Source organism: Luteibacter sp. PvP120 (assembly GCF_054055715.1).
This window is the reverse complement of the sequence record NZ_JBSRXP010000002.1, coordinates 340,262-783,295: the sequence shown is the minus strand read 5'-3', so window position 1 is coordinate 783,295 and position 443,034 is coordinate 340,262. Positions and strand designations below refer to the sequence as shown.

At 66.8% G+C, this 443,034-nt stretch carries 378 protein-coding genes, 2 tRNA genes and 5 pseudogenes (1 of these 385 running past the window's edge); 213 read left to right on the top strand and 172 right to left on the bottom strand.

Annotation, left to right across the window (positions count from 1 at the left end):
- Positions 1-210: 210 nt before the first annotated feature.
- The 5 genes from ACVKN3_RS07345 to ACVKN3_RS07325 form a co-directional block, all read right to left on the bottom strand.
- Positions 211-1,737: a DHA2 family efflux MFS transporter permease subunit gene (locus ACVKN3_RS07345; RefSeq protein WP_354515581.1), complete on the bottom strand. Its 1,527-nt coding sequence runs from the start codon at positions 1,735-1,737 to the stop codon at positions 211-213.
- 12 nt (positions 1,738-1,749) lie between these two features.
- Positions 1,750-2,961, bottom strand: a complete 1,212-nt coding sequence (locus tag ACVKN3_RS07340; RefSeq protein WP_354515583.1) for an efflux RND transporter periplasmic adaptor subunit — start codon at positions 2,959-2,961, stop codon at positions 1,750-1,752.
- A gap of 24 nt (positions 2,962-2,985) precedes the next feature.
- Positions 2,986-4,449 (bottom strand): efflux transporter outer membrane subunit, encoded by a 1,464-nt coding sequence (locus tag ACVKN3_RS07335; protein ID WP_285403364.1) that lies wholly within the window; start codon positions 4,447-4,449, stop codon positions 2,986-2,988.
- A 23-nt stretch (positions 4,450-4,472) separates the two neighbouring features.
- On the bottom strand, positions 4,473-4,931 hold the full coding sequence (locus ACVKN3_RS07330; protein WP_285403365.1) for a MarR family winged helix-turn-helix transcriptional regulator: 459 nt from the start codon (positions 4,929-4,931) through the stop codon (positions 4,473-4,475).
- A gap of 77 nt (positions 4,932-5,008) precedes the next feature.
- Positions 5,009-5,251, bottom strand: a complete 243-nt coding sequence (locus tag ACVKN3_RS07325; RefSeq protein ID WP_285403366.1) for a hypothetical protein — start codon at positions 5,249-5,251, stop codon at positions 5,009-5,011.
- A gap of 143 nt (positions 5,252-5,394) precedes the next feature.
- On the opposite strand from ACVKN3_RS07325, the gene ACVKN3_RS07320 reads away from it, so the two are divergent.
- Complete coding sequence (locus ACVKN3_RS07320; protein ID WP_285403367.1) at positions 5,395-6,201, top strand: AraC family transcriptional regulator; 807 nt, start codon at positions 5,395-5,397, stop codon at positions 6,199-6,201.
- Positions 6,202-6,237: 36 nt separating this feature from the next.
- On the opposite strand, the gene ACVKN3_RS07315 is transcribed toward ACVKN3_RS07320, so the two are convergent.
- The 8 genes from ACVKN3_RS07315 to kdpF all read right to left on the bottom strand — a co-directional run bounded on the left by ACVKN3_RS07315 (position 6,238) and on the right by kdpF (position 15,829).
- Entirely contained in the window at positions 6,238-6,942 is a 705-nt protein-coding gene (locus ACVKN3_RS07315; protein ID WP_285403368.1) for a response regulator, read from the bottom strand.
- A complete protein-coding gene (locus tag ACVKN3_RS07310; RefSeq protein WP_285403369.1) occupies positions 6,939-9,599 on the bottom strand; it encodes a sensor histidine kinase in 2,661 nt (886 codons plus the stop codon). The genes ACVKN3_RS07315 and ACVKN3_RS07310 overlap by 4 nt, the downstream gene beginning before the upstream one ends.
- A gap of 42 nt (positions 9,600-9,641) precedes the next feature.
- The gene (kdpC, locus tag ACVKN3_RS07305; protein WP_354515587.1) at positions 9,642-10,217 is read right to left on the bottom strand and encodes a potassium-transporting ATPase subunit KdpC; all 576 of its coding nucleotides are present in this window, start codon (positions 10,215-10,217) and stop codon (positions 9,642-9,644) included.
- 11 nt (positions 10,218-10,228) lie between these two features.
- Positions 10,229-11,647, bottom strand: coding sequence for an outer membrane beta-barrel protein (locus ACVKN3_RS07300; protein ID WP_354515589.1), 1,419 nt, complete (start codon positions 11,645-11,647; stop codon positions 10,229-10,231).
- 64 nt (positions 11,648-11,711) lie between these two features.
- Positions 11,712-11,918: a hypothetical protein gene (locus tag ACVKN3_RS07295; RefSeq protein ID WP_285403372.1), complete on the bottom strand. Its 207-nt coding sequence runs from the start codon at positions 11,916-11,918 to the stop codon at positions 11,712-11,714.
- Between the two features lie 18 nt (positions 11,919-11,936).
- Positions 11,937-14,015, bottom strand: a complete 2,079-nt coding sequence (gene kdpB, locus ACVKN3_RS07290) for a potassium-transporting ATPase subunit KdpB (RefSeq protein ID WP_285403373.1) — start codon at positions 14,013-14,015, stop codon at positions 11,937-11,939.
- A gap of 3 nt (positions 14,016-14,018) precedes the next feature.
- On the bottom strand, positions 14,019-15,740 hold the full coding sequence (gene kdpA / locus ACVKN3_RS07285; protein WP_285403374.1) for a potassium-transporting ATPase subunit KdpA: 1,722 nt from the start codon (positions 15,738-15,740) through the stop codon (positions 14,019-14,021).
- Positions 15,737-15,829, bottom strand: a complete 93-nt coding sequence (gene kdpF / locus ACVKN3_RS07280; RefSeq protein WP_081908594.1) for a K(+)-transporting ATPase subunit F — start codon at positions 15,827-15,829, stop codon at positions 15,737-15,739. Before kdpF ends, kdpA begins: the two co-directional genes overlap by 4 nt.
- A gap of 449 nt (positions 15,830-16,278) precedes the next feature.
- Here kdpF and ACVKN3_RS07275 point away from each other — a divergent pair, with 449 nt between their 5' ends.
- The 3 genes from ACVKN3_RS07275 to ACVKN3_RS07265 all read left to right on the top strand — a co-directional run bounded on the left by ACVKN3_RS07275 (position 16,279) and on the right by ACVKN3_RS07265 (position 20,085).
- Entirely contained in the window at positions 16,279-18,393 is a 2,115-nt protein-coding gene (locus ACVKN3_RS07275; protein ID WP_285403375.1) for a prolyl oligopeptidase family serine peptidase, read from the top strand.
- A 163-nt stretch (positions 18,394-18,556) separates the two neighbouring features.
- Positions 18,557-19,102 (top strand): RNA polymerase sigma factor, encoded by a 546-nt coding sequence (locus tag ACVKN3_RS07270; RefSeq protein ID WP_285403376.1) that lies wholly within the window; start codon positions 18,557-18,559, stop codon positions 19,100-19,102.
- The gene (locus ACVKN3_RS07265; protein ID WP_285403377.1) at positions 19,099-20,085 is read left to right on the top strand and encodes a FecR family protein; all 987 of its coding nucleotides are present in this window, start codon (positions 19,099-19,101) and stop codon (positions 20,083-20,085) included. The genes ACVKN3_RS07270 and ACVKN3_RS07265 overlap by 4 nt, the downstream gene beginning before the upstream one ends.
- Before the next feature lie 21 nt (positions 20,086-20,106).
- On the opposite strand, the gene ACVKN3_RS07260 is transcribed toward ACVKN3_RS07265, so the two are convergent.
- Both ACVKN3_RS07260 and ACVKN3_RS07255 read right to left on the bottom strand, forming a co-directional pair.
- A complete protein-coding gene (locus ACVKN3_RS07260) occupies positions 20,107-22,941 on the bottom strand; it encodes a TonB-dependent receptor (protein ID WP_354515593.1) in 2,835 nt (944 codons plus the stop codon).
- Between the two features lie 129 nt (positions 22,942-23,070).
- Positions 23,071-24,153 carry a hypothetical protein gene (locus ACVKN3_RS07255; protein WP_285403379.1) on the bottom strand — a complete coding sequence of 361 codons (1,083 nt, stop codon included), beginning with the start codon at positions 24,151-24,153 and terminating at the stop codon, positions 23,071-23,073.
- A gap of 175 nt (positions 24,154-24,328) precedes the next feature.
- Between ACVKN3_RS07255 and ACVKN3_RS07250 the strand changes: the two genes are divergently transcribed.
- On the top strand, positions 24,329-24,994 hold the full coding sequence (locus ACVKN3_RS07250) for an alpha/beta hydrolase (RefSeq protein WP_354515595.1): 666 nt from the start codon (positions 24,329-24,331) through the stop codon (positions 24,992-24,994).
- Between the two features lie 40 nt (positions 24,995-25,034).
- Positions 25,035-26,117, top strand: coding sequence for a sensor histidine kinase (locus ACVKN3_RS07245; RefSeq protein ID WP_285403381.1), 1,083 nt, complete (start codon positions 25,035-25,037; stop codon positions 26,115-26,117).
- Here the strand turns inward: ACVKN3_RS07245 and ACVKN3_RS07240 are convergent.
- Entirely contained in the window at positions 26,101-27,162 is a 1,062-nt protein-coding gene (locus tag ACVKN3_RS07240) for a hypothetical protein (protein ID WP_285403382.1), read from the bottom strand. The genes ACVKN3_RS07245 and ACVKN3_RS07240 overlap by 17 nt on opposite strands.
- 74 nt (positions 27,163-27,236) lie before the next feature.
- Positions 27,237-28,301 (bottom strand): hypothetical protein, encoded by a 1,065-nt coding sequence (locus ACVKN3_RS07235; RefSeq protein ID WP_354515597.1) that lies wholly within the window; start codon positions 28,299-28,301, stop codon positions 27,237-27,239.
- A 166-nt stretch (positions 28,302-28,467) separates the two neighbouring features.
- Between ACVKN3_RS07235 and ACVKN3_RS07230 the strand changes: the two genes are divergently transcribed.
- Together ACVKN3_RS07230 and hemC are read left to right on the top strand one after the other, a co-directional pair.
- Entirely contained in the window at positions 28,468-29,184 is a 717-nt protein-coding gene (locus tag ACVKN3_RS07230; RefSeq protein ID WP_354515599.1) for a LytR/AlgR family response regulator transcription factor, read from the top strand.
- An 86-nt stretch (positions 29,185-29,270) separates the two neighbouring features.
- Complete coding sequence (gene hemC, locus ACVKN3_RS07225) at positions 29,271-30,191, top strand: hydroxymethylbilane synthase (RefSeq protein WP_285403385.1); 921 nt, start codon at positions 29,271-29,273, stop codon at positions 30,189-30,191.
- 28 nt (positions 30,192-30,219) lie between these two features.
- Here hemC and ACVKN3_RS07220 read toward each other — a convergent pair whose 3' ends face one another.
- Positions 30,220-31,098, bottom strand: a complete 879-nt coding sequence (locus ACVKN3_RS07220) for a DUF481 domain-containing protein (protein WP_285403386.1) — start codon at positions 31,096-31,098, stop codon at positions 30,220-30,222.
- A gap of 85 nt (positions 31,099-31,183) precedes the next feature.
- A complete protein-coding gene (locus ACVKN3_RS07215) occupies positions 31,184-32,110 on the bottom strand; it encodes a hypothetical protein (protein ID WP_285403387.1) in 927 nt (308 codons plus the stop codon).
- A 194-nt stretch (positions 32,111-32,304) separates the two neighbouring features.
- Between ACVKN3_RS07215 and ACVKN3_RS07210 the strand changes: the two genes are divergently transcribed.
- Positions 32,305-33,297, top strand: a complete 993-nt coding sequence (locus ACVKN3_RS07210; RefSeq protein WP_036138794.1) for a helix-turn-helix transcriptional regulator — start codon at positions 32,305-32,307, stop codon at positions 33,295-33,297.
- Positions 33,298-33,310: 13 nt separating this feature from the next.
- Positions 33,311-34,270, top strand: coding sequence for a patatin-like phospholipase family protein (locus ACVKN3_RS07205; protein WP_285403388.1), 960 nt, complete (start codon positions 33,311-33,313; stop codon positions 34,268-34,270).
- A 331-nt stretch (positions 34,271-34,601) separates the two neighbouring features.
- On the opposite strand, the gene ACVKN3_RS07200 is transcribed toward ACVKN3_RS07205, so the two are convergent.
- The 9 genes from ACVKN3_RS07200 to ACVKN3_RS07160 all read right to left on the bottom strand — a co-directional run bounded on the left by ACVKN3_RS07200 (position 34,602) and on the right by ACVKN3_RS07160 (position 43,305).
- On the bottom strand, positions 34,602-35,318 hold the full coding sequence (locus ACVKN3_RS07200) for a glycosyltransferase (RefSeq protein ID WP_354515603.1): 717 nt from the start codon (positions 35,316-35,318) through the stop codon (positions 34,602-34,604).
- 81 nt (positions 35,319-35,399) lie between these two features.
- Positions 35,400-36,137, bottom strand: coding sequence for a DUF3379 family protein (locus ACVKN3_RS07195; RefSeq protein WP_354515605.1), 738 nt, complete (start codon positions 36,135-36,137; stop codon positions 35,400-35,402).
- Positions 36,134-36,667: a sigma-70 family RNA polymerase sigma factor gene (locus ACVKN3_RS07190; RefSeq protein WP_354515607.1), complete on the bottom strand. Its 534-nt coding sequence runs from the start codon at positions 36,665-36,667 to the stop codon at positions 36,134-36,136. The genes ACVKN3_RS07195 and ACVKN3_RS07190 overlap by 4 nt, the downstream gene beginning before the upstream one ends.
- A gap of 24 nt (positions 36,668-36,691) precedes the next feature.
- Positions 36,692-37,564: a ParB/RepB/Spo0J family partition protein gene (locus ACVKN3_RS07185; RefSeq protein WP_354515609.1), complete on the bottom strand. Its 873-nt coding sequence runs from the start codon at positions 37,562-37,564 to the stop codon at positions 36,692-36,694.
- 9 nt (positions 37,565-37,573) lie between these two features.
- Complete coding sequence (locus ACVKN3_RS07180; RefSeq protein ID WP_036138789.1) at positions 37,574-38,416, bottom strand: ParA family protein; 843 nt, start codon at positions 38,414-38,416, stop codon at positions 37,574-37,576.
- 72 nt (positions 38,417-38,488) lie between these two features.
- Entirely contained in the window at positions 38,489-39,118 is a 630-nt protein-coding gene (gene rsmG, locus ACVKN3_RS07175; protein WP_354515611.1) for a 16S rRNA (guanine(527)-N(7))-methyltransferase RsmG, read from the bottom strand.
- Between the two features lie 348 nt (positions 39,119-39,466).
- Positions 39,467-41,872 (bottom strand): S8 family peptidase, encoded by a 2,406-nt coding sequence (locus ACVKN3_RS07170; RefSeq protein ID WP_456991448.1) that lies wholly within the window; start codon positions 41,870-41,872, stop codon positions 39,467-39,469.
- 91 nt (positions 41,873-41,963) lie between these two features.
- Positions 41,964-42,995, bottom strand: coding sequence for an AAA family ATPase (locus tag ACVKN3_RS07165; RefSeq protein ID WP_354515613.1), 1,032 nt, complete (start codon positions 42,993-42,995; stop codon positions 41,964-41,966).
- The gene (locus ACVKN3_RS07160) at positions 42,988-43,305 is read right to left on the bottom strand and encodes a helix-turn-helix domain-containing protein (RefSeq protein WP_354515615.1); all 318 of its coding nucleotides are present in this window, start codon (positions 43,303-43,305) and stop codon (positions 42,988-42,990) included. Before ACVKN3_RS07160 ends, ACVKN3_RS07165 begins: the two co-directional genes overlap by 8 nt.
- A gap of 323 nt (positions 43,306-43,628) precedes the next feature.
- Here ACVKN3_RS07160 and ACVKN3_RS07155 point away from each other — a divergent pair, with 323 nt between their 5' ends.
- A complete protein-coding gene (locus ACVKN3_RS07155; protein ID WP_354515617.1) occupies positions 43,629-43,796 on the top strand; it encodes a hypothetical protein in 168 nt (55 codons plus the stop codon).
- Between the two features lie 7 nt (positions 43,797-43,803).
- Here ACVKN3_RS07155 and ACVKN3_RS07150 read toward each other — a convergent pair whose 3' ends face one another.
- Entirely contained in the window at positions 43,804-44,238 is a 435-nt protein-coding gene (locus ACVKN3_RS07150; RefSeq protein WP_285403395.1) for a hypothetical protein, read from the bottom strand.
- 368 nt (positions 44,239-44,606) lie between these two features.
- Here ACVKN3_RS07150 and ACVKN3_RS07145 point away from each other — a divergent pair, with 368 nt between their 5' ends.
- The 10 genes from ACVKN3_RS07145 (at position 44,607) to ACVKN3_RS07100 (ending at position 58,782) form a co-directional block, all read left to right on the top strand.
- Positions 44,607-44,876: a hypothetical protein gene (locus ACVKN3_RS07145; protein WP_036138783.1), complete on the top strand. Its 270-nt coding sequence runs from the start codon at positions 44,607-44,609 to the stop codon at positions 44,874-44,876.
- On the top strand, positions 44,876-45,139 hold the full coding sequence (locus tag ACVKN3_RS07140; protein WP_036138780.1) for a hypothetical protein: 264 nt from the start codon (positions 44,876-44,878) through the stop codon (positions 45,137-45,139). The genes ACVKN3_RS07145 and ACVKN3_RS07140 overlap by 1 nt, the downstream gene beginning before the upstream one ends.
- 4 nt (positions 45,140-45,143) lie before the next feature.
- Positions 45,144-46,703, top strand: a complete 1,560-nt coding sequence (locus tag ACVKN3_RS07135; RefSeq protein WP_354515620.1) for a PepSY-associated TM helix domain-containing protein — start codon at positions 45,144-45,146, stop codon at positions 46,701-46,703.
- Positions 46,704-46,971: 268 nt separating this feature from the next.
- Positions 46,972-47,991 (top strand): LacI family DNA-binding transcriptional regulator, encoded by a 1,020-nt coding sequence (locus ACVKN3_RS07130; RefSeq protein WP_285403399.1) that lies wholly within the window; start codon positions 46,972-46,974, stop codon positions 47,989-47,991.
- A gap of 242 nt (positions 47,992-48,233) precedes the next feature.
- Positions 48,234-51,269, top strand: coding sequence for a TonB-dependent receptor (locus tag ACVKN3_RS07125; protein ID WP_285403400.1), 3,036 nt, complete (start codon positions 48,234-48,236; stop codon positions 51,267-51,269).
- A gap of 234 nt (positions 51,270-51,503) precedes the next feature.
- A complete protein-coding gene (locus tag ACVKN3_RS07120) occupies positions 51,504-52,988 on the top strand; it encodes a glucoamylase family protein (RefSeq protein WP_354515622.1) in 1,485 nt (494 codons plus the stop codon).
- 5 nt (positions 52,989-52,993) lie between these two features.
- Complete coding sequence (locus ACVKN3_RS07115) at positions 52,994-54,274, top strand: sugar ABC transporter substrate-binding protein (RefSeq protein ID WP_354515624.1); 1,281 nt, start codon at positions 52,994-52,996, stop codon at positions 54,272-54,274.
- Positions 54,271-55,149, top strand: a complete 879-nt coding sequence (locus tag ACVKN3_RS07110; RefSeq protein ID WP_036138770.1) for a carbohydrate ABC transporter permease — start codon at positions 54,271-54,273, stop codon at positions 55,147-55,149. The genes ACVKN3_RS07115 and ACVKN3_RS07110 overlap by 4 nt, the downstream gene beginning before the upstream one ends.
- The gene (locus ACVKN3_RS07105) at positions 55,146-55,967 is read left to right on the top strand and encodes a carbohydrate ABC transporter permease (protein WP_036138768.1); all 822 of its coding nucleotides are present in this window, start codon (positions 55,146-55,148) and stop codon (positions 55,965-55,967) included. The genes ACVKN3_RS07110 and ACVKN3_RS07105 overlap by 4 nt, the downstream gene beginning before the upstream one ends.
- Positions 55,968-55,971: 4 nt before the next feature.
- The gene (locus tag ACVKN3_RS07100) at positions 55,972-58,782 is read left to right on the top strand and encodes a discoidin domain-containing protein (protein ID WP_354515626.1); all 2,811 of its coding nucleotides are present in this window, start codon (positions 55,972-55,974) and stop codon (positions 58,780-58,782) included.
- Here ACVKN3_RS07100 and ACVKN3_RS07095 read toward each other — a convergent pair.
- From ACVKN3_RS07095 to ACVKN3_RS07040, 12 genes are all read right to left on the bottom strand, one after another.
- On the bottom strand, positions 58,779-59,147 hold the full coding sequence (locus ACVKN3_RS07095) for a hypothetical protein (protein ID WP_354515628.1): 369 nt from the start codon (positions 59,145-59,147) through the stop codon (positions 58,779-58,781). The genes ACVKN3_RS07100 and ACVKN3_RS07095 overlap by 4 nt on opposite strands.
- A 113-nt stretch (positions 59,148-59,260) precedes the next feature.
- Positions 59,261-60,091: a pirin family protein gene (locus ACVKN3_RS07090; protein ID WP_285403405.1), complete on the bottom strand. Its 831-nt coding sequence runs from the start codon at positions 60,089-60,091 to the stop codon at positions 59,261-59,263.
- A gap of 92 nt (positions 60,092-60,183) precedes the next feature.
- On the bottom strand, positions 60,184-60,855 hold the full coding sequence (locus ACVKN3_RS07085) for a YecA/YgfB family protein (RefSeq protein ID WP_036138760.1): 672 nt from the start codon (positions 60,853-60,855) through the stop codon (positions 60,184-60,186).
- A complete protein-coding gene (gene xth / locus ACVKN3_RS07080; RefSeq protein WP_354515630.1) occupies positions 60,852-61,619 on the bottom strand; it encodes an exodeoxyribonuclease III in 768 nt (255 codons plus the stop codon). The genes ACVKN3_RS07085 and xth overlap by 4 nt, the downstream gene beginning before the upstream one ends.
- Before the next feature lie 56 nt (positions 61,620-61,675).
- Entirely contained in the window at positions 61,676-63,721 is a 2,046-nt protein-coding gene (locus ACVKN3_RS07075) for a M3 family metallopeptidase (RefSeq protein WP_354515632.1), read from the bottom strand.
- A gap of 92 nt (positions 63,722-63,813) precedes the next feature.
- Positions 63,814-64,347 carry a gamma carbonic anhydrase family protein gene (locus ACVKN3_RS07070; RefSeq protein ID WP_354515634.1) on the bottom strand — a complete coding sequence of 178 codons (534 nt, stop codon included), beginning with the start codon at positions 64,345-64,347 and terminating at the stop codon, positions 63,814-63,816.
- A 205-nt stretch (positions 64,348-64,552) separates the two neighbouring features.
- Entirely contained in the window at positions 64,553-64,879 is a 327-nt protein-coding gene (locus tag ACVKN3_RS07065) for a hypothetical protein (protein WP_354515636.1), read from the bottom strand.
- 99 nt (positions 64,880-64,978) lie between these two features.
- Complete coding sequence (locus tag ACVKN3_RS07060) at positions 64,979-65,506, bottom strand: energy transducer TonB (RefSeq protein ID WP_354515638.1); 528 nt, start codon at positions 65,504-65,506, stop codon at positions 64,979-64,981.
- 118 nt (positions 65,507-65,624) lie between these two features.
- Positions 65,625-67,925 carry a TonB-dependent receptor family protein gene (locus ACVKN3_RS07055; protein WP_285403410.1) on the bottom strand — a complete coding sequence of 767 codons (2,301 nt, stop codon included), beginning with the start codon at positions 67,923-67,925 and terminating at the stop codon, positions 65,625-65,627.
- Between the two features lie 192 nt (positions 67,926-68,117).
- Positions 68,118-68,381, bottom strand: a complete 264-nt coding sequence (locus ACVKN3_RS07050) for a YkgJ family cysteine cluster protein (protein WP_354515755.1) — start codon at positions 68,379-68,381, stop codon at positions 68,118-68,120.
- Positions 68,378-69,208, bottom strand: coding sequence for a shikimate dehydrogenase (gene aroE / locus ACVKN3_RS07045; protein WP_354515640.1), 831 nt, complete (start codon positions 69,206-69,208; stop codon positions 68,378-68,380). The genes ACVKN3_RS07050 and aroE overlap by 4 nt, the downstream gene beginning before the upstream one ends.
- A gap of 77 nt (positions 69,209-69,285) precedes the next feature.
- The gene (locus ACVKN3_RS07040) at positions 69,286-69,834 is read right to left on the bottom strand and encodes a lipocalin family protein (RefSeq protein ID WP_354515642.1); all 549 of its coding nucleotides are present in this window, start codon (positions 69,832-69,834) and stop codon (positions 69,286-69,288) included.
- Between the two features lie 108 nt (positions 69,835-69,942).
- Between ACVKN3_RS07040 and ACVKN3_RS07035 the strand changes: the two genes are divergently transcribed.
- Positions 69,943-70,161 (top strand): hypothetical protein, encoded by a 219-nt coding sequence (locus ACVKN3_RS07035; protein WP_285403413.1) that lies wholly within the window; start codon positions 69,943-69,945, stop codon positions 70,159-70,161.
- Between the two features lie 8 nt (positions 70,162-70,169).
- On the opposite strand, the gene ACVKN3_RS07030 is transcribed toward ACVKN3_RS07035, so the two are convergent.
- Entirely contained in the window at positions 70,170-71,654 is a 1,485-nt protein-coding gene (locus tag ACVKN3_RS07030) for a RimK family protein (protein ID WP_354515644.1), read from the bottom strand.
- 239 nt (positions 71,655-71,893) lie between these two features.
- On the opposite strand from ACVKN3_RS07030, the gene ACVKN3_RS07025 reads away from it, so the two are divergent.
- The 14 genes from ACVKN3_RS07025 (at position 71,894) to rbsB (ending at position 83,070) form a co-directional block, all read left to right on the top strand.
- A complete protein-coding gene (locus ACVKN3_RS07025) occupies positions 71,894-72,364 on the top strand; it encodes a GNAT family N-acetyltransferase (protein ID WP_354515646.1) in 471 nt (156 codons plus the stop codon).
- A gap of 44 nt (positions 72,365-72,408) precedes the next feature.
- Positions 72,409-72,630, top strand: coding sequence for an LPS translocon maturation chaperone LptM (lptM, locus tag ACVKN3_RS07020; RefSeq protein ID WP_285403415.1), 222 nt, complete (start codon positions 72,409-72,411; stop codon positions 72,628-72,630).
- A gap of 7 nt (positions 72,631-72,637) precedes the next feature.
- Complete coding sequence (dapF, locus tag ACVKN3_RS07015; RefSeq protein WP_354515649.1) at positions 72,638-73,465, top strand: diaminopimelate epimerase; 828 nt, start codon at positions 72,638-72,640, stop codon at positions 73,463-73,465.
- 82 nt (positions 73,466-73,547) lie between these two features.
- A complete protein-coding gene (locus ACVKN3_RS07010) occupies positions 73,548-74,234 on the top strand; it encodes a DUF484 family protein (protein ID WP_285403417.1) in 687 nt (228 codons plus the stop codon).
- The gene (locus tag ACVKN3_RS07005) at positions 74,231-75,145 is read left to right on the top strand and encodes a tyrosine recombinase XerC (RefSeq protein ID WP_354515651.1); all 915 of its coding nucleotides are present in this window, start codon (positions 74,231-74,233) and stop codon (positions 75,143-75,145) included. The genes ACVKN3_RS07010 and ACVKN3_RS07005 overlap by 4 nt, the downstream gene beginning before the upstream one ends.
- A 91-nt stretch (positions 75,146-75,236) precedes the next feature.
- The gene (hslV, locus tag ACVKN3_RS07000) at positions 75,237-75,770 is read left to right on the top strand and encodes an ATP-dependent protease subunit HslV (RefSeq protein WP_285403419.1); all 534 of its coding nucleotides are present in this window, start codon (positions 75,237-75,239) and stop codon (positions 75,768-75,770) included.
- A 4-nt stretch (positions 75,771-75,774) separates the two neighbouring features.
- Positions 75,775-77,115 (top strand): ATP-dependent protease ATPase subunit HslU, encoded by a 1,341-nt coding sequence (gene hslU / locus ACVKN3_RS06995; protein ID WP_285403420.1) that lies wholly within the window; start codon positions 75,775-75,777, stop codon positions 77,113-77,115.
- Between the two features lie 39 nt (positions 77,116-77,154).
- A complete protein-coding gene (locus ACVKN3_RS06990) occupies positions 77,155-77,772 on the top strand; it encodes a hypothetical protein (protein ID WP_354515654.1) in 618 nt (205 codons plus the stop codon).
- A gap of 152 nt (positions 77,773-77,924) precedes the next feature.
- Positions 77,925-78,278: a DUF971 domain-containing protein gene (locus ACVKN3_RS06985; RefSeq protein ID WP_285403422.1), complete on the top strand. Its 354-nt coding sequence runs from the start codon at positions 77,925-77,927 to the stop codon at positions 78,276-78,278.
- 111 nt (positions 78,279-78,389) lie between these two features.
- Entirely contained in the window at positions 78,390-79,286 is an 897-nt protein-coding gene (gene rbsK, locus ACVKN3_RS06980; protein ID WP_354515656.1) for a ribokinase, read from the top strand.
- A complete protein-coding gene (rbsD, locus tag ACVKN3_RS06975; RefSeq protein WP_285403424.1) occupies positions 79,283-79,681 on the top strand; it encodes a D-ribose pyranase in 399 nt (132 codons plus the stop codon). Before rbsK ends, rbsD begins: the two co-directional genes overlap by 4 nt.
- The gene (locus ACVKN3_RS06970; protein WP_354515658.1) at positions 79,681-81,168 is read left to right on the top strand and encodes a sugar ABC transporter ATP-binding protein; all 1,488 of its coding nucleotides are present in this window, start codon (positions 79,681-79,683) and stop codon (positions 81,166-81,168) included. The genes rbsD and ACVKN3_RS06970 overlap by 1 nt, the downstream gene beginning before the upstream one ends.
- 1 nt (position 81,169) lies before the next feature.
- The gene (locus ACVKN3_RS06965; protein WP_285403426.1) at positions 81,170-82,114 is read left to right on the top strand and encodes an ABC transporter permease subunit; all 945 of its coding nucleotides are present in this window, start codon (positions 81,170-81,172) and stop codon (positions 82,112-82,114) included.
- A 20-nt stretch (positions 82,115-82,134) separates the two neighbouring features.
- Positions 82,135-83,070 carry a ribose ABC transporter substrate-binding protein RbsB gene (gene rbsB, locus ACVKN3_RS06960; RefSeq protein WP_285403427.1) on the top strand — a complete coding sequence of 312 codons (936 nt, stop codon included), beginning with the start codon at positions 82,135-82,137 and terminating at the stop codon, positions 83,068-83,070.
- Between the two features lie 163 nt (positions 83,071-83,233).
- Here rbsB and ACVKN3_RS06955 read toward each other — a convergent pair whose 3' ends face one another.
- The 3 genes from ACVKN3_RS06955 to ACVKN3_RS06945 all read right to left on the bottom strand — a co-directional run bounded on the left by ACVKN3_RS06955 (position 83,234) and on the right by ACVKN3_RS06945 (position 87,428).
- Positions 83,234-83,602 carry a DUF4279 domain-containing protein gene (locus ACVKN3_RS06955; protein ID WP_185754227.1) on the bottom strand — a complete coding sequence of 123 codons (369 nt, stop codon included), beginning with the start codon at positions 83,600-83,602 and terminating at the stop codon, positions 83,234-83,236.
- A 40-nt stretch (positions 83,603-83,642) separates the two neighbouring features.
- Entirely contained in the window at positions 83,643-84,449 is an 807-nt protein-coding gene (locus tag ACVKN3_RS06950) for an RHS repeat-associated core domain-containing protein (RefSeq protein WP_285403428.1), read from the bottom strand.
- A gap of 252 nt (positions 84,450-84,701) precedes the next feature.
- Positions 84,702-87,428 carry a DNA translocase FtsK gene (locus ACVKN3_RS06945; protein WP_354515661.1) on the bottom strand — a complete coding sequence of 909 codons (2,727 nt, stop codon included), beginning with the start codon at positions 87,426-87,428 and terminating at the stop codon, positions 84,702-84,704.
- Positions 87,429-87,653: 225 nt separating this feature from the next.
- On the opposite strand from ACVKN3_RS06945, the gene ACVKN3_RS06940 reads away from it, so the two are divergent.
- On the top strand, positions 87,654-88,898 hold the full coding sequence (locus tag ACVKN3_RS06940) for a PQQ-dependent sugar dehydrogenase (protein ID WP_354515663.1): 1,245 nt from the start codon (positions 87,654-87,656) through the stop codon (positions 88,896-88,898).
- Positions 88,899-88,952: 54 nt separating this feature from the next.
- Here ACVKN3_RS06940 and ACVKN3_RS06935 read toward each other — a convergent pair whose 3' ends face one another.
- Positions 88,953-89,747: an SDR family NAD(P)-dependent oxidoreductase gene (locus tag ACVKN3_RS06935; protein ID WP_354515665.1), complete on the bottom strand. Its 795-nt coding sequence runs from the start codon at positions 89,745-89,747 to the stop codon at positions 88,953-88,955.
- Positions 89,748-89,824: 77 nt separating this feature from the next.
- Between ACVKN3_RS06935 and ACVKN3_RS06930 the strand changes: the two genes are divergently transcribed.
- The 3 genes from ACVKN3_RS06930 to ACVKN3_RS06920 all read left to right on the top strand — a co-directional run bounded on the left by ACVKN3_RS06930 (position 89,825) and on the right by ACVKN3_RS06920 (position 91,992).
- Positions 89,825-90,265: a winged helix-turn-helix transcriptional regulator gene (locus ACVKN3_RS06930; RefSeq protein ID WP_456991431.1), complete on the top strand. Its 441-nt coding sequence runs from the start codon at positions 89,825-89,827 to the stop codon at positions 90,263-90,265.
- A 127-nt stretch (positions 90,266-90,392) separates the two neighbouring features.
- Entirely contained in the window at positions 90,393-90,719 is a 327-nt protein-coding gene (locus tag ACVKN3_RS06925) for a helix-turn-helix domain-containing protein (protein ID WP_354515669.1), read from the top strand.
- Position 90,720: 1 nt separating this feature from the next.
- On the top strand, positions 90,721-91,992 hold the full coding sequence (locus ACVKN3_RS06920) for a type II toxin-antitoxin system HipA family toxin (protein WP_354515671.1): 1,272 nt from the start codon (positions 90,721-90,723) through the stop codon (positions 91,990-91,992).
- Between the two features lie 33 nt (positions 91,993-92,025).
- Here ACVKN3_RS06920 and rtcA read toward each other — a convergent pair whose 3' ends face one another.
- Positions 92,026-93,039, bottom strand: a complete 1,014-nt coding sequence (gene rtcA / locus ACVKN3_RS06915) for an RNA 3'-terminal phosphate cyclase (RefSeq protein WP_354515673.1) — start codon at positions 93,037-93,039, stop codon at positions 92,026-92,028.
- A 46-nt stretch (positions 93,040-93,085) separates the two neighbouring features.
- Positions 93,086-94,306: an RtcB family protein gene (locus ACVKN3_RS06910; protein WP_354515675.1), complete on the bottom strand. Its 1,221-nt coding sequence runs from the start codon at positions 94,304-94,306 to the stop codon at positions 93,086-93,088.
- Positions 94,307-94,599: 293 nt separating this feature from the next.
- Between ACVKN3_RS06910 and rtcR the strand changes: the two genes are divergently transcribed.
- Entirely contained in the window at positions 94,600-96,189 is a 1,590-nt protein-coding gene (gene rtcR, locus ACVKN3_RS06905) for an RNA repair transcriptional activator RtcR (protein WP_354515677.1), read from the top strand.
- 43 nt (positions 96,190-96,232) lie between these two features.
- Here rtcR and ACVKN3_RS06900 read toward each other — a convergent pair whose 3' ends face one another.
- Both ACVKN3_RS06900 and ACVKN3_RS06895 read right to left on the bottom strand, forming a co-directional pair.
- The gene (locus tag ACVKN3_RS06900; RefSeq protein WP_354515679.1) at positions 96,233-97,414 is read right to left on the bottom strand and encodes an MBL fold metallo-hydrolase; all 1,182 of its coding nucleotides are present in this window, start codon (positions 97,412-97,414) and stop codon (positions 96,233-96,235) included.
- 116 nt (positions 97,415-97,530) lie between these two features.
- Positions 97,531-98,580, bottom strand: coding sequence for an NAD(P)-dependent alcohol dehydrogenase (locus tag ACVKN3_RS06895; protein WP_354515681.1), 1,050 nt, complete (start codon positions 98,578-98,580; stop codon positions 97,531-97,533).
- 106 nt (positions 98,581-98,686) lie between these two features.
- On the opposite strand from ACVKN3_RS06895, the gene ACVKN3_RS06890 reads away from it, so the two are divergent.
- Entirely contained in the window at positions 98,687-99,595 is a 909-nt protein-coding gene (locus ACVKN3_RS06890) for a LysR family transcriptional regulator (protein ID WP_036138689.1), read from the top strand.
- A gap of 108 nt (positions 99,596-99,703) precedes the next feature.
- Positions 99,704-100,930, top strand: a complete 1,227-nt coding sequence (locus ACVKN3_RS06885) for an MFS transporter (RefSeq protein WP_354515683.1) — start codon at positions 99,704-99,706, stop codon at positions 100,928-100,930.
- Between the two features lie 18 nt (positions 100,931-100,948).
- On the opposite strand, the gene ACVKN3_RS06880 is transcribed toward ACVKN3_RS06885, so the two are convergent.
- The 5 genes from ACVKN3_RS06880 to rpmH form a co-directional block, all read right to left on the bottom strand.
- The gene (locus ACVKN3_RS06880; RefSeq protein WP_354515685.1) at positions 100,949-101,983 is read right to left on the bottom strand and encodes a virulence RhuM family protein; all 1,035 of its coding nucleotides are present in this window, start codon (positions 101,981-101,983) and stop codon (positions 100,949-100,951) included.
- Between the two features lie 113 nt (positions 101,984-102,096).
- Positions 102,097-103,440, bottom strand: coding sequence for a tRNA uridine-5-carboxymethylaminomethyl(34) synthesis GTPase MnmE (gene mnmE / locus ACVKN3_RS06875; protein ID WP_354515687.1), 1,344 nt, complete (start codon positions 103,438-103,440; stop codon positions 102,097-102,099).
- A gap of 52 nt (positions 103,441-103,492) precedes the next feature.
- Complete coding sequence (gene yidC / locus ACVKN3_RS06870) at positions 103,493-105,196, bottom strand: membrane protein insertase YidC (protein WP_354515689.1); 1,704 nt, start codon at positions 105,194-105,196, stop codon at positions 103,493-103,495.
- A 67-nt stretch (positions 105,197-105,263) separates the two neighbouring features.
- Complete coding sequence (rnpA, locus tag ACVKN3_RS06865; protein ID WP_051938536.1) at positions 105,264-105,644, bottom strand: ribonuclease P protein component; 381 nt, start codon at positions 105,642-105,644, stop codon at positions 105,264-105,266.
- A gap of 14 nt (positions 105,645-105,658) precedes the next feature.
- Positions 105,659-105,793 (bottom strand): 50S ribosomal protein L34, encoded by a 135-nt coding sequence (gene rpmH / locus ACVKN3_RS06860; protein WP_036109021.1) that lies wholly within the window; start codon positions 105,791-105,793, stop codon positions 105,659-105,661.
- 190 nt (positions 105,794-105,983) lie between these two features.
- Between rpmH and dnaA the strand changes: the two genes are divergently transcribed.
- The 9 genes from dnaA (at position 105,984) to ACVKN3_RS06815 (ending at position 116,450) form a co-directional block, all read left to right on the top strand.
- The gene (dnaA, locus tag ACVKN3_RS06855; protein WP_285403442.1) at positions 105,984-107,342 is read left to right on the top strand and encodes a chromosomal replication initiator protein DnaA; all 1,359 of its coding nucleotides are present in this window, start codon (positions 105,984-105,986) and stop codon (positions 107,340-107,342) included.
- A 214-nt stretch (positions 107,343-107,556) separates the two neighbouring features.
- On the top strand, positions 107,557-108,657 hold the full coding sequence (dnaN, locus tag ACVKN3_RS06850) for a DNA polymerase III subunit beta (RefSeq protein WP_354515692.1): 1,101 nt from the start codon (positions 107,557-107,559) through the stop codon (positions 108,655-108,657).
- A gap of 94 nt (positions 108,658-108,751) precedes the next feature.
- Positions 108,752-109,834, top strand: coding sequence for a DNA replication/repair protein RecF (gene recF / locus ACVKN3_RS06845; RefSeq protein WP_354515694.1), 1,083 nt, complete (start codon positions 108,752-108,754; stop codon positions 109,832-109,834).
- 66 nt (positions 109,835-109,900) lie between these two features.
- Complete coding sequence (gyrB, locus tag ACVKN3_RS06840; RefSeq protein WP_036138674.1) at positions 109,901-112,345, top strand: DNA topoisomerase (ATP-hydrolyzing) subunit B; 2,445 nt, start codon at positions 109,901-109,903, stop codon at positions 112,343-112,345.
- Between the two features lie 282 nt (positions 112,346-112,627).
- On the top strand, positions 112,628-113,929 hold the full coding sequence (locus ACVKN3_RS06835) for a tetratricopeptide repeat protein (RefSeq protein ID WP_285403446.1): 1,302 nt from the start codon (positions 112,628-112,630) through the stop codon (positions 113,927-113,929).
- A 199-nt stretch (positions 113,930-114,128) separates the two neighbouring features.
- Positions 114,129-114,791 carry an energy transducer TonB gene (locus tag ACVKN3_RS06830; RefSeq protein ID WP_036138669.1) on the top strand — a complete coding sequence of 221 codons (663 nt, stop codon included), beginning with the start codon at positions 114,129-114,131 and terminating at the stop codon, positions 114,789-114,791.
- A gap of 53 nt (positions 114,792-114,844) precedes the next feature.
- The gene (locus tag ACVKN3_RS06825; RefSeq protein ID WP_036138666.1) at positions 114,845-115,612 is read left to right on the top strand and encodes a MotA/TolQ/ExbB proton channel family protein; all 768 of its coding nucleotides are present in this window, start codon (positions 114,845-114,847) and stop codon (positions 115,610-115,612) included.
- A gap of 11 nt (positions 115,613-115,623) precedes the next feature.
- The gene (locus ACVKN3_RS06820; protein ID WP_036138663.1) at positions 115,624-116,037 is read left to right on the top strand and encodes an ExbD/TolR family protein; all 414 of its coding nucleotides are present in this window, start codon (positions 115,624-115,626) and stop codon (positions 116,035-116,037) included.
- A 5-nt stretch (positions 116,038-116,042) separates the two neighbouring features.
- Positions 116,043-116,450: an ExbD/TolR family protein gene (locus ACVKN3_RS06815; protein ID WP_036138661.1), complete on the top strand. Its 408-nt coding sequence runs from the start codon at positions 116,043-116,045 to the stop codon at positions 116,448-116,450.
- Positions 116,451-116,501: 51 nt separating this feature from the next.
- Here the strand turns inward: ACVKN3_RS06815 and ACVKN3_RS06810 are convergent, their stop codons facing one another.
- Both ACVKN3_RS06810 and ACVKN3_RS06805 read right to left on the bottom strand, forming a co-directional pair.
- Entirely contained in the window at positions 116,502-117,245 is a 744-nt protein-coding gene (locus ACVKN3_RS06810; protein ID WP_354515697.1) for a pyridoxine 5'-phosphate synthase, read from the bottom strand.
- Between the two features lie 138 nt (positions 117,246-117,383).
- Positions 117,384-118,010, bottom strand: a complete 627-nt coding sequence (locus ACVKN3_RS06805; protein ID WP_354515699.1) for a 4'-phosphopantetheinyl transferase family protein — start codon at positions 118,008-118,010, stop codon at positions 117,384-117,386.
- Positions 118,011-118,099: 89 nt separating this feature from the next.
- Between ACVKN3_RS06805 and ACVKN3_RS06800 the strand changes: the two genes are divergently transcribed.
- Positions 118,100-121,588, top strand: a complete 3,489-nt coding sequence (locus tag ACVKN3_RS06800) for a hybrid sensor histidine kinase/response regulator (RefSeq protein WP_354515701.1) — start codon at positions 118,100-118,102, stop codon at positions 121,586-121,588.
- Between the two features lie 36 nt (positions 121,589-121,624).
- Here ACVKN3_RS06800 and ACVKN3_RS06795 read toward each other — a convergent pair whose 3' ends face one another.
- Both ACVKN3_RS06795 and acs read right to left on the bottom strand, forming a co-directional pair.
- Positions 121,625-122,293: a response regulator transcription factor gene (locus ACVKN3_RS06795; RefSeq protein ID WP_036138653.1), complete on the bottom strand. Its 669-nt coding sequence runs from the start codon at positions 122,291-122,293 to the stop codon at positions 121,625-121,627.
- 31 nt (positions 122,294-122,324) lie between these two features.
- Complete coding sequence (gene acs, locus ACVKN3_RS06790; protein ID WP_354515704.1) at positions 122,325-124,265, bottom strand: acetate--CoA ligase; 1,941 nt, start codon at positions 124,263-124,265, stop codon at positions 122,325-122,327.
- A 165-nt stretch (positions 124,266-124,430) separates the two neighbouring features.
- Here acs and ACVKN3_RS06785 point away from each other — a divergent pair, with 165 nt between their 5' ends.
- The 6 genes and pseudogenes from ACVKN3_RS06785 to ACVKN3_RS06760 all read left to right on the top strand — a co-directional run.
- Entirely contained in the window at positions 124,431-125,921 is a 1,491-nt protein-coding gene (locus tag ACVKN3_RS06785; RefSeq protein ID WP_285403451.1) for a hypothetical protein, read from the top strand.
- 10 nt (positions 125,922-125,931) lie between these two features.
- The gene (locus tag ACVKN3_RS06780) at positions 125,932-127,596 is read left to right on the top strand and encodes an MFS transporter (RefSeq protein ID WP_354515706.1); all 1,665 of its coding nucleotides are present in this window, start codon (positions 125,932-125,934) and stop codon (positions 127,594-127,596) included.
- A gap of 108 nt (positions 127,597-127,704) precedes the next feature.
- On the top strand, positions 127,705-128,787 hold the full coding sequence (locus ACVKN3_RS06775; protein WP_354515708.1) for a PA0069 family radical SAM protein: 1,083 nt from the start codon (positions 127,705-127,707) through the stop codon (positions 128,785-128,787).
- A gap of 451 nt (positions 128,788-129,238) precedes the next feature.
- Positions 129,239-130,312, top strand: a complete 1,074-nt coding sequence (locus ACVKN3_RS06770) for a hypothetical protein (RefSeq protein ID WP_354515710.1) — start codon at positions 129,239-129,241, stop codon at positions 130,310-130,312.
- Between the two features lie 115 nt (positions 130,313-130,427).
- Complete coding sequence (locus ACVKN3_RS06765) at positions 130,428-130,982, top strand: hypothetical protein (protein WP_354515712.1); 555 nt, start codon at positions 130,428-130,430, stop codon at positions 130,980-130,982.
- Positions 130,983-131,013: 31 nt separating this feature from the next.
- Positions 131,014-131,226, top strand: a pseudogene (locus ACVKN3_RS06760) (PA0069 family radical SAM protein); the annotation flags it as partial.
- A 4-nt stretch (positions 131,227-131,230) separates the two neighbouring features.
- Here the strand turns inward: ACVKN3_RS06760 and ACVKN3_RS06755 are convergent.
- The gene (locus tag ACVKN3_RS06755) at positions 131,231-131,611 is read right to left on the bottom strand and encodes a VOC family protein (RefSeq protein WP_354515714.1); all 381 of its coding nucleotides are present in this window, start codon (positions 131,609-131,611) and stop codon (positions 131,231-131,233) included.
- 49 nt (positions 131,612-131,660) lie between these two features.
- Positions 131,661-132,788 carry an FAD-dependent monooxygenase gene (locus tag ACVKN3_RS06750; RefSeq protein ID WP_354515716.1) on the bottom strand — a complete coding sequence of 376 codons (1,128 nt, stop codon included), beginning with the start codon at positions 132,786-132,788 and terminating at the stop codon, positions 131,661-131,663.
- Positions 132,789-133,074: 286 nt separating this feature from the next.
- Here ACVKN3_RS06750 and ACVKN3_RS06745 point away from each other — a divergent pair.
- The 3 genes and pseudogenes from ACVKN3_RS06745 to ACVKN3_RS06735 all read left to right on the top strand — a co-directional run.
- A pseudogene (locus tag ACVKN3_RS06745) lies at positions 133,075-134,742 on the top strand (methyl-accepting chemotaxis protein); the annotation flags it as partial.
- A gap of 84 nt (positions 134,743-134,826) precedes the next feature.
- Positions 134,827-135,591 (top strand): SDR family NAD(P)-dependent oxidoreductase, encoded by a 765-nt coding sequence (locus ACVKN3_RS06740; protein WP_354515720.1) that lies wholly within the window; start codon positions 134,827-134,829, stop codon positions 135,589-135,591.
- Positions 135,592-135,745: 154 nt separating this feature from the next.
- Entirely contained in the window at positions 135,746-137,572 is a 1,827-nt protein-coding gene (locus ACVKN3_RS06735; protein ID WP_354515722.1) for a M61 family metallopeptidase, read from the top strand.
- Positions 137,573-137,629: 57 nt separating this feature from the next.
- Here ACVKN3_RS06735 and ACVKN3_RS06730 read toward each other — a convergent pair whose 3' ends face one another.
- Together ACVKN3_RS06730 and ACVKN3_RS06725 are read right to left on the bottom strand one after the other, a co-directional pair.
- On the bottom strand, positions 137,630-139,342 hold the full coding sequence (locus ACVKN3_RS06730) for a methyl-accepting chemotaxis protein (protein WP_354515724.1): 1,713 nt from the start codon (positions 139,340-139,342) through the stop codon (positions 137,630-137,632).
- 350 nt (positions 139,343-139,692) lie between these two features.
- Positions 139,693-140,460 carry a hypothetical protein gene (locus ACVKN3_RS06725; RefSeq protein ID WP_354515726.1) on the bottom strand — a complete coding sequence of 256 codons (768 nt, stop codon included), beginning with the start codon at positions 140,458-140,460 and terminating at the stop codon, positions 139,693-139,695.
- 120 nt (positions 140,461-140,580) lie between these two features.
- Between ACVKN3_RS06725 and ACVKN3_RS06720 the strand changes: the two genes are divergently transcribed.
- Entirely contained in the window at positions 140,581-141,231 is a 651-nt protein-coding gene (locus ACVKN3_RS06720) for an SDR family oxidoreductase (protein ID WP_354515728.1), read from the top strand.
- Positions 141,232-141,281: 50 nt separating this feature from the next.
- Here the strand turns inward: ACVKN3_RS06720 and ACVKN3_RS06715 are convergent, their stop codons facing one another.
- Both ACVKN3_RS06715 and ACVKN3_RS06710 read right to left on the bottom strand, forming a co-directional pair.
- The gene (locus ACVKN3_RS06715) at positions 141,282-142,523 is read right to left on the bottom strand and encodes a flavin monoamine oxidase family protein (protein ID WP_354515730.1); all 1,242 of its coding nucleotides are present in this window, start codon (positions 142,521-142,523) and stop codon (positions 141,282-141,284) included.
- 80 nt (positions 142,524-142,603) lie between these two features.
- The gene (locus ACVKN3_RS06710) at positions 142,604-143,086 is read right to left on the bottom strand and encodes a MarR family winged helix-turn-helix transcriptional regulator (protein ID WP_036138629.1); all 483 of its coding nucleotides are present in this window, start codon (positions 143,084-143,086) and stop codon (positions 142,604-142,606) included.
- A gap of 64 nt (positions 143,087-143,150) precedes the next feature.
- Between ACVKN3_RS06710 and ACVKN3_RS06705 the strand changes: the two genes are divergently transcribed.
- Complete coding sequence (locus ACVKN3_RS06705; protein WP_354515733.1) at positions 143,151-144,644, top strand: FAD-dependent monooxygenase; 1,494 nt, start codon at positions 143,151-143,153, stop codon at positions 144,642-144,644.
- 201 nt (positions 144,645-144,845) lie between these two features.
- Here the strand turns inward: ACVKN3_RS06705 and ACVKN3_RS06700 are convergent, their stop codons facing one another.
- Positions 144,846-145,145, bottom strand: coding sequence for a hypothetical protein (locus ACVKN3_RS06700; RefSeq protein WP_354515734.1), 300 nt, complete (start codon positions 145,143-145,145; stop codon positions 144,846-144,848).
- On the opposite strand from ACVKN3_RS06700, the gene ACVKN3_RS06695 reads away from it, so the two are divergent.
- The 6 genes from ACVKN3_RS06695 (at position 145,144) to ACVKN3_RS06670 (ending at position 158,789) form a co-directional block, all read left to right on the top strand.
- Complete coding sequence (locus ACVKN3_RS06695; RefSeq protein ID WP_354515736.1) at positions 145,144-154,374, top strand: autotransporter-associated beta strand repeat-containing protein; 9,231 nt, start codon at positions 145,144-145,146, stop codon at positions 154,372-154,374. The genes ACVKN3_RS06700 and ACVKN3_RS06695 overlap by 2 nt on opposite strands.
- Before the next feature lie 215 nt (positions 154,375-154,589).
- On the top strand, positions 154,590-155,948 hold the full coding sequence (locus ACVKN3_RS06690) for a TolC family outer membrane protein (RefSeq protein ID WP_354515738.1): 1,359 nt from the start codon (positions 154,590-154,592) through the stop codon (positions 155,946-155,948).
- A 318-nt stretch (positions 155,949-156,266) separates the two neighbouring features.
- Positions 156,267-156,551, top strand: a complete 285-nt coding sequence (locus ACVKN3_RS06685) for a hypothetical protein (protein WP_285404997.1) — start codon at positions 156,267-156,269, stop codon at positions 156,549-156,551.
- 21 nt (positions 156,552-156,572) lie between these two features.
- Positions 156,573-157,646 carry an NAD(P)H-dependent flavin oxidoreductase gene (locus ACVKN3_RS06680; RefSeq protein ID WP_285404999.1) on the top strand — a complete coding sequence of 358 codons (1,074 nt, stop codon included), beginning with the start codon at positions 156,573-156,575 and terminating at the stop codon, positions 157,644-157,646.
- Positions 157,647-157,681: 35 nt separating this feature from the next.
- Positions 157,682-158,104, top strand: a complete 423-nt coding sequence (locus ACVKN3_RS06675; RefSeq protein ID WP_354515740.1) for a hypothetical protein — start codon at positions 157,682-157,684, stop codon at positions 158,102-158,104.
- Positions 158,105-158,129: 25 nt separating this feature from the next.
- A complete protein-coding gene (locus tag ACVKN3_RS06670) occupies positions 158,130-158,789 on the top strand; it encodes a M24 family metallopeptidase (RefSeq protein WP_354515742.1) in 660 nt (219 codons plus the stop codon).
- A gap of 1 nt (position 158,790) precedes the next feature.
- On the opposite strand, the gene ACVKN3_RS06665 is transcribed toward ACVKN3_RS06670, so the two are convergent.
- Genes ACVKN3_RS06665 through ACVKN3_RS06655 form a run of 3 tightly spaced genes read right to left on the bottom strand, consistent with a single transcriptional unit; the run spans position 158,791 to position 160,930 of the window.
- Positions 158,791-159,063: a DUF3325 domain-containing protein gene (locus ACVKN3_RS06665; RefSeq protein ID WP_354515744.1), complete on the bottom strand. Its 273-nt coding sequence runs from the start codon at positions 159,061-159,063 to the stop codon at positions 158,791-158,793.
- A complete protein-coding gene (locus tag ACVKN3_RS06660) occupies positions 159,060-160,625 on the bottom strand; it encodes a PepSY-associated TM helix domain-containing protein (RefSeq protein WP_285405005.1) in 1,566 nt (521 codons plus the stop codon). Before ACVKN3_RS06660 ends, ACVKN3_RS06665 begins: the two co-directional genes overlap by 4 nt.
- Positions 160,622-160,930 (bottom strand): DUF3649 domain-containing protein, encoded by a 309-nt coding sequence (locus ACVKN3_RS06655; protein ID WP_354515746.1) that lies wholly within the window; start codon positions 160,928-160,930, stop codon positions 160,622-160,624. Before ACVKN3_RS06655 ends, ACVKN3_RS06660 begins: the two co-directional genes overlap by 4 nt.
- Before the next feature lie 173 nt (positions 160,931-161,103).
- Between ACVKN3_RS06655 and ACVKN3_RS06650 the strand changes: the two genes are divergently transcribed.
- A complete protein-coding gene (locus tag ACVKN3_RS06650; RefSeq protein ID WP_354515748.1) occupies positions 161,104-163,197 on the top strand; it encodes a TonB-dependent siderophore receptor in 2,094 nt (697 codons plus the stop codon).
- Positions 163,198-163,266: 69 nt separating this feature from the next.
- Positions 163,267-164,253 carry a glycoside hydrolase family 43 protein gene (locus ACVKN3_RS06645; protein ID WP_354515750.1) on the top strand — a complete coding sequence of 329 codons (987 nt, stop codon included), beginning with the start codon at positions 163,267-163,269 and terminating at the stop codon, positions 164,251-164,253.
- Between the two features lie 980 nt (positions 164,254-165,233).
- Here ACVKN3_RS06645 and ACVKN3_RS06640 read toward each other — a convergent pair.
- The 3 genes from ACVKN3_RS06640 to ACVKN3_RS06630 form a co-directional block, all read right to left on the bottom strand.
- Entirely contained in the window at positions 165,234-166,679 is a 1,446-nt protein-coding gene (locus tag ACVKN3_RS06640; RefSeq protein WP_354513412.1) for a glycoside hydrolase family 19 protein, read from the bottom strand.
- A 104-nt stretch (positions 166,680-166,783) separates the two neighbouring features.
- Entirely contained in the window at positions 166,784-167,707 is a 924-nt protein-coding gene (locus ACVKN3_RS06635) for a patatin-like phospholipase family protein (protein WP_354513414.1), read from the bottom strand.
- Positions 167,708-167,808: 101 nt separating this feature from the next.
- A complete protein-coding gene (locus ACVKN3_RS06630; RefSeq protein ID WP_285403761.1) occupies positions 167,809-168,834 on the bottom strand; it encodes a class 1 fructose-bisphosphatase in 1,026 nt (341 codons plus the stop codon).
- A 137-nt stretch (positions 168,835-168,971) separates the two neighbouring features.
- Between ACVKN3_RS06630 and ACVKN3_RS06625 the strand changes: the two genes are divergently transcribed.
- From ACVKN3_RS06625 to ACVKN3_RS06600, 6 genes are all read left to right on the top strand, one after another.
- Positions 168,972-169,610 carry a glutathione S-transferase family protein gene (locus ACVKN3_RS06625; protein ID WP_036138593.1) on the top strand — a complete coding sequence of 213 codons (639 nt, stop codon included), beginning with the start codon at positions 168,972-168,974 and terminating at the stop codon, positions 169,608-169,610.
- A 21-nt stretch (positions 169,611-169,631) separates the two neighbouring features.
- Positions 169,632-170,336, top strand: coding sequence for a helix-turn-helix transcriptional regulator (locus ACVKN3_RS06620; RefSeq protein WP_354513416.1), 705 nt, complete (start codon positions 169,632-169,634; stop codon positions 170,334-170,336).
- A gap of 35 nt (positions 170,337-170,371) precedes the next feature.
- Entirely contained in the window at positions 170,372-172,141 is a 1,770-nt protein-coding gene (locus ACVKN3_RS06615) for a DUF885 domain-containing protein (protein ID WP_456991411.1), read from the top strand.
- A gap of 94 nt (positions 172,142-172,235) precedes the next feature.
- Positions 172,236-172,637, top strand: coding sequence for an MbcA/ParS/Xre antitoxin family protein (locus ACVKN3_RS06610; protein WP_285403768.1), 402 nt, complete (start codon positions 172,236-172,238; stop codon positions 172,635-172,637).
- Positions 172,634-173,335: an RES family NAD+ phosphorylase gene (locus ACVKN3_RS06605; protein ID WP_285403770.1), complete on the top strand. Its 702-nt coding sequence runs from the start codon at positions 172,634-172,636 to the stop codon at positions 173,333-173,335. Before ACVKN3_RS06610 ends, ACVKN3_RS06605 begins: the two co-directional genes overlap by 4 nt.
- Before the next feature lie 18 nt (positions 173,336-173,353).
- Entirely contained in the window at positions 173,354-174,061 is a 708-nt protein-coding gene (locus ACVKN3_RS06600; protein WP_354513419.1) for an SGNH/GDSL hydrolase family protein, read from the top strand.
- A gap of 560 nt (positions 174,062-174,621) precedes the next feature.
- Here ACVKN3_RS06600 and ACVKN3_RS06595 read toward each other — a convergent pair.
- Positions 174,622-174,867 (bottom strand): hypothetical protein, encoded by a 246-nt coding sequence (locus ACVKN3_RS06595; protein WP_036138582.1) that lies wholly within the window; start codon positions 174,865-174,867, stop codon positions 174,622-174,624.
- 70 nt (positions 174,868-174,937) lie between these two features.
- Positions 174,938-175,825: a phenylalanine 4-monooxygenase gene (gene phhA, locus ACVKN3_RS06590; RefSeq protein ID WP_285403776.1), complete on the bottom strand. Its 888-nt coding sequence runs from the start codon at positions 175,823-175,825 to the stop codon at positions 174,938-174,940.
- A gap of 133 nt (positions 175,826-175,958) precedes the next feature.
- Between phhA and ACVKN3_RS06585 the strand changes: the two genes are divergently transcribed.
- The 9 genes from ACVKN3_RS06585 to ACVKN3_RS06545 all read left to right on the top strand — a co-directional run bounded on the left by ACVKN3_RS06585 (position 175,959) and on the right by ACVKN3_RS06545 (position 181,795).
- Positions 175,959-176,444 carry an Lrp/AsnC family transcriptional regulator gene (locus ACVKN3_RS06585; protein ID WP_285403975.1) on the top strand — a complete coding sequence of 162 codons (486 nt, stop codon included), beginning with the start codon at positions 175,959-175,961 and terminating at the stop codon, positions 176,442-176,444.
- Positions 176,445-176,527: 83 nt separating this feature from the next.
- Complete coding sequence (locus tag ACVKN3_RS06580) at positions 176,528-177,328, top strand: lysophospholipid acyltransferase family protein (RefSeq protein ID WP_285403779.1); 801 nt, start codon at positions 176,528-176,530, stop codon at positions 177,326-177,328.
- Positions 177,325-178,326: a YheT family hydrolase gene (locus ACVKN3_RS06575; RefSeq protein WP_285403781.1), complete on the top strand. Its 1,002-nt coding sequence runs from the start codon at positions 177,325-177,327 to the stop codon at positions 178,324-178,326. Before ACVKN3_RS06580 ends, ACVKN3_RS06575 begins: the two co-directional genes overlap by 4 nt.
- Positions 178,327-178,395: 69 nt before the next feature.
- Complete coding sequence (locus tag ACVKN3_RS06570) at positions 178,396-179,019, top strand: YbhB/YbcL family Raf kinase inhibitor-like protein (RefSeq protein WP_354513421.1); 624 nt, start codon at positions 178,396-178,398, stop codon at positions 179,017-179,019.
- A 126-nt stretch (positions 179,020-179,145) separates the two neighbouring features.
- A complete protein-coding gene (locus ACVKN3_RS06565) occupies positions 179,146-179,304 on the top strand; it encodes a DUF1328 domain-containing protein (protein WP_036143663.1) in 159 nt (52 codons plus the stop codon).
- 103 nt (positions 179,305-179,407) lie between these two features.
- Positions 179,408-179,797, top strand: coding sequence for a DUF883 family protein (locus tag ACVKN3_RS06560; protein WP_285403786.1), 390 nt, complete (start codon positions 179,408-179,410; stop codon positions 179,795-179,797).
- Positions 179,798-179,822: 25 nt separating this feature from the next.
- On the top strand, positions 179,823-180,305 hold the full coding sequence (locus tag ACVKN3_RS06555; RefSeq protein WP_354513423.1) for an ABC transporter ATP-binding protein: 483 nt from the start codon (positions 179,823-179,825) through the stop codon (positions 180,303-180,305).
- A gap of 3 nt (positions 180,306-180,308) precedes the next feature.
- Positions 180,309-180,635, top strand: a complete 327-nt coding sequence (locus ACVKN3_RS06550; protein WP_354513425.1) for a hypothetical protein — start codon at positions 180,309-180,311, stop codon at positions 180,633-180,635.
- Complete coding sequence (locus tag ACVKN3_RS06545) at positions 180,632-181,795, top strand: AI-2E family transporter (protein WP_354513427.1); 1,164 nt, start codon at positions 180,632-180,634, stop codon at positions 181,793-181,795. The genes ACVKN3_RS06550 and ACVKN3_RS06545 overlap by 4 nt, the downstream gene beginning before the upstream one ends.
- A 19-nt stretch (positions 181,796-181,814) precedes the next feature.
- On the opposite strand, the gene ACVKN3_RS06540 is transcribed toward ACVKN3_RS06545, so the two are convergent.
- From ACVKN3_RS06540 to ACVKN3_RS06525, 4 genes are read right to left on the bottom strand one after another with little or no spacing between them, the layout of a single operon-like run.
- Complete coding sequence (locus ACVKN3_RS06540; RefSeq protein ID WP_354513429.1) at positions 181,815-182,588, bottom strand: SDR family NAD(P)-dependent oxidoreductase; 774 nt, start codon at positions 182,586-182,588, stop codon at positions 181,815-181,817.
- Complete coding sequence (locus ACVKN3_RS06535) at positions 182,585-184,018, bottom strand: TolC family protein (RefSeq protein ID WP_354513431.1); 1,434 nt, start codon at positions 184,016-184,018, stop codon at positions 182,585-182,587. The genes ACVKN3_RS06540 and ACVKN3_RS06535 overlap by 4 nt, the downstream gene beginning before the upstream one ends.
- A gap of 3 nt (positions 184,019-184,021) precedes the next feature.
- Positions 184,022-187,213, bottom strand: a complete 3,192-nt coding sequence (locus tag ACVKN3_RS06530) for an efflux RND transporter permease subunit (RefSeq protein ID WP_354513432.1) — start codon at positions 187,211-187,213, stop codon at positions 184,022-184,024.
- A gap of 3 nt (positions 187,214-187,216) precedes the next feature.
- Entirely contained in the window at positions 187,217-188,398 is a 1,182-nt protein-coding gene (locus tag ACVKN3_RS06525) for an efflux RND transporter periplasmic adaptor subunit (RefSeq protein WP_354513434.1), read from the bottom strand.
- A 194-nt stretch (positions 188,399-188,592) separates the two neighbouring features.
- Here ACVKN3_RS06525 and ACVKN3_RS06520 point away from each other — a divergent pair, with 194 nt between their 5' ends.
- The gene (locus tag ACVKN3_RS06520; protein ID WP_354513436.1) at positions 188,593-189,585 is read left to right on the top strand and encodes a LysR family transcriptional regulator; all 993 of its coding nucleotides are present in this window, start codon (positions 188,593-188,595) and stop codon (positions 189,583-189,585) included.
- Between the two features lie 31 nt (positions 189,586-189,616).
- Here the strand turns inward: ACVKN3_RS06520 and ACVKN3_RS06515 are convergent, their stop codons facing one another.
- The gene (locus ACVKN3_RS06515; RefSeq protein ID WP_036138550.1) at positions 189,617-190,411 is read right to left on the bottom strand and encodes an undecaprenyl-diphosphate phosphatase; all 795 of its coding nucleotides are present in this window, start codon (positions 190,409-190,411) and stop codon (positions 189,617-189,619) included.
- Positions 190,412-190,589: 178 nt separating this feature from the next.
- Here ACVKN3_RS06515 and ACVKN3_RS06510 point away from each other — a divergent pair, with 178 nt between their 5' ends.
- The 3 genes from ACVKN3_RS06510 to ACVKN3_RS06500 are packed head-to-tail and all read left to right on the top strand — an operon-like array spanning position 190,590 to position 195,103.
- Complete coding sequence (locus ACVKN3_RS06510; RefSeq protein WP_354513438.1) at positions 190,590-192,104, top strand: efflux transporter outer membrane subunit; 1,515 nt, start codon at positions 190,590-190,592, stop codon at positions 192,102-192,104.
- Complete coding sequence (locus ACVKN3_RS06505) at positions 192,101-193,549, top strand: HlyD family secretion protein (protein WP_285403823.1); 1,449 nt, start codon at positions 192,101-192,103, stop codon at positions 193,547-193,549. Before ACVKN3_RS06510 ends, ACVKN3_RS06505 begins: the two co-directional genes overlap by 4 nt.
- Positions 193,550-193,552: 3 nt before the next feature.
- Positions 193,553-195,103, top strand: coding sequence for a DHA2 family efflux MFS transporter permease subunit (locus tag ACVKN3_RS06500; RefSeq protein ID WP_285403825.1), 1,551 nt, complete (start codon positions 193,553-193,555; stop codon positions 195,101-195,103).
- A 385-nt stretch (positions 195,104-195,488) separates the two neighbouring features.
- Here the strand turns inward: ACVKN3_RS06500 and ACVKN3_RS06495 are convergent, their stop codons facing one another.
- The gene (locus ACVKN3_RS06495; RefSeq protein WP_285403827.1) at positions 195,489-197,123 is read right to left on the bottom strand and encodes an alpha/beta fold hydrolase; all 1,635 of its coding nucleotides are present in this window, start codon (positions 197,121-197,123) and stop codon (positions 195,489-195,491) included.
- 125 nt (positions 197,124-197,248) lie between these two features.
- The gene (acpA, locus tag ACVKN3_RS06490; protein WP_285403828.1) at positions 197,249-198,919 is read right to left on the bottom strand and encodes an acid phosphatase; all 1,671 of its coding nucleotides are present in this window, start codon (positions 198,917-198,919) and stop codon (positions 197,249-197,251) included.
- 235 nt (positions 198,920-199,154) lie between these two features.
- On the opposite strand from acpA, the gene glnA reads away from it, so the two are divergent.
- The 3 genes from glnA to ACVKN3_RS06475 all read left to right on the top strand — a co-directional run bounded on the left by glnA (position 199,155) and on the right by ACVKN3_RS06475 (position 202,715).
- Complete coding sequence (gene glnA, locus ACVKN3_RS06485) at positions 199,155-200,567, top strand: type I glutamate--ammonia ligase (RefSeq protein ID WP_285403830.1); 1,413 nt, start codon at positions 199,155-199,157, stop codon at positions 200,565-200,567.
- Between the two features lie 73 nt (positions 200,568-200,640).
- Complete coding sequence (locus ACVKN3_RS06480) at positions 200,641-201,417, top strand: glutaminyl-peptide cyclotransferase (RefSeq protein ID WP_354513441.1); 777 nt, start codon at positions 200,641-200,643, stop codon at positions 201,415-201,417.
- Between the two features lie 134 nt (positions 201,418-201,551).
- Entirely contained in the window at positions 201,552-202,715 is a 1,164-nt protein-coding gene (locus tag ACVKN3_RS06475) for an OprO/OprP family phosphate-selective porin (RefSeq protein ID WP_354514003.1), read from the top strand.
- Positions 202,716-202,730: 15 nt separating this feature from the next.
- Here ACVKN3_RS06475 and ACVKN3_RS06470 read toward each other — a convergent pair whose 3' ends face one another.
- From ACVKN3_RS06470 to ACVKN3_RS06450, 5 genes are all read right to left on the bottom strand, one after another.
- Positions 202,731-204,392, bottom strand: a complete 1,662-nt coding sequence (locus tag ACVKN3_RS06470) for an alpha/beta hydrolase (RefSeq protein ID WP_354513443.1) — start codon at positions 204,390-204,392, stop codon at positions 202,731-202,733.
- The gene (locus ACVKN3_RS06465) at positions 204,389-206,110 is read right to left on the bottom strand and encodes an alpha/beta fold hydrolase (RefSeq protein WP_354513445.1); all 1,722 of its coding nucleotides are present in this window, start codon (positions 206,108-206,110) and stop codon (positions 204,389-204,391) included. The genes ACVKN3_RS06470 and ACVKN3_RS06465 overlap by 4 nt, the downstream gene beginning before the upstream one ends.
- Before the next feature lie 173 nt (positions 206,111-206,283).
- On the bottom strand, positions 206,284-207,060 hold the full coding sequence (locus ACVKN3_RS06460) for a 3-hydroxybutyrate dehydrogenase (protein ID WP_354513447.1): 777 nt from the start codon (positions 207,058-207,060) through the stop codon (positions 206,284-206,286).
- Between the two features lie 2 nt (positions 207,061-207,062).
- Entirely contained in the window at positions 207,063-209,240 is a 2,178-nt protein-coding gene (bglX, locus tag ACVKN3_RS06455; RefSeq protein ID WP_354513449.1) for a beta-glucosidase BglX, read from the bottom strand.
- 150 nt (positions 209,241-209,390) lie between these two features.
- Complete coding sequence (locus ACVKN3_RS06450) at positions 209,391-211,916, bottom strand: response regulator (protein WP_354513451.1); 2,526 nt, start codon at positions 211,914-211,916, stop codon at positions 209,391-209,393.
- A 201-nt stretch (positions 211,917-212,117) separates the two neighbouring features.
- Here ACVKN3_RS06450 and ACVKN3_RS06445 point away from each other — a divergent pair, with 201 nt between their 5' ends.
- From ACVKN3_RS06445 to lanKC, 6 genes are all read left to right on the top strand, one after another.
- The gene (locus ACVKN3_RS06445; RefSeq protein ID WP_285403844.1) at positions 212,118-212,882 is read left to right on the top strand and encodes an ABC transporter ATP-binding protein; all 765 of its coding nucleotides are present in this window, start codon (positions 212,118-212,120) and stop codon (positions 212,880-212,882) included.
- A complete protein-coding gene (locus ACVKN3_RS06440; protein ID WP_354513453.1) occupies positions 212,879-215,254 on the top strand; it encodes an ABC transporter permease in 2,376 nt (791 codons plus the stop codon). The genes ACVKN3_RS06445 and ACVKN3_RS06440 overlap by 4 nt, the downstream gene beginning before the upstream one ends.
- 16 nt (positions 215,255-215,270) lie before the next feature.
- Positions 215,271-216,650, top strand: a complete 1,380-nt coding sequence (locus tag ACVKN3_RS06435) for a sigma-54-dependent transcriptional regulator (protein WP_354513455.1) — start codon at positions 215,271-215,273, stop codon at positions 216,648-216,650.
- A gap of 5 nt (positions 216,651-216,655) precedes the next feature.
- Entirely contained in the window at positions 216,656-218,002 is a 1,347-nt protein-coding gene (locus tag ACVKN3_RS06430; protein ID WP_285403848.1) for a sensor histidine kinase, read from the top strand.
- A gap of 211 nt (positions 218,003-218,213) precedes the next feature.
- The gene (locus tag ACVKN3_RS06425; protein ID WP_285403850.1) at positions 218,214-218,345 is read left to right on the top strand and encodes a hypothetical protein; all 132 of its coding nucleotides are present in this window, start codon (positions 218,214-218,216) and stop codon (positions 218,343-218,345) included.
- Between the two features lie 125 nt (positions 218,346-218,470).
- Positions 218,471-221,161 carry a class III lanthionine synthetase LanKC gene (gene lanKC / locus ACVKN3_RS06420; RefSeq protein WP_354513457.1) on the top strand — a complete coding sequence of 897 codons (2,691 nt, stop codon included), beginning with the start codon at positions 218,471-218,473 and terminating at the stop codon, positions 221,159-221,161.
- Here the strand turns inward: lanKC and ACVKN3_RS06415 are convergent.
- Both ACVKN3_RS06415 and ACVKN3_RS06410 read right to left on the bottom strand, forming a co-directional pair.
- Positions 221,158-223,461: a TonB-dependent receptor gene (locus ACVKN3_RS06415; protein WP_354513459.1), complete on the bottom strand. Its 2,304-nt coding sequence runs from the start codon at positions 223,459-223,461 to the stop codon at positions 221,158-221,160. The two genes, lanKC and ACVKN3_RS06415, sit on opposite strands and share 4 nt — an antisense overlap.
- Positions 223,462-223,506: 45 nt before the next feature.
- Positions 223,507-223,860 carry a DUF2946 domain-containing protein gene (locus ACVKN3_RS06410; RefSeq protein ID WP_354513461.1) on the bottom strand — a complete coding sequence of 118 codons (354 nt, stop codon included), beginning with the start codon at positions 223,858-223,860 and terminating at the stop codon, positions 223,507-223,509.
- A 203-nt stretch (positions 223,861-224,063) separates the two neighbouring features.
- Here ACVKN3_RS06410 and glgX point away from each other — a divergent pair, with 203 nt between their 5' ends.
- From glgX to ACVKN3_RS06375, 7 genes are read left to right on the top strand one after another with little or no spacing between them, the layout of a single operon-like run.
- Complete coding sequence (glgX, locus tag ACVKN3_RS06405; RefSeq protein ID WP_354513463.1) at positions 224,064-226,166, top strand: glycogen debranching protein GlgX; 2,103 nt, start codon at positions 224,064-224,066, stop codon at positions 226,164-226,166.
- A gap of 14 nt (positions 226,167-226,180) precedes the next feature.
- The gene (gene modA / locus ACVKN3_RS06400; protein WP_354513465.1) at positions 226,181-226,927 is read left to right on the top strand and encodes a molybdate ABC transporter substrate-binding protein; all 747 of its coding nucleotides are present in this window, start codon (positions 226,181-226,183) and stop codon (positions 226,925-226,927) included.
- A gap of 6 nt (positions 226,928-226,933) precedes the next feature.
- Positions 226,934-227,608, top strand: a complete 675-nt coding sequence (gene modB / locus ACVKN3_RS06395) for a molybdate ABC transporter permease subunit (RefSeq protein ID WP_285403861.1) — start codon at positions 226,934-226,936, stop codon at positions 227,606-227,608.
- Positions 227,605-228,336, top strand: coding sequence for an ABC transporter ATP-binding protein (locus tag ACVKN3_RS06390; protein WP_354513467.1), 732 nt, complete (start codon positions 227,605-227,607; stop codon positions 228,334-228,336). Before modB ends, ACVKN3_RS06390 begins: the two co-directional genes overlap by 4 nt.
- Before the next feature lie 4 nt (positions 228,337-228,340).
- The gene (locus tag ACVKN3_RS06385) at positions 228,341-229,288 is read left to right on the top strand and encodes a lysylphosphatidylglycerol synthase transmembrane domain-containing protein (RefSeq protein ID WP_456991394.1); all 948 of its coding nucleotides are present in this window, start codon (positions 228,341-228,343) and stop codon (positions 229,286-229,288) included.
- Positions 229,285-230,436 carry a serine hydrolase domain-containing protein gene (locus tag ACVKN3_RS06380; RefSeq protein ID WP_354513471.1) on the top strand — a complete coding sequence of 384 codons (1,152 nt, stop codon included), beginning with the start codon at positions 229,285-229,287 and terminating at the stop codon, positions 230,434-230,436. Before ACVKN3_RS06385 ends, ACVKN3_RS06380 begins: the two co-directional genes overlap by 4 nt.
- 55 nt (positions 230,437-230,491) lie before the next feature.
- Positions 230,492-230,968, top strand: a complete 477-nt coding sequence (locus ACVKN3_RS06375; protein WP_285403869.1) for a T6SS immunity protein Tdi1 domain-containing protein — start codon at positions 230,492-230,494, stop codon at positions 230,966-230,968.
- Here ACVKN3_RS06375 and ACVKN3_RS06370 read toward each other — a convergent pair.
- Positions 230,958-231,953 (bottom strand): sensor histidine kinase, encoded by a 996-nt coding sequence (locus ACVKN3_RS06370; protein WP_354513473.1) that lies wholly within the window; start codon positions 231,951-231,953, stop codon positions 230,958-230,960. The two genes, ACVKN3_RS06375 and ACVKN3_RS06370, sit on opposite strands and share 11 nt — an antisense overlap.
- A gap of 434 nt (positions 231,954-232,387) precedes the next feature.
- Here ACVKN3_RS06370 and ACVKN3_RS06365 point away from each other — a divergent pair, with 434 nt between their 5' ends.
- From ACVKN3_RS06365 to ACVKN3_RS06350, 4 genes and pseudogenes are all read left to right on the top strand, one after another.
- Positions 232,388-238,420, top strand: coding sequence for an alpha-2-macroglobulin family protein (locus tag ACVKN3_RS06365; protein ID WP_354513475.1), 6,033 nt, complete (start codon positions 232,388-232,390; stop codon positions 238,418-238,420).
- Positions 238,421-238,467: 47 nt separating this feature from the next.
- Positions 238,468-240,834 carry a penicillin-binding protein 1C gene (gene pbpC, locus ACVKN3_RS06360; RefSeq protein WP_285403874.1) on the top strand — a complete coding sequence of 789 codons (2,367 nt, stop codon included), beginning with the start codon at positions 238,468-238,470 and terminating at the stop codon, positions 240,832-240,834.
- Positions 240,835-240,999: 165 nt separating this feature from the next.
- A pseudogene (locus ACVKN3_RS06355) lies at positions 241,000-241,719 on the top strand (PAS domain-containing protein); the annotation flags it as partial.
- Positions 241,699-242,262 carry a methyl-accepting chemotaxis protein gene (locus ACVKN3_RS06350; RefSeq protein WP_255349644.1) on the top strand — a complete coding sequence of 188 codons (564 nt, stop codon included), beginning with the start codon at positions 241,699-241,701 and terminating at the stop codon, positions 242,260-242,262. The pseudogene ACVKN3_RS06355 and the gene ACVKN3_RS06350, both read left to right, overlap by 21 nt.
- Before the next feature lie 19 nt (positions 242,263-242,281).
- On the opposite strand, the gene ACVKN3_RS06345 is transcribed toward ACVKN3_RS06350, so the two are convergent.
- Positions 242,282-243,106, bottom strand: coding sequence for a helix-turn-helix domain-containing protein (locus ACVKN3_RS06345; protein WP_285403878.1), 825 nt, complete (start codon positions 243,104-243,106; stop codon positions 242,282-242,284).
- Between the two features lie 346 nt (positions 243,107-243,452).
- On the opposite strand from ACVKN3_RS06345, the gene ACVKN3_RS06340 reads away from it, so the two are divergent.
- The 15 genes and pseudogenes from ACVKN3_RS06340 (at position 243,453) to ACVKN3_RS06270 (ending at position 258,474) form a co-directional block, all read left to right on the top strand.
- Positions 243,453-243,998 carry a fimbrial protein gene (locus tag ACVKN3_RS06340; protein WP_285403880.1) on the top strand — a complete coding sequence of 182 codons (546 nt, stop codon included), beginning with the start codon at positions 243,453-243,455 and terminating at the stop codon, positions 243,996-243,998.
- A 63-nt stretch (positions 243,999-244,061) separates the two neighbouring features.
- Positions 244,062-244,799, top strand: coding sequence for a fimbrial biogenesis chaperone (locus ACVKN3_RS06335; protein WP_354513480.1), 738 nt, complete (start codon positions 244,062-244,064; stop codon positions 244,797-244,799).
- On the top strand, positions 244,796-247,402 hold the full coding sequence (locus ACVKN3_RS06330) for a fimbria/pilus outer membrane usher protein (RefSeq protein ID WP_354513482.1): 2,607 nt from the start codon (positions 244,796-244,798) through the stop codon (positions 247,400-247,402). The genes ACVKN3_RS06335 and ACVKN3_RS06330 overlap by 4 nt, the downstream gene beginning before the upstream one ends.
- Positions 247,402-248,370 (top strand): P-type conjugative transfer ATPase TrbB, encoded by a 969-nt coding sequence (gene trbB / locus ACVKN3_RS06325; protein ID WP_354513484.1) that lies wholly within the window; start codon positions 247,402-247,404, stop codon positions 248,368-248,370. The genes ACVKN3_RS06330 and trbB overlap by 1 nt, the downstream gene beginning before the upstream one ends.
- A 15-nt stretch (positions 248,371-248,385) precedes the next feature.
- Positions 248,386-248,784: a TrbC/VirB2 family protein gene (locus ACVKN3_RS06320; RefSeq protein ID WP_354513486.1), complete on the top strand. Its 399-nt coding sequence runs from the start codon at positions 248,386-248,388 to the stop codon at positions 248,782-248,784.
- Positions 248,784-249,095 carry a conjugal transfer protein TrbD gene (locus ACVKN3_RS06315; protein WP_285403890.1) on the top strand — a complete coding sequence of 104 codons (312 nt, stop codon included), beginning with the start codon at positions 248,784-248,786 and terminating at the stop codon, positions 249,093-249,095. Before ACVKN3_RS06320 ends, ACVKN3_RS06315 begins: the two co-directional genes overlap by 1 nt.
- Positions 249,092-251,629 (top strand): VirB4 family type IV secretion/conjugal transfer ATPase, encoded by a 2,538-nt coding sequence (locus ACVKN3_RS06310; RefSeq protein ID WP_354513488.1) that lies wholly within the window; start codon positions 249,092-249,094, stop codon positions 251,627-251,629. The genes ACVKN3_RS06315 and ACVKN3_RS06310 overlap by 4 nt, the downstream gene beginning before the upstream one ends.
- Positions 251,626-252,342: a VirB8/TrbF family protein gene (locus tag ACVKN3_RS06305; protein WP_354513490.1), complete on the top strand. Its 717-nt coding sequence runs from the start codon at positions 251,626-251,628 to the stop codon at positions 252,340-252,342. Before ACVKN3_RS06310 ends, ACVKN3_RS06305 begins: the two co-directional genes overlap by 4 nt.
- A gap of 10 nt (positions 252,343-252,352) precedes the next feature.
- Positions 252,353-253,246, top strand: coding sequence for a P-type conjugative transfer protein TrbG (trbG, locus tag ACVKN3_RS06300; protein WP_285403896.1), 894 nt, complete (start codon positions 252,353-252,355; stop codon positions 253,244-253,246).
- A complete protein-coding gene (locus ACVKN3_RS06295) occupies positions 253,243-254,436 on the top strand; it encodes a TrbI/VirB10 family protein (RefSeq protein WP_354513493.1) in 1,194 nt (397 codons plus the stop codon). The genes trbG and ACVKN3_RS06295 overlap by 4 nt, the downstream gene beginning before the upstream one ends.
- 19 nt (positions 254,437-254,455) lie before the next feature.
- Positions 254,456-255,307 (top strand): hypothetical protein, encoded by an 852-nt coding sequence (locus ACVKN3_RS06290; RefSeq protein ID WP_354513495.1) that lies wholly within the window; start codon positions 254,456-254,458, stop codon positions 255,305-255,307.
- A gap of 7 nt (positions 255,308-255,314) precedes the next feature.
- Complete coding sequence (gene trbL, locus ACVKN3_RS06285) at positions 255,315-256,352, top strand: P-type conjugative transfer protein TrbL (protein WP_354513497.1); 1,038 nt, start codon at positions 255,315-255,317, stop codon at positions 256,350-256,352.
- Positions 256,353-256,387: 35 nt separating this feature from the next.
- A pseudogene (locus tag ACVKN3_RS06280) lies at positions 256,388-256,849 on the top strand (conjugal transfer protein TrbN); the annotation flags it as partial.
- Positions 256,850-256,866: 17 nt separating this feature from the next.
- The gene (locus ACVKN3_RS06275; RefSeq protein WP_354513499.1) at positions 256,867-257,847 is read left to right on the top strand and encodes a fimbrial protein; all 981 of its coding nucleotides are present in this window, start codon (positions 256,867-256,869) and stop codon (positions 257,845-257,847) included.
- A gap of 81 nt (positions 257,848-257,928) precedes the next feature.
- Positions 257,929-258,474 carry a DUF2058 domain-containing protein gene (locus tag ACVKN3_RS06270; protein WP_285403903.1) on the top strand — a complete coding sequence of 182 codons (546 nt, stop codon included), beginning with the start codon at positions 257,929-257,931 and terminating at the stop codon, positions 258,472-258,474.
- Here the strand turns inward: ACVKN3_RS06270 and ACVKN3_RS06265 are convergent.
- Together ACVKN3_RS06265 and ACVKN3_RS06260 are read right to left on the bottom strand one after the other, a co-directional pair.
- On the bottom strand, positions 258,464-259,525 hold the full coding sequence (locus tag ACVKN3_RS06265) for a bifunctional transcriptional activator/DNA repair enzyme AdaA (protein WP_354513501.1): 1,062 nt from the start codon (positions 259,523-259,525) through the stop codon (positions 258,464-258,466). The two genes, ACVKN3_RS06270 and ACVKN3_RS06265, sit on opposite strands and share 11 nt — an antisense overlap.
- A gap of 65 nt (positions 259,526-259,590) precedes the next feature.
- On the bottom strand, positions 259,591-260,934 hold the full coding sequence (locus tag ACVKN3_RS06260; protein ID WP_036138490.1) for an MFS transporter: 1,344 nt from the start codon (positions 260,932-260,934) through the stop codon (positions 259,591-259,593).
- A gap of 180 nt (positions 260,935-261,114) precedes the next feature.
- Between ACVKN3_RS06260 and cyoA the strand changes: the two genes are divergently transcribed.
- The 6 genes from cyoA (at position 261,115) to ACVKN3_RS06230 (ending at position 267,040) form a co-directional block, all read left to right on the top strand.
- Entirely contained in the window at positions 261,115-262,176 is a 1,062-nt protein-coding gene (cyoA, locus tag ACVKN3_RS06255; RefSeq protein WP_354513503.1) for a ubiquinol oxidase subunit II, read from the top strand.
- Between the two features lie 70 nt (positions 262,177-262,246).
- Positions 262,247-264,220, top strand: a complete 1,974-nt coding sequence (gene cyoB / locus ACVKN3_RS06250; protein WP_285403977.1) for a cytochrome o ubiquinol oxidase subunit I — start codon at positions 262,247-262,249, stop codon at positions 264,218-264,220.
- Between the two features lies 1 nt (position 264,221).
- Entirely contained in the window at positions 264,222-264,848 is a 627-nt protein-coding gene (cyoC, locus tag ACVKN3_RS06245) for a cytochrome o ubiquinol oxidase subunit III (protein WP_221174353.1), read from the top strand.
- A complete protein-coding gene (cyoD, locus tag ACVKN3_RS06240) occupies positions 264,845-265,243 on the top strand; it encodes a cytochrome o ubiquinol oxidase subunit IV (RefSeq protein ID WP_285403908.1) in 399 nt (132 codons plus the stop codon). The genes cyoC and cyoD overlap by 4 nt, the downstream gene beginning before the upstream one ends.
- A gap of 2 nt (positions 265,244-265,245) precedes the next feature.
- Positions 265,246-266,022, top strand: a complete 777-nt coding sequence (locus ACVKN3_RS06235; protein ID WP_354514006.1) for an SURF1 family protein — start codon at positions 265,246-265,248, stop codon at positions 266,020-266,022.
- 85 nt (positions 266,023-266,107) lie between these two features.
- Positions 266,108-267,040 carry a DUF535 family protein gene (locus ACVKN3_RS06230; protein ID WP_354513505.1) on the top strand — a complete coding sequence of 311 codons (933 nt, stop codon included), beginning with the start codon at positions 266,108-266,110 and terminating at the stop codon, positions 267,038-267,040.
- Here the strand turns inward: ACVKN3_RS06230 and ACVKN3_RS06225 are convergent.
- The 3 genes from ACVKN3_RS06225 to ACVKN3_RS06215 are packed head-to-tail and all read right to left on the bottom strand — an operon-like array spanning position 267,037 to position 271,099.
- Entirely contained in the window at positions 267,037-269,490 is a 2,454-nt protein-coding gene (locus ACVKN3_RS06225; protein WP_354513507.1) for a TonB-dependent siderophore receptor, read from the bottom strand. The genes ACVKN3_RS06230 and ACVKN3_RS06225 overlap by 4 nt on opposite strands.
- Before the next feature lie 53 nt (positions 269,491-269,543).
- A complete protein-coding gene (locus tag ACVKN3_RS06220) occupies positions 269,544-270,560 on the bottom strand; it encodes a FecR family protein (protein WP_285403914.1) in 1,017 nt (338 codons plus the stop codon).
- Entirely contained in the window at positions 270,557-271,099 is a 543-nt protein-coding gene (locus ACVKN3_RS06215) for an RNA polymerase sigma factor (protein ID WP_285403916.1), read from the bottom strand. Before ACVKN3_RS06215 ends, ACVKN3_RS06220 begins: the two co-directional genes overlap by 4 nt.
- Positions 271,100-271,293: 194 nt before the next feature.
- Here ACVKN3_RS06215 and ACVKN3_RS06210 point away from each other — a divergent pair, with 194 nt between their 5' ends.
- The gene (locus ACVKN3_RS06210; RefSeq protein WP_354513509.1) at positions 271,294-273,006 is read left to right on the top strand and encodes an ArnT family glycosyltransferase; all 1,713 of its coding nucleotides are present in this window, start codon (positions 271,294-271,296) and stop codon (positions 273,004-273,006) included.
- Between the two features lie 36 nt (positions 273,007-273,042).
- Here ACVKN3_RS06210 and ACVKN3_RS06205 read toward each other — a convergent pair whose 3' ends face one another.
- Complete coding sequence (locus ACVKN3_RS06205; RefSeq protein ID WP_354513511.1) at positions 273,043-273,666, bottom strand: YrbL family protein; 624 nt, start codon at positions 273,664-273,666, stop codon at positions 273,043-273,045.
- Positions 273,667-273,800: 134 nt separating this feature from the next.
- Between ACVKN3_RS06205 and ACVKN3_RS06200 the strand changes: the two genes are divergently transcribed.
- Positions 273,801-275,717 carry an LTA synthase family protein gene (locus ACVKN3_RS06200; RefSeq protein WP_285403922.1) on the top strand — a complete coding sequence of 639 codons (1,917 nt, stop codon included), beginning with the start codon at positions 273,801-273,803 and terminating at the stop codon, positions 275,715-275,717.
- 21 nt (positions 275,718-275,738) lie between these two features.
- On the opposite strand, the gene ACVKN3_RS06195 is transcribed toward ACVKN3_RS06200, so the two are convergent.
- The 4 genes from ACVKN3_RS06195 to ACVKN3_RS06180 all read right to left on the bottom strand — a co-directional run bounded on the left by ACVKN3_RS06195 (position 275,739) and on the right by ACVKN3_RS06180 (position 280,715).
- Positions 275,739-277,970, bottom strand: a complete 2,232-nt coding sequence (locus ACVKN3_RS06195) for a response regulator (protein ID WP_354513513.1) — start codon at positions 277,968-277,970, stop codon at positions 275,739-275,741.
- An 86-nt stretch (positions 277,971-278,056) separates the two neighbouring features.
- A complete protein-coding gene (locus tag ACVKN3_RS06190; RefSeq protein ID WP_354513515.1) occupies positions 278,057-278,923 on the bottom strand; it encodes a cobalamin-binding protein in 867 nt (288 codons plus the stop codon).
- Entirely contained in the window at positions 278,920-279,708 is a 789-nt protein-coding gene (locus tag ACVKN3_RS06185; protein ID WP_051938510.1) for an ABC transporter ATP-binding protein, read from the bottom strand. Before ACVKN3_RS06185 ends, ACVKN3_RS06190 begins: the two co-directional genes overlap by 4 nt.
- Positions 279,705-280,715 (bottom strand): FecCD family ABC transporter permease, encoded by a 1,011-nt coding sequence (locus tag ACVKN3_RS06180; RefSeq protein ID WP_354513517.1) that lies wholly within the window; start codon positions 280,713-280,715, stop codon positions 279,705-279,707. The genes ACVKN3_RS06185 and ACVKN3_RS06180 overlap by 4 nt, the downstream gene beginning before the upstream one ends.
- A 121-nt stretch (positions 280,716-280,836) precedes the next feature.
- Between ACVKN3_RS06180 and mgrA the strand changes: the two genes are divergently transcribed.
- Entirely contained in the window at positions 280,837-281,868 is a 1,032-nt protein-coding gene (mgrA, locus tag ACVKN3_RS06175; RefSeq protein ID WP_285403931.1) for an L-glyceraldehyde 3-phosphate reductase, read from the top strand.
- A gap of 22 nt (positions 281,869-281,890) precedes the next feature.
- Here mgrA and ACVKN3_RS06170 read toward each other — a convergent pair whose 3' ends face one another.
- On the bottom strand, positions 281,891-283,645 hold the full coding sequence (locus ACVKN3_RS06170) for an alpha-glucosidase (protein WP_354513519.1): 1,755 nt from the start codon (positions 283,643-283,645) through the stop codon (positions 281,891-281,893).
- A 91-nt stretch (positions 283,646-283,736) separates the two neighbouring features.
- On the opposite strand from ACVKN3_RS06170, the gene ACVKN3_RS06165 reads away from it, so the two are divergent.
- From ACVKN3_RS06165 to ACVKN3_RS06140, 6 genes are all read left to right on the top strand, one after another.
- Complete coding sequence (locus tag ACVKN3_RS06165) at positions 283,737-284,432, top strand: DUF3348 domain-containing protein (protein WP_354513521.1); 696 nt, start codon at positions 283,737-283,739, stop codon at positions 284,430-284,432.
- Between the two features lie 10 nt (positions 284,433-284,442).
- On the top strand, positions 284,443-286,416 hold the full coding sequence (locus ACVKN3_RS06160; RefSeq protein WP_354513523.1) for a DUF802 domain-containing protein: 1,974 nt from the start codon (positions 284,443-284,445) through the stop codon (positions 286,414-286,416).
- Entirely contained in the window at positions 286,413-287,057 is a 645-nt protein-coding gene (locus ACVKN3_RS06155; RefSeq protein WP_036138457.1) for an OmpA family protein, read from the top strand. Before ACVKN3_RS06160 ends, ACVKN3_RS06155 begins: the two co-directional genes overlap by 4 nt.
- Complete coding sequence (locus ACVKN3_RS06150) at positions 287,054-287,446, top strand: DUF2894 domain-containing protein (protein WP_456991380.1); 393 nt, start codon at positions 287,054-287,056, stop codon at positions 287,444-287,446. The genes ACVKN3_RS06155 and ACVKN3_RS06150 overlap by 4 nt, the downstream gene beginning before the upstream one ends.
- A gap of 48 nt (positions 287,447-287,494) precedes the next feature.
- Positions 287,495-288,016 (top strand): DUF2127 domain-containing protein, encoded by a 522-nt coding sequence (locus ACVKN3_RS06145; RefSeq protein ID WP_354513525.1) that lies wholly within the window; start codon positions 287,495-287,497, stop codon positions 288,014-288,016.
- A 309-nt stretch (positions 288,017-288,325) separates the two neighbouring features.
- On the top strand, positions 288,326-290,638 hold the full coding sequence (locus ACVKN3_RS06140) for a hypothetical protein (RefSeq protein ID WP_354513527.1): 2,313 nt from the start codon (positions 288,326-288,328) through the stop codon (positions 290,636-290,638).
- A 241-nt stretch (positions 290,639-290,879) separates the two neighbouring features.
- On the opposite strand, the gene ACVKN3_RS06135 is transcribed toward ACVKN3_RS06140, so the two are convergent.
- Positions 290,880-291,776 carry an SDR family oxidoreductase gene (locus ACVKN3_RS06135; protein WP_354513529.1) on the bottom strand — a complete coding sequence of 299 codons (897 nt, stop codon included), beginning with the start codon at positions 291,774-291,776 and terminating at the stop codon, positions 290,880-290,882.
- Positions 291,777-291,874: 98 nt separating this feature from the next.
- Here ACVKN3_RS06135 and ACVKN3_RS06130 point away from each other — a divergent pair, with 98 nt between their 5' ends.
- The 5 genes from ACVKN3_RS06130 (at position 291,875) to ACVKN3_RS06110 (ending at position 297,280) form a co-directional block, all read left to right on the top strand.
- Entirely contained in the window at positions 291,875-292,726 is an 852-nt protein-coding gene (locus ACVKN3_RS06130) for a helix-turn-helix transcriptional regulator (RefSeq protein WP_354513531.1), read from the top strand.
- Between the two features lie 21 nt (positions 292,727-292,747).
- Positions 292,748-294,316, top strand: a complete 1,569-nt coding sequence (locus tag ACVKN3_RS06125) for a glycoside hydrolase family 30 protein (protein ID WP_354513533.1) — start codon at positions 292,748-292,750, stop codon at positions 294,314-294,316.
- Between the two features lie 89 nt (positions 294,317-294,405).
- On the top strand, positions 294,406-295,524 hold the full coding sequence (locus ACVKN3_RS06120) for a J domain-containing protein (RefSeq protein WP_354513535.1): 1,119 nt from the start codon (positions 294,406-294,408) through the stop codon (positions 295,522-295,524).
- A gap of 382 nt (positions 295,525-295,906) precedes the next feature.
- The gene (locus tag ACVKN3_RS06115; protein ID WP_354513537.1) at positions 295,907-296,851 is read left to right on the top strand and encodes a hypothetical protein; all 945 of its coding nucleotides are present in this window, start codon (positions 295,907-295,909) and stop codon (positions 296,849-296,851) included.
- Positions 296,852-296,899: 48 nt separating this feature from the next.
- A complete protein-coding gene (locus ACVKN3_RS06110) occupies positions 296,900-297,280 on the top strand; it encodes a VOC family protein (protein WP_354513539.1) in 381 nt (126 codons plus the stop codon).
- A gap of 279 nt (positions 297,281-297,559) precedes the next feature.
- Here the strand turns inward: ACVKN3_RS06110 and ACVKN3_RS06105 are convergent, their stop codons facing one another.
- The 5 genes from ACVKN3_RS06105 to ACVKN3_RS06085 all read right to left on the bottom strand — a co-directional run bounded on the left by ACVKN3_RS06105 (position 297,560) and on the right by ACVKN3_RS06085 (position 304,162).
- The gene (locus ACVKN3_RS06105) at positions 297,560-297,988 is read right to left on the bottom strand and encodes a DUF3617 domain-containing protein (RefSeq protein ID WP_354513540.1); all 429 of its coding nucleotides are present in this window, start codon (positions 297,986-297,988) and stop codon (positions 297,560-297,562) included.
- A gap of 114 nt (positions 297,989-298,102) precedes the next feature.
- A complete protein-coding gene (locus tag ACVKN3_RS06100) occupies positions 298,103-300,139 on the bottom strand; it encodes an alkaline phosphatase family protein (RefSeq protein ID WP_354513542.1) in 2,037 nt (678 codons plus the stop codon).
- A gap of 207 nt (positions 300,140-300,346) precedes the next feature.
- A complete protein-coding gene (locus ACVKN3_RS06095) occupies positions 300,347-301,990 on the bottom strand; it encodes a multicopper oxidase family protein (protein WP_354513544.1) in 1,644 nt (547 codons plus the stop codon).
- Between the two features lie 163 nt (positions 301,991-302,153).
- Positions 302,154-303,473: a glycosyl hydrolase family 28-related protein gene (locus ACVKN3_RS06090; protein WP_354513546.1), complete on the bottom strand. Its 1,320-nt coding sequence runs from the start codon at positions 303,471-303,473 to the stop codon at positions 302,154-302,156.
- Between the two features lie 473 nt (positions 303,474-303,946).
- Positions 303,947-304,162: a hypothetical protein gene (locus ACVKN3_RS06085; protein ID WP_354513548.1), complete on the bottom strand. Its 216-nt coding sequence runs from the start codon at positions 304,160-304,162 to the stop codon at positions 303,947-303,949.
- 283 nt (positions 304,163-304,445) lie between these two features.
- Here ACVKN3_RS06085 and ACVKN3_RS06080 point away from each other — a divergent pair, with 283 nt between their 5' ends.
- Positions 304,446-304,856 (top strand): YybH family protein, encoded by a 411-nt coding sequence (locus tag ACVKN3_RS06080; protein WP_354513550.1) that lies wholly within the window; start codon positions 304,446-304,448, stop codon positions 304,854-304,856.
- Positions 304,857-305,159: 303 nt separating this feature from the next.
- On the opposite strand, the gene ACVKN3_RS06075 is transcribed toward ACVKN3_RS06080, so the two are convergent.
- Positions 305,160-306,089, bottom strand: a complete 930-nt coding sequence (locus ACVKN3_RS06075; protein ID WP_354513552.1) for an AraC family transcriptional regulator — start codon at positions 306,087-306,089, stop codon at positions 305,160-305,162.
- A 91-nt stretch (positions 306,090-306,180) separates the two neighbouring features.
- Between ACVKN3_RS06075 and ACVKN3_RS06070 the strand changes: the two genes are divergently transcribed.
- Complete coding sequence (locus ACVKN3_RS06070) at positions 306,181-307,248, top strand: aldo/keto reductase (protein WP_354513554.1); 1,068 nt, start codon at positions 306,181-306,183, stop codon at positions 307,246-307,248.
- A gap of 35 nt (positions 307,249-307,283) precedes the next feature.
- Here the strand turns inward: ACVKN3_RS06070 and ACVKN3_RS06065 are convergent.
- The 5 genes from ACVKN3_RS06065 to dtd all read right to left on the bottom strand — a co-directional run bounded on the left by ACVKN3_RS06065 (position 307,284) and on the right by dtd (position 311,202).
- Positions 307,284-307,359 (bottom strand) — tRNA-Ile (locus ACVKN3_RS06065).
- A gap of 64 nt (positions 307,360-307,423) precedes the next feature.
- Positions 307,424-307,966, bottom strand: a complete 543-nt coding sequence (locus ACVKN3_RS06060) for a hypothetical protein (RefSeq protein WP_354513556.1) — start codon at positions 307,964-307,966, stop codon at positions 307,424-307,426.
- Between the two features lie 95 nt (positions 307,967-308,061).
- A complete protein-coding gene (locus ACVKN3_RS06055) occupies positions 308,062-308,592 on the bottom strand; it encodes a hypothetical protein (protein WP_285403952.1) in 531 nt (176 codons plus the stop codon).
- 124 nt (positions 308,593-308,716) lie between these two features.
- Positions 308,717-310,579: an RNA polymerase sigma factor RpoD gene (gene rpoD, locus ACVKN3_RS06050; RefSeq protein WP_036138422.1), complete on the bottom strand. Its 1,863-nt coding sequence runs from the start codon at positions 310,577-310,579 to the stop codon at positions 308,717-308,719.
- Positions 310,580-310,761: 182 nt separating this feature from the next.
- A complete protein-coding gene (dtd, locus tag ACVKN3_RS06045; protein WP_354513558.1) occupies positions 310,762-311,202 on the bottom strand; it encodes a D-aminoacyl-tRNA deacylase in 441 nt (146 codons plus the stop codon).
- A 94-nt stretch (positions 311,203-311,296) separates the two neighbouring features.
- Between dtd and ACVKN3_RS06040 the strand changes: the two genes are divergently transcribed.
- Positions 311,297-312,202 (top strand): LpxL/LpxP family acyltransferase, encoded by a 906-nt coding sequence (locus ACVKN3_RS06040; protein ID WP_354513560.1) that lies wholly within the window; start codon positions 311,297-311,299, stop codon positions 312,200-312,202.
- Here the strand turns inward: ACVKN3_RS06040 and ACVKN3_RS06035 are convergent.
- From ACVKN3_RS06035 to ACVKN3_RS06020, 4 genes are read right to left on the bottom strand one after another with little or no spacing between them, the layout of a single operon-like run.
- On the bottom strand, positions 312,177-312,503 hold the full coding sequence (locus ACVKN3_RS06035) for a hypothetical protein (RefSeq protein WP_285403954.1): 327 nt from the start codon (positions 312,501-312,503) through the stop codon (positions 312,177-312,179). The genes ACVKN3_RS06040 and ACVKN3_RS06035 overlap by 26 nt on opposite strands.
- Positions 312,500-314,440, bottom strand: coding sequence for an ArnT family glycosyltransferase (locus tag ACVKN3_RS06030; RefSeq protein WP_354514008.1), 1,941 nt, complete (start codon positions 314,438-314,440; stop codon positions 312,500-312,502). Before ACVKN3_RS06030 ends, ACVKN3_RS06035 begins: the two co-directional genes overlap by 4 nt.
- Before the next feature lie 31 nt (positions 314,441-314,471).
- Positions 314,472-315,482, bottom strand: coding sequence for a glycosyltransferase (locus ACVKN3_RS06025; protein ID WP_354513562.1), 1,011 nt, complete (start codon positions 315,480-315,482; stop codon positions 314,472-314,474).
- Position 315,483: 1 nt separating this feature from the next.
- Positions 315,484-316,740 (bottom strand): O-antigen ligase family protein, encoded by a 1,257-nt coding sequence (locus tag ACVKN3_RS06020; protein WP_051938503.1) that lies wholly within the window; start codon positions 316,738-316,740, stop codon positions 315,484-315,486.
- A 162-nt stretch (positions 316,741-316,902) separates the two neighbouring features.
- Between ACVKN3_RS06020 and ACVKN3_RS06015 the strand changes: the two genes are divergently transcribed.
- Positions 316,903-318,057, top strand: a complete 1,155-nt coding sequence (locus ACVKN3_RS06015; protein ID WP_354513564.1) for a glycosyltransferase — start codon at positions 316,903-316,905, stop codon at positions 318,055-318,057.
- A gap of 15 nt (positions 318,058-318,072) precedes the next feature.
- Here ACVKN3_RS06015 and rsmB read toward each other — a convergent pair whose 3' ends face one another.
- From rsmB to def, 3 genes are read right to left on the bottom strand one after another with little or no spacing between them, the layout of a single operon-like run.
- The gene (gene rsmB / locus ACVKN3_RS06010) at positions 318,073-319,380 is read right to left on the bottom strand and encodes a 16S rRNA (cytosine(967)-C(5))-methyltransferase RsmB (protein WP_354513566.1); all 1,308 of its coding nucleotides are present in this window, start codon (positions 319,378-319,380) and stop codon (positions 318,073-318,075) included.
- Entirely contained in the window at positions 319,377-320,315 is a 939-nt protein-coding gene (gene fmt, locus ACVKN3_RS06005; protein ID WP_456991470.1) for a methionyl-tRNA formyltransferase, read from the bottom strand. Before fmt ends, rsmB begins: the two co-directional genes overlap by 4 nt.
- A gap of 8 nt (positions 320,316-320,323) precedes the next feature.
- Entirely contained in the window at positions 320,324-320,827 is a 504-nt protein-coding gene (gene def, locus ACVKN3_RS06000) for a peptide deformylase (protein ID WP_354513570.1), read from the bottom strand.
- A gap of 207 nt (positions 320,828-321,034) precedes the next feature.
- Here def and ACVKN3_RS05995 point away from each other — a divergent pair, with 207 nt between their 5' ends.
- From ACVKN3_RS05995 to ACVKN3_RS05965, 7 genes are all read left to right on the top strand, one after another.
- Entirely contained in the window at positions 321,035-322,195 is a 1,161-nt protein-coding gene (locus ACVKN3_RS05995) for a LysM peptidoglycan-binding domain-containing protein (RefSeq protein ID WP_354513571.1), read from the top strand.
- A gap of 61 nt (positions 322,196-322,256) precedes the next feature.
- A complete protein-coding gene (gene dprA, locus ACVKN3_RS05990) occupies positions 322,257-323,399 on the top strand; it encodes a DNA-processing protein DprA (RefSeq protein WP_285403962.1) in 1,143 nt (380 codons plus the stop codon).
- A gap of 100 nt (positions 323,400-323,499) precedes the next feature.
- Complete coding sequence (locus ACVKN3_RS05985; protein ID WP_354513573.1) at positions 323,500-326,058, top strand: DNA topoisomerase I; 2,559 nt, start codon at positions 323,500-323,502, stop codon at positions 326,056-326,058.
- Between the two features lies 1 nt (position 326,059).
- Entirely contained in the window at positions 326,060-326,629 is a 570-nt protein-coding gene (locus ACVKN3_RS05980; RefSeq protein ID WP_354513575.1) for an L-threonylcarbamoyladenylate synthase, read from the top strand.
- 16 nt (positions 326,630-326,645) lie between these two features.
- Positions 326,646-328,010 (top strand): AMP-binding protein, encoded by a 1,365-nt coding sequence (locus ACVKN3_RS05975; protein ID WP_354513577.1) that lies wholly within the window; start codon positions 326,646-326,648, stop codon positions 328,008-328,010.
- A 33-nt stretch (positions 328,011-328,043) separates the two neighbouring features.
- Positions 328,044-329,324 (top strand): phosphoribosylamine--glycine ligase, encoded by a 1,281-nt coding sequence (gene purD, locus ACVKN3_RS05970; protein WP_354513578.1) that lies wholly within the window; start codon positions 328,044-328,046, stop codon positions 329,322-329,324.
- 97 nt (positions 329,325-329,421) lie between these two features.
- Entirely contained in the window at positions 329,422-331,296 is a 1,875-nt protein-coding gene (locus ACVKN3_RS05965; RefSeq protein ID WP_354513580.1) for an MFS transporter, read from the top strand.
- Between the two features lie 60 nt (positions 331,297-331,356).
- On the opposite strand, the gene ACVKN3_RS05960 is transcribed toward ACVKN3_RS05965, so the two are convergent.
- The 9 genes from ACVKN3_RS05960 to ACVKN3_RS05920 form a co-directional block, all read right to left on the bottom strand.
- Entirely contained in the window at positions 331,357-333,285 is a 1,929-nt protein-coding gene (locus ACVKN3_RS05960; protein ID WP_354513582.1) for an RICIN domain-containing protein, read from the bottom strand.
- 100 nt (positions 333,286-333,385) lie between these two features.
- The gene (locus ACVKN3_RS05955) at positions 333,386-334,252 is read right to left on the bottom strand and encodes a beta-lactamase induction protein (protein WP_285403971.1); all 867 of its coding nucleotides are present in this window, start codon (positions 334,250-334,252) and stop codon (positions 333,386-333,388) included.
- 46 nt (positions 334,253-334,298) lie between these two features.
- Positions 334,299-335,240 (bottom strand): NAD(+) diphosphatase, encoded by a 942-nt coding sequence (gene nudC, locus ACVKN3_RS05950; RefSeq protein ID WP_354513584.1) that lies wholly within the window; start codon positions 335,238-335,240, stop codon positions 334,299-334,301.
- A 13-nt stretch (positions 335,241-335,253) separates the two neighbouring features.
- Positions 335,254-335,640: an iron-sulfur cluster insertion protein ErpA gene (gene erpA, locus ACVKN3_RS05945; RefSeq protein WP_081916807.1), complete on the bottom strand. Its 387-nt coding sequence runs from the start codon at positions 335,638-335,640 to the stop codon at positions 335,254-335,256.
- A gap of 31 nt (positions 335,641-335,671) precedes the next feature.
- Positions 335,672-336,106, bottom strand: coding sequence for a bactofilin family protein (locus tag ACVKN3_RS05940; RefSeq protein ID WP_285403973.1), 435 nt, complete (start codon positions 336,104-336,106; stop codon positions 335,672-335,674).
- A complete protein-coding gene (locus ACVKN3_RS05935; protein WP_354513586.1) occupies positions 336,093-336,845 on the bottom strand; it encodes a DUF6776 family protein in 753 nt (250 codons plus the stop codon). The genes ACVKN3_RS05940 and ACVKN3_RS05935 overlap by 14 nt, the downstream gene beginning before the upstream one ends.
- A gap of 495 nt (positions 336,846-337,340) precedes the next feature.
- Positions 337,341-337,823 (bottom strand): bacterioferritin, encoded by a 483-nt coding sequence (bfr, locus tag ACVKN3_RS05930; protein ID WP_036109515.1) that lies wholly within the window; start codon positions 337,821-337,823, stop codon positions 337,341-337,343.
- Between the two features lie 105 nt (positions 337,824-337,928).
- Positions 337,929-338,117, bottom strand: coding sequence for a (2Fe-2S)-binding protein (locus ACVKN3_RS05925; RefSeq protein WP_441295031.1), 189 nt, complete (start codon positions 338,115-338,117; stop codon positions 337,929-337,931).
- Between the two features lie 82 nt (positions 338,118-338,199).
- Complete coding sequence (locus ACVKN3_RS05920) at positions 338,200-338,742, bottom strand: RNA pyrophosphohydrolase (RefSeq protein WP_285401853.1); 543 nt, start codon at positions 338,740-338,742, stop codon at positions 338,200-338,202.
- Positions 338,743-338,884: 142 nt separating this feature from the next.
- Here ACVKN3_RS05920 and ACVKN3_RS05915 point away from each other — a divergent pair.
- Positions 338,885-338,961 (top strand) — tRNA-Met (locus ACVKN3_RS05915).
- 64 nt (positions 338,962-339,025) lie between these two features.
- Here ACVKN3_RS05915 and ACVKN3_RS05910 read toward each other — a convergent pair.
- Positions 339,026-339,661 (bottom strand): LuxR C-terminal-related transcriptional regulator, encoded by a 636-nt coding sequence (locus ACVKN3_RS05910; RefSeq protein WP_354513588.1) that lies wholly within the window; start codon positions 339,659-339,661, stop codon positions 339,026-339,028.
- 210 nt (positions 339,662-339,871) lie between these two features.
- Between ACVKN3_RS05910 and queD the strand changes: the two genes are divergently transcribed.
- From queD to glmU, 13 genes are all read left to right on the top strand, one after another.
- On the top strand, positions 339,872-340,228 hold the full coding sequence (queD, locus tag ACVKN3_RS05905) for a 6-carboxytetrahydropterin synthase QueD (protein WP_354513590.1): 357 nt from the start codon (positions 339,872-339,874) through the stop codon (positions 340,226-340,228).
- Between the two features lie 92 nt (positions 340,229-340,320).
- A complete protein-coding gene (locus ACVKN3_RS05900; protein ID WP_354513592.1) occupies positions 340,321-340,647 on the top strand; it encodes a hypothetical protein in 327 nt (108 codons plus the stop codon).
- A gap of 168 nt (positions 340,648-340,815) precedes the next feature.
- A complete protein-coding gene (locus tag ACVKN3_RS05895; RefSeq protein WP_036138367.1) occupies positions 340,816-341,181 on the top strand; it encodes an ATP synthase subunit I in 366 nt (121 codons plus the stop codon).
- Between the two features lie 3 nt (positions 341,182-341,184).
- On the top strand, positions 341,185-342,024 hold the full coding sequence (gene atpB / locus ACVKN3_RS05890) for a F0F1 ATP synthase subunit A (RefSeq protein ID WP_354513594.1): 840 nt from the start codon (positions 341,185-341,187) through the stop codon (positions 342,022-342,024).
- An 85-nt stretch (positions 342,025-342,109) separates the two neighbouring features.
- Positions 342,110-342,397, top strand: a complete 288-nt coding sequence (atpE, locus tag ACVKN3_RS05885) for a F0F1 ATP synthase subunit C (protein WP_036109522.1) — start codon at positions 342,110-342,112, stop codon at positions 342,395-342,397.
- An 83-nt stretch (positions 342,398-342,480) separates the two neighbouring features.
- Positions 342,481-342,951 (top strand): F0F1 ATP synthase subunit B, encoded by a 471-nt coding sequence (locus ACVKN3_RS05880; protein ID WP_036109523.1) that lies wholly within the window; start codon positions 342,481-342,483, stop codon positions 342,949-342,951.
- A 2-nt stretch (positions 342,952-342,953) separates the two neighbouring features.
- Positions 342,954-343,487: a F0F1 ATP synthase subunit delta gene (locus tag ACVKN3_RS05875; RefSeq protein ID WP_285401867.1), complete on the top strand. Its 534-nt coding sequence runs from the start codon at positions 342,954-342,956 to the stop codon at positions 343,485-343,487.
- A gap of 57 nt (positions 343,488-343,544) precedes the next feature.
- Positions 343,545-345,095: a F0F1 ATP synthase subunit alpha gene (gene atpA / locus ACVKN3_RS05870; RefSeq protein ID WP_036138359.1), complete on the top strand. Its 1,551-nt coding sequence runs from the start codon at positions 343,545-343,547 to the stop codon at positions 345,093-345,095.
- 125 nt (positions 345,096-345,220) lie between these two features.
- Entirely contained in the window at positions 345,221-346,129 is a 909-nt protein-coding gene (gene atpG, locus ACVKN3_RS05865; protein WP_285401870.1) for a F0F1 ATP synthase subunit gamma, read from the top strand.
- Between the two features lie 77 nt (positions 346,130-346,206).
- A complete protein-coding gene (gene atpD / locus ACVKN3_RS05860) occupies positions 346,207-347,619 on the top strand; it encodes a F0F1 ATP synthase subunit beta (RefSeq protein WP_354513597.1) in 1,413 nt (470 codons plus the stop codon).
- A 42-nt stretch (positions 347,620-347,661) separates the two neighbouring features.
- Positions 347,662-348,087: a F0F1 ATP synthase subunit epsilon gene (locus tag ACVKN3_RS05855; protein ID WP_036138353.1), complete on the top strand. Its 426-nt coding sequence runs from the start codon at positions 347,662-347,664 to the stop codon at positions 348,085-348,087.
- Positions 348,088-348,399: 312 nt separating this feature from the next.
- A complete protein-coding gene (locus ACVKN3_RS05850) occupies positions 348,400-349,476 on the top strand; it encodes an AsmA family protein (RefSeq protein ID WP_285404339.1) in 1,077 nt (358 codons plus the stop codon).
- Positions 349,477-349,543: 67 nt separating this feature from the next.
- Positions 349,544-350,923: a bifunctional UDP-N-acetylglucosamine diphosphorylase/glucosamine-1-phosphate N-acetyltransferase GlmU gene (glmU, locus tag ACVKN3_RS05845; protein ID WP_354513599.1), complete on the top strand. Its 1,380-nt coding sequence runs from the start codon at positions 349,544-349,546 to the stop codon at positions 350,921-350,923.
- 35 nt (positions 350,924-350,958) lie between these two features.
- On the opposite strand, the gene ACVKN3_RS05840 is transcribed toward glmU, so the two are convergent.
- Positions 350,959-351,948 carry a chorismate transformation enzyme, FkbO/Hyg5 family gene (locus ACVKN3_RS05840; protein ID WP_285404337.1) on the bottom strand — a complete coding sequence of 330 codons (990 nt, stop codon included), beginning with the start codon at positions 351,946-351,948 and terminating at the stop codon, positions 350,959-350,961.
- 164 nt (positions 351,949-352,112) lie between these two features.
- Here ACVKN3_RS05840 and ACVKN3_RS05835 point away from each other — a divergent pair, with 164 nt between their 5' ends.
- From ACVKN3_RS05835 to ACVKN3_RS05820, 4 genes are all read left to right on the top strand, one after another.
- Positions 352,113-352,400, top strand: coding sequence for a phosphopantetheine-binding protein (locus tag ACVKN3_RS05835; RefSeq protein ID WP_285404353.1), 288 nt, complete (start codon positions 352,113-352,115; stop codon positions 352,398-352,400).
- Between the two features lie 61 nt (positions 352,401-352,461).
- Positions 352,462-352,776 carry a hydroxymyristoyl-ACP dehydratase gene (locus tag ACVKN3_RS05830; protein WP_285404336.1) on the top strand — a complete coding sequence of 105 codons (315 nt, stop codon included), beginning with the start codon at positions 352,462-352,464 and terminating at the stop codon, positions 352,774-352,776.
- Entirely contained in the window at positions 352,773-353,804 is a 1,032-nt protein-coding gene (locus ACVKN3_RS05825; RefSeq protein WP_354513603.1) for an LpxL/LpxP family acyltransferase, read from the top strand. The genes ACVKN3_RS05830 and ACVKN3_RS05825 overlap by 4 nt, the downstream gene beginning before the upstream one ends.
- Positions 353,805-353,809: 5 nt before the next feature.
- Positions 353,810-354,244: an ApeP family dehydratase gene (locus ACVKN3_RS05820; protein WP_354514010.1), complete on the top strand. Its 435-nt coding sequence runs from the start codon at positions 353,810-353,812 to the stop codon at positions 354,242-354,244.
- A gap of 182 nt (positions 354,245-354,426) precedes the next feature.
- Here ACVKN3_RS05820 and ACVKN3_RS05815 read toward each other — a convergent pair whose 3' ends face one another.
- The 4 genes from ACVKN3_RS05815 to ACVKN3_RS05800 are packed head-to-tail and all read right to left on the bottom strand — an operon-like array spanning position 354,427 to position 358,826.
- Positions 354,427-356,031 carry an NAD(P)/FAD-dependent oxidoreductase gene (locus tag ACVKN3_RS05815; protein ID WP_354513605.1) on the bottom strand — a complete coding sequence of 535 codons (1,605 nt, stop codon included), beginning with the start codon at positions 356,029-356,031 and terminating at the stop codon, positions 354,427-354,429.
- Positions 356,032-356,068: 37 nt separating this feature from the next.
- Positions 356,069-356,839, bottom strand: a complete 771-nt coding sequence (locus ACVKN3_RS05810; protein ID WP_036138337.1) for a glycosyltransferase family 2 protein — start codon at positions 356,837-356,839, stop codon at positions 356,069-356,071.
- Positions 356,836-357,639: a beta-ketoacyl synthase chain length factor gene (locus tag ACVKN3_RS05805; protein WP_285404333.1), complete on the bottom strand. Its 804-nt coding sequence runs from the start codon at positions 357,637-357,639 to the stop codon at positions 356,836-356,838. Before ACVKN3_RS05805 ends, ACVKN3_RS05810 begins: the two co-directional genes overlap by 4 nt.
- Positions 357,636-358,826: a beta-ketoacyl-[acyl-carrier-protein] synthase family protein gene (locus ACVKN3_RS05800; RefSeq protein ID WP_036138332.1), complete on the bottom strand. Its 1,191-nt coding sequence runs from the start codon at positions 358,824-358,826 to the stop codon at positions 357,636-357,638. The genes ACVKN3_RS05805 and ACVKN3_RS05800 overlap by 4 nt, the downstream gene beginning before the upstream one ends.
- 115 nt (positions 358,827-358,941) lie before the next feature.
- On the opposite strand from ACVKN3_RS05800, the gene ACVKN3_RS05795 reads away from it, so the two are divergent.
- Together ACVKN3_RS05795 and hemF are read left to right on the top strand one after the other, a co-directional pair.
- A complete protein-coding gene (locus tag ACVKN3_RS05795; RefSeq protein WP_354513607.1) occupies positions 358,942-359,649 on the top strand; it encodes a YdcF family protein in 708 nt (235 codons plus the stop codon).
- Positions 359,650-359,741: 92 nt separating this feature from the next.
- The gene (hemF, locus tag ACVKN3_RS05790) at positions 359,742-360,644 is read left to right on the top strand and encodes an oxygen-dependent coproporphyrinogen oxidase (protein WP_354513609.1); all 903 of its coding nucleotides are present in this window, start codon (positions 359,742-359,744) and stop codon (positions 360,642-360,644) included.
- Positions 360,645-360,658: 14 nt separating this feature from the next.
- Here the strand turns inward: hemF and ACVKN3_RS05785 are convergent, their stop codons facing one another.
- Entirely contained in the window at positions 360,659-361,315 is a 657-nt protein-coding gene (locus tag ACVKN3_RS05785; protein ID WP_354513611.1) for a DUF4097 family beta strand repeat-containing protein, read from the bottom strand.
- Positions 361,316-361,471: 156 nt separating this feature from the next.
- On the opposite strand from ACVKN3_RS05785, the gene gpmA reads away from it, so the two are divergent.
- Together gpmA and ACVKN3_RS05775 are read left to right on the top strand one after the other, a co-directional pair.
- Positions 361,472-362,206: a 2,3-diphosphoglycerate-dependent phosphoglycerate mutase gene (gene gpmA / locus ACVKN3_RS05780; protein WP_036138325.1), complete on the top strand. Its 735-nt coding sequence runs from the start codon at positions 361,472-361,474 to the stop codon at positions 362,204-362,206.
- A gap of 111 nt (positions 362,207-362,317) precedes the next feature.
- The gene (locus ACVKN3_RS05775) at positions 362,318-362,845 is read left to right on the top strand and encodes a DUF1453 domain-containing protein (RefSeq protein ID WP_285404327.1); all 528 of its coding nucleotides are present in this window, start codon (positions 362,318-362,320) and stop codon (positions 362,843-362,845) included.
- Positions 362,846-362,860: 15 nt separating this feature from the next.
- Here the strand turns inward: ACVKN3_RS05775 and glnK are convergent, their stop codons facing one another.
- Complete coding sequence (glnK, locus tag ACVKN3_RS05770) at positions 362,861-363,199, bottom strand: P-II family nitrogen regulator (protein WP_036138319.1); 339 nt, start codon at positions 363,197-363,199, stop codon at positions 362,861-362,863.
- 182 nt (positions 363,200-363,381) lie between these two features.
- On the opposite strand from glnK, the gene ubiK reads away from it, so the two are divergent.
- The 5 genes from ubiK to ACVKN3_RS05745 all read left to right on the top strand — a co-directional run bounded on the left by ubiK (position 363,382) and on the right by ACVKN3_RS05745 (position 369,605).
- On the top strand, positions 363,382-363,648 hold the full coding sequence (gene ubiK / locus ACVKN3_RS05765; RefSeq protein WP_081916803.1) for a ubiquinone biosynthesis accessory factor UbiK: 267 nt from the start codon (positions 363,382-363,384) through the stop codon (positions 363,646-363,648).
- 165 nt (positions 363,649-363,813) lie between these two features.
- Positions 363,814-365,313, top strand: coding sequence for a YifB family Mg chelatase-like AAA ATPase (locus ACVKN3_RS05760; RefSeq protein WP_354513614.1), 1,500 nt, complete (start codon positions 363,814-363,816; stop codon positions 365,311-365,313).
- A gap of 134 nt (positions 365,314-365,447) precedes the next feature.
- Positions 365,448-366,113: a lysozyme inhibitor LprI family protein gene (locus ACVKN3_RS05755; RefSeq protein WP_354513616.1), complete on the top strand. Its 666-nt coding sequence runs from the start codon at positions 365,448-365,450 to the stop codon at positions 366,111-366,113.
- Between the two features lie 47 nt (positions 366,114-366,160).
- Positions 366,161-367,573, top strand: coding sequence for a peptidoglycan-binding domain-containing protein (locus ACVKN3_RS05750; RefSeq protein ID WP_354513618.1), 1,413 nt, complete (start codon positions 366,161-366,163; stop codon positions 367,571-367,573).
- 244 nt (positions 367,574-367,817) lie between these two features.
- Positions 367,818-369,605, top strand: a complete 1,788-nt coding sequence (locus ACVKN3_RS05745) for a cation:proton antiporter (protein WP_354513620.1) — start codon at positions 367,818-367,820, stop codon at positions 369,603-369,605.
- A gap of 26 nt (positions 369,606-369,631) precedes the next feature.
- On the opposite strand, the gene aceA is transcribed toward ACVKN3_RS05745, so the two are convergent.
- Complete coding sequence (aceA, locus tag ACVKN3_RS05740) at positions 369,632-370,927, bottom strand: isocitrate lyase (protein ID WP_354513622.1); 1,296 nt, start codon at positions 370,925-370,927, stop codon at positions 369,632-369,634.
- Positions 370,928-370,950: 23 nt separating this feature from the next.
- Positions 370,951-372,549, bottom strand: coding sequence for a malate synthase A (gene aceB / locus ACVKN3_RS05735; protein WP_354513624.1), 1,599 nt, complete (start codon positions 372,547-372,549; stop codon positions 370,951-370,953).
- 134 nt (positions 372,550-372,683) lie between these two features.
- Here aceB and ACVKN3_RS05730 point away from each other — a divergent pair, with 134 nt between their 5' ends.
- Complete coding sequence (locus tag ACVKN3_RS05730; RefSeq protein ID WP_354513626.1) at positions 372,684-373,712, top strand: LysR family transcriptional regulator; 1,029 nt, start codon at positions 372,684-372,686, stop codon at positions 373,710-373,712.
- Here the strand turns inward: ACVKN3_RS05730 and ACVKN3_RS05725 are convergent, their stop codons facing one another.
- The 12 genes from ACVKN3_RS05725 to ACVKN3_RS05670 form a co-directional block, all read right to left on the bottom strand.
- Entirely contained in the window at positions 373,713-374,000 is a 288-nt protein-coding gene (locus ACVKN3_RS05725) for a hypothetical protein (protein ID WP_354513628.1), read from the bottom strand.
- Positions 374,001-375,097: 1,097 nt separating this feature from the next.
- Complete coding sequence (locus tag ACVKN3_RS05720; RefSeq protein ID WP_354513630.1) at positions 375,098-375,961, bottom strand: SIR2 family protein; 864 nt, start codon at positions 375,959-375,961, stop codon at positions 375,098-375,100.
- Complete coding sequence (locus tag ACVKN3_RS05715; RefSeq protein ID WP_354513632.1) at positions 375,958-376,995, bottom strand: ParA family protein; 1,038 nt, start codon at positions 376,993-376,995, stop codon at positions 375,958-375,960. Before ACVKN3_RS05715 ends, ACVKN3_RS05720 begins: the two co-directional genes overlap by 4 nt.
- A 669-nt stretch (positions 376,996-377,664) precedes the next feature.
- Entirely contained in the window at positions 377,665-377,997 is a 333-nt protein-coding gene (locus ACVKN3_RS05710; RefSeq protein ID WP_354513634.1) for a hypothetical protein, read from the bottom strand.
- A 38-nt stretch (positions 377,998-378,035) separates the two neighbouring features.
- On the bottom strand, positions 378,036-378,635 hold the full coding sequence (locus ACVKN3_RS05705) for a 1-acyl-sn-glycerol-3-phosphate acyltransferase (protein WP_354513636.1): 600 nt from the start codon (positions 378,633-378,635) through the stop codon (positions 378,036-378,038).
- Positions 378,632-379,054: an alternative ribosome rescue aminoacyl-tRNA hydrolase ArfB gene (gene arfB / locus ACVKN3_RS05700; RefSeq protein WP_036138296.1), complete on the bottom strand. Its 423-nt coding sequence runs from the start codon at positions 379,052-379,054 to the stop codon at positions 378,632-378,634. The genes ACVKN3_RS05705 and arfB overlap by 4 nt, the downstream gene beginning before the upstream one ends.
- 14 nt (positions 379,055-379,068) lie before the next feature.
- Complete coding sequence (locus ACVKN3_RS05695) at positions 379,069-379,812, bottom strand: pseudouridine synthase (protein ID WP_354513638.1); 744 nt, start codon at positions 379,810-379,812, stop codon at positions 379,069-379,071.
- Positions 379,813-379,817: 5 nt separating this feature from the next.
- The gene (gene ubiB, locus ACVKN3_RS05690) at positions 379,818-381,467 is read right to left on the bottom strand and encodes a ubiquinone biosynthesis regulatory protein kinase UbiB (protein WP_285404305.1); all 1,650 of its coding nucleotides are present in this window, start codon (positions 381,465-381,467) and stop codon (positions 379,818-379,820) included.
- Positions 381,464-382,132 (bottom strand): ubiquinone biosynthesis accessory factor UbiJ, encoded by a 669-nt coding sequence (locus ACVKN3_RS05685; protein WP_051938497.1) that lies wholly within the window; start codon positions 382,130-382,132, stop codon positions 381,464-381,466. The genes ubiB and ACVKN3_RS05685 overlap by 4 nt, the downstream gene beginning before the upstream one ends.
- A gap of 23 nt (positions 382,133-382,155) precedes the next feature.
- On the bottom strand, positions 382,156-382,620 hold the full coding sequence (locus ACVKN3_RS05680; protein WP_285404301.1) for a tRNA (cytidine(34)-2'-O)-methyltransferase: 465 nt from the start codon (positions 382,618-382,620) through the stop codon (positions 382,156-382,158).
- A gap of 7 nt (positions 382,621-382,627) precedes the next feature.
- Positions 382,628-382,822, bottom strand: coding sequence for a hypothetical protein (locus ACVKN3_RS05675; protein ID WP_285404300.1), 195 nt, complete (start codon positions 382,820-382,822; stop codon positions 382,628-382,630).
- Between the two features lie 31 nt (positions 382,823-382,853).
- A complete protein-coding gene (locus ACVKN3_RS05670) occupies positions 382,854-382,985 on the bottom strand; it encodes a hypothetical protein (protein ID WP_285404298.1) in 132 nt (43 codons plus the stop codon).
- A gap of 217 nt (positions 382,986-383,202) precedes the next feature.
- Between ACVKN3_RS05670 and ACVKN3_RS05665 the strand changes: the two genes are divergently transcribed.
- Together ACVKN3_RS05665 and ACVKN3_RS05660 are read left to right on the top strand one after the other, a co-directional pair.
- Positions 383,203-386,112, top strand: a complete 2,910-nt coding sequence (locus ACVKN3_RS05665) for a M16 family metallopeptidase (RefSeq protein WP_354513641.1) — start codon at positions 383,203-383,205, stop codon at positions 386,110-386,112.
- Positions 386,113-386,201: 89 nt separating this feature from the next.
- Positions 386,202-386,618, top strand: a complete 417-nt coding sequence (locus ACVKN3_RS05660) for a DUF4156 domain-containing protein (protein WP_285404292.1) — start codon at positions 386,202-386,204, stop codon at positions 386,616-386,618.
- 68 nt (positions 386,619-386,686) lie between these two features.
- Here the strand turns inward: ACVKN3_RS05660 and ACVKN3_RS05655 are convergent, their stop codons facing one another.
- Positions 386,687-387,160, bottom strand: a complete 474-nt coding sequence (locus ACVKN3_RS05655; RefSeq protein ID WP_354513643.1) for a hypothetical protein — start codon at positions 387,158-387,160, stop codon at positions 386,687-386,689.
- Positions 387,161-387,352: 192 nt separating this feature from the next.
- Here ACVKN3_RS05655 and ACVKN3_RS05650 point away from each other — a divergent pair, with 192 nt between their 5' ends.
- Genes ACVKN3_RS05650 through ACVKN3_RS05635 form a run of 4 tightly spaced genes read left to right on the top strand, consistent with a single transcriptional unit; the run spans position 387,353 to position 391,200 of the window.
- Positions 387,353-387,844, top strand: a complete 492-nt coding sequence (locus tag ACVKN3_RS05650) for a MarR family winged helix-turn-helix transcriptional regulator (protein ID WP_285404278.1) — start codon at positions 387,353-387,355, stop codon at positions 387,842-387,844.
- Positions 387,845-387,855: 11 nt separating this feature from the next.
- The gene (locus ACVKN3_RS05645) at positions 387,856-389,982 is read left to right on the top strand and encodes an FUSC family protein (protein ID WP_354513645.1); all 2,127 of its coding nucleotides are present in this window, start codon (positions 387,856-387,858) and stop codon (positions 389,980-389,982) included.
- Positions 389,972-390,169: a DUF1656 domain-containing protein gene (locus tag ACVKN3_RS05640; protein ID WP_285404274.1), complete on the top strand. Its 198-nt coding sequence runs from the start codon at positions 389,972-389,974 to the stop codon at positions 390,167-390,169. Before ACVKN3_RS05645 ends, ACVKN3_RS05640 begins: the two co-directional genes overlap by 11 nt.
- Positions 390,170-390,180: 11 nt before the next feature.
- Positions 390,181-391,200, top strand: coding sequence for an efflux RND transporter periplasmic adaptor subunit (locus ACVKN3_RS05635; protein ID WP_285404272.1), 1,020 nt, complete (start codon positions 390,181-390,183; stop codon positions 391,198-391,200).
- 50 nt (positions 391,201-391,250) lie between these two features.
- On the opposite strand, the gene ACVKN3_RS05630 is transcribed toward ACVKN3_RS05635, so the two are convergent.
- Together ACVKN3_RS05630 and ACVKN3_RS05625 are read right to left on the bottom strand one after the other, a co-directional pair.
- Complete coding sequence (locus tag ACVKN3_RS05630) at positions 391,251-391,856, bottom strand: GNAT family N-acetyltransferase (RefSeq protein ID WP_285404270.1); 606 nt, start codon at positions 391,854-391,856, stop codon at positions 391,251-391,253.
- The gene (locus tag ACVKN3_RS05625) at positions 391,857-392,063 is read right to left on the bottom strand and encodes a YdcH family protein (protein ID WP_285404268.1); all 207 of its coding nucleotides are present in this window, start codon (positions 392,061-392,063) and stop codon (positions 391,857-391,859) included.
- Positions 392,064-392,166: 103 nt separating this feature from the next.
- On the opposite strand from ACVKN3_RS05625, the gene ttcA reads away from it, so the two are divergent.
- The 4 genes from ttcA to ACVKN3_RS05605 all read left to right on the top strand — a co-directional run bounded on the left by ttcA (position 392,167) and on the right by ACVKN3_RS05605 (position 396,087).
- On the top strand, positions 392,167-393,039 hold the full coding sequence (gene ttcA / locus ACVKN3_RS05620; protein WP_285404266.1) for a tRNA 2-thiocytidine(32) synthetase TtcA: 873 nt from the start codon (positions 392,167-392,169) through the stop codon (positions 393,037-393,039).
- A gap of 34 nt (positions 393,040-393,073) precedes the next feature.
- Positions 393,074-394,261, top strand: a complete 1,188-nt coding sequence (locus ACVKN3_RS05615) for an amino acid aminotransferase (protein ID WP_285404264.1) — start codon at positions 393,074-393,076, stop codon at positions 394,259-394,261.
- A gap of 77 nt (positions 394,262-394,338) precedes the next feature.
- The gene (locus tag ACVKN3_RS05610) at positions 394,339-395,247 is read left to right on the top strand and encodes a recombination-associated protein RdgC (protein ID WP_285404262.1); all 909 of its coding nucleotides are present in this window, start codon (positions 394,339-394,341) and stop codon (positions 395,245-395,247) included.
- A 72-nt stretch (positions 395,248-395,319) separates the two neighbouring features.
- Positions 395,320-396,087: a M48 family metallopeptidase gene (locus tag ACVKN3_RS05605; RefSeq protein ID WP_285404260.1), complete on the top strand. Its 768-nt coding sequence runs from the start codon at positions 395,320-395,322 to the stop codon at positions 396,085-396,087.
- On the opposite strand, the gene ACVKN3_RS05600 is transcribed toward ACVKN3_RS05605, so the two are convergent.
- The 9 genes from ACVKN3_RS05600 to ACVKN3_RS05560 all read right to left on the bottom strand — a co-directional run bounded on the left by ACVKN3_RS05600 (position 396,084) and on the right by ACVKN3_RS05560 (position 414,784).
- Positions 396,084-399,272 (bottom strand): hypothetical protein, encoded by a 3,189-nt coding sequence (locus ACVKN3_RS05600; RefSeq protein ID WP_354513649.1) that lies wholly within the window; start codon positions 399,270-399,272, stop codon positions 396,084-396,086. The two genes, ACVKN3_RS05605 and ACVKN3_RS05600, sit on opposite strands and share 4 nt — an antisense overlap.
- Positions 399,273-399,403: 131 nt before the next feature.
- Complete coding sequence (locus ACVKN3_RS05595; RefSeq protein WP_081916328.1) at positions 399,404-400,402, bottom strand: alpha/beta fold hydrolase; 999 nt, start codon at positions 400,400-400,402, stop codon at positions 399,404-399,406.
- Positions 400,403-400,473: 71 nt separating this feature from the next.
- Positions 400,474-402,321 carry a M1 family metallopeptidase gene (locus ACVKN3_RS05590; RefSeq protein WP_354513652.1) on the bottom strand — a complete coding sequence of 616 codons (1,848 nt, stop codon included), beginning with the start codon at positions 402,319-402,321 and terminating at the stop codon, positions 400,474-400,476.
- A 70-nt stretch (positions 402,322-402,391) separates the two neighbouring features.
- Positions 402,392-405,802 carry a dermonecrotic toxin domain-containing protein gene (locus tag ACVKN3_RS05585; protein WP_354513655.1) on the bottom strand — a complete coding sequence of 1,137 codons (3,411 nt, stop codon included), beginning with the start codon at positions 405,800-405,802 and terminating at the stop codon, positions 402,392-402,394.
- Positions 405,803-405,922: 120 nt separating this feature from the next.
- Positions 405,923-406,672, bottom strand: a complete 750-nt coding sequence (gene ubiE, locus ACVKN3_RS05580) for a bifunctional demethylmenaquinone methyltransferase/2-methoxy-6-polyprenyl-1,4-benzoquinol methylase UbiE (protein WP_036138249.1) — start codon at positions 406,670-406,672, stop codon at positions 405,923-405,925.
- Between the two features lie 73 nt (positions 406,673-406,745).
- Positions 406,746-409,901: a dermonecrotic toxin domain-containing protein gene (locus ACVKN3_RS05575; protein WP_354513657.1), complete on the bottom strand. Its 3,156-nt coding sequence runs from the start codon at positions 409,899-409,901 to the stop codon at positions 406,746-406,748.
- Positions 409,902-410,042: 141 nt separating this feature from the next.
- Positions 410,043-412,643: a glycerol-3-phosphate 1-O-acyltransferase PlsB gene (gene plsB / locus ACVKN3_RS05570; protein ID WP_285404248.1), complete on the bottom strand. Its 2,601-nt coding sequence runs from the start codon at positions 412,641-412,643 to the stop codon at positions 410,043-410,045.
- 32 nt (positions 412,644-412,675) lie between these two features.
- A complete protein-coding gene (locus ACVKN3_RS05565) occupies positions 412,676-413,647 on the bottom strand; it encodes a hypothetical protein (RefSeq protein WP_354513659.1) in 972 nt (323 codons plus the stop codon).
- 213 nt (positions 413,648-413,860) lie between these two features.
- Complete coding sequence (locus ACVKN3_RS05560; RefSeq protein WP_354513661.1) at positions 413,861-414,784, bottom strand: 5'-nucleotidase, lipoprotein e(P4) family; 924 nt, start codon at positions 414,782-414,784, stop codon at positions 413,861-413,863.
- Between the two features lie 145 nt (positions 414,785-414,929).
- Here ACVKN3_RS05560 and ACVKN3_RS05555 point away from each other — a divergent pair, with 145 nt between their 5' ends.
- A complete protein-coding gene (locus ACVKN3_RS05555; RefSeq protein WP_354513663.1) occupies positions 414,930-415,949 on the top strand; it encodes an AI-2E family transporter in 1,020 nt (339 codons plus the stop codon).
- Positions 415,950-415,996: 47 nt separating this feature from the next.
- The gene (locus ACVKN3_RS05550) at positions 415,997-417,016 is read left to right on the top strand and encodes an AI-2E family transporter (protein ID WP_285404240.1); all 1,020 of its coding nucleotides are present in this window, start codon (positions 415,997-415,999) and stop codon (positions 417,014-417,016) included.
- Positions 417,017-417,020: 4 nt separating this feature from the next.
- Here the strand turns inward: ACVKN3_RS05550 and ACVKN3_RS05545 are convergent, their stop codons facing one another.
- Positions 417,021-419,015, bottom strand: coding sequence for a UvrD-helicase domain-containing protein (locus tag ACVKN3_RS05545; protein ID WP_285404238.1), 1,995 nt, complete (start codon positions 419,013-419,015; stop codon positions 417,021-417,023).
- A gap of 156 nt (positions 419,016-419,171) precedes the next feature.
- Here ACVKN3_RS05545 and ACVKN3_RS05540 point away from each other — a divergent pair, with 156 nt between their 5' ends.
- Together ACVKN3_RS05540 and ACVKN3_RS05535 are read left to right on the top strand one after the other, a co-directional pair.
- Positions 419,172-419,825 carry a thymidine kinase gene (locus tag ACVKN3_RS05540; protein WP_036138231.1) on the top strand — a complete coding sequence of 218 codons (654 nt, stop codon included), beginning with the start codon at positions 419,172-419,174 and terminating at the stop codon, positions 419,823-419,825.
- Complete coding sequence (locus ACVKN3_RS05535) at positions 419,822-420,595, top strand: hypothetical protein (RefSeq protein WP_285404235.1); 774 nt, start codon at positions 419,822-419,824, stop codon at positions 420,593-420,595. Before ACVKN3_RS05540 ends, ACVKN3_RS05535 begins: the two co-directional genes overlap by 4 nt.
- Here the strand turns inward: ACVKN3_RS05535 and mutM are convergent, their stop codons facing one another.
- Genes mutM through ACVKN3_RS05510 form a run of 5 tightly spaced genes read right to left on the bottom strand, consistent with a single transcriptional unit; the run spans position 420,596 to position 424,783 of the window.
- Complete coding sequence (mutM, locus tag ACVKN3_RS05530) at positions 420,596-421,408, bottom strand: bifunctional DNA-formamidopyrimidine glycosylase/DNA-(apurinic or apyrimidinic site) lyase (protein ID WP_354513666.1); 813 nt, start codon at positions 421,406-421,408, stop codon at positions 420,596-420,598.
- A gap of 55 nt (positions 421,409-421,463) precedes the next feature.
- Positions 421,464-421,958, bottom strand: a complete 495-nt coding sequence (locus ACVKN3_RS05525) for a hypothetical protein (protein ID WP_285404230.1) — start codon at positions 421,956-421,958, stop codon at positions 421,464-421,466.
- Position 421,959: 1 nt separating this feature from the next.
- Positions 421,960-423,306 (bottom strand): GldG family protein, encoded by a 1,347-nt coding sequence (locus tag ACVKN3_RS05520; RefSeq protein WP_354513668.1) that lies wholly within the window; start codon positions 423,304-423,306, stop codon positions 421,960-421,962.
- Entirely contained in the window at positions 423,306-424,061 is a 756-nt protein-coding gene (locus ACVKN3_RS05515; protein WP_354513670.1) for an ABC transporter permease, read from the bottom strand. The genes ACVKN3_RS05520 and ACVKN3_RS05515 overlap by 1 nt, the downstream gene beginning before the upstream one ends.
- Complete coding sequence (locus tag ACVKN3_RS05510) at positions 424,058-424,783, bottom strand: ABC transporter ATP-binding protein (protein WP_354513672.1); 726 nt, start codon at positions 424,781-424,783, stop codon at positions 424,058-424,060. The genes ACVKN3_RS05515 and ACVKN3_RS05510 overlap by 4 nt, the downstream gene beginning before the upstream one ends.
- Positions 424,784-425,024: 241 nt before the next feature.
- On the opposite strand from ACVKN3_RS05510, the gene ACVKN3_RS05505 reads away from it, so the two are divergent.
- Positions 425,025-426,218 carry a DesA family fatty acid desaturase gene (locus tag ACVKN3_RS05505; protein WP_285404222.1) on the top strand — a complete coding sequence of 398 codons (1,194 nt, stop codon included), beginning with the start codon at positions 425,025-425,027 and terminating at the stop codon, positions 426,216-426,218.
- Positions 426,219-426,425: 207 nt separating this feature from the next.
- Here ACVKN3_RS05505 and rpmG read toward each other — a convergent pair whose 3' ends face one another.
- Together rpmG and rpmB are read right to left on the bottom strand one after the other, a co-directional pair.
- Entirely contained in the window at positions 426,426-426,590 is a 165-nt protein-coding gene (gene rpmG / locus ACVKN3_RS05500) for a 50S ribosomal protein L33 (protein WP_036109728.1), read from the bottom strand.
- A gap of 11 nt (positions 426,591-426,601) precedes the next feature.
- A complete protein-coding gene (gene rpmB / locus ACVKN3_RS05495; RefSeq protein WP_036109731.1) occupies positions 426,602-426,838 on the bottom strand; it encodes a 50S ribosomal protein L28 in 237 nt (78 codons plus the stop codon).
- Between the two features lie 304 nt (positions 426,839-427,142).
- Between rpmB and secB the strand changes: the two genes are divergently transcribed.
- The 5 genes and pseudogenes from secB (at position 427,143) to ACVKN3_RS05470 (ending at position 432,498) form a co-directional block, all read left to right on the top strand.
- Positions 427,143-427,634: a protein-export chaperone SecB gene (secB, locus tag ACVKN3_RS05490; protein WP_036138212.1), complete on the top strand. Its 492-nt coding sequence runs from the start codon at positions 427,143-427,145 to the stop codon at positions 427,632-427,634.
- A gap of 3 nt (positions 427,635-427,637) precedes the next feature.
- Positions 427,638-428,681, top strand: coding sequence for an NAD(P)H-dependent glycerol-3-phosphate dehydrogenase (locus ACVKN3_RS05485; protein WP_285404217.1), 1,044 nt, complete (start codon positions 427,638-427,640; stop codon positions 428,679-428,681).
- A gap of 115 nt (positions 428,682-428,796) precedes the next feature.
- Complete coding sequence (locus tag ACVKN3_RS05480; protein ID WP_456991336.1) at positions 428,797-431,808, top strand: DEAD/DEAH box helicase; 3,012 nt, start codon at positions 428,797-428,799, stop codon at positions 431,806-431,808.
- A gap of 106 nt (positions 431,809-431,914) precedes the next feature.
- Positions 431,915-432,190 (top strand): annotated as a pseudogene (locus tag ACVKN3_RS05475) (type II toxin-antitoxin system RelE/ParE family toxin); the annotation flags it as partial.
- Between the two features lie 23 nt (positions 432,191-432,213).
- Entirely contained in the window at positions 432,214-432,498 is a 285-nt protein-coding gene (locus ACVKN3_RS05470; RefSeq protein WP_354513677.1) for an addiction module antidote protein, read from the top strand.
- Between the two features lie 24 nt (positions 432,499-432,522).
- Here the strand turns inward: ACVKN3_RS05470 and glk are convergent, their stop codons facing one another.
- Positions 432,523-433,563, bottom strand: a complete 1,041-nt coding sequence (gene glk / locus ACVKN3_RS05465) for a glucokinase (RefSeq protein ID WP_285404209.1) — start codon at positions 433,561-433,563, stop codon at positions 432,523-432,525.
- Positions 433,564-433,790: 227 nt separating this feature from the next.
- Between glk and ACVKN3_RS05460 the strand changes: the two genes are divergently transcribed.
- The 8 genes from ACVKN3_RS05460 to ACVKN3_RS05425 all read left to right on the top strand — a co-directional run.
- On the top strand, positions 433,791-434,885 hold the full coding sequence (locus tag ACVKN3_RS05460) for an ABC transporter ATP-binding protein (RefSeq protein WP_285404208.1): 1,095 nt from the start codon (positions 433,791-433,793) through the stop codon (positions 434,883-434,885).
- Positions 434,886-435,058: 173 nt separating this feature from the next.
- Positions 435,059-437,377 carry a TonB-dependent hemoglobin/transferrin/lactoferrin family receptor gene (locus ACVKN3_RS05455; protein WP_354513680.1) on the top strand — a complete coding sequence of 773 codons (2,319 nt, stop codon included), beginning with the start codon at positions 435,059-435,061 and terminating at the stop codon, positions 437,375-437,377.
- Positions 437,378-437,387: 10 nt separating this feature from the next.
- Complete coding sequence (locus ACVKN3_RS05450) at positions 437,388-438,461, top strand: hemin-degrading factor (protein WP_354513682.1); 1,074 nt, start codon at positions 437,388-437,390, stop codon at positions 438,459-438,461.
- The gene (locus tag ACVKN3_RS05445; RefSeq protein WP_354513684.1) at positions 438,458-439,306 is read left to right on the top strand and encodes a heme/hemin ABC transporter substrate-binding protein; all 849 of its coding nucleotides are present in this window, start codon (positions 438,458-438,460) and stop codon (positions 439,304-439,306) included. Before ACVKN3_RS05450 ends, ACVKN3_RS05445 begins: the two co-directional genes overlap by 4 nt.
- Positions 439,303-440,337, top strand: coding sequence for a FecCD family ABC transporter permease (locus ACVKN3_RS05440; protein WP_354513686.1), 1,035 nt, complete (start codon positions 439,303-439,305; stop codon positions 440,335-440,337). Before ACVKN3_RS05445 ends, ACVKN3_RS05440 begins: the two co-directional genes overlap by 4 nt.
- Complete coding sequence (locus ACVKN3_RS05435) at positions 440,334-441,107, top strand: heme ABC transporter ATP-binding protein (RefSeq protein WP_354513688.1); 774 nt, start codon at positions 440,334-440,336, stop codon at positions 441,105-441,107. Before ACVKN3_RS05440 ends, ACVKN3_RS05435 begins: the two co-directional genes overlap by 4 nt.
- 79 nt (positions 441,108-441,186) lie before the next feature.
- Positions 441,187-442,176 (top strand): porphobilinogen synthase, encoded by a 990-nt coding sequence (gene hemB / locus ACVKN3_RS05430; RefSeq protein ID WP_285404197.1) that lies wholly within the window; start codon positions 441,187-441,189, stop codon positions 442,174-442,176.
- 80 nt (positions 442,177-442,256) lie between these two features.
- A protein-coding gene (locus tag ACVKN3_RS05425) for a monovalent cation:proton antiporter-2 (CPA2) family protein (RefSeq protein WP_285404195.1) crosses the window boundary here: on the top strand, positions 442,257-443,034 show its 5' portion. 1,025 nt of this gene lie beyond the right edge of the window; 778 of the gene's 1,803 nt are visible here — the first part of the coding sequence; its start codon is at positions 442,257-442,259; its stop codon lies off the right edge, out of view.

Genomic DNA, 443,034 nt, shown 5'->3' with positions numbered 1-443,034 from the left:
GAAAATCCCCGTTCGAAGCCCGACCCGGGCCCGTAGGGCAATCAATAAACGGCCGCGCACGCGGCCCTTCATTGACGGGTCGCCGCAGGCGTGGCACCGAGGGGGCTACCCGCCGGCTCTTGCTCCACGACACCACGACACCACGGCTTCAAGGCTTCAAGGCTTCAAGGCTTCAACGCCAAACGCAAAGCCGAAGGCGAGCCGCCCCCCTCAATGCCCAGAAGCCGCCGGTCCCGCCTTGGCCGCGAACGGCGGCTTGGCCAGCCAGACCACGAAGATCAGCGCGACGAAGACGAAACCCAGCAGGTAGAACACCTCGTTGAACGAGATCTGGTACGCCTGGTTGGTGATCATCGCGTTGACCGACGAAGCGGCGTACTGCGGATCGCCGCCCCCTATCTGGGCCATGGCCTGCGTGGTGTTGGGATTGAACGGGGTGAAGTTCTCCGCCAGGCGCTCGTGGTGCACGATGGCCCGACGATCCCACAGGAACGTAGTGAGCGACGCGGCGAAGCTGCCGCCCAGCGTACGCAGGAAGGTCGCCAGGCCGGAGCCCGCGGCGATTTCCCGGGGTTGCAGGTCCGACAGCAGGATGCTCAGCACCGGCATGAAGAACAACGCCACGCCCAGGCCCTGGATCAGCTGGACCATCGCCACGCTGTAGAAGTCCACCTGCAGGTAGAAGTCCGAGCGCATGAAGCAGGTCGCGCCCATGACCAGGAACGCGCCCGAGGCCAGGACGCGCAGGTCGAACTTGTGCGCATACTTACCCACGAACGGCGTGAGGATCACTGGAATGATGCCCAGCGGCGCCGCCGCCAGGCCTGCCCAGGTCGAGGTATAACCCACGTTCCGTTGCAACCACTGCGGCACCAGCAGGCCGATGGCGAAGAACGCCGCATAGGCCAGCACCAGGCACAGGGTGCCCATGGCGAAGTTGCGATGGCGGAACAGCTTCAGGTTGACGATCGGGTCCTTGTCGGTCAGTTCCCAGATCAGGAACACGGCCAGGCCGATGGCGGCGACGATCGCGGTCACCACGATGAAGGGCGAGTTGAACCAGTCCTCGTCGTTACCCTTGTCGAGCACCACCTGCAAGGCACCCACACCGATGATGAGCGTGATCAGGCCCACGTAGTCGACCTTAGGCTTCTCGGTCACTTCCGGCCGGCCCTTCATCTGGTTGGCCACCACGAAGCTGGCGAACATGCCGATGGGCACGTTGATGAAGAAGATCCACGGCCAGGTGTAGTTGTCGGTGATCCAGCCGCCGAGGATCGGCCCGGCGATGGGCGCCACCACGGTGACCATTGCCAGCAGCGCGAGCGCCATGCCGCGTTTGGCCGGTGGATAGATCGAGATCAGCAGGCTCTGCGTGATCGGGTACATCGGGCCGGCCACCGCACCCTGGATGGCGCGGAACACGATCAGCATCGTCATGCTCTGCGCGATGCCGCACAGGAACGACGCCAGCGAGAACAGCAGCGTGGCCCACACGAACAGCTTGGTCTCACCGAAGCGACGGGTGAGGAAGCCGGTGAGCGGCAGCGCGATGGCGTTGCTCACCGCGAACGAGGTGATCACCCACGTGCTCTGGTTGGAGCTGACGCCCAGGTTGCCCGCAATCGTGGGCAGCGACACGTTGGCGATCGTCGTATCGAGCACCTGCATGAAGGTCGCGAGCGATAGCCCGACCGTGGACAGCGCCAGGTTGGGCGGTCGAAATTCGGTGCTCATGAGCCCTCTCCCTTACTTCGGGGCCTGCTGCTCGGCGCCTTCACCCGCGGACGTGTTCTCGTGGATCACGCGCGCGATGTCCTTGTCGGCATCGGCCAGCTGCTTGTCGTAGATCGGCGTGCTGAACTCGGGCTGCGTGGGCGACTGCTTCGCCAGCAACGCGCCGCCCTGGTCGTGCAGCGACACCGTGACCTTGGTCGACAGGCCCAGGCGCAGCGGCTTGTCGTCCAGCTGCTTGGGATCGGTGAACACCACGCGCACCGGTACGCGCTGCACGATCTTGATCCAGTTACCCGTGGCGTTCTGCGCCGGCAGGATGGAGAACGCGCTGCCGCTGCCGACGCCCAGGCTGCGGATCTTCGCCTTGTACACGGTGTCGCCGCCGTACACGTCGGCCGTGACGTCCACCGGCTGGCCGATGCGCATGTGGGTCAGCTGGGTTTCCTTGAAGTTGGCGTCGATCCACACCTCGTGCAACGGCACCACGGCCATCAGGGCCGCGCCCGGCTGCACGCGCTGGCCGACCTGCACGCTGCGCTTGGCAACGTAACCATCCACCGGGGCGACCAGGGTCGCGCGCACGAAGTCGAGGTAGGCCGAACGCAGCTTCGCGGCGGCGGCACGCACATCCGGATGGGACGAGACGACGGTGTCGTCGACCAGCACCTTGTTGCTGCTGTAGGACTGTTTCGCGGAGGCCAGGCTGCTTTCCGCGGAGGTCAGCGTGTCGGCGGCGTGCGAGAGTTCCTCGGCGGAGATGGCCCCTGTCTTGGCGAGGTCGCGGCGGCGGTTGTAGTCCTGCCGCGCACGGTCCACCGCGGTCTGGCGTACCGCGACATCGGCCTGCGCCGAGGTCACGTTGTTGTACAGGCCACGCACGCGACGCACGGTGTTGGCCAGGTTGGCACGCGCGCTCTCGAGCGCGACCTCGGCGTCGCTGGGATCGAGCTTGACCAGCACGTCGCCCTGGTGGACCAGGTCGCCGTCGTCGGCACCGATCGAGGTGACCGTGCCGGCGATCTGCGGGGTGATCTGCACCACGTTGCCGTTGACGTAGGCGTCGTCGGTATCTTCATACCAGCGACCGTCCACGAAGTACCAGATCACCCAGCCGATGAGGGCGAGGACGACCACGAGCAACAGCAGTTTGAGGAAGAACCCGCGACGGCTCTTCGGGGGCGGCGCGACGACGGCGCCGGCGGGGGCGGTGGTTTCTTGTGACATCGGAAGCGGCCTCGGGACGATTTCTTAAGGGGTTGCCGGCGTGCTGGCGGTCGCGACGGATGCGTCGTCGGCCGAGGGGCGGAACCCGCCACCCAGCGCCTGGATCAGTTGGACGGAGGTATCGACCTGCTGTGCTTTCAGCGACGCCGTGCGCTGCTCGGCCTCGAGCAGCTGCTGGCGTACCACCAGCGACTCCAGGTAGCTGCCGACGCCGGCCTTGTAGCGCTGCTGCGACAGGTCGTACGCCTGCTGCGCCGCGTCCTGCGCCCGCTGCTGGGCCTGGATCTGCGTCGCCAGGGAGTCGAGCGCGGAAAGTTCGTCCTGCACTTCGTTGAGCGCACGCACCAGGGTGGTGTTGTATTGCGCGACGGCCAGGTCGTAGTCCGCATCCTTGCCGGCCAGGTTGGCGCGCAGGCGGCCACCGTCGAAGATGGGCAGCGAGAACGCGGGCAGCACCTGCCAGAAGCGCGCCTGCGAGGCGAACAGGTTTTCCGATCCGCCGGCCAGCTGCGCCGCGAGCACGCCCAGCGTCACGTTGGGCAGGAAGCGCGCCTTGGCCGAGACGATGTCCTTCGAGGCGGCTTCGACGCGCCAGCGCGCGGCGACCAGGTCGGCACGGTGGCCGAGCAGGTCGGCCGGCAGGTTGGCCGGGATGGCGACGGCGGCCGGGCTCAAGGCGGCGGGACGCACGATGTCCAGGCCACGATCGGGGCCCTTGCCCAGCAGCACGCTGAGCGAGCTGCGCGCGCTGTCGATGGCACGCTGCGCCACCGCCACCTCGCGCTCGGCCGACGCCACTTCGCTGTCCGCCTGCTTGACCTGCATCTGGTTGTCGACGCCCGCGGCGACGCGCTGCACGGTCAGCTTCTGCGACGCATGGGTGCGGTCCAGCTCGGCGTGGGCCACGTCCAGCTGGGTGAAGCCGTAGCCGAGTTGCACGTAGGCGCGGGCGACGTTGGTCGAGATCTCGATGCGCGCGGCGCGCATGTCCACCTCGGCCGCGCGCTGCGAGCCCACGGCCGCCTCGAAGGCGGCGCGACGGCCGCCCCACAGGTCCAGGTCCCAGTTGAAGTTGCCGTAGCCGTACTTGGTCCACGAGAAGTGGTTGCCCGGCGGGTCGGGCAGCAACGAACCCGGCAGGTGTGCGCCGGCCACGCCGCCGCCCACGCTGAGCGTGGGACTGCGCGTGGCATCGGCCGAACCGGCCTGCGCCTGCGCCTGGCGCACACGGGCGCTGGCCGTGGCCAGGTCGGGGTTCTCCTTCAGGGCTTCCTCGATCAGCGAGGTGAGCTGGCTATCGCCCAGTCCGGTCCACCAGTCGGCCGCCGGCCAGCCGGCCGGGGAGACGGGAACCTTCGCCAGGCTGCGGCCGGCGTGAAGTGTGGACGGATCGGTCAGCGTGCCTTGCGGATCCAGGCCACGGCTGGTGACGCAGCCGGAGAGGATCAACGCGGCCCCGACGGCCGCCACGAGTGTGTGCAGACGCATTGCGTTTTGCCTCGGACGTAAGTTCAGTTCTTTTCGCGAAGCGCGTTGAGCACGCGCCCCAGGTAGTCGTGCAGCTGGTCGCGCTCGTCCTGGGTCAGCGTTTTCTGGGCGCGTTCCAGGGTGGCGAGGTTGCTTTCATGCAAGTGTTTCCACAGCGCCACGCCGGCCTCGGTAAGGTCGATGCGCAGCGCGCGGCGGTCCTGCTCGTGCGGCTGGCGGCGCAGGTATCCCTTGGTTTCCAGCTGGTCCAGCTGGCGTGTCATGGCGCCGCCGTCCAGGTCCACGGCACGCGCCAGTTCCGTGGCGGTCATCGGACCGGCGGTGGCCAGGCGCTTGAGCACGTGGAACTGCGTGAACTTCAGGTCCGTGCCCTGGGCGGCCAGGTCGGACTCGATCGCCCGGACAATTTCGCTGCGCACCATGCCGATCAGGGCACCGAGGCTGTCGGGCGTGTCGCAGATCGGGAAAGACGGCATGGCCATGCCACGCATTCTATTGCCCCGAATATAGTTGTCAAGGCAAATATGCGTTCGGCATATATTACCGTGACGGTTTTACCTCATGCCTCATCGGCCAGAAGGGCCGCCAGGGCCGGGTCGCGCACCTCGAACAGGTCGAAGACGCCCAGCGCCCTCAGGGTGGGCAACTGGGCCAGCAGCCTCGGTTCCAGGCGCCTGACCTGGTCCTCCGGCGTACCGTGGTCGAGCATGGCGTGGGCGCAGGCAACGAAGGTCACCAGGGCTTCGCCGGCTTCCTGGCCTTCGCCGGCCTCGCTGAAATCACTTGTGACGAGACGGATCATGGGTGTCTCCTTCGTCGGGTATCCCGCCTGGGGCCGCAGGTTTCGGCGGCAGACGTACAGATACTTGAGTAGGCAGATATTAGCCATGACGGGTATAGGCCTGATATCGTTACTCGGCCAATTTATAGCGAGGATCGGCCAACATGCATTCCAGCCGGGACCACGAGGTGATCCACGCCCTGCTCGAACGAGCCGACGGCCCGCCGTTGGTCGCCTACGAGGCACGCGGCGCGTTGCCGCTGATGGAGGTCGACTGGCACAGCCATGTGCGCGGCCAGTTCTTCTACGTGGAAGAAGGCTTCGTCACCAATCGCACGGAGCATGGCTCCTACCTGCTGCCGCCGCACCGCGCCGGCTGGATGCCGCCCGGCACGATGCACACGGTGAGCATGACCGGCCCGACCCATGCCTGGGGCGTCTTCATCGCGCCCTGCGCGGCGGTCGGCCTGCCGGACCGCCCCTGCGTGGTCGGCGTCAACGACCTGGTCCGCTCCATCATCAAGCGCGCGGCCACCTGGCCGGTCGAGATCTTCGCGCCCGATCCGGCGCGGGAGCGCCTGTTTGCGGTGTTGCTGGACGAATTGCAGCGTGCGCCGGTGGAGTCGCTGCACCTGCCCATGCCGATCGACCGCCGCCTGCGCCGCGTGGCCGTCGCCATGTTCGAACACCCCGAGGACACCCGCAGCATCGAGGAGTGGGCGGCCTGGGCCGGCATGTCCACACGCACGCTGACGCGCATCTTCCGCCAGGAAACCCAGTGCAGCGTGGCGCAGTGGCGCCAGCAGGCGCGCCTGACCCGCGCGCTGGAACGGCTGGCCACGGGCGAGCCGGTGGCCGTGGTGTCCGATGCGCTGGGCTACGCGACGCCGAGCGCATTCGTGGCGATGTTCCGCAAGGCGTTCGGCGATTCCCCGGGGCGCTACCTCGCCAGGCAGGCGGCCGGCGCCTGAGTCGGGCGGTGCCCCGGTGGGTCCGCTGCGGTCGGCTCAGCTGGCCGGAAAACGGTAGCCCACGCCGGGTTCGGTTTTCAGCCAGCGCGGCGCGGCCGGGTCGTCGCCCAGTTTCTGCCGCAGCTTGCCCATCACGATGCGCAGGTAATGCGTGTCCTGGGTATGGGTAGGCCCCCACACGTCACGCAGGATCTGCTGCTGGCTGACCACCCGACCCGGATGCCGCACCAGCAGCGACAGCACGGCGAATTCCTTGCGCGTGAGCGCTACGACCGTGCCGTCGAGCAGCACCTCGCGCCGGGCCAGGTCCACGGCGAGGCGACCGTCGTCGTAGCGCACGGCGGCTTCGGCCTCGCCGCCGCGGGCCGCCTGGCGCAGCAGCACGCGCAGGCGCGCCATCAGCTCCTGGATGCCGAACGGCTTGGTCACGTAATCGTTGGCACCGCCATCCAGCGCGCGGACCTTCTCGGCCTCGGTGTCGCGCACCGACAGCATCAACACGGGTACCTGGCTCCACTGGCGGATCTCGCGCAGCACGTCGTGGCCTTCCAGGTCGGGCAGGCCGATATCGAGCACCACCACATCGGGCGACTGCGTGGCCGCCAGGCCCAGGCCCTCCTGGCCGGTGGCGGCCAGCAGTACCTGGTAGCCCTCGGCGCGCAGGCCGATGTCCAGGAAGCGGCGGATCTGCGCCTCGTCGTCGATCACCAGGACACGGGGAGCCGAGGGAGTCGGAGTCATGCGGTCTCGTCGGGGGGCGGCGGCAGGGGCAGCGAGACCCGGATGGTCGTACCTCCGCCGACGTGGGGCAAGGCCTCCACGCTGCCACCGTGCGCACCGATCATCCCGCGGCAGATCGCCAGGCCCAGCCCGGTGCCCTTGCCGCCGCGATCGCCCCGCGAGACCGAATAGAACATGTCGAAGATCCGCGCGCGCTCGTCCTCCGGAATACCCGGGCCCCGGTCGGCTACGTCGACGCGCAGGCGACCGACCTCGCTGCTGACCGTGACCCGCACCGGCTCGCCGGGCGGCGTGAAGCGGCCGGCGTTCTCCAGGATGTTGAACAGCGCCTGTTCGACCAGGGCCGGATGCACGTGCAGCAGGATCGTATCGCGCGGCAGGTGCACGTCGACGCGCACCTCGGGAAACAGCTTGCGCATGCGCGACACCGCGGCGGCGACGATCTCGCCCGCATCCACCCAGTCTCGCGTGAGCTTGAGCGTGCCGTGGCCGAGGCGGGTCATGTCCAGCAGGTTCTGGATGTAGCGATCCAGTCGCTGGCCCTCGCCGAGGATGGCCTGCAACAGTTCGTGACGCTCACTGGCCGGAAGCTGGTCCTCGTAGCTGAGCAGCGTGCCGGCAGAACCGATCATGGACGCCAGCGGGGAGCGCAGGTCGTGCGAGACCGACGACAGCAGCGCGTTGCGCAGGCGCTCGGTCTCGCCCTGCACGCGCGCGCTTTCCAGCTCGCTGGCCAGGCGCGCGCGGTCCAGCGCCTGCCCGATATCCTGGATCATCGCCAGCGCCAGGCCACGGCGATCGGCATCCGGCTCGCGGGTGCCCTGCGGGAAACGAAGCGCCGCCACGCCGCCGCGCTGCTGCTCGCTGCCCAGCGGCAGCACCCAGCACGACGCACCGTGCAGCGTGTCGGTATAGCGACCCGCGGGCTCGGCATGGCTTTCGCACCAGTCCGCCGCGGCCATGTCCTGGGCCGATAGCGGAAACGGTGCGGGCGCGGCACTGGCGACCGCCAGGGCCCCCGAGGCATCGCGGGCCAGGAGGGCGACATCGATGTCCAGCGCACGGGCCAGCGCCTGCGCGCCTGCGACGCGCACGGCGTCGGCATCCGCGCTGGTGGCCAGCTGCTGGCCCAGCGCCACCAGTGCCCGGCCACGCACCTGCGCTGCACGCAGCGAGGTCACCTGCCCGGCCAACCGGGTAGCCAGGCGGCTGCAGACCAGCGCCGCGACAAGGAACAGGGTGACCGCCAGCACGTCGTCCGCGTTGGCGATGGCCAGCGTGTAGCGCGGCGGCGCGAAGAAGAAGTTGTAACCGAGGAAACTGAGCAGTGCGGCATAGACCGCGACGGCCATGCGCGTGCGCACCGCCACGATCAGCACCGCCGTGAGGAAGATCAGCGAGAGGTTGGCCACCGAGAGGAAGCGGTCGGCGATGAACGACAACGCCATCGCCACCGCGATGGTGGCCGTGGCGAAGCCGTAGTCGCGGCGCGACCCCGCATCCTCCACGCGCAGCCGCCGCCGCGACTGCGCGCGCTGCGTCGGCGTGGCCACGATGGTCAGTTCCAGGTGCGCGCCGCGCGTGAGCAACTGCTGCGTGAGCGAATAGCCCAGCCGGCGCGCGATGGGCCGTTCGCGCGTGCGGCCGACGATGATCTGGCCGACGCCTTCGCGGTCGGCCCAGGCCATCAGTTCGTCGGCCACGGCATGGCCGCGCAGGATCACCGCTTCGCCGCCGAGGCGGCGGGCCAGGCGCATCGCCGCATCCACGCGCTCGCGGCGCGCGCCGTCCATGCCGCCGCCACGATCGACGAACAGCACGCTCCACGGGGCCCCGCGGCGCTCGGCGATGCGGCGCGTGATCCGCACCAGGTATTCGCTCTGCCCGTGCCCGTCGATGGCCGCCATGACCCGCCGGCGCACCGGCATCGCATCGCCGCGCGCCAGCATGTGCTCGCGCAGGTCGCTGTCCACGTGCGAGGCCACCGTCTCCACCGCCAGCTCGCGCAGGGCGGCCAGGTTGGTCGGCGAGAAGAAGGCATCCAGCGCCACGGCGGCGGTTTCCGGCACGTACACCTTGCCCTGCTTCAACCGGGCGATCAGTTCGCGCGGCGGCAGGTCGATCAGCACGATGTCGCGCGCGCGGTCGAGGAACGCGTCGGGCACCGTCTCGCGCACCGCCACGTTGGTGATCCGGCGCACCTGGTCGTTGAGGCTTTCCACATGCTGCACGTTGAGTGCGGTGTAGACCTCCAGGCCGGCATCGAGCAGTTCGGCGATGTCCTGCCAACGCCGCGCGTGGCGACCGCCGGGCAGGTTGGTGTGGGCCAGTTCGTCGACGAGTATCACCGCCGGCTTGCGCGCCAGCGCGGCCTCCAGGTCGAACTCACGGAACTCGCGACCGGCATAGCGCACCGGCCGCGTCGGCAGTACCTCGATGCCCTCCAGCAGGGCCGCCGTCTCGCTGCGGCCATGCGTCTCCACCAGGCCCACCACCACGTCGATGCCCTGGCGCTTCAGGTCCCGCGCCGCCGAGAGCATGGCGAAGGTCTTGCCCACGCCGGGCGCGGCACCGAGGAAGATCTTCAGCCGCTGGCCGTCCTCCTCGTTCACCGCGTTGAGCAGCGCGTCGGCGCGGGCGTCTCGCACATCGTTCATGGGGTGTGGCCGGGAGGAGTGGGACAAGAGTAGCGGAACCGGTCAGCGCGTCGCGGCATCCAGCGCCAGGTTGAGCGCCAGCACGTTGACCCGAGGCTCGCCGAGCAGGCCGAACTGGCGACCCTGAGTGTTCTCGGCGATCAACCGGCGCACGGTGTCCACGGGCAGCTGCCGCGCACGGGCGACACGGTTGGCCTGGAACGTGGCTGCGGCCGGGCTGATCTCCGGATCCAGTCCGCTGGCCGAGGCCGTGACCAGATCCACCGGCACCGGCGCATCGTTGCCCGGATCGGCGGCGCGCAGCGCGGCAATCCGTTGTTTCACCGCATCGGCCAGCGCCGGGTTGCTCGGCCCCAGGTTCGAACCGGTGGACGCGGCGGCGTTGTTCGGTACGGGCGTCGTGGCCGACGGGCGGCCCCAGATGTAACGCGGTGCGGTGAACGACTGGCCGATCAGCGCGGAGCCGACCGGCACGTGGTCACGCTCGACCAGGCTGCCCGCGGCCTGGGCCGGGAACAGCACCGCGGCGAGGCCACCGACCACGGCCGGATAGGCGACGCCGGTGACCGCGGTCATCAGCAGGAGCAGGACGATGGCATTGCGCAGCAGGGTGGTCATGACGTGTTTCCTCAGTAGTGCCAGATCGCGTCGACGAGCGCGGTCACCTGGTTGTCCTTGCGCCCGCCGTCATACGCGTCGACGTCGTACGACTTCTCGTAGCGCAGCTCGGGGCGGATCTCCAGGTCCTGGGTCACCCAGTGCGTCATGCCCAGCGTGTGGCTGGTGTAACGCGTGGGGAAGCCGGTGCGCTGGCCCTTCTGGTCGTTGTAGAACTCGTTGCGGAACGAGATCATGTTCTTCGGATCGATCGCCACGTTGAGGTAGTTGACGATGCCGTACTCCGCGGCCTTGCCCGGCAGCGGCGACGAACCGGCCACCTGGTTGTCGAAGCCCGGGCCATAACCCGGAATCTGCCGGCCGTACATGTAGTACGCCTCGGTGAGGATGTGCACGCTGTCGCTGAAGCGGTGGCCCCAGGTGGTGACGTACATCTGCACGTTGTTGTAGTTGTAGTCGGAACCGTTGACGCTGTTCGCGCAGGGATAAATCATGTCGTTGTTATCCGCCGACACCCAGCGCACGCAGGCCTGCAGCGTGGGGCGCGCCTGGTGGTTCCACACCGCCGTATCGTTGCCGCCGTTGATGCCCACCTGCACGGTCCACTGCGCGTTGAGGCGCGTCGTGGTCATCACGCCCATCTGCGTATACGGGTCCACCGTGTAGAGGATGGAATGCGTCACCAGGTAGTTGTTGGGCGAGAACTGCGCCTCGATGTCCGGCAGCGACAGCCAGCGACCGATGCGCACCACCATGCCCTCGGCGATATGCGGCAGGTAGATGTCCCCGTAGAACAGCATCGGGTCGTAGCCGTTGATCTTGCCGTTGAGCGGCTGGTCGGGCTTGGGATTGTTCAGCAACTGGTTGCTGAGCACGCCTTTCATCGTGGTGAAGTGGTAGTCGTAGCCGTAGAGGTTATCCAGGTGGAAGCCCCAGTCCACATGATCGGTCTGCACGGTGTCCGGCAACCGCTCGATGCGCAGCAGCGCCTGGTTGAATTCCACGCGGTTCGGGCGCACGGCGTACGACAACGGGTAGTTCGTGTGCGACGAGCTGCTCAGGTTGGCGGACGCGTTGAGCCAGCCGTACACCTCGATACGGTTGTCCTTCATCCAGCGGCCCACGCGGTTGCAGGCCATGGCCTTTTCCAGCGGATACTGCGAATTCAGGTTGGGCACGCCGATCGGGTAGGCCACGCCGCCCAGCTGCCATTCGGCGGACGGAAACGGCGGCGAGGGCAGCGGCGAATCCAGGCCGCGCCGGGCCGGCGCGGGTGCGTTCGGGTCGGCCGGCTGGGCATCTTCGCGGTAGGCCGCGGCGAAGCGGGCGCCGAAGCCCTGGGAACAGTCGTCGCTGCCAGCGGCCATGGCCCGGGTGACGGGCGCGAGGGCGAGCAGGGCAGCGAGAAAAGCGTAACGAGTGGTGCGCATGGCGTGTTTTACCGATCCCTTTCGGGACCCCTTGTCGGTGGTGGTGGGAGGGTGAAGCGGTGATTCAGATGCCGGCGTAGCCGCCGAGGGCGTAATCGTCTTCGTCGCGGCGCGGCGGTGGCGACGGCACGGCAGCGGTACGCACGAGGCCGATCGGTGTCACTGCCGTGGCGCGAGCCATCGGCGCAGGCGTGTCCGGGGCGACGACGCGTACTTCCATGTCCAGGTCGGCGCTGTCTTCGATGAGTACGGTGAGCTTCACGCAATGCATGGCAGTGGGCCTCGGGGGTTACGCCAGTCCGACCAGGACCAGCAACATGTCGATCAGCTTGATGCCGATGAAGGGCACGATCACGCCGCCCAGCCCGTACACCAGCAGGTTGCGACGCAGCAGCGCGGCGGCGCCGAGCGCGCGATAGGCCACGCCCTTGAGCGCCAGCGGAATCAGGAAAACGATGATCAGCGCATTGAAGATCACCGCCGACAGGATCGCGCTCTGCGGCGTGGCCAGGTGCATCACGTTCAGCGTGTTGAGCGCGGGATACGTGGTGGCGAACGCGGCGGGAATGATCGCGAAGTACTTCGCGATGTCGTTGGCGATGGAGAAGGTGGTCAGCGCGCCGCGGGTGATCAGCATCTGCTTGCCGATGCCCACCACCTCGATCAGCTTGGTCGGGTTGGAATCCAGATCGACCATGTTGCCGGCTTCCTTGGCCGCCTGCGTGCCGCTGTTCATGGCCACCGCGACGTCCGCCTGCGCCAGCGCCGGCGCGTCGTTGGTGCCGTCGCCGCACATGGCGACCAGGCGGTTCTCGGCCTGGATGTCGCGGATCAGCTTCAGCTTCGCTTCCGGTGTCGCCTCGGCGAGGAAGTCGTCCACGCCGGCCTCGGCCGCAATGGCTGCGGCGGTCAGCGGGTTGTCGCCGGTGACCATCACCGTGCGGATGCCCATGCGGCGCATCTCGGCGAAGCGCTCCTTGATGCCTTCCTTGACGATATCCTTCAGTTCCACGACACCGAGGGTGAGCGCGCCGTCGACCACGATCAGCGGCGTGGCGCCACGACGGGCAACGTCCTCGGCCATGCGGCGGACCAGCGGCGGCATGTGGCTGTCCTGCGAATCCAGGTAGCGTTCCACGGCATCCATGGCGCCCTTGCGGACATGGCGCGTGCCCACATCGACGCCGCTCATGCGGGTCTGCGCGGTAAAGGGCACGAACACCGCATCGCGATCGTTGGCAGGGCGGGCGGTGGACATCGCCACGAAACGTGCGGCGAGGGTGACGATGCTGCGGCCTTCCGGCGTTTCGTCGGCACGCGAAGCGAGTTCCGCGGCTTCCGCCAGTTCGCGCTCCTCGATGCCCGGTGCCGGGTGGAAGGCCACGGCCTGGCGGTTGCCCAGCGTGATCGTGCCGGTCTTGTCCAGCAGCAGCACGTCCACATCGCCCGCGGCTTCCACCGCACGTCCGGACGTGGCGATGACGTTGGCGCGGATCATCCGGTCCATGCCGGCGATGCCGATGGCCGAGAGCAGGGCGCCGATGGTGGTGGGAATCAGGCACACGAGCAGGGCGATCAGCACGGTGAGCGTGATCGGACTGCCCACGCCGGCCGCCTGCACGCTGTAGATCGAGTACGGCAGCAGCGTGGCGCAGGCCAGCAGGAAGATCAGCGTGAACTTGGCCAGCAGGATGGTCAGCGCGATCTCGTTGGGCGTCTTGCGCCGCGAGGCGCCTTCCACCATCGAGATCATGCGGTCGAGGAAGCTCTCGCCCGGGTTGCTGGTGATGCGCACCACCAGCCAGTCGGAGAGCACGCGGGTACCGCCGGTCACCGCGCTGCGGTCGCCACCGGATTCGCGGATCACGGGCGCGGATTCGCCGGTGATCGCGCTCTCGTCCACGCTGGCCGCGCCGACCACTACTTCACCGTCGCCCGGCACGGTATCGCCGGCGTCGACCAGTACGAAGTGGCCGGTGCGCAGCTCGCTCGACGGCGTGAAAGTGATCGCCGCCTCGCGATCGGCGGAGGCGAGCTTCTTCGCGGAGACATCGCGGCGCGAACCGCGCAACGCGTCGGCCTGGGCCTTGCCGCGGCCTTCGGCCAGCGCCTCGGCGAAGTTGGCGAACAACAGGGTGAACCACAGCCACAGCGCCACCCAGAACACGAAGGTGGCGGAGGCTTCGCCGTGGCCGGCCAGTGCCTGCACCCACAAAAGGGTGGTCAGCACGCTGCAGACGAAGACGACGAACATCACCGGGTTGCGGAACTGCAGGCGCGGCGAGAGCTTGCGGAAGGCGTCACCGAGGGCGCGGGTCACCAGCGCGCGGTCGAAACCGCGCGGTGTGTCGTGGGCTTGCGTAGTCATGGATCAGTGGCCCGTGGCGGACATCAGTTGTTCGGCGATGGGCCCGAGGGCCAGTGCCGGAAGGAAGGTAAGCGCGCCGACGACGATGACGACGCAGGCCAGCAGCGCGACGAACAGCGGCGTGTGCGTCGGCAGGGTTCCGCTGGACGCGGGAACGTGGCGCTTGGCGGCGAGCGACCCGGCCATGGCCAGCATGGCGATGGCCAGCGGGAAGCGCGCCAGGAACATGCAGATTCCGAGCAGCACGTTCCAGAAGGGCGTGTTGGCCGAGAGTCCACCGAAGGCGCTGCCGTTGTTGTTCGACGCCGAGCTGACCGCATAGAGCATTTCGCTGAAACCGTGCGCGCCCGGGTTGGACACGCCGGCCACACCGGCGGGTGACATCACCGCGACGGCGGTGCCGATCACCACCAGGGCGCAGGGCAACAGCACGGCCAGGCTGGCCATCTTCATCTCGTAGGCCTCGATCTTCTTGCCGAGGTATTCCGGCGTGCGACCGACCATCAGCCCGGCGATGAACACGGCGACCACCGCGAAGGCCAGCATGCCGTACAGGCCGGAGCCGACGCCGCCGAAGATCACCTCACCCAGCTGCATCAGCCACATCGGCACCAGGCCGCCCAGCGGGGTGAGCGAATCGTGCATCGCATTGACCGCGCCGCACGACGCGGCCGTGGTGATTGCCGCGAACAGGCCGGAGCCGGCGATGCCGAAGCGGGTTTCCTTGCCTTCCATGTTGCCGCCGGCCTGGGTGGCCGAGGCCTGCGCGTCGATGGCCAGGCCGTGCAGTACCGGGTTGCCGGCCTGTTCCGCAGCCACCAGGCCCACGGCCAGCGGCACGAAGATGAGCAGCATGGTGGCCAGGATGGCCCAGCCCTGGCGACGATCGCCGACCATGCGGCCGAAGGTGTAGCAGAGCGATGCGGGGATCAGGAAGATCGACAGCATCTGCAGGAAGTTGGAGAACGGCGTGGGGTTCTCGAACGGGTGCGCCGAGTTGGCGTTGAAGAAACCGCCACCGTTGGTGCCGAGCATCTTGATGGCGATCTGCGAGGCGGCCGGACCCATCGGCAGGGTCTGCGTGCCGTGCTGCAGCGTGGTGACATCCACGTAGGTGGCCAGGTTCTGCACCACGCCCTGCGATACCAGCAGCAGCGCCAGCAGCAGCGAGAACGGCAGCAGCACGTAGAGGGTGGCCCGGGTCACATCGACCCAGAAGTTGCCCACGGCCGCGGCGGCGCGGCGGCTGAAGCCACGGACCACGGCGATGAGCACGGCGATACCGGTGGCCGCCGAGAGGAAGTTCTGCACCGACAGGCCGAGCGCCTGGGTGAGGTAGCTCATGGTCGACTCGCCGGCGTAGCCCTGCCAGTTGGTGTTGCTGGCGAAGCTGATGGCGGTGTTCATCGCCGAATCGGGCGCGACGGCCGCGAAGTGCTGCGGGTTCAGCGGCAACCACTGCTGCGTGCGCTGCAGCAGGTAGACGATGGCCAGGCCCGCCACGTTGAACACCAGCATGGCGATGGCGTAGCGCGTCCAGCGCATGTCCTCGTCGGCACGGATGCCGGCCAGGCGATACAGGAAACGCTCGATGCCGCCGCCGAAACGGGTGACCCGGTTCGGCTCGTCGGAGAAGACCAGGGCCATGTACTGGCCCACCGGCTTGACCAGGGCGAGCAGCACGGCGAAGAAAAGACCCATCTGGAGCATGCCGTTGGCGGTCATTCGAACCACTCCGGCTTGAGCAGGGCCACGCACAGGTAGCCGGTCAGGGCGACCGCGATGGCCGTGGCCACGATGTAGACGAGGGACATAGGGGATTCCTCAGCGCCGGCCAAGCCGGTCGCAGATCATGAGGAAGCCGATCGTCAGCGCGCACAGCACGATGACGAGAAGGACGTACAGAAGTTCCACGGGTGCGTTCCGGCGGAGAGGACGGAGCGCATTGTTCGTCTTACGCAATATTTACGGTGTATCGCGCCGGCATGGGGGCGTAACGTCTTCGTAAAATCTGGCGTCTGGCGTACCCTGAGGCCCGGTCCCGTACGGTCGACTCCTGCATGCGGTCCGGCCCCATGTAGGAGCGCGCGATGCGCGCGACATGTTTTGAGGCCATGCCCCGGAGCTGGCGCGCCAGCCCCGAGGTGTCGCGAAAACATGTCGCGCGCATCGCGCGCTCCTACACGGCATGATTGACGCAGCGTTTTCGTTTCACGCATCGTGTGCCGTTCGCATTTCCCTTCCGTTCCGGAGTAGAGAGTCCATGCGCGCCTTCGTTCCCCGTCTGCTTGCCGTCAGCCTCTTCGTCGCCTACGGCGCCCACGCAGCCACCGCGGCGACCACCCCTCCGCCGCCGGCCACGCCGAAGCACATGGTCTCGGAGACCCTGGCGGGGCAGGCGATCAACGATCCGTACCGCTGGCTGGAAAACCCCGATGCGCCGGACGTGAAGCAGTGGATCGACGCGCAGAACGCCTACACCGAAGCCACCATCGGCGCGATGCCGCTGGCCAAGGCCCTCAGCGCACGGGTGCGCGAACTGGCCATCACGTCCACCACGCGCAGTTCGCCGACCCTGGCCGGCGGCACGCTGTTCTATTTCGAGAACACGCCGCCGCAGGCGCAGCCGCTGCTGGTGGCCAAGGCCTGGCCGGATGGCCCGACCCGCACGCTGGTCGATCCCAACCAGAGCGATGGCAACACCGCCATCACCGAGTACTGGCCCTCGCCGAGCGGCCGTTACCTGGCCTACGGTACGGCCGAGGGCGGTAGCGAGCTGACCACCATCCATGTACTGGACACCACGACCGGCAAGGCGCTGCCCGACCTACTGCCGCTGGCCGGCGGCGGCACCACCCCGCAGGCGCTGGCCTGGGATGCCGACGAGAAGGGTGTCACCTACGCGCGCTTCGAGGCCCCCGCCAAGGGGCAACCGCTGCGCGAGTTCGACGCCGTGCTGGCGCATCACACGCTCGGCCAGCCCGCCACCGCCGACCGTGTGGTCTTCGGCAAGGGCTATTCGCACGTGGCCGAATACATCCTGCTGGAAGGCAAGGGCGGCGCCTCGACCGCGTTGCTCGCCAACGAAGGCGACGGCGGGCCCGCCGAGGTCTACCTGCGCCGGGGCACCGGCACGTTCCAGCGCGTTCTCGGCCGCGACGCCGACGCGCGCTCGGCCGCCTGGGTAGGCGATCGCCTGGTCGTCGCCAGCTTTGCCGGCGCGCCGCGCGGCAAGCTGGTGGCCATCGGCACGGACGGCAAGGCCACCGACCTGCTCGCCCAGGGCGAAGGCGCCATCCAGCATGTCTCCGCGCTGGGCAACGGCTTCCTGGTGGTCCGCAGTGTCGGGCCGGACTGGTGGGCCGACCAGTACGACGGCAAGGCCGGTTTCGTGCGCCGCGTGCCCCTGCCGGCCAGCGGCATCACCATCGGCGGCGTGGCCTCCGAGGCCGGCCAGGACAAAGCCCTGCTCAGTTATGCCGGATGGACCACGCCCACGCACTGGGTGGAATACGACGGCGCCAGCGGTGCCCTGAAGACCGTCTTCGAGGTGAAGGCGGCGGCCGACTACTCGAAGGTGAAGGTGTCGCGCATCGACGGCGTGTCGAAGGATGGCACGAAGATCCCCGTGACCGTCATTGCCATGGAAGGCACCACGCCCAACGGCAAGCGTCCGACCATCCTCTACAGCTACGGCGGTTTCGGGCTGCCGGTGACGCCGGTGTTCGTCGGCGCCAACCTCGCCTGGCTGGAGCGCGGCGGCGTGCTGGCCTATGCGAACATCCGCGGCGGCAACGAGTTCGGCGAGGCCTGGCACGCGCAGGGCCAGAAGCAGAACAAGCAGAACGTGTTCGACGACTTCTATGCCGCATCGCAGGCGCTGCTGGACACGAAGTGGACCGATCGCGCGCACCTGGGCATCCTGGGCGGCAGCAACGGCGGCCTGCTGATGGGTGCGGCCCTGACGCAGCACCCGGAGCAGTACCGTGCCGTGGTGGGCGCCGTGGGCATCTACGATGTGCCGCGCCACATGACCGCCTTCGCCAACGGCCCCTACAACGTCAGCGAGTACGGCAGCACGACGGACCCTGCCGTCGCCCGGGCCATGCTGGCCTATTCCCCGCTGCACAACGTCAAGCCGGGCACGAAGTATCCGGCCGTGCTGCTGGCCACCGGCGCCAACGACCCGCGCGTGGCGCCGTGGCAATCGCGCAAGTTCGCGGCCGCATTGCAGGATGCCACGACCTCGGGCCAGCCGGTGCTGCTGCTGACCCGCATGAACGCCGGCCACGGCATCGGGGCGCCCTTCAGCCAGCGTGTCGGCAACGCCGCGTTGCAGCTGACGTTCTTCGCCACCGAGCTGGGCCTGGGCGAATAAGCCCGGGCCGAACCGAAGGCCGCCATCCCCACCGCGAGGTAGGGGGATGGCGTGCCGGCTGCGTTATAGCTTCCGGTGATGTCATGTCGGGTGAGGTGCGAGCGCGTCGATGCATAAGCTGTGCGTGGTCCCGGGCAGGGCGTCCTGCTGACAGGTGGTGCGGGTGACCGCTGAGGAACGCCAGGCCGGGATGGCCTTCGACCAGTTCGTGCGCGAACAGCGTGCGCCGCTGGCGGGATTCCTGCGCCATCGCGTCGCCACCGAGGACGAAGCCCAGGAAGTGGCCCAGGAAAGTTTCGTGCGCCTGATCCGCTACCGGGACGAACCGCCGGAGTCGTGGCCGGCGCTGCTGTATCGCATCGCCGTCAACGTCATGACCGATCGCGCGCGGCGGGCGCAGTCGCACCATGCCGCGCACCATGTGGATGTGGATATCTACGCCGAGGCCATCGCGGCCCCGGGGCCCGACCCGGGTCAGGCCCTGGATACGCTGCGTGCACTGGAGGAGGTGCAGCGCGCCCTGTTGTGCCTGCCGTCGCGCTGCCGAGACATCTACCTGCTCAACCGCATCGAGGGCATGAGTTATACGGAAGTGGCGGTGCATTGCGGCATCTCCGTCAAGGCCGTCGAAAAGCACATCGGCAAGGCCCTGGGCCTTCTTCGTAAACAGGTCGGGCATCACCTCTCATCCGTGGTTTCGCAAGCATGACACCCTCAGACAAAGCGGATAGTCCCGACACGGCCGAAGGCTGGGTAGCCCGGCTGGACGCGCCGCACGCGGGTCCGGCGGAAGCCGCGGCGTTCGACGCCTGGTGCGCGCGAGACCCGGCCCACCGGCCGGCCTACCGTGCCGCGCGCCAGCTGCACGACATGGCGCGTCGCCTGCGCGACAACGACATGCTTCGCGCGGCCTCGCGCAAGGCCCTGCGCGACACGGCCCGGCGGCGGACGGCGCGCCGCTGGTGGTTCGGCGGCGCGGCCGTGGCCGCTGCGTTGCTGGTCGCCCTGCCCGCCGTGTGGTGGTACCTGCGCACGCCGCTGGTATCCGCCGAATACGCCACGCAAACCCGCATTGCCGCGGTGACGCTACCCGACGGCACCCGCATGGTGATGGACGCGGGCACGCAGGCCGCCATCCGGTTCGACGGACAGTCGCGCCAGGTGCTGCTGGAGCGGGGGCGCGCCCAGTTCCAGGTCGGCAGGGCCGAGGCGCCGTTCGAGGTACGGGCGGGCGACGTGCGCGTGCACGACATCGGCACCACGTTCCAGGTGGACCGGAGCGATGTCGGCACCCGTGTCGCGCTGCTGGAGGGTCAGGTAACGGTGTCCGATGCGCGGCTGCCGGCCACGCGTACGCTCGCCCGCGGCCAGTCGGTGCGCGTGGCCGCGGACGGCCAGCTCGAGCCGACGCGTCCCCTGGACACGGCCGAAGCCGAAGGCTGGACCAACGGCCGGCTGGTCTTCCGCGGCGAACGACTGGCCGACCTGCTGGCCACGATGAACCGTTACGCGTCGCGCCGGATCACCCTGGCCAATGCCGGCATGGGCGAACTGCGTGTCAGCGGCAGTTTTCATGCCGGCGACCAGGATGCCCTGGTCAGCGCGCTGGTGGCGGGCTGGCAGTTGCGGCCCGAGCGACTCGGCGACGGCACGGTGGTGCTGCACGATGGCGCCCCCGCGGTGCTGCGCTGAGCGGCACAGGGGGGTGGGCGCTCACAGCCGGAACGACACTGTCCCCAACCAGGCCCGGCCGATGACGTCGTCGAACAACGGGTTGTACGCGATGCCGGGGGAGCCGTAGTACACGGGGGCGTGGTCGAACACGTTGTGCAGGTTGAGCGCGAAGGTCCAACGCGGTACGCCGCGATAGGCCAGGCCGGCATCCACGAGGATGAAATCCGGCGTGGAACAGTGCACGGCGGTGCCGCCGTCCGTTTCGCAACCCAGCGGGTCGATCGACGACTGCGCATTGCGATAGCGGCCCGTGTAACGCGCGTTGGCGGACACGGTCCAGTCGCCCGTGTGCAGCACGACCTCGGCCAGGCCGGTCCAGCGCGGTTGCGAGGCGTAGCCGGCACCCTGGGCGACGGGCGTGCCATCGAAGGTCTGCCGGTCCAGCTGCCACAGGTAGCTGCCCGTGACTTTCAGGTCCACGCCCCAGGCCGGCCGGTCGACCAGTCGGAACTCGCCGTCCACATCGAGGGTGCGGGCGCTGGTGTGACCCAGGTTCACCCATTGTTGCCGTAGCCCGGTCAGTTCACCGGACGCATCACGTGCGAAGGCTTGCGGGTACGCCTCCGGATGGGTGAGGGCGTACGACAACGGCAGGCTGTCGATCTCGTGGTCGCGACGCAGTGCGAAATAGTCCAGCGCGAGACTGGCCGCCGGCGACGGGGCCCATACCAGGCCGAGCGTGTGGCTGTGCGAGGTTTCCGGCCGCAGGTCCCGGTTACGTACCGTGGACATCGTCAGGTAGCAGGTGTTGGCGTCGGTGGCGGGCACCGCCAGCACCCGGCACGGCAGCAGGCTGTCCGGTACGTCAAGCAGGAAGCCGTTCGGGTAGCTGGGCGACGCACGACTGAGGTCCAGGGTGGCGGGCGCACGGTAGCCGCGAGCCCATGTCGCGCGCGCCGTGAGTGTCCCGGTCACGTTCCAGCGTAGCGTCGCCTTGGGCGAAAACGCGTTGCCGTAGCCCTCGGACCGGTCGACCCGCCACGCCAGGCCGACCTCCAGCCGCGACGTCAGCGGTGCATTGGCTTCCGCATAAGCCGATGTGGTCCAGCGGCTGGCCGAGCGATCGCTTGGACTGACGAACTGGAACACCCGGCCGGAGGTCAGCAGCGCATCCGGTCGGTCGTCGAGGCGATCGCTGGCGACTTCCGCACCGGCCGTGACCACGAGCGGGCCGCCCGCCAGGGTCGCCAGCGGGTGGGTCGTCTGGAAACGCAGGGCATCGCGCGCGCTGCGTGCATGCCGGTTCGCCGTGGGTGACAGGGTGGTGAGCAGGGACGGGGCGTTGCGTCGCTTCAGCTGGTAGCTGCCATCGTCCAGCGCACGGGTCAGGCTGTCGGACGGCAAGAGGCCGCCGAGATAGTCGTCGTAGCTGCCGCGTTGCCCGTCCACATCGACGTGCCAGTCGCCGTCACCCCATGGCCCATGCAAGCCGGCGGTGAACACGTACGTGTCCGACGTGGTGACATCGCGCACGGGCCCCACGTCGTCGAAGCGATAGCCATAGAAAATGCGCGAGGCGTCATCCGGATTGTCCGACGTGCCGGCGGGAAGCACCACGTTGTACTTCAGCGGCGCGGTCTGCTGGCGCTGCTTCTGCGACGTCCAGCGAAGATCCGCATAGGCCTGCACCTCACCGATCGTCCGGTCCGCATGCAGGTACATCGCGTGGCTACGCATGCCGGTCTGCACCGTGGTCTGCGCGGACGATGCATCGACGCAGCGGCTATCGCCCGTCGGGATGGGTCCCGTGCAGTCGGCCGCCTGCGAGCGCAGCTGCGCTCCCTGCAGGTAGAAGTCGTCGGCCGCCTCGGGGCCGTTCGACGCCGTCGCCGCCTGCGCCGGGCGGCTCCATGCACGGTCACGACCCAGCGTGGGTGCCCGGTCGAGGCTGTCCACCATCAGCAGGAGGTTGCCATGCTCGCCGAGGCGACCGCCCAGGCTGGCCGAGACGCGACGCTGCAAGGCGTCACCGCGCGTGGAAAGACCCGTGGCCAACGAGGCGCGCACGCCGTCCAGCTTCTTGCGCAGCACGATGTTGATGACGCCGGCCATGGCGTCGGAGCCGTAGATGGCCGAGGCGCCGTCGCGCAGGATGTCCACGTGATCCACCATGGCCAGCGGTATGCCGTTGAGGTCGGTGACCGTACCCAGGTCGTCCTGCGCCAGTCCGTAACCTGCCAGCCGGTGCCCGTCCACCAGCACCAGCGTGGCGTACGAGCCCAGGCCACGCAGGTCCACGGACGACGCGCCGGTGGCGCCGGCCAGTCCGTTGTTCTGGAACAGCGCGACGTTGGACACGCCCACGCCCGCGTTCACCACGCGCAGACCGGGCTGCGCGCGAAGCAGGTCGTAGAGGGTTTCGTAGCCGCCGCGATCGATCTGCTCGCGGCTGATCACCGTGACGGGCGACGCCGTTTCCATCTCGGTGCGACGGATATGGGTGCCGGTAACCTCCACCGGTTCCAGCGGTACGGCGACGGGCGCCTTGCTCGGGGCTCGCGCACCGGGCGGATGGATACCGAGCGGACTGGCGCGCAGGACGAAGGCCCGTTCGCCCGCGGGAACCACGGCCAGGCCGGTACCGCGGAGCAGGCGATCCAAGGCGTCGCGATCGGTGGTGACGGCGGTGACGCCCGGGCTGTCCAGGGTATGCACCGTGTCGGCGGGATACAGCAACTCGATGCCGCTGTCGCGAGTGAACGCCTGTAGCACATCGTCCAGTTTGCCCGCGGCGATATGGAAGGCGCGCGGCGGGGACGATTCCCCGGCGACCGCGGAACACGGGGCAGCCGCCATGGTCACGACCAGGGCCATGCGGCAAAACGGACGTCCCCTGGGTCGCAACGGCATGCGTGTGGCATCCCCTCCGTGGACCCCGTATTCAGCGCGGGTCGCGCGAGGCTGTCAACCTCGGCGCGACCCGCCCTGTTTACGCATGCGGCTTTAGTTGGATTCGCTGAACTGGATCGCCGGCGACGAGCCGCCGGAGGCCGTGCAGGAACCGAGTGCCAGGTTGTTCTGCTCGAACGTCGTACCGGCGCCCGACAGGCAGGTGGGCGCGCTGGTGCTTCCGTCCGTCACGCCGACACGCACGTTCAACTTCGAGCCACGGTTGAATGACACCAGGGGCTGCGACGAATCGTTACCGAAAATATTGAACTCGGACTGCTTCCAGATCTTGCCGATGTTAAGCGTGGTGGCCGATTCGGACACCGTGTGGGCCGTGCCGTTGATGGTGAAGGTCACGCTGTCCTTGCCGCTCTGGTTGGCCGCACCGGTCAGTCGGATGCTGGCGAGGTTGGCAAGCGGCACGTAGCTCACCGACACGGCGTTGCTGTTCCTGTAGCAGGCGTCCTGGTCCGGGTAGGCGTTCCAGCCCGACGGGCAACCCTGGCTGTTGTATTCGGAATCGCTACCGGCGAAGAACCAGTTCTGGATGAACGCGACGGGGCCGTTGCCATCGTCGGTGGCATAGATGAACTGCTCCCAGGTCTGGCAGCTGCTGTAGCCGAACTGGCTGCAGGTGGTCGGGTTGCTGCCGATGTCGGTGTTGATCTGCAACGAATAGTTCTGCGAGCCGCCACTGTTGACGCCGGTCACCGTCGGGAACGTACCCACCGCGGTTTTCGTGAAGCCGCCGGTCTTCGCGGCGTAGTCGTTGCCGTTGCCGGTGGTGAGGGTACCGCTCGTCGCGGCCTGCGGGGTGACACGACCCTTGTGCGCCGCGACGGCCGCCTTCGTGGCAGCGGTCAGGATGGCGGCCGACATGAGCTTCGGCGGCGGCGCGCACTGTTCGGCCGTCCACGTGTTGCTGGGGAACGAGGCGCGGTAGCAGCCAGTGCTGGGCGCGCCCTGCGCGGTGAGGTTGTCGTGCCAGCCGGCGACGGCCTGGGCATGGGCCTGCGCGGCCATCTGGTCGGTAGCCGGCTGCGCGAACGCGGCAGCGCCGGGAAGGCCGGCAACGATGGCGGCCAGCAGCGCACGGCGGATGAACGGCGTCGCACAGAAGCGATTGCTCGAAAGCATGGTGAGTCCTCACTAGCGAATAAAAGGTTGCCCTGGTCTTTCCCCTTCTCCTGAAACGGGAGCCGGAGGCGTCCACCCCGTGAACTGCGTCACACTTTCGTGCGTGCCGGGCAGCGCATGTCCTGCCCCGGAGGCGACTGGTAGCATCGGGGGTCTTCGAATCCGGAAAAACGCCATGCTCCCCACTGTCGAGAAGGAAACCGGCCCGTCGCCCACCTGGACGGTCCTCTGGCTGCACGGGCTCGGCGCCGATGGCAACGACTTCGCGCCCATCGTGCCCGAGCTGGTCGATCCGTCCTGGCCCCCCATCCGCTTCGTCTTCCCGCACGCGCCGGTGCGCCCGGTCACGGTGAACAACGGCGTGCCGATGCGGGCGTGGTACGACATCAAGGGCGTGTCCATCGCGGATAAACAGGATGCCGAGGGCATCCATGCGTCGATCCACGAGGTGGAGACGCTGATCGCACGTGAGGTCGACCGCGGGGTGCCGGCCGACCACATCATCCTCGCCGGTTTCTCGCAGGGCGGCGCCATGACCCTCTGCGCCGGCCTGCGCCACAGAGAGGCGCTGGCCGGCCTGCTCGTTCTGTCGGCCTATCTGCCCCTGGCGGATACGCTGGAAGCGGAACGCAGCGACGCGAACCGCTCCACGCCCCTTTTCTGGGGCCACGGCAGCGCCGACCCCGTCGTGCCGATGGCACTGGCCGAGCACTCGCGACAGGCGCTCGAAGCGCTGGGCCACCACGTGGACTGGCACAGCTACCCCATGGCCCACCAGGTCAGCCTGCCGGAGATCGCGGACATCCGTGCCTGGCTGGGGCACCGCTTCACCGACCGCTGAAGCCGCGCGAGGTCAGCGGGCCTTCCGGCATACTCCCGCCATGCCCGCCGCTCCCGACGACACCGCCCCGGTTCCGCGCCCGCCCTCGGCGCCGCTGCCCGATTTCTGCAGCCTGCCGGTGCTGTTCGCGTTACTGGTGGTCGGCGCGCTCACCGTCACGCTGATGTGGCTGGCGCCCGGCAGCCGGGGCGACCTCGGCGATTACGGCACGGCGGTGCTTTTCACCAGCTGGCTGGCGGTGCTGCTGACCGTGGCCCTGTGCAAGCTGACCCCCTGGATGCAACGGCTGCCCGGCCTGCTGCCGTATGCCGCCGTGTGGCTGCTGCTGGTGCTGCTCGTCGGCGTGAGCGCCGCGGTGATCGGCTGGGTGGACCACAGCATCCACACCGGCATGACCCCGGTCTCCCGCGTGCGCTTCGTCCGTGATGCCAGCATCGCCACCGGCCTGCTCGGAGCGGGGCTGCTTCGTTATTTCTACGTGGTGGCGCAGTGGCAGGTGCGCGTGGCGACCGCCGCGCAGGCGCAGGTGGCGGCCTTGCAGGCGCGCATCCGGCCCCATTTCCTGTTCAACAGCATGAACGCGGTGGCCGCCCTGATCCGGGTCGATCCGGATGCCGCCGAGCGCACCGTGGAAAACCTGGCCGAGCTGTTCCGCGCGGCACTGGGCACCGATCACGAGTCCCTCGGTACGCTGGGCGAGGAGTGGATGCTGGTGGATCGCTACCTGGATATCGAAGCGCTGCGCCTGGGCGACCGCCTGCACGTCGAACGCGCCATCGACGTCCCGGTCGACCTGCCGCTGCCACGCCTGTTGCTGCAACCGCTGGTGGAAAATGCGGTCCGCCACGGTATCCAGCCCAGCCGCCATGGCGGGCGCATCCGCCTCGCCGGGCATCGCGTGCCCGGCGGGGTGGAAATCGTCATCGAAAACACGCTGCCCGGGTCATCCGCCAACCCCGGCACGGGGCACGGGTTGCGCAACGTCCGCGAGCGCGTCGCCTACCATTTCGGACAACGCGCCAGCGTACGCACGGAACGCCATGACGACAGGTTCGTCGTCACGGTGTTCCTCCCGGAGCCCGGTCAGCGGTTGCTTCCCCGCCGCGCTAGTTGGACTCGCTGAACTGGATATTCGGTGACGTGCCGCCGGCGGCGGTGCACGGACCGAGGTTGAGGTTGTTCGTTTCCGCCGTCGTGCCGGCGTTGGCCAGGCAGGCCGGCGCATTGGTGGTGCCGTCGACCACGTCGAGGCGCACGTTCACGTGGGATCCCGAGTTGAACGACACGGCGGGAGGCGTTCCCCCGATGACGTTGAACTCCGTCTCTTTCCAGATCTTGCCGATGTTGAGCGTGCTGGCGGGCTGGGACACGGCATGCACGGTGCCGTTGACGGTGAACGTCACCACGTCCTTGCCGTTCTGGTTGGCGGCGCCGGCCAGGCGTACGCTGCCGAGGCTGGACAGGGGCACGTAGGCCAGCGCCACTTCCTTGCTGTTGCGATAGCACGCTTGCTGTTCCGCGTAGGCACCCCAGCCATCCGGGCACCCCTTGCTCTTGTACTCCGATGCGCTGCCGACGTAGAACCAGTCCTGCATGTAGATGCCGATGCCGGTGGCGCTGCCGTCGTTGGTGTCGTAGATGAACTGCTGCCAGGTCTCGCAGGTGGAAAAGCCGTATTGCGTGCATGCACCCGGATTGCTTGCGGAGGTGGTGTTCATCTGCAAGGTGTAGGTCTGCGAGCCGCCGCTGTCGACGCCGCTCACCTTCGGAAAACTGCCCACGGCGCTGCGCGTCAGGCCGGTGGTCTGTGCGGCATAGTCGACGCCGTTGCCTGCGTCCAGCGGTTGGACGGCCGCCTGAGTCACCTGCCCGGCCCGCGTGTCGCGTGTCGTTCTGTGACCCGACGGAAACATGCGCTTCGGCGGCGGGGCGCACGTTTCGGCGGTCCATGCATAGCTGGGAAACGAGGCGCGATAGCAGCCGGTACTCGGCGGCCCCTGGGCGATCAGCGTGTCATGCCAGTGCGTCATGGCCTGTGCCCGGGCTTCGACGGCCACGGTATCGACGGGCACCTGCGCCATGGCGGCGAAGGGGGAGCCGCTGATGATGGCGATCAACAGGGCCCGACGAACGGTCGGCGCAGCGTGGTGGTTCTTACTCGAGATCATGGCGGTTCCTCAGGAAGTGGTATGGCGTGATGGCACCGCCCCTGCGCAGGCAGGAACGGTGACTGACCCTGTCGTTAGTTGGACTCGCTGAACTGGATGCCCGGAGACGTGCCGCCCGAAGCCGTGCAGCTACCCAGCGTGAGGTTGTTCTGCTCGAAGGTCGTACCGGCGTTCTGCAGGCAGCTCGGTGCGTTGGTGCTACCGTCGACGACGTTCAGGCGCACGTTCACCGTGGAGCCCGGATTGAACGTCACCAGCGGTTTGTCCCCGCCGTAGCCGAAGACGTTGAACTCCGACTGCTTCCAGATCCTGGCGATGTCGAGGGTGGTGGCCGGCTGCGAGGCCGTGAATGACTTTCCGTTTACCGTCAGCGTTACGACATCCCTGCCGTTCTGGTTGGCAACACCGCTGAGACGCATGCTGCCCAGGCTGGCGAGCGGGAAGTAGCCGACGGAGATCGCATCGCTGTTGCGATAGCAGGCCTGATCGTCCGCGTAAGGCGTCCAGTCCGCCGGGCAACCCTTGCTGGCGTACTCGGAGGCACTGCCCACGTAGAGCCAGTCCTGGATATAGACCGAAGCGCCTTCGCCATCGCCGGTGTCATAGAGGAACTGCTGCCAGGTACTGCACGATGAGTAACCGTACTGGGGACACGCGGCCGGATTGCTGCCCGTGGTCGTGTTGATCTGCAGCGTGTAGGGCTGCGTACCGCCGGCGTTAACGCCCGTGACCGCCGGGAAACTACCCACGGCGCTGCGGGTAAGACCGTTCGTCTGCGCGGCGTAATCGTTGCCGTTGCCGGTGGTCGGTGCGACGGCCTGCAGGGTGACCCGGCCCGTACGGGAGTCCACGACCTTATGGACGGGCGGCGACACGTGCTTCGGTGGCGGCGCGCACCGTTCAGGCGTCCATATGGCACTGGGGAACAACGCGCTGTAGCAGCCCGCGTCAGGAGGACCCTGGACGGTAAGCGTATCGTGCCAGCGGGCGGACGCCTGGGCCTGGGCCTGCGCCGGGATGGAAGGCATGCCCGCTTGCGCTTGCACTGTCGCCGCGGCGACAGCAAGCACGCCGACGGTGGCCAGCGATACGGCACGACAGGCCGATCGCGCGGAAGGACTACGCTTGCTCGATATCATGATGAATCCTCGGATAGGTAGCGTGATGTGTCCCCTCTCCAGGAGAACAACGCGGGCCGGGCCTGCCCACACCGTGACCCGCGTCTCACTCCCGCACCCGCCTGCCGGTCACGTGCGTCGCCGGCGACGCTGATAGCATCGACGCTTTCCACCCGGAGCCCGGCGCATGCGCGTCCTGATCGCCGATGACGAGCCGCTGGCCCGTGCGCGCCTGAGGGTGCTGCTGGCGGCGCGTGGCGAGGTCGAGATCGTCGGCGAGTCCGCCGACGGCGACGCCACGCTCGACGCCTGCCTGGCGCTGCGGCCCGACGTGGTGCTGCTGGACGTGGAGATGCCCGGCCTGTCCGGCACGGCCGTGGCCCGGCAGCTGGCGGCCATGGCGGAACGGCCGCAGGTGATCTTCTGCACCGCCTACGAACAGCACGCCGTGAGCGCCTTCGACCTCGGCGCCACCGACTACCTGCTCAAGCCGGTGCGCGCCGAACGACTGGGCGACGCGCTGGACCGCGCCGCCGCGCGCCGCCCCCAGGCATCGCTACCCACGCGCGGGGCCTGGCTGCGCGCGCGCAGCGGCAACGATGAGGTACGGGTGGCACTGGGCGATGTGCTGTACCTGCTCGCCGACGACAAATACGTCGAGGTACACCACGCGGCCGGCATGTGGCTGATCGACGAGTCGCTGCGCCAGCTGGAGACCGCGCATCCCGACCGCCTGGTTCGCCTGCACCGCAACTGCCTGGTGCCGCGCACGCGCCTGCTGGGCCTGAAGTCGCTGGCCGACGGGCGCGTGCTGGCGCGCCTGGCAGGCACGGAGGTGACCCCGGAAGTCAGCCGGCGCAACCTGCCCGCCGTGCGCCAGCTGCTGCGAGCCGAAGGCGGCTGAATGCCCCGCGCGACACCCCGTCGCGCTGCACGCGATGGCGGTTTGCGGGACAATCACCGTTTCGCCCGAGCCGCCGCCAGGATCCCATGACCCCACCGCTTCGTATCGCCACGCGCAAGAGCGCGCTGGCCCTGTGGCAGGCCGAGCACGTGGCCGTCCTCCTGCGCCAGGCGCATCCGGGACTCGTGGTGGAGCTGGTGCCGCTGTCCACGCGCGGCGACGAGATCCTCGACCGCTCGCTGGCCACCATCGGCGGCAAGGGCCTGTTCCTCAAGGAGCTGGAAGTGGCGATGCAGGACGGCCGCGCGGACATCGCGGTGCACTCGCTCAAGGATGTGCCGGCCGCGCTGGAGCCGGGCTTCGAGTTGTCGGCCATCCTGCCGCGCGCGGACGCGGCCGACGCCTTCATCAGCAACCACTACGCGACGCTGGCCGACCTGCCCAACGGCGCGCGCGTGGGCACCTCGTCGCTGCGCCGGCAGGCCCAGCTGCGCGCGGTACGGGGCGACCTGCAACTGCTCGACCTTCGCGGCAACGTCAACACGCGGCTGGCGAAACTGGACGAAGGCCACTACGACGCGATCATCCTGGCCTGCGCGGGCGTGGAGCGCCTGGGTATGGCCCATCGCATCACCACGCGGCTGGCCAGCCCCGACTGGCTGCCCGCCCCCGGGCAGGGCGCCATCGCCGTGGAATCGCGCCTGGGCGATGCACGGGTGGCCGGACTGCTGGGCGCCCTGACCGACCCCGACACCTTGCTGGCGGTGAACGCCGAGCGCGCCATGAACGAGCGCCTGGGTGGCAGCTGTGCCGTCGCCATCGGCGCGTGGTGCGTCGTGGCCGAGTACGGCCTGACCCTGCATGGCATGGTGGGCGACGCGCTGACCGGCGAACTGCTGCACGCCCAGGCCGACAGCACCACCGACGATCCCGTGACCCTGGGTCACCAGGTGGCCGCCATGCTGCTCGACCAGGGCGCTGCCGCCCTGCTTCAGCCGCAGCGGTAGGAGCGCGGCAGGCCGCGCTCCGGCGCCGTCAGAAGTTGTAGACGAGGTTGGTCGTGGTCAGCTTGTCGGTGCTGACCGTGCCGGGCAGCGTGTCGCTGTTGTAGCGAATCTGGTAACCGATCTTCAGCGCCAGCTTCTTGGTCATGCTGACCGAGAGGCCGATGTCGTTCTGGTAGTACTGGTTCTTCGAGCCCGCTTCCACCAGCAGCGTGTCTTCCACCGCCGTGTTGTCGGTAATGCGGTACTTGGCGTTGATCAGGCTGCGGCCGACCACTTCGCTTTCGGCATCGGGCTTGTAGGTTTCTTCCAGGGGCACGACGCCGCCGGGCTCGAAAGCCGGCGTGCCGTCCGGGTTGGTCGCCTGCCGGGTGGTCTTCGCGGGCTGGTAGCGCTTGAAACCGGGACCGATTTCGAAGGAGAGCTCCGCACGCTCGTTCTTCAGGGCGATGTAGCCGTAGCCCACCGAGATGATGCCCTGCCACAGGTTGGCGCCGAAATCGTCGTGCTCGTAGCGGGCGGCCGTGACCACGTAGCTGCGCGGGTCGAACTTGTAGCCCACCGAGGCGCCGGTGTCGTAGCGGTTGGCGGTGGTGCTGAACTTGTCGATGGGGTTGCCGTTCTGGTCGTCCACCGTGACCTCACCCTTGGAGCGCAGGCCGTTGAGGTAGAAGTTGTTCTTCCACAGCTCGTTTTCCTGGTTGAAACCGAGCTTGGCGTTGGCGTTTTCCGACCGCGAGTTGCCGCGCGAGGACGCGAAGCCGAATTCGCCGGAGCCGGTCCAGCCACCGTTCTTCGAGGCATCGGCATTCTGGTCCGGCGTCGAGGTGGGGTTGGCAGTGGCGTCCTGGGCCGACGCGGCGAGCGGCAGCGCGGCAAGGACGAGCGTGGCGAGAAGGAGTTGTTTCATCGTCGACCCGTAGATGGAATGGAAAACCGAAGGAACCGCGGCCGTCTGGATGGCCAGGCCGGGTGGAACGCGCCTCGCTGCGAGGTCAGTCGTTCACCCAGTAAACATAGGCCCGCCCGTACAGCCGCTGTTCGAGACATTGACCGATAACGCAGCTTAACGCGGCCAGACCCGCCGCGACGGGCAACAGGTGTCCGGCCGGGTGCGATACCAGCAACACGCACGGCAACCCCACTGACAGCGCCGCCACGGCGAAGCGCCAGGCCAGCAGGGAGACCGCGGTGCGCCCGGTTTCAAGGCGGTGCACGGCACCGCGCTCCTCCGCCAGTTGCCGCAGCGCGCGCCAACGCATGCCCTCCACGACACCCAGCGCCAGCGCCACGGCAAGCAGGGCGAGTCGCCAGGGGTTGAGCGGATTGATCGGCATCTCGGTCTGCAGCGCCACACACAGCCAGAACCACAACCCACCGGCGAACAAGGCGGAGACGGTACGGCCCAGCGGCAGCGCATTGGCCACGGAGGCCACCGACGGCGGCAGGTGACGCGACACGCTGCGGGCCGTGTAGACCAGGGTGGCCAGGCTGCAGAGCATGAGGGCCGCTCCGGCGAGGCGGGTGGCCCAGAAGTCGTTGCCGCCCCGGGCCAGGCCGGCCAGCGCGAGCATCGGCAGGTAGTTGGCCATCGCCACCATGCCCTCGGGCGTGGGCATCATCCGCTTCACCGGATTCCATCCGTGCCACTCGGGGGCGAAGGGCAGCCGCAGGCAGGTGGACACCAGGCCCAGGCTGACCAGCACCAGGCCGATCGACAGCGGCACCAGGACCTCGCCGCGGCCGTCGGGGTACAAACCCAGCGCCAGGGCGGTGCCGAGCACCATCCACAGGCCATAGCCCGCCGCCGTGCAGGCCTGGATCACCACCACGGAGGTAGAGAACAGGCTGCGCGCGGGCGTGGTTTCGTCATGCCGGCCCAGAGGGTCCAGCGCGACGGCGGCGTCGTTGGGTTCCGCCATGGTCGAAAAAGGCCTTCGGCGAATCGCAAAGGCACATTTTTGCGCCTTATCGTCCCGGGCGCAAACCCACGGTCGCGCGGCGGGCGAGACTCCCTTGCGGACGGCGCCGGGCGCCGCCATGCTTGGCCTGCGTAGATACGGGCGTCACGCCTGCGCGGACACACTTCCCCACGCTCCTCCTGCCGGCGACACCCATGGACCGCTACGAGCGCATTCTTACCCTGCACCGCCTGCTGAAGTCCGCGCATTACCCGGTGCCCCTGTCCCGGTTGATGGACGAACTGGAGTGCTCGCGCGCCACCCTCTATCGAGATGTGGCCTTCTTGCGCGATGCCCTGGGTGCCCCGGTGCAAAGCGTCGCCGGCGACCAGGCTTCCTTCCGTTACGAGGCGGACGAAGGCGATTCCTTCGAACTACCCGGCCTGTGGCTGACCAGCGACGAGCTGGCGGCGCTGATGGCGTTGAACGAGTTGATCGGCCGTTCCGATCCGGGCGTGCTCGCCGGTGCGCTGGCCCCGTTCAAGGCCCGCATCGAGCGCCTGCTGTCCGACCACGGCAGCGGCAAGGCACTGCCGGTGGATCGCATCCGGGTGATCTCCTGGGGCGCGCGCACGATGGACCAGCAGGTATTCCGGATCGTCGCCGGTGCCACGCTGGAGCGGCGCCAGGTCAGCTTCCGCTACCGCGCGCGCACCACCAATTCCGACACCAAGCGGACCGTCTCGCCCCAGCGCCTCACCCATTACCGCGACAACTGGTACCTGGACGTCTGGGACCACGATCGCGAGGCCCTGCGCAGCTTCGCCGTGGATCGCATCGCCGAGCCGCAGGCGCTGGATGCCCCGGCCAGGGACGTGGAGGACGCCGAACTCAACGACCTGCTCGCCTCCAGCTACGGCATCTTCGCCGGCAAGCCCAAGGCCTGGGCCACCATCCGTTTCTCGTCGCACGCCGCGCGCTGGGTCGCCGACGAACACTGGCACTCCCAGCAGAAGGGCGAGTGGCTGGGCGATGGCCGCTACGAGCTCAAGGTGCCTTACTCCAACTCGCGCGAGTTGCTGATGGACGTGCTGAAGTACGGCCCCGACGCCGAAATCGTCGCGCCGCTGCCACTGCGCGAGGAAATGAAGATCCTGCTGCAACTGGCGCTGTCCGGTTACCAGAACGGTTCGAACCACTCCCACTGAGCGCGCGCGGTCCATGAGCGATTTCGATATTGCCGAGACCGGCGCACTGCCCGCCACGCTCGCTGAACCGCGCAAGCCGCGCGTCGCCCTGGCCCTGGGGGCGGGGGCGGCCAAGGGACTCGCCCACATCGGCGCCATCGAGGTGCTGGAGGAACGGGGTTTCGAGATCGTCGCCATCGCCGGCACGTCGATGGGCGCGCTGATCGGCGGCATCTACGGCATGGGCAAGCTGGATATCTACCGCGACTGGGTCTCGACGCTGGCGCGTTTCGACGTGCTGCGCCTGGTCGACTGGAGCTTTTCCGGTGGTGGTTTCATCAAGGGCGACCGGATCATGGCCGCGCTGCGCGAGCTGATCGGCGAGGTCAACATCGAGGAACTGCCGATCGCCTATACGGCCGTGGCCACGGACATCGACCGTGAGCGCGAGGTCTGGCTGACCCGGGGGCCACTGTTCGACGCGATCCGTGCCTCTATCGCCATCCCCACCCTGTTCCGTCCCTATACCCACGAAGGCCGGCGCCTGGTGGACGGCGCGCTGCTCAACCCGCTGCCGGTGCTGCCGCTGATGCGCGAGGACGTCGATTACGTCATCGCGGTAAGCGTGGACGGCGCGGCCGAGATGCAGCAGCCACCGGAGAAGAACGTGACGGCCGGGGCCGACGACGGTTACAGCGCGAGGCTGGGCCGACTGTTCGGTCGCCGTGGGCTGCCGGTCGGCGAAGGCAAGCCCAAGCTCAAGGACCCCGGTGCCTTCGACCTGATGACCCAGTCGATGGACCTGATGCAGGCCAACCTGTCGCGCCTGCGCCTGGCCGCGTACCCGCCCGACCTGCTCATCGAGATACCGCGCAACGTCTCCACGGTGTACGAGTTCTACCGCGCCCGCGAGCTGATCGAGCTGGGCCGCGTGCGCACCCAACAGATGCTGGACACCTGGCAACCCCGCCAACCGCTGATAAAACCGTTGTAGGAGCGCACGTACGTGCGCGATCCCTCTATGTAGGGAACGGCGAGGGAAGCCATACGCCACAAAGACGAAGGCGTTTCCGTACCCCACATCCTCGGCTCTTTTACACCCGCGAACGCCCGCGCACCTATAAGGCGGGCAGCGTTCTTTTTGACGTTAGGAAACGCCTACATCGTTGTGAGGCACGGCTGTGCTTCGATTGACGCTCGGAAACGCCCGTACGTTTGCAACACACGGCTGTGCTTCGTTTGACGCTCGGAAACGCCTGCGCTTTTGTGGCGCATGGCTTCCTTCGTCGGTGCCTACGTAGACGGTTCGCGCACATCGTGCGCTCCTACACCTCTTGTGTGCGGGTGACTTTGGCGCGGCGCATGAGCCAGGCCACGCCGCGGAGGTCGGCCAGGCCGACCCAGAGGCGGTCCAGCATGCCGTACTTCGAGGTGCCGGCGGTGCGTGGACGGTGGCCCACCGGCACGCTCTGGCTGGCGAAGCCGGCGCGCTTGACCAGCGCCGGCAGGTAACGGTGCATGTGGTCGAAGTAGGGCAGGCGCATGAAGGTCTCGCGTTCGAACAGCTTCAGGCCGCAGCCGGTATCCGGGGTGCTGTCCTGGAGCATGCGCGAGCGTACCGCGTTGGCCACCTTCGACGAGATGCGCTTGTTGAAGCTGTCGCGGCGGGTGACACGCCAACCGGCGAACAGTTTGAGTTCCGGACCGGCGTCGGCACGCGCGGCCAGCAGCTTGGGGATATCGGCCGGATCGTTCTGGCCGTCGCCGTCCAGCGTGGCGATCCACGGTGCGCGCGCGGCGCGGACACCGTTCCATACCGCGGTGCTCTGACCGCTGCGGGTCAGGTGGCGGATGATCCGCAGTTCGGGATACTGCGCACGCGCGGCGGTGAGCACGGCGACGCTGTCGTCGGTGCTGTCGTCGTCGACGTAGATGATCTCGAAGTCGACCCGGCCGCGCAGCGCCGAAGCGATCTCGGCGAGGAGGGGCGGGATGTTGTCGCGCTCGTTGAAGACGGGCACGACCACGGCGAGGTCGGTCATCGCGTTTCCGTGGGCTGGTGGATTCGGGGCGGCATTATCGCGCAACGGGCGCCGCATAGGGCCGCAAGGGCGGCCGTTCGTTCAGATCTGTCCGACGACCGAGGCAGCCGGACCCTCGATAGCCTGCTGCCAGCTGCGTGCCACGGCGTCCATGGTGCCGCGGCTGGCGCCCTGCGCCATGACCACCAGTGTGCCGCCGGCCAGGGCGATCTGGCGACCGTCCCAGCCGTCGCGGTGGAAGTCGTGTTCGGTATCCGTCTTCATGGCCGGCATGTACAGGGCGACGACCGGCTCGTCGTTCATCCGGGTAACCATGTGCACGGCCGGATACGGGCCCACCGTGCAGTCGTGCACGTAGGTGACGCCGGCGGGTGCCGGCCCCCTGAGCCGCGTGGCGCGCCCGATGAAGCCGGCTTCGACCTGGGCATCGGTGATCGGCCGGGTCATCGCCAGCGCAGCCATCTCACCCGGCATGTGCGCGACCGCCAGGGCGGGCAACGAGTGGGCATCCGTGTAACGCCAGAGCAGGCCCACGCCACCGAAGGCGATCAGCACGGAGGCGGCCATGGCCATCCAGGCACGGCGATGACTCACCTGGCGACGCCGCTCCTGCGTGGCATGGACGAGCAGGATGCGGTCGGCCAGCCCCTCGGGCACGGGGATCGCGGACAAGGCGGTTTCCATGTCGTCCTCGAAGCGCTGCGCGCGCTGCCAGAACGGTGCGCAGCCCTCCTGGCAGGCATCCCTGTGCGCCAGCAGGGCGGCGTCGCGTGAGCGCGGCTCGGCGGTGATCCGGCGGCGGAACTCCAGGCAATTCATGCGCGACCTCCGTCGGCGGCGGCACGTCCGCCCAGCATCGCCTTCAGCCGCTGGCGCGCACGGAACAGCTGCGTCATCACGGCGCCGGGCTGCTGGTGGGTCGCCTCGGCAATTTCCTCGCAACTCATGCCGCCCAGCACCTGCATGGCCAGCGGTTCACGGTATTTCTCGGGCAGTTTCAGCATGGCATCGCGGACCTGGGCGGCATCGCCACTGCGTTCGGGGCTGGCGAAGGGGGCATCCTCGGCAACGCTGTCGTCGAGCTCCACCGTGTCGAAGCGTTTGCGCTCGTACAACCGCGCATGCTCGCGGCGCAGGATGGTGATCAGCCACGGCTTGGCGGACTCGGCATCGCGCAGGGCGTCGAGGTTTTTCCAGGCGCGCAGGAAAGTTTCCTGGACGAGGTCCTGGGCGACGGTTTCGGAGCGCGACAGCCAGAAGGCGAACCGGTAAAGGTCGGCCGACAGGGCGCGCACCATGGCTTCGTACTGGCGCTGCTTCGGGTTCACGTCCTTATGGACCGGCGGCATGCGTACTTCCTTTCAAAGGTCCGCTCAGCGGACCTTGCTCAGGATGCCGTCCAGCTCGTCCAGGCTGTGGTAGTGGATCACCAGCTTGCCCTTGCCCCCGCGCCCCTGGGCCAGTTCCACCCGCGTGGCGAAGCGCTCGGCCAGTTCACGCTCCAGGTTGGCGACGTTCGGGTCCACCGCGGCTGTCTTGGCCTTGCCCTTGGGTGCCAGCTGGGCCCGGCGCGCGGCTTCTTCCAGTTCGCGCACGGTCCACCGGCGACGGGCCGCTTCCAGCGCCAGCGGCTCGGCCACGGTGGCCGGCAGGGTGAGCAGGGCACGGGCATGGCCCATTTCCAGCTTGCCCTCGTCCAGCAGCTGCTTGATCGATTCGGGCAGCTCGGTCAGGCGCAACAGGTTGGACACGGCGGCACGCGAGCGGCCGACCGCATCGGCGGCCTGCTGGTGGGTGAGGTCGAATTCGTCGATCAGCCGCTGCAGGGCCTGGGCTTCCTCCAGCGGGGTCAGTTCCTGGCGCTGGATGTTTTCGATCAGCGCCATGGCCAGCACGGACTGCTCGGGCACGTCCTTGACCAGCGCGGGAATCTCGCTCATGGAGGCGCGCTGGGCCGCGCGCCAGCGCCGCTCACCCGCGATCAACTCATAGCTGTTCTTGCCGATGGCGCGGACGACCACCGGCTGGATCAGGCCCTGGGCCTTGATCGAGGCGGCCAGTTCGTCCAGGGCTTCATCGTTCCAGTGCCTGCGCGGCTGGTACTTGCCGGCCTGGATCTGCTGGATGGGCAGAAGGCGCAGCTCGCCTTCCTGCTCGATCACGGAGGGCGCGGCGTCCGGACCGCCACCGCCACCGAGCAGGGCATCCAGGCCACGGCCCAGACCACGTTTCTTAGCTGCTGCCATGGGTCGTCCTCAAGAAGTGGTCGTGGCGGCATCGGGCGCCGCTTCGTCGCCCGGCTCCACGGCCGTGTCGCCACTCGCGGCAGCGGCGCGGGCCCGGTCGCGGCGGATGATCTCGCCGGCCAGGCCGATATACGCGATGGCGCCCCGCGAGCCGCGATCGTACAGGTGGATCGGCTGGCCGTGGCTGGGAGCCTCGGCCAGGCGCACGTTACGCGGGATGATCGAGCGCAGCACCTGGTCGCCGAAATGCTGGGTGAGCTGGGCCGAGACCTCGTTGCCGAGGTTGTTGCGTACGTCGTACATGGTACGCAGCAGGCCTTCGACCTCCAGCTGCGGATTGAGGCGCTGGCGCACGGCCGAGATGGTATCGAGCAGGCTCGACAGCCCTTCCAGCGCGAAATACTCGCACTGCACCGGAATCAGCACGCCATCGGCCGCGGTCAGCGCATTCAGCGTGAGCAGGTGCAGGGACGGCGGGCAGTCGATGATGATGCTGTCATAGCGGTCGGCCACCTTGGCCAGCTGATCCTTCAGGCGGTGCTCGCGCGCCATGCCGTCCATCAGCTTCAGCTCGGCGGCGGTGAGGTCGCCATTACCCGGCAACAGGTCGAACGCCGCCTCGGTACGGACCAGCACGTCGGCGATGGGCGCCTCGTCGAGCAGCACCTCGCAGCCGTTGGGCTTCGTGTTGTACTTGTCCACGCCCGAAGCCATGGTCGCGTTGCCCTGCGGGTCCAGGTCGACGAGCAGCACCTTGCGCTTCGCGGCGGCCAGGGCCGCGGCGAGATTGACGGAAGTGGTGGTCTTGCCAACGCCGCCCTTCTGGTTGGCGACTGCGATAATGCGGGCCATGGGCTGTCGTTTGCTGCCGTGCGCGGAAAGGGCGTTAGCGTAGCATCGACGGGCGGTTCGCCCTAGGTGAGGTCACCCGCGTCTTATAACGACCAGGTGCCGCTCACCCTCGACATCGGGCACGCTCAGGGCATGGATGGCCTCCACGGTGAACCCCGCCGGCACGCCGGCCAGCTCGTCCCCCGGGTGCTTGCCCTTCATCGCCAGCCATATCCCGCCGGGCGCCAGCAGGTGACCGCCCCAGCCGAGCATGTCGGCCAGACTGGCGAAGGCGCGTGCCGTGATGCATTCGAAGCTGCCTTCCACGTCCTCGACACGGCTCTGCAGGGCGCGACCGTTGCCGAGCTTGAGCGAGCGGATCGCTTCGCGCAGGAAGCGGACCTTCTTGCCGTTGGAGTCCACCATCAGCACCTCGCGAGCCGGCTCGGCGATGGCCAGGGGAATGCCGGGCAACCCCGGCCCGGTGCCCAGATCGGCCAGGGTGCGACCCTGCACGAAAGGCACCACGGCCAGCGAGTCGAGCAGGTGGCGCGTCACCATCTCGTCCGCGTCGCGCACGGCGGTGAGGTTATAGGCCGTGTTCCAGCGTTCGAGCAGTTCCCGATAGTCCAGCAGGCGGCCGACCGCGTCGTCGGGCAGCGCGATGCCCAGGGCGGCGATGCCGCGTTCGAGTCGGGATTGCAGGGCTTCGCGGGTGGTCATGCGGCACCGGGACGTCAGGAAACCGCAAGTATGGAAGGCATGGCGCTTGCCCGCCAGCGTTCTCAAGGCAGAGCCGTCCGACTTATCATCCGCGTCGAAACGGCAGGGAGCGACGATGAAGCGCACAGGGGAAGCCGCATGATGGCGTCCTGGTTTCCCGAATTGGCCCTGATCGACGGTGCCGCGTTTGGGCACATGTGGGGCGCCGCTCCTGCCGCGCCGTCGGTGGCGTCGCTACCCAGAGGGGTTGCCATGATGATGCTGGCGGAGGCACCTGCGGCTGCCGCGCCTGCAGCCCCATCGTTACCAAACCGTACAAGGGCACAACGGCCGCTTGCCGCCGACGCCTTATGGCCCGACGATGACCGGATTGGGCACCGGGATCTTTTGGAACACGGCGGCGTAAAGATCAACGTTCGTCTGCTGCGTCTGGATGGACACCAACAAGCTGTACCGCGCAGGAAGGCCGTAGCGTTCCAAGGCCGGCCGCGTACGCCACCATCCGGCAGACGGATAGACAGCGATGAATCCGCGGCTGGCCAGTTCGGCGGCCGTGCCCCGCCAGACGTCCTGATGCAGCGATCCACGATGCCGTTGACGCTCGCCAAGCAACCAGTTGGGGTCGGACGGGTTCACCGCATCGCCCTCATCCTCACGCTGGGCAGCCGCGTTCACCCGAGCGATGAACTGCTCGGTGGAGGCATCCAGTGGCCGCTGCACATCGAATCGCAAACGATGCGATGGGTAGTGATACTTCGAGACCACGCCTCGCGCCGAGGGATTGGGCTCAATGAAGTAGGACAAGGTGACCCGCATTTCAACGGGCGCATCCTGCAAGGCTTCCAGTTCTTCCTTCGGCCAGGGCAGGGCATGCAGATTCATATCCTGCGTAACGATGCCCTTGCCTTGGACCTTCGCATACGGGTGCACTAAGTCCTCGACCAACAAGGTCAGCGAATCGCTCGCACTCCACAAGGCACGGCTGAGGTCCGGTGCGCCCCAACCGCAGTGGCGAACCAGGTGAACATAATCTTCCTTGGTTGGCGCGCTATCACTAGGCAGGAACATCGCGCACATGTCGTCGGTCCATTGCGCCGAGTGGACTAGCAAAGCTCGTACGGACTCGGCGCGAAGTTGCGGGTAGGCCGCCATAATCTGCGCCGCCATCCCCGCGCAAAGGGCCGATGCGGCGCTGGTGGCATTGCTAGTCGTGAAAAGTCGCTCGACTGGCTGATGGTGGGTCGTCAGCAGGTTCAGGCTGGCCATGCCCACTGCCCCCAGTTCGTCCTTGGCGGCGTTGCCACCTTCTAGCACCACCTCCGGTTTCAGGGGCCATGCCCGATCCCATGTCCGGGTCGTCGTCGTGAACGGGCTCAACCCTCCCGCATGGGCCAGCGGCTTCAAGGAGGGATGGCCCTGCGTGTCGATCTTGTCCGTGTAGGCGCCCACCGTGATGGCATTCCAGGCTTGGCCGGGGTCATGCACGAGATTGGTGGAGAGGCTATCTGGGTAGTCGGCCCACGCCTGCGCCTCCCGCGTGTTGCCGGCCGACAGCACGAACAAGCGCGGATTGTCACCGGCGCCATCGGTATTGGCGGCCAAACCATCGACGGCGGCGGACCACGAAGAGGGGCGCCCGCGATCCCGGTAGTCCGAGGCTGTCACTGCTGACGTGAACACACGTGAGCGCTCCGGCGCGGCGATTTCAGGCCGCGCGACACCCTCCATGAACAGGTAGGCATGATGCCGCGCGTCGCCTTCGTTCGCACCTTCTGCCGGGATCAGCTTGACAGATTCCAGCCGATGCGGGATCTGAACCGGGTCAGCGGAAGCCAGGGCCTGCGCGAGGTCGCCATAGGCGGCCAGACCCGCAAGTCCCGTGCCGTGATCGGCCTCATCCTCTACGCCCCAGGCAGGTTCCACAGTGTGCAGGTCGTCCGCCTGCATGAGCGGCTCCAGGAGCGGATGGGCTCGCGTGACCCCAGAGTCCAGCAGGCAGACCCGTGGCACGGCCTCATTCGGCGGCTGCAACTGGGCCCGGGCCAGCAATTCTGCCGACCAGTCATGTTGCTCATCGACGTCCATGCCGTCAAAGAACTCGGCCGTCTCCTTGGCGTAACGGAGTTCGGCCACGCAGTTCAATGCCATCACCGAGCGGGAAAGCTGCTGCTCAGATCCGTACATCAGCAGTACCGTGCGCTCGGGAAAGTTGACCTGCTGATCGCTAACGACGCATTCGGCCAGGCGGGCCAGCTTCTTGAAGTCCTCCACAACGGTCTGTCGCTGGCCCTGACCACGGACTGGCAGCCACACTTCCCACCAGAAGGCCTGCGCCACGTCGAGGGGCAGCAGGTCTAGATCATCGGTCCACAAGGCCCGAACCTCCGCTGCGCGGATGGAGGCGATGGCATCCAACAGCTTGCGATGGTCACGCGCTTGGCCGCGCCGGTCCTTTTTTTCCTCCAGGTAGTCAGCCACATACTTCTCGAAATGCGCTAGGCCGCCATCGGGGACAAAGACATTCGCATACGTCTGATTACCCTCGCGCCGAACGCTGAGCAGCTCGATTTTTTTGGTGTCGTTTGCCAGGCTTTCGAACGCCAGTTCGACGTCGGGCTGACCGGTGAACTGGATCTGCAGGCCAAGACCGCTTTCAAGTTGCAGGTCCTTCTGGGCCTGTACGGCCGCTGCCGCGATGGGCTTCAGGTGCTCGATCTGGCCGCGAAGCGAGGCGCCATGCTGCTGACGGGGCAATGCCGGCACCTCGCGAGTCGATCGTCCGCCGGCACTGTGCGCCTTAAACTCGACCGCTCGGGATGTGTCTTGAAGAATGAAATGAGGACGTTTAGCTGTCGGTTGATCCGGCATGGTTCGGTGCGACCTTGGTGTGATTCATCCTGAGGCTATACTTGCGGCGCTCGTCGAACGCACGCGCAAGCGCATCGGCCTTGATTCTTTGCTCGTCGTGCATCACCGCTTCCTTGATGGATTCGTCCACAGCGCGCTTAATTTCCGCATAGCTCAAGCCTTCCGCCTTGGCGGTGACGGACTTGATCGGAAAAGGTTTGGGCGCGAAGGTTCCGAGCCGTGACTGGATCAACCGGGTGGCCTGCGCCGGAGCGGGCAAGCGGTATTCGATCACATCATCGAAGCGACGGAATAGGGCGTAGTCAAGAATCTCCGCGTGGTTGGTCGCGGCGACGATCAGGCTGTGCGACTGGTCGTGCTCGATCATTTGCAGGAAGCTATTAAGTACCCGCCGAATCTCGCCGACGTCGTTAGCCAGTCCGCGCTGAGAGCCGATTGCATCGAATTCATCGAAGAAATACACCCCGCGCACATCGTTGATGGCGTCGAATATCTGGCGCAGCTTGGAAGCGGTCTCACCCATGAACTTGGTGATCAGGGCATCCAACCGAACAGAAAACAGTGGGATACCAAGCTCCCCGGCTAGCACCGAAGCCGTCATCGTCTTGCCTGTACCCGGCGGACCGACCAGCAGCAGTTTGCGTCGCGGCGACAAACCGTGCTCGCGGATGCGTGAGTGGTGCCGCTGCTCCTTCATGATGCGGCCCAATTGCAGCACCATGTCCGCATCAAGCACCATGTCCGCAAAGCGGTTTTTGGGGTAAGAGACAGTCAAGAGATTCGCCAGCTCGCCACGCGGACGCGCCAAGGGCACCAGCTTGCCAGCGCTTTGGTCCGGAGCGACCCGAGCTTTAGCCGCGTCGATCATGTCGCGCAGTTCTTCGGCGAGCTTGCCGTGGCCGACCTTCGCTTCACGAGCCGCAACTTGCATGGCGACGGAATAGAAGTGCCGATCATCGCGCTCGATATGCGATTTCACCAACGCCTTAAGTTGTTCAGCATTAGCCATGGTGTTCGCCCGTCCGCGCTGCCATATGGGTGGGAGGCTCCAGCGATGCTCGCGCAGATTGCATCAACTGTTCGGCCATACGCCCATCCATGGCGCCCAAGTCATTGCGGTCTGCCGCCAGAACGAACAACACGCCGATGGGCACATGCAACGCCTCGGCGATCTTCTTCACAGTCGAAAGCGTCGGATCGCGCTTGTTGTTCTCAAGCATCGACAGATAAGACACCGAGCACTGGGCCCGTATAGCAATGGCATTCTGCGATGCGCCCCGTTGCCGTCGGCACATTCGAATGGCTTGGCCTACGTTCATAGCGCACGTTCTCCCAGGACGCGGGGCAAACCGATATGAATCGATTTTACCACCAGTGAACCCCACAACTCCAGGTACGACACGCTCTATCTGCCCTGGTCCGGTCCAGCCCAGTGACGGGACGAAGGCAATCTGGAGAAAAAACACGGTGCGTTTACTGGACAGCAGAAGTGAGCTTTCAGCAAGTAGCCGCTATCAGTACGAAGGCCTTCCCTGCCGCGTGCCCAAGCCGTGCTACGGCGACCGACGTCCCACCTCTGGCAAAGGTTGGGACGGGGATCGACTCCACGCCAGTGTCACCTGTGGTTTACCGATCCGGCAACATGAGTGAAGAAGAGTACGCCGCGTGGAAACATCGCCGGGCACAAGGCAACGACGCCTCCGATAACGGGATCACCCCGCCGGCAGACCCGGTCAACGCAGTGCATGACGCACGCCGTGACGTATCGCCCGAGGCGATGAAGGTCATCCTGAGGACCAACCGGCCCTGACCGAGGATCAGGCCGCGTCCAGCTCCACGCGGGTCACCAGCATGCCGCGCGAGCGCAGCGAACCGTTGACGGCATGCTTGAGCTGGGTGCCGAAGGCGCGGCGGTCGGCCTGGTGCGCCGTGGCGGAATCGCGCAGGGCGGCCACGACGTTGCTGCGGATCAGTTCCGGGGCTTCCTCGATCACTTCGTCCGCGGCTTCCGGCTCCAGCACCTGCCAGTACACCGTGCCGCCGTCGAACTGCAGGACTTGGCCACCCAGGTCGATCTTGTGCGACACGCGATCGATCATCGGCAGGACGACATGGGTGCCGGCCGTGAGCAGCGAGGGCGCGCGGCCCAGGCGACGCACGCTGTAGACCTGGCCCTCGGGAATACGCCTGACCGACGCCGCTGCAAAAGCGAAGGCAATCAAAGTCGTGGCGATGAGGGTCGTGGTCAACATGATATTTACATCAATGGCTTATCGGCTTTTCCTGTCTCATCGCGTAAGCACATGGGCCAGGGCGATGATCGGTAGGGCGTTAATTCTAATTTAACGGGTCGGGTTAACGCTAGTTTCACCAAACACCCATGTTCAGTTAGCGGACGGTTTGGTCAAAACTTGAGCACTGGTCGAAACGTGACCATGGGGTCGGCATCGGGGCACGGGCGAGGTCGCCGCCGTCGACACCCCTTTGAGATGTTTCCTACGGGCGGACGCCCGGCGGATTTGCGCCCCGTACCGCACGGCGCGGCAATCGCCGGTCGCGTTGACCGCCCACACTCAAATGATAATAATTATCAGTCAGTAAGTTGCCCGGTGTCCGTTTCATGAATCTCCTCGGTTGCCTGGCGGCGCTGCTCGCCATGGCCTTCGCCTATCTGTGCTCGCGCAACCAGCGCCTGCTGACCCGTCCCCTCGGCCGGGCCGCCCGCGTAGCCGGATGGGCATTCGCCGCCCTGGCGCTCATGGCCTGGATCGGCTCGGAGACCTCGTTGCCGGGCGTCTTCTCCGCCTTGACCGCGCTCATGCTTGGCGCGGTGGCGTGGCCGTACATCACCTGGATGCTGCGCCCGGCCGCTCCCCGGAAGCCGCGCTGATGCTCGCCAAGACATTCGCCGGCATCCTGCTGGGCCTGACACTGTCGATGGCAGTCATCGCCCTGGTCATCTGGGTATGGCCTGGCTCCAGCGAAGCGGTGACGCTGCCCGTGATGATGGCTTTCTTCCCGCTGTGGATCGGGATCATGGCCGCCACCTATCTGTTCCGCAGCGGCCGACATGCCTGGGGCTGGCTGGCGATCGCCAACCTGGTCGCCTTCGGCGCGCTGTGGGCGGCCAAGCACACGTTGCCGGGGCTCTGAGACGATGAAAGCCAACACGCTCCGCACCTTTACCCTCGTGCACACCTGGACTGGCCTGCTGGCGGGCTTCGCACTGTTCATCGCGTTCTACGCGGGCGCGCTGACCATGTTCCACGACGAGATCGACACCTGGGCCATGCCCCGTGCCGAGATGGCCCGCGCGGACACCATGGACCGGGCCCACCGCATGCTGGACGACATCGTCGCGAAACACCCGGCGGCACGCGCAAGCATCGGCGTCACCTATCCGGCGGACCATCCGTCGCACGAGGTGGCCGCTTACTGGATGGAGAAGGACGGCAGCTGGCATACGCAATCGCTGGACGACAGCGTCGCGCGCGACGCCGAAGACCACGAGCACGGCCTGGCCGACTTCATCTACGAGCTGCATTACGACCTGGGTATCCCGAAGATCGGCATCTACCTGATGGGCGTGGTCAGCGTCATCTACGGCCTGGCCCTGCTCACGGGCGTGCTGATCCACCTGCCCAACCTGGTTCGCGAGCTGTTCGCCTTGCGCCCCGGGCACAACCTGAAGCGGCTCTGGCAGGACGCGCACAACGTCATCGGCATCCTCAGCCTGCCCTTCCACATCATCTTCGCCATCACCGGGGCGCTTTTGTGCCTCACCCTGGTGATGCTGGTGGCCTTCAACACCGTGGCCTTCGACGGCAAGCTGATGGGCGCATTCGAGCGCATGACCAGCGCGCTGCCCGAGACCCGGGACGGCGGTGGCAGCGCCGTCATGCTGACCCCGGCGGAACTCGGCGCGCGCGCCCGCCAGGCAGCCCTGGCGGCCGGCGCCGCAGATTTCGAGCCCGACTACATGCGCTACGTGCATTACGGGCACACGGGTGCGGCCGCCGAGGTGCGTGGCACCTCCACGAAAACGCTGGGCGAGTACGGCATGGTGTCGCTGGATGCCGCGGACGGAAGGGTGCTCAAGGTCCAGGTCAGTGGCGCACGCGATGCCAATCACGCCACCTATGCCGCCATCTTCGGCCTGCACTTCGGCACGTTCGGTTCGCTGTCGCTGCGCTGGCTGTATTTCCTGCTCGGACTGGCCGGTGCCTTCCTCTTCTATTCCGGCAACCTGCTGTACATCGAGACCCGCCGCAAGCGGCGCCAGGCCGACCAGCCGTTGAAGGTGCGCGCCATGGCGACCGCCACGGTCGGGGTGTGCATCGGCGCGTGCTTCGCGATTTCCTGCACGTTCCTCGGCAACCTGCTTGGCTCGGTATGGGGCGCCGAAGGGGCCGATATCGTCCAGCCCGTGTGCTTCGGGACGTTCGCGCTGGCGCTCCTGTGGACGTTCTGGCGCCGGCCCGCCAGGGCGGCGGTCGAGTTGCTGGCGGCTACCGCAGCCGTCAGCATCGCGGTGGGCGCACTGGACATGGTGCTCCACGGGGAGCGGCTGCTGCGCACACTGGCCGAGGGACGCTATGCCGTGCTCGGCCTGGACATCGTCTCTATCGCCATGGGCGTGGGCTTCGCCTGGCTCGCTTTGGCGACCCGTCAGCGCGCGGTAAAGGGTGATCCTTGCAGCGTGTGGGCATCGACGTAACGCGCGTTACTAAACTCGACAGTTATTAACAATCGCCGTGCTCGGCCGGCATCCCCATGTTGCAACGCCGCAATGCCTTGCGTACCAGTCAAGCACTTGTCTTGACGGGATTTTCTGACCACCTTCACATAGTGGTATTGCTAACGTAATCGTTTCCTGTCGCACCGCAGCAAGCAGTTGATTTCTCAGGCTTTACAAGGTGCTATGAAAACGTTTACGTTCCGCGCCGTCAGCCCCTCAAGGGGCAGGGGTAGAGGGTAGGAACGACGTGAGTGTGACGATCAAAGACGTCGCGAGGATGGCCAACGTATCGGTGGCATCGGTTTCGCGCGCGCTCAATGGACACAGTGGCGTCACGGCGGAAACGCAAAAGCGTATCCGTGACGTGGCCGCTCGCCTGCGCTATGTCCCGCATAGCGGTGCCCGCAGCCTGATCACCCGTCGCACGCAGACCATCGGTGCCCTGTTGCCCGACCTGCACGGCGCGTTCTGGTCCGAACTGATCCGTGGCATCGACCTGGCCGCGCGTGCCCGTGGCCTCTACCTGCTGGTGTCCAGTTCCCACGGCGACGCCACCGAGGCGGCCATCGCCCTGCGCTCCATGCAAGGCCGCGTGGACGGCCTGCTGGTGATGTCGCCGCATGCGGACGAGGCGTTCCTGGAAGAAAACCTGCCCGTCGTGGTCCCCACCGTTCTCATCAACAGCCATGTCCGCTCCCAGCGGCAGGCCTCGCTGGACGTGGACGACTTCGGCGGCGCGAAGGCGATGGTCGAGCACCTGCTCGGCCTGGGCCGGAAGCGCATCGTGTTCATCGCCGGCCCGGAGGTGAACCACGACGTGCAGGAGCGCTGCCGTGGCTACCGCACCGCGCTGGCGGCAGCAGGCCTGGGCGACCGGGCCGCCATCCTGCCGGGCGACTTCACCGAGGAATCCGGCTACCGCGCCGGCAAGCAGGCGCTGGCCATGGTGCCGCGCCCGGATGCGATCTTCGCCGCCAACGACATGATGGCCATCGGCTGCCTGTCCGCCCTGGCCGAGGCCCGGGTGCGCACGCCCGAGGACATCGCCGTGGCCGGCTTCGACGATATCCCCATGGCGCGTTACGTCTCGCCGCCGCTGACCACCGTGCGCATCCGTATCGCCGAGCTGGGCGAAGCGGCGCTTGCACGCCTCGCCGGCATGATCGAAGCACCCGACGATGCCACGCCCGAGCCGCGTGTCGTCGGTACCGAACTGGTCGTACGTGCCTCTTGCGGCGGTAACGACGCGCTAAGACGAAGGGCCTGACCGGCCCATCGCTACACGGCTTGCCGGGCCGTGGCTGGATGTATCAGGACGGCGACACAGCAGGACTCACAGCACGATTGCCGGTCCGCCTTGCGGCACCGGCGCCTTACACGGGGGCAGAACGCTCTCAACGAAGAAAAGTGGCACGCCCACCGCGTCACGACATCAACGTCGACCACCGTGAAGGGCGCCCGGCTGGGCCGGACAACACACACAAGAAGATTTGGGAGAGGGGAAAACAAATGAAAGCGTCGATGCACCTCAAGAAGAAGCTGCTGGTCAGCGTGATTGCCGCCGCCGTTGCCACGGCGATCGCACCGGGCATGGTCATGGCGCAGAGCGCCAACGCCACGCTGCGCGGTAAAGCCACGCCGGGCGCCAACGTCACGGTGTTCAACCCGCAGACCGGCCTGACCCGCCACGCCACGGCCGGCCAGGACGGCTCGTATGTCATCAACGGCCTGCCGCCCGCCTCGTACAAGGTGGATGCCGGTCCGGGTACCGAACAGAACATCACCCTGACCGTGGCCTCGACGGCGACGGTCAACCTTGCCGCGCCCGCGCAGGGCGCGACGGCGACCGCGGCCAACGCTACCAGCATGGAAGGCGTGTCGGTTTCCGCGACGACGGTGCAGGAAGTGAAGACGCCCGAAGTGGGCCAGACGATCTCGCTGCACCAGATCGCCACCATTCCGCAGGTCTCGCGTAACTTCCTCGAGTTCGCCGACACCGTGCCGGGCATGGTCTTCAACGTGGATGCCAAGGGCAACACGTCGCTGCGCGGCGGCGCGATGAACACCAGCTCGACCAACGTCTACATCGACGGCGTGAGCCAGAAGAGCTACGTGAAGGAAGGCGGTGTCTCGGGCCAGAACGGCAGCCAGGGCAACCCGTTCCCGCAGCTGGCCATCGGCGAATACAAGGTCATCACCAACAACTACAAGGCCGAGTACGACCAGGTCTCGTCCGCGGCGATCACCGCCGAGACGAAATCGGGTACGAACGAGTTTCACGGTGAGGTATTCGGCACCTACACGAACGATGCGTTCCGTAACCGCACGCCGATCGAGAAGACCAACGGCAAGGTCGATTCGGAATCCAAGGAATACGGTTTCGCTCTCGGCGGTCCGATCATCAAGGACAAGATGCATTTCTTCATCGCCTATGAGCAGAAGAAATTCAACACGCCGATCTCCGTCACGCCCAATGCGGTCGGCGTCGCGAACATCGAGAACGACCTGCCGGCAAACGTCCAGTCGCAGCTTGGCTCCTCGAACCTCACGTTCGACGAGAAGCTGTACTTCGGCAAGATCGACTGGGAACTGACCGACCGCGATCGTATCGAGGTGAGCACGCAGGTGCGCCGCGAGACGCAGCTCGGCGGCACCGGTACCGGCACGGCCGCGTCCGCCGGTACGCAAGGTGAGAACCACGATACGCGTGGCACCTTCAAGTGGGCCCACAGCGGTGACAGCTGGTACAACGAGCTGATCCTCGCTTACGAGAACGCATACGTCGCCGCCAACCCGCTGCAGATCGGCAACGGCTACACGTATTCGTATCCGCAGGACATCGCGAACAACCAGAACCCGACGATCATCACGACCGGCGCCGCCGATCCCCGCGCGACCCAGAACAAGAGCCAGGAAGGTCCGAGCATCTCGGATACCTTCACGTTCAACAATCTGGAGTGGCAGGGCGACCACGTCGTCAAGCTCGGCTACAAGTTCAAGTCGGTCGAACTGAAGGCATCGGACGTGGCCGCGCAGAACCCGCAGTTCTTCTACGACGTGCGCCCGGGCCAGGGCACCTCGGCGGAGCCGTGGCAGGTGTTCTACGCATCCGCTCTTCCGGGCCAGGATGGCGTGGCGAAGACGACGGCTCGCCAGTACGGCGTGTTTGCCCAGGACGACTGGTCCGTCAACGACAAGCTCACGCTGAACCTCGGTGTGCGCTGGGACTACGAGGCCAACCCCTCCTACACCAACTTCGTCACATCGCAGCGCGTGCTCGATGCGATCAATGCGCAGAACCCGTATGCGGGCGCCGCGCCGGGTGAGACCTATGGCGACGCACTCGCCGCGGGCGGCGTGAACATCGGCGACTACACCAGCAATGGTCACAACCGGAAGAACTTCCGCGGCGCCTGGCAGCCGCGCCTCGGCTTCTCCTACGACCTGTTCGGTGACGAAGCCCACGTGTTCCACGGCGGCGCCGGTCGCGCGTACGACCGTAACCTCTTCGACTACCTGCAGACGGAAGTGACCAAGCAGGCCTTGCCGCAGACCACGCTGCGCTTCAACGTGCCGGGCCATCCGTGCGACACGACCTCGTCGACCTGCGTCCCCTTCAACCCGGCCTTCCTGGGTGGTCAGGGCGTACTGCAGAACTATCTGGTCGGTGGCAACTCCGGCCAGGAAGTCGACATGCTCAACAACAAGCTGAAGGCGCCTTACAGCGACCAGTTCAGCCTGGGCATGTCGAACACGATCGGCGACTGGCAGACCGATGCCACGGTGACGCGCGTGCTCAGCCGCGACGGTTTCGCGTTCACCCTCGGCAACCGCCTGCCGAACGGCAGCTACTTCGCCACGCCGGGCGGCGCCAGCGCGGGTGACCAGCCCATCCCGAACGTGGGTGGTCTGATCCTCGGCGACAACGGTATCGCCACGCGTACCACCCAGGTCCTGCTGTCGGCCCAGAAGCCGTACACGAAGGAGTCCGGCTGGAGCACCAGCTTCGCCTACACCTTCTCGCACGCCAAGCAGAATCGCGATATCAACGAGCATTACTCGTTCGATTATCCGACGCTCAACGACTATCCGTTCATCACGTCCAACGCCGTGTCGAAGCATCGCTTCGTGGCCACGGGCGCTTTGGATCTGCCGTGGGGCATCAGTGGCTCGATCAAGCTGACGCTGGCCACACCGCTGCCGAAGAACGACGTTGCCTGCTACGGCGCCACGTTTGCCGATGGGTCGACCTGCGTACCGGTTTCGGCGACGCCGAGCGGTTCGAAGTTCCTGGTCGGCGGCAACATCTGGGGCTACCGCGACATCGACCTGCAGCTCACCAAGGACTTCATCCTCGGCGAGAACACGAAGATCTATGCGCGCTTCGACATCCTGAATCTGTTCAACTGGCAGAACTTCGCCGACTACAACACGAACTGGGGTTCGAACGGCGAGCTCAACAGCCAGCCGGTGGCCTACAACAAGAAGGGCAACATCGTCTTCGTGCCACGTACCGCCCGCTTCACCGTCGGCCTGAAGTTCTGATCCAACCGGCGCATCCGGTTCACCGGATGCGCCATACTTTGGCGCCCGCGAGTCTCCCCGCGGGCGCTTCTTTTATGGGGAGACCCGGTCCTTCGGGACTTTTATTTTCCCTGTAGCCGTAAACGTTTACGCGCGCAAGCCAGGATCGCCTGCGCTCCCTCACGAGGAAGGCACCCACGACGACGACGGCCCCCACCGTGCGTTCCGTGCCTCGCAAGCGCCAGGATTCACGTCATGCAAGTCAACACGATCAAGCGTCTTTCCCTCACCATGGGCGCCCTCCTCGCCTGCGCCGTCCCGCTGGCGATGGCACAGAAGGCACCGGCCATGACCAAGCACGCGCCATCCGTGGCAACCCTGAAAGACCTGCACCCCGTTCCCCCCATGATCGCCGACCTGGAAAAACGCACCTTCCAGTGGTTCTGGGACAGCGGCAACCCGGTCAACGGCCTGGTGCCCGACCACTACCCGACACAGTCATTCGCTTCCATCGCCTCGGTGGGCTTCGGCCTCACCGCCTATGGGGTGGGCGTGGAGCGCGGCTACATCACGCGTGAGCAGGCGGTGGACCGCACGCTGGCCACGCTGCGGTTCTTCCGCGACGCGCCGCAGAACGATTCCGAGGACGACGCCACCGGCTTCAACGGGTTCTTCTACCACTTCCTGGACATGCAGACCGGCAAGCGCGAGGCGCGCTGGGTCGAGGTGTCCACGGTGGATACCTCGTTGCTCCTGGGCGGTGTGCTGTTCGCGCAGAGCTACTACGACCGCGACGATGCGAAGGAAAAGGAAATCCGCGATATCGCCGACCAGATCTACCGCCGGGTGGACTGGCCATGGGCGCAGAACAACGCGCCGTTGATCAGCATGGGCTGGACGCCGGGCGGCAAGATGATTCCGCACGACTGGGCCGGCTACAACGAAGGCATGCTGGTCTACATCCTGGCGCTGGGCTCACCCACCCACCCGGTCGGCGAGGACGCCTGGCAGGCCTGGACCAAGACCTACGACAAGACCTGGGGCGAGTTCCACGGGCAGACCTTCCTCAATTTCGCACCGCTGTTCGGGCACCAGTACAGCCACACGTGGGTCGACTTCCGGGGCATCCGCGATGCGTGGGGCCGGGCGCACGACATGGACTACTTCGAGAACAGCCGCCGCGCCACCTATTCGCAGCAAGCCTATGCGATCGCCAACCCGGGCGGCTGGAACGGCTACGGCAAGAACGTCTGGGGCCTCACCGCCAGCAACGGCCCCGGCGGCCTGATCGTCAAGCAGGGCGACCGCGAGCGCACCTACCAGGGCTACACGGCGCGCGGCGCCGGCCTGGACTACATCTCCGACGACGGCACCCTGGTGCCGACGGCCGCTGGCGGCTCCATCGCGTTCGCGCCGGAGATCGTCATCCCGGCGCTGGAGGAGATGAAGAAGAAGTACGGTAAGAACATCTACACGAAGTACGGCTTCGTGGATGCGTTCAACCTCACCTTCGATACCCACACGGAAGTGCGTACGGGCCGGATCATCCCGGGCTTCGGCTGGGCCGATACCGTGCACCTGGGCATCGACCAGGGCCCGATCGTGCTGATGATCGAGAACTACCGCAGCGACTTCGTGTGGAGCGTGATGAAAAAGAACCCGTACATTCGCAAGGGACTGCAGCGCGCCGGCTTCTCGGGCGGCTGGCTGGACGCCGAAACGGCCGCCGACCTGTGGTGAAGCGCGTGACCCGTTACCTGCGCCATGCGGCGGCATGCGTGGCCGTGGCCGTCGCGCTGGTCGCGTGTGCCAAGCCGCCAGCCGGCACCCGCACGCTGCAGTTCTGGACCATCGGGCGCGAAGGCGAGGCCGTGGCCAAGCTGCTACCCGAGTTCGAGCGCGAGCACCCCGGGCTGCACGTGGAAGTGCAGCAGCTGCCGCTCACCGCCGCGCACCAGAAGCTGTTGACGGCCTATGCCGGCGACTCCACGCCGGACCTCACCCAAGTAGGCAACACGTGGGTGCCGGAGATGGTGGCGCTGGAGGCGATCGAACCGCTGGATGCGCGCGTCGCTGCGTCGAAGGTGGTCGATCCGACCGATTATTTCCCCGCGATCTGGTCGACCAACGTCATCGACGGCCACCTCTACGGCGTGCCCTGGTACGTGGACACGCGCCTGCTGTTCTATCGCAAAGACCTGCTGGCCAGGGTGGGCTACGACCACCCGCCACGCGACTGGGCCGAGTGGCAGGCGATGATGGTCAAGCTGGCGCAGCCGCGCGGCACCACCTACGGCGTGCTGCTGCCCACGAACGAGTTCGAGCAGTTGCTGGCACTGGCCTTGCAGCAGGACGATCCGCTGCTGCGCGACGGCGGACGCTACGGTAATTTCCGCAGCGCGGGGTTCAAGAAGGCGCTGGCGTTCTACGTGTCCATCTTCAAGGACCAGCAGGCGCCGATGATGACCAACGTCGGCGTGGGCAATCCGTGGGCCGCGTTTGGCCAGGGTTTCTATGCGTTCTACCTGTCCGGTCCGTGGAACATCGGCGAGTTCCGCCACCGCCTGCCGCCGGCGCAGCAAGGCGACTGGGGTACGGTGGCGCTGCCGGGCCCCAACGGTCCGGGCGCGTCCAACGCGGGTGGCTCCAGCCTGGTGATCTTCCGCCGCTCGCAACACAAGGACGATGCCTGGGCGCTGATCGAGTTCCTGTCGCGCCCGGCCATCCAGGAGCGGTTCTACCAGATCCTCGGCGACATGCCGCCGCGACGCTCCTCATGGGAGGCCCCGGCGCTGAAGGATGACGACAAGGCCACGGCTTTCCGCGACCAGTTGGACCGCGCCAAGCCGACCCCGCCCGTGGCGGAGTGGGAACGCATCGTCACCGAGATGCAGCTCGTCGCCGCGCAGGCTGCGCATGGCGACCTCACGGTGGACGAGGCCGCGGCCGAGATGGATCGCCGTGCCGACCGCCTCCTGGAAAAACGCCGCTGGATGCTCGACCACGGACACAAGGCAAGCCCATGACTACGTCCCGCGCCGCCTGGCTGTTCATCGCACCCGCGATGATCGTCCTCGGATTGTTCTTCCTGCTGCCGGTGATCGCGGCGCTGGTGCTCTCGGTCACCGATTACGACCTCTACGCACTGGCGGACATCCGCAACCTGCGCTTCGTCGCCCTGCAGAACTACTGGTCGCTGTTGCAGCGACCGTTGTTCTGGTCGGCGCTGGGCCACACCGTGTACTTCGTGGTGGTGGGCGTACCGCTGTCGCTCATGGCCTCGCTGGGTGCGGCCATGTTGCTGAACTCGCCCATGGCGCGGTTCAAGCCGTTCTTCCGCACCGCGCTGTTCGCGCCCGTCGTCACCACCGTGGTGGCGGTGGCCGTGATCTGGCGCTACCTGTTCAACACCAAGTACGGCCTGATCAACTACGTGCTGGATAACCTGGGCGTGCCCACGGTGGACTGGCTGGGCGATCCGCACTGGGCCATGCCCACGATCATCCTGTTCGCGGTGTGGAAGAACTTCGGCTACAACATGATCATCTTCATGGCGGGCCTGCAGGCCATTCCGGGCGACCTGTACGAGGCCGCGCGCATCGACGGCGCCTCGGCCATGGCGCAGTTCCGCCACATCACCCTGCCGATGCTCAAGCCCACGATGGTGATGGTGAGCATCCTCACGGTGTCCGGGTATTTCCAGTTGTTCGCCGAGCCGTATGTCATGACCGAAGGCGGCCCGCTGCAGAGCACCACCTCGGTGCTGTACCTGATGTACGAAGAGGGCTTCAAGTGGTGGAACCTGGGTTCCGCCTCCGCGGTGGCCTTCATCCTGTTCGTCATCATGTTCGCCGTTACCGCCGCCATGCTCCGCTTGTCGAAGCAGGGAGAGCCCGCATGAGTCCGCGCATCGCCAAGGCCCTCATCAACGGGCTGCTGATCGGCGCGGCCGGCATCGCGCTGGCGCCGCTGCTGTACATGCTGTCGGTGTCGTTCATGACACCCGGCGAGGCCAGCGCCCTGCCGCCGCCCGTGCTGCCGACCCACTGGACGCTGGGCAACTACCGCCAGCTGTTCCTCAACGCGGGCATGGGTCGTTACCTGCTCAACAGCCTGTTGATTTCCACGGCGATCACCGTGGTCTCACTGGCGTTCAACCTGATGGCCGGTTATGCCTTCGCCAAGCTGGAGTTCAAGGGACGCCAGCGCCTCTTCCAGTTGCTGCTGGGCGCGCTGGTGATTCCCGCGCAGGTGGCCATGCTGCCGTTGTTCCTGCTGCTGAAGTACATGGGCCTGGTCAACACCTACGGTGCCGTGATCGTGCCCGCGCTGGCCACCATCTTCGGCATCTTCCTGGTCCGGCAGTACGCCAGCGGCATCCCGAACGACCTGATGGAAGCGGCGCGCATTGATGGCGCCGGTGAGTTCCGCATCTTCGCCACCATCGTCATGCCGCTGTTGAAGCCGATCATGGTAACGCTGGCGATCTTCACCTTCCTGGCCGCGTGGAACGACTTCATGTGGCCGCTGATCGCGCTGACCGGGCAGGAGCACTACACGCTGCCCATCGCCCTGGCCTCGCTGTCGCGCGAGCACGTGCAGGACAGCGAACTGATGATGGCTGGCTCCGTCGTCACCATCCTGCCGGTGCTGGTGCTGTTCCTCGCCTTGCAGCGTTATTACCTCGAAGGCCTTCTGATGGGCAGCGTCAAGGGATAGGACCATGTCACGCCTTGCCTCGCTTTCGCTGCTGCTGTCGGCGGCCGTCGTCACCCTGCCTGCGCAGGGCAAGGATGCGCCCCGCCTGCTCGATGGTTTCGACACCACTGCGGGCTGGGCGGCAACGCATACCGACGATGTATCCGCCTCGTTGCGGCTCGTGGAAGGCAACACCGGGCGGGCGATCTGCCTGGACTATGACTTCAACGGCGTGTCCGGCGCGGCGTCGATCCGCAAGACGCTGCCTCTGGATTTCCCCACGGGTTTCGCGCTGGGCTTCGACGTGCGCGGCAGCATGCCGCCCAACACGCTGCAGCTGAAACTGATCGACGACAGCGGCGACAATGTGTGGTGGTTCCAGCAGCCCGGCTTCGTCCCGACCGATGCCTGGCAGTCCGTGCAGGCGACCAGTCGCCAGGTGTCCTTCGCCTGGGGTCCGGTGAAGGACCGCACGCTGCGGCACACGCGCGAGGTGGAGTTCGTCGTCTACAAGGAGGCACAGGGCCCGGCCCGGGTACCGGGCGGGCGCGACGCTGTGCCCGCGGCCGCGAATCGCGGCTCGGTGTGCTTCGACAACCTCACCCTGACCGCGCGGCCTCCCGAAGCCGTGCCCACGCCTGCGCCTACCGCCAACGCGATTTTTGAGGAGCGGGCGAAACACGTGCGTCGTGGCCTCTATCCCCGTGGCTTCTCGGGCGAGCAGTCGTACTGGACGATCGTCGGTGTGGATGGCGGCAGCCGCGATTCCGCGCTCATCTCCGAGGACGGCGCGGTGGAAGTCACCCGCGGCGGCTTCTCCCTCGAACCGTTCCTGATCGATCGCGGCGCGCTGGTCACATGGGCCGACGTCACCACCACGCAGTCGCTGCGTGACCGCTACCTGCCGCTGCCGTCCGTGCAGTGGACGAAGGGCGACCTTGCGCTCACCACCACCGCCTTCGCGCAGGGCGCCGCCGGTGCCTCGCAGCTGGTGGTCGGCTATCGCGTGGACAATGCGGGAGACACCGCGCGTGACATCACGCTCGCCCTGGCCGCGAGGCCCTTCCAGGTCAACCCGCCCACGCAGTTCCTCAATGCGCCGGGCGGCACCAGCCCGATCCACGACCTCGCCTGGGATGGCCATGCGCTGGTGGTGAACGGCACGCGCAAGGTCGTGCCGTTGCAGGCGACGACGGCCTTCGTCGCCAGCGGCAACACGCCAAAGATGCTCAGCGAGCGACTCGATGCGGGCGAGCGCCCGGCGACACGCTCGCTACACGCCGACGACGGCTTCGGCCAGGGCGCACTGCTGTACGACGTGCATGTGCCGGCCCACGGCCATGTCGACCTGGGCCTGGTGATTCCCGTGAAGCAGGACGACGACGTCCCGCTGCCGGCGGACGCCGGCCACTGGCTGGCCAGCCATGCCGATGCCGTGGCGGCGCTATGGCGCGACAAGCTGGATCGTGTGGCGATACGCGTGCCGGCGCAGGCCCAGCCGCTGGTCGACACGATGCGCAGCGGTGTCGCGCAGATCCTCATCTCGCGTGACGGCCCCGCGTTGCAGCCGGGTACCCGCTCGTATTCGCGCACCTGGGTGCGCGATGGCGCGATGATGCTGGAGGGCCTGCTGCGTACCGGCCACGAAGACGTCGCGGGCGAGTTCATTCGCTGGTATGCACCACACCAGTTCGCCAACGGCAAGGTGCCGTGCTGCGTCGACGCGCGTGGGTCGGATCCTGTACCCGAGAACGACAGCCAGGGCGAACTGATCTTCAGCGTGGCCGAGCTATGGCGCTACACGCACGATCGCGCCACGCTGGAAAGCCTGTGGCCGCACGTGGTGCGCGCCGTCGACTACATGGAAACGCTACGCACCGGCGAGCGGCAGGCCGGGCGGTTGCAGGGTCCCGACCGATCGCTGTACGGCCTGATGCCGGCGTCGATCAGCCACGAAGGCTATTCGACCAAGCCGATGCATTCGTACTGGGACGATTTCTGGGCGCTCAAGGGCTACGACGATGCGGTGGCGCTGGCCGGCGTGCTCGGGCAGACCGATCGGCAGACGGCGTTCCGTGCCTCGCGCGACCAGTTCCGCGACGACCTGCATGCGTCCATCGCCGCGGCGGTCCGCGAGAAAGGCATCGACTTCATTCCCGGCTCGGCCGAACTGGGCGACTTCGACGCCACCTCCACCACCATTGCCCTGTCGCCGGGTGGCGAGCAGGCACGGTTGCCCAAGGCCCTGGTGGACGCCACATTCGAGAAATACTGGCGGGCCTTCGTGGCGCGACGCGACGGCAGCATGGCCTGGAAGGACTACACGCCCTACGAGCTGCGCACGATCGCCAGCTTCGTCCGCCTCGGCTGGCGGGACCGCGTGGGCGACCTGATCGCCTTCTTCTTCGCCGACCGGCGACCGCAGGCCTGGAACCAGTGGGCCGAGGTGGTCGGGCGGGACCCGCGCGAGCCGCGCTTCGTCGGCGACATGCCGCACGCGTGGATCGCCTCGGACTATGTCCGTTCCGCACTCGACCTGTTCGCCTACGATCGCGCATCCGACGAGTCGATGGTGCTCGCGGCGGGGGTGCAGCCGGCGTGGCTGGCCGGCGACGGCATCGCGCTGCGCGACCTGCGCACGCCCTACGGACGTCTCGGCTATACGTTGAAGGCCACCGGCGGAAAGGCCACGCTGACGCTGACCCAACCGATAGACCCTCCCGGCGGCCTGGTGCTCTCGTTGCCGTCGGGCGAGGTGAAGCTGCGGCGGGGCGTCACGACGTACACCGTGCCGATGGAAGCCACCGGCACGGCCACGAAGCCGCCGCGCTCCTAGTGCGTGGCGACCCGGGTGCGCAGCAAGGCATCCACCGCCTGCTGCCACTCGAGTGACCCGGGCGCCGACTGCGGCGCCTCCTGGCCCAGCTTCGCGTTCACGGCCTGGTTCCAGGCCGGCGTATCCGGTCGCGGGCCATGGCCGTCGTCACTGACCGCCAGGGTCTTGTCCACCCAGGCGTACCACCCGGGCGAACCCAGGGCGGGGTTGGCCGGCGCATTCTTGCCGGGTGCCGGCGTGGCATCGGCAGCGGCCGACGACGCCGCAGGCGGCGCGGCGGCGGAGCCCGCGTCAGGCGACGAGGGCGAGCAGGCGGCGATGATGAGCGCCGCGGTAATGGGTACGACCGTGAGCAAAAAGCGCATGGGCAATGAATTCCTCGCGAATGCGTAGGAGGCCGATGCTAGCGATGGCATCCGGTCTGAAGGCTAAACGGCCCGGGGAACTTAACCGGGCCGTTCAGTTTCAGCCGAGGCGATCAGAATTTCCCTGCACGGAAATCGGCGATCGCCTCGTGGATCTGCGCCTGCGTATTCATGACGAACGGGCCGTAGCGCGCCACCGGTTCGCGCAGCGGACGACCTGCCACGACCAGGACGCGGGTGGCCTCGGCGGCCGCAAGGCTCAAGGTGTCACCCTCGCTGAGCACCGCCAGTTCGCTGCGTGCCAGCGACTCGCCGGCCACCCGGGCGTCGGTGCCGTCGAACACATAGGCGAACGCGCTGTGCCCGGCGGGCAGGCCCAGGTCGTAGTGCGCGCCAGCGTCCAGCGCGATGTCCAGGTACACCGGCTGCGTGGCGATACCGGCCACGGGGCCGCTGACGCCTTCCAGCTCACCGGCAATCACGCGTACGGTCACGCCGGGCGCCGGCTGCACCACCGGGATGTCGCCCGGCGGGATGTCCTGGTAACGCGGCGCGGTCATCTTGTCCGCGGCCGGCAGGTTCACCCACAGCTGGAAGCCCCACATCAACCCGGCCTCCTGCTGCGGCATTTCCGAATGGACCAGGCCGCTGCCCGCGGTCATCCACTGCACGCTGCCGGGACCCAGGTCGCCGCGATTGCCCTGGTTGTCGCCGTGTTGCATGCGCCCGGCGAGCATGTAGGTCACGGTTTCGAAGCCGCGGTGGGGATGATCGGGAAAGCCTTCGATATAGTCCCCGGCCTGGTCGGAACGGAATTCGTCCAGCAGCAGGAACGGGTCCAGCATGTCCAGCGCCGGCTGGCCGATCACACGCTTGAGCTTCACGCCGGCGCCGTCGGCGGTGTCCATGCCGCGAATGCGGCGCGCGATGGTTCGTTGGGTCATGACGGTACTCCGGTGTCGATGCCCACCAAGATGCCGGTTGTCGGGCACCAGACCAAGCCTCGTGGGGCGAACGATCCGTTTCGCCCGTGTGGTCAGTGCACCCAGTGGCCGGAACGCTGGCGGGGTGGGCCGTCTTCGGCCTCGCTGCGCGGGCGGGTCATCGCCTTGAGCTCGTCTTCCGTGGGGCCGTTGGTGCGCCAGTATTCGCCCACCGCATTGAGCACCTCGGGCAGCTGGCCCAGGCACTCGTCGTATTCCTCGTCGGTGAGTTTCTCGAACTCCGCATCGGCCTGCAGCACGCCTTCGTCGACCGCCAGCGCCATGATGGGGCCGAGCAGCTGCATCAGGGTGGGGTCTTCGGCCAGCCGCGTTTCCCACAGCTGCGCACGCATGTCGATGCCACGGCTGAAGCCTTCGCACCAGCCGCCCGCCGACAGCATGGGGCCTTCGTCGGTGTCGATCTCGCCGAGGATCGGCTCGTAGGCGTCGACGTCCAGTTCCGCGCTGATGGAATCGTTGAGCTGGGCCAGCAACGCCAGCACGGCGTTGCCTTCGTCTTCATCCTCGAAGGCGTCGTGCAGCACCTCGTGCAGCCATTCTTCCGGCTTCACTTCGAGCGGCCCGATGGCGATGGCCGAGAGCAGGCCATGCACGCCGTCGAGCATCAGGTCGCCGTCGTTGCCGTGGGCGCGCAGGTAGATGTCGAGTTTTTCGAGTTCGGCGTCGTCCAGTGAACGCGGCCATTCGGATTTGGGGGTATTCAAAGCTGCAGCTCCAGCACGACGGGCGCGTGGTCGGACGGTTGTTCCCACTTCCGCGGCGCCTTGTCGACGATCGACGAGGTGGCCAGGGATTTCAGCGCATCGCTGATCAAGATGAGGTCGATCCGCAGGCCCATGTTGCGGCGGAAAGCCGCCTGCCGGTAGTCCCACCAGCTGAAAAGGCCGGCGTCCTCGTTGAAGAGACGGAAGCTGTCATGCAGGCCGATATCGAGCAGGTCCTGCAGGGCGGCGCGTTCCGGCGGCGAGCAGAAGATGTCCTCACCCCAGGCCACCGGGTCGTACACGTCGCGGTCGTCCCGGCAGATGTTGAAGTCGCCCAGGACCACCAGTTTCTCGTGGCGGGCACGCTCGCCTTCGAGGAAGTCGCGAACCCGCGCCAGCCATTCGAGCTTGTAGGTGTATTTTTCGTCGCCCAGCGCCTTGCCGTTCACCACGTACAGATCGACCACGCGGATATCGCCGACCGTGGCGGCCAGGATGCGGCGCTGGGGATCGTCCAGGCCCGGGATATCGGTGACGACATCGGCCAGTTCGCCCCGCGCGAGGAGGGCGACGCCGTTATAGGTTTTCTGCCCGGAGAACACCGAGCGGTAGCCCATCGCGGCGATCTCGTCGACGGGGAATTTATCGTCGGTGAGCTTGGTTTCCTGCAGCGCGACGATATCCGGCTGCACCTCGGCCAGCCATTGCTGGAGGTGGGGCAGGCGAACCTTGAGCGAATTGACGTTCCACGAAGCGATCTTCATGGCGCCATTGTAAAGGAAAGCCGCGCGGCGCCATGACGCCGCGCGGGGCCGTGCGATCAGGCCAGGCCGTAGCTGCGAAGCAGGGCGTCCGGCCGCGGCTCGCGACCACGGAAGGCCACGAAGGAGGCCAGGGCCGGCCGCGTGGAGCCGACCGCCAGCACTTCCTTGCGGAAGCGCTCGCCCGTGGCCCGGTCCAGCACGCCGGCCTGTTCGAAGGGTTCGAACGAGTCCGCGGACAGCACTTCGGCCCACAGGTAGCTGTAATAGCCGGCCGAATAGCCACCCGCGAAGACATGGGTGAAGGCGTGCGGGAAACGCTGCCATGCCGGCGGATGCAGCACGGCCACTTCATGGCGCACCTTCTCCAGGACATCCAGGGGGCGCGCGCCCACCGCCGGGTCGTAGTCCCGGTGCAACAGGAAATCGAACAGGCCGAATTCCAGCTGGCGGACGAGGAACAGGCCGGCATGGAAGTGCCGCGCGTCGAGCATCCGCTGGTACAGATCGTCCGGCAGCGGCTCGCCGGTCTGGTAATGCCGGGCGAATTCGCGCAGGGCGTTGCGATCCCAGGCGAAATTCTCCATGAACTGGCTGGGCAGCTCCACGGCATCCCACTCCACGCCCTCGATGCCGCTGATCGAGGGAATATCCACCTCGGTTAGCATGTGGTGCAGCCCGTGGCCGAATTCGTGGAACAGCGTGAGCACGTCGTCGTGGGTAAGCAGGGCCGGCGCGCCGTCGGTGGGCGGCGGGAAGTTGCAGGTGAGGTACGCCACCGGCAGCTGCAGTTTGTCACCGTCGCGGAAGCGCGACACGGCCACGTCCATCCAGGCACCGCCGCGCTTGCCCGAGCGGGCATACATGTCGAGGTAGGCCCCGGCGAACACCGTGCCGTCGGCGTTCACCACGTCGTAGTACTTCACGTCCTTGTTCCAGGTATCCACGTCATCGCGCGGCGTGAAGCGCACGCCATAAAGGCGCTCCACCACCATGAACAGGCCGTCGATGGCGGCCGAGGCCGGGAAATACGGTTTGATCTGTTCCTCGTCCAGCGCATAGCGCTGCTGGCGCAGGCGCTCGGCGGCGAAGCCCACATCCCAGGGCTCGAGGTTGTCGATCTTCAGTTCGTCGGTGGCGAAGCGGCGCAGTTCGTCCAGTTCCTTCTTCGCCACCGGCTTGGCACGGGCCGCGAGGTCGCGCAGGAAGGTCAGCACCGCCTCGGTCGAGGTGGCCATCTTGGTCGCCAGCGACTCTTCGGCCGCATTGGCGAAGCCGAGCAGTTGCGCGGCCTCGTGCCGTAGCGCGACGATTTTCTCGATGCGCACGGAGTTGTCGAACTTGCCCTTGTCCGGCCCCTGGTCCGACGCGCGGGTCTGGTAGGCGTAGTACACGGCCTCGCGCAGGTCGCGGTTCTCGGCGTAGGTGAGCACCGCCTGCACGCTGGGTTGCTTCAACGTGACCAGGTAACCGTCGAGTTTTTCCTCGCGGGCGTATTCACGCAGCACGGCGCGTCCGGAAGCGGGAATGCCCGCCAGGTCGCGCTCGTCGGTGATGTGCTTGTGCCAGGCCTCGGACGCATCCAGCACGGCGTTGGAGAACTCGGTGGTGAGGCGGGACAGCTCCACGCCGATCTCGCGGAAGCGCGTGCGCGCCGGTTCTTCCAGCGCCACACCCGACAGGCGGAAGTCCCGCAGGGCGTGCTCGACCGCCGCACGCGCGGCGACCGGCAGGCCGGCGAAATCGGGCCGGTCGGCCACGGCCTGCACGGCGGCGTAGAGGTCGCGGTTCTGGCCCACTTCCATGCCGTGCTCGGTGAGTTTTTCTTCCGCGGCGCCGTGCGCCTTGCGCAGGGCCTCCGAGTCGGCCACGGAGTGCAGGTGGCTTACCGGCGACCAAGCCCGCGACATGGCCTGGTCCAGGCGTTCCTGGGCCAGGATCACGTGCTCGAAGTCGCGCGGCGCGTCGGCAGCCGCAATGGCATCGATGGCGGCGCGCTCGGCGGCGATGAGGCTGTCGATGGCGGGCTCGACGTGCTCGGGGCGAATGGCCGAGAACATCGGCAGGGCCTGCGGGTCGAGCAGCGGGTTGGTGCGGGTATCCATGGGTTCGTCTCCTCTCTGGCGCCCAGCGTGGAGCCCGCGCGGAGGCAAATCAAGCGGCAACACGTGGGGCCCGCCCCGGCATTCAGGGGCGATCAGGCCAGGTAGTCGTCCTTGAGGCGCACGTAATTGGCCGCCGAGTAATACAACTGCTCTACCTGCCGATCGCTCAGCACGCGCACCAGCTTGCCGGGATTGCCCAGCCAGAGCTCGCGCTCGCCCACCACCTTGCCCGGCGGGATCACCGTGCCCGCGCCGACGAAGCCGTGTTTCTTCACGACCGCGCCGTCGAGCACCGTGGCATGCATGCCGATCAGGCAGGCGTCCTCGAGGGTGCAGGCGTGGATGACCGCGCCGTGGCCGATGGTGACGTCCTCGCCGATGATGGTCGGGAAGCCACCCGGGCTGTACGGACCATCGTGGGTAACGTGGATGATCGCGCCGTCCTGGAGGTTGCTGCGGGCACCGATACGGATGTGGTGCACGTCGCCGCGCGCCACCGCGCCCGGCCAGACCGACACATCGTCGGCGAGCTCGACATCGCCGATGACGGTGGACGCCGGGTCGACGTACACGCGGGCGCCGAGGCGGGGATGGATGCCCTTGAAGGGCCGTATCGAAGTGGACATGCGACGATTCTAAACCTCGCGCGCATCTGCCGCACCGTTACATGAACGAACCGCCGGTGATACGCCCGTCGGCGTCCCTTTGGGGGACGTAGCGGCTGTTGTTCTGCCGCATCTCCCGCGTCGACATCATCTCCGGGGTCACGAGGGTGACATCGGGATAGGCGGCGCGGACAGGAGGCGCCGCCCGAGGCGACGCCTCCATGGATCAGCGGAACGAGCCGCCGACGATACGACCGTACTGATCGAGCTGTGGGAAATACCGGCTATTGTCGGCGCGCATTTCCATCGTGGTCACGGAATCGGGCATGACGAGCTGGATGCATGAAAGGCGCGCGCGGAATTCCACCGGCGTCGGCTTGGTGGCGATGAAGCGGTCGAACGCGTTCGTGTCGAGCACGCCGCAACGCACCGATGCCTTTGCGTCGGTAGCGCCCTCGGGACGAGGCGCATTGCCACCATGCACCTGAGCCATGGCGGCCAGCGGGGCCATGGCGAGCAGGGCGACGAACAACGGCGAAATGGTCTTCTTCATAAGGTGGCTCCTTGCCTGTGTAAGGGTTTTTATCAGGCGCCCCCGGATGGGACGCCTGGCAACAATGACCCCCCGGGCCTATCGCGAAGATGAATGCGGCTAGCCGTTTCGCCGACGGATCGTGTCAGCTTTTGCCTCATCATTTGCCACCACGACCTGCTGCTGGGCGTCGAGCTTGGCCCCGAGAATGATCAGTGTGTAGTTGGTGGCGTCGTAATCTCGCAGCAAGGCGATCTCGCGGCGCGCGTCCTCCAGCTCGCGCCGGTTGATCTGACGTTCGATCTCCTGCGCGGCGAACGGGAGCGTTTCGCGAAGAGCGTCATGCGCCGTCGCATTGCCTGCGTCGAGCTGCAGCACACTCAGATAGAACTCGTAGGCGTTGTTCCCTTGCGGGGCGATGAGACGGCCTTCACGCGTGGCCTCTCGCGCAAGCTCCAGCAGGAGATCGACGTCCGATCGGTGGGCGCCGCCCACCAGGGCGGAGGGCGTCACGTCCGCGAGGCTCGTCGCGGACGCGTGCGAGCGCTGGAGCAAGGTGAACGCCGACGCAGCTGCCATGGCGACCACGGCAATGGCGACGGTGATGATCGCGCGGCGGGGCACCGCGACGATGGACGACTTAGACATGGGGATATCCGGGGGAACGGCGCCCGCAACCAGGCCGTCCCCCTGTGGACGGCCCCCGCGGGCCACACATGTTCCCGCCGCACTGTTGCAATACCGCGACGATGGATCGCGGTCGACCTCAGAAGCGCGCGTTGAGGTTGACGAAGTACTGCCGCGGCGCGCTCGCCATCAAGGTCTGGTTGTAACCCTGCGCGTCGTACGCCTGGTAACCGTTGGTGCCCGTCGACGCGAAGTAGTGCTTGTTGAACAGGTTGGTCACGTTGGCCCCGATGCTCAGTGCCTTGAACACCGACACGACGCCGAAGTCGTAGGCGATGCCGGCGTTGGCTACCCAGTAGGACGGTACCGCTGAATCGTTGGTGTAGGTGATGTAGCGACGGCCCGTGTACTTGGCCTCGAGGTTGGCGCGCCAGCCCGAGAACGCGTAGTTGATCGAGCTGGAGAACATGGTCTTCGGCACGCCGACCACGTACTTGTCGGCGGTGGGGACCGTGCCGGAGCTCTGGTAGTCGTCCTGGTACTTCGAGTCGTTGTACGAGAACGAGTTGAGCCAGCTGAGGCCGTCGACCGGCTTCCACAGGAAGGCCAGATCCGCGCCCTTGCTCTTCACGTCACCGACGTTGTTGAGCGAGGAGGCGCAGGTGACCACGGCCACGCACGGCGTGGTCACGAGAAGTCGGTTCGCGAAGCGCGTGTAGAACACGCCCACCGACGCCTCGAAGGTGTCGCCATGGGCGCGGTAGCCGGCCTGCCAGGTCTGCGACTCCTCGGGCTTCAGCTGGCTCTTGGCCGCATCGAACGACGCCTGGGAGGTACCGAACGGCGTGAACCCGTAGGCCGCGATGTTCTTCGCATACGAGCCGTAGACGTCCTGGTTGGCGTCGAGCTTGTAGTCGATACCGGCCTGCGGGAGGAAGCCCTTGCTCGCCTTCATCTGGCCCTGCGCGAAGGCCGTGGTCGGCACCAGTGAGGTCGCATCCGTGGTCACGCTCAGCGACTTCGCACCGAAGTTGATGGTGAGCGCATCGTCCATCAGGTGAACGGTATCCTCCGCGTAGCCCATGCGGGTGCGGGTTTCATAATGCTGCAGGAACCCGCGCAGGAACGGCGCCTGGTCGTTGTAGAAGGTGTACAGCGCCGTGTACGGGCCGGTCAGCGTGAAGAAGTTGCGCTCCTGGTTGGTGTTGGCGTCCTCTCCCCACACGCCCACTTCCAGATCGTGGTGGCCCAGCGTGAACTTCAGCGCCGAGGTCACGCCGTAGCGGTCCAGGCCATAGTCCGTGGTACGCATGGACAGCGGCACGGTGGGCGACGATGCCTGGTAGGGCGTGGCCCACTGACCCTCGCCGCGGTCGGCATGGTAATAGCCCGTGGTATCGAGCGTGGCGCCGCCGAGGTTGAACGAACCCGACAAGCCGGCCAGCGTGTCGCGACGGATGCCGCCGCCCGCGTAATACGTGGCGTCGCCCTTGTCGTAATCGGCCGGCAGGCCGTTCATCGAGGCGGGGTAGGCACCGTTGCCGTTCAGCGCATTGGCGATGCCCACAGCCGTGTTCCAGTCCGGCTGCAAATAGTCCCAGTTCCAGCCCAGCGCCTTCTGGCTGGTCAGGGACAGATCCATGTAGTCGTATTCCTTGCGCTTGCTGCTGTCCACGAACAGGCTGACGCGGTTGCCGTCACCCCACTGGTACAGCGCCTTGAGGTTGGCCTGGTTGGACTTCTGGTCGCCGTAGCCCTTCCACTTGTCGGTGTCGGCATGGTCGAACGACACGTACATCGAGAAACCGCCGTGGTCGCCGCTGTCCGCGCGCACGAAGGTGCGCTTCGTGGCGTCGGAACCGATCACCTGGTTGAAGCGCACGCCCGGGGTCATGTCCGGATCGGCCGAGTAGAACTGCACCGTGCCGCCCAGGTTGGTGCTGGACGCGGTACCGAGCGCGCCGGCGCCCTGCGCCAGCTCCACGGTGGCGAGGTTGTCCGAGGTAATCGCACGGGTCACCTGCAAGCCGTTGCTGACGCCGTAGCTCATCGTGCCCAGCGGGATGCCGTCGAGGGTGAAGCCCAGGCGCGACTGGTCGAAGCCGTGCAGCGTGATCTGCGTCGACCACTCGTAGGCGCCCCACGGGTCGGCCGACTGGAACTGCACACCCGGCAGCTTGTCCAGCGCCTTCAACGCGCTGCTACCCGGCGTCTGCTGGCGAAGGATCTCGTCCGTGCCGATGCTCTGCACCTGGCGGGTTTCGCCGGGAGCGATCACGGAGACGGCGTCCAGTTGCTTCGCATCCTTGCTGGTGGTGGCGACATCCGCGGCCGGAGCCGCCTTGTCGTCATCGGCGGCCTGGGCCAGGCCAGCATGCAGGGACAGGGCCAGCGCCGTGGCGAGAGCGGTACGGCGAAGCGAGGCACGTGCGAACGACATCGGGTCGATCCCCTTTGGGAGTAAACCCGTGAGACTCACGGTTGCGCATGTACGCCGCTTTACCCGCAGATGACGGCTGGTTGACGACGCAAGATCGCAAGATCCTGCACCCGATCACACCGATTCACGTAGGAGCGGACGATGTCCGCGATCAACGCGTAGCGGCATCGTAGGAGCGGACGATGTCCGCGATCAGCAGGTGGCAGCCTCGAGCTCCCCCAACCACCACAGCGCATGCTGCCGGTCACCACCGCACATCGACGCCTCAGGCCGCAACCCACCACACACCTTCGGCCGCTCCGGCCGCCCGAAGATAGCGCAGCGATTGTCTTCGGTCAGCTGGATGCAACGCACACCCGCCGGCTTGCCGTGAGGCATTCCGGGGATGGCAGAACTGATGGAGGGCGCGATGCAGCACGCACCGCACCCGGCGCGGCACGACAGCGCCACGGTCAGAAGCGCTGGCGCAGCATGGCGTACACCGGGTCCGTATCCGGCCGCTGCCCGTGCCAGCGCTCGAACGCATCGGCGGCTTGCTCCACCAGCATGCCCAGGCCGTCGCAGAAGTAGCGCGTGCCGGCCGCGGTGGCCCAGCCCTTGAAGCTGGCGGAGGCGGTGCCGTAGCAGAGGTCGTAGCAGGTGCCGTGGTCCTGCAGGATCGACATCGGCAGGTCGAAGCTGCCGCCGGTGACGCCGATGGACGTGGCATTGACCACGAGGTCGAAGCACTCACCGTCCAGGCCATCCCAGTAACGCGTGTGGCATCGCGCCGGATCGCCGATGGCGTCGGCCAGCGCGTCGGCTCGCTCCGGCGTGCGGTTGACGATGGTCAGCGTCTTCACGCCGGCATCCAGCAGGGCCCAGGCCACTGCCTTGGCCGCGCCGCCGGCACCAAGGAGGAGGGCGTCGTGGCCACGCAGGTCGAGCGAATGGCGTTCGGTGATGTCGCGCACGAAACCGCTGCCGTCGGTGTTGTGGGCCTGGATCCGGCCGCCGACCAGCGAGGTAAGTGTATTGGCCGCGCCGACACGCGAGGCGTCCTCGGTGTGCTCCTGGGCCAACGCGAACGCGGATTCCTTATGGGGCAAAGTGACATTGGCGCCCAGGCCGCCGTCGTCGAAGAAACGGCGTACGGCGTCCGCGAACCCGGACGGCGCCACATCGATGGTTTCATAGCCAAGCCGGATACCCAGTTGCTCGGCGAAAGCCGCATGGATCTGCGGGGAAAGCGAATGCGCGATCGGCTGACCGAACACGGCGTAACGATGCGCTTCAGCGCTCATGGAGGCTCCTGGGCTCTCGATCCGGACTCACGCGTCCGTGGGGGCGCAGTCTAGCAATCGTTACCGTCTGGCAACCGTCACTGGAATCCCGGCTTGCCGGCATCCTCGGCGCGCTGGGGCACCTTGCGCATCTGCTCCACCGGGAAACCCTGTTGGCGGGCCTGGTTGATCAGCCGCTGGTAGGCACCGTCATCCAGCGTCCTGTCCTTGGACATGATCCAGAGCAGCTTCCGGGAGGGCAGGCCGACCATGGTCACGCGGTACGCCGGATCCAGCGCGAGGATGATGTAGTCGGAGCGGAAGGGCCACAGCAGCTGGACCTTCCAGCGGGCCGTATCCTTCGGATCGGGTAGCCAGGCCTTGCCGTTCCAGGTCTTCTCCGGCTTATCGAAGCCCTTCCGGTAGTGATAGATGTTCTCGATGGTGCCGTCGGGCTTCAGGCGATATTCGTCCGCCGTGGCGACCTTGCCCTTCTCGAACATGTTCGGGATGGCGCCGATCACGTACCAGGTGCCCATGTAGCGCGGGAGGTCGACGTGGTCCACTGCCTTGAGCGGCGCGTCCGTCGCGCACGAAGCCGTGGCCATGCCGGCCGCCATGAGTAACGCCATCGGGATTCTGTTCATGGGGCCAGCTTCCGCCCGAGGGGATCAAAAGCGGGTCAACGCGTCGCGGTCCGTGAGACGGGCGGCACCTAGCCTGTCCCTCGACACCTCGTCCTCCGGAAGCCCGCCATGAACGACACGCTCTCGCCCCGCCGTATCCGTGCACTGATCGCCATGGCCTGGATGGGCCTGGGCGCCCTGGTCCTGCTGGTCACACCGTTGTCCGCGCACAGCGAGGCCCTGGGCTGGACCCCGGCGTTCTGGCTGCTGCTGGCACCGGCCAGCGTGCTGGTGGCGATGAAACCGGGCCTGCCGCTGCAACTGCTGGCCTCACTGTTCCGTCGGTAGTCCCCGGATCAGGCGTGGATGCCCAGCCGCTTGCGCTCCAGGCGGCGAAGGAACTCCTGCATGATCCGCAGATACAGGTCTTCGCCCAGGTAGGCGTCCTCCACCCCGGCATCGATCGACGGGTTGTCGTTGACCTCGATCACCACCGGGCGGTCGCCGACCTGTTTCAGGTCCACGCCGTACAGGCCGTCGCCGATGGTCTGGGTCGCCTTCAGCGCCAGCTTCACGACCTCGGACGGTGCCTCGCGCACGGGCACGGTGCGGAAACCACCGGACTTGGCCGTGCCTTTCGCGCCGTGGTTGTAGATCTGCCAGTGGCCCCGCGACATGAAGTACTGGCAGGCGTACAGCGCCTCGTGGTTGAGCACGCCGATCCGCCAGTCGTATTCCGTGTAGAGGTATTCCTGCGCGATCAGCAGCGCGCTGTGCGAGAACAGTTCGCCAGCGGCCTTCTGCAACGCCTCGCGCGTTTCCACCTTCACCACGCCGCGAGAGAACGAGCCATCCGGAATTTTCAACACGATGGGCAGGCCCAGTCGGTCGGGCAGTTCGCGCAGGCGCCGCGGGTCGTCGCGGTAAATGATCTCGGTGATCGGCGTGGCCAGCTTGCGCGCGACCATCAGGTCGTTCAGGAAGATCTTGTTCGTGCAGCGCAGGATGGATGTCGGGTCGTCCATCACCACCATGCCTTCCTTCTCGGCACGGTGGGCGAAACGATAGGTGTGGTTGTCGCTGGCGGTGGTCTCGCGGATGAACAGGCCGTCGTACTCGGCCAGCCGCTGGTAGTCGTTCTTGCCGATCGGGTCCACTTCGATACCGAGGTGCTTGCCGGCCTCGATGAATTGCTTCAGCGCCTTCTTGTTGGATGGCGGCATCGCCTCGTCCGGGTCCACCAGCATCGCGATGTCGTATCGGTAGCGACGCCGTGCGCGCGGCTTGCGCCACAGCTTCTTGGAGAACTTGTCCAGCGCCTGGGCAAACGCGTCTTCCTGCGCGTCGTCCAGCGTATGCAGGCCCACCGGCTTGATCGCCGCCACCTGCCACATGCGCTCGCGATGGAACTCGATGCGCATCAACGGGCAGGGGAATATCTCGAACAGCTGCCTCGCAAGATCCTGCAGGTCCGGGTAGGCGGTCTCGCCGAAGTACACCAGCACGCCGAAGTCGGTGGTGTCGCGTCCGCCGGCGGGCAGGAAATTGGCCAGCTTCTGGTTGAGGTCGTCGATGTCCAGGCCGTAGAGCGAGCGGCGACGAAGATCGTTCACCGTGCGCACCGACGGAATGACCTTGTGGCCGCGCGCCTCGGCAAGCAGCGACACGTAATAGCCCGTGCCCAGGTACTTGTAGCTGCGGCAGAGGTTGATGACATGCGCGCGCTCGTCGTCGCTGCCGACCGGCTCACGCAGGTAGTCCATGGCACTGACGACATTCGCGGACGGGTAGTACGAGCCCCAGTCGGAGGCTTTTTCCACGACGATGACGAGCCGGCTCATGTGACCTCGATGGACGGCGAAGGCTTCGTACAGGCTCCACCGGGAGCCGCGCGTTTCACCGGTGGCGCAGTGTGTGCCGCGCTGCCGCCCCGCACAAGCGGCGCACGCGCGTTCGCCCGATCGAATTCATGAAAAAGTCATTGATCCGCCGCAGCCCGAGGTCTACAGTGCCGCGCTTGCCGTATCCCCGCACGGCCGCCAGCCGTTCCCCTCCCTCCAGCGCCGGAGCCCCCAAGCGCATGCGTCCACCCCCGGTTACCGCCGCGGTGCGCGTTCGACGCGCCGAAGTCAGCGATCTCGACGATCTCGTCGCACTCGAGGCATCCAGTTTCGCGCAGGACCGGCTCAGCCGTGCCCAGTACCGCAAGCACCTGGACTCGCAGACCGCGCTGGTGCTGGTGGCCAGTGCCAACCACCGGCGTTTCCTGGGAACCGCCGTGGTGTTCTTCCGCAAGGCCACCACGGTGGCACGTCTGTATTCGCTGGCGACCACGCCCCAGGCGCGGGGCAAGGGCGTGGGGTCGGCGCTGATCCACGCCGTCGAAGACACCGCACGCTCACGCGGCTGCCGGGTGCTGCGGCTGGAAGTCCGCACGGACAACACCGTGGCCATCGACCTGTACGAGCACCTCGGCTACGAACGGATCGGGGCGTACACGGCCTACTATGCCGACGGCACGGACGCGCTGCGCTTCGAAAAGGCGCTTTGACCGGGCCAGGGCTATACTGGCCGCCGTTTCCGGGAAAGAAGCCCATGCGCCGACTGATCCTGCCCGTCGCCTTCGCCGCCACGCTTGCCGCCGGCCTGTCCGGCTGTGGCCAGAAGGGCAACCTCTACTTCCCGCCACCGCCCGCGCCCGCCGGGGCGGTGACGCCGCAAGCCGGTGCGCAGCCCGCCCATGCGACCACCACCGCCGGGTCGCCGGCACCGGCCAGCACGGCACGCACACCGTTTAACTCCTCCGTCCAGCCGTAATCCCGCCATGCCGTCGCGCTTCACCAAGATGCATGGGATCGGCAACGATTTCGTGATCGTCGACTGGCGCGAGGATGCGGGACGCGTGCCCGCGCCCTCGCGCATCGCCGCCCTGGCCGATCGCCACACCGGCATCGGCTTCGACCAGCTGATCAGCATCGAGCCACCGCGCGACGCGTCCTGCACGTTCTACTACGGCATATGGAATGCCGACGGCAGCCCGTCCGGCCAGTGCGGCAACGGCGTGCGCTGCGTCGCCGCGTGGCTCTACCGCGACGGGGCGATCGAGCGCGACACCGATATCCGGCTGGAAAGCCCATCCGGTCCGGTCACGGTACGCGTGCTGGCGACAGGGCATGTTCGCGTCGACATGGGCGAGCCGGACTTCCTGCCCGCCGCCGTGCCGCTCGACCGTCCCGCGCAGGCCACCTACACCGTGGCCATCGACGGCGAGGACATCAGCTTTGCCGCGGTGTCGATGGGCAACCCCCACGCTGTGGTGTTCGTCGACGATGTCGACGATCCCCGCGTGGATCGCCTGGGCCCGCAGCTCACTGCCCATGCCGTATTCCCACAGGGTGCCAACGTCGGTTTCGCTCAGCGTTCGGGCCCGGGACGCCTCCGGCTGCGCGTGCACGAGCGCGGCAGTGGCTGGACCCGGGCCTGCGGCACGGGGGCCTGTGCCGCCGCGGCCACGGCGCACGCGCTCGGCTTGGCCGGGCCCGTCGTCGAAGTGGAGCTGCCCGGCGGCTCGCTCGCCGTCGAGTGGCAAGGCCCCGGCCATACGCTGTGGATGACCGGCCCCGCCGCCTTCGTCTTCGAAGGCGAGGTGTGACGCCCGCGCCATAACGCGGCACACTGCTTCCATCCCGGGTCGGTTCCTGTCGACCCGCACGCATGCGACCGAGGAAACACCCATGACCGATACCGCGATCGACGGCGACATCAAGCCAACCACCGTCGCGTCCTACCTGCGGCGGCATCCGGACTTCCTGGCCGATTATCCGGACCTGGCCAACGCCCTGACGCTGCCCAGCAGCAACGGACCCGCCGCGTCGCTGGCCGTCCATCAGCTGCGCGGGCTGCGCGAGAAGAACGCCGAGCTGGAGCGCCGCCTGAAGGAGCTCACCGGTATCGCCGGCGACAACGAGACCCTGATGCGCCGTGTGCACGGGCTGATGCTGGCCCTGCTCAGCGCGCGCGATGTCGAGGAAACGGTGCGCAACGTCGTTCACCGGCTGAAGGAAGATTTCCAGTCGGAGCGGATCAGCCTCGTGTTCTTCGGCAACCTGGCCGGCCTGCCCGACGAGCCCTGGCTGCTGCGCGAGCCGCGCGGCTCCGCCGGCCTGCCGGAGTTTGCCTCGTTCCTCGAGCACGGTGACCCGGTGGCCGGGCGCCTTGCGCCGGAAAAACTGCAGCGGCTGTTCGGCGACGACGCCCCCGAGGTGCGCTCGGCCGCACTCATGCGCGTGGGCTCCGATGCGATCCTGGCGATCGGCAGCGCCGACGCGGATCGTTTCCACCCCGGCATGGGCACGTTGTTCCTCAACATGATCTCGACCACGGTCGGCTCGGCCATCGAACGGGCGCGGAAAGCCGCGTGACCCCCCGCGAAGCGGTGGAAGCGTTCCTGCGCCACTTCGCGGCCGAACGGGCGCCGTCGCCGCACACCCTGGCCGCCTACCGGCGCGACCTCGACAAGCTGGTTGCGTACATGGAGGCCGAGCGCCTCGTATCGTTCGACGAGTTAACCCCCGACCGGCTGCGCTCCCTGACCGCCCGCCTGCACCGGCCGCCGCCGGACAAGGACGGCAAGCGGCCGAAGGGGCTGGAGCCCACCAGCCTGCAACGGTTGCTGTCCGCGTTCCGCACGCTGTTCCGTTACCTCACGCGCGAGGGTCAGCTCGCCCACGACCCCACGGCCGGCGTTCGCGGCCCCAAGGTGCGGCGGAAGCTGCCCGTGGTGCTGGACGCGGACGAGGCCAAGGAACTGGTCGAGACCACGCTCGGCGGTTCGCTCGCGCCGCGCGACTCGGCCATGCTGGAACTGTTCTATTCCAGCGGGCTGCGCCTGTCCGAGCTGTGTGGCCTGCGCTGGGGCGACCTCGACCTGGACGACGGCCAGGTACGCGTACTGGGCAAGGGCAACAAGACACGCATCCTGCCGGTGGGACGTTTCGCGGTGACCGCGCTGCGCGCTCTGGCCGCCCTGGGCGAGGCCGGACCGGAACAGCCGGTGTTCAAGGGCCGGGGCGGCGGGCCGATCGGGCCGCGCGCGGTGCAGCTGCGCATGGTCAAGCTGTCCAGCGGGCAGGCCAAGCGCGTGCACCCGCACATGCTCCGGCATACCTTCGCCAGCCACATGCTGGAATCCTCCGGCGACCTGCGTTCGGTGCAGGAATTGCTCGGCCACGCCGATATCGCCACCACCCAGATCTACACGCATCTCGATTTCCAACACCTGGCCCGGGTCTACGACGCGGCGCACCCGCGCGCCAAGCGCAAGCACGACTAGTCAGGCGCCGACTCGCATCGTCCGCGAGGGCCGACCTTGCACCCCTCCCGCGCCATCCCCACCTCTAGCCGACTCCCCCAAGGAACGCGCTATGGACCCGATGCACGCAACGACCATCGTCTGCGTCCGCCGCGACGGCAAGGTCGTCATCGGCAGTGACGGACAGGTCACCCTCGGCAACACCGTGATGAAAGCCAACGCACGCAAGGTGCGGCGCCTGGGCAAGGGCGACGTGCTGGCCGGGTTCGCCGGCGCCACCGCCGACGCCTTCACCCTGTTCGAGCTGTTCGAGGAGAAGCTGGTCAAGCACGGCGGCAATCTCACGCGCTCCGCGGTGGAGATGGCCAAGGAATGGCGGACCGACCGCCGCCTGGGCCGCCTGGAAGCCATGTTGGCCGTGGCCGACAAGGAAGCCTCGCTGCTGATCTCCGGCAACGGCGACGTGCTGGAGCCCGAGCACGGCCTGATCGCCATCGGCTCCGGCGGCCCCTACGCCCAGTCGGCGGCCCTGGCCCTGATGGAAAACACGGCACTGGACGCACGCACCATCGTCGAGAAAGCGCTCAAGATCGCCGGCGACATCTGCATCTACACCAATCACAACACCTCGATCGAAGAGCTCTGAACCCATGTCCGAACTCACCCCCCGCGAGATCGTCAACGAGCTGGACCGCTTCATCATCGGCCAGAACGATGCCAAGCGAGCCGTCGCCATCGCGCTGCGCAACCGCTGGCGGCGCATGCAGCTGGAGCCGGGCATGCGCGAGGAAGTCACGCCGAAGAACATCCTGATGATCGGGCCCACGGGCGTCGGCAAGACCGAGATCGCGCGCCGCCTGGCCACGCTGGCCAACGCGCCGTTCGTGAAGGTCGAGGCCACCAAGTTCACCGAGGTGGGCTACGTCGGCAAGGATGTGGAATCGATCATCCGCGACCTGGCCGACGTGTCCTACAAGCTGGTGCGCGACCAGGCCAAGACGCGCGTGCGCAGCCAGGCCGAGGACGCCGCCGAGGATCGCCTGCTGGACGCCCTGCTGCCTCGGCGCCAGGCGGCCACCGGCTGGGACGACACCGGTTCCAACGTCACCGCCATCGACAGCGACACCCGCCAGAAGCTGCGCAAGCAGCTGCGCGAGGGCGCACTGGACGACCGCGAGATCGAACTGGATTTCGCGGTGAACGTGGGCGTGGAGATCATGACCCCGCCCGGCATGGAGGAAATGAGCCAGCAGCTGGGCAAGATGTTCCAGAACATGGGCGGCGCCAAGTCGCAGAAGCGCAAGCTGACCATCCGCGCGGCACGGCCGCTGCTGGTGGAGGAAGAAGCCGGCAAGCTGCTCAACGACGAGGAACTTCGCAGCCGCGCCGTGGATATCGCCGAGCAGAACGGCATCGTCTTCATCGATGAGATCGACAAGGTCGCGCAGCGTTCGGAATGGGGCGGGGCGGGCGTGAGCCGCGAAGGCGTGCAGCGCGACCTGCTGCCGCTGGTCGAAGGCTCCACCGTGTCGACCAAGTACGGCTCGATCAAGACCGACCATATCCTGTTCATCGCCTCGGGCGCGTTCTCGCTGGCCAAGCCGTCCGACCTGATCCCCGAACTGCAAGGCCGCCTGCCGATCCGCGTGGAACTGAGCGCGCTGTCGGTGGACGACTTCAAGCGCATCCTGCGTGAGCCGAACAACGCGCTGACCAAGCAGTATGTTGCGCTGCTGCAAACCGAGGGCGTCACCCTGGAGTTCACCGATACCGGCGTGGACCGCCTGGCGGATGTGGCATTCCAGGTGAACGAGCGGACCGAGAACATCGGCGCCCGCCGCCTGCATACGGTGATGGAGCGGCTGCTTGAGCGCATCTCTTTCGAAGCTGCGGATAAGTCCGGCGAAAATTACCTGATCGACGCCGAATATGTCGATAAAAACCTGGCTTCGCTAGTCAAGGACGAGGATTTGAGCCGTTACATCCTCTAAACATCGAGCGGCGCCCCATCTGCTAAACTGTTGACGTATATGGGCAAGGTTATTCAACTCAAAACGAACGGCCAGCGAGCCAGCCTGCGTGAAGCGCAGGACAGTGGGCAGCTGGTGCGTCTGTGGCGCGGCGATCTCGAGCATGGCAGCTTCTGCGGCTATGTCGGCGGGGTCGGCCGCGAGTTCTTCCTGTTGTGGGTCATCGGCGACGGTGTCAGCTACGACGGCATGTACATCATGCGGCACCGCGACATCTCCGAATTCGAGGCGCCGGACAAGCACGCCGGCTTCCTCGAGAAGGCCCTGGCGCTCAAGGGCATCAAGCCCACGCCGCCGGCAGACTTCCCCCTCGACGACATCTCGCAGGTCATCCAGGCCGCCGCGGTGCATGCGCCGGTCATCGGCGTGCATGTCGACAGCGAGGACGAATCGGAGGTCTGCTACATCGGCCGTCTGGTCAGCGTGGAAGACGAAGGCTTCAACATGCAGGAGATCACCCCCGACGCGGAGTGGCTGCGTGAGCCGTCGTTCTTCTCGTGGGATGAAGTCTCCACCGTCAGCATGGAAGACGCCTACGCCACCTCCCTGCTCGCCGTGGCCGGCACCCCGCCCTCGCTGGAGCAAGGCACCGGCGACGGCTTCGGTCGCGCGCCCTGATTAGGTAATGTAGGAGCGCACGATGTGCGCGATAAGATGTGCGCGATAAACCGTCCGTAATCAACGTATGCGTGACGTGCCGGCCGTCTGTCTATCGGACACGGTGATTCGCGCACATCGTGCGCTCCTACACGGCTTTTCATATCCTGCCCATGTCCCGTCCGCGCCCTCTCGACATCATCCTGCACGCGGCGTCGCGCCGGCTCGACGTGGTCTTCGACAATGGTGAGCGCTTCGAGCTGCCCTGCGAATACCTGCGCGTGAACTCCCCCAGCGCCGAGGTCCAGGGTCACGGCCCGGGCCAGAAGGTGCTGGTGCACGGCAAGCGCGAGGTAGGGATCACGGCGCTGGAGCCCACCGGCCATTACGGCGTGCTGATCCGCTTCGACGATGGCCACGCCAGTGGCATCTTCGGTTGGGACACCCTCTACGACCTCGGCCGCGCCTACGAAACATCGTGGCCCGCCTACCTCGCCGAACTGGACGCCAGGGGCCTGTCGCGCTGACGACGGCGCGCGTGTGAAAGCCAACACACGCGCAAAGGCGTATATTTGCGCGCCACCCCACCCGGCGACAGCACGGACGTTGCGCGGTCACTTCCCGGAGCACCTTCAGGCATGACGCGAATCGTTGTCGTCGGCAGTATCAACATGGACCTGGTCACGCTCGCACCGCGCTTTCCCGCGCCGGGTGAAACGCTGACCGGCGAACGCTTCCTCACCATTCCCGGCGGCAAGGGTGCCAACCAGGCGGTCGCCGCGGCGCGGCTGGGCGCATCGGTGAGCATGGTGGGCTGCGTGGGCGACGATGCTTTCGGCACGCAGCTCTACGACGGCCTGGTCGCGGAAGGCATCGATGTCACCCACGTCACCCGCGTGGCCGGCATCGGCAGTGGCACCGCCTCCATCACCGTGGCCGATGGCGAGAACCAGATCGTGGTGGTACCCGCCGCGAACGGCCGGGTCACCCCGGCCCACGTGGAAGCTGCCCGAGAGACTCTCCGTGGTGCCGACGCGGTGCTGGTGCAGCTGGAAATTCCGCTGGACGCCGTGGAGGCCACGCTGCGCATCGCGCACGACGAGGGCGTGCCGGTCATCCTCAACCCCGCACCCGCCCAACCGCTGCCGCGCGAATGGCTGGCGCAGGTGCGCTTCCTCACGCCCAACCAGCACGAGCTGGCCACGGTGCTGGGCCAGCCCGGCGACACCGATTTCCGCGAACTCATGCGCCTGGCGCCGTGCCCGGTGGTGCTGACCCGGGGCGCCGAGGGCGCCTGGTTCCGCGATGCCGACGACGCGCCGCGTCACCAGGCCGGCTTTCCGGTCGACGCGGTGGACAGCACGGGTGCCGGCGACACCTTCAATGCCGCGCTCGCGGTGTTCCTTGCCGAAGGGCTGGCCGAGGCGGTGCGCAAGGCTTGCGCCACCGCTGCCATCGCCGTGTCGCGGCTAGGCGCCCAGGGTGGCATGCCACGCGCCGACGAAGTCGCGGCCTTCCTGGAGACCCATCGATGAGACGTCACGGCCTGCTGCATGCCGAACTCAACCGCGTCATCGCGGCCATGGGGCACACCGATACGCTGGTGATCGCCGACGTCGGCCTGCCGGTGCCGCCGGGCGTGCGCTGCATCGACCTGGCGGTGCTGCCGGGCGTGCCGAGCTTCATGGACGTGTTCGAGGCGGTCTACACGGAGCTGGCGGTGGAGGCCTTCACCCTGGCGGCCGAGATCCATGAGCGCAACCCGGCCATGGTCGCGCTGGCCGATCGGCTGTCGCAGGAAGGGCTGGAGCGTTCCGAGGTCAGCCACGAGGATTTCAAGCGGCTGTGCAGTCGCGCGGTCGCCGTGGTGCGCACGGGCGAAACCGCGCCGTACGCCAACATCATCCTGCATGCCGGCGTGACCTTCTGATGAGCGCATCCGCACCACTGGTAAGGATGCAGGACATCCACAAGGCGTTCGGCCCGGTGAAGGTGCTGGAAGGCGTGGCCTTCGAACTCGTCCGCGGCGAAGTTCACGCGTTGATGGGCGAGAACGGCGCGGGCAAATCCACCCTGATGAAGATCCTCACGGGGATCTACGCGCCGGACCAGGGCACCATCGAGGTGGACGGCCAGCCAGTGACGATCGCCTCGCCCGCCGATGCCGAGAAGCACGGCATCGCCATCATCCACCAGGAACTGAATCTCATCCCGTCGCTCAGCATCGCGGACAACCTGTTCCTGGGTCGCGAGCTGCAACGGTTCGGCCTGCTCGACCGCAAGGCGATGACGCGCACCGCGCTGGCCTGGCTGGCGCGCGTCGGCATGCCACGGCTCGATCCGGATACGCGGGTCGAACGCCTCTCGGTCGGCCAGCAGCAGATGGTGGAGATCGCCCGTGCACTCGGCCAGAACGCGCGCGTGCTGATCATGGACGAACCGACCGCCGCGCTGACCGAAAGCGAAACCGGCACGCTGTTCAACCTGATCCGCGAATTGCGCGCGCAGGGCACCGGCATCGTCTACGTGTCGCACCGCATGGAAGAGATCTTCGCGCTGTGCGATCGCATCTCCATCCTGCGCGACGGCCACTTCGTCGGCACGCGCGATGTCGAGGGCCTGGCCTTCGACGAGGTGGTGAAGATGATGGTCGGGCGCACGCTGGATGCGCGCTTTCCCACCCGCAGCGCGTCCGTCGGCGCGGTTCGGCTGAAGGTCGAGCACCTCACCGGCGGCATGGTGAAGGACGTGAGCTTCGACCTGCATGCGGGCGAGGTGCTGGGCGTGGCCGGCCTGCTCGGCGCGGGCCGCACCGAACTGGCCCGCCTGTTGTTCGGCCTGGACCGGACCGAGACGGGCAGGGTATCGCTGGACGGCGTGGCGGTGACCCCGAAGACGCCCACCGAAGCGATCCACGCCGGCTTCGGTTTCGTCACCGAGGATCGCAAGGCCCAGGGCCTGGTGCTGGACATGAGCCTGCGCGAGAACGTCAGCCTGCCGCGCGTGCCGTCGCATGCCGGCCTGGTCGACCGACCGGGCGAGAAGAAACAGACGCGCGGCCTCATCGACGCCCTGAAGATTCGCACCCGCGACATGGAACTGGATGTCCGCGCGCTCTCCGGTGGCAACCAGCAGAAGGTGGTCCTGGCCAAGTGGCTGGCGTTGAAGCCGAGCGTGCTCATCCTGGATGAACCCACGCGCGGCGTCGACGTCGGCGGCAAGGCCGAGATCTACAACATCATCAACCAACTCGCGGAACAGGGCGTGGCCATTCTCATGATCTCCTCGGAACTTCCGGAAGTGCTCGCCATGAGCGATCGCATCCTGGTCATGCACGAAGGTCGTGCAACGGCCTTGCTCGATGCCCACGGCGCCACCCAGGAAGCCGTGATGACCGCCGCGACCGGAGGCAAGTGACATGACCCACCCCCTCGACTGGAGCCGCGCCGCCACGCTCATGCAGCGCCTCGGCTCGGTGATCGGCCTGATCCTGCTCTTCATCGTCCTCTCGATCATGAGCCCGGATTTCCTCTCCACGGGCAATCTGCTGACGGTGCTGCGGCAGGTGTCGATCAATGCGCTGATCGCCTTCGGCATGACCTTCGTGATCCTGGCTGGCGGCATCGATCTTTCGGTCGGCGCCATCCTCGCCCTCACCGGCGCGGTCACGGCTGGCCTGATGGCGGCGGGCCACGGCATGGTGCTGTCCGTGGGTGCCGGCCTGGGCTTGGGCCTGCTGTTGGGCATCGTCAACGGCGTGCTGGTGTCGTGGGGCAAGGTGGCGCCCTTCATCGCCACGCTGGGCACCATGACCCTGCTGCGCGGCGTCACGCTGTCGTACACGCAAGGCAGCCCCATCCCCGTCACCAATCCTGGTTTTGCGCTGCTGGGCGGTGGCTATGTCGCCAACCTGGTGCCCTTGCCGGTGATCTGGATGTTCGTCGCCTTCGTCGTCTGCGCGTTCCTGCTGCGCGGCACGGTGTTCGGCCGCCACGTGGTGGCCATCGGCGGCAACGAAGAAGCCGCGCGCTTGTCCGGCGTGCGCATCTCGCCGATGAAACTGGCGATCTACGGTTTGTCCGGTCTCCTCTCCGCGTTTGCCGGTGTGGTGCTCACCTCGCGCCTGTATTCGGCGCAGGCCACCGCCGGTTCCGGTTACGAGCTGGACGCGATCGCCGCCGTGGTACTCGGCGGCACCAGCCTGTCCGGCGGCCGCGGCTGGCTGTTCGGCACGCTGGTGGGTGCCCTGCTGATCGGCTTCCTCAATAACGGTCTCAACCTGCTCGGCGTCAGCTCCTTCTACCAGCAGGTGGTGAAGGGCATCGTCATCCTGATCGCCGTCCTGCTCGACAGGCGGCAGTAACCCCCACGAGGACACACACCATGCGCAAGCTCACTTTCTTCGCAGCGGCCGCGGCCACGCTGCTCGCCGCCTGCTCCCAGCAAGGTCCCGGTGAATCCGCACCCGCCGCGGCGTCCACGGCCGGCGGTGCCGCGCCTTCGGGCACGCCCGTGGTCGGCCTCGCGTTGTCGACGCAGAACAACCCGTTCTTCGTCGAACTGAAGAACGGCGCCGAGAAAGCCGCCAAGGACGCCGGCGTGCAGCTGGTGGTCGTCGACGCGCAGGACGATCCGGCCCGGCAGATCTCGTCGGTGGAAGACCTGATCCAGAAGCGCGTCTCGGTCATCCTGCTCAACCCGACCGATTCCTCCGCACTGGCCGGTGCCGTGCAGTCCGCACAGCGCGCCAACATCCCGGTGGTGACGCTGGACCGTGGCGTCGACGGCGCCGAAGTCGCGTCGCACATCGCGTCCGACAACATCGCTGGCGGCAAGATGGCGGCCGACTACCTGGCCAAGGCGCTGAACGGCAAGGGCAACATCATCGAACTGCAGGGCGTGGCCGGCACCTCGGCGGCACGTGAACGCGGCAAGGGCTTCGACGACGAGGTGGCCACCACGGGCATGAAGATCGTCGCGCAGCAGCCGGCCAACTTCGACCGTGCGCAGGGCCTCTCGGTCAGCGAGAACCTCCTGCAGGGCAACAGCGACGTCCAGGCGATCTTCGCCCAGAACGACGAGATGGCCCTCGGCGCGGTGCAGGCGCTGGCCGGCAAGAACAAGAAGGTGCTGGTGGTCGGCTTCGACGGCACGCCGGACGGCAAGACCGCCGTGCAGAACGGCAGCATGGCCGCCACGGTGGCGCAGCAGCCGGAAGAGATCGGCAAGCTCGGCGTGGAAACCGCGAAGAAGCTCATCGACAAGCAGTCGGTGGAGAAGTCCATCGCGGTGCCGCTGAAGCTCCTCACCAAGGAATAAGCGCAACGAGCACGTGACATAAAAAGGCCGGGCCATCCCAAGATGCCCGGCCTTTTTCATGTAGGAGCCCACGATGTGGGCGATCCACATAACGTCATGGATGAAATGTTATCGCAGTTTTATCGGTTCCTCTTTTGCTCCGCAACTATGATCCGTTACACCACTACGGCTCTACGTTGCACATGGAAAAGCGCACGGGAGCGCCAAGCCTGGACAGGGCATCAAGTGCCTCGGGCGACAGCTCGCATTCGATGGATGAACCCAACGTTCCGTTTGCGACCGTCTGGGCCATAAACACGTCGACGAATGCCTCGTCCACATTTTTCAGCTCGCCGGGACGTACATTGCTCTTAATTTGCTGAAGCAAGGCAAGGAGCTCATTACTCACGTCAGCATGACGAGACTTTCGAGCCAACTGCCACGTTGTAGTGTTGTAAACAGGCGCATCGGGAGCACGTGTCCGCGGTGTGCCACGCAGGGTTGCTTTAGACGCGGCTGCCCCTAATGCAAGCGATACGTCGTCGATGCTCATCGTTCTTCCGCTTATGTACAACGACACCTCGAGCAAGACTTCAGTCGCCAAGGTTTCCATAGACCTCTCCTTCAGGATCGTAGACCTCGCCAGTATCTGGATTGACACCCCAGTCGGCTTTACCTCCACCGTGTGTACCGTCGCTCTGCTTTATTCCATGAAAACGACGACGCCCTTCAGCCGTACCTAGCCCACTACGTCGACCCCATTCCTCGGCACCCTTGTCCGCAGGCCAGACGCCCGGAGGCAGGTTAAATACAAGCGGAGAAACACTTGTACCGCAGCTGATTGATCCGTAGCAGCTATGGTGATCGAAGGCCCATTCGTTAAACGTGTTCGAGTCGACGAAGAACAACCCAGCTACGGCAACTTGAGCAACAATCATTGGTACGGGTATCACGGGTGCTCGCGGAACTGTCCTCGTAGCCCTAGGAAGGGTAACTGTTACTGGGACTACCGGAAGCTGAGTCACGCTTTTAGGAGCAGATGGCGAATCGCTTCCGCTAGGTGGCGATGTGTCTGAGCATTTCGAGTCGCCATTCTGACCCTGTGCCGTACAGTCATCCTTGCCATCCGGATCAACGTTGCTGATCGGGTTGTTAGATGCGTATGCAAAACGATTAAACGAAAATATATCGCCAGGTGTTGGCTTGAAAGGATCTACGCTAACGAAGCGTCCAACGACGACATCGTCGTATCGAGCCTGCATATACGACAAACCAGTATCGTAATCAGAAAAGTGACCCGCGAAGCCAACACCTTTTAGTACGTCTTCCGCTTTAGCCGATTGTCCGTAGGGTCGATAATCTGACCACGTCAGGATATTGCCGTGCTCATCGGTAGTCATAAGCACGTTACCGTTAGGATCAGTAAAATAATATGTGATTACGGGTTCCGCAGCGATACAAATTGAGCTAACCAGATGGGTGGAAAAAATGAGTAGCAGCGCCCGTGCCAGACGCACGGTACGCCCCGCCAGTGGCTCTCTCTTTTTCAAGGCAATCCCCCTAAGCCGCAAACCGCAGCTAATCGGATTCAGCCATCAAGTCTTGATCGTGTCAACACCATAAAAAGCACGAAGACCAGGGTCAACCTTTTATCATTCCTGCGGCACGGGAGCGATCACCTCGCGCTGGCCGTTGATGCCCATCGATGAAACCAGTCCGGCGGCTTCCATCGCTTCAACCAGTCGCGCCGCGCGGTTGTAGCCGATGCGGAACTGGCGCTGCACGAACGAGATCGACGCGCGGCGTGAGCGCAGCACGAAGGCGGCGGCTTCGTCGTAGAGCGGGTCCAGTTCGGCATCGATGCCGTCGTCGCCGGGCTCGCCCTCGATCGCTTCGCTGGGCGGACCGGCGAGGATTTCGTCCTTGTAGTCGGGCTCACCGAACTGCTTCAGCCAGGCCACGATGCGATGCACTTCCTCGTCGGCGACGAAGGCGCCGTGGATGCGCTGCGGATATCCCGACCCCGGCGGCAGGAACAGCATGTCGCCGGCACCGAGCAGGCTTTCGGCACCCATCTGGTCGAGGATGGTGCGCGAGTCGATTTTCGACGACACCTGGAAGGCGACGCGCGTTGGGATGTTCGCCTTGATAAGGCCCGTGATGACATCCACCGACGGACGCTGCGTGGCGAGGATCAGGTGGATACCGGCGGCGCGCGCCTTCTGCGCCAGGCGCGCAATCAGTTCCTCGATCTTCTTGCCGGCCACCATCATCAGGTCGGCCAGCTCGTCGATGACGACGACGATCATCGGCATCGTGTCGAGATGCTCGGGCACTTCCGGATGCGCCGGGAACGGATTGAACAGCGGCTTGCCGGCCGCACGCGCTTCGCGGACCTTCTGGTTGAAGCCGGCCAGGTTGCGCACGCGGAGGTCGGACATCACCTTGTAGCGGTTTTCCATCTCGGCCACGCACCAGTTCAACGCGTTGGCGGCCAGCTTCATGTCGGTGACCACGGGCGCCAGCAGATGCGGGATACCTTCGTACACCGACAGCTCGAGCATCTTCGGGTCGATCATGATCATGCGGACGTCTTCGGGCGTGGCCTTGTAAAGCATCGACAGGATCATGGCGTTGACCGCCACCGACTTGCCCGAGCCCGTGGTGCCCGCGACGAGCATGTGCGGCGCCTTGGCCAGGTCCGCCACCACCGGCTCGCCGGTGATGCCCTTGCCCATCGCCAGCGTCAGCAGCGAATCCGAGTCGCGGTATTCGCGGGAATCCAGGATCTCGGACAGCGCGATCATCTGGCGCTGCTCGTTCGGCAGCTCCAGGCCCATGCAGGTCTTGCCGGGGATGGTCTCGACCACGCGGATGGTGGTGCGACCCAGGCCACGCGCGAGGTCTTTCATCAACGCGACGATCTGGTTGCCACGCACGCCGACGGCGGGCTCCACTTCGTAACGCGTGATGACAGGCCCCGCCGAAGCACCGACCACCTGCACCGGCACCTTGAATTCGCGCAGGCGTTGCTCGATCAGGTCACCCGTATCGGTCAGTTCCTGCTCGGACACCGACAACACGTCGTGCGCGGCGGCGGCGAGCAGGGTCAATGGCGGAATGCCTACCGCGCTTGCCTGGGCGGCGGCACGCAGCGGCTTCACCGGCGAGAGGGTGACCGTGGTGACATGGGCAGGCTCGGCCGGCACTTCGTCGTTCGCCGCGATGGCGAAGCGGGACACCGGTGCCACGGAGGTCGGAACCGGGGACGCGTTCGCGGGTGTCCGTTCGGTGATCGGAGGCTCGGCGGGAGCTGGCGCGGCGACGACCGGCTCGACGATGGCCGACGCGTACTCGTCGGCGGGCGGCGCATCCGGGACGTCGAAGGGGTCGGTGGTGGTGGCCTCATGCAGGCGTTGCCTGCCGGGTGCCGTGCGCTGCGACGGCGGCAGGAAGGCCTGGCTTTCCATCGGTCGACGGCGGCCGATCAGGGCAGGTATCGTGACGGTCACGGCGTCCGGCGCGATGTCGGGCGCAGGCAAGGGGGTGGGCGTCGGGAGGGGAGCGAGCGAGGGTACCTGGGCCGGGACAGCGGTCGAATCACGTGCAAGGGTCGAGGCGGGCGTCGCCGAGGGCATCGGTGACGATGGCGGTTCGACGCTGCTTTCTGCGGCAGCATGGGCGCGAGGCGCCAGCCAGGGCTCGCTGATGACGGTGTCGGGGCGCATCCGGTGACGCGGCGGCACGGGCGTGGTGGTGGACGACCGCACGCGGGAGGCACGCAACGGCTCGCCGCGGACGGTGCCGGTGGTCACGTCCGATGCCACGGGCGCGGTCGACGTCGAGGGTTTGGCGACAGGCGCACGCGAGGGAGCCGCCGCCGCGCGACGGCGTGCCGGTGCCCGATCCGCGCGGCGTACGGCCGCGGCGGGACGTCGACCGGTGGCCCGCGCCGCCGAACGGGTGAACAGGCGGCGGGAGCCCTCGATCGCCAGCGCGCCGACGGGCTCGATCAGGCCGTTCATGCGGGCGAGTGCAGCCGACCAACCGACACCCAGGTACCACGGCAAGGCCACGATCATCACGGCCAGGGCGATGGCCGCCGCGAGCGCGCCGCCCGGGAACGTGCCGAACGCGGCACCCATCCAGCGACACACGGCGCCACCGACAGTCGGATCGTCGGTGTAGTGGGCGATGACGATGCCCTCCAGCGTGGTGCTGGCCAGGAGGACAAGGATGAAGCCGGTCCAGAAGCGGATTGCCCCGGGCCCGGTGGTGGGCGGCGTGCGCCGCCGGATCAGCGCCGCGGCGACGCGCCAGAGCAGGGGAAGCAGCCAGAGGGTGGACAGCCCGAAGGCGCCGAACACGAGAGAAAGCATGCCTAACCGCAAAGATACCGAGCGAGCCCCGTAGTTTAGCCGGCATTCGTGTGAAAACACGCGCAAACGTCGCGTAAGCCGCTGGCAGCATTCACAAGCAGGGTCGGACGCGATGGGAATATGCGAAGCAGTCGCGACTTCCGGCAACCGGGCCGGTTTTGGGCCGTCGTGGGCGTAGCGCCGGGCGTAGCTTCTTGCGACCACTCCCCCACGAGGTTCCCCGTCATGCGTCGTTCGCCCTTGCTGACCGTCCTGCTTGCAGGGACATGCATCGCCCCGTGTGCCTTCGCCCAGACCTCCACGTCGTACAACGCCCGCGTGTCCGGTGCGCAGACCGAACCCCCCGCGCCGTTCGTCATCAGGGATATCGCCCCGTTCGACAATCCCTGGGGACTCGACTTCCTTCCGGACGGGCGCGTCGTCGTCACCGAGAAGAGCGACCACCTGTATATCGTGGACGCCAGCGGTGCCAAGCGGGCCGTGACCGGCGTACCCGCGTCCGTCGGCGCGAACGGCGGCGGCGGACAGAGCGGCTTCCACGACGTGGCCGTGCCGGCGACCTATGCCTCGGACCACGTGTTGTGGTTCAGCTATGTCGCGAGGGCGGCAGACGGTCGCAACCACCTCACCCTGGCCAAGGCCCGGGTCGTCGAGTCGGGCACCACGGCCCAGCTCGCCGACGTCACGACGGTATGGCAGGAACCCTCCAGCTACTCCGTGCGTGGCCAGCCGGGAGCCCGCATCGCCTTCGCGCCGGACGGGCAGCATGTGTTCCTCTCCGTCGGCGACGGTGACGTGCCCGACCAGAACCAGGATCGGGGCTTCACCGCGCAGCTGCCGGACAGCGGCCTGGGCAAGATCATCCGCCTGAACCTGGACGGCAGCACGCCCGCCGACAACCCGCATGCCGCTCAGGGCGGCGTGGCCGGACAGATCTGGGCGAGCGGCTTCCGCAATCCCTACGGCCTGGCTTTCAGCGAGGACGGCAAGCTGTGGGAAACCGAGATGGGCCCGTCGTCCGGTGACGAGTTCAACCAGATCGTGAAGGGCGGCAACTACGGCTGGCCGCTGGTGAGCAACGGCAACCACTACGGCAGCGACGCGTACATGCCGGGTCAGCCTTACCCCCGGCACGATACGGCGCCGCAGTTCGTGCGGCCAGCCGCGTACTGGGGCTGGTTCCCGACCACGAACTCGATGTCGCCCTCGGGCCTGGCCTTCTACAAGGGCGCACTGTTCCCGCAGTGGCAGGGCTCGGCGTTGCTCGGGTCCACGTCGTCGATCGCGCTCTACCGGGTGATCCTGGACAGCACCAGCAACGTGATGGGCGTGGAGCGCTACGGACGCGACGCGGCGGGCGTGTATACCGGCAGCGTGCGCGCGCTCAAGGTGAACCCGGCCGACGGCAGCATCTGGTACGTCCGCGGCGGTGGGGATGGCATGCTGCGGAAGATCATTCCGAAGCCGTAACCCATCATGGCCGGTACAGGCACGCGCAACTGGCGCGCGCCTGTACCGATGCGATCACGCGCGGTAGCGCGGCGCCACATCCTTGCGTGACAGGTTCGGGGCCATGGCAGCGCGAGCAGCCTCGAAAGCCTGATACAGGCCCTCGTCGTGCAGCGGCGGGATGGTCACCACCTCGCCACGGTCGTAGCCCTGCAGCGCGGCGTCGACCAGGTCGGCCGTGTCCATCACCATGCCCGGCATCAACGCGTCGATATCCTTGCCGGCGTTTTCCCAGATCTCGGAGCGGGTGGCGCCCGGAAGTACAGCTTGCACGCGCACGCCGCGATCCTTCAACTGCACGGCAAGGCTCCGGCTGATGTTCAGCAGGTGGGCCTTGGAGCCGCTGTAGATGCCGTCGAACATTTCTGGCGCGAAGGCGAGCACCGAAGCGACGTTGACGATGCCGGCGTTCGTGCGCGCGACGAAGGCCTTGGCAGCCGCCGCAGCGAGCAGGGTGGGCGCGGTGATGTTGATGGCGATCAGCTTTGCGATGGCCTCGCTGTCGTTGTCGAGGAAGCTGCCGTCCAGCGAGATGCCGGCGTTGTTCACCAGCAGGGTGATCGAGGCATCGTCGGTCAGTCGCTTCTCGACCCTGGCGACGTCGGTGCGATCGCCCAGGTCGGCCTTGAGGGTCTCAACTCGGCGGCCGGTGGCGGCGGTGATTTTCGACGCCAGTGCATCGAGGCGGTCGAGCCGACGGGCGACGAGCAGGAGATCGTAGCCTCGCGCGGCAAGCCGCTCCGCGTACACCTCGCCGATGCCCGACGATGCGCCGGTGACCAGCGCCGTGCCTTTGTTTTCGTGACTCATGGAGAACTCCGTACGGTAGATTGCAATACGATAGTGACTGCGTTGCCGTACGATAGTGACGTTGGTATCATAATGCAATGGACATCGACAGACTTTCTTCAGGGCCGTGCGCCATCGCTCGCGGACTCGCTCTCGTGGGCGATACGTGGAGCGTGCTTATCCTGCGCGACGCCAGCCGCGGCATGACCCAGTTCGACCAGTTCCGCACCAGCCTGGGCATTGCGCCGAACATCCTTTCGCGCCGCCTGAAAGCGCTGACCGAGGCCGGTGTGCTGGAAAAGCGCCGCTACAACGAGCGTCCGCCGCGGGACGAGTACGTGCTGACGCGGGCTGGTCGCGAGTTCCTGCCGATCATGGCGGTGCTAGGTGAGTGGGGGCGGCGCCACAATGGGGGCGGCGCGACGATGTCCCATCTGGTCGATGACGAGACGGGAGAGCCGATAAGGGCGCTGGTGGTGGATGAGGCGAGCGGGAGGCCGTTGGACCAGGTGCCGATGCGTCTGGTCATGCCGGGTTGAGGCGCTTTGGGCGGCGAAAATTTCTTAAATGATAGATTAAGGCGCTTACTACAAAGAGTAAGAAATCTCCCATCGGTTATTTCTTAGATGATAGATTGATGCCACTTTTCTAAAGAATTAGAAATTTATGCGTCGCGACGAAGAGCTGTTTGCCCTGCCTCAGGTGATCGGAGTCGGCTCGCATCTGGCAGGTCTGGTAAAAACAGCCCGGCTTGCCCGGGGCTGGTCACAGGTCGAGCTTGCGGAGCGGGCTCGCATCAGTGCCCCGACCATGACCCGCCTCGAAAAAGGGGCGGTCAGCGCATCGCTGGGTACCTGGCTGAGCGTCTTCGACGCCTTGGGTCTGTTGCGATTGTTCGAGCGTCTCGAAGATCGAGCATCCGACGCTCTTCTGGACGAAACAAGAGCCAAACGCCCCGTCCGCCCATCGACGCGCGACGACCTGGACTTCTGACGTGATCGACCGGACCGTATTCATCCATTTGCCTGGAACGGTTTCTGCCGTACCCGCGGGCAGACTTTCCATGATCGAAGACGGCATCGAGGTAAGTGCCTCGCGCTTTGCCTATGGCAGACGTTACGTCCAGCGTCGGAACGCGTTGCCTGTCGATCCGATCAGCATGCCCCTCGGCGCCGGGGAGGACAGGGACTTTGTTCCCGTCAACGGTCTTGCCCTGTTCGGGGCCATTCGCGACGCCACGCCGGATGCGTGGGGACGACGCGTGATCGAAAACAAGCTGCGTGCACCGCCGAACGGTTTACCCGAGTGGCGCTACATGGACGAAGCAGGGCCTTATCGCGCGGGTGCCCTGGATATTCGATCCCGCCCCGAGGACGATGCGGCGCCGGGCCTGCTGCCAGGGATTCTCGACCTTCAATACCTTCAGGAGGCGGCCGATCGGATCGCCGACGGAGAACCGGTCCCGCTCAGACTCGCCGCCTTCTTCGAGGGCGGCCCCTCCGTGGGTGGCGCACGGCCCAAGGCTGTCATCCACGTCGATCGGCATGAATGGATCGCCAAATTCCCAGCGAAGGACGACCGTTTCGATATTCCCCTCGTCGAATTTGCCACCCTTGAACTTGCGAGGGATGCAGGGCTCAACGTGCCGCCGACCCGACTGGAGAGGCTTCCGGACGGCCGGCGCATCATGCTCATCCGGCGGTTCGATCGGGAAGCCAGCGACGCCGGGATGACAAGGAAACACATGGTCAGTGCGCTGACCATGCTTGGCCTGCACGAGCGTGAGTCGCCCGACGCAACCTACGGCGCCATCGCGGACGTGCTAAGCAGGCATGGTGTCGGGGGAGAGCTGGCGGCAGATCGGGAAGAGCTCTTCGGACGCATGGTTTTCAACATCCTCGTCTCCAATGACGACGATCACCTCCGAAATCATGCCTTTCTCCACGAGGCACGTGGATGGCGGCTCAGTCCGCTCTACGACGTCGTGCCCAAACCCCAGGTAGCCAGGGAACGCAGCCTTCACCTCGGTGTCGGCCGCTACGGGCGGAGCGCCACGCTGGATAACGCCATGAGCGCCGCCGGCCTGTTCGGTCTGTTGCCTCCCGACGCGGCAACCATCGTCGACAGGATCGTTCGGGTGGTGAGGGAGTGGCGTGGCACGTTCGAAGCCGCCGGCGCCACGCCCAGGCAATGCGACGATATCGCTACGGCCTTCAGGCGCGCGGGCGACATCGGTGGACACGAGGTGGATCGTCTTCTGCCATGACCGCATCGGCTATATGGCTTCCCCGGTTGGCAACTAACGGGATACGGCCACCAGCCAGCGACCACGCCCTTCCTCCTGGAAGCTGAACTCCACCGGCAGGAATTTCTCGATCAGCGCGGCATTGCTTCGCGTGTGGTCGGAGGGGAGCGTGGTGCTGAAGCTGCCTTCGCCGGCCAGCGCCATCGGTAGCAACAGCTGGTCGGCGAGGTGCTCGTCGATCGCCACGTCCGTACTGAGCCACTCGTGCGCGGCGTTGCTGGCCAATTCGGCCACGCGCTCGGCGCTGACCCGTTTGACCCCGAAGCCGGTGAACACGGCGATACTGTGCTCTGCGCGCAAACGGATGCTGAGCGCGTTACCTGGGCCGACCGGCGGCTTGATCTGGCGCACCGAGGTCTCGTCCTCCGTCAATCCCAGGCGGCGACGTGCGACCTCCAACTCGCGCTGCGCCACGCCCGGCGATATCGCAGAAAGAATCGCGCGCGCATGGCGCTCCACCAACGCGCCACGCTGCGGCAGGTGTAACGCCGATGGCTTTGCGCTCGGGCGCAGGTCGAACGAGATGCTGCCGCCGCCGGCCGGATAGAACCCGTGTCCATCCAGGACGAAGTCGCCATCGAGGCCCATCCGCGCCAATAACGGCAGGAAAGCCTCATCGATGAAGTCGGCCGTCGGCGCCTGGGGATTGTGCGTGCCGCCTTCGATCGTCAGGCGCGCGGCCACGCCGTGCATCCACAAGGCAGGCAGCACGGTTTGCAGCACCAGCGTGGTCGAGCCCGCCGTGCCGATGGACCAGCGGTGTTCGCCGGCACGGACGCCGTTCGGGGTGAAACGCAGTTCGGTCGATCCGATAGCCGCGCCGTCGACCCGCGCTTCGCCCACCGCACGCGCGGCTTCCACGGCGGTCAGGTGTTGACGCAGCAGACCCGGACGCTCGCGCCGGGCACGGATACCGGTCATGGCAAATGCCTCGCCGGTGCACAAGCTGAGCGCCAGCGCGGTGCGCAGCAATTGGCCGCCACCGGCCTGGCCGTCTATCTCGATCATGTCCTTTTCCCATTCATGGCCCCACCCGCGGGTGGGGCGTCTTCCTTCAGCCCTTGACGCAAACGACCTGGCGCAGGGTGTGGACGATCTCGACCAGATCCTCCTGCGCCGACATCACCGCCTCGATCGACTTGTAAGCCGCCGGCGATTCGTCGATCACGTCCGCGTCCTTGCGGCACTCTACATGCGCGGTCGCCTTGCGGTGTTCCTCGAGGGTGATCTGCTTCTTCGCCTGCGTACGGCTCATGATGCGTCCCGCACCGTGGCTGCAACTGTGGAAACTTTCCTCGTTGCCGAGACCGCGAACGATGAAGCTCTTGGCGCCCATGCTGCCCGGGATGATCCCGAGCTCGCCCTTGCGGGCGCTCACCGCACCCTTACGGGTCACCAGCACATCCTTGCCCAGGTGGCGCTCGCGGCTCACGTAGTTGTGGTGGCAGTTGACCGCCTCCGACCACGCCTCGAACGGTTTGGTGATCACCTTGCGCGCGGCGTCGACGACGTGACGCATCATGATCGCGCGGTTGGTGCGGGCGAAACGCTGTGCCCAGTCCACCGCGAACACGTAGTCGCCGAAGTGCTCGCTGCCTTCCGGCAGGTATGCCAGGTCCTGGTCCGGCAGGTTGATCATCCAGCGCCGCATGTCCTGCTTGGCCAGCTCGATGAAATGGTTGCCGATGGCGTTACCGACACCACGCGATCCCGAGTGCAGCATGAACCACACGCGCTGTTCCTCATCGAGGCAGATCTCGACGAAGTGGTTGCCCGTGCCGAGCGTGCCGAGATGGTGCAGGTTGTTGGTTCGTGCCAGTTTCGGATACTTCGCCGTGATCAGCGCGAAGTCCTGCGCGAGCTCGCCCCAGCCGTCCTCGGTGGCCTTCGGCGGCGTGGCCCAGGCACCCTTGTCGCGCTTGCCGACCGTACGACCGTGCGGCACGGCCGCTTCGATCCCGTGACGCAGGTCGCGCAGGTCGTCCGGCAGGTCCGATGCCGTGAGCGTGGTACGCGTGGCGATCATGCCGCAGCCGATATCGACGCCCACCGCTGCCGGCACGATGGCACCGATGGTCGGCACGACGGAGCCGACGGTGGCGCCCTTGCCCAGGTGGACGTCGGGCATCACCGCCAGCCAGCCGTGCACGAACGGCAGCTTCGCGATATTGATCAGCTGCTGGCGTGCCTCGTCTTCCAGCGGCACGCCTCGGGTCCACAGCTTGATCGGCACGGCGCCCGGCTCGTTGATGACTTCGTAAGCGGTGGTACTCATTTCAATGCTTCCTTATGAACAAAGATGGCGACAGGTCCACGTGCACTCGCTTCCTGCCCCGCCCCGACGGGCCCATTCCCGTCGGGGTAAATCCTGGGGACCGGGCAAGATCAGCTCGACCCGGTCGATCTCCTGGGAACAACTGGAATAGAGCATTAGCCGTGCCAACGAAGCCAAGACGTCGATATGTTATTGATTATGCTAGGTACCTTTACCTAGCTGCATGGACGTAGCTCACCTACTGTCAATTCGTTACGATATTTAAATATCGTTTTTTATCCGATGGGATCAACATGAAGACCAAGGTAGTGATCGGCTTCCTGGGCACCCAACTCGATGCAGGCGACGGCCCGGCACGCTGGGAGCGCTGGCGCCCCACGGTGTCGCTTGGCCTACACGAGGACTTCCTCATTGGGCGAATGGAGTTGCTCGTGGACGCGCGGCGCAATGCGCAGACCAGCCGCCTTGTCCGTGACGACCTCGGCCAGGTCTCGCCGGAGACCGAGGTCCGCATCCATGACACCTACATCGCCAACCCCTGGGATTTCGAATCCGTCTACGAGACGCTGTACGCGTTCGCGCGCAGCTATCCCTTCGACCCGGAGAACGAGGATTACTACATCCACATCACCACCGGCACCCACGTCGCGCAGATCTGCCTGTTCCTGCTGACGGAGAGTCGCCACCTGCCCGGCCGGTTGCTGCAGGCCTCGCCGCCGCGCAAGCAAGGCGTCTCAGCCAGTGCAGGCGAGTTGAGCGTCATCGACCTCGACCTGTCGCGCTACGACCGCCTGGCCCAGCGTTTCGAGAGTGAGCAACAGGAAGATCGCAGTTACCTCAAGAGCGGCATCGCCACCCGCAATGCGTCGTTCAACCGGATGATCGAGCAGATCGAGACCGTGGGTAGCCGATCGGTAGCACCGATCCTCCTGATGGGGCCGACCGGCGCAGGTAAGAGCCAGCTGGCGCGTCGCCTGTTCGAACTCAAGAAGGCGCGGCGCGAAGTCACCGGCCGCTTCGTCGAGGTGAACTGCGCCACCTTGCGCGGCGACGGCTCCATGAGCGCATTGTTCGGCCATGTGAAGGGGGCCTACACCGGCGCGGTCAGCGAACGCGCAGGCTTGCTGCGCAGCGCGGACAAGGGCTTGCTGTTCCTCGACGAGATCGGCGAACTCGGCGCCGACGAGCAGGCGATGCTGCTGCGCGCGCTGGAGGACAAACGTTTTCTTCCCGTTGGCAGCGATCGGGAAGTGGCGAGCGACTTCCAGCTGATTGCCGGCACGAATCGTGACCTTGGCAGGCGTGTCGCCGAAGGCCGCTTTCGCGACGATCTGTATGCGCGACTCAACATCTGGTCGTTCCATCTGCCCAGCCTCGCCGAGCGCCTGGAGGACATCGAGCCGAACCTGGATTATGAGCTGGAGCGATATGCGAAGGAGGAGAACCGTCGTGTCACGTTCAACAAGGAAGCACGGCAAAGCTATCTTTCGTTCGCCACATCGGGCGACGCACCATGGTCGGGTAACTTTCGCGACCTCGGCGCATCGGTCACGCGCATGGCCACGCTAGCGCCAGCCGGACGCATCAATCGTGATTGCGTCGATGAGGAGATTGGTCGCCTGCGTCGACTTTGGCACCAGGACGGCGCAGGCGACGCATTGCGTGAGTTGCTTGGCGACGCGGTCGACGACCTCGACCTGTTCGACCGCTTGCAGCTGCGCGAAGTGATCACCGTGTGCCGGCACTGCCGCAGTTTGTCGGAAGCCGGCCGGCAATTGTTCGCCGCGTCACGCAGCAAGCGCGCCAGCACCAACGACGCCGACCGCCTGCGCAAGTACCTCGCCCGTTACGATCTCAACTGGGACGCGATCGCTAGCGGGTAGTCGCCTCGGCAAGGGCTCAGGCCGCGGATCATGGGAGTTGGCGTTACGGGCAAACCGGTATGTCGAACTTATGGTTGGGATTGCCATCGCGCGACGCGACGATCGGATGCTGCGACGCCGTGAACCAGGGCTGCTTCGGCCACCAGCGAGGGATCGTCGGGTGCGTCGTCGGTTCCACCGCCTGGCCCGGCTCGGGGATGAGTACCTCCGCCTTGCTGCAACGCGCCGCCGCGAGTATCCGTTCCACCGGTTCGGTCCAGCCGTGGTGTGCGAGCTTGACGAGGCCCCAATGGACCGGGATCAGGACTTTGCCGCGGACGTCCCGGTGCACCTGCATGGCCTGTTCGGGGCCAAGGTGCCAGTCGGGCCACTGCGCGTCGTACTGGCCGTCCTCGATCATGGTGACGTCGAAAGGGCCGAACCTGGTGCCGACATCGGCGAACGTGGCATTCATGCCCGTGTCGCCGGAGTAGAACGCACGATGCGTGGGGCCGATCAGGGCGTAACCGGTCCACAGCGTCGCATCGCTACGTGCGGACAGGCGCCCGGACGCATGACGCGACGGCGTAGACACGATGCGCAATGCACCCACCGTCGCTTCCTGCCACCAGTCGAGTTCCGTGATCCGATCGTTGGGCACGCCCCAGTCCCGCAGATGCGCACCGATGCCCAGGGGCACGACGAAACGGACACCGCGTGCGTTGAATGCCTGCACGGAGGCGCGATCGAGGTGGTCGTAGTGATCGTGGGAGACGATCACGACATCGACGTGTGGCAGATGATCGATCGATACCGGGGGTTCGTACCAGCGCTTCGGGCCCAGCCACGGGAAGGGTGACGCGCGTTCGCTCCAGAACGGATCGACGACGACGTTCACTCCGTCGATCTCTACCAGCATGGAGGAATGGCCGAACCAGGTGACGCGCAAGCCACTCACCGGGGGCTTGGCGTAGAGCGCCGAGGAATCCTTCGTCGGCACAGGGGCATCGGGTTCCTCGCCGGGCTTCGACTGCAGGATTTGCCAAATGCCACCCTTGAGGTTCATGTACATCGGGTCGGGATTGGCAAAGCGTTGCCCGTGCCATTGCGGCGATGTCGTGTCGGCCTGTGTCGGTGTGTCCTTCGGCCACGCGCCGATATTGGGCCACGCGGTGACGGCCACGAAGGCCAGGAACGCGATGACCAGTGCAACGAATAGACCGAGGTAGCGGAGCAATCGCTTCAAGCCGGTTCCTTCGGTCTGGGCGGCGAAAATAAGCCAAGTATCGCCCACATCGTGGGCTCCTACCGAGCGATTCGCTCCGCTTGGTAGGAGCCCACGATGTGGGCGATAGGCTTACCTCACGCCGGCATGGTCGCCATGTCGATCACGAAGCGATAGCGCACGTCGTTCTTCGCCAAGCGCACATAGGTCTCGTTGATCGAGGCCATGTCGACCACCTCGATGTCGGACACGATGTTGTGCTCGGCGCAGAAATCCATCATCTCCTGCGTTTCGGCCATGCCGCCGATCGCGGAACCGGCGATGGTGCGGCGGGGCAGCATGAGGCTGCCACCGACCACGCCTTCCAGCGGGGTCAGCGCCCCCACCAGCACCATGGTGCCGTCGAGCCGCAGCAGGCTGGTGTACGGGTTGATGTCGTGCGACACCGGCACCGTATTGAGCAGGAAATCGAAGCTGGCGGCCTGCGCCGTCATGGCGTCGGCGTCGGTGGAGAGCAGCACTGCATCCGCACCGAGGCGCTTGGCATCCTCGCCCTTGGAGGCCGAGGTGGTGATCATGGTGACGTGCGCACCCAGCGCCTTGGCGAACTTCACGCCCATGTGGCCGAGGCCGCCGAGGCCGATCACGCCAACCTTCTGGCCCGGGCCGACGTTCCAGTGGCGCAACGGCGAATAGGTGGTGATGCCGGCGCACAGCAGCGGCGCGGTGGCCTTCAGGTCGAGCTTTTCGGAGATCTTCACCACGAAGCGCTCTTCGGTGACGATCTCGGTGGAATAGCCACCCTGGGTCGGCGTGGTCCGGTCCTGCTCGGTGCCGTTGTAGGTGAAGCTGGTGTGGTTCAGGCAGTACTGCTCGAGGCTCTTCTCGCAGGAATCGCATTCACGGCAGGAATCGACCATGCAGCCCACGCCGGCGAAGTCGCCCACCTTGAATTTCTTCACGGCCGAACCGACGGCGACGACACGCCCGACGATTTCATGGCCCGGGACCATCGGGAACACGGAGTTGCCCCAGTCGCCCTTGGCCTGGTGAAGGTCCGAATGGCAGACGCCGCTGTAGAGGATTTCGATGCGAACGTCGTGGTCGCCCGGCTCGCGGCGCTGGAAGGTAAAGGGAACGAGGGGCGTGGTTGCGCTCTTGGCGGCATATCCGCGGACATCGATCATGGGGTCATCCTCATTCAGTGGAAAAAGCTGCGCAACGATAAACCCTCAACAATGAGCCCCGCCAGCGGGATTATCGGCATGTATCGTTGAGGTATCCTTGATAATCATGCGTCCCGATAACCTTTCCCACCTTGCCGCGTTTGCCGCAGTCGCCCGCCACGCCAGCTTCCGCAAGGCCGGCGCGGAGCTGACCCTGTCGACGTCCGCCATCAGCTACGCGATACGGGGGCTGGAGGAGCGGCTCGGCGTGGTGCTGTTCCACCGCACCACGCGGAGCGTCTCCCTGACAGAAGCCGGCCAGCGCCTGCTGGAACGGCTGGAGCCGGCCCTGATGGGCGTCAACGACGCGCTGGAGGAGATGAACAACTTTCGGGCGGCGCCCGCGGGCACCTTGCGGATCAACATGCCCCGGGTCACGGCGCAGCTGCTGCTGCCGCCCCTGTTGCCACGGTTCCTGGCCACCTATCCGGATATCCATTTCGAGGCCGTCGAGAACGATGGCCTGATCGATATCGTTGCGTCGGGTTTCGACGCAGGCATCCGCTTTTTCGAGCAGGTGCCCGAGGACATGATCGCGGTGCCGATCAGCGGTGTGCAGCGCGGCGCGGTGGTGGCCTCGCCGGACTATCTGGCCCGCCGCGGCACGCCGCTGGTGCCCGACGATCTTTTCCAGCACGACTGCATCCGTTTTCGTTTTCCCAGCGGGCGCATCTACAAGTGGGAGCTGGAGCAGGGCTCGACCAAGCTCGAACTGGATGTCCGCGGACGGGTCACGTTCGGCGATTTTCGCATCGCCCTGGACGCCGCGGTCGCTGGCATCGGGCTGACGCTGGTGCTGGACGACCAGGTGAAAGACCTGGTGGCCGACGGCCTGCTGGTGCGCGTGCTCGAGGACTGGTGTCCGCCGTATCCCGGCTTCATGCTGTATTACCCCCGCCAGCGGCGAGTCACCTCGGCACTGCGCGCGTTCATCGAGTTCATCCGCGATCACCCGCTTCCCGACACGGCGGCGTGAAGGGCGACGGCTCGATCCACGGTTTCACCGTTCCGGCCACGGGCGTATTCTAGACGCATGCTGCGCCGCATCATGCCGGGCGCGCCTCTCCTGTCGCCGAGTCCTTCCATGTCTGCTTCTGCTCCCCTCCCCGAGCCGGGCGCACCGCCCGTCCGTGTCGCCCATGTCGGCCTGGTGATCCTTGCCCTGGCCGTCGGTGGTTTCGCCATCGGCACCACCGAGTTCGCCTCGATGAGCATGCTCCCCCTGTTCGCGCAGGGCCTGGGCATCGATGCACCCACCGCCGGACATGCGATCAGCGCCTATGCGCTGGGTGTCGTGGTGGGCGCGCCGGTCATGACGGTGCTGGGCGCACGCGTGCCACGACGCCGCCTTTTGCTGATCCTCATGGCGATGTTCACGGTATTCAACGGGCTGACCGGCCTGTCGCCCGGGTATCACTGGATGCTGGTGTTCCGTTTCCTCGCCGGTCTGCCGCACGGAGCGTATTTCGGCGTCGCCGCGCTGGTCGCCTCGTCCCTGGTGCCGGCCAACCGCCGTACACGCGCGGTAGGGCAGATGTTCCTCGGCCTGACCTGCGCCACCATCGTGGGCGTGCCGATGGCGAGCTGGCTCGGCCAGGCCGTCGGCTGGCGCTGGGCGTTTGCGCTGGTCGCGGTGCTCGGCCTGCTCACCATGATCGCCGTCGCCATCTTCGCCCCGAACACGCCGGCGGATGCCAAGGCCAGTCCGCTGCGTGAACTCAGCGCGTTGAAGCGTCCGCAGGTCTGGTACACGCTGGCGATCGGCGCCATCGGCTTCGGCGGCATGTTTGCCGTCTATACCTACCTGGCCGACATCCTCATCAACGTCACCCACATGCCGCTGTCCAGCGTGCCGTGGGTGATGGCGGTGTTCGGCATCGGCATGACCATCGGCAACATGGTGGTGCCGGTGTTCGCCGATCGCGCACTGATGCGCACGGCGGGTGTGCTGCTGCTGTGGAGCCTGGTGATCCTGGCGATCTTCCCGTTTACCGCGGGCAATGTCTGGCTGCTCAGCCTGGATGTGTTCTTCATCGGTATCGGCGGGGCACTGGGCACCGTGTTGCAGACGCGGCTGATGGACGTGGCGGGCGATGCGCAGGGTCTGGCGGCATCGCTCAATCATTCGGCGTTCAATACGGCGAATGCGTTGGGTCCTTACCTGGGTGGGCTTGCCATCGCCGGGGGTTACGGATGGACGTCGCCGGGTTGGGTGGGAAGTTTGCTGGCGCTGGCCGGCATCGGGGTGTGGGCGGCGTCGGTGATGGCTGAGAAGCGGACAGCGAGTCGAGCAACCGCGCAGAAATGTTGAGCGGCTTAGATGTCAACTTTAGTTCTCAGCCGACGATTCATCCGTTGCTAATTTCTTCACCACCTTGTCGAAATCACTTTCGAACAAGCGATCTTGAATCATCCTGTACTTTTCAAACTCGCTCTCCGCATGCGCTTGTGCAATCTTCGCGGAGATAGTTCCACTGTTCTGTAATACTTCTCGGTCGTCGAATTCCAAGAAGGCATCCAGTCTCTTGGACCAGTCTTCCATGCTCATGGGTATCTTGCGGATAGCACGATCCTCAGCCAGTTCAAGGTAAGCGTTAACGACACGAGCTAACGAGTCCAACTCGTCTTTAGCCAAGTAATTTTTGGCTACCGCTACATCTGTTTTTAAAATCTTGCCGTCTGGAGCGCTAGCCCAAGAGGTCAGCCCCATATGCTGCTTGCTGCTATCGGCTCGCTTGCAGATCAACTCGGCTGCGGTATGGCCGTGGATGGCGTAATGCAGTTTGTTCTGTACCTTGGCGAAGAATGCCTTGGTCGTGGGTGCGTCCTTGTGGTAATCGACGCTGGTGGAGTAGATGTCAGTGATCTTCTGGTAGAAGCGTCGCTCGCTGAGACGAATCTCACGAATTTCCGCCAGCAGCCGTTCGAAATAGTCCTCGCCTAGAAAGCTACCGTTTTCCATGCGCTGGCGATCCAACACATAGCCCTTGATGGCAAACTCACGCAGGACGCTGGTCGCCCATTGGCGGAACTGCGTTGCGCGGATGGAGTTGACCCGATAGCCAACGGAAATAATGGCGTCAAGGTTGTAGAAATCCACCGCCCTGGACACCTCCCGCTGACCCTCCTGCTGAACTATCCGGAATTTCCGGACAGTTGCCTCAGGCACCAGTTCATTGCTGACAAATATGTTTTTTAGGTGCTCGCTGACGGTGCGCACGTCTATTCCGAAAAGCTCGGCCATTAACTTCTGGGATAGCCATAGAGTCTCATCTTCGTAGCGCGCTTCGATGCTCTGCTCTCCCGCCTGGGCGGTGAAAATCAGGAATTCGGCAGTGCTGTTACGGATTGATGTGTGCTTCATGGCCAAAACCTTCGAAACTCGGCAAGTTCCAAATCAGAAAATAGATACTGTCGTGCTACAGGAAGCAGGTTACAGCTACGTCGACTGACCTCATTAGACATACCTTATCCACCTTACTTTCCTATACAAAACGACCCGAATATCTCACCCAGAAGATCATCGGACGAATAGGCGCCCGTCACCTCGCCCAGAGCCTGCTGCGCATGCCGCAGCTCTTCCGCCGCAATCTCCCCAGCGTGGTAGCCATGCAACGCACCGTTCGCGCGAGCGAGATGATCGCGCACTGCCTCCAGGGCGACCACATGGCGACGGCGCGCACTGAATGCACCGTCACCGGAACCCGCGATGGCCAATTCCCTCAACATGCTGCGCAACGCATCCATACCCAGACCGGTGTACGCGGACAACCACAACATGTCGTAGCCGTCACACCGCTCGATACCTGCGGCCGTGTTGGTCAGGTCGATCTTGTTGACGATGACGATACGCGTCGCATGGTCGGGTGCGCCTTCGAAGAACGGCAGGTCGTCGCGTGCATGCGTCTCGTCCGTCACCAGCAGCGCGACATCGCATCGCTCCAGCTGTGCACGCGCACGACGAATGCCTTCGCGCTCCACGATGTCGTCCGATTCGCGCAGTCCCGCCGTATCGGCCAGCTCCAGTGACGCGCCGTCGATGCTGACCGAGGCGCGCAACACATCGCGCGTGGTGCCGGCGATATCGGTGACGATCGCACAGTCTTCGCCTGCCAGCGCGTTCAGCAGGCTCGACTTGCCCGCGTTGGGTCGGCCGACGATCGCCACGACGATACCGTCGTTGAGCCTGACCCCACGACGTGTTTCGACCAGCAAGTCATCCAGATGCGTGCGCAACGTGCCCAGCTTTTCGCCGATGAGCGGATCGGCAAGGAAGTCGATCTCTTCCTCGGGAAAATCGATGGCCGCCTCGATGTGCACGCGCAAGGCGATCAACTCGGCGAGCAACGCATCCACGCGCGCGGAGAACACGCCTTCCATCGAGCGCAGTGCCGCACGCGCGCCCGCTTCCGAAGTGGCGGCAACGACATCGGCCACCGCTTCGGCCTGGGCGAGGTCGAGCTTGCCGTTGAGAAAGGCGCGCTCGGTGAACTCACCGGGTCGTGCCAGCCGTGCACCCAACTGGATGCAGCGGCGGAGCAGGGCGTCCATCAGCACGGCACTGCCGTGGCCCTGCAATTCGAGCACGTGCTCACCGGTGTAGGAGGCCGGCGCGGGAAAGGACAGCAGCAGGCCGCGATCGATCAGTTCGCCGTCGGCGTCGCGAAACGCGGCGAAATGGGCGTGGCGTGGTGTTGGTTCGCGACCCAGCAAGGTCGCGGCGATGACCGGTGCACGCGGCCCGGAGACGCGAACGGCGCCGACACCGGCCGCGCCGGCGCCGGTGGCGATGGCTGCAATGGTGTCGTCGCCGTGATTCATCGCTTACCCGCGTATGGCGAAGCGGCGCGTCTTTCGACGCGCCGCCTTGAGGTTATGCCTTGGTGATCTTCGCTACCGCGTCGGCGCGTTCCACGCTGCGGTTGATCCACCACTGCTGGAGCAGGCTGGTCGCGCCGTTCACCGTCCAGTACAGCACCAGGCCCGAGGGGAAGAAGGCGAAGAAGACGCCGAAGATCAGCGGCATCACCTTCATCATCTTGGCCTGGGTCGGGTCCATGCCGGCGGTCGGCATCATGCGCTGCGTGAGCAGCGTGACCAGGAAGTACAGCACCGGCAGCACGTAGAACGGATCGGGCGCCGACAGGTCGTGGATCCAGCCAAAGAACGGCGCATGGCGCAGTTCGATCGATTCGGACAGCACGCGCAGCAGGCCGATGAAGATCGGGAAGGTGATCAGGATGGGCAGGCAGCCTGCCATCGGGTTGATCTTCTCCTTCTTGTACAGCTCCATGGTGGCCTGCTGCATCTTCATCCGGTCGTCGCCGTAGCGCTCCTTCAGCGCGGCGATGCGCGGCTGCAGCTTGCGCATGCGTGCACCCGAGCGGAACTGCGCGTCGGTGAGCTTGAACAGGGCGGCCTTGATCAGCAGCACCAGCAGGATGATGGCTACGCCCCAGTTGCCGCTGATGGCGTGCAGCTGCGACAGCAGCCAATGCAGCGGCTGCGCGATGATGGTGAACCAGCCGTAGTTGCTGGTCAGTTCCAGGCCCGGGGCGATGGCGTCCAGCGTGCCCTGCAGCTTGGGCCCGATGTAAAGGCGCGCGACGCTGTCGACCGACTGGCCCGGGGCCACCTGCATGGCCGGACCGAACGCACGCACCAGGTAGCGCGGCGTGGCCGAGTTGGGATCGACCACGGCGCTGCTATAGGTGACGCTCTGCTCCGCCGGCGGAATCCACGCGACGAAGAAGTAATGCTGGAGCATGCTGACCCAGCCGCCGGTGATCGCGCGGTTGAGCGGTTTCTTGGCGAAGTCCACCAGCGGCAGCGTCTCGAACTTGGTATCCGGGCTGTACCACGCGGCACCGAAGAAGCTGTGCTGCGCCGGGTCGGTATACGCCTTGAACCAGTTGACCTTCTCGTTGGCGACGCGCTGCAGCTGGTGATAGGCGTTACCCGTCCAGACCGCCGTGGAACCGTTCTCGACGCGCTGGTCGAGATCCACCACGTAGTCCATGCGCTTGAGCGTGTAACGCTTCACCACCTTCACGCCGGACGGATCGGTCCAGGTGAGGTCGAGGCTGACCGACTTCTGGCCATCGGCCAGGGTCGTCTCCGTTTTGTCGGCATGGAACAGGGCGCGGTGGTCCGGCGCCGCACCGTTGCTGCTGACCAGGCCATCCTGGGCGGCGAAGAAGTGCGCGCCCTCGTCGTCCAGCAGGCGCACCGGCGGCGAGACCGGATCTTTCCTGGTGACCGGGTTGGTCGGGTAGTAGAGGAGTTCCGAGCGGACGATGCTGCCGCCGCGGGTATCGATCGTCAGGCGCAGCACGTCGTTGGACAGCGTGACCAGCTCCGCCTTGCCTTCGGCGGGCGGGGCGTTCTCGTTTGGTACGGCGGCCGGCGCGGTGGAACCTGGAATGCTGGCATCGGCGCCGGGCTTGCCGGCGGCATCGACCTGGGCGGCCGGCGCAGCGGGGGCCGGCGGATGGACGTAGTCCTTCTCCCACTCGGTCCACAAGAGATACGCCACGAACATGAGCGCGAAGAAGAGAAGCGTGCGCGTTTGATTCATTGCAGGGCCAGATCCGAATGACGCCGCGGCCGAGGGGCCGGGAAGGGCGGGGGTGACTTAAGAAAGATCAACGCGCGATTGTGCCGTCCGCACCCTCGCGCTTCAACGGCCGGATGCGACGCAACAGGGTTTCCAACTCGGCAAGCAGTGCTGCGCCTGTCTCCTGCACGGCGATGTCTTTGGCCATGACCAGGATGTCGACAGGCGGAAGATCGGGGCGGGCGCGGCGGAACGCCTCGCGTGCCAGGCGCTTGATCCGGTTACGGTCGACCGCGCGCTTGGAACAGCGCTTGGAGATGGCCAGGCCGAGCCGGGCGGTGTCGACGTCGTTGTTTCCGAAGCGCAAAAGAAAACAGCGGCCGCCGAGGCGACCGCTGACTGTTCGCAACGCGGCGAAGTCGGCGGCGCGGCGTAACCGCGCTTCGCGCGGCATGGCGGCGGCACGCACGACCGTATCGCCGATTACGGGATCAGACGCTTGCGACCCTTGGCACGACGGGCGTTGATGATCTTGCGGCCGTCGGCGGTCGCCATGCGTGCGCGGAAGCCGTGGGTACGGGCGCGCTTGAGCAAGCTGGGCTGGAAAGTACGCTTCATGGCGAAGACATCCGGGTGAAGATTGAATATGGCCGGCAAGTATGTCCGACAATCCCGATTACTGTCAACCGGTTGGACACGTGCCCGTCACGAGGCTGCCGCCGATCGGACACCGGACGGGGGGCGGAACGCTGGTAGACTTTGCCGTCCACCCCGCGCGCAAGCGCCCCTTCTGTGGCAAGAATACCCGATGAGTGATCTTTGGAGGCGCTGTCTCGAGCGTCTTGAAGGCGAATTGACCGCCGAGGAAGTCCATACCTGGCTCATGCCGCTGCAGGCCCGGGAAGACGCGTCCGGCCTGCACCTGTATGCCCCGAACCCGTACTCGCTGGATACCATCCGCGAGCAGTACCTGGAAAAGATCCAGAGTATCTCCGGACACCTGATCGGCCATCCCGTCACGGTACGCCTGGAAGTGGGCTCGTCCGGCGGCAGGGCCGTGCCGGTGCGCGTAAGCAGCGCCACGCCGTCCCCGTCCCCCTCGCAGCAGGCGCCTCGGGCGCCCGAGGCGCCGCCGGAACCGCCCCATGTCCACAACCTGGACATGCACTACACCTTCGAGACCTTCGTCGAGGGCAAGTCGAACCAGCTGGGCAAGGCGGCGGCGATGCAGGTCGCGATGAATCCGGGCAGGGCCTATAACCCGCTGCTGCTCTACGGTGGCACCGGCCTGGGCAAGACCCACCTGATGCACGCCGCCGGCAACATGCTGCTGCAGAACAATCCCGGCGCAAAGGTGCTCTACCTGCGTTCGGAACAGTTCGTCAGTGGCATGGTCAAGGCGCTGCAGCAAAAGAACATGGACGAGTTCAAGCGCCGCTTCCGCACGGTGGACGCGCTGCTGATCGACGATATCCAGTTCTTCGCCGGCAAGGACACCACGCAGGAAGAGTTCTTCCATACCTTCAATGCGTTGTTCGAGGCGAAGCAGCAGATCATCCTCACCTGCGACCGCTATCCCAAGGAACTGGACAAGCTGGAGCCGCGGCTGAAGTCGCGTCTGGGGTGGGGGCTGTCGGTGGCGATCGAGCCGCCCGACTTCGAGACGCGGGCAGCCATCCTGCTTTCGAAGGCCGCGGAGAAGGACATGGAAGTGTCCGAGGACGTGGCCATGCTGCTGGCCAAGCGCATCCGCTCCAACGTGCGCGACCTCGAGGGCGCCCTGAATACGCTGGCGGCCCGGGCCAACTTCTACCGCAAGCCGATCACTACGGACTTCGCCGAAGAAACCCTGCGCGACCTGCTGAATACCCATGCGCAGGCCGTGACGGTGCCCAACATCCAGAAGACGGTGGCCGATTACTACCAGGTCCGCCTTTCCGATCTGCTCTCCAAGCGCCGCGTGCGCTCCCTGGCGCGGCCCCGGCAGGTCGCCATGGCCCTGTCCAAGGAACTGACCGAGCACAGCCTTCCCGAGATCGGTGAAGCGTTTGGTGGCCGTGATCACACCACGGTGCTGCATGCCTGCCGGACCATCCGCGGTTTCTGCGAGAAGGACGTACGCATGCGCCAGGACTGGGAGCAGCTGATCCGTATATTGACGGGCTGAGAACCTGTGGATAATAGGTGGATGGACAGAGGATGGATTTGGGCCTCGAAGTTATCCACAAGACACCCACATAGCTTCACCGGTTAGACGCGATGGATATGAAAATACAACTTGCTGAAATTCAATAGAAATTCAGGCTTGTCAACTTATCCACCGCCCTAACAACAACCACTATATAAATCTTAAAAACATTAAAAGCAGGAGTAGGGGTCGCATGCAATTCAGCATCCAGAGGGAAGTTCTGCTCAAACCCCTGCAGCAAGTGGTGGGCGTCGTCGAACGCCGACAGACGCTGCCCGTCCTCGCCAACCTCCTGGTTCGCGCTACCGGACAGGAGGTCTCGTTCACCGGTACCGACCTTGAAGTGGAGATGGTCGCTACCACCGCTGCCGATGCCGTGCAGGAAGGCGAGATCACGATTCCTGCGCGCAAGCTGTTCGATATCGTCCGTGCGCTGCCCGATGGCGCAAAGATCGACATCAAGCTCAACGGCGAGCGCATCGCCCTGAATGCAGGCCGCAGCCGGTTCACCCTGGCCACCTTGCCGTCCAGCGAGTTCCCGACCGTCGATGAAATCGAACTGGTCGAGCGGGTCACGTTGCCGGAAGAGGTGCTGCGCGACCTGATGGACCGCACGGCCTTCGCCATGGCCAACCAGGATGTCCGTTATTACCTCAACGGCATGCTGCTGGATCTGCAAGAACACACGCTGCGTTGCGTGGCCACCGACGGCCACCGCCTCGCGCTGAAGGAAACCAAGCTGCAGAGTTCGGTATCGGCACGGCGCCAGATCATCATTCCGCGCAAAGGCGTCAACGAACTGATCGGTCTGCTGGAAGCGGGCGAGGGTTCGGTGGAACTGGAGTTCGGCCGTAATCACCTGCGCGTGCGGCGCGGGGGCGTCATGTTCACGTCGAAGCTCATCGACGGACGCTTCCCAGACTATGAGGCCGTCATCCCGCTCGGTGCCGACAAGTCCGCGACCATCGAGCGCGATGTGCTGCGCAGTGCACTGCAGCGCGCGGCCATCCTCTCGAACGAGAAATACCGCGGCGTCAAGCTGGAACTCACGCCAGGTCGCATCAAGATCGTCGCGCACAACCCGGAGCAGGAAGAAGCCCAGGAAGAAGTCGAAGCAGAGACCGTTGTCGACGACCTCGCCGTGGGCTTCAATGTCGGCTACCTGTTGGATGCGCTCGGCGCGTTGCGTGGCGAGAAGGTGCGCATCAACCTGCGTGATGCGCAGTCGAGCTGCCTGCTCCAGGAAGAGGGCAACGAAGAAGCGCGTCATGTCGTGATGCCGCTTCGCCTCTGATCGGCTTCCACGCTAAAGTTCGGCTGATGACGCCGGGGTTGTCTTCGACACCCCGGCGTTTTTCGTTTCGTCGTTCCGGTCACCACAGGGCGCCATGAAGTTCGAATCACTAAGGATCGCCGGGTTGCGCAACCTCGACAGCGTTTCGCTGTCTCCGGCTGCGGGGATCAACGTGTTCGTGGGTCCCAACGGTGCCGGGAAGACCAGCATCCTCGAAGCGGCCTACCTGCTGTCCCACGGGCGCTCGTTCCGTGCGGGATCGCGTGATGTCCTGTTGCAGCGCGGGGCGGCGTCCTTGTCCGTATTCGCGGAAGTGCGTGGGAAAGACGAGCGTGCACGCCGCCTTGGCTTGGGCCGCGAAGGTAGCCGTTGGCAAGCGCGGGTGGACGGTGACACGGCGGCATCGCTGGGCGCGCTGGTGCAGGAGTGTGCCGTGGTCTGCTTCGAGCCGGGATCACATGATCTCATCGCCGGCGCTTCGGATGAACGCCGGCGCTTCGTGGACTGGGGTTTGTTCCACGTGGAACACGACTTCATCGGACAGTGGCGCCGATACCAACGTGCCCTCAAGCAGCGAAACGCGCTGTTACGGGGCGGTGGGCCGATCGAAGCGTCATGGATCGAGCCGTGGGAAGCGGAATTGGCCTCTACCGGCGAAGCGATGACCGCACATCGCAGGGCTTACCTGGCCCGACTGCTGCCCTACATCCGAGAGTTCACCGCCAACGTCCTTCCCGAACTGGGCGCGTTCGACCTGCGCTATCGCCCCGGTTGGGAGGAGGGTGAGCCATTGCTGGGCGTTTTGGCCGCACGACGCATCCGTGATCTCGCACGCGGCCACACAACCGTCGGCCCCCATCGCGCTGATTTCGCCATCAGCTTCGAACAGGCTCCCCTGCGGGAGCACCTTTCACGTGGCCAGGAAAAACTGACCGCGCTGGCCTGCCTGCTTGGGCAGGCGGCGCTTCACGCCGAGATCAAGGGAGAGTGGCCCGTGATATGTCTCGACGATCTTGCGTCGGAGCTGGACCGCACCCATCAAGAGTGGGTCGTGGCCCAGCTTCTCGGTCGCGACGCGCAGGTCCTGGTCACCGGAACGGACATTCCGGACGCACTTTCTAGCCAACCGGTCACTGTGTTCCACGTGGAACAGGGTGCCGTCGCGGCTTTGCTATAATCGACCGACTATGCCGGCGCACCTGCGCCGCATCGGGCCGCACCCCGCGCCACCACCAGGCATCGCATGAACGAACCTCTCGATCCGAACCAGTCCAACGCCTACGATTCCGGCAGCATCAAGGTCCTCAAGGGCCTGGACGCGGTGCGCAAGCGCCCCGGTATGTACATCGGTGACACCGACGACGGCACCGGTCTCCACCACATGGTGTTCGAGGTCGTCGATAACGCGATCGATGAAGCCCTGGCTGGCTACTGCGACTACGTCACGGTCGTGATCGGGCAAGACGGGTCCGTCGGTGTTTCGGACAACGGACGCGGCATCCCGGTCGAGATCCACCCGGAAGAGGGCATTTCCACGGCGGAAGTGGTCATGACCGTGCTGCATGCCGGTGGCAAGTTCGACGCCAACTCGTACAAGGTATCCGGTGGCCTGCATGGCGTGGGCGTTTCCGTCGTCAATGCGCTGAGCGAGCGTTTGTGGCTGACCATCTGGCGTGACGGCAAGGAATACCGTCAGGAATACGCACACGGCGTGGCCCAGGCCCCCATCGGCCCCGTGGGCGACACCACGCGGCGCGGCACCATGGTGCGGTTCCTGCCCAGCCCGGCCACGTTCACCAACAACATCGAGTTCCACTACGACATCCTGGCGAAGCGCCTGCGTGAGTTGGCCTTCCTCAACTCGGGCGTCACCATCGAGCTGGTGGACGAGCGCAACGAGCGCAAGGACATCTTCGCCTACGAGGGCGGCATCCGCTCCTTCGTCCAGCATCTGTCCCAGCTGAAAACCGCGCTACACCCGACGGTCGTAAGCTTCAGCACGGAAACCGCCGACGGCATTACCGTCGAAGTGGCCATGCAGTGGACGGACGCGTACCAGGAAACGATGTTCTGCTTCACCAACAATATTCCCCAACGTGACGGCGGTACCCATCTCACGGGCTTCCGCGCCGCGCTGACGCGTACGCTGCAGAGCTACATCGAGAAGGAAGGCCTCGCCAAGAACGCCAAAGTGGGCCTGTCCGGCGACGACATGCGCGAAGGCATGATCGCCGTGCTGTCGGTCAAGGTGCCCGATCCGAAGTTCTCCTCGCAGACCAAGGACAAACTGGTTTCCAGCGAGGTGAAGACAGCGGTGGAACAGGTGGTCAACGACCGCCTGTCCGAGTTCCTGCTGGAGCATCCGGCCGAGGCCAAGGCCATCGCTTCCAAGGCGGTGGATGCGGCACGTGCCCGCGAAGCGGCCCGCAAGGCCCGCGAGATGACCCGCCGCAAGGGCGCGCTCGACATCGCCGGTCTGCCGGGCAAGCTGGCGGACTGTCAGGAAAAGGATCCGGCGTTGTCCGAACTGTTCCTGGTCGAGGGTGACTCCGCAGGCGGCTCGGCCAAGCAGGGCCGCAACCGGCGCACGCAGGCCGTGCTGCCGTTGAAGGGCAAGATCCTCAACGTGGAGAAGGCACGCTTCGACAAGATGATCGCCTCCGCCGAAGTCGGCACGCTGATCACCGCGCTGGGCACGGGCATCGGCAAGGACGAATACAACCCGGACAAGCTGCGCTATCACCGCATCATCATCATGACCGATGCGGACGTGGACGGCTCCCACATCCGCACGCTGCTGCTGACTTTCTTCTACCGCCAGATGCCCGAACTGATCGAACGCGGGCACGTCTACATCGGCCTGCCGCCGCTGTACAAGGTGAAGCAGGGCAAGCAGGAGATGTACATCAAGGACGACGTGGTCCTGAACCAGTACCTGATCTCGGGTGCGGTGGATAACGCGTCGCTGATGCCGGAAGAGGGCGCGCCACCCGTGAGCGGCGAGGTCCTCGAGAAGCTGCTGCACGATTACCAGTCCGCCCTGGACCAGATCGCTCGCCTCAGCCATCGCTTCGACACCACCTCGCTCACCGCGATGATCGAGCACGTGCCGATGGAAGAAGGCCTGTGGGCCGACCCTGTCGCCATGCAGGCCTGGCTCGATGGCATTGCCACGCGCCTCAGTGCCAGCGGCCTGGGCAAGCCCACCTACAAGCTGCGCTTCCGTCCGGCGCTGAACGAGCAGGGCGCCGCCGTCGAAGTGGAGCGGATGCAGCACGGCCTCAGCCACACGTGGATCATGCCGCAGGCGTTCTTCGGCGGTATCGAATTCCGCGCCATCCTGGGTATTTCTCGTCAGCTCGCCGACCTGCACCTGCAGCCCGGCGCCGTGGTTCGCCGCGGCAACGCCTCGCGCGGCGTACTCAGCTTCGCGGACGTGCGCAACTGGCTCCTGGACGAAGCCAAGAAGGGCCGCTCCATCCAGCGCTTCAAGGGCCTGGGTGAAATGAATCCGGAGCAGCTGTGGGAAACCACGGTCAATCCGGAAACCCGTCGCATGCTGCAGGTGGGCATCGAGGATGCCGTGGCCGCCGACCAGATGTTCTCGATGCTGATGGGCGAGGCCGTGGAACCGCGTCGCGACTTCATCGAATCGAACGCGCTGAAGGTAGCCAACCTGGACGTCTGACGATCTGGCGTAAGCGTTTACATCCCGGAGCCCGATGGCGGTCACGCATCGGGCTCTTTTTTTGACCTGCGTCACAACTCGCAGGGAAGGATGAAAACGCCGTTTTCAAGGGCCATAAGGGCCACAAATTTGCACTGCGCCAACAAACATATAACAAGTCATTGTTTTGACTATTGTTTTTTATCGCACTGCGACTTGTTCTTAGGAATAGAATCAGGTTAACCTCTGTAGTCCCCCGGCACTGTTCGTTGAGCGCCGAGTCCTACAGCCTGAGGTCATTCGATGAAACAGGGTTCCTTCGCAAAGCTCGCGCTCGCCACGGCGGTCGCTCTTTCCCTTGCCAGCGGTGCGGTCAGCGCGCGTGACTCGGCTCCCAAGGACAAGAAAGAAGCGCTGTACCCGAACGCCACGCGTACGGAGCCCAAGCTCGACCTCAAGACCGAGAAAGACCAGAAGGCCATCAACGAGGGCCTGGACGCCGCCAACAATGGCGACAAGGACAAGGCGACGCAGATCCTGCAGCCGCTGGCCGATGGCTCGGGCACCAGCAGCAAGTATGCCCAGGCACTCGCCCTCCAGGGCCTGGCCAACATGAAGTACAACGACGGCGACGTGAAAGGCGCCATCGTCGAACTGAAGAAGGCGCTGGACATCGGCGTCATGCCGAACGACACCTATTTCCAGCTGAAGTACATGTACACGCAGTTCCTGGTGGCCGACGAGCAGTACGCCCCGGCGTTGCAGTCGCTGCAGGAATGGCGCTCGGAAGGCAAGAAGGAAACCGCCGACTCCTACGGTCTCGAAGGCAATATCGATTACCGCCTCGAGAAGTACCCGGAAGCCATCGCCGCGATCACCAAGGCGAAGTCGATGCCGGACGCGAAGCCGCAGGGTTCGTGGGACCAGATCCTCGCCGCCAGCTATGCGGAAACCGGCCAGGGCGATAAGGCTGCCGACCTGGCTTCGGCCGAGCTGGCCAAGAATCCGAACGACCCGACCGCGATGCAGAACGCGGCGTCCTCGCTGATCCAGGCGCAGAAGTATCCCGAAGCGATCGCGCTGCTCGAAAAGGGCCGTGCCGCGGGCGCCTTCAAGGATGAGAAGCTGTATATCAACCTCGCCAAGGTCTACCTGATCGATGGCCAGGACCACAGCGAGCGCCAGGAAGCCAACGCCGGCAAGGCGCAGGCCGTGCTGGAAGACGGTCTGTCGAAGGGCGTGGTGAAGCCCTCCGCCGAGGTCTACAAGCTGCAGGGCGACGCCGCCATTACGGCAGGCAACGAGAGCGCCGCGCTGGCCGCGTACCAGAAGGCTGCTCCGCTGGCCAAGGACGGCGAGGTGTCGCTCAGCGTCGCCCGCCTCCAGCTGCAGAAGAATCAATACCCGGCTGCCGAGAAATCGGTGACCGATGCCATCAGCAAGGGCGTTCAGCATAAGGGTCAGGCCTATATGGTGCGCGCGGAAGCCAAGCGTGGTCAGAAGAACAAACAGGGTGCTATTGCGGACATGAAGCTCGCGGCGCAGGACCCTGAAACGTCTGCCAAGGCCAACGCCTGGTTGAAAAATGCAGAGAACACCAAGTAAGCGCTTGTAAGGTGCTGAAAAGTGGAGGATTCAAGATCGTCACGAATCCTCCCTTCAGGCGCTATACAAACGCCATATGCTGGTGTAACTTGCATATCTTTCCGCTTGCAGAAACCTGCGTTTTCGGCAATGTCAATTGCCGAACGCCGGAAGAGCAGTGCGGGCTCACTTCCGCTTGATTAGCTCTTGATAGTGACTGATGGCCTCAAGTAACGAATCAACCGGCCAAGCGCCGTTCAGTTGGGGGCGCACCAGCGCATTGGCAGTCGCCATTGCGTTGCACTCGTTCGCCTTCCTGCTGCTGGTCGCGCCCATGGCGCCGCCGAAGTCGCAGGAAAAGCAGAAAGAGAAAGTCGTGCAGGTCGATTTTATCGAACCGCCGCCGCCCCCGCCCCCTCCGCCGCCGCCGCCGCCCGAACCCCCCAAGCAGCCGCCGCCGAAGATCATCCAGCAGGTGAAGCCGCCGCCGACTCCGCCGCCGCCGGCTCCACCGCCGCCGGCTGTCGAGGAAGCGAGCTCGAATCCTGTTCCGGCTCCGCCGCCGGCGCCTCCCGCGCCGCCTGCTCCGCCGGCGGATATCGCGCCGAGCGAAAATCTGTCGTACCGTCAGCGTAACCCGCCAAAGTATCCGCCGCAGGCGGTCCGTCAGCGGCATGAAGGTACGGTGGTTCTTCTGGTCCTCGTGGGTGTCGACGGTGCGCCGAAAGACATCAAGGTTGACCAGTCGAGCGGTTTCCGCGAATTGGACAAAGCCGCGGAGGATGCCGCAAGGAACTGGCGATTCAACCCGGGCAAGCGAGGCGGTGCTGCCGTCGAAGGCTATGCACGTGTCCCCGTTACGTTCAACCTAAACCAGCTGTAAGCCCCCACACTTACATCTTTTAAGTTCACGCTTGACTTCCCAAGGGTAGCGTTATGTTGCAAGACACCTCCGCTCAGCCTGCTCAGCCAGGTCAAAACTCCAACGCCGATGCCCTCAAGCAGATGGGCTTCGACCACCTCATTCACAACTTCGACTTCCTCGGTTGGATCGTGTTCGTGGTGCTGGTCGCGATGTCCGTACTCTCGTGGTACTTCATCGTCGCCAACTTCATCCGTAACAGCATGGTGCGGGCCCGCGCCGACAAGGTCATCCAGGGTTTCTGGAACACCTCGTCGACGCAGGAAGCCATTCGTATGCTCGAAGAGCAGCCGAAGGGCGAACCGTTCTCGAAGATCGCGCTCGATGCCGCTTCGGCCGTCGCTCACCACCAGCAGGCTGCTGGCGGTCGCCTCGCCGAAACGCTGTCGCGTTCGGAATTCATCGACCGCGCACTCCGCCAGGCCGTCGCTCGCGAGAGCCTGCGTCTGGAAGGTGGCCTGACCCTGCTCGCCACGGTCGGCTCCTCGGCCCCGTTCATCGGTCTTCTCGGTACGGTGTGGGGTATCTACCACGCGCTGATCGGTATCGCCGCTTCGGGTTCCGCGTCGATGGACAAGGTTGCCGGTCCTGTCGGTGAGGCGCTGATCATGACCGCGTTCGGTCTGTTCACCGCTATCCCGGCCGTGCTCGCGTACAACTTCTTCATGCGCTCCAACCGCCTGACCTACGCCAAGTTCGACGAATTCGCGCATGACCTGCACGACTTCTTCGCCACCGGCGCTCGCGTCGAAGGTACGGCGCCGGTCGTCGTCAAGAAGTAAGGAGCTGACCCATGGCTATGTCCAGCGGTGGCAACAGCGGTGGCCCGATGTCGGAAATCAACGTCACGCCGCTCGTCGACGTGATGCTGGTTCTGCTGATCATCTTCATGATCACGGCACCCCTGATGTCCCATAAGGTCCAGATCGATCTGCCGAAGGCTAATCCGAACGTTAAGGATGACACCCCGGTCGAACCGATGGATCTCGCGGTCAAGCCGGACGGTACGTACTTCCTCAATGACGGTGAAGTCAGCGAGGCTGAACTGAAGGCCCAGTTCGCGGTTGCGGCGGCGAAGTCGCCGCAGCCGGAACTCCAGATCCGTGCGGACCGCACCACCGAGTACAAGGTGGTGAAGAAGATCCTTGGCGATGCCAAGGAAGCCGGTATGGTCCACGTCGGCTTCATGTCGACCGGCAAGGAGTAACGAAAATGGCATTCAGTTCAGGCAACTCTGGTGGTCCCATGGCGGACATCAACGTGACGCCGCTCGTCGACGTCATGCTGGTGCTCCTGATCATCTTCATGATCACGGCTCCGATGCTGTCGCATAAGATCAAGATCGATCTTCCGCAGCCGAATCCGAACGTGCAAAACCCAGAGAACCCGCCGGATCCCGTCCGGCTGCAGATCCGCCAGGATGGCTCGCTCTATTGGAACGACACGCCGGTTGACGAGCTTGGCCTCAAGGCCCAGATCGCGGTGATCGCCCAGCAGTCGAACCAGCCGGAACTGCAGATCGACGCGGACGACGCGGCACAGTACGAGGCCGTGGCTCGCGTGCTTTCCGACGCAAAGGGCCAGGGCCTGACCAAGATCGGTTTCGTCAACTCGAACTGATCCACGGTCTGTCCGGTTAGACGAAAAACCCCGCCTCACGGCGGGGTTTTTTTACGAGAGGATATCGAGGTAGGCGCGTACCGTTCGCGACAGGCCGTCGTACAAGGCCTCGCCGATCAGGGCATGGCCGATCGACACCTCCGCCAGCCCCGGGATGGCCGACTTGAACGTGCCCAGGTTGGCCTGGCTGAGATCGTGGCCGGCATTCACGGCCAACCCCGCCTGTTGCGCACGCTGGGCGGTGTCGGCGAACGCGGCCAGCTCGCGCCGCGCGTCGCCCTGCTCGAAGGCCTCCGCGTAAGGCCCTGTATACAACTCGACACGCTCCACACCGATAGCCCTGGCCTCCGCAAACCCGGCGCCACCGACGTTGACGAACACGCTGACGCGGCAACCCAACTCACGAAACGCAGCCACCACGGGGCGGAGTGTCTCGATGTCGGCCGTGAGATCGAAACCGTGATCGGAGGTGATCTGGCCGTCGCCGTCGGGCACCAGCGTCACCTGGGTGGGGCGTACTTCCCGTGCCAGTTCCAGCAGGCCGGGATAGGCGCCGCGTGCCGCCGCAAAGGGATTGCCCTCGATGTTGTATTCCACGCGCCCGCGCAGCAGGCCGGCAATGACACGGACATCCGCCGGGGTAACGTGGCGCATGTCGGGCCGGGGATGCACGGTGATACCGCCGCAGCCCACATCGATGCAGGTGTGCGCGGCCTTGGCGATCGAGGGCTCGCTGCCGCCGCGCGAGTTGCGCAGCACGGCGATCTTGTTGAGGTTGACGCTGAGTAGGGTCATCGACGGTCCAAAAAAAACGCACGCCACCTTCGCGACGTGCGTAATGACTGTCTTCCCAGCATAACGCGCCACCTCCCTGTGGCGCACTCCACGGCTCACACACACACGTAACTGAGACACGGCCGACGCCGAAAAGGTTCAAAGCGAAGATGTGAAGACGTGGACCCGGCGTTCACCACCACGCCAGGCCACCGCGCCCCGCCGTCCCTCGCCCAGCGCCAGTGGTCGCACCTGCCACGCGTCGGCCGGGCCGAGGTCGCCATCGAAGACGAGCGGCAGCGCCTGGTCCCCGCGGATCGTGAACGCGGCACGGTGCAGACCGTAGGACAGCCCGCCACCATGGGCCTTCAGCACGGCTTCCTTGGCAGTCCACAAAGCAAGGAAGCCGGCTACGCGTCCATCCTCGGGAAGGCTTTCCAGCCAGGCGGCCTCGTCCGCCGCGAAAAAGCGACGCGCCAGCTCCAGGGCCCGGGCCCGTGGGCGCTCCGTCTCCACGTCCACGCCCAGCAGGAATCCCGCAGGGCCCCGGCCGATGGCCAGCACCGCGACATCGCCGCTGTGCGACCAGCTGAAGCCGAGGCCGTCGAAAGGCGGCGGTAGCCGGGGCTTGCCCTGGTCGCCGCGAACGATGTCCGGCGCGCCGGGGCCGGCGTATGCCGCGACGAGCGCCGCGAAGTGGGTCTCCCCTTTGCCGCCGGGCCACGGTGTGTGCCAGACGTGGATGTCGTTGTCCGCAAGCGGCGGAATGGGTGGGAACTGGGGCATGGTGACGATGCTGCGTGGGAACGGCAACGACGGCAAGTGCGCCCGCGTGCCTTAGAATCGAAACGCTGTCGAAGGGGGAGCGAGATGACGTGATCGCAGGATGGCTTCTGCTGCTGGTGGCGCTGCTCTACGTGGGGCTGCTGTTCGTCATCGCCTACGCGGGCGACCGTCGGCCGTTGTATCCGCGGCAACCCCGTCTGCGTCCGCTGGTCTACAGCCTGGCGCTGGCGGTGTATTGCTCGTCGTGGACGTTCTACGGCGCGGTCGGCACGGCGGCGCGTTCCGGGCTGGCCTACCTGCCGATCTACCTGGGACCGCTGCTGCTGTTCGTGCTGGGCTTCGGCCTGCTCGAGCGCCTGGTGCTGGTGGCCCGGGAGCGCAACATCACCTCGATCGCCGATTTCATCGCTGCGCGCTTCGGCAAGTCGCACGGCCTGGCGGCGCTGGTGGCCGTGATCGCCGTGGTCGCGATCATTCCGTACATCGCGCTGCAGTTCAAAGCCGTGGCGATGTCGTTCGCCGTGCTCGGCGCCGGTAACTCCGCGTGGTGGTTCGGTGACACGGCCCTGTGGTGCGCCGCCCTGCTCGCCGTCTTCGCGATCCTGTTCGGTACGCGCACCATCGATGCCACCGAACACCACCACGGCATGATGCTGGCCGTGGCGGCGGAGTCGCTGGTCAAGCTGCTGGCCTTCGTCGCCATCGGCATCTACGCCTGGCGACATGGCCCCGGCCTGCAGGAAACGCTGCGGGCGCCGCTCCAGCAGATCGAGAAAGGCAGCATGCCGCCCGGGTTCGTCGCACAGACCCTGCTCGCCTTCTGCGCCATGTTCTGCCTGCCGCGCCAGTTCCAGATCGGCGTGGTGGAGTGTGAGGACCCGCGCGACCTGCGCCGGGCCCGCTGGCTGTTCCCGATCTACATGGTGCTGATCTCGCTCGCCGTGCTGCCGATCGTCAGCGCCGGCCTGGGCCTGCCGCAGGTGACCGGTGGCCACGTGGATGCGTGGGTACTGAACCTGCCGCTCGCACACGGCGATACGGGCATGGCCCTGCTCGCCTTCATCGGCGGCTTCTCCGCGGCCACCGGCATGGTGATCGTCGCGGCGGTGGCGCTCGCCACGATGATCAGCAACGACCTGGTCATGCCGATGCTGTTGCGCATCCGTCGCCTGGACCTGGAAAAGCGCGCGGACCTGTCCAGCACCGTGCTGCTGATCCGACGCATCGCGATCGTCGGCCTGGCCGCCATGGCGTACGTGTACTACCGCATCATCGCGGACGCGGAAAACCTTGCCGCTACCGGCCTGCTCTCCTTCGCCGCGGTGGCGCAGTTCGCGCCGGCTATCGTCTCCGCCCTGTACTGGCGCGGTGCCAGCCGCAGCGGCGTGCAGGTGGGCCTGCTGGCCGGCTTCGCCGTATGGGCCTATACGCTGCTGCTACCGGCCATGACGCGTGCAGGATGGATTGGTACCTCATGGATGCAGGATGGCCCGTTCGGCATCGCCTGGCTGAAACCCACCGAGTTGTTCCACCTGACCGGCTGGGAGCCGGTGACACACGGCACCTTCTGGTCGCTGCTGACCAACGTCGGCTGCCTGGTCTTCATCTCCCTGCGTTTTCGACCCAGCGTGGCCGAGCGGCTGCACGCCGCGCTGTTCGTCGATCCCTTCGTGCGCAGCGCCGGCGGCGCCGGCGACTGGCGCGGTCGCGTCACCGTGCGCGACCTGGGCACCATCGCCGGCCGTATCGTCGGCGAGCGGGTCACCGCGCGTGCGTTCCATGAATACGGCGAGCGCCATGGTGTAGCACTGGTGTCGTCGGATGCCGCGGACCGTCCGTTGATCCAGTTCACCGAACGCCTGTTGGCGAGCGCCGTGGGCGCGGCCAGCGCACGACGCATCCTGATGGGCGCGCTGTCCGGTACCGGACTGGACATCGCCGAGGCCATGGCGTTGCTCGACGAAGCCTCGCAGGAGCTGCGCTTCAACCGCGAACTGCTGTCCACGACCCTGGAAAACGTCTCGCAAGGCATCAGCGTGGTGGACGGCGACATGCGCCTGGTGGCCTGGAATCGCCGCTACATGGAGTTGTTCGACTATCCCGAGGGCATGGTCTACGTCGGCCTGCCCGTGGCGGACCTGATCCGCTGGAACGCCGAGCTCGGCGAATGCGGGCCCGGTGAGGTGGACGAGCATGTCGCCAAGCGTATCCGCTACATGCGTGCCGGTTCGCCGCACGTGTTCTCGCGCGTACGCCCCGACGGCACCGTGATCGAGATGCGCGGGCGCGCTCTGCCCGGCGGCGGCTTCGTCACCACGTTCACCGACGTCACCGCGTACAAGACCGTGGAGCAGGCGCTGATCGATGCGAACGAAACCCTGGAACAACGGGTGGAGGTGCGCACGGCCGAGCTGTCGGAAGCGTTGAACGCCACGGCGATGGCGCGACGCGACGCGGAAGCGGCCAATGCGTCGAAGACACGCTTTCTCGCCGCCGCCAGCCACGACCTGTTGCAACCGCTGAACGCCGCCCGCTTGTTCACCTCGGCGCTGCGCCAACATCCCGGCCTGGACACGGAAGCGGCCGGCCTGGCCGAACGCATCGACGCATCGTTCCGCGCGGCCGAGGACCTGCTCGACGCCTTGCTGGACGTCTCGCGCCTGGATGCCGGCAGCTACCGGCCCGAGGTACTCCCCTTTGCCCTCGCGGACCTGTTCGATTCGCTGAAGCAGCAGTTCGCCGTGGTGGCCGAACAGCGCGGCCTTACGCTGCACGTGGTGCCATCATCGCTCTCCGTGCGCTCGGATGCGCAGTTGCTGCGCCGTATCGTCGCCAACTTCCTGTCCAACGCGTTGCGTTACACGCGCACCGGTGGCGTCCTGCTGGGCGTGCGCCACGAGGGCGACCACCTGCGCATCGAGGTGTGGGATACCGGACCCGGTATCGCGCAGGAGCAGCAGGCACGCATCTTCGGCGAGTTCCAGCGGCTGGAGCGTCCATCGCCGTGGGGCGAAAAAGGCCTCGGCCTGGGGCTGTCGATCTGCGAGCGCCTGGCCGGCATCCTCGGCCATATACTGGGACTGCGCTCGCGGGTCGGGCGCGGCAGCTGCTTCAGCATCACTGTGCCGCGAACGGCGGCGGTATCGCGCAAGCGCGCGCCGACGATGGCGCGTCCCGGCGGCGAGCAGCTGCCGCTGACGGTGCTGTGCCTCGACAACGACGACACCATCCTGGAGGGCATGCAGGCCCTGCTGGGCCGCTGGGGCGTGGATTGCCGCGTGGCCATCGACGTACCCGCGGCGCTGGCGGTGCTCTCGACCACGCACGTCGATCTCATCCTCGCCGACTATCACCTGGGCGAAGGCATGGATGGCGTGGACGCCCTGCAACACATCGGCACGACCATCGTGCCGATGCCGCCCGCGGCCCTGGTCACGGCCGACGGCAGCACAGCGCTGAAGCAGCGTGCACGCACGCTGGGTTATCCGGTGCTGCATAAGCCGGTGCGGCCGGCCGCGCTGCGCGCGCTGCTGGTAGCGCTGGCGAAACGCGTAGGTACGGGTACCGGCGCGGCGTGAGCCGAAGCCAAGCCGGTTGCCTGGCCCCGCCGCGTCTCAGGGTTCCGCGGTATTTCCCGGAAAGGCTTCCTTGTCCACGTCCAGATGGCTTGCCGCCAGGGCGACCTGCGTGCGGTTGGACACGCCGAGTTTGCGCATGATCGCCGTCATGTGCGCCTTTACCGTGGCCTCGGAGACACCCAGGTCGTAGGCAATCTGCTTGTTGAGCAAGCCCTCGGCGATCATGCCGAGCACGCGGAACTGTTGCGGCGTGAGTGACGCCACGCGCGCGGCGACGGCCGCCTCGTCGGGCTTGAGCTCCACGTTGCCGCCGACCAGCTGGTGCGGCAGCCACACGTCGCCGTCCAGCACGGTACGCACCGCTTCCACGATCTGTTCCACCGACGCCGATTTTGGTATGTAGGCCGACGCACCGTGCCCCAGGGCACGACGCGCCACCTGCGCTTCCTCATGTCCCGAAACCACCAGCGTGGGCAGCCCGGGGTATTGGCCGCGGATATGCGCCAGCGCGGAATAGCCGCGTGCGCCCGGCATATGCAGGTCCATCAACAGCAGGTCCGCGTCCGGCAGCGATTCGATCAGCGCGAACAGCGCCGGCACGCTATCCGCTGTATGCACGACGGCATCCGGCAGCGCCGCCAGCACCGCGCGCTGCAGGGCGTCGCGGAACAGCGGATGGTCGTCGGCGATGAGGACGTCGGCCATCAGCGATCGCGACGACACGGGTGGCCGGGCATCACCGGATCAACCGCTGGTCGACCAGGTTCTGCACGACGCCCGGGTCTGCCAGCGTGGACACATCGCCCAGCTGGTCGGGCTGGTTCTCGGCGATCTTGCGCAGGATGCGCCGCATGATCTTGCCCGACCGCGTCTTCGGCAGGCCCGGTGCCCACTGCAGGTGATCCGGTGCGGCGATCGGGCCGATCTCCTTACGCACCGCGGCCACCAGCTCCTTCGCCAGCTCGTCGCTGCCGGTCTCCCCCGCCTTCAGCGTGACGAAGGCATAGATGCCCTGGCCCTTGATGTCGTGGGCGCAGCCGACCACGGCCGCCTCGGCGACCTTGGCATGCGACACCAGCGCGCTCTCCACCTCGGCGGTGCCGATGCGATGACCGGATACGTTGATCACGTCGTCCACGCGACCGGTGATCCAGTAGTAACCGTCGTCGTCGCGACGGGCGCCGTCACCGGTGAAGTAGTTGCCGGGATAGGTCTTGAAATAGGTGTCGATGAAGCGCTGGTGGTCGCCATACACCGTGCGCATCTGGCCCGGCCATGAATCGGTGATCACCAGGTTGCCGCTGGCGGCGCCTTCCTGCGGCCGTCCCTCGGCATCGACGATGGCCGGCACGATGCCGTAGAACGGCGTGGTGGCGGAGCCGGGCTTGAGCGGGGTGGCGCCGGGCAGCGGCGTGATCATGAAGCCGCCGGTCTCGGTCTGCCACCAGGTATCGACGATGGGGCAGCGCGATTCGCCCACCACGCGGTGGTACCAGTTCCAGGCCTCCGGGTTGATCGGCTCACCCACTGTGCCCAGCACGCGCAGGCTCTTGCGCGAGGTCTTCTTTACCGGCTCGTCGCCCTCGCGCATCAGCGCGCGGATGGCCGTGGGCGCGGTGTAGAACAGCGTTACCTTGTGCTTGTCGACCACCTGCCAGAAGCGGCTGAAGTCCGGGTAGTTGGGCACGCCGTCGAACATCACCACGGTGGCGCCGTTGGCCAGCGGGCCATACACGACGTAGCTGTGGCCGGTGATCCAGCCCACATCGGCTGTGCACCAGTAGATGTCGTCCTCGCGCAGGTCGAAGGTCAGCTCGTGCGTGAGGCTGGTATAGACCAGGTAACCCGCACTGGTGTGCAGCACGCCCTTGGGCTGGCCCGTGGAGCCGGAGGTGTAGAGGGTGAACAGCGGATCTTCCGCGTTCATCGCCTCGTACGCGCATTCCGCGGACTGGCCTTCCATCAGCGTGTGGTACCAGCGGTCGCGCGGCGACTGCATGTTGATGGCGCCACCGGTGCGTCGCACCACCACCACGGTATGCACGCTGTTGGTATTCGGGCGGTTCAGCGATTCGTCCACGTTCGCCTTGAGCGGGATCTTCTTGCCGCCGCGACACCCCTCGTCGGCGGTGATGACCAGCTTGGCACCGGAGTCCGCGATGCGTGCCGCCACGGAATCGGGCGAGAAACCGCCGAACACCACCGAGTGCACGGCACCGATGCGTGCGCAGGCCAGCATGGCCACGGCCGCTTCGGGAATCATCGGCAGGTAGATCAGCACGCGGTCGCCCTTGGCCACGCCCAGGTTCTTCAGCGTGTTGGCGAACTTGCATACCTCGGTGTGCAGCTCGCGGTAGGTCAGGCTGCGCGACTCGCCGGGGTCGTCACCCTCGAAGATGATGGCGGTCTTGTCGCCGCGCGTCGCCAGGTGCCGGTCGAGGCAGTTGGCGGATACGTTGAGCTGGCCATCCTCGTACCAGCGGATGTGCAGGTCGGCCGGGTCGAACGAGACATCCTTGATTTTCGTCGGCGGCACGATCCAGTCGATCCGCGTGGCCATGTCCTTCCAGAAGCCTTCCGGATCCTGCACGGAGCGGGCGTAGTTGGCCTCGTAGTCGGCCTTGCCGACGCGCGCGGTGGCGGCGAAGGTGGGATCGACGGGATGGATGTCGGACATGCGTGCTCCTCTAAGGACGGCGTTGGGGCTATGAGGGGAAGTTTATCCCCGCCACGCGACCCGATGGGTCGCACCGGCTACGACTTTGGTCGAGTTTCGACCTTTGGCGAATGGAACCCCGGCTGGAACGGCCACATGCTCGCGCTGCCAATGGTTGGGGAGACCATGATGAAGACGAACCGCTACGGTGGCCGCAAGGCCATCGCCCTCAGTGTCGCCTGTGCCCTCATGCTGCCGATGGTGGCGGTCCCGGACCTCGCCCACGCCCAGTCGCGATCGAAGAAAACCACGAGCCGCGAGGCGGCGCTGGAGTCGCGGGTCAACCAGCTCGAGCAGCAGCTGGCGGAACTGAAGGCGATGATCCAGGAGCAAAAGACGCAGACCACGGAGGCCGCGACCACGGCCCAGGCGGCGCAAGCGCAATCGCAGCAGACCGAGGAGAAAGTGGCCAAGGTCGAGAAGGTGGTCGCCACCGTCCCGGCCAAGCCGGCTTTCACCACGGGCACCGCGCCCGGTGTGTCGCTGGCGCTGCACGGCTTCATCAACGCCAGCGCTTTCACCCAGAACAAGGCGTATACCTACGGCAACGGCGCCAACTCGGAGTATCCGATCCCGGCCGGTGGCGCCAATCGCGCCGATGGCCGTGTCAGCGGCGTGGACGTGCGCAACACGCGCTTCTGGCTGGACTTCACCGGGGCGAAGTTCAACGAGAACTGGGCCGGTAGCGGTCGCCTAGAGATGGATTTCTTCGGCGGCTTCAACGGCACCGGCGCTTATGCCGGCTCGCAGCCGGAACTGCGCATGCGCCAGGCGTACATGGACATCGCCAACGCCAGCACCGGCACCACGTTCCGCATCGGCCAGATGTGGGACCTGATGTTCCCGCTCGATTACATCCCGCAGTCGCTGTCGCATATCGCGTTTCCGCTGGGCTACGGCAGCGGCGTGATCGGCTGGCGCTTCCCCGGGGCCATCTGGATGCAGGAACTCAATCACGGTTCCGAAGGCACCAAGTGGCGCTTCGACATGGCCGTGCTGCAGGGCAGCTGGAACGGCCCCGGTGCCAACGCGACCACCAATTACCAGACCGCCGGCAACGCGGGCTTCAAGCCGCAGGTGGAAGCCCGCCTCACCGCCAAGGGCGGCAACTGGCAGGCCTTCGTGGCCGGCCACTACAGCAAGGTGGACCTGCACGGCGTGGATGGCCTTACCGCCACGCCGATCAAGAGCAACCTGAAGAGCACGGCGGTGGAACTGGGCGGCCTGTGGACGCCCGGCAAGTTCATCTTCAAGAGCGTGGTGTACACCGGCAATGCGATCGGCGAACTGTTCGGCGACCTCTCGCAGTTCGGCGACATCAAGGACAAGGGCGGCTACCTGCAGGCGGGCTACAAGTTCGATCCGCACTGGACGGTGTATGCCTTCGCCTCGGTCAGCAAGCCCGACGAGAACGACGTGCTGCGCTGGCGCGCGGCGAACACCCCCGGCCTGCTGAAGAGCCGCCAGAAAGCGGCCAGCCTGCAGTACACCACGGGCCCGTTCGACTTCAGCGTGGAGTGGATCCACGCCAACCTCGACTCGACCACCACCAACGGCCTGGGCCGGCAGAAAACCGCCGGCAACGAACTCACGCTCAACGGCAACTACCGGTTCTAAGGGGAGCGACATGGCGACTACCGCAAGCGGCCCGCGTGCCGACGGCAGCATCGGCACCAGCCACCGGCGCGTGATCTTCGCGTCCAGCCTGGGCACCGTGTTCGAGTGGTACGACTTCTACCTGTACGGCTCGCTGGCGGCGCTGATCGGCAAGCAGTTCTTCACGGGGTTGAACGAGACCAGCCAGTTCATCTTCGCCCTGCTTGCGTTCGCGGCCGGCTTTGCCGTGCGGCCGTTCGGTGCCATCGTGTTCGGTCGCATCGGCGACCTGATCGGGCGCAAGTACACCTTCCTCATCACCATCCTGATCATGGGCACCTCGACGTTCCTGGTCGGCGTGTTGCCCGGGTATTCGACGATGGGCGTGGCCGCGCCCGTGCTGCTCATCCTGCTGCGCCTGTTGCAGGGCCTGGCCCTGGGTGGTGAATACGGTGGTGCGGCGACCTATGTGGCGGAACATGCGCCGCCGGGCAAGCGCGGGCTGTACACCAGCTTCATTCAGATCACCGCCACGTTCGGCCTGTTCCTCTCGCTGCTGGTCATCCTCGGCACGCGACTGGGCCTGGGCACCGAGGCGTTCGAAGCCTGGGGCTGGCGCATTCCGTTCCTGCTTTCCGCGGTGTTGGTCGGCGTATCGGTGTACATCCGCCTGCAACTGCACGAGTCGCCGGTGTTCCAGCAGATGAAAGCCGAGGGCAAGCAGTCGAAGGCGCCGCTGACCGAAGCCTTCGGCCAATGGAAGAACCTGCGGCTGGTGATCCTGGCACTGTTCGGCGCCACCGCCGGCCAGGCCGTGGTCTGGTACACGGGCCAGTTCTATTCGCTGTATTTCCTGACGCAAAGCCTGAAGATCGACGGCACCACGGCCAACCTGCTGATCGCCGGCGCGTTGCTGATCGGCACGCCCTTCTTCGTTTTCTTCGGCTGGCTGTCCGACCGCATCGGCCGCAAGCCGGTGGTGCTGGCCGGTTGCCTGATCGCGGCACTGACGATGTTCCCGATCTTCAAGGGCCTGACCCACTTCGGCAATCCCGCCGTGGAAGCCGCCGCTGCGGCCGCACCGGTCGTCGTCACCGCCGATCCGGAAGCCTGCACCTTCCAGTTCGACCCGGTCGGCAAGAAAACCTTCACCAGCTCGTGCGATGTCGCCAAGAGCGTGCTGGCGAAGAAGGGCATTCCGTATACCAACGCCGCCGCACCCGCGGGCACGCTGGCCACAGTGAAGATCGGCGACGCGGTGATCGAATCGTTCGAGGGTGGCAGCCTGGACAAGGCGGCCTTCACCGAGCAGAGCAAGGCGTTCACCGCGAAGGTCGCCGCCCAGGTGAAGACGGCGGGCTACCCCGAGAAGGCCGACCCCGCACAGGCGAACTATCCGATGCTGGTGCTCCTGCTGGCGATCCTGGTGCTCTACGTCACGATGGTCTACGGGCCCATCGCCGCGTGGCTGGTGGAGATGTTCCCGACGCGCATCCGCTACACGTCCATGAGCCTGCCGTACCACATCGGCAATGGCTGGTTTGGCGGCTTCGTGCCCACCATCGGCTTCATGCTGGTGGCGTGGAAGGGGGATATCTACTACGGCCTGTGGTATCCGGTGGCCGTGGCCCTGATGACCTTCGTGATCGGGTTGTTCTTCGTGCGCGAGACCAAGGATGTGCCGTTGGAGGATTGACGGTCTGGCGGGCGGTGGCCTGGCAGCCCCGCCCGACCTTGGCCCGCATTCGGCATTCTGCGACCGGTATCCCGACTTTTGAGATCGAAGTGGCGTACATTTGTACGCATGTCGAGCCCTATCCCCCTGTTCCACAAGCACAAAGGCCGCGGCGCCGCCTCCAACCCGGAAGGCCGGTTCGAGTCCGTGCGCTACCACGCCGAAGACGACGGCTGGGCGCGCGAGGAGGAAGCTCGGCGCCCGGTCACCGAGGTACGCGAGGAGTTGGCCCGCAGCGTCATTACGCGCAACGACTCCCCGGACATCGGGTTCGACCGCGCCACCAATCCCTACCGGGGTTGCGAGCACGGCTGCATCTACTGCTACGCCCGGCCGTCGCACGGTTACCTCAACCTGTCGGCGGGCCTGGATTTCGAGACCAAGCTGTTCGCCAAGAGCAACCTGGCCGACGTGCTCCGCCACGAGCTGGCGCGCAAGAACTACACCTGCCAGCCAATCAACATCGGCAGCAATACCGACCCGTACCAGCCGATCGAGAAAACCTGGCGGCTCACCCGCGCGGCCCTCGCGCTGCTCAACGAGTGCAACCACCCCTGCACCATCGTCACCAAGAACGCGTTGATCGAACGCGACCTGGACATCCTCGTGCCCATGGCCGAGCGCAAGCTGGTGCAGGTGTTCATCTCGATCAACTCGCTGGACAACAAGCTGGCGTCGAAGCTGGAGCCGCGCGCGAGTGCGCCGCATCGACGGATGCAGGCGGTGAAGACGCTGCGCGATGCCGGCGTGCCGGTGGGGGTGCTGGTGGCGCCGATCATTCCGGCGCTCAACGAGAAGGACGTCGAGGCGATCATCGAGCAAGCCGGTGCCGCGGGTGCGAATTCGATCGGGTATACCTGCGTGCGTTTGCCGCATGAGTTGAAGCAGTTGTTTCGCGAGTGGCTGGAGTTGCACTACCCGGATCGGGCGGCGCACATCATCAGCCTGATTCAGCAGATGAATGGTGGGAAGGATTACGACTCGAACTTTGCGACGCGCATGCGCGGGCAGGGAGTGTTTGCGGACATCATTCGCAAGCGGGTGCAGGTGGCGACGCGGAAGGCGGGGCTCCACCGGGCTTGGGATACGGTGTTGGATACGTCGCGGTTCGTGCCGCCGCGGGTGCATTCGCCGCAGGGGGAATTGTTCTGAGTGAAGGTTGAAGGACGCTCCTCGGCACAACGGTTCCCTCTTTCGCATCGTCAAGCATTGGAGAAATAGTATGGGCCATCTGCGAATAATCCCAAGGACAGCCACGACCAACCGAATCATGGGAGGCTACCTTCAAGATCGCGGAATAAAAGGTGAATTGCTTATTATCGATGTCGAGTCACGGCGGACCTAACGCTGACTAACAGGACGTGCTCGTCGGCTTTGTTCAACTGTAGCCGCTGCGGACGCCGCACCTGACATCGTGCAAGATTGTCATGCGCGCCCTATGAATTGATCCCCGCAAGCGCGGACGGCAGCACTACATTTTTAGTCCGCTGGCTGTGAGGTCGATGCCTCCCGGCTGATATATAGGTATACACCGATAGGCAAAACTAAAGCAGCGCGTGTGTCCGCCGATATAGAGGCCTGACAAGGAAGATGGACGGCAGTTATGGACAAAGCGTGGTCGATCTATCTGAAGCTTGCGGCATTCGCGCCGCTCGCCGGCATCACCTTTCTCTGGCTCTACCTAGATGGGACGCACATTTCGCTCGTTGCCTTCGTGGGCGCGTCGTCACATATGCTCATCGCCGTCGCACTGATCGGCCTACTGTCGATCGCCTTCTCCTGGTTCACTTTCTGGCTAGCCATCTGGCTGCCCTTTCGAAGTGAGATTTCGCGAGTGATCCTCAGCGCCATGCGACGGCGATCGCTTTCGTGGAGGCACAAGAAAGTTCTTCCAGATGCGCGTCGGCCGATCTATTGGCTCGCGCTGACCTATACGGTTCCCTGCTTTGTTGGCGTGACTGCGGCCTGGTACTGGCCTTGGCGCGACGGCGTCTGGTGGCTTTGGATAGGTGGCGTCTCGCCTTCGGTCGTGACCTGGTTCCTCCTGCGTAGCTGCGGAGTCGGTCGGCGAATGCAACCGTTCTATGCGCTCATGACGTTGCTAGGGATCGCCTTCACCATGACCGGCGTCGCGTTTATTCTGTTTCTGTCGATAAGATCCCTGACGCCTTACGTCGTTTTTGCACGAGGAGAAAGCCTCAACCACTGGTGGGAATTGACGGTTTACCATGGAAAGATGGTTCTCCTCGTGGCAGCACTCTCAGTGGCCATGACTGCGCTCCTTGCACCTGCAGACAATGGCCGGGCGAATACGATCAGGCTCGCACTTGCCGCGCTCGTCGTTCTAGTCACGGCAATCATCCGATCCACTCCAGTCTACATAGTGCAGGTTGCTTTCTACCTCTTCGCAGGGGGCGGCGAACATCGGGTCTACACATCGGTTACGGGCACTGCACTGGAGATCCCGCGTGACGCATGCCTGGATTCCGCCTGTCACATGTCGCGGTCGATCAGGGTGGCTGCCGATTTTGGAGACGTGATTTACGCGTGGTACGACTACCCAGGTCTAGATGGAAAGCCCACGATGTCCAGCTTGCAGAAAATCGCCGTGGCGAAAACGGAATACAAGGTTCAATCGCGAGATGCGCCGGCCTTTCGCGAGCTCCAAATTCTCTAACGCTGGCTCGCGTTGTGTTCGATCCAGGAAAGACGTAGGCGTTGAGGAAAAAGCGTGCATCAACTCAATTATTTCGTTCCTGATGCCATAAAAGTCCATCTCTCGGAGCTATTTCATGAAAGGTGATCTTTCCAGGTACTCCAAGCGTGCAAAGTCTACAGAACGCATGCTGTTCATCGCCTTGCTGTTTTTTATCGCCATAGGAGCGATAGCTGCAATTGCGTGCCACGAAAACGACATCGGGAGATCGTGGTCGCGAGACATCCTAGAAGTGGCTCGCTTTGTCCCGGCAAGGAGGTGGGCGTTGTATGCGTCGTACGGAGACGAAGCAGCCATTTATTACTTCTTCACTTGGCCGGTTCTTCCACTAGCTACTGCGTGGATAATTGCTCGTTTCGCGTTCCCACTTCCTTCAGGATTCTCAAGTGGGGGCCGAGTACCGAACTCACTTATGACCATCATAGCGATACCTATGCTGGCATTAGTTGGATTCCTCATCCTTTTGGGAAAAGATGGAGCAGACCTTCGTTTCCTGCGTATCGGGACTCGCTTCGATCATCTCATTCTATTCGGCTGGTTCAGCTTCGCGATGTCCGGAGTGCTGTTCGGGGTGTGCACTTTGTATTGTTATAAGGCATTTATGGACATCAGGGGCTTGGTACGGAGATGAGCATACGAGATACCTTTTCATGCGAGCGCACCGCATCAGCGAGCAAGCCGGTGCGGCGGGTGCGAATTCGATCGGATACACCTGCGTGCGTTTGCCGCACGAGTTGAAGCAGTTGTTCCGCGAGTGGCTGGAGTTGCATCACCCGGATCGAGCGGCACACATCATCAGTCTGATCCAGCAGATGAATGGTGGTAAGGATTACGACAGCAACTTTGCGACGCGCATGCGCGGGCAGGAGGTGTTTTTATCTAGCCGATCGGTTCCGAAATCTCGATGAGATTGAGGTCCGGGTCACGAACGTAGACGGAGCGGATCTTCTGCGTCGCGCCGGTCCGCTCGACCGGGCCTTCGACAATCGGCCACATCGATGCGTTCAAGTGCGCAATGACCTGATCGAGCGGGATGCTGGCCATGAAGCACAAGTCCAGCGCGCCCGGGACGGGTAAATGGGCCTTGGGTTCAAACTCATGGCCTTTCACGTGCAGGTTGATCTTCTGGTTCCCGAACAGGAACGCCACGCGATCGCCGCGAAACGTTTCCTTCTTCATCCGCAAGACGTTAACGTAAAAATGCGTCGTCGCTTCCGGGTCGGTGCAGGTAAGGACGATGTGATCCAGGTGATCGATCATGGTGCGATGCTCCTGCATGTGGCTGCCCAGCCGGGCGATGGAAGCGATGTCACTGGCTATCCCTGAGCGGTCCATACGTGGACCGATAACTGCGCGGCACGATGAACGGCATGGTCAGGCGGCGAATCGCATAAGGAAGCCCCACCGCCTTGGACAACCGATCGGTCATCGCTTTCACGTGCGCGACGCGCTGCATCCGCTCCTGGCGGAAGCGGTCACCGATGGTCGCGGGATCGTCGACACCCGCAATGAGTGCGGCGAGCGTAAGGCCGTCTTCCATGGCCAATGCCGCGCCCTGTGCCCAGACCGGTGCCGTCGCGTGTGCAGCGTCACCGATGAGCGTCACCCGACCTTCGTGCCAGCGACTCTCATGCACTTCTTCGAGCGGCGAATGATAGAGGTGCTCGGGATGCGACAAAACCCAGTCGAGGGCCTTGCGTGCTCTCTCCGGAAATCGGGCGAACGTGCGTCGAAGGTGTTCATGGTCGTCGGCTGCCGTGTCGGCTTCGCTGACGGTTACCCAGCCGTAGACGGTCGCGTCGTCGACGGGCAGCAAGAGGATCATTCCGCGTTTGCCCGTCCAGAACGTCCATCCATCGATACCCGGGTTCGGCGCCATGAAACGCCAGCTGGCCGAGGCGATGAGCGCCGACTGGCTTTCGGAGGTGCCCATGACCGATTCGCGCACCGTGGAATGAACGCCGTCCGCGCCGATCAAGAGGCAACCGGACAAAGCCTCACCCGTGGCCAGTTGCACGTGCACGGCGTCCGCGTCCGGCGTGATCGCGGTGACGGCGCTGCCGAACCGGCCACGGTCGCTCGGCATGCCCCCTCCCAGCAACGCCATGAGATCGGCGCGGCGCACGGCGCGGGGACGCATCGCCTCGCCCCAGAACGCGTCCTCGTCGATGGCGGCCAGCAGGCGATCGTCCTCGGCGCGGTATTCGCGCTGGCGCACAGGATGGCCGATCCGACCGATGCCCCCGCCCAGCCCCAGCCGGGCAAGCGCCGCGATGGCATTACCCGGCAGGTTGATGGCGAGGCCACCATCCTCCGCCTGCAGCCGGCGCTCGATGACCGTCGAGCGCACGCCGTGCTGCTCGAGTGCACGCCACGCCGCGAGGCCGGCAATACCCCCGCCCGCGATGAGAATGTCTTTGGTGGGCTTTATCGACATCGATCGTTCTCTGCTCGAGCGGCACGAAGCCAGGGGGCGTCGAGTATGCCAGCGGTCTCCAGGCTTCATGCCCCTCGCTTGGTCATCGATGAGGCGTAATTTCCTGCGCTACATGCACTAGCTCACCTCCGCCCTTTATTCGACGAATATGCCAATTCAGGTCATATCGTTAGGTGAGGTAAGGGCATCCCGGCACACCGCGGCGCGCCGTAACGCCATCGCGTTGCATGGCATGGTTCTGGCTTGCCACCGGACTCTATCGAAAGATCCCGACCAAGGCATCGCCGTGTGGAACCTCGCCGCCCTCTTCAAGTCCCACGCCACCCGTAAGCTCGACGCCCTTTTTCGCTCCCAAGCCGCCATCGAGTTCGACGTGCACGGCACTATCCTTGCTGCGAACGCACGTTTTTGCGATCTGATGGGCTATGCCGCGTCCGAGATCGAGGGAAAACATCACTCGATGCTCGTTGCGGCGGACATGGCGCAGAGTGCCGAGTACGCGGCTTTCTGGGATAGCCTGCGGCGAGGCGAATTCCAGGCGGCCGAATTCCCGCGGTTGACCAAGCAGGGTGACGTGGTCTGGTTGCAGGCTACCTACAACCCGGTGCTGGATGAGAAGGGCAACGCGGTGTCCGTGGTGAAGATCGCGCAGGACACCACGCAGCGAAAACTGATGGACCTTCACCGTGAAAGCCAGATCACCGCCATCGGTCGATCGCAGGCGGTGATCGAATTCGCGATGGACGGCACTATCCTCACCGCGAACGCCAACTTCCTCGATGCGCTCGGTTACGGGCTGGACGAGGTGGTGGGCAAGCATCATCGCCTGTTCGTCGATCCGCAGGAACACGATAGTCCGGCCTACCTCGCCTTTTGGAATCGTCTGCGCCAGGGCGAGTTCCAGGTCGCGGAATTCAAGCGCGTGCACAAGACGGGAAAGCACGTGTGGATCCAGGCCACGTATACACCCGTGCTGGGCCTGGATGGCATGCCAGTGCGCGTGGTCAAGTTCGCCACCGACATCACGGCACAGGTAGCCCAGCGGCAAAGCTTCGAGTTGCTGTCGCTGGTGGCGAACGGAACCGACAACTCGGTCATCATCACCGGGCCGGATGGCCGCATTGAATACGTCAACAGCGGCTTCACTAAACTATCGGGCCATGCCTTCCTGGACGTGATCGGGAAGAAGCCAGGGCCACTGCTTCAGGGTAAGCATTCCGACCCCGTGACGATCGGTCGTATCCGCGCCAAGCTGGAAGCGCGTGAGCCGTTCTACGAAGAGATCCTCAACTACGCGAAGGACGGCACGCCGTACTGGATATCCCTGTCGATCAATCCGATCTTCAGCGCGGACGGGCAGTTGCGCAAGTTCATTTCGGTGCAGGCCAACGTCACCGAGACGCGGCTTCGCGCGCAGGAAGACGAAACCCGCCTTGCCGCCATATGGAAATCCACGGCCACGGCCAACTGGTTGCCTGACGGCACGGTGCTCGACGTCAGTCCGACGATGCTCGGCGTCCTGGGCATGGACACGGCAGACCAGGCGGGCGCGGCACTGGCATCGATCTTCCGGGCGGTCATGGGTGGCGAGGGTCGGTCACGTCTGGTCGCCGGCGAATCGATCTCCACCGAACTGGCGGTGCATGCCGCCGGCCGCGACCTTTGGCTCCAGGCCACCATCAACCCGATCTTTGCCATCGACGGCACGTTCGCCAAGCTGATCCTGTATGCCACTGACGTGACCAGCCAGCGCACGACGCTGGAGCGCGTGCGCAACGCCATCGAGGTGATCAACGGTATCGCTATGCAGACGCATATCCTGTCCCTGAATGCGACCATCGAGGCGGCACATGCCGGTGAGTCGGGACGCGGGTTTGCGGTCGTCGCCTCGGAAGTACGGCAGCTGGCGAAGAAGTCGTCCGACTCGGCGACGGAAATATCGGCGCTGCTCAACCGATAAGTGACGATAGCGGCGGATGCGTGGCGAGGCGTCGTCCCGGCATAATGCCTGGAGTCACCCCACATCCTGGAAACTCCAATGATTGTTCTCGTGACCGGCGCCACCGCCGGGTTTGGCGCCGCCATGGCGCGCCGCTTCGCGTCCACAGGACACCGGGTGATCGCCGCGGGCCGACGCCGTGACCGGCTCGATGCCCTTGCCGACGAGCTGGGCCGGGAGCGGGTCCACCCCCTGCAGATGGATGTCCGTGACCGGCTGGCCGTCGATGCGGCGTTGGCGAGCCTGCCTGCCGAGCTCGCATCCATCGACCTGCTGGTGAACAACGCCGGCCTGGCGCTGGGACTCGAACCCGCGCATGCCGCCGACCCCGATGACTGGGAGACGATGGTCGATACCAACGTCAAGGGCCTCATGTACGTCACGCGCGCCATCCTGCCGGGCATGGTGGCGCGTCGCCGCGGACACGTCATCAATATCGGTTCCATCGCGGCGACGTACCCCTATCCCGGCGGTAACGTCTATGGCGCGACCAAGGCGTTCGTCCGGCAGTTCTCGCTCAACCTGCGCGCCGACCTGGCGGGCACGGGCATACGCGTGACCGACATCGAACCGGGCCTTGCCGGAGGGTCGGAGTTCTCGGTCGTTCGCTTCGGTGGCGACGAGGCGCGTGCCGCCGCCGTCTACGACGGAACCCTGCCGCTCACGCCGGACGATGTCGCCGAAGCCGTGTTCTGGGCGGCGACCTTGCCAGCCCACGTCAACATCAATGCGATCGAACTGATGCCGGTAAGCCAGTCCTTCGGCGCCCTGCCGATCCAACGGAACCAGGGCACGACGTCATGAGGTTGTTCTCTCCCACCGATAGGTATGAAGGTGCACGCGTCGCGGTACCGGTCACCCGGTAATGCAGCACGCCGTACGCGAACCGGCGCGACGCGCAAGGTTGGGCTGGGCCACCGGCTTGCCGATGCTTGCGCTGGCCGCAGGCCTCCATGCCATGCCTGCGACGCCTCCATCCACCATCCCTCTGCCCGTCGACCATGCGTTCAAGGGACAGATCGACGTGTCCGTGGACGCGCGTGACACCGCGCACAAGGTCTTCCGCGTGCACGAGGTCATTCCGGTGCAGGCCACTGGCGCAGTCACCCTGCTGTATCCGGAGTGGGAACTATCCAGTCATGGGCACACCATCTCGGCGGCCAGCATGGCCGGCTTGACGATACAGGCCGACGGGAAGACGCTCGACTGGGAACGCGACGCTATCGACATGCACGCATTCCACGTGGTGATTCCGGCGCATGCGCGGCACCTCGAGGTGGATTTTCAGTACATCACCCGCGTCGATGACGCTTTGCTTCGCGACGATCTGGTCAATATCGCCTGGCAGCACCTGATGATCTATCCGGCCGGCTGGTTTGCCAGGAACATCCCGGTTCAGGCCGCGCTTGCCGTACCCGATGGCCTGCAGATTGCCTCCGCGTTACCGGTGCGCTCGCAAGACGGTGGCGACGTACAGTTCGCGCCAATCGCCATGGAGACGCTGCTGGACGCGCCCGTGTTCGCTGCCCGGTACCTCCGCCGCGTGCCGTTGACGGCGGGAACCCCCACCGTCCAGCTCGACCTGATGTCGACGGATCCAGCGGATCTGGCTATGGCGCCCGATGACGAAGCCGCGTTGAAGCGATTGGTAACGGAAACCTCGGCGGTGTTCGGGCGGGCTCCGTACGCTCGCTTCGATGCGTTGGTGCTGCTGGACGATGCATTCTCGGCCGGTGGCATCGAACACGCCTCATCCGCCGAAATCTATCTGCCTGCGGACTACCTGCGCCATCCCGAAGCCCAACTCAACAATCGCGACCTTATCGCGCATGAGCACGTGCATGCCTGGAACGGTCGCTGGCGGCTGCCGGCGGATGCGTGGTTGGCGACGCCCAACGTGCCCACCCGCAACAGCCTGCTGTGGGTCCATGAAGGTCAAACGGAGTTTTGGGGCCGCGTGCTGGCAGCGCGCAGCGGCATGCGTACGCTGCAGCAGACACGGGATAAACTGGCGATGGATGCCGCATCCGTGCAGGCGCATCTAGGCCGAACCTGGAAGGATCTGCAGGACACGACCAACGACCCGCTGTATGTCAGTGGGCGCACCAACGTGTGGCCCGAGTGGCAACGGCGCAAGGATTACTACGCCGAAGGCGTACTGCTGTGGCTCGATGTGCATGCTCGCATGCAAGACGCTTCGCAGGGTCACAGGGGCATCGACGATTTCGCTCGCGATTTCTTCGCGGTCTCTTCCAAGGATGCAGGCACGTCCACGTATACCCTCGACGACGTCAGCCAGGCGCTTGCACGACAGGCGCCGATGGACTGGAAGGCATTTCTCGACGAGCGCTTGCACGCGAAGGACTCCCGGGTACTGGACGGCCTGCGTGGTCTAGGCTGGGAACTGGTCTACGTGCAGACACCCTCGGCCAGCTTCATCGAAGACGAAGCGGCGGAGGGTGTGTCCAACCTCGGTTACTCGCTCGGTTTGTCGGTGGACGACAAGGGCCTGGTCCGTGGCGTGGTATGGGACGGCCCTGCATTCAAGGCAGGCATGGCACCGGGTGTGCGTATCACGCAGGTGAACGGCACGGCGTTCACCGCGGATGCGCTGTCGTCGGCCCTTGCCGCGTCCGTGCGGCAGCCCGTCTCGTTCGACTTCGAGCGAGACGGCAAGATCCGTCATGGCATGCTCGATTATCACGGTGGACCGCGCTACCCGGCATTGCGTCGTGTACCGGGCGTGCCGGATCGCCTGTCTGCGTTGCTGATGCCGCGCGTGTGAGTTACCGCGCGGCATCTTCTTCGACTGACGCCGGTTCATTCCGACAGCCGGGTCGACTCAGAACTCCCGCCACGCCGACTCCAGCTCCTTCTTCTCCACGGGCTGCCGTGCAGGGGATTTGGTTGGGGATGCAGCGGCAAGGACGGCAGCGACAGGACGCGCCGGTGCGGCCACGGCCACGGCCGGGGGTGCCGGCGCGGGCGACACGGCCGATGCCTTGCTGCCGGCCTTTGCCGCGTCGGCGACTCGGAAGAACGACACCTGCCTGATCAACTCGTCCGACAGTTCCAGCGAATGTCGGCTGGCCGCACTCGCCTCTTCCACCAGTGCCGCATTGCGCTGGGTGACATCGTCCAGATCCACCACGGCCTGGTTCACCTGCTCGACGCCTGCCGATTGCTGCTGCGACGCCGCGGCAATCTCGCTGACGATCTCGGCGACACGCGATGCGCCGCCCTGGATCTTGGTCAGTGCCTCACCCGTCTTGCCGACCAGCGCGGCACCCGCTTCCACCCGTTCCGCCGTGCTTCCGATCAGCGCCTTGATTTCCTTCGCGGCGCCAGCGCTTCGCTGGGCCAGGGAACGTACCTCGGACGCGACGACAGCGAAGCCACGACCTTGCTCGCCAGCACGCGCCGCTTCCACTGCGGCGTTGAGCGACAGCAGGTTGGTCTGGAAGGCGATTTCATCGATCAACACGGCAATCTCGCCGATCTGCCGGCTGGCCTGAGTAATCTGTTCCATGGCTTGCACGGCATCGCCGGCGACATCGCTGCCCGCCAGGGCGTCTTCGCGCAGTCCGCGCGAGATCGTACGGGCGGCTTCGGCGCTCTCGGCATTCTGCTTGACGGCCGCGGCCATTTCTTCCATCGATGCCGCCGTTTCTTCCAGGGAGGATGCCTGTTCCTGCGTACGCGCGGACAGGTCGTCGTTGCCTTCGGAGATATCGCGGGCCGCCTGGTTCACCTGGGAGGCACTCTCGCGCACGCCGGAAACGATGGACGACAGCTTGGCGTCCATGACGGAGAGCGCACGCAGCGTGTCGCTTAGCTCGTCCTTGCCGGACACTTGCAGCCGGTGATCCAGTTCGCCCTCGCTGATGCGAGTGGCCAGTTCGCGAGCGCGAAGCAGGGGACGCATGACGGCACGCGTGAGCTTTACGCCAACGATAGCCACGAGGATAACCCCGAGGAACGCCACGGAGAACATGAACACCGCGGTGCGATGGACGGCGACGACGGCAGCATCGTAGGACGCCGTAGCCTGCTTTTTCTCACTCTTGACGATCTGATCGATGTCCGCCATTTCGGCATCGTAGGCCGCGCCGAGCGGGCCGGTCAGCAATTCCTTCGCACCGGCCACGTCCTTGGCCTTGATGGCGGCAAGTGTCTTGGCCGTGAGTTGCCTTTCCGTCTGCTGATGAACGATGAACTGCTTGGCCAGTGCGATTTCGTCGGCCTCGGACGTGTGGGCGGGGTAGTAATCGCGCCATGCCGCATCGACGAGTGCCGTGTTGGCGACCAGCATTTTTTCCGCCTGGTCGACGGACTCTGCATTCATACGCAGGAAGGCTCGGCTCGTCGCAACATGTATCTCGAGTGTGCGAGCCCGTATCCGCGTCGCATCCATGATCGACACCATCGAATCGTTGTAGAGATCCGACATCCGGCTTTTCATGCTCAACAACGATGCCAACCCGGTACCACCCAGGAGTAACGCGACGAAGAGTGAAAAAGCCATGACCAGCGTGATCTTGAGTTTGATTGTCATGAGCAGTCCTAAAAGTGTTCTCCTCTGACGGCACACGCGCAGGCTTCTTGATGCAAATCCGGCAGATCTGGTATTTCCATTAACTGCGTAGTCGGCTTTGTGAGACGTGGTTCACGTTGTTTCGTGCCATATACCGCACAAAAAATGTGTTTTGGCTAATTAGGTGCGGAATACAGCACAGTTAGTTCGTGCGACGGAAGTCGCAGAAATAAGCCTTAATCGGGCGATGTTTCAACGTCTGCAGGGTTTCGTTGTCCGACGCTGCATCGCATATTTCTCGTTCACCTTTGTCGAACGCAAGTGAAGCATGCGGACTACCACGACGCTGCGCATGTCGCGGGAGCGTTGCTTCAGGCGTCGACGTCAGCCACGCATTGATGCCAGAGGACTGCAAGGGCGATAGGAAGCAACACAATTTCAGACACGATGGAGAAGACCTGTGCCGCCGTGCCGTAGCTTCCTGACATGCCCGCGCCTCCAAAGAACACGAAGAACCACGTGTTAGTCATCGCGATCATAAGCAGTACTCGTGCCGGGTTGCCCTGCGCGATGGTGCGTATGAACAGCGGGCAGGCCTTCGCGAAGAAGTGTCCGACCAGAAGCATCGATGGAACCATCAGCAGCGGGAACAAGGCCACGGTGCCGATCTGCAAACCACGTACGGCCAGTGCAATGTCCGCGTGCGTCGCCAGTGCCCGAATGGGTACGTAGCTCCAGACGTTGCCGGCACACATCAACAAGAGCCAGAACGTGGCAGCAGCCATCCGCCCGGTTGCGCGATGCCTGCACGCGGCATACAGGCACACATAAAGCAGCGCATTACCGATGAAGGGGCCGGCGAGGGCGATCGCTGCGGCGGCTGACCCATGCCCGCCGGCGAACACGGCATCGTACGCCACGTTGTCGTCGACGTCGGACAGCAGGATGACATTCGCCGGCGTGAGCCCGCGGTAGTCCAGCGCCAACGGGTTGGTCATGTAGCCGAGCATCCATGCCATCGTGGTATGTGCGTATTCGTGGATGAGATAGGCCACGGCATGCGTGACGAGGATAAGGATCGCCATACGCATGGCGAAACGGATATCGCTGCGCACGCTTGCTCTCATCGTCTTTTCCATCGTTCCCCCCGAAGGTCGCTATCGTAAACCGAATGCTTCGCCCTCCTGGAGGGTGGTGCCTAGACGGCACCCCAACAGCCCAGTCGCTATATTCCGCGCAAACCACTGCTGGGAAATCCCATGAACCGCATTGCCATCGTCGGCGGCCACGGCAAGGTCGCGCTGCTGCTCATCCCCCGGCTCGCCGCTGCGCATCACGATGTGCGCGCGTTAGTCCGCAACCCTGACCACGCGGCAGATATTTCCGCGCTGGGTGCGCAACCTTCGGTATGCGATATCGAACATGCCGACACTGATGCCATCGTCGCCGTGCTGGAGGGCTGCGACGCCGTCGTCTGGTCGGCCGGTGCCGGCGGCGGTAGCTCCGAGCGCACCTATGCTGTGGACCGCGATGCGGCCATTCGCACGATGGATGCTGCGGTACGGGCGGACGTGAAACGCTTCGTCATGGTCTCGTACATCGGTGCAGGCATCGACCACGTCGAACCGGACAATGGGTTTTATGCCTACGCGCAGGCCAAAGCCGCGGCAGATGCCTATCTGCGTACCACATCATTGCGCTGGACCATCCTGGGGCCCGGCACATTGACGAGCGACGACGCTTCAGGACGGATCGACCTGGTGGAGGGCCCGTCGTCCGCCGGCGACAAGACGTCCCGTGCCAATGTGGCCTGGGCTATCGCCAGCGTGCTGAAAGGTGACACAGCCGTGGGGAAGACGCTGCGGTTCATCGATGGGGATACGCCGATCGAGGCTTCGCTTGGTCAATAAGCGACAGCCACACGTGACCGAACGTTCGGCAGCCCAGGCGACGTTGTCCGTCATGTGATGTCGATGGCAGCCAGCACCTCCTCCGCCGCCCGAACCCCACTCAGATACGCCCCATGCGCCGTCGAAAACGCGCTCTCGTGCGTCGCTTCGCCAGCAAAGAACACCCGCTCCTGAAACGGCATCGCCAGGGTCCGTCGTGCTGACGACCACTGCGGCAGCGCGTGACTGTACGCACCACCGATGCGCGTGTCGTGCCGCCACTGTGAGGTGGTCAGCAGCCGCAGGCTGTCACGCGCTTTCCGCCCGAACAGCGCGACGAGTTCCGCCATGACATGTTCGTACGCGGCGATCACCCCTTCCTCGGCCAGCTGCCGCGCGCTCGCACCGCCGAGGAAACACTCGATCATCGGTCGTCCCAGCGGGCGTATGTGGTACGACACCGTGGCCGCATCGCGCGGGTTGCCGATGGCGTGCTGTTCGGACGGAAACGCGCTGTCGTCGAGGATGCGCAGGAAGACCTTTTCGTCGTGACCTAGCGGCAACCGTCCGGCCGCCTCGCGCCAGGGATCGAGGGCGTCGGGCAGGCGGATCGTGGGACCGCTCAGTACCGCGGTGGAGGCGGTCAGGATCACGGCGCGGGCATGCAGGTCGCCGTGCGGTGTGCCCAGCGTCACGCCGCCGGTATCGGGCAACACCAAGCGCTCCACTGGAGTGGACAGCGCGCAGGGCGTGTCCATCGGCAGGGACGCCGCGACCAGCGATCCGTAGCCGCAAACCGGCCGCCAGTTCTCGCCCGTGGCCGCGCCTTCGTAACGCGCGTAGTCGGCGATGGACAACTTCTCCAGGTCGGCCCCGTTGATGAAGCCGCTCATCGCCTGCAGGTAGGCATTCCATCGGCCCCCCGGGACGAGATGATCCGCGGCGACGTCGCTCGGCAAAGGCGTATCCATGATCCGGTCGTGCCACTGGTCGTAGGCGGCGCGGGCTTCTTCCTGCTCCTGCACGGAAAACCCGGGTCGGGGGATCGAGCGACCCCAGGGCGGATTGTGGCGATCCACGGCGATGCCGGCTTCGTCGGCGATCGTGGTCCACGGGTTGCGATCCGCTGAATGCAGCCATCCGCAGCCCAGGTCGAGCGGCAGGCCATCGATCTCGACAGTGAAGGCGCGTCCGCCGATGCGCGACGATGCCTCGACCAGCAGGACGTTCCGGCCCGATGTCGCAAGGCGGCGCGCCGCGCCCACGCCCGCGGCACCGGCGCCGACGATCGCCACATCCAGGGTTTCGTTCAAGATCGCGGTCTCCGGCGGTGGGGAACCGCATTTCCCCGGTTGTACTGGCGAGCCCGTGGCGATCCGGTGAGCGGCGGTGCTCAGTCGTCGCGCAGGTGGAGCGCCGGGTCCACGGCCTCCAGTTCCCGCGCGAACCGGGAAAGAAGGCGGGTCAACGTGTCGACATCCGCATCCTCCCAGCGATCGAAGATCTGGCGCGCCATGCGTTCGCGGGCCGTATCGATGGCGGCGTTCATGGCCACGCCTGCCGGGGTGGTGGTGGCTTCGGTGACGCGACGGTCTTTCTGCCCGGGCTGACGCACGATCAGCCCGAGGGATTCCAGTTTGGCCAACTGACGACTGACGGTCGTGTAATCGCGGCCGACGCGATCGGCCAGTTCGCCCACGGCGATCGGACCGAAGCGGCCTGCCAGCACCAGCAGGGGAAACAGCGCGCGATCGAGGCTGACGCCCGCCGCGGCGAGCAGCTGCTCGTCGCGCTGGGGGCGGTTCATCACCCCGACCAGGGCGACCATCGCCATGTGCAGCTCGCGGAACGTCGCCTTTTTATGTGTATCTTGCACTTAGTAATCCGTCGCCGTAGACTCGCCCCTAATATGTGCATTGTGCACACAATAGGAGTCGAGCATGTCTGTCCAAACGCACGTGGTGATCGCGGGCGCCGGCCCAGCGGGACTCACCCTCGCTATCGAACTGGCCCGCCGCAGCGTGTCCTATCGTATCGTCGATCGCCGTGCCGGGGCATTCGAAGGGTCGCGCGGCAAGGGCATCCAGCCACGCACGCTCGAGATCTTCGCGGACCTGGGCGTCGTCGATCCCATCCTGGCGGCGGGCGGGCCCTATCCCAGCCAATGGATTCACGACGCGGACGGTGGGCGGGAAGAGCAGGTCATCGCAACAGCCGAGGCGACGGCAACGGAGCCCTACGGCGCGCCCTGGATGGTGATGCAGTCGCGCACCGAAGCGATCCTGCGCGAGCGGCTTGGCGAACTGGGCGGCGCCGTGGAATGGCATACCGAGGTCACGGACGTGATCCAGGCCGATGCCATACGCGTGGGCCTGCGCACGCCCGCCGGAGCAAGCGCGCTTACGTGCCGCTACCTGGTCGGTGCCGACGGCGGGCGCAGCACGGTACGCGGATTGCTGGGCATCGACTTTCCCGGCAAGACGCTGGGTGCTCGCGCCATGGTTGCGGACCTGCGAATGCATGGGCTGGACCGGCGTTACTGGCATCGCTTCAACGACGGCGACATGTCCCGGCAACTCGCGCTTTGCCCGCTGCAGGGCACCGACCTGATCCAGTTGCAGGCGCCGGTGGCGGCGGAGGGCGACATCGACACCGACGTGGCCAGCGTGCAGGCGCTGATAGACGAACGCACCGGCGGCTCCGACCTGCGTGTCGACGATGTCGCGTGGGTATCGGTGTACCGCATGAGTGCGCGGCTTGCCACGCATTACCGCAGTGGCGACGTGTTCCTGGTCGGCGATGCGGCGCATGTGCATCCACCCACCGGTGGACAGGGTCTCAACACGAGCATCCAGGATGCCTACAACCTGGGCTGGAAACTGGCAGCCGTATGCGATGGCGCAGCGGACGCGCTGCTCGACAGCTACGAGGACGAACGACGCCCCATCGCGGAAGAGATGCTGGGCTTGTCCACGCGTCTGCTCGATGCCGCGAGGCAGGGTGACATGCGACGTGGTCGCGAGACCCGCCAGCTGGACATCGGCTACGCGTCCAGTCCGTTGCGCTACGAATCCCCGTCAAGGCAGTACGGCCCTCGTGCGGGCGATCGTGCGCCCGACGCCTGGTTCACCACCCGGCACGGCACACGCAAGCGCCTGTTCGAACTCACGCAGGGCCGGCACTGGACACTGATGATCTCCAACAGCGACGAGGAAACCGCATCATGGCCTGCCGGCGTCGATGTTCATCACGTCGGCACGGATCACGAACTGCGCGACAGCGACGGCGTGTTCCAGTCGGCCTACGCGGCATGCGACGGCGACGGGTTCCTTATCAGGCCGGACGGCTACATCGGGGCTATCGCGGGCGCCGGGCACCTCGAAACGCTGTCTCGCTTTCTGCGGTCGTTCCTTCCCGCAGGCGTGCACGTTTGAGAAAAACCGCGCAGAGCGCGTCACGCCTTTTCGGTGAAACGCGCTCCGCGCCACGGATAATCGCAAGCGTTATCCGGCAAGAAATCGTTGCGCGAACATGTAGGGCATCGCCCTTCACGCAAGTGAGTCTGACGCCGCATGGCATCAACCTGTAAGCACGATATAAACGCATAAATAAAGCGCTTTTCTAAGTAAGACTACTTACGCGTAAACCGTCGTAAAGACGAATCGCGGTTGCCGCATTTGTCCACTGTTTGCCGAATCGTCGATTTTCCCGACACTTCCCTGGAAAGCACCCGGAAAGCCACCGCCAGATTTGTGCATCGGAGCGTCGATGCCGGCGCTTAGGCTTGCGCCCGAAAGCAAACGCCTGCGCATGCAGGTTTTGCGGACGTCATCGATCGGATGTCCACCACGGCCCGGAATGTTTCCGGCGCCGTCGCTGAAGTGCGCGCGATCGTCCGCCAGGCGGATGACGCGCGTGCTTATGAGGAATGTCATGAGCAAGCGCCGCGTGAAATCTGTCCGTCGTCATCCGATCAGCAAGGGCATCGGCCTTGCCTTCGCCTCGACCCTCCTGGGCCTGGTCAGCCAGCAGGTGTGGGCGGATTGCGCGCCGGGCTCACCCGCTGATGGCGTGACCGTGACCTGCTCGGGCGGCACGACCGTGGGCAACCCGTTCAACACGGCGGCCAACAACCTCACGGTGAACGTCACCTCCGACGGCCGCGTGGCACCCGTGCTCGGCCTGCTCACGCCCGCGATGACGCTCTCGGGCAACAACGTGACGCTGAACAACGCGGGCATGATCGATCCCTCGTTCCTCGGCATTCTCAGTGTGCTGTCGAAGGGCACCATCGTCGGCAACGCCAACGCCAGCAACCACGCGATTACCAACACCAACGGCATGTACGGCACGTTTGGCGTGGCGTCGGTGAACGCCGGCGACCTGGGTGGCGTAGCACTGGACATTCGCAACGGCGCCGGTGGCACCACCACGCTGGTCAACTCCGGCACCATCGGCGGCAAGCCGCTGGTCGGCGTGAGCGTGCTTGCCGTGGATGCACCGGCGATCGTCGCGTCGGGCCAGGGCAACGTCAACATGACCAATGCCGCGGGCGGTACGGTGCAGGGGCGCATCGCCTTCAATGGTACGTCCAACACGTTGATCAACAACGGACAGATCCTGGGTAGCGTCTACGTCGGTGGCGGCAACGACACCTTCGTGGCGGACACCGCCGCCAGCGTCAGCAGCACCGGCGTGGGCGTGGCGTTGTCCGTGCCCGACTTGCTCGGCGTGGGCGTGCTCAACTTCGCGTCCGCCGGTGTCGTCGACGGCGGCACCGGTGTCGATACGCTGACGCTGAAAAGTGCCGCCGGCAACGGTGCCAACACGGCCACGTCGTCGCAGTACATCAATTTCGAAAACCTCAACATTACCGGCGGCCGCTGGACCCTGGTCGGTCGCCTGGCCAACGCCAGCAACCTGACTGGCGGCACGGCGGTGCTCAACACCGCGGACAACCTCGGGGCAACGGCGACCGTATCGGGCGCGGCACTCGAAGCTGGCATCAATGGGCTGGGCGTCACCACGGCGCTCAACCTGCAAGGAGCCGGCGTGACCGTGCAGGGCACCAACACGCTGGGACTCGCGGGGGCGATTTCCGGCACCGGCTCGCTGACCAAAACCGGCACGGGCGCGCTGAGCCTCGCCGCCGGCAACACCTACAGTGGCGGCACGACGCTCAATGGCGGCAGCATCCTGCTCGGCGGCAACGCGGCACTCGGTACTGGCGCGGTCAACGTCACCGGCTCCAGCACGCTCACCGCGTCCGCGGCGACCACGCTGTCCAACACAGTGGCCGTCGGTGGGGGCACCACGCTTACCCTCAACGGTGCGCAGGCACTCACGCTCAACGGCGCACTGTCCGGCGCGGGCAACGTGATCAAGGCGGGCGCGGGCACGCTGACCCTGGGCGCGGCCAACACGCTGTCGGGCTCGTTCTCGATCAACGGCGGCACGCTCGCCGTGGGCGCGGGCGGCACCCTGCTGCCGACCCAGGCGGTGACGCTGGTGAACGGCACCACGCTCAATCTCTCCGCCGGTGCCAATCAGACGATCGGTTCGCTCGCCGGTACGGGCGGCACGGTGAACCTGGGTGGCACCACGCTCACCACGGGTGGCCTCGGCACGAGCACCAGCTACGCGGGCACGCTGGTCGGCACCGGTGGGCTGGTGAAGGTCGGTGCCGGCGTGCAGACGCTCGGTGGCGGCAACACCTTCAGCGGTGGCGTGGCGTTGAACGGCGGCGGCCTGCTGCTCGGGAATGCGGGTGCGCTCGGCACCGGCGCGCTGAGCGTCGGCGCAAACGTCACGCTGGATACCACGACGGCACTGACCCTGGCTAACAACGTCAGCCTCAATACCGGCGGTACGCTCAACCTGCTGGGTGGCCAGCCGCTGGTGCTCGGCGGCGTCGTTTCCGGCTCCGGCAACCTGGTCAAGACCGGCACGTCGCTGCTGACCTTGAACGGCGCCAACACCTTTGGTGGCGGCCTCACCGTCAACGGCGGTGGCCTGTTGCTCGGCAACAGCGGCGCCCTGGGCAGCGGCGCGCTCAACGTCAATGCATCCACCACGCTCGACGGCAGCGTGCCGCTGACGCTCGCCAATGCCATGAACCTGGGCAGCGGTGCCACGCTCAACGTGCTCGGTGGCCAGCCGGCGACGTTCAGTGGTGTGTTGAGTGGCAACGGCAGCCTGCTGAAGAGCGGTGCCTCCACGCTCACGCTGACCGGCGCCAACAGCTTCACCGGCGGCGTCAACATCGCCGCCGGTACGCTGGCGCTGGGCGCGGGCGGTACGCTGGCTGCCGGTGGCGCGGTCACCCTCGCCAATGCCGGCACGGCGTTCGATATCGCGGCGGCGGGCAACCAGACCATCGGCGCGCTGTCCGGCGTGGCCGGTACCACGATCGCGCTCGGCGGCAATGCGCTCACCTTCGGCGACGCCACCGCCCAGACGTTCGCCGGCGTCATCGGCGGCACCGGGTCGCTGGTGAAAACAGGCGCGGGCGTGCAGACGCTCACGGGTGCCAACACGTTCAGTGGTGGCGTCAACCTCAACGCGGGCGGCCTGTTGCTCGGCAACAACAACGCCATCGGCACGGGGCCGCTCACGGTGAGCGGCAATGCGACGCTGGACGGTAGCGCGGCGCTCGATCTGGCCAACGCGGTGAACCTGGCCGGTGCAACGCTCACGCTCCCCGGTTCACAGGCCGTCACCCTGGGTGGCGTGGTGTCCGGCACGGGCAGCCTGACCAAGAATGGCACGACGCAATTGACGCTCAATGGCGCCAATACCTTCAGCGGCGGCGTCAACCTCAACGCGGGCAGCCTGCTGCTCGGCAATGCGGGTGCACTGGGTACGGGTGCGCTGAACGTCGGTGGCGCGGTAACGCTGGACAGCACCACGGCGCTCAACCTCGCCAACGCGGTCAACTTCGGCAGCGGCACGTCGCTGGCACTGACCGGTAGCCAGGACGTGACCCTCGCCGGTGTCGTCGCCGGCGACGGCAGCCTGACCAAGGGCGGTACGTCGGTGCTGACCCTGGGCAACGCCAACACGTTTACCGGCGGCCTCAGCGTCACCGGCGGCGGCCTGGTGCTCGGCAACAGCGGGGCGCTCGGCACGGGTGCGTTGAACGTGGGCGGCGCGGTGACGCTGGACAACACGACCGCGGTGGCGCTCGGCAACGCCGTGAACCTCGGAGCTGGCAGCGCGCTCACCGTGCTGGGCAACCAGGACCTGGCGCTCAACAACGTGGTGTCCGGCACGGGCAGCCTGACCAAGAATGGCAACGCGACGCTCAACCTTGCGACGGCCAATACCTTCAGCGGTGGCGTGAACCTCAACGGCGGCAACCTGCTGTTGGGCAACAACGGCGCGCTCGGTACGGGCGCGCTGAACGTCGGTGCCAATGCCTCGCTGGATACCAGCGCCGCGCTCAACCTCGCCAACACCATCGGCCTCGCCGCCGGCGCCAACCTCGCCGTGCAGGGCAACCAGGCGCTGACGCTGGCCGGTGCCCTGTCGGGCGCGGGCAGCCTGAGCAAGGACGGTGCGCAGACGCTCACGCTTGCAGGTGCCAACACGTACACCGGTGGCACCACGATCAACGCCGGCACGCTGGCCCTCGGTGCCGGTGGCAGCCTGGCGAGCACCGGCGCGGTGACGCTGGCCAACGCCGGCGCAACGCTGGACGTGTCGGCCGCGGGCAACCAGACGGTCGGCGCCCTGTCGGGCGTGGCCGGCAGCGCCATCGCGCTCGGCGGCAACACGTTGCAGTTCGGTACGGCGACGGCTCAGGTCTTCGACGGTGCCGTCTCGGGTAACGGTGGCCTGGTCAAGGTCGGCGCCGGCGTGCAGACCCTCGGCGGCGTCAGCACGTTCAGTGGAGGCGTGACGGTGAATGCCGGCGGCCTGATCGTCGGCAACGATGCCGCGCTCGGCGTCGGCGCGGTGACCATCGGCGGTGCGGCCACGCTGGATGCGAACGGCCCCGTGTCGCTGGCCAACGCCATCGCCCTCAATGCCGGCCTCACCGTGTTGGGCAGCAACGCGCTGACCCTCAACGGCGCGATCACCGGAACCGGCGGCCTGACCAAGGAAGGCGCGGCCACGCTCACCTTGAACGGCCCCAACACCTACACCGGCGGCACCAACATCAACGCCGGCACGCTCGCCCTCGGTGCGGGCGCCAGCCTGGCCGGCAGCGGCATCGTCAACCTCGCCAGCGGGGCCATCTTCGACCTGTCGGCGGGTAACGGCACGCAGAGCTTCGGCACCCTCACCGGTGCGGGTACGGTCAACCTGGGCGCCAATGCCCTGACCATCGGCGGTCCCACCAACGGCGTGTTCGCCGGGGCGATCGCGGGCACGGGCGGCCTGATCAAGGAAGGCACGGGAACGCAGGTGCTGACCGGCGCCAGCACCTTCACGGGCGGCACGACGATCAACGCCGGCACGCTGGCGATCGGCGCGGGCGGCAGCCTCGCCGCCACGGGTGCGGTAAACCTCGCCGCGCCGGGCACGGGCTTCGACATCTCCGCCGGCGGCAACCAGGCCATCGGCCTGCTCAATGGCGTGGCCGGCAGCACGGTGACCCTCGGCGGCAACACGCTCACGCTCGGCGGCGTCGGCAACAGCGTCTACGACGGCCTGATCGCGGGTACCGGCAGCGTGGTGAAGAACGGCGCGGGTATCCAGGCGCTCGGCGGCGCCAGCACGTTCTCCGGCGGCGTGGCCCTCAACGCCGGCGGCCTGCTGCTGGGCAACGATGCGGCACTCGGCACGGGTGCACTGAACGTCGGCGGCAACGCTTCGCTCGATACCGGTGCCGCGCTGACGCTGGGCAACACCATCGACCTCGCCGGCGGCGCCAACCTCGACCTGCTCGGCAGCAACGCGCTGACCCTCGACGGCGCGATCTCCGGTGCGGGCGGCATCATCAAGGACGGCCCGGCCACGGTCACGCTCACCGCGGCCAACACGTATACCGGTGGCACGATCATCAATGCCGGCACGCTGGCGCTCGGTGCGGGTGGCAGCCTGGCCGGCACGGGCGCGGTGAACCTCGCCGGCACCGGCACGTTCGACATCACCGCCACCGGCAACCAGGCCATCGGTTCGTTGAGTGGCGTGGCCGGCAGCACCGTGGCCCTCGGCGGCAACACGCTGGCGCTGGCGGGTGTGACGGACGCCACGTTCAGCGGCAGCCTGACCGGCAGCGGCGGGCTGGTGAAGAACGGCGCCGGCATCCAGACCCTCAACGGCAATAGCAGCTTCAGCGGCGGCGTCACCCTCAACGCCGGCGGCCTGGTCGTCGGCAACGATGGCGCGCTCGGTACGGGCGCACTCACTGTCGGCGGCGCGGCCACGCTGGATGCCGCCAATGCGGTGACCCTGGCGAACGACGTGCTGCTCAACGCGGGTCTCACCGTGGCGGGCAGCAATGACATCATCCTCAACGGCGCGCTCACGGGCGCGGGCAGCCTGACCAAGGACGGGGCGGCGACGCTCACGCTCAACGGCACGAACACCTATGCCGGCGGCACCTTCATCAACAGCGGCACGCTGGCCCTGGGCGCCGGTGCCAGCCTGCTCAACACCGGTACGGTGAATCTCGCCACGGGCGCCATCTTCGACCTCTCGGCCGGCAACGGCACGCAGGTGTTCGGCACCCTGGTGGGCAACGGCACCGTGAACCTCGGCGGCAACACGCTGACGGTCGGCAGCGCGACCGACGGTACCTTCGGCGGAAGCATCGGTGGCACCGGTGGGCTGATCAAGGAAGGCACCGGTATCGAAACGCTCACCGGGACCAACACGTATACCGGCGGTACGCTGATCAACAACGGGACGCTCGCCATCGGCGCGGGTGGCAGCCTGTCGCCCACGGGCGCCGTGACGCTGGCCAACGTGGGCACCGCCTTCGATATCGCCGGCGGTGGCGATCAGGCGATCGGTGTGCTCAACGGCGTCGCCGGCAGCAATGTCACGCTGGGCGGCAACACGCTCACGCTCAACGGCGTCGGCAACGGCACCTATGACGGCGTGATCGCCGGTACCGGCGCCCTGATCAAGAGCGGTGCGGGTAGCCAGGTGCTCGGCGGCGCCAATACCTTCAGCGGCGGCGTCACCCTCAACGCCGGCGGCCTGGTGGTGAACGATAACGCGGCGCTCGGTACCGGCGCGCTGACGGTGGCAGGCGCGGGCACGCTCGATGCGCTCAGCCCCGTCACCCTGGCGAACGACGTGGCGCTCAACGCGGGCCTGACCGTGCTGGGCAGCAACGACCTGACGCTCGGCGGTGCCCTCACCGGTGCCGGCAGCCTGACCAAGAACGGTGGCGCGACGCTCACCCTGGCGGGTGCCAACAGCTACACCGGCGGTACGACGGTCAACGGCGGCACGCTGGCGATCGGCGCGGGCGGCAGCCTGGCCAGCGGTGGGACTGTCACCCTGGCCGGCACCGGCGGCTTCGACATCGCCGCCGCCGGCAACCAGACCATCGGCTCGCTCAACGGCGTGGCCGGTAGCAGCGTGAACCTCGGCGCGAACGCACTCACTCTCGCGGGCAATGCCGATGCGACCCTCGACAGTACCATCGCCGGCACCGGCAGCCTGGTCAAGAACGGCACGGGCACGCTCTCGCTGGGCGGCACCAACACCTTCAGCGGCGGCGTGACCCTCAACGCCGGCGGCCTGAGTGTCGGCAACGGCGCGGCCCTGGGTACGGGCACGCTCACCGTCGGCGGTGCGGCCAGCCTCGACACCACGGCGGTCACCACGCTGGCAAACGACATCGCGCTCAACGCCGCGCTGACCTTGCCCGGCAGCAATGACCTGACCCTTGCCGGCGCCATCTCCGGCACCGGCAGCCTGTTGCAGCAAGGCACGATCCGCTTGTCCCTGACCGGCAACAACACCTACACCGGCGGTACCACGGTCGGCGGCGGCACGCTGGTGGTTGGCAGCGATACGGCGCTGGGCACGGGTGGTCTGGCCATCGACGGCGCGACGCTGCAGGCGAGCACCGGCGTCACGCTCGGCAATGCCGTGACGGTGGGCGGCAACGGCGTCACCGTGCAGGGCCCGGCCGACCTCACCTTGAACGGCAGCCTCAGCGGCACGGGCGGCCTGGACAAGGAAGGCACCGGCAGCCTTACCCTCGGCGGCTCGCTGGCCGGCTTCACCGGTGGCCTGACCGTCAACGGCGGCATCCTCAACGCCAGCAACCCGTACAACGGCGGCATCGCGGTCGGCGGCGCAGGCACGATCAACCTTGGCGGTACGGGCAACACGGTCACGGTGACCGGCCCGATCGCCGGCACGGTCAACCTGGGTGGCGGCAGCACCATCGGCATCGGCTTCGGCCAGTTGCCGGCCGTGACCGGCACCGTCAACGGCACCGGTCCGGGCACCACCGTGAACGTCACGGGCTCCGGCGATGCCACCCTGCCGGGCGGCGTATTCAACAACATCGACAACCTCAACGTGGGCAACGGTACGTTGTCGGTCGGCGCAGGCACGACGGTGAATTTCCCGGGCGGCACGGTCGTCGCGGGCACCATCGCGGTCAACGGCACGCTGGGTGGGCCGGCCACGATCAACCCGGGCGGCGCGATCATCGGCGGCGGTACCGTCACCGGTCCGGTGGTGGTCGACGGCACGGTGGCGCCCAGCGGTGTACCGGGCGCGACCGGTGCGGCCGCGGGTACGGGCACGCCAGGTACGGTGCTGACGGTCGGTGGCCTGACCCTCGGCGCCGGCTCCAGCACCTATATCCGCACGGGCGCCAACGGCGTGACCGATGCCGTCGTCGTCAACGGCACGGCGGTGCTGGGCGGCACGGTCACAGTGGAGAACAACGGCACATCGTTCGGCCCGGTCACCCAGGTCAACGTGATCAGCGCGTCCCAGGGCATCACCGGCAGCTATGCCGGCAGCACCATGACGGGCAGCAACCTGCCGTTCCTGGACACGAGCTGGCAGGTGATTGGCAACAACCTGGCGCTGACCTACAGCCAGGCCGGTAGCGGGCTGGGCTCGGGCGGCATCACGTTCGACCGGTTCCCGGGCCTGGGCGCCAACCAGCGCTCGATGGCCACGGCCCTGCAACGGATCGCCGTCTCCGGTGGCGACCCGCTGTCCACCCTGTTGGGCAACGTGCGCGGGCTGCGCTCGCCGCAGGTGATCCGCGCCTTCGATTCGCTCACGGGTGAAACCTATGCCTCGGCCGCCAACGCCGAGCTGTCGGGCCAGAGCCAGTACCAGGACACGGTGTTCAACCGCCTGAAGCTCCAGCGTGACACCGGCGAGCGTGGTCCGGCCGTCTGGGCCGAGCCGTATACCTCCAGCAGCAGCTTCGACCACAGTGCGGACGTGGCGCAGACCGACTACCGCATCCATGGCGTAGTGATCGGTACCGACGCACCGGTGACGCCGGACCTGCGCCTGGGCGTGCACGCCAACGTTGCCAACTCGCGCACCGAGGTGGATCGCCGCGGCGACTACACGGATGTCGACCAGGCGGCGATCGGCCTGCATGCGCTGTACTTCAACGACAGGCAGTGGTGGGCGCAGGGCCTGGCGTCGTACGGCTGGCAGAACGCCGACAGCTCGCGGCGCATCGCGGTGGGCGGCTTCACGCCGCAGGCCACGGGCAGCTACGACGGCAAAACCACCAACGCCTCGCTGGAAGGCGGCTACCGCTTCACCCTCGGTCAGGCCATGCACCTCGAGCCCTTCGTCGGCGCGTATTACAGCAAGGTCAAGTACGACGCCTTTACCGAGAAGAATGCCGGCGACGCGGACCTGCGCGTGGGCCGCGCCAGCGCCAGCAGCCTGCAGTACGGCGTCGGTGCGCGCCTGGTCGGCGATGTGGACCTGGGCGTGGAAGGCACGAAGCTGCATCCCATCGTCATGGTTCGCTACCTGCACAACACCCGCGACAACACGGTGTCGGTCAACAATGCCTTCGCCGGCGAACCGGGTGGCACGTTCTCGGTGCAGGGCTCGGAGCCGGTGCGCAACCACTGGCAGGCGGGCGTGGGCATGAGCTTCGACATTACGCCCAAGGCCAGCACGTTCGTGTACTACAACGCCGATATCGGCAAGCGCCAGCGCAGCGATGCGGTGAACCTGGGCGTGCGCTGGAACTTCTGACGCGGCCGCTCCCCGTGACCGCCCGTGTCCGCGCGATAACGTCCGCGGACACGGGTCGGCGCCGCCGCTACATGGGCGCCGACCGGCGCAAGCTCTTGCGAAAAGGCCGTCCGGCCGTCTGAAAAGCCGGCCCGTGGTTTTTCTCGCCGTGTCTGCGCGCCGTGGCATACCGCTTGCAAATGCCCCTCTCATCTTCGAGGGCGGGCAGGGCGGACATGCAAACACGGTACGTATCGGGCGTTCTTGTGGCGATACTGGCCCTGGCCGGTGGCATCCCCGCCACGGCGGGCGCGGAAGATCTGATGGACGTCTACCGCGAGGCGGTGGCCAACGATCCGGTGCTGGCCAGCGCGGACGCGCGACGGCTGGTGGTGGCCGAAGGCGTGCCCCAGGCGCGTGCGGCCTTGCTGCCGCAACTGTCCGCCGGGCTCGAGCTGCAGCAGTTCCATCCCGGCAACATCGGCGTGCAGTCCAGCAGCGACGCCGCGCCATCCACCACCACGGACGGGCACAGCCGGCAACGCGACCTGACCCTGACCCTCGACCAGACGGTGCTGGACCTGTCGAAGTTCTCGCGGGAGCGGCAGGCGGCCGCGACGGCCCAGGCCCAGGACGCGACATACCAGGGCGAACTGCAGGATCTGTACGTCCGCGCGACCACGGCCTACTTCGACGTGCTGGTGGCGCAGGACCAGGTGGAGGTGTTCCGCTCGTACGAAGATGCCTATAAGCAGCAGTACGACCAGGCCACCACGCTGTTCAAGAACGGACTGGCGCCGGAAGCCGACCTCACGCAGTCGCGCGCGTATTACCTCTACATCAAGTCGTCGCGCGTGGATGCGGAGACCTCGCTGAAGGATGCGCGGCGTGCGTTGCAGCAGCTGACCGGCAAGGAGCCCGGCACGCTGAAGGCCCTGCGCGAAGACCTGCCGATGGAAGCGCCCGCACCCGACGACGCCAACGCCTGGGTGGAACAGGCCATGCGCCAAAGCCCGGACGTGATGGCGGCCAGCCACCTGGTCCGGGCGGACGAGCACGCGATCGCCGCGGCCCGCAGCGGACACCTGCCGACCGTCAACCTCGCCGTGAACTACGACAAGGCCGGCGCGTGGCGCAACGGCGTGCGCGGTGGCGCCGGGTACGGCACGGGTACCACCACGGTCGGACTGGTGCTGGCGGTACCGCTGTTCAGCGGCGGACTGACCCAGTCGCAGGTGCGCCAGGCGATCCACCAGCGCGACGCGGACGAAGGCGACCTGGAGTCGCTGCGTCGACAGACGGCGCGTGACACCACCAACTACTTCAACCTGGTGACCGCCGGCATCGGCCAGGTCGGCGACGCGCGCGAGGCGGTGGAATCGGGCAAGAAGGCGCTGGCGTCGATGCGCGCGGGCTACGACATCGGCACGCAGAGCCTGACCAACGTGGTCGTGGCGATCCAGACGCTTGCCGAGATTCGCACGCAGTACACCGCACTGCGCCATCAGTTCATCCTCAACAAGCTGCGACTCAAGCGCGCCGCCGGCATTGCCGAACTCAAGGACATCGAAGCGATCAACCGGCTGCTGCAATAACGTTCCGAGCCGATGGCCATCGTAGGCCATTCGCGCATGTGGCGTGCCATTCGCGCACATCGTGCGCTCCTACGGTAGGAGCGCACGATGTGCGCGAAAAGCCAACAAAGCAAAGAAGCCGCCCCTCACCTATCCCACGCCCAACCGCGCCCCACGCGCCCCACGCACCCCACGCACCCCACGCACCCCACGCACCACCAAACACCCAAGGCGCCAAACACCCCCATCGGCGTACCATATCCGCTCTTGCCTACACGGGACCCCGAGCCCATGCCGCGCCGATCCTTCCAGACACCGCTTGCGGAAGGTACTTGCCGCATGATCTGCACGATCTCGGCGGCCATGGTCGGTGTCTGCCTGACTGGCGTCGGGCTGCTGCGCGTGTCCAATGCGGTGAGCCGCACCGACAGCTGGGCCGACGACCTGCTCTCGGTCGATGCGATCTTCTTCCTCGTCGCCACGCTCAGCGCGTATTTCGCGTTGCGGACGGAAACCGAGGTGCGCCTGCACCGCCTGGAACGCATCGCCGATGTCGCCTTCATCGCCGCGATGATCCTGCTCACGGCCGCGTGCTTCTTCATCACTTACGCGGTCAGCCTCTGACCGATGCCGCGAGGAACCGCCGTGCCCGCCTGGACCGATCGCCGTGTGCTCGACCTGCTCGCCATCGAGCACCCGCTGCTGCTGGCGCCGATGGCCGGTGCAGGTGGCGCGGCGCTGGCCATCGCCGTCGCCCGGGCCGGCGGGCTGGGCGCGATTCCCTGTGCGTCGATCTCCCCCGCGACGATAAGCGAGCACGTTGCCGCCTTCCGTGCCGCGGTGACGGCACCGATCAACCTCAATTTCTTCGCGCACACACCGGTCGCGCCCGACGAGGCGCAGACGCGTCGCTGGCGGGAGCGGCTGGCGCCGTATTTCGCCGAGTACGGCGTGCACCCGGATGCCGCGCTCCCGTCAGGGGGACGTGCGCCGTTCGACGCCGCCCTGTGCGAACGGGTGGAAGCGCTGAAGCCCGAAGTGGTGAGTTTCCACTTCGGGCTGCCGGAGGCGGCACTGTTGCGGCGGGTGAAGGCCACCGGTGCCATCGTGCTCGGTACCGCCACCACGGTTGCCGAGGGGCGGTGGCTCGTCGAGCGCGGCTGTGACGCGGTGATCGCGCAGGGCTACGAGGCCGGTGGCCATCGCGGCAATTTCCTCACCCACGACATGGCGGCGCAGCCCGGCACCATGGCCCTGGTGCCGCAGATGGTCGATGCACTGCCGGTGCCGGTGATCGCCGCCGGCGGCATCGCGGATGGCCGTGGCATGGCGGCGGCGCTCTGCCTGGGTGCCTCGGCCGTGCAGCTGGGCACGGCCTTCCTGCTGGCACCGGAATCCACCGCCGCCGCCGTGCATCGCGAGGCGCTGCGCGCCCTGCGCGACGACGGCACCGTGGTCACCAATGTGCTGACGGGGCGTCCGGCGCGCGGCGTGGTCAACCGCATCATGCGTGAGCTGGGCCCGCTCGCGGCCGATGCCTTGCCGTTCCCGCTGGCAGCCGGTCCCCTCGCCCCGCTGCGCGCGGCCACCGAAGCCACCGGGCGGGGCGATTTCCAGCCGTTGTGGGCCGGGCAGGCCGGCGCGCTGGCGCGGGAGGTGCCGGCGGAGGAGATCGCGCGTACCATGCTCGCCCATGCGGCACGGCTGCGCCTGGGTTGATGCTCGCGGACCCGATCCGCGGGCGGGGGAAAGACATGATCGACGATGCCAATGAATGGATTCGGCTGCGCCGCAGCGACGATCCCGAAGACACCCAGCGCGCCATGAGCGAGGCCGTGCCCGTCGCGGTATGGGCGCAGGTCTACGAGCGCGCGCCGGACCTGCGACCGTTCATCGCGGCCCACCGCGAGGTGGCCTTGCCGATGCTGGAGCGGCTCGCCAACGATCCGGACGCGGCCGTCCGCCTCGCCATCGCCCAGCGAAAGGTTGCCCCGGAAAACCTGCTGCGGCTGCTTGCCGATGACGTGAACGAACAGGTGCGCCTCGCCGTCGCGGCCCATCCGTCGACCCGCAAGGACGTGCTCCAATACCTGTCCCGGGTCGACGGCGCCGAGGCGGTACGCGTGCGTGCCAGCGCACGGCTGCGGGTACTCACCCACCCGTCGTCGCATTCCTGACAGCCGCCTCGGAGCCGAACCCGCCATGCCTGTCGCCACGGCCGAAAACGTCGGCCATCGCTTCGCACTCGAACGCCTCCTCAGCGCCCGCGAGCGCTCGTGGGCGGCATTGCGCGATATCGCCGCGCACATCCGTCCGGGCATGACCGAGCCCGAGGCCGCGGTGCTGGCGAAGGAGCGCCTGCAGGCGGCCGGCATGGACCGCATCTGGCATCCGAGCATCCTGCGTTTCGGCGAGAACACGCTGAAGACCTTCCGCCAGCGTTCGGCGCCGGACACGGTGCTGGGCGAGGACGATATCTACTTCGTGGACCTTGGGCCCGTGTTCGACGGCCACGAAGGCGATGTCGGCGACACGTTCGTGCTGGGCGACGATCCGCTCAAGCACGCCTGCGCCGAGGCCGCCCGCGAGCTGTTCCGCCGGGGCGAGGCGCGCTGGCGCGACGGCGTGACCGGCGTCGCGCTGTATGCGTACCTGAGCGGGGAAGCGCAGGCCATGGGCTGGCGCCTCAACCACGCGACCAAGGGCCACCGCGTGGGCGATTACCCGCACGCCGTGCACAAGGCGGGCACCCTGGGTAACTTCGACGCGGCGCCGGTGCCCGGGCTGTGGATCCTCGAGATCCAGATCGCGCATCCCGAGCTGCCGATCGGCGCGTTCTACGAAGACCTTCTGGTCGCGTAGCTCACCGGGACCGCGACAGGCCCGTCACCGTCAGCGCCACGACCACCGCGCCGAAGGTCAGCACGCCGACGCCATAGACCGCGCCGAGCGCGGCGCCTTCCGCGAGCAGACTGCCGGCATAGGCCACGGTCACCAGCAGCCAGCCGGCAGCCTTCGCCGCACGCGTCCGTCCCGCCGGGAGCGACCGGCCGAACAGATCGCGCTGGTGGCGCGACATGCCCAGGCACAGCAGGGCGAAGCCGAGTACCGAGGCCACCAGCGGTAACGCGATCATGCATCCGCTCCGGCGGCGATCGCCGCGTGCTTGCGTCTCGCGCCCGCTGGCCGCCTGTACAGCTTCCACGCGGCGGTGCCCAAGGCGGCGGCCAGGGCCAGCATGGTCAGGTCGAAGCCGACGAACACACCGTCGCCGCGCGCCAGGCTAGGCAGCAAGCCGCGCTCCGTGGTCAGCTCGTCCACGACAGGCAGGGCCGCGAAGGCTGCGGCGCCGAGCATGAGCACCGCCAGCCAGGCGCGCCGCGGCCGTTGCACGCAGGCGATCAACAGCGCGGCGCCCCAGCCGATGAAGAAGGCATGCACCTCCCACGTCGCCCGGTCGTCCATGCGCACCGGCAATAGCCGGTTGGCCAGGAAGTGGCAGGCGAAGGCCAGCGGCAGGCCGGCGACGGTGGCGATATTGAGCCGCTCGACCAGTACGAAGCCGAGATGGGGCCGGTCGGGATCGGGGAGCTGGAGGCGCCGTTTGGCCGTCCACAGGACCAGGCCTGTCGCCACCATCAGCGTCCCGGCCAGGCTGCACAGGAAATACAGCCAGCGCAGCGCGTACGGCGCGTAACGCCCCGCGTGCAGGCCCACCATCGTGCTTTCGGTCGCGCTCGCGCCCCCCTTGGCGGCCGGCAGCGGATGCATGTGTCCCGTCGCGGCATCGAAAAGCAGGGTCTTCTCGCGGGCATCCATGGCGTCGCCGCCACTGCGGAACAGGCGCACCACGCCGTGCCGGTCGCCCGGCAGGGCGATGTCGATGAAGCCCGGCTGCGCGCCGCCCCACACCTTCCGCGCCTGGGCGATCATCCCGCCGAGGGAGGCCATCGGCGCGGGTTCGCCGGAACGCACCGGCGGCGATTCGCTGCCGAACGCGTCGGCGAAGTAGGCGGCCTTGTTCGGATACGCCGCCGCCACGCCCCAGGGCATGTACAGCGATTGCAGCGTGACCAGGCCGGTAAAGGTGATCATCAGGTGGAACGGCAGTGCCAGCACGGCGCTGAGGTTGTGCGCGTCCAGCCAGGAGCGTTGGCCCTTGCCGAAGCGCAGGGTGAAGAAGTCGGCGAAGATCTTCTTGTGCGTGATCACCCCGCTGACGATGGCCACCAGCATGAACATGGCGCAGAAGCCGACCACCCAGCGAGCCCAGATCACCGGCATGTAGTGCAGGTCGAAGTGCATGCGATAGAGGAACGCGCCGCCCAGGGTGGGGCGCGACACCACGGGCTGCCCGTTGCCGTCCAGCGTCAGCGTGTTGTCGCGCGCCGCGCTGCGGTCTTCACCCGCCTGCCGCCAGTAGACCGTGGAGGCGATGGCGCGCTGGCCGGGCAGGGCGATGGACCAGCTGTCCGCGTCGGGCTGGTGGGCGGTAAGCCACGTCACCGCGCCTTCCGCGGCGCGCGTCGGCTGGCGCACGCCGGTGATCTCCGGCTGCATCCATCGGGTGATCTCGTCCTGGAAATACGCGCTGGTGCCGGTCGCGAAGATCGCCAGCAACAGCCAGCCGACGAGCAGGCCCGCCCAGGTATGCAGCCAGGCCATCGACTGGCGCAGGCCACCGTTGACCCCGTTCATGCCGCCGCTCCGTGCAGCGACGCCGCCAGCGCCACCGCGAGCGGTACGCCGATCGCCGCCAGCCCGATCCAGGCACGTGCCGCGCTGCGCGAGGCGAACGCGAAAATGGCCACCGCAGCGTAGACCGCGAACGAGACGAGCATGCCGGCGACCACCGCCTCGACACGCGCCATGGGCAGCCAGCGCGCGCACGCCGCCGCCACCAGGGCCGCCAGCGCATAGCCGCCGAACACCGCGGCGGTGGCTCGGCCCGTCACGTCCAGCGCCCGCATGGGGGAGATGCCTGTCGTCTTGCGCCTGCTCATGCCGGGATGTCTTTCGCCGTGGTGTGTGCGGAAACGGGTCGACAAGTGTACGCAAATGCGATTCATTCGCAATCTCAGCGTAAGGTATTGCGGTACCTGCCACATGTGCGGCATCATGGTAATGAGATTCGTTCGCGTTAACCGCGACATTCCCCCGCTACGGACCCATGCTCATGATCCTTCCCAAGAAGGCGCTGCCCCTGCTCATCGCAGGGGTATTGGCCTCGCACGCTTCCTTTGCCCAAGACACGAACCGCACCGACAAGGCCGTCCAACTGGATGCCGTCGACGTGCATGGCGTCAAGCTCGACCAGGGCTACACACGGCAGGACGCCGAGGGCGCGACGAAGACCGATACGCCGATCGTCGAAACGCCGCAGGCGGTGTCGGTCATCTCCGGCACGCAGATGCTCGACCAGGGCGTGCTGACGGTGCAGGACGCGCTGCGCTACTCGGCCGGCGTGCGCTCCGATGCCTACGGCGTGGACAGCCGTGGCGACGACGCCTTCGTCCGCGGCGCGTCGTTCACCTCTTACCTCGACGGCCTGCGCCAGTCGTTCGGTGGCTCCTACGCACGCACCGAGCCCTACTTCCTCGACCATATCGAGGTGGTGCGTGGCCCCTCGTCCGTGCTTTACGGACAAGGCACCACGGGCGGTCTGATCGGTCTCACGTCGAAGCGTCCGCAATTCACCGCGGCGCACGAGGTGCAGGTGCAGGTCGGCAACAACGCGCGCAAGCAGGCCGCCTTCGACTTCACCGGCCCGCTGGATGCGGCCGGCCATTGGGCGTATCGCCTGATCGGCGTGGTGCGCGACGCCGACTCGCAGATCGACCACGTATCCGACGACCGCAAGGCGATCTCCCCCTCGGTCACCTGGCAGCCCGACAACAACACCCGCTGGACCGTACTCGCCAACCTGCAGTTCGACCACAACGGCTCCTCGCTGAACTTCCTGCCGCACGCGGGCACGCTGCTGTTCAACCCGAACGGGCGCATCCCGACGAACCGCTTCGTCAGCGAGCCCGGCTTCGATCGCTACGACACGAACCAGCGCGCGGTGTCGTCATTCTTCGAGCACCGCTTCAACGACACGTGGAAGTTCACCCAGAACGCGCGCTACTCGCATGACAACGTGGACTACCGCTCGCTCTACCCGAACGTCTATACCAACCCTGCGTATCCGTTCCTCGACGACGATCAGCGCACGGTGTCGCGCTACAGCTACATAGCCCTCAGCCGGCACAAGCGCTTCGTCACGGACACGCGTCTCGAGGGCGATTTCGACACAGGCAGCATGCATCATCGTGTGCTGCTCGGCGCGGACCTGGGCTATTCGCATACCGACAGCCGCAAGGGCAACGGCGTGGACCTCGTCCCGTTCGACCTGTACGCACCGGTCTACGGCAACGGCTTCGTGCCGCCCGACATCCTGCCGGCACCGTCCAGCCATACGCGGCAGACCGGGTTCTACGTGCAGGACCAGATCAACTGGGGCGAGCACTGGATCGGCACGGTGGGCGTGCGCCACGACCGCGCCACGCTGACCACCGGCGACAGCCGCTCCGTCGACAACGCGACCACCTCCCGCTTCGGCGTGATGTACCGTTTCGACAACGGGCTGGTGCCGTACGTGAGCTATACCGAATCGTTCCAGCCGCTGGACAGCCTGGATTTCTACAACCGCCCCTACGAGCCGTTGCGCGGCAAGCAGTACGAAGCCGGCCTGAAATACCAGCCGGTCGGCGGTTCGACGCTGCTCACCGCGACGTACTTCGACCTGCGTGAGGAAAACCGACTCGCGCCCGATCCGCAGAATCCGCTGAACCAGATCCAGGCGGGCCGCGCGAAAACCCGCGGCGTGGAGCTGGAAGGCAGCTCACGCCTCGGCAGCCATGTCGACCTCATCGGCACCTATACCTGGACGAAGGCGCGTCCGGACGACGGCACGATCGTCGCGGGCCTGCCGAAGAACCAGGCCTCGGCGTGGGGCGTCTACCATGTGAACGACGCCGACAGCGACGGTTTCAGCTTCGGCATCGGTGCACGCTACATCGGCACCAACTACGACGAGACCGGCACGCTCGTGGTGCCGCGCAAGACACTGTTCGATGCGATGGTGGCCTACACGCAGGGGCCGTGGCGTTTCTCCGTCAATGCCGCCAACGTCACCGACCAGGCGTACAGCGCCACTTGCCTTGCCCGTGGCGACTGCTTCTACGGCCCACGCCGCAGCATCATGGGTAACGCCAGCTACCGCTTCTGATCGACCGTGGATTCCGGACGTCCGAACCGTTATGGTCGGACGTTCGGCTCGGGCGAACGGGAGATCGGCATGCGGCTAGGCAGGTTCATCGGGGGCGCGGTGCTTGCCGCGTGCGTATCCTTCGGCGCGCTGGCCGCGCCGCCGCCGGGGCATGCCGGCAACCCGGTATTTCCCGGTTGGTACGCCGATCCGGAGGCGGCCATCTTCGATAGCACCTACTGGATCTATCCCACCACCTCGCTGCCCTACGCCCAGCAGAACCATTTCGACGCGTTTTCCTCGCCCGACCTGGTCCACTGGACGAAGCACGCCGACGTATTGTCGATGCGTGACATCCCCTGGGCGAAGAAGGCGCTGTGGGCGCCAGCGCTGGTGAAGAAGGATGGCAAGTATTACTTCTTCTTCGCCGCCAACGATATCCAGAACGACAAGGAAGTCGGCGGCATCGGCGTGGCCGTGGCCGACAAGCCTGACGGCCCGTTCAAGGACCTGATCGGCAAGCCGTTGATCGGCGCCTTCCACAACGGCGCACAGCCGATCGACCAGTTCGTGTTTCGCGACGACGATGGCACGTACTACATGATCTACGGCGGCTGGAAACACGCCAACATCGTCAAGCTGAAACCCGACTTCACCGGCGTCGAGCCCATGGCCGACGGCACCGTGTTCAAGGAAATCACCCCCGCGCCGGAGTACGTCGAAGGGCCGTTGATGTTCAAGCGCAACGGCAAGTACTACTTCATGTGGTCGGAGGGTGGATGGACCGGTCCCGACTACTCGGTGGCGTACGCCGTGGGCGACTCGGTCACCGGGCCTTTCCGCCGCGTCGGCAAGGTCCTCCAGCAGGACCCGAAGATCGCCACCGGCGCGGGCCACCACTCGTTGTTCCATGTGGCGAAGGACGATAGCTGGTACATCGTCTACCACCGCCACCCGCTGGGCGACACCAACGGCAACCACCGCGCGACCAGCATCGACGAACTGCATTTCGCCGCGGACGGCAGCATCCTGCCGGTAAAGATGACGCGGGATGGCGTTGAGGCCAAATCGCTGTAGGAGCGCACGATGTGCGCGAAAAGCCAACAAAGCGATGAAGCGAAAGCTCTCGACACGCTGTGGTTTACGGTTTGTTAGAGCCCTAGAGCCTTAGAGCCTTAGAGCCGTGGTGTCGTGGAGCAAGAGCCGGCGGGTAGCCCCCTCGGGGCCACGCCTGCGGCGACCCGCTAAGGAAGGGCCGCTCCGCGGCCGTATTCTTATCGCCCTTCGGGCCCGGGTCGGGCTTCGAACGGGGGTTTCCGATTCGCCCTCCATGGCTCAGCGGAAACGGCCGGCCGTCCTGGCCGGCCCCGCTACGCGGCCTTTTCCGTTCGAAGCCCTCGCCTGCGGCTACCGGCCCCGAGGGGGCTACCCGCCGGCTCTTTCCAAGACTGAGGTGGGTTGTGACGCGAGCGGTCGCAGACGTGCGGGGTATGGCGTCGCCGCTTTGTTGGCTTTTCGCGCACATCGTGGGCTCCTACCCCCAGGGATAGGTCAGTTTGTGGCATATCCAACGCGTGATCTGCGGTCTGGGGGTAGGAGCGCACGTACGTGCGCGAACCCTCGACGTATCTAAGGCGACCGATGCCATGCGCAACAGGCAGGCGAGCGTTCCCACCTACGAAGCGAAACCTGGCTCTACGCTCTCCCACACGTAACCTCACCGTTGGAAAGAGCCGGCGGGTGCCACCCTCGGGGCCGGTAGCCGCAGGCGAGGGGTTCGAACGGATAAGGCCCGCAGGGGGCCGGCCAGGACGGCCGGCCATTTTCGCTGAGCCATGGATGGCGAATCGAAAATCCCCGTTCGAAGCCCGACCCGCCCCGAAGGGCAATCAATAAACGGCCGCGGAGCGGCCTTTCCTTGACGGGTCGCCGCAGGCGTGGCCCCGAGGGTGGCACCCGCCGGCTCTTGCTCCAACGCGCACAAGCTCTTGCTCCAACGCCCCAGCTAAAAGCGCACCGTACCCAGTCAAGTGCACGGTGCGCCCCCTACGGAAAGATCAGCGCCGTGTATCGTCCACAATCTCCACATCCGGGAACGCCTTACGCACACAGGCGACATACTCACCCGGCTTCAGCGCGGAAAACGCCGTCTGGTAGCCGACGAGCTTGCAGCCCGGCTGCTCGCTCCAGTTGTTTTCCCAATACACCGGCAACGCACCGGCACCGCCTTCGGCGAACTGCTTCATGCCCTTGCAACCGAGAACTTCATCGGCTCCCACCGGCACACCGAGCGTGGCGGCAAAGGCGCGGTAATAGGTGATGCGGTTGCGTGACTGCAGGTGCTCGTCCTGGCCGCCGCACTCCACGCCGCCATTGATGATCTGCGTGGTGACGCCGAAGCCCGGCACCAGTCCCGCCGCACGATCCGCCGCGTTGGGCTGCCAGGTGCCGTCGATGACGTGCAGCATGGACGGCTTGGGCGGCTGCGGGTAGGTGAAGAAGAACGTGGCGCTGGCGAGGTTCAGCCAGGTATCGGCCACGCGCTCGGGCGCATCCAGCAGGGTTCGTACGTCACCGTACATGGCTTCGGAAAACGGACCGTAGTTGTAGTTGTACGACAGCTGCTTGGCCCCGCGGCCGAAGTAGCTCTTGAAGGCGCCATCGGCGTAGGTGCCGCAGGGCCAGGTATCGGCGATCCACCCCTGGCTGGCGCACTCGCCGTTGTAGCCGCCACGCGCGCCCTCGGTCCAGCCCATCTCGCGCACGTAGGCCAGCGCCTGGCGGTATTCCTCCTCCGGCCGCCACGATTCATGCGCGCCGGTTTCCTGGGCGAAGTGCGCGAACATCGTGGCCAGTGTCTTCCGGCAGATCGCTTCCGCATCCCGGCCGTCGTCGTAGTCGGCGCATACGGCCGGAAACTTGGCCACGGCCTGGAGCAGCCCGCGGTAGGAATACTCCGGTGCGCGCAGCGGGAACAGGTAGGCGAAGCGCGCCGCGTCCACGATCGATTCCACGCGTCTCACGTTGGCCGGGTTGCTCGCGCGACCCGGTTGCACGGCTTCCACGGAGGCATTGTCCAACGTGCGGATGGAGGCGCGCACGGCGGTCATCAGCGGGTCGGTTGTCAGGCGGGCCTCGTCGGCCAGCAACTGGCTGAGCAGGACCTCGCGAGGCTTGCCGGGTGGCGGCGAGGGTGGGTCGACAGGGTTGCCCGGATCGCCAGGATGGCCGGGTGGGTTCGTTCCCGGGCAACCGGTGGGCGTGTCCCTGGCCGTGCGCTCCCAGGGTGTATCCCACGGGTGGGCGACCTGGTCGACGTGGGCGGGCGAATGGCCGGGCTCGACCCACCACTTCGCGCGGAAGACATCGCCCTTGAACGTGACGACGCAGTTCTCCGTGTAGGTGGAAGAAGGGTCGTAGTCCTGGGCGAATGCGGCGGGTACGAGGGCGAGCGCACACAGGGCGCTCGCGACATGCAACGTGCGGAACGGCGTGGAATACATACAGCCTCCATGGCATCGGGCAAAGCGGGCCGCAGGCCGGCCCGCCCGCTCACGCTAGCGCGGCAGTTACGAACTGCCCATGGGAGTCGTCCTAAAAGCGCCGATCAGTGCGCGGGCACCGGCGGCTTGCCCATGGCGGCGGTCTTCTGCGCGATCTTCGCCCGGATCGCCGGAATGGCGGCCAGCGCCGCGCGTTCGCCCTCGAGGATGGCGACGTTCTTCTGGTCGAAGTCGGTCGGGCCGATCTGGCCGACCTTGGGGCGGATGACGATGTCGGCGCGGCCCAGTTCCTGCTCCGCCAGGCGGCGGCCCATGATGGTGATGGATTGCCCGACCACGCCCATCATGCTGCCGGGGTTGCTGCCGTCGGGACGCGCGGAGATATCCACGGCGATGACGATATCGGCGCCCAGCTGGCGTGCCGCATCCACCGGCACGGGGCTGACCACGCCGCCGTCGACGAAGTGCCGGCCACCGATGTCCACCGGCTCGAACACGCCGGGGATGCTGCTGGACGCGCGCACCGCCTGGCCGGCGTTGCCACGGATGAAGATGGCGCGGTCGCCGTTCTCCAGCTGCGTGGCCACGGCCGCGAACGGCGTGTGCAGTTTCTCGATGGGCGTGTTCTTCACCAGCGCGTTGACGTAGTCCTGCAGCTTCTGCCCCTGCACCAGCCCGCCGGAAAACAAGCGGACGTCGCGGATGTTGCTTTCGTCCAGCGCGAAGGCCTGTTCCTGCAGCTGGAAGGCATCCATGCCCGAGGCATACAACACGCCGACGACGCTGCCGGCGCTGGTGCCGGACACCACGTCCGCGTGGATGCCGCTGGCTTCCAGCATCTTGATGACGCCGATATGCGCAAAGCCCTTGGCCGCGCCGCCGCCGAGCGCCAGGCCGATACGTGGTTTGGCGGCCAGTACGGGTACGGCCGTATCGGCCCGCTGGTCGGGCTTGCTCCCGCCGAAACAGCCGCTGAGCAGGGTGGCAAGCAGGAGCGGAAGCAGGGTGCGAGCGCGGCGGAACGTCATGTCGGCGACCAGGAAAGGGGCAGGCGGATCATCGGGCGCGGGCAGGGCGCCCGGGTGACGAAGGGATGGCGTAACCCGGGCGCACTGGCGCCCGGGGACGATCAGTCGCGCGTGTGGTCCGCATCCAGGTGGTAGCGGGTGGCCACGTCGATCTCGTTCTTCGAGCCCAGGAACACCGGCACGCGCTGGTGCAGGGCCGTGGGCTGCAACGCCATGATCCGTTCGCGGCCGGTGGTGGCGGCACCGCCCGCCTGTTCGACGATGAAGGCCATGGGATTGGCCTCGTACATCAGGCGCAGCTTGCCGGTGCCGCCCTTGCCGGTGATCTTGGCGTCCAGCGGATAGATGAAGACGCCGCCACGGGTGATGATCCGGTGCACGTCGGCCACCATCGAGGCCACCCAGCGCATGTTGAAGTCACGCCCGCGGGGGCCGTCGGCACCGGCCAGCAACTCGCCGATGTAGCGCTGCATCGGCGCTTCCCAATGGCGCTGGTTGGACATGTTGATGGCGAACTCCGCCGTTTCGGCGGGGATGGTGATGGCGCGGCGGGTCAGCACGAAGCTGCCGTGCTCACGGTCCAGCGTGAACTCGTGCACGCCGTGACCGAAGGTCAGCACCAGCAGGGTGCACGGGCCGTAGACCACGTAACCCGCGGCCACCTGTTCCGTACCGGGCTGGAGGAAATCGGCGGTCTTCGGCTCGGTGACGCCGTCCGGGCAGCGCAGCACCGAGAAGATCGTGCCGACCGACACGTTCACGTCGATGTTGGACGAGCCGTCCAGCGGGTCGAACAACAGCAGGTGGTTGCCCTTGGGGTACGCATCGGGAATGGGCTGCGGGTCTTCCATTTCCTCCGAGGCGCAGGCGGCGAGGTGGCCGCCCCAGGCATTGGCTTCGAGCAGGATCTCGTTGGAGATCACGTCCAGTTTCTTCTGGGCCTCGCCCTGCACGTTGTCCGAGCCGGCGTTACCAAGCACACCGCCCAGGGCGCCCTTGCCGGTGGCCACCGAGATGCGCTTGCAGGCGCGGGCGACCACTTCGATCAGCAGGCTGAGCTGGGCATTGATATGCCCCTCGCGCTTTTCTTCGATCAGGAACTGGATCAGCGAAATCGGTTTCGTCATCGGACGGGCTCGGGCGCGAAAACCCGCATTGTCCGGATGTGGCGTGAACGGCGCCAGAGGGCTGCTGACAGAACGCTGTCAGCAGCCCTGGCGCAGACTCGTCCCTCACCGCAGCACAACCAAGGAAGAACTACCGCATGAACCCGAACCGCATCGTCTTCCACCATGCCCCGCAGAGCCGCTCCGGCAGTGTCCTCATGCTTCTGGAAGAACTGGGCGCGCAGTACGACCTGCACGTGATGAGCCTGGCCGCGGGCGAGCAGCGCCAGCCGGCGTACCTGAAGGTCAATCCGATGGGCAAGGTGCCCGCGATCGAGCACCGCGGTGAGCTGGTTACCGAGCGGCCGGCGATCTTCATCTACCTGGCCGATCTTTTCCCCGAGGCGAAGCTGGCGCCCTCGCTGGACGATGCACTGCGTGGCCCCTACCTGCGCTGGCTGGCCTTCTACGGCTCATGCTTCGAGCCGGCCGTGATGGACCGCTGGGCAAAACACGAGCCGATGCCGGCCATGCAGTCGGCCTATGGCGATTTCGATAGCGTGATGGATCTTCTGGAGGCGCAGCTGGCGACGGGTCCGTGGATGTTCGGCGAACGATTCACCGCGGCCGACCTGCTTTGGGCCAGCTCGCTGTCGTGGACGATGGGTTTCGGTCTGGTACCCCGGCGTGACGTGTTCACAGCCTACGTGGATCGGGTGATGGCACGGCCGGCGGTGGTGCGGGCTCATGCCCAGGACGCGGCGCTGGCCAAGGCCCAGGCGCTGGCGGTCGCCTGACGAGACAGCGATGATGCGCCCATGCGCCGTGCCGACCGCCTGTTCCTCATCATCAACGCCCTGCGCGGGCGGCGCACGGCGCTGCCCGCGCGGCAGCTGGCGATCACGCTCGAGGTATCGCTACGCACGGTCTACCGCGATGTGGCCGACCTGCAGGCTTCCGGTGTGCCGATCGAGGGCGAGGCCGGTGTCGGTTACGTCTTGCGCAAGGGCGCGGACATCCCGCCGCTGATGTTCACCGCGGGCGAGCTGGAAGCGCTGGTGGCGGGCACGCGGTTCGTCCGAGCGTTCGCCGGCGAGCGGCTGGCGCGCGAGGCGCAGGCCGCCCTGATCAAGATCGAGGCGGTGCTGCCCCCCGACCTGCGCGAGCGCGCCGCGCAGTCGCGCATCTTCGCGCCCATCTGGCGCGACACGTTCCAGAACGAGGTGGCGGCCATGCTCGACCGCCTGCACGAGGCCGTGCTGGCGCACCGCGTGCTGTGCCTGGACTACACCGATGCGCAAGGCCGCAGCAGCACCCGCGAGGTATTGCCGCTGTGCCTGTCGTTCTGGGGCGGTGCATGGACGCTGGGCACCTGGTGTCGCCACCGCGATGCGTTCCGCAACTTTCGTCCCGACCGCATCGCCAGCTGCCGCGAATCGGGCGAGGTGTTCGTCGATCAGCCGGGCCGCGACATCAACGCCTACCTGGTCACCATGCACACCCACTACGCCGGCCTGGAATAGCGCCGCGTCACGCGACGGGATGCGATGATCGGGGTTTGACCGCCCCCTTCGGAGCCCGCATGTCCCCCTGGATCCGCGCCATCGCCTTCGCCGGCCTCGTTGCCGGCACCGCCCACGCCGCCGCGCCGGTGACCACGCCCGCCGACGCGGCGTTCAAGGCGATCTATACGAAGGAGTGGGCCTGGCGCAACGGCCAGGCCGGGATCCTCACCTCCGGTGAAGCACAGCCCGGCGAGGGTCGGCTGGACACGGTGGACGCCGCCAGTCAGGCGAAGCGTCTCGCTTACTGGAACGACGTGCTGGCGCAGCTGAAGCGGATCGATCCGGCCTCGCTGAGTGGCACGGTGCGCGTGGACTACGAGGTCTACCAGGCCCAGGTCGCCAACCTGGCCGCCGCGCAGCGGTTCCAGCAGTGGCAGATGCCGTTCAACAGCGACTCGGCGTTCTGGTCGGACATCGGGTACGTAATGCACGGCGACGACCTGCGCACACGCGACGACTACCGCAAGTACATCGACCGCCTGCGCCAGATCCCGGCGTACATGGACCAGGAGATCGCCAACATGCGCCTGGGCCTGGCGCGTGGTTTCACGGTGCCGCGGGCCGTGCTCGACGGGCGCGACGTATCGATCGCCGCCGTCGCCGACCTGAAGAAGCCGGAGGACAGCGCCCTGTACCGGCCGTTCGCCGCGTTGCCGAAGACGCTTCCGGCGGCCGACGCCGAGGCGCTGCGCGCGGAAGCCCGCCAGGTCATCGCCGGCGACGTGATCCCTGCCTATGGCCGGCTGCTCACGTTCTTCCGTACCGAGTACGTGCCCGGCGCGCGGGCCACCCTGGCGGCGGAGTCGCTGCCGGACGGCAAGGCCTATTACCGGCAGCAGATTCTCGAGTACACCACGCTGGACCTCACCCCGGATGCCATCCATGCCATCGGCCTGCGCGAGGTGGATCGGCTGCACAAGGAGATGGTGCAGACGATGCAGCAGACCGGATTCAAGGGCGACTTCCCGGCGTTCCTGGCCTTCCTGCGCAGCGATCCGCAGTTCTACGCCAAGACGCCCGACGAGCTGCTGATGCGCACGGCGTGGGTCGCCAAGCAGGTGGACGCGAAACTGGGCAAGTACTTCGGCCTGTTGCCCCGGCAGCGTTTCGCGATCGAGCCGGTGCCGGCGGACATCGCGCCCTATTACACGTCCGGCCGCGGTGGCCCGGATACGTACCTGGTCAACACCTACGACCTGCCGTCGCGTCCGCTGTTCAACATGCCGGCACTGACCCTGCACGAGTCGATGCCGGGCCACGCGTTGCAGCTGGCGCTGTCGGCCGAGCAGCAGGGGCTGCCCGACTTCCGGCGTGACGGCTATATCTCGGCCTACGGCGAAGGCTGGGCGTTGTATTCGGAATACCTCGGCGAGGAGATGGGTATCTACCACACGCCCTACGAGCACTTCGGCTTCCTTACCTACCAGATGTGGCGCGCCTGCCGCCTGGTGGTGGATACGGGTATCCACCACCTCGGCTGGAGCCGGCAGCAGGCGATCGATTACCTCAGCAGCAACACCGCGCTGAGCCAGCGTGAGATCGCCAACGAGGTGGACCGGTACATCAGCTGGCCGGGTCAGGCGCTGTCCTACGACCTGGGCTACCTGAAAATCCGCGCCTTGCGCGAGAAGGCGGAGAAGGCGCTGGGCGAAAGCTTCGACCTGCGGGCGTTCCACGACACGGTGCTGTCGCTGGGCTCGGTACCCCTGCCGGTACTGGAGCAGCACGTCGACGAATGGATCGCCGCGCAGCGCAAGCACTGACGGGATAGTCCGGGCGAGGTCCAGCGGTCGACGTGCTACCACGATATCCACACATGAAGTAACATGGATCATGTATCCACCAGTGGAGTCGTCGATGCAGCCTGCGATTCATGCCCGTCCGACACCCGTCGCCGACCTCGGCGGCCCGGCACTGCGGGCCTTCTTCGCCCTGGCCGAGCGCTGGAAACTCCGCGGCGCCGAGCAGCGCACGCTGCTGGGCGATCCGCCGGAGTCCACCTACTTCAAGTGGAAGAAGATGCAGGACGGCGCGCCGGGGCGTGACGTGATCGAGCGCATCAGCTACCTGCTGGGCATCTGGAAAGACCTGCAGATCCTGTTCCCCGAGCCCGGCCAGGCCGACGCCTGGGTCCGCAAAGCCAACGCGGCACCGTTGTTCGGTGGCCGCTCGGCGCTGGATCGCATGCTCTCGGGCAACGTCGCCGATCTCTATGTCGTCCGCCAGTACCTGGACGCCCAGCGCGGCTGGAACGGATGAGCCCGCTGCCGCCGTCACGGCGGATACGCTGGGCCCACGCCTACCGCATCGTTCCCAGCCGGTTTCCCCCGGTGGGCCTGTTCGACCGCATCGCCGACGCGAAGGACATCGACGCGGTGATGGCGATCGAATCGCTGACCAATCCCCGCCTGCGCGAGGAGATGGGCGCGCTGAGCCTGCTGCCGCCCGGACGTCGGGTCGCGGGGCCGGGCACCACGCCGATCATGGCCGCCTTCGCCCATATCCCGCCGGAGGGCAGCCGGTTCTCGGACGGCCACTGGGGCGTGTTCTACGCGGCGCACACCGTGGCCACCGCCATCGAGGAAACCGTCTACCACCGGGAGGCCTTCCTCGCCGCCACGCGAGAGCCACCGACGGATGTCCAGGTGCGCTGCTACGCCACGTCCATCGCCGGCCGCCTGCACGATATCCGTGGCGGCTGGCCCGCGGAGCACGATCCGGATTCCTACATGGCCAGTGTCGCGCTCGCCCGCCGCCTGCGCGAGGAGGGTTCCAACGGCATCGTCTACGACAGCGCGCGGCATCCCGGCGGCGAGTGCGTGGCGGTGTTCTATCCGGACCTGGTGGCGCCCTGCCTGCAGGCCGAGCACTTCATCTATCGCTGGAACGGCCAGCATGTGGAGGCCGTGCTCAAGGTCACCGCGGTGGATCGTCCGGGTTTGCCCCCGGGCGCGTGAGCGGTTACGTTCCTCCGGATGAAACGCCTGACGATCCTCCTCACCTTCCTCGTCCTGTCCTTCGGCGTCCACGCCAAGGCTCCCGACCACAGCCAGTGGGAAAGCGACATCCAGGCCTTCGAGGCCAGCGACCGCGCCAGCCCGCCACCCGCGCACGCGGTGCTGTTCATCGGTAGCTCGTCCATCCGCTTCTGGAAAAGCCTGGCCAGCGACTTTCCGAATTACCGGGTGATCAATCGCGGCTTCGGCGGCTCGGACATGGACGACGCCACGGCGTTCGCCGATCGCATCGTGGCGCCCTACAAGCCGGCCGCCATCGTGGTCTACGCCGGCGACAACGACCTGCAGAACGGCGACACCCCCGAACAGGTGCGCGACGATTTCGCCGCCTTCGTGACCAAGGTCCGCCAGGGCCAGCCCGATGTGCCCATCGCCTTCATCTCGATCAAGCCCTCCCTGGCACGTGTGGCCCTGCTGCCCTCCATCAATGCGGCCAACAAGCTGATCAGCGCCTGGGCCATGGCACAGAAGAATGTCGCCTTCCTCGACGTGGCACCCGCCATGATCGACGCGCAGGGTCAGCCCAAGCCCGATCTGTTCATCGGCGACGGCCTGCACATGAACCCGAAAGGCTATGCGCTGTGGGTCGCCCAGGTCCGCCCGTGGCTGGCCGACCACGCCACGGCCGCCGAAGTTAAACAGAGCCCAAACACGACCCCCCCGTGATACGGGAACTTCACGGCAACGGCCTTATCTAAGTATTCGATCGCCGAGAGGCGACCCGTTGGCAGAAGGCCGTTTAGATAGCCTTCTGTCCCGGGTCCCGCTATTTCCCCTGATAGCCTGGACCCGACGCGACCCCGGCAGCTCCTCCCCTGGCTGCCGGGGTTTTATTTTTTGCGATCCCCGATTTCCGCGCCCCCGCGCCCCGGACCCTATCCGCAAACCCACACCCCACCTATTGCCATGTAGGAGCGGACGATGTCCGCGAACCCTCAGCGCCCCCTATCGCGAAAGAATCCACCCGCCCATCACCGTCGGCGTTTCCGTGAACCCATCGAAGCCATGCTCCGCTTTCGATGCATGGCCTCATTCGCACCCGCCGTGGTGAGGGTTCGCCCACATCGTGGGCTCCTACACCGTTGCCATCCACGCCGTAACGGGATGTGGGCAACGAAAAAGGCCAGCGTTGCGGCTGGCCTTTTCACGAATGTTTCCGGGTTTGGGATCGCCCACATCGTGGGCTCCTACACCCACACACGGGGCGTGGATGGGGCGGCGCGGTGTCAGGCGGCCTGCATGCGGCTGTAGGGCCGGATGGACGTATCGAATGCCCGCCATACCCCGTCGTTGCCCTCGATGTTCAGCACGATGTCCGACAGCGCATTGGCGGCCTCGATGCGGCGCGCCTCGGCCAGTGCGCATTCGAGCGCATCGTCGCGCGAGCAGAACTCGGCATATTCATTCGCATTCTTCTGGAGCACCCAGAGGCCCGGACCCACGGACTCGAACGGAATATCGAAGACGACCACGACTGAACCCACCCTGTTGACTGAACGTGGGCCCATCGTAAGCGGACGTTCGTTAGGCCGCCGTTGAGGCTCAGTTATCTCCTCCGGAAACGAAGCCTTCGCGGCTGCCGCGATGGAACACGGTGTCCGTCGGCAGCACCTCGGCGGCCGCCACGGCCTGGCCCTGGGCCAGCCGCGCGTAGACCGGGGTGAAATCGGCCGCGGTGGCCTCGAACAGCTGGGCAAAGTCGTCGATCACGAAGTAGGTCTGCTGGTGCGAGTCGATCCGGTAGCGGGTGTTCATCACCCGGGCCAGGTCGAAGCCGATGCGGTTGGGGGCGGTCGAGTCGATGGAATAGATCGACTCGCTCTTGGAACTGACGATGCCCGCCCCGTAGATGCGCAGGCCGGCGTCCGTGCGGATCAGGCCGAACTCCACCGTGTACCAGTAGAGGCGCGTGAGGTTCATCAAGGCCTCCGGCCCGATGGCATGGGCCTTCATGCCGCCCTTGCCGTAGGCCTGCATGTAGTCGGCGAACACGGGATTGAGCAGCAGGGGCACGTGCCCGAACAGGTCGTGGAACAGATCGGGCTCGGACAGGTAATCCAGCTGGTCCGGACGGCGGATCCACCAGCTCACGGGAAACCGGCGGTGAGCCAGGTGGTCGAAGAACACCTCGTCCGGCAGCAGGCCTTCCACGGCGACCACTTCCCAGCCCGTGGCCGCGCCCAGCACGCGGTTCAGGTCGTCGAAGCGCGGAATGCCGCCGTCGCCCAGGCCGAAGCGTTCCACGCCATCGAGGAATTCCTGGCAGGCATAGGCCGGCAGCAGGGCCCGCTGCCGGCTGTACAGGGTGTCCCACACGTCGTGGTCCGTCTTCGAATAGCTGGCCCACGGCTGCTCCACGGTGCCGGTGGCGTACACCGGAACGTAACCGCGGTCTGTCTGCTGGTGCTCGACGCGGCGTGGATTCTCCATGGCGCAACTCCTGGCGTGGTATTTCGGTGGTGAGAGCAACAGATTAGCGCCCGATGCGCGCAATAGGGTTGTCTCGTTGCTCCATGCGTGTGCAAAGGTGCAATATACGTGCGCCAATACATTGAATAAGGCTATAAACGTGCAGGCTACCTTCGACCGGACCGATCTACGCATCCTGGGCGCGCTGCAGGCCAACGGCCGGATCACCAACGCGGAGCTGGCCACCGAGGTCAACCTGTCGCCCTCGGCCTGCCTGCGCCGTGTGCAGAAGCTGGAGGCGGACGGGGTGATCGGTGGCTACGGCGCGCGGCTGGAGCCCCGCGCGATCGGGCTGGGCCTGCAGGCCTTCGTCCGGGTGCAGCTGTCGCGGCACGAGTCGGCCGCCATCGACGCCTTTACCGAGTCGGTCGCCACCTGGGAAGAAGTCGTTTCCTGCTATGCGCTCACCGGGGACATGGACTACCTGCTGCAGGTCTATGTCGCCGATCTGGACGGCTTCTCGCAATTTCTTCTCGACCGGCTGCTCAACGCGGCCGGAGTGGCCGACGTGAACACCAGCTTCGTGTTGCGGACGGTCAAGGCTTCGACGGCCCTGCCGCTCGGGAACGCCCGCGCTTGACCATGCCCAAGCCCACGCGGCACAACGAGATTGAGAAATTCCCCTAGCGGCAGGGTCCGCCGGTCGTTAATCTTGTGTGCTTGATGGAATCCACCGACGCCAACCCGACCCCGCGCGATCCCCTGCGCCCGCTGCGCTATGTGTGGCGTGTGCCGCTGCTATTGCTCCACATCCTGTTCGGCATCTTCATCTGCACGGCCATCCTGAGCTGGGCCGGTGGCGTCATGAAGGACGGCAAGGAGCCCTTCGGCCACCGCGCCATCCGCCTGTGGTCCACCCTGCTGCTGCGGATCTTCGGCTTCCGCAGCGTGCGCATCGGCACGCCCTTGCCGGACCCGGTGCTGTTCGTGGCCAACCACACCTCGTGGCTGGACATCGTGCTGCTGCATTCGCAGCGCGCGGCCTGCTTCGTGGCCAAGGCCGAGATCGCCGGCTGGCCACTGGTGGGCTGGATGGCCGCCCGCGGCGGCACCATCTTCCATCGCCGCGGCAGCAACCACTCCCTGGCGTCGGTCATGGCGGTGATGGTCGAGCGCCTGCGCGAGGGGCGTGCCGTGGCCGTGTTCCCCGAGGGCGGCACCGGCCACAACGGCGTGCTGCGGGTGTTCCATGCCCGCATCTTCCAGGCGGCGCTGGATGCCGCGGTACCGGTACAGCCCGTGGCCCTGCGCTTCGCGCGCCACGGTCGCCGCATCGTGGATGCGGGCTTCCGCGAAGACGAGAGCTTCATGGGCAATTTCCTGCGCCTGCTGGGAGAGCGTCCGCTCGACGTCGAAGTGCATTTCCTCCAGCCCGTGCCGGTGTCGGACGATGGGCGCCGCCGCATGGCGGAGGCCTCGCGCGAGCGCATCGCCCTGGCCCTGGATACCGATACCCCGGCATGAGCCTGCCCAAGGGCATCGACCTGAATCCGCCATGGCCGCTGCGCAGCGGCCATGTGCAGACCATGCTTTCCTCCAGCGGCATCCGTCGGCGCCTGTTGCCCCGGCGCGCGCACAAGGTGCAGGAAGGGTCGGTCGAAGTGCTGGTGGACGTGGGCCAGGGCGATCGACTCAGCGGCCGCTATACGGCGCAGACCACCGGCGGGGCATCCCGCGGGCTGGCCATCCTCTTCCACGGCTGGGAGGGCAGCGTCGATTCCACCTACGTGCTGCAGACCGGCAGCCGGTTGATCGAGGAAGGCTGGGACGTGTTTCGCCTCAACTTTCGCGACCACGGCGACAGCCACGGCCTGAACGAGGCACTGTTCCATTCCTGTCGCATCGACGAGGTGGTGACGGCGCTCGGGCAGATCACCCGCATGTTTCCCTCGCGCGTGGTCGGCGTGGCCGGGTTCTCGCTGGGTGGCAATTTCGCGTTGCGTGCGGGCATCCTCGCGCCCACCCAGGGCGTGTCGTTCGACTACGCGCTGGCCGTGTGCCCGATCATCGATCCCAGCGAGGGCCTGTTTTCGCTGGAAAGCGAAGCGCCGTGGTTCTACAACGCCTACTTCATGCACAAGTGGCGCCGCTCGCTGCGCCTGAAGCAGCAGGCTTTCCCGCAGCAGACGTATTTCGAGCTGAACGAGCTGAAGCAGAACATGCGCGACCTCACCAGCTCGCTGGTGCTCCGGCATACCGATTTCGATTCGCTCGAGGCCTACCTCGACGGCTACTCGGTCGCGGGCGATCGCCTGATGGACCTGCACGTCCCGGCCACCATCCTCACCTCGCGCGACGACCCGGTCATTCCCATCGCCGCGTTCCACCAGCTCCGCCTGCCGCCCAACATCGAGTTGGACATCGCCAACCACGGCGGGCACTGCGGTTTCATCCGCGATTTCAGCATGACCAGCTTTACCGACGACTACATCGCGGCCCGCTTCAACGCCATCGCCGGCTGAGTCCCTGGTTTCACTGCAAGGACTACACACGCCACGTGATGAAGTGCTGCGATACAACAGGAGTAGCCCATGCGACTGAAGAGCGACAGCATCGAGCACGGCAAGCCGATCCCGGCCACCTATGCGTTCATGGACCTCGGCGAACCGGTGAAGCCGGCGGGTAACGTGACGCCGCACCTGGCGTGGACGGAGGTGCCGAACACGGCCCGATCCTTCGTCATCGCCGTGATCGACACCGACGTGCCCTCCAAGCCCGACGACGTCAACGTCGAAGGCCGCGAAGTGCGCCACGACCTGCCGCGCGTGGAGTTCGTCCACTGGCTGATGGCCAATATCCCCGTGGAGTGCCGTGAACTGGGCGAAGGCGCCTGCGGCGAGGGCATCGTGCCGCGTGGCAAGAAAGAGCCGGTGGGACCGCCCGGATCGGTCCAGGGCATCAACGACTACACGGGCTGGTTCAAGGGCGACCGCGACATGGAAGGTCATTACCATGGCTACGACGGCCCATGCCCGCCCTGGAACGACAGCATCGCCCACCATTACCATTTCCACGTGTACGCCCTGGACGTGGACACGCTCCCGCTGGAAACCGGCTTCAACCTGGCCGAACTGCGTGACGTGATGAAAGGCCACGTGGTGGACGAAGCGGTCATCACCGGTACGTATTCGCTCAATCCGCGGGTTCGCGGCTGAGGCGGACAGTGACTGGACGCCGCGCCAGCCTGAACGGCCTTTGAGCAGGACGGCGCGGCTTCACGCGGTCTGCGCAGGGTCCGGGACTAAATGGCGTCGCGTCCCATTCTGCCGGAGATTTTCCCCATGCTGCATTACGCTCTCGTTTTCCTCGTCATCGCCATCATCGCGGCTGTCTTCGGTTTCGGCGGTATCGCGGGTACTGCGGCCGGCATCGCCAAGATCCTGTTCATCGTCTTCCTGATCCTGGCCATCATCTCGTTCTTCCGCGGCCGAGGCCGGTAAGGTCGACGCGAGCCGGCGGCCCAGGCCGCCGGCGCTTGCGATGACTCCAGCATCACCCCCTCCGCTCTAACTTGTCCCATCCCGTCCTTTCGGAGTGCACGTCATGAACAATCCCCTCGACCAGGCTGCCAATGCAGCGACCGCCGCCGCGAACAACGTGTCGGCCGCCGAGCGCATCGACGCGCGCGCCGAGCGTGTGAAGCAGGCTACCTCCGACGCCGTGGACCGCACCAAGGACGCCGTGGACCGTGCTGCCGACAAGGTGGAAAACACGCTGCACACGGCCACCGACAAGGCCGCCCAGGGCGCCACGCGTGCCGCCGAAAAAGCCGAGGAAGCCAAGGTGCGCGGCAAGGAAGTCTATGGCGATGCCGTGGACACCGCGAACGACTGGCTCGATACCGCCCGCGACTACGTGCGCGAGAAGCCGGTACAGTCCATCGCCATGGCGCTTGCCGCCGGTTGGCTGGCTGGTCGTATCCTTCGCAACTGATCCTTTGTCCCGGGGGCAATGACACATGCAGGAAGACATTCCCTCGGGGCGCAGCGACGTGAACGAACCGACCGCGGATAGCGCGGGTCCGGCGCGCCCGTCCCTGACGATGCCTGCCTGGATCGACGACCTGCGTCGTCTGGGCGGCGGCCTGAAGAACCTGTTCGCGGCGCAGTTCGCCCTGGCCGGTGCGGAGCTGGGCCTGGCGCGGGCAGGCATCGTCATGATGCTGTTCATGGGCCTGGCCGCCATCGTCTTTGCCGTGGCGCTGGGACTTACGCTGCTGGCGCTGGCTGGCTGGGGTCTTGCCCAGTGGTTCGGCTCTTGGGCGTGGGCGCTCACCGCCCTGGCTGGCCTGCAGTTGGTATTGCTGGTGGCTGCGATCCTCGTGTTCAAGCGCTGCATGCACTGGATCAGCCTTCCCGGTACTCGTAACGAACTGGCCAGCCTGGCCAGGGAAGCGGTGCGCCAGGGCAAGGCGGAAGGCGAAGCGAAGGCAGGGGTCTAGACGATGGGTATTTTCAGAAGCATGGCCAAGGTCACTGCCGCCAAGGCGCGCGTCACGGCGGCGCGTGCGGAGGTGGTGGAACCGGCGGCGTCGATCATCGCCCGCGGCTACGAACATCCCCTCACCGTGGTGGGCATCGCCACCGGTGCCGGCTTTCTCCTCAGTAACATCAAGCTCAACCCGCTTGCCGTGCCAGGCGTCAGCGGCCTGGTGGCCGGCGGCACCGCGGACATCATCGGCAAGGTGATCTCGATGGCCACGGGCAGCCTGCTCGGCGATCTTGCCGGGGACGCCGCCGATACGGCCGACGTAGCCGACGACGCGTCATGAGCGAGCCGCCCGGGTCGTTGACTACGCCCCTGTCGACGACGGCGGCGCCCGGGGCGGCGCTGGCGACCCTGCCCGTAAGGCCCCGTCGCAAGCCCGGCAGCAGTCGCAGCACCCGTCGCATCTCGCGGCACCTCAAGGCGATCCGCATATCCCTCACCGGCATGATCCTGCTGGCGCTGGTCTATACCGTGGTGCTGGGCAAGTCGCTGCTGGTGCCGTTGGTGCTGGCCGGTTTCATGGGCCTGGCCTTGAATCCCATCGTCGCCGCCGCGGCGCGCGTGCGCATCCCGCGCTGGCTGGCCGCGGTGACCGTCATGGTGATGCTTGGCGTCGGGCTGGTCTCGGCCATCGCCACGTTGTCCACGCCCGCGCTGAACTGGTTCCACGAGGCGCCGACGGCGATGCGGGCGTTCGCGCCCAAGATCAAGCCGATGACGCAGCAGATCGAAGCGGCCAGCCGGGCCACGCAGAACCTGGTCGGCGGCGCGGTCGCGCGCAACGCGCCACAGGCGGCTACGGGATTCGCCTTCACCGCCTGGGACATCGTGGCTGGTGCGCCGAAGGTGCTGGCCAGCGTGCTGACGGTGGCCCTGCTGGTGTTTTTCTTCCTCGTGTACGGCGACGAGATCCTGCGGCGTGCCGTGGAAATATCGCCCACCTTCGCCTACAAGCGGCACACGGTGAGCATCGTGCGCAGCATCCAGGTGGAAGTATCCAGCTACCTGCTGCTCACCGCGGCGATCAACGTGACGCTGGGGCTGGTCACCGCCGGCATGCTCTATCTCTACGGCGTGCCCGACCCGCTGTTGTGGGGCACGGTAGCTACCGTGGCGAACTTCATTCCGTACGTCGGCGCGATCACCACCACGACCGTGCTGGCCATCGTGGGCGTGCTGCACTTCCAGGAACTGGGCCCGGCCCTGTTGCCGGCCGCCACGTTCGCCGGCATCACCGCCATCGAAGGCAACATGCTCACGCCGATGCTGCAGGGGCGCCGTTCCCGGCTCAGCCCCGTGGCGATCCTGCTGTGGCTGTTGATCTGGGGCTGGCTGTGGGGCATTCCCGGCGCCTTGCTTGCCGTACCGATGCTGACCTGCGTAAAGCTGATCACCGCCCGTCTCCGCGGGTGGGAGTGGTTCGCGCACATCATCTCGCGCTGACGCCCCACCACACGCGGCGTTACCAGGCGATCGCCTCGCCGTCGCGACAGAACCTGCCATGGATCGCCTCGCGCTCCGGCAACAACGCGGCCCACACCACGCCGCGTGCACCCTCGGCCACCGGCCGTCCACCGCTGCCGCCCAGGGCCGTGGCGGTCCAGCCGGGGGACACGGCGTTGACCAGCACGCCGCTGCCTTCCAGTTCCTTGGCGGCCACCTGCGTATAAGCGTTGAGCGCGGCCTTCGAGATGCGGTATGCCGGCGCATCGTCGCCACATATGGCATGCGTGGCGCATTCGCTGGACACGTTGACCACGCGACCGTAACCGTGCCGACGCATCAGCGGCAACACCGCCGCGGTCAGGCACCATGCACCCAGCAGGTTTACCTCGAGCGCGCCGCGTATCGTGTCCAGGTCGGGCCGCGAGGCGCGGCTACCCGTGTCGAAATACCCGCCGGCGTTGTTGACCAGGATGTCCAGCCGGCCCAGTCGTCCCTCGATGGCGGCGACGGCGGCCTGGATGTCCGCCGCCCGCGTGACGTCCAGGCGTAGCGCATGCGCGACGCCGCCCGCTTCGCGGAGGGTGCGTGCCGCCTTCTCGGCCCGCGCCACCTCGCGACCGCCGACGAACACCGTGACACCGAGCGCGGCGAGTTGCCTCGCCACCTCGAAACCGATGCCCCGGTTGGCGCCGCTCACCAGCGCCACGCGCTGGCCGAGCGGCGGCTCCACGCCCAGCGGGGTCGAGCGGGGCCTCGCCACCGGTAGCCGATGAAGCGTCGCAGCGGTCATGGCGTCTTCGCCACCTCGCTGCAGGCCTCGTTGCCGCAGGCCTGCCAACCTCCGCCGATGGCCTTGTAAAGCTGCACGGCACGCGTGTTGGTCGCCGCTTCGGCTTCCGCCAGCTGATCCTCGGCCGATAGCTGTGTCCGTTGGGCATCGAGCAGTTCGAGGAAGTCGGTGCGGCCGGCGTCGTAGCGCAGTTTGGCCAGTTCCGCCGCGCGGCGGCTTTCGCTGGCCTGGACCACCAGCTTCTCCACGCGCACGCGCTGCTGGTTGAAACCGACCAGCGCGTTGTCGACATCTTCCAGCGCAGTGAGCACGGTGCGGTCGTAGTTGGCCTGCGCCTCTTCCGCGCGGGCCCGTGCGCCGCGCACGCCCGAAGCGACGCGCTGCACGTTCAGCCCCGACCACGAAATGCTCGGTGCCAGCTGGAAGGCACGCGAGTCGGCACCCCCGAAATCGTTGCTGCGACCGGCAAGGAAACCGATGAACCCGCCCAGCGAGATATGCGGGAAATAATCGGCCTTGGCCACGCCGATGCGCGCATTGGCGGCGGCCAGTTCGCGCTCGGCGATACGGATGTCCGGACGCCGTTTCAGCACGTCGTCGGCGCCGCCGATCGCCAGGCTGACATCGATCGGCTTGAACGTCGCCGGCGAGAGGTCGACATCCAGCTCACCCGGCCGCGCACCCAGCAGCACCGCCAGCCGGAACGTGTCGGCCTGCGCCTGGGTCTGCAGCACCGGCAATTGCGCTTCCACCGCGGCCATCCGTGCCTTGGCGCTGGCCAGGTCCTGTTCCGCGCCGGTGCCGACATCGACCCGGGCCTGGATGACCTTGAGCGAATCCTGCTGGTTGGCGATGTCACGCCGGGCCACGTCGATCCGTAACTGGGTGCCGCGCAGGTCGAAGTAGTTGCGCGCCACCTCGGCAAACAGGGTGACCTGCGCGTCCTGCAACGAGGCCTCCCCGGCCGCGGCGTCGGCCCGTGCGGCTTCCACCGAACGGCGAATGCCGCCGAACAGGTCCAGCTCCCACGACGCATCGAAGCCCGCCTGGTACTGGGTCACCGTGGTGCGCTGGTCGCTGAAGCCCGGCTGTTGCCCACGGCTGCGCTGGAACGATGCGACGGTTTCCACGTCGGGCACCTGCTGGGACCGTGCCGTGCCGAGCGCGGCGCGTGCCTGGTTGAGCCGGGCCGTGGCGATCCGGAGATCCGGCGCACCCTTCGCCGCGCGGGCGATCAGCGCGTCGAGGGTGGGGTCGCCGAACTGCGTCCACCAGCGTGCCTGCACGTCGCCGCTGTTCTGGTGCGCGGCGTCGACCCCTTGCAAGGTCACCGGCGCCTGCACGGGCGGATGGTAGTCCGGGCCCACGCTGGCGCAGCCGGCAAGGACGAGGGCGACGAACAGCGCGGTACTGCGAGGAATAAAGGTCATGGCTTACGACTCCCGGGCCGCGTGTGCAAGAAGGCGACGCTCGCGGCGTTCGCGACGACGCGCCTCGGTGCGTTCGTTCCAGCCGCGGATCAGCACGTAGAAGAGCGGCGTGAAGATCAGGCCGAAGAAGGTGACGCCGAGCATGCCGGCGAACACCGCCACGCCCATGGCATGGCGCATTTCCGCACCGGCGCCGTGCGAGGTCACCAGGGGCACCACGCCCATGATGAATGCGAACGAGGTCATCAGGATCGGACGCAGTCGCAGGCGCGCGGCCTCGAGCACGGCATCCACGCGGTTCATGCCGCCGATCTCCGCTTCGCGGGCGAACTCGACGATGAGGATCGCGTTCTTGCACGCCAGGCCCACCAGGACGATCAGGCCGATCTGGGTGAAGATGTTGTTGTCCCCGCCGGTGACGATGATGCCGACGATCGCGGACAGCAGCACCATCGGTACGATCAGGATCACCGCCAGTGGCAGGCTCAGGCTTTCGTACAGCGACGCCAGCACCAGGAACACCAGCAGCACGGACAGCGGGAACACCAGCACCGCCGTGTTGCCGGCGAGGATCTGCTGGTAGGTCAGTTCCGTCCACTCATAGGTCATGCCGTTGGGCAGGTTGGCCTTGACCAGTTTCTCCATCGCCGCCTGCGCCTGGCCGGTGCTGTAGCCCGGTGCCGCGCCGCCGTTGATCTCGGCCGTGGGGTAACCGTTGTAGTGCTGCACGCGGTCCGGGCCGTTGGTCTGGCGTACCGTGAGGAACGAACCCAGCGGCACCAGGTCGCCGGCGGCGTTGCGGGTTTTCAGGCCCACGATGTCGGACGGCTCGTGGCGGAACGACGGCTCCGCGGAAACGTTCACCTGGTAAGTGCGACCGAAGCGGTTGAAGTCGTTGACGTAGAGCGAGCCGAGGTACGCCTGCATGGTCTGGAACACGTCGCCCAGGTCGATGCCTTCGGACTTCGCCTTCTCACGATCGATATCGGCATCGTACTGGGGCACGCTCACCTGGAAGCTGGTGAACAGGTGGGCCAGTTCCGGCGTCTTCTGACTGGCCGCAATGATCCCCTGCGTCTGCTTGTAGAGTTCCTCGAAGCCCAGGTCGCCGCGGTCCTCGATCTGCATGCGGAAACCGCCGATCGTGCCCAGGCCGTTGACCGGCGGCGGCGGGAAGATCGCGATATAGGCATCCTGGATGCCGGCGAACTGCCCATTGAGTCGTGCCGCGATCGCCTCGGCCGACAGGTCGGCCGCACGCCGTTCCTCGAATGGCTTCAGCGTGACGAACACGATGCCGGCGTTGGTGCTGTTGGTGAAGCCGTTGATCGACAGGCCGGGGAACTGCACGGCGCTCTCCACGCCCGGGTCCTTCAGCGCGATGTCGCCCATGCGGCGTATCACGCCCTCGGTGCGGTCCAGCGAAGCGGCATCGGGCAGCTGCGCGAACGACACGAGGTATTGCTTGTCCTGGGTCGGCACGAAGCCCGTGGGTGTCCGCGCGAAACCGAGCACGCCCAGCGCCACCAGGCCCACGTACAGCACCAGCATGACCGCGGAGAAACGCAACACCTTCTGCACGCCGCTGACATAGCCGTGCGACGCACGCTCGAAGCCGCGGTTGAACGGGCGGAACAGCCAGCCCAGGCTGCGCTCCATCCACACCGTGAGCCTGTCCTTCGGCTCGTCGCGGCCCTTGAGCAGGATGGCGGACAGCGCCGGGCTGAGGGTCAGCGAGTTGAACGCGGAGATCACCGTGGAGATGGCGATGGTCAGCGCGAACTGGCGATAGAACTGGCCGGTGAGGCCGCTGATGAACGCGGCCGGCACGAACACCGCGCACAGCACCAGCGCCGTCGCCACGATGGGGCCGGTGACTTCCGTCATCGCCTGGCGCGTGGCCGCCTTCGGGTCCAGCCCGTGCTCGATGTGTCGCTCCACGTTCTCCACGACCACGATGGCGTCGTCCACCACGATGCCGATGGCCAGCACCAGGCCGAACAGCGACAGCGCGTTGAGCGAGAAGCCGACCAGGTACATCACCGCGAACGTGCCGATCAGCGACACCGGCACGGCCACCAGCGGGATGATCGAGGCGCGCCAGGTCTGCAGGAACAGGATCACCACGAGCACCACCAGCAGGATCGCCTCGAACAGCGTGTGCACGACGGCCTCGATGGAGCCGCGCACGAACACGGTCGGGTCGTAGACAATCGAGTAATCGACGCCCTGCGGGAAGTCCTTCTTCAGCGTGGCCATTTGCGCGCGCACCTCGTCGGAGATGGCGATCGCGTTCGAGCCGGGCCGCTGGAAGATCGGGATGGCCACGGCCTCGCGGTTGTTCAGCAGGCTGCGCAGCGCGTAGTTGTTCGAGCCCAGCTCCACGCGCGCCACGTCACGCAGGTGCGTGACCGAACCGGTGGCGTCGCTGCGCACGATGATGTTGAGGAAGTCGTCCTCGGTGACCAGGCGGCCGCGCGTGTTGATGTTGACCTGGAACGCGTTGGAATTCGGACCCGGCGGTGCGTTGAGCGAGCCGGCCGCCACCTCGATGTTCTGCTCGCGCACGGCCTTGATCACGTCGCCCGTGGTGAGGTTGCGAATGGCCAGCTTCTCGGGATTCATCCACACGCGCATGCTGTACTCGCCCGCGCCGAACAGCTGCACGTCGCCCACGCCGTCCAGGCGGGCCAGCTGGTCCTTGATGCGCGTGCGTGCGTAGTTCGACAGGTAGAGCATGTCGTAGCGATGGTCGGGCGAGGTGAGATGCACCACCATCGTCAGGTCGGGCGAGCTCTTGGTGGTGGTGACACCCAGGCGCTGCACTTCCTCGGGCAGGCGGGGCAGTGCCTGCGCCACGCGGTTCTGCGTCTGCACCTGCGCGTTGTCCAGGTCGGTGCCCAGCGCGAAGGTCACGGTGAGGGTCATCTGTCCGTCGCTGGTGGCCTGCGAGGACGTGTACAGCATGCCCTCGACGCCGTTGATCTGTTCCTCCAGCGGCGTGGCCACCGTTTCGGCGATGACCTTGGGGTTGGCGCCGGGGTAGCTGGCCTTGACCACGACGGTGGGCGGCACGACCTCGGGGTATTCGCTGATCGGCAGCCTGAACACGGCGATGCCGCCGGCGATCAGGAACAGCACCGACAGCACGCCCGCGAGGATCGGGCGGTTGACGAAGTATTGGGCGATTTTCATCGATCAGTCCTGGTTCCGCGCCATGGCGAGGGTGCGCGTGCCTTCCGGTACCAGCGAGGCCATCGCGACCCGCTTGGCGTTCACGTCCATGCCCGGCCGCACGTGCTGCAAGCCGTTGACGATCACCACGTCGTCGGCGGTCAGCCCGTTGTCGACCACGCGCAGGCCGTCGACCAGCGCACCGGTGGCGATGCGGCGGTATTCCACCTTCTTGTCCTTGCCCAGCACGTAGACGAACTTGTTACCGAGGTCGGTGCCCACGGCTTTGTCGTCGATCAATGCGCGCGGCTGGGTGGTGCCGCTGCGCAGTTCCACGCGGGCGAACAAGCCGGCGGTGTACGCGCCATCGGCGTTGGGAAACACGGCGCGCAGGCGGATGGTGCCGGCGCCGGCCCGTACCTGGTTGTCGACGAAGTCGATCCTGCCGGTATGCGGGTAGCCGGTTTCATCCGCCAGGCCCATCCGCACGTCCGGCGCGTGGCCATCCTGGCGGCGCAGGCGGTCCAGCTTGAGGAAGGTCTGCTCATCCACGTCGAAGTACACGTACATCGGGTCCACCGTGACCACGCTGGTCAGCGTGTCGCTGGGGGTGACCAGGTTGCCGGCGGTGATCTGCGCGTTGCTCACCTTGCCGTCGACGGGCGCGCGTACCTCGGTGAACGACAGGTTGAGGCGCGCCGCGTCCAGGGCAGCCTGGACGGACGCGACATGTGCCTTCGCACTCACGGCCGCGGTGTCGAGCCGGTCGGCTTCCTCCTGCGACACGGCGTGCTGCTGGACCAGCTTGGCCCCGCGCGCGGTGTTGGCCTCGGCGTTCTTCGCCTCGGCGCGCGCCTGGGCCAGGTTGGCGGCAAGGCGGTCGGTTTCCGCGCGGTACGGGCGCGGATCGATGGTGAAGAGCAGGTCGCCCTTCTTCACCGTGGCGCCTTCCCGGAAATGCACGCTGTCGATGTAGCCGCCGACCCGGGGCCGGATCTGGATCGAGTCCACGGCCTGGATGCGTCCGGTGAACCCGCTGGCGTCCGACACCGGGCGCAACACCACCTGGGCCACCGTGACGTCGGGCGTGGGCATCGCCATGGCCGTTTCGGCGGCATGCGAGGGAGCGCCACCGCCGCCGAGCCACAGCGCCGAGGCGACGGCGACCGCAAGGGCGGCCGAACCGAGCAGGATTTTCTTCTTCATGGCGGGGTGTCCTGGATGTGTCGAAATAGGCGGGGGAACGGCAAGGCGGCGGAGCGTACGACCTCAAGCGCGCTCGAGGTCAAGCCGGTTCCACCCAGGTGGCGTAATCTAGGTCTTGCCCCGCAAGCGAAAAATGGGTCTACAATCACCCCGCCTGTGACGCCCAGTCACGAATCCGTCCAGCGGGGTCGACCGTGGAAGACTTTTCAGCGATCAGCGTTTTCGTCCGCGTGGTGGAAGCCAAGAGCTTCTCGTCGGCGGCCATGCAACTCGAAATGACCCCGTCGGGGGTCAGCCGGGCCATCTCCCGATTGGAGGAAAACCTGGGTGCGCGGCTGTTCTTCCGCTCGACACGTTCGCTGCGGTTGACCGACGATGGCTCCGCGTTCTACCTGCGTTGCAAGGAGATCCTTGCCGACCTCACCGAGGCCACCGAGGCCCTGGGCTACGCCAAGACCAAGCCCGTGGGCAAGCTGCGCGTGGCCGCGTCGTCCGCCATCGGTCGCGCCGCAATCATTCCGAACCTCGCGGAATTCGAGCAGCGGTTCCCGGATATTCGGCTTGAACTGACGATGTGCGATTTCCCGTTCGACCTGAACGAAGGCGGCTTCGACTGCGCCATCCGGATGGGCGAGCTGGCCGATTCCAGCCTCATCGCGCGCAAGATCGGCCACTTCAGCAACGTGCTGTGCGCCGCGCCGTCTTACCTGGCGCGCCATGGCACACCGACCCGCATCGACGACCTCAAGGCACACCGCACGGTCAACTTCGTGCACCCCAGCACGGGCAAGCCCTACCAGTGGCAGTTCGACTCACCCGGCGGTCGCGTGTCGGTGGACGTGGATGCCCACATGCTCATCAACGATGGGGAATCGGTCATCCAGGCGGCCATCGCCGGCCTGGGCATCATCCAGGCGCCGCATTGCCTGGCCGCCTCGGCGCTGCAGAAGGGCGCGCTGGAAATCATCATGACCGACACGATCTCCACCGGCTCCAACCTTTGGATCGTCTACCCGCAGAAACGCCATCTGTCGGCGCGCGTGCAGGCGTTCATCGAGTGGACCAGCGAGTTGTTCCAGCGCACCAGCACGCCGCAATGCAAGATCGTGGAACAGCAGCAAGCCGAACTGGCGCGTCTGCGCCAGGTGGCGCTGGCCGAGCCGGAGCCGATCGCCGCCGTGGCCTGACCGGCGTCGTGCCGCCGGCGTAGGGCGTGGGTCAGCCGCCGGCGGGCAGGAACAGCAGCAGGGCGATGCCCAGCACGATGCGGTACAGGGCGAACACCGTGAAGCGATGCGAGCGGATGTAGCCGAGCAGCCACTTCACCGCCACGAACGCGACCAGCGTCGACACCACGAAGGCCACGGCCAGGCCCGTCCAGTCCTCGCCCGCCGCGCCGCCGTGCGTGAACGTCTTCAGCAGTTCGTAGCCCGTGGCCGCGTACATCGTCGGGATGCCGACGAGGAAGGCGAACTCCGTGGCCGCGGCCCGGTTGGTGGTACCGCCCAGCATGGCGACGAAGATGGTGGCGGCCGAACGTGACGTGCCGGGGAAGATGCCGGCCACCATCTGGGCCAGGCCTACCAGGATGGCGACGCGCCAGCTGACCGCCACCTGGTCGGGTCGATCCGCCGCCACTTTCTCCGCCACGATCATCCACAGGCCGCCGACGATCAGCGCCCAGGCCACGGGGGTGATCGTCTCGGGCAGCTTGAAGCCCAGTTTGGTCACCACCAGGCCCAGCGCCGCGGTGATGAGGAAAGCCACGCCCAGCTTCATCACGTAGTCGCGGGTCTCGGGTTTGCGCCAGTGCACCACCAGGCTCCACAGGGTGCGCCAGTAGATGAAGGTGACCGCGAGGATGGCGCCGGCCTGGATGGCCACGTTGAACAGGTCGGACCGGGCCCCGAGCCAGCGTTCGGCAATGAGCAGGTGGCCCGTGCTGGAGACAGGCAGGAACTCGGTGATCCCCTCGACGATGCCGAGGAGGATGGCGCTGATCAGGTCATTCACGTGCGTGGCATCCGGTCGCGGAACAGGATCGCCTAGCTTAGCGGCACCGGCTCACCATTCCTTGCGACTTGCTTCACTGGATGAACCGTCACATACCGCCCACGCCGCCGGCTGGTAATTTTCGCCGACGCGATACGGCGGTTTCATGGCCGCCCGCCTGTATTCAACGGACCCTTCCATGCCCAATCCCCATCGGCACCGCCGCCGGAGCGGCGGCCTCCGCGTTGCCGTTCTCGCCGCGGCCTTGATGCTGGCGGCCTGCGCCCCGGCCGTGCGTCCGCCCGCCTTCGTGCCGCGCGACGAGGTGCCGATCGCCGGCCTGCCGACCAGCCAGGCGGGATGGCCGCAGCCGGAATGGTGGAAGCGCTACGACGACGCACAGCTGGACCGCGTGGTGGACCTGGCCATGCGCGGCTCGCCGAACATGGAGCAGGCCGAGGCGCGCTATCGCGCGGCGCTGCGGGCGGTGGACTCGGCAAAGGCCGAACTGAACCCACAGGTGCGTGGGTTGGTCAACGGCGGCCACGGCTACAACGACGTTTCGCTCAAGGGGCAGATGCCGGGCGCCACGGGCAGCGCGCAAGGCTTCCAGCTGAATCCCGGCAAGAGCTGGAGCAACAGCGGCGTGGCCGGCGCGTTGGCCACGTGGGACCTGGACCTCTGGGGCAAGCAGAAGGCAGCCGTGCAGGCGTCGGTCGGGCAGGCGCGCGCCGCCGAGGCCGAACGGGCGTCCGCCGCCACCTCGCTGCAGTACAACGTGGTCAACACGTATTTCGACTGGCAGGCCCAGCAGGCCCGCCTGGCCGTGGCCCGCCATGCGGCCGACAGCTCGTCGCAGTACCGCGACCTGGTAGAGCTGCGGGTGCACGCCGGCCTGGACGACCCCACCGCGCTCGACCAGGCCGATGCCCAGCTGGCGCAGACGCGACAGAACGTGGCGCAGCTGGAAGGCGCGGCCAGCCTCGACCTGGCCCAGCTCGCCGCACTGGCCGGCGTGTCGCCGAAGGATCTCGGCAACCTGACGCCCTCGCCGCTGCCCACCCCGGATACCCGCCTGCCCGACGACGCCCGCATCGGACTGCTGGCCCGGCGCCCGGATATCGCCGCCGCGCGCTGGCAGATCGAAGCCTCGTCGAAGACCATCGACCAGGCGCGCAAGGCCTACTACCCCGATGTGAGCCTGATGGCGCTTGGGGCCTTCCTGCGCACGTATCCCGACCTGGGCTCCGGCACGCGTACCGACCTTACGCTTGGGAACCTGGGCGCATCGGTGCAGCTACCGATTTTCAGCGGCGGTCGGCTGCGGGCCCAGTTCGAGAGCGCGCAGGCGCAGCTGGACAGCGCCGTGGCCCAGTACGACGGCGCCGTGGTGCAGGCCGCCGGCGACATCGCACAGGGCATTGCGCAATTGCAGGCGCTGGACGCCCAGCGCGTACAGGTGGACCGCCAGTACGAGGCCACCGCGGCGCAGAAGTCCAAGGCGGCCGATCGCCGGTCCAAGGGCCTGATCGACGACCGCACCTGGCTCAACGCCGACATGCAGCTCGACCAGCAGCGCGACGCCCGCCTGCAGCTCACCAGCCAGATGCTCTCCGCCAACCTTTCCCTTATCCATGCACTGGGCGGCGGCTACCACGCCGACGACCTGCCCGCTCTTCCGGCCACCGCCGCCGGCAAGGACTCCCCGCGATGACCCCTGACTACGAAACGCCTGGCGAAGGTAACGGTGACGGCCTCGCGCCGCAGCCCTACAAGTACCGTTACAAGTACCTGCACAAGTACGGCGACGAATCGCCGCGCGGTGAGCGCGACGAGCATGCCGGCGATGAAGACGACGACGGCAGGGACGAGGAAAAGGAAAAGGACAAGGACGCCGGAAAGCGGGGCGGCGACAAGGACGATAAGGAACAGAACAAGGACAAGAAAGACGGCAAGGACGGCAAGGACGAGGACAAGAAGGAAGACGACCCCAAGGCCAAGCGCAAGAAGGTCATCGTCCTGTCGATCATCGCCGCCGTGTTCGTGCTGGCCGGCATCGGCTGGCTGCTCTACTACATCTTCGTGCTGTCGCAGCGCGAGACCACCGATGATGCCTACGTCAAGGGCGACATGGTGACCATCTCGTCCCGTGTGGCCGGCACGGTGGTGGAGGTGGGGGTGGAGGAAACCGAGCGGGTGCACCAGGGCCAGGTGCTGATCAAGCTGGACCCCGTCGATGCCCAGGTCAGCCTGATGAATGCGGAGGGCCAGCTGGCCCAGGCCGTGCGCCAGGCCCAGGCACAGATGCAGCAGGCCAATCAGGCTGATGCCGCCATCCCGCAGCGTCGCGCCCAGTACGAACAGGCACGTGACGACTACAACCGCCGCCATCCGCTGCTCGAGCGTCGCGCGGTGTCCGCCGAGGAAGTGGACAACGGCAAGCGCCAGATGCAGCAGGCCAAGGCGGCGCTGGACGCGGCCGAGCGCGAGGCCGCCGCGGCGCACGCTCAGGTCGATGGCACCACCGTAGAGACCTACCCCGCGGTGATCCAGGCCCGCTCGCAGTTCCGCAACGCATGGGTGAACAGCGGCCGCAACGCCATCGTTTCGCCCATCGAAGGCTACGCCGCGCGTCGCCAGGTGCAGGTGGGCCAGCGTATCCAGCCGGGTCAGGACCTGCTGACCGTGGTGCCGTTGGCCGACCTGTGGGTCGATGCCAACTTCAAGGAAACCCAGCTGGAGCACATCCGCATCGGCCAGCCGGTGAAGCTCACCACCGACATGTATTCGGACGTTGAATACCACGGCAAGGTGGTGGGCCTGAACGCCGGCACCGGCAGCGCGTTCTCGCTGCTGCCCGCCGAGAACGCCACCGGCAACTGGATCAAGGTGGTGCAGCGCCTGCCCGTACGCATCGCCATCGACGCGGAGGACCTGCGCAAGCACCCGCTGCGCATCGGCCTGTCCACCGACGTGAACGTGGACACGCACGACCGCGACGGCCGCGTGCTCTCGGAAACGCCGCGTAGCAAGCCGCTGGCCAGCACCAACGTCTACGAGCAGGAGATGGGCGAGGCCGACCAGCGCGCTGAGCAGATCATCCGCGAGAACACGGTGGATGCAACCCCGAAGCCGGTAGCGGCCAAGCGCGGCGGCTGATCGATGGCCGGGCAGAACGGCAACGGCGGGTCCAGGCCGCCGCTCACCGGCGGCGCGCTGGTGCTGCTTACCGCGGGCGTGGCGCTGGCCACGTTCATGGAGGTGCTCGACATCTCCATCGTCAACGTGTCGGTGCGTACCATCGCCGGCAACGTGGGCGTCAGCAGCAACGAAGGCACCATGGCGATCAGTGCCTACTCGATGGCCAGCGCGGTGATGCAGCCGCTGACCGGTTGGGTGGCACGGCGCTTCGGCGAGGTGCGTACCTTCATGACCTCGGTGGCGCTGTTCGTGGTGTTCTCCGCGCTGTGCGGGTTCTCCACCTCGATGCCCATGCTCATCGTCTTCCGCCTGCTGCAGGGCGCGGTATCGGGCCCGATGGTGCCGTTGTCGCAAACCCTGCTGCTGAACAACTACCCGGTGGCGCGACGACCCATCGCGCTGGCGCTATGGGCAATGACAGTGGTGGTCGCGCCCGTGTTCGGCCCGATCCTGGGTGGCTGGATCACCGACAACTACCACTGGTCGTGGATCTTCTTCATCAACATCCCGGTGGGCATCTTCGCCGTGGTGGTGACGTACGCCCTGCTGCGTGATCGCGAGTCCAAAGTCACCAAGATGCCGATCGATGCGATCGGCCTGTTCCTGCTGGCGGTGGGCGTAGGCTGCCTGCAGTTCATGCTGGACAACGGTAACGACGACGACTGGTTCACGTCCAAGACCATTACCGTGCTGGCGATCGTCTCGCTGGTCTGCATCACCTTCCTGATCGCGTGGGAACTGATGCACAAGCATCCCGTGGTCGAGCTGCGCCTGTTGGGCAAACGCAACTTCTTCGTCGGCGTACTGTGCCTGTCGCTGGGCATGTTCGCCTTCTTCGGCGGCACCGTGGTCATGCCGATGTGGGTGCAGGAGGTCCTGGGCTATACCGCCACCTGGGCGGGCTTCGTGGTCGCGCCCATCGGCATACTGGCCATCGTGCTATCGCCCATCGTCGGCGTATTCCAGAACAAGTTCGACCTGCGACTGCTCAACACCATCGGCTTCGCGGTGTTCGCCGCGGCGTCGTTCTACATGTCGACGCTGAGCACCAACGCGCCCTACGGGGAGCTGGCCATTCCGCGCCTTTGCATGGGTGCGGGCATCGCTTTGTTCTTCGTGCCGGTGAACCAGATCATCCTCTCCGGCATGCCGGACGACGAAGTGGCCAGCGCGTCGGGGCTATCCAACTTCTTCCGCACACTGGCGGGCAGCATCGCCACCGCGGTCAGCACCACGATGTATTCGCACCGCACCACGTACCACCACGCGGTGCTGGTGGAAAACGTGAGCGCGGGCAATCGCGCTACCACCGAATACCTGGACCGCTTCCAGGCGCTGGGGGTGCAGGGTCCGCCTGCCAACGCCGCGCTCAACCGCCTCGTGGACATGCAGGCGGCCACGCTGGCGGTGAACGACGTGTTCTGGATCTTCGGGCTTATCTTCGGCCTGGCCATGATCGCGATCTGGTTCGCCAAGCCGCCTTTTGCATCGGGTGGCACGCCGGGGCATTGATCCGGCGTGGCCCGACGTACATCGCATGTCTCAGCGGAACGCCGAAACACGCTCGCGGTTCTGGTCGCTCACCTTGAAATGCAGGGCATCTGTCGTGGGGACGAGCGTCAAGGTATCCAGGTAATAGGCAGGAGCGCTGGACGTCTCGGAGCTAAAGGCCTTGACCCCCAACCTGCACGGAATAACCTGCATCCAAGTAGGTGACGATCTGCCATCGCGAGATGACGGCTGACTCCTTGTCGTGTTGATAGGAGCCTCCGTTGCACGCCGTCCGGAGCGTTATGGATTCGCGGTCGTCCCTGTCGTCCGTGAAACGAATGCGTTGTATACCCCGTATCTAGCCAAGATGATGCCGAATCGGCGCGTCATTGATTCGGCCCGCTCGTCAGCGGAGGCTGTAATAAGCAGGATGATCGTCGGGCCGCTCGAACGCGCACACCGATTCCTGGCGGTCGTGCATGGGCAACGTACCGTCCAGCAGATAACGGGCCGCGTCGTGCTCGATGCATGCGGTGCCCGTCTGGCCGAGCAGCCCGTGCAAGTCCGTGCCGGTAGCCGTGATCAGGCGTGCGTTGGGATACTTCGGCAACGTGATGTTTCGTGCACCCTCGATCGGCGTTGTCACGTCGTTCTCGGCATGGAGCATCAGGAAGGGTTGCCCTTGCGCGAGCACGTCCAGATCGGGGGTACGTGAGGTGCGCGGTCCCCACGATGCGCAGACGAGTTGGACGAATGTCTGTACCCCGTTGCCCAGGGGATAGTTGAAGGCGTCGTTGTCCGAGCGGGCGCGTATCTGCGGCTCGCTTCCCCAGTTCGCTTCGTCGTTGCACACCACGGCGAGGTAGGTGGACTGCTCGTACCGGTCTTCGGGCGACGTGGGCGGTGTGGTCAACGGCGGAGCAAGCCAGGGTGTCAGCAGGTCCCACGCCGCAACCTGCAGCGCCACGTGCGCGGCGCGGTCGGTGCTCATGCGTTCCGCCACCATGCGCGTGGCGAGGCGTTTCCAGCCGTGCCATCCGTCTTCATCCAGCCAGCGGCTCATCGTCAACGCAGCGGCCAGGTGTTGGGGCGTGTCGAGCATGTCGTACCAGTGCGGCCTCACCGCCGGGTGCAGCGTATGCGGCGCCCAGCGAAGCGCAGCACGATCCGGCGGCTGGCCGAAGCGGACCGGGTCGGCGAGTAACGGTGCCAGCACCTGCGTCTCGAATCGCTGCTGGCGCTTGTCCATCGACGCGTAGGTCGCTGTCCTGAAGGACGCAGGAAACACCATGCTCGAGTCCAGCAGCATGCGGCCGATGTGATCCGGATACATCGCGGCGTACCACGCCCCGACCCTTCCGCCGTACGACGCGCCGTAGAAGTGGATGCGATCCTCGCCGATCGCGCGCCGGACGTAATCCATGTCGTGGACGTGCTGCTCCGTACTGATATAGCGAGCCTCGGGCGCACGGGTGCACGCACTGGCCAGCGCGCGTGTACCCGCGACCAGCTGGCGCCAGTGTGCGTCGTCGCGATGGGTCGGCAGGAACGGGTGAACCGTGTTGGCGGCCTCGCTGCAATCCAGTGTCCAGCCGCCCTGCATGCCACGCGGTATGACGCCGATGATGTCGTAGCGGTCTACGAGCTCACGCTTCATGCCATGCACGGGATCGTGCGGGTCCCAGGACTGGAAGGCGGAGACCAGTCCGGTCACCAGGCTGGCCGGATGACCGCCTGGACCACCGATGTTGACGAACAGTACGCCCTTGCGGTTCGCCCGGTCGGCCGCTGCCATGCGTATGGCGCCGACCTCGATCGTCCGTCCATCGGGCTGGCGGTGATCGAGCGGGGCAAGGAAACGCGCGCAACTCAAGCGGCCATCGAACGCATGGTCGTCTTCCTTGACGAGCGACGGGTCGCAGGGCAGCCACGCGATGCGTGGCACGTCGTTTGCGGACGCGGCGGGCGTTGGCTGGGCTGGCGAGAACAGAGCGACGACGAGACAGGCGGCGATACGGCCGCGAAGCGAAAGCACTGGCATGCGACATCCTTGTCGATGTAAAAGAGGGCGCAGTGTATGCGAGACCTCTCCAGCGTTTGCAGGCGCGACTGCCGCTGCTGTGCGTCAGCCTTCTGTGCGTAGGCGCGTAGCCCGGTTCAGACGCCCTAGAACGCCAGTGTCTCGGTCAGGTCGCCCGGTGGCGGTCCTCCCGCTGCGATCATGGCGTCTTCCCGCATTTTCAGGCCCGGCAGCTTCTCCAGTTTGAAACGTCGCGTGAGGAAACGCGCGATGGAGCCGGTGTCGTAGATGGTGTGCTCCACATGGCCTTTCTTCGCGTAGGGCGAGACGACCAGCGCGGGAATCCGCGTGCCCGGGCCCCAGCGATCGCCCTTCGGAGGCGCCACGTGGTCCCACCAGCCACCGTTCTCGTCGAAGGTGATCACCACCAGCATGTCCTTCCACTGGGGGCTGTTGCGCAGGGCGTGCACCACCGTGGCGAGGTGGCGATCGCCGGCTTCCACATCGGAATAGCCCGCATGCATGTTGAGGTTGCCCTGCGGCTTGTAGAACGCCACGGGCGGCAGCTTGCCGGCGGCGATATCGGCGAGGAAGCGGTTGGTTGCCGCCGTTTCGCCCAGGCCGCCGTCGCGCAGGTGGCGCTTGCGCGCGTCGGTGCCGGGGGCGAGCGATACGAAGTAATTGAGTGGCTGGTGGTGCGGCTGGAAATTGGGGGTCTGCGGAAAGCTGGACTCGCTGCCATCGCCCTTGCCGTCCAACGCGGCCTGGAATCCGCCGGCGTACCAGGCCCAGTCGATGCCCTTCGCGGACAGCATGTCGCCGATGTGCCGGTGCGTCTGCGGCGGCAACGTGTTGGCGCTGGTGGCATCGGCCAGCTCGGGATGCTTGCGGTCCACGTTGAAACCGGGCGAGTAGGGCGGCCCGATGGTGTTCACGGCCCAGAAATCCGGGGTGAGCGTGTTGTGGTTGGCGAACTTCGGCTTGCCGTCCATCGCGCTCTTCGGGGAATCCTCGGCCATCTTCAGGCGAGGGTCCATCGGGTCGCCGCTTTCCGTCACGGCGATATTGAACTGCGCCGGGCTCTTGTCCGCCGCGGGATAAAACGGCGGCTGCGCGGCCACGAGGTACTGGTGGTTGAGGAACGAGCCACCGAAGGCCCCCATGAAGAAGTTGTCGCACAGGGTGAACTGCGCGGCGATGTTCCACAGGCGCAGGTGCACGGGCGTGCTGGCGTAGCGGCCCATGGTCAGCGCGCCGTTGTCGCCCCAGGCGACGAAGCCGTCGTTCCTGCCGCCGTTGATCTGCAGCTGGTTGTTGTAGAACGCGTGGACGAGGTCGCGCGTGACCACGCCGTGCGGCAGCGGTGTGCCATCGCCGGTATGCAGCGCCCACGGCGCATTGGGCAGGCCGGTGATGTCCTTCTCACCGATCTTGTATGTGGTGTGGTCGACGACCTGTTCGTGCGGCACCATGCCGTCCCAGATCGGCGGCAGGGTCTTCAGCGGCGTGCCGTCGCGATCGCGCTGGACCAGGCGTTCCGCCGGAACCGAACCCAGTGGCTGCTGCAACCCCGGGAAATCACCGAACAGGTTGTTGAAGCTGCGGTTCTCGGCGTAGATCACCACCACGTTGCCGATGTGCTTTTCGAGCAGGGCGTCCAGCGCGGCGCCGGTCGGTGCCGGCCCAGGCGTCTTCTTGCCCGCCGCGGTCACGTCCTGCACGCCACCCAGCGCCAGCAGCGCGCCGGTGGTGGCCATGCCGCCCAGCAACCGGCGTCGCGCGGTATCGGGGGTATCGGTGTCGTTTTTCTTGGTCATGGCCGCTCGGCGTGCGTCGACCCTGGGTGCGGGCGGACGAAGGGGGTGGGTAGGAGAAGGCAAAGGGTAAACGAACGGCGTCCGGCGGTCGCGCCCCAAGCGCGCTCCCGGTGGGTGCAATCGAATCCAGCATGCACCTTATTGGTGCAAACAAGCGAATGTCACGCGGGCGTTTTATGATGCCGGGGCCTGAACCGGATCGCTTCCGACCCCACATCCATTCCGAGGTTTGCCCATGTCCGCCGCTTCCAAAGTGCTGAACCTGATCCAGGACGAGGAAATCGAGTTCGTCGACCTGCGCTTCGCCGACATGCTCGGCAAGCACCACCACGTCACGTTCCCCGCCCACGCCATCGACGAGGGCACCTTCGAAGACGGCAAGATGTTCGACGGCTCGTCGATCGCCGGCTGGAAGGGCATCAACGAATCCGACATGGTGCTGATGCCGGACCCGGAAACCGCCCACCTCGATCCGTTCAGCGCGCACAAGCAGCTGATCCTGCATTGCGACGTGCTCGAGCCCAGCACCATGCAGGCCTACGGCCGCGACCCGCGCTCGATCGCCAAGCGCGGCGAAGCCTTCCTCAAGTCCACCGGCATTGCCGACACCGCCTTCTTCGGTCCGGAGCCCGAGTTCTTCATCTTCGACTCGGTGCGCTGGCAGAACGACATGGGCCGCGTGTTCTACGAAATCGGCTCGGAAGAAGCGGCCTGGTCGTCGCGCTACAAGTACGACGGCACCAACAGCGGTCACCGTCCGGCCGTCAAGGGCGGCTATTTCCCGGTCAGCCCGGTGGACACACTGGGCGACATGCGCGCGGACATGTGCAAGGTGCTGGAGTCGCTCGGCCAGGTGGTCGAAGTGCACCACCATGAAGTGGCCAACGCGGGCCAGTGCGAGATCGGCACCCGCTTCAACACCCTGGTGAAGAAGGCCGACGAACTGATGACGATGAAGTACGTCATCAAGAACGTCGCGCACCAGCAGGGCAAGACGGTCACCTTCATGCCCAAGCCCATCGTCGGCGACAACGGCTCCGGCATGCACGTGCACCAGTCGCTGTCCAAGAACGGCGAAAACCTCTTCGCGGGCGACCTCTACGGCGGCCTGTCGCAGACGGCGCTGTGGTACATCGGCGGTATCTTCAAGCACGCCAAGGCCATCAACGCGTTCGCCAACTCCACGACCAACAGCTACAAGCGCCTGGTTCCGGGCTTCGAGGCACCGGTCATGCTGGCCTATTCGGCCCGCAACCGTTCGGCGTCCTGCCGCATCCCGTACGTGTCCAGCCCGAAGGGTCGCCGCATCGAGATCCGCTTCCCGGATCCCATGCAGTCGGGCTACCTGACCTTCACCGTGCTGATGATGGCCGGTCTCGACGGTATCCTGAACAAGATCGACCCCGGCGCACCGGCCGACAAGGATCTCTACGACCTGCCGCCGGAAGAAGAGAAGAACATCCCGCAGGTGTGTGCCAGCCTCGACGAGGCCCTGGTCGCGCTCGACAAGGATCGCGACTTCCTCAAGGCCGGGGGCGTCTTCACCGACGACTTCATCGACAGCTACATCGCGCTGAAGATGCAGGAAGTGACCCGCTACCGCGCCAGCACCCACCCGCTGGAATTCCAGATGTACTACGCGCTCTGATCCCGGAGCCGTTACATTCCGGACAGAGGGGCGCTTCGGCGCCCCTCGCCCGTTCTGGCGCAAGGTCTATGTCATGAGAACGCACTCCATCCGCATGCCCGCCCTGGTCCTGTCGGCGGCGCTGGTCTTCAGCGGCACCGCGGCGGCCGCCGATATCCCGGTGTACCGCTATACCGTCGTGCACACATTCCCGCACGATCCGCAGGCCTTCACTGAAGGGCTCTTCTACGACGGCGGCTTCCTCTACGAAAGCACGGGGGAGTACATGGGTTCGGGCGTGCGCAAGGTGCGCCTCGACACGGGCAAGGTGGTGCAGCAGCTGGACACCCCGGCGGGCTACTTCGGCGAAGGCATCATCCTCACGGGCAACCGCCTGCTCCAGCTCACCTGGCGCGACGGCGTGGGTTTCATCTACGACCGCAAGACGTTCGCGCCGATGGGCACGTTTCGCTACCCCGGCGAGGGCTGGGCGCTGACGCGTGACGCGAAGCACCTCTACCTAAGCGACGGCACGCCCACCCTGCGCGTGCTCGACCCCGGCACCCTGGCACAGACCGGCACCATCGAGGTCACGGCCGATGGCGTGCCCCTGCGCATGATCAACGAACTGGAATGGGTGAAGGGCGAGATCTTCGCCAACGTCTGGCAGACCGATCGCATCGCGCGCATCGATCCGAAGACCGGCCACGTCACCGGATGGATCGACCTCGGCGGTCTGGTCGACCACAGCCGCATGGCCGACCCGGCCGACGACGTGCTCAACGGCATCGCCTACGATGCCGCGCACGATCGCCTGTTCGTCACCGGCAAGCGGTGGCCGAGCGTGTTCGAGATCCGCCTGAAGCGCTGAGGCGCGCGCCTCTTCACTGCCTTTTCGCAAGATTGAGCGGATTCTCAGCCCGCTCGTGCCGTCATGAACAACGCTCGCCGTGACCCACGGCAGCCTGGGGAGGACATGGTTTGAAGAAGATCGCTATCGGTGCGATGGCGCTGCTCGCCCCTGCGTGGGCCGCTGCCGCCGATTCGGCCGCGGCCAGTTACGACTGGCGCAGCAACTGGCCCACGCATGCCGTGCTCGGCGACGGCACCGACATCGGCCTGTCGTTGAAATACCAGTTCGACCTCAATCGCTTCGCTCACGATGATGGGGTATACGAAGACGCGCAGACGAACCGCCGCAAGGAGTTCGGTTTCTACGTGCGCAAGAAGGGTGTCTACGATGCCACCGCGGTGTTCGACTTCCAGTCGCGTACGTGGCTGGACGTGTTCCTGCGCGTGCAGACCAAGGCCGTGCTGGGCGACGACGCCGGGGCCGTGCGCGTCGGCTTCATGAAGACGCCGGTCGGCTTCGAGGGCAACACCAGCACGGGTAGCACCTCGTTCCTGGAGTCGTCGTTGCCGATGCAGGCGGTCTACGCGAATCGCCGCATCGGCGTGGACTGGGCGCTGACGCGCAAGCAGTACCTGGTCCAACTGGGCTACTACCACGGCGGCAACCTGCAGGGCGACCTGGACGGGCGCATGCTGGCCGGGCGCGCCGCCTGGACGCCGCGCAACGCACCGGGCGACGTCGTGCACCTGGGGCTGTCGCTCTCGCGGGAAACCCCCGAAGGCACGATGGACGGCCGTGGGCGCTACACCCCGCCCAACGTACGGTTGCGCGCGCTGCCCGAGGCCGGCCTGATCACGCAGCGTCTGATCGACTCCGGCACGCTCAGCGTGGCCGACCACGTGGACCGGCGCGGTGCCGAAGGCCTGTGGATCGGCGGCCCCTGGTCCGTGCAGGGCGAGTACCTCGACGCCCGCGTCAAACGGGTCGACAAGCCGGCGTATGTCGCGCACGGCTGGTACACGTTCGGCAGCTGGGTCGTGACCGGTGAGTCACGCGCCTACAACGGCGGCAACGTCGGCGATGTGGTGCCCAAGGGCCCATGGGGCGCCGTGGAGCTGCTGGTGCGCTACAGCACTCTGGACCTGGACGACGGTCCGGTGCTGGGTGGCCGCGAACACGACTGGACGCTCGGTGCCAACTGGTACATCACCCGTTACCTGAAGCTCCAGGGCAACTACGTCCGGGCGACCAGCGACCGGCGCGACCTGCGCATCGACCCGCATATCGTCGAGGTGCGTGCGCAGGTCATGTTCTAGAACGGCGAGGCCGGCTCAGGTCTCGTCGTGCACCGGCGCGGGTGAGGGCGTCGGGGCGGGCACGGGCGCCGGTGTGGTCGCGTTGGGCGGCGGTGCAGGCAGTTCGTCCAGTGGATGCTGGGACGTCGTGTCGCACTCGAGCACGCGCGAGGCATCGGCGGTGATCGTGCCGTCCAGCAGGTAGCGCGCCGCGGCGCGCTCCACGCAGGCCGAGGCGGTGAAGTTGAACAGGCCATGCACCGCCGATCCCTTCGCCACCAGCAAGCGCGCGTTGCCGAAGCGGGCGAGGATGGCCTTGGCCCCCGGCAGCGGCGTGGCCGTGTCCTTTTCCGCCTGGAGCAGGAGGAAGGGTGGTACCCGGGCGAGTGGCGCAAGGTCGGGCTGCCGTGCGCCCGGTGCGCCCCACCGGCGACACACCAGTTGCTCGAGGATCTCCTCACCGTCGCTGACAAGGTAGGCCGCCGCATTGCGTTCGGCCATGGCGCGGATCTGTGCATCCGACAGGTACCAGGTGGAGTCGTTGCAGGCGACGGCCTGGCGAACGGAATCGCCGTCCTGGCTGATGGCGAACTGCGGCGTGGTCGGTCGCGGTCTCAGGTAGAGGTTGACCAGGAGGCCAGCCGCCCAGCGGATGGCGCGATGGGTGTCGGGATCGGGACTGAACGTGGTACGCCGGATGCGCGCCTCGAACTCGCGCATGCCCGAGAGGCCGTCTTGCGTGATCCATGCGGAGAGGTGCAGCGCGGCGGCGAGCCGGTCGGGATGGTCGAGCACATGGAACCAGGTCTCGCGTGCGCGTGCGGGCAGGTTCTCAACGGCCTCGTTGATCGACAGCGCCTCGCCCAGCCCGTAGTGCGACGGGGTATTCAACAGCGGTGCCAGCACCTCGTCGAGGAAAAAGCTGCGACGTGCGTTGAGCGATGCCTCCAGGGCGGTGCGGAAGTCGTGGGTGAAGATCATGCTGGAATCCAGCAGCATGCGACCCGTGTGCGAGGGGTACATCGCCGCATACCATGCGCCCACCTTGCCGCCGTAGGAGATGCCGTAGAAGTTCAGCGTGGCGTCGCCGAGGATACGCCGCACCATGTCCATGTCGTGCACGTGCTGCTCGGTGTTGATATAGCGCGACTCGGGTGCCGCGGTGCACGCGTCGGCCACCGCCTGGGCATCGCCGATGGCCAGCTGCCAGTTCGCGTCGTCCAGGTGCGTGGGCAGGAAGGCATGGCGCGGTGGCAGGCCGGTCATGCACCGAAGCGCCCACCCCGGCGCCAGTCCGCGCGGGATCACCGCGACGAGGTCGAAGCGCTCGGCAAGCAGACGCTTCGTCCCGTCGCGCGGATCATCGGCGGCGGTGCGCGACCAGCCCACCGCGATGGACCGCAACAGCGCGGCGGGGTTGGCGCCCGGCCCACCCTTGTTGAAGAAGATCGCGCCCTCGCGTCGCGTGGGTGACATGGCACGGACGCGCACCACGGCGACGTCGATCTGCCGTCCGTCCGGTGTGACGTGATCCAGGGGCGCACTCAGGGTGCCGCATTGAAGGCGGTCGCCGAGGTCGGCGCCGCCCGGCCCTACCACGGTTGCCGGGCAGGTCGTCCAGACGATGTGCGGATCGGCGAGGCCGGCGACGGGCATCAGCGCCACGGCGACGGCGCAGGCGATTCGGCGCGCGGTCATGGCCGTGCCTTGCGTGGCGACATGCGCTCCCCGCGTGACAGTGCTTCCGCCAGGCGGTCACGCCACCGCTCGACCTGCGCTGCGTCGACGAACCGGGTCGTAGTGGATGGGTTGGCGCGGAGCGGGACCGATGGGTCGCGCTGGCATTCGGTGAGTTGCTCGCTGGGTACGCGACCGTCGAGCAGGAAGCGTGCGCCGGTACGTTCGATGCAGGCCTCGTCGGTGAGCGTGAACACGCCGTGGCGGTCGTGCCCGCGCAGCACCAGCATCGAGGCGGTGGGAAGCGCGTTGATCATGTTCAGTGCGCCGGCGATCGGTGTCAGCGTGTCGAATTCCGAGGCCGTAATGAGAACTCGCCCGGCCCGCGCCAAGCGCTCGATCGGCGGCTTCACTGCGTTGGGGCCATTCCAGAACACGCAGGGGTTGACCATGTCGCCACTGTGCGCCGCAGGGTAGTCCGCCGCGTAGCGCGCCACGATCTGCTGCCAGATGCCCGCGTCGCGGGTGCCCGGCGTATCGTTGCAGGGCACGGCGACCATCATGGCCGTGCCCACCGGTATCGGTGAGGGTGGCTTCATGACCAGCGGCTCGTAGACCGTATCCAGCATGCGGCGTGCCTCGTCGCGGATGCGCAGGTGCACCTGGGGCATGGCATGGAACGTGGTGGTCGTGATACGCGATGCCATGGCCTCCCGCGTCAGCGCCGTGTCCTCCTGCAGCCAGGTCGCCATGGCTGCCGCGGCCATCAGGCTTTCCGGCGAGCGATACTCTCCCGTCCATGCGACACGGAAACGGTACGGCAGTCGCGTCATGGCCTGACGGACGCTCACCACATCGGTGCCCATACCGTAGGTCTCCGGCGCGGCGATCGCCGGCTGGGCCACGAGGCGGTCGAAGCGCTCCTGCTCGGCCTTACCGGTGAGCAGGAAGTTTTCTTCCATGGTGGCGGTAAAGTCCATGGTCGAGTCGAGCAGCATCCGCCCGACCTTGGCCGGATAGGTGGCGCCGTACCACGCGCCCAGCCAGGTCCCGTAGGACACACCGAAGAAGTTGAAGGTGGTTTCACCCAGCGCGCGGCGCACCAGGTCCAGGTCGTAGACCGTCTGCTCCGTGCTGATGTATGGATGCAGCGGGTCGGCACGGCAGGCATCCGCCATGCGTCGTTGCAGCAGGTCGAACCGGGCGACGTTGCTGGCGGTGCGGTCGAACAACACGCCACGGGTCTCCGGAAACTCGCCCACGCAGTTGAGCGGTGCGCTGCCAGGCATCCCCCTCGGAATCACGGCGATCAGGTCGAACATGTCGGACAGGCGTTTCTTCTCGCCATGCACCGGGTCGTCCGGCCTGGCGTGCATCCAGATGGCCGCCAGGGTCACGGCGAAGGTGCCGGCATCGCCGCCGGGACCGCCGGGATTGACGAAAAGCGCGCCGCGGCGCTTCGTCGTGTCGGCGGCCGCCACGCGCACCACCCGCAGCGAGATGCTGCCTCCGGCGGGGCGGTGATGGTCGCGTGGCACGCTGACGGTGCCGCAACGTAGCCGGTCGCCAAGCAGGGAAAAGAAGTTGCTGCTGGCGTCGGCTGCGGTACAGGCCGACCAGACGATGCCGCGGGTGGGCACGGAGGGTACGTTGGGCGGGGCTGCTACCTGGGCGGCGCATGGAGCGGCGAATGCCGTGAGGAGGCCGGCGTACAGCGCCAGCGAGCGTCGTGGAGTCATTGTGTGCATCCTTGGCACGGAAAAGGCCATCCGTGGGGGCTGCACACGTTAGTGAACCGACGACATGGTCTATAGCGGACGATGACGCGCTGCGATCAGGGCGCGGGACGCCACCTGCGTAGCGTTTCGTCCCATAGAGACGTCTTCAACAGCCCAGCGGCTGAAGAAACCCCTTACTGCATGTGCCAGCCATGCGAGACCAGCAACGACTGCCCGGTGAGCGCGTTCGAACCGAAACCGGCGAGGAACACGGCCGTGGCGGCGATATCTTCCAGCGTCGTGAATTCGCCATCGACCGTGTCGCGCAGCATGACGTCCCGGACGACGGCGGCCTCGTCGATGCCGCGTGCCTTTGCCTGTTCCGGGATCTGTTTCTCGACCAGCGGCGTGCGCACGAAGCCCGGGCAGATCACGTTGGCCCGAATGCCATGCGCGGCACCTTCCTTCGCGATGGTCCGTGCCAGTCCGAGCAGGCCATGCTTGGCCGTAACGTAGGGCGCCTTCAGCGGCGAGGCCACATGGGAATGGGCCGAGCCCATCAGGAGGATCGAACCGCCCCGGCCGGCCTCGACCATCTGGCGCATGGCCGCGCGCGTGGTGAGGAACGCGCCGTCCAGGTGTACCGCCAGCATCCGTTTCCAGTCCGCGAAGGACAGGTCGACCAACGGTGCGATGATCTGCACGCCCGCGTTGCTGACCAGGATGTCCACCGGGCCGAGCTCGCGCGACACGCGGGCAAAGCCGCCGTCCACCTGGGCCTCGTCGGTCACGTCCATGCCGATGCCGATGGCGCCATGGCCCATCGCTGCTGCGGCGTCGGTCGCCCGATCGGCATCGACGTCGGCCACGACGACCCGCGCACCCGCGGCCGCATAGGCGGCCGCGATGGCCTGGCCGATGCCGCTGGCCGCGCCGGTCACGAGCGCGACCTTGCCAGTGAGGTCGTGCACGCTCAGGGCCGGCCGAGCACGAATGTGGCCGGTTCGCCCTGCTGCGACGAGCCGGCGATCCAGACCTGGAAGTCGCCCGGCTCGGCCTCGAAGGTGACGCCGTCGCGGTGGGTGAAGGCGAGGTCGCGGCGGGTGAGTTCGAAACGAACCTCGGCCGACGCGCCCGGTGCGAGGAGGATCTTGCGGAACGCCTTCAGCTCGCGCACCGGCCGCACCCGGCTGGCCACGCGGTCGTGGATGTACAGCTGCACCACTTCTTCGCCCGCCAGCGCGCCGGTGTTGGTGACGGTGGCGGTGACCGTGATGGTCTCGTCCCAGCCGACGGTGGCCGGCACGCGCGGGGCGTCGTAGGCGAACGTGGTGTAGCTGAGCCCATGGCCGAACGGGTACAGCGCCTCGAAGGTCACCTCGCGGTAGCGCGCCTTGAATGCCGGCGGCTGGTCGGCCAGCTCCGGGCGGCCTGTCCGCAGGTGGTTGTAGAAGTACGGCTGCTGGCCGGCGTCCTGGGGGAAGCTGACAGGCAAGCGGCCGGACGGGTTGTACGCGCCGAACACGACATCGGCGATGGCCGGGCCGGTCTGGCTGCCGAGGAACCAGGTGACCAGGATGGCGTTCGCGTTGCGCACGGCACCCGTAAGCGCGAGCGCCCGGCCGTTCTTCAGCAGCACGACCACGGGCGTACCGGTGGCGGCGACGGCTTCGGCCAGCGCCTGCTGCGCCGGCGGCACGACGATCTGCGTACGCGACTGCGCCTCGCCGGAGTAGACCTGCGGCTCACCGATGGCCAGCAGCACCACGTCGGCGCGCTTCGCAGCGGCCACGGCCTCGTCGATGCCTCCGTCCAGCGCCTCCTCGATGCCGCTACCGGCCACGACTTCCAGCGCATCCCCGGCGGACAGGGCGGCGCGCAGGCCCGCTTCGATATTGATGTGGCGCGCCTTGTCGCCGAACAGCGTCCAGCAGCCTTCGAGGTTGTCCACGTCGGCACCGAATGGCCCGATCAGGGCGATCTTCTGGCCGGACGTGCGCAGCGGCAGGATGCCGTCGTTCTTCAGCATCACGATGGAACGGCGCGATGCATCGCGCGCCAGCTCGGCATGCGCCGCATTTTTCGAGGTGTCCGCCTCGACGTCGGCATCGAGCGAACGGTACGGGTTGTCGAGCAGGCCGATGGCGTGCTTCACGGTGAGGACGCGACGTACGCCTTCGTCCAGCACGTCCATCGACACCTCGCCGGCGGCGACCAGATCGGGCAGGTGTTCGGCGTAGAAACCGCTCTGCATGCTCATGTCCACGCCGGCGACGAAGGCCAGCCGCGTGGCATCGCGCTCGCCGTCGGCAAAGCCGTGAGCGATCAGCTCCATGTCGGCGGTGTAGTCGGACACCACCAGGCCCGGAAAGCCCCATTCGCCGCGCAGGATATCGGTCATCAGTTCGCGATTGGCCGAGGCCGGCACGCCGTTGATGTCGTTGAAGGCGCTCATGAAGGTGAGCGCGCCGGCATCGACGGCGGCCTTGAACGGCGGCAGGTGCACGTCGCGCAGCGTCTGCGGTGCGATGTCCACGGCGTTGTATTCCATGCCGCCGGCCACCGCGCCATAGGCGGCGAAATGCTTCGGCGTGGCCAGCAGCGCGTCGTCGGCGGTGAGGTCCGGGCCCTGGAAGCCGCGCACACGCGCGGCGGCGAACGCCGAGCCCAGCACCACGTCCTCGCCGGCGCCTTCGGCCACGCGGCCCCAGCGCTGGTCGCGGGCGATGTCCACGGCGGGCGCGAAGGTCCAGTGGATACCGGCGGCGGTGGCTTCCACTGCCGTGGCCCGCGCGGTGCGCTCGGCTAGTGCCGGCTCGAACGTGGAGGCCTCGCCCAGCGGGATGGGGAACACGGTGCGCATGCCGTGGATGACGTCGGCACCCAGCAGCAACGGGATGCCCAGGCGGCTTTCCTCGACGGCAATGCGCTGCGCCTCGCGACCTTCGGCCGCGCCCACGCCATTGAACAGGGCGCCCACGCGGCCGGCCCGGATCTGCTCGCGGACCTCCGCGGCACCCAGCGCGTTGGCTTCCGGGTTGATGTCCGGCGCGAACGGGCGCAGGGCGTCCGCAAAGCACCCCAGCTGGCCGACCTTCTCTTCGACGGTCATGCGGGCGATCAGGTCTTCGATGCGGGGATCACGGTTCATGGTTCGGCCTTGGAAAGCGATGTGGACACGCGAGCGGACGCGTCAGGCGGGCAAGGATACCGGCATCGCGCCACGAAGTGGGTACGTAAATACCGTTACGTGTAAACGATTACGTCGTTGGGCCGCAAGGTTTTGGCGAGAGTCTGGCCGCTACGTGCCGTCCCCTGGCGGGGTGACGTCACCGCCGCCGGCCGGCGCGGAAAACAGGCGCGTCACCGCCTGGTTCAGCGCGGTGGAACCGTAGGGTTTGGCCAGGACCACGCTGCAGGGGTCGGCGGGCAGCCCGGCCGTTCCCGCATGGCCGGTGGCGAAGATCACGGGCAGCGCCGGCCGCCGTTCGCGCAGCATGGCCGCCAGTTCGATGCCGGAAATGCCGGGCAGGCCCACGTCGGTGATCAGCAGGTCGGCTTCCGCCTCGTCGAACAGGGCCACGGCTCGATGGCCGTCGCCGGCCTCGCGCACCTCGTGCCCGCGCAGTTGCAGCATCTCGACGACGGTGCTGCGGACCAGCCAGTCGTCCTCCACGACGATGATGCGCACCGCGCGGGCGGCAGGCGGCGACGCCGGCGCGGCGACCTGGGCCGCGGGGTCGCCCTCGTTACGCAGCGCCTGGGCCGAGAGGATCTGGCGGAGCCTTCGTGCCAGCGTCTCGCGCGTGTAGGGCTTGCTCAGCAACTCCACGCCCTCGTCCAGGCGGCCGCCGTGCACGATCGAGTTCTCGGTGTAGCCCGACGTGAACAGTACGGCCACGCCGGGCAGGCGTTCGCGCGCCTTGCGCGCCAGTTCGGGGCTTTTCAGCGAGCCGGGCATGACGACGTCCGTGAACAGCAGGTCGATGGGAATGCCGCTGTCGATGATCGACAGCGCGCTCTGTGCATCGCGGGCCTTGAGCACGCGATAACCCAGGTCCGCCAGCATGGCAACCACGGTCTCGCGTACCGAGTCGTCGTCCTCCGCGACCAGCACGGTCTCGGTGCCGCCTGTCACGGGCCCGGCATCGACGTCCACCACGATGTCCTCGGATTGCGTGGTGCGCGGAAGGTAGAGTTTGACGGTGGTGCCCTCGCCCGGCTCGCTGTAGACCTTGATATGGCCGCCGGACTGCTTGACGAAGCCATACACCATGGACAGGCCCAGCCCCGTACCGCGTCCCTCCGCCTTGGTGGTGAAGAACGGTTCGAACACCTTGTCGACGATGGTGGCGTCGATGCCGTGCCCGGTGTCGGTCACCGCCAGCAGCACGTACTGGCCCGCGGCCACCTCGGCATCGTCCAGCGCATCCACGTAGCTGGCATCGAGGTACGCGTTGCCGGCCTCGATGGTCAGCCGGCCCTGGCCGTCCATGGCGTCACGCGCGTTGATCGCCAGGTTCAGCAGCGCGTTCTCCACGTTGCCCGGATCGATCAGCGTGTTCCACAGCCCGCCGGCGACGATGGTTTCCACCTCGATGGCTTCGCCCAGCGTGCGTCGCAGCAGGTCGTCCATGTCGCGGATGAAGCGCCCCACGTTCACCACCTTGGGCGCGAGCGGCTGGCGCCGGCCAAAGGCGAGCAACTGCGAAGCCAGCTTGGAGCCGCGCGCGACGCCTGCCAGGGCGTGACGCACGCGGCGCTCCGCCCGCTCGTTGCCGCCGATATCCTCGGCCAGCAACTGCAGGTTGCCGCTGATCACCTGCAGCAGGTTGTTGAAATCGTGCGCCACGCCACCGGTGAGGTTGCCGAGCGCTTCCATCTTCTGGCTCTGGCGCAGGGCGTCCTGGGTACGCAGCAGTTCGGCGGTGCGCTCGGTGACGCGCTCCTGCAACGTGGCCGCGAACGTGGCCAGTTCGTTCTCGGCCCGCTTGCGTGCGGTGATGTCCATGACGATGCCGATGAACCGGCGACGGGCCTGCCCCTCGTGGGCGATCACCTCACCCCGACGGGCGATCCAGCGCACCTCCCCGGTGACCGGGTCGAGGCGCCGGTATTCGGTGTAGTCCAGGGGATTGGCCCGCCCCAGTCGTTGCGGCGCGGCCTCGCCGCGGTCGTCCGGGTGCAGCAGGCGGCTGAGCATGGCGTCGGTGACGGGCCCCTCGGCTGGCAGGCCCCAGATGCGCCGGTACTGGTCGGAAACCTCCAGCCGCCCGGTTTCCGGGAACCACTCGAACGAGCCCACGCCACCGGCTTGCTGGGCGATGCGCAGGCGTTCCTCGATCTCCACGCGCCGCGTGGTTTCCTTCAGCACGGCCAGCACGGCGACGGTCGTGCCCGAAGGCTCGACCACCGGGCTGAAATCGATATGCAGCCAGACATCCTCCGACTCGCCCGAGCGGTTCAGCACCACGTGCTGGTCTCGGTAGGCGAGCGCGCCCCCGGCCAGCACCACGTCGAGCACGTTGCGGTGGAAGTCGGCCAGTTCGGGCAAGGCGTCCGCGATGGGCCGCCCCAGGATGTCGGGGTGGCGCATGCCCGCAATGGCGCGGTAGGCGTCGTTGTAGAAGAGCACGCCGTCGGGGCCGTAGAGCAGCGCCATGGGCGCATCGGCGCGCAGCACCGTGGCCAGCGCATGCTGGAACGCGACCGGCCAGGCGGCGGCCGGGCCCAGGCCGAGGGTCGACCCGTCCAGATCGTGGATCATTCGCCCCAGTTCACGGTCGTGGGGAAGGAACCAAGCGGGATCGGTCGGGGAGACGGCCATGCGGCGGGGCCTTGCGGTGGTGACGGGGGCGACGCGGGATGGTAGCGCACGCGGCCCTGGCTGCCGCACCCCATCTCCGTAAGGACTGACCCATATGCCGATTCGGCAAAAAAGCGCAAACAGCGATGCGCGCCTACGGGCCCTGCACAACAACGCGAAGTTGCCGCGTTAGTCTCCCGATGCCGCCGCAGGAAAATGTGCATGCCAGCGCCACCGAAAGATCCCGTCATCGCCATGCGCGGCGTGGCGAAGGTGTTCCGCTCCGCGGGCATCGAGAACCATGTCCTGACGGATATCCATCTGGAGGTACGGCAGGGGGAATTCCTGGCCGTGGCCGGACCCTCGGGGTGCGGCAAGACCACGCTGCTATCGCTGATGGGCCTGCTCGACGTGGTCACCGAGGGGGCGCTCATCTTCGAAGGCGCCGCGGTCGAAGGCCTCGGGCGCGCCGCGCGGGCACGGCTGCGCAACCAGCGCATCGGCTACGTGTTCCAGGCGTTCAACCTCATCGGCGACCTGGATGTCTTCGACAACGTCGCGTTGCCGCTGACCTATCGCACGTCGATGGGGCGCGAGGAACGCCGGCGGCGTGTGCTGGAGGCATTGGACGACGTGGGCATGACCCACCGGATGCACCATTTCCCCTCGCAGCTTTCCGGGGGGCAGCAGCAGCATGTGGCGGTGGCCCGGGCCCTGGCCGGCAGTCCGGCGATCCTGCTCGCCGACGAGCCGACGGGCAGTCTCGACCTGGCCAGCGGCGAGCGGATCATGACCTTGCTCAGCCGCCTGCACGGCGAGGGACGCACGATCTGCATGGTGACCCACGAGGAACGCTTCCGCTGGGCGGCCGACCGCACCGTCCGCTTGCTCGACGGCCGCGTGGTGGACGAGAGCAGCTATGCGCAATGGCGTCGCGAGGAGGCCTCCGGCCTGGACGATCGCCGGCTGGCGGAGCCTTTCACATGAGTGGATGGGTGGCGTCCTGCCTGCATGCCTGGGCTGCGATGCTACGGCGTCCCGGCTTCTTCGTCCTGGCCGTGTCGACGCTGGCGATCGGCATCGCCGCGCTCTCCGCGGCGTTGACGCTGGTCGACGCCCTGCTGTGGCGGCCGCTGCCTTTTGTCGACAGCGAACGGGTTGCGCTGTATGGCGCACGCTATCGGGACGACCCCACGCCCATCGCCTCGCCGCGGTATGTCGCGGCGATGGACGACCTGCCGGGAGTGGCCTCGCGCGGCGCGACCCGACTGCCGCGAGCGATGAACGTCATCTTCGACGAACGGCGCTGGCTGCTCCACGGAGAGGGAGTGGACGCCGGCTTCCTGGACACGCTGGGCGTCGTCCCGGCCCTCGGCCGCAACCTCACGGACGAATACGGGGCGATGGTCACCTACGACCTCTGGCAGCAGCGGCTCGGCGGACGCCAGGATGTACTGGGCCATTTGCTCACGGTGGAAGGCCACCGCCTGTCCATCGTCGGCGTACTGCCGCGGGGCTATCGCTTCCTGACGGACGTGGACGTGGTGGTGCCGCTGGGCATCGCCGGGGCCGACGACGACACGGCCGAGAACCTGATCCCCGTGGCGCGGCTCGGGGCGGGCATGCATGTGCAGGCCCTGTCGGATGCCGTGGCGGCGCGTGCGCGGGCACAGGCCGGCCGTCCGGGCATCGATACGGGCGACGGCGCCAACTTCGGCGCCACCTCGCTCAGGCACGTACTGACCTGGCAGGCGCGTCCGGCGTTGCTGGGCATGCTGGGTGCCGCCGTGGGCGTGCTGGTGATCGCGGGCATTAACCTATCCAACCTCATGCTGGGCCGGGGCCTGGCCCGTTCGCGCGATACCGCCATCCGCATGGCGCTCGGCGCCCACGCATTGACGCCCTGGTCCATCGCCGCCGCGGAAGCCGCGGCGATCGGCCTGGCTGCTGCGGCCCTCGGCATTCCGCTGGGCGATGTGGTGGTGGACGTCTTCCGCGACTTGGTGCCCGCGGCCTGGCGCAGTACCTCGTTACCCGTCGAGGCGTCCACCACGGTACGTTGGCTCACGGGCTGCGCCGATGCCCTCCTGGTCGCGGTGGCGGCGGCCTCCGCCTCCGTGCACGACCGGATCGACGACCTCCTGCGGGAACGTGTGGCCATCGCGGGGAGCGCCGGGCCCGGGCGGATGGCGCGTTACGCACGCCGCGGCATGGTGCTGGTCCAGGCGGCCATGGCCAGCGCACTGCTGGTGTTCGGCGTGGCAGCCCTGGCCCGATGTCTGCGACTGGAAAGCATCGCACCGGGCTTCGATGCCAAGGATGCCTATTTCGCACCGTTGCAGCCCGACATGGTTTCCTATCCCGCGCGCACCGATGTGTCGGACCTGTTCGATGCCCTTCGCCGGGACGCGTACACGGCTTCGCCGGATGGCGCGATGGGCTTCACCAACCTGTTGCCGCTGGGCGACGGCCTGGTCATGCCTTTCCTGGACGCCGCCGGTCGCCGGCACTTCGTTCGCTACGCCATCGTGACCCAAGGCGCGGCCGAGGCGATGGGACTGAACCGGTTGCTCGGCCGGGCATTCGATGCGGGCGATCACGCCGGCACTCCACGGGTGGCATGGGTCAACCAGACGTTCCGGCAAACCATGGGTGGTGGCCTGGGCGATATCGCCCGGCCCGACTCGCACCTCGCCCCCATGCCGCCCCTGCGCATCGTCGGCGTCACGGCCGACACGCGCGTCGCCGGCGCCGGCGAACGCGCCGTGGCCACGGTGTTCGTGCCCCTGAAGCAGGTCGATGCCACGGTGTTCACCTTCATTCGCCGGCTCATGCCGATGTACGCGGTCTGGCGTCGTTCGCCGGTGGGCTCGACGGACAATGGCGACGCCTTCGAGCGACGACTGCGCACCGTCGCGCCCGGGCTGGCCGCCGGCGACACCCGGCCGCTGGGCGACCTGGTGCGTGCCGTGACCGCGGCCGCCCGACGGAACGCGGTGCTGCTGTGTGCGCTCTCGCTCGCGGCCCTGTTCCTGGCCGCCGTGGGCCAGTACTCCAGCCAGTCGGTCGACATGGCCGGCCGGCGTCGCGAACTGGCGCTGCGCGTGGCCCTGGGTGCACCGCAGCGGCGCCTGGCCCACGACGTGGTGACGCGTTACCTTGCGATCGCCTGCCTCGGCGCCTTGCTGGGCGTGGCCGGTGTCCTGTTGTCCCGGTCGTATACACGCGTCGACGACATCGATGGCGTGGTGGTGGCCGTGGCCTGCCTGGTCTTCGTCACCGCGGCGTTGGTTGCCGCGGTGGTGCCGGGATGGCGAGCCATCACCATGGAACCGCTTGCCGTTCTGCGTGGCGGCTGAGAGGAGAACAGATCCGATGTACGGAAACGCCACCGACCCGTCACTGCCGGTGCTGATCGTCGACGATCATCCCGATATCCGCCTGTCGTTGCGCATCCTGATGCGCTCCGAGGGCATCGCCTCGGTGGAAGCCGATTCGCCCGCGGCCGCCTGCGATGCCGTCGTACGCACGAACTTCGCCTGCGCCATCCTCGATCTGAACTACGGCGTGGACACCACCTCCGGACTCGAGGGGCTGGACCTGATCGCACGCCTGCGCCACGACATGCCCGAGCTGCCGATCGTGGTGATGACCGCCTGGGGCAGCGTCGACCTGGCCGTGCGCGCCATGCGGATCGGCGCGGCGGATTTCATCGAGAAACCGTGGAACAACGCGCGCATGGTGCACACCGTGCGCTCGCAGATCGCCCTGCGGCAGATGCGCGAGGAAAACCTCCGGCTGCGCACCGAAACCTCGCTGTCGCGGCAGTCCGCCGATGTGATGCGGGTGTGCGAGTCGTCGGCCATGCGGCGGGTGGTGGAACTGGCCTCGCGGATCGCCGGCGGCGATGGGAACGTGCTGGTGCTGGGCGAGAACGGCAGCGGCAAATCGTTGCTCGCCCGCGAGATCCATGCCTTGTCGCCGCGCGCCGAGCAGCCGCTCATCCGCGTCGACATGGCCAGCCTGTCGGAGGCGCGCTTCGCCGGGGAGATGTTCGGCGAGGAGTTGCCGTCGCCCCGGCCCGGCCGGTTCGAACTGGCGCAGGGAGGCACCCTGATCATGGAAGAGGTGGGCACCATTCCGCCGCCGCAACAGGCCAAGCTGCTGCGCCTGCTGGAGGAGGGCGAGTTTGAGCGGTGCGATTCCCTGCACACGCGGCGCATCGATGTGCGGGTCGTTTCCACCAGCAATGCCGACCTGGAGGCCGCCATCCGGGCGAACCGCTTCCGGCGCGACCTGTTGTACCGGCTCAACGCGATGCAGGTACGCCTGCCTTCGCTGCGGGAACGCGTGGAAGACATCGTGCCGCTGGCGCGCCATTTCCTGCTGCGCGAGTGTGTGCGGCGTGGCAGGGGTGGCATGGCGCTCACGCCCTCGGCGGAACGTGCCCTGCGCAACTATCCGTGGCCGGGCAACGTGCGCGAGCTGGAGCATGTCGTCGCACGCGCCGTCCTGCTGGGCCGTCATGACGACATCGACGCGGAAACCCTGGGTCTCTCGGCGCCGGAGCCCTTGCCGCTGCTGCTCGACCGCCTGACCCTGCCCGAGGCGGAGGAGATGCTGGTCCGGCAGGCACTGGAGCGGCACGACAACAACCTGCAGCGCGCCGCCGATGCCCTGGGCATATCGCGGCAATCGCTGTACCGGCGCCTGGAAAAGCACCGCGCGAGGGGCGGGTTCGACCCGGCGGCCTGACGACGATGCCCACCGACGCGTCCAGGCGACCCTTCATCCGCGGCACCGCGCACCTGAGGCTCGTGGCGCCCTGGTGTGCGGCCGCCCTGGCGCCCCTGACCGCGGCGGGCGCGCTGCTGACCGGCATCGGCCTTCCCCTGGCCTGGCGCGTGGTGCTATTCACCGTGTGCCTGGTCACCAGTCTTGTCCTGCTCGCCGTGATCGCATGGCACATGATCCACGCATGGCGCACGCTGGAGGCGCTGCTCGGTGCGCTGCGCGCAGGCGACTACAGTGTCCGCGCGCGATTGCCTTCCGTGCACCATCCGCTGCGCGGTCTGGTCCACGACATCAACATGCTCGCCGATACCTTGCGTGAAGGCCGGCGCAAGCGCACCGAAAGCCTGCGTTTCCTCGGCAAGACGCTTACCTCGCTGCAGGATCCGGTCTTCGTGGTGGACCGCGACGGCTGCCTGGTGATGATCAATCCCGCGGCACGATGCCTGATCGGCGCGGCGAACGACAGCGTCATCGGGCGCGACATCGCCTCGCTGGGCCTCGGCCCGGTGATGGCGGCGGCGGAGAACACGATCCTGACGTGGGATTTCGCCACGCGTGGTGGCCGCTGGATCGTGCAGCGCGCCGTCTGGTACAGCGAAGGCCACGAGAACACGATGGTGATGATGCACGATGTCAGCGTCGCGCTGGGCGAAGAGGAGCGCGATGCCTGGCAGCGCCTGATCCGCGTGCTCAGCCACGAGCTGAACAACTCGCTCGCGCCCATCGGGTCGCTCGCAGGCAGCCTGTCCGCACTGCTGGAAGACGAAGGCCGCAAGGCGGTGGAAGGCGAACTGCGCGAGGGCCTGGAAGTGATCGGTCGTCGATCCGAATCGCTGGCACGTTTTCTGTCGGGCTACGGGCGCCTGGCGCGCCTGCCACCGTTGCGCCCACGGCCCTTCCGCCTCGACCAGGCCCTGCGACGCCTTGCCTTGCTGGAGCATCGCATGGACATCGCCGTCGTCGGTACAGCCGTCGTCACGGTCGTGGGCGACGAGGACCAGCTCGACCAGGCCTTCATCAACCTGCTGCGCAACGCGGTGGAATCGGCCGTGCCCCTGGGGGGCGCCGTGCGTGTGGATTGGGCGCTGGCCGGTACGCACGTGCGTATCACCATCGAGGACGAGGGAGCGGGCCTGCCTGGGCGTGCCTCGCTGTTCGTGCCGTTCTTCACCACCAAGCCCACCGGCTCGGGCATCGGGCTCACGCTCACCCGCCTCATCGTGGATGCGCACGCGGGCAACGTCGACCTTCGCGACCGCGAGAGCTGTCGCGGTGCGCTGGCCATCGTCAACCTGCCCCTGGGCGATGCGTAAGGCGCTGTCCGCATACGGACGGAAACGTCCGCTTCCGGACGCGCGAGCCGACCGGAATCGCGCGGTGCCCGCCGATACTTAGGTGTCCGTGCGGTATTCGGCGCACTTGACGCGTTTTTCCGTTGTGGCGCCCGGATCGTCCTCCTAGATTCGCCATGGCGGCGCCCGCTCCCCCGGGTAAGGCGCGTTTCCATCGGCCAGGAGAGATGACATGGATCACGTACTCAGATTGCAGTTGCTCGACGCCGAACCCGGCGTCGCCGGCGAAGCCGACACCCCCACCAGCTCATGCAGCTGGGGTGCGTGCTCGTTCGCCAACGCCGACGGTTTCGACGGTCACTAGCTTTCTCGTCCATACCGTGGCGCGTCCGGGAGGGCGCACTGCGGGGACGGGGACGAAGGCACGCGCGGCGGCGTCCGGGTCGCCGCGTGTGCCGGGTTTTTTTTCGCGCAAGATCAAGGATGGCTATGCCGGTCGAACGTCGCACCGAACTCCTTTACTACACCGCCGTCGATCGGGACTTCTTCGAAATCCATGGCAACCGTGCGATCGACGAGGGCGATTTCGTCGAGCCGGTACGTCGTACCTTGCCGGCCGACTGGCGGATGCATCGCTCCGGCGTATGGATGCACTGCCTGCCCCCCGGTGCGCCGTTGCCGATGCAGGGCTGGAAGATCCACGTGTCCTCCGTGGTGTCCACGGCGGGGATCGTACTGTCGATCACGGCCGCCACCCTGGCCGCGATGGGCGTGGCATTCAAATTCGCTGTCGATGCGCGCATGCATGCGTCGATGAACGGCAAGCGGTGGCCACGTGGCGCATCGGGAAAGTTCATCACCGTCTATCCGAAGGATCCGAAGGCCTTCCGCGAGGTGCTGGAAGAGCTGCAGGCGGTGCTTGCCGGCTTCGTCGGCCCCTACATCCTCAGCGACCGTCGATGCCCGGGATCGAGCGTCGTGCATTACCGTTTCGGCGGTATCCGCGGCGATCACGCGGTGTCGGCGGGCGGTCAGCGCGAATATTTCCTCCGCGGCCCGCATGGCGAGCGGGAGCCGGATGTCCGCGCCGCTTACGTCAACCTGCCCGACTGGGTACGCGATCCGTTTCCGTCCGACGTTCCGGCGACGGAGGCCTCGGCACTGCGCCTGCATGCCGGGCGCTACGACGTGCGCAGCGCGCTGGCCTTCTCGTCCGCTGGCGGTATCTACCTCGCCGTGGATCGCGACATGGGCCGCCGCGTGGTCATCAAGGAAGCGCGTCCGCACGTCGGCGGCGCGCAGTCGTCGACCTCGCTTCTGCTGAAAGAGTACCGGCTGCTGCGGCAGCTGGCGTCCTCGGGCATCACGCCCGCGCCCGTGGCGTACTTCCTGGAATGGGAGCACCACTACCTGGTCGAGGAATACATCGAGGGCCAGACCCTTCGTCGCTGGCTGGCCGCACGCTACCCGTGGCTGAAGACGCGTGCCACGCGAGCCGATGTCGCCCGTTTCCTGCACGAGGTGTGCGATGTGTTCGCGCGCATCGCTCAGGCGCTGGAAACGGTCCATGCGGCACGCATCACGCTGGGCGACTTCTCGTTCCACAACATCATGGTCGAGGACGACGGCCGCGTGCGCATCATCGACCTGGAAGCCGCGGTGGAAGACGGTCTGGACCGCCCTTCCGGCCTGTGCACGCCGGGCTTCGCCTCGCGAGCGCCGCAACGCGACGGGCACGCCAGCGCTTGCGCCGAGGATCGTTACGCCTTCGGCGCCAACCTCTTCGCGGCGCTGATGCCGGTCAACGCGATGTTGCCGCTGGACCCGCAGGCGGCCTCGCGCTTCGCCCGCTGGATGTGCGGCGGCATGGGCTATCCGGATGCACTGGTCGATGCGGTCACCCTGCTGCTGGACGGCGAGCCGGCCCGGCGTCCCTCGCCGGTGGCGGTGATGCAGGACCTGCGCAGGACGCTGGCCGAGCTACCGATCGACGACCTGCCGGTGGCGCACCTGCGCGGCGCGGTGGCACCGGTGGACAACGCGGCGGGCGAGCTGTTCCGTTACATCGGCGAGCGCGCGGCGCATGCGCGACCGGATCGCTACGTACCGGCCGACCCGCAGGTTTTCGAGCGGCATCCCTGGGGTGTGGCCTACGGGGCGGCCGGCATCCTGCATGCCTACCAGCGCAGTGGCCGTTCCGCGCCCGCCGGCTTGCTCGAATACCTGGTGGCGGGCGCGCGCAGTGGCGAAGACCGCGGCAGCGACCTGATGCACGGCGACGCGGGCATCGCCTGGACCCTGCTCGACGCGGGCGAGCATGAGCTGGCCGTGCGGTTGCTGCGCGCTTCGCCCGTGGACGGCCCCATCCGCGAACGACCCGGCCTGCACGATGGCCTGGCCGGCTGGGGCCTGGCACGTATCGCCGCGTGGCGCCACACGCGCGACGCCTCGTTCCTGGCGGATGCCGTCGCCGCCGGCGAAGCGCTGCTGGTATCCGGACCGGCCGTGGCCGGCAAGCGCGGTTGGCATGCCGGCGATACGTATCAACCCGTGGGCCTCGGCCAGGGTGCGACCGGTGTCGCCCTGTTCCTCCTTCACCTGTCACTGGCCACGGACAAGGGCCGTTACCTGGACGCCGGCCGCGAAGCGCTCGCCTTCGATCTCGACCACCATGGTGTCAACGCCGACGGCGAACGCACCTGGCGACGGGAGGTGGACGGCGTGGCGTTGCTGCCCTATCTGCGGCACGGCACCGCCGGCGTGCTGGCCGTCGTGGCGCGGTTTCTCGTCGTGACGGGCGAGGACGCCTATCGCGACATCCTGTTGGCCAGTGAGCCCGATCTCATGCGTGGCCACGCCATCTCGCCCGGCGTGGCCGACGGGCTGGCGGGCATCGGCGAAACCCTGCTGGACCTGGCCCGGGCCTTGCCCGACCGGGCCGCGCATTATCTCGGCCAGGCGCATCGCATCGCCGCCGGGATCGAGCCGTTCCTGGTCCGGCGGCCCGGGGGGCTCGTGGTCCCGGGCACCGAATTGCTGCGCTTCAGTTGCGACCTGGCCACGGGCAACGCGGGCGTGGCCGCTTTCTTCGATCGCCTGTGGCACGGCGGACCGGCCTCGTTCATGCTCGACGACCACCTGCCGGTCAGGACGGCGCGCGGGGAACCGGTGCTCGCCTAGAGACGAAACTTCGCCTCCATCAGGTAGGTCCGCGACGGGTAGGGGTAATACACGTAGTAGCGGCGATCGGTGAGATTGTCGACGCCCACGCCGAGATTCACGTGGTCGCTGGCCTGCCATTGCAGCTTGGCGTCGAAGGTCAGGAAATCGCTGGCGCCGCCGAACGTGTCGGGGTGGATGTCGCTGTGGTCCAGCGTGTTGTACTGGCGCCCCGAATACCGCCCGGCCAGGGTCAGCGCCACCGCTTCGGTGGCGTGCCAGGTGGCCACCAGGTTGGCGCGCCAGCGGGGTATCCGATAGAACTGCTTGCCTTCCGAGGCCGGGTTGCGCCGGTTGCGCACGGTGGTGGCCTGCGTATAGGCGGCGTTGGCCGTCAGGTCCAGCGTGTCCCACACCACGCCGCGTCCGTCGTAGCTGGCCTCCGCGCCACGCGTACGCACCCGGTCGACGTTCTGCACGTTGGTGACATTGGGAAACACCGTGGTGTCGGTCTGACTGAACAGCGCGTTGCGGGTGTCGCTCCGGTACAACGTGAAGCGGGCTACGCCGTGTACCTGGTACCACTCGGCCGACAGCTCACGGGAGAGGTCGTTCTCCGGCTTGAGGTTCGGATCGTTGTTGGTGAACGCGATGCCGTTGAAGCTGCCCTGGAACAGTTCGTTGACCGTGGGAAAGCGGTAGGCGCGTGCGCCGGACAGGCGCAGCAGCAGGCTGTCGCTGGCCGCGTAAGACAGCGACAGCTTGGGCGAGGTGTGCGACTCGTCGCGTTCCGGGTAGGTCACGGCCGCCGCTGCCGTCGCGCGCTGGCCGCCGAAGGCCCGCCACTGTTCGTAGCGAGCGCCGCCGGTGAGGCGCCAGCGCTCGTCCAGCTGCCAGGCATCCTGCACATACACCGCCTGCGTCTGCGTGCTGCCGCCGTTGCCCGCCGTCTGCGCGCCGGCGTCGCCGCGGCGCCAGGCAGACAACAGGTAGCTGGCGTTGTCCAGCCGATAACCGTCGACGTGATACCCGAAGCTCACCGTATGCGTGTTGTCGGCCAGGCCGTCCGGCGTGTGGCTGGCGCGCAGGTCGAACGTGCGCCACCGGCTGCCGTCACCCGCGGTGAGCAGGCCGCTGCCGTCGTAGGTCACGGCATCGGCCACGCGGTCGCGGTTGCGGTCCATGTCGAAGTACGACGCGTTGCCCTCGATGTTCCAGCCGCTGTCGCGATGCGTGCCGAGCGAGGCGCCGTAAAGATAATTTCGGCTCTGCCGCGTGCTCGGCGCGAAGAAGTTCGCCGGCAGCGTGTATGCCCGGCCGTCGATGCTCACCGGACCCGACCACACCGGCTGGCCGGCGCCATCGCGCAGGAAGGTCGCCGTGCGGTGGGACAGGTCCTGGTTCCAGTAGCCGGCGGTGATGCCACCGGTCAGGTCGGGCGTGAAGTCGTAGGTAAGGCGCAGGTGCGCCTCGTCCTGGCGGGTCGCTTCCTGGCCCTCGCTGTTGATGCCGAGCACCTCGCGCGGCAGGCCGTTGGTGCCGGTGTCGGCGATGGCGCCCGTCACGGGCTGGGCGGTGCCGGCTCGGGTCGACCGGTTCTGCGTGGCATAGACCAGCGGCTGGCCGTTGGACTGCAGGTGCGCCACGCCGATGAGGAAGGCGAAGCGACCCGAACGGTCGCCCAGGGTGGCGCTCTGCCGGCTGCCCCCGTAGTTGCGGTCCACACCGTAGGTATCGACATGCTGGGTGAAGGCCTGAACCTCGCCGGTGACCTCCAGCCGCTCGGGCATGCGCGTGGTCATCAGCACCGTGGCACCCATGGCGTTGCCGGGATAAAGCGCGGAATAGGCGCCGTAGATCACCTCGACGCGCGCCAGGTTTTCGGGGAAGGCCATGGACCAGCGCGGGGGATTGCCCCAGCTGTTGCCGAGCAGGTTGGACAGGAGCAGGCCGTCGAGGTAGACCAGCCCGCGCGCGCTCTGCTGGTTGCTGGTGCCGCGCACGGAGAAGGTGGCGTTCTCGTCGCCGATGAACCGCTTGCGGATACCGAACGACGGCAGGTACTTCAGCGCGTCCTCGGTGTTGACCACGTTGAGGCGATCCAGTTTCGCCGCATCCAGGGTCTCCACGGCCGAAGGCATGTCGGGGTCGACCCGCGAGCCGTGGCTGGCCGCGGAAACGCGCACTTCGCGCAAGGTGGTGGTCTGCGGCGCGTCGGGCGTGGCGGGTGTATCGGCCGCGTGGGCCGACCACGCGGTGGCGCCGAGGGCGCAGGCAACGGCGTGCGCGATCGCGCGCCCGGAGAATGAAGTCAGGGGCATGGGAGGTCCGTGGGTCGGTGGCATGGGTCGCGTGGAAAGGAGCGATCAGGCGTACGTGGCGACCGGTGGACCTCGGGGTGGAGCATGGAAGCGCGAGGGGGAGGCGATATCGTGCGGACGGGGCACGACCGGATCGATGTGCGTCGCGACGTGCGCCACGCCGCCGATGAAGAAGCTGCCGCCCAGCGCCGGCACCTGCGCGAACAGGGTGCAATAGCCGCAGGCGCCATCGGCGTCGGCGTCGTGGTGGTCCGCCCCGCCGTCGTGATGCGCGGCGGGCGTGCCTTCGCACCAGGCGCCCAGCTCGGGGAAGGCGAAGGCCGGCAGCGTGCGCGAGACCGTGGGCGCGAGCACGGTGAACCAGACGGCGACGATCGCCATCCAGCCCAGCCAACGCATTCGACCCTGCCCTCGACGCACCGTGGCGCTCCCTTCGATTCGACCCTGGATAAGGGTCCAGGGATGATGTCACGCCCGGAGGCGAAAATACCGTGGCACGTTGTCGCTGTGCCTGCCACGACAGGCAATTCGGGGCGGCGTGGTCCTCACGTTTTCCTGTCGCGGCCTCGGTCATCGTGCGCTCCCCCACCGAGGACGCCCACATGCCCGATCTCCGCTACGACTCCGCCTCGCCCGTTCGCGAGGGTTCACCGTTTCCGCGCGGAGCGACCTGGGATGGCAACGGCACCAATTTCGCCCTGTTCACCGCCCACGGCACCCGCGTGGAAGTGTGCTTCTACGACGAGGCCGGCAACGAGACGGGCCGGATCGACCTGCCCGAGTACACCGACGAGGTGTGGCACGGTTACGTTCCCGGCGTCGGTCCGGGCCAGTTGTACGGTTACCGCGTGCACGGTCCGTACGAGCCGCAGAACGGCCACCGGTTCAATCCGAACAAGCTGCTGCTCGATCCGTACGCGAAGCACATCGTCGGCGAACTGACCTGGGCCGACGAACTCTACGGCTACACGGTAGGCCACCCCGACGGCGACCTCAGCTTCGACGAGCGCGACAGCGCCCCGTTCATGCCCAAGGCCATGGTAGTGGACACCTCGTACAAGTGGATCGAGCATGGCAAGCCGTCGGTGCCCTGGAACCGCACGGTGATCCAGGAGACCCATGTCCGCGGCTACACCATGGGCCACCCGGCCGTGCCGGAGAACCTTCGCGGCACGTTCGCCGGCCTGGCCACGCCCGAGGTGATCGACTACGTGCGTGGCCTCGGTGTCACCTCGGTCGAGTTGCTGCCCGTGCATGCTTACCTCGACGACCAGCACCTGCTCGAACAGGGGCTGCGCAACTACTGGGGCTACAACACCATCGGCTTCTTCGCGCTGAAGACGCGCTACATGTCCAGCGGCGACCCGCGCGAGTTCAAGGACATGGTGGCGGCGTATCACCGTGCCGGGCTGGAGGTGATCCTGGATGTGGTCTACAACCACACCGCCGAAGGCAACGAGATGGGGCCGACGCTGTCTTTCAAGGGCATCGACAACGCCAGCTACTATCGCCTGGCCGAAGACAAGCGCTATTACATCAACGACACCGGCACCGGTAACACGGTGAACCTCAGCCATGCGCGCGTGCTGCAGATGGTGACCGACTCGTTGCGCTACTGGACGACGGAGATGAACGTCGACGGCTTCCGTTTCGACCTGGCCACCATCCTTGGTCGCGAACCCTACGGTTTCGACGAGAACGGCGGGTTCCTCGACGCCTGCACGCAGGACCCGGTGCTCAACCAGACCAAGATGATTGCCGAGCCGTGGGATTGCGGCCCCGGGGGCTACCAGGTGGGCGAGTTCCCGCCGGGCTGGGTGGAGTGGAACGACAAGTTTCGCGATACGGTGCGGGCGTTCTGGATCGGCGAGGAAGGCAAGCTGACCGAATTCGCCCGCCGCTTTACCGGCTCGGCCGACCTGTTCGACAAGCGCGGCCGCCGCCCGTATGCGTCGCTCAACTTCATCACGGCGCACGACGGCTTCACGCTCCGCGATCTGCTCAGCTACAACGGCAAGCACAACGACGCCAACGGCGAAGACAACCGCGACGGCTCGGACAACAACCATTCGTACAACCACGGTGCCGAAGGCCCCACGGACGACGAGGGCATCCGCGCCACGCGCCAGCGGCAGTCGCGCAACCTGCTGGCCACGTTGCTGCTCGCCCAGGGCACCCCGATGCTGCTGTCCGGCGACGAGCGCGGCAACACGCAGGACGGCAACAACAACGTCTACGGCCAGGACAACCCGCTCAGCTGGATCGACTGGGAAAACGATCCCTCCGACGGTGGACTGGCGCAGTCGGTACGCGAGTTGCTGGCCCTGCGCGAGCGCTACCCCATCCTGCGCCGTGGCCGCTTCCTCAATGGACGCTACGACGAGGAATCGGGTATCCGCGACATCGTCTGGCTCAATCCCGGCGGTGGCGAAATGCAGCAGGAACACTGGGACGATCCGCGGGCCCGGTCCATCGGCGTGCTGCTGGACGGCCGTAGCCAGGCGTCCGGTGTGCGCGAGCACGCGGCTGACCAGACCGTGCTGATCCTGATCAACGCCTTCGATGGCGGCGTGGAATTCGCGCTGCCGGAGGGTCGCTGGAGCGTGGCCTTCTCCAGCGACGAGGATCTCGCCGTGGACACCGTGGCGCAGGACGGCAAGCTGATCGCGTCACCGCGCAGCTTCGTGGTACTGGCCGCGGGGTGAGGGCAACTATCCCCATGCAGCTCCGGTCGCTCCTCGCGCTGTGCCTCCTTGCCGGCCCTGGCCTGGCGTCGGCCGCCGACCTGACGGTATCGGCCGCGTCCAGCCTCACGGACGCGTTCCGGGCGGTCGGCACCGCGTACGAAACCGCCCATCCCGGCACCCACGTGGTGCTCAATGTCGCGGCATCCGATGTGCTGCTCAGGCAGATCGCCAACGGCGCGCCGGCGGATGTCTTCGCGTCGGCCGACCAGACGGCAATGGACAAGGCCGTCGCCGCCGGCGCCATCGATGTGGCCACGCGGCGGGACTTCGCCAGCAATCGCCTCGTGCTGATCGTTCCGAAGGATGCCAGCGTGCATGTCGGGTCGACGGCCGACCTGCGCCAGCCGGCGGTCAAGCGCGTGGCCTACGGCGATCCGGCTTCGGTGCCGGTGGGTCGTTACACCCAGGCCGCGCTGCAGCAGCAGGGCCTGTGGGAGGCGGTATCGGCCAAGGGCGTACTTGCCCAGAACGTGCGGCAAAGCCTCGATTACGTCGCACGGGGCGAAGTGGACGCGGGCTTCGTGTTCGCCACGGATGCCACCGTCATGAAGGATCGGGTGAACGTCGTTGCCACGGTGCCGACGCCGCGCCCCATCCGCTATCCCATCGCCGTGGTCGCGGGCACGGCGCATGCGGCCGACGCGGCGTCGTTCTCGGCGTTCGTGCAGTCGGCCGATGGTCGGCGCATCCTGGCGTCGTTCGGTTTCCAGGCGCCCTGAGGCACCGTGGGAGCCGCCTGGATTCCCCTGGCGCTGTCGCTCAAGGTGGCGCTCTGGGCCACCGCGATCAACCTCGTGCTCGGCGTCGCGGTAGCCTTCGGCCTGTCCCGCTGGCGTTCACCGGCACGCGATGTCGTGGACGCGGTGCTGACCCTGCCGCTGGTGTTGCCGCCCACGGTACTCGGCTATTACCTGCTGGTGCTTCTCGGCCGCCGCGGCCGCGTGGGGGCGTGGCTGCACGAACTGGGAATCGATCTGGTATTCACCTGGCAAGGTGCGGTGATCGCCGCCACGCTGGTTGCGTTCCCGCTGGTGCACAAGGCCGCCCGCGCCGCCTTCGAGGCGGTCGATCCGCAACTGGAAAGCGCCGCCCGCGTTCTCGGCCTGCGCGAGGCCGCGGTGTTCTTCCGCGTGTCGCTGCCGCTGGCCGCGCGCGGCATCACCGCCGGCGTGCTGCTCGCGTTCGCCCGCGCGCTGGGTGAGTTCGGGGCCACGCTGATGATCGCGGGCAACCTGCCGGGGCGTACGCAGACGCTTTCCGTCGCGATCTATACCGCCGTGCAGGCCGGCGACGATCGCTCTGCCGCCCTGATGGTGGCGGTGACGTCCGTGACCTGCGTGGCCGTGCTGCTGCTCGCCGGCCGGCTCGCGCCGGACCCTGTACGGCGGATGCGCCCGTGACGGTCGACGTGGCGCTGCGCACGACGCTGTGTGCCGACGAACGTCGCTTCACGCTGGATGTGGCGCTGCGCTCGGACCATCGCCGCATCGTGCTGTTCGGTCCTTCCGGTGCGGGCAAGAGCCTCACGCTGCGCGCCATGGCCGGCTTGATCGTGCCGGAGGCCGGTCATGTTCGTGTCGACGGCCGCACGCTGTTCGATGCCGGCACCCGCGTGAACCTGCCCCCGCGCCAGCGCGGCCTGGCTTACGTGTTCCAGGACTACGCGTTGTTTCCCCACCTGACCGTGGCACAGAACATCGGTTTCGGGCTGCGTGGCGGCTGGCTCAATCCGTCCCGCCGGGGCCGGGATGCGCGCGTGGAGCACTGGCTGGCTGCGTTCGAACTGGCCGGCGTGGCCGACAGCTACCCGGCGCGGATCTCCGGGGGCCAGCGCCAGCGCGTGGCCCTGGCCCGCGCGCTGGCGACGGAACCGAAGGGACTGCTGCTGGACGAGCCGTTCGCCGCCCTGGACCCCGCACTGCGGGGGCGCATGCGCGACGAATTGCTGGCCATGCAGGCCCGGCTGGACCTGCAACTGATCGTCATCACCCATGATCCGGCCGATGTGACGGCGCTGGAAGGGGATACCTTCGAACTGTGCGAGGGCAGGGTGGTCGGTCGGTCACGGCCATCGTCGCGGTCGTGGGATCATGGCGCCTTTCCCGGGCAGCGTCCCATGGCAGAGTAACGCGGTGACGCACACCCACAACGAACCACCCCCGAAGCACGCCACCCACCGCGCCGCCAAGTACCTGCTGGCGGCGGCGTTCGTGGGCGTGGCCGCCTTCCTGCTGCACCGCTACATCGCACGGATGTCGTGGCACGACATCCGTGCGGCCCTCGAGCGCATCCCGCGCTGGCATGTCGTGGCATCCATCGGCGCCACGCTGGTCAGCTGGGGCTGCCTCACCGCGTACGACGTGTTCGCCGTGGAGACGGTGGTGCCAGGCCGGGTGCCGATGCGGATGAAGCTCTTTTCCGGTGCCACCACGCACGCCATCTGCAATGCCCTGGGCTTCCATGCCATCACGGGGACGGCGCTGCGCTATCGCATGTTGTCCACACGCGGGGTGGGCGCGGCCGATGTGGCGCGCGTGGTCGGCCTGGTCGGCTTCGCGGTGGCCCTGGGCTTCGCCTCGGTCACCGCGATCGCGCTGCTGCTCGAACCGTCCATCGCGCACGGCTGGGGGCGCTGGCCGGGTGTCGCGCTGGTGATCCTTTTCGTCGTCCTGCTGCGCTGGCTGGCGGGCAAGCACGACGAGCTGACCCTGTGGAAGTTCTCCACCCCGGTGCCGTCCGCGCGCTCCGCCGGCGCGCAGATCGCCATCGGCACGCTGGAAATGATCGCCGCCATCGCCGCCATGTACCTGCTGCTGCCCGTCGATATCGCCGGCAGCTTCCTCGACTTCGCGCCGATCTACGTCGGCGCCATCCTCGCGGGCATCATCAGCAACACGCCCGGGGGCATCGGTGCCTTCGAGGCACTGACCCTGGCGGCGTTCCCGCAGGAACAACGCGCCACCGTGCTCGCGGCGCTGCTCGCTTACCGGGTCATCTACGGGCTGGGCCCGTTCGTCCTCGCCTCGCTGGCGCTGGGTGGCTTCGAGCTGCGTCGTCGTCGCACCCGGGGCATGGCGTGACCCGCTGCCTGCGGCGGGTCGGCCTGGGCGGGCTGTTGCTGGCCCTGGGGGCATGCGCCGTGCCGCATGCCCGCCGCACCGATGTGCTGTTCTGGAACCAGCCGCAGCGCGAAGCCGCCTTCCGGGCGATGGATACCCATTACGCAAGCAACGTCGTCCACCACGGCACACCGTATCCGCTGCCTGCCGGCACGCCGCTGCATCCGCGCTTCGCCGACGGCACGACGCTCGAGCGCTACATGGCCGACCACCACGTGGCCGGCATCATGGTGGTCCAGCACGGCAAGGTGCGCCTGGAGCGCTACGGCCTGGGTGCCGGGCCCGCCACGCGATGGACGTCGTTCTCGGTCGCCAAGTCGTTCACCGCCACGCTGGTCGGCGCGGCCCTGCACGACGGGGCCATCCACGGCCTGGACGACAAGGTCATCCGCTACATCCCGGAACTGGCCGCGGGTGCGTACCGCGACGTCACCGTGCGCCAGTTGCTGACCATGACCTCCGGCGTGCGCTGGAACGAGGACTACGCCGATCCCGCCTCGGATGTCGCGCGCATGTACGAAGGCACGCGCCAGCCCGGCGTGCCCCTGCTGGTCTCGTACATGGCCGCGCTGCCGCGCCAGTTCGCGCCCGGGCAGCAGTGGGTCTACAAGACCGGCGAAACCGATCTGGTCGGCATCCTGGTCACGCGTGCCACCGGCAGGACGCTGGCCGCGTACCTCGCCGAGAAGGTCTGGGAGCCGTATGGCATGGCCAGCGACGCGTTCTGGCTGAAGGACGATGTGGACGGGACGGAAGCCGGTGGCTCCGGCGTGTCGGCCACGCTGGGCGACTACGCGCGCTTCGGCCAGTTCCTCCTCGATGGCGGCAGGGCGGGTGGACGGCAGGTGCTGGACGACGGCTGGCTGGCGGACGCCACGGCGAAGCATGCCGACATCGGCGCACCCGGTCGGGGCTACGGCTACCAATGGTGGACCTACGACGACGGCGGCTATGCGGGCATCGGCATCTTCGGCCAGCTGCTCCATGTCGATCCGGCGCGGGAACTGGTCATCGTGCAGCTGGCCGCATGGCCCGTCGCGACCAGCGATGCGGAGGCGCTCGCGCGGGCGGCGTTCGTCAGGGCCGTGATCGCGGGGGCGGGCGACTGAGCCATGCCGGGGGCGTAAACTGTGCCGTCCCCCACCGATCGCAAGGCCCATCCCCATGGCCCTCACCTGGAACGACCTCATCTGCACGCCCGACAAGGATGCCATCGACGCACTGGCCGAATCCTGGGCGTGGCGCATCGGCGACGGCTATACCCCGCTGTTGTTCACCGCCCTGGGCGACCTGTTCTACGAGGCGGACGAGGGCGGCATCTTCTGGCTCAACACCGGCACCGCCGAACTCGAGCGTGTGGCCGAGAGCGTGCCGGGCTTCAACCAGTTGCTGCGCGAGGAGATCGCGGACGAATGGCTGCTGCCGTCGCTGGTCGAAGCGCTGCTGGAGGCCGGCAAGATACGCGCCGAAGGCGAGTGCTACACCTACGTCACGCTGCCCATCTTCGCCGAGGGCGAATACACCGTCGACAACCTCAACCCCGTGCCGGCCATCGAGCATTTCGAACTGACCGGCTCGGTCCTGCAACAGATGCAGGACCTGCCCGACGGCACGGCAGTCAAGATCGACATCACGCACTGAGCGCGGTGTCGAGCGCCCAGCGCACCCCATCCGCCTCGAAGCAGAGCGTGGAGCGATCGCCGGCCTCGCCACCGAGGCAGCGTTCGATGAAGCGGCTGCCGAAGCCGCGCCCGACGGGGACACTCACGGCCGGGCCGCCCCGTTCCTTCCAGACCAGCCGGAGGCGCTGGCCGCCGGCCTCCATGCATGTCCGCCAGGTGATCGCGACCCGGCCCGTGTCGTTGGACAGCGCGCCGTACTTGACCGCGTTGGTCAACAGCTCGTGCAGCGCCATCGTCAGGGTGACCGCCATCTCCGCGCTCACGACCAGGCAGGGCCCTTCCAGGCGGATGCGCCCGCCGCCGGGGTCGAGCGGGGCGCAGGTGGTGGCGACGAGGTCGCGCAGCGGAACCGTTTCCCAGGCGTTGGCGACCAGTTGGTCCTGCATCGAGGCCAGCGCGCGCAGGCGACCGCCGAAGCAGGCGATCGCGTCGGCCATCGGCCGATCCTCGCGGAAGGTCTGCTCGGCCATGGCCTGCACCACGGTGAGCGTGTTCTTCATGCGGTGGTTCAGATCGTTGATCAGCACGCGCTGGCTGTGCTGCGCATCACGATGCTCGGTGATGTCCGTGCCGCTGCTCCAGTAACCGGCGAACACGCCGTGGCGCGTGAAGCGCTCACCCCTCGCGGCGATCCAGCGATAGCTGCCGTCGCGCCGACGCAGCCGGTAGTCCAGTGCATACGGTTCGCGCGCGTCGAAGGCACGGGCAACAACGGCGGCGTGCCGGTCCCTGTCTTCCGGGTGGATGCCGTCGATCCATCCGCTGCCTGCTTCCTCGGCGATCGAGCGACCGGTGAAGTCGAGCCAGGTTCGATTGAACCAGTCGTCGTGGCGATCGGCGCCGGTGCGCCGGATCAGGATCGGGGCGACCTCCGCCAGTTCACGGAAATCCGGCTCGTCCGCGCAGCGGGCGCGGTCGAAGGGAAGGGTGGCGCGCTCGCTCATCGTTATTCACCGTCGCTGTCCGCGCGTCGCCTTGCTCCCCCGGCGCGGATTGTCCATGGCGGCCCGGCTGACATCCGTGCAGTCGCACCGTCCGCTCATGTGCGAGCGGACGGCGGCACCATAACGTAAGGCTTTTACGCACGATAGGAGCGCACGCGCTGGTCGTGAACATCGTCACGCCCGCACGAATGCGCTCGTTTTTTCAGAATTATCCTATTGCCACGTTGCCCGTGTTGGCATGTTGCCCGACAAACGCCCGAACGCAGGCGCCGTTATGCCAGAATCCGGTCGCGGCGGTGTCATCGGGCACGCGCAGGATGGATCAGGGATTACGTAGGACACCCGGCGCGCCGCCTTCGCGGCGCGCGGGCAGGGGCGTATCCGCCGTTACAGGCTGGGCTGCCGTCACTCATGCAAGGGATGGGAAGGGAACCATGGATCTGCTTCGTTTCATCGTGATGTTGCCCGTGCGCCTGGTGCGTGGCCTCTTCTGGCTGCTCGGCCGCCTGCTTCGCCCCGTGTTCGGCGACATGGCCTGGTCGGCACCGCGTTGGATTCCCGCCACCGGCCAGGCCGCGCGCAGCCGTCCGCTGGCGTTCACCGCCATCGTGGCCGCCGTGCTGGTGGTCGCGGCGGGGGGCTGGTTCGGCTGGCACTGGTGGGAAAACCGGCCGAAACCGGCCGAGCCCAACCGCATCACGTTCGAAGCGCCGGCGCCGGTCATCAGCGACTACGAGCATGTCCCCGCCACCATCCATCCGCTGACGGTGACCTTCTCCGGCTCGGCCGCACGACTGGAGTCGCTGGGCAAGCCGGTGACCGACGGCATCGCGATGGACCCGAAACTGCCTGGCCAGTGGAAGTGGGAAAGCGACCGCGTGCTGACCTTCACGCCCGCCGGCGACTGGCCCGTGGGCCGCAAGATCGAGGTCAGCTTCGACAAGGCCAGGGTGTTCGCGCCGCAGGCGGTACTGGCCGACGACCATTTCAGCGTGTCCACCGCGCCCTTCGCCGCGCGCGTCGTCCACAGCGAGTTCTACCAAGACCCGCAGGACCCCACGCGCAAGAAGACCATCGTACAACTGGGTTTCAATTATCCGGTGGACTCGGCCCAGCTCGAGAAACGCCTTTCCCTCGACCTGCGCGAGAAGAACCAGAAGCGCGGCAGCGACCTGAAGTTCTCGGTCACCTACGACGAGCACCGCCTCAACGCGTTCGTCCACTCGCAGCCGCTGCAACTGCCGCGGGACGACGGCTCCGTCGGCCTGACACTGGACGACGGCGCACGCAGCAGCCGTGGTGGCGACGGTACGCAGAAGGCACTGGAGACCTCGGTGCGCATCCCCGGGCTGTACAGCCTGAAGCTGGACGAGATGACGGCCACGCTGGTGGACAACGCCCGCTTCGAGCCCGAGCAGGTGGTGGTGATGAACTTCGGCGGCCCGGTGAGCGATGCCGAACTGGGCAAGCGCCTGCATGCCTGGCTGGTGCCCGACGACGACAAATACGGTGACGTGTCGCGTATCGGCGAGGCCGACCTGCGCGGTTTCACCGCGCTCAAGCCCGACATCGTGCCGACGGAGACCGACTGGTCGGCGACGCAGAGCTTCCGCTACCACGCCCAGCCCGGCCAGCGCATCTACGTGCGCGTGGACAAGGGCATGAGCGCGTTCGGCGGTTACCTCATGGCCGCACCGCAGGCGCAACTGCTGACCGTGCCCGATTACCCGCGCCTGCTGCGTTTCATGGCCGACGGCTCGCTGCTGTCGCTCAGCGGCGACAAGCGGATATCCGTGGTCTCGCGCAATATCCCCGGCATGCGCGTCGAGGTAGGCCGCGTGCTGCCCGACCAGTTGCAGCACCTGGTGTCGCTCAACCAGGGCAGCTACACCAAACCGGAGATGTACGGCTTCACGCCGGACGACATCGTCGAGCGTTTCGTCAGCAAGGTGTCCTTCCCGCAGGACGAACCGGGCAAGGCCCATTATGAAGGGGTCGACCTGGGCCAGTACCTCGCCGCCGGCAAGCGTGGCGTGTTCCTGCTCAAGTTGTCCGGCTACGACGAGAAGGCGGAGCGGGAAGCCCGCGAGCGCCGGGTGAAGGCGGCACGCGAAGCGGCCGCACGCGACGCCGGCGCCGATGCCGATGCGGCCGCCGCCGAAGCGGCCAGGGACGACGCCGCCAGCCACGCGCCCTACGACTGGCCGAAGGACGAGCGCCTGGTGGTCATCACCGACCTCGGCGTCATCGCCAAGAAGTCGATGGACGGCAGCCAGGACATCTTCGTGCAGTCCATTCGTAGCGGCGCGCCGGTCGGCGGCGCCTCGGTGGCGGTGATCGCGAGGAACGGCAGCACCTTGTTCACCCAGACCACCAGCGCGGATGGCCTGGCCCACTTCGCCAACCTCAAGGGCTTTACGCAGGAGAAGGCGCCGGCGATGTACGTGGTGCGCCAGGGCGAGGACCTGTCGTTCCTGCCGGTCAGCACGTATGACCGCACCCTGGATTTCTCGCGCTTCGACATCGGCGGCGAGCCCAACGCGCACAGCCAGGGCCAGCTGTCCGGTTATCTTTTCTCCGACCGCGGCATCTACCGTCCCGGCGATCTCTTCCACATCGGCATGATCGTGCGAGCCAACAGCTGGACGCGCAGCGTGGCCGGCATGCCGCTGATCGCCGAGGTGGTCGACCCGCGCGGCACCACCGTGGCGCAGCAGGCGGTGTCCATGGATGCGGCCGGCTTTGCCGAGCTGGACCACACCACGGCCGAGACCTCGCCCACCGGTAACTGGACGGTCAATCTCTACATCGCCAAGGACGGCAAGCCGTATTCGCAGATCGGCAGCACCACGGTGCAGGTGAAGGAATTCCAGCCGGACCGCATGAAGGTTTCGGCAAAGCTTTCCACCGCGGTGGCTGAGGGCTGGGTCAAGCCCTCGCAGCTGAAGGCGATGGTCGACGTGCAGAACCTGTTCGGCACGCCGGCGGCGGATCGTCGCGTCGAAGGCTCGCTGACCCTGCGCCCGGCTTATCCGTCCTTCCCCAGCTACAAGGATTACCACTTCTACGATATCCGCCGGGCCAAGGAGGGCTTCGAGGAAAAGCTGGCCGACGCCAAGACCGACGACAAGGGCCATGCCGAGTTCGCGCTGGACCTGTCGCGCTACGCCGATGCCACCTATCAGCTGTATTTCCTCGCCAAGGCCTATGAAGCGGAAGGCGGTCGCAGTGTCGCCGCCGCCACGCAGGGAATGGTGTCGTCCAACGACTGGCTGGTCGGCTACAAGGCCGTCGACAACCTGGATTACGTGAGCCGTGACGCCACGCGCACGGTCAACCTGGTGGCCATCGATCCCACGGCGAAGCGGATGGCCCTGAACGGGTTGAAGCAGGCGATCGTCGAGACCCGCTTCGTTTCGGTGTTGACGAAACAGGATTCCGGTGTCTTCAAGTACGAATCGAAGGCACGCGAGACGGTGATCTCCGAAACGCCGCTGGCGATTCCCGCCGCTGGGCTGGATGTTCCGCTGCCCACGGACAAGCCGGGCACCTTCGCGCTGGTGGTCAAGGATGCGCAGGGCAAGGAGGTCAACCGCGTGGGCTGGTCCGTGGCGGGCGAGGGCAACGTGTCGCGTTCGCTGGAGCGGAACGCGGAACTGCAGCTCACCCTGTCGAAGAAGGACTATGCGCCGGGTGAAGCGGTGGATATCGCCATCCGTGCGCCGTACGCGGGCAGTGGCCTGATCACCATCGAGCGCGACAAGGTGTACGCGCATGCGTGGTTCCATGCCGACGCCACCAGCAGCGTGCAGCACATCACCGTGCCGGCCGATTTCGAGGGCAACGGTTACATCAACGTGCAGTACGTGCGTGACCCGTCGTCCGACGAGATCTTCATGAGCCCGCTGTCATTCGGCGTGGTGCCCTTCTCGGTCAACATGGACGCACGGCGCAACGCCATCGCGGTGGAATCCCCGGCGCTGGTGAAACCGGGCGACACCGTGACCTTCCACGTCACCTCCCCCAGGCCCACGCGTGCGGTGGTGTTCGCCGTGGACGAAGGCATCCTGCAGGTGGCCCACTACAAGCTGGGCGATCCGCTGCAGTATTTCTTCCGCAAGCGCATGCTCGAGGTGTCCACCTCGCAGATCCTGGACCTGATCATCCCGGACTTCCAGAAGCTGATGACGATGGCGGCACCCGGCGGTGACGCGGACGGTGCCATCGGCCGCCAGCTCAACCCGTTCAAGCGCAAGCGCGACAAACCGGTGGCGTACTGGTCGGGCATCGTCGATGTGGACGGCGCGAAAGACCTGACCTACAAGGTGCCGGATTACTTCAACGGCAAGTTGCGCGTCATGGCGATCAGCGTGTCGCCGGAAACCATCGGCAGCGTCGAGGGCGCGACCACCGTCCGCGGTGACTTCGTCCTCTCGCCCAACGTCCCGACCACGCTGGCACCCGGCGACGAAGCCGAGATCAGCGTCGGCGTAGCCAACAACCTCACGGGCCTGGGCGGCAAGTCCGTGCCGGTGGCGGTCACCCTGAAGACGGGCCCGCAGCTGCAACTGGTCGGCGACGCCTCGAAGACGCTGAGCCTGGCCGAGATGCGCGAGGGCGTGGCGATCTTCCGCGTACGCGCCACCGACACGCTCGGCTCCGGCAACCTGACCTTCACCGCCGCGGCCAGCGGCAAGTCGGCGAAGCAGTCGGTGGATCTCTCGGTCAGGCCGGCGTCGGCCATGCGCACCGACCTCGCCTTCGGTCGCGTGGATGCGCACGGCCGTGCCGATGTGGCGCCGCTGCGCGACATGCACGCGGAATACGCGCGACGCGACGTGGCGTTCTCGTCGGTGCCGGTGGTGCTGGCCCGCGGTTTGGCGGCCTACCTGGTCGACTTTCCCCACTACTGCACCGAGCAGGTCATCAGCGCGGCGATGCCGGCGCTGATCCTCGGCAACCGTCCGGAGTTCGGCGACGTGAAGCCGGCCCGCATGCAGGGCGACACCGCGCCGCCGGCCGACCCGGTGGCTGCGTTGTTCGACGTGCTGCGCGCCCGCCAGAACGGGCAGGGTGGCTTCGGCCTGTGGACGGCCACGCCGGACACGCAGGCCTTCGTCACCGACTACGCCGTGCACTACCTGATCGAGGCGACCGACCGCGGCGTGGCCGTGCCGCGCGACATGCTGTCCGCCGCGGACAACGCGCTGCGGCAGATCGCGGCCGACGACAGCGGCGACACGCTGGCGCAGATGCGCCAGCGCGCCTACGCGGTCTACCTGCTCACGCGCCAGGGCAACGTCACCACCAACGACCTGGCCGCCGTGCAACGGCGCCTGGAAGAGGCGTATCCCAAGGTGTGGAAGGGCGACCTGGCCGCGGCGTGGCTGGCCGCGTCCTACCAGCTGCTGCACCAGGACCGGCTCGCCGCCGACCTGATGACCCAGCCGCGACGCTTGCTGGGCCGCAAGCCGGCCGACGAGGCGTACAGCTACGCGGACTATTACGACGCGCCGGTCCGCGACGCCACGGTGTTGTACCTGCTGGCCAAGCACTTCCCGGATCAGGCGAAGTCGCTGCCGCCGGAAACCCTCGACGCGCTGGTGCGGCCGCTGGCCAAGGGCCACTACAACACGCTGTCCTCCGGCATGATCATCCTGGCGCTCGATGCCTGGGCGAAGGAGACCGGTGGCGACGTCGGCAAGCTGTCGATCGGCTCGGTGGTCGCCAATGGCACCGTCACGCCGATCGGTACGCCGCGCGGCGTGCTGCTGGATGCGCACTGGCCGGCCGCGGCACAGCGCCTGCGCCTGGTCAACGACGGCGACAACGCCGCGTGGTACGGCGTGGCGCAGGGGGGCTTCGATCGCAAGCCGTCGACGGACACGCGCAAGGACGGCCTGGAGATCACCCGCAGCTACACCGACACCAAGGGCAAGGCGATCGACAGCCTGGCCACGGGCGATGAGATCGACGTTCATGTGCGCATCCGCTCCACCACCAACGCCTCGGTGTACGACGTCGCCATCGTGGACCTGCTGCCCGGCGGCTTCGAGCCGGTGCTGCAGACGGCGCCACCCGCCGATGCCGCAACGCCCGCGCCTTCGTCCGACGAGGACACGACGACCGCAGACAACGGCGACGCCACGGAGGCCACGGACGCCGACAGCGGCGACGGCCCGGCGGACGCCGAGGGCGAAGGCGACGGTGACGACACGCCAGCCTGGCGCTCGCCGATCGGTAACCCGGAATCCACCTGGAAGCCGGACTACGCCGACGTGCGCGAGGATCGCGTGGTGGTCTACGGCAGTGCCAGCACGGACGTGCAGGAGTTCGTCTATCGGATCAAGGCGACCAATGCTGGCCGGTTCACGATCCCGCCGGTGTTTGCCGAGTCGCTGTACGACCGCGGTACCCAAGGGCGGGCACCCGGCGGCGGTACGCTGACCGTTACGGCCAAACCGTGAGCGGTGCGCATGCGGTGCGCCGCTGCGTTCACTGAGCCGGCGCCCGCATGCGTCTGATGCACCGGCTGCGCCGGGTCGGCTGGCACAACGTCCTCGTGGCGTTGCTGCTGGTCGCGGCCGTGCCGGTCACCTGCCGTCTTTGGCCGCACGAGCCGCTGCGCGCGTGGTTGCCCTCGTCCACGGCGGTCTACGACGCCGACGGGCGGCTGTTGCGGCTGACCCTGGCCAGCGACGACCGCTATCGGCTATGGGTGCCGTTGCGGGACATCGCGCCGGAGCTGGTCGACGGCGTGCTGCTGCACGAGGACCGCTGGTTCCGCTGGCACCCGGGAGTGAGCGCATGGGGCATCGTGCGTGGCGCCTGGGTGACCTACGTACGTCGCGGCAGTCCGCAGGGCGGGTCCACGCTGACCATGCAGCTGGCGCGGCTGATCTGGCACCTGGACACGCGCCGCCCCGCCGGCAAGCTGGTGCAGGTGGCCCGCGCGTTGCAGCTGGAACTGCAATATTCCAAGCACGACATCCTCGAGGCGTATCTCAATGCGGCGCCCTACGGCCGCAACGTGGAAGGCGTCGGCGCCGCCAGCCTCGCCTACTTCGGCAAGCCACCCGCGCGCCTCACCCTGCCCGAGGCGCTGACACTGGCCGTGATTCCGCAGGAACCCTCGCGTGGCGTACCCGGCAGCGCCGGTGGCGCATCCGTCATCGACACCGCGCTGCGCCGATCGCGCGACCGGCTGTTTGCACGCTGGGTGACGACGCATCCGGCGGATGCCGCCATGCAGCCGCTGTTCGCGCTGCCGTTCGCCCTGCGCCCGCTCTCGCGCCTGCCGTTCGAGGCACCGCACTTCGTCGAGCAGGTGCTGGCGGAGCGCCGGCTCGACGGCGACGACGACATGCGCGTGGTAACCACGCTGGACCTTGGCCTGCAGCACAGCCTGGAGCGGCAGGTGCGCCAGTACGTGGCGCGCGGCGGCGAGCGTGGCATCCGCAACGCCGCGGCGCTGCTGGTCGATACGCGCGACATGGGGATCAAGGCCATGGTCGGCTCGGCCGACTACGCCGACGCGTCGATCCAGGGCCAGGTCAACGGTACGCAGGCCAAGCGCTCCCCGGGGTCCACGCTGAAGCCGTTCATCTACGCCCTGGGTTTCGACCAGGGGCTGCTGCATCCGGAGACGGTGCTGCGCGACGTGCCGTCCGCGTTCGGGCCGTACACGCCCGAGAACTTCGACGGCCATTTCCTGGGGCCGGTGACCGCCACGCAGGCGCTCATCCGCAGCCGCAACATCCCTGCCGTGCAGATCGCCGCGCGACTGGCCAGCCCTAACCTGTACCAGTTCCTGCACGACGCCGGCATCTCGCGCATGGCCAGCGAGAAACACTACGGGCTGGCGCTGGTGCTCGGTGGCGGAGAAGTGACCATGCAGGAGTTGTCCGGGCTCTACGCCATGCTGGCCAACCGCGGCCAGCTGCGGCCGTTGCGCACGCTGGCGGCGCAGCCACGGACCCAGGGCACCCGCGTGCTCAGCGAGGAAGCCAGCTTCATGGTGATGGACATGCTGCGGCAGAACCCGCGGCCGGACGATGCCGTGGCCGCGCAGCCTTCGCGCCTGCCGGTGTACTGGAAAACGGGCACGTCGTGGAGTTTCCGCGATGCCTGGACGGCCGGCAGTTTCGGGCCCTATGTCCTGGTGGTATGGATCGGCAACTTCGACGGCGCGGGCAATCCCGCCTTCATCGGCGTGGATGCCGCCGCGCCGCTGTTCTTCCGTATCGCCGACGCGCTGCGCGCCGAGCGTCCGCGCATGGTCGAGCCCGTGCGGCGCAATCCGCCCAACCTGCGCCGGGTGGCCGTCTGCCTGGCCAGCGGCGACCTGCCCAATGCCTGGTGTCCGCAGGTCGGCAGCACCTGGTTCATTCCCGGCAAATCACCCATCCGGCTCAGCACCGTGCACCGGCCCGTGGTTGTGGATACGGCGACGGGCAAGCCGGCGTGCCCTCCCTACGATCCGGCGCGCACACGCACCGACGTCTACGAATACTGGCCCTCCGACCTGGCCCGCGTGTTCGCCCAGGCCGGCATGCCGCGGCGAACACCGCCGGCGCTGCCGGACTGCCAGGGCGGTGGCCAGCTGGCGGGCGATCCGCCGAAGATCACCTCGCCGCTGAAAGGCAGCACCTACCAGATCCGGGTATCGCGACTGGGCAGCGAGCGGGTGGCCTTCACCGCCACCGCCGACGGCGCGTCACGCACGCTGTACTGGTTCGTGGACGATGCCTACCTGGGTAGTGTGCCGAGCGGCCAGAGCCTGATGTGGGCGCCGGAGCGCACCGGTCGCTTCCTGGTGCGCGTGGTCGACGACCGCGGCCGCGCCGACTCGCGCGAGCTGGGCATCGGTGTGGTGGAGTAAGCGTTCCGCGGAATCGCTGTGCGTTTCCGGCAGTGGGTGTTCAGCGGCCCCTCGCGATCGTCGATAAGGATGTTCGAGAGTTCACCAGGGGATAACGCCATCATGGCCATCGGTTTGTTCGCCGGCATGCGCCGGGTCGTCGGGGAGTCGCGCACGGGGTTGCGGGGCAAGCTGGACGCGCTGGACCGCACGCAGGCGGTGATCGAGTTCGCCCTGGACGGCACCATCCTCGATGCCAACCGCAACTTCGTCGAGGCCCTGGGTTACGCCGAGCCGGCGGACATCGTGGGCCGCCACCACCGCATCTTCGTCGAGGCCGAGGACGCCGCGTCGCCCGACTACGCCGCGTTCTGGGCCCGGCTGGCGGCCGGCAAGCCGGATGTCGGTCTCTATCGGCGCCGGGGCAGGGACGGCCGCGAGGTCTGGATACAGGCCAGCTACAACCCGGTGCTCAACGCCTTCGGCCGGCCGGTCAAGGTGGTGAAGTTCGCCACCGACGTGACCCAGCAGCGCCTGCGTGCCGCCGACATGGAAGGCCGTCTGGCGGCGATCGACAAGGCACAGGCCGTCATCAGCTTCACGCTGGATGGCACGATTCTCGAGGCCAACGACAACTTCCTCACCACGATGGGCTATACCCGCGACGAGGTGGTCGGCCAGCACCACCGCATGTTCGTCGATGCCGCCGATCGCGAAGGCGCCGATTACCTGGCCTTCTGGCAGAAACTGGGGCGCGGGGAATACGACTCGGCGTTGTACCGCCGCGTGGACCGGCACGGCCGCGAGGTATGGATACAGGGCAGCTACAACCCGATCTTCGACATGTCCGGGCGCCCGTTCAAGGTGGTCAAGTACGCCACCGACGTGACCGCACAGACGCGTGCCTCGCGCACCCTGCATGCCTCCCTGGCCGAGCTGGCCGATACCGTGCCGGCTATCGCGGCGCAGGCCCGCGCGACCAACAACCTGGCCAACGCAGCCAGCCGCTCGGCGGTGGACGGCGGCGCCATGGTGGACGCGGTCATCGCCACGATGTCGGCGATCCAGGCCGGTGCGCGCGACATCTCGGAAATCGTCGCGATGATCGACGACATCGCGTTTCAGACCAATATCCTCGCGCTTAACGCCTCCATCGAGGCGGCGCGTTCGGGTATCCACGGCAAGGGTTTCGCCGTGGTGGCGAACGAGGTGCGCATGCTTTCGCAGCGCAGCGCCGAGTCCGCACGCGACATCCGCGAACTCATCGACGGCACGCTGGAGCGGGTGCGTGAGGGCAGCGCCCGCAGTGGCGAGGCAGGCGCGGCCATGCGCGACATCCTGACCTCCGTGGGCACGCTGCTGGAGCGCGTGTCCGACGTGGCCGTGGCGACCACGCAGCAGGCCGGCGGTATCGACAACGTCCGTCGCGCGGTGGCCGAACTGGCCTGACGCATGCGACCAGGCGGCGTCAGTCGGGCGGGGTATCGCTCGGCGGGGGCGGGATATCGCTCGGCGTGGATGGGGTCTGCCAGCGCCGGCCGTGTTCGATCATGTGCAGGCGGATTTCGTCCTCGGCCAGGGCCGCCAGGGCACGCAGGCCGTCCGCCTGGATGATGCTCAGGCCCCGCGGTTCGTTGCCGAACACGCACAGGGTGCCCAGCACGTGACCGTCCGGACCGCGCAGGGGCTGCCCCGCGTAGAAGCGGATATGCGGTTCGCCCAGGACGAGGGGATTGCTGCGGAAGCGATCGTCCCGACGCGCGTCCTCGACCAGCAACAGCCCGTTGCCGAGCACCGCGTGGCTGCAGATCGCCCATCCGCGCGGGGTTTCGTCCAGTTCCAGGCCCTGGCGCGACTTGAACCACTGCCGGCGCGAGGTCAGCAAGGCGATGGCCGCCGTGGGCGCCCCCGCGATCCGTGACGCCAGCCAGGTGATGCGGTCGAAGGCCGGATCCTGCGCCGTGTCCAGCAGGCCGGAGCGGGCGAGCGCGCGCAATCGCCGGGCCTCGTCGGCGTGTACCGGGTAATCCGGATGACGCGCCGGGCGCAGTTCGTCCGGCAGCGTGGCGGGCGACTCGCCCGGGGGCGCCATGCGTTCTTCCAGTAACGCCAGCACGGCGCTGCGCCGCATCCGGCGATGGCCGCCGGGCGTCTTCCACGAGGGCAGCGCGCCCCCCTCGATCCACTTCTGAGCGGTGCTCACGGACACCCCCAGCAACTCGGCCGCATCGCGAGTCGTCACGGTGGGATCGTCGGGTGACTCGTTGGGAATTCGGTCGGTCAAGGTAGCCATCGCGCAGTCTTCACGGCCCAAACTAACACAGCCTGCATCGCACCTCGCATCGCATTGCACCTGGGGGGGCTGCTACTCGTCACGCCGGCCACGCGCGCAGCAGCGCACCTCAAAGCCACTTGTAATGAGAAATCTGATCAATCGAGGGCTTGATAGCTGAGAAGGGGGTAGGAAAAAACTCGGATTTTTGAGGTTTATTCCATATGGCTGGGCGGGGGATTCGTACAGAATTCTTGTTGCGCTCGCGTAGTCGAGCTCGGCTGCGTGATGCGCGGGGGTGACCCGTGTCTCCTCCTGCCGACGACCCTCCGGGGCCGTTTCTCAAGTCATACAAAGGGTTAATCGGATGAACCTCAAAGCTATCGCTTCCGCGCTGCTGATCGCCGGGCTTGCCGCGCCATCGGCTTTCGCCTCCACCGGCACCATCACCTTCACCGGCGCCATCACCAACGTCACCTGCACCGTCGACGGTGGTGCGCCGGGCAGCGGCCCCGACTTCACCGTGAACATCGGCTCGGTGAACGCGGCCGATTTCGGTGACGTGGGCACCACCACGGGCAACACCGGCTACCGCATCTACATCGGCAAGGCCGGCGAGACCACCTGCGCCAACGGCACCCGGGTGTGGGCCACCTACGACACGGGTTCCACGGTCGATCCCCTCACCGGCGCCCTGAAGACCAGCGGTGGCGCGTCGGGTGTGCAGGTCCGCCTGTTCGACAAGAACGGCAAGGCCATCGACATCTGGAGCGACACCCAGGACGGGGTGAAGGAAACCGTTTCCGACAACCAGGCCGTGCTGGCCTATTCGGCGTCCTACGAGCGCACAGGCACCGTCGTGGCCGGCGGCGCCAACAGTTCGGTGACCTACACGATCCGCTACGAACAGTAAGCAAGGAACTCGACCGCCGGGCACGCCCGGCGGTCGAACGGCTCACCCGAAGGAACGCCCGTCATGGAAGCAACGAAACGGAATGTCGCGGGGCTGGCGCGCGCGCTGCTGGCGCTGCTGCTGGTCGCCGCCGTACCCGCCTCCGCGGGGGTGGTCATGAATGCCACGCGCTATATCTACAACGCGGGCGATCGCGAGATATCGGTCCGGCTGACCAACAAGGGATCGCTGCCCGTGCTGACCCAGGCCTGGATCGACGACGGCGATGCGCGCTCGACGCCGGAACATGTCGACGTGCCCTTCAACCTCACGCCGCCCATCGCGCGCGTGGAATCCGGCCGGTCGCAGACGCTGCGCATCGCCTTCACCGACGGCACGCTGCCGGAGGGTCGTGAATCGCAGTTCTGGCTGAACGTGCTGGAGGTGCCGCCCAAGGCGGCCGACGGCAGCGAGGGCAACACCATGCAGCTGGCCTTTCGCTACCGGCTGAAACTCTTCTATCGACCGAAGGGCCTGAAGGGCTCGCCGGCACGCGCCGCCGAGGCACTGACCTGGACCCGGTCGCCCGAGGGCACGCTTGCCGTGAGCAATGCCAGTCCTTTTTACGTTGCCCTGAACGAGCTGCGCCTTACCACGCCAAGCGGTGAGGTCGAGGCCGAGCCGCTGTCCATCGCGCCGCATGCCTCGGTGACGCCGCCCTTGCCGAAGGCGCTCCCGCCGGGCCGACTCGATATCCACTACCAGAGCATCAACGATTACGGCGGTTTCGTCGCCCACAGCACGACGATCGACGCGCGATGAAACATGCCACCTGCCCTACCTGGCTGCCCCGGCGGCCGCTTGCGGTCGCCTTCGCACTGGCCGGCTGCGCCCATGCGGAGGGCGCGTCGCTGGACCCGGCGGTGCCGCAGGCCACCTTCAATCCCGAGTTCATCCACTCCGCCGCCGGCGCCATCGACCTGTCGCGCTTCGAGCGCGGTAACGTCACCCTGCCGGGCCTCTACCAGCCGCGCGTGCTGCTCAACGGCGACGCGGTGCCCGGCCCGTTCGAGGTGCCGTTCCGGGTGGTGGCAGGCAACGACGGAGCCACGCCATGCCTGGACCGAAGCCTGCTGCTGAGGCTGGGGCTCGACCCGCAAAAGCTCCAGCGGCATACGGGTGCGCCGGCCTCGGCGGCAACGGACACCGAAGACGCCTGCGCACCGCTGGAGCGGAGGATTCCTGGCGCCAAGGCGGATTTCGACGACGCGGACCAGGTGCTGCGCATCAGTCTGCCCCAGGCCTTCCTCGCCTCCCGCGCGCGGGGCTACGTCGCGCCCGACCTGTGGGACGCGGGTGAAAACGCCGCCATGCTCAACTACAACGCCAACCGCTACGACGTACGCGCCGCCGGCCGTCGCTCGACGGCCACGTATGTCGGCCTCCAGGCCGGTGTCAACCTGGGCGGCTGGCGCCTGCGCCAGAGCGGCGGCCTCGACATGGCGGACGGACGGTCGGCCTGGCGCAACACGCTGGTCCACGCGCAGCACGACCTGACGGACCTGCGCGCGCAACTCACCGTGGGCGAGACCTATACGCCGGGCGAGATCCTCGACAGCGTGCGCCTTCGCGGTATCGGCATCGCCAGCGACCCGCGCATGCTGCCTGCGTCCCAGCGGGGTTACGCGCCGGTGATCCGCGGCGTGGCCGAGGGCAACGCGCAGGTGACCGTGCGCCAGAACGGCTACATCATCCACAGCAGCACGGTGGCGCCGGGTCCGTTCGAGATCGACGACCTTTATCCCACCGGGTACGGCAGTGACCTGGAAGTCACTGTGACCGAGGCGGACGGTCGCACCCGCACCACGCTGGTGCCCTACACCGCCGTGCCGCAGATGCTGCGCGAAGGCTCCACGCGTTTCGCCGTGTGGGCGGGGCAGGTGGACGAAGCCTCCGTGCGGGATACACCCTTCGTCGCCCAGGGCTCGTTCCAGTACGGCGCCACGGTCAACAGCACCGTCTACACCGGCGGCACGGTCTCCAACAGCTATGCCTCGGGTCTGGTCGGCCTGGCCGTGAACCTGCCCGTCGGCGCAGTCGCCCTGGATGTAACGACGTCGCGCGCGGCCATGCGCCGCGAGCGCATCCGTCGCGGCACCAGCACGCGCCTGCGCTACAGCCGCACGCTCGGGGAAACCGGCACGAGCTTCGCCGTCGCGGCCTACCGTTTCTCCACCCGCGATTACCTCGGCGTCACCGACGCATCGCGCTGGCGCAGCCGGCTTCGGCATGGCACGGGCGAGGTGCTGCCTTCCGGCGAACGCGGGCGCCTGGATGCGAACCTCGGGCAGAACCTGGGCACCGGCCGCGTGTCGCTGACCGGCTCCATGGTGGACTACTGGGGACGATCCTCGCGGGACCTCGACTTCACCCTCGCCTATGCGGGCTCCCTGCGCGAGGCGTTCTACAACGTCTCGCTGCAACGCTCCCGCATCGGTTCGTCGCTGGCCGGGGCCTTCGATGCGCGTACGCGTACTCGCACCGACACCACGCTGTACGTGTCGTTCAACGTGCCGCTGGGCCACACGACCGGTGCACCTGCGCTGGGAGCGTCCTATACCGGAAGCGGCAGGCGCGAAAGCACGCTGACCGCCACGCTCAACGGTCAGCTGGCCGGCCACGACGACCTCACCTACGCCCTGGCGGCCACCCGTGCCGGGGCGGACGCCGGCATGTCGCGGCAGACCGGCAGCGCCAACCTGGCCTACCGCGGCCAGACGGGCGCCTATCGGGTCGGCCTCAGTCGGGCGGGCGGTGCCTACACCCAGTATTCCCTCGGCGCCACGGGCGCGGTCGTGGCGCACCGCGACGGCATCACCTTTACCCAGGAACTGGGCGAGACCAATGCGATCGTGCATGCCCCCGGCGCCGCCGGCGCGCGTATCGAAAGCCACGCCGGGGTGCGCCTGGATCGCCACGGCAACGCGGTGATCCGCGGCCTGCAGCCCTATCAGATCAACCAGGTGTCGATCGATCCGCGTGGCGCGTCGCACGACGTCCACCTGCACAACACCAGCGAGGTGGCGGTGCCGCGGGCCGGCGCGATGGCGCGCCTGAACTACCCGACGGAACAGGCGCGGGCCGTGCTGATCCACGCCAGCCTTCCCGACGGTGCGCCCCTGCCGTTCGGCGCATCGGTGCACGACGACGACGGCCGGGCGGTCGGCGTGGTCGGCCAGGGCAGCAAGGTGTTTACGCGCGGCGCGATGCCCGGCACCCGCCTGCGGGTCAGCTGGCCCGGCGGCAGTTGCCGCATCGTGTTGCCCTCGTCGTGGGACAGCCTGCCGCTGCATGGCCTGCATCGCGCCTGGCGCTCGGCCTGCGAGCAGGAGGACGACGTCGCCCACCACGACAAGGCCGCCTGATGGAACACGGACACAGCGGTGCCTCCTCTGCCGTCGTGCGTGCACGGGCACGCGAAAAGCTGCGGCGCGACCTGGGCGATGCCTTCCTGCACGCCTTCGGCGATCCGGACACGGTGGAGATCATGCTCAATGCGGATCATCGGCTCTGGCAGGAACGCCTGGGCGAAGGCATGCGTTGCGTCGGCAGCATGCGACCAAGCCAGTCGGAGGCGGTGATCAAGACGATCGCCGGCTACTACGGCAAGGAGATCACGCGCGCGCACCCGGTGCTCGAGTCCGAATTTCCGCTGGACGGCTCGCGCTTCGCCGCCCAGCTGCCGCCGATCGTGCGCGCGCCCACGTTCGCCCTGCGCAAGAAAGCGGTGTCGATCTTCGGCTTCGACGACTACGTGGCGGCCGGCACGATGACGTGCGCGCAGCGCGACCTGTTGCTGGACGCGATACGTCGGCATCGCAACATTTTGGTGATCGGTGGCACCGGCTCGGGCAAGACCACGCTGATCAACGCGGTGATCCGCGAGATGGTCAGGCTGGACGAGCGCGAACGTGTCTTCATCATCGAGGACACCGGCGAAATCCAGTGCATGGCGGAGAACTTCGTGCAGTACCGGACCTCGCCCGATATCGACATGACCCGGCTGCTGCGTACCTCGCTGCGCATGCGTCCGGATCGCATCCTGGTGGGCGAGGTGCGTGGCCCCGAGGCGCTGGACCTGCTGATGGCGTGGAACACCGGCCACGAGGGCGGCGCCGCCACGCTGCACGCCAACGATGCGAAAGCCGGGCTGTCGCGGCTGTCGCTGCTGATCAGCATGCATCGCGACGCGCCCCGACTCATCGAGCCGCTGATCGGCGAGGCGGTGCACCTGCTGGTCCATATCGCCCGCACCGTCGGCGGCCGTCGCGTCCAGGACATCGTGGCCGTGGACGGCTACGAGAACGGCCGCTACCTGTTGCGCACTCTTTGAAACGAAGGAAAACCCATGGACCTCTTCACCCCACGCCATCGCCCGTCGCCGTCGCTGATCGTTCCCGCATTGCTTCTCGTATTCCTGGCGGCGTTGCCGGAGCTTGCCCACGCCCTGGAGGCCAAGCCACTGCGCTACGAAGACGGCCTGGGCTCGCTCTACACCTCGCTGACCGGTCCGGTGCCCTTCATCATTTCGCTGGTGGGCATCGTGGCCTGCGGCGCCATGCTCATCTTCGGCGGCGAGATCAGCGGGTTCCTGCGCACCATGGTGTTCCTCGTGCTGGTGATCTCGGTGATCGTGCAGGCCACAGCCGTGGTGTCCATGTTCGGCGGCAACTGGAAAGGCCAGGCCGCCGGCACGATACAAACAGGTTCCGCGTTGGCGGCAGCGTACGCTCGCGGCATCGCCTGATGGCCGTCCGTACCGTGCCCATCCGGCGTGCCGGCAATCGCGACAACCTGTTCATGGGTGGCGATCGCGAACTCGTGCTGTTTTCGGGGTTGCTTGCGGCGGCGCTCGTCTTCTCGGCGCAGGAATGGAAGGCCGCCGTGTTCGGTGGCGCCCTGTGGATCGGTGCGGTGCAGGTGTTCCGCCTGATGGCCCGGGCCGACCCGAAGATGCGCAAGGTGTACCTGCGCCAGCGCCGCTACCGGGCCTACTATGCGGCGCGATCCACGCCGTTCCGTCGCAACGGCCCGGCCGAGGAGGCGCAGTACCGATGATGGCGTGGATCACCTCGGCCATGGCGTCGATCGTCGGCGTGCTCGTCATCCTGCTGCTGCACCGCATCCGCCGGCTGGATGCGGAGCCCAAGCTCAGCCACTACCGTCCGCACGGCCAGGGCGTGGCGGATTTGCTCAACTACGCGGCCGTGGTGGACGACGGCGTGGTGGTGGGCAAGAACGGCGCGTTGATGGCAGCGTGGATCTTCACCGGCGACGATGCGGCCAGCAGTACCGATGAACAGCGCGAGACGGCCTCCATGCGCGTGAACCAGGCGCTTGCGCGGCTGGGCAACGGCTGGATGCTGCACGTGGATGCGGTTCGGCGGCCCGCGCAGGATTACGCCGACGCGGCGTGCTCGGCGTTTCCCGATCCGGTCTCGGCTGCCATCGACGAGGAACGCCGACGGATGTTCAACAGCCTGGGCGCCACCTACGAGGGCTACCTGGTGATGACGCTGACCTGGTTTCCGCCGCAGGTGGCGCAGCGCCGCTTCGTCGAGATGATGTTCGACGACGACAGCGAGGTGGCCGGCAAGGCCGAGCGTACGTATGGCCTGCTGGCCGAGTTCCAGCGCGAGTGCCGTGGCTTCGAGGGCCGGTTGTCCGGCGTGTTCCGCATGGACCGGCTGAAGGGCCGGCGCCACGTCACCGAGGAAGGCCGCGAGCAGATCCACGACGACTTCCTGCGCTGGTTGCAGCTGTGCGTCACCGGGCTGGACCATCCGATCACGTTGCCGGCCAACCCGGTGTACGTGGACGCGCTGGTGGGCGGCCAGGAAATATGGGCGGGCGTGGCGCCGCGGATCGGCCGGCGTTTCGTGCAGGTGGTGGCCATCGAAGGGTTTCCGCTGGAGTCCTACCCCGGCATCCTGACCTCACTGGCCGAGCTGCCCAGTGCCTACCGCTGGTCCAACCGGTTCATCTTCATGGACGCGCACGAAGCCCTGCGGGAAATGGAGAAGTTCCGCAAGAAGTGGCGGCAGAAGGTGCGCGGCTTCTTCGACCAGGTGTTCCAGACCAGTTCGGGCTCGGTCAACTACGACGCGCTGTCGATGGTGCACGACGCGGAAGCCGCCATCGCGGAGATCAACAGTGGCCTGGTCGCCCAGGGTTACTACACCAGCGTGGTCGTGGTGTCCGACGAGGACCGCGCGCGGCTGGACCGCTCGGTACGCCAGATCGAGAAAGCGATCAACGCGCGCGGTTTCGCCGCCCGCGTGGAAACGGTCAACACCATGGACGCGCTGCTCGGCAGCCTGCCCGGGCACGGCGTGGAGAACGTGCGTCGCCCGCAGATCAATACGCTCAACCTCGCCGACCTGCTGCCGTCGTCCACCATCTGGACCGGGCAGGCCGAGGCGCCGTGTCCGATGTATCCGCCCGCGTCGCCGCCGCTCATGCAGTGCGTCACGCAGGGGGCGACGCCGTTCCGGCTCAACCTGCACGTGAACGACCTCGGCCACACGTTCCTGTTCGGGCCCACGGGTTCGGGCAAGTCGACCCACCTGGGCCTTATCGCGGCGCAGTTGCGGCGCTATCGCGGCATGTCGTTGTACTGCTTCGACAAGGGCCTGTCGCTGTTTCCGCTGGCCAAGGCCTGCGGTGGCCTGCATGTCGAGGTGGGCGGCGACAACGAGGCGCTGGCCTTCTGTCCGCTGCAGTTCCTGGCGTCGCGGGCGGACCGCGCCTGGGCGGTGGAATGGATCGACAGCATGCTGGCCCTGAACGGCGTGCAGACCACCCCCGCGCAGCGCAACGAGATCGGCAACGCCATCGTGTCCATGCAGCAATCCGGCGCGACGACCTTGTCGGAGTTCGTGCTGATGATCCAGGACGAATCGATCCGCGAGGCATTGCGTGTCTATACCGCGGACGGCGCCATGGGCCACCTGCTGGACGCGGCGCAGGACGGCCTGCGCCTGTCGGAGTTCGCGGTGTTCGAGATCGAGGACCTGCTCAACCTGGGCGACCGCTTCGTCCTGCCCGTGCTGCTGTATCTCTTCCGTCGTATCGAGGCGTCGCTGACCGGCCAGCCCGCGGCGATCATTCTCGACGAGGCCTGGCTGATGCTGGGCCACCCGGTGTTCCGCGCGAAGATCCGCGAGTGGCTCAAGGTGCTGCGCAAGTCCAACTGCATCGTCATCATGGCCACGCAAAGTCTTTCCGACGCCGCCCGCTCGGGCATCCTCGACGTGATCGTCGAATCCACCGCCACCCGGATCTTCCTGCCCAATCCGTTCGCCCGCGACGACGACGCCAGTGCGCTCTATCGGCGCATGGGCCTGAACACCCGGCAGATCGAGATCCTCGCCACCGCGGTGCAGAAACGCCACTACTACTACGTGTCGGAGCAGGGCAGGCGCCTCTACGAACTCGCGCTGGGTCCGCTGGCGCTCGCCTTCATCGGCCATACCGATCGCGAGTCCATCGCCACCATTCGTGCCCTGGAGGATCGCCACGGCGAGGCCTGGGTACATGCCTGGCTGCAGCTCAAGGGGCTGCGGCTGGAAGACTACGGAGCGCCCGCATGAGCACGCCCAGCAAGACGCCCCATCCACGCCCGATGTCCGGCAAGGGCCTGGCGCATCCCTACCTCAACGCGCGGCGCACCTGGAACTCCCACGTGGGCAGCCTGATCGCGTCGCGCACCCTGTGGCAGGCCGTGGCGCTGATCGCCCTGCTGATCGTGCTCGCCGCGGTCGGCGGGGTGGTCTACATCGGCAGCCAGTCCAAGTTCGTGCCCTATGTCATCGAGGTGAACAAGCTGGGCGAAGCGATGGCCGTGGCGCCGGCGGACAAGGCGGCACGGGTGGACCAGCGGGTCATCCGTGCCTCGGTGGCCGAGTTCATCGTCAACGCGCGCACCGTCACGCCGGATATCGCGATGCAGCGTCGCGCCATCTTCAAGGTCTACGCGCTGATGGACGCGGGCAGTGCGGCGGCACGGAAGATGACCGCGTGGCTGAACGGCTCGCCCGAGACCAATCCGTTCAAGCGGGCGCAGAAGCAGACGGTGAACGTCGAGATCGCCTCGGCGATCCCGCAGACGGCAAGCACCTGGCAGGTCGACTGGATCGAAACCCAGCGCTCGCGCCAGGGCGAGCTGCTGGGCAAGCCGTACCGCATGAGGGCCCTGCTCAATGTCGAGACCCGCTCCCCCGCGAGCGATATCGACGACGAGCAACTGCGGCTCAATCCGCTGGGTATCTACATCTCCGATTACTCCTGGTCCAAGCAGTTCTGACGGGCACGACATGAAAACAGCAGCTACCCTCGCCACGCTGGCGTGGCTCCTCCCCGCCGTCGCCACGGCGACCACCGAGACCGAGCTGGCCGACCAGTTCTTCTCGCGGGACAACCCGCGACTGACCGCCCAGGAAAAAGCCGGGCTCGATATCTCGCGCAAATGGATCGCCAGCACGGCCGCCTCGGTGAAGCCCGTGCCCGGGCCGGACGGCAGCATCCGCTTCCTGTTCGGGCAATCCCAGCCCAGCGTCGTGTGCGCCGTCATGCAGGTGTGCGACGTGGAACTGGAACCGGGCGAGCAGGTCAGCTCGGTCAACGTGGGCGACGCCGTGCGCTGGCTGGTGGAGCCCGCGCTGTCCGGTACGGGTGCCACCGCGGTGCAGCACATGGTCATCAAGCCGCTCGATGTCGGCCTGGAAACCTCGCTGATGGTTACGACGGACCGGCGTACCTATCACATGAGGCTGCGCTCGCATCGCACGGAATACATGCCCCGTGTCGCGTTTACCTATCCGGATGCGGTCGAGGCCAAATGGGCCGCGGTGAAACGTCAGGCGGCCGTGGCCCAGTCCACCCCACCGCCGGCGGAGAAAAAGCCGTACCTGGGCGACCTCGATTTCGGTTATCGGATCAGCGGCAACGCACCGTTCAAACCCGCGCGCGTCTACAACGACGGCGTGAAGACCGTGATCGAGATGCCGCCCACGTTCACCCAGGGCGAGGCACCCACGTTGCTGGTGATACGGGAGAGCGGCAGCTTCTTCCGGAAAGACGAAGAGGTGATGGTCAATTACCGCCTGCAGGACGGCCGTTACATCGTCGATACGTTGTTCCGTAAAGCCGTCCTCGTGGCCGGTGTCGGCGTGGCCCAGCGGCGCATCACCATCGAGCGGCGCCGGTGAACGAGGTGGTGGCTCGCCCGTCCGGCGTGCGCCGGGTGAACAACGTGCCGCTGCTGATCGTCGGTGGCGTCATGGCGGTATTCGTCGTGCTTGTGGCGCTGGTGGCGCTGCAACGTGGGCGCACAAGCGAGCCTGCGCCTACGCCGGTCGCGAGTGCGCTGCCCGAGAACAGCCGGTTGCTCGAGCAGATGCTGGCCGGCGGCGCTACCGCCGGCCTGGTCCCGGACCCCGACGAGCCGGCCGTGCCGTCGTTCCCGGTGGCACGCGTGGCCGATCCCGGGATGCCACCGCTGCCTGCGAGCCGCACGGAAGGCGCCCCGGGCATCGAGGACGATGCCGTGGCCCGGGAGCGCATGAAACTGTTCCAGGACGCGTTGCACGCGCGCACCGGCCTGGCCGCGGTCGCGACGCGCCCCGAGGCGCCGGCAGGCAAGGGGGTTGCCGTGGACGATGCCCGTACGAACGCCACGGAGACACCGGCGTCCGACGCCCGGCTGCCCGTGCACGCGGACGGCGACTACGCTGCGTTCGACGACGCGAGGGCGCGGGCGGCGGGTGCGGATCGCTGGCGGCTGGATACCCGCGTGGACGCCCCGCGCACCGCGTTCGAACTGCGCGCGGGCTCGGTGATCCCGGCCACGATGATCTCGGGCATCCACTCCGAGTTACCCGGCCAGATCATCGCCCAGGTCAGCCAGGACGTGTTCGACACGGCGACCGGACACCATCGGCTGATCCCGCAGGGCGCACGGCTCGTCGGGCGCTATAGCCACAACGTCATCGAAGGGCAGTCGCGCGTCCTGGTGGCCTGGCAGCGCATCGTGTTTCCCGACGGCAAGGCCCTCGACATCGGGGCCATGGAAGGCGTGGACGCGGCGGGTTACGCAGGCTTCCACGACAAGGTCAACCGCCACTACCTGCGCATGTTCGCCTCGGCCGTCCTGATGTCCGGGATCACCACCGGCCTGACGTCGTCCGGCATCCGTCCGTCGGACGATCCGTTCGGTACCTCCAGTCCCGTCATGCTGCGCGAAAACCTGGCCCGGCAGATCGGCGAGGTGGCGACGAAGATGATCGACAGGAACATGAGCTACGCGCCCGAACTCACCATCCGGCCCGGCTATCGCTTCAACGTCATGGCCGTGAAGGACCTGACCTTCAGGCAGCCCTACACGCCATTCGATTACTGATCCCAGGAGTACGCGTGCCATGAAAGCATGGAGCCGAGTGCCGCGGTCGCCCGCCGTCGTACTGGTGGCGATCATCGCCACCAGTACGACGTGCCGGGCAGCGGCGAGCGTCGCTGTCTTCGACATGATGAATTTTTTCTCGAACGTCGCCCAGAACGCGCAACTGGTGGCGATCAGGAAGTCGCTGACCGATCAGAGTGGTGGCTCGCTCAAGCAACACGCCGAGAACATCGACAAGGCCGCACAGCAAACCAATGCGTCCAGCGCGCATATCGCGGCGATGTCGAGCGAGATCAGCAGGAAGCTCGACACGAATGCGGCAATCGATGCGAACTTCACCTGGATCATCACCCGCGGCGCGCACGGCGACCGCATCGTCCCGATACCCCACGAGGTGAAGCAGCTGCTGCAGAAGGTTCACGCGCCGGGCGGCAGTGACGACTATGCCGCGCATTTCGAGGATGCTTCGGCGTACTACACCCGGCTGGGCGGCAACGCGGGCGATGCCGCCGGTGCCGATTTCGAAGGTTCGCGCGCGCGCAAGGCGGCCAACGACGCGCTGGTGAAGATCATCGATATGGAGCAGGGCCGCCTCGACGACGAAGCCGGCGGGCTGGAGGCATTGGCGACGGTCGGCAATGCGGTCGAGGGCCAGGGCCGTCAACTCCAGATCGCCAACGCCCTGGCGGGTTCGCAAGCCAACCAGCTGATCAAGATGCGTTCGATGATGCTGGCCTCGGAGTTCGCGCGTGCCGCCGAAGCGCAGGCGGCCGCGGACAAGGACGCGCGAGCCATCGCCACCGGCCGGCACCTGCGCGAAGGGCTGCAGTCGGCCATCGTCGCCTCTGAAACACCGTTGCCGTCCCTGTGAGCACGCCATGTCGCGCATGAACCGGTCGTCCGTCGCCCTCGGCCTCCCGCTGCTGTTGCTGGCCGTGGTCGCGCACGCCCAGAAGGTCACGCCTGACGCGGTGGTGACGGCCGCGGAAACGGCGATGACGAAAAGCCTGGCGATCGAGGGCATCCTGGACGCGGCGAAAACGCTGTTCTGGTCGCTCGCCGTGATCAGCCTGGTCTGGACGATGGGCATGCTGGTGCTGCGGCAGGACCTGGGCGAGGTGCTGCTGGAGCTGGTCCGGTTCGTGGTCGTCACCGGCACGTTCTACTGGTTGCTGGTGAACGCCAGCGACGGCCAAGGGGGCGACGGCTTCATCGCCGATATCGTCGACTCGTTCTTCGAACTGGGCGAAGGGATGGGCGACGGCATGGGCGCCTCGCGGTTCCGTACGCATGCCGACGCCTTCGTCGCGCGTGGCCTGCGCATCTATTTCACCACGCTGGACGCCACCCGGGCCGGCAGCGAGGCCGACCAGTTGCTGGCGGGTGGCATTGCCGTCCTCATCCTCGTACTGCTGACGATCGTCGCGGCGCAGTTTCTCGTCGCGCTGGTGACGGCCTGGCTGCTCGGCTATGCCGGCATCTTCCTGCTCGGCTTCGGCGGCGCACGCTGGACGTCCGCGCTGGCCATCAGCTACTACAAGCACGCCCTGGCGGTCGGTATCAGCGTGCTGATGCTGGGCGTGCTCGGTGCCGGCGGACACCGTGCGATCGAAGGCCTGTCCAGCGCCAGCATGAATGCGAGCGACCCGCGCTTCATGTGGCTCGGCATGATGCTGGCGGTATCGGTCCTGGTCCTGGTCCTGGCGATACGCATTCCGCAGTTCTTCTACACGCTGGTGACCGGCTCCCACCTGGGCGTGCTGGCCGGTTCGGCGGGCGTGATCGGAAGCGCCATCGCCATGGGCGGTGGCGCGGCATTCGCCGCCGCGACCGGGCGTGCGGGCGTGGCGGTGTATGGCGATCTGCCCGGCGGCCCACCCGGCGCGCGCACGACATCGGTGATGGACGCCGTGTAGCGATCCGCCTCGGTGGGGCGCGACGAGCCGTCGCCATGATCGACACCCTTCCGGACATCCCTCCGCCGCGCCAGGAGATGGTCGTGTGCTCACTCGGTGCCTCGCTGGCCTACGACGTACCCGCCAACATCCTGCTCGCCATCGCGGAGAAGGAGGCGGGCAAGCCGGGGCAGTGGGTGCGCAACGCCAACGGCACCTACGACGTCGGCCCGTTGCAGTTCAACACGGCGTACCTGCGCGGCCTGTCGCGGTTCGGTATCGCCCCTGCCGACGTGGCGGCGCCGGGTTGCTATGCCTTCCTGCTCGCGGCGTGGCGCATCCGTGGGCACCTGCGCGGCGACACCGGCGATGTCTGGACACGCGCTGCCAACTACCACTCGCGCACGCCGCGGTTCAACGCGCGCTATCGCGCCGACCTGATCCGCCGCGCGGTGCGCTGGTCGTCGTGGCTGGATCGCCACTTTCCCACCCACGACGCCATCGTGGACCACCCACCTTAAGGAACGAGGTTTCCATGCATCACCGAACGATCCGTCGCGCGTCGTGCGCGCTGCCGCTGCTGCTGTTCGCCATGCCGGCCATGGCGATATCCAGCGGGTGTTACTGGCAGGCCGAAGGCAACTACCAGCTAGGCCAGACCGCGCAGATCACGGTCAGCAACGCCATGGCGCCTGGTACCGTGGTCCGCGACGACGTGGCCTATGGCGACGGCAACCGGCTGGCGAAATGCGCAAAAGGCTACGCCACGCTGGAAGGCGATTACACCGTGGCCCGCGAAGGCGGCATGGTCCCCCTCACCGTAGGCGGCCAGCCGTCGGGCTTCGGCATCGAGGTGTACATCCATGACCTGCGCAACAGCCAGCACTACGAGTTCCCGCACCGATACCAGCGCTACTTCGGCCTGGGTGACGGGGTGATCGGCAACGACGCCGTGGTCGGTTATCGCGTCAAGCGCCTGGGCGGCCCGGTGCGCTTCGGTCGCGTCGACAGCCGGGTCATCGCCCAGCAGTGGTCCTACCAGCCCGGCAATGTCAGGACCCGGGCATTCCGCCACCTCGTGGTCTACGACCTCCAGTTCGTACGCCCCACCTGCAGCATCAGCGCGGAATCGCTGAACCAGGTTTTCGACGTGGGCACCTACCACGTCGGCAATTTCGCCACGCCGGAGCGTGCGACCCCGTGGCGGCCCTTTCACCTGGTGGTGCAGGAATGCGCCGAACCGGTCGGCCTGGTCGCCTCGTTCACGTTCGGAAGGGCCGCGGACGCGGACCCGACGGTGAGCGAGCTCTTCTCGCTCAGTGGCCCTCGCAACGTGGGCCTGGAACTGGCCAGCGACGACACCCGGACGACGATCCGGCCGGGCGTGCCGTTCCTGGCCAACGCGCTGGGTACGGGACGTTCCTACGACTTCAACGTGCGCCTGCGCGAAACTGGCCCGACCGTGCGCGGCGGTGCGTTCCGGCGCCCCATCGTGGTGCAGGTGGATTTCAACTGAGCCGGCGGGGTGGCAGCCCGCCGGCCCCGGTGCGGGTCTTCGGCGCTAGAATCGACGCCCCGCACGTACGAAACCACCGCCATGCGCAATCCGCTCCAGGAACAGCTACTCAAGGCCGGCCTCGTCAAGAAGGACAAGCTGGCCAAGGTCGCGCGCGAACAGGCCAAGGCGCGCCAGGGCAAGGCGCCGGCACCGGATACCGCCGACCAGGTGGACGTTCGCCGGCTCCAGGCCGAGCGTGCCGAGCGCGATCGGGCCCTCGCTGCCGAGCGCAACGCCGAGGCCCGCGCCAGGGAGATCCGCGCGCAGGTCCGGCAGATCATCGAGACGACCCGGGTCAAGCGCGAGGGCGATATCGCCTATCGCTTCAACGATGGCGAGAAGATCGCCAGCATCTTCGTCAACGAGGCGCTGCGTGCGCAGCTTGCCTCCGGCAGCCTGGTGATCGCGCGGGCCGGCGACGGCTACGAGCTCATCCCGCGCCTGCCCGCCGACAAGATCCATGCCCGTGCCACGGACATGATCGTGCTCGATCACGGCCGCAAGGAAGGCGATCCGCTGCCGACCAGCGACGATGACGACGACTACTACAAGCAGTTCGTCGTGCCGGACGATCTCATCTGGTGACCCCCACCACCTTCCGCTCATGCCGCAGCAGCCAGTCCTTCCGCCATAGCCCACCGCCGTAGCCGGTCAGCGAGCCATCGGCGCCGATCACCCGGTGGCACGGGATCACGATGGCGAGCTGGTTGGCCCCGTTGGCCCGGGCAACCGCACGCACGGCCGTATGGCGGCCCGCGGCGTGCGCGATGTCGCCATAGCTCCGGGTACTTCCGGGCGGAATCGCGACCAAGGCATCCCATACGGCCTTCGTGAAGGCGGAGCCGTGACGGGCCAGCGGCGTGTCGAAGGCCAGCCGCCGGCCCTCGAAGTAGTCCCTCAGTTCGGCTTCGATGCGGTCGATGACCGGGGTGCGCCCGAACGTGATCGAAGACCGGGTCGCCTCGCGCAGCTTCTTCAGTTCGGTGGGCAGCGCGGTACGGTCGAAAAACTCCAGCAGGTGCAGGGCGTGGGCGTCCGCCACCGCCAGCATCGTGCCGATCGGTGACTCGATCCAGTCGGCCCGGAGCAGCTCCCTGCCGCGCAGTGCCACCGGCACCTCGCCCAGCAGGCGCACGATGGCCTCGCGGAAGCCGCTGCCGGACCCGTAGCCGGCAGACTGCTGGGCGTCGATGACGCTGGCGCCGGTGGCGAGCCGGTCCATGCCCCGCCCGGCGCGCCGCAGGCGGGCCATGTCGAGGAAGGTGAGGCCGAGGTGGCGCTTGAATGCGCGGCGGACGGTCGAGGGGTCGTAGCCCAGTTCGACCAGATCGCCCTCGGCCCAGATCCGCTCGGGCTCGTCTTCCAGGCGCCTGAGCAGGGCCGAGACGATCGGCTCCCGTTGGCCCACCGGGTCCAGCGGCCGGCAGCGGAGGCACGGCCGGAAGCCCGCCTCGAAGCAGGCGGGTACCGAATCGTAGAAACTGGTGTTTTCGAGCAGTGGTTTGCGTGCCGGGCAGGTCAGCCGGCAGAACACGCCCGTGCTGGTGACCCCGACGAACACATGGCCGTCATAGGCGGGGTCGCGTTCCAGCAAGGCGCGGTAGAGGGTGTCGCGGTCGGGCAGGTCGAAGAGCATGCGACACAGGGTAAGCCACCCCGGCGGGCCCCGCCCACGCTAATCGGGCGGGGATTTCCTTCCTGTCAGGCCTTGTTGCGGTCGGTTTCCAGCGAGCGGTTGATGCGCAGCGCCAGCAACGTGCAGGCGGCACCGGACAGCAGGTAGACGCTGACCGCGGCCAGGCCGAAGCGCATCGACAGGCCCAGCGCCACCAGCGGGGCAAAAGCCGCACCGAACAACCAGGCGAAATCGGAAGTCAGGGCCGCGCCGGTATAGCGGAAGCGCTTGGCGAAGTTGGCGGTCACCGTACCCGCGGCCTGACCGTACGACAGACCCAGCAGGGCGAAGCCGATCAGGAGGAAGGCGTCCTGGGCCACCTTGCCGCCACCCAGCAGCCAGGGCGAGGCGATGGCGAACAGGCCGATCAGTACCGCCATGGTGCCCAGCGTATTGCGACGGCCGAACTTGTCGGCCAGCACGCCCGAGGCCACCGTGGCCAGCACGGCCAGGAAGGCGCCCACGATCTGCACGACCAGGACGTTGTTGATGTCCTGCGAGCGGTTCAGCGTGATCCACGACAGCGGGAAGATCGTCACGATGTGGAACAGGGCGTAGCTGGCCAGGGCGGCGAAGGCGCCGATGAACAGGTTGTAGCCCTGGGCCTGGAACATCTCGATGATGCCGATCGGCTCCAGCTGGCCCTCTTCGAGCAACTGGGTGTATTCCTCGGTGACCACTAGGCGCAGGCGGGCGAACAGGGCCACCACGTTGATGGCGAACGCCACGAAGAACGGGTAGCGCCAGCCCCAGCCGAGGAAATCCTCACGGGACAGCTGGGTGTGCAGGAACAGGAACAGCGAGCCCGCGATCAGGAAGCCGACCGGCGCGCCCAGCTGGCCCAGCATGGCGTACCACCCGCGTTTTTCCTTGGGTGCATTGAGCGACAGCAGGGACGGCAGGCCGTCCCACGAGCCGCCCAGCGCGATGCCCTGCAGGAACCGCAGCAGCGACAGGATCACGATGACCGTGTAGCCGCCGTTCGTATTGGCTGGCAGGAAGGCGATGCTGACCGTGGACGTGCCCAGCAGGAACAGTGCCACCGTGAGTTTGGTGCTGCGGCTCCAGGTGCGCTGGATGGCCATGAACAGCGTGGTGCCGATCGGCCGGGCGATAAAGGCGAATGAAAAAATCGTGAAGGCCAGCAGGATGCCGTCCAGCGGGCTCAGGAACGGAAAGAACACCGACGGGAACACGAGCACGGACGCGATGCCGTACGTGAAGAAGTCGAAGTATTCCGAGGCCCGGCCGATAACCACGCCGACCGCGATTTCGCCCGGGGCGACCGGGGCGTGGCTGGTCTGGTGCTGGCGGCGGACGTCCTGCTCGGCGCCCGCGGCGCCCTCGTGCGCATGCGAAATGGTGGTCATCCTGGCTCGGCCCGGGTGGATAGTTGGCTACAGCATAGCGAAGCGGAAGGTCAATGGCGCGTCGAACAGGCACCAGGGGACGGCGGACCGACGCCATGGGACAATGTGTCCTATGGCCTTGGCGGCCTGTTGAGCGTAAATTTTAATGTCCCCACGGTTGCTTCCCTCATGCGAATGTCCATGAAGATGTTGCGCGGATTGCTGATCCCCGCCCTTGCCCTGCTCCTGTCGGGCTGCGATGCCGTGCTGTTCAGCCCTTCGGGCGACGTCGCAAGGCAGCAGCGCGACCTGATCATGATTTCCGTGGTGCTGATGCTCATCATCATCATCCCCGTCATCGTGATGACCTTCCTGTTCGCCTGGAAGTACAGCGAGAAAAACAAGAACCACGGCGGCTACGATCCGGACTGGAACCACTCCACGGTGCTGGAGCTGCTGATCTGGTCCGCCCCGCTGCTGATCATCATCGCGCTGGGCGCCATCACCTGGACCAGCACGCACAAGCTCGACCCCTACCGTCCGCTCGACCAGATCGACGCCTCCCGCCCGGTCCCGGCCGGCATGAAGCCGCTGGTGGTCGAGGTGGTGGCCCTGGACTGGAAATGGCTGTTCCTCTACCCGGAGCAGGGCATCGCCACGGTCAACGAGATGGCCGCCCCCGTCGATCGCCCGATCGAGTTCCACATCACGGCGTCGTCGGTGATGAATGCCTTCTTCGTCCCGTCCATGGCCGGCATGATCTACGCCATGCCCGGCATGGAGACCAAGCTGCACGCGGTCATGAACAAGACGGGCGACTTCGAGGGCATTTCCGCCAACTACAGCGGTGCCGGTTTCTCGGACATGCGTTTCCGCTTCCACAGCCTGTCCGACGCCGATTTCGCCGCCTGGGTGGCGAAGGCCAAGGCCAGCGGCGACACGCTCAGCCGCGAGGACTACCTCAAGCTCGAGCAGCCCAGCGAGAAAGAGCCCGTGCATTTCTACGGCAGCGTGGCCCCCAGCCTCTATAACGCCATCCTCAACCGCTGCGTCGAGTCCAACCGCATGTGCCAGAGCGACATGATGGCGATCGACAAGCAGGGTGGCCAGGGCGTGGTGGGCACCTACAACGTGACCTCGCTGGATGCCGCCACCCGCGCGCGGGTGGGCCTGGATACCGCCGGTCCGCGCTACGTGGGCGCGCTGTGCGTCGGCACCGGCAGCGCCGGCCAGCCGATCTCCCCTGCCGGACGTCCGCTGTAACAGCGGCCGCCTGATTTCGATTCAAGCCTTAGCGAGTCCGGTAATGAACATGCCCGATCTAGCCAAACTGATCTTCGGACGCCTCACCATCGAGGCGGTCCCGTACCACGAGCCCATCCTCATCGCCACGTTCGCGGGCGTCGCCCTCGGCGGCCTCGTGGTGCTGGGCCTGATCACCAAGTACAAGCTGTGGGGCTACCTCTGGAAAGAGTGGTTCACCAGCATCGATCACAAGAAGATCGGCATCATGTACATGGTGCTGGGCATCGTCATGCTGCTGCGCGGTTTCGCGGACGCCCTGATGATGCGCGCCCAGCAGGCGATCGCCTTCGGCGACAACCCCGGTTTCCTCCCACCGCACCACTACGACCAGATCTTCACCGCCCACGGCGTGATCATGATCTTCTTCGTGGCGATGCCGCTGGTCACCGGCCTGATGAACTACGTGGTGCCGCTGCAGATCGGCGCGCGCGACGTCGCCTTCCCGTTCCTCAACAACTTCAGCTTCTGGATGACCGTGTCCGGCGCGCTGCTGGTCATGGCGTCCCTGTTCGTCGGCGAGTTCGCCCGCACCGGCTGGCTGGCCTACCCGCCGTTGTCCGGCCTTGCGGCCAGTCCCGACGTCGGGGTGGATTACTACATATGGTCGTTGCAGGTGGCCGGCGTGGGCACCACGCTGTCCGGCATCAACCTGATCGCCACCATCGTCAAGATGCGCGCACCCGGCATGTCCATGATGAAGATGCCCGTCTTCACCTGGACCTCGCTGTGCACCAACGTGCTGATCGTCGCCGCGTTCCCGGTGCTCACGGCCGTGCTGGTGCTGTTGTCGTTGGATCGCTACGTCGGCACCAACTTCTTCACGAACGACTTCGGCGGCAACGCCATGATGTACGTGAACCTGATCTGGATCTGGGGCCACCCCGAGGTCTACATCCTGATCCTGCCGGTGTTCGGCGTGTTCTCCGAGATCGTCTCCACCTTCAGTCGCAAGCGCCTGTTTGGTTACGCCTCGATGGTCTACGCCACCGTGGTCATCACCGTGCTGTCTTACCTGGTCTGGCTGCACCACTTCTTCACCATGGGCTCCGGCGCCAGCGTCAACTCGTTCTTCGGCATCACCACGATGATCATCTCGATCCCCACGGGCGCGAAGATCTTCAACTGGCTGTTCACGATGTACCGTGGCCGCATCCAGTTCGACGTGCCGATGCTCTGGACGATGGGCTTCATGGTCACCTTCGTCATCGGTGGCATGACCGGCGTCATGCTGGCGGTGCCCCCGGCGGACTTCCTGCTGCACAACAGCCTGTTCCTCATCGCGCATTTCCATAACGTGATCATCGGCGGCGTAGTGTTCGGCGTGTTCGCCGCCATCAACTACTGGTTCCCGAAGGCCTTCGGCTTCCGTCTCGACCCGTTCTGGGGCAAGTGCTCGTTCTGGTTCTGGCTGGTGGGCTTCTACTTCGCCTTCATGCCGCTGTACGTGCTGGGCTTTATGGGCGTCACCCGCCGCATGAACCACTTCGAGGACCCCTCGCTGGCGCTCTGGTTCCGCCTGGCCGCATTCGGCGCGGTGCTGATCGCCCTGGGTATCGGCTCGTTCCTCGTGCAGATCTTCGTCAGCATCCGCAACCGCGAGAAGCTGCGCGACGTCACCGGCGATCCGTGGCACGGCCGCACGCTGGAGTGGTCCACCTCGTCGCCGCCGCCGGATTACAACTTCGCGTTCACCCCGATCATCCACGAGCCGGATGCCTGGTGGGACATGAAGGAGCGCAACCACACGCGTCGCACGGAAGGCTACCTGCCCATCCACATGCCGAAGAACACCGGCGCGGGCATCATCATCGCGGGCTTCGCCTTCGTGCTGGGCTTCGCCATGATCTGGCACATGTTCCTGGTCGCCGGCCTGGCCTTCCTCGGCCTGCTGGTCACCGCGATCGGCCACACGTTCAACTACAAGCGCGACTACTACATCCCCGCCGACGAAGTGGCTCGTACCGAAGCCATCCGCACGGAAGAGCTTGCCGCCCATGTCTGATATGCACGCTACGCCCGCCACCGTCGCGGATGGCCAGGACCTCGAGTTCTGGATGAAGGAAGACCACCACCCGGCCAACGGCACGTTGCTCGGGTTCTGGATCTACCTGATGAGCGATTGCCTCATCTTCGCCACCCTGTTCGCCGTGTACGGCGTGCTCGGCCGCAGCTATGCGGGCGGCCCTTCGGGTGCCGACCTGTTCGAGCTGCCGCTGGTCGCGATCAACACGACGATGCTGCTGCTGTCTTCCATCACCTATGGCTTCGCCGTGCTGGAGATGCAGAAGAACCGCAAGGGCACGATGATGGCCTGGCTGGTCATCACCGGCCTGTTCGGCCTGGCGTTCCTCGGCATCGAGATGTACGAGTTCGCGCACCTCATCCACGAGGGTGCCGGTCCGCAGCGCAGCGCGTTCCTTTCTTCGTTCTTCACCCTGGTCGGCACCCACGGCCTGCACGTGACCTTCGGCATCATCTGGCTGGTCACGCTGCTGTTCCAGGTGGGCCGCCTCGGCCTCACCGCCGCCAACAAGCGTCGCATCATGTGCCTGTCGATGTTCTGGCACTTCCTCGATGTGGTGTGGATCGGCGTCTTCACCTTCGTTTACCTGATGGGAGTGCTGCCGTGAGCGCGCACATCGAATCGCACGACCACCACGACGATCACGACGACGGCGCCAGCCACAGCACGCTGAAGGGCTATATGACGGGGTTCTTCCTCGCCGTGTTCCTCACCGCGGTGCCGTTCTGGCTGGTGATGGGCAAGGTGATCCCGAACGCGCAGACGCTGGCGATCGTGGTGATGTTCTTCGCCGCCATCCAGATCGTGGTCCACATGATCTACTTCCTGCACATGAACACGAAGTCGGAAGGCGGCTGGAACATGCTGGCGCTGATCTTCACCCTCGTGCTGGTGGTGATCACGCTCACCGGCTCGATCTGGGTCATGTTCCACCTCAACTCGAACATGATGCCGGGCATGAGCCACGACATGACCGAGCAGCAGGTCAAGAACCTGCCTTGAGCGTGGATGTTCCAACCACGCCGAAGACGCCGCGCCGAACGCGCGGCGTCCTCGTTCTGGGGTTGCTGGCGCTGTGCGGCCTCGTGCTGTTCACCGGCTTCATGGCCCTGGGCACCTGGCAGGTGCATCGCCGGGCCTGGAAGCACGACCTCATCGCCCGCGTGGACCAGCGCGTGCATGCGCAGCCCGTCGCCGCTCCGGGCCGGCCCCAGTGGTCCACGATCACGACGGCCGACGACGAATACCGGCGGGTGACGATCACCGGCACGCTGTTGCAGGACAAGAGCGTGCGCGTGCGTGCCAGCACCGAGCTGGGCATGGGTTCGTGGTTGCTGACGCCGCTGCGCACGCCTGCCGGCGATGTGGTCCTCATCAACCGTGGCTTCGTCTCCACCACCTGGTGCGGCGGCAAGGCCAGCTGCATGCCAGGGCCCGTCGGTGAAACCACGATCACCGGCCTGCTGCGCATCAGCGAGCCGAAGGGCGCGTTCCTGCAGGACAACGACCCTGCGGGCGATCGCTGGTATTCCCGCGACGTGGCCGCCATTGCCCGGGCGAAGTCGCTTGGCGACACGGCGCCGTACTTCATCGATGCCGATGCCGCCTCGTCGCCCGGCCATGTCGATGGCAACGACGGTCCCGTGGGTGGGCTCACGGTCATCGCCTTCCCGGACAACCACCTCACCTACGCGATCACCTGGTACGGGCTGGCCCTGATGACCTTGCTCGGTGGCTGGGTGGTGTGGAAGGACGAGCGGAAAAGGCGCACTTCGCGCTAGCCCCCGGCCTGGGTGTACCCCACGGTCCATTCCCCACGCCACGGCGAGCGATTTCAATCCGGCGCCCGCCGAACGTCATGGGTAGATGCAGACGCACTACCCCCCGTCCCAGGCGATGCGCGATCTCACCCACGCCCGGGCCGGGTCGCGGCGGCCGAGGAGCGCGCTGGTGCTGGCCCTGGACCATCTTCGGCGACGTGCGGCGCTGCGCCGGCAGGGCGCGGCGCCCGAGCCGCGCCTGGCCTACCTGCTGCGCTCACTGGCGGCCTTCCGTCGGCAGACCGCCTGGCTGGACCTGATCGGCCGCTCGCGCACCCTGCGTGCCGCGGCGGCGCTGAATCCCCGGGTCTACGAGCGCTGGCAGCGGCACTACATCTCCCGTGACTTCCACCTCGCCACCTGTGCGCGGCTGGTGGAAGCGCATTACCGCTTCATCGCGCGGGAGTTTCCCGAGCGCCTGCGCGAACGGCTGGTGCGCGGACACGACGTGCGCCTGGCCACCCTGCCACTCGGCGACGGCAACGTGGCCTACCTGCATGCGCGCGCCCCCGAAGACGACGCCACGGGCGAACTGGGCCTGTTCCTGCTCAACGACGGCAAGGAGGTGATTTCGTCGTGCACGATCACCTTCGGTGGCGTCGAGGGGCTGCTGATCGGGGCCATGCGCGGCTCGTGGGCTTACCTCGGGCGCGAGGCCATAGGCCGGTTCACCCGGGCCACCGGTGGTCTGCGTCCGCGCGACCTCCTGCTGGCGCTGATCCGCTCACTGGCGGTCCATTACGGCATCGAGCGCGTGCGTGGCGTATCGCGCCAGGCCCATCCGCTGGGACGGCGTGACGGCGTGACGTTGGCGGCTTACGACCGATTCTGGCGGCGGCACGGTGGCGTGCCCGGCGCGGACGGTTGCCATGACATCCCTCTCAGGGAGCCTGCTGCCGTTGGCGAAGCGAGGGCGGCTTTCAGCCAGGACGCCTGCGCCGCGGCCTTGCAGGCGTTCACCCGGACGAGTGGCGCCTAGAAATCGTACGAACCGGTCAGCAGCACCACGCGGCCCTGGCGGATGGGGACGAAGGTCTCGTCGAAGTTCACCGCGTACAGCGTGCGGGCGAAGAGGTTCTTCACGCCCAGCGTCAGCTGCCAGTGCTCGCCGTAGCGCGACACGTTCGCTTCCACGCTGGCCTGCCCAGGAATGCCGAAATACTGGCCGTCGTTGCTGGTGCGGCCGATGCTGTGGCTTCGCGCCAGGATGCCCGCGGCGACGCCCCAGGGCTTGATGTCGCCCTTGCCGAAGCGGTAGCTGCTCCAGACGGCCGCCTGGTGACGTGGCGAGCCGGTGGGTCGCGTATCGTCGTTGTTGTGGATGCGTGCCTCGGTGACGCTGGCGATGACGTCCAGGCCGTCGGCGATGCGGCCGGACAGTTCCAGCTCCACGCCGCGATTGGTCTGGCCGGGGCCGGGCGTGGCGAAGAACGGCGCCTCCGGCGAGACCAGGTCCACGCTGTGGTCCACGCGGATGCGATACACCGCGGCGGTCAGGCGGGCGCGATGGTCGAACAGCTCGAACTTGCCGCCCGCCTCCAGCTGTCGGGAGGTGGCCACGGGCAGCGGCTGGCCGTCCTTGCCCAGCAGCGGATCCGGCTGGAAGCCGGTGGAGCTGTCCGCATACAGGGCCACCTCCGGCGACAGCTTGTAGACCACGCCCAGCTTCGGAATCCAGCGTGCCTTGCGCAGGGTGCGCGGGCTGCCGTCGGTCCAGTGCGTTTCCAGCCGGTAGGTGGTGCGCCGTAACGCGGCCAGCACGTTCCAGCGGTCGCCGATGACGATCTGGTCCTGCAGGTAGGCGCCGGCGTTGGTCTGCCACGATCCGCCCAGGGTCTGCACGGTGGTGCTCACGGGCGCCAGCAAGGCGTTGAACCGCGCGGAAAATGCCGTGCCGGTGCGCAGGTCGTAGGCCAGTGGCCGCGTGGCGACGAATGCCTCGCGGTCGCCGACCGTCTCGCTGTCGCTGCCATCGGTCTGGGTGGTGCTGCCGCTGCCGCCGTCACCCGCATGGGTGCGGGCCAGGTCGAAGCCCAGCAACACGGTGTGTGTCACGTCACCCTGCCCGAAGCGGCGGGTGAGGTCGTTCTGCCAGGTCCAGTAGGTGCCCGTGTAGCGGAAGGTGCGTGCCACCGGTGAGAGCACGGCATCGCGGGTGCCGAACTCACTCGACACGTACGACCAGCTGCTGCCGTTGCTGCGTTGGCGCACGTACTGGCCCTGGCTGTGCAGGGTCCAGTCGTCGAACGCATGGTCGAACTCGAACACCGCGCGGCCGGTGCGATACGTCGACGTGTCGCCCGGCGTGCCAGGGACGGAGCGGTAGGGCGACGCCGCGGACAACGACGGACCCAGCAGCACGGTGTGCTCCGGGCCCGGCACGCGGTTGTCGACGACCTCCACGCCGCCCATCACGCGGGTACGCTCGTCGGCCCATGCGAGCGACGGTGCGAGGTAGGCGCCGCGACCGCCACCGTCGCCACGCGGCGTGGTCTCGCCACGTTGTCCCGCGGCCACCACCCGATAGGTGACCGATCCATCGGCGGATGCGGCGCCGGCCAGGTCCACGCCGAGCCGGCCGCCGTCGTAGCGGCCCGCCGAGTAGGTGAGCGTGCGCACCGGTTCCGCCTGGGGCCGCTTCATCACCACGTTGATCGAGCCGCCGAAGTTGTTGTTCTGCGACGCGTCGCCCAGGATGGCCTCGGGTCCACGCAGCACTTCCACGCGCTCGATGCCGATCAGCGGCGGCAGGTCCTCCGTGCGCGCGATGCCGTTGGGCATGCCGTCGGTCATGCCGTGCCCCGCGTCGAAACCACGAATGAGGAACAGCGGCGCGCCGCCGTAGCCGTCCACGTATTGCACGCCGGCGACATAGCGCGCCACGTCGCCGATCCCCACCGCCTGCTGGGACGCGATCGCATCGCGGGTCACCACGGAAATCGACTGCGGCACGTCCATCAGGTGCGCGTCGTTACGCGTGGCGCTGCGGGTGGTGTCGGCCTTGAAGCCGACGTCCTGCACCAGGCCCTGCACGTCCACCGTGGCCAGCGGCACCACGGCGCCCGGATCGAACGCCACCGCCGGATCGGCGGGTGCCGGTGTCGCGTTGCCGGGTTGCTGGCGCTGGCGCACCACGACCGTGCTGGCATCGTAGGACTCGCGCTCGAGGTCGGTGCCCCGCAGCAGTTGGTCGAGAGCGGCATCCGGGGTGAGCATTCCCTGTGCGCCGGCGGAACGCCAGCTGGCGATCGAGCCGGAGGCGGTCAGCACCTGCACGTTGGCTTGCCTGCCCCACGCCAGCAGCGCCGTGGTCAGCGGCTGCGGCGCGATGGCGAACGGCAGCGTCGCTCCCGCGGACGCCCCGGCAGGCGCGCCGATGGCTTGCGTGGCACGGACGGCGAGCGTCAGCGCGAGCGCGCCGGTAAGCATGCGCCGGCGCCCGCGAAGCGAATACTGCAACACCTGCGGCCCCGGGCGAATGGTCAGCGCGGCTGCGTACCCCGCGTCATGGCGGTCTGACGGGTGAGTTCGAGCCGGTCGGCATAGGTATCGACACGCAGCGGAAACACGCGCGGCAGCGCCGATACCCAGCTGTCGATGGTATCGACCTGCACCGTGCCGGTAAACGTCAGCCTGCCCAGCGCCGGGTCCGCGATGTGGATGGGGCGTGCGCTGTAGCGGTTGATGTTGTCCACCACCGAGGACAGCGGCTCGTCGACGAACGCCAGGCGGTGCGCGCGCCAGGCGGTGGCCGTGGCCGGATCGACATCCACGATGCGCATGGCCTGGGTCGCGGGATCGAAAGAGACTTCGCGGCCGGCGCCCAGTTCCACGGTGCCATCGTCGCCCTGTGCCGCGGAAGGCGACACGCGGACGCGTCCCTCGGTGACCGCGACCGTCACCCGGTCGCCCGTGCGCCGCACGTTGAATGCCGTGCCCAGGTCGCGGATGCGCAGGGGGCCGGCGTTGACCACGAAGGGGCGTTCGGCGTGGGCCACCTGGAAGAAGGCTTCGCCGGCGTCGAGGTCGATGGCGCGCTCGTCGCGACCGTAGCGTGCCGTGACCGACGTGGCCCCGCCCATCTCGATACGGGAGCCGTCGGGCAGGGCGATGTCGCGGTGGCCGGCCCGCTCGCTGGCATAGTGCCCGGCCGACACGCCGGGCAGGGGCCGCCACAGGAGGAAGGCCCCGGCACCGAGCACGACCAGGGCGGCCAGGGCCGCCGCCACGCGGACAAGATGCGCACGTGGGGAGCGCGGCGTGGCCGCAACCGGTGCATACCGCTGGAGGAAGCGTTCCCGCATCGACGGCGGCATGCCGGCGGCCTCTTCGGCCAGCGCGGAGACGCGCGCGAAGGCCTCGGCGTGGCGGGGATCGGCCGCCAGCCAGTCGCTCCATGCCAGCAGGGTACGTTCCGGGAGATCGGCGGCGCGCAGGCGCACCCACCAGTCGGCGGCGCGGTGTTCGAGCGAGTGATCGGGGCTGGGTGTGGCGGTCATGAGGGGTTCTCCGCGCGATCGCGGCGTTCACGGCAATGCGCCAGGGCGTTGCCGACGTGGTAGCGCACCATGCGCTCGCTGAGTTTCATATCCCTGGCCACATCCGCGAATGCGCGCCCGTCGATCACGTGCATGACGAAGGCGCGGCGGGTCTTCGGCGGCAGTTCGTCGAGCGCCCGGCGCAGGTCTCGCCATTGCTCGAGCGCCGCGGCGTGCTGCTCGGGAATCGGCGTGACGTGCCAGTCGTCGGCGTCCGGGTCCACCGGCGCCAGCGCACGGACGTTGCGCATGCGCAGGCGGTCCACGGCCAGGTTGGCGGCCGCGCGGAACAGGAAGGCGCGGGGCGAATCGATCGTCGTGGCGGGGTCCAGCGCCAGCAGCTTCAGGTACACCTCCTGGGCCACTTCCTGGGCATCGGCCAGCGAATTCAGCCGGGCCCGCAGGAAGGCCACCAGGGCGGCATTGTGCTCGCGGAACAGGCCGACCACCTGCGCGGCACGCGTCCCGCCGGGTGAGGCGCCCGCCTCGGATCGATCCATGGGTTGTCTGACCGCATTCATGGGACGGGAATCTATGGTCGCACGGTGGGAAATCGACGCCCGTACGGGCAGGAACGAGCGCCGATTTCCGCACCGGCGAACACCCTAGACGTGCGGGCCGCAAAAAATTGAAATGCGACCCACCCCGCAGCGGTAAGCCATTCGTCAGCGCGGGCCGGGGAAGGTCGGCTACGATGGCCGCCGACTCCGGCCAGCCCGCGCTTTTCATGCACTCGAACGACGATCGATCACGCCGCGACTTCGCCTGGTTCATGCTCATCGCCCTGGCCGTGCTGGCGGCGGGCATCGGCCTTCGCGACCCCTGGCCGCCGGACGAACCGCGCTTCGCGCTGGTGGCCCGGCAAATGCTCGAATCCGGCCAGTGGCTGTTCCCTCACCGTGGCGCGGAGCTGTATTCCGACAAGCCGCCGATGCTGATGTGGACCGAAGCCGCGTGGATGTGGCTGACCGGCGGCTGGCGTGGGGCCTTCCTGCTGACCTCGCTGCTGTCCGGCCTGGGCACGCTGGCGCTGGTGGGGTATGCCGGGCGTCGCCTGTGGAACGGCCGCACCGGCCTGTATGCGGCGATCCTCGTGCTTGCAACGATGCAGTTCATCGACGTGATCCGGCACGCGCAGATCGACCCGCTGTCGTTGTTCTGGATCACCGCCGGCAACGTCGGCATCCTCGTGCACTGCCTGCGCGGCCCGGACTGGCGGATGTACTGGCTGGGCTGCTTCGCCGCCGGCCTGGGCGTCATCACCAAGGGCGTGGGCATCGTCGCCCTGTTGATGCTGCTTCCGTACGTGGTCATGCGCGTCCGCCAGTGGCCCGGCATCACCCGTACGCAGGGCGACGGCTGGCGCTGGGCAGGCGGTGCGTTGGCCTTCCTGCTGGCGATATCGCTGTGGCTCGCGCCGATGCTGGTGGCCGCCTACGGGCTGCGCACGCCCGAATACCTGGCCTATGTGCAGGACATCCTGTTCCGGCAGACCGCGGAGCGTTACGCCAATTCCTGGCAGCACGCCGAGGCGCCGTGGTTCTTCCTCGGCGTTATCGTGCAGGACTGGCTGCTGGTGTGGCTGCTGGTCCCGCTCATGCTGCCGCGCTGGCGCGAGGCGCTGCGCCTGCGCGAGCCGCGCGTGTGGATGCCGCTGGTGTCCTGCCTGCTGATCCTGGTGTTCTTTTCCATCCCCCGTGGCAAGCGGGCGATCTACATCCTGCCCGCGCTGCCGATGCTGGCGCTGGCCATGGCGCCCTACCTGCAGGACCTGCTCAAGGCGCGCTGGCTGCAACGGCTGGCGCTCGCTGTCACCGTCGCCTGCGGGCTGGTGTTCGGCGGCGTGGGCCTGTGGGCGCTGCTGGCCCATCCCCGTGCCGCGCAGAAAATGGCGGCGCGCTACGAACTGGCCGATGGCGGGCAGGTGCTGTGGATCGCGCTGGTCGTCATCGGCGCGCTGTTTTTCGTCTGCGCCGCCGTCGGGCGGTCGCGCCGGGGCGTGCTCGCCCTGCTGGCCGGCATGGCGGCCGGCTGGATCGCCTGGCCGCTGATGACCTACCCGGCGCTCAACGACAACGAATCGGCCCGGCAGGTGATGCAGCGGGCCGACCAGGCGATCGGCCCGGACGGCCAGCTGGGCCTGGTGCTTTGGCGCGAGGAAAACCTGTTGCAGGCCGTGCGCCCGGTGAAGGAGTTCGGGTTCAGTCGCAGCGCCCCCGCGCAGCTGGCCGACGCCCGTGCGTGGCAGGCGCAGGACCCGGCACACCGCTGGCTGCTGGCGACCGACGAGGCACTGGACGGCTGCGTGGTGAGCGGCCAGGCGCAACGGCTGGGCACGGCCAACCACCTGGATTATTTCCTGTTGCCGTCCTCGGCGTCCCGGCCGGGCTGCACGCCGCACCCTTAAGCAGGGGCGGCGCAGTACCTCGGCGGAGCGCGCGTGTCAGCGGGAAGGCGCCTCGGCGCGGGTGCGTTTCAGCATCCGCTCGTATTTCTTCGTGGTGCGCGAGGCGTTGTGCGCGCGGCTCATCGAGCAGTGAGGGATGATGTTCTTCTCGCCGAAGCCGTCGATCATCACCAGCCGCGGGCCACCACCGCGCGAATCCTCGCCGTAGACCACGTTCCAGGCGTGCAGGTCGGCGGCGATGACGTTGTGCGCGAGCAGGCGCGCGTGGAATGCCTCCAGCTCGGCCTGGGTGGTGGCGGTGAACCCTTCGGCCTTGACCCAGTCGTGCAGCGTGATGGCCAGGCCGCCATCGGGACCGCGCACCTTCTCGACCACCTGGCCCAGGCCGATGTCGGTCATCTCGAGGCCGACCACGCGGGCGATCGGCACGCTGTCGTAGCCGCCGGTATGGATGGCGGTGACGTACTCGCGGAACTCGCGCACGAAATCCTTGTACGGGCCGCTGCGGGCCCGCCGGCGATACCACGGGGCGGCGTCCCAGCGTTCCTTGATGGACGCTCCCGAGATCACCTTGATCAGCAGGTCGGGCCGGTCGGGATGCTGGTACACCTCGCGCACGTGCCCGGTGGCGATCGGCGTCGCCTCGGCCAGTCTGAACATCGCAAAGATCCTCGTGCGGCGGGCCGAAAGCCGGCCGTAAGTCGTTCGTCTGGCGCACAGTGTAAAGTCATGCGCCTGTAACCTGGCATTTTCACACGCGTGGCGACCCGCCGCGCCTGCTCCGGACCTCCATCGTGCGCAAGCTCACCTGGCGTTTCATCGCCGCCGTCCTCGTTTTCCTGACGCTTTCGCGCGTCGCGCTTTCCGCCTGGCAGTGGACCCGCGTCCACGATGCCGGTGGCCTGTGGCCCGTGCTGCTGGGCGGCTGGCGCATCGACCTCTCGCTGCTGGCGATGGTGGTGGCCCTGCCGGCGCTGCTCTCGCCATGGCTGGGCCATCGGCGCTGGCCCACGCGCATCGCGGCCTGGTGGCTGCGCCTGTGGTGGCTGCTCTATGCGCTGCTGGAAGTGTCCACGCCGCAGTTCATGGTCGAGTACGACACGCGGCCCAACCGGCTCTATTTCGAATACCTGACCAGCCCGCACGAAGTCGCGGCCATGCTGTGGAACGGCTACAAGCTGTCGGTGGGCCTGGGCCTGGTCGCCTTCGCGCTGATCGCCTGGATCGGCTTCCGCCTGTTGCCCACCCGCCAGCCCGACCGCCGGCCCGTACGCGGATGGATGCGCCCGGTGGCCACGGTGCTCACCTTCGCCGTGCTGTTCCTGGCCGCGCGCGGCACCTTGCAGCATCGTCCGCTGAACGCGTCGCAGGTGGCCTTCACCAACGACGCGATGGTCAACACGCTGCCGCTGAATTCGCTCTACAACGTGCTCAACGCCGCCCTGGCGCTGGGCAACGAACGTTCGGCGTCGGCCGTATACGGCAAGATGCCGGACGACGAGATGAATGCCATCGTGCGTCGTGCCGCCGGCCTGGACGGCGCGCCGCTCGATCCGCAGTACCCCAGCCTGCACCGCCAGGAACCGACGCGGCAGGGCGACAAGCCGCTCAACCTGGTGATCATCCTGGAGGAAAGCCTGGGCGCGCAGTTCGTCGGCAGTCTGGGCGGCGCGGGCTACACCCCGGAGCTGGACAAACTGTCCAACGAGGGCTGGTGGCTGGAGCGCACCTACGCCACCGGCACGCGCAGCGCGCGCGGCCTGGAGGCGGTCACCACGGGTTTCCTGCCGACGCCGGCCGAGGCGGTGCTGAAACTGCCGCGCAGCCAGCGCGACTTCTTCACCCTCGGCGCCTTGCTGGATACCTTCGGCTACCACACGCGCTTTCTCTACGGCGGTGAAGCCCACTTCGACAACATGCGCTCGTTCTTCTACGGCAACGGCTTCAACGAGGTGGTGGACAGCGCTACCTTCAAGACCAAGCCCGCGTTCGTCGGCTCGTGGGGCGCATCCGACGAGGATATGTTCAACGAACTGCACCAGCGGCTGCTCGACGACGGTGAAAAACCCACGTTGACCGTGGCCTTCTCCGTCTCCAACCACACGCCGTGGGAATACCCGTCGGGCCGCATCACGCCCGAGGGCGATCCGGCCAGCAACGCGAACGCGGTGCGTTACGCCGACTGGTCGATCGGGCGTTTCTTCGAGCGCGCCAAGCAGTCGCCGTACTGGAACCACACGGTGTTCCTGATCGTGGCCGACCACGATGCCCGCGTGTTCGGTGCCAGCCTGGTGCCGGTGCGTCATTTCCATATCCCGGCCCTGATCCTGGGCGCGGGCGTGCCGGTGAAGAAAGACGAGCACATCGTCAGCCAGGTGGACCTGGCGCCCACGCTGCTGTCGCTGATCGGCATCCGCAGCGAGCACCCCATGCTGGGTGCGGACCTGACACAGCGTTACCCGGATCGCGCGATCATGCAGTACGGCGACAACTACGGTTACCTCAAGGGCGACCAGCTGATCGTGCTGCGGCCCAACCAGGCGCCGACCCAGTATCACTACCTGCTCGACCATGAGTACTCGGCCGACGGCGAGACGCTGCAGCCGGAAGCGGTCGATCCGTCGCTAGAGAAGACGGCCCTTGCCCATGCGCTGTGGCCCAGCTGGGCCTACAGCAAGCAGCGTTACCGCCTGCCGCCGAAGGAAAAGTAGGGCGTGTGGCTGCCGCGGCGTTCAGGGCCGCGGCAGGGCCCGGGCCACCGTCTCGGTAAGCGCCGCGTACGTGAACGGCTTGGCCAGGCGGGGCAGGTCGTCGCCGGCACCGCCGGCGATGTCCGCATAGCCCGTGACCAGCACCACCGGCAGGGCCGGATCGTGTTCGCGCACGCGCTGGGCCAGCTGCGTGCCGGTCATCTGCGGCATGGCATGGTCGGTGACCACGAGATGGACCCGCGTGCGTTCGAGCAGCCGTAGGGCTTCGGCACCGGAGCGCGCCGCCAGCACGCGATAGCCCATCGCTTCCAGCATCTCGATCGTCGTCGCGCGCACCAGGTCGTCGTCGTCCACGGCGAGGATCACCCGTGTCTCGTCCGGAGCCGTCGCAGCGACTGCGGGCACCGGTTCGATCGCCAGGCCCGACGTGGCGGCAGGCGTCTGCGCATCCACCGCCGGCAGCCAGATTTCCGCCGTGGTGCCGACATCGGGCCGGCTGGACAGGATCAACGTGCCGCCCAGTTGCTCGGCCAGGCCGTGCACCATCGACAGGCCCAGCCCCGTTCCCTTGCCCACGCCCTTGGTGGTGAAGAACGGCTCGGTCGCCCGCTTCAGGGTCGCCTCGCTCATGCCCGAACCGGAGTCGGTCATGGAGAGGCGGACGTAACGCCCCGCCGCCAGCGCGCCATCGTCGGCGGGTACCTGCACCTCGTCGGTGGCGATGGTAATGGTGCCCACGCCATCCATGGCATCGCGTGCATTCACCGCCAGATTGAGCAGGGCCGATTCCAGCTGGTTCACGTCCGCCTCCACCACCGCCGGTTGCGCGCCGAAGCGCGTCTCGACGATCACGGTGCTGCCCAGGGCGCGTTGCATCAGTTCGGTCATGCCCTCGACCAGGTGGCGTACGTCGACGCGTTCGGAGGTCAGCTCCTGCCTCCTCGCGAAAGCCAGCATCCGTCGCGTCAGTACCGCGCCGCGTTCGGCACCGCTGCGCGCATTGTCGACCAGGCGCATCAGCAGGGGATCGGGCGGCATGCGTTCGCGCAGCAGCTCGAGGCTGCCCTGCACGGCCATCAGCAGGTTGTTGAAGTCGTGCGCGATGCCGCCGGTGAGGTTGCCCAGCGCCTCCATCTTCTGCGCCTGCATCAGGGCCTGTTCGGCCTGCATCAGCGCCGCGGTGCGTTCGCGCACCTTTTCCTCCAGCGATTCGCGGAAGCGCCGCTCGCCATCGCGCACGGCCGCCTCGGCGCGTACGCGCTCGATGTGCGCCCAGGAACGCTCCACCACTTCCGTCAGCAGGGCCAGGTCATCGGGCTGCCAGACCCGCGGCTCGCGCTGGTGGATCGCCATCAGCGCGGTCAACCGGCCGCCGCGTATCAGCGGCATGCACACCGTGGCCGCGGCACCGAGGGCGCCGAAGGCCTCGGCTTCCTCGGCCGACAGTTCGGCATGGCTGTCGTTGAGCACGAACGCCTCGCCCGCGGTGAGCCGCGTGACGGCCAGGCGCCCGAAATCGGTGAGCGTGTATCGCCCTACGATGCTTTGCGATCCCGGCGCGGCCCAGTCGCCACGGATGGTGAAGGCGTTCTCGTCGTCGTCCATATCGGCATAGGCGCAGATGGACACGCCGAGGTACTTGCCCAGCATGCGCGTCGTGGTGGCCAGCAGGGCATCCGCGTCCGTGTAGCGGGCCGTGGATTCGCGCAGCGTGTCCAGGAAGCGCAGGCGTGCCTCGTTCGCACGGATCGACTGTTCCGCCCGCACGCGCTCGGAGGTTTCCACCACGATGGCGATGACACCGGCCGGCTGGCCGGATTCATCGATCACCGGCGAGTAATCCAGGTTCATCCACACCGGCTCGGGTCGGCCGTGGCGGTGCAGCGTGAGCTCCTGGTCCTTGTAGGCCAGCGTGCCGCCGGCCAGGCCGACACGCATCACGTTGTCGTTGAACTCGGCGACTTCGCTCCAGCCCTCGCGCACCTCGGAGCCGAGCAGGTCGGGATGACGCTTGCCGGCGAACAGGGAGTAGGCATCGTTGTAGATCATGTAGCCCCGCTCGCCCCACAACAGCACGATGGGCACAGGCGAACGCAACAGCAGGCCAGTGGCCGTACGCAGGCTCTGCGGCCAGTCGGCGAGGGGTCCCAGCGCGGTGCGGGACCAGTCGAACGCCCGGATGAGCGCACCCGTTTCGCCGCCGTCGTCCAGCCAGGATCGATCGGGAAGCGAATCGGCGGGGTTACGGGACATGGACATCACATTCCGTCGGCGGGGCGGTCGGGGACCAGTCTAGGAAGGGCGATGTGATGGCGACCGCAAGGTCATGCGACGGCATGTCAGTGCACGCGACCACGGGCCTGGTCGAGCACCCGGCACAGCGTTTCCACGCCGGGCAAGATGGACGGCGACGGCAGGACGAGGGTGGGTGCATCCAGGGCGATCACGTTGCCGTGCTTCACGGCGGCGAGGAACGGCGTTTTCCGCCAGGCGGCCAGCGACTCCGTCGCCTCGGTGCCGGCGAGGATCACCTCGGGATCGCGGGCCAGCACGGCTTCGCGGCTCACGGTAGGCGCCGCCTGGGTCAGGTCGGCGAAGAGGTTGCGACCACCGCACAGGGTGATCGCATCGTCGACGATCTGGGCATGCCCGATCGTCATCAGGGGCCTGTCCCATACCTGGTAGAACACGCTGATCTTCGCCTTGCCGGCGTAGCTCGCGCGCAGGGCGGCCAGGCGGGCGTCGAAGGCATCCGCGTTGCGACCGGCCACCGCGGTCGTGCCGGCCAGCACGCCGAAGCGACGGGTGGCATCGGCCACGTCGGCCAGCCGTGTCGTCTCGGCGAAGAACACCGGAATGCCCAGGCGGGTCAGCTTGTCTACCTGCGCGGCCGGCGTGCCGCTGCGCCATACCACGATCAGGTCGGGCTTCAGCCCTACGATGCGTTCAAGGTCCAGCATCGTGGCATCGCCCACCACCGGGATGTGCTTCGCCGCCGCCGGGTGCTCGCTGAAGCGCGAGGTGCCGACCACGTAGTCCCCGGCGCCGGCGGCGAATAACGCGTCGGTGATGTTGGGCGCCAGGCTGACGATGCGATGCGCCGGCTGCGCCAGCGTCACGCGGTGGCCCGCGTCGTCGGTGACGCTCACCGAGGCGGCGGCGGGAAGCGCGAACAGCAGCGCCAGCAGGAGGCAGATACGGATCATGGGGCGTTACCGTCGAGGCGTTCGGCGCGGAAGAACAGCTCGTCGCCGAGCGTCACGCCATGGATCGGATGGTGGAAGGCGGCGGACAGGTGGGTGCTGGTGATGACCGCATCACGTGGCCCGGCCAGCGCGCCGCCGCGGCCGTCCAGCAGCACGGCGTGCGTGGCGTGCTGGTAGGCCAGGTTGATGTCGTGCACGGTGTAGACGACGGACGTGCCGTGCACGCGCGCCACGCGCATCAGTTCGTGCAAGGCCTTCATCTGGTGGTGAAGATCGAGCGACGACAGCGGTTCGTCCAGCAGCATGATGTCCACGTCCTGCGCGAACAGCGTGGCGATGTTCACCCGCTGGCGCTCGCCGCCGGACAGCGTGGTGACGTCGCGGTCGGCCAGCGGCTGCAGCGCGAACGTTTCCAGCGCCTGCCGCGCCGGCCCGGCGTCGTCGTCGCCCCAGGCCCAGAACGACAGCCGTGGGTGGCGCGCCGATACCACCGCCTCCATCACCGAGAGGGAAAAGGCATCCACCACGGCCTGGGGCAGGAAGCCGCGTCGGCGCGCGAGGTCCAGTGGCCGCCAGGCAGCGATGTCGCGATCGTCCAGCGACACGCGACCGCGATCCGCCGGGCGCAATCCCGCCAGCGTGCGCAGGAGGGTGGACTTGCCGGCGCCGTTGGGGCCGAGCACGCACCATACCTGGCCGGCATCGACGGTCATGTCGAGGGAGCCGACCAGTTCCCGCCCGCCCATGGTCAGGCCGAGGGCCGCGGCGACCAGGCGATGGCTCATCGGCGGCCCACCAGCAACACCATGAAGGTGGGCACGCCGATCACCGCCATCACCGCACCCACCGGCAACTGGATGGGCTCGGCAACGATGCGTGCCAGCACGTCCGCCACCACCACTACGATGCCGCCGCCCAGCGCGCAGGCGGGCATCAGTACGCGCTGGTCGTTGCCGACCAGGCGCCGCAGCGCGTGCGGCACCACCAGCCCGACGAAGCCGACGGTGCCCGCCGTGGTCACGGCCACGGCCGTGGCCAGCGAGGCGACGAGGAAGATCGCCGCCTTCACCAGCGGCGGCCGCACTCCCAGCGCGCTGGCGGATTCCTCGCCGCGCAGCAGCAGGTTCAGCGGCCGGCCCAGCGGTGCCATCAGCAGCACGCCGGCGAGCAGGCTGGCGATGGGCACCCACGGATCGGCCACGGCGCTCAGGTCGCCCATCATCCAGAACAGCATGCCGCGAAGGTTCCGGTCCGGCGCCAGCACCAGCATCATGCTGACCACGGCGCCGAACCCGGCGCCCAGCATCACGCCGATCAGGATCAGGTCGGTGGCGTCCTCCCGGTGCGCGGCGCGCTGTCGCGACAGCAGGTCGCGATGGGCCAGCACGAACACGGCGACACAGGCGACCAGCGCGCCGGCGGCGGCCCCCAGCGTCGTGACGACGGCACCCGCGCCGGCCAGCATCGCACCCAGCGCGCCGACGGACGCGCCGCCGGACAACCCCAGCGTGTACGGATCGGCCAGCGGATTGCGCACCAGGATCTGCATGAGGCAGCCGGACAGCGCCAGCAGCCCGCCCACGCCGTAAGCGGCAAGGGAGCGCGGAATGCGCAGCTCCCACACGATGGCGTGCATCGGTGTATCCACGTCGTGCCACAGCGCCTGCCACGAGGCGGCCACGGTGGACTCCGCCCCGCCCAGCAGCACGGAAACCAGAAGCACCGCCAGCGACGCCAGCAGCATGCCCGACCAGAGCCTCATGGCCGAGGCGAACGTGGCCGTGCGCGGCATCCGCGTTGTCCTGCCCTTGCTTGGCACCTGCACCCGGCTCCCGTAGCGGCTTGGCAGGATAAAGGATTCACGCACGCATGGCTTACCATTCCTCTTTTCGTACGTGAACCGGAGCCCCGTCATGCCCTACCAAGCCGCCGCCGATCGTTACGACGACCTCATGCCTTATCGCCGCTGCGGTCGCAGCGGCATCGACCTGCCGGCGATCTCGCTGGGCCTGTGGCAGAACTTCGGCGGTGCCGACGTGTTCGAGACCGGCCGTGCCATCCTGCGACGCGCGTTCGACCGCGGCGTCACCCATTTCGACCTGGCCAACAACTACGGCCCGCCGTACGGTTCGGCCGAAGAGAACTTCGGCCGCATCATGGCCAGCGACTTCGCGCCGTATCGCGACGAGCTGGTCATCTCGTCGAAGGCGGGCTGGGACATGTGGCCCGGCCCGTACGGTGGCATCGGCGGCAGCCGCAAATACCTCATTGCCAGCTGCGACCAGTCGCTGCGGCGCATGGGGCTGGATTACGTCGATATCTTCTACTCGCACCGCGTCGATGCCAGCACGCCGCTGGAGGAAACCATGGGCGCGCTGGCGCACCTGCACCGCCAGGGCAAGGCGCTGTACGTGGGTATCTCCAGCTATTCCCCGGAGCTGACGCGCAAGGCCGCCGCCATCCTGGCCGACGAGCGCGTGCCGCTGTTCATCCACCAGCCCAACTACTCGATGTTCAACCGCTGGATCGAGGATGGCCTGCTGGACACGCTGCACGACCTGGGCACCGGCTGCATCGCCTTCTCGCCGCTGGCGCAGGGCCTGCTCACCTCCAAGTACCTGGACGGCGTCCCCGCCGACGCACGCGCCACGCGCGAGGGCTCGCTCGGCAAGGAGCAACTCAACGCCACCAACCTGGAACGCATCCGCGCCCTGAACGTCATTGCCCAGGGTCGCGGCCAGACCCTGGCCCAGATGGCGATCGCCTGGACGCTGCGCGATCCGCGGGTCACCTCGTCGCTGATCGGCGCGCGCACGGTGGCGCAACTGGACAACTCGCTGGACGCCGTGAAGCGCCTGGACTTCAGCGACGCCGAGCTGGCCGAGATCGACCGGCACGCCAGCGACGGCGGCACCGACCTGTGGAAGGAATCGGCGCAGCTATAACCGGCCAGCGTGGTCGCCACGCTCAGTCAGGCGTGACGACCCACGCGGCATAGGCGGGCAAGCGTGCCCCCTCCAGCGTGGCCGTGGCCGGCAGGCATGCGTCGCTGCCGGCCAGCGTCCTGACCTTGCCCGGCATCAGGCCCTTCGCCAGCGGTTGCGCCTTGCCGCTGAAGTTGAGCATCACCAGCACCGGGCGGTCGCCGTCGCGGCGATAGACCAACACGTCGGGGTTGTCGGTATCGAGGAAGCGCATGGCGCCGTCGCGCAGCGCGGGGTTGTCACGACGCAGGGCGATCAGCTGGCGGTGCCAGCTGAGCAGTGAGTCCGGCCGTGCCGATTCGTCCGCCACGTTGATCGTGACGTGGTTGGGATTGACCGGCAGCCAGGTGTGCGGGTTGGTCGAAAATCCGGCTTGCGGCCCTGCCGTCCACTGCATCGGCGTGCGTTCGCCATCGCGGCCCTTGTCCTTCGGCCAGCCCGTGATGCCGACGGGGTCGCGCACGTCTTCCACGCGGGTGGGCGTGGCGGTGGTCATGCCGATGGGCGCGCCGTAATACGTGAGGGCCACGGCACGCGAGGTCAGCAAGGCGGCCGCCACCACCTTGGCGCGGGCGACATCGTGCTGGCCGTCGCCGAAGCGGTCGATGGAGCGCGGGTTGTCGTGGTTGTCCACCACCAGCAGCGGCTGCCCGTGCACCTGCTGCGATTCCTGCAGGCGCGTGCGGAACCAGCGCGCGTCGAAGCTGGCCTGCCAGCCGAAGCCCAGCTGCAGATTCATGGGCAGGTGCAGTTCGGGGGCGTCTTTCGTGCCGTACCACGCATCCAGCTGGGCGATGTCGGGCTCGTAGGTTTCCCCGATCAGCACACGCTGGCCGGGGTAGGCATCGACCATGGCGCGCAACCGGCGCATCACGCCGTGCACTTCGGGCAGCTTGTCGCTGTACAGCGATTGCAGGTTGGGCTCGCCCTGCGCATTGGTGCCGGAGCGGATGGGATCGTTGCGCAGGCGGGGATCTTCGAACAGCGTGGAGATCGCATCCAGCCGGAAGCCGTCCACGCCGCGATCCAGCCAGAACCGTATCGCGCCGAACATGGCTTTCTCCACCGCCGGGTTGCGCCAGTTGAGGTCCGGCTGCTGCACGTAGAAGCGGTGATAGTAGAACTGCTTGCGCGCGGGCACCCACTGCCAGGCCGAGCCGCCGAACACCGACTCCCAGTTGTTCGGCGGTGCCTTGCCGTCGTGGATGTTGCGTTTCTGCACGGCGGACAGCGTGGCGCCGGCGGCATCGATGCCGTCGTTCCATACGTACCAGTCGGCCTTGGGGTTGTCGCGCGACGCCGCCGAGGCCAGGAACCAGGCGTGTTTGTCCGAGGTGTGGTTCATCACCATATCGAGCACGACGTGGAGATGGCGCTTCTTCGCTTCCGCCTGCAGCCGGTCGAAGTCGGCCATGTTGCCGTACTGCGGGTCGATCGCTTCGTAATCGGCGATGTCGTAGCCGAAGTCCGCCTGTGGCGAGGGGTACATCGGCGCGATCCAGAGGGTATCGACGCCCAGCTTCTGCAGATCGTCGAGGTGGGCGGTGATGCCGTTCAGGTCGCCCACGCCATCGCCGTTGCTGTCGCCGAAGCTGCGCGGGTAGATCTCGTAGACCAGGGCATGTTGCCACCAGGGTGCGGCGGCGGTGCCGGTGCCGGGGGGCGCCGGGGCGGCGATCGCCGCGGAGCCGAGCCACACCACGCACGCCATGCCTGCCAGTCGGCGAACCATCCCCATCGACCCGTCCCCTCACTTGGAAGACCCCGGATGGTATCCCAGGGGGCGGCTTTTGCCGACGATCCATGGGTCGCCACCGTTCGCGTGTAAAATGGGCGTTTTTTCGCCAGCAGATACCGTGCAACGAGTACAGCGGACGAGCGTCCGTGGCCCCACGTTCATCCGCCTGCTGTCCCGTCTCACCGACGTCGACACCGCGCGTCCGAACATCGCCCTGCCGGACCGGCTGAGCCAGTGGCTCGACTGGACCCACGCGCTTGCCTTGTCCGCGACGCTGGACGGCCCGGCGGCTCCGTCGGCCGACGACCTCTCCCGGCCGCTGTCCGACGAGGTGGCGGAATGCGCGCGGGTGCGCCAGGCGCTGGGCGGCGCCATCGCCGGCGCCCGCGAACTGGTCGCCTCGGGCGACGACACGGGCGGCCTGGCCGACTTCGCCCCGTTCCGCCAGCGCTATCTCGTCCTGCAACGGTCCATGCAGGCGCAGACGGGCCAGCTGCGGGGTCGCCTGCGCGACAGCGTGGCGTCCGTGTCCGCCGATATGGCGCGCCTGGCCGGGGTCGATGCCGTCATGGAGGCGGCGCTCAGCCCGCGCGAGCAGGCGCTGCTGGGCCAGGTGCCGGGTGTGCTGGGACGGCACTTCGACCGGCTGCGCATCGCGGCCCAGGCCGAGGGCGTCGCAATCTGGCTGGATACCTTCCGCAAGGACATGCAGAGCGTGCTGCTGGCCGAACTCCACGTTCGCTTCCAACCGGTGGATGCGCTGCTCGCCGCGCTGCCCGCCCGATAACCGAGAAATCATGTCCCGAACTCCTCTTTACCTCGCCGTCTTCCTCGTGGGCCTGCTGGCCGTGTGCTGGATCGGCTTCGGCTACGTGGGCAGCAACCCGCTGGGTGCGGCCGTCGCGCTGCTGATCGGCCTGTGCTACCTGGCCGGTGCGCTGGAACTGCACCGTTACCGGCAGGCCACGTCCAGCCTGCGCCAGGCCGTGGACGACCTGACCGCCACGCCGCCCGGCCTGGGCGCCTGGCTGGAGCGCCTGCACCCCGGCCTGCGCACTGCGGTGCGCCTGCGTATCGAAGGCGAGCGCGTGGCCCTGCCCGCACCGTCGCTCACGCCCTATCTGGTCGGCCTGCTGGTGTTGCTGGGCATGCTCGGCACGCTGCTGGGCATGATGGCCACCCTGCGCGGTACCGGGCTGGCGCTGGAAAGCGCCACCGACCTGCAGGCGATCCGCGGCTCGCTGGCCGCGCCGGTGAAGGGGCTGGGCTTCGCCTTCGGCACGTCGATTGCCGGCGTGGCCAGCTCGGCCATGCTGGGACTGCTGTCCGCCTTGCTTCGCCGTGAGCGGCTGGAAGTGGTGCAGGCGCTGGATGCGAAGGCATCGACCACGCTGCGTGTGTTCTCGCAGGCGCACCGGCGTGACGAGACGTTCCGCCTGCTGCAGCAGCAGACCGAGGTGATGCCTGCGCTGGTCGATCGTTTGCAGGCGATGATGGCCAGCCTGGAGCAGCAGGGCGTGGCCGCGGGCGAGCGCCAGCTCGCCAGCCAGGAAGCCTTCCATGCCGCGACGGCCACGGTCTACACGGGATTGGCCGAGTCGGTTCGTGCGTCCCTGCAGGACAGCGTGGCCGAGAGCGCGCGTGCGGCCAGTGCCGCGTTCCAGCCGGTGATGGCAGCGACCATGGAGGGGCTGGCGCGCGAGACCTCGGCACTGCACGACACGGTGACCCACGCCGTAAAGGCACAGTTGGACGGCCTCGCCGCCGGCTTTGCGAAAAGCACCGCCGAGGTGGCGACGATCTGGCACGACGCCCTGGCCCGCCAGCAGGCCGGCAACGCCACCCTGGTGCAGCACCTGCAAGGCGCGCTGGACGACCACGGTGCCGCGCTGGCCACCCGCCACCACGAGGCGCTGGCCACGGCGGCGGCGACGTTCGACGCGCATACCGCCTCGCTGGTCCACGCGGTCAACCAGTCGCATGCGGAACTGCAGGACGTGCTCGCCTCGCGCGATGCCGCGCGCCTGGCCACGTGGAGCGACGCCCTGGCCGGGATGACCACCTCGTTGCAGGCCCAGTGGGAGGCCGCCGCCGCGGACGCGATCCGTCGCGAGCAGGCCATCTGCGACACGCTGGAGCGCACGGCCACGGCGGTGTCGGCCAGCACCGAGGCTCACGCCGGCGCAACCATCGCCGAGATGGCACGCCTGGTCGAGGCCGCGGCCGAGGCGCCCCGCGCGGCGGCCGAAGTGGTCGCGGAGCTGCGCCAGAAACTGTCCGACAGCATGCTGCGCGACACGGCCATGCTCGACGAGCGCAACCGTCTGCTGGCCACGCTGGAAACGCTGCTGGACGCCGTCAACCACGCGTCCACCGAACAGCGCACCGCCGTGGATGCGCTCGTCACCACGTCCGCCGACCTGCTCGAGCGTGTCGGCACGCGCTTCGGCGACCAGGTGGAGGCCGGCGCGCGCCAGCTCGACGCCGTCGCCGCGCAGCTCACCGGCAGCACCACCGAGGTGGCCGGCCTGGGCGAGGCCTTCGGCAGCGCCGTGCAGTTGTTTGGCCAGTCCAACGAGGCCCTGGCGGAGCGCCTGCAGCACATCGCCGGCGCACTGGACGGCGCGATGGCGCGCAGCGATGAGCAACTGGCGTACTACGTGGCGCAGGCCAGGGAGGTGGTCGACCTCAGCGTGTTGTCGCAGAAGCAGATCATCGAGGAAATGCAGCAGCTGGCGCGCCAGCGTGCGAGCGGGGCGGCCGACGCATGAGCGACGACGCCGAACTCGAAGGCGAAGCCGGCACGCCGATCTGGGCCGCGTTCGGCGACCTGATGTCGGTGCTGCTGGGCGCGTTCGTGCTGATCCTGGTCGGCGTCATCGGCATGCAGTTACAGCTCACCAGCAAGCTGGACGAAGCGGTGAAGCAGAAACAGGTGGAGCAGCAGCGCCGGCAGACGCTGGAGCAGGCCCTGGCCGCACCGATCGCCGCGGGAAGGGTCACGCTGGTCGATGGCCGCATCGGCATCCGGGGCAGCGTGCTGTTCGCGCTCAATTCCGACCAGTTGCAACCGGAGGGCCAGGAGGTGATGAAAAGCCTGGCCGGTCCGCTCACCGATTACCTGAAGACGCGCGACGACGTGCTGATGGTCAGCGGCTTCACCGACGACCAGCCCGTGCACGACGGCAACCGCCACTTCGTCGACAACTGGGAACTCTCGGCCCAGCGATCGCTCACGGTCACCCGCGCGCTGATCGCCGCGGGCGTGCCGGCATCGTCCGTGTTTGCCGCCGCCTTCGGGGCCGAGCAGCCGGTGGGCGCGAACACCAGTGAGGAAGGCCGGGCGAAGAACCGCCGCGTGGAGATCGCGCCGATGCCGCGGCCGTCCAAGCCGGCCGCCGGCGCGCCGTGAGCACTCCGCCGTCCTCGGTGCCTCGCGGCCCTCTCGGCCAGCTGGTCGACGCCCTCGCGGCCGAACGCGGCGGCACCTCGTCGTATCCGGAGCTGCCGCTGCTGGACGACTTCCAGCGCCTGTGGTCGCGGGTGCGTACCGAAAGCCAGCTGCGCCAGTCGCTGGCGCCGGTGCCCGAGAACGCCGGCCCGCTGAACTCGTCGGCCCTGGTGCATCGTGCCCTGGGCGTGATGCGCGACGTGTCACCCGGTTACCTGCAGCACTTCCTGGGCTACGTCGACGACCTGGCCTGGATGGAACGCGTGGGCGAGCGCGGCGGCCCGACACCCGACGGCGCGCCGCAACCGGCCACCATCGGCAAGCGCGCGCGGAAGAAACCGCGCAAATAATGCCCGCGGCGGATTACGCCACGGCCTTGGCCCATCTATAGTTCGCCGATGACGCCGACCGATCTTCCGAACGACACGCACGCAACCGACCACCACCCTGCCGGCCTGCGCATCATCGCGGTCTACAAGGCGGTCAAGACGATCGGTCTCATCATCATCGCCAGCGCCGCGTTCCACCTCGACCAGGAAGACCGCTTCCGGCACCTGGTCCACTGGCTGGAACACCTGCCGCTGACCGACAGCAACGACCTGCGCTGGAGCCTGGTGCACCTGCTCGAACAGATGGGGCCGGCCAAGGTCGAGGCGGTGGGCATCGTGGCGCTGGTGTATGCCGCCATTTTCGCCACCGAAGGCATCGGCCTGTGGATGCGCAAGCACTGGGCCGAGTGGTTCACCGTCATCGCCACCGGCTCGCTCGTGCCCGTGGAGATCTACGAATGCATCGTGCGTTTCGGCTGGCTGAAGGTTGCCGTGCTCGTCGCCAACGTGCTCATCGTGATCTATCTGGTTCGCCTCGCCATGCGACCGCGTGGTGGCGTGACGGACGCATCGGCGCTGCACGCGCGATAACGACAAGGGTGTGACCGATGGACGCACGGGCCTGCGCAACGCAGTGCCCGTGACGCGTGATGCCCGTGCATCCGTGCGGGCTTGCGCAGCGCGCGCCGGTTTGCGGCGCAGCTCACAAAAGGAGTGATGCGTGGCCTCCTTGCCGATTACGACGGGTCGCGTAACCCGGTTCGCGTGATACATCGTAACTGCACATTCCGAAGCCATCGTCGTGCGTCGTCCGTCCACACGTGGTTCGGCAGGTTTCGTTCGTGCGCTCCTCTTTTCTATTCACGCCCGGCATGCGCCCGGGCGCCAACGAGTTGCCTCATGAAACAGTCCTGGATATTCAAGCGTGTCTCCCTGAACCTGCATCGCCCCGATGGCGGCATCGACCTGCGACCGTGGCGTCCTGCCGCGGCCGTGCCGGAACCGGGCCAACCGGATATCGCCCGACGGCAGTTCCTTCGGGTCGGTGTTTCCGCGGCGGGTGGCGTCGGCCTGGCCAGCGTGGGCGGTAGCCTCGGGCTGTCCTGGTTGTTCGGCAGTACGGCCAACGCCGGCACGGTGGTCGCCGGCGGCATGCTGCCAGCCGCGAACGCCATTGCCGCGTCGGAAACCATCCTTCGCGCGCGCCGCGAACTGATCATGTTCCATGGCCAGTCCAACGCGGTCGGCACGGGTGGACGACCCGCGCTGACCTTGCAGCAGATCTACGCCAACGTGACCTTCAACGGCGGCGTGCGTCCGGGCACGGACGCCAGCGCCATGACCGGACTGGCGCCGCTCGTGGAATACGACGGCGGCCACGGTACCGGTGGCGAAGTCGGCACCAATGCCTGCGCGGACGGCCTGGTCGACTACACCGCCGCCCTTACCGGCGTGCCCGCGGCATCGCAGTACAGCCGCTATGCGGCCTTCACCAGCGGCGAGGGCGGTCGCCCGATCGGCTACTTCGCCAGCTTCCTCGACGACGACAAACTCGACGGCTACCAAGGCTGGAACAACAGCCGGTTGCGGCTTACCTCGATGCTGCGGCTGATGCGCGAAGAGGGCCAGCGCGACGGCAGCAACATCGCCTGGCTGGCCACCACCTGGCAACAGGGCGAAGCGGATTCCACGGGCCGTTCGGAAACGCGCGCCACCTACAAGAGCAAGCTGATCGCGCTGGAGCGCGCGCATTGGCAGAAGCTGTGCCAGGTGAACCTGCCGGAGCAGAGCTGGCGACCGCTGTGGCTGATCGGCCAGGTGTGCAGCCATAACAGCTACGGTGCCATGAGCCTGGCGTTCTGCAACCCGTTCATCGCGCTCGCGCAACGCGACGCCTGCCTGGCCAGTCCGTACCTGCGCATGGTGAACCCGCAGTACCTGTTCGACTACGCCGACGAAGCCGCTGTCGATCAGCCCATGCTGCACCTGACCAACGAAAGCCATCGGTGGCAGGGGCGTTACTTCGCGCGTGCGCTCTACCAGCTGATTCTCGATCGCTCGGCGGGCATCGCCCTGCGCAATCCCGCGCTCGACGTCGTGGCAGCGGTACGAGTCAGCGCCCGCACCATCAACCTGACCTTCAACGTGCCCTCCGGCGTGCTGACGCTGGATACGCGCTGGGTCGCGCCCACGCGCAACTACGGACTGGACGTGCGCGATGCCGACAACCGCATCGTGCCCGCCAGCCCCACCGACAACAACCTGATCGCGTCCGTCCGCGTGGTCTCGCGCGACACCCTGCAGATCACGCTGAAGACGGACCTGCCGTCCAGCGCCAGCAAGATCTCGCTGGGCTGGGGCGACCCCGCCGAGCCGGCGTCCATCGCCGGGCGCAACGGCGGGCCGCGCACCAACATCCGTGACAGCGCCGGCGACACCGACGTCTACGTGGCCAGCAACGGCACGACGCGTCCCATGCACAACTACGCGCTCGTCGCCGATGTCGCGCTGGGCTGGGTCAGGCGTGTGCAACCCACCGGTGAGTGGCACTTCAACGGCAACGCGCGCAGCGACGTGGTCGACCGGTCCGGCAGCGGCCGCGCGGCGCTCACGCTGATCGGCCGGCCCAGCTTCACCGCGTCCGGCACGCAGTCGGCCAACGGTACGCAGGGCTTCCAGACCGACATCGACGAGACCGCCAGCATGACGTTCGCGGCGGTGTTCTGCAGTCCCTACGGTGTCGGCCCCGGCAGCAACGCGGGGCGTGCGATCAGCACCTTCCAGGGATTCAGCCCGCGCATGGCGGGCCTGGCTCTGCAGCACTCGTACACGCTGGGCGCCACCGACGCGGAACTGACCAGCTTCCGGCTGGCGCTCACCGGTAGTGAGAAAGCCGTGACCACGGGCCCTGGCCAATCCACCGACACGCGCTACAAGCCGCGTTTCGCCATCGTGTCGGTGGATGCGGTGGCCGGCACCGTGCGCTTCCTCTGCCCCGCCTATGAAGACCAGCCGCGCGAGCAGGGCTATCCCGGCCTGCCGGCGCGGCCACTCAACGGCAAGGTACTGATCAACGCATGGAAGGACGGCGGCGACGCCGCGGGGCAGGGTGCGGTGCTGACCCGCTATGCCGCGGTATGGAACCGGGCGCTGAGCTTCGACGAGATGCTTGCGGAGTACGACTATGCACGGGGCCTGTTCGGCAGCGTGTGAATCATGGGGTCGCGCGCCCCGTGTGTACGCAATAAGGCGTAATCTTCGCTGGGTGGACCGCGCGTGCGCGGTCCACCCAGCGACGGCGATCCGCCGAAGCACTTATCGAGGAGACGCCGTGAGCAAGGGACTAGATTCGAAGAAGGGCGAGAAGAAGAAGCCCGCCAAGACCATGAAGGAAAAGAAAGCGGTCAAGGACGAAAAGAAGCGCAACCAGAAGTAACGGCGCGCTTCCCCCGACTCAGGCGTGGCTGGAGTAATCCATGCGCCTGAGGTCCTCCAGGAGGGTGGGGCCAGTGGGGTGCCAGTCCAGCGTCTCGCGGGTCCATGCGCTGGATGCGGCCATGTCCAGGCCGACGAACATCCCCAGCCAGCCGAAGTGATCGGCCGCCTTGTCGGCGTCGATCGATGCCACCGGCACACCCATGCCTTCCCCCAGCACCTGCGCGATATCGCGCGCGGGGATACCTTCCTCGGCCACCGCGTTGTAGCGCGCGCCCGGCGTACACCGCTCGATGGCCAGCCGGTACAGGCGCGCCACGTCCAGTACGTGCGCCGCGGGCCAGCGGTTCTGGCCATCGCCTACGTAACCCGACACGCGCTTCTCGCGCACCACGTCCAGCAAGGGGCTGATGAGGCCCTGCCTCACCGTATCGTGTACCTGCGGCAGCCGCACGACCGCCACGGCCACGCCCTGGGCCAGCAGTTCGTTGCCGGCCATCTCCGACGCGATGCGCGGGTTGGGATGCGCGGCGTCGAAGACATCCTCGGTGGCCAACCGGCCGGGTCCACGGCTGCCGATGCCGGTGCCCGAGGTGATCAGCAGGGGACGCCGCGTGCCGGCCAGTGCCGAGCCCAGCGCCTTGATCACCTGCCGGTCTTTCTCGCAGTTGGCCACGAACCGGCTGAAGTCGTGGTCGAACGCGGTGTGGATCACGGCATCGGCCTGCGCCGCGCCGGCACGCAGGCTGTCCAGGTCTTCCAGTTGGCCGTGGTGGACCTCGGCACCCGCCGCCCGCAGGGCCTCGGCCCCGGCGTCGGAGCGGGTCATGCCCAGCACCTGGTGCCCGGCCGCGAGCAGTTCGGGAACGATGCGCGAGCCGATGAAGCCGGTGGCGCCGGTAAGGAAGATACGCATGGGGATGCCTCAACTGGGGGTGTCGGGGTACGATGGTCCCGGCCCGGATACGGGTAAAGTAGTGACGTTATCGTGGTATAGAAACCAACAGGCTCGCCATGTCCGATCCCCTCGACAATCCGCTGGGCACCTTCCTGCGCGATCGCCGCACGCGGCTCGATCCGGCGAGCTTCGGCTTCGTCGGTGGCCGGCGGCGCACGAAGGGCCTGCGTCGCGAGGAAGTCGCCCAGCGCGCCAACATCAGCCCCACCTGGTACACCTGGCTGGAACAGGGGCGAGGTGGCGCACCGTCGGCCGAGGTACTCAACCGCATCGCCGTCGGCCTGCTGCTGACCGAGCCGGAGCGCGAGCACCTGTTCATGCTGGCGCTGGGGCGCCTGCCCGAGGTGCGTTACCGATCCTACGACGGCGTGACGCCACGCCTGCAACGCGTGCTGGATGCCCTGGGCAGCAGCCCGGCCTTCGTGCGCACCGCGCTGTGGGATGTCGTGGCCTGGAACGAGGCCGCTGCCGCGGTGTTCACCGACTACGGCCTGCTGCCGCCGGCCGAGCGCAACATCCTCCACCTCATGTTCGCCAACGCACGCGTGCGCGAGCACCAGGACGACTGGGAAAAGGTGGCCCGGTTCGTCGTGGGCGCGTTTCGCGCGGATGTCGCCCGTGCCGGCGCCACGGCGGAGATCGGCCAGTTCGTGGAAGACCTGGCCCGGGTCAGTCCGGAATTCGAGGCGATGTGGCTCGACAACGATGTGCGCGCGCACGGCGACGGCATCAAGCGGATCCATCATGCGGACCTCGGCGTGCTGGACCTGGAATATTCGGCGTTTGCCGTGGACGGCCGTCCGGACCTGCACGTCATCGTCTACAACGCGGTGTCCGCGGCGGATGCGGAACGCATTCGCGAGCGGGTCGAGGTTCGACGCGCGATGAACGGGCGAGCCGCCACGTGACCTTGTGCAGGCGCGTTCTTCATGGATGAAGCACGGTTCGCATCCCACCGCGTGATAGCGGGCGCGTTGCTGTTGCTCGTCGTGCTGTCCATCACGGTGCTGGTCGCGCCGCAGGCGCGGCAATCGTCGCCTGCAAAGGCGGCCAAGCCGGCGGTGCAGCCGATCATGCCGTCGGTGGATGTGTGGCTGAGCACGGCGGATCGCCGGCTCAAGCTGTCACCGCAGGACGCCGTCGCCATGAAGGCGCGCGATGGCACGACCGCCGACATCACGATCGACGCGGAAGTGGCGTACCAGAGCATGACCGGGTTCGGCGCCGCGATGACCGATGCCTCCGCCTGGCTGCTGCGCCACCGGTTGAACCCGCGCCAGCGCCACGCGCTGATGCGCGAGTTGTACGGTCCGCCGCCCGGCCTCGACTTCAACATGATGCGCCTGACCATCGGGGCATCCGATTTCTCTCGACACTTCTACACGCTGGACGATATTCCTTTCGGCGAGACCGATCCGGACCTGAAGCACTTCAACGTGGCCGAGAACCTGCCCGAAGTGATCCCGACGGTGCAGGAAGCGCTTGCCCTGCAGCCGGGCCTGCTTATCGTGGCCTCGCCCTGGAGCGCGCCGGCCTGGATGAAGTCCGAGGGCAACCTGATCGGCGGGCAACTGCTGGAGCAGTACGAGAGCGTGTATGCCGATTACCTGATCAGGTACCTCGATGCGTACCGTCACTTCGGTATTTCCATCTTCGCGCTCACCTTGCAGAACGAGCCGCACTTCTCGCCCATGACGTATCCCGGCATGCCGATGGATGCCGCCACGCGTGCCCGCATCATCGGCCAGTACCTGGGGCCGAAGCTTGCCGCACGGACGCCGCGCACGCGCATTCTCGACTGGGACCACAACTGGAGCCACCCGGAGGAACCGCTGGGCGTGCTGTCGAATCCCGACGTGGCCCGTTATGTCGACGGCGTCGCCTGGCATTGCTACGAGGGTAGCCAGCACGCACAGGGCACCGTGCACCGCGCGCATCCCGACAAGGACGCCTACATCACCGAGTGCTCGGGCGGCGACTGGGCGCTGAGCATGAACGGCGAACTGCTGTGGTTCACGCGCAACCTGCTGGTTACCGGCACGCGGCAATGGGCGCGTGGCGTCATCTACTGGAACCTGGCGCTCGACGAGGACCACGGCCCCCACTTCGGCGGATGCGCCGTGTGCAAGGGTGTGGTCACCATCGATTCGCAGACGGGCGAGGTGACCCGCAACGACGAGTATTACGCACTGGCCCATTTCAGTCGGTTCGTCGCCCCGGGGGCCGTGCGCATCAAGTCGAACGATACCGATGCCAGCATGGGTATCGCCAATGTCGCGTTCGCCAATCCGGTCGATGGATCGATCGTACTGGTGGCGGTAAACATCAAGACCGAGGCGCAGCAGCTGACGGTGGCGCAGGGGCGCAGCCAGTTCGCGTACACCTTGCCGGCGGAAAGCGTGGCCACGTTCGTCTGGCATCCGGACGTGCTGGGTACGTGGATACGACGTGTGCAGCGGTGGCTGGGCCCGGAGCGTGCGCCGCCGCGGGTGGAGTAGGGCGTTGCAGCGACATCCGCACGGTGAAGCGGTCAGGCCATGTCGCGTAACATCGGGGTGCGCTTTTCGTACTTCGCCGGAGTTGCTTCGTGCCCAAATACACCCTCAGCCCCATCGGTACGCCTGCCGCCGGAACGGCGCGAGTCGTCTCGAAAGGCCAGAAGACGTTCAACGAGCTGGTCCAGAAGATCGGCGAGCGTCGTGAGGCACTGGCCGACTGGGCCGCGTTCGACGCCGAGTTCCAGCGCAAGTACGGCAACGAGTTCGTCCCCCTGCTGCAGCAGTACAACGCGGTGCGTATCCAGCTGGTCACCCGCCTGGACCAGATGCACGGCAGCAAGGACCTGACGAAGACCGAGCGCCGGACCCTTGCCGACCTGCTGATCCGGGTCGTCGGTGATCTGGTGCAGAGCGTGGACGACCCGGGTGTCGCGGGTATCTATCGGCGCTACAACCCGGTGGATCCCAGGGCGGAGGCCGCCATGAACGAGATCAGCGATGCCCTGTCGGCGATGTTCGGGGACGAGAAGACAGATGGCGTGTTCGCGCAGCCCACCGACGAAGGGGTGCATGACGCCGAGCCCCTGGACGCGCACGAGGAGCGGGCGCGCGCGCATCGGCAGGCGCGTGACGAGTACCACGCCCGGCGAAAGAAGACGCCAAGGCAGAGCACCGCCGAAGATCGCGCGCGTGCGGAGCAGGACGAGGTCAACCTGTCGATCCGCGAGGTCTACCGCAAGCTGGCCAGCGCGCTGCATCCCGACCGCGAGCCCGATCCTGTCGAGCGGGAGCGCAAGGCCACCCTGATGCAGAAGGTCAACCTGGCTTACGGCAAGAAGAGCCTGCTGGACCTGCTGGAGTTGCAGCTGGAGCTGGAACACATCGACCAGGCGTCGCTCGACAACGTCGGCGAGGACAGGCTCAAGCGATGGAATGTCGTCCTCAAGGAACAACTCCACCAGCTCGACGAGGAGCTGGTAGACGTGCAGATGGGTTTCCTGATGCGCAGCGGCATGGCACCCACCAGGTCCGTTTCACCCAAGACCGTCAAGCGCAGCCTTACCTCGCAGATGACCGGCATGCGTCAGGATATCCGCGCCTTCGAGAAGGACCTTCGACTGTTCGATGATCCGTCACGGCTTAAGTCCTGGTTGAAAGAGGTCAGGAAGGAGTTGGCTGAGATGGACTATGACGACCAGATGTTCTGAGGTGCGATGCGGGGAGCCGAAGGCGAGCGCCCAGCTAATTTCTGGTTCGAACGGACCGGGCAATGCAGCCTGGATACCTTTATCTGCGTGCTTGAGTCATTGCAGTCTCTGAACGAATTGAGTGCCGTCCTTGCCCGTCTCAAGGACACACCCCTGACCTGAGGCATGTGGCTGATTCGGGGGGAAGGAAGCGCACCCATCGAAAGGCGGCGACAGTCCACTAGGACAAAGGCATCGGATTTCCCATTGGCGCGAGAGACGATGAAACAGGATTACATTTGGCACTAGATAAGGGTGTGGTTCGTTGCAATTCTTCCTGCTATGCAAAGGATTAGTTCCTTGCTTTCCGGTGCATCCACTTCAATCTGAGACAGGAACTGCTATGCGCAAGTTGACGGCACGAACAAGCCAATGCTTTGTATGTGCGATGGTCTTACTTTTCATGTGTGTTGGTGCATATGCCGCCAGGGCCAATGCCAACGCATCTGTCATTCCCTTTCAGGTTAGGGAAATCTCCGGCAAGCGGCCTGTCGTGCATGTGCAATTGAATGGGCATGGCTTCGATATGGTTGTGCATGCTAACGCAGCGTTTTTCATGCAGATAAATCATGCGGAAGCCAAGACGGTGAGAGTCGAAGGCGCGCAGCATGTGGGTTCATTCGGAATCGAGGCTCCCGGAAAGGTAAGTTCTCTCGGTCTTGATAGGGCCAGGTTGGGGCTTCTCAAGATTGGCGACAAACAATACAGAGATGTTCCGGTTTCGGTGTTCGAAACGCCTGGCAAGCAGCCGGGCATGCTGGGACTCGATTGGATTCGAGCAAGCCGCGCCGTGGTTGATTTTGGAAAATCCCAACTCCTGCTTGATCCCAGTACGACGCAAATAGCCGCATTGCGCCAGCATCTTCTGTCGAATGGCTATGTGGCCATACCTATACGAGAGGAGCCGGGTACTGGTAAATATGAAGTCGACGTGAGCATTGGCGATGCGACACGACGCATGATGATAAGCACCGTGGCTGCTTTGAATATAGACGAGGATTTTGCGCGTGCCGGCGGAGTTAAGTCAGGGAAAGTCATTGGACGAAACGCTGGCCCAAAGGGAGCCACTGAGAATGCCTACTCTACAGCTCAGTCGGTCACATTGCGGATAGGGCAATGGACGTCGGATCCGATAAACAATGCCGTGGTTGAAGATGTCTATACCTACGCGAGCAAAGAGCGGCCGCTCGAAAATCCCGAGGGAGGGCTGCTGGGTGCAGACTTCATGATCGCTTACCGTGCTGTTATAGACTTCGGCGGATCTGTGCTTTATCTCAAGAAACGGTAGCGTGCACGCGATGCTCGATTATTAAAAAAGAGGTGCATGGAGGTAGTTATGCCTTATCCGAAAGCCACCGACCTACGGCCGTTTGTCCCGGCCAAAGACTTCGCACTGTGCAAACGGTTCTACGCCGCCCTCGGCTGGGAAACCTTCGACGTTGGCTCCGGCCTGGCGCTGGTACGCCTGGCCGACGAGCAGCATTTCTACATCCAGGATTACTACGTCAAGGCGTTCGCCGAGAACAGCATGCTGCATGTGACAGTGGATGATGCGCAGGCCTGGTACGCACATGTCGCTTCGGTGCTGGATGGGGGCGCTTTCCCGGAGGCGCGCGTCCAGCCGCCGGCGAGGCAGGACTATGGCGCCATCGTGGTTTTCGTTCACGACCCGAGTGGGGTGTTGTTGCACCTTTGCCAGTGGATTCCGAATCGATAGCCTGTGCACGTCATGGCGCGTGTCGACGAGGCCTACGAGCGATCGGCCAGCCGACGTGACGGATCGTCCCAGCCGACGCAGCGGTAAGGGCCACAGCCGCATGGCAAGCTGTCCGCGCAGTTCGACCACACTTTTGCGGTGACGTGTCACGGTGTGCGGGTGCTGACGTTGCGCCCGGGTGAGGCGGCGCTGTGTGCGCTGGACCCAGCGCTAGACGCCATTCACGGATAGTCGCATAGGCGCTCCCGACACACCGGCGTCGTGGTTGCCGCCGCCGCGTCAATCCTCCGGGCTGGTGCAGGCGGCGTAACGGTCGCCCTCCACCTGTGTCACCTCGCCGCGGCCTTCCACCGTGACGCTGCCGGTGTAGTGCTTGGCGCTGTCGAAATCCACATGCGCCGAAGCTGGCGCGGCCGCCTTGCAGCTGAGCTTCCACGCCAGCGAGGTACTGCGGCGTTGCTGGTCCGTGGCAGTGCACTCGCCCTCCGCCTGCGTCCATGCGGCGAACGTGGTCCAGGGATCGGCACCTTCATCCACGCAATGCCACTGCACCTCGGGTGCACCGGCCTTGCCGTTGACCACGTGCCGCACCTTGATCCGCCACAGCCCGGGCATGGCGCCGAAGTCGCCGGGATCGGCGTGGACCGGTGTGGCCGTCGTCATGGCAAGGGCGCACGCGGCGGCAGCGGCCAGCGCGCTCAGGGTCATGGCTCCGACCCTCCATCTGGGCAGGTAGCGCTTCATCATCATCCGACTCCTTGCAAACATAAAAACCCTGCCCGCTTTCGCGGGCAGGGTCGGTATCAAGCGAACCTTGCGCGGTCAGTCATCGATCGCGGTGGTGTCGCTGACATCCTTCCGGGTGAAGTTGAACATGTCCATGAGGTTGCCGATGGCCGGTGCGTTCACCGGTACATACGGGTTCTCCTTGAACGACACCGGGTTCGGCAAATTGTCGCGGCTGCGGCTGGAAATCTGGTCCTTCAGGTTCCAGTTGGCCTCGACGAATTTGTCGAACGAGACATGGTCGTAGTACGTGTGCACGACCTTGCCACCGACGGAGTACTTCGACACCACCAGCAGCGGGATGCGCGTGCCGTCGCCGAAGAAATCGATCGGCTGGATGTAGCCCGAATCGTAGTAGCCACCACCTTCATCGAAGGTCACCATGATGACGGTGTCGTCCCACACCTTCGGGTTGGCTTCGGCCATTTCGACGATCTTGCGCACGTAGCCTTCGAACAGGTCCAGCTTCGACGAGGCCGGATGGCCATCGAGGATGCCGTCCGGCTTGGCAATGGAAACCGCCGGCAGCGTATCGTTCTGGATGTCGTTGTAAAGGTCGTTGAGGTCCTGATTCTTGGCGCGAAGTTCCGGGTTGGTCATCACCTGGGTGGAGTACAGGAACGGGTTGCAGATGTTGCAGAAGGTGCCGCCCTCGCCGTCTTCCTTGCCGCCACCGAAGCCTTCACCGTAGTACTTCCACGAAACCTTGTGCTTCTCCAGCAGCAACGCCAGGTTCTCCTGCGTGGTCGGCGGGATGGTGAACTGGTCGGCGCCCAGCGGAGCCGGCGTGCCGTCACCCAGGTAGCCCGGGTTGTAGTTGTTCACCAGGTAGTAGGCCTTGGGCTTGCAGTCCGTGCCCTTGAACGTAAGGTACGGCAGCGAGCGCAGGTAGTTCTTGATCTGTTTCACGCCCGGCTGGCTTTCGTCGGAGCAATTGACGTACGAACCACCGCTGTAACCGTCCTGCATCCACCAGTTGTTGGTGCCGTATTGCGAGTCCGGGTTCTCGATCTGGTTTTTTGGCGGGGTGGCCGGATCGCCGTTGGCGTCGGCGTAGTAGATCAAGGTGCCGTAGCCCAGCATGATGTGGTTGGCACCCGTGCCGCCCATCACCGACTGGTGGAAGTTGTCGCTCAGCGCATACTTCTGGGCCAGCTTCTTGAAGTACGGTGCATCACCCTGAGCCATGTTCAGGAACTGCATGGCGGTGGCGCCTTCACCGGTGCTCTCGTCGTTGAAGTTCGCCGGTAGCGGCTTGCCGTTGGTGCCCGCGCCGATGGTGGTTTCGACCCAGGGGAACAGGTCGTGGCGACAGCCGCTCGGGTTGGCGGCGGTGGAGGCCTTGGTGTCGCAATCGAGCTGTTGCCACATCTGGAAGAAGCGGTGCACAGGGCTGTTGGCGTAGGCGTCATAGCCGATCGACGCATGCATGTCGACCGGCGCGTTGGCAAGCTTGGCCGGGAAGCGGGTATCGACCACGCGGTTGGGCAGGCCCGTGCCACCGGCAGCGAGCATGTCGTAAGCGTCATCGGGCAGGGCCGGCTCGATGGCCTGTGCCTGCGTCGCGGAAGCGAAGGGTGCCGCGGTGGGTGCGCCACCGGTGTTCATCTGCGGAAGGGTCTTGTACTTGCCGGCCTTCTTGGGCGACATGTCGAACTTGCCGGTGCTCGAAGCCATGTACTGCGTGGCAAGGTCCACGTTCGGACCTGGCGTGCCGTCGGCATTGACGATGCCCTTGGACAGCAGGTTGTCTACCGACTGCCCCTTCGGCGGCGTGTAGGTGCCGTACACGTGGTCGAACGTGCGGTTTTCGCCGATCAGCAGGATCACGTGCTTGATCGGGGTGACCGTATTGTCGCTGTTGTCCTGGCCATGGTGCGGCTTGTGCATCAAGACGATGCCGCCGGGAAGACCGCCCGGGTTGTTGAAGGGAGCCACGGGCACATTCTGGCGGAACGGCGCATCGTGGTCGGGCGGCGTGGTGTCCTGCGCGCTGACGCCGCCGGCGAGGCCGGCGGAAAGCGCACCCATCAACAGCGGCAAGAGCCGTGTGCGGTGCAACCGTGTAAGCATTTTGAATCTCTCCCTACCTGAAGTCTTCCCCCTGATGCGTGTCGATAAGGTTGTGTGTGTGGCCTATCGACCGACCTGAGCATCTACCCCGCATGTGACCAATCGTTGGCACACACGCGACAATGCGTGAGTGCGTGATGACACTCCTGTGTCAATGCAAGATATTGCGAACAATCGTCGCCACCGCAATAAAAAACCGTGGGGGACTCAGATCAGTTCGTAGGGGCGCATCATTTCGTTGTCTTCGTGCTCGAGGTAATGGCAGTGCCAGACGTATTTGCCTGGCTCGCCGTCGAAGCGCGTGATGATGCGCGTGACCATCCCGGGGTCGCAGCGCACGGTGTCTTTCCAGCCGGCTTCGTGCGCTGCAGGTGGTATCGATGGCCCGGTGAATTTCAGTTCCTTGCGGGCGTTCCACGCGAAGAGGTCGAACGGACGGCGCTCCAGCACCTGGAAGCGCACAAGGTGCAGGTGGATGGGGTGCGCGTCGCCCGTCACGTTGACGAACGTCCAGGTTTCCACCGTGCCTTTCTTTGGTTTTTCGCTGATGGGATCGCTCCACATCTTTCCATCGAGCAGCATCGTCATCGGATTGCCGCCCGAATCGTCCTGCTCGCCCAAGGCAAGCACGCGGTCCTGCACCGCCGTGGAGGGATCGATGCGCTGCACCTGCCGCAGCGCGGCCGGTACCACCGAGGTATCGCGGCGACCCTTGGCGCGAACGCGGAATTCCACGATGCCATCGGCCTGGTGGCGTAGCTGCACCGATTGGCCGGCATACGCACTGAAGTCGACGATTACCTCGGCACGTTCGGCGGGGTAGAGTTCGATGCGCAGGCGATCTGTGGGCGCTGACAGCAGCCCCTGGTCACTACCGATCTGCTGGAACGGCTTGCCATGTGACAGCGACAGGTTGAAGAAGCTGGTATTGGCCACGTTGACCAGCCGCAGGCGGTAGCGGCGCGGCTCCACCTCGAGATACGGATACAGCTTGCCGTTGCACAGCACCGCATCGCCGCGGCATTCGGGCACCCAGGGCGCGTTGGGATCGTCCGACACCGGGTAGTAAAGCTTGCCGCTCCTGGCAAGCAGGCGGTCGTAGAGCATCAGCGGAATGTCGAACTCGCCCGAGGGCAGCCCCAAGGCCTGCTCGTCGTCGTCATGCACATGGAAGCTGCCGAACAGGCCCGCGTAGATGTTCAGGCGCGTGATGCCCATGGCGTGATCGTGGTACCACAAGGTGGTGGCGTCCTGGTCGCCGGGGTAGAGGGCGGTCGACGATTTACCCGGCACGTACCAGTCTTCCGGCCAACCGTCGTTCGGCGCGGAAACGCGCGCACCGTGCACATGGGTGACGGTGCGAACGTCGGGTTTGGCTTTCTCCGCGCCATGAATGTTGTGATCGATGGGCAGGAAATGCCGGGTGGGAAGCTCGTTGGCCCATTCCACGAGCACCGGCTCGCCACGGCGCGTCACGATCGTGGGGCCCGGCGTGCACCGTGCGTAACCCCATTGCGGTGTCGGCGGCAGATCCCGGTGCACCTTGGCACTGAAGGCGCGCATCGGCATGCGATAGAGCGGCAGCTGCTGGCCGCCGGCCGCGGGGTGAGCACGCTTGCCCGTGGGTACGGCGATCGGTGGCACGGGCAGGGCATCGACGAACCTTGCCATGGTCACCGGGTTTACCAGCGGCACGTTCGGCGCGGCCAGGGCCGGCATGGCCATGCGTTGCTTCATGGGCATGGTCATCGGCATGTCCATGGCCTGGGCCACGCGAAAGGTGTCGACGAGAACGCATGCACCGGCGAATCCGCCGGCGACGCCCAGGAAACGGCGTCGGGAGTTGTCCATGGGGATCATCGTTGATGGCTTGTCGAGCAAGCCACCGTAGGTCGGCTGAATGACAGGGGCATTTCAATCAAGGCCATCTGTCTTGCGTAACGTTTAACAAGTGCCTCAACGCACTTTTAGAACTGGTATGGGGCGGCTCGCTCGGGTCGACGAAGGTTGCAGATCAGACTATGTTTACACTCGAGCCGCTCGGCAATGAACTAGCGGCGGCGTAAGAATTCGCGGTTCCGGCGTTTTGGACTTGAAAGGTTGAGATATTCGCGAACGTGTTCCCGGACAGGAGGCAATGGGCGGAAGTGGGGGTCAAGATTATGCCCAGATCAAACGAATCGAAGCTGTTTCCAGAGATCGCGACATTCTGACCCCCGCAGACGATCCCACGAACAGCAGCTACAGAGGAAAGCGCGCGAAAAATGTTACCGGCGATCGCATGCCTACTCACCGCAGACCCTCCATTAGCCGGAACGATGTTTACACATGCCGCGCCGGGCGCGATATCTACAAAGGCCGTAGGCTGAAGGTAGAACACGTTGCCTGTGACGACGCATTCGGTGACATTGGATGTCGCGACGCAATTGTAGGTGCAATTAAAGTTGCATCCGACGACCTGCAACGCGGGCCTAGGCTCAGGACTTGTACCATTGTCGTGGAAGGCACCCGTGTGTGCTCCTCCGACGCCGCAGTTGATGATCTGCAAACCTTCTGTGCCCGCTACTTGCGTGCCGGAAGGAAGAGCCGTCCCCTCGTTCGAGTACATTCGGAAGCCATACGTGCAATAGTTCACTTGGCAGTTAGAGCAGGACACATTTACGGCGTAACGATCAGCCAAGATGCCTTGGAAGGCCGCGTGGTAGTTGAATTTCCCTAGTACCTCTACAGCCTCGATCCAGGCGTTGACTACATTGTTTAGATAAATTCCTGTATCCCAAAAATGCGAAAATCCATTTAAACCGCGGATCTCTACGTTCTGAATTACAGCCGTTAGATACGGCGATCCTTGCTGCGGAGAGCTCGGCACGTATCGGATCGCGCATCGGCCCGGGTCCGTTTGGGATCCGCCCACAGCGCTATTGTCTGTCAGTAGTGCTAGGTCTCTGACGCGTGCGCTCTGGTAAGTTGGAGATGCTCCGGAACTAGCTAGCGAGAAAATCAAGCCGTGTCCAGCGGAGCCGGGGAAACGTAGCTTCGTCTGATTGCTTCCGCCTCCTTGAATAGCTATGTCTCCATCGTTTCCCGAAAGAGATATCTGAAGCGACTGTGCCAAATAGTAGGTTCCGGGGGGAATATGTAGAACCCCTCCGCCGACAGTAGTCAGAGCCTCAATAGCGTCTGCAAAGGCGGGGCTATTGTTAGTCGGCGTCGCGCTGTCGCCGTCTGCGACGGCTCCAAAGTCGAGGACGCTGACCTCTCGAGAAGGTACGACAGCCTGACTGCGCGCGGCTGACTCTGCTAAGGCGGGGGCCGCGATGATGGCTGCAGCCATACCTTTGATAACTTGACGTCTTTGCACTGATTAACCCCAATAGTGGAACAATATTTATATGAAAGCCATTCCGACTGGGCTATCTAAGGGACCGAATGGCAATCGTGTACTGGTCTACGTAGATGAGCAAATATCTGCGTTAGGTATAGGTCGTACTAAGAACTTGGCATGTCTACCATGTATGAAGCGACGGCGGTCGTTCTCGGTACCTTTTACAAATTGTGACGTAGGCGATATTTGTAACGTGGGGTCGTCGATGCTGCCAACCCTGGACGAGATCATCGCGAAGGCGCCGTAGCCGGCGTCGTTCGGCGGGGATCAGGCCGGCCTGATATAGGCCGTCCCGCCAGCCACCCCGACGTTCTGCCGCTGGGGTCAAAACGACGCTTACGCTGCGTCACCTGGTCTTAAATCAGAAAACTGGCCAGCAGCAGGATTCCCATGGCGATTTCGCACAGCTTACCGGCGAGCGGTCAATTGAACGAGCCCTCGCGATTCAGGCGATAAACCTGCTCGAGAGTCACATTGAGCGCAGGCATGCCGATGAAGGCCAATCGCCAGGCAAGCACCAGGAACGCACCTCCTGCCAAAGCGCCTTTCAGATTTGGTTGCTGGTGATACGCCAGTAGGGCAATACCTAAAGTACCTATCGAAGCCGCTGCGGTCTTCCAACTACGCTGCGTTGTCATGGGCGCACTCTCATCCCGTATGACCCGACATCCTCATAATGTTCAACCATCGATGCGGCTACATTGCGGTGACCGCAACCGGTCTGGCAATACAGGATCTTATCAGTTGATTTTTTTGGCTGTATGCGGAAGAGTCATGCCATGAACAGTTACCGTTTCCGTTGCGCCAATCCCATTATCACCACCTGCACCTAGGTGGTGGGACTGCGCACGGTATGCCGAACCCCGCCTCAGAAGCGGGGTTTTTCATTCCTGATTCTGAGGCTCACCCAGGAGCACAGAAATGGACGCACTTACCCGAACTCTCAGAGAGACAATCGAGGCCGCTGATCGAGCCATCACAGCCGAAGACTTCGACGAACTGATGACGTTTTATGCGGATGACGCAAGTCTCGTGGTCAAACCAGGACTGACAGTCGCAGGCAAAGACAGCATCCGCCGAGCTTTTGTCGCCATTGCGGAGCATTTCAATAACAGCATCGTTGTCACACAGGGGGAGATGCAGGTTATACGAGGTGGCGATGTGGCTCTCGTTATCATGGAGACCCTGCTACAGGCCACGGACAAGGCCGGTGTGAAAACTGAGATTTCGCGCAGGGCGACCTACGTGTTTCGACAAATCTCGGAAAAGTGGCTATGCGTAGTGGATAATTCCTATGGGACGACACTACTGGATAGCGTCGTCGGATCGTAGGACATCAAAACGGGTGGTGCCTACCCTGTATGTAGGCTCCATCATCCACAAACGGAGCCAAGCGTACCGGCCACCCCGTATCGCATCGTGCGCGTCACGAGGGCCAGTGACGCGAATGGCCCTCGGCTCTACCGCATCGACGCTCGCGTCAGCCGCCCTCAACGATCACGGTCCTTAGCGGAGCGGACTCCATTTTGCGGAGCGTAGCGTTATTGCGGGATGCGCTTACGTTGCCCAGTCGACACATGTTGGCGCCCATTGCGCCTGGTCTCTGAGCGTGGCGGCCGTGCGAAGTGCGCCTACCTATACGGGACGGTTGGGGCTTGCCGCATGGTGCCGATAGCGCCCCGGGCTGAGGCCGGTTTCGCGCTTGAACGCCAGGCCGAATGCTGCGGCCGAGCCAAAGCCAATCTCGCTTGCCAAGGTTGCGATGGGCTGGCCTTGGCGTAGGGCCACGCGAGCCAGCAGCATGCGCCATTGCGTTAAGTAGGCGATGGGCGCCTGGCCCACCTTTTGCTGAAACCGCTCTGCCAGGGCCGATCTCGAGAGGCCGACGTGGTTAGCGAGTGTCTGCACGGTCCAGCGCATCTGCGGCTTTTGGTGCATGAGCGACAGGACTGCCGAAATCGCCGGATCAAGGCTGCCGCAAAGCCAACTAGGCCCGATATCGACGCGTGCCGCGTAGATACGAAGGATGCGCACCAGGATCAGGTTGGCAACGTTTGCCAACGCGAACGTCGCGCCTGGGGCTGCATGTTGCGTTTCCTCCTTAAGCATCGCCAGGAGGTTCGCCAGGCGCCCCTGGGTGTCCTCGCTTGCTCGAATGTGAATCAGTGCGGGAAGGAAGCGAAGCTGCCCAGCCATATCGTCATCCGAAAAGGTGAACCGTCCGCCGATCGCCATGCTCGATATAGCACCCGATCCGACCTCCAAGGCGCCGGAGGGGTCGCCTCCCATTGCGAAGGCAACCGCACCATCGACCAATGGCGTATCCGGCGCCGAAGCGACGTAGTAAGGACGTCCGTCGGTCAGAAGGTAAAAATCGCCCGCGTGCATACGTATGGGGATTTCTCCCTCCACACCGATCCAGCGTTCGCCTGCCAGAAGGCTGCCGAACTTCAAGTGTCGGTAGGCTGGATAGCGAGCGCCCCAGTCGCCACGCACCGTCACTTGGGCGGAAACGACGCTCTGGATGGTGACGGCACGGAAAAAGCCCGACAGGGGATCGGTCATGGACGATCGCTTATGAAATGGCGACGACGAAGGATAGACCGTCCGGTTGTTGCCGCGCCACCATGACATTCCCTTCAACGGATGTCTCGCCATGCACTACGCCACCTTGGGCGCCACTGGACTCTTTGTATCGCGCTTTTGTCTGGGCACCATGACTTTCGGTGGCGCGGACACCGCTGCCGGCAATGCCATTGGCCGCTTGGATGCCCGTGACGCCGATCGCATTCTCGGCGCGGCCATGGAAGCTGGCATCAATATGCTGGACACGGCCGATGTCTATGGCATGGGGGGCTCCGAAGAGATCTTGGGTGAGATCCTGGCCGGTCGCCGCCACGAGCTGGTGGTGGCCACGAAGGCGAGCGCCAGAACGGGGCCGGGCGTCAACGACCTGGGTCAGTCACGCCATCACATGATGGCCGCGCTGGACAGCAGCCTGAAACGGTTGAAGACGGACTACATCGACCTCTATCAGCTCCATAACTTTGACCCATTGACGCCGGCAGAGGTCGTGCTTCGGACGCTGGATGACATGGTGCGATCGGGCAAGGTGCGCCATGTAGGTTGCTCGAACTTTGCGGCCTGGCAGCTGATGAAAGCGCTGGGTCTCGCGGCGCGGCTCAACCTCGAGCCCTTTGTTTCGATCCAGGCGTACTACTCACTGGCCGGGCGCGATGTTGAGCGAGAGCTGCTCCCGCTCGCCCAGGACCAGGGGCTTGGCTTGCTCTGCTGGAGCCCTTTGGCCGGCGGTCTCTTGTCCGGCAAGTTCGACCGTTCCGGCACGAGCGACGCGACGGCGCGCCGTGCACGCATCGCATTCCCGCCAGTGGACGAGGAAATGGCCTACGACGTCATCGACGCGTTGCGTGCGGTCTCCGATCGCCACACGACAACACCGGCGCAGGTCGCGCTGGCATGGCTGCTTTCGCGCAAGGCGGTGACTAGCGTCATCATCGGCGTCAAGCGACCCGACCAGCTGCAAGCCAACCTGGGGGCTTTCGATCTGGCCTTGTCGGCGGGTGATCTGGCGCAGTTGGATGCCGCGAGTGCCCTGCCGGCGTGCTACCCCGGATGGATCCAGTCCTACAATGCCAGGTCGCGCGTCCCTGAGGGCCATCCTTGGGAGGGCAAGAGCTGGACGCTGGGCGAAGCTCCGGAGTAAGCGTCGCGGCCACGTCGGCACTATTCGTCGCAACATGGTGGGCCCACCAGGACTCGAACCTGGAACCAAGGGATTATGAGTCCCCTGCTCTAACCATTGAGCTATAGGCCCGCGAAGCACGGAAGTGTAACCGCTGGCCGGCGCCATCGAAACGCCCCGGCTCACCGCAGATGGCTCAGTTCGACATCAGCACCGCATCGATGTCCGGGTTCTGCGCTGCGAAGGACTGCCCGGCCACGGCGTCGCTCACGTGCGCGGCGATGTAGTCGCAGCCGTCCTTGACCGTCGTCTTCTTCATCGCCGTGGCCAGGTCCAGCAGGGATTGCCTCACCTTCTCTTCCAGCCTGCCTCGGTTGGCATCGGTGGCCGAGGCCATCTCCGCCGTCGAGAACCCCGACGCCACCATGATCTTGTCGGCCCGCTCGTACTCGGCATCGTGCTTGCGCTGGAACGCCTTCACGTAGGCCGTCAGATCGACGCCCTCGGCGCGGCACACATCACCGGTGGTGCGGCCGTTGATCGTGTAGAAGCCAAGGAACCGACCGGCGGCAAACCGTTTCTGGTCCGCCAGCGGAAGCGAGTTGAGATCCTTGGACGCGGCAGCGCCGGCTTCGGCACGTGCCGGCGCGGCAGGTGTCTGCGGGGCAGCGTGGCCGCAGGCAACGGCCAGGAGAAGCGATACGCTGGCGATCCGCGCGGTGGTGAGAAGCTGTGGCATGGTGATTTCCTGTAGCCGGGACAAGGCCTGAGGCCCATTAGAACGCGCCGGGCGCCGTAACGCACGCTGCTCATCCGACCACACGCCGGATGGCGTCAGGGCAAGCCCGTCAGCTGCCACGGATACGGCATCAAGTCGCGAAAGCTCATGGTTTCGATGACTTTCTGCTGTTTGTCGGCAACCTCGCGGCACCTGTCCGTCAAGGCATCGCCGCGGTGGAACAGCGATTCAGTGTCGATGAGTTTTTTGGTAAAGGCTGCACGGAAGGCCGGGTCCGAGCGCGCGGCTTCCCTGATCGGCCGCTCGCTGCCGCCGAGCTTCGCATAGGCCTGGCGCACCTGCTCGTGCTCGGTGTCATAGCGCTCCTTGAACGCGTCCGCGTAGCCGTCCAGGTCCACGCCCTTTTCGTGACATAGCGCCGGGATCATGAGGACATTGCCCCAGTAGTAGCCGAGATAGAGCGCAAGCACGGCAGGGCGTCGCTGCGCTTCCGGCAGTGCGTCCAGGGAAGCCGCCACGGCCTTCCGCGCTTCATGACGTTGGTAAGCAGCCGCTCCACTTCGGAAGACCGCCCAGGCAGCGTAAATGAGTACCGCAAACGCGATGACGCGGAAGATCCCTGTCATGGTGCTATTCCCTGATTCCCCAAGGCGCATTAGAGCGCAAGATCTTTCGAGGCGCCAGCCGCAGCCGCAAAAACGAAAACGCCCGCATAAGCGGGCGCTTCCGACGAAACCCTCAACCCCGATATCAGTCGATATCGAGGAACGAGCGCAGGGTTTCCGAACGGCTCGGGTGACGCAGCTTGCGCAAGGCCTTCGCTTCGATCTGACGAATACGCTCGCGGGTCACGTCGAACTGCTTGCCGACTTCTTCCAGCGTGTGATCCGTGTTCATGTCGATGCCGAAGCGCATGCGCAGCACCTTGGCTTCACGCGGGGTGAGGCCGGCCAGCACGTCACGCACGGTTTCCATGAGACCCGTTTCCGTCGCCGACTCGATGGGCGAGCTGGCGTTGGTGTCTTCGATGAAGTCGCCCAGGTGGGAGTCTTCGTCGTCGCCGATCGGAGTTTCCATGGAGATCGGTTCTTTCGCGATCTTCAGCACCTTGCGGATCTTGTCCTCCGGCATCTCCATTTCCTTGGCCAGCTCTTCCGGCGTCGGCTCGCGGCCGAACTGCTGGAGCATCTGGCGGGAGATGCGGTTCAACTTGTTGATCGTCTCGATCATGTGCACCGGGATACGGATGGTGCGGGCCTGATCGGCGATCGAACGCGTGATGGCCTGACGGATCCACCACGTGGCGTACGTGGAGAACTTGTAGCCGCGGCGGTATTCGAACTTGTCCACGGCCTTCATCAGGCCGATGTTGCCTTCCTGGATGAGGTCGAGGAACTGCAGGCCGCGGTTGGTGTACTTCTTGGCGATGGAGATGACCAGGCGCAGGTTGGCCTCGACCATTTCCTTCTTGGCGCGGCGGGCCTTGGCCTCACCGACGGACATCGCGCGGTTGATTTCCTTGATGTCGGTCAGCGGCAGGTACAGCGTGCGCTCGATGGCGGCCAGCTTTTCCTGCTCGCCGTCGATCACCTCGCGGAAGTTCTTGATGTTGGGCGACCACTTCTGGCGCTTGCGCGACAGCTCGGCGGCCCACTCCAGGTTGCCTTCGTTCGAGGGGAAGCTCTTGAGGAACTCCGCGCGCGGCATCTTCACCTGCTTGACGAAGATGTCCATCAGCACGCGCTCGTGGTGACGGATGTCGTTCACCACTTCGCGCAGCTTGCGCACGAAGCTGTCGATCAGCGCCGAGGGCAGCTTGAGGTTGAGGAACGCCTCCGACATCTGCTCGCGGATCTTCGCGACCTTCTTGTCGTTGATCTCGGCCTTGGGCGCGGTCTTCTGGAACTTGCCATGCAGCGAGCGCAGTTCTTCCATGCGGCGCTTCACTTCTTCCGGATCGGGACCGGTGGGACCGGCTTCCTCTTCCTCGGCGCCTTCCACCGCTTCCTCGTCGTCGTCGGATTCGACATCGCCCGCGGCCTCGGCGGCTTCCGCAGCCTCGGCCTTGGCCTGGTCGGCGGCTTCTTCCAGGTCGGCGAAGCCGGCCAGGATCTCGCTCAGGCGACGCTTGCCCTCGACGTGCTGGTCGTATTCCTCCAGCAGCAGCTGGATGGTCAGCGGGAAGCTGGCCAGCGCGGTCTGGACCTGGCTGAGGCCTTCCTCGATGCGCTTGGCGATGGCGATTTCGCCCTCGCGGGTGAGCAGTTCCACGGTGCCCATCTCACGCATGTACATGCGGACGGGGTCGGTGGTGCGGCCCACCTCGGCGTCGACAGCGGACAGCAGCGCTACGGCTTCTTCGGCGGCCGACTCGTCGTCGGTGCTGGTGCCGGGGGCGGCGCCGTCGGAAATCGTGTCGGTATCCGGCGCGGAGTCGTGCACTTCGATGCCGACGCCCTTGAGCACCGCCATGATGTCTTCGATCTGCTCCGGATCGACGATGTCGTCGGGCAGGTGATCGTTGATTTCCGCGTAGGTCAGGTAGCCCTGCTCCAGGCCCTTGGAGATGAGCTGTTTGATTTCAGACTGCTGCTCGTGAGCTTTGTTAGTCATGCCGACCGCCGCGGGTTACAGGAACCGATCAGTATAGTCATTTGATGATTTTTTGACCAGTTTTCAAGTGGATCGGACCCACCGATGCAACGCAAGAATCGCGCCAGATGGCCGTTGCCGGCCGGGCGACCGCGTCGCGGTGGGAGGGGAGACGGAAGCCGCAGCCCCCGTGCAGGGACGCCTCAGCGCACCTCCAGACGGAAGGTGACCGGGCCATCGTTGATCAGGTGAACTTTCATATGGGCGCCGAAGCGTCCGGTTTCCACCCCCGGCTGGGCGGCACGGGCCAGTTCGACCAGGCGGTCGAACCAGCGACGGGCGTCGTCGGGCGCGGCGGCGGTGGTGAAGCTGGGTCGCATGCCCTTGCGCGTGTCTGCGGCCAGGGTGAACTGGCTGACCAGCAACAGGCCGCCGCCGGTGTCGGCCAGCGCGAGGTTCATTTTCCCCTCCGCGTCGGAGAAGACGCGATAACCGCGCAGCCGTTCCAGCATGCGCGTGCACTGGGCTTCACCGTCGCCGGGTTCCACCGCGACCAGGGCGAGCAGGCCGGCGTCGATGGCGCCCACCGTCTGCCCGTCGACATCGACGCGTGCGGATTCGACACGTTGGATCAGTGCAATCATGGCGGGGTCAGCGGCGGCGGGTGGCCAAGCTTAAAGGGTGCACGGCCCGCTTTACAGGAGGCGGGGTCCCGACGCGTGGCTTACACTTCCGCGAATGCGCCCGGATATCTACGTTCTCTATCTCCTGCTGCGGCTGGTCAGCCTCTTCCCGTTGCGTACCGTCCATCGCGTCGGTGCGTGGATCGGTCGTCGTTCGTTGCGGTCCGGCTCGCGCAGCGCGCGTTACAGCGCGGTCAACCTGCGGCTCACCCGCCCCGCGCTCACCGAGGCGGAGCACCGGGCGCTGCTCGTGCGCACCATGGAGGAGTCCGGCAAGTCGGTGACCGAGGTCGCGGCCATCTGGGGCGCCGGCGCCGACCGTTCGCTGGGCCTCGTGCGGGAAGTGGTCGGCGGCGACCTGTTCGAGGCGGCGCTGGCGTCCGGCAAGGGCACCATCGTCGCCGCGCCGCACCTGGGCTGCTGGGAGTTGCTCAACTACTGGCTGTGCAGCCGGACACCCATGGCGATCCTCTACCGACCGCCGCGCATCGCCGCCATCGAGGCCCTGCTGCGCAAGGTGCGCGGCAAGCTGGCACCGGAGCAGGTGCGGGCGGAAGGCGCGGGCGTACGCACGCTGTTCAAGCGGCTGGCCGCGGGCGGCACCGTGGGCATCCTGCCGGACCAGAAACCGCGCGAGGGCGACGGCGAGTTCGCGCCGTTCTTCGGCGTGGAGGCATTGACGATGGTGCTGTTGCCGCGTCTGGCGGCACGCACGGGCGCCACGGTGCTCTTCAGCTTCGCCGAGCGCCTGCCGGACGGCCAGGGCTTCCGCATCCACATCCTGCCCGCACCGGAAGGCATTGACAGCACGGACCTGGGCGCGGCCTGCGCGGCATTGAACCGCGGGGTGGAACAATGCGTGGAGCGCGCCTACCCGCAGTACCAGTGGCACTACAAACGGTTCACCGCCCACGACCGGCCGGATCCCTACAAGGTCAGCCCTTCCGCGAAAGGCGGTTGAGGAACACCGTCATTTCCTTGCCGGCCTGGATATCGCCACGCCGCGTGGCGGCGGCGACGCCTTCGCGCCAGGCCTCGGCCGCGGCGCTTTCGTTGTCTTCCGCCAGCAGGGCCTTGCCCAGCAGTTTCCACGCCGCCGAGTAGTCCCGGTCGAACGTCAGCGCCTCGCGGAACGCGGCGGCGGCGTCGCGGTACATGCCGTCGCCCAGCAGGGCATTGCCGATCGAGAAGCGCAGCAGTGCGCCGTCGCGTGGGCCGCCCATTTGGGCGCGCAGGCGTTCGATCAGGGGATCCGGACTCATCGGAGTGCCGCCCGCGTGCGCCAGTAGTCCTGCGGATAGAGCATGGTCGGCTGCTTCGGCTCCGCGGGCACGCGGCCCGCCTGCAAGGCGGCCAGGGTGGGGGCGTCCCAGATCATCAGCCAGCCGGTGCGCGAGGGCTGGATCAGGCGGGCGTAGCGGAAGGCCTCCGTCGGCGGATGCTTGGCATAGGACACGATCACGCCGTCAGGGTGGTGATGCGCGAAGTCCTCCAGGCTGTCGCCGTTGTGTACGGCGGTGTCCTCGTCGTCTTCCACCGGTGTCGCCATGCCCGGCACCACGTTGATGCGCGCGATGGGATGCATCAGGCGACCGGCAAAGTGGTACTGCCCGTTGTACGACACGCCGAGGTTGCCGATCGGGTGCCCGGCGGCATCCGCCTGGGCGAGGTACTGCGATGCCGGCGCCAGGTCGTAGCGGTACCAGACGCCCAGCGTGAACAGCGCATTGAGCGACACCGTGCCGATCAGGCCGGCGAAGGCCAGCCGGCGCATCTCGCCCCGGCCGCGCAGCAACAGCAGCGCGCCCAGCACGATGAAGATCACACCGAAGAAGCGGGTATAGGGCGCCATGCCGGTCAGCCAGAGGTTGTCCGGGAAGCGCGAGGGCACCAGCGACGGCATGGCGAACAGCGCGAGGGCGAGTACGAAGGCGCCGACCGAAAGCGGCCACGTGCCCAGCACGTAGCGCGTGGCCAGGCCCGTATGCCGCTCGCGCAGGTCGGCGACCGACGCGGCCACCAGCATGGTGACGCCGGCCAGCTCGGGCAGCAGGTAGTACAACTGCTTGCCGGTGACCAGCGAGAACACCAGCAGCGACGGCAGCAGCCAGGCCAACAGGAAACGCAGCCCGGTTTCCAGCGGCTGGCGCATCAACGCGACGAACAGCGGCACCACCACCAGCACCACCAGCAGCTTTTCCAGCAGCGGCGGGAAGTGCGCGACCGCGGAAACCAGCGACAGCAGCAGCGCCACGACCGAGCAGGCGATGGCACCGCCGGTGCCCGCGCGCCACGGCCGGCGGAACAGCGCCATCGGCAGGGCCACGATGCCGCGCAGCCAGCCGCTCAGCGGAAACACGATGACCGGCAGGAACAGCAGGTAATACCAGGCGGGGCGGGCGTGGTTCTGCAGGTCGGCGGCATGCGTGTCGACCACGCGGCCGGCCGTCTGGGTGAAGAACAGCCGCTGGCGGTACGCCTCGCCGCCTGCCTCGCCGGCGGGCAGCGCCCAGGCCAGCAGGATGGCGAAGCCCAGCAGCAGGCCGAGCACGCCGAAGCCGTACCAGCGCGCCTTGTGCTGGCGCGCCCAGTCGCTCCACAGCGGGCCCAGCAGCAGCGGGAACAGCACGTGCAGCGCCATCACCGGGCCCTTGGTCAGCAGGCCGGCGCCGACGAACAGGCCGAACAGCCACCAGCGCGGCTCCGCACGCGTTGCCGTGGGCGTCAGGGCGAGCAGGGCCGCCAGCACCCACACCACCAGCAGCACCTCGTACATGATCTGCAGGCCGAACAGGAAGGCGTACGCCAGGCCCATCAGCAGCCACGGCGTGGCCTTGGCCACCCACGGGCGTGCCGGGAAAAGCCGGCTGGCCAGTACCGAGGCCAGCACCAGCTGCGTGCCGCCGAAGATCACCTCGAGCACGCGCGGCCAGACATCGTTGACGCCGAACACTGCCCAGCCGGCGTGGATCATCCAGAACAGCAGCGGCACCTTCTCGCTGTACGGCTCGCCGTTGATGTGCGGCACCAGCCAGTGGCCGTGCGCCCACATTTCCCAGGCGACCGCCAGGGTCCGCGTGGAAAACATCGGCATGGGGCCGTGGGAGAAGATCGCCAGCAACGCCATCGCGGCCCACAGCGGCAGCCAGGGCCAGAGGGCGCGAAGGTGTTCCGATCGGTTATAGGCGCTGTTGGACAAGGGCGTCGTCACCGCTGAAGGATCGGGAATTCTAAACGCTTCGGCGTGGTAGCAGCGTATCCAGCGCCCGGCCCAGGCGGGCGGGGAAGCCGGACTGGTTGGCTTCGTACCACGCCCGTGCCGCCCGGCCAAGGCTTTCGACCTCGGTATCGGGCATGCGGATGGCGCGCTCGACGCAGGTTTCCAGCGCCTTTTCGTCGAAGGCCCACAGCGTGGCCGCGTTGAGCGTGCCGTTTTCGTGCGCGGCCACCCGGAGCCCACGGGTGTCGTCCACCAGCTCGTTCATGGGGGCGCCGTCCGTGGCCAGCACCACGGCGCCGCAGCTCATGGCTTCCGCGATGTAATGGCCCCAGCCCTCGGCCTCGGACAGGCACAGGTGGAAACGGTGCGTGTTCTGCAGGCGATGGATGGCTTCGGCATCCGCCAGGTAGGTCACCTGGTGGTCGAGGTTGGCCGGCGCGGGCGGGCGCCCGGGCGCGGCCACCGAGGGCGACTGAAGCACGTGCAGCGTCGGCCACTCCGGATGCCGGCGCCAGACGTCCAGCAGTCGCTCGGTGCCCTTCATGCGGCTGCCTCCCGCCAGATGGAGGAACTCGCGGTCGCGCGGCAGGCCGTCCCGGCGGCAGTCCGCACTGAGGAAGCCGATGTGTGCGACGGGCAGTCCCATCGCGCCGAACGTGGCCATCGCGCTGTGGGTCTTGCACAGGATGGCGTCGAAGCGCGGCAGGTGGCGGCGATCCCGCTGGCTCATCCACTCCGGATTGGGGATGAGCGCGTTGCGGCGTGACATCGGCAGGTAGCCCGGATGCACGTGCTCGATCGTGATGCCCAGGTCGTAGCGTCGCGGGCCGCGCCCGGTCAGCCAGCGCGCGACCATGGCGGCTCGCTGCGCCCACGCGCGCCAGGGCCAGCCGCTGTTGCGCTGGGGCGCGCGCGTCACGGTCACCTGATGGCCGAGGCCGCGCAAGGCGTTTTCCACCAGCCGGATGTCGTGGGCAAGCCCGCGGCCGTTGTCCCAGGCGATGAGGTTGACGTGGGCCATGTCAGAGCGGCCCGGCGACCGCGCGCCGCCGCTCCCGCACGCGCGCCACGTGTACGGCGAGGCCCAGGGTCAGGAAGAAGAACAGCGAGTGCGGCATGGCCCGGTAGAACACGTTGTCGGTCAGCCCGCACAGCGCATACATGGCGGTGGTGGAAAACCCCGCACAGGCCGGCATCGCCACCGTGTTGTCGGGATTGAGCGCATGGCGCCCGAAGTACCCCAGCGAGCAGCCGAACAGCGCCACCAGGATGAGCAACCCGGGAATGCCGCCGGTCGCGGCCCATTCGAGGTATTCGCTATGCGGGTGGGTGTAGCGCTCCACGGACGGATTGACCTTCCCGTCGGCGATGCGCGCCCGGGTGAAGCTACCGAACTGGTTCATGCCCACGCCGGTCAGCGGATGCGCGATCACCGCCATGCGGGCGGCACGCCACATTTCCAGGCGCTCGCGCACGGCGCCGGTGGCGTCCTGTTCGCTGTAGGTGGCCACCTCGTCCTTGACCGCGGCCAGGCGTTCCACCATCTCGCCGTGCAGCGTGGTGGCCGCGAGGCCGGCCGCACCCACACCGATCACCAGGGCCAGCACGCTCTGCCGCCAGCGGCCGGTGCGCCGGCCCTGGATGAGCATCAGCGCGGCGAACACCGGCACGAAGGCCAGCAGCGGACCACGGCTCTGGGTCAGCAGGGCGCCGTAGAAAGCGAGTGCGGCGAACACGGCGTGCATCGCCCGTTCGCGCGGGCGCAGCTCGCCACGCAAGGCCTGCAGGATGGCGACGAGGGCCAGCGTCAGCATGAACATGCCGAACTCGATCGCGCCCCATTCGCCGTTGTTAAGGCCGTAGACGCGGTCGATGCCTTCGACGTAGTGCTGTTCGAGGCAGATCAGGCCGAGCACGCCGGCCGAGCTGCTGAAGCCGATGCGCACGACGGCGGTGCGCAGGGGCAGCGCGAACGTGCCGGCGATCACCATGAAGGCGAGCATGTGCGAGGTCACGTCGAACTCGCGCCAGTCCACGCCGTGGGCGCCGACGTTGACGCCCCAGAACACCAGCGCGATGGCGGCCGGTACGACCACCGGCGCGGCGCGGCGATACGCGCGCCTTACGTCCGGGCGTGCCGCGATGGCCCACAAGCCGGTGAGGAACAGGATCAGTGCGGGCAGCGCCTTGGCCTTGACCGGCACGGCGAAGGACAGGGGCATGATCGCGATAAGCAGCGAGACGATCCACGCGCGCCACGGATTCGGTTTTTCGAGCACTCGGCACCTGTCGGAATCGGAACGGTGCGGCGGCTTCGCCGGCACCGGCTCGTGCCGCCGGGGCGGCGCGAGGGCATGGTACTTTAACGGATCGCGGATGCCTCTCCGTGGGCATCCCGGTGAGCGGCGCCAATTCAGCTTCCGTAAGGACCTGCCCCGCGCATGAAGCTCCTGTTCACCAACTTCCATGCCGGCGACGGCGGCGGCCATACGACCTACCTCATCGCGCTGGCGCGCGGGCTGTGCGGGCGCCATGAGGTGCATGTGGCCGCCCCGCCGGGCAGCCGCCTCAACCGTGAAGCCCGGCGCCTGCCCGGCGTGCATGTGCTGGACCAGCCCTTCCCGAACGGCCTGGGCAAGCTGCCCGCGCGCCGTCGCGCGCGCCATCAGTTGGCCGCCTACCTGGCCGACCATCGTTTCGAGCTGGTCCACGTCAATGGCTCCGCCGACCACCGCCTGGTCATGGCGGCGGCTCGCGGGTTGCCGCGCCGGCCGCCCATCGTGCTGACCAAGCACAACTCCAAGCCGATGACCGGTATCGGCCATGCCTGGCGGGCGCGGGCCGGTACCGACGGCGTGATCGCCGTATGCGACTACGTGCGGCGCCAGGTCATGGCCTCGCCGTATGCCCGCTGCCGCGTCGCCACCGTGTTCAACGGCGTCGATATCGACCGTTTCGCCCCGCGCCCGGCCGACCCGGCCCTGCGCCAGGCCTGGCTGGCCCCGGACGGCGCGCCCGGCGCGCCGGTGCCGCTGCTGATCGGCAGCAATGCCGGTACGTCGCGCTACAAGGGCTGGATGGACCTGATCGAGGCGCTGGGGTCGCTGGCACCGGACTGGCGCGATCGCCTGCGCGTGGTGCTGGCCGGTGCGCTGCCCGACGAGGCGGACCGCGCCCGTATCCAGACCCTGGGGCTGGCCTCGCACGTGCACTTTGCCGGCCTGCTGGACGACGTGCGGCCACTGGTGGCGGCCCTCGACGCAGGTTTCGTGCTGTCCTGGGACGTGGAGACCATCTCCTTCGCCTGCCGAGAGATGATGGCGATGGAAAAACCGGTGCTGGTCAGCGATTACGCGGGCCTGCCCGAGAACGTCGATGAAGGCCGCGACGGCTGGGTCGTGCCGGCGCGGGATCGCCAGGCCATCGCCGCGGCGCTGCGCCGGCTGGTGGAGCAGCGCGACAGCCTGCCGGCGATGGGCTTCGCGGCGCGTGCCCATGCGGAAGCCGCGTTCGGCCTCGATCGCTTCATCGACGGCACCGAGGCGTTCTATCGCGAGGTCAGGCTGGCCAGCCTGCCGGGTGCGGCACCGGCCTGAGCCCGGCCGACCCGGTCAGCCGGTCTTGCGCAGCAGCGCGTAATACATGCCGTCCAGGTCGCCATCGCCCGGCAGGATCTGCCAGCCGATGGCGGCGGCCTGGCCCACCGGGAGGGTGAACGGCACCACGGTGGCGTCGGTGCGCTCGCCGAGGAACGCGCCGACCACGCCCTCGTTCTCGGCGCGCAGCAGCGAGCACGTGACGTAGAGCAGGGTGCCACCCGTGGCGAGCGTGTCCCAGCAGGCGGCCAGGATGCGCCGCTGCTGCGCCACCAGCGCGGGGATGTCCGCGGCGCGACGATGCAGCCGCACATCGGGCCGGCGGCGGATCACGCCGGTGGCCGAGCACGGGGCGTCGATCATCACGCGGTCGAACGGACGGCCGTCCCACCACGCGGCGGTGTCGCCGGCATCGCCCACCACTACCTCGGCGGTCAGGCCGAGCCGGTCGAGGTTCTGCCGGATGCGCGGTGCCCGGCGGCTTTCGGATTCCACGGCCAGCAGGGTGATGTCCGCCCGCTCCAGCGCATGGCAGGCCTTGCCGCCGGGTGCGGCGCAGGCGTCGAGGACGCGCTGGCCGTCCGCCAGGTCGAGCAGGTCGGCCGGCACCTGCGCGGCCCCGTCCTGCACGGCGAAATGGCCCGCGGCAAAGCCGGGCAGGCGGGTCACGTCGGTGCTGTGCGGCAGCACCAGGCCATCGGCCAGCCAGTCATGCGGCTGGATGTCCTGCCCGGCCTCGCGCAGCGTGGTCGCCAGGGCGTCGCGGTCGGTACGCCGGCGGTTCACGCGCAGCATCAGGGGCGGCTCGTGGTTGGCGGCGGCCATGATCTCGTCGGCGCGTCCGGGCCAGTCGTGCGCCAGGGCCGAGGCCAGCCAGGCAGGATGGGCGTGGCGCGTGGCCGGCGTGGCATCCAGCTCGGCCAGCAGGGCCTCGCGCTCGCGCAGCCAGCGCCTCAGCACGGCGTTGGCCATGCCCGCCAGGCGCGGGCGGCGCAGCTCGCGCACGGCTTCCACGGTGGCGGCCACGGCCGCGTAGCCCGGCATCTGCAATACCTCGAGCTGCACCAGCGCGGTAACCAGCAGCGCGTGGACGGCCGGCTCGTTGCGCCGGATGGGCTTTGCCAGCAGGCGATCCAGCGCCGCATCGAAGCGTGGCCACCAGCGCGCACCTTCGTGCAGCAGCGCGGTGAGCAGGGCGCGATCGCGCGGGTCGGCCAGCCGGGGCAGCGCGCGGTCGGCCACGTCGCGCAGCGAATGCCCGGCGAGGGCGATGCCGGCCAGCGACTCGGCGGCCAGGGCGCGAACCGAAATGGCCTGGCTCACGGACGCGCCTGCTTCAGTTCCGGGCGCGCGTTGAGGTAATCGGCGGCACCGATGCGGCGCCCACCGGCGCGCTGCACGGCCAGCAGGCGCAGTGCGCCCTGGGCACAGGCGATGTCGATGCCGTCGCGCGAGGCGCGAAGCACCTCACCGGGGGGACTCCCCGGGGTGCCGTCGATGGCGCGCGCGGACCAGATGCGCAGGCGCTCGCCGGCCACCTCGGCCTCGGCCACCGGCCAGGGGTCGAACGCCCGCACCTTGCGCTCCAGCGCGTCGGCCGGCTGCGTGAAATCCAGGCGGGCCTCGGCCTTGTCCAGCTTGTGCGCGTAGGCCACGCCTTCATCATCCTGGGCACGGGCCGAAAGGACCTCGCCGGCCATCGTGCGCCGCAGCCCTTCGGCCAGCGCCTCCGCGCCCAGGGCCGCGAGCCGGTCGTGCAGGCTGCCGCCGGTGTCGTCCGCCGCGATGGGGGTGCGGCGTTCGACCAGTACCGGACCGGTATCCAGGCCCGCCTCCATCTGCATCAGGTCGACGCCCGACTCGGTGTCGCCGGCCAGGATCGCCCGCTGGATGGGCGCCGCGCCGCGCCAACGGGGCAGCAGCGAGGCATGCACGTTCCAGCAGCCCAGCGCGGGGATGGCCAGCACCTTGCGGGGCAGGATGAGGCCATAGGCGACCACGACCATCAGGTCGGGCGCATAGGCGGAAAGCCGGTCGCGATCGGCCTGGGCCTTGAACGATTCGGGTTGCTCCACCGGCACGCCGGCCGCCAGCGCGGCTTCCTTGACCGGGCTGGCCGCCAGCTTGCGGCCGCGGCCGGCGGGGCGGTCGGGCTGCGTGTAGGCGGCCACGACCTCGGCACCCGATGCACGGCAGGCGTCGAAACAGGGCACGGCGAATTCGGGTGTTCCGGCGAACACCACGCGCAACGGAAGGATGGCCACGCTCAGGCGCTGGCCTTGCGCTGCTTTTCCATCCGCTTCAACAGCATGCCGCGCTTGAGCGGCGACAGGTAATCGACGAAGACCTTGCCGGCCAGATGGTCCATCTCGTGCTGGATACAGACCGCGAGCGGGCCTTCCACATCGACGAGAACGGCGTTGCCGTCGGCGTCATGGGCACGGACCTTCACGTGGAGGGCGCGGGTGACATCGGCGTAGATGCCCGGGAACGACAGGCAGCCTTCCTGGTAGACCTGCTGGCCGTCCTTCTCGACGATCTCGGGATTGATAAGCACCATCGGCTCGTTGCGATCGTCGCTCATGTCGGCCACCAGCACGCGCTGGTGCACGTTGACCTGCGTGGCAGCCAGGCCCACGCCGTTGGCGGAATACATGGTCTCGTACATGTCGGCCACGAACTGCTTCAGCTCGGCATCGAACACGGTGACCGGGGCCGCGACGGTGCGCAGGCGCGGGTCCGGGAACTCGAGGATGGTGAGGATCGACACGGTGTCACCTTGAACGTCTGCGCGGGCCACTGCGGCACCGGATAGCCGACACATTGCGGGCGGATCGGCGGAAACCAAGCAGGGGCAAAGGTAGGATGAGCCTGTATTCTACGCGCGCGCCGGGGACGGGGCGAGTCACGCCGAGTATTGTGCCCCTTAACGATTCAGTTACACTCGTGACAGCACCGGGGAAGGGGGAAATCCCGCATGATCAAGAAGTTCGCCATGCTGCTCGCCGGCATGTTCTTCACCGTGGCTGTCTACGCCGCGGCTGCCCAGCTACGCCCCGATCATCCGGACACCTACACGGTCCGCCGGGGCGACACGCTGTGGGATATTTCCGCGCGATTCCTGAGCAAACCGTGGCTGTGGCCCGAGATCTGGCAGGCCAACCCCCAGGTCCGCAATCCGCACCTAATCTATCCAGGCGATGTCCTGAACCTGTCGATGTCTGTCGGCAGCGGTCCGCGTCTGAGCATGGAGCCGCGCGTGCGCAGCGAGGGCGACGCCGTTCCCGCCATTCCACTCGCCGACCTGCGTATGTTCCTCAAGGAAATGCGGGTCATGGGCGCGGACGACGTGGATCGCCTGCCCTACCTGGTCGGCTTCGAGGAGTCGCACCTGCGCGCGTCGCCGGGTAACAAGATCTACGCCCGCGACCTGGATTCGGCCCAGCCGGGCCAGCGCTGGGCGATCGTCCGCCCATCCAACCGCTTCCGCGACCACGGCACGTATTCCGGCGACAAGGACATGCTCAACAACCCCAGCCACGGCGCCTTCGTGGCCGACGAGCTGGACAGCGACGCCTCGATGGCGCCCAGCCCGTGGCGCGAGGATTCCCGCCACGACACGCACACCGGCCGTGGCGTGGATCGCGGCGTGGAAGTGTCCGTCATCGGCACCGCCGAGGTGATCGCGGTGCAGCCCGAGCACAACGTGGCCAGCCTGGTCCTGGTCGACTCCACGCAGGAGATCCGCAAGGGCGACCGCCTGATGCAGGTGGACGACAAGCCGTACGATCCCTATTTCTACCCGCACGCGCCGAAGGGCCTGCCGCGGGACGGCCGGGTCATCGGCATCGCCGATGGCAATTTCGCCGGCAGCCGCCAGGTGGTGTCCATCTCCGCGGGCTCGGCCGATGGCGTGGACAACGGCACCACCTTCACCGTGATGGACCAGGGTGAGGTCATCCCCGATGAAGTGGGCGGCAACTACGAGCGCCGCGACACCTCCCGCAAGGTCAAGCTGCCGGATGAATTCGCCGGCCACCTCATGGTGTTCCGCACGTTCGACCACGTCAGCTACGCCCTTGTGATGGACGCCTACCGTCCGATCAGGAAGGGCCAGAAGCTGGTCATGCCGGAATAACGGCGACACCGACGGGTCGTTCGCCGATAGCCAGCCCGGCCGGAGTGTCTACACTGGCCGGATGACCGACACCGACGACCTCCGCGCCTGGCTGATCCTCCTGCGCACACCCGGCGTCAGCGCCCGACAGCTGCGCGAGGGCCTGCAGGCCCGCGGCAGCGCCCCCGCGCTGCTCGCCTGGCTGCTGCGACACACCGAGGCGCTCGACGCGGAAAGCCAGGCCTGGCTGGAGCGGCCTGACGAAACCGCCCTGGCCGGCGACCTCGCCTGGGTGAACGGCGGCGACGACCAGCGGCTGCTGCTGTGCACGGAGGAAGACTTCCCCCCACAGCTGGAAGCTATCCCCGACCCGCCGGCCGCACTGTTCGTCAAGGGCGATGCCACCTTGCTGCTGCGGCCGCAGGTCGCCATCGTGGGCGCGCGAAAGGCCCAGGCACCCGGCCTGGCCAATGCCCGCCGGTTCGCCGCCGGCCTGGCCGAAGGGGGCCTGGTGGTCACCAGCGGCATGGCCGACGGCATCGACGGCGCCGCCCACGAGGCCGCCCTGGATGCCGGCCAGCCGACCATCGCCGTCATCGGCACCGGCCCGGACCGGGTCTATCCGCCCAAGCACCACGCCCTGGCCCGGCGCATCGCCGCCCAGGGGGCCATCGTCAGCGAGTATTCGCCGGGCACCAACGGCGTGGCCTACCACTTTCCCCAGCGCAATCGCATCATCGCCGGGCTCAGCCTGGGTGTGGTGGTGGTCGAGGCCGGGCTGCGCTCGGGCTCGCTGATCACCGCCCGGGTCGCCGGTGAGCAGGGCAGGGACGTCTTCGCCCTGCCCGGTTCCATCCATAATCCGCTGGCCGAGGGCTGTCACGCGCTGATCGCCGATGGCGCCCGGCTGGTCCAGCGGCCGGACGAAGTGCTGGCCGCGCTGGCGCCGGCCGCCATGGAACTGGGCGCCCAGCTGCGCGAGCGGCTGGCCGCCGACCAGGCCGCCCCGGCCACCGCCCGGTCCAGGCGCGCTCCGTTCGACTGGCGGGCCGATGAGGAATATCGCCGCCTGCTGGACGTCATGGGGTACGATCCCGCTTCTCTGGACGCCCTGGTGGGCACGACGGGGCTCGCCGCCGGGCCGCTGTCGTCCATGCTGCTGATTCTCGAACTGGAAGGCGAGGTCGCCTGCCTCCCTGGAAACCGTTATCAGCGCGTGATGTAAGCACGTGCCGCTTGACAGGCATCCCGGCGTTATGGTCCCACTAAATATATACATACCCTGGGGCCCCCTGGCCCCGGCGGTTTTCGGAATCGGTTAACGCATGGCAAAGAACCTGCTCATCGTCGAGTCGCCCGCCAAGGCCAAGACGATCAACAAGTACCTCGGCACGGATTTCCAGGTGCTGGCGTCGTACGGCCACGTGCGCGATCTTCGGCCCAAGGAGGGCGCGGTCGATCCCGAGCACGGCTTCGCCATGGCCTACGAGGTGATCGAACGCAACGAGAAACACGTCGATGCCATCGCCAAGGCGGCCAAGGCCGCCAGCAGCATCTACCTCGCGACTGACTTGGATCGCGAAGGCGAGGCCATCTCCTGGCACATCAGCGAGATCCTCCGCGAGCGCGGCCTGCTCGAGGGCAAGGACGTGCAACGGGTGGTGTTCAGCGAGATCACCCCCAAGGCCATCAAGGAAGCCGTGGCCAACCCGCGCAAGCTCTCGCACGACCTGGTCGATGCCCAGCAGGCACGCCGCGCGCTGGATTACCTGGTCGGCTTCAACCTGTCGCCGGTGCTCTGGCGCAAGGTGCAGCGGGGCCTGTCGGCAGGGCGCGTGCAGTCGCCCGCGCTACGCATGATCGTCGAGCGCGAACTGGAAATCGAAGCCTTCCGGGCGCGGGAGTACTGGACCATCCAGGCCAACCTCACGCACAAGGACGGCGCCTTCGACGCCCGCCTGGTCCGCCTGGACGGCAAGAAGTTCGAGCAGTTCGACCTCACCAACGAGGCCGATGCGATGTCGGCGCGCACTGCGCTGGAACAAGCCGCGGCCGGCAATTTCACTGTCGGTGAGGTCACCAGCAAGGAGCGCAAGCGTCGCCCGGCGCCGCCGTTCACCACCTCCACGCTGCAGCAGGAGGCCGCGCGCAAGCTTGGTTTTTCCACCAGCCGCACCATGCGTATCGCGCAGGGCCTCTACGAAGGCGTCGGCCTGGGCAGCGAGGGCAACGTCGGCCTGATCACCTACATGCGTACCGACTCCGTGGCCCTGTCCAACGACGCCACGACCGAACTGCGCGAGCTGATCGCCAACGAATACGGCAGGAATGCCTTGCCCGATGCGGTGCAGGCCTACAAGTCCAAGTCGAAGAACGCGCAGGAAGCGCACGAGGCCATCCGCCCCACCTCCGCCATGCGCACGCCGCGCAGCGTCGGCTCGTTCCTCAACGACGACCAGCGCAAGCTCTACGAACTCATCTGGAAGCGCACGGTCGCCTGCCAGATGGTCCACGCCACGCTCAACACCGTCTCGGTGGAGTTCCCAGTGGCCGACTCCGCGTTCCGTGCCACCGGCACCACGGTGATCGATCCGGGCTTCCTCGCCGTGTACGAGGAAGGCAAGGACCAGAAGGGCGATGAAGACGACGACCAGCGCCGCCTGCCGCGCCTGACCCAGGGCGAGGTCGTGCCGGTCGCCGCCATCGCGGCCGACCAGCATTTCACCGAGCCGCCGCCGCGCTTCTCCGAAGCCAGCCTGGTCAAGACGCTCGAGGAATACGGCATCGGCCGTCCGTCCACCTACGCCAGCATCATCCAGGTGCTGCTCAGCCGCGAATACGTGCTCCTGGAAAGCCGCCGGTTCAAGCCGACCGATGTGGGTCGCGCCGTCAGCCAGTTCCTTTCCGGCCACTTCGCCCAATACGTCGATTACGACTTCACCGCCCGGCTCGAAGACGAACTGGACGCGGTCAGCCGTGGCGAAGAAGCCTGGGTGCCGCTCCTGGAGCGGTTCTGGCAGCCGTTCAAGACGCTGGTGGACGACAAGACCGAATCGGTCGACCGCAACGAGGCAACGGGCGCGCGCGAACTCGGCGACGATCCGAAATCCGGCAAGCCGGTGTCGGTGCGCCTGGGCCGCTATGGCGCGTACGCCCAGATCGGCAGCAAGGACGACGAGGCCAAGCCCACCTACGCCAGCCTGCGTCCCGGCCAGAGCATGCACACCATCACGCTGCCGGAGGCGATGGAACTGTTCAAGCTGCCGCGCAACCTGGGCCAGTCGGAGGCGGGCGACGAGGTCACCGTCGGCGTGGGCCGGTTCGGTCCCTTCGTGAAGCAGGGCAGCACCTATGCCTCGCTCAAGCCGGAGGACGACCCCTACACCATCGAGCTGCCGCGGGCTTTGCAGCTGGTGCAGGAAAAACTCGAGGCGATCGCCAACCGCATCATCCTGGACTTCGGCGATGGCGTGCAGGTGCTGAACGGTCGCTACGGCCCGTACATCACCGATGGCGAGAAGAACGCGCGCATCCCCAAGGACAAGGAGCCGAAGTCGCTGACCGAAGCCGAATGCCGTGAACTGCTGGCGGCCGCGCCGATCAAGAAGCCGCGCGGCGGCCGTGCGGCGAAGAAAACCGCGACGAAGAAGGCCGCTGCAAAGAAGGCGACCACGAAGAAGGCCGCGGCCACGGGCGACGCGCCGGCGAAGAAAACGGCTGTAAAGAAAGCGGCGGCGAAAAAGGCCGGCGCGAAGAAGTCCACGGCGAAGAAAACCGCCGCAAAGAAGACGGCTGCGAAGAAAGCGTCCGCAACGAAGAAGACGGCAACGAAGAAGGCCGCCGGCACTGCGGCGTCCAAGACGGCGTCGCCCGCCGCGGACTGACATGCGACGCATCGCTCTCGCCGATGTCGCCCTGGCCGCTGCCCGGCTTCGCGAGGGCGGCGTGCTCGCCTACCCGACCGAGGCCGTGTTCGGCCTCGGTTGCGACCCGCACGACCGGGCGGCCTTCGAGCGGATCTTCGCGCTCAAGGGGCGCCCCTCGTCGCTGGGCGTGCTGCTCATCGCCGCGGATTTCGATCAGGTTCGCCCCTACATCGACGTCGGCGCCGTGCCGGCGCAGGTCCTCGAGGATGTCCGTCAGTCGTGGCCCGGGCCGCACACCTGGGTGTTCCCGCGCAGTGGCGATGTGCCCGACTGGATCGCCGGTGGCCATGCCGGCATCGCGTTGCGCGTGACCGCGCATGCGCCCTCCGCCGCGCTGTGCCGGGCGTTCGGTGGGCCGCTGGTATCCACCAGCGCCAATCCGCACGGCCAGCCGCCCGCGCGCGACCTCGCCACGCTGGAACACTACTTCGGCGACCGCCTGGACGACGCCCTGGACGCCCCGCTGGGCGACCAGTCGCGTCCCACCACCATCCGCGACGCCTTGACCGGCGCTATCATCCGCGCCTGAAACAGGGGGAACCACCGTGTCGACCGCTTGCGAACTCTCCGGCCGTGAAAACGCGCCCAGCCTGCCGCTGCTGATCGGCGCACCCTCGCGCGTGGTCGCCTGGCGCGACGGTCGCCCCGTCACCGTGTCGACCTTCCTGGCCCATGTGCGCCAGGTGGCCGCGCTGCTTCCCGAGGCGGGCAGTGCCGTCAACCTCTGCGAGGACCGCTACGCGTTCCTCGTCGCCTTCGCGGCACTGATCGTGCGCGGCCAGACCAACCTGCTGCCACCCTCGCGCGCCACGCATGCCGTGGACGAAGTGATGGCCAGCCATGCCGGCTCGTACGCCATCGGCGAGCGGCTGCTGGATCCTTCGCCGGTCGGCTACGTGTGCATGCCCGTGCTGGACGATGCCGCATCGTCGTCCGATCCCGTGCCCGCGATCCCCGCCGATGCGGTGGTCGCGATCGGGTACACCTCCGGCTCCACCGGCAAGCCGAAGCCCAACGTGAAGACGTGGGGCAGCTTCGCCGCCAGCAACGCCGGTAACGCCGGCATGCTCGTGGGCACCATCGGTCGCGCCTTCGATGTGGTGGCCACGGTGCCCCCGCAGCACATGTACGGCATGGAGATGTCGGTGGTGATGCCGCTGCTGTCGGAAGTCAGCGTGCACTCGGGGCGTCCCTTCTTTCCCGCCGACGTCGCCACCGCCCTGGCCTCGATGCCCGAGCCCCGGGTGCTGGTGACCACGCCGGTGCACCTGCGCGCGCTGGTGGAGTCCGGCGTCACGTTGCCCGGCCTTGCCGCCTTCGTTTCCGCCACGGCGCCGATGCCGGTGGAGCTCGCCCGTGCCGCGGAGGCACGTTTCGGTGCGCCGTTGCACGAGGTGTTCGGCTCCACCGAGACCTGCGTCTTCGCCAGCCGCCGCACCGCGACCGACGATCACTGGTCGCTGTACCACGGCGTCACCCTGCACCCGCAGCCGGACGGCACGCTGGTCGATGCGCCGCAGCTGGCGGAGCCGATCGCCCTGGCGGACATCGTCTCGCTGCACGACGAGGGACGCCGCTTCCAGCTTCGCGGCCGCGACACCGATCTGCTGGAGATCGCGGGCAAGCGCGCCTCGCTGGGCGACCTCAACCGCCGGCTGCTCGACATCGACGGCGTCCAGGACGGCGTGCTGTTCCAGCTCGACGACGCGGACGCCTCGGGTATCCGCCGCATCGCCGGGTTGGTGGTCGCGCCGGGCATGACCGAGCAGGCCGTGATGGCGGCGCTGCGCCGCTCGATGGACCCGGTGTTCCTGCCGCGCCCGTTGCGCCTGGTGGATGCCTTGCCGCGCAACGAGACCGGCAAGCTGCCGCGGGGCCCGCTATTGCAGATGCTGGCGGCGCGCGGCTGATAGAATTCCGGGCTACTTGCCCGGAGAAACAGCATGAAGGTCCTCGTTATCGGCGGCGGTGGTCGCGAACACGCGCTGGCGTGGAAACTCGGCCAGTCCAACCGGGTGGACGAGGTGATCGTCGCGCCCGGCAACGCCGGCACCGCGCACGAGCCGGGCCTGCGCAACGTGCCCATCGCCGTGACCGATATCGATGCGCTCGTGGCGCTGGCCAGGGACGAAGGCGTCGGCCTGACCGTGGTCGGGCCGGAGGTGCCGCTGGTCGCCGGCGTCGTCGACCGCTTCACCGCCGCCGGGCTGCGCTGCTTCGGTCCGTCCGCCGGCGCGGCACAGCTGGAAGGCAGCAAGGCCTTCGCCAAGGCGTTCCTGGCCCGTCACGGCATCCCCACGGCGCACTATGCGGTGTTCACGCAGCTGGCGCCGGCCCTGGAGCACGTGCGCGGCACCGGGGCGCCCATCGTCATCAAGGCGGACGGCCTGGCCGCCGGCAAGGGCGTCGTGGTCGCCATGACGCTGGCCGAGGCGGAGGCGGCGCTGGAGGACATGCTCGGCCAGCAGGCCTTCGGTGACGCCTCGTCGCGTGTCGTCATCGAGGAATTCCTCGAGGGCGAGGAAGCCAGCTTCATCGTCATCGCCGACGGTCGCCATGCGCTGCCCATGGCCACCAGCCAGGACCACAAGCGTCGCGACGACGGCGACCTCGGCCCTAACACGGGCGGCATGGGCGCCTATTCGCCAGCACCGGTGGTCACCGACGAGGTCTCGGCGCGCGTCATGCGCGAGATCATCCAGCCCACGCTGGATGGCATGCGTGCGGATGGCGTGCCCTTCACCGGGTTTCTCTACGCGGGCCTGATGATCGACGCCACCGGCGCGGCCAAGGTCATCGAGTTCAACGTGCGTTTCGGCGATCCGGAAACCCAGCCGATCATGCTGCGCCTTCGCTCCGACCTGGTCGACCTGGTCGAGGCGGCGCTCGACGGGGCGATACGCGATGCCAGCGCCGACTGGGATCCGCGACCCGCGCTCGGCGTCGTTCTCGCCGCTGGAGGGTATCCGGGCAAGGTGCGCGCGGGGGACGCGATCACCGGTGCCGACGGCGATTTCGGTATCGACGTGAAGGTATTCCACGCCGGCACGGCCCAGGACGACCAGGGCCGACCGGTGACCGCCGGCGGTCGCGTGCTGACCGTCTGTGCGCTTGGCGACGACCTGGCACAGGCGCGTGGCCGGGCGTATGCGGCGGTGGAACGCGTCCACTTCGCGGATGCGTTCCACCGTCGCGACATCGCCCATCGGGCTTTCGATCGCTGATAAACGGTTCGATGTCGCGGCCCCAGCGGGCCGCATCGACGTCCTGGGTCCGGCAACGCTGCGATACACTGCGTCGACCTACCGAGGCGGCCATGGCATGTCCCAGTTTTCACTTCTTGCCAGGCGGCGGTTCGCGCCGTTCTTCTGGACGCAAGCCCTGGGCGCGTTCAACGACAACGCGTTCCGCAATGCGATGGTCATGCTGGTCGCCTTCCAGATGGCGCTGCCCGACGCCCAGGTCTCGCTGTATACGAACCTCGCGCCCGCACTGTTTATCCTGCCGTACTTCCTGTTCTCGGCGACGGCGGGTCAACTGGCGGAGAAGTTCGAGAAGACGCGGATCATCCGCTACGTGAAGTTGTTCGAGATCGCGGCGATGACCATCGCCGCCGTGGGCTTCTTTACCCACCACGTGTCCCTGCTGCTGGTGGTGCTGTTCCTCATGGGCGTGCATTCGACCGTGTTTGGCCCGATCAAGTACTCGATCCTGCCGCAGGCGCTGGAGCGGACCGAGCTGGTCGGCGGCAACGCGCTGGTGGAGACCGGCACGCAGCTGGCGATGCTGGTCGGGATGATCGTCGGCAACGCGTTGATGCTCATCGCAGGCTATGGCACGTTGGCCGCGTCGCTCACGACCATCGCGATCGCCGTCGTCGGCTACCTCGTCAGCCGGTCCATTCCGGAAGCCCCGGCGACCGCTCCCGGTCTCCGGTTCAACTGGAACCCGCTGAGCGAAACCTGGCGCGTGCTCAAGATCACCCATGCCGACCGCGCGGTGTTCAACGCGGTGCTCGGCATTTCATGGTTCTGGTTCTTCGGCACCGTGATGATCGCCCAGCTACCCAATTACACGCGCCACGTGCTTGCTGGCGACGGCTCGGTCAATACGCTCGTGCTTACGTTGTTCTCGCTCGGTACGGGGATCGGTTCGCTGCTGTGCGAACGGTTGTCGAACAAGCGCGTGGAGATCGGCCTGGTGCCGATCGGCGCCTTCGGCCTCACGGTGTTCGCGGTGGACCTGTTCTTCGCCCGGCCGGGCGTGACCCCGGGCCTGGCGCTGGGCTGGACGGCATTCCTCGCTGCACCGGGTGCATGGCGGGTGGCGTTCGACCTGACGATGATCGGCGCGTTCGCCGGCTTCTACGTGGTGCCGCTGTTCGCCTTCGTGCAGAGTCGCGCGCCGAGGGAGCGGCTTTCGCGGGTGATCGCGGGCAACAACATCGTCAACGCAGTGTTGATCTGCATCGCGTCGGGATTCGGCATCGGACTGACCGCACTGGGCCTCGACACGCCGACGATCTTCCTGGTCACCGGGCTGGTCAACATTGCGGTGGCCGCATACATCTTCACGCTCGTACCCGAATTCATGATGCGCTTCATCACCTGGGTGCTCGTGCACACGCTGTACCGCATTCGCGTGCAGGGGCTGGAAAACGTGCCCGACGAGGGCGCCGCCCTGGTCGTCTGCAACCATGTGAGCTTCATGGACCCGTTGATCCTGATGGCCAGCGTGCGACGGCCGATGCGCTTCGTCATGTATCACCGGATCTATGACCTGCCGGTTCTCCATTTCGTCTTCCGCACCGCCAGGGCGATCCCTATCGCCGGCCGCCACGAGGACGAGGCTTTGCTCGCCGCGGCCTTCGAGGCGATCGACCAGGCGCTGGCCGAAGGCGAGGTGGTCTGCATCTTTCCCGAAGGCGGGCTGACCAAGGATGGCTCGATCATGCCCTTCCGCCCCGGGGTGGAACACATCCTCGCCCGCCGCCCTGTGCCGGTGGTGCCGCTGGCGTTGCGGGGGCTGTGGGGAAGCATCTTCAGCCGGCGTGACACGGCGCTGGGCCGAACCCGCCTGCCACGTCGCTTCTGGTCCAGGATCGAACTCGTGGGCAGCGTGCCCACGCCGGCCGCGCAGGCGACCGCCGCGTCGCTGCACGCGCGGGTGGATGAACTTCGTGGTGACCGCGCCTGAAGCCGTCGGCGTCGAGACCTGCCGCAGTCTCCGGACCGGGGCATCAGGCGCGGGCGCGGTTTACTTGCGCACCAGGACGGGCTGCCAGCGCTCGTCCGCGCTCACCTCGCGATAGGCCAGGTAGCTTTCCGGGACCGGTGGTGAGACGGTAGCGAGCCGCGGAATCACGTCGCCGGGCGTCGGCTTGTTCGGGTAGGACGACCAGGGACGTAGCAGCGGATGGCTGTCGTTGGACACGATGACCTGATGCAGGGCGGGATCGAACTTGGCATTTGGACGTCCGCCGCGGACATGCAGGCGCCAGTGGTTGCCACCCGCATAGCGCGAGTGGATGCGATCGGCCGACCATGACCACTGCTTGTTGAGCGAGGGGCTGTCGCAGTCGGACACCACCACCTCGCCGCTGGTTTCCTCCGCGGTGAGGCATCGCTTGCTTGCCCGGTTGCGATATGTGCCGTCCAGCTCCAGCATCCACTGCTGCCCGCGATTGGCCTCGCCGCGGTCGCAGGCAGCCATCACGACGTCGGGCCGACCGGCATCCGGCTGGGTAAGGCAGGCGCCCGTGCCCGCCAGCGACTGCAACCGCACGACCGGCTGACGCGCCAGGAACGGCGAGTCCATCGATACGCGTGTCGTGAGCTCCATGACGGACTCCTCGTCGTCCTCGATAGCGGAATCGTTTTCCAGCGTGTCGTAGACGCGAGTGGTGACATCGGCGCGTGTGGTGACGACGAGGTCGCCATCGCGATCACCCTGGATGCGCCATGTCGAGGCCATTTCGAGCGTGGCGCTCTTCATCATCGGCGTGGCTTTCCTCTCGGAAAGCAGCGCGGCGTTATGGTTCTCGCCATCCTTGAAATAATCGATGTCGCTGGCAATATCGTTCGCCAGCGGGAATGCCCAGCTCACGGCACGTGACTGCCCGATCGTCACCGGGGCGACGTGCGTCGTGTAGTCCTTGAGTGTCATGGTGACCGACTGGGTCTCCATGCGTTCCTTGCCACTGGAGAGCGTCACGGGAAGTTTGCCCACCGACGGGGCCCCGACGCTGGCGAGGGCGGCGAGGACATCCGGCGTGGCGCTGAGGTTGCTCGATGCCTTGATGCTGAGCGAGTGGTTGACCGTGCGCTCCTTCACGCCATCGGAGATGGGGGCATATTCCTGCAGCGTCACCAGGGAGGCATCGTCGGCGAAGTTGAGCCCGGTCGTGACGCGATAGCGGTCGGGGATGAGCAGGTAATAAGACTTGCCGCCCGGATTGGGTGCGCCGTTCCACCAGGTGCCGCGGCGCGATGGGGCCTGGTTGACCTGTGTCTTGACGATGACCACCTTGTCGTCTCGGCTCGGGGTGACGTCGCGCATGACTTTGATGTCGTGGAAGATCCGGCGGCCATCGGCGAACGGCTTGTCCACCCACAGTTGCAGCGACGGGGTATAGCTTCCATCGTCCAGCTTGTCCGCGGCGTTCAATCCCTCGACCTGGCGCGCCAGACGTGCCGGTCTCGACCGAGCGTCCTTCGGCGAGGAACGGGCAAACCAGTCCGTCACGCGTGCGGTCGCATCTTCGACGGACATCGCATCGTCGATGACCATCACGTCCAGCACCCCGTCGGGAGAGCGTCGATAGACCGACATGCCGGACTGGCCGGCGAAACCGAACATCGCTCGTTCCGTGTCGCCCGTGTCGTTCCGGCTTACCAGTATCCCGTCGCCGAGCAGCAGCGCGTCCGCCACGAGTTCACGAACCTCCCGCGACGCCAGTTCGGTGCTGGTCAGCCAGAGCAGCCGCGCCTTTGTCTCCGCTCCGGCCAGGTGGGGAAACGAGAAGTGGGAGGCCGATGTGCGTTGTCCGTCGGCGGCTAGCGCTGTGCCGAGTTCGGAGAGCCGAAGATAGACGGGAGGAGCGGATGTTGATGCGGGCGACGCGACGGCATGACCGACGGTGCCCATGAGGGCGAGACTGAGACACAGGGAGAGGGGATGACGCATGCCAGTTCCTTGGCGGTGGGGGGAGCCCGCAGCATCGCAATGTCTAACCGGACTCTTCTGTAGGAAAACCCCGATAAGTGAGTATGTGTTCGCTGCAGTCTCAGGCCACCCATGCCGCCAGCACGATCACCGCGACCACGGCCATCCAGACCACCAGCACGCGTCGGATCACCCGGCGGGCGTCCTCCAGTTCGACCAGCGGATCGCTGACATCTTGCGCATAGCCGTCGCCGGCTTCGACATCGGCATCCACGCCGGCGCGGGCGACCGCGCCGAGGAAATCCGGCTCCAGCCGTGAGCGTGGACTGCCCGAGGTGTGGTGCCACTGTTTCCATGCACCGATGACCGCGTCGAAGTCGGACACCAGGGCCATGGCGAAGACCATGAGGTGGGCGGGCAGCCAGTCCAGCGCGTCGGCCAGGCGATGTGCCGACGTACGCGTGGCGCCGTCCAGCGACACCGAGGCGTCGCGTCCCAGCACCTGCGCCAGTCGATAGCCCAGCGCGCCGGCGGGGCCCAGCAGCAGGAACCACAGCAGGACGCCGAACCGGCGGCGCAGGGCGCCGTAGAACGCGGCCTCGACGAGGGCGGGCGCGTACCAGGGCAGGGTCGCTTCGTCATGGCGCAGTGCGTTCAGGGCCTCATCGCGGCGCAAGGGATCGGCGGCGCGCAACACGGCATCGATATCGGTTTCGATCTCGCGGGGGCCCAAGGCATAGGTGAGCACGACGATGGCGAAGACCAGCCAGGCCAGATCGAAGAAGGGCAGCGAATAAAGCAGTCCCGAGATGATCGCGGCCAGGGCGACGGGTACCAGCAGCAGCACCGCCACGCGGCCGGGGCCGGACAGGTCGCCCGTGCGCGCGGCCCAGCCGCGGAACCAGCGGTCGTCTCGCCAACGCGCGAGGCGGGGCACGCTCCAGACGACGACCAGGGCGATGAGGATGGCGAGGAGGCGTATGGCCATGGCGAGCGCAATCCGTAGATGGATGACTCGATTGTAGGCGAAGAACTCAGTGGCGCGGCGCGTCCGCCAGCAGCTGCTCGAGCGATACCTGCCGTTGCGCCAGCCAGTGCTCGATCAGCCGGTACGACACCGACAGCGGCGGTGGCACGCCCAGTTCGCCGGAGCGTATGCCGGCGGCGATATCGTCGGCGGTGAACCAGCGGGCGTCTTCCAGCTCATCGTCGCGGAGCACGATCTCGCGGGTTTTCGCGGTAGCGGTGAACCCGACCATCAGCGATGCGGGCATGGGCCAGGGCTGCGACGAGTGGTACGTGGCGTGCAACACCTCCACGCCCGATTCCTCGCGCACCTCGCGCTTCACGGCATCCTCCAGCGATTCACCCGGCTCGATGAAACCGGCCAGCGTGGAATAGCGACCCGCCGGCCACCCGCGTTGCCGGCCGAGCAGGCAGCGGTCGCCGTCCTCCACGATCACGATGATGGCCGCATCCGTGCGCGGAAAATGCATGTGCGGGCCATCGGGGTTGGTGCATTGCACGCGATGGCCCGACGCCACGACGAGGGTCGGTGCCCCGCAGAGGTTGCAGAACCGCATCTGCCGCTGCCAGTGCGCGATGCCCTTGGCGAAGGCGAACAGGCCCGCCTCGAAGGCCGGAAACACCAGCCCGGCCTCGCGCAGGGACATGCGTCGGGCGGCGGTCAGGTCGATGAACGTCGCGGCGTGTGCTTCGTCCAGTACCAGCGCGAACCACGCGTTGCCCTCGGCCAGGCCCAGCAGGGTGGACGGCACATCGCCGAAGCGCTCGGCGCGCATGGCGGGAGGCATCCACTCCGGCAGATCGGCCTGGGCGGCCACAAAGGCCTGGCCATCGCTGTCCAGCACGAGGAAACGGGAGTCGGGTGCGCGTTCGATCTCTTCGACCCAGACCCGATCCTCACGGCGCTCGGCCATGCGGTCGATCTGGAGCCCCGCAAAAACATTGCTCACGCGGTGGTGCCGCTCATGCGCTGAACGAGGAGCCGCAGCCGCAGGTCGTCTTCGCGTTCGGGTTGCGAATGACGAACTGCGAGCCGCTGAACGATTCCGCGTAGTCGATCTCGGCGCCCGTCAGGTATTGCAGCGACAGGGGATCGACCACCAGCGTCACCCCTTCGCGGGACACGGCAAGGTCGTCTTCGGCTTGTTCCTCGTCGAAGGTGAACCCGTACTGGAAACCCGAGCAGCCGCCACCGCTGATATAGACACGCAGCTTGAGCGACGGGTTGCCTTCTTCGTCGATCAGCTCGTGCACCTTGCGGGCCGCGGCCTCGGTGAAGATGAGGGGCGCACCCGCCGTGCGGTAATCCGGCGCGGATGCCGACGGAGCCATGGGGAAGGGGTTGTTCATGCCGTCCATAATGGCGCCGATCGGCGACAGGTCAAGCCTCGGATGCCACCGGCGCCGCGGCGATGGCCGCCTGGGCCAGCTGGCGGACCGTCACCGGGCCGCGGTGGATCATCTTGCCGTTCACCTGCGCGCCGGCCGCCATCTCCAGCACCTGGTAGTGCACATCCCCCTCGATGCGGGCCAGCGGCGCCAGTTCCAGGCGTTCGGCAGCGTCGATATCGCCGGTGACCGCGCCGTTGATGACCGCATGCGGTACCTCGATGCGCCCGACCACGCGGCCGGTCTCACTGATGGTGAGCACGCCGTCGCTGCCCGCCTCGGCGTGGACGGCGCCTTCCACGGTGCCATCCAGATGCAGGTTGCCGTTGAACGACACGTCGCCCCGGATGACTACGCCACGGGCGATCAGGCTCGTCGCCGCGGCATTGACCGCCGGCCCCTGCGTTTTCCCCTTAGTGCTGAACATCGCTAGCCTCGTCGTTGCGTGTGACATCGGTCCAGGACAGCGTGGCGGCGACCTCTTCCTGGCCGGCGCCCTTCGCCTGCAAGCGGAGCCGGGTCGGCTGGAAGCCGGTCGGCAGCGTGAAGCTGCCCTGGACCTGTTGAAAATACCGGAAGGCGAACGGCAGGCCCTCCCCGGAAACGGCCAGCCCGAGCGCGGGGCCTTCCAGCGTGCGCACCGTGTTGTCCTGGATACCCTCGACGGCAAGGCGCAGGTCGCCCTTGACCGGATCGCCGCCCCGGGCGCTGCGTGTGAGGGTGACCACCAGGTTCCACGCGTCCGCGCTGCCCCTGACCGCCGTGGCCCGGGCTCCCTGGATCTTCAGGCCGTCGCGCTGGCCGCCGTTGCCCACCAGTCGCGTGTAGAACGCCAGGTCGGCGCGAAGGCCGCTTATTTCCTCGTCGCGCTCGGCGAGGTTGCGCCGAAGTTCCCTGGCGGCAATCTCGGCGACCTGGCTGTCGCGCTGCCCATTGGCGACCTTCTGGCGCAGCGCCTCGCCCTCGGCATCGCCGCTCGCCGCCGTGGCCGTGGCCGATGCGTCAAGGCGATGCGGCTGCCGGGCGCTGACTGCCGCCCAAGTCACCAGTGCCACGGCCACCAGGCTGCCCAGCCAGGCGGCCAGCAGCAGGAGGCGCTTGCGCCGCGCCGCCGAGAGGTCCTCGAGGCGACGTACGACGAAGCGGGGTGGATGGCGTGACGCCATGGGCGGGTCCGTGGAGAATGCGTGAAGGCCGAATGGTATCGCCTTGGCGGCTCCGGGCGAAAAGTTCGTTGCGTATGGCCGTGGTGTTGGTGGGCTCGCCTTCGGCATCGCGTTTGGCTTTGGAGCCTTGGAGCCTGGAGCAAGAGCCGGCGGGTAGCCCCCTCGGGGCCACGCCTGCGGTGACCCGGATGAAAGGCCGCTGGCGCGGCCGTGTACCTGATTCGCGCACATCGTGCGCTCCTACCCGCGCCACATCCGGGTCGGGCTTCGAACGGGGATTTTCGATTCGCCATCCATGGCTCAGCGAAAATGGCCGGCCGTCCTGGCCGGCCCCCTTCGGGCCTTTTCCGTTCGAAGCCCTCGCCTGCGGCTACCGGCCCCGAGGGTGGCACCCGCCGGCTCTTGCTCCACGGCCCAAGGCCCAACGCGACGCCGAAGGCGAGCCCATTTCACCTCATAAAAGAACAAAAAAACCGCCTCTCGGCGGTTTCTTCTTCAATGCTTGTCGAGCGACCCCACCTTGCTGAGCATGTAGCGCTCCGGCCCGATGTCCGAGATGAGGCTGAACTGCGTCTCGAGCCAGTCGATGTGCTCTTCTTCCTGGCCAAGGATGAACTTGAAGAGGTCGCGGCTGACGAAGTCGTGGATACCTTCGCTGTAGGCAATGGCCTCGCGCAGGTCCTTCGTGGCGATCATTTCCAGGTCCAGGTCGCCCTGGAGCGCTTCGACCACGTTCTCGCCGATGCGCAGCTTGCCCAGGTGCTGCAGGTTGGGCAGGCCGTCGAGGAACAGGATGCGCTCGATCAGCTTGTCGGCGTGCTTCATTTCCTCGATGGACTCTTCGTACTCGTGCTTGGCGAGTTCGTTGTAGCCCCAGTCCTTGAACATCCTGTAATGAAGGAAGTACTGGTTGATCGCGGCCAGCTCGTTGTAGAGGACCTTGTTGAGGAATTCGATGACCTTCGCGTCGCCCTTCATGGGGTGTCTCCCTGGATATTCAGCCGCGACTATACGTGCCGCGGCCAGGGCGTGACGTAACGAGAATGAACACGGTTCGCGTCCGCAAGTGCGGACACGGCGGGCTCAGGCCGTAGTGGCCAGGAACGGGAGGGAGCGGCTCTCGCTGACTGCCTGGCGCAGGCACTGGCGGGCTTCCGGCTCGCACGCGCCGCAGCAGTCCGAGCAACCGGTGCGGGCCTGGAGTTCGGCGAACGACTCGACGCCATCGGCCGCGGCGCGGCGAATGGCGTGGTCGGTGACGGCATTGCACATGCATATGTACATGGGTCGGCATTCGAATACGAATGCGAACGATTGTCAACCGCACAAATGTGAAGGCGTGTGCCCGGCGGTCTTACTCGCCGCCGCGGGCCAGCCTTTCCAGTTCGGCCTGTTGGGGGCAGGTGCCCACGGTAACCGAGCACACCGTTTCCACCGTGGGCGCGAACTGGCGCAGCGCGCGTTCGTAGACCTGGCGCTTGAAATTCACGACATGGTTGGCGGGGTACCAGAAGTCCACCCAACGCCAGAGGTCGAACTCGGGCTTCTCGCAGGCATCCAGGCGGAACGCATCCTCGGTGCATTTCAGGCGCAGCAGGAACCACACCTGTTTCTGGCCGATGCAGGTGGGCCGCTGATGGTGGCGCACGAAGCGGCTGGGTAGCCGGTAGCGCAGCCAGCCACGGGTTTCGGCCAGCACTTCCACGTGCTGGGCCAGCAGGCCGGTTTCTTCCTCCAGTTCACGGTACATGGCTTCCAGCGGGGTTTCGTCGCTGCGCATGCCGCCCTGGGGGAACTGCCAGCCGTCGCGGTTGACCCGGCGCGCCCAGAACAGGCGCCCGTCGCCATTGAGGAGGACGATGCCCACATTCGGTCGATAGCCATCAGCGTCGATCATCCGCCCTCCGCGAAACATGCCGCTCCCGCTCGATTCAACCACAGCGCGAGAAGACGGGGCAAGGCGCTACTTGAACGGAAGGCCGCCGCCGATTAAACTGCCCGGCCTTCGTGAGCCTAGCTTGCGAACGACCAGGTTCCACGGCTAGGTAGCTCAGCTGGTCAGAGCGCGGCACTCATAATGCTGAGGTCGGCGGTTCGAGCCCGCCTCTAGCCACCAGAAAAACAAAAAGGCCGCACCCCCGGGTGCGGCCTTTTTTTGTCGATCGCGCCGGCGAGCGCCTTCAGGCCGCCACGGTTCCCGTATCCGCGGTGTCGCCGGTCGTCCGGCGCCTGGGCCGGGCTGGCGTCGCGGCTGGCGCCTCCAGTACTGCCTTCGCCAGTTCCACCACGTTGTGCACGCGTAGCTTGGCCATCAGGTTGGCGCGATGCAGTTCCACCGTCTTCGGGCTGATCCGCAGTTCGCCGGCGATGACCTTGTTCAGCTTGCCGCCCATGATGCCGTCCAGTACCTGCGACTCGCGGGGCGTCAGTCCCAGGTCCTTGCGTTGGCTGGCAAGGGGAGGCGACATCGGTGCGGCGGGCTCGGTGGCGGGCAGGGGTGTCAGGTACACCGCCTGGAACGCCCCGCCCGATGCCTCCACATGCTGGCGTGTCACCCGGTAGCGGCGGGATGAGCCCTGGGCATCGTTGAACACGAATTCGTCGACGCCCCCCGCCGGCTGCAGGTGCTCGGCGACCCAGCGGGGCCCGGCACGGCCGCGACCCGCGCCGAACTCGAGGCGGAATGCGGCATTGACCATCACCGCGCGGCCGCCTCCGTGGCGCCAGACGATGCAGGGCAGTGGAAGGGCGGCAAACACTTCCTCGGCAAGACCGCACGGGTGCGGCCGGTCGAGCGAATCACGACCAAGGCACATCGATGCCTCCTTGTGAACGCGAAAAATCCCCCCGACGGTTCCCCCCGAATCCGTCGCACCTGTTACGACTGCAACCTTTTCGCAGCCGAATGTCCACGAATCAAAGCAGGTGAGCGCTGAAAATGCGAACTGCGTCGTGAAGGCGACACGCGGAAATCGTGCACCGCCACGCTCCGCTACACTAGGCAGCCACCCGCGATCGACCACGCCATGCGCATCTTCAAGTCGTTTACCCTCGAGGCGGCCCACCGCCTGCCGAATGTGCCGGAAGGCCACAAGTGCGCGCGCCTGCACGGGCATTCGTTCCGCGTGGAGCTGCATGTCGAGGGACCGGTGGACCCCACGCTCGGCTGGGTCATGGACTTCGGCGATCTGAAGGCCCGGTTCATGCCGATTTACGATCGGCTGGATCATCACTACCTCAACGACATCGAAGGCCTGGAAAACCCAACCAGCGAAAACCTCGCGCGGTGGATCTTCCAGCAGCTGCACCCGTCGGTGCCCGGCCTGGCCAAGGTCGTGGTGCATGAAACCTGCACGTCCGGCGCCGAATACACCGGCGACTGAGCAAAAACCTGTCGTCGCAACCATTCGTGGTTGCTGCGTTGCCGCATGCGGGTCTACACTCCGGCACCTCCCCGTTCCGCCGGACGCATGCGATGCCCCACGTAAACGGTTACGCCGATCTTGCCCGCCTCGTCGAGCAGGCCACGTCCGCGCAGGCTGTCGCCTGGCGCGGCATGGAACGCGTGGCCGACCTGCATCTGCAGGCCATGGAAGGTCACGCCCGGGCGGCATCCGGCCTGATGGCCGACGCGATGATCGCCACGGATGCGGCGGCGCTGCGCGCCATTTTCCTCCGCGGAGGCGACCTGCAACGGGAAAGCGTCGAACGCGCGGCGTCCGCCGCGGGCGGCATATTCGATGTGGCCGTGGAGACGGCTACCTCGCTCGGCGCGCTGGCAGGTCAGCCCGCCAGGGCCTGATCCACGCCGCCTCCCTCGTAACGACGCGACGGACCGTCGCGCCGACGGGTGGTTATTGGACTTTCGTCGCTTGTCCCGTCGTTTACGGCGCTGGTATACTTTTCCAGATTAAACCGTGGCCCATAGAACCAAGGTGCCGCCTTCGAGCGAAACCACGGGAGCCTCGCGTTGCTCAACAGTCTTGCCGCCGGTCGTCATCTCGCCTTGCGCGTCGTTATCGCGCAGTTCGTGGTGGCCGTTGTCGCGGGACTCGTGTTTCTACTGCAGGGGCGTGCCGCCGGTATGGCCGCATTTGCAGGGGCCCTGATCGTCGCTATCGCTACCGCGCTGCTTGCCGCGCGAGCTTTCAGCGCGCTGGGCGGAGGCGGAGCGATGTATGCCAGGCTCCTGGCGGGAACGATCCTTCGCTGGATCGTCCTCATCGGTGGCATGGCGCTCATTCTGGTCCAGTGGAAACTGCCATTCTTGCCCGCCCTGGTGGGCCTGGTGGCCGGTTTCACGGTCAACGTATTTGCATTCAGATTCAAGGGTTGAGGCATGGCGAGCGAACCGCAAGGCGGTCTGACCGAGTACATCCAGCACCACCTGGGCCACTTGACGGTGAATTTCAGCGCCGATCATTTCTGGTTCTGGAACCTGCGCGTCGACTCCCTCGTGGTGTCGTTCGTGCTGGGTGCCATCTTCTGCCTGTGGTTCTGGCTTTTTGCCCGTAAGGCCACCTCCGGTGTGCCCTCGAAGGGTCAGGCGCTGGTCGAGCTGGCCATCGAGTTCGTCGACACGCAGGTGAAGGACACCTTCCACGGCGACCGTCGCACGGTCACGCCGCTGGCGCTGTCCATCTTCATGTGGGTGTTCCTGATGAACGCCATGGACCTGCTGCCGGTGGATCTGGCCGGTTGGCTGGTGCACCTGTTCGCAGGCGCGGAGGTCGCCGAAAAAGTTCATTTCCGTGGTGTGCCAACGGCAGACATCAACACCACCGTCGGCCTTTCCGTCGCCGTGCTGTTCATCGTCATCGGCCACGGCATCAAGGCCAAGGGCGGTTTCGGTTTCGGCAAGGAAATGCTCACCGCGCCGTTCCACGCCCACAACCCGGTCGTGAAGCTGGTGCTGGTCATCCCCAACCTGCTTCTCAACGTCGTCGAAACCCTGTCGAAGCCCGTGTCGCTCGCGATGCGACTCTTCGGCAACATGTACGGTGGCGAATTGGTGTTCATGCTGATCGCCGGCCTGATGGTGAGCTGGATCGGCTTCGTGCCCGGCGTCGTGTTCAACACGGCGTGGGCGATCTTCCACATCCTGATCATCGCCCTGCAGGCGTTCATCTTCATGATGCTGACGATCGTCTACATCGCCACGGCGCGTGAACACCACTAACTCACCGCACCGACGTTCGACCCAAGTCCCCTTTCGTTTTTCGTTTCCACCCATTCGTCTTTCTTAGATATCCCAGGAGAACACCATGGAACTCACCGCACTCTTCGCACACGTGCAGGGCATGACCGCCATCGCCATCGGCGTGATCATCGGCCTCGGCGCGCTCGGCGCCTGCCTCGGCATCGCGATCATGGGCTCGAAGTTCCTCGAGTCGGCCGCGCGTCAGCCGGAACTGGTTCCGCTGCTGCAGGGCCGCATGTTCCTGCTCGCCGGCCTGATCGACGCCGCGTTCATCATCGGCCTCGCCATCGCGCTGCTGCTCGCCTTCTCCAACCCGCTGATCGGCGTCCTGCGCACCGCTGCCGGCGGCTAAGCAACACGCTCGTCTTCGTCGCTGCGGCCTGAAGGGCCGCAGCGACCGTCAGTACCCCTGCGTTCGGAGTCTTTGGAGAGATCATGGAAATCAACATGACCTTCCTGGGCCAGATGATCTCTTTTGCGATCCTGGTCTGGTTCACCACCAAGTTCATCTGGCCCCAGCTCAACGGTGCCATCGAAGAACGCCAGAAGAAGGTGGCCGAAGGGCTCGCCGCGGCGGAGCGCGCCCGCGCCGAGCTGAAGGATGCCGACGCCAAGGTCGCCACCGAGATCAAGCAGGCCCGCGTGCAGTCGACGGACATCATCGACAAGGCTCAGCAGCAGGCCAACCAGATTCTCGAGAAGGCCCGCGCCGATGCGATCGAAGAGATCAACCGCCTGAAGGCTTCGGCCCAGGACGAGATCGCCTCGATGGCCCAGCGTGCCCGTGAACAGCTGCGCGAACAGGTCGGCGCCCTCGCCGTCCGCGGCGCGGAAAAAATCGTCCAGCGCGAAATCGATCCGGCGGCCCACAAGGCCCTGCTCGACCAGCTCGCTGCCGAGATCTGATCATGGCCCAGGCGCTCACCCTTGCCCGTCCCTACGCACGTGCCGCCTTCGAAGTGGCGCAGGCGTCAGGGTCGCTGGCCGATTGGTCGTCGGCACTGAACTTCGCGGCCCTGGTCGCGGCGGATCAGCGCGTCGCCGGCCTCGGCAACGATCCGCGCGTGTCGCCGGCCCAGCTGGTCGCGCTGCACCTGCCCGAGGGCATGGCGGCCGACACGCCGTTCGCGTCGTTCCTCGACGAACTGGCCGACAACCGCCGCATGGCGCTCCTGCCGGAAATCGCAGCGCTCTACGACGACTACAAGCGTGAGTCGGAGTCGACGTTGCGGGTCAAGGTCACGAGCGCGCTGGATCTCGACGCCGCCGAGGCGGACACGCTTCGCGCCTCGCTGAAGCGCCGCTTCAAGCGTGAGATCGAACTGGATACGCACGTCGATCCGGCGCTGCTCGGAGGTGTCGTCATCGACACCGGCGAGCAGGTCATCGACGGTTCGGCGCGCGGCCGCCTGCAGCGGCTGGCCAGCGCGCTGGCGCACTGATACGAGCTTCTCATACCACCGGGTGCCGCTCGTGCGGCGCAACCCAAGGAACCGACCATGTCCAGCACCACACTGAATCCGTCCGAGATCAGCGAGCTGATCAAGACCCGCATCGAGCAGTTCAAGCTCGGCGCCGAGGCACGCAACGAAGGCACGATCATCAGCGTGTCCGACGGTATCGTGCGCATCCACGGCCTGGCCGACGTGATGCAGGGCGAAATGATCGAACTGCCCAACGACACCTACGCCCTCGCGCTGAACCTCGAGCGCGACTCGGTCGGCGCCGTGGTGCTCGGTGAGTACCAGCACCTGCGCGAAGGCGATGCCGCCAAGACCACCGGCCGCATCCTCGAAGTGCCGGTCGGCCCGGGCCTGCTCGGCCGCGTCGTCGACGCGCTGGGCAACCCGATCGACGGCAAGGGCCCGATCGACGCCGTGGGCACCAGTCCGGTCGAGAAGGTCGCGCCGGGCGTCATCTGGCGCCAGTCGGTCGACCAGCCGATGCAGACGGGCTACAAGTCCATCGACTCGATGATCCCGATCGGCCGCGGCCAGCGCGAGCTGATCATCGGCGACCGCCAGACGGGCAAGACCGCCGTGGCCATCGACGCGATCATCAACCAGAAAGACTCGGGCATTAAGTGCATCTACGTCGCCATCGGCCAGAAGCGCAGCTCCATCGCCAACGTCGTGCGCAAGCTCGAGCAGAACGGCGCACTGGCCAACACCATCGTGGTGGTGGCTTCGGCGTCCGAAGCCGCCGCCCTGCAGTACGTCGCGCCGTACTCCGGCTGCGCCATGGGCGAGTACTTCCGTGACCGCGGCGAAGACGCGCTCATCGTGTACGACGACCTCTCCAAGCAGGCCGTGGCCTACCGTCAGATCTCGCTGCTGCTGAAGCGTCCGCCGGGTCGCGAAGCCTACCCCGGCGACGTCTTCTATCTCCACTCGCGCCTGCTCGAGCGCGCCTCGCGCGTCAGCGCCGAGTACGTGGAAAAGATGACCAACGGCGAAGTGACCGGCAAGACCGGCTCGCTCACCGCGCTGCCGATCATCGAGACCCAGGCCGGCGACGTCTCCGCGTTCGTTCCGACCAACGTCATCTCGATCACCGACGGCCAGATCTTCCTCGAGACCGATCTGTTCAACGCCGGTATCCGTCCGCCCGTCAACGCCGGTATCTCGGTGTCGCGCGTCGGTGGTGCCGCCCAGACCAAGATCATCAAGAAGCTGTCCGGCGGCGTGAAGCTGGCCCTCGCGCAGTACCGCGAGCTGGCTGCGTTCGCGCAGTTCGCCTCGGACCTGGACGCGGCGACCCGCGCCCAGCTCGATCGTGGCCAGCGCGTCACCGAGCTGATGAAGCAGGCGCAGTACTCGCCCCTGTCCATCGCCGAGCTCGGCGTGTCGGTCTACGCGGCCGAGAAGGGCTACCTCGACGACCTGCCGGTCAACAAGGTGCTGGCGTTCGAGAAGGGCCTGCATGCCTTCATGCGCCAGAACCACGGCGACCTGATGACGAAGATCGACGCCACCGGCGACTGGGACAAGGACATCGAGGCGACCTTCAAGTCGGCCGCCGACGAGTTCAAGAAGACCGGTAGCTGGTAATGGCGTAGGGCGCCCAGCGTAAAGCGTCAGTTGCATGATGTAACTGACGCTTGAGCCGGCAAGCCGGCGCTCGCTCGGCGCTTTACCCTCCTAAGTTTTCACGTTTAACGCAACGGCGAGTACCCATGGCTAGCGGCCGCGAAATCAAAACCAAGATCAAGAGCACGCAGAACATGCGCAAGGTGACGCGTGCGCTCGAAATGGTCTCGGCGTCGAAGATCCGCAAGGCGCAGGACCTGATGAAGGCCTCGCGTCCGTATGCGCGTCTCATGCGCAAGGTGATCGCGCACGTGGCCCAGGCCAGCACGGACTTCACCCATCCGTTCCTCACCGAGCGGGAAAAAGTCGCGCGCGTGGGCTTCATCGTGGTGTCGACCGATCGCGGCCTCGCGGGCGGCCTCAACTCCAACCTGTTCCGTCGCACGCTGACCTCGATCCGCGAGTGGCAGGACAAGGGTGCCGAGATCGACGTGGTGGCCATCGGCCAGAAGGCCGTGCAGTTCTTCCGTCGCATCAAGGGCGTGAACCTGATCGGCTCGGCAACCCATCTCGGTGAGAAGCCCAAGCTCGAAGACGTCATCGGCGTGATCAAGGTCGTGCTCGACGGCTACAGCGACAACAAGCTCGACCGTGTCTTCCTGGTCTACAACGACTTCGTGAACACCATCGTGCAGAAGCCGACCATCGAGGCACTGCTGCCGGTGTCGCTGGTCGCGAAGGAACTGGAAAGCGCCGAAGGCGATGCCGCCAAGGGCGTCAAGGTCGAGCAGACGCACGACTGGGATTACATCTACGAACCCGATGCGCGCACGGTGCTCGAGCACCTGATGACGCGTTACATCGAGTCGGTGGTGTACCAGGCCACGCTGGAGAACCTCGCCAGCGAACACGCCGCGCGCATGGTCGCCATGAAGGCTGCTTCGGACAACGCCAACAAGGTCATCGGCGAACTGACGCTGGTCTACAACAAGGCGCGCCAGGCAGCGATCACCCAGGAAATCTCGGAGATCGTCGGCGGCGCCGCCGCGGTCTGATCCCAACGCTACACGCGATGGCGACGCACGGTGCGGCGCCCGAACCGAAACCTACTTAGATTCATCCGGAGCATTCCATGAGCCAGGGTAAAGTTGTTCAGATCATCGGCGCCGTCGTCGACGTCGAATTCCCGCGCGACCAGGTGCCGCAGGTATACGACGCACTGAAGATCGACGGTACCGAGATCACCCTCGAAGTGCAGCAGCAGCTCGGCGACGGCATCGTGCGCACCATCGCGCTCGGTTCCACCGACGGCCTGCGCCGCAACCTCATCGCCCGCAACACCGGCGAAGGCATCAAGGTGCCGGTCGGCTCGGCCACGCTCGGCCGCATCATGGACGTGCTGGGCAACCCGATCGACGAAGCCGGCCCGATCGGCGAAAAGGAACAGTGGGTCATCCACCGCGAGGCCCCGTCGTACGACGAGCAGGCCGCTGCCAACGAACTGCTGGAAACCGGCATCAAGGTCATCGACCTGATGTGCCCGTTCGCCAAGGGCGGCAAGGTCGGCCTGTTCGGCGGCGCCGGCGTGGGCAAGACGGTCAACATGATGGAGCTCATCAACAACATCGCCAAGGCGCACTCGGGTCTTTCCGTGTTCGCCGGCGTGGGTGAGCGTACCCGTGAGGGCAACGACTTTTACCACGAGATGAAGGATTCCAACGTCCTGGACAAGGTCGCGATGGTCTACGGCCAGATGAACGAGCCGCCGGGCAACCGCCTGCGCGTCGCGCTCACCGGCCTCACCATGGCCGAGTACTTCCGCGACGAGAAGGACGAAACGGGCAAGGGCAAGGACGTGCTGCTGTTCGTCGACAACATCTATCGCTACACGCTGGCCGGTACCGAGGTGTCCGCGCTGCTCGGCCGCATGCCGTCGGCCGTGGGTTACCAGCCGACGCTGGCCGAGGAAATGGGCGTCCTGCAGGAGCGCATCACCTCGACCAAGACCGGCTCGATCACGTCGATCCAGGCCGTCTACGTGCCCGCGGATGACCTGACCGATCCGTCGCCGGCCACCACCTTCGCGCATCTGGACGCCACCGTGACGCTGAGCCGCGACATCGCCTCGCTCGGCATCTACCCGGCCGTCGATCCGCTGGCCTCCAGCAGCCGCCAGCTCGACGCCTCGGTGATCGGCCAGGAGCACTACGACATCGCCCGTCGCGTGCAGGGCACGCTGCAGCGCTACAAGGAGCTGAAGGACATCATCGCCATCCTGGGCATGGACGAGCTGTCGCCGGAAGACAAGGCGTCGGTGTCGCGCGCGCGCAAGATCGAGCGCTTCTTCTCGCAGCCGTTCCACGTGGCCGAGGTCTTCACCGGCTCGCCGGGCAAGTACGTCGCGCTGAAGGAAACCATCCGCGGCTTCAAGATGATCCTCGACGGCGACCTCGACCACCTGCCGGAGCAGGCGTTCTACATGGTCGGCGGCATCGACGAAGCCATCAAGAAGGGCGAGGACATGGGTGCGAAGAAGGCCGCGTAAGCGACCTTCTCCTCCCACTCCCGACCAACGGAAGACAAACCCATGACCCACACCATCCGCGTCGACATCGTCAGCGCCGAAGCCGAGATCTATTCCGGCGAAGCCACGCTCGTGGTCGCCACCGGTGAACTCGGCGAGCTGGGTATCGCGCCGCGTCACGCGCCGCTGATCACCCGCCTGAAGCCGGGCCACGTGGACGTGGTCGGCACCAACGGCGACCGCCAGCAGTTCTACGTGTCCGGTGGCATCCTGGAAGTGCAGCCGCAGGTCGTGACGATCCTCGCCGATACGGCGGCTCGCGCCGCCGACCTCGACGAGGCCGCCGCGCTGAAGGCGAAGGAAGAAGCCGAGGCTGCCCTGTCCCAGCGCGGCCCGCAGATGGACGTCGCCGAGGCCCAGGCCAAGCTGGCCGAGGCCCTGGCGCAGCTGCAGGCGCTGGAGCGCATGCGCAAGACGCTCAAGCACTGAGCGACGACGCCCGTCGACCAAAGACCCCTCTTCGGAGGGGTTTTTTTTGGTTTTTCACGCATGACCGGCCTGTCCCGAAGCCTAAGCCGAAGCCAGAGCCCGTCGCTCGTAAGGCACGGCGAGGAGGCGCCGGGTGGTCACACTCTGCGCTCGGGCAGCGGCCGCAAGCGGCCGAACTCGCTCAGAGCGTAACCGCCCGACGCCTCCGCCCCGCTAACGCGCGAAGAACCTTTCTTTGGCGTAATCACTGTCTTCATCCGGAACTAACCCGCGCGGCGCAACACTGTCACGTCATTTCAAGGTGATTGCCCCATGCGCACCCGCTACCGCCGAAGCTTCTGGATCATCGGAGTGGCCGCCGTCGTGTTGATCGCGGCCCGCATTGCCTTGCCCTATGTCGTGCTCAACTACCTCAATCACCGTCTGGCCCATATGGGCGCGTACAGCGGTCGCATCGCGGATATCGACATCCACTTGTGGCGCGGTGCGTATTCCATCGACGAGATGTCCATCACCAAGGTGGACGGCAAGGTGCCGGTGCCGCTGTTCAAGACAGCCCGGGCGGATATCTCGCTGACCTGGAAGGCGCTGGTGCAGGGACACTTCCGCGGCAAGATCGATTTCTTCGACCCGGTGGTCAACTTCGTCGACGGTAAGTCCGAAGGCGAGAAGCAGACCGGCCAGGGCGTAGACTGGCGGGAGCAACTGCACGCGCTGGCACCGTTCCGCTTCGACGAGATCAACGTCTCCAACGGCACCATCACGTTCAACAACTTCGTATCCAGTCCCAAGGTCGACCTGAAGATGACCGACGTCAACGGTCAGGTGACCAATCTCACCAACGTCAAGCGCGAAGGTGGCGACCGCGTGGCGCACATGCACGCCACGGCGAAGGTGCTGGGCGATGCGCCGCTGGAGACCAGCGCGGAGATCGATCCCGTGGAGCGCCTGGGCGATTTCCACTATTCGATCTCGATCCGCAACATCAAGCTGGTCAAGGCGAACAGCCTGGCGCGTGCGTATTCCGGCCTCGATTTCGCCGGTGGCGAAGGCGACTTCGTGATGGAACTGCAGGCCAAGGACCGCAAGCTCACCGGCTATGCCAAGCCGCTGTTCCACGGCCTCAAGCTCTTCAGCTGGAAGCAGGACGTGGAGCAGGACAAGAAGGGACCGCTGAAGCTGGCTTACGAAGCGGCTGCCGAGGGCGTGGCCAAGATCTTCAAGAACCATGCGAAGGACCAGTTCGCGACGCGCGTGTCCATCTCCGGCAACATCGACGACAAGAGCGTATCCACGTCCGATGCCATCGTCGGCATCCTGCGCAACGCCTTCGTCGAGGCCTACAAGCCCAACCTCGAGAACCTGTCCAAACGGCCGGACGACAACTAGCCGACTTGGCACGGCCGGCCAAACGCGCGACAGTGCGGCCCTTGTATCCAGGCAGGCAACATCGCTCATGACCGCTACGCCCCTTCACGTCCTTGTCCTTGCTGCCGGCGAGGGCAAGCGGATGAAGTCCGCTTCCGCCAAGGTGCTGATGCCGCTGGCCGGTCGCCCCCTGCTGGCGCATGTCGTCGCTGCCGCCCGTGCGCTGGATCCGTCGAGCATCCATGTCGTCTACGGCCATAACGGCCAGCAGGTGCGCGACGCGTTCGCCGCCGATACGGCGCTGGGCTGGATCGAGCAGCGTGAGCGCCTCGGTACCGGGCACGCGGTGCGAATCGCGCTGGAGCACCTGGACGCCGCGGGCATCCTTGCAGGGCGTGTGTTGGTGCTCTACGGCGACGTGCCCCTGGTCCGGTCGGAAACGCTCGCGGCGCTGGTCGGCGCGCCCGGCGCCCTGGCCATGCTGGCCACGCGCCTGACCGATCCGCACGGTTATGGCCGCGTGGTGCTCGACGCCGACGGCCGGGTCACCCAGGTGGTCGAGGAAAAGGATGCCGACACCGCGCAGCGCGCGATCGACCGCGTCAACACGGGCATCGTCGCCGGTGACGCCGCGCGCCTGCTCGGCTGGACGCAAAGCCTCGGCAACGCCAACGCCCAAGGCGAGTACTACCTCACCGATGTCTTCGCCATGGCAGCCCGTCTCGGCATGCCGGCGGCGTGCGTGCCCTGCGATCCCGTCGAGGCGTCCGGTGCCAACGATCCGTGGCAGCTGGCCGGCCTGGAAGCCCTGCATCGCGAACGCGCGGCGCGCGAGCTGGCCCTGGCTGGCGTGCGCCTGGCCGATCCCGCGAGGTTGGACGTGCGCGGCACGGTACGTGCTGGCCGCGACGTGGAGATCGACGTCAACGTGATCCTCGAAGGTGAGGTGGTGCTCGGCGACGACGTCCGCATCGGCCCGTTCACGCGGCTGCGCAACGTCACGCTGGCGGCGGGCACGGTGGTGCTGGCGCACGGCGATCTCGACGGCGTGGTGACGCACGGTCCGTGCACCATCGGTCCATTCGCGCGCCTGCGACCGGGCACGGACCTGGCGGCCGGGGTGCATATCGGCAACTTCGTGGAGACCAAGAACGCGAAGATCGGCACGGGCTCCAAGGCCAATCACCTCAGTTACCTTGGCGACACCGTCATCGGCAGCGGCGTGAATATCGGCGCGGGCACGATCACCTGCAACTACGACGGCGTGAACAAGAGCCGCACCACCATCGAGGACGGGGTGTTCGTCGGCTCCAACAGCGCCCTGGTGGCGCCGGTGACGCTGCACGCGGGAGCGACGATCGGCGCCGGTTCCGTGATCACGAAGGACGCGCCGGCGAACACCCTGACGATCTCCCGCGCGCGGCAGACGGCCATCGAAGGCTGGGCACGGCCCACCAAGCGGTCCTGAGCGAAGGGGCGGCGCCGCACGCCGCCCCTTCGTCATCAAGCGTGGCGGTAACGCCAGCCGTCGATCTCCACCAGCAGCTCGGCACGGCAGATATCGCCGTGCACCAGCAGCAGCGGTGCGCCGGGCAGGCGTCGCGCGGCGAAGGCGCGCACCGCTGCTTCGTCGGCCGGATGCCGCACGTAGACCTTCAGCGGTGCCGACGCGCCGAGACCGGCGGGCATGCCCGCCGAATCCAGCAGGGCGTCGAGGTTGCGCAAGGTCTCCGCCAGCTGGGCATCGAGGTCGCCCGCATGGGCCGAGGCGTGCCCTACGACGGCAGCCGTGCCGGAGATCGCCAGCACGTCGTCGGCGGGCAGCAGGGTGGCCCGGGCGAAGCTGGGCGGCGTGCGGCCGTACTGGCGCGGGTATTGCCACGCGCTGACCTGGCGAGGGTTTTCCACCCGCGTGCCGGGCCTGTCGGTGGCCAGCAGGTACACCTGGAGCAGGCCGGGATCGTCGTGATGACCGATGGCGGAGGCCGCCGGAAAGCCCTGCGAGAAGGCATCGCCCATGCCACGTATGCGGCCGGTGCAGAAATGCTTGTAGCGCTCGTCGTCGCCGCCGCCCTGGTTGATGGCGCCGAGGTAGTTCCAGATGCGCTGCACGTGGCACTCGTCCGCCTGCCCGACAAAGTCGGATAGCAGCCCATAGGCATAGGCTGCGGCGCCTTCGGGGCCGCCGTGGTCGTTCTCATGGCACTGCACCGCGGCATACAGCCAGCCGCCGCCACGCGACCAGCGCAGGTCGCCCTGGCGGCCGGCCTCCACCGGGACGTCCACCTCCCAGGCTTCCATCGGCGCATCGCCCAGGGGGCTGAGCGCGACCCGCAGCCAGCGCGGATCGTCGCTGTGGCCGGCGTCGGGCCCGAAGCCGAACAGCGCCAGGGTATGCGGGCCCGGCGCGACCGGACCGTGGCGGTAGTGCACCCGTGGCGAGGGTGCGGCCGCGAGCGCCGGGCGCTCGCGCATTTCAGTGCCTTGGGGCATCGGATATTCCATAGAACGCGTTTCAGCGCATCATATCGCCCCGCAACGGGCGCGGAACGTGAACGGACAGGCTTGGCGCCTCGAACTGGCGTCGGCGAACGGCCCAGGGCGCTGTGGTAAACTCCGCGACCGCTGCCATCCGGGGGGAGGCAGGCATATCCAGGATCTGGAAAGACCACATGGCAACGCAAACCGCAGCACAGCACGAACTCGCCGAACTGATCGTCACGAGCCTCAACCTCGAGTCGGTGCAGCCGGCCGACATCGATCCGGATGCGCCGCTGTTCGGTGGCGACCTGGGTCTGGACTCCATCGATGCGCTCGAAATCGCGCTGGCCGTGTCCAAGCAGTACGGCTTCCAGCTGAAGTCCGACAACCCGGACAACCGCACCATTTTCACCAGCCTGCGTACGCTGTCCGATCACATCGAACAGCACCGCGCCGCGGCCTGAGCGTCGTTCCAGTGCGCACGGGATGGGTCGATCCTGCCCCGGCCGCCCACCGGAGATGCCAATGAGCGATGCCGCCGATCCCGCGTCCTGCGTGCGCACCCTGCGCTTCGACGCCAGCCACCCCAGCTTCGCGGGTCACTTCCCGGGGCAGCCCATCGTGGCCGGCGTCCTGCTGATCGAGGCTGCCGCGTCGGCGCTGCTCGCGTGGCGGGGATTGCCCGTGCGCCAGGTGGTCGACGCCAAGTTCCTCGCGCCCCTGCGGCCGGACGAGACGGCTGAGTTGGAGCTTGTCGCGCTCGACAGCGGGCGCTTCCGATTCACGGTGCGTCGCGGCACCGACATCCTCGTGCGCGGCACGCTGGAAGGCGCTGCATGAGCCACTGGCAGCAGCGTGAAGGCGGCGGCGTGGTGGCGATCTGGCTGATCCGGACGGTCGCGCTGGGCTTCGGGCGGCGTGTCGCCCGCCTGCTGCTGTATCCGATCGCCCTGTATTTTTTCCTCCGGCGAGCCGACGAACGCGCCGCCTCGCGTGCCTACCTGACCCGTGTCCTGGGGCGTCCGGTGCGGTCCCGTGACGTGTTCCACCATATCCACCTGTTCGCGGGCACCTTGCTGGACCGCTTGTTCTTCCTCGCCCGTGGCGAGCGCGACTTCCAGGTGGAGACCGAGGGTCTGCAGCACCTCGATCGCTGGATCGACGTGGGCCGCGGCGTCCTGCTCATCGGTTCGCACCAGGGCAGCTTCGAGGCGCTGCGTGCGCTCGGCGCACGGCGTCCCGACGTGCCGTTGCGCGTCGTGCTCGACAAGCAGAAAACCCCGGCACTCACCACGGTGCTCGAAGCGCTGGCGCCCGACGTCGGCGCCGCCGTGATCGACGCATCGCGCGGGGGTGCCTCGGTCGCGCTGGCCATGGCCGAAGGTGCGGCGCAGGGCGCGATGGTGGCCTTGCTGGCCGACCGCGGGCACCGCGATGAAGCCACTCGCAGGGTGCCCTTCCTCGGCACGCCGGCACCGTTCCCGGTGGGTCCGTGGCTGCTGGCCGCGGCACTGAAGATTCCGGTGGTGCTGTGCATGGGCATCTACCTGGGTGGCAACCGCTACCGGCTGATCTTCGAGCCGTTCTCCGACGGCATTGCCGTTCCGCGTGCGCAACGTGCCGCGGCGCTGGACGACATCATCGAGCACTATGTCCGGCGTGTGGAGCATTACGCGCGCACCTACCCGTTCAACTGGTTCAACTTCTACGACTTCTGGCAGGAAGCCGATGCCGCCGCCGGTGCGTCGGTGGCCCACGCCTCCGACGATGCCGCTCCTGTCGCTCACATCGCCGTCGCAGATGAAGCCGCGCCCGTCGCCCACGCGCCGGCCGCGTCTGGCCACTCCGTCACCGAGCCTCTTCGATGACCGCCGTGCTCGACAGGGCCGACTTCATCGATCTCATCCCGCACGCAGGCGACATGTGCCTGCTCGATGGCGTGCTGGCGTGGGATGCTGCGTCCATCCATGCGGTAAGCACCCGCCACGACCTCGAGACGCATCCCTTGCGTGGTGAGCGCGGTCTGCACGCGGTGCACCTGGCCGAGTACGGGGCGCAGGCGATGGCCGTGCACGGCGCACTGCTGGCGAAGGCACAGGGTCAGACCGAACCCAAGCCCGGCATGCTGGTCAGCCTGCGCGGCGTGCGACTGGCCGTCGACCGCATCGACACCCTGGCCGGTGCCCTCGACGTGCATGCCACCTGCCTGATCGCCGACGGCGCGGGCGCGCAATACACGTTCCGTATCGCGCACGATGGCGTGGAGATCGCGTCGGGACGAGCGGCGGTGATTCACCCGGGCGGGTGAGTCGCGAATCGCGCACAGCGTGCGCTCCTACAGCGCGATGGTGTAACGCGCACGACGTCCACGATAACCGTGCCCCGTTGTAGGAGCGCACGATGTGCGCGACATCTTTTCGCGATGACCTGCATGCTCACGCACCAGCCCGCACGCACGGCCTCAACACATGTCGCGCACAGCGTGCGCTCCTACGCGGCTTCGACCAGGGTGGGGAACAGTTCGGTGCGGGGGCCGTCGAGGTCGTGCAGGTGCGCGGCATCGTCCAGCACGGACGGATGATCGGCGGCAGCACGTTCCACGATGGCCGCCCCGAGCAGCCGCATCATGTGCACGTTGTCGCGCAGGCGGGCCGTCAGCGCTTCCGTATCGAGGGTGTCGTGCAGCGTGGCGTTCATCTGTGCAAACCATGCCAGCTCGCGCTGGTCGAGCATGGTCCGCGGATTCCGTCGTTCCGATACCGCGTGCCAGCGTTGGAAGAAGGCCTGCATGTCCGTGTTGAGTTGCGATGCGGCGGCCAGTTCCGGCCCCAGCGTGGCGATGAGCGCACTGTCGGCAAGGCGCTTCTGGAACACCAGTTGGCAAAGCACGCCCCAGTAATAGGCGTAATCCCAGATCACCTTGATCGGCAGCACCTCGGGGTCGCCGAACAGGTTGTACTGGCCGCGGTACATCGACAGCGTGTTCTCGTAGAACGAGAAGAACAGACGTTCGTAGAGTCGCGCGTGCGGCGCGAGGGGTTCGCCGCGGCGATCGAGTCCAACCAGTGCGGTGATGTAGGTGTTGGAGATGGCGATGAAATCGCTGCCGGGCGAATAGAACGGATCGAGGAAGGCGCCGGCTTCCCCGGTGAGCGCCCAGCGATCGGAGGAATACATGCGCGAGCAGCTATAGGAGAAGTTCCGGAAGAAGGCGAAGTCGAGCAGCTTGTCGCGTCGCTTTTCCACCTCTCGCGCCACCAGCGGCTGGTGCTCGTGCATCCAGGCGAGCGCACGGTCGAAATCGCGCATGCCCTCGATCGGATGCATGGTGGCATCCGCTACGATGCCGACGGAATGCGCGCCGGACGACAGCGGGATCAACCACAGCCAGTAACCCGGACCGCACAAATGGTTGGTCGAGCGCCAGCGCTCCGCGGGATCGCAACGCGCCTGCCATTCGGCGTCGCCGCACCAGTCGTCGATGGCCAGGCGGTCGTCGATGCGGAACCAGACCGCGTTGGCGTGATGCCCGTTGTCGCGCGTGAGTTCCAGCTTGCGGCGGATCATGCCTGCGCGGCCCGAGGCATCGAGCAGCCAGCGGGCCTCCGCCACATGGTCTTCGTCCTGGTGCCGGAAGCGCACGGTGTGCGGCTCGTCGGACGGGCCGATCTCGAAGCCGCGCACGACGGCGCCCGCGAGGAACACGATGCCGCGTCGGGTCGCTTCCTCGGCGAGGAAGTTCTCCAGGATGCCGCGGTCGATCTGGTAGCTCGGCGTCGGCAACACGGCGCGAACGCCCAGTTCCACCACGTCGGCGAGGTCGTCGCGCCCCTCGGAGAAGAAGAAGCGGAAGCCGAACTTGCGAATGTGTTCGGATTCCAGGTGCTCACGCAGGCCCAGCGTTTCCGCGAAGTAGTGCGCGGCGATCTCCACCGTGGACTCGCCCACCTTGTGTGCCGCCACCGGCAACGGATGCACGTTGCGTTCGAGCACCACGATGCGCATGTCGGGGTATTCGCCCTTCAGTTGCAGGGCCAGCGTCAGGCCGGCAAGGCCTCCACCGAGGATGATTGCGTCATGTGTCGTGCGATCCATCGTGGTGGCCTCTCGAGCGATGCGGTGGTGCGGGGGATCAATGCGAAGGGTGCGCGGCGCTGCCGGCATCGACCACGACGGGGTGGGCGCGTGACGAGCGGTAGCAGGCCATGACATTGCCGTAGTGGAAGATGCGCCCGATCGTGTAGACCGTGATACGGGTGACGTCGCGTACGGGCTGGAAATGGCTGAGCCGGAACTCGCCTTCGTAACGCGAAGCGATCGGCACGGAGACGACGCCAATGCCGCGTTCGCGGCAGGCGGTGATCAGCAGCGCGGCCTCGAAGACGAAATGCTCCGCCGGCAGGTCAACCAGTTCGATGGCGGCACGTGGGTAGAGCCGCTGGCCGCTCTGCGTGTCGGCCACCGGTCGGCCGCAGGCCCACGAGATGCCCCAGTCGGCCACGGCATTGGCCCGGCGGCGACCCGGCGGTTGCTGGTCGCGCGCGAGCAGCCGCGCGCCGATCACGATGCTGCCCGGATAACGCCGGTTGGCCTCGAGGATCGCCGGAATGTCGGACGCGCGATGCTGCCCGTCGCCGTCCATCGTGATCACGTTGTCGATGCCCTGCCTGAGCGCTTCGCGAAACCCGGTACGCAACGCTTCGCCCTTGCCCCGCCGTGTGTCGTGGCGGAGCAGGGTGACCGGCAGCGCACCGACGATATCCGGGGTGCGATCGTCCGATCCGTCGTCGACGACGATGACAGGCAGGCCCAGTTCCAGGGCCTCGCCGACGACGCGAGCAATGGCGCGTTCCTCGTTGAGGCAGGGAATGAGGATGCAGAAGCGTTCACCAGCCGCGGTCATGCCGAGATCTCCAGATCGATATGCAGGTCAAGCCCCTGGGCGGCCGCCACTCGCAGGGCGGTGGGGCGGCCATGGGCCAGGGCGCGCAGCAGCGGCAGCGCCAGGGCGGAAGGATTGCTCGCCGCTACTGCATCCATCCATGGATCGCCCGAGGGCTCATGGGCGCTGTTGCCCACGGTGGGCATCAGGTCGAGCCGCATGGCGGAACGGTCTTCATGGGGCGACAGCACCAGTGCGCAGGCGAAGGGCCCGGTGCTGCTGGTCATCTCGCCTAGCGGCCCGGTGCCGGCGATGTCGTAGCTGGCGAGCAGCACGCTCCGGTCGTCCGCGACCGCCAGCGTGGCGGCTTCGAGCAGGCCGGCACCGAACGTAGCCTCACCGCCCGTTATCGCGCTGGAGCTGGCATGGCAGTGCGTGGCGATGGTCCAGTAACCGGCCGGGGCGTTGTGCACCGAGTTGTGGAATTTCGTCGGCGACAGTTCGGTCGGTGCGCTGGCCAGGGTGGTGCACATGTAGTCCGTGATGGCCTGGTCACCGTGCGCGGAAGCGAACACGCAGGGCAGCGAGGCGGCATCGTAGCCGCTCATCTGCACGGCCTGTCCGGCGGCGGCGGCGGCAAGCAGCACGCTTTCCGGCGCACGCCGGCGTTCGTTGGGCGGCAGGACGTCCGCCGTGGGACGCGTCGTGGCCGTTTCGGGCGCGGCACCGTCGTTGACGACGGCGAGGAAGCTCGTCCAGTTCGCCACGCCGGGTGCCCACAGGCCGACGCCCTTGACCCATACGGTCAGCGCCGCGCTCATGCCGGTTCTCCGGCGCGTGCGAATGCCAGGCATGCGTTGTTACCACCGAAGCCGAAGGAATTGCTCAGGGCGAAGCGGATATCGGCGGTCTCCCGCTGCCAGGCCATCTGCGGACCGCACAGCGGGTCCGGCACGCTCGCGCCGAGGTTGGCCGGCACGACGCCGTCGCGCATCGCGAGCAGGGTCAATGCGGCTTCGAGGATGCCGGCGGCACCCAGGGTGTGTCCGGTAAAGCCCTTGGTCGAACTGGCGCGCGTCGTGGCGGGGAAGCGGCGCGCTACCAGCGCGGCCTCGACTTCGTCGTTCTTCTGGCTGGCGGTGCCGTGCAGGTTGATGTAATCCACCTTCGTCGCCACGAGGCCGGCGCGGGTCAAGGCGTCGTCGAGGGCCAGTTCGGCGCCCAGGCCTTCGGGATGGGGCGTGGACATGTGGTGGGCATCGCTGGCCTCGCCGTAGCCGATCAACAGCGGCAGGTGCTCACCCTCCACGGCACGTTCCAGCAGGGCGAAGCCGGCGGCCTCGCCGATCGAGATGCCGGCGCGCTCCGCGTCGAACGGCTGGCACGGCGACGCCGAGACCAGTTCCAGCGAGTTGAAGCCGAACAACACGCTGTCGCATAGCGTGTCGGTACCGCCGACGACGGCGGCATCGATCAGGCCCAGCCGGATCATCCGCTCCGCGTTGGCGAACACCTTGGCGCTGGACGAGCAGGCGGTGGCGACGGTGAGGCAGGGACCCTCGAGCGCGAACGTGGTGGCGACGAAGCCGGCCAGCGAATGCGGGGTATGCAGCATGGGGCGTCGCAGGTCCGCGGGCATGCGCCCGTCGTCCAGGCGGCGGTACCCCTCTTCGGTCAGGCCGATGCTGGCGGTGGAGGTGCCCAGTAGCACGGCGACGCGGGAGGCGCCATAACGCTCGCGTGCCGCATGCACGGCACCGGCGAAACCATCCTGTTGCAGGGCCAGCCAGGCGAGCCGGTTGTTGCGGCAGTCCCACCCGGCCCATTCGGGTGGGAGGGGTTCGTCTTCGAGGCCGTCGACGCGCCCGATCCAGCACGGTAGCGGCGCGGAACTGAAGTCGTTCGGACGAAGGCCCCCTTGTGACGAGGCGATGGCGGCGGCGTGTGCGTCGAGACCGCGACCCAGCGCGGAGGTCGCCGTGTACGCGCGTATGGCGAGGGGGGGCATGGGATGAGGCATGTGAAGAGCCTATCCTTTTTAGCGCGCAGCGTCGCGTGAACGAGGGTCGCAGGGGTGCCATGTCGTTGCGTCGCGCGGCCCGAGTGGCCAGACTCCGCTGCCTATGGCCGGCTTACTCAAACCCCTCCGCCGCGGCGTCTGGCGCTACCTGAGCGATCGCGACATCCTGGTCGCGGCAGGGGTGACCCTCGTCGTCTTCGTCGGCAGCCTCGGCCTGGTCTACGTGGCGCATCTGGTCAACGTGTGGCGCATCGCATGGCGCAGTCCCGTTCTCGGCAACACGCGCCGCGCGCTGCTGATCTTCGGGCGCATGCTGGTCGAGGATCGGCCGGAGGCGGATTTCACCGGTCGCCTGGCACGGGGCCGGGACAACGTGCTGGCCGGCCGGGCCGACCGGGTCCTGCTGCTGGGCGGCAGCAGCGGCGGTTCGATCAGCGAAGCCGAGGCCGGCCGACGCTGGCTGGCCGCGGCCGGCGAGTGGCCCGCGGAGGTCGCCGTGACGCTGGAGCAGCTGTCGATCGATTCCCTCGAAAACCTGCGGCACGCGCGCGAACTCCTGCGCCCCGCTCAGGGGGCGCCGTTGCCTGCGGTCTGGCTGGTCACCAGCCGCTATCACCTGGCCCGCTGTCTGTACCTGGCGCGACGGCTCGGCTTCGATGCCGCGCCCATCGCGGCGGAGCCCCGTCTGGCGCTGTCCGGCCGCTATATCGTGCGGATGCTGATGGAAGCGGGTTACCTGATGTGGATCGACGTCGGCATGCGCTGGGCGTCGCTCACCGGCAATCGGCGGATGGCCGCGCGCATTTCCTGATGCGTCACCGTCGCGCGGCCGCGTGCCGCAGCAGGGGCGTCGCCGCGTCTTGCTAAGCTTCGGGGTATCCCTCGTAAAAGGCCCCCCGCACCATGTCCGAACAAGCCGACCTAGCCGAATCGTTCCTGCGCGGGCTGCAGGACCGCATCTGCGCCGCCGTGGAAGCCATCGACGGCACCGCGCGGTTCGAGGAAGACGCGTGGACGCGCCCCGCCGGCGGCGGTGGCCGCACCCGCGTGCTGCGCGACGGCGCGGTGTTCGAGCAGGCGGGAGTGAACTTCTCGCGCGTCTCCGGCTCGCAGCTGCCGCCCAGCGCGACGGCGCATCGGCCCGACCTGGTCGGTGGCAGTTTCGTCGCCACGGGCGTGTCGCTGGTGCTTCACCCGCGTAACCCGTATATCCCGACCACCCATGCCAACGTCCGCTATTTCGAGGCATCGAAGGAAGGCGCGGAGCCGGTCTGGTGGTTCGGCGGCGGTTTCGACCTCACGCCGTTCTACCCGTTCGACGACGACGTGCGTCACTGGCATCGCACGGCAAGGGACCTGTGCGCACCCTACGGCGACGATGTCTACGCGCGTTACAAACAATGGTGCGACGAGTATTTCTACCTGAAGCACCGGGGCGAGACGCGTGGCGTGGGCGGCCTGTTCTACGACGACGTCAACGAAGGCGGCTTTGCACGCTGCCTCGATTTCACGCGCGACGTCGGCCAGGGTTTCCTCGACGGCTACCTGCCCATCGTCGAACGCCGTCGCGACACGCCCTATGGCGAGCGCGAACGGGAGTTCCAACTCTATCGGCGCGGCCGCTACGTCGAGTTCAACCTGGTCTACGACCGCGGCACCTTGTTCGGCCTGCAATCCGGCGGGCGCACCGAGTCCATCCTGATGAGCCTGCCGCCGCGTGTCCGCTTCGAGTACGCCTACACCCCGGAAGCGGACACCGCCGAGGCCCGGCTGTCCGAATACCTCAAGCCGCGCGACTGGATCTGAGTCCGCGGTTCGGGTTACGGCGCGCTGCCCGAGAACGATTGCGGCGTCGCGCCCTCGATCTTGCCGACCTTGGCCGAGGAGCTGACATAGAGGTTGACCTCGTGCTCGAAGGTCAGCGGGCCCTGGACCACGGCATGGGGCCCGATCACGATCGTCGGGATCTTGTCGTTGCTGCTGTGCCAGCCCATCCTCGGCTTCTTCACCAGGATCCCGCCTTCGACCTTCGCGCCGCCGTCCAGCGTGATATCCGCATTGACGGTCTCGATGCCGCCGCCGACATGCGCGCCGTCGAGGGAGATCTCGCCGTTGACGTTGGACAGTTTGCCCTTGACGTCCGCGCCGCGCTCCAGCTGCACCCGGCCGTTCACGGTGTGCAGATCCTCGCTGACGCGGGTTTGCGGATGCAATGACACGGAACCGTTGACCGTGCTGACCTCCGTCGCCGTGGCGCCCTCGGCGAGGTCGATCGAGCCGTTGACCGTGCTGGCCTTTTCCACGGTGGCGCGCGCGCCGATCTTCACCGAGCCGTTCACCGTGTGCACGTCGCCAGCGGTCTGCCCGGCGTCGACCGAGGCGGTGCCATTGATCTTGCTGATGTCGTCGGCGGCCATCGCGGCGCCTGCGCCCGCCACGGAAAAGGCGATGAGGAGGGAAAGAAGGGTACGACGCATGGTGCGGCACTCCGGCAGTGGACTAGGACACCTGAGATGCGCGCGGGCGTCGTAAGGTTTAGCGTGACTTCCGACAGGGATGCCCCACGCGTGTCGAAGTTGACGCCTCGCGGGCGAGGTTCCACCATCGGATTTTTCTTCCCGACGTTGGATGCCATGTACAAGCTTGTCATGATCCGCCACGGCCAGTCGGCCTGGAACCTCGAAAACCGCTTCAGCGGCTGGGCCGATGTCGACCTGAGCGAGCAGGGCGTGGCCGAGGCCCGCGAGGCGGGTCGCCTCCTGAAGGAAGCCGGCTTCACCTTCGACGTGGCGCACACGTCCTATCTCAAGCGCGCCGTGCGCACCCTGTGGCATGCGCAGGACGCGATGGACCTGATGTGGATTCCGGTGGTTACCGACTGGCGCCTCAACGAGCGTCACTACGGTGCGCTGACCGGCCTCAACAAGGCCGAGACGGCGGCGAAGTACGGCAACGACCAGGTCCATGTCTGGCGCCGCAGCTACGACACGCCGCCCCCGGCGCTCGAGGCCGGTGCCATGGCCTTTGCCGACGATGCCCGCTACGAGGGCATCGACGTGCCGCTGACCGAGTGCCTGAAGGACACCGTGGCCCGCGTGCTGCCGTACTGGCACGAGGTGCTGGCCCCGGCGATCAGGGAGGGCCGGAACGTCCTCATGGCCGCCCACGGCAATTCCATGCGCGCTCTGGTGAAGTACTTCGACGGCATCTCCGACGACGATATCGCCGAGCTCAACATCCCCAACGGCATTCCGCTGGTGTACGAGTTCGATGCCGATCTGAAGGCCGTGAAGCACTACTACCTGGGCGACCAGGCCGACATCGAAGCCCGGATGGCCGCGGTGGCCAACCAGGGCAAGGCGAAGTAAGTCGCCCCTTACCTGACATACGTCACCTCGAAACCCTCACATCCGGCCCTGCCGTGGGGCCGGCCCCGGTCGTAAGGTGAGCCCACAGTCCACCCCTGCCGAGGCCATCCCATGCTTGCTCCCGCCGCTATCCCGTTCATCGTCGCCCCGTTGATGGCCTTCGCCGTCTACCGCCGGGTTCGTGGCAGCTTCGGGCGGCAGCCCATCCGGACGAAGCGCATGACCGCCCGCGTGGTCATTTTCGCCCTGGTCGCCTGCTTCGCGATGCTTTCGGGCCTGCAGGATATCCGGCTGGGGGAGGGGGCGTTGGGCGGCATCGTGCTGGGCAGCGCCCTGGCCCTGATCGGGCTGCGGCTGACCCGGTTCGAATCCACGCCGGACGGCGGCGACTTCTACGTCCCCAATCCCTGGATCGGTGCCGCATTGACCGCCTTGCTGGTGGGCCGCATGGCCTGGCGTTTCCTGGTGCTGGCCCCGGTCGTGGAGGGCGCGGTGCCGATGGCGGCCCACACGCCGCCGCCGGGGAACAGCCCGCTGACCATGCTGGTGGTAGGACTGACCCTGGGCTACTACGCGGCGTACTACGCCGGCATCCTGCTGCACCACCGCCGCTTCAAGCGGCTGGCTCCCGCCGTCTGATCGTCAACGACGCCGTCAGAGGGCGTCGTTGTCCAGTTCGCCGGTGCGGATACGCACCACCTGGTCGAGCTGGCTGACGAAGATCTTGCCGTCGCCGATCTTGCCCGTGCGGGCCGCGGCCTGGATCGCCTCGACCACGCGCTCGATCTGGTCGTCGGCCACGGCCACCTCCAGCTTGATCTTGGGCAGGAAGTCGACCACGTACTCGGCACCCCGGTAGAGCTCGGTATGGCCCTTCTGCCGGCCGAAACCCTTGACCTCCGTCACCGTGACGCCCTGGACACCGACCTCGGCGAGGGCCTCGCGGACGTCGTCCAGCTTGAACGGCTTGATGATGGCGACGACCAGCTTCATGTAACACTCCTGAAGGGCACGTCCGGCTACCGGCGCGCAGGCGGTCATTGTGCCATCCGCGATCGGTTATCGTCTGCCCGAGGCATTTTGTAGGGGAAACCCTACACGCCGTGTAGGCGTAGGCCTATAGCGCCTACAAATGAATCACCTAAACTTCTTTCCACGACATCGGGGTGCGCAAGATGGATGTGCAGGGTATCGATCAACTCGCACAGCGGTTGGCATCGTTGGTTCCGCCAGGGTTGGCGCAAGCGCGTGAGGATATGCACGCCAACTTCAAAGATATTCTGGCGCAGGGACTACGCCGCCTCGATCTCGTTACTCGTGAAGAATTCGATGTGCAGAGCCAGGTGCTGGCTCGTACGCGAGAAAAGCTCGACGCTCTGGAAAAGCGCCTCGCCGACCTGGAAGTCAGCGTAGCGCAGCACGGCCAGCCAGGAAGGCCGTAAGGCCCGGGACCGCCCCTGATCCGTCACCCTCACCCCGAGAGCGGTCGGGGGCGGTTATTTTTCCCACGCCGGGCACAAGGAGAGGCTAATGAGCGCCGGATCCCTACAGGATCGCAGACGTTCGCCTCCCACCGGTTTGCGTAACCGGTTACGATATCCCTTGTCATGAGCCTCGCCGTCACCTTATCGCGCGCGCAGGAAGGCGTTACCGCGCCACAGGTCATCGTCGAGGTGCACCTCTCCGGCGGGCTGCCGTCCACCTCCATCGTCGGGCTTCCCGAGGCCGCCGTACGGGAAGCGCGCGATCGCGTCCGCGTGGCCATCCAGAACACCGATTTCGAGTACCCCAGTCGCCGGGTCACCGTGAACCTGGCGCCCGCCGAACTGCCCAAGGACGGCGGCCGGTTCGACCTGGCCATCGCGCTGGGTATCCTCGCCGCGGGCTCGCAGGTGCCGCGGGAACGCCTGGACGACTGCGAGTTCCTGGGCGAGCTGGCGCTCTCCGGCGAGTTGCGGGCCGTGCCCGGCATCCTGCCGGCACTGATCCGCGCCCGGCGCAGCGGTCGTCGCATCGTGGTGCCGCTGGCCAATGCCGCCGAGGCGGCCCTCATCGGCGAGGGCGACGTGCTGCTCGCCGGCAGTCTTGCCGAGGTCTGTGCCTGGTTGCGCGGCCAGGTGGAGCTCGTCAGTCCGGCGGCCGCGGATTTCCACGACCAGCCCGCCTGCGGCCCGGATATGCGCGACCTCCGGGGCCAGTACCAGGCACGCCGGGCGCTGGAGATCGCCGCGGCTGGCGGCCACCACATCCTGCTGATCGGTCCGCCGGGCACGGGCAAGACCATGCTGGCCGAACGGCTGCCGGGCATCTTGCCGCCCATGACCGAATCGGAGGCGCTGGAAAGCTGTGCCATCCGTTCGCTGTCCGGCGAAGCCATCGATCCGGCCTGCTGGCGCCGGCGGCCTTTCCGGGCACCGCACCACACCGCCTCGGGCGTTGCCCTGGTCGGCGGCGGCTCCAGCCCGCGGCCGGGTGAAATCTCGCTGGCGCACAACGGCGTTCTGTTCCTCGACGAACTGCCCGAATTCAGCCGGCACGTCCTCGAAGTCCTGCGCGAACCGCTCGAGTCCGGACAGATCGTCATCTCGCGGGCGGCCCGTCAGTCCACGTTCCCCGCCGAGTTCCAGCTCGTCGCCGCCATGAACCCGTGCCCCTGCGGTTACTCCGGCGATCCGCTACACGCCTGCCGCTGCACGCCCGACCAGATCCATCGGTATCGCGGGCGCATCTCCGGTCCGTTGATGGATCGCATCGACCTCTGCGTGGAAGTACCCCGCGTGCCCATCGCCGAGTTCGCGGCCATGCGTGGTCCACGAGACGACGACAGCGCCACCGTGCGTGCGCGCGTGATCAACGCCCGCGAGAAAGCGCTTCTGCGCGCCGGGCAGGCCAACGCGGAATTGAGCGTGGTCAACCTGGAGCGCGACTGCGCCCTGCCATCGGCGGAGCGGGAATGGCTGCAGGAAACCCTGGACACGATGGGTGCGTCGGCGCGGGCGTACCACCGGATTCTGCGCGTGGCGCGGACCATCGCCGATATGGAGGGCGGGGCGGGGTGTGTGGAGCAGTCGCATCTGGCTGAGGCGCTGCATTACCGGCGGTTTTGAAAAAGTCGATCAGGCAGACAGCCATGTCTTATCCATGGCTGGTTTCGCTTATTCCCACGACGCAAGCAGGTATGCTCCGCCGCTTGCTTGCCCGTCGGCATGAGCCGTCGTATCTGATGCTCCAAGGAGAAAACATGCGTCGCATTCACTGGCTTGCCCTCGCCACCCTGGTCATGGTCTCACCGACGTGCTTTGCCGCCAGTTTCGACTGCGCGAAGGCCAGCACACCGACCGAGAAGACGATTTGTGCCGACAGCGCCCTGTCCAGCCTCGATACACGGCTTCAGCAAGCCTATAAGGACGCGATGGCCGCCGCCGCGCCTTCGAGCAAGCCAACGCTCGTCACCGAACAGCGTCACTGGAATCGGTACGTGCGCGACGTATGCACGGATGGCACATGCCTCACGCGTGCCTACGAGGCTCGTATCGCCATGCTGTCCACGAACGACAAGTACATCGCCGATACATCGAAGTGCGACATTCCCGAGGGGAAATCGTGCCGCAGCGTCATCACGATGCGCGATACGGGGGCTCGCGTGGATGCGTTCAACAAGTCGTTGGCGGAGAACAAGAAGCCCGGTCGGATCCTCGGGTGCGACAGGCTTATCGACCTGCCCAGCGGTACGTCCGGTGGCAATCACAGTTATGGTGCCCTCTGTACGCTGCAGACCGGTTCCGCGCGCCAGCGTGTGCGCATCTGCAATGACGAGATGGTCGGCCACTTTGCTCTGGAACCGTCGACCGACGACTCAGCAACAGCCTTGCGTGAGTTTACCAACAGTCAGTGTTTCGGAGGCTGACGAACCCGTTCCATCCACCGATTCATCGAGCATCAGGAGTTACGATCATGACGGACATGACCACCGACCAGCTGCGCACCATGCTGTTCTCCACTGAGAACGGCAATAACGCGTCGGCACTCAATACCTTCAGCTATGCAGGCGGCGACAAGAGTTCTTATTCGTTTGGCATGCTGCAGTTCGATGTACGCACCGACCATGGTGGCGTCCAGGATTTCCTGCGCGAAAACGGGTTTTCGCAGCAGCAGATTCAGGCCCTGTCGCAGCATGGTGGGCTCAGCCAGCAGGAGCTTTCCGGCCTGAACGCCCAGCTCCAGGCGATTCCGCAGGCAAGGCTCGATGCATTCACCAACTCGCAGCTCGATGTGGCCGCCAGTCGCGTCAGCGATGTCGTCGATCGAGTCCAGCAGAAGAACCCCGCCGTGGGTAACGCCATCGCGGCCGACCCGGCGTTGCAGCTGGCCCTTGCCGACTACGACAACCAGTTCACCATCAGCGGCATAGACAACGCAGCGGCGCCGAAGAATTCGATGCTCGCATACCTGGCAGGCAACCCGGTAACGCTTCCAGGCGGAACAGTGCAACTGCATGGCGACACGATCACGCGCGAAGACATCCAGACGTTCATCAACGCGACGCGCTATGGTGTGGACCATCCTACCTCGGTGGCCAATCGCGAAACGCGGCTTGAAAACGCATTGACGGCTATGCACCTCGGCACCGGCCAGAGTCAGCCGCTACCCGGTGCGCCTGCCGCCCCTGGTCCGTCATCGGCAGGGACCGTACGGGACGCTACCCTGCGCGAGGGCATGCACGATGACGCCGACGTCCGTGCCATGCAAACTGCGTTGAGCACGCTAGGCTACAAGGACGCCCAGGGCCGCCCACTGCATGCGGATGGCGACTTCGGGCCGGCAACGCGCCATGCCGTCGAAGCGTTCCAGCGCGATCACGCTCTGTCAGCCGACGGCGTTGCAGGCAAGGACACCCTGGGCGCCTTGGGCGCGGCCAGCGTGCTACGCAGCACGGTAGCGGGCAACGACATGCAGGCCGCCACCATGGACCAACCCGGCCACGCCGGCAACGCGATGTATACGCAGGCCCTGGCGGCGGTCCATCGCGTCGATGAAGCACACGGGCGCACCCCCGACCAGCAAAGTGCGAACTTTGCCGGCTCGCTCGTCGCGAAGGGTCAGGCGGAAGGCTTGAGTCGTATCGACCAGGTGGTTCTGAGTGAGGATGGCACCCGCGCATGGGCCATCCAGGGCGAGCTGAACTCGCCTTTCAGGCGTGTTGCGGAGGTGGAGACAGCGCAGGCAGTCAATACCCCGCTTGCCCGGAGCACACAGGCATTCGAGGAGGCGAATGCGAGGCAAGGCCAGGCGCCGGGGCTTGCCGCTCCGCAAGAGCAGACCGAACAGCAAGCGGTCCGCCAGCCGGCCGTTGCACCGGGCATGTAGGCTGCACCACCTTAAACTTATTTCATGTACTGACCAGTTGACGAATGCCGCGACCGCGCGGATAATTCTGTACCAGGCGGTTCTCTAATGAACTGCTTGCCCCGCTCCGGTGCTGGAACCCCTCCCTCCCCCCGCTCCAGCACCGGGGCCCGGCCTTTATCTTCACCAACGATTCCCTATGCTCTTCTTTAACGGCCCGCCTTCGGCGTTGGCCGTTTTTTCTTTCCAAGGCACAGGGAATCACATGGGACTCGAACTCGGCATCCTGCTGACATTGATGCTTGGCATCGGCTTCCTTTGCCAGTGGGTGGCCTGGCGGGTGCGCCTGCCGGCGATCCTCTTTCTGCTCCTGGCCGGCATCTTGGCCGGACCCGTGACTGGATTGCTCAAGCCGGACAAAGTCATGGGCGACCTTCTCTTCCCCGTGGTGTCGCTGGCGGTGGCCGTGATCCTCTTTGAGGGCAGCCTTACCCTGCGCTTTAGTGAATTGAAGGGCATCGGGAACGCCGTCCGCGGTCTGGTCACCTACGGCGCGGTTATCGCCCTGCTGCTGCTGGCTGCGGCGGCGCACTGGATCGGCGGGCTCAGCTGGGAGCTGGCGCTACTGTTCGGCGCGCTCACCTGCGTCACCGGGCCGACCGTCATCGCGCCCATGCTGCGCACGGTAAGGCCCAATGCGCGCATCGCCAATATCCTGCGGTGGGAGGGCATCGTCATCGACCCGATCGGCGCGCTGTTCGCCGTGCTGGTGTACGAGGCGATCGTGTCGCACCGCGAGGGCCACTCCATCCAGGTCTTCCTCGGCACCATCGCGTGCGGCGCGATCGTGGGTGGCTTGTCGGCGCTGATCCATGGCACGTTGCTGCGGCGCCACTGGATACCCGAGTACCTGCAGAACTTCGGCACACTGGCTGCCGTACTCGCGGCATTCACCCTGTCCAACACGTTCGCGCACGAATCGGGCCTGCTGGCGGTGACGATCATGGGCATCGCGTTGGGCAACATGCGTGATGTGCACATCGACGACATCATGGATTTCAAGGAGCACCTGACCACGCTGCTGGTCTCGATGCTGTTCATCCTGCTGGCGGCGCGACTCGACTGGCCGCTGCCCGACGGCGCGCTGCTGGGTGGCGTGCTGATCTTCTTCGTCGCGCAGCTTTTCATCCGGCCGTTCTCGGTGTTCCTGGCCAGCCTGGGCAGCGGATTGTCGTGGCGCGAACGGGCGCTGATCGCCTGGGTGGCGCCGCGGGGCATCGTCGCGGCGTCGGTGTCGGCTCTGTTCGCCATTCGCCTGGAGAAGGCAGGGATGGCCGGTGCGGACAAGATGGTGCCGCTGGTCTTCCTCATGATCATCGGCACGGTGGTGTTCCAGAGCGCCACCGCTCGTCCGCTGGCGCGCTGGCTGAAGGTCGCCGATCCGGAGCCGCGCGGCGTGCTGATCTACGGGTCCGACATCGTGGCCCTGGAGATCGCTCGCTCGCTTGCCGCCATCGAGGGGCTGCGCGTCGTGGTGGCCGACGATGACTGGAACGGCATTCGCACGGCGCGGATGGCGGGGCTGTCCACCTTCTTCGGTAATCCATCGTCGCAGGCGGCGGATCGCAACCTGGACCTCGCGGGCATCGGCCACCTGCTGGCGGTGTCGACGCATCGCGAGCTCAATTCGCTCGCCAGCGTGCACTACCGCGAGGAATTCGGCCGCGACAAGGTGTTCCGCTTGCGCAACCTGTCGATCGAGGAAAGCCATGGCCGCGCCTCCCTCGCCGGCAGCCTGGTGGCCACGGCGCTGTTTGCCGAAGACATGACCCACGCGCGGTTCGCCGAGTTGCTGCACGAGGGGTGGCGGATCAAGTCCACGCGCATGACCGAGACCTTCGACTGGCCGCACTTCATCGAGGAATACGGCTCGCGTACCGTGCCGCTGTTCGGCGTGGAAGAGAGGGGTGACCTGCGGATCGCGTCCGGCAAGCACTCGCTCGAGCCTCGCCCCGGCTGGACGGTGATCGCGCTGGTGCCGCCGCCGCGCTGACCCGTTGCTGGGCGCCCCCTCCTTTCTCAGGCGGCCGAGGCCGACGCCGGATGGAACTGGTGTTCCTCGGTGGACCCACTCAGCGCCGACAATGAACTGAGCGATCCCGCGATCACCTGGTTGACCGTGTCGAAGTAACCGGTGCCCACTTCCCGCTGATGGCGGGCAGCCGTATAGCCGTCCTTCTCGGCCGCGAACTCTGCCTCCTGCAGTTCGACGTAGGCGGCCATCTGGCGATCGCGATAGCCGCGCGCCAGCTGGAACATCGAGTGGTTGAGCGCATGGAAGCCCGCCAGGGTGATGAACTGGAACGCATAGCCCAGTTCCCCCAGCTTCTGCTGGAAGGTGGCGATGGTGTCCTCGTCGAGGTTCTTCTTCCAGTTGAAGCTGGGCGAGCAGTTATAGGCCAGCTTCTTGCCGGGGAACTTCGCGTGGATGGCTTCGGCAAAGCGCCGCGCCTCGTCCATGTCCGGCGTGGAAGTCTCGCACCAGAGCAGGTCGGCATAAGGCGCATACGCGAGCCCGCGGCTGATCGCCTGGTCGAGGCCCTGCCTGGCTTCGTAGAATCCCTCCACCGTGCGCTTGCCGGTCAGGAACGGCTTGTCGTGGTCGTCCACGTCCGACGTGACCAGCGCGGCACCCATCGCATCGGTGCGCGCCACGATCAGCGTGGGCACGCCGGCCACATCCGCGGCCAGTCGTGCGGCGATCAGTTTCTGTACGGCCTCCTGTGTCGGCACCAGCACCTTGCCACCCATGTGGCCGCACTTCTTGGCGCTGGCCAGCTGGTCCTCGAAGTGCACACCGGCCGCGCCGGCTTCGATCATATGGGTCATCAGCTCATAGGCGTTGAGCACGCCGCCGAAGCCCGCCTCGGCATCCGCCACGATCGGCACCAGCCAGTCGATGCCGTGCCTGCCTTCCGCGTGGTGGATCTGGTCCGCGCGTAACAGGGTCTTGTTGATCTTGCGCACCACGTTGGGCACCGAGTCCACCGGATACAGCGACTGGTCCGGATACATCGCGCCAGCCGTGTTGGCATCGGCCGCGACCTGCCAGCCGGACAGGTAGATCGCCTGCAGGCCGGCCTTGACCTGTTGCATGGCCTGGTTGCCCGTGAGCGCGCCCAGCGCGTTGACATAAGGCCGCTCGTGGAGTGCGCGCCACAGGCGTTCGGCACCGTGGCGCGCCAGCGTGTGTTCCACCTGGATCGTGCCGCGCAGCTTCACCACGTCGTCGGCGGTGTAGGGCCGTTGGATACCCTGCCAGCGATCGTTGTTCGTCCAGTCCAGGGTGATGTGCTCGGCGTTGTGCGTCTTCATCGTTCGGATTCCTTGGAGTTCGGTCAGGCAAGGTGGTCGTAGGCGGGCAGGGTGAGGAAGTCGCGCAAGGTGTCGGCATGGGTGAGTGCGCTTATCAGTGCAGCCGCATCGTCGGCACGCGAGGCACCGGGCAGCGTGCTGTCGCGCAAGCGATGGGCGTGCGCGGCCAGCGCATGGTCGAACAGGGCGACATCGATATGCGCATCGTCGCTGAAGGCCAGCGGGCCGTGATGCAGCCACTGCCACAACTGCGCCCGGGCAATTTCCGCCGTGGCGGCGTCTTCCATGAGGTGATGGATGGGCACGCAACCCTGGCCGTCCAGCCATGCCGCGGTATAGCGCAGGCACACTTCCACGTTGTTGTCGAAACCCGTGCGTGTCACGGTGCCGATCGCGGGTGCGATCAGCTGTTCCCTCGACACCGAGACATCATCGCGGGAGACATGCAGCTGGTTCGGCGTGGGCATATGCGCATCGAAGATCGCCTGCGCCACCGGCACGAGCGCCGGATGTGCCACCCAGGTGCCGTCGTGGCCGGCGGTCACCTCGCGAAGCTTGTCGGCACGCACCTTGGCCATGGCAGCTTCGTTGGCGTCGTCGTCACCCCGGATCGGAATCTGCGCGGCCATGCCGCCCATCGCGAAGGCGCCACGCCTGTGGCAGGTGCGGATCAGCAACTCCGAATAGGCCTTCAGGAACGGCACGGTCATGGTCACCTGGCCACGGTCCGGCAGCAGGCGGTCGGCATGCGCGCGGAAGGTCTTCAGGTAAGAAAATATGTAGTCCCAGCGGCCGCAGTTCAGTCCGACGATGCGGCTGCGCAAGGCATGCAGGATTTCGTCCATCTGGAAGGCGGCGGGTAGCGTCTCGATCAGCACGGTGGCCTTCATGGCGCCGTGCGGGAGCCCGAGGCGATCCTCGGCGTGGGCCATCACCGATTCCCACAGCGCGGCTTCCTCCATGCTTTGCAGCTTGGGCAGGTAGAAATACGGGCCGCGGTCGCTCTCGTGCAGTGTTCGGGCGTTGTGGAACGCGAACAGCCCGAAATCCACCAGCGCGCCGGAGACCACGTCGCCGTCGACCTCGGCGTGGCGCTCGGGCAGGTGCCAGCCGCGCGGCCTGACCATCAGCACGGCGGGATCGTTGCCCACGCGGTATACCTTGCCGTCGGCGCTGGTGAACGCGATGCTGCCGTCCACGGCGTCACGCAGGTTGCGCTGGCCATCCATCTGGTTGGTCCAGGTGGGCGCGCTCGAATCCTCGAAGTCCGCCATGAACACTTTCGCGCCAGAATTGAGCGCGTTGATGATCATCTTCCGTTCCACCGGGCCGGTGATCTCCACCCGGCGATCCTGCAGCACCGCCGGAATGGCCCCGATGCGCCAGTCCCCTTCGCGAATGGCGGCCGTGTCCGACCGGAAATCGGGCAGCTCGCCGGCGTCGTAGCGCTGCTGCCGTGCGCTGCGCTCGGCCAGCAGGGCCAGTCGCCTGCCGTCGAAGCGCCGGTGCAGGTCGGCGACGAAGGCGACGGCTTCCGGGGTCAGGATGTCGTCGTAGGCATTCGCGGCAGGGTCGAACCGTATGCCGCCTCGGCTATCGATCGCGCTTTCGGGAACAGCCATGGGTCGTGCCTCGGGATAGCGGGGGTGGAAGCCACGCTAGTCCTGCAGATACGATGTTGACAAAGCATATGTTTCAAATACATCTATTAACAAAGTTAATGACAAATTTAAGCTCATGGTTTGAAAGATAAAATATGACTAAGAAACCGCCGGTACGGTTTAGGAAGAGGAAGGGCAGCGCTCTGGAGGCAGCCTCTTCCCCAGGGATCGATACGCCTGCGCGCTTCTACTACAAGGGCAACCGACTCAAGCAGCTGCGTGCCTTCGTTTATACGATTCGCCTGGGAACGCTGAGTCGCGCCGCCGAGGCCCTGTTCCTCTCCCAGCCCTCGGTGAGCCTCCAGCTCAAGGCGCTGGAGCGCGAGCTCGGCATGCCCTTGCTGGAGCGCACACGTCGCCGCGTCACCCTCACCGACGCGGGGGAAGCGCTCTACGCCATGGCCCGGCCGCTCGTGGAGGGCTTTGAGAACCTCGATCGCGAGTTCCAGGCCAAGACGCGCATCACCCACAGCGGCAAGCTGACCGTGGCCGCAGGATCGTCCACCATCCAGTACCTGCTGCCCGAGCTGGTCAAGGCCTACCGCGAACGCTACCCCTCGGTGCATCTCCAACTGGCCAACGTGACGGGCAAGGACGGCCTGGCCCTGCTACGGGCGGACGAGGCGGATATCGCCATCGGCTCGATGCTGGACGTGCCCAACGACATCGCCTGGGCGCCCGTGTACCACTACGACCCCATGCTGATCATGCCGCCGGACCACCCGCTGGCAGCGAAGCAGGACATCCGACTGGAAGACCTCTCACCCTACGGCCTGATCCTGCCGCCGCAGCGCCTGACCACCTTCCGGTTGGTCGACATGGTGTTCCAGCAGCGCCACGTGCCTTACACGGTGGCGATCGAGGTGGGCGGCTGGGATGTGATCAAGCAGTACGTGGCGATGGGACTCGGTATCTCGATCGTCACCGGCATCTGCATCACCGAGGCGGATCGCGAAACGCTCGCCGTGCGCAACCTTCGCCAGTATTTCCCGCAGCGCAGTTATGGCGTGGTGATGCGCAAGGGCAAGTTCCTCAGCCCCGAGGCTCGCGCCTTCATCGATCTCATCCGGCCGGGCCTGCTGACGCACCGGGATTACGACGAATCGGGGCACTCCGGTCGGTGATCAGGCGTAAAGATCGACCAGGTGATTTCTTAGATAGTCCGTGAGTTCCGTCAGGCCTTGCGCCGCATCGATCCCCGCGTCGTACTGACGAATGGCGAGTGCATATTTCGCGTCATCCACACCACGTATCGTCCTGAGGGCCTCTTTAGCGAGGGCAGCGGGGTTGATGGGAGTCTTGTAGTCGAGTTGAAATTCGCCAAGTTGTGACCACGCGTCATGAGACAAATAGCCCTCGTGGTGAAGCATCCCCGACAGGCGGCTAAGCTCGAGCGGATTTATCGAGCGCATGTTGACGGCGGCTAGCTACCGCTTTAGCGAGACCGAAAGCTCTCTTGCAACATCTGCGGCCACCCCGCCCTCGATCGGCGCGTTCCGATAACCGAATTCATTGCGTCGCGACCGCTGTAGCTGCCAACCGGCACTAAATTTCGCAGGTGTCCTGACGGCGCTGTTCGTTCTCATAGGCACGCTGCCGACCGTTCGTTCCCTTGAGCATGCCATCGCGGCACCGAGAAAAATGCAGGTCCATCCACCGATATTAGGTCGGGGGACGCTGCTGTTTCGTGGGTAAAGACACCAGTCGTTGGCCTTACAAACAAAGGCGTGTTCGCTGACAGAACTCGCTACCGGCGAGTCAGTGATGTCACAGTTGGCACTAAGGCCCTTCTAGGCGCTAGCTCATGAAACACGTCGAACATCCTCAGACTTGTTGCGTCATCGGAGGTAGACCAGTCTTACTGGCGGCATGCACGCTGCCGCTGCATGCCGCGCGGTTTCGCTTGGCGGGCCCCGGCTGTCGCCGTAGGGTGCCCGTGTCATGGGAGACCATAACCTTGACATTGACCCTAACCCTCACCGGGCGTCGGTTCAGACGCCTGATCGCAAACGGGGCGTTACGCATTTATCTCGATCACCTCGCCGCCGGGATAGGTACGCCTTAGGGACCGCCAAGGTGATGACGAGCAATTCAAGCGCGAAGCTGGAAGCTGGTTCATCGGTGGGCTCGAGGCCACTGTTTCCGGACTCACAACTGCGCAAGTTGCGCCCTAAAGAAGCTCCGTTTCATCCTTCGTTCGGGCAATGCGGAGCTCTCCCCGACTGTGTGCCTCAACGCCGAAGGGCACAGACTGACCAGGCGCAGGCCCACGTTGCTGTATCCCATCTGAGAAGTGCCATGGAATGAGGTGGTGACTGGCAGTTGAAGCAGTGACTTGGCTTTCCGGAAGTCACGTTGGCGCCTGAGGCTTTAGTGGCGAGCGAGGTCATGTTGAGAATTGTGATCAGCGAGGATGGCGTTTTCGTCAAATCCGAAGAGTGAAGGCCGCCAGGGCTCGCGGAAAACGTGAGTAGTGATCCGGTTGCGTCCACCTAGGGCCCACTTCAAGCTAGACGGCCGGATTGAGCTCGCGGTAAGCACCAACTCGTTCGGCGAGGGCCATGAGGGATTCTTCAAGGTCGTCGTAGTCGCCCTGCGCAAACTCATGGAAGTGCAGATTGTAGGAAGCAGATTTACTTCGCTTCACAGCGTCCGGCGTTCCTGCGGCGCAAACGAAGTAATGCTTGTGGCTTGATGGAGCCGCAATGTTGGCATTCTCTAGCACCATCTGTATGTCTGGATCGTCCAGGTTATAGCCAATAAAAAGAATCGTGTGCGTGAGAAAGAGGGCATCCAGCGTCTTATAGAAATGCGCTGCGTCCTGGCGCGCCCTAAAGAAGTCGGTGCGTGTTAAGACCATTCGTTCCGGCGTCGTGATGCATCCATGCGCTTTTACTACACAGCGAATAGGGGATCTCAACTGCGATACGAGGTGAGTATCCGTGTACTTGAATACGTTATAGCCTTCTGCCGCGGCGCCGCTTCGGCAATAGGTATCATAGACCGTATCGAAATTCGTGGTGATAGCCACTTTGGGATCAATGGAAAGAATTGCTTCGTGAATTCTCGACTTCTCATAGCGCGGAAGCTCAAAGATCCTGCGCATCTCATCGTGGTAGTCCGCCTCATTAAGGCTGGACACGATGACTTCGGCAGCATCGAGATACCTTCGTTCGGCGATCAGTCCAGCGGCGACCGCTTTTGAATCCTCATCGCCGTTCCTCGCATTCAACATCTCGAGAAGCGCCTTCCAGTTGGGCGGTTTTACATTGGTATTTGGAGAAACGCAGCTAGCGGACGCGCCGGCGCCGAAGAAGATAATGACTCTCCTGGCGGCAAGCTCCTTTACGAGCGCATCACCCCAAGCAATCATACTGCTGCCTCGCCAATATTTCTGAGGAAGTTAGCGGCAATTGTTGAGACGATGGCCTGATAGTTCTCGACCATCTTGTATTGAGAACCGACGATGCCGTCCTTTGCGGCGAGCGTCATAATGGGCGAGGCCCTAGTTTGTGCTAGCGGGATCAGGCTATAGAGATGCGGAACGTCGCCCAGCTTTGCGTGCTCTCGTGTCAAGCCAATCGATCCATACTGATCAAGGAGGCCGTCAATCTCGGTCGGGACCTTCCGTATGATTTCTTCGTATCGCTCAGTCGGCACCTTCTCTCCGCCTTTTGACCGGCTTTGATACTGATTCAATGTGTAACCGGCGAAGCCGTTAGCGATACTGGGGCGCTTTGGAATGCCGTAACGTTCGAATCCACCGGGTGCTCTATGCTCGCAGCGTTCGATGCTGTGCTCGTAATCACGTATCGCTTCCCCAAGCCACTGAGCGATATTCCTGATCCCGAGGATGCTGAAGATATCCGTCCCCATCGGGGTGACAAAATTGTCGCAGCCGAGAAGAACGCTTCGATTGATCGCGCCTAGTGATGGTCCGACATCGAACAGAACGACATCGTAATCGCAGGCGAACCGTTGGCAGAGGCTACGAGCCCAATTAGTTTTTCGGTAGCCGCCAATATCTCCCGCAGTGACGTTCGTCCACGCCTCACTAAGCTTATCTTCTAGAAACGACATTGTCGGATGACCTGCGATGAGGTCTACCTTGAAGCGATTCCTGGTCTGAGGAATGGGTTCGAAGGCATCGGCTATATCTGAATCACCGTCTTTGATTGGGCCAAGTACATCTGCAATCGTTGTGAACTTATCAGGATGGGCATCGTCCCAGTAAAACGATGCCGCGTATGCCTCCCCCATGATTAGCTGAGTGGTATTGCATTGCGGATCGCAGTCCACAACGAGGACGCGCTTCTTCATCGCGATGGCAAGACAGGCGGCGAGATTACATAGGAGAGTCGTCTTGCCGACGCCCCCCTTGTTATTGAACATAGCTACAGATTTCATTCGCCCCCCAAGGCCGAAGTCCGTTCGGACGGCCACAGGCCGCTGATGCGAGTCTATTTCATTTCTTGCCCGGTATCGCGCCTAAGACCCGGCCGGATAGTGCACTTTTTCGGTACTCTTCAAAGGCAACCCGGCAGGCGAGCAGCCGAGGGGAGTGCCCAATAGACGACCGGCTCACCGTGATCGCCGCGGCGCCCTTGGACCCGGCGGCGTGATGCCTGAGCGTTAGAGACAATCGACTTGTGCGTTTGGCGTCAGGCATGAAGTCAATTTACTATGCTTGCGGCCAGCTCACCCATGAAGGTAAAGGAACTCTCCATGTTGGGGATCATGAACGGCTGGCCCTGTCGTTGGTCGTTAGCAGCAGTATCGTTGGCGCCTGCATCAAATGCAGGCAAACCATCATGACCCGGGACCATTCCGATACTTGGTGAATTCTTTCATCCGCGCGGTGAAAAGCGTTCCGCCGAAAGTCCACGATCTTCAGAAGCGCAAGGATGTCAGGACTCGCGTCAAACCGCCATTGGATGCTGTGTTTGTGAATGACCTCTTCCGCAAGTTCGCAAACGGAGGGATTTTATCGTTCACCACGAGCGCGTCTTGAAATGCTGTTAAGCGAAAGAACGAATAGACAAACTCCTTGTCGTCCGAGGTTGATGCAGGCGTTAGTCAATCGCGGGCCGGCCGAAGCAGCGGTGTAATAATGTCTCTAAACGCCCGTCCAGTGAGCAGGAAGATGACGCGATGCGTCGGTAGATGCGCTAAGGTTTTCGAGAGCTGGGTGCGGGTGCTCTGGCCATCGCGCCACCTCGCTCGGCGGAAATCGATATCGAAAACTCTCGCGGCACCGGCCTTTGCATCAACCTTGTGTCCAACATAGGCGGGCGGATAGTCCGTTTGTCGTAGCAATTGGCGCAGCATCGCCAAGAATACGTGCCTCATATCCTCGCCTCGGGCCCGGAAGCTATCAATCGCGGTGACGAACGATTTGGCACGGAGCATGTGTAATCCGTGCGTCATTCGCGCGGTCTGGGCTGACCTCAGGCCCCGCGGTGCTTCCCGCGATAACCCACGAACAGGCGGCGAATACTCGTCATGTCCGCCTCCATGTCCCCCGTGGCATGCACCAACGGACCAAGCGTGAAGCTCCGGCTCGGATAGTCGATGAAGATCGGCTGGATGGGCACGCCACTCGCGTGGGCAATGCGCAGGAAACCGGACTTCCACTGTGCCACCGGTTTGCGCGTGCCTTCCGGTGCGATAGCCACCCACATCGCGTCGTGGGTGGCGAATCGCCCGACGATCTGGTCGACCACGTTGGCGGCCGCGGAGCGGTCGATCGGAATCATGCCGAGGCGACGCACGATCGGTCCGAAGGGGCCATTGAGCACCTCACGCTTGATCATCACGCCGACATCCAGCCCCATGGCCGATTTGATCAGCAGGCCCCAGACGCCGTCCCAGTACGACGAATGCGGCGCGCCGATGACGATCAGCTTCGGCAGGTCGGGAAACTCACCGACCACGCGCCAGCCGCTGCGCGCGATCACCCAGCGGCAGAAACGCATCCAGCGGGACACCGGCAACGTGGGGACGTGGGGCCCCAGAACGGGGATGCCGTCCACGGGGCGCAGGCTCAATCGTGGCTCCAGTCTTTCGAGCGGCCCTTCTTCGTCTGGCTGCGCTGGGTCTTGCCCGCCAGCCGGCGCTCCTTCGAGGCACGTGTAGGGCGAGTCGCCACACGTTTCTTCGCGACCACGGTGGCCGCCCTCACGATCTCCGCCAGGCGGTCCCGCGCGTCGTCGCGGTTGCGTGCCTGCTCACGGAACCGGCGCGCCTGGATTACGAGCACGCCGGCATCCGTGATGCGCCGGTCGCCCCGCGCCAGCAGCCGCTCGCGCACCGCATCGGGCAACGACGGCGACGACGCGATATCGAAGCGGAGTTCGACCGCGCTTTCCGTCCGGTTGACATGCTGGCCTCCCGGGCCGTCGGCGCGCGTGAAGCGCTCGATCAGTTCGGCGTCGGGAATGGCGATGGATGACGTGACGATGAGCATGGTGGCTGCGGATTCTAGCAGCCGCCCGATCCATTCCCTTCGTGCACCGCGGCAGGCCAGGTGTAGGCGTCCTGCCAGCCGAAGCGCGCGATCAGGCGATGCCAGGTGTCGTCCAGGGGTGCCTCGATGCACATGGGTCGTACCGCCGTGGGGTGCACGAAGGCCAGCGAGGCGGCGTGCAGCAGCAGGCGATGCGAGGCGAAGTGCTGCCGGAACAGCCGGTTGTGGTCGCCACGCCCGTGCTGGCTGTCGCCGACCAGCGGGTGATGGATGTGCGCGAAATGCTTGCGGATCTGCCGGAACCTGCCGGTGCGCGGCTCCGCGAGCATCAGCGCATAGCGTTGCGCTTCATATCGTCCGAGGGGAATGGCCACCTCGGTCGTGGCCAGCCGGCGATACTCGGTGCTCGCTTCGCGCCGCGGCCCGGTATCGCGCGACCCCGGCAACGGATAATCGATGGTGCCTTCCTCGGGATCGGGCCAGCCACGCACCACGGCGAGGTATCGCTTGCGCACGCTGCGGCCCATGAACTGCTCGCCCAGTTGCGCGGCCACTTCGGAGGATCGCGCTACCAGCAGCACGCCCGAGGTGGCGCGATCCAGCCGGTGCGCCAGGTGCAGGCGGCCGTCCACCTGTTCGCGGAGCAGGTCGATCAGGAACGCATCGTCCGGCCCGACGAAGGTGGACCGGTGCACGGCAAGGTTGGCCGGCTTGTTGACGGCGACGATGTCGTCGTCCTGGTAGAGGATATCCAGCACGTCGCTCAGCGAACCCGTCGTGGCCAGCCCACGACGAACACCAGCACACCGACCGCCGCGGCGGCGATGCCGGGCCACACGCCGCGCGGCGCCAGCGTGCCGACCAGTGCGCCGCAGATCAGCAGGGTGGCGCCCAGCAGGCCGCAGGCGATCAGGCGGCGCAGGCGCCGTGCGTCGTCGCGTGCCACCGCGAGGGCCAGCGGGTCGGCGACGTCACGACGCTGCCCACTGGCGACCTGGAGCAAGGCGTCGCGCAGGAGTTCCGGCGCGCGCGGCGCGGTGCGGATCCAGTCGGGCAGGCGCCGACGCACGTCGCGCAGCGTGGCACGCACGCTGTAACGCTCGCGCAGGATGCGGCGCAACACGGGGTGCGCCACCGCCCAGATGTCGATGTCCGGGTCGAGCAGGCGACCCACGCCTTCGATGTTGAGCAGTGTTTTCTGCAGCAGGATCAACTGCGGCTGCAGCGTGAGCTCGAAACGCTGCGCGGTGCGGAACAGCTTCACCACCAGGTCGGCGATGGAGATCTGCGACAGCGGGCGGGTGAAGTAGGGCTCGCACACCGTGCGCACGGCGGCTTCCAGCTCGTCGACGCGAACATGGGAGGGCATCCAGCCGGCGGCGACGTGCAACTGCGCGATACGGGCGTAGTCGCGCTCGAACAGCGCGATGAAGTTCTCGGCGAGCCAGTACTGGTCGGCTTCCGGGAGGGAGCCCATGATGCCGAAGTCCAGCGCGATGAAGCGCGGCTCGTCCACACGCGTGGTGTCCACCCAGATGTTGCCCGGGTGCGCGTCGGCATGGAAGAAGTTGTCGCGGAACACCTGTTCGTAGAACAGGCGCACGCCTTTGGCGGCGAGCGCCTTGCGATCGAGGCCGGCGGCGTCGATCGCCACGATGTCGTCGGCGCTGACACCACGCACCCGCTCGAGCGTCAGCACGCCCTGCGTGCTGAAATCCCAGTGGACCTCCGGCACGTAGAGATCGACGCCGCTGGCGAAATTGCGCCGGAGCAGGCTGGCGCTGGCGCCTTCGCGCTGCAGGTCCAGCTCGTTCTCGAGCATCTTCTCGACCTCGGCCACCACCTCCATCGGGCGGATCTTGTCGGCCGCGGGATGCCATCGCTGGGCCAGCTCGCCCAGGGAACGCAGAAGGTCGATGTCGCGCGCGATGCGGCGGTCGATACCGGGACGCAGCACCTTCAGCACCACTTCCCGGCCGTCGTGCAGCGTCGCCGCATGCACCTGGGCGATGGATGCGGAGGCGAGGGCGGTTTCGTCGAAGGCGGCGAACAGCGTGGCCACCGGCGCACGCAACTCACGCTCGACGATGGCCCGCGCTTCCGCACCGGGGAAGGGCGGCACCTGGTCCTGGAGCAGCGCGAGGTCGTCCGCGATGTCCGGCGGCACCAGGTCGCGCCGCGTGGACAGGACCTGGCCGGCCTTGACGAAGATCGGACCCAGCTCGGTCAGCGCCAGCCGGAGGCGTACGCCGCGCGACAGGCCGCGGGTGTCTACCGCCGGACCGGGCAGCAACGGGGTCAGCAGCTTGAGTGGACGATAAAGGCGGGCGCCTTCGATCACTTCGTCCAGCTGGTATTTCAACAGCACGGCGACCACGCGGAACAGGCGCGGGGCAAGGCGGAAAGGCGTCATGCGCGCGACCCCCCGAGGGTCCGGGCGAGGCGGGCAAGCCGGGCCTCGGCGCGTTCCGTGCGTTCGCGGACGGCATCCACACCGTCGAGGAAGGTATCCATTTCGCCCGGGGCCACGGCTACGCGGCCTTCCTCGCGCAGCCAGTCGGCGGTGTCCTCGGTGAGGTGCGAGACGGACTCGCGCGCATGGGCCAGGCCCTCGCGCAGGGCGGTGGCCAGCGGAACGCCCAGCCGGTCGCCGAAGGTCTTCGCGAAAGCTTCCTCAACGTCCGGTGCGTACTGCCGGGCCAGGCGCTCCAGGCGTCGCGCCAGCTCGGCGTCGCCCGCGATGTCCACCTTCCCGGGCGCCACGCCATCGTCGTCGCGGCGCAGCGCCATGGCCAGCAGGCTACCCGGCGAAGCGGCGACGCGCAGGCTGCCGCCTTCCTCGGGCGGCCCCACGCGCAGGCGGCCCTTCTCCACGGTGATGCGGATGCCCAGTTCGGGCCCGGCGAGGTGCACCTGCACGCTGCGGCCGTCGAGCGCGTCGAGTCGGGCACGGGTGTCGGGATCGAGGTCGACCGCGCGGTTGAGCGCGGCCTCCATGGCACGGCCGGCCAGCACACGTAGCGGTCGGGGCAGGAAGCGACGAGGATCGGCGTCGGCCGGGGGACGTTCGGGAGTCATGTCCCGATTGTAGCTTGCGCGGGTCAGGCCGCGCCGTCGAAACCGGCCTGGCGCCACGCCTCGAACACGGCGACCGCCACGGCGTTGGAGAGGTTGAGGCTGCGGTTGCCCGGACGCATGGGCAGGCGCACGCGCTGCCCGGCGGGAAGGGCGTCCAGTACGTCGTCGGGCAGGCCGGCCGTCTCGCAACCGAACAGCAGGGCATCGCCTTCGGCGAAGGTCACCTCGGTATGGAGCTGCTGCCCGCGCGTGGAGAACGCGAATACACGCGGTCGGCCGAGGGCTTCGAGGCAGGCGTCCAGGGTGTCGTGCACCGCCACCCGTGCGAATTCGTGGTAGTCCAGGCCAGCGCGACGCAGGCGGGCGTCGTCGAGTTCGAAGCCGAGCGGCCGTACCAGGTGCAGCCCCGCGCCTGTATTGGCGCAGAGGCGAATCACGTTGCCCGTGTTGGGCGGTATTTCGGGTCGGAAGAGGATGACGTGGGGCATGCCCCCATTATGCGGCCGGCGACGCGCAGGTGGCATGCGCGATCGTCGCATCGCAGGTGACGGCTGGGGCGATCGTGGCCTGCCCGACGGCGGCCAGCTGGATCGGCGCACCCGTGTAGGTGAGCATGTTGCCGACGATCAGGCCGCAGACGAGCATGGAAGCGACGAGCAGGCTGCGCAGGATGAGAAGTTCGTGTTGCATGGGTGTATCTCCGACAGAAACAGTAGGGTGATCAGACCATCTGGAAGAGCGTGAACCCGCAGAGGAACATCGAGGTGACCAGCAGGCCGTTGAGCATCATCAGTTCGTATTTCATGTCGCGTTCCTTCGAGTAGCCGGGGCAGGAAGCCGCCCGGCGGGGCATGACTAGTAACGCAAGTGCCGTGCCAGCCTTTGAGTGTCGGCAATGAGTTGATTCGTATGAGGTTTGTCATGTGGCTTCCGACAGGTCGCTTGTCCGCGGACACCGACCACCCGCGACCGGACAACCTGCGGACGATCGGACACCACCGATTGCGCCCGACGGAGCGACCGGGCTAGCCTCCGTGCATCCGGGCCACGAGGGCCCTCTGGAGTCGTGCATGAAGAACCGCCTCGCCCTGCTTGCCGCCGGGCTGATCTCCTTCGTCGGGGCCGCCGCTGCGGCGTCGTCCGCGCCCGACACGATTCCGGACATCGCATACACGCGCTTCCAGTTGCCGAACGGCCTCACCGTCGTCGTGCATGAAGACCACAAGGCGCCCGTGGTCGCGGTCAGCATCTGGTACCACGTGGGCTCAGGCGACGAGCCGGCCGGCAAGACCGGCTTCGCCCACCTGTTCGAGCACCTGATGTTCTCGGGCTCGGAAAACCGCAAGGGCACCTATTTCCAGCCGTTCGAGCGCGCCGGCGCCACCGACATGAACGGCACCACGTGGTTCGACCGCACCAATTACTTCGAGACCGTGCCCACCACCGCCCTCGATATGGCGCTGTGGATGGAGTCCGACCGGATGGGCCACCTGCTCGGCGCCATCGGCCAGAAGGAGCTCGACACCCAGCGCGGGGTGGTGCAGAACGAGAAGCGCCAGGGCGAGAACCAGCCCTACGGCCGCGTGGACGAGAACGTCCTCGTCAATACCTACCCGGCCAATCACCCGTATCACCACGACACCATCGGTTCGATGGCCGACCTGGACGCGGCCTCGCTGGCCGACGTCAAGCAGTGGTTCCACGACTACTACGGGGCGGCCAACACCACGCTGGTATTGGCGGGCGATATCACCGTGGCCCAGGCCAAGGCGAAGGCCGAGAAGTACTTCGGCGACATCCCCGCAGGGCCGCCGGTGCCCCGGCAGCAGCCGTGGATCACTCCGCTGCAGGCCTCCACGCGCGGTATCCAGCACGACCAGGTCGCGCAGGCGCGCATCGTGCGGACGTGGATCGTGCCCCAGCTGGGCACGGACGATGCCGTGCAGCTCGATCTCGCCACTACGGTCCTCGGCGGCGGCAAGACATCGCGGCTCTACCAGCGTCTCGTCTATCAGGACAAGCTCGCCGACGATGTCAGCCTCGGCATCTCGCCCTTCGCCCTCGCCAGCCAGGTGCAGCTCACCGTCGACGTCAAGGCCGGGGTGGACCCCGCGAAGGTCGAAGCGGCCGTGGCATCCGTATGGAAGGATTACCTCGCCACCGGCCCCACGGCCGACGAGCTGGCGCGTGCCAAGGTCGCCAACCGCGCGGGATTCATCCGCGGCCTGGAGAAAGTGGGCGGCTCGGGCGGCAAGGCCGTAATCCTCGCCGAGGGACAGGTCTACCGTAACGATCCGGAGGCCTACAAGAAGGACCTGGAGCGGGCGCAGAACGCCACGACCGCCTCGGTGCTGGCCTCGTCGAAGAAGTGGCTTACCCAGGGCGACTACACCCTCACCGTCCTGCCGGCGCCACCGGGCTTCGACCCGGCCGCCGAGGACAAGGCGGTGACCGGCCTGGGCACCGCGCCTGGCCGCCCCACCGCCGTCACCCCGCCGGCGCGGTCCTACGCCGCCGGCGCGTCCCAGGTCGATCGCAGCAAGGGCGTGCCGTCGGTGGACACCTTCCCCGACCTGTCCTTCCCCACGCTCCAGCGGGGCAAGCTGAAGAACGGCATCGAGGTGGTGCTGGCCGAGCGCCACACGGTGCCGGTGACCCAGGTGCTGCTCCTGTTCAACGCGGGCTACGCAGCCGACCAGGGCCGCAAGCTGGGCACCGCCAGCTTCACCTCCGCGCTGCTGGAAGAAAGCACGCGCTCGCTCGACTCGGTGGAAGTGGCACGGCGCAAGGAGCGCCTGGGTGCCATCGTCTCGTCCAGTTGCTCGCTGGATACCTGCAGCGTCGGCCTGAACGCGCTCAACAGCGACCTCACGCCCTCGCTCGCGCTGTTCGCCGACATCACGCGCAACCCTGCGTTCAAGGCGGACGACATCGAGCGCGTACGTGGCCAGTGGATGGCCGGCATCGCGCAGGAAAAAACCGAACCCACCGGCCTCGCGCTGCGCACGTTGCCGCCGCTGCTCTACGGCGCCAACCATGCCTACGGCATCCCGTTCACGGGCAGCGGTACCGAAAAAGCCATCGCCTCGCTCACCGCCGCGGACCTCGCCACCTTCCAGCGCGACTACCTGCGGCCGGACAACGTGCGCATCGTGGTGGCCGGCGACACCACGCTCGCGGACATCCTGCCTCGGCTCGATGCGGTCTTCGGTGACTGGCAGGCCCCGGCCACGGCCGTGCCGGCGCGGAATATCGGGCAGGTGGCGGCCCAGCCGAAGCCGCGCGTCTTCCTGGTCAATCGCACGGACGCCCCGCAGTCGTTGATCCTGGCCGGCCTGCTGGCACCCTCCACCCGTGCGCCCGACGCTCTGGCCCTGGGCATCGCCAACGGTGCCTTCGGCGGCACGTTCACCTCGCGCCTCAACATGAACCTGCGCGAGGAAAAGCGCTGGGCGTACGGTGCGGGCAGCATGCTCTCCGATGCGCAGGGGCAGCGCCCGCTGCTGTTCTACGCGCCGGTGCAGACCGACAAGACGGCCGAATCGGCGGCCGAAATTCTCAAGGAGGCCAAGGCCGTCATCGGCCCGAAACCGCTCACCGCCGATGAAATCGGCAACATCCAGGCGCAGCGCATCCGCGCGTTGCCCGGTAGCTTCGAGACCACGTCCTCCGTGCTGGGCGCCATCAGTGGCATCCTCATCTACGGCCGCCCGGACGACTACGTGCAGACGTTGAAGTCGCGTATCGAAGGGGTCGACCGTGCCAAGGCCGAGGCCGCGCTCGCCGCCGTCATCCGTCCCGACGCCCTGACCTGGGTCATCGTCGGCGACCTGCGCAAGATCGAGGCCCCGGTGCGCGCGCTCAACCTCGGCGAAGTGCATGTGATCGATGCCGACGGCCAGCCGGCGAAGGACATCGCAGCGCCGGTGTCCGGACGCGCGGGCAAGGCCAAGGCGCCGCCCGCGACCACGGCAAGGTAATCCCCAGCGAAGGGCGCGGTCGATTCAGATCGCGCCCTTCGCGGCATTTGGCTAGCATGTCCCCCCAACGTTTTTCCGGAGCTCAATCCATGCGCAAGGTCCTCGTTCTCCTCGTCCCGCTCGCCCTCTCAGCGTGCTCGTGGGGCATCAAGCTCGACGACAGCGCGCGCAACGTCCGCACGGCCTGGAACGGCGATGTGTCCAGCTGCCGCGACCAGGGCAAGGTCACGGTGTCCGTGCAGAGCCGCGTCGGCCCCATCGATCGCGACGACCTGAAGGTCCGCGACGAACTTGAAGTGCTCGCGCGTAACGAGGCCGCGAAGATGGGTGCGGACACCATCAAGCCCCTCGGTGAGCCCAACGGTGGCTCGCAGGACTGGGGTGCGTACACCTGCGGTGCCCGTGGCGCGGCTCCGGTGCGAGGCGCTGCTCCGCCGGCATCGCAGCCGGCCCAGAACGCCGCGCCGCAGGGCGGTGGTTTCGAGACGGTTCCGCTCAAGCAGTAAGTGTGTCACTGCGACCCGACGGCCCGGTCTGCCCACGCGGATCGGGCCGTTGTCGTGTTTGTCTGGCCCTACAGCAGCGCGCACGCCTTCAAGGTCACCTGACCGGCGCTCTCGGACCCATCCCGGCATGACAGTCTCACCGTCGCGCCGGTCTTGAGGGTGGAGACGTCCGGCCAGGCATCGGCATCGAGGACGAATCGTGGATCCTTGAATCCCGCCCCGCCTCTCAACGTGAGCACGGGTACCCCATTCCCACCGGCTTCCAGGCTTCCCAGTTCGCCGGTGACTTCGACGACCTGACGGGTGAAGCGACCCACCGATGAGGCGCGATCGCTTGCAAAGTCCTGCGCCAAGGCCCGTGCGGAAATAACTTCGATCCTGGGCTTTTCCACGGGTGGCGAACCCTGCGCGCGCTGGACAACCGCGACGGCGGAGGCATGCGGCTGCGCGCCGTCCACGGTGGCGGGGCGCCGGCATCCACCCACGAGGACGATCGTCGCGAGCGCGAAAAGAAGGGCGAGGACGGATCGAGGCGTGTTCATGGTGTCTCCTGGCCGCAAGGATGGGGACGGCCAGAGGCTTTTCCAGAGGGCGACGATGAGCCGTTTATCCGGCACGACATGACCGGATCCGTTCACCGCACGCCGACGCCCACTCTCATCCAACAGCTTCAACTATTGATAATACACAAATGAACTATATACTTGTGAGGTATCCCGGCCACGGACCTCCCCATGAGCGATTTCGCCCGCACCGAAGCACGCCTCGACGTCACTCTGCGTAAATACCCGGGGTTCCCGCGCCAGCCGGCTGTGCTCGTCCGTCTGGTCAAGCACCTCTACAAGCAGGTGCACGACGAAGCCAACGCGGTGATGAAGCCCTACGGGCTGAACCACCCGGAATACAACATCCTGATGATGCTTTACGGCTCGCCGGACAACGCGATGAACCCGTCGCAGCTGGCCGAGGCGGCCGGCGAGAAGCTGGCCAACATCACCCGGCTCACTACCCAGTTATGCGAGAAGGGCTACGTGGCCCGCGCCGGCAGCGACGAGGATCGCCGCAAGGTCACCCTGACCCTGACGCCGGTCGGGCTGGACACGATCACCCAGTTCCTCCCCGATATCGTCACGTTGCTTCACCGCCAGACTCGTAACCTCGATGCCACCGAACAGACGCAACTGGAAGGCCTGCTCAAGAAGATGCTGGCCGGGTTCGGGGAGTAACCGGGGGCGTCATGTCTGCCATCGAACTACAAAACGCCGCGCCCACCACGCGCCAGGTCGTGGTCGAGACACTACGCGAGGAAGTCGACGTCTGGCTGTTCGTCGGCAAGACCCTGCTCGCGTTTTTCCTCACCGGGTGGCTGGCCATGCGGCTGGCCCTGCCGGCGCCGTCCACGGCGATGCTGACGACGATCATCGTCGCCAACCGCCAGTCCGGCATGGTGCTGGCCAAAAGTTTCTACCGTGCGATCGGCACGCTGACCGGCGCCGCGGCGGCCATCGTCATCGTGGCCGCCTTTCCGCAGACGCGCGACCTGTTCCTGCTGTCGTTGTCGGTGTGGATCGGCGTGTGTGCCGGTGGCGCCACGCTGTATCGCAACTTCAAGTCGTATGCCTTCGTGCTGGCGGGTTACACGGCGGCCATCGTCGCCATTCCCGTGATCGACAATCCGCCCGGCGTCTTCGATTCGTCGTGGGCGCGTATCAGTGAAGTGCTGCTCGGCCTCATGGTCAGCGGCGTGGTCAACGACGTGGTGTTCCCCAGCCGCATGCGCGACGTCTTGCGGCGCGCGGCGCGCGAGCAGTTCGCGCACTTCGTTGGCTTCGTGCGCGACAGCACGGCCGGGGCGATCGCCCGCGACACGATGGAGAACGCCCACCTGCGCTTCGTGCGCGCGGCGGTCACGCTGGAAGACCTGCGCAGCTCGGTCATTTTCGAAGACGCCGAAGCCCGCGCGCGCAGCAGCCACCTGCGCCTGTTCAACCAGCGCTTCATGGCGGCATCCACCAGCTTCCAGTCGCTGCACCACCTGATCAACCGGCTCAAGCGGGCGCGCCGCGATACGACCGCACAGGCGCTGATGCGCCTGTACATGCCGATCGGCGACGCTCTCGACGCACCCATCGAGGCCGGCGCGGCCGCGCGCGTGCTGTTGCCGCGCCTGTTGGCGGCGCGCGACACGATGCGGACGACTACCCCCGCACAACGCGCTGCGCTGGCCGATCCGCAGGACATTCGCGATTTCGACACCGGCGCGTCGCTGCTGGCCCGTTTCGTCGACGAGCTTTACGACTATGTCGATACGGCCGCCTCCCTCCAGGCGCCACGGGTGAGCGCGGGCGCCGCGGAGCGGGTGCGCTTCGATCGCGGAAACGACTTCCTCGGCGCCGGGCTGGCAACGTTCCGCACGACGCTCACCATGCTGGTGCTGGGGGCGTTCTGGGTGGCCAGCGCCTGGCCGCTGGGTTCCAGTGCCATGTTGCTCGCCACGGTGTTCGCTGGCTTGTTCGCCACCACACCCAACCCGACGCGGGTGACCTGGCAGGTCATGCTCGGCTACCTCTCGGGCATGGTGCTGGGCTTCATCTGCGAGTTCTTCGTCCTTACGCGCCTGGATGGCTACGGCCTGCTGGTGGTCGGCGTGGCGCCGTTCCTGGCCGTTGGCCTGGTGCTGATGATGACCCGACGCTTCGCATCCTACGGCCTGGGCTGGGCCATGGGCTTTGCCTACATCCTCACGCTGAAGAACGTGCAGGTGTACGACCCGGCGCATTTCATCAACGACGCCATCGCACAGGTCGTCGGGCTGGGCGCGGCGGCGGTGTCGTTCGTGGTCATTCCGCCTGCGATTGGCAGCGCCTGGTTGCGGCGGCGCCAGCTGACACGCCTGCGTGGGCAGGTCGCGCTCGCCGCGGAAGCCCCGTTGCCCGGCCTTCGCCACCGGTTCGAGAGCGTCAATCACGACCTGGTCAGCCAGGTGGTCGCCCAGACGGAGCCCGGCAGTGCCGACTCACGCACGCTGATCGCGTGGGCCCTGGCGGTGCACGAGACGGGACGGGCGTTGATCGAACTGCGTCACGACATCGCGCGTCGGTATGTCCCGGCAGCCCTGCATCCGTACCTGCAGGACACGCTGCGTACCCTGGCCCGTTTCTACGAGAAGCCCGACGCCGACGGCTATCTGCTGGCGCGGGACGCGGTCGCCACGGCCATTGCCGGCGTCAGTGAGCACGCGGGTACGCAGCACCTGCTGGCCCACCTGCACCTGGTGCGCATGGCCCTGCTCGACGGGGAATCCGTCCTGGCCGCTTACATGCCCGATATGCCGCTCAGCAAGGAGATCGCCCATGCCTCGTGAAATCGCCCTCGGTGATGCACTCGTACCGGGACTGCTCATCCTCTTCGTCGTCGCGCTGCTGGCGCTTTGGCTCTTCGACAGTATCGCTGGCCGCTTCGGGCTGTACCGCCTGGTCTGGCACCCACCGTTGTTCCGGCTCGCCGTGTTCGTCTGTGTCTTCGGCGCTTTTGCGCTGCTCCTGCTCTGAGTGAAGCCCCTATGAAACTCGCCACCGTCATCCGTTTTGCCGTGACCGCCGTCGTCGTCCTCGTCGCCGCTGTGATCGGGCACGCCCTGTGGAAGCACTACATGTATTCGCCGTGGACGCGCGACGGCCGCGTGCGCGCGGAGATCGTGCGCATCGCGCCGGACGTGGCGGGGCTGGTCACCGACGTCAAGGTGATCGACAACCAGACGGTGAAGAAGGGCGACCTGCTGTTCGTCGTCGACAAGGCGCGTTACGCGAACGCTGTGGCGCAGGCCGAAGCCAACCTCAACGCCGCCGAGGCCGCGGCACGCGCCGCGGGCGCCAGCATCAACGCGGCCCAGGCCGGTGCGTTGCAGAGCCGCTCCAACTTCGAGATGTACGCCGCCCAGTCCGAACGCCGGCAGAAGCTGATCAACAACGTGATCTCGGCGGAAGACAAGGCCAACGCGGTGGCCGCCGCCAACGCGGCCAAGGCGGGGTGGCAGCAGGCCCAGGCGAGTACGAAGCAGGCCAGCGCCTCCCAGCAGCAGGCCCTGGCGGCCGTGGCCCAGGCGCAGGTCGAACTGGCTTCCGCGCAACTCAATCTCGATCGCACGGAAGTGCGCGCCCCGGTGGATGGCTATGTCACCAACCTGGACGTACGCGTCGGCGATTACGCCAGTGCCGGCAGCGCACGCCTTGCCCTGATCGACAGCCACTCGTACTGGATCTACGGCTACTTCGAAGAGACCAAGCTGCCCGGCCTGCGTGTGGGCGATCCGGTCGACATCCGCCTGATGAGCGGTGGCGTGCGGCTGAAGGGCTCGGTTGAGAGCATCGCCCGCGGCATCACCGATGCCGATAACCCGACCGGCAGCGACCTGCTGGCCGACGTGAACCCGACCTTCAACTGGGTGCGGCTTGCGCAGCGCGTGCCGGTGCGTATCCGGATCGACACGGCGCACCTGCCGCCCGGTGTGGTGCTCTCGGCCGGCATGACCGCGACCCTGGTGGTGCACCCTTCGTCCCCGGAGGCGGTGGCGACGCGGTAGTTCAACTGCGCTGGGGTCGTGTCGCACCGGCAGCACCTGGGCGCAAGGGCTCAGGCGGCAGGCGGTGCCAGGCGATCCAACCGCAGCTGCAGCCATTGATCGACGTCGGGCCACTCGGTAGCCAGGATGCTGTAACACACCGTGTCACGCAGCGAGCCGTCGGGCCGACGCTTGTGGGCGCGCAGGATGCCCTCGCGCTTCGCGCCCAGTTTCTCGATGGCGCGCTGCGAATCCTGGTTGTAGGCGTCGGTGTGGAACTCGACGGCCACGGCGTCCCGATCCTGGAAGGCGTGGGACAACAGCAGGTGCTTGCAGGCCGTGTTGACGTGGCTGCGCTGCCAGCGCCGTGCGTACCAGGTATAGCCGATGGCCATGCGCCGCGGATCGTCGACGATGTCGTAGAAGCGCGTGGTGCCCACGATGTCGCCGGAGGCGTTCTCGCGCACCACCCAGGGTGACATCCGGCCTTCGTCCTGCCCGCGCAGGGCCGAAGCGATGTAGGCCTCCACGCGACCCGGCGCCGGCACGGAGGTGAACCACAGGTTCCAGAGGTCGCCATCGGCCGCCGCGCGTTCCAGCGGGCCGGCATGCACCGGTTGGAGCGGCTCCAGCGTCACGTGGCGGTTGGCCAGCCGGATGGGCGCCACTGCGGCCATTCAGGCGTCCAGGTCGGGGATGAGCCGGCTTTCGATCCGGGAAATGGTGTCCTTCAGCAGCAGCTTGCGCTTCTTCAGGCGGGTCAGCTGGAGCTCGTCACGGCCGATCGCGGCGGCCAGGTGGTCGATGGCGGCGTCGAGGTCGCGGTGCTCGACCTTGAGTTCGGCGAGGCGTTGCTGGAGCTCGTGAGGATCCTGGACCTGCATGGCGTTGGGCCGGGCGAGGAGGGGAAGTCCGATTGTAACCGCCGGCGAGGGGCTCCGCAGCGGCTACAATGGTCAGCCGACCCGTCCCGAACCGCCCAAACGCATGTCCGCCACGCCCGACGCCACCCGCAAGCAGAGCTACGAAGCCGGCAAACTGGCCAAACGCCTGCGTCGCCAGGTCGGCCAGGCCATCGCCGACTTCGGCATGGTAGAGGACGGCGACCGCATCATGGTCTGCCTTTCCGGTGGGAAGGATTCCTACACCCTGCTGGACATGCTGCTGTCACTGCAGGCCAAGGCGCCGGTGCGGTTCGACCTCATCGCGGTGAACCTGGACCAGAAACAGCCGGATTTCCCCGAGCACGTGCTGCCGGGTTACCTGACCGCGCTGGGCGTCCCGTTCCATGTCATCGAGCAAGACACCTACAGCGTCGTCACCCGGGTCATCCCCCAGGGCAAGACCCTGTGCAGCCTGTGCTCGCGCATGCGCCGCGGGGCGCTCTACCAGTGGGCCGCGGCCAACGGCATCACGAAGATCGCGCTGGGCCACCATCGCGACGACATCCTCGGCACGTTCTTCCTGAACATGTTCTACCAGGGCAGCCTGAAGGCCATGCCGCCCAAGCTGTTGTCCGACGACGGGCGCCATGTGGTCATCCGTCCGCTGGCCTATTGCAAGGAAGACGACATCGCGGCCTACGCGGCCAGCCGCGCTTTCCCCATCATTCCCTGCAACCTGTGCGGCTCGCAGGAGAACCTGCAGCGCAAGGTGGTCAAGCGCATGCTCGCCGAGTGGGAAAAATCCAACCCCGGCCGCAGCGAGACGATCTTCCGTGCCATGGGCAACATCGCGCCGTCGCAGCTGACGGATCGCCGCCTGTTCGACTTCGCGGCGCTTGGCGCACGCGAAGGCGCGGCGCGACCCGACGCCCACGCCTGGCTCGCCGGCGGCGACACCGTCGACGACAACGACTGATCCTTTCCTCTTCCCGCTTCGAGGCCTGCCGACCATGACCCTTTTCTCTTCCGTCGAACTCGCGCCGCGCGATCCGATCCTCGGCCTCAACGAAGCCTTCGGCGCCGATACCCGTGCCGACAAGGTCAATCTTGGCGTGGGCGTCTATTACGACGCCAACGGCCACGTGCCGCTGCTGCGCGCGGTGCGCGAGGCCGAGAAGGCCCGCCTGGAAGCCCAGCTTCCGCGTGGCTACCTGCCCATCGACGGTATCGCGCTGTACGACAGCGCAGTGCAGAAGCTGTTGTTCGGCGAGGCGTCGCCCCTGCTCGCCGAGCGCCGCGTGGTCACCGCGCAGGCCTTGGGCGGCACCGGTGCGCTGAAGGTCGGCGCCGACTTCCTCAAGCGCCTCGATCCCTCCGTGCCCGTGGCCATCAGCAACCCCAGCTGGGAAAACCACCGCGCCCTCTTCGAAGGCGCCGGGTTCGAGGTGGTCGATTACCCGTACTACGATGCCGTCACGCACGGCGTGGATGTGGATGCGATGCTCGCCGGCCTCGCATCGCTGCCGAAGGGCGCCATCGTGGTGCTGCATGCCTGCTGCCACAACCCGACGGGCGTGGACCTGACACCCGCCGACTGGACGCGCGTCATCGACACCGTGCAGGCGCAGGGCCTGGTGCCGTTCCTGGATATCGCCTACCAGGGCTTCGGCGACGGCATCGAGGCGGATGCCCTGGCCGTGCGCCTGTTCGCGGAGGCCGGTGTGGCGTTCTTCGTCGCCAGCTCGTTCTCGAAATCGTTCTCGCTGTACGGTGAGCGCGTGGGTGCCCTGTCCATCGTCACGGGCTCGCACGACGAAGCGCTCCGCGTGCAGTCCCAGGTAAAGCGCGTCATCCGCACCAACTACTCCAATCCGCCGACCCACGGCGCCGCGGTGGTCTCGGCCGTGCTCAATCACGACGCGCTGCGCGCGCAGTGGGAAGCCGAGCTGGGCGAGATGCGCGAGCGTATCCGGGCCATGCGCCGGGGCCTGGTCGAGCGCCTGGCCAGGCATGGCGATTTCGGTTTCATCGAAGCCCAGCGCGGCATGTTTTCCTACTCCGGGCTTTCCTCTGCCCAGGTGGATCGGCTGCGCACCGAGTTCGGCATCTATGCCGTCGGCACCGGCCGTATCTGCGTGGCGGCGCTCAACGAGGGCAACCTGGACCGCGTCGCCGCGGCGATCGCCCAGGTCGTCTGACCCGCTCCGCCGCTCCTTTCGTCGGCGGGCGCATGGCGCCCGTCGCGGTCCCTCATTCGCAAGAGAATCGCCGATCCATGTTCTATCGCAATCTCACCCTGTTCCGTTTCTCCGCTTCCGTCGCCGCCGATCTCGAGCGCCTTGACGAGGCGCTGCCCGAGCATCGCCTGCGTTCCGTCGGCCCCATGGAATTGTCCACGCGCGGTTTCATCTCGCCCCTGGGACGCCGGGAAGAAGCCCTCACGCATTCGGTGGCGTCCAACGTCATGGTCACCGTGGCCGGGGAGGACAAGCTGCTGCCCACGTCCGTGATCAACGACGAGCTGGCCAACCGCGTGCAGAAGATCGCCGAGGAAGAAGGTCGCAAGGTCAGCGGCCGTGAGCGCAAGCGGATGAAGGACGACGTCATGAACGAACTGCTGCCGCGGGCGTTCGTGCGCACGTCGCGCATGTCGGCTTTCGCGGACAAGAAAAACGGCTGGCTGATCATGGACACCTCCAGCCGCAAGTCCGCCGAGAACACCCTCAGCCAGATCCGCGAGGCCCTGGGCAGTTTCCCGGCCGTGCCGCTGGCCCCGGAGGAATCGCCCCGCCTGCTCATGACGCACTGGGTGTCCACGGGCGAGCTGCCGGCGGGCCTGGCCCTGGGCGACGAGTGCGAATTGCGCGATCCGGCCACGGCATCGGGGGCCATTGCGCGCTGCCGCCGCCAGGATCTCGACACGGAAGAGATCCGCGAGCATCTGCGCACCGGCAAGCAGGTGTTCCAGCTGGGGCTGGTGTTCGACGATCGCATCTCGTTCGTGCTGGGTGAGGATCTCATCCTGCGCAAGATCAAGTTCACCGACGTGGTGCTCGACGAGCAGGCAGACAGTCCCGAATCCGCCGCGGCGGAAATGGACGCCAATTTCGCCCTGATGGCCGGCGAATATGCGAGGCTGCTCGGCAAGCTGGAAGAATGGTTCAAGTTGCCGCGCCCCGAGTGACGAGGGCGCCGCGTCGCAGGAATTGACATGGCTTGGTGGGATGTTGGTCGGGATCGAAGCGAGACTCGCCACATGGCATCGGAAGAGAGCGACTGGCTGGAACTGTCCACGGCAACCGGCGGCACCATCCGGGTGCTCAAGGCAGCGCATCCGCGTGCCCGCCGCCTGCGGCTCACCGTCACCTCCCGGGGGGCGCGCCTTACCTATCCCCACGGCACGCACATGGCGCAGATGACGGCCTTCCTCCGTCATCACGCCGACTGGCTCGAGCAGAAGCTGGACGAGTTCCACCTCGATGCCACGCCGCTGCCAAGGCTGAAGGTGGGCGTACCCACCACCTTTCCGTTCCGGGGCGAGGACATCGCGCTGGACTGGGCAGAGGGCCCTTATCCTCGTGTCGAACAGCACGACGACGGCATCACCCTGGTGATACCGCGTCCGCACGCGCGGGCCCTCCTCATTGCGCGTGGCCTGCTGGCCACGCACTTCGAGGCGCAGATACGGCGTGATGTGTCACGCTGGTTGCCGGCCTACATTCCGATGATCAACGCGGCCCCCACGGCCCTGAAGATCCGTCCGCTGAAAAGCCTCTGGGGCAGCCTGGACACGCGGGACAGGATCAACCTCGATCTGGCCCTGGCGCTCGCTCCGCCCGTGGCCTTGCGTTATGTGCTGGTGCACGAGTTGTGTCATCTGAAGGTCCGCAACCACTCGCCGCGCTTCTGGCAATGGGTCGAGAGCATCTTCCCGGACTGGAAGGAGCAGCGGCATTGGCTTCGGGCGCACGGCAGCGGCCTGAAGATGCAGCTCGACCGGCTGGTTGCCGACATCGCCGATTAAGGCGCGGGCTCCGGCAGCTCCGGCACCAGCCGGAACTGCCCGGCTTCCAGCATGACCGGCCGTCCCGGAGACGTGCGCAGCACATAGTGCCTGCCCTGCGTACCGACGATGGACAGGAGGTCCAGGCTGTCCTGGCCGGCGGCTCGGGATTGCAGCAGGTCCCGCACCTTTATCTCGACGGCGAAGCCGCGTGTGCGGTCGAGTAGCCGTACGCCGCTACCGTCGACGATGGTATGCATGGGCGCATGCGGCGGCACGGCGCTCAGCCGCACGCCGAAGACGTCCCGTTCCTGCGCCTCGCTGCGTATCGCCCCCCACGTCATGCCGGGCCGCGCCGCGCCGAAGAACGCGCTTTGCTGGAGCGGATTCTCGTCGTAGAACCAGAGGCGCTCGGGCAGGTCGGCCTCGGCGACCTGCCGCAGGCGGCCCGGTAGTGAAGGGCCGACGTCGAACGAGGCGCGGATGGATTGCTCGGCGCGTATCAGCGCCTGGTGGAACCCGGCGCGCTGGCCGTCGGTCACGATACGGCGCGTGGGCAGGCCACGTATTTCGCGATACATCTGGTCCGACACCAGCTGTCGTTCGATCGCATCGGGAAAGCTCTGTTCGAGTTGATTGACGTATTCGCTGTAGAAGTCGCGCGCGGGCGTGGCATTCGTGGCCGGGCGGCCGACGGAGCGGCGATGTCCCGCGTGACGGTCGGCGTGCCAAAGCTCGCCCTGCAGCCGGATCACGGGCCCTGTTGCCTCGATGCCCGCAGGGGGCGCGGCACCGAGCCGGATGGTGCGGGTGGCTGCGTGGTAATTGGCTTCGTACAGCTTGCCTTCGATCGCCGCAAACAGCTTGCCGTCGATGCGATACATGCCCTGGGGGTCGGGTACGCCCGTCGCCGTGACGCCTTTGGCCAGGTAGCGCCGGTGGGTGCCGGGCGTGGGGCGCGCCAGGGCCCGGCTGACCAGTGCGCCTCCGATCGCGCGGAAGTGCACGGCGTAGGGTGCCGTGGTCGCGTGCAACGCCGAGATGCCCAGCGAATACGCCGCCAGTGCCATGACATAGCCTTCGGTGGCGTCGACGAAGCCATCACCGTAGCCGCCTGCCTTGATCGCGTCGTAGGCCCGCCAGGCGGCCGGAGCAACGCGGAATGGCGCGGTAACGGTGGCGATCAGGGTCTGCGCGGGAAGGACGTGAGCCGGATTGCGGTGCCACATGTCGAGCAGGAACTCGCGGTTGGCATCACGGGCGCTGCGTGTGAGCGATTGCACGTTGCGCAACGCGTGGTCGAGCGCGGTGTCGTAGAGCGCGTCGAACGGGTCGCCCGCGATGTCCTTGACGCCGGGAGCGATCGTGGCCTCGCCTTCCACCGCCGAGGTGTCCTGGCCAAGTATCCAGGCAAGGCTGCGATTCGCATTCAGGCGAAGGCTTTCCTCACCCGGCATGGTGTCGTGCGCCGCGGGAAGCCGGTCGAGCAGGTAGTCACGGAACGCGGCATGACGGAAGAACAGGCGATCGGCTTCGTCACGATCGCGGAATTCGCGGAAGGCCGCGCCATCCGGTGCGTCGGGGGTGTAATAGATCAGCGTCGCCGACGCCGCACCCCGTGCCCCCGTGTCGGGTGACTCGGCGATTTGCATCACGTCGCGCAGGGGCATGTCGCGAAACGTGACCTGTCGGACCAGGGCAGGCGACGGCCCTCCCTGGCCAAGCGCATCGAGCAGGGCGTCGACGCGTTCGCGCCCGCTGGCGGTGAGCCCGAGGTGGCGTGCCTCGCCGTATTCGTGGCGCATGCTGGCCACGCGCGCCTCGACGGCGGCGTGCCGCATCCGGGCCATGCGCGACTCACGAAAGCCGCGCCGTCGCAGTGCGGCCTGGGGCCCGTCGCGCAGCTCGCCGAGCAGCTGTGTCTGGTAATGGGTGTGGATGTCCAGCCGGTTGAGAACGGCACGAATGTAGGGATCGCTGAACGCCGGGATGAGGTGACCGTCCTTGCCGTGGGCACTGAACCGGTCCGCACCGATGGCAGGCACGTTGCTGTAGGCCGCGTCGATGAGCGAGGCATGCAAGGGCTCCGGGCCGTAGATCAACGCCGTCAGCGAAGCGAGGCGCGCGGCGGGATCCAGCGAGCGGTCGAGCGTCAGGGTGATGTCTCGGGGATGCTCCGTGACGCCCAGTGCCTTCAGGACGGGCTCCAGTTGCCCGATGGCGTAGTCAAGCAGTTCCGTCGGCGGGTCGATCCCGGCAAGGGCCTGCCGATCCGCCATGGCTTGCAGGGTGTCCATGTATTCCGCGCGGGAGCGTCGCCAGTCGACGGCGAGCGAGGGGGGCACGGTGAGCAGTCGCTCGGTTTCGAGGGCGATGCGCAGGCGCGCCTCACGCACCCCCAGGATGGCTTCGACATCGACAACGTCGGCCAGGTCGACGGCATCGCGCAGGCGATCGGCCAGCCGCTGGGCCCGTCCGGGCAGTGCGCGCTCGAGTTCGAATTCGATCCATGCCTGTTCGATCTTGTCGCGCTGCGTGGCGACGACGCGATCGACCACGGTGGCCAGGGCGGGCCCATTCAGGCGGTGTGACCCGACGCATGCCTCCGTGGCATGGACGTTGACCCTGGCACGCGCCAGGCCGGGGAGATCGACCCGCGCGGCCAGGACGGCCCGCACCTGCTTCTCCATGGCGGCATGTGCCTGCGCGAGGTCGGCATACCGATCCCATCCGCGCGTCGCGGTGAAGGCCATGACGATGCCTCCCGGGCGCGTGTCCACGACCAGCAGTGAACCGGCGTGCGGCGCATCGCCGATCGTCACCTCGCGCCACTCGATGTAGGGCGGGGGCACGGCATGCGGCACCAGCGCGGCGGCGACGAGCGCGCGGGCGTCGTCGTCCAGCGTGCGATCGAGGCCTTGCAGGACGGCCAGGTCGGACAGGGTCGTGCGCAGGGTGTCTTCCAGGGCGCCGCGCCGCGATCGCGTGCCGGCCGTGGCTTCGATCCCGCCCTCCCAGAAGGCCCCGACATCGGCCACGAAGGCGCTGAGCGTTTCGGCGGAGAACGTTTCGGGGAGGGCGGGCATCGCCGTCTGCTGCTCGATAAGCCAGCGCTCTGCGGCGATCAGCCTCTGGGCGGTGTCGATCGCCTCATGGTGGGTCTCGCGTACCTCGGCGGGCGGCGCGGAAGGGGGCATCGCATCCATGCGGAAACCTTGTGGGAAAGGAATCCGCAGGTTACGGATGGGGTGACCTCATCGTCTGTCGGTGAAAGACCGCTGCACAAAGGCGCAATGACGCAGCCATCGGCAGGGTGTCACGGACCCCGTGCCCGTCTTCAGTGAGCCAGGGCGAACCCCGTGAGGATGCGCGCCGTTTCGTCGGGTTTCTCGAGCATCGGCATGTGGTTGCAACCGTTCATGACGGTGGCACCGATGGACGGGGAGCTTTTCAGTCCGCCGCGCAGCGTGTCCAGCGCGGATGCGTCGATGATCTTGTCCTCGCGGCACCAGACGCCGAGCACCGGCATGGACAGGCTGCCGATAACGGGATCGAGCGAGTAGGCCTGCGCAGGCTCGCTCAGGCGGGCGAAGGTGCGCTCGATGAAGGCGCGATCCTTTTCGTTGCGCGCCAGCAGCGCGTCCTCGACCCGGCCGGGGATGTGCGGCGGATTGAGGAATATCCGCGCGAGCAGCGCCTCTAGGTCGGCACGGTCGTGGAAGATGAAGGGGTCCTTCCCCGCCTTGACGTCGCGCACGAAATCGTTGTCCTTGAAGGTGAGCCCCAGCGAACTCATCAGGACCAGGCTGGCCACCTGGTCGGGGTGTTCGCTCGCGTACACGCCGGCAATGGCGCCACCCATCGAATGGCCGACCAGCAGGAAGTGCCCGAGGCCCGTGGCGGCGGCGAATGCCTGAAGACGCGCCGCCTGGGCGGGGACACCGTAGTCGCCTCCATCGTTGCGCGACGACTCGCCCCAGCCGGGGAGGTCCGGCGCCACCACGTGGAAGTGATCGGTCAGGCCCTTGGCCATCTCCAGCCAGGTCTCCTTGTTGGCCGCGAAACCGTGCAGCAGGACGATGGTGGGGCCGGTGCCGCCCTCGTAGTACGACCAGGTGGTGTCGCCCGCGACCACCTGCTTCTTTTCCATGTGCGCAGCCATCGCCAGGCGGGCCGCGTCGGCCTTCAGCAGCAGCGAGGGTGCGAACAGATAGACACCGCCGGCGCCGACGCCCAGTACCAGGGCCACGACGACGAGGAACTTGAGCCGGCGGATCAGCAGGCGCTGCCAGAGCGGCCGGCTGGATGTCGGGGCGGGGAGCGGGGTCTTGGCCATGGGATCGGGAGCCTGAACAAAGGACGCCCCGCAAGATGCGGGGCGTCGTGACGGTATGCAAGCCTGGGGGCTTACTTCTTCGATGTGCCGGCGAGGATACGTTCCACCGCCTGCTGGGTCATCGGGTGATAGCCGCTCTTCGCCTTGGCGTACGTGGCCTTGGTATAGGCCAGGCCTTCCGGGGTGCGGGCGAAGGCGCGGTACACCGGTGTGGTCAGGTAGAGCCGGCCGATGCGTGTCATGTGCTCGGCTGCGGCGGTCCAGACGTCCTTGTCGCCGGCGGCGATGGCGTGCGCGTACCAGCGCATGCCGATCTCGGCGTTCGGCGTGCCGGTAAGGTGCCAGGCAGCATCCAGCGCCTTCATGCTCGCCAGCGGCGGCACGTCGGGGAGGCGGTCGAGGAAATACATCCACTCCTGGGTGTTCCAGCCCTTCGCATCGAGCCTGTCGGCGGCGAGGGTGCCGGCAAGGAATGCGGTGCGCTGCGCGTCGATGCTGTCGAAGCGCGGCGAGGCGGGCAGCGGCGCATCCTTCGGGATGCCCGGCTGCCATATCCATGCACGGGCCTCGGCCTCGCTCATCTTGCCGGGGTATTTATCGAGAAGGTTCGCCTTGAGGTAGGCGAACATCGTGTCCGTATCGATACTCTGGAAGGCGAAATGGGCGAAATAGCCCTTCAGGTACGCATCGAACGTGTCGCGGCCGAACCGTTGCTCCAACGTGCGCAGGAACCACGAGCCCTTGTCGTATGCCACGGAGGACAGTGAATCGTCCGCGCCCACGCCACGCGCGTCCGGCGTCAGCTTCTGCGTGTTGGCAGGCATCTGGCCGATCGTCTTCTGCAACTCGCGCGCGGACAACAAGGCTTCCTCGTCCGCCAGCGCCTTGCCGTACACCGCTTCGGTGATGCGGCCCTGGACATAGGTGGTAAAGCCCTCGTTGAGCCAGATATCGCGCCACGCGGCGCTGGTGACCAGGTTGCCCGACCATGAGTGGGCCAGCTCGTGCGAGACCAGCGAGACCAGGCTCTTGTCGCCGACCAGCACGGTCGGCGTGGCGAAGGTCATGTTCGGGTTTTCCATGCCGCCGAACGGGAACGACGGCGGTAGTACGAGGATGTCGTAGCGGCCCCATGCGTACGGGCCGTACAGCTGCTCGGTGGTGGCGATGAGCTTTTCGGTGTCCTCGAACTCGTGCGCGGCCTTGCCGACCACGCTGGGCTCGGCATAGACGGCGCTGCGCGGCCCGGTTTCCTTGACCGCCAGGTCACCGGCGGCGATCGCCAGCAGGTACGACGGAATGGGATGCGGCTGGTCGAAGGTGAAGTCGCCATCCAGCGGATGCTTCGCGTCGTTGATGGCGCTCATTACCACGCGGACATCCTTCGGCGCGTGGATATGCGCGTCGTAGGTAAAGCGGATCGCGGGGGAATCCTGCAGCGGTACCCACGAACGGGCGTGGATCGACTCCGATTGCGAGAACATGAAAGGCTGTTTCTTGTCCGCCGTCTGTGCCGGCGTCAGCCACTGCAGCCCGGAGGCTTCCGGTGCGGTGACGTAGACGATGCGCACGCTGCCCGGATGCGTGGGGGCCTGGATCGTCAGCTTCGCGCCGAGTTCCTTGTCGCGGGGCGCCAGGGCGAACTTCAACGCCGATGCCTTGCCGCCGGCGCCGAGGGCTTCCACGCGGACGATCGTCAGGTCGCGCGTATCCAGCACGAGGTCGCTGGCCCCGGGTGCCTTCCAGTCGAGCTTCAACGTGGCTTGGCCGGCCAGTTCGCGCTTGCCGAAGTCCAGCGTCAGGTCGAGGTCGAGGTGGGTGACCCGGACCGTATCGGGCTGGGCATAGGAGTGCGGATCGGCGGCAAGGGCCGCCGCCGGGAACGCGAGGGCGAGGACGAGGATGGATGGCAGGCGCATGGAGGCTTCCGGTGCAGGCAAGCCTCCAGTATGCCACCCGGTGCCGGAGGTCTTCCGGCACCGGGACGGATCAGGGGCGCGGTGCCGGTGGCGACGGCCACGTGCCGAGTTCGAATTCGCCCGCGGTGAGCCATACGTCACGTACAGCTGCCGGATCCCCGATGGATGGATGCGGCGTGATCACCATGCCGGTGTTGCCCGGTCCGCCGGTGCGGGACAACCGGAACAAAGGCAGGCCGTCGCTGCCGGGTCGTGTCCTTACGGCGCGCAGGTCGACCCGCACCCAGCCGCGTGCGACGGAACCGAGCGTGTCGCCTGCACCGACGCCAGCCACGACGGCACCCGGAATCTGGGCCAGCGGCGTCTCGGGGGGCAGCGTCAGGCCGGCGACGCCTCCCACGCGCCCCTGGGCGAGGATGCCCTGGGGGAGACGTATGTCGGTGGCACCGACGCGCGCGGCGATGTCCGCCTCCGAGAGGTAGATCCATACCGTGTCGGGCCATGCCGTCGGCGGCAACTCGACCAGGGGCGTCGCGGCCGGCCGGGTCAGTGCCAGGCCTGCCGGATGACGTACGGCGACGCCGCCGGAGTAACCCGCCCGTGGCTCTGCCGCGCCTGATGCCGACGCCGCGGGCGCGGCAGCCCGCGGCGGCGCGGAGAACGGTTCCACGCGCGCCGGGGCCGGGATACGCGGGATCCGGGATGCGTGCTCGAGGGCACGCTGGAAATAGCCCTGCTGCGCGGCGGAGAGGCCGCGCCCGCGTGCCGCGGGATCCGCGAGCCGCATGCTGGCATAGATCGACACGACCTCGGACTGACTGCCGGCGAGACGCTGCAATTCGATCAGCAGGCCCCTCCGCTGCGCGCGGCTGAGCATGGCCACGCGCGGCTGGGCGCGCTCGGTCCTGACGCGTCCGAGCAGCTTGCGTGCGCGATCCTCGCCACCCCCGCGCAACCCGACGTGCCGTGTCGTTCGCCACATGCCGGACGCACTGCGTTCGATCGCGGGGCCGGTGAACTGCGCGTCGAGCGCACCGGGGCGCGCGAGTCGCCATGTGCCGTTGCCGGCATCGAAGCGCACACCGTACAGATGGCCGTGCTGGCTGATGTAGTGGTTGCCGCGCAGCGTCAGCACCCCCGCATGTACCGACTCGGCACCGGCAGGGTCGATGCCCCGGGCGACGAAGCGCGATTCGAAGACGGCCTCCGGAGGCGCTATACGCTGGCGGCTGGACACGATGCTGGCCGAACGGTTGCCGGTGCGGATCAGGCTACCCGGAAAGCTGGCGCCGAGCACTGGTCGTACCCCGATGACGTTGAGCGACGAGTGGTACGCCTGGACCATGTCGAGGAAGGCCTGCGGGTGGTCGCCTGCCTTGATGTTTTCCTCCATGCGCCACAAGGCGGGCATGATCTGAGCCGTTTGTCGCAGGGTCTGTTCGAGAAGGTCGCCCGCGAGGGTGTGCACCGGGCTGGCGGCGGCTGTCGCGGATGCGAGCGCGTGCGCGGCCGACTGCCAGTCCGCCACCCCGGTGGAACGCGTCAACGTGGCGACATGGTCCTTCAGCAGGGACACCGAGGTAGCGTAGAGCGCGTCGATCAGGTGGCCGCCCACCACGCGATGGTCGAGATCTTCCTCCATGCGCGTGTACTGGCCCGTGTCCTGCTGCGCGAACACCCAATGGCTGCGTCGTGTGGCGTCGGACACCTTGAATCGCCGTGTGCCGTTGGGCGCGGTTTCCGCGAACGTGCCGGGAAGCCGGTCGAGCAACCAGCGTTCGTTCGCGGGATCGAGGAAGAAGCGGCGCGCCGCGTCCTCGCGCGTATGGAATTCACGGAACGCCACGCCGTCCGGTGCCCCTGGGGTGTAGAGCACCACGCGGGACGAACTGTTCTGCGAGCTGGCGCCTACCTCGAATACGTCGGCCAGGGGTACACCGGCATAGGTCACCTGGCGCGCCACGATCGTATAGCCGTCCACCGTGGGTCGCGAGGACGGCTCCGGCGCATCGATCACCGCCTTCATCCAGCGGTAGCCGATGTCCCGGTCGGCGTAGGCGAAGGCCCGCGGTACATCCTGCCGGTAGTAGGACAGGCGGCTTTCTTCCAGCTCGAAACGCATGCGGGCCTGCTGCAGGTCCCGGGCGATCGCGCGCGACGTCGCCGCCTCCGGGGACGACATCAGGCGCCGGTCGAGATAGGCGGCATAGGCGGTACCCGCGTCCACACGGCGTACGATGTCCCGGATCGCCCGTCCGTCCAGCGAAACCGACGGCGCCGCGCCATCCAGGCGCTCCAGACCCAGCGCGGCGGCGGAGAGGCGACCGATGTTCTGGTAAGCGAACTCCACCAGCCCGGCGCGTTGGGTCGATGCACCCTGGAAGACATGGGACAGCAGCCCCGGTACATCGCCGGGCACCGGGGTGATGCGCACGACGAGATCGGCCGGTGCGTCGGTAACGCCAAGCGCCGTGAGTTCACGTTTCAAGGCGTCTTCGACGAACTCGTCCAGTGGTGTGATGTCGGTCAGGCCGGCGGCCGCGCGTCGCTGGCTGGCAGTGGCAAGGGTATCGACGTAGGCGCGGCGGGCCCGTGTCCAGTCGGCACGTACGGAGGCGGGCAGATCGGCCAGTCGTGCTTCTTCCACGGCGGTGCCCAGGCGGATGTCGCGGCGCGCGAGCATCGCATGCACGTCGAGATGGTCGTTCAGGTCCAGTGCGTCGCGCACGCGATCGGTCAGTGCGCCCGCATCGACGAGGCCATCGGCGAAATCGCTCCAGGCCTCCGCGACGCGTTGTTCCTGTACGCGCGCGATGCGCGAGACCAGCACGTGGAAGGCGTCCGGACCCATGGCGCGTGACGAAACGAACGGCGCATCCAGCAGTGGCTCGATATCGTCGTGCACGATGCCGGGCAGTTCCTCGTCGATCAGCAGGGTTTCCCGGAAATGCTTTTCGGCGGCTTCGTGCAGGGCGTCCAGGTGCGGAAAAGCCTGCCAGCCGGCCTCCGGCAAGAACAGCAGCACGAGATCGCTTTCATCCGGTTTCTGCAGCAACAGGGCACCGGCGTAGGGCGTGTCGCCGATGAGCAGCTCGCTGGCGACAAAGCCCGGCGGTGTGCCGGCGGCAGAGCGCGCGAACGACGTGGCCCATGTCACCGCGCGCTCGTCCAACGTGCCGTCCAGCCCGAGCAGCAGGGCATCGTCGCGCATGGCGCCGGCCAGCTGCGCGGCAAGTGCGGAGGCACGGGAGAAAGGGGGCGCTCCCGGTGCCAGGGCGACGGGCGCGCGCCAGTACGCGGTCAGACCGTCGAGATAGGCCTCCTTTCCTTCTGCGGTCGGCGAGGCGGGCCATGCGGGGAGGGCGCTGCGCTGTTCGACGAGCCAGTGCTGTACATCTGCAAGGCGCTTGACGGTATCGAGCGCCTGCTGGTGCTCGCTCTGGGTTATCGCGGGCGGTGCCTGCGGCGGTGTGGTGTCCATATCGCGTCCTTTGCGTGGGGAATCTCCACGCAAAGGTTAGGCAGGCCGAGGGGATCGGTCTGTCCGTGTCGCACACTGACAACGTGTCGCCGTCTTACAGCACGGCTGTGAGGCAACCCCTCAGAGCTTATAAGCGCGATGGATCGCGACGATGCCGCCGGTGAGGTTGCGCACTTCCACATGGCCGAAACCAGCGGCCAGCATCATGCCCTTGAGTGTTTCCTGGTCGGGATGCTTGCGGATCGACTCGGCGAGGTACTGGTAGCTGTCGCCGTCGTTGGCGAACAGCCGGCCCAGGCGAGGCAGGATCTGGAAGGAATGCACGTCGTACAAGCGCGAAAGCACCGGGCTGTGCACCTTCGAGAACTCCAGCACCAGGGCGCGTCCACCGGGCTTGAGGATCCGGTGCATATCGGCCAGCGCCTTGTCCTTGTCGGTGACGTTGCGCAGGCCGAAGGCGATGGTGACGGCGTCGAAACTGTTGTCGGGAAACGGAAGCGTCTCCGCGTTCATCTGCGCCCAGCGCAGGCCCGAGACCAGGCCCCGATCGGTCAGGCGGTCACGGCCGACGCCGAGCATGGCGGCGTTGATGTCGCCCACCACCACTTCACCCTCGTCCCCAACCACCGGCTTGAGCAGGGCGGCGATGTCACCCGTGCCACCCGCCAGGTCGAGCACGCGGTCGCCGCGACGCACACCGCTGACCGCGACGAAATGGCGCTTCCACAGGCGATGGACGCCGAAGGACATCAGATCGTTCATGAGGTCGTAACTGCGTGCGACCGAGGTGAATACCTGGCCGACGAGTTTTTGTTTGTCTGCGACAGGTACGTCGCGGAAACCGAAATGAGTGGTGTCGTGCTTGTCCATCCATGGATGGTACCCCGTTGCCGATCCCCGGGCGAGCCGTTGCGCCGCGCGGGGATCGGCAGGGTGCGAGGGGCTAGGGGAGATTCAGGGCCGTGAAATCGCCGGCCTCCAGCCCGAGGAAGCTGAGCGGGAAACCGGCATCGGGCTGAAGCACATAGGTGGTGACGCCACCGTGCCGGTCCTCGATGACGCGGATCCCCGGACGATCGCCAGCCCCGAGCCGCGCGCGGTATCGATCCAGGCGGATGTGCAGCCAGTCGTGGCCGTCCGCGGGCAAGGGTGCATCACCTCGCGCCGGCAGCCCGCGCAGGCCCGATCGGGGTACCGATTGCAGCGGCACGACCAGCGAGCCATCCCGCCCCATGCCGAGCAGCGCATCGCCCGGGTGATGCGCGTGCCATACCGAAGCGGGCCATTCTTCCGGTGACAGGACACGCCACGTCGCGCCGGGCGGCGGCGCGGCGCCCGGAGGCAGCGGCTCGACCGGCGTGCTGCGTGCTTCGCGCAGGGCGTCGTTCCAGGCCGTTCGCTGGCGCAGCGTCACGAAGCGCGGCGTCGGTTGGGAGGTGGCTTCCCAGTAGAGCAGGTTGGCCTCACCCACATTGTGCAGGCGGCGTCGGAACGCGTGCTGGAACGTCCAGCGCTGGAACTCGGAAAGTCCCTGCAACTCCTGCCCCATGATGCCGCGCGTGTTGGGCTGCGGCATGGCCCCCGGTTCCACCCAGCCGCCACGCAGGCCGATATCCGTCCGGACCCGCCACGGGCCCGAAGGTCCGGGTTCGATGAGGGGGCCGGGGAAGGTCGCATCCAGGGCGTTGGGCCGCTTCAGCCGCCAGGCATCCAGCGCGGCGTCCTGGCGTATCTCGAAAACACGGCCTTGCTGACGGAGGTAGCGACGCCCATCCAGCCAGTGAATGCCGTTTGCATCCGGTCGCGTCCCGCTGAGATCGACGCCGTCGACGGCATACCGGGTGTCCAGCGCCGGATGGCGGTCCGGAAGACGCAGTGATGACGGCGCGCGCTTCCCGCCGCGACCTTGCGGCAAGGTCAGCACGGACCGGCGGCCAGCGGAAAGGCCACCATGCCAACCCACCAGGCTCAGGGACGCGGTGTACGCCTCGGTGAAATCCACGAAGGCCTGGCTGCCGTTACCGGCCTTGACGTTGTCGTAGAAACGCCACGTGGCCTGCAACGCCTGGCCGACGGCACTGATGGTCTCCATGATCGGTGCCGTCGGGCCGCGACTTCCCGACAAGGCCACCCGGAGAATTCCCCTGATCGAATCAGTATCGGCCTGTGCCGTGCTTCGCCCGGCCCAGGCCACGTCGCGGGCCTGTCGCACGATCTCCGCATCGAACAGGGCCGTGCGGACGTCGCCATCCACGACCCGTTCCTCGAAGGGGCCCTCCGTGAGCGTGCCACGGCCATCGCTGGGGGCGCTCAGCACCCAGTGCGCACGCGCCGTCGATGCGGACACGCGAAAGCGCCGTCCGCTGCCGTTGGGACGTGTCTCGCCGAATTCGGCGGGAAGCCGCCGCAGCAGGTATTCCTCGAACGCGGACGCATAAAGGAAGTGTCGTGCGGCCGTCGCCCGGTCGGCGAACTCGCGGAACGACAGGCCATCCGGCGCCCCGGGCGTGTAGAGCACCACGCGCGACGAGCTGCGCGGGTCCTGCACGCCGATGACCAGCACGTCGCTGACTACCTCGCCCTGATAGACCAGTTGTCGCACGCTGACGCGGTGGCCGCCCACGGTGCGCCGGGTGGCGGCGGCCGGGCTGTCGAGCACCGCTTCGACCATGCGGTATCCCCGGTCGTCGTTGTCGTCGAGGAAGACAGCGGGTTCGTCGGTGAGGTAAGACGCCATGCGTGCGTCGGCGGCTTCCAGGCGCATGCGCGCCTGCTGCAGGCGCATGGTGCTCGTACGATAAGGGCGTCCGCCGGGATCGCGCAGCTTTTCGCGCAGGTACGTGGCGAAGCGGGGTGCGAGGTTGAGCTCGCGAACGATGTCACGCAGTGCCTGCAAGGGTGGGGGCGTGCCTTTCGCGCTGATCACGCGCAACGATCGCGCATCGATGACGCCGGTGTTGCGCAGCGCGAATTCGGCGAGACTCATGCGTGTCGTGCCGGTCGATGAGGTTGAGCCCGGTAGGGTCAATGCTTCCGTGCCGGTGGTCTCGATCGCGATGTCGGCCGGATCGACGTCGATCCGGTGCCGCGACAGCGCAGCGACGAGTTCGCGCCGGCTCCACTGTGCAAGGTCGAGCGGGATGTGCGAGGGATGCCGCTGTGCGGAACCGACGGCCAGCATGCCGGCCATCCGATATTCCGCCACGGCGCGGCGCCAGCCCTGCGCCACCTCGGCGGGCACGCGCGCCAGGCGTGCCTCGCTTGCCGCTACCGCGAGGCGCATTTCGCGCGCGCTGACCAGGGCGAACACGTCGATCAGGTCGTGCAGGTCGTCGGCGGCCGCGATGTCGTCGGCGAATGGCGATGCATCTGCCGCGCCCGCTTCCGGCCATGCGTCCGCCACCTTCTGACGGTGCAGCTCGCCCATGCGGCGCGCGAGGACCTGGAATACATCGCCGTGCAGGGGCGCGGAATCGACGAAGCGTACCGCGGTGACGACCTGCTGTGCCTCGTCCGCGCGCACGCCCGGCAGCGTCTGGCGGTGGGCCATGACCTGGCGCAGGCGAACCTCCGTGCGCGCGTGCAACGCATCGAGCGTTTCGAAAGTCTCCCAGCCATGGTCCGGCGTAAAGAGCAGCGTGGGCGATCCTGGCGTTTCGCGGGTGACGATCACCGCGCCGGCGTAATCGACCTCGCCGATGCGCAGGCTGCGTACGTCGGTACCCGGCGGCAACGCACCGCCGTGCGAGCGAGCGAAACCGGTGGCCAGCGAAGCGGCGGCCTCGTCCAGGGTGCCGTCGATGCGTCGCACGATGGCTTCGTCGCGCATGGTGGCGGCAAGTCGTGCCGCCAGGGCGTCGATACGTGCCACGGAGGGCGTGCCGGGCGCACCATCGACCGACTGGCGCCACCAGGCATCCAGTCCGGCTAGATACGCCATGCGATCTTCGGCGTGGGGTGTGGCCGGCAGAGCGGGGAGCGCGGCTTGCTGCTCGGCCAGCCATGCCTGCACGTCCAGCAGTCGCCGAAGCCCGTCGATGGCCTCCTGTTGCGTACTGCTGACGATGGCAGGCGGTGCCTGCGGTGGAGTCATATCCATGCTGCATCCTTTGCTTGGGAAAGTCCGTCGCAAAGGTTAGGTGCGTGGCCCGCGCGTGTCTGTCCCCGGCCAGGCGCGTCCCGTGTCGGGTGATCCAAGGCAGCGGCGTGGGCAGCGCGTCGGTGTCGTCACTGCCCGGCCTTACACGCCCGGATGCTCCCGATGACGTATTTCCTCGTTGGCCACATGGCGCTCATGCAGCGACTCGGCGGTGGTTTCACCAGGATCGGCGGGCGGCCGCGCGTCCAGGTCGCGATCGTTGTCGCCGCCGGGGGTGATCTTCAGAATCGAGTGACGCACCTCGCGCGCGAGGATGACGCGTGCATCGCGCACCATGTCCTCCAGGGCGTCGCTGAAATCCAGCTTGCCCGCCTTGTCCGTCCAGACGATCTTCACCTCGCGCAGTTTCTGGATGAAGCCGCGGAACAGCGCCTTGTCGAAGAACTCCGGTGCCGACAGCTCGTTGAGCAGGCCCAGTCGCTGGGCCGTGAGCGTGCACGCGGTTTCCAGCTCGCCGGAACTCATGGTATGCGGGCCGTTCTTCACCAGCGCGGCGATGGCGATGTAGTACCGCTCGAAGGCCTGCAGCATGCTTCGTGCGATGACGCGGAGCTGGTACGCGCCGTCGTCCTGGCCCGGTCCGCGCTCGAGCACGCGACCGTCGGCGCTGGACTCGAGCAGGCCCCGGCGGACGAAGAACTCGATGGTGTCCTGCAACTGCGCCGCAAAGCCGTCCTGGTCCCAGGGCAGGAACAGTTCGCCCTGGATGAACGGGTAGATGACCCGGCCCAGCCGGATGACGGACGAGCGTGACATGCGGCGGTTGTTGAGGAAGCACGCCGCCACCCACGCCGCCGCCGCGTTGAGGTGCAGCACGTTGTTGCGGAAGTAGGACAGCAACACCGCCTGTTCGCCGTCCGTGACGAGCACGTCGCCCAGCGGATGGCGCACCCGGCGAATCCAACCCATCTGCTCGCCGTAGGCGACGATGCTTTGCGGGTTCATCGGCGTGATGGTGACCCGATCCGAGTAAGGCAGTTCGACGAACATCGACTTGGTCAGCTCGAGCTGGGCCAACAGGTCGTTTTCCGCCATCGCGTGCTTCGGCGTGGCCAGCACCACAAGCGCCAGCAGGTTGATCGGATTGACGTCTGCGGCGCGGTTGATGTTGATCTGGATGCGGTCGGCAAGATCGTCGACCACGCCGTTCATCCAGTCCGGGCGGGTATCGGCGTCCGCGGTGGTCGCGCGCCAGTCGGGGGCGACGGCATCGAGCATCGGCGTGAGCGCGATCGGCTCGCCGAAGTTCAGCGTCACATGGCCGTAGCGCTGGCGCAGCACCTTCAGGCCGCGGATCAGGCCGAGCAGGGATTCCTTTTCCTTCGGCTTGCCCGACAGTTCGCCGATGTAGGACTTACCTTCCATCAGTTTCTCGTAGCCGATGTACACCGGCTGGAACAGCACGGGGCGGCGCGGCGCACGCAGGAACGCGCGCAGCGTCATCACCAGCATGCCGGCGCGTGGCGCGAGCAGGCGCCCCGTGCGCGAGCGGCCGCCCTCGATGAAGTATTCCAGCGGCACGCCGCGGTCCACCAGCTGCGCGAGGTATTCGTTGAACACCACGGAGTACAGCGCGTTGCCCTTGAAGCTGCGGCGCAGGAAGAACGCACCGCCGCGGCGCAGGATCGGACCCACCACCGGCAGGTTGAGGTTGACGCCGGCAGCGATGTGCGGCGGCACCACGCCCGAGTGATGCAGCTGGTAGGACAGCAGCAGGTAATCGGTGTGGCTGCGGTGGCAGGGCACGTAGATCACTTCGTGGCCGGGAGCCGCGGCACGCGCCTTGTCGAAATGGTGCATCGCGATGCCGTCGTACAGCTTGTTCCAGAAGTTGGACAGCAGGAACGACGACGAGCGCACCACGGGATGCGAGTAATCCGCCGAGATCTCCAGCGCGAAATCGCGCGCGCGACGCTGCGCCTTGGCCAGCGTGATGTTTTCCTTGCTGGCGGTGGCGGCGATGGCGTCGCGGACCGGCTCGGTGGTGAGCACGGCATCGACCACGGTGCGGCGATGGGAAAGGTCGGGTCCGATCACCGCGGCGCGAACGCGACGGAAGTGGGTGCGCAGCACGCGGGCGATCTTGCGGGTCAGCCGCTCCGGCGTGAGGCTGTGCGATTCGCCCATGACATCGCGCAACGAGACCGGCGTGGAGAAATGGACCACGGTATCGCGACCGTTGAGCAACAGCGCCAGCATCCGGCGGAAGCGGCCCACCACCAGCCAGTTTTCCGCGAACAGCACGCTGAACCAGCCGCTTTCGCGGGCCGGTGCGCGGCCGACGTAGATCGACACCGGCACCACCTGGATGTCGCGCGTGGGATCGTCCTCGATCGCGCGGATCAGCTGGCCGAGCGGTTCCTTCGGGCCCCTGGCGTCCGTGCGCCCGAACAGCCAGCCGTGCCGGCGGCTCAGCGAGAACACGGACCGGCGCCGACGGCCAGGCAGCTCGAGCAGCTGCATCGGGCTGGGTAACCCGGCCTCGCGGCAGGCGCGCTCGAGGATCAGGGCATCCGACGTGCCGTCGCGCTCGATGGCATAGCAGACCGCCGCGCCGCTCCTGAGCAGCGTGGTCGGTTCGGCCGGATCGCGCTTGATCCGGACCCAGGGTTCGAGGACACGCCCCAGCAGCTTGAACCACCAGGGTGAACGGGCGACATGGACGTGCGGAACTGCACTCATCGGGATTTCGGACATGCGGCGATTGTACGGCCTCAGCGCGCCCGGGCGGCTGCGACGGGTGCGCCGGGCGGCTTGCCTGGCGTGGCGGCGGTGGCCGCCGGCGCGGGCGCGCTCGTGGCCGGGGCGGGCTGGGCAAGGCGTGTATGGTCGTCGCGGACGCGTTGAAGCAGGTCGCTGTCGTACCAGCGGCCGTCGAGCAGCACCAGGGTTGCGTCGGTCTGGATCGGCTTGTCGAGAAGGGTATAGGTGATCTTCACGTGCGCCGAGCCGCCGTTGTTTTCCAGCGTATCGATGCTCACCGAGTCGAAGCTCTTGTCCACGGACAGGCCGTAGACCGCCAGCAGGCGCTTGAAGCCGAGCCACCCCGTGGACCACGTAGCCATGGATTGCTCGAAGTTCATCGTGTGCAGGGCGTCGGGGGTGGAGAGGCCCGCCTTGCGCGCGGTATCCACGAGGATGCCGATCGCCTCCCGGGCGTGCCCCTGGTCGCCCCAGGCGACGGTCTGCGTCCAGGGGGCGACGATGTTCACCGCCTCGCGCAGCTGCCGTTTCTGCGGCACGGTAAGGTCCTTGGCCTGGTCGATCGCGGTGAGCGCCATCGATTGGCCGACACCCGCGATCAGCGGCATCTGGTCCTTGTAGTCGCGATCGAAGCGCAGCAGCGTGGGCCGCACGTCGGCGAACAGTTTCTTCTCGGCATCCGGCTCGGTCAGGCGTTTCACGCCCGCCTCGAACTTGGCGCGATCGGCCGGGTCCATCGGCGCCTCGGCCTCGTTGCGGCGCGGCCAGTCCGCGTGCAGGTTGGCAAAATCGGCCGGGGGCAGGGCATGGCGCCAGAACATGTCGAACTTGCCGTCGCGGATCAGCTCCAGCGAAGCGCGTGTGGCGTCCTCCGGCGAACCGCCGCCCGGTGTGCCCGGCGCTTCCACCTTTTTCTTGTCGCAGGCGGCGACGGACACGAGCAGGGCCAGGAGGACCGGTACCAGCAGGAGGGAGCGGCGCATGGGGGCTTCGACGTCTCGGCACGGCGGGGACGGGGAGCGTACAAGAAAAAACCCCGGAGACTCATCGTCTCACGGGGTTATCCAGCCCGAAGCCGGTAAGGGAAATGGCCTTGCCCGCCTTGCTTTGAAGCGCCACGGGTTTCGGCGACGGGGATGATAGTTGGATGACATTGTTAAAGCAATACATCATCTAGAACTATCTAAGTTACTGATTTAATTGATGCGTAGTGCGTCCAGTTTCTTCTGGCGCCGTTCCGGCCGCGACAGCTCGAAATCGTTGTCGAACAGCGCCGGCTCCCACGAACCGTACGTGGGGTTGGGCAGGACGAACCAGCGTTCGCCGATCCACGCCGTATACGGCGCCATGGCACGGCTACGGCCCTCGCGCGTGTTGCCCGGGACGCTGGTGAAGTCGCCCAGCTGGTCGCCGAACTGCATCAGGACCCGGTAGTGGGCGCCGATGCGTTGCCGCCGGCAGCTCTTTTCGCTGCCCGCCTGCTCGCAGCCCTCGACGACCGTACCCAGGCCGAGGAAGGCCTCCTTGCCTGCTACCGGGAACCCGGCGCTGCGCAGGTTGGCCAGCGTGGCCTCGTCCAGGTCGCGGGCGCGGTTGGAAATGTAGAACACGGCGATGCCGTGGTCCGCGGCAAAGCGGGTGAAGGCCAGGGCGCCGGGCAGGGGCCGGGCTGCCGCTTCCTTGCACCAGGCCGCCCATGCCGCCTCGTTGTATTCACCGCCCGAACGCACCAGGCGCGCCTGGTAGGGCGAGTTGTCCAGCACGGTCTCGTCGATATCGAGGATAACGGCCGGCTTCAGGCCCTTCAACGAGGGGTGCGCGGCACGGTCGTCCTTCGGCAACGCGTCCCACGTGGGGTCCTGCTTTGCCTTGAGGATTTTCTCCTGCGCATTGCGGAAGGTCTGCAGGTAGATCAGGTCGTGCTCGTCGGCGCGCTGCGACCAGGCCACCGCGTTGAGGTTGTCGTCGGCATCGGCGCCCGAGGCAGGTGCCGGGAGCGCTGCCGCGGCAGCAGGGGCCCCTGCTGGGGTCGCCGGGGCGGCAGCCCGCGGCGCATGGGCGCAACCGCCCGTGGTCAGGGCGAGGACGGCCGCCAGGGCGACCGGAGCGAACTTCATCATGGAAACCCCTTGTCGATCGGGTATCGGCACCCGAGGGGCGGCGATTCTGCGCGCAGTTTACGACAGCCTGACGACGGGGGCATGCCTCTGGCGCTGCCGCCCCACGTACTGACAGACTGCGGCCTTACCCACGACGAGATCGTCCATGGATGCTTCGCCCTCACGGACCCGCGCCGTGCGCATCGCCAGCTATGTCGCCGCGGGTAGCGGCTTGCTGCTGATCCTGTGGCTGCGCCTGCTGCCGGCCCTGCTCGCCGGCCTGCTCGTCTACGAGATGGTGGTTTCCACGGCGCCCCTGATGGGGCGCCGCCTGCCGAACGACCGCGCACGCGTGCTGGCCGTGGCGGTGATCGGGGTCGTGGTGGTCGGTCTGCTGACCTTGCTGATCCTGGGCGGCATCAGCTACTTCCGCAATGAGATCGGCAATCCGCAGGAGTTGTGGCAGGACCGCCTTATGCCGTTGGTGGAGCGTGCGCGGCAGCAACTGCCCCCCGCCATCGTCGATCGCCTGCCCGACAGCGTCGAGGCGCTCCGTTACACAGCGATGGACTGGGCCCGCTCGCACGCGGTGGACCTGCAACTGGCAGGCAAGGAGGCTGCGCGCGTGCTGGTGCATATCCTCATCGGCCTGATCCTCGGCGCCATCGTCGCCCTGAGCCGCACGCGGCCCAGCCACCAGGTGGGGCCGTTCGCCGCCGAGATGTCACTGCGTAGCGCGCGGCTCGCCGACGCGTTCCACAACATCGTCTTCGCCCAGATCAAAATCTCGATGGTCAATACCGCATTCACGGCCATTTACCTGCTCGGCATCCTGCCCCTGTTCGGCGTGCACCTGCCGCTGACCAAGACCCTGATCGTCGTGACGTTCCTCGTGGGACTGCTGCCCGTGATCGGCAACCTGCTGTCCAACACGGCCATCACCATCGTCGGGTTGTCCGTCTCGCTTTACGTGGGCCTGGGCGCGCTGGTGTTCCTGGTCGTGATCCACAAGCTGGAATACTTCCTCAACGCGCGCATCGTCGGCGTGCAGATCCGGGCTCGCGCCTGGGAGCTGCTGGTGGCCATGCTGATGTTCGAGGCGGCGTTCGGGCTGCCGGGGGTGGTCGCGGCGCCGATTTTCTACGCCTACCTCAAGTCTGAACTCGAGGCCGCGCGTTTGATCTGACGTTCATCGTCGTGATGCTGGAATCGCCGCCATTCAAGGAACCCGACATGATCAGCACGCCCGGATCTTCCCGCGCCATCCGCGTGGCCACCTATATCCTCGCGGCGCTGGCGCTGTGGGGCGTGCTGATGTTGCACCTCGTCTCCGCGCTGCTGGCGGGGCTGCTGGTCTACGAGGTGGTCGAGGCGCTGACGCCGCTGATCCGGCGCGTCATCCCGGGTGAACGGGCCCGCCTCATCGCGGTAGGCGTGGTCACGGTGATCGTGGTGGGCGCCATCGTGCTGCTGGTCTTCGCGGCCTTGAGCTTCTATCGCCGCGACGTCGGCGATCCGCAGCAGCTGTGGGATGCAAAGCTGGTGCCGCTGCTGGACAAGGCGCACGAGCAACTGCCTGCGTGGCTGACCTCGCGCCTGCCCGACAGCCTCAACGACTTCCGAACCCAGGGCATGGGCTGGGCCCACGAGCACGCGGGCGACCTGAAGCTGGTCGGCACCACGGCTGCCCGGGTGACGGCGCATATCCTGATCGGCCTGGTGCTGGGTGCCATCGTCGCCGTGTCGCACGGGGCGGGCGGTCGGCCGGCCAAGCCGCTCGCATTCGAGCTGTCGACCCGCTCGATGCGCCTCGCCGACGCGTTTCACAACATCATCTTCGCCCAGCTGAAGATATCGGCGATCAACACGACGCTGGCGGCGCTGTTCCTGCTGGTGGCGCTTCCGCTCTTGGGCGTGCACGTGCCGCTGGCGAAGACGCTGGTCATCGTCACCTTCGTCGTGGGGCTGCTGCCGGTGGCGGGTAACCTCATCTCCAACGTGCTGATCGTGGTGGCGGGGTTGTCCGTCGCGCTGTGGGTCGGTGTGGCGGCGCTGGTATTCCTGGTCGTGGTGCACAAGCTGGAATACTTCCTCAACGCGAAGATCGTCGGCGGGCAGATCCGTGCGCGCACGTGGGAACTGCTGATCGCGATGCTGGTGTTCGAGGCCGCGTTCGGCATCGCCGGGCTGGTGGCGGCGCCGATCTACTACGCGTACCTGAAGAGCGAGCTGGAAGCGGAAGGGCTTATCTGAGGCTTCAGCCGCCGCCCGCCAGCATCGCGCGGATGCGGGCAATGTGGGTGTCGGCGGCTTCCTTCTTCACCTCGGCGTCGGCGTCCGGGTCCTTGCCGTCCCAGTGCAGGTCGTCCTGCGGCAGTTCCTCGAGGAAGCGGCTCGGGTCGTTGGATAGCACCTCGCCGTACTTGCGCGAGCGGGCGGAGAAGGACAGGGTCAGCATCTCCTTCGCGCGCGTGATGCCGACGTACATCAGGCGGCGCTCCTCGTCGAGGCGGCCTTCGTCGATGGCGCCTTCGTGTGGCAGCGTGCCGTCCTCGCAGCCGACGATGAAGACGAAACGGAATTCCAGCCCCTTCGCCGAGTGCAGGGTCATCATCCGCAGGGCATTGCCCGGATCGTCGCGATCTGCATGGCTGAGCAGGGCGAGCTGGGCGGCGATGTCGCCGGTTCGGCCGCCGTCGCGGCCCATGGCGCGGAACCAGTCGACCAGTTCGCGCAGGTTGCCCAGGCGGCGCTCGCGCAGCACCTCGTCGGTGGTGGACGCCGCGATCTGCGCGCCGTAACCGGTTCTCTCGATCACGGTGTTGACCAGGTCGGCGGCGCTCTCATGCACGGCATGGCTGCGCAGTTCGTCCATCAATCGCGCGAAACCGGCCAGCGCCGAGGCGGCGCGCGGCGCGATGGTTTTCAGTGCGCTGTCGCTACGTGCGGCGTCCAGCAACGACGCGTTGCGGGACTGCGCCATCTGCCCGAGTTTTTCCAGTGACGTGGCACCGATCTCGCGCTTGGGTACGTTGACCACGCGCAGGAATGCCGCGTCGTCGGTCGGGTTGGTCAGCAGGCGCAGGTAGCAGAGGATGTCCTTCACTTCCGCGCGGTCGAGGAACGACAGCGCACCGCTGAGGTGATACGGCACCCGCGCGAGACGAAGCGCCTTCTCGATCACGCGTGCCTGGAAGTTGCCGCGGTAGAGGATGCAGAAGTCATCCCAGCGGATGCCTTTTTCCTTGTACTTCTCGTGCAGGCTGGCCGCGATGGAAGCGATGCGTTCCGCTTCGTGGTCATTGTCCTTGCATTCCAGCACGCGGATGGGCGGGCCTTCGGCATGATCGCTCCACAGGCGCTTCTCGTGCACGTGCGGGTTGTTGGCGATCAGATGGTTGGCCGCGCGCAGGATGCGCTTGGCGCAGCGGTAGTTCTGCTCCAGCTTGATCACGCGCAGGTTGGTGAAGTCGCGCCCGAGCTGGTCGATGTTCTCGGGGTTCGCGCCGCGCCAGGCGTAGATGCTCTGGTCGTCGTCGCCCACGCAGGTGAAGCGCGCCTTGGGACCGGCGATGGCCTTGAGCAGGCGGTACTGCGCGTCGTTGGTGTCCTGGTATTCGTCGACCAGCAGATAGCGCAGGCGCTCCTGCCAGACGGCACGCGCATCGTCGTCGGTTTCCAGGATGCGCAGCGGCAGCCGGATCAGGTCGTCGAAGTCCACCGCGTTGAACGCGGCGAGGCGCTGCTGGTACAGGTCGTAGATGGTGGCTGCTTCTATCTCGCGCGGGCTGCGCGCCGAGGCCATGGCTTCCTCCGGGGACAGGCCGCCGTTCTTGGCCTTGCCCACCAGGTTGCGGATGCCCTGGATCACTTCCGGCTTCACGCCCTTGGGTGACAGCTCCTTGATCATGTTGGCGCTGTCGTCGGCGTCCAGCACGGAGAACCCGCGACGCAGCTGCGCGCGGTCGTGCTCGATCTGCAGGAACTTCAGGCCGAGCGCGTGGAAAGTGCAGACCGTGAGCGCCTTGGCCGACTGCTCGGAAATGAGCTTGCCGACGCGCTCGCGCATTTCCTTCGCCGCCTTGTTGGTGAAGGTGATCGCGGCGATCTTCTCGGCGGCCAGGTGGCGGCGCGAGATCAGGTGCGAGATCTTTTCGGTGATGACGCGCGTCTTGCCCGAGCCGGCACCGGCCAGCACGAGGAGGGGACCGTCGCAGTACTCGACGGCCGCGTGTTGTTGCGGATTGAGCATCGGGATTCGGGCCGGAAAGGACAGGCGGACGAGACCGGGGATGGTATCAGGTGCCGGCCCGGGGAAAGGGAACGCGACCCTACTCTCAGCGACGGCGAGACTGCCGGCGACGACGCCAGGCGGTACCATGTGCGGTCACGCATCGGAACGACCGGCATGGCCAAGCTGTATTTCTACTATTCGGCAATGAATGCCGGCAAGACCACCACGCTGCTGCAGAGCGCGCACAACTACCACGAGCGCGGCATGCGCACGCTGATCCTCACCCCGGCGCTGGACAACCGCTACGGCGAAGGCGTGGTGGCGTCGCGCATCGGCCTGCAGGCCCGCGCGCTGCGCTTCGCCGGCGACGAGGACATCCTCGCCATCGTGGAGCGGGACATCGCCCGCCGCGGTCCGCTGCACTGCGTGCTGGTGGACGAGGCCCAGTTCATGAGCAAGGCCCAGGTCTGGCAGCTGTCCGACGTGGTGGACCGGCTGGGTATCCCGGTGCTGGCCTATGGCCTGCGCACCGATTTCCGCGGCGAACTGTTCGAGGGCAGCCGCTACCTGCTGGCCTGGGCGGACAACCTGGAAGAGATCAAGACGATCTGCCATTCGGGCCGGAAGGCCACGATGGTGGTTCGTGTGGATGAGCATGGCCGGGCGGTGACCCAGGGCCCGCAGGTTGAGATCGGCGGCAACGACCGCTATGTCTCGGTCAGCCGCGCGGAGTTCAAGAGCGTTACCGCCGGCGATGGCCGTATCGAGTTGCAGCAATCCGTGCTGCCGCTCGGCGAAACCGATTCCGATGAAGGACAGCCCGCGTGACCGAAACGACCCCTGCCGCCCCCTCGTGGCCGCGCCCGCACTGGCAACCCAGCGACGAACATGCCGTGCTGCTGTTTTTCGTCTTCGGCGCCTTTCCGGAAGACCTTGCCATCCCCGCGTCGCGTTACGGCAGCGCGGGGCTGCCCGAAGGCGTGGAGCTGCAACGCTTCCAGAACGCCGTGCTGTCCCGCTGGGAGGGCTATCCCCTGGCCGGCGCGCTGGGCGACCTGCTGCGCGAGGACAGTCCTGAAGCCTTCGCGGCAGCCAAGGCCGCGCCGCATGTCGTGGCCATCCGCGGACGGTTTGCCGACCGTGAGGCCCTGGATTACCTGCGTGACACGCTCGGTGTCGTGGCGGCCCTGACGGACATCGGCGGCAAGGCGGTGGTCGATCCGCAGATCCTCAGCCTGTTCGATGCTGCCAGCTGGCGTGAGCACTACCTGGTCAAGGGCGGCGCGCCCACGCGCCACCACGTGCTGATCCTGTGCAGCCCGGAAGAGACCAAGGGCCGTTCCTGGATCCGCACGCGCGGCATGCGCAAGTTCGGGCGTCCGGACATCAGCCTGACCAACGTGCCCGACCGCGAGATCGACCGCGCGGGTGCGCTGGCGGAGCGCTTCGTCGACCTGGGCGCCCTGGGTGCGCATTTCGAGGAAGGGCAGACGGTCGAGGTGGACGGCGTAGCGGGTGGACTGACCGTGGCCCTTTCAGGCGACGAGACCGACCCGCTGTTCAACAACTCGCACGCGGCGATGCGCTGGCCGGATTGATCAGGTCTGGCAGGACGGGCAGTAGAACGAGGCACGCTGCCCGAGCGTGACGACCCGGATCGGCGAGCCGCACTGCTTGCAGGGCTCGCCGCCCCGGCCGTAGACGAACAACTCCTGGAAGAAGTACCCGGGTGCCCCGTCGGGCGCGAGGAAATCGCGCAGCGTGGTGCCGCCCCGGGAAATCGCGTAGGCCAGGATGCGCTTGATCTCGGCGGCGAGCCGGGCATAGCGTTGCCGCGACACCTTGCCCGCGGCGCGACGGGGGTCGATGCCGGCGGCGAACAGTGCCTCGCTGGCGTAGATGTTGCCCACGCCGACCACGACGGCGTTGTCCATGATGAAGGTCTTGACCGCCGCGCTGCGTCCCTGTGCCAGGCGCCACAGCACGTCACCGTCAAAGGCGTCGGTCAGCGGCTCCGGCCCGATGCCATCCAGCAGGGCATGGGTTTCCCCCGGCATCTGCCACAGCAGTGCGCCGAACCGGCGCGGATCGGTCAGGCGCAGCACCTGGTCGGTTTCCAGCACGATGTCCACGTGGTCGTGCTTGCCCGGCGGCGTGTCTCGCGGCAGCACGCGCAACATGCCGGACATGCCCAGGTGGAGCAGGGCCGTGCCCGCCTGCGTTCGCAGCAGCAGGTACTTGGCGCGACGTTCCACCGCCTCGATCACCTGCCCGGGCAAGTGCGAGGTGATCTCCGGCGGAATGGGCCAGCGCAGGTCCGGGCGGCGGAGCACCACGCCGGTGACGCGGCGTCCTTCCAGGTGCGGAGCGATGCCGCGGCGGGTGGTTTCGACTTCGGGCAGTTCGGGCATGCGCGGAAGATGGGGCCTGTCGCGGCGGCTGGCAACTACCACGGAGCCCGCGGGATCAGGGTGGCACGCTGGTGTGCATCGGCAGTGCGGCGGTTCGTTCGGCCCGCGGGAGCGCCTGCGCGGGTATGAAAGCGATGCGATTTCCCACCCTCGCGTAGCGTTGCCTGCCGAGCGCGGCCAGGTCGCCGAAGTCCACGCGAACATCGTCGAGCACGAGCACCGCGACCGGGGGCGCCAGGCCGATCTTCGCTGGGTCGAACGCTGCGGACGGTTTCCAGTCGGCCACCGGTGTGGCCGCGAGCGCGGCCAGGTCGCCCGCCCGCCCCTGGTCCGCGGCGCCACCGCCGTCCTCGGCGATCCAGCGCCCGTCGCGTCGTTCGAAGCGCTGCGGAGTGCTTCCCTTGAGCGCGACCTCGATGCGCGTGATCGCGTCCGGGTCGAGCGGCGTGAGCGTATGCGCGCGGGCGTCACTTTCGTCCACGTGCCATTGCCATGCCACGGCACCGACCAGCAGCGCCAGCACCAGCAGTCCGATCAGCCGGCTTCGCATCTCAGCGTCTCCGGCGTCGCCACGCGATGCCCACGCCGATGCCCAGCAGCAGGAGGGGCAGGGCGACGAGGAAGCCGAAGGTGAGCGCATTGAGCCCGTCCTGCGACAACGCGATGATGCGGTCGGGCGCGCCACGCGCCGGCAGGTTTACCAGCACGTCGTCGCCGAGCAGCCAGTCGAGCACGCGCTCGCCCAGGGCCCGGTTGCCGCCGTTGCCGATATACGTGTTGGAAAGGAAGTCGCCATCGCCGATCACGACGGCGCGCTGTTCGTTGCGATCGGGGCGCGGCGACAGGCGGTTGAGCGCGAAGCCGAAATCCAGCGGACCCTTCAGCTCGCCGGCCTCGGGATGGAACGCCACGGTGGAGGCATGCGCGTTGTCGATGCCGCCGAACGCGGTCCAGCTACGCTCGCCCGAGCGCAGGAACGGCACCACGGCCCAGTCGTGATCGGACACCTGCGCCAGTGCCGATACCTGCGGAAACAAGGTGCTTTCGTGGAATCCCCGGGTGATGGCGTGGAAGGGGTAGTCCCCCGCGACGACCAGGCGAGGGTCGGCGACATTCAGGGTGCTGCCCTGGCCATCCACCAGCACGCCGGGCAGCACCCGCACGCCGAGCGCCTCGGCGAGCGGACCGGTGCCCAGGTCGTCGTTGCCCGGCTCGGTCAGCCACAACAGGTTGCCGCCGTCGCGCAGGTAGTCCACCAGTGCGGCGACGCTCGCCGCCGGCAAGGGCGCGCCGGGGCTGGCGAGCACGACCAGGTCGGTGTGCTCGGGAACGCCGCGTGTCTGGCTGAAGTTGAGCGGCACCGCGCGGATGCCGCGGCGTTCGATCTGGCCCATGAAGGTGCCCAGGTCGGCATTGGCATGGCCGTCGGCCTGTCGCTCGCCATCGCCGGTGACGAAGGCGACCACCCGCTCGCCACCGCGTGCCAGGCGTTCCAGCGCGTTGGACAGGTTGCGCTCGTTGATCGGGCTTTCCACGCGTTGTTCGCGGCCCTGGTAGCGCACCAGCAACGCGCCGTCGCCGGCGATGCCCAACTGGCGTGATGCCGCCGGGTCGAGGTCGGGATCGACGAAGGACAGGTGCAGATCCTTCTTCTGGCGCGTGTAGCGCTCCAGCACGGCGGCGATCTGCTCGCGCAGCGGGCCGGTCGGCGAGAGGTAGCCGATGACCTCGACGGGGCCGTGGAGCGCGTCCAGCACGGCCACGCTTTCCGGTGCCAGGCTGGCGCGGCCACCGCGTGTCCAGTCCGCCGTCCACACATGACGCGAGCTGAGGAAACCGAGGCAGCCGGTCGCCACCAGCAGGCCCAGCAGCACCAGCCAGCGATCGAGGCGGCGCATCACTGGCGCTCCCGGTCGGCGCCGAGGCGGCGGATGGCGAGTGTCAGCGACAGGGCGATCGCCAGCGCGAACCAGGCCAGGTCGGACGACATGACCAGTCCGCGGATCAGGTGCTGCAGGTGGGTCGCCATGGCCAGCCATTCGAGGAAGCCCCCGCTTACGCCGGCTGCCTGCGCGCCGCGGTCGATGGTCCAGAGGGCCAGCGTGACGATGAGCGACATCGCCGCCGCGATCGCGGGGAACGCCGTGGCGGCCGAGCAGGCAAGGCCGATGGCCGCCAGTGTCGCTAGGAACAGACTCGTGCCCAGCGTGGCCGCGGCGAGCTTGCCCCAGTCCGCAGTGGAGGCGGCGCCCACGCACAAGGGCATGGCCACCGTGGCCGCCAGCCAAAGGGCGAGCCAGCCCAGCACCGCGAGGTACTTGCCCAGCACGATGCGTGTCGGCGACAGGCCGGTCGATGCCAGCAGGGCCAGAGTGCCTGCGCGGCGCTCCCCGGCCAGCTGCGTCATGGTCATCAGCGGCACCACGAGGAAGGCGAGTTTGGCCAGTTCCGCCAGCAGCGGGATGGCGACCAGGTCGGTGAATCCCGGCGCGTCGGCGCTGCCGGCCAGCTTCACCTGGGCGCCGAGGAACTGGCCCAGGCCGAGTACGAACGTCCAGGCCAGCCAGGCGATGGTGAGTGCGGCAAGCGCCCAGGCCAACGGACGAACGAGGAGGCGGCGCCATTCCAGGCGAGCGACAGCGGCGACGGTCACGCGTGGCCTCCCGTGGCGATACCGAAAAACACGGCTTCGACATCGCCACGGCCGTCGGCGTCATGCAGGGGAGCGTCGTGCCGGAGCCGCCCCTCGTGGAGGATCGCCACCCGGTCGCAGACGGCCATCACTTCCCCCAGCACGTGGGTGGAGAGGATGACGGCGGCGCCCGCCGCGGCGCGTTCGCGGATCAGCCCACGCAGTTCGCCCACCTGGATCGGGTCCAGCGCGTTGGCCGGTTCGTCCAGGATCACGAGCACGGGCTGGTGGACCAGGGCGCACGCGAGCCCGAGGCGCTGGCGCTGGCCCTGCGACAACACGCCGGCAAGACGCCGCCGGAGGTCGCCCAGCTGCAGCCGGGCGACGATGGCATCGGTGGCTTGCCTGGCGTCCCTGGCGGTAGCACCCCGAAGTCGCGAAAACGCCAGCAGGTGTTCATCCACGGACAGCTCGGGCCACAGCGGCGCACCCTCGGGCAGCCAGCCGAGCTTTTTCCGGGCCAGGGAGGGCCGCGCGACGACGTCCTCGCCGTCGACCTCGATCCGGCCACTGTCCGGTCGGAGGGCGCCCGCGAGCATGGCGAGGGTGGTCGACTTGCCGGCCCCGTTCACCCCTAGCAGGCCGAGGACTTCACCACGGTTCAGGCTGAACGACACGTCGTCCACTGCCAGCCGTCCCACCCGGCGGCGGGAGATCCGTTCCACGTTCAGCAAAAGCGACATGGTCACGGCGCCAGGGGCGCGAATGACGCGTAACGACGGGCATCGTGCGCGCAAAATGCCGCAACGGATTGACCATGCTGAACGCGTAAGGGATCTGTCATCCCGCGATTGTGCGCAATGGAGTCCGGAAATCACAACAGCCGGCTTCACATCTGGCCATTTTCCAGGCTGGTGGGTATGGGATTGGCTCGCTAGACTGGCACCTGTACGACACCTTCACTCCCCGCGCGGTACCGACCTGATGTTCGACACCCTGCTCGATTTCCTGGCCAACGGCCTCACTCGCGCCAGCTGGGGCGAGATAGCCATCTATGTCCTCGTGGTCACCCAGCTCACCATCTTCACGGTGACGCTGTATTACCACCGCAGCGCTACGCACCGCGGCGTGGATTTCCATTGGACCCTCAACGGCTTCTTCCGTTTCTGGGGCTGGCTCACCACGGGCATGGTGGTGAAGGAATGGGTCGCCATTCATCGCAAGCACCACGCCAAGGTCGAGACCGAGGAAGATCCGCACAGCCCGCAGGTCTTCGGCATCAAAAAGGTGTTCCTCGACGGCGTATCGCTCTATCGCGAGGCCAGCTACAACAAGGCCGACATGGAGAAGTACGGCCGCGGCACCCCGGATGACTGGTTCGAGCGCAAGCTGTTCGGTGCGCACCCCTACTGGGGCCCGGTCCTGATGGCCTTCATCGACGTGGCGCTGTTCGGCGTGATCGGCATGGCCATCTGGGCCGTGCAGATGGCCTGGATTCCGTTCTGGGCTGCCGGTTTCGTCAACGGCATCGGCCACTGGTGGGGTTATCGAAACTTCGAAAGCTCCGACACCGCGACCAACATCTCGCCGTGGGGCTTCTGGATCGGCGGTGAAGAACTGCACAACAACCACCACGCGTTCCCCAGCTCGGCCAAGTTCGCCCTGCGCAAGTGGGAGTTCGACATCGGCTGGGCGGTGATCTGCAGCCTGCGTTTCTTCCGCCTCGCCAAGGTGCTGCGCGTGGCACCCACCCTGAACATCCGTCCGAACGTGCACCTGCCGGATTCGGAGACGCTCAAGGGTGTGCTGGCGCTGCGCTTCCAGGCCACCACCGACTACTACCGCAACGTCATCCTGCCGACCATGCGCGAGGAAATGACCCAGGCCGGCGACAGCCTGAAGGCCGTGCCGCGTCGCGTGCGTCGGGCACTGGCCGATGGTGGGCGCTGGCTCGACCACGATGCGCGCGAGCGCATGCATGCGGCGCTCGAAAATCGCCCGGCCCTGGCCACCGTGTGCGAGTTCCGCGCCCGTCTGGTCGCCCTGATGGAAGAGCGCGGCGCCGAGAAGGCGCTGAAGTCCCTGCAACAGTGGATTGCCGAGGCCGAGGAAAGCGGCATTCGCTCGCTCCAGCAGTTCGCCCAGCGCCTCAAGGGCTATTCGGCGATCGGCGCGTAAGCTCACCTGTGCCGTAGAACGAAAAGGCCCGCCATAGGCGGGCCTTTTTTTTGTTTGTATCGCCGCTTCGTAGCCGTGACATCCGATTCGATGTTTTTGCACGGCTTCAGTCGCCAGTGGCGGCGTTGAGGGTTCGCGCACAACGTGCGCTCCTACATCCGCGCGATCCGCGCGGGTAAAAAAAAGCCGCCTTTCGGCGGCTTTTTTTTACTTGATCTTGCCTTCCTTGTATTCCACATGCTTGCGGACGACAGGATCGTACTTCATGAACACCATCTTTTCGGGGGTGTTCTTCTTGTTCTTCGTGGTCGTGTAGAAGTGACCAGTGCCCGCGGTGGAAATCAGGCGGTGCTTATCGCGCTTGCTTGCCATGGTTGATCTCCTTAGATCTTTTCGCCGCGGGAACGGAGGTCGGCCAGCACGGCTTCGATGCCGTTCTTGTCGATGGTGCGCAGCGCGTGGTTGGAAACGCGAAGCTTCACCCAGCGGTTCTCGCTCGCAACCCAGAAGCGGCGCTCGTGCAGGTTCGGCAGCCAGCGGCGGCGGGTCTTGTTGTTTGCATGCGAGACATTGTTGCCGCTCTGCACGCCCTTGTTGGTGACTTGGCATCTACGGGCCATGATGACCTCCTTTAGATTCGTTGGACCGCCCTTTGGCCAGGGTGGCGACGGCCCAGCCACGGCCCGTGTTGCGGGACGCCATGTGATGGCTGGAGGGGGTGGAGCATCCCGTTCGACAAGGCCCGCATCACATGACGGACGTGCCCGACGTATCGGGTCGGCATAGGGAAGCCGGGCATTCTCTCAGAATCCCACCCCGCCACGCAAGCCGGACTGTGCGGCGCGCCGGGTTGTGTGAAACAATCCCGGCTTTCGTGCCAGCGGCACGTATCCCGCCCATACGACGCCTTCGAGGATTCAAGCAATGGCAGACATCACCGTCAACGGCCAGGCCGGCCAGCCGCAGCTCATGCTGCAAAAGATCTACGTCAAGGATGCCTCCTTCGAAGCGCCCAACGCGCCGCAGGTGTTCCAGGAAATGGGCGAGACGGAAACCCAGCCGCAGGTGCAGCTCAACCTCGGCCACAAGGCCGTCGACCTGGGCAACGACCTGTTCGAAGTGGTGCTCAGCCTCACGCTCACCTGCAACCTGGGCGAGCGCACCGCGTACCTGGCCGAAGTCCATCAGGCCGGTATCTTCGGTATCGGTGGCTTCACCGCGGAAGACCGTGACGGCATCCTGGGCTCCTATTGCCCGAACCTGCTGTTCCCCTACGCGCGCCAGATGGTCTCGGCCATGATCCAGGAAGGCGGCTTCCCGCCGTTCCTCCTGCAGCCGATCAACTTCGACGCCCTGTACGCCGAACAGCAGCGCCAGCAGGTCGAAGGCGCCGGTGCTCATCCGCTCAACAGCTGAGCGATGAACGCCGCTTCCCGACCCACCGTCGCCGTCCTCGGTGCCGGTTCCTGGGGCACGGCGTTGGCCGCGCTGCTGGCACGCAACGACGTCCCCACCCGGTTGTGGGGGCGCGATGCCGACGTGCTGGCGGCGATGGCCGCCTCGCGGCGCAACGTGCGTTACCTGCCCGACCTGGATCTGCCGCCGGAGCTCACCTACGACGCCGATCTGGCCAGCGTCCTGCGCGGGGCGGACATCGTGCTGCTGGTGGTGCCCAGTCACGCATTCGCCGCGCTGCTCGACCAGATCGTGCCGATGCTGGAGCCGGGCGTGCGTATCTCGTGGGCCACCAAGGGCTTCGAAACCGGCACCGGTCGTTTCCTGCACGAACTGGTCGGCGAGAAACTGCCCGGGCGCCCCGCCGCCGTGGTCACGGGGCCGTCCTTCGCGCGCGAGGTCACCGCTGGCCTGCCCAGCGCCGTGACCGTGCATGCGACGGACGACGCTTTCGGCAAGGAACTGGCCGTACTGCTGCACGCGCCCAATTTCCGGGCCTACACCGGTAACGACATCCTGGGCGCGGAGCTCGGTGGCGCGATGAAAAACGTGCTGGCCGTGGCCACGGGCGTCGCCGACGGCATGGAACTGGGGCTCAACGCCCGCGCGGGCCTGATCACCCGCGGCATGAACGAAATGCTTCGCCTCGGCGTCGCCTTGGGCGCACGGGCCGAAACCCTGATGGGCCTTGCAGGCCTGGGCGACCTGGTACTGACCTGCACAGGTGATCTGTCGCGCAACCGCCGTCTCGGCCTCGCGCTGGGCCGGGGCATTCCCCTGGCCGAGGCGATACGCCAGATCGGCCAGGTCGTGGAAAGCGTGGTCACGGCCGACGAGGTCGCCCGCCTCGCGGGGTTCCATGGCCTGGACCTGCCGATCTCCGCCGCCGTGCGCTCCGTGCTCCACGGCGAGGTCACGCCCGAGCAGGGGTTGCGCACCCTGATGGGCCGTGAGCAGAAGGCCGAATACCCCGTCGACCTCTTCCCGCACCGCGCACCGGCCGCGTGAGGCAACTCCCGGCTGGCTGAACCGGGACGGTCCGCGGGGTAAAAAGTCCTACGGGCACGCCGTGCCGCCTTTGCTAAGCTTCCTGTTTTGGTCGCGCCGAAAGGCTCGCATACGGATGCATCAACCGGACGACAAGCGCAGGCGTCACGCCATGGCCGACGGGTTACCCGTGGCATGGCAGCGCGCGCTCGTCGAGCCGGCGGCCCCCGAGCCATCGGCCGGTCGTATCGTTCTCGGCTTCTTCCTCGAGGGCGTCAACGACGACCACGAACCGGCCGCCCGCCTTGATGTCGCGCCGGTGCTGCTGACGCTCGGCGAGGAAGGGCGCTATTCGCGGCCCACACCGCTGGACAGCCGCCATCTTCCGGAGGCCGCGCTCACCGTGGCCGAGAAACGCCTGGCCTCGACAGTGCTCGGTCTGCCGCAAACCCTGCGCAAGAGCCGCAGCTACGCGCGCTTCGCCGGTGCACTGGGTGACCAGCTGTTATCCGAGGTGCTCGATGGCGCGCCATGCTTTTTCGGCGGCGTGGCGGGGCTGAAGCTGTCGCGTGGCCAGCCACATGCACTCAGCTGGCGCTGGAACCTGGAGAAGGACGGCAGCCAGAAACTCCAGCCGGCACTTCCCGCCAGCCAGCGGCTGTTCCGCGTCGGCTCGCTGTGGTTCCTCGACGCCGAGCATGCGGAAGTGGGGCCGCTGGAGGGTTCGGCCGACGAAGATACCTGGCTGGACCTGCCGCCCCTGCCGCCCGAAAGCACGGCCGCTTTCATGGCCGGTGTGGCGGGTACGCGCATGGGATCGCGCCTTCCCGCACCGCAGGTCTTCGGCGACATGCGCCGTGCCGAAGTGTCGCCACGGCCCGTGCTCGTGCTGCACGCGTTGACCCGGCACGCCCGGCTCGCCGCCGGCACGCCCCCGCTGGCGTATGGCCGGCTCGCCTTCGACTACGCCGGCGAGCGGCTTCCGGGCCGGGGCGGCGAGCCACTGGTGCGCCGCGTGCGTAACGGTGCCTTGCTGGAGATTGCGCGGCGCCGGGCGGAAGAACTGGCTTCCATGGAAACCCTGGAAGGTGCGGGCCTCAATCCGGCCGTCGATACCGAAGGCCTGCCCTGGGACATGGCCGATACACTGCCCGACGATGCCTGGCTGTTTCCCGGCAAGGGCTATGCCGGTGCGCTGGAAGTGAACACGCCCGCGCGCTGGCTCGCGTTGCGACCGCGACTCGAAGCTGACGGCTTCGTACTGGAATACGACCGCAGCTTCCCCTTCGAGGTGCTGGAAGGGCCGGTGCACTGGTACGGCCAGGCCCACGAGGACGACGCCGACCGCGCCTTCGACCTGGAAATCGGTATCGAGGTGGAAGGCAAGCGGGTCAACCTGCTGCCCGCCGTGGCCCACGCGCTGGCGGAACACCAGCTCAGCCTTAGCCCGACCCCGGGCGAGGCCGAGGATTCCGTCTGGTATGCGCCGGTGGACGAGCGTCGCCGCGTGCCGGTGCGCCTCAAGGAGCTGCGCGGCCTGCTGGCGCCGCTGGCGGAATACCTCGAAAAGCCGCGTCAGCAACTGCACCTGCCGCGCGTGCAGGCCGGCCGCCTGGAAGAACTGGTACAGGCGCTGCCCAGCGGCGGTTCGTTCGAGGCGCCCGAGCGCCTGCGTGGTTTCACCAAGCGCCTGCGCGAGGCGGCGGAGCGCGCCAGCGATGCCGTGCCCGAAGGCCTGCGTGCCGAACTGCGCGGCTACCAGCGCGATGGCCTGCGCTGGATGAACGCGCTGGCCGAAGCCGGCACGGGCGGCGTGCTCGCCGATGACATGGGGCTTGGCAAGACGCTGCAGCTCATCACCCACCTGCTGGCCCTGAAGGAAAGCGGCAACCTGGAATCGCCGGCCCTGGTCGTGGTGCCGACCAGCCTCGTGCCCAACTGGTCGTCCGAACTGGCGCGTTTCGCTCCTGGCCTGCGCGTGCTTGCGCTGCATGGCCCGCAGCGCGCCGAAACCTTCGCCCATATCGGCGAGCGCGATGTCATCCTGACCACGTACGCGCTGCTGCCACGCGATGTGGAAACGCTGAAGAAACAGGCGTTCTCGCTGGTGGTGCTGGACGAAGCGCAACAGGTGAAGAACCCCCGCACGCAGGCACGCCGGGCGCTGCTCGCCATGAACGTGCCACGCTGCCTTTGCCTCACCGGCACGCCACTGGAGAACCACCTCGGCGAACTGTGGTCGCAGGTGGACCTCGCCGTCCCCGGATTGCTCGGTGACGAGGGCGCGTTCCGCCGCCACTATCGCGCACCGATCGAGAAGCACCAGGACATCGAGTGCCAGGACCGGCTGAACCGGCGCATCGCGCCATTCATCCTGCGCCGCACCAAGGCGCAGGTGGCTTCCGAACTGCCTGCCAAGACCGAGATCACCCGCCGCGTGGTGATGGAATCCCGCCAGCGCGACCTTTATGAAAGCCTCCGCCTTTCACTGGCGGAGGAACTGCGCGAGGTGATCGCGCAGCGTGGCATCGCGCACAGCGGCATCGTGGTGCTCGACGCCTTGCTGAAACTGCGTCAGGTCTGCTGCGATCCGCGCCTGGTGAAGCTCGAGGCCGCGCGCGGCGTGCGCGACTCGGCCAAGTTCGAACTGCTGATGGACATGTTGCCCGCGTTGCTGGCCGAGGGGCGGCGGGTGTTGTTGTTCAGCCAGTTCACCGAGATGCTGAAGCTCATCGCGGCCGAGCTCGATCGGCGTCGTATCAGCTACGTCACGCTCACCGGCGAAACGCGCGACCGCGCGGAGCCCGTGCAGCGCTTCCAGGAAGGCGACGTACCGCTGTTCCTGCTTTCGTTGAAGGCGGGCGGCGTGGGCCTGAACCTCACCAGCGCCGACACCGTCATCCACTACGACCCCTGGTGGAACCCCGCCGCCGAAGCGCAGGCCAGCGATCGCGCGCACCGCATCGGTCAGGACAAACCGGTGTTCGTCTACCGCCTGATTACCGCGGGCACGGTCGAGGAGCGCATCGAGGAACTGAAGGCGCGCAAGGCGGACCTGGCCGATGCCGTCCTCGAAGGCGGCGGCAGCCGGGAGCGGCTGAGTTTCGACGAGAGCGACCTGGACGCCCTGCTGGCGCCTCCCCTCTGATCGGAAAGACTGTTTCGGCGGATCAGCTTTTTCCTGCGTAACCGATCGTCCCGATACTTGTAATCCATAGGTCACATGTCGTAACTTATGAGTTACGGTGCGCGGCATGTACGAGATTGCCGAAAGTGAAACGTTCCGCCGCTGGTTGTCGTCGCTCCGCGATCGGTCAGCCGTCACGCGCATCGATGTCCGGCTCCGCAGGCTCTCGCTCGGCTATCTCGATGACGTCAAGCATGTGGGCGAGGGCGTCCGCGAGACACGCATCGATCACGGTCCGGGCTACCGGGTCTATTTCATCCAGCGTTCGGGCGTGCTGATCGTCCTGCTCTGCGGTGGAGACAAGACTTCGCAGCAACGTGACATCAGGAAGGCCACGGCACTTGCCGGCTCATGGGACAAGCAAGCATGCAAGAGAAATTCACTCGCTGGGATCCGGTCGAGCGCCTCGTCACCGAGGCGGATCACATGGCTTATCTCAACGCCAGCCTGGACGACGATCCGGGTGATGGCAGCCTCATTCGTGCCGCGCTGGGCGATATCGCCCGGGCGCGTGGCATGAGCCGCGTTTCACGCGCTGCGGGCATGTCGCGCGAGGGGCTGTATCGCGCCCTCTCGGCGGAGGGCAATCCGGAATTCGCGACGGTCATGCGCGTCATGCGCGCGCTGGGTCTCCAGCTGCGCGCGGCATGACGCCTTCCGGACGTTGCGCCGGCGTCAGCGGCGCAGCGGGGTGCCGCCGGCTTCCACGATGGCCAGCGCCGCGCCACCGATGAGGCCCGGCTCAGGGTTCATGATCGCCTGCGTCGGCACCTGTTCCATCGTGTCGCGGAAGCGACCCTTCGCCTCGAAGCGCTCGCGGAACTTGCCCTTCTGGATCCACGGCAGGAGGATCGGGGTCATGCCACCGGTGAGGTACACGCCGTCCCAGGCGCCCAGGGTCAGCACGAGGTCGCCCGCCACGCTGCCGAAGATGCCGGCGAAGGTCTCCACGGCGCGATCGCACATGGCGCAGCTCTTGTCCGTGGCCAGCTTGGTGATTTCTTCGGGCGTGATGTCCGCGCGCGGCTTCTGGCCGGAGATCTCGCAGATCGCCTCGTAGAGGTTCACCAGGCCCTGCCCGCAGATCAGGCGCTCGTTGGAGACGCGGCCGTAACGCAGATTCAGCACCTTGAGGATCTCGATGTCCTCGGCGCTGTGCGCGGCGAAGCCGGCGTGGCCGCCTTCGGTCTGCAGCACGCTGACCTTCTCGCCACGAATGAGCAGGCCGCCCACGCCCAGGCCGGTGCCCGGGCCCACCACCACGAAGGTCTGCTCGTCCTTGGCACCGATCTTCGGCACCGGGACGGTACCCACCTCCACCAGGTCCTGGTGGCCGCTGGCATCCTTCGCGGAGCTCATCAGCATGACGGCCATGGACTGCGCGGCAAAATCGTTGACCAGGTGCACCCATTCCAGATCGAGCTCGGCCGCGAGGTTTTTCGCCGAGATCGCCCACGGGTTATTGGTGACCTTGACCGTCTCGCCGTTGTCGATGCGGCCGGCCGCGGCAATGATGGCGCGCTGCGCCTCGTGGCCGGTTTCCTTGAAATACTGCTTGGCGGCATCACCCAGGGAGGCGTAGTCCTTGACGTGGTAACGCCGGATACTTTCCTGGATAAGTGGTTGATCCGCTTCCGGATGCGCGATGCCGAAGCGCACATTGGTGCCGCCGAGATCGGCCAGCAGGGTAGGCGCCGCGGCGCTCACGTTGGGCATGTTTTTTCAGACCTGTCAGATCACGGAAGTCCGCAAGGTTGCCTCGCGCGGGCGCTGGCGTCCAGTGACGGTTTGCTCCACGCCCCGTTGACATGCGTGGGGCATTCAAAAACGGTGGCTCGCGACCGACACTTTGACGTAAACGTTTACGCGGGCAGAATACCGCATCGCCCGGGTCCATGGCGGGGCATCTGCCCCCCGGACGCGGGTCAACGGGAGAGTACGTGATGGCAGCAGTCCGCCTCGACAAGGTGCGCAAGGTTTATCCGAACGGGCATGTGGCCCTGAAGGAGGCGAGCTTCGACATCGCCGACGGCGAGTTGCTGGTACTGGTCGGGCCTTCGGGGTGCGGCAAGACCACGTTGTTGCGCATGATCGCCGGGTTGGAGTCGATCTCCGGCGGCACGTTGAGCATCGGCGACCGCGTGGTCAACGATGTGCCGCCGAAAGACCGCGACATCGCCATGGTGTTCCAGAACTACGCGCTTTATCCGCACATGACGGTGCGCGAGAACCTCGGCTTCGGCCTGCGCCTGCGCGGCGTGGACAAGGCGGAGATCGATCGCCGCGTCGCGGGTGCCTCCGACATGCTGGGGCTGGACGAGCGCCTGGATCATCGTCCCGCGGCCCTCTCCGGCGGGCAGCGGCAACGCGTGGCGCTGGGCCGCGCGATGGTGCGCGACCCGTCGGTCTTCCTGCTCGACGAGCCGCTGTCCAATCTCGATGCCAAGCTTCGCCTTTCCACCCGTGTCGAGATCGCGCGCATCCATCGCCGCGTGGGCGCCACGATGGTGTACGTCACGCACGACCAGATCGAGGCGATGACGCTCGGCCAGCGCATCGTGGTGCTCAACGGCGGCGTCATCCAGCAGCTGGATACGCCGATGAATCTCTACAACAAGCCGGTGAACCTGTTCGTCGCGGGTTTCCTCGGCAGCCCGGCGATGAATCTGTTCCACGGCACGCTGCGCCGCGAAGACGGACTGCGCCTGGTGATGAAGGAAGGCACGCTGGCGCTCGGTGCGGAAAGCGATGCGCTGGCCGCCTATCTGGACAAGCCGCTCATCGTCGGTATCCGCCCGGAAGACCTGCTTACTGTCGACGATCATCCCGGTGTCGAAGCTCGGCTGCGAGCCCATGTCGACGTGGTCGAGCCTGTCGGCAACGAAGTGTTCCTCAACATGCGCCATGGCGGGGATGAGCTCGTATCCCGCGTGCCGCCGCACTCCACGGTCCGGCCGGACAGCGAGGTGGCCCTCGGTTTCCACCGTGAGCGGGTGCACTTCTTCGATCCGCAGACCACGAATCGTATCGACGCCTGATCCACAGGCAGCCGGTCGGGTGGTTGTTAATGCGAAGCATTCGCATTAACATGGCGCAGCATCGCACCTCCGGGTGCGGCTCCCCTTGACCGGCGCCAGCCGGAGGCAGGACGCCTCCTTCGCAAGCTCCCGAACCGTGCCCCAGCGGCACGACCTTGCGAAGGACCCTGCACGTGTTACCAAAGCATGCCCTCGCCGCGCTGATCGGCGCGGCACTCTCCTGTTCGCCCCTTGCCCACGCCGATGGTCGCGACGCCGCCGACGCGGTGGCCGCCACGACCACCGACGAGCTGCCGCGCATCACCGTGACCGCGATCGGCTCGGCGTTCCGCTTCGATGTGCCGGCCACCGTGTCGGTCATCGATCGCCAGGCCATGGATCGCCACCTCGTCGTCGATATCCGCGACCTGGTGAAGTACGAACCCGGCGTCTCGGCCGTGGGTACGGCGGGCCGTTGGGGTCTGGACAGTTTCAACATCCGCGGCCTGGATGGAAACCGCGTCGCCATCCTGACCGACGGCGTGTCGGCGTCCAGTGCCTTCGGTTTCTCGACCACCGGCATGCGTGCCGGACGCAGCTTCGTCGATCCGGACACGCTGAAGAGTGTCGAGATCGTCCGGGGCCCTGCATCCGCCCTGGACCCTTCGGACGCCCTCGGCGGCACCGTGCGGTACACCACCAAGGACCCCGCCGACTACTTGCGCGATGGCAAGGATGTCTACGTCTCGGTGAAGGAGCGCTACGGCAGCGCCGATCGTTCGCTGGGAACCTCACTGACGCTGGCGGGCGGCACGCCGAGGAACGGCATCGTCTTCGTCGCCGATCATCGCGAAGCGAACCAGCTCGGCAACACCGGCGATGTCGACACGGCCAACTACTTGCGCACGCGCCCCGATCCGTTGACGCAGAACACCACCAGCGTGTTGGGCAAGTACGTGCATGTTGGCGCGTCCGGACGCGAGGACCGCGTCACGGTCGACATGTACCGTAACCGCGTCGATACCGACGTGCTCAGCGCGCTCGGCCAGGCCGGTACCACGCGGCTCCTGGCGGACGTCGCCGCCGACCGTGCCACGCGCACCCGTGTCTCGGTGGGACAACGGTACGCCGGCATGGACCTGGGCATCGCCGATCGTGTCGAGTGGGATGTGTGGTGGCAGAAGTCGGACACCGAATCGAGCACGCGTACCCTGGCCAATGTGCCCTCACGCACCGCGACCTACGATCGCCTCTACCTGAGCGATCTTAGCGAAAGGTTGTGGGGCGGCAAGCTCACGCTTTTCCGTTCGCTTGATGGCGGCGACGTCGAACAGCGCATCGCCTACGGCGTCGAGGCCTCGCGTACCACGCCGTCGGGCGAGCTGAACGGTCAGGGTAGAAACGTGGCTACCGGTGTCGTGTCGAGTCGTTCGCCCTACATGCCGGAGAACTACCCGCTGCGCTTCTTCCCGCGCAACGATACCGATCGCTATGCGGTCTTCGCGCAGGACGATGTCTCGCTGTTCGACGGTCGGATGCATGTCACCCCGGGGGTTCGCTGGGACCGTTATGCCTTCAGGCCCGATCGGAACGATCCTTACTACGACGGCGCGTTCGTCCAGAACGGGCTCGGCAACGTCACGAAGAGCCGGTTCTCGCCGAAGCTCGGCGCCACCTATGCGGTCGCGGAGAACGTCGAGCTCTACGCGAACTACGCGCAGGGTTTCCGCCCACCGCTTTACAGCGAAATGGCGGTGGCATGGGGCACGCCACGTCTCTACGGCATCGTCCCCAATCCGACGTTGAAGCCCGAGACCAGCAAGGGCGTCGAGATCGGCGTGCGCGGCAATGGCGAGTTGGGCTATTTCTCGGCCAGCACGTACTACAACCGCTATCGCAATTTCATCTATGGCGGATACACGCTGGATCGCAGCCAGTGGCCGCAATGGGCACTCAACCAGAACCTGCTGATCGTCATGCAGGCGGTGAACTTTCCCCGGGCCACCATCAAGGGGGCCGAAGCCTCCGGTGGCCTGATGCTTGGCGCGTTGAGCGACGCGCTGCGTGGCTGGCGCATCCAGGGCAGTTTGTCCGCCGCCCGCGGCGACAAGCAGGTCTACGGTGCCAGCGGCACGTCGCCCCTGAACAGCGTCGATCCCCTGTCCGCCGTCGTCGGCGTGTCCTACGACGCGTCGACATGGGGCGCCGAGTTGATCGGCAAGGGCGTGCGTCGCAAGTCGCGTCTGGACGCCGCCGACACGTATCGCGCGCCGGGCTACGCGACGATCGACCTCTACGCGCACTGGAAACCCATCGCTGCGCTGGAACTGATGGCCGGCGTCACCAACCTGGCCGATCGCAGGTACTGGGACTGGGGATCGTTGCACGGCGGCGTGCTGACCAACGTGGCCACCGGCGGCGGCGTGGACGACGCCCAGCTGCGCAACGCACAGATCGAACGCCTGACCATGCCGGGGCGTGCCGTCTCGGTATCGGCCCGTTACACCTTCTGAGGACGCGACCATGCAGCAGATTCCCGTGCCGCCGGCATTACGCCTGGACATTCCCACGCTGGTCGACGGCTGGCGACGGCTACGCGATGCCGAACCCGGTCTGCGTGCCCTCGATGCGGCGCATCGCCTGGGCGTAAGCGAGGGCGAGCTCGTCGCCAGCCGTGTCGGCGACGGCGTCACGCGCCTGGAGGGGGAATTGCCGGCCCTGATCCGCGAGCTCCCCTCCCTGGGGCGCGTGATGGCACTCACCCGCAACGCGTACTGCGTACATGAAAAGAAAGGCTGTTACGAGAACATCGATATCGGCGGCACCATGGGCATCGTGCTCGCGGAGGATATCGACCTCCGCCTGTTCCTCACCCACTGGCGTTACGGATTCGCGGTTCGTGAGTCGACGCGCGGACGCACGCTGGAAAGCCTGCAGTTCTTCGACGGCGACGGCAAGGCGGTGCACAAGGTGTACCTCACCGACCAGAGCGATCGCCCGGCCTGGCGCTCATTGGTGCATCGCTACACGGCGGCGGTGCAGTCACCGCTGATCGATTGCGCGGCGGTGGCCGACCCGCTGCCCTTACAGCAAGCGGACGAGGAGGTTGCCGTCGACGCGCTGCGCGACGGGTGGCGCGCACTGCGCGATCCGCACGATTTCTTCGCCTTGCTCAGAAAACACCGGGTGACGCGTGCGCAGGCGTTGCGGCTGGTGGGGGCGGAGTTCGCCACCCGTGTGGACGATGGCGCGTTGCGTCGGGTGCTCGAAGGCGCGGCCGCCGGTGGCGAGCCGCTGATGGTCTTCGTCGGCTCGCCGGGCGTGGTGCAGATCCACACCGGGCCCGTGCGGAAAGTGGCCATGGCCGGCCCATGGCTGAACGTGCTGGACGACGACTTCAATCTGCACCTTCGCGCCGACGCCATCGCCGATAGCTGGATCGTGCGCAAGCCGGTACCCGAAGGCACGGTCACGTCGCTCGAGCTGTATGCGGAGGACGGTACGCAGATCGTGCAGGTGTTCGGCCGACGCAAACCGGGCGTGCCGGAGCGTGACGACTGGCGGGCATTGCTGGCGACGGCCGGAGCGGCGGCATGAAGACCTGTGTCCGTCAACTCGCGCTCGCCGTCCTGCTCTCGTGCGTGTCCCTCGCAGCGAATGCCGCGTCGCGCATCGTCGCCCTGGGCGGCGACGTCACCGAGACCCTCTACGCCATCCACGCCGAGGGCAACCTGGTCGCGGTGGACAGCACCAGCACCTGGCCCGTGGCGGCCACGTTACTGCCGCAGGTGGGCTACGTGCGGCAGCTGAGCGCCGAAGGTGTGCTCGCGTTGCGCCCCGACCTGATCGTGGCGACCCACGATGCCGGCCCACCCACGGCCATGGCGCAGCTGCGCGAGGCGGGTGTGCGCATCGCCTCGTTGCCGGCATCACGCACGCCGGAGGACATCGTCGCGAAAATCCGCGGCGTGGGTGCGCTCACCGGCCACGCGGCGGAAGCGGAGGCACTGGCGCGCAGTGTCACGCGCACGTTCGCCACACTCTCGGCGGCAGTGGATGCGATGCCCCAACATCCCCGCGCGGTGTTCCTCATGTCGACGGGGCAGGGCAGCCCCATGGCGGCCGGCGCGGAGACGGCCGCGGACCGTGCGCTGGTCCTGGCAGGCGCACGCAACGTTGCCACGGGCATCGACGGCTACAAGGCGGTGTCGCCCGAAGCACTAGTGGCCATGGCGCCCGACGTCATCGTGCTCATGCAGGAGCGCGAAGCGGCGGTGGGTGGCATCGCGGGGGTATTGGCCCTGCCGGGTGTCGCCGATACGCCGGCTGGCAAGGCCCGGCGGGTGTACTTCGTGCCGGGCCAGGCGCTGCTCGGTTTCGGCCCGCGCACCGCCGGCGAGGCCCTCGCGCTGCAGCGGCGCCTGGCTTCCCTCGCACCATGAGCACCGTGGCGACCCTGGTGCCGGCCATCGCGTGGCGACGCCTCGCGCTACCGGCGCTCGTGCTGCTGCTGGTCGCGGTGGCGCTGTGGAGCCTGTGCCATGGTGCCATCGACATCCCGCCGCGCGAGGTGCTTGCATCCCTGCTGCGCGCGGCGGACGGCGCCCCGGCACGCGGCGATGACACCGTGGTGCTCGGCCTGCGTCTGCCGAGGATAGCGCTTGCGATCCTGGTCGGCTCGGCGCTGGCCAGCGGCGGGGCGACGATGCAGGGCCTGTTCCGCAACCCGCTGGCCGATCCCGGCCTGATCGGGGTGTCCGCCGGCGCGGCCCTCGGCGCCGTCGGCGCGATCGTGCTCGGCGGCCAGTCCGGCTCGTGGCGGGTCGCCGCTGCGGCGTTCGTGGGTGGCCTCGGCGCGACCTCCTTCGTCTACATGCTGGGCCGCCATCGTGGCGGCGTAAGCCATCTCCTGCTCGCCGGCGTCGCGGTGAACGCCATCGCCATGGCCGGGGTCGGCCTGCTGACCTACCTGGCCGACGAAAACCAGCTGCGTGACCTGACCTTCTGGTCGCTCGGCAGCCTGGGTGGCGCGAGCTGGTCGCGGCTGGCCACGGTGGCCCCGTGGATACTGCTTCCGCTGCTGTGCCTGCCCGCCGCCGCGGCGGGGCTCAACGCCCTGTTGCTGGGCGAGAACGAAGCGACGCTGCTCGGCTACCGTCCCGAGCGCCTGCAGCCCTTCCTCGTCGGGCTGGTCGCGCTGGCCGTCGGTGCCTCGGTGGCCTTTACCGGCGTGATCGGTTTCGTCGGCCTGATCGTCCCGCACCTGCTGCGCATGGGCTTCGGCCCCGACCATCGCTTCCTCCTGCCGGCCTCCGCGGTGGGTGGTGCCACGCTGCTGGTGGCGGCCGATGCGCTGGCGCGCACGGTCGTCGCGCCCGGCGAACTGCCGATCGGCGTGCTCACCGCGCTCGTGGGCGGGCCCTTCTTCCTGTGGCTGCTGCTGCGCGGTCGCGGCCATGGCGGCGGGCGATGAGGACGATGCCCGGGTGGCTGGCCACCCACCATGTCGACCTGGTTCGCCAGGGCCGGCCCATCCTGCACGACGTGTCGCTGGCCGCGGCGCCGGGACGGCTGCTGGTGTTGATCGGCCCCAATGGCGCGGGCAAGAGCAGCCTGCTGAAGGTGCTTGCCGGCCTGACGCACGCGACGACAGGCATCGCGACGCTTGACGACCGCGCGCTGCCGACATGGCACCCGCGCGACCTGGCCCGGCGACGCGCCATGCTTTCGCAGCGCGTGGACCTCGACTTCGGGTTCCTCGCGGAGGAAGTGGTGGCGCTGGGCCGCGGCCCCCATCCGACCGACCGGGAGCGCGATGCCGGCATCGTCACCGCGGCGCTGCACGCGGCCCATGCCTGGGCGCTGCGTGGGCGCCGTTACACGGTGTTGTCCGGCGGCGAGCGGCAACGCGTGCAGCTGGCCCGCGTGCTCGCTCAGGTGTGGGAAGGGGCCAGCCACGGCGCGTGGTTGCTCCTGGACGAGCCCGAGGCCGGCCTCGACATCGCCCATCAGCACTTCATCCTGCGCCGGGCCCGCGCCCTTGCGACACAAGGCTTCGGCGTGGTCGCCGTGCTGCACGACCTGGCACTGGCCGCCCGCTACGCCGACGAGGTCGCGTTGATGGCCGGCGGTCGCCTGCTGCGGCAGGGTTCGCCAGGGGTGACACTGGATCCGGCACTGCTCTCGGAGGTCTACGGCATCGCGCTGGTCCGCGGCGCGGCGGGCGGTATCGAGGTGGCCTGAGGCCTGCGACCCCGTGCCGCCACCGCGATCGCGGCCGAGGCGTAAAATGGTGGTCTTGCCCACCCACAGGCCACCCTCCATGACTTTTCCCGCCGTCCGCATGCGCCGCATGCGCCGCGATGCCTTCTCCCGGGCCCTCATGCGCGAGACGGTGCTCACCGTATCCGACCTCATCATGGTCGCCTTCGTCGTCGATGGCGAAGGTGTACGACAGCCGGTCGCCTCCATGCCGGGCGTGGAACGTCTCTCGATCGACCAGCTGTTGAAGCTCGGCGAGGAATGCGTGGCGCTGGGTATCCCGGCACTGGCCCTGTTTCCGTCGGTGGGCAACGAGGTGAAGAGCGAAGACGCCGCGGAGGCCTGGAATGCGCAGGCGTTGTTCCAGCGTGCGACGCGCGCCCTCAAGGAACGTTTTCCCGAACTGGGGCTGATCGGCGACGTGGCCCTGGACCCCTACACCACGCATGGCCAGGATGGCCTGATCGACGCCGACGGCTATGTGATGAACGACGCCACGGTGCAGGCGCTGATCCGGATGTCGCTGGCGCAGGCGGAAGCCGGCATGGATTTCATCGCACCGTCCGACATGATGGACGGGCGCATCGGTGCCATCCGCGACGCCCTGGAAGAGGCCGGCCATATCCACACGCGCATCCTGGCGTATTCGGCGAAGTACGCATCCAGCTTTTACGGCCCGTTCCGCGACGCCGTGGGTTCGTCGGGCAACCTGGGCAAGGGCAACAAGCACACCTACCAGATGGACGTCGGCAACAGCGACGAGGCCCTGCGCGAGGTGGAACTCGACCTCGCCGAGGGTGCGGACGCGGTGATGGTGAAGCCCGGCCTGCCTTACCTGGATATCGTCCGCCGGGTCAAGGACACCTTCGGCGCGCCCACCTTCGTCTACCAGGTCAGCGGCGAGTACGCGATGATCAAGGCCGCCGCGCAGAACGGCTGGCTGGACGAAAAGGCCGTGGTCATGGAATCCCTGCTGGCGATGAAGCGTGCAGGCGCGGACGCGATCCTGACGTATTTCGCGGTGGACGTGGCGCGCTGGCTGAAGGGCTGAGGCGTCGCACCGCCAGCCGATCGTGCAGGGCCTGCCCGCTCGCGTGACATAATCCGGAACGATCTTCCGGGAGTCGCAGGATGGATGGACATCACTTTCTCGAGACGGCCGTCGTCTTCCTGCTGGCGACGGTCGTGGCCGTGCCCCTCACGAAGCGCTTCCGCCTGGGCGCCGTGCTCGGCTACCTGCTGGCGGGGGTGGTCATCGGGCCTTCGGTCCTCGGGCTGGTAAACGACACCGAGGGCGTCGCGACGATCTCCGATTTCGGCGTCGTGCTGATGCTGTTCGTCATCGGGCTGGAACTGTCGCCGTCGCGCCTGTGGGTGATGCGACGCGCGGTGTTCGGCAGCGGCAGCCTGCAGGTCATCACCTGCGCGCTGGCGCTCGGCGCCATCGGCTATTTCCTGTTCGGCCTCACCTGGAAAGCCGGCGTCATCGTCGGCGGAAGTCTGGCTCTTTCCTCCACGGCCTTCGGCCTGCAGATCCTGGCCGAGCGCAAGGAGGCCGGTTCGGCGTACGGTCGCCAGGCCTTCGCCATCTTGCTGTTCCAGGACCTGGCCGCCATTCCGCTGATCGCCGCGGTGCCCCTGCTGGGTAGCGCCGTGGCCCACGATGCGCACGGACCGGACATGGCCAGCGTGCTGCGCGTGGTCGGCACCATCTTCGGGGTGATCCTGGGCGGCCGCCTGCTGTTGCGCCACGTGTTCCGCTTCGTCGCCCGCGCCAAGAGCACCGAGGTGTTCACGGCAACGGCCCTGCTCGTGGTCATGGGCACGGCATGGCTGATGGAACTGGCCGGCATCTCGGTCACGCTCGGTGCCTTCCTGGCCGGCCTGCTGCTGGCAGATTCGGAATACC

Bases quoted from the DNA above. Each gene is read 5' to 3' on its own strand.
- ACVKN3_RS07345 (WP_354515581.1), bottom strand. From the start codon at position 1,737: ATGAGCACCGAATTTCGACCGCCCAACCTGGCGCTGTCCACGGTCGGG.
- ACVKN3_RS07340 (WP_354515583.1), bottom strand. From the start codon at position 2,961: ATGTCACAAGAAACCACCGCCCCCGCCGGCGCCGTCGTCGCGCCGCCC.
- ACVKN3_RS07335 (WP_285403364.1), bottom strand. From the start codon at position 4,449: ATGCGTCTGCACACACTCGTGGCGGCCGTCGGGGCCGCGTTGATCCTC.
- ACVKN3_RS07330 (WP_285403365.1), bottom strand. From the start codon at position 4,931: ATGGCCATGCCGTCTTTCCCGATCTGCGACACGCCCGACAGCCTCGGT.
- ACVKN3_RS07325 (WP_285403366.1), bottom strand. From the start codon at position 5,251: ATGATCCGTCTCGTCACAAGTGATTTCAGCGAGGCCGGCGAAGGCCAG.
- ACVKN3_RS07320 (WP_285403367.1), top strand. From the start codon at position 5,395: ATGCATTCCAGCCGGGACCACGAGGTGATCCACGCCCTGCTCGAACGA.
- ACVKN3_RS07315 (WP_285403368.1), bottom strand. From the start codon at position 6,942: ATGACTCCGACTCCCTCGGCTCCCCGTGTCCTGGTGATCGACGACGAG.
- ACVKN3_RS07310 (WP_285403369.1), bottom strand. From the start codon at position 9,599: ATGAACGATGTGCGAGACGCCCGCGCCGACGCGCTGCTCAACGCGGTG.
- kdpC (WP_354515587.1), bottom strand. From the start codon at position 10,217: ATGACCACCCTGCTGCGCAATGCCATCGTCCTGCTCCTGCTGATGACC.
- ACVKN3_RS07300 (WP_354515589.1), bottom strand. From the start codon at position 11,647: ATGCGCACCACTCGTTACGCTTTTCTCGCTGCCCTGCTCGCCCTCGCG.
- ACVKN3_RS07295 (WP_285403372.1), bottom strand. From the start codon at position 11,918: ATGCATTGCGTGAAGCTCACCGTACTCATCGAAGACAGCGCCGACCTG.
- kdpB (WP_285403373.1), bottom strand. From the start codon at position 14,015: ATGACTACGCAAGCCCACGACACACCGCGCGGTTTCGACCGCGCGCTG.
- kdpA (WP_285403374.1), bottom strand. From the start codon at position 15,740: ATGACCGCCAACGGCATGCTCCAGATGGGTCTTTTCTTCGCCGTGCTG.
- kdpF (WP_081908594.1), bottom strand. From the start codon at position 15,829: ATGTCCCTCGTCTACATCGTGGCCACGGCCATCGCGGTCGCCCTGACC.
- ACVKN3_RS07275 (WP_285403375.1), top strand. From the start codon at position 16,279: ATGCGCGCCTTCGTTCCCCGTCTGCTTGCCGTCAGCCTCTTCGTCGCC.
- ACVKN3_RS07265 (WP_285403377.1), top strand. From the start codon at position 19,099: ATGACACCCTCAGACAAAGCGGATAGTCCCGACACGGCCGAAGGCTGG.
- ACVKN3_RS07260 (WP_354515593.1), bottom strand. From the start codon at position 22,941: ATGGCCCTGGTCGTGACCATGGCGGCTGCCCCGTGTTCCGCGGTCGCC.
- ACVKN3_RS07255 (WP_285403379.1), bottom strand. From the start codon at position 24,153: ATGCTTTCGAGCAATCGCTTCTGTGCGACGCCGTTCATCCGCCGTGCG.
- ACVKN3_RS07250 (WP_354515595.1), top strand. From the start codon at position 24,329: ATGCTCCCCACTGTCGAGAAGGAAACCGGCCCGTCGCCCACCTGGACG.
- ACVKN3_RS07245 (WP_285403381.1), top strand. From the start codon at position 25,035: ATGCCCGCCGCTCCCGACGACACCGCCCCGGTTCCGCGCCCGCCCTCG.
- ACVKN3_RS07240 (WP_285403382.1), bottom strand. From the start codon at position 27,162: ATGATCTCGAGTAAGAACCACCACGCTGCGCCGACCGTTCGTCGGGCC.
- ACVKN3_RS07235 (WP_354515597.1), bottom strand. From the start codon at position 28,301: ATGATATCGAGCAAGCGTAGTCCTTCCGCGCGATCGGCCTGTCGTGCC.
- ACVKN3_RS07230 (WP_354515599.1), top strand. From the start codon at position 28,468: ATGCGCGTCCTGATCGCCGATGACGAGCCGCTGGCCCGTGCGCGCCTG.
- hemC (WP_285403385.1), top strand. From the start codon at position 29,271: ATGACCCCACCGCTTCGTATCGCCACGCGCAAGAGCGCGCTGGCCCTG.
- ACVKN3_RS07220 (WP_285403386.1), bottom strand. From the start codon at position 31,098: ATGAAACAACTCCTTCTCGCCACGCTCGTCCTTGCCGCGCTGCCGCTC.
- ACVKN3_RS07215 (WP_285403387.1), bottom strand. From the start codon at position 32,110: ATGGCGGAACCCAACGACGCCGCCGTCGCGCTGGACCCTCTGGGCCGG.
- ACVKN3_RS07210 (WP_036138794.1), top strand. From the start codon at position 32,305: ATGGACCGCTACGAGCGCATTCTTACCCTGCACCGCCTGCTGAAGTCC.
- ACVKN3_RS07205 (WP_285403388.1), top strand. From the start codon at position 33,311: ATGAGCGATTTCGATATTGCCGAGACCGGCGCACTGCCCGCCACGCTC.
- ACVKN3_RS07200 (WP_354515603.1), bottom strand. From the start codon at position 35,318: ATGACCGACCTCGCCGTGGTCGTGCCCGTCTTCAACGAGCGCGACAAC.
- ACVKN3_RS07195 (WP_354515605.1), bottom strand. From the start codon at position 36,137: ATGAATTGCCTGGAGTTCCGCCGCCGGATCACCGCCGAGCCGCGCTCA.
- ACVKN3_RS07190 (WP_354515607.1), bottom strand. From the start codon at position 36,667: ATGCCGCCGGTCCATAAGGACGTGAACCCGAAGCAGCGCCAGTACGAA.
- ACVKN3_RS07185 (WP_354515609.1), bottom strand. From the start codon at position 37,564: ATGGCAGCAGCTAAGAAACGTGGTCTGGGCCGTGGCCTGGATGCCCTG.
- ACVKN3_RS07180 (WP_036138789.1), bottom strand. From the start codon at position 38,416: ATGGCCCGCATTATCGCAGTCGCCAACCAGAAGGGCGGCGTTGGCAAG.
- rsmG (WP_354515611.1), bottom strand. From the start codon at position 39,118: ATGACCACCCGCGAAGCCCTGCAATCCCGACTCGAACGCGGCATCGCC.
- ACVKN3_RS07165 (WP_354515613.1), bottom strand. From the start codon at position 42,995: ATGGCTAATGCTGAACAACTTAAGGCGTTGGTGAAATCGCATATCGAG.
- ACVKN3_RS07160 (WP_354515615.1), bottom strand. From the start codon at position 43,305: ATGAACGTAGGCCAAGCCATTCGAATGTGCCGACGGCAACGGGGCGCA.
- ACVKN3_RS07155 (WP_354515617.1), top strand. From the start codon at position 43,629: ATGAGTGAAGAAGAGTACGCCGCGTGGAAACATCGCCGGGCACAAGGC.
- ACVKN3_RS07150 (WP_285403395.1), bottom strand. From the start codon at position 44,238: ATGTTGACCACGACCCTCATCGCCACGACTTTGATTGCCTTCGCTTTT.
- ACVKN3_RS07145 (WP_036138783.1), top strand. From the start codon at position 44,607: ATGAATCTCCTCGGTTGCCTGGCGGCGCTGCTCGCCATGGCCTTCGCC.
- ACVKN3_RS07140 (WP_036138780.1), top strand. From the start codon at position 44,876: ATGCTCGCCAAGACATTCGCCGGCATCCTGCTGGGCCTGACACTGTCG.
- ACVKN3_RS07135 (WP_354515620.1), top strand. From the start codon at position 45,144: ATGAAAGCCAACACGCTCCGCACCTTTACCCTCGTGCACACCTGGACT.
- ACVKN3_RS07125 (WP_285403400.1), top strand. From the start codon at position 48,234: ATGAAAGCGTCGATGCACCTCAAGAAGAAGCTGCTGGTCAGCGTGATT.
- ACVKN3_RS07120 (WP_354515622.1), top strand. From the start codon at position 51,504: ATGCAAGTCAACACGATCAAGCGTCTTTCCCTCACCATGGGCGCCCTC.
- ACVKN3_RS07110 (WP_036138770.1), top strand. From the start codon at position 54,271: ATGACTACGTCCCGCGCCGCCTGGCTGTTCATCGCACCCGCGATGATC.
- ACVKN3_RS07105 (WP_036138768.1), top strand. From the start codon at position 55,146: ATGAGTCCGCGCATCGCCAAGGCCCTCATCAACGGGCTGCTGATCGGC.
- ACVKN3_RS07100 (WP_354515626.1), top strand. From the start codon at position 55,972: ATGTCACGCCTTGCCTCGCTTTCGCTGCTGCTGTCGGCGGCCGTCGTC.
- ACVKN3_RS07095 (WP_354515628.1), bottom strand. From the start codon at position 59,147: ATGCGCTTTTTGCTCACGGTCGTACCCATTACCGCGGCGCTCATCATC.
- ACVKN3_RS07090 (WP_285403405.1), bottom strand. From the start codon at position 60,091: ATGACCCAACGAACCATCGCGCGCCGCATTCGCGGCATGGACACCGCC.
- xth (WP_354515630.1), bottom strand. From the start codon at position 61,619: ATGAAGATCGCTTCGTGGAACGTCAATTCGCTCAAGGTTCGCCTGCCC.
- ACVKN3_RS07075 (WP_354515632.1), bottom strand. From the start codon at position 63,721: ATGGATACCCGCACCAACCCGCTGCTCGACCCGCAGGCCCTGCCGATG.
- ACVKN3_RS07070 (WP_354515634.1), bottom strand. From the start codon at position 64,347: ATGTCCACTTCGATACGGCCCTTCAAGGGCATCCATCCCCGCCTCGGC.
- ACVKN3_RS07065 (WP_354515636.1), bottom strand. From the start codon at position 64,879: ATGAAGAAGACCATTTCGCCGTTGTTCGTCGCCCTGCTCGCCATGGCC.
- ACVKN3_RS07060 (WP_354515638.1), bottom strand. From the start codon at position 65,506: ATGTCTAAGTCGTCCATCGTCGCGGTGCCCCGCCGCGCGATCATCACC.
- ACVKN3_RS07055 (WP_285403410.1), bottom strand. From the start codon at position 67,925: ATGTCGTTCGCACGTGCCTCGCTTCGCCGTACCGCTCTCGCCACGGCG.
- aroE (WP_354515640.1), bottom strand. From the start codon at position 69,208: ATGAGCGCTGAAGCGCATCGTTACGCCGTGTTCGGTCAGCCGATCGCG.
- ACVKN3_RS07040 (WP_354515642.1), bottom strand. From the start codon at position 69,834: ATGAACAGAATCCCGATGGCGTTACTCATGGCGGCCGGCATGGCCACG.
- ACVKN3_RS07035 (WP_285403413.1), top strand. From the start codon at position 69,943: ATGAACGACACGCTCTCGCCCCGCCGTATCCGTGCACTGATCGCCATG.
- ACVKN3_RS07030 (WP_354515644.1), bottom strand. From the start codon at position 71,654: ATGAGCCGGCTCGTCATCGTCGTGGAAAAAGCCTCCGACTGGGGCTCG.
- ACVKN3_RS07025 (WP_354515646.1), top strand. From the start codon at position 71,894: ATGCGTCCACCCCCGGTTACCGCCGCGGTGCGCGTTCGACGCGCCGAA.
- lptM (WP_285403415.1), top strand. From the start codon at position 72,409: ATGCGCCGACTGATCCTGCCCGTCGCCTTCGCCGCCACGCTTGCCGCC.
- dapF (WP_354515649.1), top strand. From the start codon at position 72,638: ATGCCGTCGCGCTTCACCAAGATGCATGGGATCGGCAACGATTTCGTG.
- ACVKN3_RS07010 (WP_285403417.1), top strand. From the start codon at position 73,548: ATGACCGATACCGCGATCGACGGCGACATCAAGCCAACCACCGTCGCG.
- hslV (WP_285403419.1), top strand. From the start codon at position 75,237: ATGGACCCGATGCACGCAACGACCATCGTCTGCGTCCGCCGCGACGGC.
- hslU (WP_285403420.1), top strand. From the start codon at position 75,775: ATGTCCGAACTCACCCCCCGCGAGATCGTCAACGAGCTGGACCGCTTC.
- ACVKN3_RS06990 (WP_354515654.1), top strand. From the start codon at position 77,155: ATGGGCAAGGTTATTCAACTCAAAACGAACGGCCAGCGAGCCAGCCTG.
- ACVKN3_RS06985 (WP_285403422.1), top strand. From the start codon at position 77,925: ATGTCCCGTCCGCGCCCTCTCGACATCATCCTGCACGCGGCGTCGCGC.
- rbsK (WP_354515656.1), top strand. From the start codon at position 78,390: ATGACGCGAATCGTTGTCGTCGGCAGTATCAACATGGACCTGGTCACG.
- rbsD (WP_285403424.1), top strand. From the start codon at position 79,283: ATGAGACGTCACGGCCTGCTGCATGCCGAACTCAACCGCGTCATCGCG.
- ACVKN3_RS06970 (WP_354515658.1), top strand. From the start codon at position 79,681: ATGAGCGCATCCGCACCACTGGTAAGGATGCAGGACATCCACAAGGCG.
- ACVKN3_RS06965 (WP_285403426.1), top strand. From the start codon at position 81,170: ATGACCCACCCCCTCGACTGGAGCCGCGCCGCCACGCTCATGCAGCGC.
- rbsB (WP_285403427.1), top strand. From the start codon at position 82,135: ATGCGCAAGCTCACTTTCTTCGCAGCGGCCGCGGCCACGCTGCTCGCC.
- ACVKN3_RS06955 (WP_185754227.1), bottom strand. From the start codon at position 83,602: ATGAGCATCGACGACGTATCGCTTGCATTAGGGGCAGCCGCGTCTAAA.
- ACVKN3_RS06950 (WP_285403428.1), bottom strand. From the start codon at position 84,449: ATGACTACCGATGAGCACGGCAATATCCTGACGTGGTCAGATTATCGA.
- ACVKN3_RS06945 (WP_354515661.1), bottom strand. From the start codon at position 87,428: ATGCTTTCTCTCGTGTTCGGCGCCTTCGGGCTGTCCACCCTCTGGCTG.
- ACVKN3_RS06940 (WP_354515663.1), top strand. From the start codon at position 87,654: ATGCGTCGTTCGCCCTTGCTGACCGTCCTGCTTGCAGGGACATGCATC.
- ACVKN3_RS06935 (WP_354515665.1), bottom strand. From the start codon at position 89,747: ATGAGTCACGAAAACAAAGGCACGGCGCTGGTCACCGGCGCATCGTCG.
- ACVKN3_RS06930 (WP_456991431.1), top strand. From the start codon at position 89,825: ATGGACATCGACAGACTTTCTTCAGGGCCGTGCGCCATCGCTCGCGGA.
- ACVKN3_RS06925 (WP_354515669.1), top strand. From the start codon at position 90,393: ATGCGTCGCGACGAAGAGCTGTTTGCCCTGCCTCAGGTGATCGGAGTC.
- rtcA (WP_354515673.1), bottom strand. From the start codon at position 93,039: ATGATCGAGATAGACGGCCAGGCCGGTGGCGGCCAATTGCTGCGCACC.
- ACVKN3_RS06910 (WP_354515675.1), bottom strand. From the start codon at position 94,306: ATGAGTACCACCGCTTACGAAGTCATCAACGAGCCGGGCGCCGTGCCG.
- rtcR (WP_354515677.1), top strand. From the start codon at position 94,600: ATGAAGACCAAGGTAGTGATCGGCTTCCTGGGCACCCAACTCGATGCA.
- ACVKN3_RS06895 (WP_354515681.1), bottom strand. From the start codon at position 98,580: ATGATCGATGTCCGCGGATATGCCGCCAAGAGCGCAACCACGCCCCTC.
- ACVKN3_RS06890 (WP_036138689.1), top strand. From the start codon at position 98,687: ATGCGTCCCGATAACCTTTCCCACCTTGCCGCGTTTGCCGCAGTCGCC.
- ACVKN3_RS06885 (WP_354515683.1), top strand. From the start codon at position 99,704: ATGTCTGCTTCTGCTCCCCTCCCCGAGCCGGGCGCACCGCCCGTCCGT.
- ACVKN3_RS06880 (WP_354515685.1), bottom strand. From the start codon at position 101,983: ATGAAGCACACATCAATCCGTAACAGCACTGCCGAATTCCTGATTTTC.
- mnmE (WP_354515687.1), bottom strand. From the start codon at position 103,440: ATGAATCACGGCGACGACACCATTGCAGCCATCGCCACCGGCGCCGGC.
- yidC (WP_354515689.1), bottom strand. From the start codon at position 105,196: ATGAATCAAACGCGCACGCTTCTCTTCTTCGCGCTCATGTTCGTGGCG.
- rpmH (WP_036109021.1), bottom strand. From the start codon at position 105,793: ATGAAGCGTACTTTCCAGCCCAGCTTGCTCAAGCGCGCCCGTACCCAC.
- dnaA (WP_285403442.1), top strand. From the start codon at position 105,984: ATGAGTGATCTTTGGAGGCGCTGTCTCGAGCGTCTTGAAGGCGAATTG.
- dnaN (WP_354515692.1), top strand. From the start codon at position 107,557: ATGCAATTCAGCATCCAGAGGGAAGTTCTGCTCAAACCCCTGCAGCAA.
- recF (WP_354515694.1), top strand. From the start codon at position 108,752: ATGAAGTTCGAATCACTAAGGATCGCCGGGTTGCGCAACCTCGACAGC.
- gyrB (WP_036138674.1), top strand. From the start codon at position 109,901: ATGAACGAACCTCTCGATCCGAACCAGTCCAACGCCTACGATTCCGGC.
- ACVKN3_RS06835 (WP_285403446.1), top strand. From the start codon at position 112,628: ATGAAACAGGGTTCCTTCGCAAAGCTCGCGCTCGCCACGGCGGTCGCT.
- ACVKN3_RS06830 (WP_036138669.1), top strand. From the start codon at position 114,129: ATGGCCTCAAGTAACGAATCAACCGGCCAAGCGCCGTTCAGTTGGGGG.
- ACVKN3_RS06825 (WP_036138666.1), top strand. From the start codon at position 114,845: ATGTTGCAAGACACCTCCGCTCAGCCTGCTCAGCCAGGTCAAAACTCC.
- ACVKN3_RS06820 (WP_036138663.1), top strand. From the start codon at position 115,624: ATGGCTATGTCCAGCGGTGGCAACAGCGGTGGCCCGATGTCGGAAATC.
- ACVKN3_RS06815 (WP_036138661.1), top strand. From the start codon at position 116,043: ATGGCATTCAGTTCAGGCAACTCTGGTGGTCCCATGGCGGACATCAAC.
- ACVKN3_RS06810 (WP_354515697.1), bottom strand. From the start codon at position 117,245: ATGACCCTACTCAGCGTCAACCTCAACAAGATCGCCGTGCTGCGCAAC.
- ACVKN3_RS06805 (WP_354515699.1), bottom strand. From the start codon at position 118,010: ATGCCCCAGTTCCCACCCATTCCGCCGCTTGCGGACAACGACATCCAC.
- ACVKN3_RS06795 (WP_036138653.1), bottom strand. From the start codon at position 122,293: ATGGCCGACGTCCTCATCGCCGACGACCATCCGCTGTTCCGCGACGCC.
- acs (WP_354515704.1), bottom strand. From the start codon at position 124,265: ATGTCCGACATCCATCCCGTCGATCCCACCTTCGCCGCCACCGCGCGC.
- ACVKN3_RS06785 (WP_285403451.1), top strand. From the start codon at position 124,431: ATGATGAAGACGAACCGCTACGGTGGCCGCAAGGCCATCGCCCTCAGT.
- ACVKN3_RS06780 (WP_354515706.1), top strand. From the start codon at position 125,932: ATGGCGACTACCGCAAGCGGCCCGCGTGCCGACGGCAGCATCGGCACC.
- ACVKN3_RS06775 (WP_354515708.1), top strand. From the start codon at position 127,705: ATGTCGAGCCCTATCCCCCTGTTCCACAAGCACAAAGGCCGCGGCGCC.
- ACVKN3_RS06770 (WP_354515710.1), top strand. From the start codon at position 129,239: ATGGACAAAGCGTGGTCGATCTATCTGAAGCTTGCGGCATTCGCGCCG.
- ACVKN3_RS06765 (WP_354515712.1), top strand. From the start codon at position 130,428: ATGAAAGGTGATCTTTCCAGGTACTCCAAGCGTGCAAAGTCTACAGAA.
- ACVKN3_RS06755 (WP_354515714.1), bottom strand. From the start codon at position 131,611: ATGATCGATCACCTGGATCACATCGTCCTTACCTGCACCGACCCGGAA.
- ACVKN3_RS06750 (WP_354515716.1), bottom strand. From the start codon at position 132,788: ATGTCGATAAAGCCCACCAAAGACATTCTCATCGCGGGCGGGGGTATT.
- ACVKN3_RS06740 (WP_354515720.1), top strand. From the start codon at position 134,827: ATGATTGTTCTCGTGACCGGCGCCACCGCCGGGTTTGGCGCCGCCATG.
- ACVKN3_RS06735 (WP_354515722.1), top strand. From the start codon at position 135,746: ATGCCTGCGACGCCTCCATCCACCATCCCTCTGCCCGTCGACCATGCG.
- ACVKN3_RS06730 (WP_354515724.1), bottom strand. From the start codon at position 139,342: ATGACAATCAAACTCAAGATCACGCTGGTCATGGCTTTTTCACTCTTC.
- ACVKN3_RS06725 (WP_354515726.1), bottom strand. From the start codon at position 140,460: ATGGAAAAGACGATGAGAGCAAGCGTGCGCAGCGATATCCGTTTCGCC.
- ACVKN3_RS06720 (WP_354515728.1), top strand. From the start codon at position 140,581: ATGAACCGCATTGCCATCGTCGGCGGCCACGGCAAGGTCGCGCTGCTG.
- ACVKN3_RS06705 (WP_354515733.1), top strand. From the start codon at position 143,151: ATGTCTGTCCAAACGCACGTGGTGATCGCGGGCGCCGGCCCAGCGGGA.
- ACVKN3_RS06695 (WP_354515736.1), top strand. From the start codon at position 145,144: ATGAGCAAGCGCCGCGTGAAATCTGTCCGTCGTCATCCGATCAGCAAG.
- ACVKN3_RS06700 (WP_354515734.1), bottom strand. From the start codon at position 145,145: ATGACATTCCTCATAAGCACGCGCGTCATCCGCCTGGCGGACGATCGC.
- ACVKN3_RS06690 (WP_354515738.1), top strand. From the start codon at position 154,590: ATGCAAACACGGTACGTATCGGGCGTTCTTGTGGCGATACTGGCCCTG.
- ACVKN3_RS06685 (WP_285404997.1), top strand. From the start codon at position 156,267: ATGATCTGCACGATCTCGGCGGCCATGGTCGGTGTCTGCCTGACTGGC.
- ACVKN3_RS06675 (WP_354515740.1), top strand. From the start codon at position 157,682: ATGATCGACGATGCCAATGAATGGATTCGGCTGCGCCGCAGCGACGAT.
- ACVKN3_RS06670 (WP_354515742.1), top strand. From the start codon at position 158,130: ATGCCTGTCGCCACGGCCGAAAACGTCGGCCATCGCTTCGCACTCGAA.
- ACVKN3_RS06665 (WP_354515744.1), bottom strand. From the start codon at position 159,063: ATGATCGCGTTACCGCTGGTGGCCTCGGTACTCGGCTTCGCCCTGCTG.
- ACVKN3_RS06660 (WP_285405005.1), bottom strand. From the start codon at position 160,625: ATGAACGGGGTCAACGGTGGCCTGCGCCAGTCGATGGCCTGGCTGCAT.
- ACVKN3_RS06655 (WP_354515746.1), bottom strand. From the start codon at position 160,930: ATGAGCAGGCGCAAGACGACAGGCATCTCCCCCATGCGGGCGCTGGAC.
- ACVKN3_RS06650 (WP_354515748.1), top strand. From the start codon at position 161,104: ATGATCCTTCCCAAGAAGGCGCTGCCCCTGCTCATCGCAGGGGTATTG.
- ACVKN3_RS06645 (WP_354515750.1), top strand. From the start codon at position 163,267: ATGCGGCTAGGCAGGTTCATCGGGGGCGCGGTGCTTGCCGCGTGCGTA.
- ACVKN3_RS06640 (WP_354513412.1), bottom strand. From the start codon at position 166,679: ATGTATTCCACGCCGTTCCGCACGTTGCATGTCGCGAGCGCCCTGTGT.
- ACVKN3_RS06635 (WP_354513414.1), bottom strand. From the start codon at position 167,707: ATGACGTTCCGCCGCGCTCGCACCCTGCTTCCGCTCCTGCTTGCCACC.
- ACVKN3_RS06630 (WP_285403761.1), bottom strand. From the start codon at position 168,834: ATGACGAAACCGATTTCGCTGATCCAGTTCCTGATCGAAGAAAAGCGC.
- ACVKN3_RS06625 (WP_036138593.1), top strand. From the start codon at position 168,972: ATGAACCCGAACCGCATCGTCTTCCACCATGCCCCGCAGAGCCGCTCC.
- ACVKN3_RS06620 (WP_354513416.1), top strand. From the start codon at position 169,632: ATGCGCCGTGCCGACCGCCTGTTCCTCATCATCAACGCCCTGCGCGGG.
- ACVKN3_RS06610 (WP_285403768.1), top strand. From the start codon at position 172,236: ATGCAGCCTGCGATTCATGCCCGTCCGACACCCGTCGCCGACCTCGGC.
- ACVKN3_RS06605 (WP_285403770.1), top strand. From the start codon at position 172,634: ATGAGCCCGCTGCCGCCGTCACGGCGGATACGCTGGGCCCACGCCTAC.
- ACVKN3_RS06600 (WP_354513419.1), top strand. From the start codon at position 173,354: ATGAAACGCCTGACGATCCTCCTCACCTTCCTCGTCCTGTCCTTCGGC.
- phhA (WP_285403776.1), bottom strand. From the start codon at position 175,825: ATGGAGAATCCACGCCGCGTCGAGCACCAGCAGACAGACCGCGGTTAC.
- ACVKN3_RS06580 (WP_285403779.1), top strand. From the start codon at position 176,528: ATGGAATCCACCGACGCCAACCCGACCCCGCGCGATCCCCTGCGCCCG.
- ACVKN3_RS06575 (WP_285403781.1), top strand. From the start codon at position 177,325: ATGAGCCTGCCCAAGGGCATCGACCTGAATCCGCCATGGCCGCTGCGC.
- ACVKN3_RS06570 (WP_354513421.1), top strand. From the start codon at position 178,396: ATGCGACTGAAGAGCGACAGCATCGAGCACGGCAAGCCGATCCCGGCC.
- ACVKN3_RS06565 (WP_036143663.1), top strand. From the start codon at position 179,146: ATGCTGCATTACGCTCTCGTTTTCCTCGTCATCGCCATCATCGCGGCT.
- ACVKN3_RS06560 (WP_285403786.1), top strand. From the start codon at position 179,408: ATGAACAATCCCCTCGACCAGGCTGCCAATGCAGCGACCGCCGCCGCG.
- ACVKN3_RS06555 (WP_354513423.1), top strand. From the start codon at position 179,823: ATGCAGGAAGACATTCCCTCGGGGCGCAGCGACGTGAACGAACCGACC.
- ACVKN3_RS06550 (WP_354513425.1), top strand. From the start codon at position 180,309: ATGGGTATTTTCAGAAGCATGGCCAAGGTCACTGCCGCCAAGGCGCGC.
- ACVKN3_RS06545 (WP_354513427.1), top strand. From the start codon at position 180,632: ATGAGCGAGCCGCCCGGGTCGTTGACTACGCCCCTGTCGACGACGGCG.
- ACVKN3_RS06540 (WP_354513429.1), bottom strand. From the start codon at position 182,588: ATGACCGCTGCGACGCTTCATCGGCTACCGGTGGCGAGGCCCCGCTCG.
- ACVKN3_RS06535 (WP_354513431.1), bottom strand. From the start codon at position 184,018: ATGACCTTTATTCCTCGCAGTACCGCGCTGTTCGTCGCCCTCGTCCTT.
- ACVKN3_RS06530 (WP_354513432.1), bottom strand. From the start codon at position 187,213: ATGAAAATCGCCCAATACTTCGTCAACCGCCCGATCCTCGCGGGCGTG.
- ACVKN3_RS06525 (WP_354513434.1), bottom strand. From the start codon at position 188,398: ATGAAGAAGAAAATCCTGCTCGGTTCGGCCGCCCTTGCGGTCGCCGTC.
- ACVKN3_RS06510 (WP_354513438.1), top strand. From the start codon at position 190,590: ATGCCCAATCCCCATCGGCACCGCCGCCGGAGCGGCGGCCTCCGCGTT.
- ACVKN3_RS06505 (WP_285403823.1), top strand. From the start codon at position 192,101: ATGACCCCTGACTACGAAACGCCTGGCGAAGGTAACGGTGACGGCCTC.
- ACVKN3_RS06500 (WP_285403825.1), top strand. From the start codon at position 193,553: ATGGCCGGGCAGAACGGCAACGGCGGGTCCAGGCCGCCGCTCACCGGC.
- ACVKN3_RS06495 (WP_285403827.1), bottom strand. From the start codon at position 197,123: ATGCCAGTGCTTTCGCTTCGCGGCCGTATCGCCGCCTGTCTCGTCGTC.
- acpA (WP_285403828.1), bottom strand. From the start codon at position 198,919: ATGACCAAGAAAAACGACACCGATACCCCCGATACCGCGCGACGCCGG.
- glnA (WP_285403830.1), top strand. From the start codon at position 199,155: ATGTCCGCCGCTTCCAAAGTGCTGAACCTGATCCAGGACGAGGAAATC.
- ACVKN3_RS06480 (WP_354513441.1), top strand. From the start codon at position 200,641: ATGAGAACGCACTCCATCCGCATGCCCGCCCTGGTCCTGTCGGCGGCG.
- ACVKN3_RS06475 (WP_354514003.1), top strand. From the start codon at position 201,552: ATGGCGCTGCTCGCCCCTGCGTGGGCCGCTGCCGCCGATTCGGCCGCG.
- ACVKN3_RS06470 (WP_354513443.1), bottom strand. From the start codon at position 204,392: ATGACCGCGCGCCGAATCGCCTGCGCCGTCGCCGTGGCGCTGATGCCC.
- ACVKN3_RS06465 (WP_354513445.1), bottom strand. From the start codon at position 206,110: ATGACTCCACGACGCTCGCTGGCGCTGTACGCCGGCCTCCTCACGGCA.
- bglX (WP_354513449.1), bottom strand. From the start codon at position 209,240: ATGAACCGTGATCCCCGCATCGAAGACCTGATCGCCCGCATGACCGTC.
- ACVKN3_RS06450 (WP_354513451.1), bottom strand. From the start codon at position 211,916: ATGGCCGTCTCCCCGACCGATCCCGCTTGGTTCCTTCCCCACGACCGT.
- ACVKN3_RS06445 (WP_285403844.1), top strand. From the start codon at position 212,118: ATGCCAGCGCCACCGAAAGATCCCGTCATCGCCATGCGCGGCGTGGCG.
- ACVKN3_RS06440 (WP_354513453.1), top strand. From the start codon at position 212,879: ATGAGTGGATGGGTGGCGTCCTGCCTGCATGCCTGGGCTGCGATGCTA.
- ACVKN3_RS06435 (WP_354513455.1), top strand. From the start codon at position 215,271: ATGTACGGAAACGCCACCGACCCGTCACTGCCGGTGCTGATCGTCGAC.
- ACVKN3_RS06430 (WP_285403848.1), top strand. From the start codon at position 216,656: ATGCCCACCGACGCGTCCAGGCGACCCTTCATCCGCGGCACCGCGCAC.
- ACVKN3_RS06425 (WP_285403850.1), top strand. From the start codon at position 218,214: ATGGATCACGTACTCAGATTGCAGTTGCTCGACGCCGAACCCGGCGTC.
- lanKC (WP_354513457.1), top strand. From the start codon at position 218,471: ATGCCGGTCGAACGTCGCACCGAACTCCTTTACTACACCGCCGTCGAT.
- ACVKN3_RS06415 (WP_354513459.1), bottom strand. From the start codon at position 223,461: ATGCCCCTGACTTCATTCTCCGGGCGCGCGATCGCGCACGCCGTTGCC.
- ACVKN3_RS06410 (WP_354513461.1), bottom strand. From the start codon at position 223,860: ATGCGTTGGCTGGGCTGGATGGCGATCGTCGCCGTCTGGTTCACCGTG.
- glgX (WP_354513463.1), top strand. From the start codon at position 224,064: ATGCCCGATCTCCGCTACGACTCCGCCTCGCCCGTTCGCGAGGGTTCA.
- modA (WP_354513465.1), top strand. From the start codon at position 226,181: ATGCAGCTCCGGTCGCTCCTCGCGCTGTGCCTCCTTGCCGGCCCTGGC.
- ACVKN3_RS06375 (WP_285403869.1), top strand. From the start codon at position 230,492: ATGGCCCTCACCTGGAACGACCTCATCTGCACGCCCGACAAGGATGCC.
- ACVKN3_RS06370 (WP_354513473.1), bottom strand. From the start codon at position 231,953: ATGAGCGAGCGCGCCACCCTTCCCTTCGACCGCGCCCGCTGCGCGGAC.
- ACVKN3_RS06365 (WP_354513475.1), top strand. From the start codon at position 232,388: ATGGATCTGCTTCGTTTCATCGTGATGTTGCCCGTGCGCCTGGTGCGT.
- pbpC (WP_285403874.1), top strand. From the start codon at position 238,468: ATGCGTCTGATGCACCGGCTGCGCCGGGTCGGCTGGCACAACGTCCTC.
- ACVKN3_RS06345 (WP_285403878.1), bottom strand. From the start codon at position 243,106: ATGGCTACCTTGACCGACCGAATTCCCAACGAGTCACCCGACGATCCC.
- ACVKN3_RS06340 (WP_285403880.1), top strand. From the start codon at position 243,453: ATGAACCTCAAAGCTATCGCTTCCGCGCTGCTGATCGCCGGGCTTGCC.
- ACVKN3_RS06335 (WP_354513480.1), top strand. From the start codon at position 244,062: ATGGAAGCAACGAAACGGAATGTCGCGGGGCTGGCGCGCGCGCTGCTG.
- ACVKN3_RS06330 (WP_354513482.1), top strand. From the start codon at position 244,796: ATGAAACATGCCACCTGCCCTACCTGGCTGCCCCGGCGGCCGCTTGCG.
- trbB (WP_354513484.1), top strand. From the start codon at position 247,402: ATGGAACACGGACACAGCGGTGCCTCCTCTGCCGTCGTGCGTGCACGG.
- ACVKN3_RS06320 (WP_354513486.1), top strand. From the start codon at position 248,386: ATGGACCTCTTCACCCCACGCCATCGCCCGTCGCCGTCGCTGATCGTT.
- ACVKN3_RS06315 (WP_285403890.1), top strand. From the start codon at position 248,784: ATGGCCGTCCGTACCGTGCCCATCCGGCGTGCCGGCAATCGCGACAAC.
- ACVKN3_RS06310 (WP_354513488.1), top strand. From the start codon at position 249,092: ATGATGGCGTGGATCACCTCGGCCATGGCGTCGATCGTCGGCGTGCTC.
- ACVKN3_RS06305 (WP_354513490.1), top strand. From the start codon at position 251,626: ATGAGCACGCCCAGCAAGACGCCCCATCCACGCCCGATGTCCGGCAAG.
- trbG (WP_285403896.1), top strand. From the start codon at position 252,353: ATGAAAACAGCAGCTACCCTCGCCACGCTGGCGTGGCTCCTCCCCGCC.
- ACVKN3_RS06290 (WP_354513495.1), top strand. From the start codon at position 254,456: ATGAAAGCATGGAGCCGAGTGCCGCGGTCGCCCGCCGTCGTACTGGTG.
- trbL (WP_354513497.1), top strand. From the start codon at position 255,315: ATGTCGCGCATGAACCGGTCGTCCGTCGCCCTCGGCCTCCCGCTGCTG.
- ACVKN3_RS06275 (WP_354513499.1), top strand. From the start codon at position 256,867: ATGCATCACCGAACGATCCGTCGCGCGTCGTGCGCGCTGCCGCTGCTG.
- ACVKN3_RS06270 (WP_285403903.1), top strand. From the start codon at position 257,929: ATGCGCAATCCGCTCCAGGAACAGCTACTCAAGGCCGGCCTCGTCAAG.
- ACVKN3_RS06265 (WP_354513501.1), bottom strand. From the start codon at position 259,525: ATGCTCTTCGACCTGCCCGACCGCGACACCCTCTACCGCGCCTTGCTG.
- ACVKN3_RS06260 (WP_036138490.1), bottom strand. From the start codon at position 260,934: ATGACCACCATTTCGCATGCGCACGAGGGCGCCGCGGGCGCCGAGCAG.
- cyoA (WP_354513503.1), top strand. From the start codon at position 261,115: ATGAAGATGTTGCGCGGATTGCTGATCCCCGCCCTTGCCCTGCTCCTG.
- cyoC (WP_221174353.1), top strand. From the start codon at position 264,222: ATGCACGCTACGCCCGCCACCGTCGCGGATGGCCAGGACCTCGAGTTC.
- ACVKN3_RS06230 (WP_354513505.1), top strand. From the start codon at position 266,108: ATGCAGACGCACTACCCCCCGTCCCAGGCGATGCGCGATCTCACCCAC.
- ACVKN3_RS06225 (WP_354513507.1), bottom strand. From the start codon at position 269,490: ATGCTTACCGGCGCGCTCGCGCTGACGCTCGCCGTCCGTGCCACGCAA.
- ACVKN3_RS06220 (WP_285403914.1), bottom strand. From the start codon at position 270,560: ATGACCGCCACACCCAGCCCCGATCACTCGCTCGAACACCGCGCCGCC.
- ACVKN3_RS06215 (WP_285403916.1), bottom strand. From the start codon at position 271,099: ATGGATCGATCCGAGGCGGGCGCCTCACCCGGCGGGACGCGTGCCGCG.
- ACVKN3_RS06210 (WP_354513509.1), top strand. From the start codon at position 271,294: ATGGCCGCCGACTCCGGCCAGCCCGCGCTTTTCATGCACTCGAACGAC.
- ACVKN3_RS06205 (WP_354513511.1), bottom strand. From the start codon at position 273,666: ATGTTCAGACTGGCCGAGGCGACGCCGATCGCCACCGGGCACGTGCGC.
- ACVKN3_RS06195 (WP_354513513.1), bottom strand. From the start codon at position 277,970: ATGTCCCGTAACCCCGCCGATTCGCTTCCCGATCGATCCTGGCTGGAC.
- ACVKN3_RS06190 (WP_354513515.1), bottom strand. From the start codon at position 278,923: ATGATCCGTATCTGCCTCCTGCTGGCGCTGCTGTTCGCGCTTCCCGCC.
- ACVKN3_RS06185 (WP_051938510.1), bottom strand. From the start codon at position 279,708: ATGAGCCATCGCCTGGTCGCCGCGGCCCTCGGCCTGACCATGGGCGGG.
- ACVKN3_RS06180 (WP_354513517.1), bottom strand. From the start codon at position 280,715: ATGCCGCGCACGGCCACGTTCGCCTCGGCCATGAGGCTCTGGTCGGGC.
- mgrA (WP_285403931.1), top strand. From the start codon at position 280,837: ATGCCCTACCAAGCCGCCGCCGATCGTTACGACGACCTCATGCCTTAT.
- ACVKN3_RS06170 (WP_354513519.1), bottom strand. From the start codon at position 283,645: ATGGGGATGGTTCGCCGACTGGCAGGCATGGCGTGCGTGGTGTGGCTC.
- ACVKN3_RS06165 (WP_354513521.1), top strand. From the start codon at position 283,737: ATGGGCGTTTTTTCGCCAGCAGATACCGTGCAACGAGTACAGCGGACG.
- ACVKN3_RS06160 (WP_354513523.1), top strand. From the start codon at position 284,443: ATGTCCCGAACTCCTCTTTACCTCGCCGTCTTCCTCGTGGGCCTGCTG.
- ACVKN3_RS06155 (WP_036138457.1), top strand. From the start codon at position 286,413: ATGAGCGACGACGCCGAACTCGAAGGCGAAGCCGGCACGCCGATCTGG.
- ACVKN3_RS06145 (WP_354513525.1), top strand. From the start codon at position 287,495: ATGACGCCGACCGATCTTCCGAACGACACGCACGCAACCGACCACCAC.
- ACVKN3_RS06140 (WP_354513527.1), top strand. From the start codon at position 288,326: ATGAAACAGTCCTGGATATTCAAGCGTGTCTCCCTGAACCTGCATCGC.
- ACVKN3_RS06135 (WP_354513529.1), bottom strand. From the start codon at position 291,776: ATGCGTATCTTCCTTACCGGCGCCACCGGCTTCATCGGCTCGCGCATC.
- ACVKN3_RS06130 (WP_354513531.1), top strand. From the start codon at position 291,875: ATGTCCGATCCCCTCGACAATCCGCTGGGCACCTTCCTGCGCGATCGC.
- ACVKN3_RS06125 (WP_354513533.1), top strand. From the start codon at position 292,748: ATGGATGAAGCACGGTTCGCATCCCACCGCGTGATAGCGGGCGCGTTG.
- ACVKN3_RS06115 (WP_354513537.1), top strand. From the start codon at position 295,907: ATGCGCAAGTTGACGGCACGAACAAGCCAATGCTTTGTATGTGCGATG.
- ACVKN3_RS06110 (WP_354513539.1), top strand. From the start codon at position 296,900: ATGCCTTATCCGAAAGCCACCGACCTACGGCCGTTTGTCCCGGCCAAA.
- ACVKN3_RS06105 (WP_354513540.1), bottom strand. From the start codon at position 297,988: ATGACCCTGAGCGCGCTGGCCGCTGCCGCCGCGTGCGCCCTTGCCATG.
- ACVKN3_RS06100 (WP_354513542.1), bottom strand. From the start codon at position 300,139: ATGCTTACACGGTTGCACCGCACACGGCTCTTGCCGCTGTTGATGGGT.
- ACVKN3_RS06095 (WP_354513544.1), bottom strand. From the start codon at position 301,990: ATGGACAACTCCCGACGCCGTTTCCTGGGCGTCGCCGGCGGATTCGCC.
- ACVKN3_RS06090 (WP_354513546.1), bottom strand. From the start codon at position 303,473: ATGGCTGCAGCCATCATCGCGGCCCCCGCCTTAGCAGAGTCAGCCGCG.
- ACVKN3_RS06085 (WP_354513548.1), bottom strand. From the start codon at position 304,162: ATGACAACGCAGCGTAGTTGGAAGACCGCAGCGGCTTCGATAGGTACT.
- ACVKN3_RS06080 (WP_354513550.1), top strand. From the start codon at position 304,446: ATGGACGCACTTACCCGAACTCTCAGAGAGACAATCGAGGCCGCTGAT.
- ACVKN3_RS06075 (WP_354513552.1), bottom strand. From the start codon at position 306,089: ATGACCGATCCCCTGTCGGGCTTTTTCCGTGCCGTCACCATCCAGAGC.
- ACVKN3_RS06070 (WP_354513554.1), top strand. From the start codon at position 306,181: ATGCACTACGCCACCTTGGGCGCCACTGGACTCTTTGTATCGCGCTTT.
- ACVKN3_RS06060 (WP_354513556.1), bottom strand. From the start codon at position 307,966: ATGCCACAGCTTCTCACCACCGCGCGGATCGCCAGCGTATCGCTTCTC.
- ACVKN3_RS06055 (WP_285403952.1), bottom strand. From the start codon at position 308,592: ATGACAGGGATCTTCCGCGTCATCGCGTTTGCGGTACTCATTTACGCT.
- rpoD (WP_036138422.1), bottom strand. From the start codon at position 310,579: ATGACTAACAAAGCTCACGAGCAGCAGTCTGAAATCAAACAGCTCATC.
- dtd (WP_354513558.1), bottom strand. From the start codon at position 311,202: ATGATTGCACTGATCCAACGTGTCGAATCCGCACGCGTCGATGTCGAC.
- ACVKN3_RS06040 (WP_354513560.1), top strand. From the start codon at position 311,297: ATGCGCCCGGATATCTACGTTCTCTATCTCCTGCTGCGGCTGGTCAGC.
- ACVKN3_RS06035 (WP_285403954.1), bottom strand. From the start codon at position 312,503: ATGAGTCCGGATCCCCTGATCGAACGCCTGCGCGCCCAAATGGGCGGC.
- ACVKN3_RS06025 (WP_354513562.1), bottom strand. From the start codon at position 315,482: ATGGCCCACGTCAACCTCATCGCCTGGGACAACGGCCGCGGGCTTGCC.
- ACVKN3_RS06015 (WP_354513564.1), top strand. From the start codon at position 316,903: ATGAAGCTCCTGTTCACCAACTTCCATGCCGGCGACGGCGGCGGCCAT.
- ACVKN3_RS05995 (WP_354513571.1), top strand. From the start codon at position 321,035: ATGATCAAGAAGTTCGCCATGCTGCTCGCCGGCATGTTCTTCACCGTG.
- dprA (WP_285403962.1), top strand. From the start codon at position 322,257: ATGACCGACACCGACGACCTCCGCGCCTGGCTGATCCTCCTGCGCACA.
- ACVKN3_RS05985 (WP_354513573.1), top strand. From the start codon at position 323,500: ATGGCAAAGAACCTGCTCATCGTCGAGTCGCCCGCCAAGGCCAAGACG.
- ACVKN3_RS05980 (WP_354513575.1), top strand. From the start codon at position 326,060: ATGCGACGCATCGCTCTCGCCGATGTCGCCCTGGCCGCTGCCCGGCTT.
- purD (WP_354513578.1), top strand. From the start codon at position 328,044: ATGAAGGTCCTCGTTATCGGCGGCGGTGGTCGCGAACACGCGCTGGCG.
- ACVKN3_RS05965 (WP_354513580.1), top strand. From the start codon at position 329,422: ATGTCCCAGTTTTCACTTCTTGCCAGGCGGCGGTTCGCGCCGTTCTTC.
- ACVKN3_RS05960 (WP_354513582.1), bottom strand. From the start codon at position 333,285: ATGCGTCATCCCCTCTCCCTGTGTCTCAGTCTCGCCCTCATGGGCACC.
- ACVKN3_RS05955 (WP_285403971.1), bottom strand. From the start codon at position 334,252: ATGGCCATACGCCTCCTCGCCATCCTCATCGCCCTGGTCGTCGTCTGG.
- erpA (WP_081916807.1), bottom strand. From the start codon at position 335,640: ATGAACAACCCCTTCCCCATGGCTCCGTCGGCATCCGCGCCGGATTAC.
- ACVKN3_RS05940 (WP_285403973.1), bottom strand. From the start codon at position 336,106: ATGTTCAGCACTAAGGGGAAAACGCAGGGGCCGGCGGTCAATGCCGCG.
- ACVKN3_RS05935 (WP_354513586.1), bottom strand. From the start codon at position 336,845: ATGGCGTCACGCCATCCACCCCGCTTCGTCGTACGTCGCCTCGAGGAC.
- bfr (WP_036109515.1), bottom strand. From the start codon at position 337,823: ATGAAGGGCGACGCGAAGGTCATCGAATTCCTCAACAAGGTCCTCTAC.
- ACVKN3_RS05925 (WP_441295031.1), bottom strand. From the start codon at position 338,117: ATGTGCAATGCCGTCACCGACCACGCCATTCGCCGCGCCGCGGCCGAT.
- ACVKN3_RS05920 (WP_285401853.1), bottom strand. From the start codon at position 338,742: ATGATCGACGCTGATGGCTATCGACCGAATGTGGGCATCGTCCTCCTC.
- ACVKN3_RS05910 (WP_354513588.1), bottom strand. From the start codon at position 339,661: ATGTGCCTTGGTCGTGATTCGCTCGACCGGCCGCACCCGTGCGGTCTT.
- queD (WP_354513590.1), top strand. From the start codon at position 339,872: ATGCGCATCTTCAAGTCGTTTACCCTCGAGGCGGCCCACCGCCTGCCG.
- ACVKN3_RS05900 (WP_354513592.1), top strand. From the start codon at position 340,321: ATGCCCCACGTAAACGGTTACGCCGATCTTGCCCGCCTCGTCGAGCAG.
- atpB (WP_354513594.1), top strand. From the start codon at position 341,185: ATGGCGAGCGAACCGCAAGGCGGTCTGACCGAGTACATCCAGCACCAC.
- atpE (WP_036109522.1), top strand. From the start codon at position 342,110: ATGGAACTCACCGCACTCTTCGCACACGTGCAGGGCATGACCGCCATC.
- ACVKN3_RS05880 (WP_036109523.1), top strand. From the start codon at position 342,481: ATGGAAATCAACATGACCTTCCTGGGCCAGATGATCTCTTTTGCGATC.
- ACVKN3_RS05875 (WP_285401867.1), top strand. From the start codon at position 342,954: ATGGCCCAGGCGCTCACCCTTGCCCGTCCCTACGCACGTGCCGCCTTC.
- atpA (WP_036138359.1), top strand. From the start codon at position 343,545: ATGTCCAGCACCACACTGAATCCGTCCGAGATCAGCGAGCTGATCAAG.
- atpG (WP_285401870.1), top strand. From the start codon at position 345,221: ATGGCTAGCGGCCGCGAAATCAAAACCAAGATCAAGAGCACGCAGAAC.
- atpD (WP_354513597.1), top strand. From the start codon at position 346,207: ATGAGCCAGGGTAAAGTTGTTCAGATCATCGGCGCCGTCGTCGACGTC.
- ACVKN3_RS05855 (WP_036138353.1), top strand. From the start codon at position 347,662: ATGACCCACACCATCCGCGTCGACATCGTCAGCGCCGAAGCCGAGATC.
- ACVKN3_RS05850 (WP_285404339.1), top strand. From the start codon at position 348,400: ATGCGCACCCGCTACCGCCGAAGCTTCTGGATCATCGGAGTGGCCGCC.
- glmU (WP_354513599.1), top strand. From the start codon at position 349,544: ATGACCGCTACGCCCCTTCACGTCCTTGTCCTTGCTGCCGGCGAGGGC.
- ACVKN3_RS05840 (WP_285404337.1), bottom strand. From the start codon at position 351,948: ATGCCCCAAGGCACTGAAATGCGCGAGCGCCCGGCGCTCGCGGCCGCA.
- ACVKN3_RS05830 (WP_285404336.1), top strand. From the start codon at position 352,462: ATGAGCGATGCCGCCGATCCCGCGTCCTGCGTGCGCACCCTGCGCTTC.
- ACVKN3_RS05825 (WP_354513603.1), top strand. From the start codon at position 352,773: ATGAGCCACTGGCAGCAGCGTGAAGGCGGCGGCGTGGTGGCGATCTGG.
- ACVKN3_RS05815 (WP_354513605.1), bottom strand. From the start codon at position 356,031: ATGGATCGCACGACACATGACGCAATCATCCTCGGTGGAGGCCTTGCC.
- ACVKN3_RS05810 (WP_036138337.1), bottom strand. From the start codon at position 356,839: ATGACCGCGGCTGGTGAACGCTTCTGCATCCTCATTCCCTGCCTCAAC.
- ACVKN3_RS05805 (WP_285404333.1), bottom strand. From the start codon at position 357,639: ATGAGCGCGGCGCTGACCGTATGGGTCAAGGGCGTCGGCCTGTGGGCA.
- ACVKN3_RS05800 (WP_036138332.1), bottom strand. From the start codon at position 358,826: ATGCCCCCCCTCGCCATACGCGCGTACACGGCGACCTCCGCGCTGGGT.
- ACVKN3_RS05795 (WP_354513607.1), top strand. From the start codon at position 358,942: ATGGCCGGCTTACTCAAACCCCTCCGCCGCGGCGTCTGGCGCTACCTG.
- hemF (WP_354513609.1), top strand. From the start codon at position 359,742: ATGTCCGAACAAGCCGACCTAGCCGAATCGTTCCTGCGCGGGCTGCAG.
- ACVKN3_RS05785 (WP_354513611.1), bottom strand. From the start codon at position 361,315: ATGCGTCGTACCCTTCTTTCCCTCCTCATCGCCTTTTCCGTGGCGGGC.
- gpmA (WP_036138325.1), top strand. From the start codon at position 361,472: ATGTACAAGCTTGTCATGATCCGCCACGGCCAGTCGGCCTGGAACCTC.
- ACVKN3_RS05775 (WP_285404327.1), top strand. From the start codon at position 362,318: ATGCTTGCTCCCGCCGCTATCCCGTTCATCGTCGCCCCGTTGATGGCC.
- glnK (WP_036138319.1), bottom strand. From the start codon at position 363,199: ATGAAGCTGGTCGTCGCCATCATCAAGCCGTTCAAGCTGGACGACGTC.
- ubiK (WP_081916803.1), top strand. From the start codon at position 363,382: ATGGATGTGCAGGGTATCGATCAACTCGCACAGCGGTTGGCATCGTTG.
- ACVKN3_RS05760 (WP_354513614.1), top strand. From the start codon at position 363,814: ATGAGCCTCGCCGTCACCTTATCGCGCGCGCAGGAAGGCGTTACCGCG.
- ACVKN3_RS05755 (WP_354513616.1), top strand. From the start codon at position 365,448: ATGCGTCGCATTCACTGGCTTGCCCTCGCCACCCTGGTCATGGTCTCA.
- ACVKN3_RS05750 (WP_354513618.1), top strand. From the start codon at position 366,161: ATGACGGACATGACCACCGACCAGCTGCGCACCATGCTGTTCTCCACT.
- ACVKN3_RS05745 (WP_354513620.1), top strand. From the start codon at position 367,818: ATGGGACTCGAACTCGGCATCCTGCTGACATTGATGCTTGGCATCGGC.
- aceA (WP_354513622.1), bottom strand. From the start codon at position 370,927: ATGAAGACGCACAACGCCGAGCACATCACCCTGGACTGGACGAACAAC.
- aceB (WP_354513624.1), bottom strand. From the start codon at position 372,549: ATGGCTGTTCCCGAAAGCGCGATCGATAGCCGAGGCGGCATACGGTTC.
- ACVKN3_RS05730 (WP_354513626.1), top strand. From the start codon at position 372,684: ATGACTAAGAAACCGCCGGTACGGTTTAGGAAGAGGAAGGGCAGCGCT.
- ACVKN3_RS05725 (WP_354513628.1), bottom strand. From the start codon at position 374,000: ATGCGCTCGATAAATCCGCTCGAGCTTAGCCGCCTGTCGGGGATGCTT.
- ACVKN3_RS05720 (WP_354513630.1), bottom strand. From the start codon at position 375,961: ATGATTGCTTGGGGTGATGCGCTCGTAAAGGAGCTTGCCGCCAGGAGA.
- ACVKN3_RS05715 (WP_354513632.1), bottom strand. From the start codon at position 376,995: ATGAAATCTGTAGCTATGTTCAATAACAAGGGGGGCGTCGGCAAGACG.
- ACVKN3_RS05710 (WP_354513634.1), bottom strand. From the start codon at position 377,997: ATGCTCCGTGCCAAATCGTTCGTCACCGCGATTGATAGCTTCCGGGCC.
- arfB (WP_036138296.1), bottom strand. From the start codon at position 379,054: ATGCTCATCGTCACGTCATCCATCGCCATTCCCGACGCCGAACTGATC.
- ubiB (WP_285404305.1), bottom strand. From the start codon at position 381,467: ATGACGCCTTTCCGCCTTGCCCCGCGCCTGTTCCGCGTGGTCGCCGTG.
- ACVKN3_RS05685 (WP_051938497.1), bottom strand. From the start codon at position 382,132: ATGACTCCCGAACGTCCCCCGGCCGACGCCGATCCTCGTCGCTTCCTG.
- ACVKN3_RS05680 (WP_285404301.1), bottom strand. From the start codon at position 382,620: ATGCCCCACGTCATCCTCTTCCGACCCGAAATACCGCCCAACACGGGC.
- ACVKN3_RS05675 (WP_285404300.1), bottom strand. From the start codon at position 382,822: ATGCAACACGAACTTCTCATCCTGCGCAGCCTGCTCGTCGCTTCCATG.
- ACVKN3_RS05670 (WP_285404298.1), bottom strand. From the start codon at position 382,985: ATGCCCCGCCGGGCGGCTTCCTGCCCCGGCTACTCGAAGGAACGCGAC.
- ACVKN3_RS05665 (WP_354513641.1), top strand. From the start codon at position 383,203: ATGAAGAACCGCCTCGCCCTGCTTGCCGCCGGGCTGATCTCCTTCGTC.
- ACVKN3_RS05660 (WP_285404292.1), top strand. From the start codon at position 386,202: ATGCGCAAGGTCCTCGTTCTCCTCGTCCCGCTCGCCCTCTCAGCGTGC.
- ACVKN3_RS05655 (WP_354513643.1), bottom strand. From the start codon at position 387,160: ATGAACACGCCTCGATCCGTCCTCGCCCTTCTTTTCGCGCTCGCGACG.
- ACVKN3_RS05650 (WP_285404278.1), top strand. From the start codon at position 387,353: ATGAGCGATTTCGCCCGCACCGAAGCACGCCTCGACGTCACTCTGCGT.
- ACVKN3_RS05645 (WP_354513645.1), top strand. From the start codon at position 387,856: ATGTCTGCCATCGAACTACAAAACGCCGCGCCCACCACGCGCCAGGTC.
- ACVKN3_RS05640 (WP_285404274.1), top strand. From the start codon at position 389,972: ATGCCTCGTGAAATCGCCCTCGGTGATGCACTCGTACCGGGACTGCTC.
- ACVKN3_RS05635 (WP_285404272.1), top strand. From the start codon at position 390,181: ATGAAACTCGCCACCGTCATCCGTTTTGCCGTGACCGCCGTCGTCGTC.
- ACVKN3_RS05630 (WP_285404270.1), bottom strand. From the start codon at position 391,856: ATGGCCGCAGTGGCGCCCATCCGGCTGGCCAACCGCCACGTGACGCTG.
- ACVKN3_RS05625 (WP_285404268.1), bottom strand. From the start codon at position 392,063: ATGCAGGTCCAGGATCCTCACGAGCTCCAGCAACGCCTCGCCGAACTC.
- ttcA (WP_285404266.1), top strand. From the start codon at position 392,167: ATGTCCGCCACGCCCGACGCCACCCGCAAGCAGAGCTACGAAGCCGGC.
- ACVKN3_RS05615 (WP_285404264.1), top strand. From the start codon at position 393,074: ATGACCCTTTTCTCTTCCGTCGAACTCGCGCCGCGCGATCCGATCCTC.
- ACVKN3_RS05610 (WP_285404262.1), top strand. From the start codon at position 394,339: ATGTTCTATCGCAATCTCACCCTGTTCCGTTTCTCCGCTTCCGTCGCC.
- ACVKN3_RS05605 (WP_285404260.1), top strand. From the start codon at position 395,320: ATGGCATCGGAAGAGAGCGACTGGCTGGAACTGTCCACGGCAACCGGC.
- ACVKN3_RS05600 (WP_354513649.1), bottom strand. From the start codon at position 399,272: ATGGATGCGATGCCCCCTTCCGCGCCGCCCGCCGAGGTACGCGAGACC.
- ACVKN3_RS05595 (WP_081916328.1), bottom strand. From the start codon at position 400,402: ATGGCCAAGACCCCGCTCCCCGCCCCGACATCCAGCCGGCCGCTCTGG.
- ACVKN3_RS05590 (WP_354513652.1), bottom strand. From the start codon at position 402,321: ATGCGCCTGCCATCCATCCTCGTCCTCGCCCTCGCGTTCCCGGCGGCG.
- ACVKN3_RS05585 (WP_354513655.1), bottom strand. From the start codon at position 405,802: ATGGACACCACACCGCCGCAGGCACCGCCCGCGATAACCCAGAGCGAG.
- ubiE (WP_036138249.1), bottom strand. From the start codon at position 406,672: ATGGACAAGCACGACACCACTCATTTCGGTTTCCGCGACGTACCTGTC.
- ACVKN3_RS05575 (WP_354513657.1), bottom strand. From the start codon at position 409,901: ATGGATATGACTCCACCGCAGGCACCGCCTGCCATCGTCAGCAGTACG.
- plsB (WP_285404248.1), bottom strand. From the start codon at position 412,643: ATGAGTGCAGTTCCGCACGTCCATGTCGCCCGTTCACCCTGGTGGTTC.
- ACVKN3_RS05565 (WP_354513659.1), bottom strand. From the start codon at position 413,647: ATGCGCCGCTCCCTCCTGCTGGTACCGGTCCTCCTGGCCCTGCTCGTG.
- ACVKN3_RS05560 (WP_354513661.1), bottom strand. From the start codon at position 414,784: ATGATGAAGTTCGCTCCGGTCGCCCTGGCGGCCGTCCTCGCCCTGACC.
- ACVKN3_RS05555 (WP_354513663.1), top strand. From the start codon at position 414,930: ATGGATGCTTCGCCCTCACGGACCCGCGCCGTGCGCATCGCCAGCTAT.
- ACVKN3_RS05550 (WP_285404240.1), top strand. From the start codon at position 415,997: ATGATCAGCACGCCCGGATCTTCCCGCGCCATCCGCGTGGCCACCTAT.
- ACVKN3_RS05545 (WP_285404238.1), bottom strand. From the start codon at position 419,015: ATGCTCAATCCGCAACAACACGCGGCCGTCGAGTACTGCGACGGTCCC.
- ACVKN3_RS05540 (WP_036138231.1), top strand. From the start codon at position 419,172: ATGGCCAAGCTGTATTTCTACTATTCGGCAATGAATGCCGGCAAGACC.
- mutM (WP_354513666.1), bottom strand. From the start codon at position 421,408: ATGCCCGAACTGCCCGAAGTCGAAACCACCCGCCGCGGCATCGCTCCG.
- ACVKN3_RS05525 (WP_285404230.1), bottom strand. From the start codon at position 421,958: ATGCGAAGCCGGCTGATCGGACTGCTGGTGCTGGCGCTGCTGGTCGGT.
- ACVKN3_RS05520 (WP_354513668.1), bottom strand. From the start codon at position 423,306: ATGCGCCGCCTCGATCGCTGGCTGGTGCTGCTGGGCCTGCTGGTGGCG.
- ACVKN3_RS05510 (WP_354513672.1), bottom strand. From the start codon at position 424,783: ATGTCGCTTTTGCTGAACGTGGAACGGATCTCCCGCCGCCGGGTGGGA.
- ACVKN3_RS05505 (WP_285404222.1), top strand. From the start codon at position 425,025: ATGTTCGACACCCTGCTCGATTTCCTGGCCAACGGCCTCACTCGCGCC.
- rpmG (WP_036109728.1), bottom strand. From the start codon at position 426,590: ATGGCAAGCAAGCGCGATAAGCACCGCCTGATTTCCACCGCGGGCACT.
- rpmB (WP_036109731.1), bottom strand. From the start codon at position 426,838: ATGGCCCGTAGATGCCAAGTCACCAACAAGGGCGTGCAGAGCGGCAAC.
- secB (WP_036138212.1), top strand. From the start codon at position 427,143: ATGGCAGACATCACCGTCAACGGCCAGGCCGGCCAGCCGCAGCTCATG.
- ACVKN3_RS05485 (WP_285404217.1), top strand. From the start codon at position 427,638: ATGAACGCCGCTTCCCGACCCACCGTCGCCGTCCTCGGTGCCGGTTCC.
- ACVKN3_RS05480 (WP_456991336.1), top strand. From the start codon at position 428,797: ATGCATCAACCGGACGACAAGCGCAGGCGTCACGCCATGGCCGACGGG.
- ACVKN3_RS05470 (WP_354513677.1), top strand. From the start codon at position 432,214: ATGCAAGAGAAATTCACTCGCTGGGATCCGGTCGAGCGCCTCGTCACC.
- glk (WP_285404209.1), bottom strand. From the start codon at position 433,563: ATGCCCAACGTGAGCGCCGCGGCGCCTACCCTGCTGGCCGATCTCGGC.
- ACVKN3_RS05460 (WP_285404208.1), top strand. From the start codon at position 433,791: ATGGCAGCAGTCCGCCTCGACAAGGTGCGCAAGGTTTATCCGAACGGG.
- ACVKN3_RS05450 (WP_354513682.1), top strand. From the start codon at position 437,388: ATGCAGCAGATTCCCGTGCCGCCGGCATTACGCCTGGACATTCCCACG.
- ACVKN3_RS05445 (WP_354513684.1), top strand. From the start codon at position 438,458: ATGAAGACCTGTGTCCGTCAACTCGCGCTCGCCGTCCTGCTCTCGTGC.
- ACVKN3_RS05440 (WP_354513686.1), top strand. From the start codon at position 439,303: ATGAGCACCGTGGCGACCCTGGTGCCGGCCATCGCGTGGCGACGCCTC.
- ACVKN3_RS05435 (WP_354513688.1), top strand. From the start codon at position 440,334: ATGAGGACGATGCCCGGGTGGCTGGCCACCCACCATGTCGACCTGGTT.
- hemB (WP_285404197.1), top strand. From the start codon at position 441,187: ATGACTTTTCCCGCCGTCCGCATGCGCCGCATGCGCCGCGATGCCTTC.